Here is a 422,724-nt window from a genome sequence, read left to right as displayed (position 1 = left end):
TCTTAACCACCTCGCCAAAACCTACCAAAATATGGTGTTGGTTTATTAGCGCTGATTTAGTGGGGATCCCTCAGCGCTGATGCGGCTTTTTTTATTCCTGACGGAGCTGTAAGTCCAGCGGTGTTTTGCTGGGCTCTCCACCAATCTCACGCGCCAGCTTCGGCACCATGTAGCCTGACACCATCGCCAGCAACTGGCGCACCAGCGCACGGGCTTCATCGTCGGAAACAAAGAAATGGGCGGCACCCTGTACTTTATCCAGCACGTGCAGGTAGTAGGGCAGAATGCCGGCATCAAACAACGCATTGCTCAGGTTTGCCAGCGCTTGCGCATCATCGTTGATGCCACGCAGCAGCACACTCTGATTAAGCAACGTCACGCCTGCACGCTTCAACATCTGCATGCCATAGCGCAGTTCGTCGTCAATCTCCTGCGCATGGTTGATATGACTGACCATTAACACTTGCAGGCGCGTCTCAGCCAGAATCTGACATAATCCCTCGGTGATGCGAGCAGGGATCACCACCGGCAAGCGGCTGTGGATACGCAAACGTTTCAGATGCGGAATTTTTTCCAACGCGCCAACCAGCCACGCCAGCTCATGATCTTTCGCCATCAGCGGATCGCCACCGGAGAAGATAATCTCATCCAGTTCTGGGTGCTCAGCGATGTAATCAATCGCAGCCTGCCAGTTGCGCTTATTGCCTTGGTTATCCTGATAGGGGAAATGGCGGCGGAAACAGTAGCGGCAGTTGACGGCACAACCGCCTTTCACCAGCAGCAGCGCACGGTTTCTATACTTATGCAGTAAACCCGGCACCACGCTGCTCTGTTCATCCAGCGGGTCGGTGCTGTAACCTGGCGCATCAACAAATTCCTGACGGCTGGTCAAAACTTGCAGCAACAGAGGGTCTTGCGGATCACCGATAGCCATACGCTGAATGAAGGCGCGAGGCACGCGCAGGGCAAAAAGCTTGCGCGCATCGTGGCCTGCGGCCAGATCTGGATGTTGATCGAGAGCTAAAAGTTGCAGTAATTCAGCAGGATCGGTGACAACATCAGCAAGTTGCTGCAACCAATCTTCTCTGATGGGGGGATTTAGGGTTACAATGTGTGCCATTTTTTTGGCTATTACCAGTTCAATATTTACAGAGGGCCTTTATGGCGACTTATCTTAGCAACGATTTCCGTCCCGGTCTTAAAATCATGTTCGAAGGCGAGCCATATGCCATCGAAGCCAGTGAGTTCGTCAAGCCGGGTAAAGGCCAGGCATTTGCACGCGTGAAAATGCGTCGTCTGCTGACCGGTTCTCGCGTTGAGAAGACCTTCAAATCTACTGACTCTGCCGAAGGCGCAGACGTTCGTGATATGACGCTGCAGTACTCTTACAATGACGGCGACTTCTACTACTTCATGCACCCAGAGTCTTTCGAGCAGTATCAGATCGAAGCTAAAGTGCTGGATGACGTGACCAAATGGTTGCAGGACAACGCTGATTGTATCGTTACCCTGTGGAACGATAAAGCGATCGCGGTTCAGCCACCGAACTTCATCGAAGCTGAAGTGACTGAAACTGACCCTGGCCTGAAAGGTGACACCGCAGGTACCGGCGGCAAACCCGCTACTCTGTCGACTGGCGCAGTGATCAAAGTTCCACTGTTCGTGCAGATTGGCGAAGTCGTTAAAGTGGATACCCGTTCTGGCGAATACGTTTCTCGCGTAAAATAATCGTCAAATCAGGCGCATCATTGATGCGCCTTTTTTCATTCTATGAGTTCAGAAAAATGAAAAAGATAGCGAAGTTGGCTGTTTTTGCGTTGCTGGTCTCCTCCGCTTTGAGTGCCTGCAACACTTTCCACGGCTTTGGTGAAGATGTCTCCCATTTGGGTGGCGCGATCTCACACGCAGCTGACAAATAAATTGCGACGACATCACCTTTTCTCCGTGGCTTAGCCGCCGGAGTGTCTTATCAGGTCTATGCTTGAAGGGCTGTACTTTTTACTGCAACCAACAAGGATATGGCTATGTTAAAGAAAAGTATTGTCGCGATTTTCTCAGTCTTGGTGCTTTCCACTCTGCTTTCTGCCTGCAACACCACACGTGGTGTAGGGGAAGATGTCGAAGCAGGTGGCAAAGCCATTCAACGCAGCACGCAGTGATGAAGACCGGTGCGAAACCTGATTTCGTACCGGCTTTTTCTCTTACGCTTCCTTATCTGAAAAAGCACTGTTAACGCCCGTCACCCCGTTACGCCGTTGTTTGCCTTAATCAATACGGGTAGACTTCTCCCCCTTATCTGTATACGGAGTCATCAACATGAGCGAAACGGCAAGCTGGCAGCCGAGCGCACCCATTGCCAATTTGTTGAAACGCGCCGCCATTTTGGCGGAGATTCGTCGTTTCTTTGCCGATCGCGGCGTGCTGGAGGTTGATACCCCGGCGATGAGCCAGGCGACTATTACCGATATCCATCTGGTACCCTTCCAGACGCGTTTTGTTGGGCCTGGCGCAGCAGAAGGGCGCGATCTCTGGCTGATGACCAGTCCGGAATATCACATGAAGCGTCTGCTGGCGGCGGGCAGTGGCCCGATCTACCAGATGGGACGTTGCTTCCGTAATGAGGAGGCAGGACGCCATCACAATCCAGAATTCACCATGCTGGAGTGGTATCGCCCACACTACGACATGTATCGTCTGATGAATGAAGTGGACGATTTAATGCAGCAAGTGCTGGAGTGCGATAGCGCCGAGTCACTGTCATATCAGCAAGCGTTTATCCGTCACCTGGAGCTCGACCCGTTATCGGCAGATAAGGCGCAGCTGCGTGAAGCGGCAACCAAACTGGGCGAAGGTGAATTGGCTAACCGCGAAGATGACCGCGATACGCTGCTGCAGCTGCTGTTTATGCTGGGGGTTGAACCGAAGATTGGCAATGACAAGCCATGCTTCGTGTATCACTTCCCGGCAAGCCAGGCGGCGCTGGCTGAAATTAGCACCGAAGATCATCGCGTCGCAGAGCGCTTCGAGGTCTATTACAAAGGTGTGGAGTTGGCGAACGGATTCCGTGAGTTAACCGATAGCCGTGAACAGCGTCAGCGTTTTGAGCAAGATAACCGCCGCCGTGCCGCGCGGGGTTTGCCGCAGCATCCAATTGATACTTACCTACTGGATGCGCTGTCGCACGGCATGCCTGCGTGCTCAGGCGTGGCGCTGGGTGTCGATCGTTTGATTATGCTGGCGTTGAAAGCGAATGCGCTGAGCGACGTGATCGCCTTCCCGGTCGATCGCAGTTAAATCTGAAGGACGCATCAGCGCCCTTATTGTTGTGGCGTGGTGGTTGCCGGTGCTTCCGGGAATTCCTGAATGGTCACGGGCAACATCATCTTCTGTTCGTTGCGTAACACCTGCACCTGAATCACCGACCCGGGGCGAATCTCTGCCACCTGGTCCATGGTTTCCTGCGCCGACAAGGCCGGTTTGCCGTTCACCTGCAACAGCACATCATTAGCCTGAATGCCCGCACGATCGGCTGGCCCTCCTGGTGTCACTTCACTGACGATAATGCCTTGCGCGCGATCGAGGCTGCTGCCCTGGCCGTGCAGCGGGGGAAGTTCACGTCCGGTTATCCCGATATAGCCGCGAATCACGCGGCCGTCGCGAATCAGCTTATCCATAATTTTGGTTGCTAATGCGGTAGGAATAGCAAAACCAATGCCTTCCGGCGTTTCACCGTCATTACTTTTATCAAAGGTGAGCGTGTTGATGCCCATCAACTCACCCAACGAGTTGATCAACGCACCGCCGGAATTCCCCTGATTGATGGACGCATCGGTCTGCAGGAAGTTTTGACGGCCTGAAGAACTCAAACCCACGCGCCCGGTGGCACTGATGATGCCTTGGGTGACCGTCTGACCGAGGTTGTAAGGGTTGCCGATGGCCATTACGACATCACCAATGTGTGCGATACGTTTGGCATTGATGGGAATGGTCGGCAGATTTGTGGCGCTGATTTTTAGCACGGCGAGATCGGTCATGGCATCTGAGCCGACCAAAGTGGCTTCAAAGAAACGACCATCCTGCAGCGCGACGATAATCTGATCGGCGTTATTAATCACATGCTTATTGGTCAGGATGTAGCCTTTCACGTTCATGATCACGCCGGAACCCAGCGTGGTAATGCCACGATTGTTGTTGCCGTGAGCACTGCGGTTATACACGTTGACGACCGCAGGCACAGCACGACGCACCCCTTGATTGAAGCTCACGGGGGATTCATCATCGCTGTTATCATGATCAAAGGTGACGTTGCTGCCCATACGCAGCGCAGGAATCGCAACAAGCAGTAAGCCCGCTACGATCAGGCCCATCACCACAGAACGCAAAAGTTTAAGAATCATGGTGTTATTTCAGGAAAGGTTTGATCGCAGGGCAGAATAGCATGAGAAAGGCGGACAAACACCTGCTTGTCCGCCGTTTGCGAGGTTTAACGCATAAGTAAGTAAATGCTTTCGTCACCGCGCACCACATTCAGTGCCAGCACCGGCGGTTTACCTTCCAGCGCTTTGCGCATTTCGGCCAGCGACGTCACGCGATCGCGGTTTACCCCGACAATCACATCATCTTTTTGCAAGCCAGCCTGCTCAGCCGGAGTGCCTTTTTCGATGGCATCGACTTTCACGCCTTTATCGCCGCTTTTTGCCGTTCCATCACTCAAGGTAGCACCTTGTAATGCTGGCGACATGAGCTGGGCGCTGGCGGTGGTTTGCGCGCTCTGCTCCAGCGTCACGGTCACGGTAACTGGTTTGCCCTGGCGCAACAGACCAATCTTCACCTGCTGACCTGGCGGTGTGGTGCCCACTTTGACACGCAGTTCGGCAAAGCTGGTGATCGCTTTGTCGTTAATCGAGGTGATGATATCACCCGCCTTGATACCGGCTTTTTGCGCGGCGGAGTTGGGCAGCACTTCGGAAACAAAAGCACCACGCTGCGCATCGACATTAAAGGCTTTGGCGATATCCGCCGTCATTTCCGTGCCTTTGATACCGAGTTGCCCGCGTTTCACTTCACCTGACTGAATCAACTGCTGTGCAAGATTCATTGCCATATTGCTCGGAATGGCAAAACCGATACCAATGTTGCCGCCGCTGGAGGCCAGAATCGCGGTGTTAATACCAATCAACTCGCCATTCAGGTTCACCAGCGCACCTCCGGAGTTACCCCGATTGATGGCGGCATCGGTCTGGATGAAGTTTTCCAGCCCTTCGAGGTTCAAACCACTGCGGCCCAGCGCGGAAATAATGCCGGACGTGGCTGTCTGTCCCAGACCAAACGGGTTACCAATCGCCACGGCAAAATCACCGACTTTCAGGGAATCGGAATCGGCGATTTTTACCTGTGTCAGATTCTTAGCCCCTTCAATCTGAATCAGGGCGATATCGGTCTGCTCATCGTGACCAATCAGTTTGGCGTCATACTCGTTGCCATCGCTCAGTTGCACACTGATTTTATCCGCACCGTTGACTACGTGATTGTTGGTGAGGACATAACCTTTAGCGGCATCAATGATCACGCCTGAACCTAATCCTTCAAACGGCTGCGGTTGGGATTGTCCCGGCGCCTGACCAAAGAAGCGTTTCAGAGGTTCAGGAATATCCTGTGCTTGCTGGCCGCTGTCGGTGCCTTCTACATGCACACTGACCACCGCCGGCAGAACTTTTTCCAGCATCGGAGCCAGACTCGGCAGTGCTTGTCCCTGAACCTGTGCGGGCAGCGTGGCCATTGCGCCGGGCGTTGCGGCCAGACTCATACCAATGCTCAAGGCTAATGCGCTTAACAGTCGTGCTTGTTTTTTCATTGCAAACGCTCTCACTGCGAAAAGAGGATAAAAAGTGTGACCGTAGTTTGGGGCAAGTGTTCGGAAACAAAAAGGGCACAGCTAAGCTGTGCCCCAAAAGGATTATTTGCGTGGGGTGCGATCGCTACCGCGCAGTAGACCGGATGCGCCGTCTGAATAATCACGCGGGATTTGCACCGGTGCCTGATCGTTATCCGCTTCGGCTTCCGTCAGTTGGTAAGCAAACGGATTCTTTTCGCCCGGCAGATTTGGCAGCAGGTCGTTAGAGCCTTTTGCCATATGCTGGTACAGCTGGCGATAATCATGTGCCATGTTGTCCAGCAGCTCTGCGCTGCGAGCAAAGTGGTTGGTGAGCTCTTCGCGATAATCTGCCAGCTCCGCCTTCGATTTTTCCAGTTCATACTGCATGCTACGCTGCTCACGCAGCTTTTTGTTGCCAAAACGCATCACTACCGCGCCGACAATAATGCCAATCACTAAACCAATCAGCCCGTATTCCCAGGTCATAATGACTCCCGTGTAATTTCCGTTGCTTCGTAGGGCATTGCTTCTGTTTCAACTTCATTAGCAGCCACTATACCCAATAATCTATTGGAAGTGGAACTCTCGGGCTGCATCGCTTAGTGTAGTGCGGCCTAATTTTCGCCAACCGACCCGTGAATCGGACTTTTTCAGGGATTCTGAGAGAACCATGCAAACCTTATCTCCGCTTGCCCGTTATGAGCAGGCGCTGTCACAGGGCGAGTTTCGCCCGGACGACGTACAACGCGAAGCGATAACCCGCTTAGATGCTATTCAGCAAGGATTGATCGCGCGTAAACCCGCGCCAGAGCCGGCAGCGAAAGGGCTGTTTGGCCGTTTATCTAAGCTGATGACCAAAGAGAAAAGCAGTAACGAAACGCCGGTGCGTGGTCTTTACATGTGGGGCGGCGTTGGGCGGGGTAAAACCTGGGTGATGGATTTATTTTTTCAGTCTATTCCTGGCGAACGCAAGATGCGTCTGCATTTTCACCGTTTTATGCTGCGCGTCCATGAAGAGTTAACGCAGCTGCAAGGGCACAGCGATCCGCTGTTGATTGTGGCTGACCGTTTTAAAGCTGAAACCGATATTCTCTGTTTCGACGAATTTTTTGTGTCCGACATTACCGATGCGATGTTATTGGGAACGCTGATGGAGGCGCTGTTTGCGCGGGGTATCTCGCTGGTGGCTACCTCAAACATTCCACCGGATGACCTGTACCGCAATGGCTTGCAACGTCCTCGCTTCCTGCCCGCGATTGAGCAGATTAAGCGCCATTGTGACGTGATGAATGTCGATGCCGGCATCGATTATCGCCTGCGTACCCTGACCTCGGCACATCTGTGGAATTTCCCGCTCAACGAGGCCACGCACGCAGAAATGGAGCGTATGTTCCGCGCGCTGTCAGGAAAAGCGCGTGAGGATGCACCCGTTCTGGAGATTAACCATCGCCAGATGCCAACGCTGGGTGTTAATGAAGGCGTGCTGGCGATTGATTTCCTCGCATTATGCGGAGAGGGGCGAAGCCAGCACGACTATATTGAGCTATCGCGCCGCTTCCACAGCGTATTGCTGTATGATGTGCCGGTGATGATTTACAAGACGGAAGATCAGGCCCGGCGCTTCCTGGCGCTGGTCGATGAATTCTATGAACGCCACGTCAAATTGGTTGTGGCAGCGGAAACGTCACTGTTCGAAATTTATCAGGGCACACGCTTAAAGTTTGAGTATCAACGCTGCTTATCGCGTTTGCAGGAGATGCAGAGCGAAGAGTATTTGCGTCTGCCGCATCTGCCTTGATAGCGGGGCAGAAATCGCAGGATTTAGATGCAAAAAGGTTCGATCTTTGAGTTCGACTTCTCTATAATCTTGCGACCCCACGTTACAGCATCGATTTTCTTTCCCAGAATCCGATGTGATCCGGTAACTCACTTGAAGGGGTGGCTTGCTGGGCAAAATGGTCGTGTGAGCCTCATTCGTTTACTTAGCGTTTGGGATTTCACCAACGTGTAACTTTTTATTTGGGTAAGCTTTTCAATGAAAACTTTTACAGCTAAACCAGAAACCGTACAGCGTGACTGGTATGTTGTTGACGCAACGGGCAAAACCTTGGGTCGCCTGGCGACTGAACTGGCGCGCCGTCTGCGTGGTAAGCATAAAGCGGAATACACTCCGCACGTTGATACCGGTGATTACATCATCGTTCTGAACGCTGACAAAGTTGCTGTAACCGGCAACAAGCGTACTGACAAGATTTACTATCACCACACTGGCCACATCGGTGGTATCAAGCAAGCGACCTTTGCAGAGATGATCGAGCGCCGTCCTGAGCGTGTGATTGAAATCGCGGTTAAAGGCATGCTGCCGAAAGGCCCACTGGGTCGTGCTATGTACCGTAAACTGAAAGTTTACGCAGGTAACGAGCACAACCACGCGGCGCAGCAACCGCAAGTTCTTGACATTTAATCGGGATTATAGGCAATGGCTGAAACTCAAAACTACGGCACTGGTCGCCGCAAAAGCTCTGCTGCTCGCGTATTCATCAAGCCGGGTAGCGGTAACATCGTCATTAACCAGCGCTCACTGGAGCAATACTTCGGTCGTGAGACTGCACGCATGGTCGTGCGTCAGCCGCTGGAGCTGGTTGATATGGTTGGTAAATTTGACCTGTACATCACTGTTAAAGGTGGTGGTATTTCTGGTCAGGCTGGTGCGATCCGTCACGGTATCACACGCGCTCTGATGGAATACGACGAGTCTCTGCGTCCTGAACTGCGTAAAGCGGGCTTCGTTACCCGTGACGCACGTGAAGTTGAACGTAAGAAAGTCGGCCTGCGTAAAGCACGTCGTCGTCCGCAGTTCTCTAAGCGTTAATTGTTGCTGCTTCGGCAGACACGATTTGCTCAAAAAACCCGCTTCGGCGGGTTTTTTATTGCCTTCATTCACGCTTTCTCACGCTAAAAACGCGAGCTTTACCCGCATTTTGCCCGCAAATCATTATCCCTGCCCCACAAGCTGCTTAAAATCTGGTAAACTCACTGACACTTTGCGCCCGCAAGCTGGAGCGTTATGCGTGTTATTCCTGTCGGGATGGCAGAATAATGTGATGAACGCTGGCTGTGTGCGATCTGATGAATCGGTGAGTCGCCGTGTGGTTGGCTATTCGCAGTAACTTTTTGTGAACAAACTTGGAGGTTTTCATGGCTGTCGCTGCCAACAAACGTTCGGTAATGACGCTGTTTTCGGGTCCGACTGACATTTTTAGCCATCAAGTACGTATCGTACTGGCCGAAAAGGGCGTCAGCGTGGAGATCGAGCAGGTTGAAACGGATAACCTGCCACAGGATCTGATTGACCTCAACCCGTATCGCACCGTACCTACGCTGGTCGACCGTGAACTGACGCTGTATGAATCACGCATCATCATGGAATACCTTGATGAGCGTTTCCCGCATCCACCGCTGATGCCGGTCTATCCGGTTGCACGTGGCGAAAGCCGCCTGATGATGCATCGCATCGAGCAGGACTGGTATACCCTGATGCGTACCATCGAAACCGGTAACAATGCAGAAGCAGACGCTGCACGTAAGCAACTGCGTGAAGAGTTACTGGCGATTGCACCACTGTTCTCTCGTACGCCATTCTTCATGAGCGAAGAGTTCAGCCTGGTGGATTGCTACCTGGCACCGCTGCTGTGGCGTTTGCCGCAGATGGGCGTAGATCTGCTTGGCGCGGGTTCTAAGGAGCTGAAAGGCTACATGACGCGCGTATTTGAACGTGACTCTTTCCTCGCTTCATTAACGGAAGCGGAACGTGAAATGCGCCTGCAAGCCCGGGGCTAATGTATGGAAATGTCGCAACTAACGGCTCGTCGTCCCTATCTGCTGCGAGCGTTTTATGACTGGTTGCTCGACAACCAGCTGACGCCGCATCTGGTGGTCGACATCAATCTGCCTGGTGTGCAGGTGCCGCTGGAGTATGCGCGGGATGGTCAGATCGTTCTGAACATCGCGCCACGCGCGGTGGGTAATCTGGACCTCGCTAATGATGAAGTGCGTTTCAATGCGCGCTTCGGCGGCGTTCCACGCCAGGTTTCTGTCCCGATGGCAGCCGTTCTCGCCATTTATGCGCGTGAGAATGGTGCAGGCACCATGTTCGAACCTGAACCGGCTTACGAGCTGGCAACGGACGAGCAAGAGGGCGGCCAGGAAGAGACGATGATGTCTGTGATTGATGGCGATCGTCCAGACGATGCGGCTGATGATGATCACTCGCCGGATGATGAGCCGCCACCGCGTGGTGGACGTCCTTCATTACGCGTGGTGAAGTAAATCGCATGCATTAAAAAACGGGCAAGTTGGCCCGTTTTTTTATATCTGCACATTTGTGTGGGCGCGTTCTGGCACAACCGTTGCGCACATCGTGCGGCCTGAAGGCCGCACCCTACAAATCGCTACTGCGTGTCTTAGTAGACGTCGCGCAGATAACGCTTATCTTTCTTCAGCTGGTCGATGTAAGCCGCAGCACGTTCACTGGAGAGGCCACCAAACTGGCGTACCACTTCATACAGCGCAGCGTCGACATCTTTCGCCATGCGTGAGGCATCGCCACACACATAGAAGTAAGCCCCTTCTTGCAGCCAGGCATACAGCTCGGCGCCTTTTTCCAGCATGCGGTTCTGCACGTAAATCTTCTCTTCCTGATCGCGTGAGAACGCCAGGTCGAGGTGCGTCAACAGGCCACTCTGCTGCCAGCCACTCAATTCATCTTCGTAGATGTAATCGTGTTCCTGATGCTGGTCGCCAAAGAACAACCAGTTTTTACCGTCTGCACCGGTTGACTGACGCTCTTGCAGGAAGGCGCGGAACGGTGCGATACCGGTACCTGGGCCAACCATGATCAGTGGCGCATTGCCATTCGCCGGGACGCGGAACGCTTTGTTCGGCGAAATGAAGATCGCTGGCTTCTCGCCACGACGCACACGCTCAGCCAGGTAAGTGGAGCACACACCCTTACGCTCACGGCCGCCGCTGTGATAGCGCACAGAAGCAATGGTCAGATGCACCTGATTTGGATGTGTCTTCGAGCTGGAAGAGATAGAGTACGCGCGGTGTTGCAGCGGACGCAGCATCGCAACGAATTCCGGCACGGACAGATTACGCTTCAGCTCCAGCTGCAGCAGATCCAGGGTATCTTTGCCCCACAGCCAGTTCGCCAGGGTATCTTTATCGTCATGCTGCAATACGTGCAGCAGTTCCTGATTCGCGGTGTGCTGTCCAACCCACTCGATCAGCTTGCGTGACGGCTCAGAGATCTCGAACTGATAGGTCAGCAGATCGCCGAGGTTGCGGTCAAAGCCCGGTACCGGCGTTTCGTAATCGGCTTTCAGCTCACTCAGCAGCAGAGTCACCAGCTCAGCGTCGTTGACGGGGATCACGCCCAGCGCATCACCGGCTTCGTACTTCAGGCCACTGTCGGTCAGGTCGAATTCGAAGTGACGAATATCTTTTGCTGAAGACTCGCCAGACAGACGCTTATTGGTCGCCAGTGCGGCGGCATAAGGGTTCTGTTTGTTACTACCTGGAATCACAGGGGCTTCAGGCGCGCTTTCTAACACCGTGCCGCTGCTGCCTGCGCTGGCCGCAAATTGTGGCATCGCATCGCCAATCCATGCACTGGATGGCTCTTCGTAGTCGATATCGCAATCGATGCGGTCAAAGACGCGTTTCGCGCCCAACTGTTCCAGACGCATGTCGAAGAACTTACCTGCCTGGCAGAAGCCGTCATAGCCGGTATCGCCAATTGCCAGGATGGCAAAGTGCATCTGCTCCAAACGGGGTGCGGTGCTGGCAGAAAGCGCCTGCCAGAACAGCTGCGCATTGTCCGGCATTTCGCCTTCGCCGTAGGTTGAGGTCACGATCAGCACATGGCGCATGGTCGCAAACACATCCAAATCGACTTCGCCCAAGGCCTGAACCACAGGAACCAAACCTTTGGCACGGGCGGCTTTAGCAGCGGTCTGCGCCAGCGCTTCTGCGTTGCCGGTTTGCGAACCGAACAGAATGTGCAACTGCGTATTGGTGGCGCCACCGGCCGCAGGGGCAGTCTGCTTATCTTCTAATACCAACAGGCGTGAGTGGAGACCGGCGAGAAAACCCGCCAGCCAGTATTTCTGTTCGCCGTTAAAGGGCGCATCTTCAGGAATGTAAGGAATCTTCATGGATATCTGTACTCAAACCCGTCTCGTGATGTTCAGTCAATATACACACATTCATTGGTGCTGCTATCAGGAAAGTTTCCCGACAGCAGCGGCGATTTCAGGCAGCGCAGCGCGTGCAAACAGCTCTTCGAAATCAGGCAGATGGCCAAGCACCTCGCGGTTACGGGCATCCTGATAAATGATCCAGCCATAGGTTGCCAGGCTGTCCATCGAGCGAATGTTACGTTGCGTCAGAGCCGCTTTGTAATCCGACATACGTTTTGCCGCGATCAGGCTAGCCAGTTCATCATCGCTGTAGCTCTCAATCGCTGAACGCGCATGACGTTGCAGCTTGCTGATCAGGGCAAAATCTTCGGTCATCAGCAAATTGCGCACGGCTTTTTCCACCGCAGGATCTTCCACTGAGGTGCCTTTCGGCAGTTTGCCCAGCGCCAGTTGCTGTGCGAAGCTCAGCACGGTGTAGTTGTTCAGCAGGACGAACATCTCCAGCGTATCTGTGGCACCGTAAGCCGGTACTGCACCATCAGCGATGGTTTTGCCGGTACGCCAGGCCGCCTTAAATTTCGCAACCTGATGCGCAGCCAGTGACGTTGACAGCTCTTCGAGCAGATCCTTACGTGACTTCGCCTTCAGGATCTCGCCACCATCTTGATACAGAAGCAGTGAACGTGGCATCACGTAGACAAAGTGATGGCACTCGGTTTCCCAGTTATCCAACAGCCAGGCTGCACGAGGAGACTGAGTGGCTTCCAGATGCCAGTTCAGCATGGTCAGCACCGCTTGCTTGTGCACCTGCGCCATTTCATCTTCGTCGGCGATAGAACCGAACAGCACGGAATCTCCCGCTGCGTGGCCTGCCAGTGCACCATACGGGTCATACTGGTAAGCGAAACCGCCGCTCATGCCGTTACCGAAACCTTTACCGAAGGTGCCCAGGTTCAGAATCGCGCCGTTGGTCATGTATTCGCAGCAGAAATCACCCACGCCTTCAACAACCGCCGTTGCGCCAGAGTTACGCACGGCGAAACGGTCGCCCGCCTGGCCTTGTACGAACAGACGACCACCGGTTGCGCCGAACAGCGCGAAGTTACCGATCAGCACGTTGCCATCGCTGTCTTGTGCGCCGCCGCCTGGAGACATCACCACCAACTCGCCACCACACTGGCCTTTGCCTACGCCATCGTTACAGGTGCCGTAATGCTTCATCTGCATACCATCGTTGCAGAAGGCACCAAATGACTGGCCCGCAGAGCCACTGGTGTGGATGTTCACGGTGCGCGGTGCCAGGTAGTGACGACCACGATCGTCTTTGAACACTGCTGGCAGAGCAGCACGTTGTTCAGCTGATAATTCGTGGTTGAGCATACGCTCGATGTCGATGGCCAGCTGGCCGCCCACGCTCTTATTACGGTTGTTCAGGGTGATGCCGGCGCCGAGCGCGATATCGCGGCTCGCCTGGCCGATAAGCTGGGTTTTCAGCTCTTCGACCCAGCCATTGTCCAGTTCAAAATCTTTTTCCAGATAAACTGGCTTAGCGATTTTCTGCTCTGGTACCACGGTCAACATGGCACGCAGGTCCAGTTTGCCCACTTCCAGCGGGTGATCCATCAGGTGCAGCAGATCAGAGCGTCCACGCGCTTCACGCAGTGAACGCAAGCCGAGGCGTGCCAGGAACTCACGGACTTCTTGTGCGACGTTGACGAAGTATTGCGCCAGCTGACGCGGATCACCATCAAAGGCTTCGGCGTTGGTGGTTAAACCGGCCGGGCATTTAACGTTACAGTTTTTCGCCATCACGCATTTCAGCATCATCAGCGCGGTGGTACCAAACTCGAAGCTGTCGCCGCCGAGCAGGGCGGATTTGATCACATCGCTACCGGTCTGTTGTGCACCGGAGCAACGCAACTGCACTTTGTCACGCAGGCCATTCGCACACAGCGCCTGGTGCACTTCGGCGATACCGATTTCGGCAACGCGTCCGGTGTACTTCAGGCTGGTGACCGAAGCCGCACCGGTACCGCCGGTGTTACCAGCCACGTTAATCACGTCGGCGCCGGCTTTGGCCACGCCAACAGCGATGGTGCCGATGCCCTCAGAAGACACCAGTTTGACGATAACGCGTACACGTGCCGCTTTACAGTCGTGGATCAGCTGAGCCAAATCCTCGATCGAGTAGGTGTCGTGATGCGGCGGCGGGGAAACCAACTCAACACCTGGCGTACCGCCACGTGCTGCGGCGATTTCTACCGTCACTTTCGGTGCCGGCAGCTGACCGCCTTCACCGGGTTTCGCACCCTGACCAATTTTGATCTCCAGCTCTTCCAGCATCGGATCGGCCAGATAGGCAGCCCAGACGCCAAAACGACCTGACGCCAGCTGTTTAATACGTGAGGCGCGGATGGTGCCGTGACGTGAATAGTGCTCGCCACCTTCACCACAGTTACTCATGCCGCCCACCATGTTGGTGCCGTGTGCTACGGCTTCATGCGCAGGAGCGACCAGCGCACCGTGGCTCATCGCACCAGAGGCGAAAGTACGGGTAATTTCGTGTGCTGGCTGAATCTCTTCCAGCGGCAGCGAAGGCAGAGCGGTAAAGATCAGGGACAGATACTCTGCCGCTTTACCGTAAGCGGTAATTGTCAGTACACCGTTTGCCACGTTGCTGCTTTCGATATCGTCGTTGAAACGGGTTTTCAGCGCGCGCGACAGTGCTTCCAGACGCTCGTTTTCTGACTTCAGGCCAGCGATAGAATCAATCAAACGCAGTTCGAACTGGTTCAGGCTGCCGCTGACGGCTTCGCACTTCAGCCCGCGGGTCGCAAAACCGTTGTTGACCAGCGAATAGCGCCCCAGCTTGCGACCAAATTCGGCTTCACTGTCAACGTGAGTCAAATCACATGGCAGCGCGAGAATGTCACGCAGGGCCGCAGGACGACGCTTACGTTCTGCGTGCATCAGGCTGGAGAACTGACGGTAATCCGGCGTGATCGCCAGTGAATCAATCACCTCGTTCGGGATACGTTCGAAGCTGCTGTCTTTAAAGGCGTCCGCTTTGATGTTGAAGGCGTTGTCCAGCTTGGCCAGCGTCATCAGACGGATAAAGTTGTCTTCCTCGCGCGCTTTGTCCGCGAAGCGAATCGGCTGTTCAGTCATATCGATAAAGGTACGCACGGCAATGGTGCCGTAGGAGTGACCCGCACCCTCTGCGCGCTCTTTAAACAGACCCAGCAACGGCACTTCTGCCTCGCCCTGAATTTTCAGCGCGCTTTGATGCCAGTCAACCGCCATCTGGGCGATAGCCGGGAAGCCCGCGCCACCCACCGGCGTTTTGATATTCGGGAAGTACTTCTTCAGTACCGGATCTTCGGTATCGAGGAAGTTCGGCTCAAAGAACTCACCACAGCTATAGCTCTCCACGGTACAGAGACCCACTTTACCCATGGTTTTCATCAAGGCTTTTTCAGCCGCTTTGGCATAGCGCTTAAAGGCTTTATTGCCTTCTTCGCCCTCACCAAACTTCTCTTCTGCACGCATCTGCACGCCCAGCGGATAGACCGCTGATGCACCGAAGCCCAAGGTGGCAGCAATATGGTGTGAAGAGATGCTCTGTCCACTCTCGACCACCAGAGAAACGTCCAGGCGCAAACCTTCCTGCACCAGGCGCTGGTTGATGGCAGAAACCATCAGCAGCATCGGAATCGCCGCATGAGTCGAAGAGATATGGCGGTCAGTGATGACCGCGATGCCGCCTTGCTGGCGCGCGAAATCCACTACCTGCTGTGCCAGATTATCAATGGCGTTTTCCAGCGCTTTGGCGTTGGCTGCGCGACTAACGATATCTTTGCCGATCACTGGCTCATAGAGCATCTCAAAGCGCGCGTAAGGCGCGACGTTTTGCTCACGCAGGCGCAGCATGTCGAGGTGAGTCAGGATCGGCGTCTGCACGATAACCTGCTGGCCTTTACTGCGGCCCAAATGTGGTTTTGCTCCCAGCGCGACACGCAGCGTCATGCCGTCCGCTTCACGGATGGAGTCTAGCGGTGGGTTGGTAACCTGAGCAAAGCGTTGCGAGAAGTAGTGCGCCATGCCGCCTTCATGGTCGGACAGGCCATTAATGGCGTTGCCGTAACCCATTGCCGAGATCTTCTCAGCGCCGGTTTGCAGCATCGGGTCCATCATGAATTTGAAGCTTTCCTGGTTGTAGTAATAGGCCACAAAACGCTGATAGGTTTTGAGGTCACCACGATAACGCAGCGGCGAACCGAGCTTCTCTGCCTGAATTTCTGGCAGGTCGTGCAGGTCAACACGCGCGGCGCTCAGCAGTGAAGGGTAATCTTTCTCTGCCGCCAGTTTTTCCAGTGCTTCCACCGTGGTGTAAGAGCGTTTTTCTTTGTGATCGTAATAGAGCATGCCGCCCGCTTCGATACGACCGCGACGCAGGACGCTTTCTGGTGGGAAAGCAATCTGGCCTGCTTCGGACATCGCACCGATATATTCTGCCGTTTCTACCGAACGCAGCGGACGCAGACCCAGGCGGTCAAGACGCGCACCGATCACTTCACCGTTGCCGAAGATTAAGGCGGCTGGGCCATCGTTCTTCTCTTCATAAAGAGAGAAGTATTCCAACATGGCGCGTACTTCATTTGACAGTGAGGTGTCGTTTTCCCACGCAGGCGGCATCATGGAGACCACCGCGTTGATCAGGTCGAGGTTATCTTCCATCAAACGGCTGTGGATGCTCTGATCGAGGCGTGAGCTGTCAGACTGGCCTTTTGGACGCACGATTTTTTTGCCGCGCGCTAACATCAGCGCCGCTTCCGCGATGCGGTTTTTACGGTCGGTGTTCAGCTCACCGTTGTGCGCCATCAAACGGAATGGCTGCGCCATCGTGGTGTGCGGATCGGTATTGGTTGAGAAACGGGTATGGAAGAACAGCCCGCGCACCTGGTGATCCGCATCGGTCAAATCTTTGAAGTAAGGAATCACTTCGTTGGAGTTCAGGCGTGCTTTAAACACCTGGGTGCGCGAAGAGAGCGACAGCGGATAGAGTCCGCCGAATTCGCTTTCCGTAAAGGCACGCGCTTCAATATCCAGCAGCGCGCGATAGATATGGCGCTCAAATTCAATCTGTTCAGTCACTTCTTGTGGCGCGGCAAAGACCCACTGCACAATCGGTAACTGGAATTGCAGCGCAGCAGGGCGCGTCACGCTGCCGTCCAGCGGCATATCGCGTTTCACCAGCACGGCAAAGTTATGAGCGGCCAGAGTTTCTTCAACCAGACGCTCGGCGTTTGCACGCAGTTCGGCATCTTTAGGGACGAAGAAGTTACCCACACCAAAGCGACCGGCTTCCAGCGGCTGGCCCGTCACTTTACGGAAGAAATTCAGAGAAAGATCGACGTTGACACCCGCGCCATCGCCCACGCCTTCAGCAGACATACCGCCACGGTGTGGCACCGTGCACAGTGCGCTATGCGCCATCTGCAGGATCTCATGGGTCTGCTCGCCGTCCTTACGGGTAATAAACCCGACACCACAGCTATCACTGCCTGCTGAGGGATCATACAAACCATATGGATGAGGTTTTTGAGTGGACATTGAGGGTCTCCTTAAACTGCTTTTGACATTACCTGCATTATTTCGAGCACAGAGCACCGCTGCGTGCTGTATCAATTCGTTTTCGCCGCGCTTAAACGCGGACGTCGCAATACTGAGCAAAGGCTCTCAAGAGAAGAGTTTCACGTCCTTGATGAGCTGCTCTTACTTCCGGTCTCTTACAGGAGATAACTTGCATCCAGAGGGAGTTTCTTGCTGCATAGATATGCCGAGACACAGTCCCGACTGGAAAGCATCCAGCGGAATTCCAACTTATCGGGAAAGCGAACTCAGGTCAAATAGCCAGCTTTATTGCGGTTAATTGGCTTTTTTGTGATTTAACTTAATGATTATGAAGGATTTATTGCGTAAATATATGTCAATCTGAGGATTCTGATTCCCCTATGAAGTGTGAGCCGTCTCACTGTGATGAACGCCTCAGATATCCAAACAATGCTGAATAACCCGCACCTGTCAGCATAAAATTCTGTTGGTGCGGTTTCGGACACTTCATGTATCTGTTTTTCTTATGGCGTCATATTTGAATCAAAATCGGGCTGCCATTAGTAAAATTAATCATGCGTGACGTGATTAAAACAGCACTTAAGTTGAATGGATATGCAATAAAGAAACGCAACCACCAGGCGCAATGGCTGCTGACATGCTGAATAGCACGGGATGTAATGAAAGGGCCGCAAAAGTGCGGCCCTCCAGATTATTCAGTTGGCAGAATTAGTCAAGCGATTTGCGCATAAAGACCCGAACGTCGGCGAAATGGCATTGCGATGCACCAGAATGGGGCGAAGTCTGTGTAGTCAGGTAAGGGGAAGCGGCGCAGTGCGGCGATAATTACGCTATTATGGGCCAGATTTCGTTCAGGGAGTTCGACATGAAACAGATTCGTCTTTTAGCGCAGTACTACGTTGATTTGATGGTCAAGCTGGGGCTGGTGCGCTTCTCACTGCTGCTGGCTTCGGCGCTGGTGGTGCTGGCCATGGTGGTGCAGATGGCGGTCACCATGGTGCTGCGTGGCCATGTAGAAAGCATTGACGTGGTACGTTCGATATTCTTCGGTCTGTTAATTACCCCCTGGGCTGTTTATTTCCTCTCGGTGGTGGTCGATCAACTGGAAGAGTCACGCCAGCGCCTCACCAAGCTGGTGGACAAGCTGGAGGAGATGCGCACGCGCGACCTCGAACTCAATCAGCAGATGAAAGAAACCATTGCTCAGCTTAATCAGGAAATTAATGACCGTATCAAAGCCGAGCAGGCGCGCGAACAGGTGATGGATAAGCTGCGCGAAGAGATGGCACGTCGCGAACAGGCGCAGATTGAGCTGGAGCAGCAATCATCCTTCTTACGCTCTTTCCTCGATGCCTCACCGGATTTGGTGTTCTATCGCAACATCGACAAACAGTTCTCTGGCTGTAACCGCGCGATGGAGCTGCTGACGGGGATGAGCGAGAAGCAGTTAATTGGGCTGACACCGCGCGATATCTACGACGAAGATGCCGCCACCAAGGTACTGGAAACCGATGAGAAGGTGTTCCGCCATAACGTCTCTCTGACTTATGAACAGTGGCTGCAATATCCTGACGGGCGCAAAGCCTGCTTTGAAATTCGTAAAGTGCCCTATTATGACCGCGTGGGGAAACGCAGTGGCTTGATGGGCTTCGGACGCGATATTACCGAACGTAAGCGCTATCAGGACGCGCTGGAGAACGCCAGCCGTGAGAAAACCACATTTATATCCACCATCAGCCACGAGCTGCGTACGCCGCTGAATGGCATTGTGGGGCTGAGCCGCATTCTGCTGGATACCGATCTCAATCAGGAACAGCTTAAGTACCTGAAAACCATCCATGTCTCCGCCATCACCCTCGGCAACATCTTCAATGATGTGATTGAAGTGGACAAAATTGAGCGCCGCAAAGTGCAACTCGATAACCAGCCGCTCGATTTCACTGGCTTCCTGGCGGATCTTGAAAACCTCTCTGGCCTGCTGGCGCAACCGAAAGGGCTGAAGTTTGTCATGGCCCCGGAACTCCCACTGCCGCATAAAATTTCGGCGGATGGGACGCGCCTGCGTCAGATTTTGTGGAACCTGATTGGCAATGCGGTGAAATTCACCCAGCAGGGTGAAATTGTGGTGCGTGTGGCTTATCACCCGGACGAAACTCTGCACTTCGAAGTACAGGATTCTGGCATGGGGATCCCGCAGGACGAGCAGGATAAAATCTTCGCCATGTATTACCAGGTGAAAGATCAGCAGGGCGGTAAGCCCGCAACGGGAACCGGGATTGGCCTGGCCGTTTCACGTCGGCTGGCACAGGCCATGGGCGGCGATATCAACGTCCGCAGCGCGCCGGGGCAGGGTTCATGCTTCAGGGTCGATATCAAAGCACCGCGCGTGGCAGATGAAGTGGAAGATGAGAACGTAGACGACAGCATGCCGTTGCCGGCGCTGCACGTGCTGCTGGTGGAAGATATCGAATTGAACGTGATTGTCGCCCGTTCGGTATTGGAAAAACTGGGATGCAGCGTGGAAGTGGCGATGACTGGCAGTGAAGCATTGGCGATGTTCGATCCGCAGGAGTTTGATCTGGTGTTGCTCGATATTCAGTTGCCCGATATGACCGGACTGGATGTGTCGCGTGCCATACATCAGCAGCACGCCGGCATCTCGCTACCGCCGTTAGTGGCGCTCACTGCCAATGTCCTTAAAGATAAAAAAGAGTACCTCGATGCAGGTATGGATGATGTGTTGAGTAAGCCGCTGGCCGTGCCAGCCCTGACCGCGATAATCAAAAAGTTCTGGGATTACCAGGGAGAGGCGTCAGAGGCTGTTATGAGCTCATCAGCCGAGCATTCCCGCACGCTACTCGATGTCGAGATGTTGGAGCAATACATTGAACTGGTCGGCCCGGGTTTGATTAAGCAAAGCCTGACGATGTTTGAGCAAATGATGCCGGGCTATCTTGAAGTGCTGGATTCCAACATGATGGCGCGTGACCAGAAAGGGATTGCGGAAGAGGGGCATAAGATCAAAGGTGCGGCAGGTTCAGTCGGTCTTTTGCATTTGCAAAAGCTCGCGAAGCAGATTCAGTCCCCGGAATTGCCAGCCTGGTGGGATAACGTGCAGGAGTGGATCGACGAATTAAAACATGAGTGGCAACATGAAGTTAACGTGTTACGCGAATGGGTAGCAGAGCGGGAAAAATCGTAGTACGCCAGAAAAAAATGACCCCAGTCGAAACTGGGGTGCGCGAATACTGCGCCAACACCAGGGAAATGGGTACTGCTGCTATCGTTTGAGGTCGATTAAATCAGCAACAGTTTGGTATTGGATGACGCTTCAAAATCACCTTAACAAATTCGCCAACGCTTGTGACAAGATTCATTAAATTGTGTGATGTTGAGCAGCGTTTAAATACAGAAAACATTAATTTGCTGACACAGTCAAGTAAGGAATTAATTTCTTTGCCGTATTGCACTATTTTTGACCAAATGTTCTGCTTTTTGCCTGGATTTCCTTCAGCCAGAAGCAGGAAAAGCCTGTAGGCAGCGTTGAAAATCTTCTTCCGCTAAAAAATCGCAGTTAAATAAGCTTAACATGCTGATATTAGACAAGAAAAATGAGGTTTTTGGCGGGTTATCCAAAACGTTTTGGAAACCCTCTTTAGAAAGTTCCAGTTTAGGGTTTAACGTCGTAATGTAAACCAAAATGAAGGTGAGGTGCTTTACCTCAAAGCAGGAGGTTGACTGAGTTGGCGATGCTATTTTCGCCACGTTTTTCAGAATGGTCTTGCTTATCAATGAACATATTCAAATGCATTGAAAGTTTAATGTTAAGTATTGTGAAAGTTTAATTGTGATCTTAATCACATCAGTTTAAGTGTTTGATGGTAATGATTCTGATGGTTTTTTCACCATGGAACCGATTCCTTGTTGGCGGAAGTGCTTGATGTAATTGGCTCTAATAGAGGAACGATGGTTGCGCAGGTAATAACTTTCCTTCTAAGTGACTGGCAATGAGGGATAAAGGTTAGGCTTGAATCGCAGATATATGAAATCGTGACTTGAGTGATTGATTAACTCAGGGAACAGGTAAGAGAAAATTGCATGAGTAAGAGTAAAGGGAAACTGGGGCAACGCATTAAAGTGCTGGTAGTAAAAGTGCTACTGGCTTGGCTTGGGGTTTGGCTCGCAGGAATTGTGATCTTTGCCTTCCTGCCTGTACCGTTTTCAGCGGTGATGGTAGAGCGTCAGCTTGGGGCCTGGATGAGTGGCCGCTTTGATTATGTCGCCCATTCCGATTGGGTGGGGATGGATGATATCTCCCCGTGGATGGCACTGGCGGTGATTGCCTCTGAAGATCAGAAATTCCCGGAACATTGGGGGTTTGATGTCGACGCGATTCAACAAGTATTGGATAACGAAGGTGGCGAACGGATGCGCGGCGCCTCCACCTTGTCTCAGCAGACCGCTAAAAACCTGTTTTTATGGGATGGCCGCAGTTGGGTGCGTAAAGGCCTGGAAGCGGGGCTGACGGTGGGCATTGAAACCGTCTGGACTAAACGCCGTATTTTGACGGTGTACCTGAATATCGCAGAGTTTGGCAACGGTGTGTTTGGTGTGGAAGAGGCTTCGCAGCGCTACTTTCATAAACCCGCCAGTCGCCTGACGATCTCTGAAGCCGCGCTGCTGGCGGCGGTGTTACCTAATCCTATTCGCTTCCGCGCGGATGCGCCTTCAGGGTATGTCCGTATGCGTCAGCAGTGGATCATGCGACAGATGCGACAGCTTGGAGGCGAAGGCTTCCTTGAACGCTACAAGCTGCATTAATCGCTTCTAGTCCTCGTCAAAGCCCGCTTCAAACAGCTCAATGACGGCTGCCAGCGCCTGGACTTCTTCTGGTCCGCTGGCCTCAATCTCAATATGACCGCCTTTTGCCGAGTCCAGCATCAGCAATGCAATCACACTGCTGGCCTCGGCTTCCGTTCCCGCCTCGTTACGCAGCAGCACTTCAGCATCAAAACTCTGTACCAACTCAAACAGCTTCATGGCCGGGCGGGCGTGCATACCCAGCTTATTTCGAATCTCAACGGTTTGCTTCACGGTCATGATTTGCGTTTTTCCAGAGTGCGATGACGAGACTGCACATTTTTACCGCGTGAACGGAAGTAATCCGCCAGTTGCTCAGCGATATACACTGAACGGTGTTTACCACCCGTACAGCCAATCGCTACGGTCAGGTAGCTGCGGTTGTTGGTTTCCAGCATCGGCAGCCACAGTTCCAGATAGCTGCGCGTTTGGTAGATGAAGTTATGCACTTCGGTATGACGATCCAGGAAGGCGGCGACGGGGCGATCCAGACCCGTCATCGGACGCAGTTTAGGATCCCAGTGCGGGTTCGGTAAGAAACGCACATCGAACACGTAATCTGCATCAATCGGAATGCCGTGTTTAAATCCAAAGGATTCAAACACCATGGTCAATTCACGCTCGCGCTTGCCCAGCAGGCGCGTACGCAGCATCTCTGCCAGCTCGTGTACCGACATCTCGGAAGTGTCGATGATCAAATCAGCACGCGATCGCAATGGCTCCAGCAGATCGCTCTCTTCATCGATGGCACTTTCCAGCGACAGATTTTTGCTGGAGAGGGGATGCAGGCGGCGCGTATCGCTGTAACGGCGGATCAAAGTATTGCGATCGGCATCCAGGAACAGCAGTTGCGGAGAGAACGACTCAGGCAGATTGTTGAGAGCCGTTTCGAATACTTCGGGTGATTCAGGCATGTTGCGTACATCAATGCTGACTGCAGCCGAAATGTTGCGCTCCGTTAAGGTGTTCGCCAGCTCCGGCAGCAATACCACCGGCAGATTATCAACACAGTAGAACCCCATGTCCTCAAGGGCGCGTAGTGCAACCGACTTTCCTGAGCCTGACCGACCGCTAACGATCATCAGCACCATCACAATTCTCCCGTTTTAAACCGGCGATAACGCCGGTAAAAGTGTCTGTCGCTTAAGAGTGTTCTTCCTGAGCTTCTGTGATAATCGCATAGAGCTCTTCATCACTCTGTGCGGCGCGTAAACGGCGGCAGACGGTTTTGTCCGCCAGGCGTTTCGCGACCAGCGACAGCGTATGCAGATGGGTTTTACACTGGTCTGCAGGCACCAGCAGGGCAAACAGCAGGTCAACCGGCTGGTTATCGACGGCATCGAAGGCAATCGGCTGGTCGAGGCTGATAAACACGCCAACAGCACGCAGCGTATCCTCCTCCAGCTTGCCATGTGGAATAGCGATGCCGTTACCAATGCCGGTACTGCCCATGCGCTCACGGGTCAGAATGGCTTCGAAAAGCGTCTGGTGCGGCAGATTGAGCTGCTTCGCTGCCAGCTCGCTGATAATTTCCAGCGCGCGTTTTTTACTCTGGCAGTGTACGCCGCTACGGGTACAGTCCAGTGTGAGGACCGAGCTCAATTCCAGTGTCAGATCGTTGTTCATCATCGTTTCACTTGCGAGTTCACATAGCCATAAGGGTAACGCCATTTATACCGCAATGGCGAGTTCCCCGTTGGCGCTTGCGCAGATGACAAAACGGGGCGGTCATCCCGCCCCATTTGTGCTCTGAGTGCCAGACCGATCGGCACTCTGCAAGCATGAAGGTTAGTGTTTTTTCAGTTTGTCTTTATGTTTGGTCAGCTGACGGGAAAGCTTATCGATTAACCCGTCGATGGCCGCGTACATGTCTTCCGCTTCCGCTGTGGCGTGCAGCTCCCCGCCGTTGACGTGCAGTGTTGCATCCGCAATCTGCGTCACCTTCTCCACTTTTAGAACAATATAAACCTGATTGATACGATCAAAGTAGTGTTCTAGTTTGGCAAATTTGCTGTTTACAAATTCACGCAGTGGCTCGGTAATCTCAACATTCAGTCCGGTTAGGTTTAGCTGCATAGGTCTTCTTTCCTCATTCGGTCAAACCAGCTGTTTACGCTGGTTTGATGGCGGTATAGACAAAGACTCGCGATATTTAGCAACCGTACGTCGCGCCACCATGATGCCCTGATCGGATAACATGGAGGTGAGTTTGCTGTCGCTCAAGGGTTTTGCGGGATTTTCCGCGGCAATCAATTTTTTCACCAGCGCACGAATCGCCGTGGAAGAGGCTTCGCCACCGCCCTCGGTGTTGACGTGGCTGGAGAAAAAATATTTCAGTTCGAAAATGCCACGCGGGCTATGTAAGTACTTTTGCGTGGTCACGCGAGAAATCGTGGATTCATGCATATCGACGGCCTGCGCGATATCCGCCAACACCATCGGGCGCATGTACTCTTCACCCTGTTCAAAGAACGCCTGCTGTTGCTCAACGATACAGCGAGTCACTTTGAGCAAGGTATCGTTGCGGCTCTCGAGGCTTTTAATCAGCCACTTGGCTTCTTGTAAATTGCTGCGGATAAACTGGCTATCGCTGTCATTGCGCGTCGAACCGCCCATTGCGGCATAGTGCTGATTAATCTTCAGACGTGGCAGGCTGTCCGAGTTGAGATCGACCGTCCAGCGCGCACCGTTCTTGCGAACCAGTACGTCTGGAATGACATATTCGGGTTCACTGGTGTTTACCGACTGGCCGGGGCGGGGATCAAGCGACTGAATCAGCAGCATGGCGTCTTTCAACACATCTTCTTTCAGGCGTGTGACGCGCATCAGGCTGCGGAAATCGTGGTTGGCCAGCAGGTCCAGATGTTCACTGACGATCAGGCGCGCTTCAGCCAGCATCGGCGTATCTGAAGCATACTGCGAGAGTTGCACCAGCAGGCAATCACGCAAGTCACGTGCGCCGACACCCACGGGATCGAAACGCTGGACGCGCTTAAGCACGGCTTCGACTTCTTCCAGCGTCAGCTCTTCGTCGCCAATACTGTCGCAAATGTCCTGAACGCTGACTGTGAGATAACCGGTTTCGTCGATGGCATCAACAATCGAGGTGGCAATGGCGCGATCGGTATCCGTGAACGGCGTTAACTCCACCTGCCACATCAGGTAATCCTGCAGTGACTGGGTGGTTTCGCCCTGATAAACCGGCAGCTCATCATCCTGATAATCCGTACCGGTGCCAGAAGGCGTGCCTGCGGTATAGATCTCATCCCAGGTGGCGTCGAGCGGTAACTCTTCCGGCATCTCTTTCTGTTCGAGCGCTTCGCGTGTATCTAACGCATCACTTTCCTGATGTTCACGCGCATCGACTTCTTCATGCAGATCAGTTTGCTCAAGCAGCGGATTGCTTTCCAGCGCCAGTTGCAGTTCCTGCTGGAGTTCAAGCGTCGAGAGTTGCAGCAGACGAATGGCCTGCTGCAACTGTGGGGTCATTGCCAGCTGTTGGCTGAACCTGAGTTGCAAACCTTGCTTCATAATCCGGCCAGAATTTCCTAAGCAAATGTCGGGTATTCCGACACCTTATCAGAGTCTGAACTCTTCGCCCAAATAAACACGCTTAACCTGCTCATCTGCAAGAATTTCATCAGGGGTGCCATGTGCAATCAAATGCCCCTGGCTGACGATGTAAGCGCGTTCACACACGGCGAGGGTTTCACGCACGTTGTGGTCGGTAATCAGCACGCCAAGGCCGCTGTCACGCAGATGTTCGATGATTTTCTTAATATCAATAACGGAGATGGGGTCAACACCGGCAAAAGGTTCATCCAGCAGGATAAATTTCGGGTTGGCCGCCAACGCCCGTGCGATTTCCACACGACGTCGTTCACCCCCTGAGAGCGCCTGACCCAGGCTGTCGCGCAGGTGTTCGATATGGAACTCTTCCATCAGCTCGTTTGCACGATCCTGACGCTGTTCTTCCGTTAAATCATCGCGAATCTGCAGTACGGCCATTAAGTTGTCATACACGCTCAGGCGGCGGAAGATCGAAGCTTCCTGAGGCAGATAGCCGATACCGCGACGTGCGCGCGCATGCAGTGGCAGGATACTGATATCTTCATCATCAATGACAATACGGCCAGCATCGCGCGGAACAATGCCCACGACCATATAAAACGTGGTGGTTTTGCCGGCACCGTTCGGGCCGAGCAGGCCAACAATTTCACCTGATTTTACCTGCAGGCTGACGTCTTCCACCACGCGGCGGCCTTTATAGGCTTTCGCCAAATTTTCAGCGACTAATGTGGCCATAGCGATCAGTTACTCTTTTTTGGGCTCGCAGTTGAGCCGTTTTTGTCTTGCAGCTGCGACGGCACCAGCACGGTGGTCACGCGTTTGCTTTCACCTTGGCTATAAGCCTGCATTTTCTGTTCTTTGACCAGATAGGTGATGCGATCGCCTTTGATATTGCTGTCCAGCTGCTGAATGAAGGCGTTGCCCGTCAGCTCAACGAAATCGTTCGCCAGCTCATAGTGCAGCTTTGAAGCGTGCCCCTGAACCGGTTTGCCGTTGTCTTGCATTTGATAGAAGGTCGCGGGAGCCCCGTAAGCATCGACGATGGTTTTTTTGCTGTCGCCACCTGGACGCGTGACCACCACTTTGTCAGCGGTGATCTTGATTGAACCTTGGGTAACGATGACATTGCCGGTGAAGGTCGCCACGTTGCCTTGTAGATCCAGCGACTGGTTAACGGAATCGATATTGACGGGTTTGTCTGAATCACCTGTCAAGGCCAGCGCAGGCAGGCTGGTGGCCAGCAGTGCACTTACCAGCAACAACTTGAGGCTATTTTTTTTCATTTTGGATTTCATAGGAAGTTTTGACCTTTTCAAGCAGCTGGGCATTTTTTGTTCGTAAATTGCCGCGCATCTTCATGCCAGTGGAATTAAAACTGCGGCCAAATAGGGTGACCTGATCGTCAGATGTCACATCCTGGGTGACCAGATTAACCTGAGCGGTATCGGTGATGATGCGCTCAAGCTGTGAATCCTGGGTCAGCGTATTCACTTCAACGTGGCCGTAAAGGTAAAGCATACGATCTTTGGTCAGCTTTGCCTTATCCGCGCGTATGGTCCAGGTCGGCACTTTGTTTTCATCATAAGTGGTCGCCACTGGATTTTCGAACCAGCTAACTTCATCGGCCGCAAAGTAGGTGACTTTATCCGAGATCAGTTTATAGGCTAACGCCCCCGTGGGGTTATAAACCACAGAGTGAGATTTTTCGCTGGTGTAGGTTGGCTCTTGGGTATTCGTTGCCACCGGCGCTTTGCTGTCATCCTGGTTGGTGAGATTCCAGCCGATCAGCACCACGGCGATCAAGGCCAGAATCAGCGTTATCCAACGCCTGCTCTTACTCATACTGATTGCCCTTTGGCATCCTCAAATTTGTTCTGCGCCATCAAGATCAAATCGCACAATTCACGCACCGCACCCCGACCGCCAGCGATACGTGTCACGTAGTTTGCACGTGGCAGTAAAACCGGATGGGCATCGGCCACGGCCACACTTAAGCCGGCTTGTGCCATCACGGGCCAGTCGATTAAGTCGTCGCCAATATAGGCAACCTGATCGGCAGATAAAGACAGTTTATCCAGGAGTTCGCGCCACGCCAAAAGCTTATCAGATTGTCCCTGGTAAAGATGCGTAATGCCCAACGTCTGGCAGCGGTCCTCCAGCAGTTTCGCTTTACGGCCGGTTATAATAGCCACTTCGACGTCTGAGGTCAGCAGGCAGCGGATGCCGTAGCCATCGCGCACGTTAAACGCCTTCAACTCTTCACCGCTGTTGCCCATGTAAATGACACCATCTGACATCACGCCATCAACATCACAAATTAGCAGGCGAATCTTAGCCGCGCGCGCCATAACATCGGCACTGACCGGACCGTAGCAGGTATCAACCATTGTGGATTCAACACTCATTATTTGTTCCTGTTCAAACTACGCCAGCGCGCAGCATGTCATGCATATGTACCACACCAAGAAGACGATCGTCATCGGCGACCAGCACTGCAGTGATGTTTTTGTTTTGCATTAAGTTAAGCGCATCCACCGCCAGCATATTGGGGCGCACACGAATCCCACCGCGCGTCATCACATCCTGAATACTGGCGGACTGAAAATCGATGCCCATATCGAAGATGCGGCGTAAGTCACCATCGGTGAAGATGCCCTCAATTTTCATCAGGTCATCAACGATCACCGTCAGCCCAAGATTTTTACGCGTGATTTCCAGCAACGCATCACGCAGCGAGGCATCACGGCTCACGTGAGGGATCTCATCACCGCTGTGCATGATGTCGCTGACATGCAGCAGAAGCTTGCGGCCGAGGGCACCGCCGGGATGTGACAATGCAAAATCTTCCTGAGTAAAACCGCGCGCTTCCAGCAGTGCTACGGCGAGTGCATCCCCCATCACCAGCGTTGCGGTCGTGCTGGAAGTCGGCGCTAATCCCAGCGGACAGGCTTCCTGTGGCACTTTCACGCACAAATGCACATCTGCGGCACGCCCCATCGCGCTTTCTGGGCGGCTGGTGAGGCAGATGAGTGGCACTTTCTGGCGCTTCAGCACTGGAATCAGGGCGAGGATCTCATTCGACTCGCCGCTATTCGAGATAGCAATCACCACATCATTTGGTGTGACCATCCCGAGGTCACCATGGCTGGCCTCACCTGGGTGAACAAAGAACGACGAGGTGCCGGTACTGGCGAAGGTTGCCGCCATTTTCGCACCAATATGCCCGGATTTACCCATTCCCATCACCACCACTTTACCGCGGCAGGCAATAATCATCTCGCAGGCGCGGCTAAAGTCGGCGTTAATATACTGATCGAGTTGCTCAAGTCCTTCACGTTCGATGCGCAGAACCGCTTTGCCCGCCTGCTGGTAATCAAAATCCGGTTGCTGATGTGACATGGTCAGTCCGTCCTTAATAACTTGAGATAAGCGCAGGGCTGAGCCACAGCCACAGCACCCACGCGATAAATCCACCTAACAGAAGCGTGCCGGCCACACGACCAATACGGCGCTTGCGCAGCAGGCAGAGCAGGGCGAACAGCACGCTCACGCCCAGCATCACCCAGTAATCCCGCGCAAAAGCATGCGCATCAATGCTGCCGGGATGAATCAGTGCAGGCAGGCCCAGTACGATCGCCAGATTAAAAATGTTCGCGCCAATCAGGTTACCGATGGCGATATCGTCTTCACCTTTTAGTGCGCCTGCCACGACGGTGGCGAGCTCTGGCAAGCTGGTGCCCACCGCAATCAGCGTCAGACCCATCACCAGCTCACTGACACCAAAGTAGTCGGCAAACACGGTGGCATTGTCGATCACCATACGGGTCGACATCGGTAAAATTATCAGTGCCACCGCCAGCCACAGAAAGGCCACGGTATTGCCGACTTCATCGCGCGGGAGTTCAGCCAGTTGCTCACGCGTTAACGTATCGTTGTTATCACGCTCCGCGCGGCGGGCGATGCGAATCGCAATCACCAAATAGCCCAGCGCGATAAGCAGCAGTGCTGCCCCATCCAGTCGACTAAGATGATTATCAAACAGCATGATGCCGCTTAGCAGTGAGACCAGTAGCATCAAGGGGAGTTCGCGGCGAATCAGATTGGAATGCACCGTCAAAGGGTGCAAAAGTGCCGCACCGCCGAGTATTAACAGGATATTGGTGATGTTTGAGCCGAGGGCAGTGCCCACCGCTAAGTCCATCTGACCGTGTTGTGCTGCCGAGAAGGAGACGATCAATTCGGGTAACGATGTGCCAATGCTCACTACCGTCATGCCGATGATTAACGGTGGGATGCCGAAGGATCGACACAGGATCGCGGCACTGAATACCAGACGGTCAGCGCCGTAAGCCAGTAAAATCAATCCAATAAACAGCAGGGCAGTGGCTACGAACATGAAAAATCCTTGATGGATATGTGTGTCGGCAAACCTTGTCCGACAGGTAAAAACATTGCGCGCGCGGAAACAGGCGCTGATTTTGACTGTCTGAGAGGCAAAAGTAAATTTTAAGGCCGTTTTCGCCACACCTAACGGGTAAGTTTCTGTAAAACTATCGTGCATTGTGGCCTACCAGGCTACCATCCACGACTTTGATAACGCCCGATCCGCATAAAGAGGTAATGATGGTCCAGCAGCAAACGAATCTGGTTGAGGTTCGTGGCGTCAGCTTTACGCGCGGAGATCGTGTCATCTTCGACGACATCTCGCTCACGGTGCCCGCAGGTAAAGTGACTGCGATTATGGGGCCGTCCGGCATTGGTAAAACCACGCTGTTGCGCCTGATTGGCGGGCAGTTGCAGCCGGACAAAGGTGAGATCTGGTTCCGCGATCAGAACATCCCGACGCTTTCCCGCACGAAATTGTATGAAGTGCGTAAAAAGATGAGCATGTTGTTTCAGTCGGGGGCACTTTTCACCGATCTCAACGTCTTTGATAACGTCGCCTGGCCGCTGCGTGAGCACACGCAGTTACCCCCAGAATTACTGCACAGTACGGTAATGATGAAGCTTGAGGCGGTGGGCCTGCGTGGCGCAGCCAAATTAATGCCCGCTGAGCTGTCAGGCGGTATGGCACGCCGCGCGGCGTTAGCGCGATCTATCGCACTGGAACCGGATCTCATCATGTTCGATGAGCCCTTTGTTGGCCAGGATCCGATTACCATGGGCGTACTGGTTAAATTGATCGATGAGTTGAATCATGCGTTAGGCGTGACCTGCATCGTGGTTTCACACGACGTGCCAGAGGTCTTGAGCATTGCCGATCATGCCTATATTGTTGCCGGGCAAAAAATTATTGCCCAGGGCAGTGCGCCGGAACTTCGGGAAAATGCCGATCCGCGCGTGCGCCAGTTTATTGAGGGTCATGCGGATGGCCCAGTGCCATTCCGCTTCGCTGCCGGGGATTACCTCAGCGATCTGACCCGCGCAGGGAGAACCTAAACTGATGTTGCTAAAGGCACTGGCGTCACTCGGACGACAGGGAATTAACACTTGTGCGGCGTTTGGCCGTGCAGGCTTGATGCTGTTTCACGCGCTGGTGGGGAAACCGGCTTTTCGTCGGCACGCGCCATTACTGGTGAAACAGTTGTACAGCGTCGGCGTGCTCTCACTGCTGATCATTGTGGTTTCCGGCTTGTTTATTGGCATGGTGCTAGGTTTGCAAGGCTACCTGGTACTCACCACCTACAGCGCCGAGACCAGTCTTGGCATGCTGGTTTCGCTTTCGTTGTTACGTGAACTTGGCCCGGTGGTGACGGCCTTGCTGTTTGCCGGACGGGCGGGTTCAGCGTTAACCGCAGAAATTGGTCTGATGAAAGCCACTGAACAGCTCTCCAGTATGGAAATGATGGCGGTTGATCCGCTGCGCCGTGTGGTGTCACCGCGTTTCTGGGCCGGCTTTATCAGCATGCCGCTGCTCACGCTCATTTTCACGGCGGTGGGCATCGCTGGCGGGGCGCTGGTGGGCGTGAGCTGGAAGGGCATCGATCCGGGCTTCTTCTGGTCTGCGATGCAGAATGCGGTGGATTTCCGCAGCGATGTCATCAACTGCATAATCAAAAGCGCGGTCTTTGCCGTCACGGTAACCTGGATTGCGCTGTTCAATGGCTATGACGCCATCCCGACTTCCGAAGGGATCAGTCGGGCGACAACGCGCACCGTAGTGCATGCTTCATTAGCGGTACTCGGTTTGGATTTTGTGCTGACAGCACTGATGTTTGGGAATTGATGCAATGCAAAGCAAGAAAAACGAAATCTGGGTAGGCGTCTTTATGCTGGCGGCACTGATTGCGCTGCTGTTCCTGAGTCTGCGCGTGGCCGATCTTAAGTCACTCGGCACCGAACCGACCTGGAAGCTCTACGCGACCTTCGACAATATCGGCGGCCTGAAAGTCAGCTCGCCGGTGAAAATAGGCGGCGTGGTGATTGGCCGCGTCACGGATATTTCGCTGGATGATAAAACCTTATCGCCGCGTGTCACCATGGATATCAGCGATGCCTATGCCGATAAAATTCCTGATACCAGTTCGCTGGCGATCCGCACACAAGGCTTGCTCGGTGAGCAGTTCCTTGCGTTAAATTTAGGTTTTGACGATCCTGAACTCGGTTCATCCATGCTCAAAGATGGCGGTACCCTGCGCGATACCAAATCTGCACTGGTGCTGGAAGATTTGATCGGTCAGTTCCTCTATAAGAGCGGCGACAATAAAAACGATAACCAAAAGCAGGACACGGAGAGTGCTCCTGCTTCAGCAGCACCTGCTACCACGGAATAAGAGAGGGTAAACACGATGTTTAAACGATTTCTGATGATTGCCATGCTGGCCATTGTGCCCCTGGCGGCGAATGCGGCGGATCAGAGCGATCCTTACAAGCAAATGAACGACGCGGCGGCGAAAACCTTTACCCGCCTGAAAAACGAACAGCCTAAGATTAAGCAGGACCCGAACTATCTGCGCGAAGTGGTGCGTCAGGAGTTACTGCCGTATGTACAAATCAAATATGCCGGTGCTTTAGTGCTGGGTCGTTATTACCGCGAAGCGACCCCAGCACAACGTGAGGCCTACTTCACTGCTTTCGGTGACTATTTGGCACAGGCATACGGTCAGGCGCTGGCGCTCTATCATGGGCAGACCTACCAGATTCAGCAACCACAGCCAATTGGCGATGCCAACATCGTGGCGATTCGCGTTACCATCCTTGATCCTAACGGACGCCCACCTGTGCGCCTGGATTTCCAGTGGCGTAAAAATAGCCAAACCGGTAACTGGCAGGCTTATGACATGGTGGCCGAAGGCATCAGTATGATCACCACCAAGCAAAATGAGTGGAGTGATTTACTGCGCACCAAAGGCATCGACGGTTTGACCGCGCAGTTGAAAACCTATGCCGCTCAACCCATTACCCTGGATAAACAGCAATAATGAGTGAACCGTTACGCTGGCAGCGTTCTGCCAGCACGCTGGCCTTAAGCGGCAAGCTGGATCGTGACACGTTACTGGCACTATGGCAGGAGCGTGACACCGCGATGGTCGATATCGCCACCATTGATGTTGCCGGGTTGAAACGTGTCGATTCAGCCGGTTTAGCGCTGTTGGTTCATCTGCGTGAAATTGCGCGAGCGCAAGGCAGTGCACCGGTTTTCACCGGTATCAACGACAAACTCCAGTCATTAATCACGCTGTATAACTTGCAGCAGATTATTGTTTCTGCGGAAAAAATCGCCTGATTTTGTCTTAAAGCGTTAAAGCCCCTGGTATTTTCGGGGGCTTTTGCGTATTTAAGAGTCTGGCGCTTTCCTCTAAGATATCCGCCTTATTATTATTAAGTGAAGCAATGAGCGATGGAAAATAGTGAAGTTCAGGCCGTGCTGATGCAGGCATTAGCATTAGATGAAGTACACGTACTCAGCAACGATGGCAGCCATTTTCAGGTGATCGCGGTCGGTGAGATGTTCGGTGAATTGAGCCGTGTGAAGAAACAGCAGGCTGTGTATGCGCCGCTGATGGAATACATTGCGGATAACCGTATTCATGCGGTTTCCATTAAAACTTATACCCCAGCTGAGTGGGCGCGTGACCGTAAACTTAACGGTTTCTAAGCGTCGCACGGGCTGTTTTGTTGATAGATAATTGAGAGCCGTTAATGGACAAATTTCGTGTGCAAGGCCCCACCCGTTTAAGTGGTGAAGTGACCATTTCCGGGGCGAAGAATGCTGCGCTGCCGATTCTGTTTGCTGCGCTGCTGGCAGAAGAGCCGGTAGAGATTCAGAACGTGCCGAAGCTGCGTGATATCGATACCACCATGAAGCTGCTGAGCCTGCTGGGCGCACGCGTGGAACGTAATGGTTCGGTTCATGTTGATGCTCGCGAAGTTAATGTCTTCAGCGCGCCTTATGACCTGGTGAAAACCATGCGCGCCTCGATTTGGGCGCTGGGCCCACTGGTTGCGCGTTTTGGTCAGGGGCAGGTTTCACTGCCTGGCGGCTGTGCGATTGGCGCACGTCCGGTTGATCTGCATATTACTGGCCTTGAGCAGCTGGGTGCGGAAATTAAACTGGAAGAAGGTTACGTCAAAGCTTCCGTTAATGGCCGTCTGAAGGGCGCGCACATTGTGATGGATAAAGTCAGCGTAGGCGCGACTGTGACCATTATGAGTGCAGCCACGTTGGCGACGGGCATCACCATCATTGAGAATGCCGCGCGCGAGCCAGAGATTGTCGATACGGCAAACTTCCTCAACACGCTGGGCGCAAAAATCAGTGGTGCGGGCACCGATAAAATCACCATCGAGGGCGTTGAGCGCCTGGGTGGCGGTGTGTACCGCGTACTGCCAGACCGTATCGAAACCGGTACCTTCCTGGTGGCGGCAGCGATCTCACGTGGCAAGGTGATTTGCCATAAAGCGCAGCCCGATACCCTGGATGCAGTGCTGGCTAAACTGCGTGATGCCGGTGCGGAGATCGAAACCGGTGAAGACTGGATCAGCCTCGACATGCACGGCAAGCGCCCGAAAGCGGTTAACATCCGCACGGCGCCACATCCGGGCTTCCCAACTGACATGCAGGCACAGTTCACCTTGCTGAACATGGTGGCGGAAGGGACCGGTGTGATCACGGAAACCATCTTCGAAAACCGTTTCATGCACATCCCTGAGCTGATTCGTATGGGCGGACATGCGGAAATCGAAAGCAACACTGCGATTTGCCATGGGGTTGAAACCCTGTCGGGCGCACAGGTGATGGCGACCGATTTGCGTGCTTCAGCGAGCCTGGTACTGGCAGGTTGTATCGCCGAGGGTTCTACGCTGGTTGATCGTATTTATCACATCGACCGCGGTTATGAGCATATCGAAGATAAGCTGAAAGCCATGGGCGCAAATATCGAGCGCGTCAGCGGCGAATGATGTAAGCCAACGGCTTGAGTAGAAACCAGTCACGGTCACGTGGCTGGTTTTTTTGTTTTAGGGATCTCAAATATCGTGAGGATCCTTGATGGATCGTATGCGCTTCTTGCGATCCAACAGGCGTGAAGTGACGGGATCGTAGTAGCGACTGGGCCAGATCTCTGCAGGATGGACGCCGATCTCATTGGCGATCAGCCATTCTCCCTTGGGCCAGGGCCGGGATAACGCGTTCGACAGTGTCGAAGAGTTAAGCCCTGAATTACGCGACAGTTCGGCCATTGAAGTGCCTTTCTTACGCAGTGCCGCGATGATATCTGCCGGGTGCCAATCCTGTTTCCTTGCTTTCATAACCTTCTGCTCCTTGTCCATGTTATGACTTATCTCTGCCGCATTTGCGCTTCCATTACAGAGATATTTGGAAAAAACAGAGTGTTTATAGCAAATAATTTCCGTAAGTTTCCAGTAAATGTCATGCAGCAACATGAAACTGCGCATTGTTTCGCAAATGTACTGCAACAAATGTAAGGGGAGGGCAGGAAAAAACAGGGAAGGGGGAAGATTAACGGGGCTGTGACACCCCGCTGTGATCATCAGAAATCGCGCTGTACCGACATGTGAGCCAAGGCCTCGAGCGCGCTGCGCCAAGGTGTTTCTGGCAGCGCTTGCAGGGCAGCGATAGCTTTGTCCGCTTCCTCTTCTGCACGTCTGCGCGTCCATTCCAGCGAACCGGTCTGCTGCATGGCGGCCAAAACGGGCTCCAGCAAATGACGGCCATTGCCTTCTTCAATCGCCTTACGGATCATCTGTGCCTGCTCAGGCGTGCCGTTATGCATCGCATGTAACAGTGGCAGCGTGGGTTTGCCTTCGCTCAGGTCATCGCCCGTGTTTTTTCCCAGGGTTTCGCCGTCGGCACTGTAATCGAGTAAATCGTCAATTAACTGGAAAGCGGTGCCCAGATAGCGTCCATAATCCTGAAGCGCTTTTTCTTGCTGAGGCGTGGCTTCGGCCAGAATCGCTGAGGCTTGTGATGCCGCTTCAAACAGGCGCGCGGTTTTACTGTATATCACGCGCATGTAGCTCTCTTCGGTGATATCAGGATCGTTGCAGTTCATTAACTGCAGCACTTCGCCTTCCGCGATCACGTTAACCGCTTCAGACATCAGCGCGAGGATCTTTAACGATCCCATGCTGGTCATCATCTGGAAAGCGCGGGTGTAAATAAAATCGCCGACCAGCACGCTGGCGGCGTTACCGAACGCAGCGTTAGCGGTGGCTTTGCCACGGCGCATATCGGATTCATCCACCACATCGTCATGTAGCAACGTGGCGGTATGGATAAATTCGATCAGCGCCGCGTTGGTGATATGCAGCGATCCTTGATAATTCAGCGCGCGTGCAGACAGCACAGCGATCATCGGACGGATGCGTTTGCCACCCCCGCTGATGATGTAATAGCCCAACTGATTGATCAGTGAGACTTCCGAATTCAGCTGGTCGAGGATGGTCTGGTTGACGGCCGCCATGTCCTGGGCGGTTAATTCATTAATCTGTTCTAAGTTCATTCGTCTGTTCAGCTTTGACTCGTTTTTTGCATGGTAAGCGCTTTTACACAGCGTGAGTTCAGGTAATCTGTTACTGATTGTACTTGAAAAATCGGGCTTAGAAACATTTGCATTCGTTCTGCGCTTTTTTTCTGCAAGAGAGTGCAAAGTGCTCTTGTCTTCTCCTGGAGATTTGCGTAGAATTCGCGCCCTATTGTGAATATTTATCGCGCCGCCTGATGAATAGAAAGGCATGCGCAGAAGCGGAGTTTTATATGTACGCGGTTTTCCAAAGTGGTGGTAAACAACACCGAGTAAGCGAAGGTCAGACCGTTCGCTTGGAAAAGCTGGACATCGCAACCGGCGAAACTATTGAGTTCGACCAGGTTCTGATGATTGCAAATGGCGAAGACGTGAAAATCGGCGCGCCACTGGTATCAGGCGGTGTGATCAAGGCAGAAGTTGTTGCTCACGGTCGTGGCGAGAAAATTAAGATCGTTAAGTTTCGTCGTCGTAAACACTACCGTAAGCAAGCTGGTCACCGTCAGTGGTTCACTGATGTGAAAATCACTGTGATCGGCGCGTAAGAGGAGATCTGACAAATGGCACATAAAAAGGCTGGTGGCTCGACTCGTAACGGTCGCGACTCCAATGCAAAACGTCTGGGTGTTAAGCGTTTCGGTGGTGAATCTGTTCTGGCAGGTAGCATCATCGTTCGTCAGCGTGGCACTAAATTCCACGCAGGTACCAATGTAGGTTGTGGTCGTGACCACACCCTGTTTGCTACCGCAGACGGCAAAGTACAATTCGAAGTTAAAGGTCCAAACAACCGTAAGTACATCAGCATCGTTGCTGAATAAGGTTGTTGTGCCGCAGACGGTTAACGTCTGAACACACGAATGGAAGGCCCCGCAGCTTTGCGGGGCTTTTTACATTCTGCCGCAGGTTGCGGGATTCCCTCTGACCTTACCGCGCAGTTTGCTGTACAATTACTGTACACATGGTTTTGCCTATCTTGTATTATCCGCCGCCGGTCAGCGCAGAAGACCCTGGCGGACCCGTTTGTAGCGCCATAACTGCTGCGAACGACAGCGTGACGGAGAAAGAAAATGAAGTTTGTTGATGAAGCGACGATCCTTGCGGTGGCAGGTGACGGCGGTAATGGTTGCGTCAGCTTCCGCCGCGAAAAATACATTCCTCGTGGCGGCCCGGATGGCGGCGACGGCGGTGACGGCGGTGACGTTTATCTGCTCGCCGATGAAAACCTTAACACCCTGATCGATTATCGCTTCGAGAAATCTTTCCGAGCCGAACGTGGCCAGAATGGTCAGAGCCGTGACTGCACCGGTAAACGCGGAAAAGATATCATCGTTAAAGTCCCGGTCGGCACACGTGTCATTGACCAGGGCACCGGCGAAACGCTGGGTGATATGACGCGCCATGAGCAGAAGCTGATGGTTGCTAAAGGCGGCTGGCACGGCCTCGGTAACACCCGTTTCAAATCTTCGGTGAACCGTAGCCCGCGTCAAAAGACCATGGGTACCCCGGGTGAGAAACGTGACCTGCAGCTGGAGCTGATGCTGCTGGCCGACGTGGGTATGCTCGGTTTGCCAAATGCGGGTAAATCGACCTTTATTCGTTCTGTTTCGGCGGCCAAACCTAAAGTGGCGGATTATCCGTTCACTACGCTGGTCCCAAGCCTTGGCGTTGTGCGTATGGACAGCGAAAAGAGCTTTGTGGTGGCCGACATCCCTGGTCTGATTGAAGGCGCTGCGGATGGTGCAGGTCTCGGCATTCGCTTCCTGAAGCACCTTGAGCGCTGCCGCGTATTGCTGCACCTGATCGACCTCGCGCCAATCGATGAATCTGATCCGGTGGAAAACGCCCGCATCATTCTGGGTGAGCTGGAGAAATACAGCGCTAAGCTGTTCCAGAAGCCTCGCTGGCTGGTGTTTAACAAATGTGACCTACTGAGCCCTGAAGAAGCGGAAACCCGCGCTAAAGCGGTTGTGGAAGCATTAGGCTGGGAAGATAAATACTATCTGATTTCTGCGGCCAGCCATGATGGCGTGAAAGATCTTTGCTGGGATGTGATGACCTTCATCATTGAGAACCCGAAAGAAGCCGAAGAAGAAGCCAAAGAGCCGGAGAAAGTGGCCTTCATGTGGGATGACTATCACCGTGAAGCCATGGAAAACGCTCAGGAAGTGGAAGAAGACGAAGACTGGGATGACGACTGGGACGAAGAGGACGACGAAGGCGTCGAAATCATTTACCAGCGTTAATCGCACAGTAAAAAAGCGGCCAGATGGCCGCTTTTTTATGATGGGTGCTGTGTGTGTAATCATCTGCTACTGCGCTCGATCCATCCCCTCTCCCCGTGGGAGAGGGTTAGGGTGAGGGCATCCGACCACTCAGGACTACCCCAACACCGCCACCGTCAGGCGTGACGTACAGCACAGCTGATCGCGACCATTGCGGATCTCAATCTCCCAGCTCTGATTGCGTGCGCCCAAATGCAGGGGGCGGCAAATGCCCCGCACTTCACCGCTGCTCACCGCGCGATGATGACTGGCACTGACCTCGATCCCTACCACGCTTTTACCTTCTTCCACGCTCAGATAACCCGCAATCGATCCCATTGACTCTGCCAGCACCACCGACGCACCGCCGTGCAACAGACCAAATGGCTGCTGTGTGCGGGCATCCACCGGCATGGTGGCTTCAAGGTAATCGTCGCCGATCACCGTGAACACAATACCGACGTGTGCTACCAGCGAGTTATCGCCCAGCGTATTTAACGTGGACAGATCGATCGTTTTTTTCCAGATTGCCATGTCAGGATCCCAGCGTTGCGCCACCGTCGACCACAATATCCTGCAGCACCACGTGGCTGGCAAGATCCGAGGCCAGGAACAGGATGTTGTTCACGATCTCTTGTGGTTTGGCGATTTTACGCAGTGGGATCCCCAGCTTGTACTGATCCTGGAAGCCATTGATCATCTCTTGTTCGGCTTCCGGCGTATGCCACAAGCTGCGCTGCATATCGGTGTCAGTAGAGCCTGGCGAGACAATGTTGCAGCGGACGCCCAGCGGTGCCATTTCCAGGCCGACGGTGAGGCACAGGCTGCGCAGCGCCGCTTTAGAAGCGCCATACGCCGACATGCCTAAACGTGGCGCATGCGCCGCGTTAGAGGCAATGGTCACGATGGCGCCCGCGCGCTGCTGACGGAATACCGGCAACGTCTGCTGGAACATGTTGAAGGCACCACCGGCATTGACGGCCAGGCAGGCTTGCCAGTCTTCAAACGCCAACTCTTCGGTGCTACCGATGCGCAGAATCCCCGCACCGTTCACTAACACGTCAAGATGTGGCTGATCGGCCAGCAGGCGCTGGCACACGGCTTTGACTTCCGCTGCATTCGCGACATCCATCACCTGAGTGGTAAACGGATAATCCGCTTGATCGAAACGCAGATCGAAGCCGATCACCTGTGCACCAGCCTGATGGAATGCCAGTGCGGTGTGGTAGCCAATCCCTTTACCCGCGCCGGTTACCCAAACGATCTTTCCGCTGAAATCGAAGGAAGCACTCATTTGTTCGGCACCCGTGACAGCAGCGCCCACCAACCATCGATGCTCGGGTTTTTCGCCAGACTGACGAAATCGATATCGTTATGGACCTGGCGCCAGCGGGCGGCCAGCGCCATCACACGCACGGAATCAAGACCGTAATCGATTAGGTTTTCGTCATCTTCTGGCACATCGTCATCTTCCAGCAGTGGCAGGATCAGTGCGCGCAGGTCATCTTTGCTCAACGGAAGCGGCATCAGATCGGCGGTCATCACCACTTTACCGCTGCGTCCTGCGGTATAAGTCAGCGCCATCATATGCTCTTCACGGCTGAAGTCGGCCAGCGCATCCGCCACCATAAACGGCTGGATGTTACGCATGAAGGCATCCGTCGCCGTAGTCAGGCAGCCGATATGGGCATAGACGCCGGTAATGATCAGCTGATCGCGGCCCATCTCTTGCAGGATCGACTCCAGCGGTGAGCGCACAAAGGCGCTGTAGCGCCATTTTGTCAGGACCTGATCGTCCTGATCCGGTGCCAGTGCATCCACGATCTTCTGCTGCTCTGGGTGTTTATTCAGGCCAGGTCCCCACATGTCGTTGAGCAGCGCGCGATCGGCATCACTCTGTTCGTTCGGCTGTGCGGTGTAAAACACCGGAATGCCCTGCGCTTTGCAGTAGGCGCGCAGGCGAGCGATATTCTCGACCACTTGATCGATCAGCGGGCTGTTCTCACCCCAAAAGTTCAGGAAGTAAGCCTGCATATCATGGATGAGTAAAGCAGCACGCTGCGGCTCAACGGTCCATTTCACCTTGTTGGTTGGCAGTTCAGCTGCCGCTGGCAGCGCGTAAGAATTCAGTTTTGGAATAGCCATTACAATCTCCGGAACAGGTCAGGCTTGCGCTTGTTGGTCAGCAAGCTGTTGGCGTAAACGTTTTTTATCCACCTTGCCGACGGGGGTCAGCGGCAGGGCATCTACGCAGGTAATACGATCGGGTAACTTAAACTCGGCCACGCCAAGTTCACGCAAATGGCGGCGAAGTGCCACCGCTTTGATCGGCTGGCTGGCGACAATAAAGGCGCAGCTCTTTTCGCCCATCAGTTCATCATTCATCGACACCAGCGCAGCGTGGATCACATCAGGATGACGTTGCAGCAGGTTTTCGATCTCTTCTGCCGCGATCTTTTCGCCACCACGGTTGATCTGATCTTTCTCGCGGCCCTGAACGGTAATGTAGCCTTGGGCATTGATCTCGATGAGATCGCCGGAGCAGTAAAACCCGTTGGCATCGAAGCTGGAGGCGTTATGCTCCGGGCTATTGTAGTAGCCGCGGAAGGTATAAGGGCCTCGCGTCATCAGGCGTCCGATACTGCCGGTGGGCAGTGGATTACCCTGTTCATCGGCTACCCAGACTTCATCGTCTTCAGAAATAGGGCGGCCCTGCGTGGTCAGAATGGTTTGCTCGTCATCGCCAAAGCGGGTGTAATTCACCAGGCCCTCTGCCATGCCAAACACCTGCTGTAACCGGCAGCCAATTTCGGTCTGAATGCGACGCGCCAGAGTCTCACCTAATTTAGCACCCCCCACCTGAATACGTTGCAGTGATGCCAGCTGCTTGTTGCTGCCCCATTCCTGAATGGCTTGCAGCCACAGGCTGACGGCGGGTGGCACTAAACCGGTATCGGTCACCTTATGTTGCTCAATCAACGGGAAACAGAGTGTCGCGCTGGGATCGGCGGCGAGGATCACCTGACCACCTGCATAGAACACGCCGAGTGACCCAGGCGAACTCATCGCAAAGTTGTGTGGTGCAGGCAGGGCAATCAAATAGCGCGTATCAGCCGTGACTTCGCAGATATCGTCGCTGGCACGAATACTGTAGTAGTAGTCGTTATGCGTGCGCGGAATCAACTTCGGCGTGCCAGTGCTACCACCTGAGAGCTGGAAAAATGCCACTTCATCGGCTGCGGTTGGCGTGGCCAGATAATCGCCCGCTTCTTCGGCCATCAACGCTTCAAGGGTATTTTCTGGCTGATTATCGTTACGCAGGATCACCTGCTGAAGTGAAGGCTGCGCAGCACAGAGTGCGCCGATAAAATTATCGTCGGCAAACAGTGCATGGCTGCGATCGGCAATCAGCAGCTTGGGTTGAATCTGTGATGCGTAGGCGGTGAGTTCAGTACGCTGATGGCTATACAGCGCGAACACAGACGCCACACCGAGCTTAAACAAGGCGAAGACCGTGACATAGAACTCCGCAACGTTGCCCAGCTGGACTAATGCGGTGTCGCCCTGTTGCAAACCACGGCGCAGTAAGGCCGCCGCGAGGTTGTCGCTCAACGTATCCAGTTGGCGATAGCTGATCTGACGGTCACCGTCGATGACCGCAATCGCATCGTTGTCTTTGTGACGCGCCAAAATGTCGGTCATGGGGACATCGAGCCAATAGCCTTTTTCGCGGTAGCGTGTGGCTAAGTCATCTGGCCAACGGGTATAGGGAATGCTCATCATCTTTCCTTTATTGCAGTCCAAATGCGCGCAACATGGTGTCCAGCTTCACGCCGGTTTCGCGCCATTCTGATTCAGGTTGGGAGTCGGCCACGATGCCGGCTCCGGCAAACAGACGTACCCGCGCACCGTGCACCGTGCCGCAACGAATCGTCACCACCCACTCGCCATTACCTTCACTGTCACACCAGCCGACGATGCCGCCAAACAGTTGACGATCAAAAGGTTCCAACTGCTGAATCAGCTGTTGGGCACGCTGGTGTGGGAAGCCACTCAAGGCTGGCGTGGGGTGCAACAAGCAGGCAAGCGACAGCGCATTCTCACGCTCATCCTGCACTTCGCCGTCGATTTGCGTCGCGAGGTGCCATAAGGTCGCGGTGGTGATCAGTGAGGGCACGGTCGGCACCGATAATAGTCGGCTACGCGGCTGCAGTGTGTCACGCATCGCATCGGTGACCAGCTTGTGTTCGTGACGATCTTTGCCAGAGTCCATCAGCGTATTGCCCGCCGCACGATCTTGCTGGCTATCGTCATGATGACGGCGAGCAGAACCCGCCAGTGGACATGAGCTAAAATCACGCCCCTGTTTACGCAGCATTAGTTCTGGGCTGGCGCCCACCAGTGCTCCGCCTTGCGGCAGCGGCAGATGGAAGTGATAGCTGTTGGGGTTCTGGGCAATCACGCGCTGCATCAGTGCGGCAGTATCGACCGGTTGTTCGGTGACGATATCCATCAAACGCGACAGCACCACTTTATCGAGATCACCACGCTGGGTTGCTGATACGGCATCCGCCACCATTTGGGTGAAGACATCGTGGTCGGGCACCGCCATACGGCGACGCACCTGTGGCAGTTCACTCACGGCTGAGGGTAAGGCATTTTGCAGATCGGCGCGGTTAAACGTCTGGTAAGACTCAGGGATAAACAGCGCAGCGGGTTGGCTGACATCAAACGGGATCGCGCCGACCAAAATCGGATTGTCGATCCCCTGTTTTTTAGCCGCCGCGAAATGCTGCCGCAACTGTTGTTGAAAATCCCCCTGCAACAGCGCCGCATCAGCAACGGGCGCAGTGATGGTGGTATAACACCCCTGAGTTGCGAGGCTGCGCCAGGGCGAGGTAAAAAGGAACCCACGGCATAACGCGGAAAAATCCTTCAATAAGGCATTTTCAAACATGGATGATTCCACCATAATTTTCACCTATAAATGATAAGATTATTAAGAATGATTATCATTTTTATTATGGGCCTGTAACCTACGTCGATTGGACAAAAGAGTCAATCCATTCGCGGGATTTCCCGCATGTTTAGGCGTAATCGGAAGGTAACGCCAAGCCGTGCAATAAGCTAAAAGGTGGACCAAAACTTATGAATAAATGCGGTTTATGGGGCCTGTCTGCCCTGTTGTTTATTTTCCAGACTTTCACAGGGCTTGCTAACGCCGAACAGGGATGGCCGCGCACCATTCAGGGTGTCAATGGTTCAATTACCTTAAACAAAGAACCGCAGCGGATTGTGTCAACCAGCGTGACGCTCACCGGCTCGCTGCTGGCGATTGATGCACCGGTTATTGCCTCCGGCGCGACCGCTCCCAACAGCCGCCTTGCTGACGATCAGGGCTTTTTCCGCCAGTGGGGCGATGTGGCGAAACAGCGCCATCTTAAACGTCTCTATATTGGTGAACCCAGCGCCGAAGCCGTGGCGGCTGAAGCGCCGGATCTGATTCTGGTCAGCGCGACTGGCAACGACTCGGCGATCAAACTTGCCAGCCAGCTTTCCGCTATCGCGCCAACCTTGGTGGTCAATTACGACGACAAAAGCTGGCAGGATGTGGTGACGCTGCTTGGTCAGGCGACCGGCCATGAAGCTCAGGCCGCACAGCGTGTTAAAGCGTTTGACGACCGTGAAGCGGCCTTAAAGAAAGCCATCACGTTGCCGCCACAACCGGTCTCTGCGATGGTGTGGAACGGCGATGGTCGTGCCGTCAACGTATGGACCGCAGAATCGGCACAGGGCAAGCTGTTAGAACAGCTGGGTTTCACCCTCGCCGAACCGCCTGCCTCCATTCAACAAGGCCACAGTATGGGCCAGCGTAAAGACATCATTCAGCTGTCGGGCGAAAACGTGAGCAGTGGCCTGACGGGCAAGACGTTCCTGCTGTTCGCCGCTGACGAGAAAACCACGCAGTCAGTGCTGAGTAATCCGTTCCTGGCGCAAAATTCAGCGGTGACTCAGAAACAGGTCTTCCCGCTGGGTGTCGATTCGTTCCGTCTGGATTACTACAGCGCCAGCAATCTGCTGGCGCGTCTGGAAAAACTGTTCGTTAAATCATGATGAAGGTTGCGCCAGCTCCGGGGCTGGCGCGTGGTAACGACGCAACCGCCCCATCATAAACCACATCATGATGCCCAGCAGCGCTGCTGCAAAACCAAACACTGCGGCAGCCTGTGGCGGCAGCAACCATGATCCCATCGCACCAATCATTGCCGCGCCAATCGCATCACCGGTGACGTTTTGCGCCGTCCACAGTCCGTTAATACGCCCCAGTAAGTGGTCTGGCGTCAGCGCCTGGATCATCGCGTACTGCACCAAACTATTGATAGCGCTGAAATAGCCAAAGGCCACCAGACACAGCAGCGCCAGCAGTAAGTTGGGCATCAGGCTGAATAATCCCAGCGCGATAAACGCCGCTACAGCACTCCCCAGTACCAGCTGGCCCGGCCGGGCGGCATGCTTAAGTTTGCCACTGGTCAAAGCGCCAATTGCGGCTCCGAGGGGCACGGCAGCATAGAGCATACCAAATTGGTTAGCGCTTACTGACCAGTGTGGAGCCAATGCTGGATAGAGCACGCGTATTGCACTGGCGAGCGTGACCAGCGCACCAATCAATGCCACCATGCCGACTATCGGGCTGGCAAACAGGAACTGTATGCCTGCAGCAAGTGACTTCAACGGATGTTCACGCGGCTGCGGCGGCGGCGCTAATTGCGGCAGCTTTAACAGCGTCAACACGGTTAACAGCGTGCCGAACGCGGCCAAACCGTAGTTCCACACCACGCCACCGTGCGCGATCACCAGTCCAGCAATCGCAGGGGAGAGAATCGAACCAAAGCGGACCGTCAACATGGTGATCGCCCCAGCCTGCATAATGTTTTCGCGACCGACCAGCGCGGGTGTGGCTGCCAGTAAGGCGGTGACGCCAATCGCGCCGAAGAAGCCATCCCAGAATCCCAGCAGATAAACCGCCATCAGCGACGGCTGCGGTAGCGCCGCATTTATCGCCAGAGCGATGAAACCTAAACCACAGGTTGAACGGGCAATCAGTATTAGCTTTTTACGTTCGTAGCGATCGGCAAGCACGCCACCGGTTAACAGACCGATAAACATGCCCGAGGCGGCCAGCGTCACCGCTAATCCCACCAGCAACGGTGATTGCGTCATGTGCTGAATTTGCACCGGCACCGCGACGGCCAGCATCCCCAATGCAACAATCGAGATAAATCGAGCAATAAACACCGAGCGAAATGCCGCATGGGTTTTCAGCAAGGAGAGATCGATAAAGTGGGAGGATTTGTTCATATGTTCGCCTTTTTGCACCAATTTTCCTCATCGTCCGCGAGGCGAGTCATGGTAACATAGGCAAACGCGAGTAATAACGATAACCATTATCAAATTGCGTTGCGCATGCGACGACGTTGAACAGTGAAGGTTTAGAACGATGCGCCAGTTCCGTGCATTAGCAGGCTCAGGGATTCTGCTCATGCTCCTCATCGCGCTCAGCTTAATGCTGGGGGCCAAATCAATACCGCTTACCGATGTCTACCATTCGCTGACCTCCAGCTGTAACAGCGCAGAGTGTGTGATTGTGCGCGACGCGCGCTTGCCGCGAACGCTGGCTGGGCTACTCGCTGGGGTGGCGCTGGGGCTGGCGGGGGCCTTGATGCAAAGCCTGACGCGTAATCCATTGGCCGATCCCGGCATTCTAGGGGTGAATGCCGGTGCCGGCTTTGCCGTGGTGATTGGCATTGCGCTGTTTGGCGCCGATTCGCCGCTCGACTGGCTCGGATTTGCTTTTGCCGGCGCGTTACTGGCCTCGCTGCTGGTGGCGATGACCGGTGCGATTGGCGGTGGGCGCGTCAATCCGGTGCGCCTGACGTTAGCTGGCGTGGCGCTGGGCGCGGTGCTGGATGGCCTGACATCGGGCCTGTCACTACTCAATCCTGATATTTATGACCATCTGCGTTTCTGGCACAGCGGCTCACTGGATATCCGCAACTTTGAAGTGCTGCGCACTTTGTTCCCGGCGGTGCTCGTCGGTGGCGTGATGGCGATTTGTCTGTCGCAGGCGTTGAACAGCTTGAGCATGGGCGGTGATATGGCAACGGCACTCGGGACGCGCGTGGCGCGTACGCAGCTGTTGGGGTTGCTGGCTATCGCACTGTTGTGCGGAGCGGCAACGGCTGCAGTGGGCCCGATTGCCTTTATCGGTCTGATGACACCGCATTTTGCCCGCTGGCTGGTGGGTAACGATCACCGCTGGATGCTGCCGGCCACAGCGATCATCACCCCGGTTCTGCTGCTGGCGGCGGATATTCTGGGCCGCTTGCTGGTGGCAGGTGAACTGCGTGTCTCGATTGTCACCGCAATGCTGGGCGCTCCCGTCCTGATTGTGCTGGTGCGTCGTCAACTCGGGCGAGGTGGCTTATGACGCGCCGTGTTCTGCTGCATACCACGTGGTTGACCCTGACCTGCTTGCTGCTGGCTTATCTGGCAATGACGCGCGGCGCATTACCGATCGGCGCAGAACAGTTCTGGCAGGTGCTGCTGGGGGAAGGAGCCAGCAACGTGAAGCTGATCGTGCTGGAGTGGCGACTGCCGCGCGTGCTGATGGCGCTGCTGATTGGCGCGGCCCTCGGCGTGAGCGGTGCCATTTTCCAGTCTTTACTGCGCAATCCCCTCGGCAGCCCGGATATTCTTGGCTTTAACACCGGTGCCTACAGCGGCGTATTGGTGGCGTTGGTGCTATTCAATCAGGGCATCGCGGCCATGACTGGCGCGGCGCTGGTGGGCGGGATCGGCACTGCGGCGCTGGTGTACCTGCTTGCCTGGCGCAACGGTGTTGAAACCTTCCGCCTGATTATTGTTGGCATTAGCGTGCGCGCGTTACTGATGGCGCTCAATGCCTGGCTCATTATCAGTGCCTCACTGGAATCGGCGCTGAGTGCCGGTTTATGGAGCGCGGGTTCGCTGAACGGCATCACCTGGGCAAAAACACCGCCCGTGATTGTGGTGCTGTTGTTGTCACTGTTGTTGATGGCGTTGCTGACGCGCCGGATGCGCCTGCTGGAGATGGGCGATGACACGGCCAGCGCCCTCGGCGTGCCCGTCGAGCGCAGCCGCATGTGGCTGATGCTGATTGGCGTGGTGTTGACGGCAGCGTCAACGGCGTTGGTGGGACCGATCTCCTTTGTGGCGTTACTGGCTCCGCAGATTGCACGCCGGCTGGGCGGCGGCGAGAAAGGTGCTTTGCTGCTGGCATCACTGTGTGGGGCATTGCTACTGATTGCCGCAGATTTTGCCGCACAGCATCTGTTCCTGCCTTATCAATTACCGGTTGGCGTGATCACCGTCAGCCTGGGTGGACTCTATCTGATTGCGTTACTGGTGCGGGAGGCGCGACGCCAATGATCGATATTCCTTCACGTCTGTATGGCGAAGGCCTGACGCTCGGTTATGACAAAAAAGTGGTGGCGGAAAATTTGTCGGTGGCGATCCCGGAAGGGGAGCTGACGGTGATTATCGGCCCCAACGCCTGTGGTAAATCGACGTTATTACGTACGTTAAGCCGTCTCAATGCTCCGCTAAAAGGCGAAGTGTATTTAGACGGTGAGGCGATTGCGCGCTACCCCACCAAAGAGGTGGCAAGACGGTTAGGACTGCTGCCGCAGAGTTCCAACGCGCCTGCGGGCATCAGTGTGACGGAGTTGGTGGCGCGTGGACGCTATCCGCACCAACCGCTGTTTGGGCGCTGGCGGACTGAAGATGAAGAGGCGGTACAGCAGGCGATGCGCGCTACCGGCGTCGCCGATCTGGCGCAGCAGCCGGTGGATACTTTATCCGGTGGTCAACGTCAGCGCGTGTGGATTGCCATGGTGCTGGCCCAGCAAACGCCTCTGCTGCTGCTGGACGAGCCGACCACCTGGCTGGATATCACCCATCAGATTGAGCTGCTGGAGTTGATGCAGGAGTTGAATCAGCAGCATGGTCGTACGCTGGTGGTGGTGTTGCACGATCTGAACCACGCCTGTCGTTACGCCACGCATTTGATTGCCATGCGTCACGGCAAGATTATCGCCGAAGGTAAGCCCGCGGAGATTGTCACGCCCGCATTGATTGAGCAGGTGTATGGTTTGCGCTGCGTGATTGTGGACGATCCGGTGGCGCATACGCCAATGATTGTGCCGCTGGGGCGAGGCAGGTAATCAGGGCGGCATCAATGCCGCCCCTACGTGTAGGGTTCGCATTGATGCGCACCTGGTGCCAATTACCCCAAAATCCGCTGTAACAATGGCCCAATCTGCTCGAACATCTGCGGCGAAATAATCTCCACATGCGCACAATCCATTGGCCATACGTCTAGTTCACCCACATACGGTGCCCAGGCGCGACGTGCATCCTGGCCTGGCTGCTGCGTTTTTTCAGCCAGGAACAGCGTGGCACGACCATTGAAACGGGCGCTGCGCGCAGTCGCCAGCAGGCGAACTGAACTGGCGTAGTTGGCTTCGATGGTATCGAACATCGCACGCATCTCTTCCCCGGCCTGATGGCGCTGCGCCGCGATAAATTGCTCACGCTCGCGATTCACCTCGTCCAGCACGGCCGGATCCAGCACGTTCTCGCCGCGTTTCTCATCCCAGTTCTGCGTTTCCGGCGGCCAGGTGTCGAGCAGGCCGAGGAAGGCCACCTCTTCACCCGCTGCTTCAAGACGTGCAGCGATGCCTTGTGCCAGGGTTCCGCCCAGAGAATAGCCCAGGAAGTAGTAAGGCCCGTGCGGTTGCACCTCACGTAGCGTGCGCAGGTGGGCTTCACATACGTCGTCGAGATGCGCGCTCTGGTTCAACGGGCTTTCGGTATCCGGTGACTGAATCCCCACCAGCGACCAGCGCTGATCAAGATAGCGTTGCAGAATACTAAACTGCCAGGCAAAGCCAGATGCCGGATGGAAACAGAACAGCGTTGGCCCGTTGCTCTGACGCAGTGGCAGCACGGCTTCAAAGCCCGCCTGCTGATGCGAATGCGCATCGCTGAGCAAACGCGCCAGTTTCTCCACGGTTGAGGCCACCATAATCTGCCCCACCGACACCGGCTGTTGCAGTTCACGGCGCAGCTGTGCGGCTAAGCGCATGGCCAGCAATGAGTGTCCGCCCAGGGCAAAGAAATCATCCTGCGCACTGACGCTTTCGCGTGCCAGCAGCTGGCAGAAGGCTTGCGCCAACTGGGTTTCTAATCCGGCATGCGGTTCGCGTCCCATGCTCTCTGCCGCATTTTGCGGTAACGGCAGCGCTTTGCGATCCAGTTTTCCATTGCTGCTGAGCGGGAAGGCATCAAGCTGCACAATCGCCACCGGCACCATATGGGCGGGCAGACGTTGCGCCAACGCTTCGCGCAGTGCTTCACCATCAACAGGTTGCGCGGCAATCACGTAACCCACCAACTGACGCGCATCACCGCCTTGCGCCGCGCTGCCGCCCAACACCACGGCATGCGTCACCGCCTGCTCAATGCCGGGCTGAGCACTCAACACATGGTCGATTTCATTAAGTTCGATGCGCTGACCGCGAATCTTCAGCTGATCATCGCTGCGGCCGAGGTATTCCACTGCGCCGTTCTCCAGCCAACGAGCAACATCGCCAGTGAGGTACATACGCTCACCTGTGGCAAAAGGATCGGCGATAAAGCGGCTGGCTGTCAGGTCTGGACGGCCGAGATAGCCATGCGCTAACTGTACGCCAGTGAGGTAAAGATCACCGGCGACACCCGGTGGCACTGGCTGCATGCGTGCGTCGAGAATACGCAATCCGGTATTCCACACCGGGAAACCAATTGGCACGCTGGCACCTTCTACTGCCGCCAGCGCCTCACCAAAGGCCGGATACCAGCTGACATCCACCGCTGCTTCGGTTGGGCCATACAGGTTGTGCAGCGGTACATGCGTCAGCTTTTCCCACTCGCGTGACAGATCGGTCGGCAGGGCTTCACCACTGCAGAAAACATTACGCAAGCTGGTACAGCAGGCGATGGCGGCCGGTGTATCCAGGGCCGCGACAAAGGCCGCCAGCATCGAGGGTACGAAATGCGTGGTGGTGACTTTGTAGCGGGCAAACAGTTGCTGCAGCGCTTCAGGATCGCGGTGCGCCTCAGGCGGAGCCATCACCAACTGCGCGCCGACCAGCAGCGGCCAGAAGAACTCCCATACGGAGACGTCGAAGCTGCTCGGCGTTTTCTGTAGCACCACGTCGTCGGCTTGCAGCGGGTAGCGATCCTGCATCCATAGCAGGCGATTGACGATGGCCTCATGCCCCACCAGCACGCCTTTTGGACGGCCCGTTGAACCCGAGGTGTAGATGATGTAAGCCCCGCCCTGCGGTGTCGGCGCACTGGCAGGTTGCGGAGCATCCGTGTGGGCGTAGAGCGCATCAAAATGCAGCTGATTAACCGTGGCGATGGCCTGGAAACGTGCGCTGAGTTCAGCTGAGGTAATCAACGTTTTCGGTGCGGCGTCTTCCAGCATCAGCTGTAAACGCTCGTCAGGATAACCGGTATCAAGTGGCAGATAGGCTGCACCCAGCGAAACAATCGCCTGAAGCGCCAATGAAAGCTGCACCGAACGGGGCAGCGCCACCGCCACGATATCGCCGCGCTGCACACCGGCGGCACGCAGATCGTCCGCCAGCGCGAACAGTTGCTGCTGCATTTCGCGGTAGCTGAGTTGATGCACGACATCCGCCAGCGCCGGCGCATCCGGAGTACGCTCAACCTGTTGTGCCAGCAATGAAGCCAGGGTTTCTGCGGGGACAGGATGTGCCGTCTGATTAATGCCAGCAATTTGCGCATGTTCTTCGACGGTCAGCAGATCAAGTTCACCCAACGGGCGCAGCGGCTGCTCGGCAAGCTGCTTCAGCAGCAAGTCAAAGCGGCTGGTATGACGGTGCAGCGTGGATTCGCTGTAACGTTGCGCATTGGCCAGCAGTTCCAGCGTCAGTTCACCTTGTTCACTGATATAGATAGCGATCTCCAGATCGCGTACCGGGCCAGAGGCCAACTGATGCGTCATCCCCTCTACGCCGGCAAAATCGAGTTGGTAATCAAACATCTTGAGATTGATCACTGGGCCGTACAGCGGATCGCCATCGCCCAATCGGCCGAGGTCACGCTGTACCTGCTCGGCATCATAGCGCTGGTGGCGGCGCATTTTCTTCACTTCACCCGCCAGTTGCGCTGCCAGCGCGGCGATTGGTTGAGTCGGATCGTAATGCACCGCCATCGGCAGCACATTGATCACCGGGCCCGTAGCGCACAGTGCGGCAGAACCAATGCGTCGCATAAAGATGAAGCCGGCGGCGAAGTCGTTCTGACCACTGAGTCGCGCGAGCCACAGCGCAACCAGGGCAAAGGCTAAATCAGCGGCGCTGGATTGCGGATGCTGGTTGACCAAGGTCTGAAAAGTGGCGCGATCGAGCGTGACGCTATGACGCAGGATATCGGTGGTGGCGCTTTGCCCGGCCAGTGGCAACGGCGACAGGGACGCGGGTGAGGGCAGTGCGGCCCCTTTCTCCCGCCAGAAATCGCGGTCACGCGTGAAGGATGAGGATTCCTGATAGCGCTGATACTCTTCAACCACTTCGCTAAACGGAATAAACGGGGTAGGTTCGGCATCCTGTTGCTGAACGGCGGCGCTGTAGAGGTTGGCAATGCGGCGCGTGATGGCGGTAAAGCTGAAACCATCCACTACCAAATGATGGTAGCGCTGATACCAGAACCAGTGCTGATCGCCAATGCGATACAGGCAGTGATGCCACAGTTTAGCCCCGCTCAACACGCGCAAATCACCGTTCATATCTTCACGCATTAATGCGCGGGCTTTGGCGGCAGCATCGGCTTCATCGCGCAAATCCACAATCTGCGGTGCGCTGAACGTTTGCGGCTGTGCCCATTGCAATGCTTCACCTTCAACTTCGCCAAACGCCATGTTGAGCGTATCGGCTTCCTGCATGCCTGCCACGATGGCTTGTGCTAACAAGGCGCTGTTAATCGCACCCTGTAATTCAACAAAGTGCGCCACGGCATAGGCGTTGTGGTGTTGAGTCAGCTGATCGGCAATCCAGATGCCGGGCTGTGCCGCCACCAGCGGCAGAGTGTGTTGGTCAGTCATGGTTTTGTTCATCAGAGATTCAGACATCGTTGCTCCGGTTTGCGTCCTGCGTGAGGAAATTTAAGTCGGATTGCGCCACAGAGCTTGCAGACCGTCGAGCAGCCCACCGCGCCAACATAGCGCGTCGTGACCGCCCTCAACCGGTTGATAATTCACCTGGTAACCGGCAGCAGTAAGTTGTTGTTCTAATTGTTGATTGGCTTGCAGAATCAGGCCTTCTCGTTTGCCTGCTTCCAGCCAGAAACGTAGCGGGTATTGGGGCGCTAAGCCGCCATCTAATGCCTGTAACAGCCAGCCGTGCGGATTGCCACGTTCCGGCCACCAGAACGACCCGGAGAGGCTCAGCGCGTTGCCGAAAGTCTCCGGGAAATGCAGTGCGGCGAACACCGATGCCAGCCCACCGAAGCTTTGTCCGGCCACCAGCGTGCTGTCTGCCTGCTGGCGATACGGCGCCCATGCAGCGACCTGTGGCAGTAACTCCTGCTGCATGGCCTGCCAGAATTGCGGGTTGCAGGGCAATTCCCGGCTGCGGTGTTCGCGGTCAATGATGTCGATAAACAGATAGACCGCGGCGGGCAATTTGCCGCTGTCCGTGAGCTGTTGCAGCGGGCCAGCAATCGGCATTTGGTTGGCCCAGAATTGCCCATCCAGCAGGATCGCCAGCGGACGCTGTGCGGGTTCTGACGCGCCGGTGGTGTAAATCCAGACCTTACGGCTGTTGCCTAACAGTGCGCTATCCCACTGATATTGTTCTAGAGATATCTCAGGCGCGCTGCCATCGTCCACCGATTGCCAGATTTGCTGATTCGGCGCCTGCGGCAAGTGCAGTGGAGAAACGCCCATACCGCGTCCACCGGCCCAGCTACGCAGTTTATTCAGCGGATCGGCCTTCGCCGTGGGGAATTTTTCCCGCCACCAGTTACGCAGGTTGTACATGTCGGCTTCGCCGGAGAAATCCGTGGCATGCTCATCGGGCATCAGGCAGTAGCTGCCGCGCCAGTTGGCTGGAAGGGCAGTTTGCCAGTACCACACATCAGTCCCCGTGACGCGCACCAGTGATTGTGGCGGACGCTTTTGATGATGATCGGTCACGCCGGTGATGTTGATCCACACGCGCTGCGTCACCGATGCTTTTTCACTGCCTTGCGGGTCGCGCCAGAAGAAGGTCACCAGACAGGTGCCATCCGGTTGTGGCTCGATGCGTGGAATGCCTTGAGATTGTTGCTCCTGCCACCAGGCTTCGCTACCGGTTACATCATTTCGCCAGGTCATAGGGGCTGCCAATTACTGTAGGGAAAGATTTACATAAGATTAATGATTAATACTATTGATAACTATTTGCATTTGCAATAGGGTGTTTCCGCTCAAAAAGAGCACGCGCGTTCCGCCTGGCTCTTTCCTTCCTGGAAGGTTATGCAACGGATAGCACTGCCAGGTCTGGAACTGGGCGCGATTAGGACAGGGATATTCTCACCGGCTCGCCAGCCAAGAATCCAACGAGATTTTTGTTGGCCATCCAGGAATGAAAAAAAATGACGCGTTACTCAAAACTATCATTAGCTATTTTGATTGAACTGGGGCTCAGCGCCTCACTGCTCTCCGGCAGCGCCTGGGCAGCAGACACTTCCAGCAAGACGACCAGCAGCCAATCTACCGCCGACGCCGAATCCATGAACGGCGGCACCTTAATGGTGACGGCCCAGCAGCAAAACCTACAGGCACCCGGCGTGTCGACCATCACCGCTGATGAAATTAAAAAGCATCCGCCGGCGCGTGACGTCTCAGAAATCATTCGCACCATGCCAGGCGTGAACCTCACCGGTAACTCTACCAGCGGCCAGCGCGGTAACAATCGTCAGATTGATATTCGCGGCATGGGCCCGGAAAACACCCTGATTATGGTGGATGGCATGCCGATCACCAGCCGCAACTCAGTGCGTTTAGGCTGGCGTGGCGAGCGTGATACGCGCGGCGATACCAACTGGGTGCCACCAGAGATGATCGACCACATTGACGTGATCCGTGGTCCGGCTGCAGTACGCTACGGTAACGGCGCGGCGGGTGGCGTGGTGAATATCATCACTAAAAAATACACTGACCAGCAGTGGCACGGTTCCTGGAACACCTACCTCAATGCGCCTGAGCATAAATCGGAAGGGTCGACCAAGCGCACTAACTTCAGTCTTGAAGGGCCGCTGGGTGACGATGTTAACTTCCGTCTGTACGGTGGCTTGGCCAAAACGCAGGCCGATGCCTACGACATCAACGAAGGCCATGCTGCCGATCGTACCGGTACGTATGCGGGCAGCTATCCATCGGGCCGTGAAGGGTCGGTGAACAAAGATATCAACGCTTTGCTGAGCTGGAAGTTTGCCCCGATGCAAACCCTGGAGCTGCAAGCGGGTTACAGCCGTCAGGGCAACCTGTACGCGGGCGATACCCAAAACACCAACACCAGCGCGCTGGTCAAGAGTCTGTACGGCGACGAAACTAACCGCCTGTATCGTCAGAATATCTCGTTGAAATGGACGGGTGCGTGGGATAATGGTGTCAGCACCAATACCTATGCGCGTTACGAGAAAACCCGTAACACCCGCATTAACGAAGGTCTGGCGGGCGGCACCGAGGGCATCTTCTCTAACGATGGTTTCAATACCATTCAGTTAGACGACATCTTGCTGCACAGTGAAGTCAGCATTCCATTCGAGTGGTTGATTAATCAGACAGCCACACTGGGGACTGAATGGAACCAGCAGAGCATGAAGGATCCTTCTTCCACCACTCAGGCAGCGAACTACGGTTCCGTGCCGGGCGTGTCGAATACCGGTCGTAGCCCTTATTCGCAGGCGGAAATCTTCTCGCTGTTTGCAGAAGACAACATGGAGCTGACCGACAGCACCATGCTGACGCCAAGCCTGCGCTTCGATCATCACTCGATCGTCGGCAATAACTGGAGCCCGTCTCTGAACCTGTCGCAAGGTTTAGGTGATGACTTCACGCTGAAGATGGGTGCTGGCCTGGCGTACAAAGCGCCAAGCTTGTACCAGACCAACCCGAACTACCTGCTGTACAGCAACGGTCAGGGTTGTGCAGCCAGTACCGGTGCCTGTTATCTGCAGGGTAACCCAGACCTGAAAGCCGAAAACAGTTTCAACAAAGAGATTGGGCTGGAGTGGAAACACGAAGGTTATCAGGCCGGTCTGACCTGGTTCCGTAACGATTACCGCAACAAGATTGAAGCGGGTTACGCGCCAGTGGGTAAAGCCTCGAACGGCACCACAGATATCTATAAATGGGAAAACGTGCCGAAAGCGGTCGTCGAAGGACTGGAAGGTACAGTTAACGTGCCGTTCTCTGATAGCGTGATGTGGAATAACAACTTCACCTACATGCTGCAGAGTAAAAACAAGGAAACCGGCGATCGTCTGTCAGTAATCCCGGAATACACCCTGAACTCGACGCTAAGCTGGCAAGCCACGCAGGATCTGTCGCTGCAAACCACCCTGACCTGGTACGGTACGCAGACGCCGAAGAAGTATGACTACAAAGGCCAACCGGTGACGGGCAGTGCAACCGATAAAGTCGCGCCTTACTCGATTATCGGCTTGAGCGGCACTTACGATATCAATAAGTACGCCAGCGTGACCTTGGGTATCGACAACCTGTTTGATAAGCGTCACTTCCGTGAAGGTAATGCGCAAACCACCGGTAACGCTACCACGGGCGCTTACCTGTACGGTGCGGGTGCCAATACCTACAACGAATCAGGCCGTACCTATTACGTCGGCCTGAATACCCACTTCTAAAGTAGTTGATGCGGTAAATAGCAGCGGGCAATCAGCCCGCTGCTGTCTTGACGATTCACCAGCTCCAGCCTGCCACGGTGCATTTGCACGATGCGCAACACGATATTCAGGCCCAAGCCACTGCCGCCATAGCGCTGATCGCGGCGACGAAACGCCTGCGTCAACTCTTCCGCCGCATCGGCATCAATACCCGGCCCCTGATCCCAGACTTCGATAATCACCTGCTGCTTGTCCTGCTGCATTTTCACCTTAACCTCGCTGCCCTCGGGGCTGTAACGCGAAGCGTTTTCTAACAGGTTACGCAACATCAGGCGCAGCAACACGGCTTCTCCCTGCTGCGGGATATCTTTGCCTTGCGGCCAAAGCAGAGTTTGCTGGCGCTGCTCATACAGCTCAGCCATTTCGGGTTGCAGCGGCTGCATAATGTCTTTTTGCCACTGCAACTGCTGATAGTGGCCACCGGCCAGCGCCTGTCCGGCGCGTGACAGCATCAGCAACTGTTCAACGGTGTGCATCAGTTGGTCGATGCGCTCAATCAGCATGTCGCTTTGTGGCACCTTCTGCTGATGCAACAACTCCAGATGCAGGCGTAAACCCGCCAGGGGCGTGCGAAGCTCGTGTGCGGCATCGGCGGTGAACAGCCTTTCCTGTTGGAGTGTGTGATCAAGTCTTGAAAATAGCTGATTGATTGATGAGGTCACTGCAACGATCTCATCCATCTCGGAATAGATCGGCAGCGGCGTGAGATTATCGGCAGAACGATGGGCGAGACTGTCTTGCAGCAAACGCAGCGGGCGAATAATCCAGTTGATGGCCCAGAACGAGAGCAGCAGCGTCAGCGCAATCATCACCAGCGAGGGTAACAGCAGCGAGGCGATGGCTTCGCGGATCTCATTTTCTACGCGATCGTTACGCGCCTGCGCTGAGAGGGTTTCATTCACCAGGAAGCTGATTTGTTCACGGCTTTCATGCCATAACCAGATGGCGCTCATCACCTGGCAGGTGAGGAGAATCAGCGCCAGCATAATCAGTAACCGCTGACGCATGCTATTCATTCGCGCACTTCCAGACGGTAACCCACGCCGCGTACGGTTTTGATGCGATCTTTCCCGAGTTTGCGACGTAAATTGTGAATATGAACTTCCAGAGTGTTGGATCCGGGATCGTCATTCCAGCTGTAAAGATCCTGCTGCAGCGTTTCACGATGTACGTTTTGCCCCACGCGCATCAATAAACGGGTCAGCAGCGCGAACTCTTTTGGCGTGATCTCAAGTGGGCGCTCTTCCAGCAGCACCTGTTGTGAACTCAGGTTCAGGGTGAGATCCCCCTGTTGCAGCAGGTTGTCACTGTGGCCCTGGAAGCGACGAATCAGCGCACGTACGCGCGCCTGCAACTCCACCAGGGCAAAAGGCTTCACCAGGTAATCATCGGCACCGGCATCCAGGCCATCAACCCGGTCTTCCAGCGCGTCGCGGGCGGTGAGGATCAGTACTGGCACACTGATGCCTTCCCGCCGCCATTGCCGCAGCAGCGTGGCACCATCGCGATCCGGCAAGCCCAGATCCAACACGATCAGGCTGTACTGGCCACTGCGGAGAAACGCGTTGCTTTCTGCCGCCGTACTGGCGCAGTCAACGGCGTATCCTTGTGCGCTGAGGGCCTGAGCCAGGCCCGATTGCAACAGCGCGTCATCTTCAACAATCAGCAGTTTCATTAGTTGTTTTTGTTGATATCCGAGTAGAGGCGGCTTTCAAAGCGTACCAGAGGAATGCGCCGCGTTTTCTGATCTTCCGGCGGCACGGCATAGCCAGAAAGATACTGCACAAAGGCCACGCGTGCACCGCTGGAGGTGGTAATAAATCCAGCCAGATTATAGACGCCCTGTAGCGAACCGGTTTTGGCAGAGACTTTGCCATCCAGACCCGCTTCATGCAGGCCACCACGATACTGCAGCGTGCCGTCGTAGCCCGCTAATGGCAGCATCGAAATGTAGTTCAGCGTCGAATCGTTTTTCGCGATGTACTGCAACACCTGCATCATGGTGTCGGGCGCGATCAAATCGTGACGCGATAAACCCGAACCATCGACCTGAATACTGTTGCCCAGATCAACGCCGGCTTTTTCGCGCAGGATACGGCGTACCGCATCAGAACCGGCGCGGAAGGTGCCTGGGACGTTGAAATAGTGATGCCCAATAGTGCGGAACACGGTATCGGCAATCATGTTGTCTGATTTCTTCAGCATGGTGTGCAACAGATTGTGCAGCGGTGCAGATTGCGTTGACGCCAGCACGGTACCTGGTGCGGTGACTAAAGGCTGTCGAACTAAATGACCGCTGTAATCGATATCCGCGGCACGCAGCTCAGCTTTGAGGATTTCTCCTGCCCATGCGGCTCCATCCTGCACGGCGAAGGCCAACGGCAGTGGCTCGGCACGCTGACGCATACAACCTGTCAGGGTATAGCGATTAAGCTCGCCAGGCACGACATCCAGCTCACAGTACTGCCCATCACCGCTGTTACGGCCGATGGTGCGCACCTGGCTAAACATATGCGCTGGATAATACGAGGCGATACGCACAAAGGCGTTTTCGCCTGGCGTGTTGGCGCTGTAAAGCGAGACCGAGAAACAGTTTTTATCGACAATGGCAGCACCTGGCGGGGCACTGAAGCACTGCGTCAGGTCATTCCACGGCCAACCAGGTGCCATATCGTGGCTGGCAAACACCGACGTATCGATGACCAGATTGCCTTTAATATGGTTAATGCCCTGTTTTTTCAGCGCAGCGACCATGTTGCGCAGATCCTGTCGACTGAGCGTCGGATCGCCGCCAAAACGCGCGACTAAATCGCCATTAAGCGTGCCATCACTGACCGCGCCTTTGGTTTCCATGGTGGTCTGAAAACGGAAGTCCGGTCCCAGTTCCAACAATGCGGCCAGCGCGGTAATCACCTTCATGGTACTGGCCGGCAGTGCCATCTGTTTGCCGTGATAGTCGATTATCGGGGTTGATGCGCCCACTTTTTGTACCATCAGCGCCAGGTTTGCGCCGTCTGGCAAATACTGCATGTATTCTTCAACGGGGGCTGCTTGTGCCTGCAGCATAAACGCACAGGTTAATCCGGTAACAAGTCGTGAAAATCGCATAATCTCGCGGTAACTAGCGGGTGAAGGCGTCAATACTACGTCCCGAGGCGGTGCAAAGTAAACGATGACCCACAGGGAACTCTGGGGTAAAATACGTATCAAAATGCAAAACCGAACCTGACCCGGAAAGCTTTCCGGGTCAGGCTTCTTTTGCTTGTGAAAAGAGGTAACGCGCCGCAGAAGCTGTTTTCTGCTGTCACCGGTCAGGATGACGCCGTTAACCAGGACAGATGACGAGGAGCCAAAATGAATCAGATTCCGATGACGTTGAAAGGCGCTGAGAAGCTGCGCGAAGAGCTGAACGAACTGAAGTCCGTTAAGCGTCCGCGTATTATCGCCTCCATCGCCGAAGCCCGTGAGCACGGCGATTTGAAAGAGAATGCCGAATACCACGCGGCACGCGAAGAGCAGGGCTTTTGTGAAGGGCGCATTCAGGAGATTGAAGCCAAACTCTCGAATGCACAGGTCATTGATGTGACTGCCATGCCAAAAACCGGCCGTGTGATTTTCGGTGCGACGGTCACCGTGTTGAATGTCGATACCGACGAAGAGTTTACCTACCGCATCGTGGGTGATGACGAGGCTGACTTTAAGCAGAATCTCATCTCAGTGAACTCGCCAATGGCGCGGGGTTTGGTGGGAAAAGAAGCGGATGACGTCGCAATCGTGAAGACACCGGGTGGCGATGTGGAATATGAAGTCTTAAAGGTGGAATACCTTTAAGATATTGCTACGCTTTGAAATGTGTAGCCGCATATTGTAAAGAAAGGAAAAAGGCCGCATCGCGGCCTTTTATCCCATGCAGGAGCATGGCACTTTCTCTGCCCGTTATGGCAGCCTTACGGCTTCATTAACGTGGCAGAGTAATTTTGCGCTCTTTTGCAGGGCGATACAGCACCAGCGTATTGCCGATGACCTGTACGTTACACGCTTTAGTTTCACGTACGATTGCGTCAACGATCAGCTGCTTGGTCTCACGATCTTCCGAGGCAATTTTTACCTTGATCAATTCGTGATGCTCGAGCGCCAGTTCGATTTCGGCGAGCACGCCTTCGGTCAGGCCATTACCGCCCAGCATGACAACGGGCTTAAGGGGATGGGCCAGGCCTTTCAGGTGCTGTTTTTGTTTGGTACTCAGATTCATCGTATTTTTTACTTACTCAGGGATTGAAAACGGTTCATTCTACCGCCATCTCGTGTATATCGCCAAATCAACGCAACCCATTGCGGACTGATTTATCGCTACGATGAAGATTTAACTGGAAAAATTATGACGGGTAAAAAGCGTTCGGCCAGTTCCAGTCGCTGGCTACAGGAACACTTTAGCGATAAATATGTGCTGCAGGCACAGAAAAAGGGGTTGCGTTCGCGCGCCTGGTTTAAACTTGATGAAATTCAGCAGGGTGACAAGCTTTTCAAACCCGGTATGACAGTGGTAGATCTAGGTGCTGCACCCGGCGGTTGGTCGCAATATGCGGTACAACAGATTGGATCGAATGGTCGTATCATTGCCTGCGATTTGCTGCCGATGGACCCTATCGTCGGTGTCGATTTCTTGCAGGGCGACTTTCGTGAAGAAGCGGTGTTAAACGCTTTGCTGGAACGTGTCGGTGACCAAAAGGTTCAAGTTGTTATGTCTGACATGGCACCGAACATGAGTGGTACACCTGCGGTTGATATTCCACGATCAATGTATTTGGTAGAGTTGGCGCTGGAAATGTGTCGAGATATCCTGGCACCTGGCGGCAGTTTTGTAGTGAAAGTGTTTCAGGGAGATGGCTTCGAGGAATACCTGCGGGAAATTCGCTCCCTATTTACGAAAGTGAAAATTCGTAAGCCAGACGCTTCTCGTTTACGTTCACGTGAAGTGTATATTGTGGCGACAGGGCGCAAACTATAGCCCTCGGTACTGGAATCAAAGCAAGGCGAACTGCGTTTACTCTGATGTGTAATTCTGAGTTTCAGTGGAAAGCAGTAAAATCATCAGCGCCGCGATTCCAGGTCTGAAGGATATATAGTACCCTACGCTGTCTGTTAACACCGTTGTAATATGAGGTTAATCCCTTGAGTGACATGGCGAAAAACCTGATTCTCTGGTTAGTCATCGCGGTCGTGCTGATGTCTGTCTTCCAGAGCTTTGGGCCCAGCGAGTCGAATGGCCGTAGGGTTGATTATTCAACCTTCCTGTCAGAAGTGAACCAGGATCAGGTCCGCGAGGCACGTATTAACGGGCGTGAGATTAACGTTGTCAAAAAAGACAGTAATAAATATACGACTTACATTCCTGTCAACGATCCTAAGTTGCTTGATAACCTCTTGACCAAAAACGTCAAAGTGATTGGCGAACCACCAGAAGAGCCAAGCCTGCTGGCTTCCATCTTCATCTCCTGGTTCCCAATGCTGCTGTTGATTGGCGTTTGGATCTTCTTTATGCGGCAGATGCAGGGCGGCGGTGGCAAAGGCGCGATGTCCTTTGGCAAGAGTAAAGCCCGCATGCTGACCGAAGACCAGATCAAGACCACTTTTGCTGATGTCGCAGGTTGTGATGAAGCAAAAGAAGAAGTCGGTGAACTGGTTGAATACCTGCGTGAGCCAAGCCGCTTCCAGAAACTGGGTGGTAAGATTCCGAAAGGCGTCCTGATGGTGGGCCCACCGGGTACCGGTAAAACGTTGCTGGCGAAAGCGATCGCTGGCGAAGCGAAAGTGCCTTTCTTTACCATCTCCGGTTCTGACTTCGTAGAAATGTTTGTCGGTGTCGGTGCATCTCGTGTGCGTGATATGTTCGAACAAGCGAAGAAAGCTGCGCCGTGCATTATCTTCATCGATGAAATCGATGCGGTGGGCCGTCAGCGTGGTGCCGGTTTGGGTGGTGGTCACGATGAACGTGAGCAGACGCTGAACCAAATGCTGGTCGAAATGGATGGCTTCGAAGGTAATGAAGGCATCATCGTGATCGCGGCAACTAACCGTCCAGACGTACTTGACCCTGCGCTGCTGCGTCCAGGTCGTTTTGACCGTCAGGTTGTGGTCGGTCTGCCAGACGTTCGCGGTCGTGAACAGATCTTGAAAGTGCATATGCGTCGTGTGCCGCTGGCAACTGACATTGATGCAGCCATCATCGCACGTGGTACGCCGGGCTTCTCGGGTGCTGACCTCGCTAACCTCGTCAACGAAGCAGCGCTGTTTGCTGCACGTGGCAACAAGCGTGTGGTCTCGATGGTTGAGTTTGAAAAAGCGAAAGACAAAATCATGATGGGTGCGGAACGTCGCTCCATGGTGATGACGGAAGCGCAAAAAGAATCAACCGCTTATCATGAAGCTGGCCATGCGATTATTGGTCGCCTGGTACCGGAACACGATCCGGTGCACAAAGTGACCATTATTCCTCGCGGCCGTGCTTTGGGTGTGACCTTCTTCCTGCCTGAAGGTGACGCAATCAGCGCCAGCCGTCAGAAACTGGAAAGCCAGATCTCTACGCTGTACGGTGGTCGTCTTGCTGAAGAGATCATTTATGGTGCAGAGCACGTCTCTACAGGTGCGTCTAACGACATCAAAGTGGCGACCAACCTGGCACGCAACATGGTCACGCAGTGGGGCTTCAACGAGAAATTGGGTCCGTTGCTGTACGCTGAAGAAGAAGGCGAAGTGTTCCTGGGCCGTTCAGTGGCGAAGGCTAAACACATGTCTGATGAAACAGCGCGTATCATCGACCAGGAAGTTAAACACCTGATCGACAGCAACTACCAGCGTGCTCGCGTTCTGTTGGGTGAGAATATGGATATCCTTCATGCGATGAAAGATGCGCTGATGAAGTATGAAACCATTGACGCACCGCAGATCGATGACCTGATGGCGCGCCGTGAAGTTCGTCCACCTGCGGGTTGGGATGACTCCGGCAACAGCAGCTCTTCAGACAACAATGGCACGCCAAAGGCGCCACGTCCGGTTGATGAACCGCGTACGCCGAATCCAGGCAATACCATGTCAGAGCAGCTCGACAAATAAGAGGCGTTTAACCTCAGCAAAAACCCCGGCCGGTCCGGGGTTTTTTACATTTAGTGATTCCCAAGGAGATTTCCGCCATGAAGTTGTACGCCCGTGATTCCCATCTCGATCTGTCGTTTCCCCATGTGATGGGTATTTTGAATGTCACGCCGGACTCTTTCTCTGATGGTGGAACGCATAACACGCTGGTGGACGCGCTGACGCATACCAATGAGATGGTGAATGCCGGTGCCACCATTATCGATGTGGGCGGCGAATCAACGCGACCTGGTGCGGATGAGGTGAGTGTTGAGGAAGAACTGGCACGTGTGATTCCGGTGGTGGAGGCCATTGCCCAGCGCTTCGAGGTCTGGATCTCGGTTGATACCTCCAAACCAGAAGTCATCCGTGAATCTGCGCGAGTGGGTGCTCACATCATTAATGACATTCGTTCACTCTCTGAGCCGGGTGCATTGGCTGCTGCGGCAGAGACCGGGCTGCCGGTGTGCCTGATGCACATGCAGGGTGAGCCGCGGACTATGCAGCAGGCACCGGAATATAACGATATCGTGAGCGAAGTGGACGCTTACTTCACCACGCAGATTGCGCGCTGTGAAGCTGCAGGCATTAAAAAAGAAAATCTGTTACTCGACCCTGGCTTCGGTTTCGGTAAGAATCTCAACCACAATTATCAACTGCTGGCCGAACTCAGCCATTTCCACCACTTTGGTTTGCCGCTGTTGGTGGGGATGTCGCGTAAGTCGATGATTGGCCAGTTGTTAAATGTCGGTCCGGCGCAGCGCCTGACCGGTAGCCTGAGCTGTGCGGTGATTGCCGCGATGCAGGGGGCACAAATTATTCGCGTTCATGATGTGAAAGAGACTGTCGAAGCGATGCGCGTCGTCGAAGCGACACGGAGAGCAAAAGGATAAAGGCATGAGTAATCGTAAATATTTCGGTACAGATGGCATCCGTGGCAAAGTAGGCGAAGCGCCTATTACACCTGACTTTGTACTGAAGCTGGGCTTCGCGGCCGGAAAAGTGCTGGCACGTTCTGGCTCTAAGAAAGTATTGATAGGTAAAGACACGCGTATTTCCGGTTATATGCTGGAGTCCGCGTTGGAAGCAGGACTTGCCGCGGCAGGCCTGTCTGCGGCCTTTACCGGCCCAATGCCAACGCCTGCCATTGCTTATCTGACGCGAACTTTCCGTGCTGAGGCTGGCATTGTGATCTCGGCATCGCATAACCCGTTCGATGACAACGGCATTAAATTCTTCTCTGCTGAAGGCACCAAACTGCCGGATGAAGTCGAAGAAGCCATTGAGCTGGAACTTGAGAAGCCACTGACCTGCGTGGAATCAGCCGAACTGGGTCGTGCGAGCCGCATTGTCGATGCTGCCGGTCGCTACATTGAGTTCTGCAAAGGCACTTTCCCCAGTGAGCTGAGCCTCAACAGTTTGAAGATTGTGGTGGACTGCGCCAACGGGGCGACTTACCACATCGCCCCAAATGTGCTGCGTGAACTGGGTGCCAAAGTCATTGCCATCGGCGTGCAGCCTGATGGCATGAACATTAACAAAGAGTGCGGTGCCACCGATCTGCGCATGCTGCAACAGCGCGTACTGGATGAGAAAGCCGATCTCGGTCTGGCCTATGACGGTGACGGCGACCGCATCATGATGGTTGACCATTTAGGTGAGAAGGTCGATGGCGATCAGATCCTCTACATCATTGCACGCGAGGCACTGCGTCAGGGTCAGCTGCGCGGCGGTGTGGTGGGCACGTTGATGAGCAACATGGGTCTGGAACTGGCGTTGAAGCAGTTAGGCATTCCGTTTACCCGTGCCAAAGTCGGTGACCGCTATGTGCTGGAGAAAATGCAGGAGAAGGGCTGGCGCATGGGCGCTGAAAACTCCGGGCATGTGATTTTGCTCGACAAAATCAGCACTGGCGACGGGATCGTTGCCAGTTTGCAAGTACTCACTGCGATTGTACGCAATCACATGAGCCTGCACGACTTGTGCAGTGGGATGAAAATGTTGCCTCAGGTGCTGGTCAATGTGCGTTTTACGGGCAGCCATGATCCTCTGGAGAGTGACAGCGTGAAAGCCGTGACAGCGGAAGTAGAAAAGACGCTGGCGGGAAGAGGGCGCGTGCTGCTGCGTAAATCGGGCACAGAGCCACTGATTCGCGTGATGGTGGAAGGTGAAGACGAGAAGCTGGTGACTGAACTCGCGCACAAAATTGCCGATGCGGTGAAAGCCGTATAACGCCACGCCAGGCGGAGAGGCTGTGGCCTTTCCGCCTGTAAAATCACCATGATGGCGCTTTTTTCCGCAATCAATAAAGTTCGTGTAAATTGCACTTGCAGAGGTATGCACCATTGGTTAGTATTCACACCCGCTTCTGATGGGTGATGACGATACTCCCCGTCAATATTGGTGAAGCTTTAACTGTGCAGATAACGCGCAAGGAATCAGGTTGATGATGTACGAAGCTCTGTTAGTTGTTTTCCTTATTGTAGCGATTGGCCTCGTAGGTCTGATCATGCTGCAGCAAGGCAAAGGCGCTGATATGGGAGCCTCATTCGGTGCAGGCGCCTCTGGTACACTGTTCGGTTCAACCGGGTCTGGTAACTTTATGACTCGTATGACCGCTGTGCTGGCGACCTTGTTCTTCATTATCAGTCTGGTTCTGGGCAATCTGAACACCAACAAGTCTTCTAAAGGAAGCGAGTGGGAAAACCTCACTGCGCCGGCTCAGTCTCAACAACAGACTCAGCCAGCTAAACCGGCCACGCCGGGCAATGACATCCCACAGTAATATCGTCAACGCTTAAAGCGGCAATACAACGTCGCAGTCAGTGCAGTACCGAGGTGGTGAAATTGGTAGACACGCTACCTTGAGGTGGTAGTGCTCGAAAGGGCTTACGGGTTCAAGTCCCGTCCTCGGTACCAAATCTCAGTAAAACTTGCTTTTTTCGCAAGATCGGCGTAATATTCGCCACGTTTTCGGACGCGGGGTGGAGCAGCCTGGTAGCTCGTCGGGCTCATAACCCGAAGGTCGTCGGTTCAAATCCGGCCCCCGCAACCACTTTCCCTTAGAGTTCTTTTTCAAATATACTGTATGCATCGACGGACGCATCCTCAGTGAGTTTTTGAAAAAAATTCTTTTGGATTATGTGCCGAAGCCGCCATGCGGCGTACAGGGTCCAGTCACAAAAAGCCCCGAATTTTCGGGGTTTTTTGTTATCAGGAATCGCAACACTGGGCTATAGGCCCTTTTTTTATGTCTTGGGGGTGGGCTTGTCCACATTAGAGCAAAAATTGACTGATTTGATCACCGCTCCAGTAGAAGCGCTTGGCTACGAATTGGTCGGTATCGAATTCGTTCGCGGTCGCACATCGACTTTGCGCATCTATATTGATAGTGAAGACGGTATCAATGTTGATGATTGTGCCGATGTTAGCCACCAGGTCAGCGCTGTAATGGATGTGGAAGATCCGATTACTGTCGCTTACAACCTTGAAGTTTCCTCGCCAGGTCTCGAGCGTCCTCTTTTCACTGCTGAACACTATACTCGTTTCGTCGGTGATGAAGTGAGCGTGGTGCTGCGTATGGCCGTACAGAACCGCCGTAAATGGCAGGGCATCATCAAGTCTGTTGAGGGCGAGATGATCACGGTGACCGTTGAGGGTAACGATGAAGTGTTCGCGCTGAGCAACATTCAGAAAGCGAACCTGGTCCCCCACTTTTAAAAGTCCGGATTGAGGCTAACCAGGATGAACAAAGAGATCTTAGCTGTAGTAGAAGCCGTTTCTAACGAAAAAGCCCTGCCGCGTGAGAAAATCTTCGAAGCGCTGGAGAGCGCTTTGGCCACTGCGACCAAAAAGAAGTATGAGCAAGAGATCGAAGTGCGCGTCAGCATTGACCGCCGCAGCGGCGATTTCGATACTTTCCGTCGCTGGCAGATTGTTGAAGAAGTCACTCAGCCGACCCGTGAGATTACGCTGGATGCCGCTCGCTTCGAAGATGAAGCGTTCAATCTGGGCGAATACGTTGAAGATCAGATCGAATCTGTGACCTTCGACCGCATCACTACGCAAACCGCGAAGCAGGTTATCGTGCAGAAAGTGCGCGAAGCTGAGCGCGCGATGGTGGTTGATCAGTTCCGTCAGCACGAAGGTGAGATCATCACCGGCGTGGTGAAAAAAGTGAACCGCGATAGCATTTCACTGGACCTCGGCAGCAATGCTGAAGCTGTGATTGGTCGTGAAGACATGCTGCCACGTGAAAACTTCCGCCCAGGCGACCGTATTCGCGGTGTGTTGTATGCCGTGCGTCCAGAAGCACGTGGCGCGCAGCTGTTTGTGACCCGTTCTAAGCCGGAAATGCTGATCGAGCTGTTCCGCATTGAAGTACCAGAAATCGGCGAAGAAGTTATCGAGATCAAAGCGGCAGCGCGCGATCCGGGTTCACGTGCGAAAATCGCTGTGAAGACCAACGATAAACGTATCGATCCAGTGGGTGCTTGTGTCGGTATGCGCGGTGCGCGTGTGCAGGCTGTTTCAAGCGAACTGGGCGGTGAGCGTATCGACATTGTGCTGTGGGACGATAACCCAGCGCAGTTCGTGATTAACGCCATGGCGCCAGCCGATGTGGCGTCTATCGTGGTGGATGAAGACAATCACACCATGGATATCGCGGTTGAAGCCGGGAATCTGGCTCAAGCGATCGGCCGTAACGGCCAAAACGTGCGTCTGGCTTCCCAACTGAGTGGCTGGGAACTGAACGTGATGACCGTCGATGATCTGCAGGCTAAGCATCAGGCTGAAGCCCACGCAGCGATCGATATGTTCACCAAACATCTCGACATCGACGAAGAGTTCGCCACCGTTCTGGTGGAAGAGGGCTTCTCTTCGCTGGAAGAATTGGCTTATGTGCCAATCAACGAGCTGCTGGAAATCGACGGCCTCGACGAAGAGACCATTGAAGCCCTGCGTGAACGAGCAAAAAATGCGTTAACCACCCTGGCATTAGCGAAAGAAGAGAGCCTTGGTAATCAGGAGCCCGCTGAGGATCTTCTGAATCTTGAGGGCTTAGATCGCACGCTGGCGTATCGCCTGGCGTCTAAAGGCGTTTGCACGCTGGAAGATCTCGCTGAGCAAGGTGTTGACGATCTGACAGATATTGAAGGGCTGGATGATGAGAAAGCCGGTGCGCTGATCATGGCTGCACGTAATATCTGCTGGTTCGGCGATGACGCGTAATAACAGGAAGGAACAGCATGACAGATGTAACCGTAAAATCGCTGGCCGCCGAAATTCAGACTCCGGTCGATCGCCTGGTACAGCAATTTGCTGACGCAGGGATCCGCAAGTCTGAAAACGATGCGGTATCCCAGCAAGAGAAAGAAACCTTACTGTCCCATTTGAATCGTGAACACGGTCAGACCGGTTCAAGTAAACTGACTTTGCAGCGCAAAACGCGCAGCACCTTGAATATTCCCGTCACCGGGGGTAAAAGTAAGTCGGTGCAAATCGAAGTCCGCAAAAAGCGCACATACGTGAAAGGTGATGCAGAGTCTGAGCAAGCTCAGGCAGAAGCAGAAGCCGAGGCGCAGCGTGAAGCGGAAGAGCAGGCGCGTCGCGAGGCGGAAGAACAAGCCCGTCGCGAAGCTGAACAAAAAGCGCAACGTGAAGCCGAAGATAAAGCCAAGCGCGAAGCCGCTGAAAAGGCTAAGCGTGAAGCAGCGGAAAATGAGAAAGTGACTAATCAACCTACCGACGAAGTAACCAAGGCTGCGCAATCTGATAAAGCCCGTCGTGAAGCCGAAGCGGCTGAACTGAAACGTAAATCAGAAGAAGAAGCGCGTCGTAAGCTAGAACAAGATGCCCGTCGCGTGGCAGAAGAAGCTAAACGTCTGGCTGAAGAAAAAGCGGCTGAATGGGAAAAACCTGAAGAAGAGGATAAGGGTGATTACCACGTCACTACCTCAACTCATGCCCGTCAGGCTGAAGACGAGAACGATCGTCAGGTTGAAGCTGGCCGTACGCGTACGCGTACCGCTAAAGCTGCTCGCCCGGTGAAGAAAGGCAACAAACATTCTGAAGCGAAAACCGACCGCGAAGAAGCACGTGCTCAGGTACGTGGCGGTAAAGGCGGCAAGCACCGTAAACCAAGTTCACTGCAGCAGGGCTTTAACAAGCCAGCACAGGCGGTGAACCGCGATGTCATCATCGGTGAAACTATCTCCGTTGCTGAGCTGGCCAATAAAATGGCAATCAAAGGCTCTCTGGTTGTAAAAGCGATGATGAAGATGGGCGCCATGGCGACCATTAACCAGGTCATCGACCAGGAAACGGCTCAGATGGTCGCGGAAGAAATGGGTCACAAAGTGATCCTGCGCCGTGAGAATGAGCTGGAAGAAGCGGTAATGGACGACCGTGATACCGATGCCGCGCAAGAGAGCCGCGCGCCAGTCGTGACCATCATGGGTCACGTTGACCACGGTAAAACTTCACTGCTCGACTATATCCGTTCAACCAAAGTCGCCTCTGGCGAGGCTGGCGGTATTACTCAGCATATCGGTGCATACCACGTTGAAACTGACAACGGTATGATCACCTTCCTGGATACCCCAGGTCACGCCGCGTTTACCGCTATGCGTGCTCGTGGTGCTCAGGCAACGGATATCGTTATCCTGGTTGTTGCCGCGGATGACGGCGTGATGCCACAGACCATCGAAGCTATCCAGCACGCAAAAGCGGCGCAGGTGCCGGTTGTGGTTGCTGTGAACAAAATCGATAAGCCAGAAGCCGATCCGGATCGCGTTAAAAACGAACTGACTCAGTACGGCATCATTCCGGAAGAGTGGGGCGGCGAGAACATGTTCGTTAACGTCTCTGCGAAAGCCGGTACCGGTATTGATGACCTGCTGAATGCGATTCTGCTGCAGGCTGAAGTCCTGGAGCTGACAGCGATTCGTGCAGGTATGGCGAGCGGTGTGGTTATCGAATCGTTCCTCGACAAAGGTCGTGGTCCGGTTGCTACCGTACTGGTGCGTGAAGGTACGCTGAACAAAGGCGATATCGTACTCTGTGGCTTCGAATACGGCCGTGTCCGTGCGATGCGTGATGAACTGGGCCGCGAAGTACTGGAAGCCGGTCCATCGATTCCAGTGGAAATCCTTGGTCTGTCTGGTGTGCCAGCAGCAGGTGATGAAGCGACTGTCGTTCGTGATGAGAAGAAAGCACGTGAAGTTGCACTGTATCGTCAGGGCAAGTTCCGCGAAGTGAAGCTGGCGCGTCAGCAGAAGTCGAAGTTGGAGAACATGTTCGCCAACATGACCGAAGGCGAAGTGTCCGAGCTGAACATCGTACTGAAATCCGACGTACAGGGTTCTGTGGAAGCGATCTCCGATTCTCTGCTGAAACTCTCTACCGACGAAGTGAAAGTGCGCATCATCGGTTCAGGCGTGGGTGGTATCACCGAAACTGACGCAACCCTGGCTGCAGCATCCAACGCGATCATCCTCGGCTTCAACGTGCGTGCTGATGCTTCTGCTCGCCGCGTGATTGATGCTGAAAACGTTGACCTGCGTTACTACTCCGTCATCTATAATCTGATCGACGAAGTTAAAGCGGCAATGAGCGGTATGTTGGCGCCAGAGTTCAAACAGCAGATTATCGGTCTGGCTGCAGTACGTGACGTGTTCAAGTCACCGAAGTTCGGCGCTATCGCAGGCTGTATGGTCACCGAAGGCAACATCAAACGTCACAACCCGATTCGCGTGCTGCGCGACAACGTGGTGATTTACGAAGGCGAACTGGAATCTCTGCGTCGCTTTAAAGACGATGTCAACGAAGTGCGTAATGGCATGGAGTGTGGTATCGGCGTGAAGAACTACAACGACGTTCGTGTTGGCGATATGATCGAAGTCTTTGAAGTGATTGAAATTAAACGCACCATCGATTGATTATTATCTGATGTGTTGCAATTTGGGAGGCCTCTGGCCTCCCGAATTATTTGGGAGAAAGAAAAATGGCAAAAGAATTTGGCCGCCCACAGCGCGTATCTCAGGAACTGCAAAAAGAAATCGCTATCATCCTGCAGCGCGAAATCAAAGATCCGCGTCTTGGCATGATGGTGACCGTCTCTGGCGTGGAAGTCTCACGCGATCTGGCTTACGCCAAAGTGTTCGTGACCTTCCTGAATGATCAGGACGAAGATGCGGTAAAAAATGGCCTGAAAGCGCTGAAAGAAGCCTCAGGCTATATCCGTATTCTGGTGGGTAAAGCGATGCGTCTGCGTATCGTGCCGGAATTGACCTTCTTCTATGACAACTCACTGATCGAAGGTATGCGCATGTCTAACCTCGTCAGTAACGTTATCAAGAGTGATGTTGAGCGTCGAGGTGAAAGCCCGGCGGAAGATGACAAGGAGGACTAATGAGTCGTCCTCGTCGTCGCGGTCGCGACGTCCACGGTGTGTTTTTGCTGGATAAGCATCAGGGTGCATCCTCTAATGATGTCCTGCAGAAAGTGAAGCGCCTGTTTAATGCTAATCGAGCGGGCCACACCGGCGCGCTGGATCCCCTGGCCACTGGCATGTTGCCGGTTTGCCTCGGTGAAGCGACCAAGTTTTCGCAGTTTCTGCTCGATTCCGATAAACGTTATCGTGTGATTGCAAAGTTGGGTGAGCGCACGGATACCTCAGATGCCGATGGCAACATCGTCGAAACACGCCCGGTGACCTTTAACCAGGCGATGTTGGACGATGCGCTGGAGAGCTTTCGTGGTGACACCATGCAGGTGCCGACCATGTTCTCCGCACTGAAGTATCAGGGTCGTAAGCTGTACGAATATGCACGCGAAGGCATTACTGTTCCGCGTGAAGCACGCCCTATCCGTGTATTCGAACTGCAGTTTATTCGCTGGGAAGGCGATGAACTGGAGCTGGAGATTCATGTCTCCAAAGGGACTTACATCCGCACCATCATCGATGATTTGGGTGAAAAACTTGGCTGCGGTGCGCATGTGATTATGCTGCGTCGTCTGCAGGTAGCGCGTTATCCGATTGAAAGAATGATCACGCTTGAACAACTGCAAGAGATGGCCGCTGCAGTTAATGCCACTGAAACGCCGGATTACACCACTCTGGACGCCTTGCTGTTACCGATGGACAGCCCAGCAGAAGAGTTTCCTGTCGTGAATTTGCTCCCTTCTGTGGCGGCCTTTTTCAAACAAGGTATGCCGGTGCAGGTGGCGAATGCCCCTGAACAGGGTTTGGTGCGTGTCACTGAAGGTGACGGCCACAAATTCATTGGTATGGCTGAAATCGCGGATGATGGGCGTGTCGCGCCGCGTCGTCTGGTGGTTGAGTTTCCCGCCTAATCGAAACACAGGCTTTAGCCTTTACGACGCATTTGCGTTGCTATCTGGCGAAGAGTAGAATAGCGCGGCTTTAAAAGCGGGCTGCTGAATTAGAGATCGGCACCCATACATTCATTTTTTTATCTGGAGTTTATTATGTCTCTAAGCGTAGAAGCTAAAGCAGAGATCGTTGCTAAATTCGGTCGTGGTGCTAACGACAGCGGTTCAACTGAAGTTCAGGTTGCTCTGCTGACTGCTCAGATTAACCACCTGCAGGGTCACTTCTCTGAGCACAAGAAAGACCACCACAGCCGTCGCGGTCTGCTGCGCATGGTATCTCAGCGTCGTAAGCTGCTGGACTACCTGAAGCGTAAAGACGTTGCTCGCTACACCAGCCTGATCGAAACCCTGGGTCTGCGTCGCTAAGTCTGAAGAATCTGATCAACGATGTAGTGCATGCAGTATGCAGAAAACCGCATCTGACGATCAGATTTGTGCGAGTTTCGCGAAAAGGGGGCCTTTATGGCCCCTTTTTTCGAGCAATCCGCAGCAATCCGTACCAAACTCATGTATTGTTGCTGAGAGTGATCTTTGCTTGCAGCGTTTCGCGCGGCTAATGAGAGGCTTTACCGCCAGAGCGGTTGAAGATTGTCATTAGTCGCGAGGATGCAACTAAAGATCGGTAAATCCCGGCGAGCCAAAATGGGCTTGCCCCTCGAATTAAGGACTTAAATTTTGCTGAACCCGATCGTACGCAAATTCCAATATGGTCAGCATACCGTCACGCTGGAAACCGGCATGATGGCGCGCCAGGCCACTGCAGCAGTAATGGCGAGCATGGACGACACTGCGGTATTCGTTACCGTTGTTGGCCAGAAAAAAACCAAACCAGGTCAGGATTTCTTCCCGTTGACGGTTAACTATCAGGAGCGTACTTACGCTGCTGGTCGTATCCCGGGTAGCTTCTTCCGTCGTGAAGGCCGTCCAAGCGAAGGCGAAACCCTGATCTCCCGTCTGATTGACCGTCCAGTACGTCCTCTGTTCCCGGAAGGTTTCATCAACGAAGTGCAGGTTATCGCTACCGTTGTTTCTGTTAACCCTCAGGTCAACCCAGATATCGTTGCGATGATTGGTGCCTCTGCTGCACTGGCATTGTCTGGCCTGCCATTCAACGGCCCTATCGGTGCTGCACGTGTTGGTTACATCAATGACCAGTACGTTCTGAACCCAACCGCTGATGAAATCAAAACCTCTCGTCTGGACCTGGTGGTTGCAGGTACGCAGAATGCGGTTCTGATGGTTGAATCTGAAGCTGAAATTCTGACTGAAGATCAGATGCTGGGCGCTGTGGTGTTCGGCCACGATCAGCAGCAGGTTGTTATCGAAAACATTAACGCACTGGTTGCTGAAGCAGGCAAACCGCGTTGGGACTGGCAGCCAGAGCCAGCCAACGATGCGTTGATTGCACGTGTTGCGGCATTAGCTGAAACCGGTATCAGCGATGCTTACCGCATCACTGATAAACAAGAGCGTTACACTCAGGTTGGTGTGGTTAAAGACGCCACCATCGCTGCATTAAAAGCGGAAGATGAGTCACTGGATGCGGCTGAAATCGCTGACATCGTTCATGACCTTGAGAAAAGTGTTGTACGTAGCCGCATCATCCGTGGTGAGCCGCGTATCGATGGTCGTGAAAAAGACATGATTCGTGGTCTGGACGTGCGTACTGGCGTATTGCCACGTACTCACGGTTCTTCCCTGTTCACCCGTGGTGAAACGCAGGCGCTGGTTACCGCTACTCTGGGTACCGCACGTGATGCACAGAGCCTTGATGAGCTGATGGGCGAGCGTACTGACAGCTTCCTGTTCCACTACAACTTCCCTCCGTACTCTGTGGGCGAAACCGGTATGGTTGGCTCACCTAAGCGTCGTGAAATCGGTCACGGGCGTTTGGCTAAGCGCGGTGTGCTGGCAGTGATGCCTAAGCAGGAAGAGTTCCCATACACCGTTCGTGTAGTGTCTGAAATCACCGAATCCAACGGTTCTTCTTCAATGGCGTCTGTGTGCGGTGCTTCTCTGGCGCTGATGGATGCAGGTGTACCAATCAAAGCGGCCGTAGCCGGTATCGCGATGGGTCTGGTTAAAGAAGACGAAAACTTCGTGGTTCTGTCTGATATCCTGGGTGACGAAGATCACCTCGGCGATATGGACTTCAAAGTTGCGGGTAGCCGCGACGGTATCACTGCACTGCAGATGGATATCAAAATCGAAGGTATCACCCGCGAAATCATGCAGGTGGCACTGAACCAGGCTAAGGGCGCGCGTCTGCACATCCTGAGCGTGATGGAACAGGCTATCAGCACGCCGCGTCAGGAAATCTCTGAGTTCGCGCCGCGCATTTACACCATTAAGATCAGCGCAGACAAGATCAAAGATGTCATCGGTAAAGGCGGTTCTGTTATCCGTGCTCTGACCGAAGAAACCGGCACCACCATCGAAATCGAAGATGATGGCACCGTGAAGATCGCTGCAACCGACGGCAACAAAGCGAAAGAAGCGATTCGTCGTATCGAACAGATTACCGCTGAAATCGAAGTCGGCCGTATCTACGAAGGTAAAGTGACGCGTATCGTTGACTTCGGTGCCTTCGTGGCCATCGGCGGCGGTAAAGAAGGTCTGGTACATATTTCTCAGATCGCTGATAAGCGCGTTGAGAAAGTGACCGATTACCTGCAGATGGGTCAGGAAGTTCCAGTGAAAGTCATGGAAGTGGACCGTCAGGGCCGCGTACGCCTGAGCATCAAAGAAGCGACAGAGCAGAAACCAGCAGAAGAAACCACTGCTGCGACTGATGCACCTGACGCCGAGTAAGCGTTTACTGATTGGCCTCTCCCTGCATTGTGGGGAGAGGTGTTTGGATCATCGCGAGGGCGGGAATCCTTGTGCACAGCAGGCGGATGACAGGATGGTTATCCCAATGTTTGTATTCGGGAGTGGGAAATGAAGCCTTTTTTGCGCTGGTGTTTTGTTGCGACAGCTATCACGCTGGCAGGATGCAGCAACTCCAATTGGCGTAAGAACGAAGTTCTGGCAGTACCTTTGCAGCCCACACTGCAGCAAGAGGTGATCCTGGCGCGCATGGAACAAATTCTTGCCAGTCGTGCCCTCACCGATGATGAACGCGCACAGCTATTATATGAGCGCGGAGTGTTGTATGATAGTTTGGGTCTGAGGGCATTAGCGCGGAACGATTTTTCGCAAGCGCTGTCTATAAGACCAGATATGCCCGAGGTGTTTAACTACCTTGGTATATATCTAACGCAGGCAGGCAATTTTGATGCTGCCTATGAAGCGTTTGATTCTGTACTTGAGCTTGATCCAACTTACAACTATGCGCATTTAAACCGTGGTATCGCCCTCTATTACGGCGGTCGATACAAGTTAGCGCAAGATGATCTGCTGGCGTTTTATCAAGACGATCCTAACGATCCTTTCCGCAGCCTTTGGCTCTATCTCGTTGAAAGCGATATGGATGCAGACAAGGCAAAAGTCGCGCTACAACAGCGCCACGACAAAGCGGTTCGGGACCAATGGGGATGGAATATTGTCGAGTTCTACCTTGGCGACATCAGTGAAAAAACGCTGATGGAACGTCTCAAGGCGGACGCAACGGATAACACCTCGCTCGCTGAACATCTCAGTGAAACCAACTTCTATTTAGGTAAGTACTACCTAAGTCTGGGGGAGAAGGACGACGCGAAAGCGTTGTTCAAACTGGCGGTGGCTAACAATGTTAACAACTTTGTTGAGCACCGATACGCATTGTTGGAACTGGCGCAACTCGGCCAGACACAAGACGATTTATCAGAATCTGACCAGCAATAGCTGACGAACTTTTTTTGCCTGAATTCTTGTAAAGTCATCATCTTCAAGGTGAGGGCTTTTCTGTTCGTCAAAACTTCTAATTTGAGCCGGTTCACACTTTTTGATGAAAATGACTGAAAATTTTCACGACGAGTTATGTAGACTGGCCGCCGCAATCTAAGAGGCACGTGTACTACATGACTGATATTCAAACCACTTTTTCTGACCTTGGCCTGAACGCTGACATCCTCGAATCACTGAACGGCATGGGCTACGTTAAGCCATCCCCAATCCAGGCTGAGTGTATTCCTCACCTGCTGGCGGGCCGTGATGTGCTGGGTATGGCGCAGACCGGTAGTGGTAAAACGGCGGCATTCTCCCTGCCGCTGCTGAACAACATTGATCCATCTGTTAAAGCACCGCAAATTTTGGTGCTGGCTCCAACTCGCGAATTGGCTGTTCAGGTTGCTGAAGCCATGACCGAATTCTCTAAACACATGCGTGGCGTTAACGTCGTGGCCCTGTACGGCGGCCAACGTTATGACGTGCAGTTGCGTGCACTGCGTCAGGGTCCACAGGTTGTTGTGGGTACGCCTGGCCGTCTGCTGGATCACCTGAAACGCGGCACCTTAGACCTGTCTAACCTGCGTGGCCTGGTGCTGGACGAAGCGGATGAAATGCTGCGTATGGGCTTCATCGAAGACGTTGAAACCATCATGGCGCAGATTCCAGACGGTCATCAGACTGCGCTGTTCTCCGCTACCATGCCAGAAGCGATTCGTCGTATTACTAAGCGCTTCATGAAAGATCCACAGGAAGTACGCATTCAGTCAAGCCTGACCACGCGTCCTGATATCTCTCAGTCTTACTGGACCGCTTACGGTCGTAAAACTGACGCGCTGGTGCGTTTCCTGGAAGCGGAAGATTTCGATGCGGCTATCATCTTCGTGCGTACCAAAAACGCGACGCTGGAAGTGGCCGAAGCGCTGGAGCGCAGCGGTTATAACAGCGCCGCGCTGAACGGTGACATGAACCAGGCACTGCGTGAGCAGACGCTGGAGCGTTTGAAAGATGGTCGTCTCGACATCCTGATCGCCACCGATGTTGCAGCTCGTGGTCTGGACGTTGAGCGTATCAGCCTGGTGGTTAACTACGACATTCCGATGGACGCAGAGTCTTACGTTCACCGTATCGGTCGTACCGGCCGTGCGGGTCGTGCGGGTCGCGCACTGCTGTTCGTTGAGAACCGCGAGCGTCGTCTGCTGCGTAACATCGAGCGCACCATGAAGCTGACCATTCCAGAAGTTGAGCTGCCAAACGCAGAACTGCTGGGTGAGCGTCGTCTGGCTAAGTTCGCCGCAAAAGTACAGCAACAGCTGGAAAGCAGCGATCTGGACATGTACCGCGCACTGCTGAGCAAAATGCAGCCGGGCGAAGATTTGGACATCGAAACACTGGCCGCAGCACTGCTGAAAATGGCACAGGGCGAACGTCCACTGATTCTGCCACCAGAAGCTCCGCGTCCACCACGTCGTGAATTCCGCGAACGTGATGACCGTCGTGATTCACGCGACTCTCGTGGTCCACGTGACAGCCGTGATGGCGATCGTCCACGTCGCGAACGTCGTGACGTTGGCGAAATGCAGCTGTACCGCATTGAAGTGGGCCGTGATGATGGTGTTGAAGTTCGTCACATTGTTGGCGCGATTGCTAACGAAGGCGACATCAGCAGCCGTTACATCGGTAACATCAAGCTGTTTGGTACTCACTCAACCATCGAACTGCCGAAAGGCATGCCGGGCGAAGTTCTGCAGCACTTCACTCGCACGCGTATTCTGAACAAGCCGATGAATATGCAGCTGATGGGTGATGCGCCAGTACATGAGCGTAGCGATCGTCGTCCTGCTGGCCGTGATGGCGAGCGTCGTGGCAATGGCGCACCTCGTGGTGAAGGTGCACCGCGTCGCTTCTCTGATCGCCGTGAAGGTGGTCGTGAAGGCGGACGTTTCAGCCGTGATGGCGGTCGCGCTCCACGTCGTGAAGACGGCGCTGCTGCACCACGTCGTCGTGACGCATAAACGTTAATCGCTTAAAAAATAAAAGGGACGCTTCGGCGTCCCTTTTTTATGTCGTAAACTAAATTTTACACACCGCCAGCAATCAGCACTCGCTCACCACTCACATATGCTGACTCTTCAGAAGCCAAAAACAGCGCCACCTGGGCAACATCTTCCGGCAGGCCAAATCGTCCTAAGGGTGTGGCCGCAATCAGCTTGGCTTTGACGTCTGGATTCATCTTCTTCGCCGCCAGCAACCCTTCCGTCAAAATAATACCCGGCGCCAACGCGTTAACGCGGATATTACGCGGTCCCAGTTCGCGCGCCAGCCCCTGCGTTAAGGTATCAATGGCACCTTTGGTGGCGGCCCACAATACCGAACCTGGGGAGCTGCGTTGGCTGTTCAACGCACTGAGGTTGATGATGGTGCCGCCACGCGCAGGGAAGTGCCTGGCGGCTTGTTGGCTGACCAGCAGTGTGCCCAGCACATTCACATTGAGTTGTTGCTGCATCTCGCTGATGCTGAGATCGGTAAAGTCACCGTGATGAAAAATACCGGCGTTATTGACCACGATATCCGGTGCGCCAAACTGCTCGATGCTGCGCGCGAATAAACGCTGCACATCGGCCTCGCGGGAGATATCAGCCTGTACGGCGATGGCGTCACTGCCCAGTGCACAGATGTCTGTGACCACGTCAGCCGCACCCACCTCGTCCTGGCGATAATTCACCACTACCCGGGCGCCGGCCGCCGCGAAAGTCATAGCAATGGCGGCGCCAATGCCTTTCGACGCGCCCGTCACCAGCGCAATTTTGCCTTCAAGTGCTTTCATTGGGTCTCTCCACCTGAGAATTCGGGGAAGGGTAAGCATGCGCTGTCCATACAATCTGGCGGTAGCGCAATCCTGCAAGGTTTTTGCACGATCCTGCAAATGTGAGGGTTTTGGACTAGGCGGCGCATCGGCGACAAGCGAGAATAACCCTACAGTGATTTCTCATCGCGGAGCGCATAACGCATGATTCATCAGGAACAGTGGCAGCAACTGGTGGCGATGATTGCCCGCCACACCCCGGAAGATGGCCGCCACTTCAGCGCAATTGATTTTCTCTCCTTTGGACGAAGCTCCAAGCCGACCAGTCTGGCGCATGTGGCCACCTGGGCTAGTTTCGCTCTGGTGGCGCAGGGGCAAAAAGCCCTGCGCATGGGCGATGACGTGATGCATTACGGCGCGGGTGACTTGCTGTTGGTGACGTTGGATATGCCGGTGCAATCCTGCGTGGTGTTGGCCACGCCAGAGAAGCCCAATCTCGGCGTCGGCATCACCATCAACGAAACCCGCTTGATGCGTTACCTCGAACACTTTCCGCTACAGCAGGTGGAGGCGACGAGGCTGAATGAGCGCGGCATCACTGTTCACAAAGTCGCACCGCCATTGGTGGATGCGGTGATTCGTCTTGTCGAGTTGTTGGATCAACCGCAAGACATTCCCGCTCTAGCCCCCTTGATTGAGCAGGAGATTTTCTATCGCTTGCTGACGGGACCAGAAGGGCCACGCATTCTCAATATGGCGTTAACCGAACGTCCCGGCAACAAAGTGGCGCGGGCCGCACGCTGGTTGCGTGAACACTTTCATCAGCCATTAAAAATGGACCAGCTGGCCAGCAGCGTCGGCATGAGCATTTCATCGCTGCATCATCACTTTAAAGCGGTGACGGCGATGACACCGATGCAATACCAGAAGCAATTACGCCTCAACGAAGCGCGGCGTTTGATGCTGATTGAGAAGTTAGATGCGGGTACGGCGGGATATCGCGTGGGGTACCAGAGTGCGTCACAGTTCAGCCGTGAGTACAGTCGATTTTACGGGCAATCACCCGCGCGGGATATTCGTACGGTGGCGGTGGGGCCAGAAGGGTTGAACCCACCGCAGTAACCATTACAGCGAGCGAGCCGCTTCCATCGCCAAAGCAAAGGAGCGCAGACGCGCTTGCGGATCGAAAATCTGGCCGTTAACCATGATTTCATCCGCCTGGGTTTCACGTATTAACGCGGCCAGCCCCTGGCGTACTTTGTCACTGTCACCGACGATCGACATGCTCAGCGCCTGCTGTACACCATATTGTTCGGACGGTGACCACAGGTTATCCATATTCTCAACCGGCGCAGGCAGTGGACCCGGTTTGCCACGACGCAGGTTGATGAACTGCTGCTGCATTGAGGTGAACAGGAAGCGCGCATCGCGTTCGCTATCGGCTGCCACCACATTGACGCACACCATGGCGTAAGGTTTTGCCAGACGCGCAGAAGGCTTAAATTTCTCGCGATAGAGATGCAGCGCCTGGAACAACAGGTCAGGTGCAAAGTGGGAGGCGAAGGCAAACGGCAAGCCCAGTTGCGCGGCCAACTGTGCGCTGTAGAGACTGGAACCCAGCAGCCACACTGGAATTTTCAGACCCAAACCGGGTACCGGCTGCACCGGCGGATGTTCACCCTCTTCGGCGTCAAACCAGCGAATCAGTTCCGCCACGTCTTCTGGGAAGCTATCCGCCTGAGCACTGGAGAGATGACGGCGCAACGCCAGCATGGTGCGTTGGTCGGAACCCGGCGCACGGCCCAGCCCCAAGTCAATACGGCCAGGATACAGCGATTCCAGCGTACCAAACTGTTCGGCGATCACCAGCGGCGCATGGTTGGGCAACATGATGCCGCCAGAACCCAAACGCAAGGTTTCTGTATTGGCGGCCAGATAGCCAATCAACACGGAGGTCGCCGCACTGGCGATACCGGTCATGTTGTGGTGCTCAGCGAGCCAGTAACGGTGGAAACCTAACGCTTCAGATTGACGCGCCAGCGCCAGTGAATTGTGGAAGGCTTCTCGCGCGGCAGAACCTTGTGGAATCGGTGCCAGATCCAGTACGGACAGGCGAACAGTTTTTTTCTCAGACATGGGCACTCCAGCTTATGATGGCGCAGGTGTTGATAAACCTGCGCCAGTCAGTATTACGCATCATTACCCATATTTAAACTGCTAATAACAGCAGGAATATAGCCGGAATGTGCCTTTACCGGCCACCCTCCAGCGCCATACCGGCTAAACGACGCCAGTAACCATTGCTGTCACTGCCGCGCGCCATCATCAGCGGCGCTTCTCCCGCTTCGTTAGCGCGGAAACGATCGATCTCAGCCAGCGTGCTTTCATCCTGTGGTGACAGGCGCACAATGTCGATCCAGTTATGCATGCCGGCAAGGTCATTACCCAGGTTATAGCAGTAGCCGCTCATGGTCTGAATCCCATTCAGCACAAACACCTGTTGGCCCTCTTGCGACAGCACGCGGCGTCCGGTGGGATAGTTGATACAGCACGTCTGGCAATCATCCTTGGATCGGTTTTCCGAACGCGCAGTGAAGCAGCGTGCCGAGAGTGCCAAAGGCAGATGACCGTAGCCGAGCACTTCTACTTCGAATTTATCGCGCACGCCGGCGGCGTCACACTGCTGTAGCAGCTGAATCAGCCAGTCGCGTGACATCTCTACCGGCATACACCAACGCGTCATGCCCTCTTTGAGTAACAGCTGCAGCGTTTGTGCGTTGTAGACGTTAAGTGTGGGCCCGGCAACAAACGGCAGCTGACGTTCCGCCGCCATGTTCACCGTGCCGATGTCGTTGGCCTCCAGCAAAAACTCGCCATTTTCGACGTAGCGTCTTAGCTCTTTCACTTCAGAGGGCGACTGCAGCAGCGCCAGCGTGCTCAGCACCACTTGTTTGCCATGCTGAGCCAGCGTGCGGCCCATCTCCATCCACTGGTTAAACGAGGTGGCGCGGCGTTTACTGCATACCGCTTCACCGAGATAGATAATCTCGGCGCTGCTCTCTGCGGCTTTCTGATAAAAAGCGTCCAGTGATTCGGTTGGCCAGTACCACAGCACCGGCCCGATTGCGTATTTCATCGGTTCTCCTTACTGCCAGTCGCGGTGATAAGCACCCAGCGTGGTCTGGCTACCCTCAGAAAGCTCACCCAGTGCGCGCATCCACGGCTCTTGCACAGCAAACTGCTCGGGCGAGGCCATGCAGCGATCAATCGCCTGGCGCCACACCTTGGCGACCTGCGCCACATAGGCGGGGCTGCGTTGGCGTCCCTCAATTTTCACCGAGGCAATATTAGCGCGCAGCAGTTCAGGCAGCAGCGACAGTGTATTCAGGCTGGTGGGCTCTTCCAGCACGTGATAGCGCTGGTTATCCACTTCATAACGGCCTTTGCACAGTGTGGGATAACCGGCGCTCTCCTCGGTGCCGTAACGGTCGATCAGTACCTCATTGAGACGGGATTCCATCCCCTGCGGCGTTTGCTGCCAGCGCACAAATTTGGCGGGCGAGCAGGCCCCCGCACTGTTGGGTGATTCACCCGTCAGCCATGAAGAGAGATAGCAGCGGCCCTCAGCCATGATGCAGAGGCTGCCGAAGGCAAAGACCTCCAGCGGCACTGGCGTCTCGCGCGCCAGCTGTCTCACCTGATGCATCGAAAGCACGCGCGGCAGCACCACACGGCTCAAATCGAAATGGCGATGATAAAAGTGGATGGCCTGCAAATTCGTCGCTGAGGCTTGTACAGAGAGATGGCGCTCAACCTGCGGATACCGCCGCGCGGCATATTCCAGCGTGGCAATATCCGCGAGGATCAAGGCATCGGCCCCGTTTTGTGCCGCCACATCAATGGCGCTCTGCCAGCGATTGATGCCGTCTGGATGCGCAAAAGTGTTGATGGCCACATGCAGTTTGCGGCGATTCTGATGCAGAAAGCGCGCGGCTTCGGCCAGTTTCTTGTCGGTAAAATTGAGGCCAGCAAAGTGGCGGGCATTGGTGTCATCTTTCAGGCCGACATACACCGCATCGGCGCCATGCTCCACCGCCGATTTCAGCGCAGGTAAATTCCCCGCTGGACACAGCAGTTCCATACGTTTTCCTCCCCGAATTCAGAAGCGGTAAAGTGTAGAGAAGGTGCCAGACAGGAATGTTGATTTAAGGCAGTGAAAGCCATATTGATGAGGCGGAGTGGAGATTATTTAACCAGTTGTTCAGCGATTTCCTTGATCTCAGTGGAGTCGCAGCGGCAGGGATGTGGCAATATAGGTAAAATTTTCTGAAGGGATTGTTGATTATGCTCACGCGCTTACGCGGCCTGATTGTCGAAAAAGGCCCAGAATTCCTTGCCTTACCTGTTTCATTTACCCCATTCCCTGTAAAAAAAGTGGTTTTGCAACAACTCTTAAACTGGCAATTTCGTCATGCTTTGTCTGAAGGTGAGTTAGACTTTCTGGAAGGGCGCTTTCTGGGGATCGAGATTGCGGATGTCAATCTGCGCTGGATCACCACCTTGCAAGATGGCCGCCTGACCGTTTCGCGCGACGCCGAGGCAGATGTCTGGTTTCGTGGCGAAGCCAACGATCTGTTGCTGGTAGCAGCACGCAAAGCAGACCCTGATATGTTGTTTTTTCAACGCCGTTTGGTGATTGAAGGCGACACGGAGCTGGGGCTGGAGGTGAAGAATCTAATGGATGCTATTGAACTGGATGCCATGCCCACGCCTTTGCGCGCCGGGTTACAGCAGCTGGCTGCCTTCGTTGAGGCAGGAATGAAACAGGACGCGAAGGCCGCTGAGGCGCGCGCGGAGATCTCATGTTGATTCGTACTGAAATTGGTGTGGATGCGGCGGGCATCGACAACCTGTTAAAGCGCAGTTTTGCTACCGCAGCCGAAGCGGAACTGGTGCAACAACTTCGCGAAGACGGTTTACTCACGCTCGGTGTAGTGGCCACGGATGATGAGGGACAGGTGCTGGGCTACGCGGCCTTTAGCCCGGTCACGCTTCAGGGTGAAGATCGCAACTGGGTGGCACTGGCACCGCTCGCAGTGGATGAATCGGTGCGGAGACAAGGCATTGCCAAAAAGCTGGTGTACGAAGGATTGGATTCGCTAAATGAATTTAGCTACAGCGCGGTGGTGGTTCTGGGCGATCCAGAATTTTATAACCCGCTGGGTTTCGAACCGGCAGCGAGACACGGTTTGCATTGTCGCTGGTTAGGCAGCGAAGCCGCATTTCAGGTGTATAAACTCGCGGATGACGCATTCGTGGGCGCTGAAGGGCTGATCGCCTTCTCCGAGCCTTTTAATCGTTTCGATTGAACCACGCGTTCAGGCAGGCAGGCTGCTGCGCCACCAGCAGCAGCTTTTGCGTGCGGCTCAACTGCTTCACCTGATATTCCAGGCGGGAGGCGGCGGAGCGATCCCCGGCGGCACAGTGAAACACCAGCGTCAGCGGCCCCTTACCGCGCAGTGAGCGCGCACCGCGTCCTGACTGGTGTTGTAGCAGACGGCGATCAACATCGGTTGTGATGCCGGTATAAAGCATCCCGGCGGCGGTTTGCAGCATATAGAGCTGCCAGCTCTGTTGCATTTCACTATCCTGATTAATTGCTGGCAGGCAGTGTAGCGCGCTTATCTCAGCATCGCTATGCGCCGCATGGAGTTGTATTTTGTCAGACCATTCCCACCTGATTCGTTATTTAAAAAAACAGCATGCCCTGTCGTTGTGCGCCACTAGCGGAGACGATTTGTGGTGCGCCAACTGCTTTTACGTATTCGACGAAACGCGCATGGCCTTCTGGCTGATGACCGAACCGGACACGCGCCATGGCACGCTGATGCTGGCCAATCCACAGGTTGCGGGCACGGTTAACGGTCAGCCGAAAACCGTCTTGTTGATTAAAGGCGTGCAGTATCGTGGTCGCATTCAGCCGCTGAGTGAGGAAAACGAAGCGCAGGCGCGCCATGCTTATCAGAAGCGTTTTCCCATCGCGCGCAAAGTCACAGCACCGTTGTGGGAAATCATGCTGGATGAGGTCAAGATGACCGACAACGCGCTGGGCTTCGGTAAAAAGATTGTCTGGCAGCGCAGCGAGGCAAGCCCGCGCTAATTTCCGCGGCGGATCAAATTTACGTCAGTTACGCGTGGCAGATTTCGATAACCTGAATAACACTGTGGGTTATCCGCCGCACATCATCGTGCGGCTTCCGTTATTCAGTTGAATACGAGATCGGTTATGACCCAACTTGCCCCCTCAGCGCCTGCGATACGATTAGCCTGGTGGAAACCGCTGCTGTTTCTCGCGGTGGTGGTGATCGGCCTGTGGTATGTCAAATGGCAGCCCTATTACGGCAAAGCCTTTACCGCCGTCGAAACCCATTCAATCGGAAAATCTATTCTGGCCAATGCCGCCGATTCGCCGTGGCGTGCGGCGCTGGATTACGCCATGGTCTATTTTCTCGCGGTATGGAAAGCGGCGGTGCTCGGCGTGGTCCTCGGCTCGCTGGTGCAGGTGCTCATTCCCCGCCATTGGCTGTTGCGCCTGATGGGCCAGTCACGTTTTGGCTCGACATTAATCGGTACCGGTTTCGGTTTGCCGGGAATGATGTGTACCTGCTGTGCGGCACCGGTCGCGGCAGGGTTGCGTCAGTCTCAGGTGTCGAGCGGGGCGGCGATGGCGTTCTGGCTGGCCAATCCGCTGCTGAATCCCGCTACGCTGATATTTATGGGATTTGTGCTGGGCTGGCACTTTGCCGCGATTCGGCTGGTGGCCGGGTTGGCAATGGTGCTGGGCATTGCGTCACTGGTTCAGCGTAGCGTTCCAGAACAGACCATCGCCGTGCCGAAGGTGTTGGCGACCCGTGATGAATCACCGTTTCTCTCACGCTGGCTGGGGGTGATGTGGCGATTGTTCTGGAACACCATCCCGCTGTATATCATCGCCGTGCTGCTGCTGGGCGCGGCGCGCGTCTGGCTGTTCCCACATGCGGATGGCGCGGTGGGTAATACGCTGTTTTGGGTGATGCTGATGGCGATAGCAGGCTGTTTGTTTGTCATTCCCACGGCGGCAGAGATCCCGATCGTGCAAACTATGATGCTGGCGGGCATGGGTATCGCGCCGGCTCTGGCGCTGTTAATGACCTTGCCCGCCGTGAGTGTGCCGTCGCTACTGATGCTGCATCGTGCCTTCCCGGCGCGCGCCTTGTGGATCGCGCTGCTGGGCGTGGCGTTCAGCGGGTTCATCGTCGGTCTGCTCGCCTTGTGGCTGGCGTAAATACCAGATTTTTTGATTGCGGCTGCCGCGCCACAGCAGCCGCGCATCTCTCTCCGCTTCAATGAAACGCCCGTCGATCAACACGTCAATTTCAGCGACTACCTCGCGCTGGGCCTCACTGAGTTCCGCCATCTTATAGCCGGTCCACAGCCAGATATCTTTGTCCGGGCATTCGCGGCGCACCCGTTTTACCAGCCGACGGATGTGCGGCACATTGTGCGGATGCAGCGGATCGCCGCCGCTTAGCGACAATCCCTGGCGCGGAATTCGCGTGTCTTTGAGGTCGGCAATCAGCTGCTCTTCCATCTCCAGCGTGAACGGCACGCCAGAATCGAGCCGCCAGGTGCTCTGGTTGTAGCAGCCACGGCACTGATGCTCGCAGCCGGCAACAAACAGCGTACAGCGCGTGCCCGGTCCGTTAACGATATCGACAGCGTAATAGCGATGGATATGCATCATCCTATTTGTCCGCTTTCCAGATGTTTAACGCGGCGCTGCACCTCTTCCTGTTTGCCAGCGTTGAAGGGGCGCGCATCCGGGCTGCCAAGATAGCCGCAGACGCGGCGCGTAACGGAGACGCGTGCCGGATCGTGGTTGCCACAACACGGACAGGTAAAGCCTTTGCTGGTGCAGCTGAACTCGCCGCTAAAACCGCATTCGTAACACTCATCAATCGGCGTGTTAGTGCCGTAATAGGGCACGCGGTGATAGCTGTAATCCCACACGTCCTCCAGCGCCTTGAGGTTGTGCTGAATGTTGGGGTATTCGCCATAGCAGATGAAGCCGCCATTGGCGAGAGCGGGATAGGGCGCTTCAAAGTCGATCTTGTCGTAGGGATTCACTTTCTTCTCAACGTCGAGATGGAAGCTATTGGTGTAGTACCCTTTATCGGTGACCCCCGGTACCACGCCGAATTCGGCCGCATCAAGACGGCAGAAGCGGTCGCACAGGTTCTCGCTCGGTGTGCTGTACAAACTGAAACCGTAGCCGGTCTCGGTTTTCCACGCATCAACCGCATCGCGCAGGTGCTGGACAATGGCAACGCCCTTTTCACGCAAATACGGCGCGTCATAGGGATGCACTTCGTTGCCGCTCAACGCGTTGAGCGTTTCATGCAGACCAATATAACCCAGGGAGATGGAAGCACGGCCGTTACGGAAAATCGCACCCACTTCGTCATCGGCATTGAGCCGCACCCCGCAGGCACCTTCCATATAGAGAATGGGGGCGACGCGGGCTTTGGTTTTCTCCAGCCGCACGATGCGCGTCATCAATGCGCGCTTGGCCAGCGCCAGCCGCGCGTCGAGCAGCAACCAGAAATGGGCCTCGTCGCCTTTGGCTTCTAACGCGATGCGCGGCAGGTTGAGGCTGATCACGCCAATGTTGTTGCGGCCTTCATGGATCTGCTCGCCGTTTTCTTCATACACGCCGAGGAAGCTGCGGCAGCCCATCGGCGTTTTGAATGAGCCGGTAATCTCGACCACTTTGTCGTAGTTCAGGATGTCGGGATACATGCGCTTACTGGCGCACTCCAGCGCTAATTGCTTGATATCGTAATTGAAATCACCAGGACGGCGATTCACGCCTTCGCGGATAGCGAACACCAGTTTGGGGAACACTGCCGTTTTGTGATTTTTGCCGAGGCCGGCAATGCGATTGCGCAGAATCGATTGCTGTATCAGCCGAGCGGCCCAGTCAGTACCCAGACCAAATCCGAAGGTCACAAAGGGCGTCTGTCCGTTGGCGGTGTGCAGCGTGTTGACTTCGTACTCCAGCGACTGGAAGGCGTCGTAGCACTCTTTCTCGGTGCGCACCCGTGCGTAGGCTTCGGCATCAGGGATCTGCCACGCGTGAGCCACGGCGCGATGCTTCTCCAAACTGAGGTTCACAAAGGGCGATAACACTTCATCAATGCGATTAATGGTGGTGCCGCCGTAAATGTGGCTGGCGACCTGGGCGATGATCTGCGCCGTGACGGCAGTGGCGGTAGCGATTGATTTTGGTGGCTCAATCTCGGCATTGCCCATTTTAAAGCCGTTGTTCAGCATGCCCTGAAGATCGATCAACATGCAGTTAAACATCGGGAAAAACGGCGAGTAGTCGAGATCGTGATAGTGGATCTCGCCGCGCTCGTGCGCCAGTACCACGTCACGCGGTAGCAGTTGCTGTTGGGCATAGTGTTTGGCGACGATGCCTGCCAGCAGATCGCGCTGAGTGGGGATCACCTTGCTGTCTTTGTTGGCGTTTTCATTCAGCAGTGCGGCATTGGTTTGCTCTACCAGACCACGAATGGCGTGATGCAGTTTGCCACGCTGTTCACGGGCGAGATCGCGATCATGACGGTATTCGATATAGGCACGCGCCAGTTGCGGCCAGCGTCCCGCCATCAGCGTCTCTTCGACTGCGCATTGAATATCGCGGATATCCACCTCCGCGCGATCGGCCAGTTGCTGACTGACCTGCATCGCCACCTGACTGCACCAGGCCGCATCATCAATCTGCGCTGCCTGGGCTGCGGCCTGCACGGCCAGCTCAATCCGCTGTGCCTCAAAGGGCACTCTACAGCCGTCACGCTTAATCACCACCGTCGCCATCATCTCTCCATAAAACTATATGTGGGTATTTTTAAGGAGTGTAATCGCTACATGTGGTGTTATGGCGGAAATTAATCGCACCGTTTTTGACCTGCCGCAAAGAAGCCATAACGAAGATTGAAAGCCGCACAATGGTGAAGCGAACTAAACTTCAAAAGTTTTAACCCGCCCAAACTTCGACCGATGCAAACTTGATTTGCGAAGCGAAGCAGGTTTAATGAGTTCTTTGCTTTTTTTTGGCCCGTCATTTATTTACAAGGAAGCCTCACATGCCTTTGCAACGAACGCTGCTTGCCTGTTGTCTCTCCCTCTCTTTTTCTGCTTTTGCCGCTCCCGCAACCGATTTGCCATTAATGCCCTGGCCACAAAAAGTGGTCCAGCCCGCGGGTGGCGGCGCACTGACGCTGACGCCGCAGTTCACGCTGCATATCTCAGGCGATCATCTGGAGGGCGCGGAAGCCCGCTGGCGCGCGCGTATTTCACGCCAGACCGGCTGGCCACTGCTGCCCGCCAGTGCCCCGAGCAACCAAGCCACCATTCAGGTACAAATCGCCCAAGCGGTTGACCCGCTGCCGCAACCTGACAGCGATGAGAGCTATCATCTGGAGGTCAACAGCAGCGGTGTACTGCTGAAAGCCAACACCCGCTTTGGTGCGATGCGCGGCATGGAAACGCTGTTGCAGTTAATTGAGAATAATGAGACGGGAACGCAGATCCCTTACGTCACTATTGACGATAAACCGCGCTTCCCGTGGCGTGGGGTGCTGATCGATTCGGCGCGCCACTTCCTGCCGATCGAAACCGTTAAGCGACAAATTGATGGTATCGCCGCTGCGCGCATGAACGTATTCCACTGGCATCTGACGGATGACCAAGGCTGGCGTTTTGCTTCCAGCCACTATCCACAGCTGCAGGAGAAAGCCAGCGATGGCCTCTATTACACTCAGCAGCAGATGCGCGATGTGGTGCGTTATGCCACTCAGCGCGGCGTGCGTGTGGTGCCAGAAATTGACTTGCCAGGACACGCTTCCGCGATCGCCGTGGCGATGCCTGAACTGCTGAGCGCGCCGGGTCCATATCAGATGGAACGCGGTTGGGGGGTGTTTAAACCGTTACTCGATCCCAGCAACGAAGCGGTGTTTACCTTTATCGATACGTTGATGGGGGAGGTGACGGCCATCTTCCCCGATCCTTATGTTCACATTGGTGGTGATGAAGTCGATCCAACACAATGGAACGACTCACCTAAGATTCAGCAGTTTATGCGTGACCACGGCCTGAAAGATACGCACGCTTTGCAGGCATGGTTCAATCAGCGCGTTGAGAAGATCCTCGAAGCCCATCAGCGGCGCATGATTGGGTGGGATGAGGTCTATCATCCCGATCTGCCGAAAAGTATTTTGATCCAATCCTGGCAGGGGCAAGATGCGTTGGGAGAGGCAGCAAAACACGATTTCCGCGGCATTCTCTCAACCGGTTTCTACCTTGATCAGCCCCAAACTGCGGCCTATCACTATCGCAACGAACCCTGGCCGCAGGGCCTCAATGGCCAGGACCAGATTCTAGCCGATGAGCAGGCGCAGAGCTGGCAGTTCACCATGCCGCGCCTGAAAGGCAGCCCGGTAAAAGGCAGCTTCACCCTGGTGGAAGGCAAAAGCGGCTGGCGTGGATTTATTGATTTCAGCGGCAAAGCGCGGCGGATGGTCAGCGACATTCGCTGGCTGTCGCCCACTCAGCTAACGTTTAGCGTTGATACCTGGATGGGGCCTTTCCAGCCGATGGTCACGCTGACACAGGACAAACTGACTGGCTATATGCTAGTGGGCAATGTGCGTTATCCGGTTGAAGGCAATAAGCTGGCTCAGGTGCCCGCTGGGATTCAACCTTCCGTGCCTTCGCCGGAACAGATGCAAAATAACCTGATTGGCGGTGAAGCGGCACTGTGGGCGGAAAACGTCAACAGCCGGGTGATTGATACCCGCCTGTGGCCGCGCGCCTTTGTGGTGGCAGAGCGCCTGTGGTCTGCGAAGGATGTCACGGACAGCGACAATATGTATCAGCGCCTGAGCGCGGTAGATCGTTGGGGCACGGTGTCGGTGGGACTTCAGCAGCATCAGCAGGCGGAAGTGCAGATGATGCGTCTGGCGAATACCAGCGACATTACACCGCTGCGCGTGCTGGCGGAAGTGCTGGAACCGGCACAGTACTACACGCGTCAGCATCTGAAGTTCCAGGCCGGGCATTATGATTACTTTGAGCCGCTCAATCGTCTGGCGGATGTGCTGCCAGCCGAAAGCGAGCCGGTGCGCTTGCTGGATAAACAGGTGGATGCGCTAATTGCCAACCGAGAGGATCATGCCGCCGCTAACGCCATTCGTCAGCAGCTACAGCGTTGGCAAAACAACAGCGATGCGGTGATGCCGCTGATTTTAGCGAATTACCAGCTTAAGCCGTTGCAGCAGCAGGCACAGCAAGTGGCGCAACTGAGCCGGATGGGGCTGGATTTGGTCAATGCGATGCAGCGTAATCAGGCGTACGGTGCCAGTGAAGTGGCCGACATGCATACCAAACTGGATGCCGCTGCACAGGTGCAGGATGAGACGGTGTTGGCGCTGGTTCGTCCGCTGGAGAAGCTGTTGCGAGCGTCTAAATAACCGATCGCGCCGCTACGGTTATGTTGTAGCGGCGCAATTTATTGCGCGATGTTTTAAATCAACGGCGAACTGCAATCGCCTCGATTTCAATCTTCACATCTTTTGGCAGACGCGCCACTTCTACGCAAGAACGCGCTGGGAAGCTGGCGTTGTGCTCAGTGAAAAAGGCTTCATAAGTGGCATTTACGGTGGCGAAGTCATTCAGGTCTTTCACGAACACGGTGGTTTTGACAATGTCGCCCACTTTCAGGCCAGCGGCTTCAACAATCGCCTTCACATTCTCCAGCGACTGACGCGCCTGCGCAGAGACATCATCCGCCACGGCCCCGGTCGCCGGATCCACGGGGATCTGGCCTGAAGTGATGATCATGCTGCCAAGATCCACGCCCTGCACATAAGGGCCAATTGCTGCGGGTGCTTTTTCTGTGCTGATTTCGCGAGACATTGTTTCTCCTTGAAAGTGTGCGATTGACGTTTGCCAATCACGAAAATGATCGCCCCATTATATACCCTTCATACTTCGAGTTGCAGGTGCGTTGGCTACGTGCCTTCCTGAACCTCGAATTGTTTTGGGTTTAGAGGCGACATCAGTTATTACCAGTGGCCGAGAACCACGTGGCGCGCGAACTCTTTCTCGCAGTATTTGCACTTCAGGTGCACATCATCATCACGCTGCTTAACTGCAAAACTGCTGAATACCGGTTCACTGCGGCTGATGCAGTTGCTGTTCGGACAGGTGAGCACGCGCTCAATGCGATCCGGCAGCGTAGGAGCGATCTTCGCCACCACTTCGTAATCATCGATGCGATTCACCGTGGCGAGTGGCGCGTATACTGCCAGCTGGTTGATCTGATCGTCGGTCAGGAAGGTGTTCTCGATCTTGATCAGATCCTTGCGACCCATTTCGCCGGAAGGGAGATTCAGGCCGATGGTGATGCGTTGATCGGTTTCGGTCAGACGGAACAGTGAGAGCAATTTAAAACCGACCTGCGCGGGAATATGGTCAATCACCGTGCCGCGTTTGATGGCTTCAACCTGCAATTTATTATCGTGAGTCATCGGTTTCTCCTTACAGGGCCAGTTCGCTATTGAGTACCAGTGCTAACAAGGCCTGGCGGGCGAAGATGCCGTTGCCTGCCTGCTGGAAATACCAGGCGTGCGGCGTGCTGTCGACATCAGTGGTGATCTCATCGATACGCGGCAATGGGTGCAGCACCTTCATATTATCGCGGGCACCGACTAAATCCGCGGCGCGCAGAATGAACTGCGCCTTCACGTTGGCGTACTCGGAAGGATCGAGGCGCTCTTTCTGCACGCGCGTCATGTAGAGAATATCCAGTTCGGGCATCACTTCTTCGATGCTGTCATGACGCGACCACACAATGTTCTGCTCATCCAGCATGTCAGTAATGTAAGACGGCATCGCCAGTGCATCGGGAGCGATAAAGTAGAAACGGTTGCCAGTGAACTTGGCCAACGCCTGCGTCAGCGAGTGCACGGTGCGACCATATTTCAGGTCACCGACCATGGCCACATTCAGATTGTCGAGGCGGCTCTGGGTTTCGCGGATGGTGAACAGATCCAGCAATGTTTGTGTTGGATGCTGGTTCGCGCCGTCTCCGGCATTCAGAATCGGGATGCCGCTGGAGAACTCGGTGGCCAGACGCGCCGCACCTTCCTGTGGATGACGCATCACAATCGCATCCACGTAAGTGCTGATCACAGAAATGGTGTCTGCGAGGGTTTCGCCTTTCTTACCCAGCGAGGTGTTGCTGCCATCGGCGAAGCCCACCACTGATGCGCCTAAACGATGCATTGCAGTCTCGAATGAGAGACGCGTACGGGTGGAGGCTTCAAAGAAACAGCTGGCAATCACATTGTGCTTTAGCAGTTCCGGCTGGGGATGCGCCTTCAACTGAGCGGCGGTGTGTAACACCAGCTCCAGCTCATCGCGATTGAGGTCGTTAATAGAAATAATGTGCTTGCGATATAGCGGGTTGGCCATAGCGTTCTCCTCTGCGCTGCCGGATTGCGGACAAAAAAAAGCCCCTGCTTAAGGGGCTTTTTTACGATCAATGAATGACGGAAAGAAACAGGTGCATCGCCTGTGGTCAGGCGGGGTAGAGCGGCAAATTGTACGCTGCGCTGTTGCATGTTTCCTCCGGCAAATTGTGGCGCATTATACGCATTCACTGATTTGCATCAAGCAGAAATCGCGCACGGGGTAAACGTTTGCTTTTACGGCTTACCCAGCGTTGCCACCATCACCGCTTTGATGGTGTGCATGCGGTTTTCGGCCTGATCGAACACGATACTGTGCGTTGACTCAAACACCTCGTTGCTCACTTCCATGCCGTCATTCAGGCCATACTGCTCTGCCATCTGACGGCCCAAGGTAGTTTGGTCATCATGGAAAGCAGGCAGGCAGTGCAGGAATTTCACCTGTGGATTGCCGGTAAGCGCCAGCATCGCACTGTTCACCTGATACGGGCGCAGCAGCGCGATACGCTCTTCCCACACCGATTTGGCTTCGCCCATCGACACCCAAACATCAGTGTAGATGAAATCCGCACCTTGCACGCCTTCGGCAATGTCTTCGGTCAGGGTGATTTTGCCACCGGTTTGCTGCGCCGCCACGCGGCACTGTTCCACCAGTTGTTCTTCCGGCCAGCAGCCTTTTGGTGCCACCAGACGCAGATCCAGCCCAACCAGTGCAGCAGCTTCCAGCATGCTGTTGCCCATGTTATTGCGCGCGTCACCCACGTACACCAGCGTCATCTCGCTGAGCGGTTTACCCGGTAAGTGCTCTTGCATGGTGAGTAAATCGGCCAGCAACTGCGTAGGGTGGAACTCGGTGGTCAAACCGTTCCACACAGGGACACCGGCAAACTCAGCCAGGGTTTCGACCAGTTCCTGACCGAAGCCACGATACTGGATACCGTCATACATACGGCCCAATACGCGCGCGGTGTCCTTCATCGATTCTTTATGGCCAATCTGGCTGCCGCTTGGGCCGAGGTAAGTCACGTTAGCGCCCTGATCGTATGCGGCAACTTCGAAAGAGCATCGTGTACGGGTCGAGTCTTTTTCGAAGATGAGCGCGATATTCTTGCCTTTCAGGTACTGGGTTTCAGTGGCATTTTTCTTTGCGTGTTTTAATTCACCTGCGAGATTGAGCAGGTTGGCGATTTCAGCTGGGGTGAAATCCAGCAATCTCAGGAAATGTCTCGAATACAGCTGACTCATACAGCGCTCCAGATATGGATCAATAATGAATTAAAATTCAATCTAACCGTATGAATATGCATTTTCAACCCCGGCGTTAAGAAACTTTCTGTTTTGTGTAGTGGCGCGCGAGGCAGTGTGGGAAAATAATTGCATTCACGCCGAACATTTTGAGGACACGCCCATGGCATACGAAGCATTGCTGGAAGAACAGCGCGAAGAAACCCGCCTGATCATTGAAGAGTTGCTGGAGGACGGCAGCGATCCGGATGCGCTTTACACTATCGAGCATCACCTCTCCTGCAACAACTTCGACTCACTGGAAAAAGTGGCGGTGGAAGCTTTCAAACTGGGCTTTGAGGTCAGCGAACCGGAAGAGCTGGAGCTGGAAGAGGGCGGCACCGTGATGTGCGTGGACATCCTGAGCGAAGGGGCGCTGAAAGCCGAGCTGATTGATGCGCAGGTTGAGCAGTTGGTGAATCTGGCGGGTAAATTCAACGTCGATTACGACGGTTGGGGCACCTACTTTGAAGATCCAGACGCCGAAGATGAAGACGACGATGGCGATTTCATCGACGACGAAGAAGACGACGGTGTGCGTCACTAAGCCTTAATGGGCGGCACCTGCCGCCCTGATTGACTTCTCCCGCCAGCATAAAGAACGCCGATGAACTACGCTCCCCTGTTAGAACCCATTCATGATTTTCTGCATTGCCGCACGCCACAAGCGTGGATTGATGAGGCGCGCAAACCGGAAAACCTGACGCTGCTGCTCACCGATCACATGGTGTGTGAGCTTAAGGCGGCACAAACTGCGGTGTTTATTATTCGTAAGTATGTGGCCGATAAGCCGAGTGGCGATGCCATTCTGGCGTGGCTCAAACCTTATGAAGATTTCATTTATCGCGATGAGCCGGACAACAACTTTATCAATGCGCACAAGAATCTGACCAAAAGCATCATTGTGCGTAACGAACTGCCGTGGGCGGATGACTTAGTCGAGATGATGGTGCTGTTGATCAAAGAAGAGCTGCATCATTTTTATCAGGTCTGGGAAATTATGCAGTCACGTGGTTTGCCATACCGCAAAACCACCGCCAGTCGATACGCCAAAGGATTGATTCGTGAAATCAGCACTTATGAACCCGATGCGCTGGTGGACAAGTTGATTTGCGGCGCGTATATCGAAGCGCGTTCCTGTGAACGTTTTGCCAGCCTGGCGCCGTATCTTGATGATCAGCTGCAGAAATTCTACATCTCGCTGCTGCGTTCTGAAGCACGCCACTATCAGGATTACCTGAAGCTGGCGGAACAGATCTCAGCGAAAGATATTGCCCCGCGCGTGCAAGCTTTTGGTGAGGCTGAGGCGCGTTTGATCAGCGAGCCTGATGGCGAGTTACGTTTTCACAGTGGTGTGCCAGCGTTTTAAGGTGAGTGCGTGATGTTTCCCTCACCCTAACCCTCTCCCGCAAGCGGGCGAGGGGACCGATAGAGCAAGTTTTGATAATGAGTGCTTAGCCAACCACAGCACAATTAGTCACTCTCTCCCGCAAGCGGGCGAGGGGACCGATCCAGCAAGTTTTGATAATGAGTGCTTAGCCAACCACAGCACAATTGGGCACCCTCTCCCGCAAGCGGGAGAGGGCTGGGGTGAGGGCAAAAACCGCCTCTATCCCTGAATCACAGTACCTTCAGCATCCGCACTTCGCAGTCACCGTGGCCGGTGCACCCCATGGCGTTATCAATCAGCTCGAATCCCAGCGACTCGTACAGTTTAATCGCTCGCGTCAGGCTGCCGGTGGTTTCCAGATAGCAGCGGCGAAAGCCCTGTTGACGCGCATAGTCCATGGCTCGCAGAGCGAGCCCACGCGCCAGACCTAAACCGCGCACCTGTGGCAGGAAGTACATCTTCTGCAATTCGCAGATATCCGGCGCGCTACACGCCAGCGGTGCCACACCGCCGCCGCCAACCACCACCCCGTCATGCTCGACGATCCAGTACGCGCTATTGGCTTCACTGTAGAGTTCGAACAGCCGATCGAGGTTGGGATCCGAAACGGTGTAGCCTTTATCAGCCGTAAGGCCGAATTCCGCTGACACATCACGGATCACTTGTGCAATGAGAGGGTTATCGGCCGCAGTAATCGGGCGCACCTGCAAATTCAGTGGCGTAGCGGTGGTCATCATTCTCTTCCGGTGTAAAAAAGCCGGGCAGTGCCCGGCTATGATTTAGCAATTGGACTGATGCGCTTACAATGCCGCAATCACGCCCTGCTGTTCAATCAGTTTTGCTTTTGATTGTTCCAGCTCAACGATGCGATCGCGCTCTTTCGCCACCACTGCTTCCGGTGCACGAGCAACAAAGCCTTCATTCGCCAGCTTGACCTGGATCTTCTCAATCTCTACATCCAGCTTGGTCAGCTCTTTCGCCAGACGCTCCAGCTCCGCTTCTTTGTTCACCAGATCCGCCATGGGGATCAGCAACTCAGCGCCTTCTACAATCTTAGTGACTGAAAGTGGTCCTTTCTCACCCGCAGGCAAAATCTCCAGGCTGGCCAGACGCGCCAGACGAGACAGGAAGTTGCGGTTCTCTTCCACGCGACGCTGTGCCGCAGGAGAGCAATCACGCAGCAGCACATCCAGCGGTTTGCCCGGAGAAATGTTCATCTCAGCACGGATGTTACGCACCGCGACAATCGCCTGCTTCATCCACTCGATATCGGCTTTCGCCTCGGCATCTTCTTTCGCCGCGTCAAACTGCGGGAAGGCCTGCAGCATGATGGTATCGTGATCGATGTTCTTCAGACCCTTCACACGCTGCCAGATGGTTTCGGTGATGTAAGGAATGATCGGATGCGCCAGACGCAGTAAGGCTTCCAGCACGGTCACCAGCGTATTACGCGTACCGCGCAGTTCCGCTTCGCTACCGTTGTCCATCACTGGCTTGGTCAGCTCCAGATACCAGTCACAGAACTGGTTCCAGGTGAAGTCATACAGAATGTTGGCAGCGATATCAAAGCGATAGCTATCCAGCGCTTCACGATAGGCTTTCACGGTGCTGTTGAATTCGGTCAGAATCCAGCGGTCTGCCAGCGACAGCTTCATCTCGCCGCCATTTTGGCCGCAATCATGCTCTTCGGTGTTCATCAGCACGAAACGGCTGGCGTTCCACAGCTTGTTACAGAAGTTGCGATAGCCTTCGAGACGCTTCATATCCCAGTTAATATCGCGGCCGGTTGAGGCCAGCGCCGCCAGGGTAAAGCGCAACGCGTCGGTACCGGATGCCACAATACCGTCCGGGAACTGCTTCTCGGTACGTTTGCGGATCTTCTCAGCCAGCTGTGGCTGCATCATGTTACCGGTGCGTTTTTCCAGCAGATCTTCCAGCGAAATCCCGTCGATCATATCCAGTGGATCGATGACGTTACCTTTCGATTTGGACATCTTCTGGCCTTCTTCATCACGGATCAAACCGGTCATGTAGACGGTTTTGAACGGCACCTGCGGCTTACCGTTTTCATCTTTGATGAAGTGCATGGTCAGCATGATCATGCGCGCAATCCAGAAGAAGATAATATCGAAGCCGCTTACCAGCACGCTGGTTGGGTGGAAGGTACGCAGCGCTTCGGTATTTTCTGGCCAGCCCAGAGTGGAGAACGTCCACAGACCAGACGAGAACCAGGTATCCAGCACGTCGTCGTCCTGACGCAGAACCACCACGTCAGCCAGGTTATTTTCCTGACGTACTTCTTGCTCCGTGCGGCCAACATAGACGTTACCGTCATTGTCGTACCATGCAGGGATACGGTGGCCCCACCACAGCTGACGTGATATGCACCAATCCTGAATGTCACGCATCCACGAGAAGTACATGTTTTCGTACTGTTTTGGTACGAACTGGATATCGCCATTCTCTACCGCTTCAACCGCGACTTTCGCCAGCGGAGCGGTGCGAACATACCATTGGTCGGTAAGCATTGGCTCGATGACTACACCGCCACGGTCGCCGTAGGGCACGGTCAGATCGTGGGGTTTGATCTCTTCCAGCAGGCCGATTTCGTCAACCGCAGTCACAATCGCTTTACGCGCCGCGAAACGTTCCATTTTCTGGAACTGGGCTGGGATCTCATCCGCACACTCGTCGCTGACTTCGCCATTGGTGTCGAACACTTCCGCACGTTCACGGATATCGCCATCAAAGGTCAGGATGTTAATCATCGGCAGCTTGTGACGACGACCGACTTCATAGTCGTTGAAGTCATGCGCTGGGGTGATCTTCACGCAGCCGGTGCCTTTTTCCATGTCCGCGTGCTCATCGCCGACGATCGGGATGCGACGATTCACCAGCGGCAGGATCAGCTCTTTGCCGATCAGATCTTTGTAGCGCGGATCTTCCGGATTCACCGCCACGCCGGTATCGCCCAACAGGGTTTCCGGACGGGTGGTGGCAACCACCAGATAATCTTTACCTTCTGCGGTTTTAACGCCGTCAGCCAGCGGATAGCGGATATGCCACATAGAGCCTTTGCTCTCGCGGTTTTCCACTTCCAGATCGGAGATAGCCGTGCGCAGTTTAGGATCCCAGTTCACCAGGCGCTTGCCACGGTAAATCAGGTTTTCTTTGTACAGGCGGACGAAGACTTCACGCACCGCGTTAGACAGGCCTTCATCCATGGTGAAGCGCTCACGCTCCCAATCCACGGAGTTGCCGAGGCGACGCATCTGACGGGTAATGGTGCCGCCAGATTCCGCTTTCCACTGCCAGATTTTGTCGATGAAGGCGTCACGACCATAATCCTGGCGGGTTTTGCCCTCTTCAGCGGCAATCTTGCGTTCAACAACCATCTGCGTGGCGATACCGGCATGGTCAGTACCTGCCTGCCACAGGGTATTTTTCCCCTGCATACGCTGGTAACGGATCATGGTATCCATGATGGTCTGCTGGAAAGCGTGACCCATATGCAAGCTGCCGGTGACGTTCGGCGGCGGGATCATGATGCAAAAGCTTTCCTGGCTGGTATCGCCATTCGGTTTAAAGTAGCCCTGCTGTTCCCAGTGCTCGTAGAGCGGCTGCTCGATATCTTGCGGGTTATATGTCTTTTCCATTTCTACACTGTCGTTTGCGGCGGAGGTGGCGTCGCCGTATTCAATTGGAAACCAACGCTGCGATAGGCTTTATAGCGGTCGCGCGCCAGTTGTTTTAAGGATTCTTCGTAAGGAACAAAGTCTATCACTTCATGGAAACCCGTAGCAAAATCTGCGAACTGTGGCAGCAAACTGATCAACAGGTCGCGCGGTGAACTGCCACGGCGTTGCGGCCAGGCCAGTTCCACCGGCGCACCGTAACGCGGGCCTTCACCGGCCAGGTTATGGGGCACAAAAGCGTTGGCGGGGCGCTGCCATAGCGCCTCATCCAGGCGGTTGGCCTGCTCTTCGTTTTCACAGGCAATCAGAATGCGCTTGCCGTCACGCCAGCGTGTTTCTGCCAGATCGCACACCAGGGCTTCGATGGCGCTGAGGCCGTCGCTGGCGCTTTCTGACTCCATCACATAGAAAGTGGCGTTTTTCATGGCGGGGTTATTTCCATTGATGACTGTGGGGCATTGTGCTTCAGCAAGACCGCTGCGTCCAATAATAAGGTCGCCATTAAGGGCGACCCTATAAGTCCTGTAGGGTGCGCATTTATGCGCACCGTTTCAATGATCGCAGAAGACTTTAATCGTCGCCGTTCAGACCCGCGCGGTTCAACAGGAACTGCGACAGCAGAGGAACCGGGCGACCAGTGGCGCCTTTGGCCTTGCCAGAGCGCCATGCGGTGCCCGCGATATCCAGGTGTGCCCAGTTAAACTTACGGGCGAAGCGTGCCAGGAAACAGGCGGCAGTGATAGCACCACCGGGACGGCCACCAATGTTCGCCATATCGGCAAAATTGGATTCCAGCTGTTCCTGATACTCATCGGCCATTGGCAGACGCCACGCGCGGTCACCGGACTGCTCGGAAGCGCTGATCAGCTCGTGTGCCAGTGGGTTGTGGTTTGACATCAAACCACTGACATGGTGACCCAGTGCAATCACGCAAGCACCGGTCAGAGTGGCAATATCGATCACCACTTCTGGCTCGAAACGCTCAACGTAGGTCAGCGCGTCACACAGCACCAGACGGCCTTCGGCATCGGTGTTTAGCACTTCCACGGTCTGACCGGACATGGTGGTCAGCACATCGCCAGGACGCATCGATCGGCCATCCGGCATGTTCTCACAGCCGACCAGTACGCCGACCACGTTCAGCGGCAGATTGAGTTCCGCCACCATGCGCATCACGCCGTACACTGAGGCCGCACCGCACATGTCGTACTTCATCTCATCCATTGAGTCAGCCGGTTTGATCGAGATACCACCGGAATCGAAGGTCAGGCCTTTACCGACCAGCACAATCGGACGTGCTTCCGGATCGGTACTGCCTTTGTACTCAATCACTGACATCAGCGATTCATTATGTGAACCGGCACCGACCGCCAGGTAAGCGTTCATGCCCAGCTCTTTCATCTGCTGTTCGCCGATCACACGCGTGGTGACATTTTTGCTGTAAGCATCGGCCAACTGACGCGCCTGCGACGCCAGATACGCGGCGTTACAAATATTCGGCGGCATGTTGCTGAGGTCTTTGGCGGCTCTGACACCGGCAGCGACTGCTAAACCGTGCTGAATAGCACGTTCGCCACTGGTGAGTTCACGGCGCGTTGGTACGTTGAACACCAGCTTACGCAGCGGACGACGCGGTTCGACCTTATTGCTTTTTAGCTGATCGAAGTTGTAGAGCGCTTCTTTAGAGGTTTCCACCGCCTGGCGAACTTTCCAGTAGGTATTGCGCCCTTTAACGTGCAGTTCAGTCAGGAAGCATACGGCTTCCATTGAGCCGGTGTCGTTCAGCGTGTTGATGGTTTTCTGAATCACCTGTTTGTACTGGCGTTCATCCAGCTCACGCTCTTTACCACAGCCGATCAGCAAGATGCGCTCGGAAAGGATATTCGGCACATGGTGCAGCAACAGCGTCTGGCCAACCTTGCCTTCCAGTTCACCGCGGCGCAGCAGAGCGCTGATGTAGCCGTCGCTGATTTTATCCAGCTGCTCGGCAATGGGTGATAAACGGCGCGGTTCGAAAACGCCAACAACGATGCAGGCGCTACGCTGTTTTTCCGGGCTACCGCTTTTTACACTGAACTCCATGCACTCTCCTGAATCTTAAAGACAACGGCCTTAGCTGTCGTTAGAATGTCTCGCGTTCGTAACCCATTATTTAGTTGCGACGCCATGACAATTTAACGCTGGCGGTCATAATGAGTAGGGGTGGAAATGTGTTGTTTTTTCACCACTCTAACGCGTTCGTCATACTATTTTAGCTACGATGACGGCCATTGATGAAGAAAAATGGCTGATAAGCGTTGAAACTAGCGATTTTCCTGCAAAAAGACAAGTTATCACAGGCGTACTAAGCGTGATCATCATTAGATATCTGGTTCGGGAAACGCTCAAAAGCCAGCTGGCTATCCTGTTCATCCTGCTACTGATCTTCTTTTGCCAGAAGTTAGTCAGGATTTTGGGTGCTGCGGTGGATGGCGAGATCCCAACAAATCTGGTTCTGACATTGTTAGGACTGGGCGTGCCTGAAATGGCACAACTTATCCTGCCCCTAAGCTTGTTTCTGGCGATTTTAATGACCCTTGGGCGGCTGTACACCGAAAGTGAAATTACGGTGATGCATGCCTGCGGACTGGGTAAAAGCGTGCTGGTTAAGGCCGCGATGATTTTGATGTTGCTCACCTCGGCGGTAGCGGCAGTCAACGTCATTTGGTTAGGGCCATGGTCATCACGTTATCAGGACGAAGTGACACAAAATGCCAAAGCCAACCCAGGTGCAGCGGCGCTTGCGGCGGGTCAGTTCCAGACCTCCAGCGACGGCAATAGCGTGCTGTTCGTGGAAAACGTGAAAGGCAATCATTTTGGTAACGTGTTCCTGGCGCAACTGCGTCCGAAAGGAAATGCACGCCCTTCAGTGGTGCTAGCCGACAGTGGTCATATGGAGCAGCGTAAAGACGGCTCGCAGGTGGTGACCCTGGATAAAGGCACGCGTTTTGAAGGCACGGCCATGTTGCGCGATTTCCGTATTACGGATTTCACCAATTATCAGGCGCTGGTGGGCTACAAGGAAGCCACGCTCGATCCGAACGATGCCGATCAGGCGAGTATCAGCACGCTGTATAAGAACAAAACACCGCAGTTCCAGGCGGAGTTCCACTGGCGTTTAACCTTGGTGTTTGCCGTGTTGGTGATGGCGCTGATGGTGGTGCCTTTGAGTGTGGTCAACCCACGCCAGGGCCGTGTGCTGTCAATGCTGCCCGCCATGCTGCTGTACCTGATCTTCTTCTTGTTGCAGAGTTCGTTGCGGTCTAACGCGGCGAAAGGCAAGTTCGATCCCGCCATCTGGATGTGGGTGGTGAACTTCGCTTACCTGGCGCTGGCGGTGATCTTGAACCTGTGGGATACGGTACCGATGCGACGCATTCGTGGCCGCTTTAGCCGTGGAGGATCGGTGTGATGTTTAAGGTCCTTGATCGCTATATCGGTAAAACCATCTTCAATACCATCATCATGACGCTGTTCATGCTGGTGTCGTTGTCGGGCATCATCAAGTTCGTCGATCAGCTACGTAAAACCGGGCAGGGCGCCTATACCGCACTGGATGCCGGTTATTACACCTTGCTCAGCGTACCGAAAGATATTGAAATCTTCTTCCCGATGGCGGCGCTGCTTGGCGCGCTGCTGGGATTGGGGACACTGGCGCAGCGCAGTGAACTGGTCGTCATGCAGGCCTCGGGCTTTACCCGTCTGCAGGTGGCGCTGGCCGTGATGAAAACCGCCATCCCACTGGTGTTGTTGACCATGGCCATTGGTGAGTTTGTTGCGCCACAGGGCGAGCAGATGGCGCGTAACTACCGTGCACAGCAGTTGTATGGCGGTTCGTTGATGTCGACACAGAGTGGCTTGTGGGCAAAAGATGGCCATGACTTCATCTACATCGAACGCATCAAAAGCGATAGCGAAATCGATGGTGTCAGCATTTATACCTTCACCGATCAGCGTCGTTTACAGAGCGTACGTTATGCCGCAAGTGCCACCTGGAATGCTGATAAGAAATTGTGGGTGCTGTCGCAGGTGGATGAGTCCAACCTCAGCGATGCCAAACAAATCACCGGTTCACAGAGTCTGGGCGGAGAGTGGAAAACCAACCTGACTCCCGACAAACTCGGTGTGGTGGCGTTGGACCCGGATGCGCTGTCGATCAGCGGCCTGTATAACTACACCAAATATCTTAAGCAGAGCGGCCAGGTTTCCGGACGCTATCAGCTGAATATGTGGGGCAAAATCTTCCAGCCACTTTCCGTGGCGGTGATGATGCTGATGGCGCTGTCGTTTATCTTTGGTCCGCTGCGTAGCGTCTCGATGGGGGTACGTGTGGTCACGGGGATTAGCTTTGGCTTCCTGTTCTACGTACTGGACCAGATCTTCGGCCCGCTCAGCCTGGTTTACGGCATCCCGCCGATTCTGGGTGCCATCCTGCCAAGCGCCGCGTTCTTCGCGATTAGCTTGTATATGCTGCTAAAACGTCGGTAAAAAAGACAGTATACGGGCGCCTGAGGGCGCCCTTGCTTTAGTTACTCACCTACTCGATACTCACTAACGCAATGCCGGCCTGCTGCCAGTCTTCGGCGTCTTCCGGTAGCGTATCGATGACCAGCATATCCACCTGATCGCAGCGCGCGAATTGTGCTAATGAAGTGTTTCCCAGCTTGCTGCTATCGCATACCACAATGACCTGGCTGGCATGTTCAATAATGGTGCGTTTGCTTTCTGCCAGCATAATGTCAGCGACACAGGCTCCTTGCTTGAGCGAAATGCCGTTCACCGCCATAAAAGCCTTATCGACGTTAAGATGATCCATCATCTGACCACCCGCAGCGGGAATGACGCAGTGATATCCCTTCTTCACCATACCGCCGAGTAGCACCAACTGAACGCCGCTGGCTTCTTCCAGTACGCGGGCAATGGCAAAATCGTTGGTGATCACGGTGAGATTTTTGCGTTCTCGCAGATGGTGTGCGATGTGCAGCGTAGTCGTCCCGGTATCGAGTACGATGATATCGCCATCTTCAACCAGCTGTGCTGCGCGTTCACCGATGCGTCCTTTGGCATCAATATTCATGCTTTCACGCAGATCCGAGCCCATTTCAAAACTGGCCCGGGTGCGAAGAATTGCGCCGCCATGGGTGCGCGTAAGTTGGCCCGATTCCTCCATTAAACGGAGATCGGTACGAATAGTCGCGCCAGAAACATTAAAGCGCTCACTCATTTCGCCAACGGAGATTTTGCGTTTCTCTTTGAGAATGGCGAGGATTTTTTCTTGTCTTTCCTCTAGATACATATCGGCCTCGAACGTGGGAAACAGCAACACTCTAACGCAGCTTCCGGGCGGCGTGAACTCCGCCCGGAACATTCGTTTAACGGTTTAGCGGTTGCAGAAATTCCACTCGCTCACCGTCGGGGCCTGCGATCATAAAGTAACGACTCCCTGCTGGATGATCACAAGGACCTTCAACCAGCGGATAACCGAGAGATTTCACCCAAGTCTCTGCCGCAGTAAGATCCGCCACGTGCCATGCCAGATGGTCGAGGCCACTGTCTTGCTCTTCCCGCACAGCTGTTTGCCACGGTAGTTGATACAGTTCCAGTACGACACCTTGATGCTGTAAGAACTCGACGGCGATGGTTCCGCTCTCGTCCCTAACATCAAGTTGCCGCTGAGACTCAAAACCCAGCGACTGATAGAAGGTGCTGGCTGCGCTAAGATTACGCGTGCGTAATCCGATGTGTGCTAACGATTTGATCATCTTCACACCCCTTTACGCTGGCACCAAAATCCGAAGAAGGCGACGTAAGCAAAGCAAACCAGCGGAATGCTAAAGGCAAATTGCATATCGCCGCCGTTCATGTCCGACATAATGCCCATCACCAACGGAATGACCGCACCGCCAATAATCGACATCACCACAATCGAACCTGCCAATTGCGTTTCAGCGCCCATCCCCTTGATGGTCAAGCCAAAGTTGGTCGGCCAGCATAGTGCCATACAGAAGTTCACCGCCATAATGGCAACCACCGCTACCATGCTTTTCTCACTGACCGCAAACACCAGCAGTACCACGCAGATCGAGCAGAAAATACCGAGCAGTAACGCTGGGCTGTAGCGTTTCATTAGCGCGGTGGTCACCACTTTGCCGGCTGAGTAGCACAGCAATGTAGCGATTAACCACCAGGTCGCCGAATGTTCGCTGGTGCCGTGTTCAATCAGCTGCACGAAGCGAATAGTGAAGCTCCACAAACCGACCTGCGCACCGACATAGAGAAACTGCGATAGCACGCCCATACGGAAGCGAGGAATAGACCATAATTTCTTCAGCGATTGGCTCAGCGGCTGGCTCGGCGCATCCGTCTTCGCCGCGGGTTTACATGCCGGGAATTTCACCGCGACAAACACCAGCGCCAACACGACCAAAATCGAACCGATAATCAGGTACGGCGTGACCACTTGCGAAACCATTTGCTGGCGGATGCCATCTGCGACGTCAACAGGCAGCGCCGCCAGTTGATCGTGTGTGAGATCGTCTTTGTTAAAGATTAGCTGTTGCCCAATCACCACGCCCATAATCACGCCGACCGAGTTGAAAATCTGCGAGAAGTTAATGCGTTGCGTGGAAGTTTCTGCGGTGCCGAGTAAGCTCGAATAGGTGTTAGCCGAGGTTTCGAGGAATGATAAGCCGCTGGCAATCACTCCGAGGCAACCCAGAAACGCAGCGTAAGTCATGGCGTGTGCAGCTGGAATAAACAGGAAACAGCCCGCTGCGTACAAACATAATCCGATGATAATCGCCACTTTGTACGAGTAGCGCTTAATCACCGCCGCCGCAGGCAGCGCCACGAGAAAGTAGCCGAGGAAGAAGATCGACTGCACCAGCGCGGTTTGTGTGTCGCTAAGATCGAAGCCCTTTTTAAACTGGGCGATCAAGATGTCATTCAGGTTGCCTGCCATGCCCCACAAGGCAAACAGGCAGCATACCATCAACAACTGCAGCCATGGCGTGGCCGGTAAATAGGCGCTGCGATCCAGTGTTTCGCCGTGCGCGCCTGCGACTTCATCCTGCTTTTTAATCGAAATTTCGCTCATGATCCCTGCTCCTCAAAACAGGCGGTTGCCGCATCGAGGCGATCCCACAGCGGTTGTGCCTGTACATAAAGTTGGTCGAAGATGTCGAACTGACGTTGATAGGCTTCGTGTAGGCGCGCATCGGGCTGAATCTCACCCGCAATGTGCACCATGCGCTGCACGCCGTCGCCAAGGTCATTGAAGTGACCAATGCCGGTGGCGGCGAGGATGGCGCAGCCGAGCGTGCCGTTTTCCTGATTGACGGTTTGCAGAATGGGCCGGTTATACACAGAGGCTTTGATACTCAGCCACAGCTCACTGCGAGACCCACCGCCGGAGGCGATAATGCTATCGGGCATGGTGCAGCATTCGCTCAGTTGACGCAGATTGCGCCAGGAGGCAAATGCCACGCCCTCCAACACCGCGCGATACAAATGCCCAGCGTCGTGGCGGCGCTGTAAGCCAAACAGTTGGCCGCGCGAGTTACCCTTCTCAGCTAAGCGTTCACCGGTGAGATAAGGCAGGAACAGTAAGCCTTCCGCGCCGGGTTTCTTCTCTGCAGCGAGGCGCAGCATATCGGGATGGGAATGCTGACTGCCGCCAAAGGCTTCACGTGCCCAGCGCATTGCATCGCCACCCGCATCCAGCAGCGTAAATCCGCCCCATGCGTTGTTGCTCAAGTGCAGATTGTTGACTTGCGTATGTAGCAGCGGCGCGTCACTGACGACAGTGATTAAGGTAGATGTGCCGGTGCTGTCGGAGGCTTGTCCCGGTTGATAAACACCGGAACCCAGCAAGCTGGCGGCCATATCGGCAGTGCCCGCCACCACCGGGATGCCCGGCAGCAAGCCGATTTCCTGGGCAGCTGCGGGGCTGACCACCCCGATCACGTCGCTCGCGAGGTGGATTTTCGGCAGCAAGCTGGCAGAGAGCTGGAAACGATCCAGTGCAGCGGAGGACCACTCGCGCGTTGTGCTATCCATCAGGTAATAGCAGGACGCTTCACTGTAATCGGTGGCGCGCACGCCGGTTAAACGGAAATTGATAAAGTCTTTTGGCATCAGTACGCTGGCGACGCGTGTCCATACATCAGGATAGTTTTCGCGAATCCATTGCAACTTAAAGGCTGGCCATGCAGGCGTTGGCGGATTGTTCAGATGCTCAAGCCAGAACAGTGCATCTTCCTGCTCGCGGAAGGCGGCAACCTGCGCCCATGCACGTTTGTCGTTCCACAGCAGTGCGCGGTCTTCCACCAAGTGGCCTGCGCTGTCGAGCAGTACAGTGCCATGCATTTGGCCGCATACCGCAATCGCGGCGACCTGCGCCATCTCCGCGCCAAAGCGCGTATTCAGTTCCCGGATGCCGTCGCAAACAGACAGCCACCACAGCGAAGGGGCTTGTTCCACCCAGCCTGGCTGCGGGCTTGTCTGCGAATACTCACGTTGAGCGAAACCGACAATATCGCCGTCGGTAGTGACAAGGGCAGCTCGTGCGCTGCCAGTGCCTATGTCGAGGGTAAGAAGGTTTTTTTTCATTATTCACTCCATATCACGCCGGAGAGTTGCAGCGTTTAATTCAGTCTTGAGCCAGTTCTGGGAACAGCGAGGGATCTTGTTCCAGCTGTGCGAGTACTTTTTCAGTGGCGCTGGCACTCATACCAAAGCGGCGCACACCCAAGCGGTAGAGTGTGCGAATGGTATCGAGATCGCGGATACCGCCCGATCCTTTGATGCGTAAACGGCCTTGTAGCTGATCGGCAATGATGGCGACTTTTTCTTCAGTGGCGCCGCTGGCCGCCCAGCCGGTCGATGTTTTAATCCACTTCATACCGGCCTCAACCGCGATGTCGCACACACGGCGAATCTGCTGCTCGTTGAGGTAGTGGGTTTCGAGGATCACTTTGGCTTCGATCGGATCTGCGGCTTCAACCACGCGTTGCAGATCCTGTTTCACTTCATCAAAACGCCCTGACAGCACTTTGCCAATATTCACCACCATGTCGACTTCACGCGCACCATCGCAAATCAGTTGGCGTACTTCCTGCACTTTAGTCTCTGTGGCATGGCCGCCGCTGGGGAAGCCAACCGGGCCGCCAATCATGATCTCGCCACGCCCTTGCTCTGGCAGCAATGTGCTCAGAAAGCGCGTCCAGCAGGGCAAAACATGAATAGCGATAATGTTGTAGCGAATCGCCAACTCGGCGCACTGGCGAATATCGGCTTCGGTGTTGGTGGCTTGCACAGCACTTAAATCGATCATGCGTGCCATCTGTTGAGTAATACGGTTCATTTTCTTTTCCTTTCATTTTAAAAGACGATGTGACATTAAATGAAAGTTAATGTGAATATAAATGAAAATTGATGAAATTGTGATCTGGTAAGTGAAAATAGATGAAAGTCAGGGGAGAAGAGGGCAGGAGACGACCTTGCGGCCGCCTGTGGTGCTGGTCAACAGCAGATTAAAGAGTGGGAATAATTGCGGGTAACTGTGAAAGCAAATACAAGATCAGGCCAATCGTCCCGCCCACCAGCGTCCCGTTAATGCGGATAAACTGCAAATCGCGGCCGATGTTCAGCTCGATCTGTTGTGACATCTCCCGCGCATCCCAACTTTTCACCGTATCGCTGATGTGGCGAGTCAGGAACTCGGCAAACTCAGGTGCCACACTGCGTGCGGCGTCTTCCAGATGCTGATTCATTGAGATGCGTAGCGTTTCATCGGCGGCAAGAGTTTCACCGAACCACAGCGCCGCCAGTCTCACGCGCTCCTGAACGCGGGAATCATCGCTGGCGAGATCCGCTTTAAGCCAGTTGCGCAGGTCTTGCCACAGTTCGCCGATGTAGCGATTCAGTGACTCATCCTCTTTCAACCAGTTCTTGATCACCTCGGCACGCTCCGCCATTTCGGGATCGGTTTTTAGCTTCTCAATCAACCGTTGTACCGCACGGTTAAAACCGAGCCGCAATTCATGGCCCTGATCGAGTGCCACCTGGTCCAGAATCGAATCGACCGCATTCGCCACTAGATCTGCGCTGTGCTCGCCCAGCCATTCGGTTGGCAGCATTTTGGCTTTGATCGGATGCTCGCGCTTAAGCCAGCGCACAATCTGCGTGGCAATAAACTCTCGCGTACCAGGCTTATGCAGCAGGCGTAGCAGTTGCTGAACGGCGGCATCCAGTAGTTCCTGATGGCGATTGTTTTTGGTCAGGCTGTCGAGCAGTAGCGCGCTGGATTGAGTGAGATCGACCTTATCCAGCGCCCGGTGCACCGCACGTCGGATAAAGCGTTGAATACGTTCATCATCAGTCAGGTCGAGAAAACCGCGCATCACCTGTAACAGATGACGGCCGATGCGATCGGCATTGCCGGGGGTATTGAGCCATTGCGCCAGCAGCTGCGAGGGATCATGGCGACGAATCAGCGCCAGCAGTGAGTCGGTATCGAGAAATTTCTCCTGCACGAAGCGGCCAAGATTCTCGCCGATACGATCTTTATTGCGCGGGATAATCGCCGTATGGCGTGAGATAAATGGCACCGGCACGCGACGAAACAGCGCCACCACCGCAAACCAGTCCGCCAGCGCACCGACCATCGAGGCTTCCGCAATCGCCTTTAGCCCCAGCACCCAAAAATTGGGCGGTAGAAATAGCGTGACCACAAAAGTCGCGGCGGCAATCAGCAGCAACGACAGCGCTAAGCGCTTACTCCGTATGAGTTGTTGATGTTTATCCATATACCGATCTTAGCAGACCACAGAGTTCTGTTCGCCAAGGCACGCCCTGGCACCCAAGCGTAGCAGCGCGATTCATCGCGCGGGCCTGCCAACTTATTCCCACGGATAGAGGCGCCGCTACGGATGGCACATTAAATCAACAGGTTACCGACGACGCCCGCCCATCAGGCTGCCCAGCACCCCACGAATGATCTGATTGGTCACCTGACGCGCCGCGCTCTTGGCCACGCTCTGCACCACACCATCGCGCTTCCCGCCACGCGGTCCGGTGGTGCCAAACAGAATGTCCTTCAACCCACCCAGAATGCCATCATCAACGTCGACGTTATTGCCTTTTGCTTCGGGCGCACTGGCTTGCTGCGGCGCGGCCTGTACCCCTTTTTGCAGCATCTCAAACGCAGATTCGCGATCCACTTCGGTATCGTATTTACCGTACAAAGGAGAGTTATTGATCAGGCCGTTACGCTCATCCTGATTGATCGGCCCCATGCGTGAGCCGGGCGCGATCACCATTGCGCGCTGCACCATTGATGGGCTGCCTTTTTCATCGAGAAATGAAATCAGCGCTTCGCCAGTGCCGAGTGCCTGGATCGCCTCGACCGTGTCAAAGGCGGGATTGGCGCGCATGGTTTCGGCGGCGCTTTTCACCGCTTTCTGGTCCTTCGGCGTGAAGGCGCGCAGGGCATGCTGCACGCGGTTACCCAATTGACCGAGCACGTTGTCAGGAATATCTGCCGGGTTCTGCGTCACGAAGTAAACGCCAACGCCTTTGGAGCGAATCAGGCGAATCACCTGTTCGACTTTTTCCAGTAAAACCGGTGGAGCATCGGTAAACAGCAAGTGCGCTTCATCAAAGAAGAACACCATTTTTGGCTTATCCACATCACCCGCTTCCGGCAGTTGCTCGTACAGCTCAGCCAACAGCCACAGCAAGCTGGTGGCATAAAGTTTTGGCATCTGGTAGAGCTTCTCTGCGGACAGGATATTGATAAACCCTTTGCCCTCGCTGTCACAGCGCATCCAGTCACGGATATCCAGCATCGGTTCACCAAAGAAGTGTTCGGCACCTTGCTGCTCCAGCGCCAGCAGACCGCGCTGAATGGCGCCTACCGAGGCGCTGTTGATATTGCCGTACTGGGTCTGGAAGGATTTGGCGTTATCGCCGATGTACTGCGTCATGGCGCGCAGATCTTTGAAATCCAGCAGCAGTAAGCCCTGGTCGTCTGCAATGCGGAAGATGATTTGTAATACGCCGGATTGCACCTCATTGAGATTGAGCAAACGCCCCAACAGCAGCGGGCCGAGATCGGAAACGGTGGCGCGGACCGGATGACCTTTCTCGGCAAAAATATCCCACACCATCACCGGATTTTTCTGCGCTTGCCAGTCAGTCACACCGATCTTCTCCAGTCGCGCCAGCAGTTTTTCTGAACCTTCCCCGGCAGCGGCCACGCCCGTCAGATCGCCTTTCACGTCGGCCATAAATACCGGTACGCCAGTATTAGAGAAGGATTCGGCGATTTTTTGCAGCGTCACGGTTTTCCCGGTGCCGGTAGCGCCGGTGATCAGGCCGTGGCGGTTGGCCATATTGGAAAGCAGGGATAACTGGATGTCAGGCGTTTGAGCAATCAAGAGCGGGGTGGTCATGTTTTTTCACTCGCAGGCAACAGGTTATGCCTGAAAGAATAGCAAGTGAGGCTGGTGGCGGCGCAATTTATTGCGCCATGAAGGGTATCTTGTAGGGCGCAGCTTGAAGGCCGCACCCTACATCAGTGTGAGTGATTTGACGTTACTGCTTCTGCACCGCATCAAAATACAGCAGGCTCACACCAATACCCTGTTGGACATGGCTCACGTTATTACGCACCGCGACCTGCTGCGCCCCTTGCAGCAGCACCACAAACGGCGAGTTATGCTGAACCGTCTTTTGCAAATCGGTATACAACTCACGTCGCTTAGCGGCATCACTTTCGCCTGCGGCTGCCCGCGTCTTCGCGCTCAGTTCTGGTATCTCCCAACCGACACGCCACGCCAGGGTTTTCGAGCCGCCCGGCACGTTGTAGGCAAAGGCGCTGGCATTGGTGTTGGGGTCTACGTAATCCGCACCCCAGTAGATAAAGATCGACTGGAAATCACGGCCGCGCATTTTGCTCCACAGCTCGGATTCCGCCACCGGCTGCAATTCAATGTGCACATCCGCTTTGGCGAAGCTGGCCTGCAGCGCCTGCGCCACATCAATGTAAGGCGGCTGATTGATCACCGTCAGCGCAAATTTGCTGCCCGATTTAATGCCGCCTTTGGCCAATATCGCTTTGGCTTTTGCGACATCGTAATGGAATGGCTGATCGTCCAGGGCACCGTCGAAGCCCTGCGGCAGGAAGCTCTGGTGAATATTGTATTGCCCTTTCAGCAGATCCTTTGAGATGGATTGATAGTCTACCAACCAGCGTGCCGCTTCCCACAAGGCCGGATTACCCAGCGCGGGCTGTGCTTTGTTCTGCGTATTAAAGCCGAGGTAATACACCAGGCTTGAGGGGAAGGCATCGATGCGCAGGTTTTTATCGCTTTTCAGCGCATCAATCTGATCCGGCCCCAGCTGGTAAGCCACATCGACATCACCCTGCTGAATCAACAGACGACGCGCGCCGGCATCGGCCACACCTTTCAGCAAAACACGCTTCAGGTGCGGCTGTGGATTAGCCTGCTTATTGGCGCTCAGCACCAGCGCCTGCTGTGGCACATATTGCTGGATGGTGAAGGCGCCACTGCCTGCGGTGTTAGTGTGCAGCCAGCCGTTACCGAGATCGTTATTTGCGGCATGTTGCTGCACGGTTTTGCTGTCCACCACCGATGCCACCGGCGCGGTCAGCAGACGCAGTGCCAGATCCTGGCCAATCGCGGCTGGCCACTGGATCTCCAGTTGATGGTCATTCAACACCTTAAACTGGCTGGTGATATTGGCAGTGGTCCAGCCAAATTCAGCGAGGATAAAAGAGGGCGCTTTGTTCAACTGCACAGCGCGCGTCAGTGAGAAGATCACATCTCGTGATGTCACCGGATTGCCGCTGGAGAAGCGAGCACCCGGCTTGAGGTTAAACACCAAACTGTGCGGCGTGCTGCCGGTCTGCCATGAGGTTGCCAGCAGCGGAGCCAGTTTCTGCGGCGTGTTGCGGTCCGCTTCCACCAGCGTCTGGTAGATGTTGCGCTGCACGCTGTTGCTGACGGTTTCAAAGCTTTCCGCCGGATCGAAACTGATGATGCCATCCAACGGCACGGCGACCACTAGCGTGTCTTTCGGTGTGGCAGCCTGCAAGGCAAATGCACTACCCCATAAAGCGACCAACAAAATCAATGCGCGCATTTATTGTTTTCCTGAGTGATAGATTAATCGACTCTATCGCTGCTGCTGCTCAGGCAAAATGCCGGTTTGTTCTGAGCTGTGCCAGAAATTAACAATTGATAACATTTGGCGATTATCACGCTTATTTTGTGCGCTGCTTGTCATTTCCAGGAAATAGATCGTTCACAGGCTGGTCAATTAAGTAAATAAAATGTTATTAATGAGAATAATTCTCTTGTATGGAAGTATGATTTATTTTCATCGATTGACTTGCGCGATTATTTCTTTGCGCGATCAGTTTTGGTCAATTGCCCATCACGAATCGCTAAAAACACAGCATTTGTACGGTTAAAAGCGAAATTCCCGCCTCGAAAGCCCTTTACCAGCCCTTAACCTAAATTCAACATGATGATGGTTTCTCATCAAAACACATCTTTAATTTAATTTTTACATTCAGAAATATCTGTATCCCTAAGATTGCCAGGTTCTTTACCGATTTATAAAACCATTAACAAGAATAATTATCTTTCTTAGCAAGTGAGAGTCGTCGCGCCATGCTTCTTAATAAACCGACCACCAGACGTAAGTTTTTACTCGGGTCGCTGTTGGCTTTGCCATTAAGCGACCTGGTATTTAAGGGATTAACTGCGGCGCAAGCTGCGGAAATGGCAGCACCTGAACTCGCCGACTATAAACCGATCTTTTTCAGCGCGGAGGAGTGGCAGTTCATTCTGGCTGCGACCGACCGTCTGATTCCGGCCGGTGGTAATGGCAAAGCACCTGGTGCACTGGAAACCAACGTACCAATCTTTATCGATCAGCAGTTACATACGCCTGAGTTTGGCGGCGAAATCTACATGCAGGGTCCATTTGATGTGCATGCGCCTGCCACCATGGGTTATCAAATTCCGTTTACCCCGCAAGAGATGTATCACACCGGGATTAAACTGGTGAATCAGTGGACACAGAGCACCTATCAAAAGGCGTTCCACGAGCTGTCGCTGGAAGAGAAAGATGCGGTGCTGACCAAGGTCAACAAAAACGACGGTATCGACTTCGCTGCACTGGGCGAGCCGAATCTGAAAGCCTCGCAGTTCTTTGGCCAACTGCTTGCAGATACCAAACACGGCTACCTCGCCGATCCGATGTACGGCGGCAACAAAGGCATGAAAGCCTGGATTGCTATCGGCTTCCCTGGTGCGCGTGCCAGCTTCACCGAATGGGTGAAACAGCACAACGTGCCGTACCCGCTGGGACCGGTCAGCCTCTTGGGTGAGCGCGCCTAAGCCTCCCCCCGTATTTGGTATGTGAGACAGGATTAACATGGCACAGATTACAAAGAAAGAAGTCGACGTCGTCGTTTGCGGCCTCGGCTGGGCCGGTTCGTTGATGAGTATCGAACTGGCATTAGCAGGATTAGAAGTACGCGCGTTAGAGCGTGGCGGTGAGCGTGATTACCCGGATTTCGCCTACCCGAAACCGGCGGATGAATACGCCTACAACGTCCGTAACAAAGTGTTCGCGACCCCGAAAGAAGTGGCGGTCACCGTGCGTTACAACATGAGCCAGACGGCACTGCCAACCCGTAAATGGGGTGCATTTGCTCCGGGTACTGGAGTGGGTGGCGCAGGTATGCACTGGACGGCAGTACTGATTCGTCCAACGCCGACCGACATCAAGCTGAAGACCTATGTCGATCAGGCTTACAAGCCAGGCGTATTGCAGGAAGATATGCGCGTGATGGACTTCCCGTTCACCTGGGAAGAGATCGAGCCGTATTACTACAAATTTGAACTGATTTGCGGCCAGTCGGGTAACACCGGCAACTTGCGCGGTCAGATTCTGGAAGGCGGCGATCCGTTTGAAGGACCACGCTCTGAACCTTATCCGCTGCCAGCGCTGGAAGACACGCTGAACAACGTGATGTTCAAAGAGGCGGCCACTAAACTCGGTTACCATCCGTTCCCGAACCCGTCTGCGTGCGTTTCACGCGCGTGGAAAAACCCGTACGGCAACCAAATTGCGCCTTGTAACTACTGCGGTTACTGCTCGAAATACCCGTGCCTGAACTACTCGAAAGCTTCGCCACAAACCGCGGTGATGGATGCGCTGAAGCGTCTGCCGAACTTCTCATACGAAGTGCACGCTGAAGTGTACAAAGTGGTTCTGCATGATGATGGCAAAACCGCGAAGGGCGTTCTCTACTTCGATGTGGACGGCAATGAAGTGTTCCAGCCGGCCAAAATCGTGGTGCTCTCCAGCTTCCAGCTGTACAACGTGCGTCTGATGCTGCTGTCCGGCATTGGCAAGCCGTACAACCCAATCACCGAAGAGGGTGTGGTAGGTCGTAACTACGCGTTCCTGTCGAACGGCGGTGCAACTCTGTTCTTCAAAGACAAGAACTTCAACTCTTACGCTACTGCGGGCGCGACGGGCCAGATGTTCAACGACATCTCACCAGGTAACTTCGACGGTCCAGGCCTTGGTTTCCTCGGCGGCGCGAAGATCCACAGTTCGCAGGCCACCGGTACACCCATGGCAGCAGCACTGCCGAAAGGCACGCCAAGCTGGGGTATGGGTTACAAAGAGGGGCTGGAGCAGTGGTACAACCATTCCATGAAGATCAGCATCACGACCACTTGCCAGTCGTATCGCGATATCTATCTGGATCTGGATCCACACTACACCGACCATCGTGGCCAGCCGCTGCTGCGCATGACGTTCAACTGGAAAGAGAACGAACTCAAGCTGCAACAGCACCTGAAAGGCATCGTCGGTGATATCGCGAAAGAGTTGAATCCAGACAGCATGAGCATGAGCTTCCTGCCAATGGGCGCGGACTTTGACCTGACCAAATACGTTTCTACCCACAACGTGGGCGGTGCCGTCATGGGCGATAACCCTAAAACCTCGGCGCTGAACAAATACCTGCAGAGCTGGGATGTGCATAACGTGTTTGTACCGGGCGGTAATGCCTTCCCGCAAAACTTCCAGGCGAACCCGACCGATACCATCGGCGCGATTACCCTGATGGCGGCGCAGGCGATCAAAGAACACTATCTGAAAAACCCCGGTCCACTGGTACAGGCATAAGCACATGAAATTAAAATCATTGTTAATCGCTAACGCCGTGCTGCTGGGAAGCTTTGCGGTACAGGCACACGCGGAAGATGAAGCCGCACTGATCAAGCAGGGCGAATATCTGTCACGCCTTGGCGACTGCATGGCGTGCCATACCGTGGCGGGCAAGGCGGATTATGCCGGTGGTTTGGCGATTGAGTCGAATCTTGGCACCATCTTCTCCACCAACATTACGCCGGACAAAGAACACGGTATCGGCAATTACAGCGAGCAGCAGTTCTCCGATGCGGTGCGCAAAGGTGTACTGCCAGATGGTTCACGCCTCTATCCGGCGATGCCTTATCCGGATTACGCCAAAATCAGTGATGAAGACATGCACGCGCTGTATGTCTACTTCATGAAAGGCGTGAAGCCGAGCAGCGAGCAGCCAGAAGAGACCAAACTGAGCTTCCCGTTCAGCCAGCGCTGGGGCATGCGCTTCTGGAACTGGGCGTTTACCTCTGACAAACCGTTCCAGCCAATTGGCGGCGCGTCTGAAGAAGTGAATCGCGGTGCTTACATCGTGGAAAGTCTTGGCCACTGCGGCAGCTGTCATACGCCGCGCGGTCTGGGCATGAACGAGAAAGCACTGGATAGCGGTGACGATCAGTTCCTGGCCGGTGGCAGCCTGAATAACTGGGATGTGCCGTCATTGCGTGGTTTGCCGCGCTGGAGCGAGCAGGAGATCGTCGATTACCTGCAAACCGGCCGTAACGACAAAGCGGCAGTGGGCGGAGAGATGAAGTCAGTGATTGAGCACTCCAGCTCACACATGACCGATGCCGATCTGAAAGCGATTGCCGCTTACCTGAAGTTTATTGGCGGCAACCCGCCACTGCAGGCATACAACGTGCAGAAGCAGCAGGCAACGGAAGCGAAACTGACCGCAGCGAAAAATCTGTCGGAAGGTGAGCGTCTGTACATCGATAACTGCGGTGCGTGTCACTTCGTGACCGGCAAAGGTGCGCCAGGTATCTTCCCAGAGCTGGATCAGGCAACAATTGTAAATGCCAAAGATCCGACCGGTTTGATCCACACCATCCTTGCGGGTGCACAGCAGCCATCGACTGAGAAAGCACCGTCAACACTGGCGATGCCGGGCTTTGGTCAGCGTTTGACGGACGATGAAGTGGCGCAGTTGGCGACCTTTATCCGTCAGGGTTGGAGCAACAATGCACCAGCGGTGACCAAAGATCAGGTTGCAGACGTACGTAAGACTTTGAAATAAAAAATTGAAAACCAGGTGCGCCATTGATGGCGCCCTGGATTTTAGTGAAAACTCCGCACCACTTCTAACACGCCGTTAATCACAAACTGCACGCCCATACACACCAACAAGAAGCCCATCAGACGCGAAATCGCTTCAATTCCGCCTTTACCGACCAGCTTCATTATGGCGCCCGAACTGCGCAGCGAAATCCACAAAATCACCGCCACGGCCAGGAACGTCAGCACCGGCGCTACCGTCACCACCCAGTCAGGGAAATCGACGCCAGATTTCACCGTTGACGCGGAGCTGATGATCATCGCAATGGTGCCAGGACCCGCCGTGCTCGGCATCGCCAGCGGTACGAAAGCGATATTCACGCTTTCGCGCTTTATGTTGGCGTCGATTTCATCCTGTTTATGCTCGGCTTCCACCGAATGGCCCACGGGTTTGGCGGGGAACAGCATACGAAAACCGATAAAAGCGACGATAAGCCCGCCCGCCATACGCAGGCCAGGAATTGAGATGCCAAAGGTGTGCAGCACCGCATTACCGGCATACCACGCCACCATCATGATGAGGAACACGTAAATCGACGCCTGCAAAGACTGGCGATTACGTTCCTGGAAATTCATGTCTCCCGCAAGACCGAGAAACAGCGCCACCGTGGTCAACGGGTTAGCCAGTGGCAACAGCACCACCAATCCCAGACCGATGGCCTTAAACAGTTCAAACATCTTTTTTCCCAAGGATGTGGTTTAAAAGGTCGCCATAATTGGCGACCTTACAATCTGAAGGATGCGCATTTATGCGCACCTGAAATGATCAATGCTTCGGCGTTTCCAGCGCTTCCAGCAGCTCGGGGAAGAAATCCTCCAGCAGTTCTGGCGTCATCAGTTCTGGGTAGCTAATCAGATGCTCGCGAATGCGCTCATTCACCTCTGGCAGCAAACGCTGTGCCGCTTCACCAGCGGTGATTTTTTTCTGCTTCATCAGACGCAGAACGTCATCGGGCAAGCCATCTTCATCCTCGACTTCATCCACGGCTTCCAGATCGTCCAGCTCATCCAGCATATCCATCAGCGTTTCAATCTGTGGCGTGCGTGACTGATATTCAGCGGGCTTTTCATTTTCCAGATAGCGCAGCAGCGCACGCACGGGGGAACCATCGGGCGTCGTCGGCGGCTCGCTGGCAAACCAGCTTAAGAGGTCGTGTTGGCTGACCTGATGGACGTGATAACCGTTATCCACCAGTTCATCGGCAAGGATATCGGCAGTATCGTGCTCAATCAGGCAAATGTGAGTGCGATTCGGGGTGAACTGCTCCAGCCATTGATATATCTCTTCAATGACGCTGTCGTCGTAATTGAACGTCTGGCTGAGATAGCTCTCATCCTGCTGGTGAACGCAGATGCGAATCAGGTCGGGGTCGAAGTAAATCGCAATGTTGATGCCTTTCATGCGCGCTGTCCTGTGTGGTGCAAAATCTCACTATAGCGTCAGGCAGCGCAGATGAACATGATAACGCCAGCAGCAGTGGCTACTGGCGGGAAAAATTAACGCAAATCAGCACGATCTAACCCATAAGCGCTGTCGAGTGTGCCCGGAGCCATCTGCGATAAGATCATCAAACGGTTCCAGGTGTTGATGGCGGCAATCTTGAAAGTCAGCTCACTGATTTCACTCTCAGAGAAGTGCTCACGCAACTCACCGTACAGCGCTTCATCGACACCCTGCTCGCCGATGCGGGTCAGGGCTTCAGTCAGCGCAAAGGCCACTTTTTCGCGGGCGCTGAACAGCGGAGACTCACGCCAGATTGACACATGATGAAGACGCAGTTCGCGCTCGCCATCAATCTTCGCCTGTTTTACATGCATATCCAGGCAGAAGGCGCAGTGATTCAGCTGCGAGGCACGGATATCGATCAGATGTTTCAGTGATTTCTCCAGCGCGGTATTGGCAACGGTGTTGGAGAAATCGGACATAGACTTGGCCAGCGCTGGCGCAGTTTTAAAATGGTTAACACGTGAAGTCATGATGTTTTCCTCATTCAGAATAGACGGTCAATAGCTTGCAGAGCATGGGGTAAGGCGGTGTCGCGGCTGATGGGATCATGGGTGCCATCAACACGAATAAAATTCACATCGGTGATGCCGATGTATTCCAGCGCCACGCGAATGTAAGGCGTGAACTGGTCATCCTGTACAAAGGGGCCGTGGGCAAACACGCTGCCGCTGGCGACCACGCTGTAGACTTTTTTGCCGTTTACCAGGCCCACTTTGGTGCCTTCTGCAGTAAAGGCGAAGGTCCTTCCGGCACGGGTGATGTGGTCGAACCAGGCTTTTAACACTGACGGCAAGCCGAGGTTCCACATCGGCGATGAGATAACCAGGGTGTCGCAGGCAAACAGCTGATCCACCAGTTTTTCGGATGTGGCAATCGCAGCACGCTGTTCATCGTTACGCTCCTCAGGGCGGGTAAAGAAAGCGCCGATGGTGAAGGCGTCGAGGTGTGGCAGCGGATGCTGTGCCAAATCGACAATGGTCTCTTCCAGATCGCCATGCTGCGCGCGCAGTTTCTCAACCAACCGCGCCGAGGCGATGCGTGAGGCCGATCCGGCCAGATCCGGGCTGACCTGAATGTGCAGCAGTTTCATGAATTCCCCTTAATGAGATAGCGCGACGAATGCAGGCATCTTAAACTTCTATGTCTGAGGGAAAAGGGTCAATATCGGTAAAAACAGGTAGGACATAAGATGGGCTACAAAGAGATCTATACGCGCTATCGCGATCAGATTGTGGCAGGGCGCTTGAAGCCGGGCGATCGTGTGCCTGCGATCCGGGTGCTGGCCAGTGAGCTGCAAGTGGCGCGGAAAACCATCGAAACCGCCTATGAAATCCTGATCGGTGAAGGCTATTTCGTGAGCCAGGGCGCCAGAGGTACGCGTGTGAATCCCGCACTCAATCTCGGCGATGCGTCACCGGTCTCACCTGCGCCAGAGCCCGCCCGTCTTGAGCGCCCGGTAATTGAAAGCAAAGGCGAGCTGCGGCTGGGCATTCCAGCCTTAGATGAGTTTCCGCACAAAAAGTGGCTGCTGATTTCTGGCAAGGCGGCGCGCACATTGCGTCCGGACGAGATGATCATGCCCTCGATCATGGGCTATCAGCCGCTGCGTACAGCTATCGCCAGTTATCTGAATATCTCACGCGGGCTGAATTGCCAGCCGGAGCAGATCTTCATCACCACCGGCTACCGCGCGAATCTGCGACTGATTCTCGCGGTGTTAGCGCATCCTCATGACAAGGTGTTATTTGAAGATCCCGGCTACTTCTTTGGCCAGAAACTGTTGAAGCGCATCGCACCTAATCTGCACTACGTGCCAGTGGACCGTGAAGGCGTTGATGTTGATTATTTGCAACGTTATCACTCAGACGCACGCTTTGCGGTGGTGACGCCCACGCATCATAGCCCTTTGGCTGTCACGCTCTCTTTGCCGCGCAAGCATCAATTGCTGGAGTGGGCGCAGCAGAATCAGAGCTGGATCATCGAAGATGATTACGACGGGGAGTTTCACTACACGCGCAAAGTGATCCCCGCGCTAAAAAGCCTGGATGCTCACGATCGCGTGATTTATACCGGTACCTTCAGCAAAACCATGATGCCCGCCATGCGCGTCGGTTACCTGGTGATGCCGCAAGAGACCATTGAGCGCTTCCGTGAGCTGGGTGAGATCCTGGAAACCGGCATGCCGCTGTTGCCGCAAAAAATTCTGGCGCAGTTTCTCAGTGAAGGGCATTTCTATCGTCACATCAAGAAGATGCGCACACTGTACCAGCAGCGACGTCGCATGATGCTGGATGCACTCCAGCACTGTTTTCCCCAGCTGTTTGAGTTTGAACTGACCGATGGCGGTATGCACATTGTCGCCTTCCTGCAACGGGGCATTCAGGACGTGGCACTGGCAGAGATTTGGCAGCGGCACCAACTGCGCGTATTACCGCTTTCCGGCTGGTACACACAAACACAAAAGCGCTACGGGCTTGTGATTGGCTACACCAATATCCAATCCTATGAGCAAGCGGTGGGAGTATTGGAACGCGTGGCGGCGGAAACGCATGAATTGATGCGCTGAAGACAGAAAAAAGGCGCGAGGGACAGCTCGCGCCAGAATATTGCTATCCCAAACCATTCATGATGCAGGCAGGCGGCAACCGAGAGACACCCGATGAGCTCGGGGGAACGAGAGCAGCCAACGCACCTGCGCCTTGAATGATGGCGGATATTACATGCCGATGTATTTCTTGCCCTGTTTCAGGACCACATCACAGGCTTTGGTTTTTACCTTCTCACCCATTGGTGAGTTGCTCAGACTCTGCAGGTTGAGCTGCTGGCCGTTGCCGGTATTCAGCAAACCTTGCAGACCCTGCTGGTAATCGGTTTTCTGCTCTTGCGCGGTGGTACTGCTCAGACCGAGCTTGCTCAGTACCTGATCCTTCACCGATGCCACATTGTTATCCACCACGTTATGCTGCACGCAGTAAGACATCACGCCTGCGGCATTCGTCATGCTGTTAGCGCTAACCGCTTTATCACCGCCATTCAGCAACCCAGTCAGCGACGAAAGTGACAGACCGCCGTTCTGTGAGGTGCTGGTGGTAGAAGTGCTATTGTTTTGCTGAGACAGCTGCGACGCCGCGCTGCTCAGTTGGTCCTGCCAGCTCGCCGCCGATGCTCTTCCTGCAACCATTGCTGCCGCAATCCCCAATCCCCAAATCGTGCCTTTCGCTACTTTAATCATCTCAACCTCGTTGTCTTTATACATCTGACACTGTCAGTTTGGGTTATGAACCATGAATAGTAGGAAAGTTCCAAATCAAAGAGGGGAGTGTGGCACTTTGGGAGTGTTCTGGTTTTTCCAGCGTGGGCTCCAGTCTTGTAGGGGCGACCTTTAGGCCGCCCACTGGCTACACAGATACTTCTCTCGATGCACAAAACGGAAAATTACCCTGCTTTAGGACTCTAACTGCTGTATTCGCACACAGAGTGCTGATTTTTTCAACGCTTAGCGCACAACCCTGTCGATTCCGGTTGCGCACTTCGTTCGTAACGGTATAATCCCCAACGTTTTCCGCATCCTCTTCAGTGCCGAAGTGGCGAAATCGGTAGACGCAGTTGATTCAAAATCAACCGTAGAGATACGTGCCGGTTCGAGTCCGGCCTTCGGCACCATCGATTGATGCAAAAAATCAAGTCGCTTACGAGCGGCTTTTTTTTTTGCCTGAATATCCCTCCCTGACACATCCCACCCCCTTTATTTGCCTGATATTGATCGCCCTTAAGAACCTGTTAAGAACAATCCTTATAATCGCCCCTATATATTTAAATACTGGGTACATGATGAAAACGGTATTAATTTCTCTTTCAGTTTTACTGACCTCGCTGGTGGTGATGCCTGCACAAGCGGTCAATGCCGCAACCGGTTGTGAAGCCAAAAAGCAGGAGATTCAGCAAGAGCTGTCGCTGGCACGTGAGCAGGGCAATAAGGCGCGTATTGCGGGACTGGAGAAAGCACTGCGTGAAAACAGTGACCACTGCACAGACAGTAGTTTACTGAAAGCGCGCCAGGAGAAAGTGGCGGAAAAACAGCAGAAGGTGCGGGAGCGTGAACAGTCGCTACGTGAAGCACAAGCCGAAGGTCGCCACGATAAGATTGAGAAGCAGCAGCGCAAACTGGATGACGCTCGCGATGAGCTGAATAGCGCAAAAGCGGCGTTAGCGCAGTAGCAGATATTGTCTTCTGATATAGCCAATTAAGGTGTAACAACCTTAAGATCGTTCCTGAGACGTAGTCATTGCAAAATACTCAGGTCATTTTCAGCGGTTGCTACGTCCCTATCTTATGCAAATATTACGCGCCACGTTTTCCGTGCCAGAGGCCAGTACCTTACCATCAAGCATATATAAACCAATCATGCTGACATCACCTGGCTGAATATAGGGAAAAACGTAATCCTCAACATCGTCGTCGTGGCTTCTGTCACCCAAACCTCTGCTCAGATGTGTGACTTTAATTTTCAATAAGTTGTGATGAAATTGAGTCTCAAACCATAACGCGCGATGAATGTTCGTGACTGGCGCAATAAGTTCTCCATCAACAAAGCGAGACAAGGTTCCAAGATAACTCGTATGACCCTGGTTAAACCCATCACGATAGCTGCGGTAAACCCCTTTCGTCACAACCACTTCACGTTCACTTTTGATGTCATAAAATGCCATTGGAAAGCCGCATTGTATTTGTTGTGAAGACGTATACCACCACCCTCCAACAATGCTCGTTAACGCGAGAAAAAAACTGATGATGAATAGCCAAAGCAGCGTCAGTTTAATTGACACGAAAGTAGTAGGATTGGCACGCATTGTTAACTTCCTGGAGCGTTTGTTGACAGGCAATGACGCCTTGATGATGAAGTGAGCTGGCCGCACTCAAGGTGACATACAACTCTTTGGCAGCAGATTGATGAGGTTTAGCTTCCAGTACATAGCGCGTATAGGTACGTAAGGTGGCTTCAATCAAGGCATGTTGAGTTTGCATGCCTTTGGGCACCCATACTCTGCTTTCCACTGGTGTTAATTGCCCTTGCCACTCAATAAAATCCACTTTTTTAGGCGTGAGAAATAGCAGTTGTTTTGCTATTAAACCAATGATGGCTCCGGCAGCGATACCACTGGCAGTGATTAGCAAGGCCCGTTTCCAGTGGATCGCAAGGAATCCGGACGGCAGCAAGTCATTGGGTAATACACTGTCTTCAGCATGAGCAGCATCCAGAACGATTAAGCGATAACCGCTGCGAGTCACAGCCAGAAGATTGACCTGCTGATCGAGGTCCAGCGTCATCAGTGCACTGCGCAGTTTACTGATCATTACTCGAACGCTATTTTGAGTCGCGGCAAAACCAACGCTACGCCAGCCTATATCCATCAGTTTTTCTGGCGATAATACGTCACCGTTTGCCTCTGCCAGTGCATGCAAACAGAGTGCAGCGCTGGCAGGCAGCGTGACAGACTTTCCATCCTGATTACGCCTTAGTCGTCGCGTACGCGTATCCAGGGAGGCCGTTAAGCCAATAGGTATCATATTGTTCATAAAGCTTTTTTCTTTGAGGGTCGTGTTCAGGTGGGGCCTTAGTATTATGAATATCGTTGGCTCCTCCCCAGCAAGGCGGCTCAAGAGTGCCAGATTTTCCCTACTCAAAAGGTTTTATTTTTCCCAAAAAGCGCAACTTCACCCTTGAAACATTAAGCTTGTTTACGGAAAAGTCGGTCCTGTCATGGCAAGGTTATTTTTTTACGATAATTAACAATGTGTCAGCCGTTCAACTTGTTACGAGTTGTGCTAATAATGGTTAAAAGATTTCATCTGAAAGATTGCTTTGGCAGGGCGACTCTTGTACGGGCACCGTCATCAAAAATGGAGAAATGGGTAATACTGCATAAAAGGAAAATATCATGTCTGCCAGAATATATTCTTTGATCCCAAATATAGTTATTAATTAAATTGGTCAAGTTACCGTGCTCTTATTGCACTATGCAATAAGAACTTTTCATTCAATACTTTTCAATGATGATATTGAGTGAGAGGCAATATGGACGATTTGTATGAGGAGGTGGGTTTTGAAAACAAAGACGCTCTTTGGGTAAAGTATAAATGCTTAGTGAAACATGAAGTGTTAATGCTACAAAGACGTTTGCCAGTAAATGTCGAGTATGATGATTTATTTCAAGTGGGTGCCATCGGATTTATTTTAGCTGTTGATAGTTTTGATGCGAACAAAGGTGTGGAGTTGAGTGTCTGGATTAAACAACGGGTGCGTTGGTCGTTAATGGATGAGCTTCGTGAGCGAGATTGGGTGCCGCGACGCATAAGAGAACATGATCGACAGATGGCGGGTATTATTAACATACTCGAGCAAGGAAAAGGAAGGGTTGCAAGTAACAGAGATATCGCTGAATACATGGGGGTATCACTTGAGGCGTTACAAAAGATACGGTTAGATAATCATATTATAAAGATCCGCTCACTTAATGAATTGCAAGGGAATGATGAGGTCTGTTGGGAAAGACTCAAGGAAAAAAATGAATTTCAGGATCCTTTGAATAAACTAATTAAAGGTGATGTAGCGTTGTGCATGGCTAAGCAACTTGAATATATACCCGTTCGTGAGCGAAAGATAATTCATCTCTATTATTATTATGGTTTAAATATGCGTGAGATTGCCATTGTACTAAACGTAACTGAAACCCGTATAAGCCAACTTCACGCACTGGCAATAAAAAAGCTACGTAGTCAAATGGTTTTGATCCTCTGATCAAGTGGTCTTCCTCTCGTTTAAATCTTTAATATAATCAATAATAACATTTAATAATATTATTTTATAAATATATCAATGTGTTGTGTGTTTCTGTTTTTCTGGTGCCTTGTTCGTGTCTCTAGAGTGTCTATTATGTTCCCCACTAAGATAGCCAGTTTTTTATTGAGTTGATAGTTGCCAGTATCAATTGAAGTGTCACTGTTTTTTAATTCATCTGCTTTTAATTATTAAGGTGTTTTTCATGTCTGACTTTGATGAGTATCTGTCACAAATTCATGATTTAAATTTATCTTACCTTTTGCTTGCGCAGCAGTTAATAAGGAAAGATAAGTTCTCTGCAGCTTTTCGCTTGGGATTGTCAGAAGAGATGATCGATAATATAAAGCTATTAACACTGCCACAGTTGATGAAACTGTCTGCGACAAATCAATTTATTTGCCGTTTACGTATTAATGATCCAGTGTTGCTCGACCAGCTTACTAAAGAATCACGAATCGAGGCTTTGCAGAAAATCCATACGGGGATTCTTTTATCGACAGATCTGCTTAATTCAATAAAAAGAGATCCTCGAATGTTCGGCTAAGGTGAAAATATGTATGACAAGAAATTGTTGCGGGAGTTACAAGAAGTGCATCTAGCTATTGAGTTAATTTCTCTGGGGGCACGTATGCAGGTTCTGGAGTCCGAAACGTCATTGAGTCGACGAAGGCTATTACGGTTATACAAAGAGCTGCGTGGGTGCCCGCCCCCCAAGGGAATGCTGCCTTTTTCCGAAGACTGGTTTATATCATGGGAGCAAAACATTCATTCGTCAATTTTTTATAATACCTACATTTATTTAATCAATGCAGAAAAAGCTACTCCTATTAATACGCTACTGAAAACTTACCGACTCTATCTGGAACAGTGTTATTACCTAAGTAACGAAAAGCCGGTGTTGGGTCTGACACGGGCATGGACATTATTACGTTTTATTGACTGTGGCATAATTTCGCGAAAAACATGCCGTGTCTGCCAGGGGGGATTTGTGATGATTACGGAGAACATTGAAAAATCATTTACCTGCAGTTTTTGTCACCCACCCTCGCGCGCGCAAAAGCGCTTGCAAAACGAACATGTCCATTCGAGAAATGAAGTGGTTGAGCTAGATAACAACCAGGAAGATTGAGCGAAACGCCTGACTAGCGCACAGTTTTTTCACCCCGCTTGTCAGATAGCATGGCAGAATAGCCCTCTCATTTAGCAGGAGGGTAGCTCATGACCGATGACATCGACCAGCGCATCTATGAATTAGTGCGTCGCTACGACGGCGTTTATCTGTTCAAGCAGAAGACCTTAACTCCACAGGTTGATATCGACAGCGATCTCAACTTTGAGCGTGAAGAAGCGCAGGCGTTAATGGATGAATTCTTTGCTGAATTTGCTGTTGAACGTGGCGGTTTTGCGATTGAAACCTACTATCCCAATGAGCCTTCTCTGGTGCAGATCCTCAACCCGTTTAACAAGCGTGAAGTCCCGGTGGTGCCGGACTTCACGCTCGCTATGTTGATTGAGTCGGCCAAAGCGGGGCGTTGGCTGTACGAGTAAGCTAGCGCCGCGTCATCACTTCACATGGACACTAAAGCCACTCTCATTGGTCGCCAGTGTGGCTTTCAGCGTCAGCGCCGGGATCTCATAATCGCCGCCATTTTGCTGACGAAACGCAATCGGTGCCGTCTCGGCCAGTGTATCCAGCCGCGTCGCTAACGCATCGCACCAGCTTGCAAAGCGCTCTTGTGCGGATTTCTGTACGCGATAAAACACCAGCGGGGGCAGAACACTAAAGCCTGGATAGAACAGCATGCCGTGCTGGATCGGGAACAGCAGCTGATCAATCGAGCCGTTGATGCCCCGTGGACTATAGTGTGATTCCCAACCGCCAGTGGTGATAACCAACATTGCACGCTTGCCTATCATATTGCCCTCGCCGTAACGATCGCCCCAATGCTGTTCATTGTGCTCCCCCACGCCGTAGGCAAATCCGTTAGCGTATACGCGGTCAAACCAGCCTTTCATGATGGCGGGCATGGTGAACCACCACAGTGGGAACTGAAAAATCACCGTGTCGGCCCAGCGCAGTTTTTCCTGTTCTGCCGCGATATCGGCAGGCTGTTGCTGATGGTCAAACGCATAACGTGAATCCAGCGTCGCGTCATAATGCGTACCGACCAGGGGCGCTAACGTATCGGCTGCATCAAGCTGCGCTTTCCATTGCATGGCGTAGAGATCCGATACTTGCACCTGATGCCCTGCGTTTTGCAGGTGTTCGATGGCGAAATCTTTTAATGAACCGCTGAGTGAACGGGGTTCTGGATGGGCATACACAATCAGTACATTCATGGCTGAATCCTGTGAGATGAAAACCACTGCAGGTTAAGCCGATGCTGACTATAGTAGAAATCAATTGCGGATATCTCAGGTATAGCCACGGTGAATATCAACTCGCTGGATTTAAATCTGTTGCAGACACTTGATGTCTTGCTGGAAGAGCTTAATGTCACGCGTGCGGCACAACGTCTTAACCTGTCACAACCCTCGGTGAGTGCACAGCTTGCCAGGTTACGCGCGGTTCTTGACGATCCGCTGTTGCTGCCGGGACCACGCGGGATGTTACCAACATCACGAGCGGAAGCACTGCGCGATCCGTTACGGCTGGCGCTGGAAGCATTAACCCGCGCCGTGGCGCCGCCTGACGTTTTCAATCCTGCCCACGCCGACCAGACCTGGCGCATTGCCGCAACGGATTACATGTCCTCGGCACTTGTGCTGCCGGCGCTCAATTTAATTCGCGATGCTGCGCCGCGTAGCCGTATGGCGGTCTTCACCTTGAATCCACCGCAGGTGGCGCAGCAGTTGGAAAAAGGCGAGTTGGATCTGGTGTTTCATACCGGTGACAACGCGCCCCCGACCTTACATCAGCGCAAGTTGTTCAGTGAGCGCTACGTGCTGGCCGGGCGACGAGATCATCCACAACTGCAGCAGCCGCCCACGCTGGATCAATTTTGTCAGCTGGAGTTTGTGCTTATCTCACCTGATGGCGGCGGATTTAGCGCGGCAACCGATAGTGCGCTGGCCAAGCTGGGCCGTAAGCGGCGGGTCGCGCTGTCAGTGCCCCATTTTCTGTTTATGCTGGAGGTGCTGGCGAGCAGCGATTTAGTCGCCGTGGTGCCGGAACGACTGGTGCGCAACACGCCACATATTCGTATCTTCACGCCTCCGCTGGAGATACCGGGTTTTGATATTTTGATGCTGTGGCATCAACGCCTGCACCGCAATCCGGCGCAGCAGTGGCTGCGACAGCAGATTGTGGCGTCGTTATAAGCTCATGCTTAGCGCAAAAAATTCACTTCTCCCGCGCGCTAAAAATCATCACACTAGCCACCTTTACCATTATGGAGAGATGGCATGAAAACCCGATTGCTGCTGGCGTTAGCGCTGCTCACCAGTTTGAGCGCGCCACTGTTAGCAGGCGAAGACGGCGTCTCCTTTAGTCACAAAGACTGGGAGCTCGCTTGTGATAATACCTTAACCTGTCGCGCTGCCGGTTACAGCGCCGAAGAGGGCGCTGGCGGTTCGGTGTTGCTCACGCGTGATGGGGGGCCGAACGCCGTTACCCACGGTCGTGTGGTGTTGGCCGATACCGGTGATGACGACTCCAAGCAGGTAGATACGCTGGCGCTGTGGATTGATGACCATGCGCAGGGTGAGGTGGTGAAAGCCGAGAATGATGAGTGGACGCTCACCGATGCGCAAACCCTGGCGCTGATCAATGCCATTAAGGGCAACGGTAAAGTGGAGTTTCGCGGCGGCGAAGAGCCGTTTGAGCTTTCCAGTAACGGCGCGTTCGCCACGCTGTTGAAAATGGATGATGCTCAGGGGCGGCTCAGTACGCCACGGGCATTGGTGCGCAAGGGTAATAAGCCTGAGAACAGTGTACCAGCGGCGGTATCCATGCCAGTGATCCAACAGGTCAAAGTAGAAAAAGCCACACCTCGCCCCTTGACGGAGGATGAGCTGGCGCTACTGAAACCAAAGTTGATTGCTTCGCTAACTGACGATGACAGTTGTGACAACCTGGCACCGACCGACGATCAGCCCGAAGAGGGGGCCGAACCGCTAACGTTGACGCCGGTGGATGATGCACATGTGTTGATCGCCGCACTTTGCTGGCGCGGGGCGTATAACGAAGGTTATGGCTACTGGTTAATCGACAAATCCTTGCAGGGCAAACCACAGCTGATCACCGATTCCGGTTCAGATTACAGCGAAGGGGTGGTGTCCGAAGCGCAAAAAGGTCGTGGCATTGGCGACTGCTGGAGCACTGCTGCCTGGGTATGGGATGGCAAAGATTTTGTGCAGAGTAGCGATGCGACAACCGGCATGTGTCGCGCGATTCGTGCAGGCGGCGCATGGCAGTTGCCAACGCTGGTGACTGAGGTCAGACCGGCACCGTAATCCAGTGAGGGCGCATTTATGCGCGTCGGGTCGCTAATGCTTGCCAGTTGAGTTACCGGCACTAACGCCGTCTGGAGCCGCACCGGGGCTGGCGGTCCTCGCGCCGCTAGCGCGGTGCCTTCACTTCACTCGTCTGCCTCACGGACCGGTGCCGATGGAACATCCATGTTCCAGCGCCACCTTTCGCCCGCGTCCTGCGGGCTCTCCTGGCATACTCGCTCAGCTCAGCGCTGCGGATGCCTGCCCCGGTGCGGCCCCAGCCTGCTCTTCAGCACAGGTGTGTGTTGTCAGAAAGGGCACATTGTCTGAAGCCATGCTCCCTAAATGGCGACCGCTACAAAAGCCAGGTTACTTACCGCAGCACTGCTTGTATTTCTTCCCGCTTCCGCACGGGCAAGGGTCGTTACGACCGGTTTTCTCGCCGGCAAAATGGGGCAGTTGCGGCTCAGGATCGGGCTGTGCCAGGCGCTGCTCTTGCCAATACTCGTGCAGCTCCAAAGCGGCAGGGCGAATGGCCTCGATGCTGGCTTCAAACTCTTCCGGCGAGAAGGCTTCGCGCTTAGCCAACTGTGTTTCACTGCCGTGCAGGGTGATGGCGTCCATAGCGGGTTGTAGTGCTTCCGGCAATTCGGACCAGTCTTTATCCAACGCCACGCCACGCAGATATCCGTAGCACCAGTCTTCCACCACGGTGAACTCCTGGCCCTCCATCTCCTGGAAGCCAAATAGCGGATCAAACTGATCCGGGAATTCAGCCAGACGCTCAGCGATATCGTTGAAATGCTGGAAGATCAGCGCCATAAAGCGATCCATCTCGCGCTCATTGGCCCATTTTGGAATCTGCTTTTGCCCGCCCCACATTGCCACCAGCCACTCGCTGGGTTCGATATCATTGGGGCCAGAGAGCAGCGCGGTCAGCATGCCGTCCAGTTCAGACGTATCCACCACTGACTGTTCGTTGCCGTATTTCTCCAGCATATCTTCCAGCCAGTTCAGCTCTTTTTCGGTTAATGGACCCTGGTTCATATGACATCTCCTGTTCGGGGCTTGGGCAGACATAAAGTGGCCGCGATTATAGCCACAAGTGACCACGATTTATCGCTTTTTGCATAACGATTGCAGAAGCTTTTATAAAAATCATTCGCCATAACATATTGCCCAACAGTATTGGCTGGAATTGACGCCAGATGTCAGCGTAAAAGCAGAATTTTTCTGCATAAAGGACGCCAAACAATGGCTGAAACATTGCCTGTACTGGATCTCGCGCTGCTGGAATTACCGGATGCTGAGCGCTCACCGTACCTCGCTGAACTGCGAACCACCGCGCGCGATGTCGGTTTTTTCTACCTGACTAATCATGGCATCAATCCGCAACTGCTGCAGAACGTTCAGAGCATCACTCAGGCGTTTTTTGCGCTGCCAGATGAGGAGAAGCAGCGCGTTTCCATGATCCACTCGCCGCATTTTCGCGGCTACAACCGTGCAGGCGTGGAATACACCCGTGAACAGCGCGATCAGCGTGAACAGTTTGATATTGGGGCCGAGCGAGCTGCGTTGACGTTACAGACGGGTGATCCTGCCTGGCTCCGACTGCAAGGGCCGAATTTGTGGCCGGAAGCGCTGCCGCAGTTGCGCCCAGTGATTCATGCGTGGCAGCAGGCAATGACGGCCGTTGCTCTACGTCTGTTACGCGCCTTTGCAAAATCCCTGTCTCTGCCCGCCGATGCCTTTGATGCGTTATACGGTACGCATCCCAATGAGCATGTGAAGCTTATCCGCTATCCCGGTCAGGCGGCCAGCGCCAGCCAGCAGGGGGTGGGGGCGCATAAAGACTCCGGTTTTTTGACCTTTCTGTTGCAGGACGTTCAACCCGGCTTACAGGTGGAAGTGACCCCTAATCACTGGGTAGATGCGCTGCCTAAACCCGGTGCGTTTGTGGTGAACATCGGTGAACTGCTGGAAATCGCCACTAACGGTTATCTGCGCGCCACGGTGCATCGCGTGGTGTCACCCCCTGCGAATAAAGCGCGCGTCTCCATCGCCTTTTTCCTTGGGGCGCAATTAGATGCCGAAGTCCCTCTCTATCAATTACCCCCGCATCTGGCTGCAGAAGCAAGGGGGCCGACCAGCGACCCGACTAATCCGCTGCTGCGGGAAGTGGGCTGGAATTATCTCAAGGGACGCTTGCGTTCCCATCGTGATGTGGCGGCGCGGTATTACGCCGACGCTCTGACTCCCGTTAAATAATCATAAAAGTAAGGAAAGCCCATGACTAACAAGGTGATAGCAACGCTGGTAATGATCTCAGTCATGAGTTCATACGCTTCAGCTGCCGCTCTGCGCGTAGCGGCCGATCCGGTGCCACACAGTGAAATCCTCAATCACATCAAACAGAGTGACAAAAACCTCGATCTCAAAGTGATTGAGCTGAATGGCAACCTCAATGCGAATGAATTGCTGGCGCGCGGAGATATAGATGCCAACTACTTCCAACACGTGCCTTATTTGCGCGATCAGGAAAAAGCCTTGGGAGAGAAATTTGCGGTGGTGGCAACGGTGCATATTGAGCCACTGGGGATTTACTCGCACAAAGTAAAATCCCTGAAAGATCTGCCTGATGGGGCGCAGGTGGCGGTGCCGAATAACGTCACTAACCTTAGCCGAGCGCTTTATCTGTTACAGTCCAGTGGCTTAATTAAACTCAAGAGTAGCAGTACCACGACGTTGGTCACGACGGCGGATATCAGTGATAACCCGCGCCACCTGAAAATCATTGAAATCGAGGCACCGCAGCTACCGCGAGCGCTGGATGATGCACAGCTGGCGATCATTAACGGTAATTATGCGTTGCAGGCGGGGTTAGTCCCCTCAAAGGATGCGCTGGCGCTGGAACAGGCGAAGGACAACCCGTATGCGAATGTGCTGGTCACCACGCCAAAGCTGGCTCATGACCCGCGCATTCTCGAATTAGCGAAAGATCTGGAGTCAAAGCAAACGGCTGAATTTATCAACCAGCACTATCACGGTTCGGTTATTCCGGTTAATCAATAATCCCTTGCCGCCACCTGATTCTGGCAGGTGGCGGATAGCCTCTTCTGTGTTATATTTCGCCACAAACACCCATCGCACGTTTTGCTAAAAATAAAAAACATTATATAAATCAACTGCTATGAAAACTTTCGCCAGGAATAAGCGGTGATGCGCTGCATCATGCCGCGCTTGCTGCTGTTGTGCTGCAGTTTGCTGTTGAGCGCCTGTGGCACGCTGTCACAAACCTCCGCGCCGGTTGGCGATAGAGTCTATCTATCGCATGCCACCTTCAATGAAAACGTCGATGATATTGTGCAGCATTACATGCAGCAAAAGCAGGTGTCTGGCATCAGCATTGCGATCATCCATGAACGCCACGCGCCGAAATTTTATAGCTTTGGCGTCACCGATGCCGTGCACCGTTATCCCATTACGCCGGATACGCTGTTTGCACTCGGTTCACTCAGCAAAGGCATGACGGCTGAGGTGATCATTGAGCTGGTGGATCGCGGTGTACTGCACTGGAATGACACCCTCGCCACACTGTTACCGCCAAGTGTGCCGCTCAGTGCCGATGCCAAACGTATCACCCTGCTGCAACTGGTGACGCATACCTCCGGCTTGCCGCGGCAGGATATGGATCTGCCGATGTTCATGAAGTTTATGGCTTATCTACGCAGCGGTGAGAATTTTTACGGCAATCTCGATAGCGATGCGGTGCTGAGCTATCTGTCTGATTTTGATGCCCCCGCAAAACCTGCGGCGCAATACTCCAATCTGGGTTACGCGCTCCTCGGTTACATTCTCAAGTATCGATTGCACCAGGATATCGAGACGCTGGCGCAACGCAATCTGTTCCAGCCACTGGGCATGACCAGCAGCAGTTTCCACCCACAAACCTTATCTGGCTATCCATGGCGCGCCTTGGGGCATGCAGGCGATCAGCCTAAGTTCATCCCGCGTGGCGATCTGACGCCGGATTGGGCGTTCAGTAATAATATGGTGGCCGCCGCGAGTCTCTACAGCAACGCACGTGATCTGATCCGCTATCTGGATGCGCATCTGCACGATGATGCGAATGCGCCGATTAACGCGGCTTTTGCTCAGGTGAATCGCGGTTATGAGCAGCACGGTAATCAGACGCAGAATATTGCCTGGGTTACCGATACTTACGGCCAACAGAAAATTACCTATCAAGTGGGCTATATCGGCGGATACGCCAGCTTTATCGGCTTTGATAAGCAGAATGGTAATGCCATCGTCGTGCTGCAGAATGCATTTAACTGGAGCAACTATTTGGGTATCGCCTTACTAATGGACCTGGTGCAGAAAAAAAACGCTGAACCCTGAACACGGTTGCTTGCAATTTTGCTGCGCCAAAAAAAGCTAGCGCTGAGGTATGCTGTGCAGCAATATTTGACGCGCTAAGTGCGTGGAGGGAACCTTCTGCGTGCTGCACTTGTCACTAAATTGGACAGTTAATAATTAACCAGAGTGGAAATCACCAATGCGCAGGACACACGTCACCCTTCTTTCTGCAGGAATTTTTCTGGGCGCTTTGAGCCTGACCCCAGCCGCGCTGGCTGAAGGCGAGCAAACGGATAACGTACCACCGCCACCACAAGTTCAGCAGGTGGCACCTGATGCACAAACCCAGACCCCGGCCGCAGATGCACCAGCCAGCAATCAGCCGGCTGAGTCCTCTGGTGATGTTGCACCGATTCGCCCGTCACAAAATGGCATGCAAGATGCACCAGCAGGCCAAAATAACTACGACCTGCATACCATTGTGATCGACTACAAAGAGTACAAGGTCGGTGATGTGGTGCCGGATGAGTACCGTAAAAAGCAGTACACCATTGTAGAGTGGCAACCACGCCATCTGCCAGCACCTCAGCCAGGGACGCACTGGGCTTATATTAATGCCAATTACATCCTGATCACCGACGATAGCGGCAAGATCGTGATGGGTAAATCTGGCGATATCTTCTTTAAAGGCTAATCCCTTTTTGCGGCGGCCATGATGCCGCCGCGATTATCCAGATATATATTGTGCGATATGTGCAACGCCAGCCAACATCTGGCTGGTGCTGGTGTTGCCATAACCCAGCACCAATCCCTGCTGTTTTTCCTCTCCCCAATAAAATCCTGATAGTGCGCCAGGTGCGTAACCATGGGATATCAATCTATCCACCAGTTCGCGGTCCTGTTGATCTTCAGACAGACGCAACACCAGATGCATACCGCATTCACCACCCAATAGCGGAACCTGTGCCCCAAAGACCTGCTGTAGTGCGCTACGTAAGCTGGCCTGGCGCTGGCGATAAAGACGGCGCATTTTGCTGAGATGGCGATTGAAATCCCCATTACGGAGGAACAGGGCCAGCGCTTGCTGTTCGAGGCGGTTTCCCCCGCGCAGTAATTCATGCAAAGCCGGGCGTAACTGAGGCAGTAATTGAGGAGGAAGCACCATAAAACCGATACGCAGTGATGGAAACAGCGTCTTGCTGAACGATCCCACGTAAATCACCGGCGTGGGCTGCATCATGCCTTGCATCGCAGCAATCGGTTCGCCGCTGTAACGAAAATCGCTGTCGTAATCATCTTCGATAATCCATGACTGATGTTGTCGAGCGGCAGCCAGCAGTGCCAAACGACGAGGGGCGCTCATCACTACGCCAGTGGGATATTGATGGGTGGGCGTGGTGTAAATCAACGTCGGTGCGCGTTGTTGCCAGTCACTGGCTTGCGGTGCCAGTCCTTGCTCATCCACCGCGATGGGTTTGATGCGCATATCACCCAAGTGCATGGCGGCTTTAGCCCCACGGTAGCCCGGCTCTTCCACCCAACCGATATCTCCGCGCTGGCTGAGCAGCGCCACACACAATGTGAGCGCTTGCTGTGCGCCATCGGTAATGACGATCTGTTCGGGCGTACAGCGCACCCCACGCGCCAGTGCCAGGTGCTGTGCCAACGCTTCACGCAGCCTGTGTTCACCGAGCGGATCGCCATAGCCCAGCAATGGCTGGGGTTGATGCTGCATTACATGATTGAGTGCTCGCCGCCACTGTGCCAGCGGAAAGTGCGCCAGCGCTGGGATGCCAGGCCGCAGAGCCATCTCCTGGCTCAAAATACGATGAGTTGAACGCAACTGAGCGACTCTGGGGGATAGCGTGATATTGCTGGCATCAACTTCATTGTATGGAGAAGAGGGAAGTTGAGCGATAGCACTGATGCGGCTGCCCTGGCGATCGCTGAGCAAAAATCCTTCAGCCTGTAATTGCGCCCAAACCCCGGTCACGGTGTTACGTGATACCTTGAGATCACCCGATAATTGGCGGGTCGAAGGTAAACGCGTGCCAGCAGGGAGCGCGCCAGTCAGAATGGCCTGCTTGATGCGCTTAAACAGCTGCTGTTGGAGCGTTAGCTCGCTGTTCATTTCCAGCGGAGCCAATAAGAGTTGATGCAGTTCGCTCTCGTTCATGGTCATCACGTGGACCCATAAATTTCATCGAATGTGGTGCTTTTTAACATGCCAGCTAACTGGCACGCTGTGCAACAGGCTTTCACTGACAAGGGAATTGAGCAATGACGCAATACACCAATGCTTACGGGCAACCCGTTGGCGCGCCACTGACTGCATGGCAACCGCGCAGCTGGCCCTCTTACGAAATATTTACGGGCCATTATTGCCGCCTTGAGCCGTTAAGTGCTGAACGTCATGGGGGCGATCTCTACAACGCTTACGCGCAAGCTGCTGATGGGCGCGACTGGACCTATATGTTTGCAGAGCCTTTCCCGGATGAAGAGGCTTATCTCGCGTATGCGCGTAAAATTGAACAGGGCCGAGACCCAATGCATTTCGCGGTGATTGACTTGCGCAGTCAGCGAGCGGTGGGCACTCTGGCGCTGATGCGTATTGACCCGGCGCACGGGTCGGTTGAAGTGGGGCATGTGGCTTTTTCACCGCTGCTCAAGCAAACCTGTATGGCGACAGAGGCGCACTATCTGTTGATGCGTTATGTGTTCGATCAATTGGGTTATCGCCGCTACGAATGGAAATGTGACAGCTGCAATCAGCCATCACGCAAGGCAGCATCCCGCCTGGGCTTCCAGTTTGAAGGTATTTTCCGTCAGGCAATTGTGTATAAAGGCCGCAGCCGTGATACCTGCTGGTTCTCGATCATTGATGGTGAATGGCCGGAATTGAAACAGGCATTTGAGCGCTGGCTGGCGGTGGAGAATTTCAGTGAGGGTGGAGCGCAGCGCAACAGGCTCGAAACACTGCGTATGAGATGATGATCGTGCCGGGCATCAGGCCCGGCTAACCGACAAAAATGTATTTGGCGGCGGCGAGTACAGTTGCGGTGGTCATCCCGAGTAGCAGCCGGCGGAACCAAATATTGTCTCGCTTTAACTCAGCAAAGCCTATCTGCATTCGCTGATCTAAATCGCTGATCCTGGCGTCCATTTTTATAAATTTAAGGTCGATTTGCTCGAATTTTTCGTCGATCTTAGCGAACTTCTCATCGATTCTGTCAAATCTCTCGTCAATCTTCGCGAATTTCTCGTCGATTTTTGCGAATTTCTCATCAATCTTCGCGAATTTTTCGTCAATCTTAACGAATCTCTCATCAATCTTCGCGAATCTCTCGTCAATTTTATCGAATCTCTCGTCAATCTTAACGAATCTCTCGTCAATCTTAGCGAACTTCTCGTCGATCTTAACAAATCTCTCATTGATCTTGATGAATTCCGCATCAATTTTGTCAAATTTGTCGTAGATTTTGACGAATTCGGCATCGATTTTATCGAATCTTTCCCTGAAACTTAAAATGACTTTATCATTAGCATCAAAGCGTTGTTCTATGCCCTGAAACTGTAAACGCACCTCCTTTTCAAATTGCGCAATGCGAATATCTAGCTTATCGATACGATGATTGGTGTCACTCTGGGCGCGCACCAAACTCCCCATCGCCTGAGACAGGTCAGACTTAGTTAAGGCATTTTCTTGCTGCATCTCCGCAAATATTTCAACCAAGGCTTCTGCTTGCCTGTCTTCAATACCGGCCTGTTGCAGAGATTTGTAGGCTTTGTGCGTATTCATCATCGCGAGTGTCATCCGTGTACTCCTGTCATCTTCCTCAATAAAAGGAAGACTATCCGACAGGTGATAGTTTACCTATGTAATCGTTGTTATTTTGCGCGATGCCTCGAAAAAAATCAATTAGTACAAAGGGTAACGATTTTTCGTATAAGAAAAAGCCTGCTTAAATAAGCAGGCTTGAGGGGTTAATTGGCGGCGTATTTTTTACTCACCGAGAGGTCGGAAGTGGGGGTGTCTTCCTCGTCATCACTGATATCAGGTTTAGGTAAACTGGCCTTAACCCCCCAGAAGTAACACACCAGAGCAGCTACGATCGTCAGGATCATATCCAAAGGTGAGCTGATTATGCCGCTGCCGCCATAGCTGCCCAGCATCGAAATGACCAGGATCGCAATGTAGTAGGCCAACAGCCACCAGGCGCATCGGAGATCTTGCTGGAATTCACTGTTCTTCTTGCCAAAAATCGCATAGCCAATCCATGCCACCATTAAAATTGGCACCAGGATTTCGTTTACTGACCAGCCACTCCAGTAAATCAGCAGAGTACTGGCGACAAACGCCAGCGGGCTCAAAACAGCGGCAACTGGCAAGTGGAAGGGACGCTTAAGTCCTGGAAGGTGATTTCTAAAAGCACCAAGCGTAATTGGGCCAGGCATATAGGTGAAGACGGTGGCTGAGGTCACTGCGCCAATTAAGCCTCCCCAGACCTGAAATTCTGAAGGGAGTGTCCAGACGATAGCCAACAGCAGTGATAACCATAACGCACCACGCGGCACGCCAGACTTAGCATCCACTTTGCCAAACACCTTAAACAGATGGCCATTACGTGCCCACGCAAAGAGCACGCGCGCAGCGCCCGCCAGATAAATATTGCCGGTGCCAGCAGGCGAGATGACCGCATCGATCAGTATTAAGTTGATAAGCCAGGTTAACCCCAGACTGCGTGCTAAATCAGCATAAGGAGACTGGAATACCTGCTTCAAGCCGGCCCATCCATGTTGATTAAGCACGTCTGTCGGCACTGCACCCATAAAGGCATACTGCAACGCCAGATAAATCACAAAGCTCACCGCAATCGCAATGCCAATCGCCAGGGGGACATTGCGTTGAGGATTTTTCGCCTCACTGGCGAAATCAACGGCCTGGCGAAAGCCGAGATAGGCAAAAACAATTCCCGCCCCGGTTAATGAAGAGAAAACACCATGAGCGCCACCCGGAGGTGCGGGAGGCACGGAAAGGTTAGGGGCGTGGAAATAGAGCAGCAGGGTGATAATGGTTAACAGAGGGACGATAAATTTAAACGTGGTGATAATGGTATTCACGCGGCCAAAGAAGCTGACACTCCAGTAATTGAGTAAAAAGAAGGCCACTAACAAACCAATTTGCACGGCAAAACCGAGCCCGGTTGGGCTGCCATCACTGTGGCCTAACGCTGGCCACCAATAAAGCGCGTACTGACGCACGGCTTCAACTTCGACCCCCGCCGTGCTGGTATACGCCAGTAATGAACTGACGCCAATCACAAAGCCCACGATATTACCGTGCGAGTAATTGGGATAACGGACAAAGCCCCCAGCACGGGGAATGGCGGAGGAGAGTTCAGCATAGACCAGCCCGATTAACAGCACTATCACAGCACCTAATACCCAGGCCCAGCCAGTATTACTACCGGCGTAGCTTGAGCTGTTTAATGCTGCATACAGCCACCCGGAGCCAATCATCGATCCTATGCCTAACAAGGATAAATCGACTAACCCTAATTTTTGTTTTAATCCGCTCGATGCCATAAATTACCTCTGCGATCTGGTCATTTAATTGATTTATATATTCGCTCAAGGGTTTATAAGCATGTTGCGTGCCAGAATAAGTTTTAAGACGTCATAGTTCATTGGGTAAATTAATTGTTTGCACAATTGAGTATCTATGCGGGGTTGAAGGGGTTGTTATTGCATGTGTTTCATCGATGCAGGGAAAAATAAATCAGGACGAAATCAAGGATTGTGCATGCTGCACTTAAAAGATCCAAAATATATAATATGTGACCGTTGGAAATATTATGTCACTCCAATGGTAAGAGTGACATAATATTTTATGTTGCTACTGCGTTGGGACGATTTTTATATCTACCATGCCAATACCCAATTTGCGTGGGTCCTGCCCGGTGATATTACCCTCATTGGAGAGTTGTGGCTCAGGTGGCGTAATAACCAAATTACGGCTTCCGTTAGGATTGTTGAAATGCAGCGTGGTGGTGGAGAAATCATCACCCAGATTAAGCTGCTGCTCCTCATCACCGACGCGCACCGGGATGGGACGATGCGCGTTCGGACCGAAAGCACGTGCGGTGATCACCACATCAAATCGTGCCGGTAGGGGATCGACATATTCGATGTTGACCTCCGGTGCCAGATTGGCGTTTGACCAGCGCCCCCAGCTCTCAGGGCGTGATATCCCTTTAAAATTCTTCACGCCGTTGGGTGCGCCCGGTACGGTCAGTAAGAAACTGTCTGCCTGGTAGCGAATAGCATTGTCCTCAATGCGTATCTGCTGCTCATTAAGTTGATAGGTCGCAGCACTGACTTCGGCTTTGGGGAAACTGGCTTTGCCTTTCCACAGCGGTTTATCTATGCGCGTGACGGTGGGCTGCGCACCCATTTGGCCCATCGCAAGGCAGAGGTCGGTAGACAGCGCTAAATCAGGTTGCCACAAACGGCCCATTTTAAAGCAGCGATCGACCCAGACGAATTTATCGGAAGATGTGAAATCAGCCAGCTGGAAACGCAGCGGTGCCGAGTATTCCCCCTCGGGCAGCGGCTCAACACGATCGCTGCCCACGCGAAACAGAATCGGCAATTTGAAGGTTGAACCGGAGAAACTGAAGGTATTTTTTTGCTGATCGATGGTAAAGGCATCCAGTTTTTTCGGGAAATTCCACAACTGAATGATGTCAGCTTTCCACGCAGTGACCTTCTGTGTCATGTCCTGGAACTGGGTCGACAGAGAGGTTGAAGATAACCCACTGCGGCCCAGACCAATGGCATTGTCACCGCCCAAGATATCCAGCACCGTGGCGCCATTATCCAGGGTGCTACGTTTGCCCGTTAACACTTCTGCCTGAGGTTGATCGCCACGGATAACCATAAACAGGTCGCGGCGTGGCTGTTTAATCAGGTATTGATGCGCGGTGTTGTTCATCGCCAGATGATCGGAGCTCACGACGATGATGGTATTTTTAAACCAGGGTGAGGCTTTGATGCGCTCGATCAAACGTGCAACATGCTCTTGCGAACAGGCAACAGCACTGAAAGATTGGTTTGGTTTGCCGTCGTAGCTGTAGCTTTTCCGCTGACAGCTACGTGAGATAAAACCATCGGGATGATGGGTGTCCACTGTAAGCGTAAACAGAGCAAAGCGTTTCTGCTGACGCGACAGCTCCTGATACTTCTCGAACACTTCGTCCATCACCGTGTCATCGTAGTAGCCCCAGTTGTTACGATAACTGGGATCGGTCACGCGGTTTTGCAGCTCCTGCGAACCATACATATTCGCGGGGGAGAACCCGTGTGATTTCAGGAAGGTATCTTTTCCGGCGAAGCGCAGGTCGGCCCCCTGAATAAACCAGTTTTCATAACCGGAGTTCTTCAGGATGTCACCCAGACAGATGTTCTGTGGATAGAAGCTGGAGAGCGAAGCCGACGCATTACCATCAAAAGGCGCAAACAACGGAATGCCACATTGTGAAGCGACCATACCGGCAATGGTGTAATCCGTACCAGGCAGCTGCTCGGTCTCGCTAAAGTCGATGCTCTGATCTTTCTCACGACTGAGCTCAGGTGCCAGGCCGGGAAAGGCTTGCTGATCAAAGTAGGTGCGCTCAAGACTCTCGCCGTAGATATACACCAGGTTGAGCTTGGGTTCGGCGATGACCTTTTTGGGCGTTTTATAATAATCATCGAAATCAGTGTCTGCCTGCTGCGTATGCGAGGCAATAAGATCCTTCACCTGGCGAAAAGCAGGTGTGGTTTGCACTGAACCGGCGGCACAGGCAATCGCCAGTAGACTCCAACCTAGATTATGCGGCCGTTTTCGGCGGCGCAGCAGCCAGGAAAGCAGGCAAAATAACAGGAACAGGCCAATGATTAATCCAATGGCGGGCACCACATATTTGCTGATACCTGCTCCGGTCAAACTGTTGGTTAAGGTGTAAAGCACTGCATCGGTAATGCCGTCGCCGGTAAAATAGTTGCTGGCATACAGCGTGGCGTTGAGCACGATAAACAGTGTTAACAACAGCAAGATCAGGATAAACCAGAATTTATTTCGCCCGGCTTTGTAGGAGTAAACGGCGATTGCAGCCAAAAAGAGAACAACCGAAACTATCTCGGACAAGATCAGATCCTCACATTGAAGAGTGACGCAATCCTTGCGCCCACGGCCCTCTTTGGGGGTTATGCGTCAATTTATCCAGGCTGTCACAGGGCTGCAACATAACCAAACAGATTTGTGCGGCGCATTCCGATTCGTTTAATGCGGGTTTAAGCTGACTATGGTTTTACCTGGCAGCAACGTCACCGTGGCTGCCAGCGAGGGAAGGGAGAGGAGATTAGAGTTTGCCAGTAAGGTACTGCGCTTCACCGTCAGCAAAGCTCCAGTCGCCTTTACTGTTAGTGATAAAACTAATCATCAGATCGGTGCCCTTTACGCCACAATTTTCTAAAAGCTCGCGTGCTAACTCTGCCATGAATAACGATTTCTGTTCTTCACTTCTCGGGCTGGTATAAACCCGTACCATCACCAGGTTATCGGTGCGTTCAAATCCCAGTCCAGTGTCCTGAAAAACCATTTGGTAGCTTTTGTTTTCATGAACAATCTGATAGCGATCGCGTGCGGGCACTTTAAACGCAGTCAGCACGGCGCGATGCGCAGCGTCCAGTAAGGTACGGACCTCTGATTCTGAACGGCCCTGAATGATGTCAAATGTCAATAACGGCATAAATAAACCCTCGTTTTTGCTCACAAGATAAGAGTAGGATGTGGCTCTATGCTGCCGCTTGCTGCAGGAAAGAAAAAGCGTGCTGGTTGAAATGATTATTTATTATTTTGAACAATACCGATGAAAGAAATCAAAACTGATGCCCTCTGGGTGCATTTACATTGGCTTACTGTTTTAGCCGAGTTGGGCAGTTTTACTCGTGCAGCTGAACGATTAGACGTCAGCAAAGCAGCCATGAGTCAAAAGATTAAAGAGCTGGAAGAGATGGCGGGCGTTTCGCTGGTGCAGCGCACCACCCGTAGCGTGCGGTTGACCTCAGCCGGTGAAAAGCTGGTGGATGAATTGCGTGACCCTTTTGCGCGCATTGCACAAAGCTTTTTCAGCGTGCGTGATGAAGCCGGGCCGGTAAGGGGTCTGGTGCGGGTGAGTGCGCCCGTGGCGTTTGCCCGTCAGCAGCTGGTGCCGATTATCGGCGATTTCCTCAGAGAATATCCTCAGGTACGTCTGCAACTGGACGTGACCGACCGTTTGGTCTCGCTCGGCAGTGAAGGGTTTGATCTGGCGATTCGCCACAGCCAGACATTGCCGGAAACCCATGTGGCATTGCCGCTATGTGAGACGAAAGCGTTGCTGGTGGCCTCGCCCGCTTATCTGGCACAAAATGGCGTACCACAGACACCCGAGGGACTTCTGCAACATAACTGTTTGTACTATCCGCGCGGGCTGGAGTCACCGCAATGGCGTTTCCGTCCTCTTAACGGGGGAAGCGAGACCGTACAGGTGAAGATTCAGGGGAATTTCGCCACCAATAATAGCGAGTCAATTCGCGATGCCGCGCTGCAAGGGCTTGGGATCGCCATGCTGCCGGATTTCAGCGCGACCGCCGCGTTATCCGCAGGGACGCTTTCACAGGTTCTGCCGCAGTGGCAAACGGTGGATGCTTTCGCCGACCGCTTATGGGTGGTGCGCCCGTATGCCGCACAGGTGCCACGGGCGGTCACCACCTTTGTCCACTGGCTACGCGCGCGCTTTGTTGATGGCTGAAGCCAGTGCAACAGTGGCCTGCGGTTGCATCATCTCACCTAACAGGCTACTGCGGTTGTAGTTACCTAAGCGCAGGTTAAAGTCGAGATGTAGTTGCTCATTGCCGCTCAATTTGATCACCGGCGGCGGTGTCATTGGGCGTTGGTTGAATAACACCGCATGGGCAAAGGCTTCACTTTTCCAGCCGCTCAAGCGTTGATAGTAGTAAGCGTTGGCTTCACATTTTCGCAGATAGAGGTTAACGCGACGATATTCGCGCATGGCCGCTTGTTGCGCCAGTGAACCCAACTGATGTTGGGGTTGCTCAATTTTTTGTGTTAGCAACGCATAGTCATCGCGCTTTGCGAGCTCGATGAAGTAGTTTTGCTCGCCAAGGTTTTTAATCGGCGCGTACTGCTTCTGCCATTCGCGAATAAACGGATTGTTAGGTGCGGCCGCGAGGAACCAGTTTTCAATCACCGGTGCCAGATAATTGACGGTAGAAATTTCGCGATAGTAACCAATGACATCCATACGGCGATCCTGATGGGCACGATGCACCCAAGATAGATCTTCAAATAACAGTGTGCTGCAATCAATGGCAATGCCGCCGTAGCGTAATAACAGTTCCAGACGAATGACTTCGCTTTTCTGCTGTTTGCTTAATTGCGTTGAAGTGAAAATAAAATCAGGCAACACTTCTTTTACTGTTAAACGATTTAATAAATAAATATCGTGATCGGGATTATCTTTTCGTAATTTTTGAATATTTAACATCATTGATTTCGGTAAATACTCATCATCCCAATACATCCAGACTTTTTTCGGGATCTCCGGCAAGGCTTTCTCGCCAGAAAACAACACGATATTGTCCTCTTCGCTAGGATCGTACTCCGGCGCGCAGAGCGCAGTATGCTGTTTTTTCTGTAGTAAGGTCTGGCTGGTAAAGGCAATTCTTTTCCAGTTCTGCCAGAGCGCAAGCGCTGGCTGGAGGCGTTTTGTTTTCATGATGCACCTAATTATTGTGATTATGGTGGCAAGGATTCCCTGATGCTGGCGGCTTAAGCGCTCTTATGTTTCCTCACGGCTGTGTGTAAAAAGTACTCACCTCAGCTTAATAAAACATTCTGGCCTTAGAGGCTATTACTTTTTTTTGCTTTCAGATAAACCGGAAAATGAAGGATCCGTTAAGCATAAAATTTTCGATAAATAAGTGCGTTGATTGCTGAATCTTTAATTAATTATCATTAGGACTATTCCTAATAAAATAACGTGCGCATGGCGATAGCTGCGGCCTGGATTAAAAGTGTCCGCTGATCCGACCGGTTAAGGCGGCTACATTTTCTGCTGGCCTGGCAGGGATTTGCCCTTGCTTGATGCCGATTAGCTACGCTTACACCACTGGGTTAACACAAAGGAGGCATTATGCAGTCATACACCCGTGGGTTACTGGCGGTGGATAAACAGGGGAATCGTGTCCTGTTTCTCGATCCCGATACCTATGCTGTGCAGCAGGAGTTGAATGCGTTTCCGCCGCGTCCGCATGAGCTATTGATGCTACCCGAACAGGAGAAGGCCTATGTGCCGATCTATGGCGATGGCATTCACGGTGACAACCCGCATCCGGGCCATAAAGTGGCTGTGATCAATTTACGCCAGCGCCAGATCAGCGGTTTTATCGATTTATCGCCGCTGCAATCCCCCCACAGTGGCCAATTAGGGCGTGATGGTAAAGTCTATCTCTGTTGTGAAAACAGTGCGGCCGTGGCCGTTATCGATCCTTTAACCGACAAAGTCGAGAAAGTGATCACCCTGCCTTCACACAATGCCCATCGGCTGACGTTGTCTCCCAGCGGGCGCAAGTTGTTTACTGAGAACGAGGAAGACGCGAGCATCACGGTGGTGGATCTGTGTGAGGCAGAAGGGCGCATCATCGATAATATTCTGATGCCTGGCCCCATCGCGGGTATTGCGGCTTCACCAAAGCATCCCTATTTAGTGGCGAGCGCCGCAGATGCGCCGTTGTTATATGTGGTCGATCGCCAAAGTCACCGTATTCGTCAGCGCATCAGATTGTCAGGCCATCAGCGACCCTGTCAGGTGGTGCGTTTTAGTGCCAACGGCGAGCGCTTGGTGGCGATTGGCGATCAGGAGCCGTTGGTGACGTTGTTTGACGATCTGCTCAATCCGCTGGGTGACATTCCGGTTGGCAATAAACCCATGGATGGCTGTTTCAGCGCAGACAACCGCACGCTGTTGATCGCCAATGAAGGTGATGGTTCGTTGAGCGTGATTGATTTGCAGCAGATGAAGGTGGTTGCTACACCGACGGCGGGGAAGGGGTGTGAAATATTGAGTTATTTCCAGCTTAAATGAATGGGCGGTGGTAAATCGCGCTGCTCCAGTGGCGGCTGCTGGCATGTTTCTCAGCTTGCCAGCCGCGCTTACGTAACTCACGTGCAATCAATTTGTTCATGATGCCATGGCCGACTAACAAAACGGTGCCCTGTTTGGACAGCGTGACCAACTTGTCTGCGGCCTGACGCGCGCGTTCTCGCGCGTGTTTAACCGATTCCACATGCCCGGCATAACCACACAGCCATAACAGGCGCAACAGTGCCAGCCAGACCGTCAGCGGCAGATGCAGGCGCTCAAACGGCAGCAGGGGCATCGCCACTTCGCTGAAAATGTCATCCACGGCATGCGGCTGCAAACCGAGACGTGCCAGGGATGAGCGTGCGCGTGGCAGCGGACTGGAGGCAATCACGCTGGCCAGATGCGCAATCGCCCTGCTGCGCGCCGGTGGCGAGTCGCAAATGTCAGCGAGGTCGTATCCTTCGCACCAGTCAGCCAACGCTCGCGCGGAGAAGCGTCCGCTCACCGGATGGTCAGGTTTGCCGTGTCGCATAAGGATGATAGTCATAAGCGTCCTGATTGATTTTTATCCAGTGTAATGCAGGCGTCGGCTAAACCGCGTAGGCAAGCCCGTTTTAAGATTAATTCGCAATTGTCATCAAAGCTTAACTGTATTGTGCGAAAAAAACCGCGATGAAAGATCAGCTGCCACTCTGCCAATGATAAGCATTCATCGTTAATAACGTGCAGTTTGACGAATGATGACTCAGGCGTGTGAGATGTAATGTCATGAATTGACGCCATTTTTGCCTTTTAATTCCGAGTTATAGTAAAGATAAATTAATTGTTTTTACTTTTATCACTTGATTTATCTACGCGCGTAGATAGACTGTGCACACAGTGATAGCTCACGGTGCCAAAGACGAAGTTGGCCTTGAGATGACCCAGTTACATTTGCCTTACTAATGCGATCGATGAAAATAACATCGGCGAGAACAGGCGAATAAGCGAATTCCAACACCAGGGGAATTCTTTGACTTTCATCCAGGTTTGCCTACTGAACGTCGTCACCGGGGTGTTCCGCTTGTTGCAAGGGAATCGACCCACGGAAGGGCGTTTGCTGTTTTCACCTATTTCAGGGAAAGGGTTATGACGGTACATCAATCCGTTTCGCAACAAACTTCACTGACCTCCACTTCAGCTGCCGATGCGCGGTTGGAAACCCCCTCTGGCCGCAAAGATTTCTGGCGCGCTACTTTCTCATGTTGGCTGGGCACTGCCATGGAATACGCGGATTTCGCGCTCTATGGTCTGGCTGCCGGCATCATTTTTGGCGATGTATTCTTCCCCAATGCCACCCCGACAATGGCGTTGTTGTCCAGCTTTGCCACCTGGTCGGTCGGCTTTATTGCCCGTCCCATCGGCGCGCTGCTGTTTGGTTGGATAGGCGATCGCAAAGGCCGAAAAACCGTCATGATCGCCACCATCATCCTGATGGGTGCTTCCACCACTTTAATTGGCTTAATTCCTTCCTACGCGACCATTGGCGTATGGGCGCCTGCTTGTCTGGTGTTGCTGCGCTTTACGCAAGGCCTGGGCGCAGGGGCAGAGCTTTCAGGCGGCACCGTGATGCTAGGTGAATATGCACCGGTTGAGCGTCGTGGTCTGGTCTCCTCTGTTATTGCACTCGGCTCCAACAGCGGCACGCTGATCGCCTCACTGGTGTGGCTGGCGGTGATTCAGATGGATAAAGAAAGCCTGCTTGCCTGGGGCTGGCGCATCCCATTCCTCAGCAGTGTGCTGATCGCGGTGGTCGCACTGTGGCTTCGTCGTCACCTGCGTGAAACCCCGGTCTTTGAACGCCAGCAGGCGGCATTGCAGGCCGAGCGTAATGCCACCTTGCAACAGGCTGCTTCCGAGATTGATACCCGCAGCTTCTGGCAACGCAGCCGTGCTTTCTGGACCATGGTGGGTTTGCGCATCGGAGAAAACGGTCCTTCATATCTGGCGCAGGGCTTTATTGTGGGCTACGTCGCCAAAGTGCTGATGCTCGATAAATCGGTGCCGACCACCGCGGTGTTTATCGCCTCGGTGCTGGGTTTCCTGATCATTCCTTTTGCCGGTTGGTTATCAGACCGCTTTGGTCGCCGCATTACCTATCGTAGCTTCTGCCTGTTGCTGATGATCTACGCCTGGCCCGCCTTTAGTCTGATGGATAGCCATGATCCGGCCATCGTGATTCCGGTGATTGTGGTCGGTATGGCACTGGCTTCGCTGGGCATTTTTGGCGTGCAGGCTGCGTGGGGCGTTGAGATGTTTGGTGTCAAACACCGTTACACCAAGATGGCGGTAGCGAAAGAGCTAGGGTCTATCCTTTCAGGTGGAACGGCACCTTTAGTGGCTGCAGCGCTGTTGTCTTACACCGGTCACTGGTGGGCGATTGCCGTGTACTTCTCGGCGATGGCGAGCATCGGATTCCTCACGACTTTTGTGGCACCCGAAACGCGCGGGCGCGATTTAAATCTCCCGGAAGATGCCATTTAGCGCTCAGAGGTTGTGAGTTAACCATCGCCATTGGCCGGATTCTCCGGCCAATGGCATTGATACAGAGGCAAGATCCTTGGCGAAATCCCCAAGCGGAAATGTGACACGCAGTGATGTGGCAAAAGTCGCTGGAACCTCAGTGGCGGTGGTGAGCTACGTCATTAATAACGGTCCACGTCCGGTGGCGGAAGCGACGCGCCAGCGTGTACTGGATGCGATCAAACAAACCGGTTATCGGCCCAATGCCGTGGCGCGTGCGCTGGCATCTGGCAGCACCAAGACTTTTGGGTTGGTGGTGCCGAATATCAGCAACCCCTTTGTCGCTTCGATGGCGCATATGCTGTTGCAGGAGTCGCTTAACCACGGCCACGTGATGTTGCTGGGTGATGCCGGGGACGATCGTAAACGCGAACTGGAACTGATCCAGGGATTATTAAATCGTCAGGTTGATGGGCTGTTTTATAACAGCGTTGATCGGCATCCCTACATTGATGTGATTCAGGCCAGTGGAACGCCGTTGGTTATGCTGGACCGCGTCGAGCCGCGCCCGGGCGTCAGCATGTTGCGCGTTAATGAAAAAGAAGCTTCACGTCAGGTCACGGCGCATTTACTGAGCCACGGTTATCAGCAGGTTGGCATCATCAGCGGTCCGCTGGAGATGCTTAATGCTCAGGACCGTATTCAGGGCTGGCGGGAGGCGATGACAGAACAGGGCTTACCGATTGATGAAACCCTGATTTTCCCAGCCAACTTTACGCGGCAGGGCGGTTACGATGCTGCCAAGCGTATGCTGGCGAGCGGACGTGTTCCGCGCGCCCTGTTTACCAGTAATGAAGGTCAGGCAATTGGCTGCATCCGTGCGCTCTCTGAGCACGGTTTGCGCGTGCCGCAAGATGTCGCGCTGGTGTGCTTCAACGGGACCGATCAATCTGCGTTTCATGTCCCCACGCTGACCACCGTACGTCAACCGCTGCGTGAAATGGCTCGCAGCGCTATTGCCATGCTGAAAAATTGGGATGGCGACGCACAACTGGCAGAGTTTCCTCACTATCTCGAACTCGGTGAGTCCTGCGGCTGCCAGCTTATCCAACAAAAATAAACTTATAACATTATGAAAAGACTGATTATTGATTGTGATCCGGGGAATGGAATTGCAGGTGCGAACACTGATGACGGCCTTGCGCTGGCATTAGCGCTGGCTTCACCTTCGCTATCAGTAGAGCTGATTACGACGGTCACCGGTAATACACCGAGCGCCGTGGGCGCGCAGGTGGCTAAAGACCTGTTGCAACGCCTTGGCCTCAATATTCCGGTGGTGCAGGGGGCATTGCAGGCGCTGCGTGAAGACCCGGCGCCGTGGCGCGCCCGCCTTGATGGCGTGCAGGACGAGAAACTCGGCGAACTATGGCGTGGCGTGCGTCAGCCACAGGTGCTGGCGGCTGATGGCAATGATGCTGCTGGCGTGATGGGGCAGTTGATTTGCGATAACCCCGGTGAGTTTACGCTGGTAGCCATCGGCCCCTTGACCAATGTGGCGCTGGCGCTGCAGCGATATCCACAGATGGCGGAATCGGTGGCAGAGATTGTCATCATGGGCGGCGTCTTTGCGTTGGATGATTACATCAAAGACACCAATTTTGGCCTTGATCCGGAAGCGGCCCACCAGGTGTTACACAGCGGTGCCACTATCACCCTGGTGCCGATGGATGCGACCACGCAAACGCTGATGACGCATCAGGATCTTAACCGCCTCACCGCCAATGACCATCCTCTACCGCAGTTTGTGCGCGAGACGCTGCGCCCGTGGATTGACTACTCCATTCGTACACGTCATTTGCCTGGCTGTTGGATCCATGATGCGCTGGTGGTTGCCTGGTTGCTGAATCAACGAGTGGCGGATGGGGTCGATTATCATGTCGATATTGAACTGCGTGCCGGTGCCACGCGGGGCAAAAGCTGGCGCTATCGTTTACCCTTGCGATTGGATATCGGCGTGCCTGAGCAAACCGGCGCGTTGGTGCATGTGATGCACAGCGTGAATAATCCGTTACTGCTGGAGATGATCGAGCAGGCATTTAATCGGTTGAAACGCTGAACGATGTGCAATAAAAGGCACCGCGACCTTGCGGTGCACTATCCTCACCCTCCGACACGCTTCCTTACACCGCGAATCACTCCCTGACAATTCCCCGCCGCAGCCGGTCTTTCTGACATGCTATATACAAATGGTTAACACAATAATAACCAGTGAAACCATTTGCTGGATAACGTTCCAATAAATTCCGGTCAATGAACCGGAAGCAATCAGACAGGATACCCCTATGTTCAACTGGACTGCGACCCAGCGAAACGTGGCTTTTGCCAGTTTCGCCAGCTGGACGCTGGATGCGTTCGATTTCTTTATCCTGGTGTTTGTACTCAGCGATCTTGCCCAGTATTTCAACACCAGCGTCTCCGATGTTTCCATTGCCATTATGCTCACGCTTGCGGTACGACCGATTGGCGCATTGATTTTTGGTCGTCTTGCTGAGAAATATGGCCGACGCCCGATTCTGATGCTTAATATCGTGATGTTTTCACTGTTCGAACTGCTGTCGGCATGGTCACCCAATTTCTCTGCCTTCCTGGCGTTCCGCGTGATTTACGGCGTGGCAATGGGCGGAATCTGGGGTGTGGCCTCGTCTCTGGCGATGGAAACCATTCCCGACCGCTCACGTGGTTTGATGTCCGGTATTTTCCAGGCAGGCTATCCCTGCGGTTATCTGCTGGCATCGATTATTTTTGGGCTGTTTTTCGAAGCGGTGGGCTGGCGAGGTATGTTCCTGATTGGCGCGTTGCCGATTCTGCTGCTGCCATTTATCTATTTCAAAGTGCCGGAATCGCCGGTGTGGCTGGCAGCGCGTGAGAGAAAAGAGAGCACGGCGCTGCTACCGATCATTCGTCAGCACTGGAAGATCTGTATCTATATGGTACTGCTGATGGCCTGCTTTAACTTCTTTAGCCACGGTACACAGGATCTCTATCCCACCTTCCTGAAGGTGCAGCATCAGTTTGATCCCCATACCGTCAGTATTATCGCTATCAGCTACAACATTGCGGCGATGCTCGGCGGGATAACCTTTGGCGCATTGTCAGAACGTATTGGCCGCAAGAAAGCTATTATTCTGGCGTCTTTCCTCGCGCTGCCGGTGCTGCCATTGTGGGCGTTTTCAAGCGGCTCGTGGATGATTGGCATCGGTGCATTCCTGATGCAATTCATGGTTCAAGGCGCGTGGGGGGTGGTGCCTACCTATCTTACCGAGCTGGTGCCGGCAAACGCCCGTGCGGTGCTGCCAGGCTTTGTTTATCAACTGGGTAATCTGATTGCCTCCGTCAATGCGACCTTGCAGTCACGGATTGCAGAGGCCCACGGCGGCAACTATGGCCTCGGGATGGCCATTGTTGCAGGGACGGTGGCGGTACTGATTTGCGTGTTTGTCGCCTTTGGACGGGAGACACGCGGCATCGAAATCTCTGGTGCTGTGGCGCGCGAGCAACGTTAGAGCGCTTCGCAGACGTCAATCCATTTCGCCGCAGTGAGGTCAGCCATTCGCTGCGGTGAAATGCGCACGGCGCTGTGGATTGAGCCAGCAGCGGGCAACACTTCATCAAAGCTGCGCAGCGTCACATCACAATAGACGGTCAGGGGATTCTCTAATCCGAACGGGCAAACGCCACCCACCGGATGACCGGTCCAGTTCACCACTTCATCAACGCTGAGCATGCGTGCCTTGGCACCGAGCGCGGCTTTCAGCTTGCGGTTGTCAAGGCGGGCATCACCGCGCGTAACAATCAGCACAATGGCATCTTTCACTTTCAACGACAGGGTTTTGGCGATTTGCCCAGGCATCACGCCATGAACGCGTGCGGCCAGTTCTACCGTGGCGGTGCTCTCCGGCATCTCGATGATATCGATATCAGGTGCATGTTCGGCAAAGAAGTGCCGTACCGACTCCAGGCTCATTTTTTTCTCCGGCTAAAACAGAGACTAAAAGCTGCCATAAGGGGGGAAAAGTGTAAACGAGATAAAAAGAGAATCTGTAACAGAATGCGCGGAGGTTAAACCACTTTTAACGTGCAGTTACCACAACGTTCAACATCAGGAATGCGATAGCGCTGGCAGCAACTGCGACGTTCCATTTCACCGTTGCGCGGGATCATGGTGCGGTACAGCGGGTTGTCACTGCCATCTAAGAGTGTCTGGGTAAAGAACAGCGCCTGTTGCAACTGCGCTATGACGTGCTCAGGCAGTTGGTTTTTCAGCTCACCCAGGAACCAGTAAAATGAGAAACCCATGTTGTTCCAGATGAGTTTCGCATTGATATCCCCGTGCTGCGTCATGCCGTTGACGGCGGGTATCAGACATTGCTGGATCAGGCGATCGATACGCTGCTGTGCGCTGAGGTAGCGAGCCTCACTGTCTTCCTGCACATCAATCCAGAAGGCGCAGGGATGACCATTCTCGTGGAACTCGACATGAATCAGATGTGGTGCGCAGCTCAGTGCCCGTGGTTCCTGCAATAGCATCAGCATCAGCGGTGAGAGCAGCAATCCAAAATACCACTGCGCCCACAGTGATTGCAGCGGCTTGGCTTCCTGCTGCACATCAGGGTGATTGCGATACAGGTAATCGCTGTAGCGCTGGGTCAGGCGGCGATAATGCACGGGTGTCGACCACTCAGCGAGCGTCAAAGTTCCGGCCGGGGCGGGTTGTCCAAGTTTCACGTTATCCAGCATGTAGCTGCGTTGATCGCGCACCAGATCTTCCAGCGCGCTCGCTAAAGTGCGGTCGCTCTGCATAAAGATCAGGGGATGCTCGCTGTAGCGATGATCCTGACGCGTGATAATCGGCATGCCGGTCCTGAGTGATAACGGGAATCGAGAAACAAATGATAATCGTTACCAGATTAATGGACAAGATGTCATCAGCACAACCATCGTAACGCTGGAATTTATCCCGCCTGGTTTGGTACACATAAAAAAACAGCGCGATACATCGCGCCGCTATGTGATGTATCTGATTTTATTGTAACTCGCTGCTCACCGAACTCAGTTTCGGCAAATCTTCCCACGCCAGAATAGTGTTTCGGCCCTGATTTTTCGCCACGTACAGTGCACGATCTGCATTGGACACCGCCTGATCAAAATCTTCAGCGAAAATCGGGGCGATGCCCGCACTGATGGTGACATGAGTAGAGACCTTTTCGTTAAAGCGGTGGGGGATCTCTAAATCCACCACGTACTGACGTATCCGCTCTGCCAGTTTCATCGCAATCGAGGCGTTGACGTTGGTCATCAACACCAGAAACTCTTCCCCACCGTAACGTGTCACCACATCACGGGAGCGCACCGCATCACGAATGGCAACGGAGACGCGCGCCAGGGCCTGGTCGCCCATCGCATGGCCATAGTTGTCGTTATAGGCTTTGAAGTGATCGATATCCAGCAACAACACATAATGACTACCCGCATGGTTTTCCATGATGGTATCCAGTCGATTTTTTAGCCCGCGGCGGTTGTAGAGGCCCGTCAGCGGATCAAGCATACTCAAATCGCTGAAACTCTCTTTTTCCTCATACAGTTGGCTCACCAGGCGTCGCGTAAACATATCAAAGCGGCGGCGCATTAAATGGTGCAATGAGAAACCGATTAATGGCAGGGCAATCGTGAATATGATCATCACTAAATGCTGGCCATCATCCAATAACAGCACCGTTAATACTGGCGGCGTGATGTGTAAACAGAATGCAATCAAATAATCACTCAGCGCAATGGCACTGACAAAGAACACGCTTAACAAACTGATTATTAAAAAGCTGCCATCAAAATAAAAAACCTGATGGTATCTATGGTTAATATGCCAGGCCCACAGTGCACCTAATATCAGGGCGACAGGATTTAATAGCGGTAATTTTTGTTTTGGCATCACTAAACAGATCGTCAGTAATGTCAGGCTAAAAGCGGCAACCAACCCCACTGGCAGCGAACTTACCGGGCTATCTGTGCCTAAAAACGGTAACAGGCAAAAAAGCGAAACGGCGACATTCAAAAACAAAAAAAGCATCAGCGAAAGCCGATATTTGCTGTGTTTCAACTCATCATAAGATTGTAATTTCATTATTATTACTCGTGACAGCCCTGAAATATCAAAGCGCTACCCGAGGGAATTAACCCCGTAAAGTGGATAGTGAGCACGTTATTGTTGTGTTATTAAAAATGTTATCGGCGGCAATTTAGCATTTTTCAGTAAATCTGTCATCCAACGTAGCTTTGCTTAAAAAAATCGCTGCAAGATGAGAAATGTTGTCATATGATAATACGAATATTTATCATTTGAGGGTTGCGCGATGATCATGGCGATGATGGCCGCCTGCGGCTTATGGGGTGTGAGCTGGATGATGGGTAAGCGCCTGGACAGTGGCTGGGGAGTGTTACTGCCGTGTGCGGCACTGCCGATTTTTGCGTTGTGGGAACCGAGCTTTAGTCAGTGGCGCGTGGTGATGATTGTTGCGCTGCTGCTCACGGTGGTGATGCTGTTCCACCATCGTTTACGTCACTATTTACTGCTGCCTTCTTGCCTGGCACTGGCGGGCGGCGCAGCTGCCATCACGGTGAACTTCCATATCATCTAATGCCGTTCGCTGAACGGCAGAAACGACAACATCACGCAAAGGCGTGATATTTTCATTTTAAAAAAATAGGGGATTTTACTGCCAGAGAAGTAAGACAACGTGGTGCGAAGGGAGGGACTTGAACCCTCACGTCCGTAAGAACACTAACACCTGAAGCTAGCGCGTCTACCAATTCCGCCACCATCGCATTGTGTTGTCTTTTCTTGTTTATACCATCGCATTGGTGCGAAGGGAGGGACTTGAACCCTCACGTCCGTAAGGACACTAACACCTGAAGCTAGCGCGTCTACCAATTCCGCCACCATCGCGTACCTGCAACACCCTAAAGTATTGCTAACCACGGAGGCGCATTCTAGAGATTTTACTCATTGCGTCAATACATATTTCGCGACGATGAAACGATTGCTGCAAAAAACAACGTTTTTACCGTCGCGCTGATGCAATCACGCCATTAACGCGTTTTAGCACCACGACCGTATACCGCGCGGTACACCTTAAAGCGCCCGGTTTGGGCCAGCACTTCATGGTTGCCGAAGGTTTCATCCAGAATTTGCGGATAAGGCAGGAAGGCGTTGGCGACGATACGCAGTTCGCCGCCGCTGTTCAGATGCTTGAGTGCACCGCGAATCAGCGTGTTAGCCGCGTCCAGACTGGTTTGCAGGCCATCGTGGAACGGCGGATTAGAGATGATCATATCGAAACGACCGGTGACATCTGAGAAGACGTTACTGGCGAAGACTTCCCCCTCTAACTCGTTAGCGGCCAAGGTGAGTTTACTGGCTTCAATCGCGGCTGCATGAACATCACATAACCACAGGCGTACGCGCGGTGAGATCTGTGCCAGTACTGTCGCCAGCACGCCGCTTCCGCAACCGATATCCAGCACTTTACCGCGTGCATGCGGTTCCAGCGTCGAGAGCAGCAGATCGCTGCCGATATCCAGGCCATCGCGGCTGAACACGCCAGGGAGCGTATGGATAGTGAGATGCTCAATCATATAAGTGTTGCCATAGCTGCTGGCATCGAAGCTTGGCTGCTTATCCAGACGACCGTGATACAGTCCGCAGCGGCGAGCGCTATCGACTTTCTCCAGCGTCGCCCACGCTTCCAGCATGCCTTCTGCGCTGCGCACACCCGCGCGGTTTTCGCCAATGACAAAAATATCGCAGCCAACAGGCAGTAATGACAGTAGGTTCTGCAACTGGAACTGCGCTTCGGGCTTGTTTTTCGTCCAGTAATAGACCAGCGTATCGCAGCCAGCGACATCATCAGCCGTCGCTACCATGCTGTAAACCGCACGTTCACCAAGGCGACGGCTCAGGTTCTGCCAGTGATGGTACTGCTGGGTATGCACACGTGTAGAGGCCGTTTCCAGCTGGGCAGGCAGGTCATCCTGCAGGTCGCCAGCAAAAAGCACATGGCGGGTGGTAAATTCATCACTGTGGCGCAGAATGACTTCGCTGGCCGGGGTAAAAGCAGACATGGAACACTCCTGTTAAATCAGAGCAGCGATTATATACACGTCATACTTCAAGTTACAGGTGCGTTGGCTACGTGCATTCACCTCAGTCACTTACTTCAGTAAGCTCCTGAGGATTCATGTACTTGCCGCCTTCCTGAACCAAGAGTAGGCCCCATGAGGGGACTCCAATTATTTTGTGTAGAGTGCTTTGTTGGCGCATGTTCGATGGGTTTGCTAGCATAACGTCGCATTCTGGCAGCATAACGGGTAACAGCATGAGTACAAGACGCGACTGGCTCTTACAGCAAATGGGGATTACGCAGTACCAATTGCGGCGTCCACGCGTGCTACAGGGCGAAATTGCTGTCACGCTGACGCCGGGTACGCGTTTGGTGATGGTGACTGAACAGGCTCCTGAGTTGCAAGAACCGCTGATTCGCGACGTGCTGCGCGTGCTAAACATCCAGCCTGCTCAGGTCATGACGCTGACGCCAGAACAGCTGCCCATGCTGCCCGAGCAGGTCGATTGTGCCGGCTGGCTAATGGGCGTGGAGAGCGAACATCCCTTTAACGGCATCACCTTTACCACTGCCGTTTTCAACGAATTGATCAGCAGCGGTGCGGCAAAACGCGCCCTGTGGCAACAGATGTGTAACCATGACAACCATCTCTTTAGTCACCCCTGAAGACCAGCCGCAACTGCTGGCCATTGAACGCCGTAGCCACGCTTTTCCGTGGAGCGAGCAAACTTTCGCCAGCAATCAGGGCGAACGTTTTGTTAATTTTCGCCTGGAAGCCGAGGGTAAACTGGCAGGATTCGCCATCACCCAAGTGGTGCTGGATGAAGCCTCGTTGTTCAATATCGCCGTCGATCCCGATTTTCAGCGCCGCGGGTTTGCACGCCAACTGTTACAGCATTTGATTGCTGAGCTGGAAGCGCGCGAAGTGATGACGCTGTGGCTGGAAGTGCGGGCCTCGAATCATCCGGCGATTGCACTGTACGAACAGCTCGATTTTCATCAGGTCAGTATCAGGCCCAACTATTATCCCACCGCCAATGGGCGTGAAGATGCCATCATCATGGCGCTAACGCTGTAAAAAGGGACATTATGCTAAACGACTGGGACTGCATTCTGTTCGATGCAGACGACACACTTTTTCATTTTGACGCCTATGCCGGTTTGCAACGCATGTTCGCCCGTTATGACGTGCAGTTCAGCGACCAGGATTACGCGGATTACCAGGCGATCAATAAACCGCTGTGGGTGGATTACCAAAACGGCACCATTTCAGCCTTACAGCTACAGACTCGCCGCTTCACGCTATGGGGTGAGAAACTCAGCGTGGCACCAGAAGTGCTGAACAGTGATTTTCTCGGTGCCATGGCGGAGATCTGCTTGCCGCTTGAAGGGGCTGCCGAGTTACTGAACACGCTGAAAGGCAAGGTGAAAATCGCCATCATCACCAACGGCTTTACCGCGTTGCAGCAGGCACGCCTGGAACGCACCGGTTTCCGTGACTTCTTTGATGAATTGATCATTTCGGAGCAGGTCGGTGTACCGAAGCCCGATGTGGCGATTTTCGATCATACATTGCAGTTACTCGGCAACCCAGAACGTAGCCGCGTGCTGATGGTGGGCGATACGCCAGAATCCGACATTCTGGGTGGCATGAACGCGGGAGTGAAAACCTGCTGGATCGATCACGGCACACGTCCGCTGCCGGAACACATCACGCCAACCTGGCAGGTCAAAAACCTGGCCGAACTGCAGGCGTTGCTGACCAACAGCTAAAAGTATCTATTCACTGTTGATATGCATTTATCGTAAAAAGCCCGCCGTGCGGGCTTTTTTTTTGAAAGTATCTATGCATAAATCTATTCATGAATCTATTCATGAGATGATGGTTATGGTGGATTTGCAGAACTTCTTGCTGGCGGGACCGCTAAGTGCAGCTGAGCTGCTACAACGATCGGGCGTGAGCCAGGCGACATTATCGCGTCAGCTGCGGCAACAGCCGCACATCATTAAATGGGGCCGGGCACGCGCCACTCGTTATGCTTTGCTCCGTCCGATTCGGGGTGAAAATAAATTTCCGCTCTACTGCATTTCCGCTCAAGGGCAGGCCATCTCTGCCGGTTATCTGTTGCCGACATGGCCACAAGGCAGTTGCCTGTATCTTGATCAGCATGAACGCGGCCATTTCTATGATGGTTTACCCTGGTTCTTACAGGACTTGCGACCGCAGGGATTTATTGGTCGTCAATGGGGCAGAGAACATGCAGCACAGCTGGGATTAAATGATGATATTCGGCTATGGAGTGATGAGCAGTGCTTAATGGCGCTGGCAAACGGTGGAATCGATATGCCGGGTGCGTTTCTCATCGGTGAGCGCCCTTATCAGCGCTGGTTGCTGCAGGCGTCTCCGCACCCCATTCGCGAAGTGGAGAAAGTCAATCGCTATCCGCAGCTGGCGCAGCATGCGTTGAGCGGTGACGAGCCAGGATCGTCAGCGGGGGGGGAACAGCCTAAATTTCTCTGCTTTGCTGAAACGTCAAACGGTGCCCGCCACTGCCTGGTGAAATTCACTGCCTCACGGCAAAGCGATAATGCTCAACGATGGCGTGATTTACTGCGCGCTGAGCATCTGGCATTACAGCATTTAAATGCCGGTGGCCTGGCCGCGGCAGATAGCCAGTTAATTGAAAGTGAAGACCAGCTTTTTCTCGAAGTGCAGCGTTTTGACCGTACAGGTGAGCGTGGTCGGCACGAGATGGCTTCACTGGAAGCGGTGAGTGCGGAATTTATCGGTCACCCACAGCACTGGCCTGATGCGCTGCGAGAGTTACATCTGCAACATCGTATTGACGATGAGTCGCAACATCGTGGCACCTTGCAATGGGCATTTGGTCGCCTTATCGCCAATAGCGATATGCATGCAGGAAATGTGTCGTTCTTCACCGGACATGGGCCTTTTAGCCTGACTCCAGCTTACGACATGTTGCCGATGGCTCTTGCGCCCAATTCGCAGGGACACATGCGTGAGGAAGTCAAACTGACGCTGGATTTCTCGTTGTCCGCTGAGGTATGGCGCGCTGCCAGCGCAATGGCAAAAACCTACTGGCAGGCAATTGAAAGTGATGAACAGTTCAGCCTCGATTTTCGGCAAATTGCCGCACACGCCTTGCAGCAGTTAACTGCGTTAGATGCAACGCTGAACAAAATGGCTTAACTCTTTTTTTCATTCTCAGCGGACGCGACCGCCTCTTCTTCCTCTTTGTCCTCTTTCACTGCGCGGCTGGCGGTGAGCAAGAACGGAGACTGCTGCCAACGGGTGCGGCGGTCGCGCAGCAAGGTACGGGTCAGGATGATGCCAATCGCCAGCGCCAGCAGCATCATCAGGCGCAGGATATTGGTGGTGTTATCCACCTGGCGCGATTCGGTGACCAGTACGTGGGTATCGAGGGTGACGCGCAGGAAACCTTGTGGTCCCTCTTTGCCTTCCAGCGGCTGCACAATTTGATGATTGAAGTAGCTACCGGCACGTTTGCCGTCCAACGCCAGACGGTCGCGCACGTTAATGCTTTCGCCGCTGTGGGCCACCAGACTGCCATCATCGGCATACACTGAGGCATCCAAAATGCGGCTGTTATCCGTCATCTGATCCAGGATAGCTTCGATCTGCGTGCGGTTATCGTCGCTGTTGTCCATCAGCGGTTTTAGGCTAAACGCCACCTGACGCGTCAAGGTGTGCGCCAGTTCTTCCACCTGTTCAGAGCGCGCCATTTGATGACCGAGACTGAACCAGGATGCCCCTTGCATCAGCACCACTAACAGGGCCAGCGAGATAAGAACAATCACCGTGCGATGCAGGCGAAATTTCAGTGCGGTTTTAACCATCAGGAACCCGTGTGACGTAACAGCAGAAAGGCTGGCAATTATGTTGCCAGAACCCGCGCAGACAAGGTAGCCTCTTGCGTGGTTTTGTTGTCCCTACAGGAGCTGTAATGCCAAATCGTCTTACCTGGTGCGATCTGCCCGCCGATGTTTCACTTTGGCCGGGTCTACCCCTTTCCCTCAGCGGTGATGAAGTGATGCCGCTGGATTACCGTGCCGGTCGTACTGGCTGGTTGCTGTATGGGCGTGGGCTCGATAAACAAAAACTGACCGATTATCAGCATCTGCTGGGTGCGGCGATGGTGATCGTCAGCGCGTGGAATGTCGATGAATATCAGGTGATTCGTCTGGCCGGTTCACTGACGCCGCGTGCCGCTAAACTGGCGCATGATGCCGGTTTTGATGTGGCACCGCTCGGCAAAATACCGCATCTAAAAACCCCTGGGTTGCTGGTGATGGACATGGATTCGACCGCCATTGAGATCGAATGCATTGATGAGATCGCTAAACTGGCGGGCTGCGGCGATCAGGTATCTGAAGTGACCGAACGCGCGATGCGTGGTGAACTGGACTTCAAAGCCAGCCTGCGTGAACGCGTGGCGAAACTGGCGGGTGCTGATGCCAACATCCTCAAACAGGTGCGTGACACGCTGCCGCTGATGCCGGGCCTGACCACGCTGGTGCAGAAACTGCAGGCGCTGGGCTGGCAGGTGGCGATTGCTTCTGGCGGCTTTACCTACTACGCCGATTATCTGCGCCAGACGCTGCATCTGACGGCAGCGGTGGCCAATGAGCTGGAAATGCGCGATGGCAAGCTGACCGGCGAAGTGCTGGGGCAGATTGTTGATGCCCAATATAAAGCCGATACCCTGAAAAATCTCGCCGAACGTTATGAGATCGCCCCGGAGCAAACCGTGGCGATTGGCGACGGCGCGAACGATCTGCCGATGATTAAAGCGGCGGGTCTGGGTATTGCCTACCATGCTAAACCGAAAGTGAATGAGCAGGCGTCGATCATCATCCGCCATGCCGATTTGATGGGTGTATTCTGCATCCTGACTGGTAGCCTGATTCACGAAGAGCGTTAACAGAGGATTTGATTTGGCCAAAGCGGCAAAACGCGCCTTCGTTTGTAACGAGTGTGGCGCAGATTACCCACGCTGGCAGGGGCAATGCAGCGCCTGCCAGGCGTGGAACACCATCACCGAGGTGCGCATTGCCGCCTCACCCGCCGCTGCGCGCAACGACCGTCTGACGGGCTATGCCGGGAATGCCGGTACAAGTCGGGTGCAGAAGCTGTCAGAAATCAGCCTTGAAGCCCTGCCGCGTTTCTCCACCAGTTTTAAAGAGTTCGATCGCGTACTCGGTGGCGGCGTGGTGCCGGGCAGTGCCATTTTGATTGGTGGCAACCCCGGTGCCGGTAAATCCACTTTGCTGCTGCAGGTGATGTGTAAGCTGGCAGAAGGGATGAAAACCCTGTACGTCACTGGTGAAGAATCATTGCAACAGGTGGCAATGCGTGCCCATCGTCTGGGATTACCCACCGAAAACCTGAATATGTTGTCGGAAACCAGCATCGAGCAGATCTGTCTGATCGCCGAGCAAGAGCAGCCGAAGCTGATGGTGATCGACTCAATCCAGGTGATGCATATGGCGGATATCCAGTCTTCGCCGGGCAGCGTCGCGCAGGTGCGTGAAACCGCCGCTTACCTGACGCGCTTCGCCAAAACGCGCGGCGTGGCCATTGTGATGGTGGGGCACGTCACCAAGGATGGCTCGCTGGCCGGTCCGAAAGTGCTGGAGCACTGTATCGACTGTTCGGTGCTGCTGGATGGTGATGCCGATTCTCGCTTCCGAACCCTGCGCAGCCATAAAAACCGCTTTGGTGCGGTGAACGAGTTAGGCGTGTTCGCCATGACCGAGCAGGGCATGCGTGAAATCAGTAACCCGTCAGCTATTTTCCTGTCACGCGGTGACGAAGTGACGTCCGGCAGCTCGGTGATGGTGGTGTGGGAAGGATCTCGCCCGCTGCTGGTGGAGATTCAGGCGCTGGTGGATCATTCGATGATGGGCAACCCGCGCCGTGTTGCGGTGGGTCTGGAACAGAACCGTCTGGCGATCTTGCTGGCGGTGTTGCACCGTCATGGCGGCTTGCAGATGGCGGACCAGGATGTGTTCGTCAACGTGGTGGGTGGCGTAAAAGTCACGGAAACCAGTGCTGACCTGGCGTTGCTGCTGGCAATGGTGTCGAGCCTGCGCGATCGCCCGCTGCCACAGGATCTCGTGATCTTCGGCGAGGTGGGGTTAGCCGGTGAGATCCGCCCGGTGCCCAGCGGTCAGGAGCGTATTTCTGAAGCGGCCAAGCACGGCTTCAAACGCGCGATTGTGCCGGCGGGAAATGCGCCGAAGAAGACCATTGATGGCATGAAGGTGTACAGCGCCAAGAAGCTGGCGGATGCGCTGGCAATTTTGGACGAGCTGTAAAATGGTCTGATGCCCTCACCCTAACCCTCTCCCACAGGGAGAGGAAACCGAAATGAGAGGCTGTGAGCTCGCATCCAGAGTTACGATTTTGCAAGATGCATCGATTTCCCCCTCGCCCGCTTGCGGGAGAGGGCCGGGGTGAGGGCCAGCGCGCACCACACCCCATTTTTCCCACGCAGGAGGCACCAAATGTCATCATTCGACTACCTGAAAACAGCCATACGCCAGCAGGGCCATACGCTGCAGCAGGTTGCAGATGCCAGCGGGATGACCAAAGGCTACTTAAGCCAGTTGCTGAATGCCAAAATTAAAAGCCCGAGCGCGCAGAAGCTGGAAGCGCTGCACCGTTTTCTCGGACTGGAATTCCCACGCCGGGACAAAACCGTTGGCGTGGTGTTCGGTAAGTTTTATCCACTGCATACCGGCCACATCTATCTGATTCAGCGCGCCTGTAGCCAGGTCGATGAGCTACACATCATCATGGGCCATGACGATCCGCGCGATCGCGAACTGTTTGAAAACAGCGCCATGTCGCAGCAGCCGACCATCAGCGACCGTCTGCGCTGGCTGCTACAGACCTTCAAATACCAGAAAAATATCCGTATTCACTCCTTTGATGAAGAGGGGATCGAACCCTATCCGCATGGCTGGGATGTGTGGAGTGAAGGGGTGAAAAAATTCCTGTCCGAACAGGGGATTGAACCCGATTGCATCTATACCAGTGAAGAACCGGACGCGGCGATGTATCAACAGCACCTCGGCATTCCTACCGTGGTGGTGGATCCTAATCGATCCTTTATGAACATCAGTGGCGGGCAGATTCGTCAGGATCCGTTCCGTTACTGGGAGTACATCCCCACCGAAGTGAAGCCGTTCTTTGTGCGCACCGTAGCGATCCTCGGTGGTGAATCCAGCGGCAAATCAACGCTGGTAAACAAGCTGGCGAATATCTTTAATACCACCAGCGCCTGGGAATATGGCCGGGATTATGTTTTCTCCCACTTGGGTGGGGATGAGATGGCGCTGCAATACTCCGATTACGACAAAATCGCGCTGGGGCAGGCGCAGTACATCGATTTCGCGGTGAAATACGCCAGCAAAGTGGCGTTCATCGATACCGACTTCATCACCACCCAGGCGTTTTGCCTGAAGTATGAAGGGCGTGAGCATCCGTTCGTGCAGGCGCTGATTGATGAGTACCGTTTCGATCTGGTTATTTTGCTGGAGAACAACGTGCCATGGGTGGCGGATGGCTTGCGAAGTCTCGGCAGCTCAATGGATCGCCGCGAGTTTCAGTCGATGCTGGTCACCATGCTGCGTGAAAACAACATTGAGTTCGTCCATGTGAAAGAGGATGACTACGATGCACGCTTCCTGCGCTGCGTCGAGTTGGTGAAACAGATGCTGGGGGGATAATCTTCACAGCCATAAAAAAGGCGCCAATCGGCGCCTTTTTCACATCATAACCATTACTTCGCCATACGCTTGTACTTGATACGCTTTGGCTCCAGCGCGTCAGCGCCGAGGGTGCGTTTCTTGTACTCTTCGTACTCGGTAAAGTTACCTTCGAAGAACTCCACTTTGCCTTCATCCTGATAATCGATGATGTGCGTGGCGATACGGTCGAGGAACCAACGGTCATGCGAGATCACCATGGCACAGCCTGGGAATTCCAGCAGGGCGTTTTCCAGCGCGCGCAGGGTTTCGATGTCCAGGTCGTTGGTCGGTTCATCGAGCAGCAACAGGTTGCCGCCGACCTGCAGTAGTTTCGCGAGGTGCAGACGACCACGCTCACCACCAGACAGTTCGCCAACACGTTTGCCCTGATCGGTGCCTTTGAAGTTGAAGCGACCGACATAGGCGCGGCTTGGCATCTCAACGTTGCCGACACGCATAATGTCCTGGCCGCCCGAAACTTCCTCGAACACGGTTTTCGAGTTGTCCATGGCGTCACGGAACTGATCAACTGACGCCAGCTTGACGGTTTCGCCCAGCTCGATGGTACCGGAATCTGGCTGTTCCTGACCGGACATCATGCGGAACAGCGTGGATTTACCCGCACCGTTTGGACCGATGATGCCAACAATTGCACCCTTCGGCACAGAGAAGCTCAGGTCATCAATCAGGACACGATCGCCATACGATTTGTTCAGGTTGGTCACTTCCAGCACTTTATCGCCGAGGCGCGCACCAGGTGGAATGAACAGTTCGTTGGTTTCGTTACGTTTCTGGTATTCGGTGTTGTTCAGCTCTTCGAAGCGCGCCAGACGGGCTTTGCCCTTAGACTGACGGCCTTTCGCGCCCTGACGTACCCACTCCAGCTCTTTCTCAATCGACTTACGACGAGCCGCTTCAGAAGAGGCTTCCTGCGCCAGACGCTGATCTTTCTGCTCCAGCCAGGAGGAGTAGTTACCTTCCCACGGAATACCTTCACCGCGGTCCAGCTCCAGAATCCAACCTGCAACGTTATCCAGGAAGTAACGGTCGTGCGTAATCGCTACCACGGTGCCTTCGAAGTCGTGAAGGAAACGTTCCAGCCAGGCCACGGATTCTGCATCCAGGTGGTTGGTCGGTTCGTCCAGCAGCAGCATGTCTGGTTTTTCCAGCAGCAGACGGCACAGCGCGACGCGACGGCGTTCACCACCGGACAGGTTGCCAATTTTGGCATCCCAGTCTGGCAGGCGCATCGCATCAGCAGCACGGTTCAGTTGGGTGTCGAGGTTGTGGCCATCGTGTGCCTGGATCACTTCTTCCAGACGACCCTGTTCTGCCGCCAGCTTATCGAAATCCGCGTCCGGATCAGCGTACAGCGCGTACACTTCATCGAGACGTTTCAGCGCGCCAACCACTTCAGAAACCGCTTCTTCCACAGATTCACGCACGGTGTGCTCTGGGTTGAGTTTGGGTTCCTGTGGCAGATAGCCCACTTTGATGCCCGGTTGTGGGCGTGCTTCCCCTTCGATATCGGTATCGATACCGGCCATGATGCGCAGCAGGGTGGATTTACCCGCGCCATTCAGGCCGAGTACACCGATTTTGGCGCCAGGGAAGAAGCTAAGAGAGATGTTCTTCAGGATGTGACGCTTCGGCGGAACCACTTTGCCGACGCGATGCATGCTATAGACGAATTGAGCCACGTTGTAATGAGCCTCTGGTCTGTGAATGGTGGAACTTCAGATGGTGAAGTTTAGCCGTTTTCACCCGGCAATCACAGCCGCACGGCGTTGAATCTTCTGGAGTGGGGCAACAGAGCCGATAACTGATTGATTCTCACTCAACAGTCGCTATGCTGCTTTTTTGCCTGAAAACGGAGGGAGTTCGATGAAAGTGCTGATTGCTGCAGATGAACATGCCTGGGGTGGATTGATACCTGCGATCCGCCAGACGTTACCTGATATGGAATTTATCGCCTCGGCGGGCCATGCGGCGGAGAGCCTGGCCGGTTTCGATGCGCTGATCCCCGGCATGTGCCGTGTGGATGCACAGCTGATTGCCACCGCCGATCGGCTAAAGCTGATTCAGCAGGCGGGGGTCGGGCTGGAGGGTGTTGATCTTGCGGCGGCAAAGCAAGCCGGCATTATGGTAGCGAATGTCCCTTCCGATAATTCAGGCAATGCCGATTCAGTGGCGGAGTTGGGTATCTGGATGATGATTGGGCTGGCGCGTCGTCAGCATGAGATTGCCGATTGCCTGGCACAGCAGAGGCTCGGACAGCCAATTGGCCTGGGACTGATGGGCAAAACCGTCGGGCTGGTAGGCTTGGGCGGCATCGGTAAAGCGCTGGCGAAGCGCCTTGCCCCGTTTGGCATGCGTATGATTGGCGTAAAACGCGAGGCGGATGAAGCCTTTGCGCGTCAGCATCAGCTCGACTGGCTCGGCACTATGTCGCAGCTACCGGAACTGCTGCAGCAGGCGGACTTTGTAGTGCTCAGCCTGCCGGACGACGCCGATACCCATAACATCATCAACGCCGATGCGCTGGCGCAGATGAAACAGGACAGTTTCCTGATTAATCTTGGACGCGGTGGCTTGATAGAGAAACAGGCGTTTCTGACGGCGCTGGAGAGCAAAAAATTAGCCGGGGCCGGGCTGGATGTGTTCTGGCAGGAGCCGCCCGATCCGCAGGATCCGGTGTTCCGCTATAACGTGATCGCCACCCCGCACATTGGTGGCGTGACGGATATTTCACTGGCAGGCAACATCAAAGGGATCTGCGATAACCTGCGCCGTCTGCGCGATGGCGACGCGGTGATCGATCGTAAAGCCTGATCTCAAGGCAGGCGCAGTGGGATATTCTGTTGCGCCAGCCAGTTTTTCAGCGCCGCTTCTGGCGCACTGTCACTCACCAGCAGATCAAAACGACGCAGCTCACCGATGCGGGCGGGCAGCACTTTGCCAAATTTGCTGCTATCGGCCACCAATACACGGGTGCGCGCCCGTAACATGGCGTGATGCTTCATGGCTAATTCATTGATGTTATAGCAGGTTGCGCCCTGTTCCTGATCGATGCCCGCTGCCGAGATAAAGGCCAGCGTGGGGCAGAGATCGTCGAGAATCGAGTGGGCACCGATCGGCGTGAACAGCGCGTTATCTGCATGAAACTCCCCGCCGCTCAGGATCACATTACAGGCCGGTTTCTCTTTCAGCGCGAGAAAGGTATTCATGGCGCAGCAAATCGCGGTGAAGGGCAAGGTGTCCGGGATGGCATCCACGATGTAGGGCAAAGTGGTGCCGCAGTCAAAAAACACCGTATCGTTTTCGCTGATCAAACTTGCCGCCGCCTGCGCCAGACGTTGTTTACGTGCGGCGTTTTGGCTGTGTTGGTCAGAGATAAAATAGTGTCCGGCGTGGCTTTTCGGATCGCTGACAATATACCCGCCCAACAGCACAACCGCCGAAGCCGGTTCCGTCAGATCGCGGCGAATCGTCATCTCTGATACACCCAACAATTGAGCCGCATCTTTCAGGTGTAGCTTATCGGTACGTTTCAGCGCCTGCGCCAGCTTGTGAATTCGTTCGTCTCGCCGGGTTTCCATGATGATCTCTATTTGTTGAGTAGGCTGAGGTCGAGGATGCCGAAGGTGAAATCACGATAAATGATAAAAATTTTAATGATTTGCGACACTTCCAGCACACCGATTTTCAATATTACCTGTAATGGGATCGGCCCGCAAACCTCTCTCTCCAGTCCGTGATGGCCGTTTCGCTTAACACCATCTCGGCATTATCATGATGTTAAATTGTTAGAATAATAACACTCCCGCTCACTAATCTGTGGCGTTATATCGGTTTTGTCGATGATGTTGAGGTGTGAATTTTGTCACATTACAACCTTAATTTAACTGTTATTGTTAATTTAATAACATTATAAGGTTAAAAATTCACCGGGGAGTTAACAATGGATATCGCGGTTATTGGGTCAAATATGGTGGACCTTATTACCTACACCAATCAGCTACCGAAAGCAGGGGAGACGCTGGAAGCCCCCGATTTCGCTATCGGCTGTGGAGGGAAGGGGGCAAATCAGGCGGTGGCAGCAGCGAAAATGGGCGGTCGCGTGATGATGGTGAGTAAAGTGGGCGACGATCTGTTTGCGCCTAACACCGTGGCGAATCTTAAACAGCAGGGGGTGGATACCCAATATGTGACCACCGCAGCGGGTACGTCCAGCGGCGTGGCGCCCATCTTCGTTGACGATCAATCACAGAATCGCATTTTGATTATCAAGGGTGCCAACCAGCAGCTCAAACCAGCAGACATTAATGAGGCCGCGGAGGCCTTGAAAGCCTGCAAGCTGATCATCCTGCAGTTAGAAATCCCGCTGGAAACCGTCTACTACGCCATCGATTTTGCGCGTCAGCACGATATCAAAGTGATTCTTAACCCGGCACCGGCAGTGGCGAATCTCGATATCGACTATGCCTGCAAGTGCGACTTCTTTATGCCCAATGAAACCGAGCTGGAGATCCTCACGGGCATGCCGGTAGGCACGGATGACGAGGTGAAACGGGCAGGGCAGACGCTGCTCAAGCGCGGTCTGAAGAACCTGATTATCACCCTCGGAGGGCGCGGTTCGTTATGGATGGCGGGTGACACTCTGCACCACGTGGCCCCCACGCCAGTGAAGGCAGAGGATACCAGCGGTGCGGGTGATGCCTTTATCGGCTGCTTTGCGCATGCGCTGGTGAAAAGCGGTGATATTGCGGCAGCGATGGCGCAAGCCTCGGCCTACGCCGCTTGCAGCGTGACTGGGCGCGGTACGCAGCGCTCCTATCCTGACGCGGAAACCTTCCAGCGTTTTCTCAACGTACACTGAGGTCGAGCTATGCAACCGAACATTGTTCAGCAACCTGACGGCTATCTGAATAAGACGCCGCTGTTTCAGTTCATTTTGCTCTCGTGCCTGTTCCCGTTGTGGGGCTGTGCCGCGAGCCTGAACGACATCCTGATCACCCAGTTCAAAAGCGTGTTTGCGTTGAGCGACTTTGCCAGCGCACTGGTGCAGAGTGCGTTTTACGGCGGCTATTTCCTGATTGCGATCCCGGCTTCTTTGGTGATCCGCAAAGCCAGTTACAAGCTGGCGATCCTGATGGGCCTGGTGCTCTACATTGTGGGTTGCATGCTGTTTTATCCCGCCTCGCACATGGCCACTTACACCATGTTCCTTGCGGCGATTTTCGCTATCGCCATTGGCTTAAGCTTCCTGGAAACCGCAGCCAATACCTACAGCTCTATGATTGGGCATCGCGACCACGCCACGCTGCGTCTCAATATCAGCCAGACGTTCTATCCGATTGGCGCACTGATGGGCATCGTGTTGGGCAAATATCTGGTGTTCCAGGACGGCGAAAGTCTGCATGCACAAATGGCGGGGATGAACGCGGAGCAGGCGCATGCTTTCCGTCTCAGCATGCTGGAACATACGCTGGAGCCCTACAAATATCTGGTGATGGTATTAGTGGTGGTAATGTTGCTGTTCCTGTTCACACGTTATCCTCGCTGCAAACCTCAGTCGAGCGAAAAGTCGCTGCCTTCACTGGGCGAGACCTTCCGCTATCTGGCGGGTAATCGTCACTTCAAGCGCGGTATCGTCGCGCAGTTCCTGTATGTCGGGATGCAGGTGGCCGTCTGGTCCTTTACCATTCGTCTGGCGTTGACGCTGGGGGCGACCAACGAACGTCACGCCTCTAACTTTATGATTTACAGCTTTATCTGTTTCTTCATCGGTAAGTTTGTCGCTAACTTCCTGATGACGCGCTTCCGCGCGGAAAAAGTGCTGATTGCCTACTCAATTCTTGGCGTCATTACCCTCGCGTGGGTGATGTTTGTCCCCAACTTTACTGCGGTGTACGCGGCGGTATTTGTGAGCGTGCTGTTCGGACCATGCTGGGCCACCATCTATGCCGGCACGCTGGCTACGGTGGATAACAAGTACACGGAAGTCGCGGGTGCTTTCATCGTGATGTCAATTGTGGGTGCTGCCTTTATTCCGGCCATTCAGGGCTTCGTCTCCGATCATCTGGGTTCGATGCAGTTGGCGTTCGGCGTTTCGTTGCTGTGCTTCGCGTGGGTCGGCTTCTACTTCTGGGGCGAGCTGCGCCATAAAAACCAGGCGATTCAAGCGGGCCGTTTAGTGGAGGAGATGCCATGAAAACGCGTTTACCGCTGCGCCGGGAGCAGTTCCATGAAACGCCCAGTACGCTGCTGCACAATGCCTCTTTCCACGTCGAGTTATTCCGCTATCCGGCGGGTGTTGAAGCGGTACGCATCAGCAATCTGCGCGGTACGGTGATCGTGCTGCCGTTTTACGGCCAGATGGTGTGGGATGCCACGTTCGATGGCCACTTGCTGACCATGGGGCACAGTTTCAAACAGCCGATGCTCGGCAGTTCGATTATCGATACCTATGGCTGTTTTGCCTTTCATTCGGGTTTGCTGGCCAACGGTTGTCCGGCCCCGGAGGATGACCATCCGCTGCACGGTGAAATGGCCTGCGCGCGCATGGACAGCGCATGGATCGTGCTGGAGCAGGATCGTGTGTCGTTGGAAGGCGAAACCGAGTATGTGAAAGGTTTTGGCCATCACTACTTAGCCTCTCCAGCGGTGCGGTTGCATGCCGACACGCCGCGCCTGCAGATTGAAATGAACGTCACCAATCTGGCGGGGGCACCGATGCCGCTACAGTATATGTGTCATCTGAACAGCGCCTGGCTGGCAAATGGCCGCTTTAAGCAGTCGATCCCGCAGGATGCCTTTCAGCTACGGGCGTCGATCCCAGCGCATGTGAAGCCGACACCGCAGTGGAGCGCCTATACCGATCAACTGGCATGCGATCCGCAAGCCTTCCAGCAGTTGGATCAGCCGGAGATGTGCGATCCGGAGATTGTGTTCTTTGCCGATAATTTGCCGCAGTACGGCAACGAAGTGCAGTTTGAGTTGCATGCGCCAGAGGGCTTCGCACTGATGACCCGCTTTGATAGCCGCCAGTTCCCGCATGCCACGCGCTGGATGCTGCACAATCACGATCAGCAGGTCGCGGCTTATGTTTTGCCCTCCACCTGCCGACCAGAAGGATTTAAGGCAGCGCAGCGTGCCGGCACGCTGATTGAATTGGCGCCAGGTGAGAAGCGCCACTTTAGCGTGGAGACGGGGATTCTGTAATTCTTATTCCAGGTGCGCAGAAATGCGCACCCTACGAACACCGAGCACGATTCAATATATTAAATCGCCACCAACCCGCGCACGCCCTCGGCTTCCATATTGGCGCCTGCGCCGCGCTGCACAATCTCACCGCGCGACATCACCAGATAGCTGTCGGCCAGCTCGGCGGCGAAATCGTAAAACTGCTCCACCAGCAGGATCGCCATGTCACCGCGCTGTGCTAACTGGCGGATCACCGCGCCGATCTCTTTGATCACCGACGGTTGGATCCCTTCGGTGGGTTCATCGAGGATCAATAACTGCGGTTTACAAGCCAGCGCACGCCCGATCGCCAACTGTTGTTGTTGCCCGCCAGAAAGATCGCCGCCGCGACGTGCTTTCATCTCTCGTAGCACCGGGAACAACTGGTAGATCTCTTCCGGTACGGTTTTGGCTTGCGATCCGGAAAAACGAGCCAGCCCCATCAACAAGTTCTCTTCCACCGTCAGACGCGGGAAAATTTCACGCCCCTGTGGCACATAAGCGATGCCAGACTGCACGCGCTGATGCGGTTTACGGCTATTGATCACTTTATCCTGCCAGCGAATTTCACCGGACTTCGCGGGGATCAACCCCATCAGGCACTTCAGCAGTGTGGTTTTCCCCACGCCGTTGCGACCCAGCAGGCAGGTAATCTCGCCCGATTTAGCCTCAAAAGAGAGACCGCGCAGAATGTGGCTGCCGCCGTAATATTGGTTCAGTTCGGAGACTTGTAGCATCTTAACGCCCCAGATAAACGTCGATAACGCGATCGTCCGCCTGCACTTCGCGTAACGATCCCTCCGCCAGCACCTGGCCTTGATGCAACACCGTGACATGATCGGCGATGGTTTCCACAAAGCCCATATCGTGTTCGACCACCATCAGCGAGTGCTTGCCTGCCAGGCTGCGAAACAGTTCAGCGGTGTACTCGGTTTCTGCATCGGTCATGCCCGCTGCGGGTTCGTCGAGCAGCAGCAGATGGGGGTCTTGCACCAGCAGCATGCCGATTTCAAGGAACTGCTTCTGGCCGTGCGACAGTAAACCCGCTTTGCGCTGGCGTTCGCCACCGAGACGCAGCAGTTTCAGCACTTCATCAATGCGGTCTTGCTGCTCGCCATTGAGCTTTGCCCGCAAGCTGGCCCACACTGATTTATCATTTTTCAGCGCGATCTCCAGATTCTCAAACACCGTTAACGCTTCAAACACCGTGGGTTTCTGGAACTTACGGCCAATGCCAGCGCGCGCGATCTCCACCGGTGACATTTTAGTAAGATCGGTGTCCTGGTCGTAGATCACTTGCCCGTTATCAGGACGGGTTTTGCCGGTGATCACATCCATCAAGGTGGTTTTGCCCGCGCCGTTGGGGCCGATCACACAGCGCAGTTCGCCAACGCCGATCTTCAGTGACAGATCGGTCAGGGCGCGGAAGCCATCAAATGAGACGTTGATCTTCTCCAGCTGCAGCACCGGATCGCTCTGATCGCGGTGGCGGTCTGCTGGATGGGGTTGGGTAAACAGTTGCTCAGTCATCACGCCTCCGGCGCAGCAGGCCAATCACACCACGCGGCAGGAACAGCGTGACGAGGATAAACATCAGGCCGAGGAAGAACAGCCAGTATTCCGGGAAGGCCACGGTGAACCAACTTTTGGCTCCGTTGACAATCGCCGCACCTAACAGCGGGCCAATCAAGGTACCGCGACCGCCCAGCGCCACCCAAATAGCCGCCTCAATCGAGTTGGTGGGGGACATTTCGCTGGGATTAATGATGCCCACCTGAGGCACATACAGGGCGCCAGCCAGCCCACACAGTACGGCAGAGAGCGTCCAGACAAACAGCTTAAAACCCTTGGGATCATAACCGACGAACATCAGGCGGTTTTCTGCATCACGCACTGCGGTCAATACCCGACCAAACTTGCTGCGGGCCAGCGCGAAGCCAATTCCCAGGCTGATCAGCAGCAACAGCACGGTGGCGACAAAAAGGCCGATGCGGGTGCCGGTGGCGGTGACATTAAAACCGAGCAGGGTGGTGAAGCCGGTGAAGCCGTTGTTGCCACCAAAACCGGTTTCATTGCGGAAGAACAGCAGCATGCCTGCGTAGGTTAGCGCTTGAGTCATGATCGAGAAGTAAACGCCTTTGATCTTTGAGCGGAAAGCGAAGAAGCCAAACACCAGCGCCAGCACGCCGGGCACCAGCATGATCAGACACAGCGCCCAGGCAAAGTGCTGGGTACCGGCCCAAAACCACGGTAGCTCGTTCCACGACAGGAATGACATAAACGCCGGTAAGCCCTCGCCAGAGGCCTGACGCATCAGGTACATGCCCATGGCATAGCCGCCCAGGGCGAAGAACAGCCCGTGCCCAAGCGACAGTAATCCGGCATAGCCCCACACCAAATCCAGCGCCACAGCGACGGTGGCATAGCAGAGAATTTTCCCCACCAGCGTTAGCGTGTAGGTGGAGATCGCCAGCGGGTGCGTGGCGGGCAACAAGGCGCAGAACGGCATGATCAACAGCAGCGCGGTGACCACGATGCCGAGGCCGATGCTGAGGCGCGGTGCTTTGCGCGCCAGCGTTAAGGTGATGGGTTGGCTCATTAGTCGATGACCCTCCCTTTAAAGGCAAACAGGCCCTGTGGACGTTTCTGAATAAACAGCACGATCAACACGAGGATGAGGATTTTACCCAGCACCGCGCCAATTTGCGGTTCCAGTACTTTGTTGAGAATGCCGAGGCCAAAGGCTGCCACCACGGTACCCGCCAGTTGCCCGACACCACCCAGCACCACCACGAGGAACGAGTCGATGATGTAGCCTTGGCCGAGTTCGGGGCCGACGTTACCCAACTGCGATAACGCCACGCCGCCGAGTCCTGCAATGCCAGAACCGAGGCCGAATGCCAGCATATCGATGCGCCCGGTGGGTACGCCGCAGCAATCGGCCATGGCGCGGTTTTGCGTCACGGCACGCACGCTCAGGCCCAGCCGCGTTTTATTCAGCAGCAGCCAGGTGAGGCCTAACACGGCAAACACAAACAGGATCACCGCGATACGGTTGTACGGCAGCACCAGGTTGGGCAGGACCTGCAAGCCGCCAGAGAGCCAGCCTGGGTTAGCCACTTCGAGGTTTTGCGCGCCGAACAGCATGCGCACCAGTTGGATTAACATCAGGCTGATGCCCCAGGTGGCGAGCAGCGTTTCCAGTGGGCGGCCGTACAGGTGACGGATAATGGTGCGCTCCAGCAGCATGCCGATACTCGCTGTCACCAGGAACGCTACCGGCAGGGCCAGCAGCGGATACCACGCCAGCCACTGTGGAGCGAACTGCTGGAACAGGTTCTGCACAAACCAGGTGGCGTAGGCACCCAGCATCAGCATCTCGCCGTGCGCCATGTTGATGACGCCGAGCAGGCCGTAGGTGATCGCCAGACCGAGAGCGGCCAGCAGCAGGATCGAGCCGAGAGAGAGACCGGTAAAGGCCTGGCCCAGCAGATAGCCCCACATCAGCCGATGTTTGATCTGTTGCAGGCTGGCGGTTGCGGCGGCACGCACCTGGGCATCCGGTTCATTGCTGGCTTGCGTTAAACGATTGAGGCTGGCCTGCATATTGGGATCGCTGGATTCCCCAAGTAGCGTCACCGCTTTGAGGCGCACGGCGGCATCCGGGCTGGCCAGTTGCAGGTTGGCCGCGGCCATGGCTAATACGGCATGGACCTGTGCGTCTTTTTCTACGGCGAGGCGTTGTTCAATCAGTGGAAGCTGATCGGCAGCCCCGTCGTTTTGTAACTGTTGTGCGGCGCGCAGGCGCAGGGCCGGGTCATCACTCACCAGCTGGTGGGCGGCGAGGGCGCTGGCGATCAGCACGCGCAGACGGTTATTCATAAACAGCTTTTTGGTGTCACCATTGGGGTGTTGCGCGCTGTCTAATGGGGTGAAGGTGTCAGCCTGTTGGCTGAACGGCTGTTTGTCCTGGTCAATGACCACGCTTTCGTTGCGCAGTGCCTGCAGCAGCGGCACGCGGCTTGCCTGCGGTGCAGCGGCCCACTTTTGCAGTAGCATGGCTTGTTCGGTGCGGCTGGCGGCAGCGAAGTCAGCGCCATCGCCCGCCTGAGCCAGCCAAGGCAGGAGCAGCAGCAGACAGCAAAGATAACGGCGGATTGTCATGGTGATGATCCTGTTTGTTGTTTGGCTTGGGTGCGCGTAACGCCCTCACCCTAACCCTCTCCCGCAAGCGGGAGAGGGGACCGATCCAGCAAAGATTCAACGCTCTCACTCAAATGCGGCACCGTCTCCCTCCCCAACACCGCATCTGACATCTCCCTCTCCCTGTGGGAGAGGGCTGGGGTGAGGGCATCAGTACGCACCTGAGCTCTCCCTCTCCCTGTGGGAGAGGGTTGGGGTGAGGGCATCAGCACGCACCTGAGCTCTCCCTCTCCCTGTGGGAGAGGGCTGGGGTGAGGGCATCAGTACGCACCTGAGCTCTCCTTCTCCCTGTGGGAGAGGGTTGGGGTGAGGGCATCAGCACGCACCTGAGCTCTCCCTCTCCCTGTGGGAGAGGGTTGGGGTGAGGGCATCAGTACGCACCTGAGCTCTCCCTCTCCCTGTGGGAGAGGGTTGGGGTGAGGGCATCAGCACGCACTTTGCTCATTACTGCGTCGATTTCACCGGATAGTCAGGCTTCTTATCGTTACCCGCGATGTACGGGCTCCACGGCTGTGCACGTACCGTCTTATCGGTCTGCCACACCACGTTGAACTGGCCGTTCTCTTCCACTTCGCCAATCATTACCGGCTTATGCAGGTGGTGGTTGGTTTTATCCATGGTCAGGGTGAAACCGTCTGGTGCTTTAAAGGTCTGTCCTGCCATCGCTGCGCGCACTTTGTCGACATCGGTCGTACCCGCTTTTTCCACCGCCTGTGCCCACATGTGAATGCCGACATAGGTCGCTTCCATTGGGTCGTTGGTCACGACCGTGTTGGCATTCGGCAGGTTGTGTGCTTTCGCGTAGGCGCGGTAATCCGCAACAAACTTGGCATTGGTTGGGTTATCAACGGATTCAAAGTAGTTCCACGCCGCCAACTGACCGACCAGCGGTTTGGTGTCGATACCGCGCAGCTCCTCTTCACCGACAGAGAATGCGATGACTGGGATGTCCGTCGCCTTGATGCCCTGGTTCGCCAGCTCTTTGTAGAACGGCACGTTAGAGTCACCGTTGATGGTGGAGATCACCGCGGTTTTGCCACCAGCGGAGAATTTCTTGATGTTGGACACGATGGTCTGGTAGTCGCTGTAACCAAACGGCGTATAGACCTCTTCGATGTCTTTATCCTGAATACCTTTGCTGTGCAGGAAGGCACGCAGGATTTTGTTGGTGGTGCGTGGGTAGACGTAATCGGTACCGAGCAGGAAGAAGCGTTTCGCGCTGCCACCGTCTTCGCTCATCAGGTATTCCACCGCTGGAATCGCCTGCTGGTTCGGTGCCGCGCCGGTGTAGAACACGTTCGGTGACATCTCTTCACCTTCATACTGCACCGGATAGAACAGCAAGCCGTTCAGCTCTTCAAACACCGGCAGCACTGACTTGCGTGATACCGAGGTCCAGCAGCCAAACACCGCCGCGACTTTATCTTGCGTAAGCAGTTGGCGCGCTTTCTCCGCAAACAGCGGCCAGTTTGAGGCGGGATCGACCACCACCGGCTCCAGCTTTTTACCCAGCACACCGCCTTTGGCGTTAATCTCATCGATGGTCATTAACGCCACGTCTTTCAGCGGTGTCTCCGAGATCGCCATGGTCCCGGAGAGCGAAGACATGATGCCGACTTTGATGGTGTCAGCGGCTTGGGCACCAAAGGTAAAGCCCAAACTGGCCACGGTGGCGGAGAGCGCAAAAGCTTTAAGCAACGAACGTCTTTTCATCGTTAACCCTCTAAATGTGTTAGTGTTTTTATTCAATGGGTTGAAGCCGGGCCTGCTGTAACATATGCAATGTGATCTTTCTGACCTCTGCCTTACTGACGGCGATGTGGTCGGTTAAAATGCGCTGTGCCTCCTCGGTTTGTTGCTGGAAAATCGCCCGTAAAATCTGGGCATGTTCACGGTATGTCGCGTCTACCCGGTCATCTCGCGTGAAGTCGAGGCGGCGGATAATGCGAATTTTTTCGGTCAACTCGGCGTGGATGCGCGCCATTTCCTGATTACCGGCTGCTGCCACCAGCGCCATATGAAAGGCTTCGTCATGCGCCGATACGGCCTTGCCATCCTCCAGCCGTGGTGCATCAATCCAGAAGCTTTTCAAAGTGGTGAGGACTTCAGCACAAGCCAGCGGCGGCAGCGCACACAAACGGCGCACTGCTTCGCGCTCCAGCACGGTACGGAAGTCGTACAGTTCTTCGAAATATTCGAAGTCGAACGGCTTCACCTGCCAGCCGCTGCGGAACCACACTTCGACATAGCCCTCGCGCTCCAGCCAGAACAGCGCCTGACGCACTGGCGTACGGCTGACCTCCAGCCGTTCGGCGATTTCGTTTTCACTGAAGCGGTCTCCGGGCATTAAACGGAACTCAAATATGTCCTGTTTCAGTGCCTGGTAGACCTTCTCCGCCAGCGCTTCTGGACGGCCTTTGCTGCGTGGGCTTGGGTTCATGCGAGCTCCTTATTCCAGCCACAGCAGGGTGTCGCCCGGGCTCACCGGACGTCCTGCCTGGCAGGCAATGCGTTTCACCGTGCCGGCTTGCGGCGCGACAATCGCCAGTTCCATTTTCATCGCTTCGACAATAATGATGGTCTGACCGGCTTCCACCGCGTCACCCGGCTGCACCAGCACTTTCCAGATGTTGCCGTTCATGTCGGCGCACACCGCCAGCGCATCGTCATCGGCTTCGGGTGCAATCAGCGTCTCTTCACTAGTGAGTGGCGCGTTCTGCTCTTCCTGCGCCCACAGTGTCACTTCCTGGTCAAAGGCCGCTGACTGGCGCTGACGGAAGGCAGCAATCGAATCCGCGTTATCGTTCAGGAACTGCTGATGGGCGGCGAAATCAAACAGAGTCTCTTCGATGCGTACCGTGGCGCGGCCTTCACGGAAGTCATCGCGCAGTTGGGTTAACTCATCTTCAGTGACCGGATAGAAGCGCACCTGATCGAAGAAGTGCAGCAGCCATGGCTCATCCGCCGCGAACTGGTCGTTCTTGAGGAATTTGTTCCAGATCGGCAGCGTGCGGCCCACCAACTGGTAACCGCCGGGGGAGTCCATGCCGTAGATGCACATGTACATGCCGCCAATGCCCACCGTGCCCTCGGCAGTGAAGGTACGCGCCGGGCTGTATTTAGAGCTGAGCAGGCGATGGCGCGGATCGATTGGAACTGCACATGGTGCACCCAGGTACACGTCACCCAGACCCAGAATTAGATAGCTGGCGTCAAAGATCGTGTCACGTACCGCTTCGCGACTCTCCAGGCCGTTAATACGCTGGATAAAATCAACGTTGTTTGGCAGCCATGGCGCAGTGGCACGCACGGTTTCTTTGTAGCGTTCCACAGCACCGAGTGTGGCGCTGTCTTCAAAGGCCATTGGCATCCAGACAATGCGTGACGGCACTTTAAGCTGGCTGACGTCGCCCAGTCCGGCTTCCAGCTCCAGCAGCAGGTTCATCAGCTGTTTCTGGCTGAGGATCAGGCTGTCATAGCGCACCTGCAGTGAACGCACGCCGGGTGAAAGCTCCTCGACACCGGGAACGGCGCGCTCGCGCAGAGCGTTCATCAGCAGATGCACGCGCAGGCGCAGCGCCAGATCCAGTACGTTGTCGCCGTATTCAATCAGCACATATTTGTCACCCGCCTGGCGATAAACCGCCGTTGGCGTGGTTTCTGTCGCTGGGAGTGCTGCCAGCAAGGTCGCGGAGCCGAATTCAGTGACCGCTAAGGAAGGCACGTCAAAGGTGGTCGCGTGATGGCTGCGCAGCGTCTCAACGCTCTGCGCTTGCGCTTTTTCCAGCGCGACCGCTTCATCCGCACTGATTGGATGGAAGCGAATGGTGTCGCCCGGTTTGACCTGGCCGACTTTCCACAATTCCGCTTTTGCGATAGTGACGGGACAGACGAACCCGCCGAGGCTTGGGCCATCGTGGGTCAGAATCACCGGGAAATCACCGGTGAAGTTCACTGCGCCAATCGCGTATTCGCAGTCGTGGACGTTAGAAGGGTGCAGGCCAGCTTCACCGCCGTTGGCGCGGGTCCAGGTCGGTTTGGGCCCCACCAGACGCACGCCTAAACGGTTGGAGTTGTAATGCACCTGCCAGTCGCTGGCAAAGAACTCGTCGATGGCGGCTTGGGTGAAGAAATCCGGCGCGCCGTGCGGCCCGTAGAGTACGCCGATGCGCCACTCGGTGCCGTAATGCGGCACCAGGGCCTGATCGAGCGCTTGCGGTTCGCTGACCGGTGCAGGCGTGGTGCACGCCGCCAGCAACGGCTGGGAAATGGGCAGCATATCGGCCACGCGCAAGGTGCGCCCGGCGTGGCCGCCAAACTGCCCGAGTGAGAAGGTGGAACGGCTGCCGAGGTACTCTGGCACGTCAAAGCCGTTACGCACCGCAAGATAGGTGCGGCAGCCGCTCTGCGCGCGACCCAAGGTCAGCACCTGGCCGGCTTTGACCTGAATCGGCTGCCAGTAGGCCAGGCTCTCGCCATCCAGTTCCGCCGGGCAATCTGCACCGGTCAGGGCAATCACCGCATCGCTGTGGAAGCGCAGCGTCGGCCCTTGCAGGGTAAATTCCAACCCCGCGGCGCTATCGTGGTTGCCGACGATGCGGTTAGCCAGGCGGAAAGCAAAGTCATCCATCGGGCCAGAAGGCGGTACGCCGATATCCCAATAGCCGAGACGGCCAGGAAAATCCTGGATGCTGCTGAAGGTGCCCGGCTGCAGCACTTCAATCACGCTGGCAGACGGCGTGAAGCTATCGAGGAAGCGCGTCCACACCTTGCCGCTCTGGAAGGCTTCTGTGGCGATGATTTGGCGCAGGTAATCAAGGTTGGTCGCAATGCCGTGCAACTGCGTGGCATCCAGCGCCTGTTGCATCTTCGCCAGCGCCGCTTCTCGGGTATCCGCCTGCACGATAAGTTTGGCTACCATAGGATCGTAAAACGCGGATACCTCAGTGCCGGTATCGATCCAGCCATCCACGCGCACATCGTCCGGGAAGGAGACGCCGGTCAGCACGCCAGGGCTTGGCTGGAAGTTCTTCAGCGGATCTTCGGCGTAGATACGCACTTCAATTGAGGCGCCCTGTGGCGCCTGTTGCAGGCGTGCCCAGTCGATGGCATCGCCCGCTGCGACCATCAGCATGCATTCGATCAGATCGAGTCCGGTGACACATTCGGTGACCGGATGCTCCACCTGCAAACGGGTATTCACTTCAAGGAAGTAGAAGGCGTCTTTTTCGGCATCATAGATATATTCCACCGTACCCGCGCTGCGGTAGCTCACCAGCTCGCCGAGGCGCACCGCTGAGGCCAGCAACGCTTCACGTGTGGCCTGCGGAAGATTCGGTGCTGGAGTCTCTTCCACCACTTTCTGATTACGGCGTTGCAGCGAGCAGTCGCGCTCGCCCAGTGCGATCACCTTACCGCTGCCATCACCAAAGATCTGGACCTCGACGTGGCGTGCGCGGTCGATAAAGCGCTCAAGGAACACGCCGGCATCACTAAAGAACTGTTCGCCGAGGCGACGCACGCTTTCCCACGCATTGCGCAGTGCTTCGGCGTCATCACAGCGGGTTAAACCAATGCCGCCGCCGCCCGCTGTGCTTTTCAACATCACCGGATAACCAATGTTTTCCGCTGCGCTGAGTGCTTCCTCCAGCGAGTTCAATAACGGGGTGCCCGGTGTCATCGGCACGCCGGCATTGGCTGCCAGTTCACGTGCGCGGTGTTTCAGACCAAACTCACCAATCTGATGCGCCGTAGGGCCGACAAAGGCGATGCCAGCCTCTTCACAAGCGGCGGCAAACGGCAGGCTTTCAGAGAGGAAGCCGTAACCTGGCCAGATGGCTTCTGCGCCGGTCTCTTTGGCCGCCGCCAGAATTTTATCGATGCGCAAATAGCTGTCGCTGGCCTTATCACCGCCCAGCGCAATCGCCACATCGGCTTCTTTGACGTGGCGCGCATTGCGATCGGCATCTGAATAAACCGCAACGCTTTTCACGCCGAGGCGCTTGAGGGTACGAATGGCACGGCAGGCGATCTCGCCACGGTTGGCAATCAGTACGGTACTGAACATGATTATTTACTCCCCTGGGTGGCCAGCCAGTTACGCCAGCCGCCGAATTCAGTAATTTCCAGCGCCTGTGTCAGCACCGCCGGTTCGCAGATAAAGCCTTTCACCGTGCGGCCATCAGCCAGCGTCAGTGAGCCGATGCCGAGTGGGGCCGGGATCTCTGCCACGAACTCGCCGAAGCGCGCTAGTGGGATATCCCACAGTTCAACGGTGATCGCTGCACCGCTGTCGCCGCGCAGCAGGCCAGGTTTCTTGATCGGGCCATCGAGCAGGGCAAACAGGCGATAGTTGCTGGCGGTTTGCGTCTCTTCCACTAATACCGCATGGCGGGTGGTGAGCTGGAAGTTGAGCGGCATGCCAGTAAGATGCGCACCGACCACCGCCACGCGCACGTGATCGGCTGAGACCGGTAAGGACGTGTGCTGAGCCGGTTGTGGTTTGCCGGTGGCACCCAGCGTCAGCGCCATTTGCTGCTGCCATTGCATGCCAAAGCCCGCCAGTGCGCGATCCTGCCAGGCGGGAGCAATCAAGGTGATGCCAGCAGGTAAGCCATCGGCACGGAACGGGCCGGGCAAGGCCAGGGCGCTGAGATCGGCGAGGTTGGTGAAGTTGGTGTAGGTGCCGAACTGCGAGTTGTAGTGCACCGGCTCCTGTTTCATCTCTTCCAGCGTATGGATGGTGGGGGAAGTTGGCACCACCAGCGCATCAAACTGCGCCAGCGTTTGCTGGATTTGGCGCGTCAGTTCGGCGCGCAGATATTCGGCCTGATAGGCTTCGACAGCGGTGTATTTCAGGCCGCTGCTGACAATGCCATACACCACCGGGTCCATCTCTTCCGGGCGGTTGATCATCTCACCCACTGCGACGGTGCGCTCGGCGACCCACGGGCCGTAGTAGAGCTGCTCTGCGAGCTGGTGGAATGGCGTGAAATCAATGGCGTGCAAAGTGGCGCCCGTGGCTTGCAACTGCGCGAGGGCGCTATCCCAGGCGGCTTCGGCCTGTTTATCGCCAAAGAATTCTGGCGAAGCGGGAATAGCAAAATCTGGCTGCGCTTTGAAGCTGGCGGGCGCGGTATGCGGATTGCTGCGCGAATAAGCATCCCCGGCATCGTAGCCACCTGCGGCGGTGGCGACAGCGAAGGCATCTTCTACCGTTAATGCAAACACGGAAATGGTGTCGTTCAGGCGGCAGGCGGGCACCACGCCGCTGGCAGAGAACCAGCCTTTAGTGGGCTTGAGCCCGACAATGTTATTAAAACCAGCCGGTACGCGGCCCGATCCGGCGGTGTCTGTGCCGAGTGAAAAGCCGACCAGGCCGCGTGCCAGCACCGACGCCGAACCCGAACTTGATCCGCCACTGACATATTCTGGATTAAATGTGTTGCTCACTGCGCCATACGGGGAACGAGTGCCCACTAAACCTGTCGCATATTGGTCGAGGTTAGTTTTACCGACTACCACCGCACCTGCGGCTTTTAGCTGTGCGACAACAAAGGCATCGGCTTCGGCGGTGTAAGTAAAGGCAGGGCAGGCCGCGCTGGTGGGCCAGCCAGCGACATCAATATTGTCTTTCACAGCAAAGGGCACGCCAAACAAAGGCAGCGCCGCAGGATTACGCAGGTAGCTGGCCAGTAGCGGCTCGATTTGTGCCTGCAATTGCGCCGGAGTAGCAAGATAAAGCCACGCGTTATCCTGCTGGTCGAGAGCGTCGAGGTGCGCGGCCAGCAAAGAGGTAATGCACTGCGGGTCCTGCTGGTAGCGGTGTTGCCAATCCTGAAGCGTGTAACCGAAGGTTGATGCCATGAGTGAATTCCAACTGGTATACAAGATGGAATTCAATAGAGCAAAGCGCGTGCCATTTTTATAAAGCTATGATTTTAAACAATTAATTTACGTGTAATAAGTTTTTGTGATGAAAGATTGCACAATCAAAGCGCAGAAGTTGTGCGATCGCGGTGCGCCTGCGTAAATTTTGTGAAGAACATGGCAAGAGTGGATGGGCTTGGTTAGCATGAATGAGTCTGACATAAGCTGGACCGCAGCAGAGAGGAGAGCAGAGTGGAGAAGTGGCGTAACTGGATGATAGGGATCTGCCTGGTCGGCACGGCCAGCAGCGTATGGGCCGACTCGCTGGATCAGCAACGGCAGCGCTATGCGCAGATCAAACAGGCTTGGGATAACAATCAAATGGACCAGGTCTCGCAGCTGATGCCCACGCTGCAGGACTATCCGCTCTATCCATATTTACAGTACCGTCTGCTGGCGCAGGATCTCGATCAGGAAACGCCGCTGGCAGTGAAGAATTTTATTCAGCAATATCCAACGTTGCCGCCCGCGCGTTCGCTCTCTACTCGCTTTGTGAATGTGCTGGCGCATCGTCAGGACTGGCAAGGCGTGCTGAGCTTCAGCCCGGATGAACCGAAACCGGTGCAGGCGCGCTGCAACTGGTATTACGCCAAGTGGGCGACTGGCCAGCAGCAGGCGGCATTTGATGGCGCCAAAGCCATCTGGCTGCGCGGTTCAGCGCTGCCGAACGACTGTGACCAGCTGTTCTCCGTATGGCAAGCTTCTGGACAACTGTCGCCGATCACCATCCTCGAACGCATCCGTCTGGCAATGAAAGCGGGTAACGACAGTCTGGTTAACTACCTCGCTAAAATGTTGCCTGCGGATTACCAGACCACCGCCAGCGCCTTGATTGCACTGCAGCAGAACCCGCAGACCGTCACCACCTTTGCCAGCAGTCTCGGTCCAACTGATTTCACGCGCATGGCCACCAGTTATGCCTTCGCCCGCGTCGCGCGTGAAGATATGGATAATGCGCGCATGATGATCCCGCAGTTGGTACAGGCGCAGAAAATGAGCCCAGCGGAAGAGCAGGATCTGAAAGAAACGGTGGTGTGGCGCATGATGGGCGCGGATCTCACCTCGGAACAGGCGCGCTGGCGCGATGCGGTGGTGATGAACAGCGAATCCACCGCACTCATCGAGCGCCGGGTGCGTCTGGCGCTGAGCCAGAGCGATCGTCGCGGGCTCAATACCTGGATCGCCCGTTTGCCGGTGGAAGCCAAAGAGAAAGACGAGTGGCAATACTGGCAGGCCGATTTACTGATTTCCCAAGGGCGCAAAGAAGAAGCCGATGAGATTCTGCGTAAACTGATGCAGGCGCGCGGTTTCTACCCGATGGTGGCGGCGCAGCGTCTGGGCGTGGAATACCCGTTACAGGTTGACCAGGCACCGGCTGCTGACAGTTCAGTGGTGCAGGGGCCAGAACTGGCGCGGGTGCGAGAGCTGATGTACTGGGGGCTGGATAATCTGGCGCGCAGCGAGTGGGCCAATCTCATCTCCAGTAAAACGCATGTGCAGCAGCAGATGCTGGCGCGTTATGCCAATGAGCAGGACTGGTGGGATCTCAGCGTGCAGGCCACGATTACCGCGAAAATGTGGGACAGCCTGAAAGAGCGTTTCCCACTGGCGTGGCGCAATCTGTATCAGCAATACACCAGCGACAAAGGCATTCCGCAGAGCTACGCCATGGCGATCTCCCGCCAGGAGAGCGCCTGGAATCCGAAAGCGCGCTCGCCGGTCGGGGCCAGCGGTCTGATGCAGGTGATGCCGGGCACGGCGACGCACACGGTGAAGATGTATAACATTCCTGGCTACGTGAACAGCAGTCAGTTGCTGGATCCGCAGACCAATATCCAGATTGGTACGCAGTATCTGGAGTATGTCTATCAGCAGTTCGACCAGAACCGCATCTTCTCTTCGGCCGCGTACAATGCCGGACCGGGACGCGTGCGCAGTTGGTTGAACAACAGCGGCGGCAAACTGGATGCGGTGGCCTTTATCGAAACCATTCCGTTCTCGGAAACGCGTGGCTATGTGAAAAACGTGCTGGCATATGATGCCTACTACCGTTACTTCATGGGCAAGCCGGATAAGATTCTCGCCGATGGTGAGTGGAATCGCCGTTACTAGCTGTGCTATGCTTCCGTACTCGTCAATGAGTACGGAAGCCCTTCATGAGCCAACCCCTTTCATCCCAGCCGGATTCGGCTCAGCCTGTTGAAGATAACTGGCTGCGTTTTATTGATTTGATGCAGAACGCCTTTGCTGACGGCGTCTCCTTGCCTTTACTGCACTTGATGATGACACCTGACGAACGCGAAGCCTTCGGCACCCGCCTGCGTATTATCGAAGAGTTGATGAACGGTGAGATGAGTCAGCGTGAGTTGAAGCATGAGCTTGGCGTGGGGATCGCCACCATCACGCGTGGCTCCAACAGCCTGAAAGAAGCGCCTCCCGAGCTAAAACGCTGGCTGGAAGCGCGTTTGGGCCGTCGATAACTTACTGCTGATAAAGTGGATGAGTGAACGGACAGAGTGCCAGAATCAACGCCTGATGGTAGACGCTGGAACGACTTAACAGACCGTGCGTAAAGGCACCAATCGCGCCGCCTTTCTGCTTAATATTGTCCACCCCGGTCAGGCGCGCCATTTCATCCCCCAATTCGTGCCCATCGGCTAAACCGGCTAACACAATCGGCGGCAAAGTGAAGCTGGCAGAGCGTGATTCCCCGCGCTGCTGGGCGTTTTCGATCACCATCCAGGCAAAGGCGCAATCGCCTTCGATACCGGCTTCAATCGCCACCCAATAATCAGACTGTGGGCGCAGCTGACGCGCGTTCGCCACGCGGGTACGTGCGCCAGTTCGCGTTTCGACATCACTCAGCGGCTGAGCGGCTACGCCACTCTCGACCTCGACCCCTTCAATGTGGCAGGATCCTTCGCCAAAGACGTCGTTGAACGCCTGAGCAATCGCGCGGATTTTTGCCGGGTTGATGGTGGCTGCGACAACGTGGTACATAATTGTTTGAACCCTCAAGGCAAATTTGTCGCAGTATAACGGAAATTAAGCATGCTACAGGTCTATCTTGTTCGTCACGGCGAAACGGTATGGAATGCGGCCCGACGCATTCAAGGGCAGTCCGACAGTCCGCTGACGGAAAAAGGTGAGCAACAGGCCCAACAAGTGGGCGAACGTGTGAAATCGCTGGGCATTACTCACGTGATTGCCAGCGATTTAGGGCGTACGCGCCGCACGGCAGAGATTATCGCCGATGCGTGTGGTGTCACTGTGTCAGTTGATGCTCGCTTGCGTGAACTGAATATGGGTTGCCTTGAACAGCGCCCACTCGACGGTCTGACGCCGGAAGAGGAAAGCTGGCGTAAAACGCTGGTCGATGGCACGGAAGGCGGTCGTATTCCTGGTGGCGAATCGATGCTGGAGATGGCTACGCGCATGCATGAAGCGCTGAATGCCTTGCTGGAACTCCCCGCAGGTAGCCGCCCGTTAATTGTCAGTCACGGTATGGCATTGGGTGTGTTGGTCAGTACGCTGCTGGGATTACCGGCGCATGCTGAACGTCGTTTGCGCCTGCGCAACTGCTCTATTTCACGCGTGGATCATCAACAAAGCGCGTGGCTGGCAGCAGGTTGGGTAGTAGAAACGGCGGGCGACGTGTCGCATCTGGATGCGCCTGCGCTGGATGAGTTGCAGCGTTAATTGTCATTCGATTCCGGTGCGCATAAATGCGCACCCTACAAAATCGTAGGGTCGCAATGAATGCGTACTCTGCGAAAATCGCACCGAACATTGTAGGGTCGCAATGAATGCATAGTCTGCGAAAATCGCACTGAACATTGTAGGGTCGCCATTTATGGCGACCGTATCTTATCGATTCAAAAAAAATGCCGTCATCATGACGGCATTTTCATATCAGCGACTCTCTTGTGGGCGAATCGGAATCAGATATTCGCAACGGATCTCCGTTGGCGGCTCGCTGCGTTTCTTGCCACCGTGCGTGAAGAAGCGTTCGATATCCTGGCCCTGACGGCGCACCAGTCCGAGTGTTGGCATACAGGTACCGTACAGCAGCAGGATGAACTCCTGCAGTGCGCTACGTGGGCCGTTATAGGTAAACTGCACGTAATCACCCGCTTCCAGAATCACGCTCTGATTCGACTGCATACTCAATGCCTGTTGATCGGCAGGTACCGCCGTTGTGTAGAGAATTTCCTGCTCATCATCTTTTTCATGGCTGGCGCGTACCTGATGCAGGCCGTACAGCACCGGCGGTACAGTGTCGGTTTCCAGCAGGAACTGCTTCCAAAAGTGAATGCGCATCTCGTCACGGTAGCTGGAAATTTGTTCCAGCGTGCAGGTGTAACTTTGCGTCTGCCCGACCAACACGGTTTCCGGCAGCGTGACAAAACTCGCTTCAGGCATGTGGTGATCGTCAAGACGAATCGGCGGGCGAATGCCGAAGGAGTTCCACTCCGATGAGCGACGATACCAGGCAGGCGTTTGGTTGAACTGTTTTTTAAACGCACGGGTAAAGGTCTGCTGCGAATCGAAGCGGTACTGCAAAGCAATGTCGAGGATCGGGCGACTGGTCAGGCGCAGGGCCACAGCGGCTTTCGACAGACGACGCGCGCGGATGTAAGAACCGATGGCGTGGCTTGTCACTTCCTTAAACATACGCTGTAGGTGCCACTTGGAGTAGCCCGCTTTCAACGCAACATTATCGAGTGAAAGGGGTTGATCCAGATGGCTCTCCAGCCAGACAAGCAAATCGCGAATGATACCGGCTTGGTCCATAAAACATCCTCATAACTCTCTGGTGGCGCAACTATGAAGTCGTCGAATAATAGCACGAAATGCACAAAGGCGTGGGGGCGGTTTGTCAATCGGCTGTGCTAAATCAATGCGGGTTACAACCCGTTTAGGTTTGGTTCCGGGTTCGATTGACAGTACATTACAGTCTCATCTATTCGATTGCCAATGGTAACTCAATGACAATAACTCGCTTTCTTATAATCACGCTTGCAACTTGTGTGTTCAGCGCGGGCGTCCAGGCCGAAGAGATCGGCTCAGTTGACACGGTATTCAAGATGTTTGGCCCCGATCATAAGATCGTGGTGGAAGCCTTCGATGACCCCGATGTAAAAAATGTAACCTGTTATATCAGCCGGGCAAAAACCGGTGGGATCAAGGGCGGATTGGGTCTGGCGGAAGACACTTCCGACGCGGCCATCTCATGTCAGCAGGTTGGGCCCGTAGAGCTTAGCGATAAAATCGCACAAGGCAAGGCGCAGGGTGAAGTGGTGTTCCAAAAACGCACTTCTTTGGTGTTTAAGAAGCTGCAGGTGGTGCGCTTCTTTGACCAGAAACGCCATGCGCTGATCTATCTCAGCTATTCCGATAAGGTGGTTGAGGGCTCGCCGAAGAATGCGTTGAGCGCCGTGCCGATTATGCCGTGGAAATAAGGCATAAAAAAACGCCCTGTTGGGCGTTTTTCTTTTACCGCAGCAAACTTAATCCTGCAATTCGCCGCAGAAGCGGTAACCTTCGCCGTGAATAGTGGCGATGATTTCTGGCGTATCCGGCGTAGATTCAAAATGCTTACGGATGCGGCGGATGGTGACATCCACCGTGCGGTCATGCGGCTTCAGCTCGCGGCCGGTCATCTTCTTCAGCAGGTCACCACGGGTTTGAATTTTGCCCGGGTTTTCGCAGAAGTGCAGCATGGCGCGGAATTCACTGCGTGGCAGTTTGTATTGTTCGCCATTCGGGCTGACCAGTGAGCGGCTATTGATGTCCAGCTCCCAACCGTTAAAGCGATAACTTTCCACCGTGCGGCGTTCTTCACTCGGCATCGCCAGATTCATGGTACGCGACAGCAAGTTGCGCGCACGAATCGTCAGTTCACGCGGGTTGAACGGCTTAGTGATGTAATCATCGGCGCCAATTTCCAGGCCGAGGATTTTATCCACTTCGTTATCACGGCCTGTCAGGAACATCAGCGCAACGTTTGCTTGTTCACGCAGCTCGCGCGCCAGCAGCAAACCGTTTTTACCTGGCAGGTTGATGTCCATGATCACCAGATTGACGTCATTTTCCGTCAGAACCTGGTGCATCTCGGCACCGTCGGTGGCTTCATAGACCACGTAACCTTCCGCCTCAAAAATACTTTTGAGGGTGTTACGCGTGACCAGTTCGTCTTCAACGATAAGAATGTGCGGGGTCTGCATGTTTCGCTACCTAAAATTTGCCAACAAATCGAAAACAGGGCGTACCGGGTTGCGCACACTGTTCACCTGAACAGAATATCTTTCGCAACCGGTGTACGAAATAATCTTCGGAATACACCATCCATCAACGTCAACTTCAGTGTTAGCTCAGCCAGTCAGGATGAATATTTGCGTGCCCCGTGGGTATCGGACTGGCGCTTATCCTAACCGTATTAACAGCAACCTAACAGCACCAACAACAACCGATAAGCATAAAAACAACGCTTCGTTGACTTATATCAAATGCAAGTGTAGCACGTTAACACTTTTATGAAAAACTTCTCCAGGAATGCAAGCTTAGCTCACAAAAAGCAGCATTTTTGCTACATTTTGGCTGCATAACATTAAAACTAAAACCTGCAGGAAATAATATTTCAATAATATGAAAAACAATGATTTTATATTAATTAAACGTAGAAATTTCGCTTATATGCCACGTATTCCTCTCCCCATGGCTTTTATCCTCTTTTAACATCCTTAACATCTTATTTTCTCTCACCCGTGTGGTTGGTATTTTTGCCACTGCATGCCAACATAGGGCGAGTCGTTAACAGTTCGATGGAAAAATCATGCATTTCCCCCTGATCCTTGTCTCACCCGCCCGTCCAGAGAATATCGGCGCGGCAGCCCGCGCCATGAAAACCATGGGCTTTAGCGAATTGCGCATTGTGGCCAGCGATGCCTGGCAAGATCCCGCCGCACGCCGTGTGGCGCACGGTGCCGGTGAGATCCTTGATAACGTCAAAACCTACGGCACCTTGAGTGAAGCGCTGGCAGATGTGGATTTCTCTGTCGCCACCACCGCACGCAGCCGCGCGAAGTTCCGCTACTACGCCACGCCCACTCAGGTAGAAACCATCTTGCAGGAGAAGCGCCAGTGGCTGAGCCGTATCGCACTGGTGTTTGGTCGTGAAGACAGCGGGTTAACCAATGAAGAGCTGGAGCAGGTCGATCTGCTGACCGGTATTCCGATGGCCAATGATTATCCCTCGCTCAATCTCGGCCAGGCGGTGATGGTGTACTGCTATCAGTTATCCGCGCTCAATCAGATTGCGGTTGAACGCAATGAAGCGGCAAATGAACATCAGTTGCAGGCTTTACGTGAACGCTTCCATCAACTGCTGGTGAAGCTGGAGGTGAGTGACGATGCGAAAATGGCGGACTGGATCGACCAACGTATCGGCCTGCTGGAACAGCGTGATAGCGCCATGCTGCATCGACTGCTGCATGATGTAGAAAAAAAACTTATAGATAAATAATCGGTGAATGTACGTGTTCTTAGTGACAGATCGGGAAACCAGGCGATCTGTTGAACGATCCCGATATGATTTGCGTGCAGAAACCGAACTCTGCGCAGCAGTCGTAAAATCGTGGCTAAGACAAATTCGTTGACTTAACGTGCGCTTTGCTTTACTTCTGGAAGGCAGACGGACAAGACAAAGACAGACAGAAAAAATCTCAATGCGTAATCACAGCCTGAACACCACAATTATTATTACCACCACCATTACCACAGGTAACGGTGCGGGCTGACGCATACAGGAAAAACAAAGAAAAAAGCCCGCACCTAAACAGTGCGGGCTTTTTTTTCGGCAAAAATTCAGGAGAGCTTCAATCATGCGAGTGCTGAAATTCGGCGGAACCTCAGTAGCCAATGCGGAACGTTTTCTTCGCGTGGCAGATATTCTGGAAAGCAACGCGCAACAGGGACAGGTTGCCACCGTGCTCTCTGCGCCAGCGAAAATCACCAATCATCTGGTGGCGATGATTGAGAAAACCATCAGTGGCCAGGACGCGCTGCCGAATATCAGCGATGCCGAACGTATTTTTGCCGAACTGCTACAAGGCCTGACAGAAGCCCAACCGGGTTTTGACTTCGATGGACTGAAAACCCGTATCGAGCTGGAATTCGCGCAGCTGAAACAGGTGCTGCACGGTATCAGCCTGCTCGGTCAATGCCCGGATGCCGTGAATGCTGCCATCATTTGCCGCGGTGAAAAGCTGTCTATTGCCATCATGGAAGCGCTGCTGCAAGCACGCGGCCATAAAGTGACGGTGATTGATCCGGTTGAGAAACTGCTGGCGGTGGGTCACTACCTCGAATCCACTGTTGATATCGCCGAGTCCACCCGCCGTATCGCCGCGAGCCAAATCCCTGCCGATCACATGATTCTGATGGCCGGTTTCACTGCCGGTAACGAGAAGGGCGAACTGGTGGTGCTGGGCCGTAATGGCTCCGACTACTCGGCGGCGGTGCTGGCAGCGTGCTTACGCGCCGACTGCTGCGAAATCTGGACTGACGTAGACGGCGTTTACACCTGCGACCCGCGTCAGGTGCCGGATGCTCGCCTGCTGAAGTCGATGTCCTATCAGGAAGCGATGGAGCTTTCCTACTTCGGCGCGAAAGTGTTGCATCCACGTACCATCGCCCCGATTGCTCAGTTCCAGATCCCTTGCCTGATTAAAAATACCGCCAATCCGCAAGCGCCCGGCACCCTAATCGGTGGCGAAGGCGAACTGGATGAGAATCCGGTGAAAGGCATCACCAACCTTAACAATATGGCGATGTTTAACGTCTCCGGCCCGGGCATGAAAGGCATGGTCGGCATGGCGGCGCGCGTGTTTGCCGCGATGTCACGCACCGGTATCTCTGTGGTACTGATCACCCAATCCTCTTCTGAATACAGCATCAGCTTCTGTGTGCCGCAGAGCGAGCAGGCGCGTGCGCGCCGCGTGCTGGAAGAAGAGTTCTACCTCGAACTGAAAGATGGCCTGCTGGATCCGCTCGATGTGCTGGAGCAACTGGCGGTGATCTCGGTGGTCGGTGATGGTATGCGCACCCTTCGCGGTATCTCCGCCAAATTCTTCTCGGCGCTGGCACGTGCCAACATCAATATCGTGGCGATTGCACAGGGCTCTTCCGAGCGCTCTATCTCGGTGGTGGTGAGTAACGATGAAGTCACCACTGGCGTGCGTGTGGTGCATCAGATGCTGTTTGCCACCGATCAGGTGATCGAAGTGTTCGTGGTGGGCGTGGGCGGTGTCGGTGCGGCGTTGCTGGAGCAGCTGCATCGTCAGCAGGCGTGGCTGAAAGAGAAGCACATTGATTTGCGCGTGTGCGGTATCGCCAATTCACGTGCACTGCTGACTAACGTTCACGGCATCGATCTCAGCAACTGGAAATCTGCACTGAGCGAAGCCAAAGAGCCGTTTAATCTCGGTCGCCTGATTCGTCTGGTGAAGGAGTATCACCTGCTTAACCCGGTGATTGTGGACTGTACTTCAAGCCAGGCCGTGGCCGATCAGTATGCTGACTTCCTGGCTGAAGGCTTCCACGTGGTGACGCCAAACAAAAAGGCCAACACTTCATCCTGGAATTATTATCAGCAGATGCGTGCGGCAGCCGCCAAGTCTCGCCGTAAGTTCCTGTATGACACCAACGTCGGTGCCGGTTTGCCGGTGATCGAAAACCTGCAAAATCTGATGAGCGCCGGTGACGAACTGATCAAATTCTCCGGTATCCTCTCCGGTTCGCTCTCCTTTATCTTCGGTAAACTCGACGAAGGCGTATCGTTATCAGAAGCTACCAAGATGGCGCGCGAAATGGGCTTTACTGAGCCGGACCCGCGTGACGACCTCTCTGGCACCGATGTGGCGCGTAAACTGTTGATTCTGGCCCGTGAAGCTGGTCATCAGTTAGAGCTGAGCGATATTGAGATCGAACCGCTGCTGCCCGCCGAACTGACCGACATTGCCGACGTTGAGCAATTTATGGCTCGCCTGCCGGAACTGGATGATGCTTTTGCCGCCCGCGTTGCCAAAGCGCGTGATGAAGGTAAAGTGTTACGCTTCGTCGGCGCGATTGAAGAAGGCGGCGTCTGCAAAGTGAAAATCGATGCGGTGGACGGTAACGATCCACTGTACAAAGTGAAGAACGGCGAGAACGCGCTGGCGTTTTACAGCCGCTATTATCAGCCAATCCCGCTGGTTCTGCGTGGATATGGCGCGGGGAATGATGTCACAGCGGCCGGCGTATTTGCCGACTTGCTGCGTACACTGTCGTGGAAGTTGGGAGTTTGATGATGGTAAAAATTTATGCACCGGCCTCGATAGGTAACGTCAGCGTCGGCTTTGATGTGCTGGGCGCGGCGGTTTCGCCGGTGGATGGCACCCTGTTGGGTGACTGTGTATCCGTGGAAGCGGCAGAAAGCTTTAGCCTGGTCAACACCGGGCGCTTTGTCAGCAAGCTGCCGACCAATCCGCAAGAGAACATCGTGTATCAGTGCTGGGAGCGCTTCTGCCAGGCGATTGGTAAAGAAGTGCCGGTAGCGATGACGCTGGAAAAGAACATGCCGATTGGTTCAGGTCTGGGTTCCAGCGCCTGTTCCGTGGTGGCCGGTTTGATGGCGATGAACGAATTCTGCGGCAAGCCGCTGAATGATACCGAACTGCTGGCGCTGATGGGCGAGCTGGAAGGGCGCATTTCGGGCAGCGTGCATTACGACAACGTCGCGCCTTGCTTCCTCGGCGGCGTACAGTTGATGATTGAAGAGAACGGCATCATCAGTCAGGACGTGCCGTGCTTTGACGACTGGCTGTGGGTGATGGCGTATCCAGGCATCAAGGTCTCGACCGCGGAAGCGCGTGCGATTCTGCCTGCGCAATATCGCAAAGACGATGCCATCAAGCATGGTCGCCTGTTAGCCGGCTTTATTCACGCCTGCCATACCCGCCAGCCGCTGCTGGCGGCTAAACTGATGCAGGATGTGATTGCCGAACCTTACCGCACCAAACTGCTGCCGGGCTTCGCCGAGGCGCGTCAAGCCGCAGCCGATATTGGCGCGCTGGCATGTGGTATTTCGGGCTCAGGCCCGACACTTTTCGCTGTTTGCAACGAGATGGCAACGGCACAGCGGATGGCAGACTGGCTGAGCCAGCACTATCTGCAAAATGATGAAGGCTTCGTCCATATCTGCCGTCTTGATACGGCTGGCGCACGTAACTTGGGATAACGCATGAAACTCTACAACCTTAAGGATCACAACGAGCAGGTGAGCTTTGCTCAGGCCGTTAAGCAGGGCCTCGGCTCGCAGCAAGGCCTGTTCTTCCCGCTCGAACTGCCGGAATTCGAACTGACCGACATCGATGCGATGCTGGAGATGGATTTCGTCAGCCGCAGCAGCAAAATTCTCTCTGCTTACATTGGCGATGAGGTTGCCGCGCACCAACTGGCTGAGCGCGTGAAGAATGCCTTTGCCTTCCCGGCACCGGTAGCGAAAGTCAGTGACGATGTGGCTTGCCTTGAACTGTTCCATGGCCCAACGCTGGCGTTCAAAGATTTCGGCGGCCGTTTCATGGCGCAGATGCTCTCTTATGTATCTGGTGCTGATGAGCAGATCACGATTCTGACCGCGACCTCTGGTGATACCGGCGCAGCCGTGGCCCATGCGTTCTACGGCATGGAAAACGTGCGCGTGGTGATCCTGTATCCACAGGGCAAAATCAGCCCGCTGCAGGAGAAACTGTTCTGTACGCTGGGTGGCAACATCGAAACCATCGCGGTGGAAGGCGATTTCGATGCCTGTCAGGCGCTGGTGAAGCAGGCGTTTGATGATGAAGAGCTGAAGAAGGCGATTGGCCTGAACTCGGCGAACTCTATCAACATCAGCCGTCTGTTAGCGCAGATCTGCTACTACTTCGAAGCGGTGGCGCAGTTGCCGCAAGAGCAACGTAATCAGCTGGTGGTTTCGGTGCCAAGCGGTAACTTTGGTGACCTGACGGCTGGCTTGCTGGCGAAATCACTCGGTTTGCCGATCAAGCGCTTTATCGCGGCCACCAACGCCAACGATACCGTGCCGCGCTTCCTCGGTAACGGTGAATGGCAGCCGAATGCGACCGTGGCAACCTTGTCGAATGCCATGGATGTCAGCCAGCCAAACAACTGGCCGCGCGTGGAGGAGTTGTTCCGCCGCAAAACCTGGCGTCTGACCGATCTGGTGTCTGGCGCGGTATCTGATGAGACCACCAAATCCACCATGCGCGAGCTGGCGGAGATTGGCTATATCTCTGAACCTCACGCGGCGATTGCTTACCGCATGCTGCGCGACAACCTGCAGGAAGGCGAATTCGGTCTGTTCCTCGGCACCGCGCATCCGGCCAAATTCAAAGAGAGCGTGGATGAGATTCTGGGCCAGGAACTGCCACTGCCGCCAGAACTGGCAGAGCGCGCTGAGCTGCCATTGTTGTCACACAACTTGAAAGCGGATTTCGCAGAGCTGCGTAAGTTCTTGCTAAAAGCTTAATTCACCTCTGTTCGTTGCAAATAAAGCCTGCCGGATATTACGGCAGGCTTTTTTTTGTCTTTTTTCCACGTGACGACAGCGGGAGATAGCGTAGTTACATGTTTATTTACATTATCAGACTGGAAATTGGCTTAGCATGATCACATTAATTAAATTTAACTATCGTTATGAATTCATGTTACTAAACGTCCTAACGCATGAAAAAACGCACTTTAGTCACTAAAGAAATCACTAACCAAGCAGGAGATAAGTGAAATTTTGCTTATTAAAGCTTAACGCCATGGCCATTAACCAGGTGTTTTAAAGCCATTTTCTGCAATGGAATACAGATAAATCTTAATATTTTTACTGAAGTAAGATTGCTTTCTGGTGGTGATTATATATCAGATAATATTGCAACGATCTCATTTTAAAGGATATTTTCCATTAATGTTGAGAGTGTTACTAAATGTAAAATTGATTTCCTGTGATTTTGCCGCTTCGTTTCTTATGGATCTCTTATTATCGTTGGCGCTACGACAAATTAATTAATAGAACCTGTCACTTATTTTTTTTCACATTTTGTAACAGGTCGTCCTCCTCCGACCACAGACAGCACTCTTCAATCTGGTTAAAGTTCAGCCCTCAACAATTTCGGCTATCACCGCCAGGTAATAGCATTACCTGCTCACTCTCACGGTAGAGCCGGATACTTTTTCTTTCTTCGATGACATGGCGACTTTATTCCGTCAGGGACGCGCTCGGTCAAAAGACAAAAACAGGTATTCACATGGCTAATAGCTTTCAGGACGAAGTACCCGCAGCACGCGTCAATATCAAACTCGATCTGCACACCGGTGGTGCGCAGAAAAAAGTGGAATTGCCATTAAAGCTGATGGTGGTGGGGGATTACAGCAACGGTCAGGACGATCGCGCCGTTTCAGAACGTGAAAAAATCTCGATTAACAAAAACAACTTCAACCAGGTACTGGCGGAGTACAACCCAAAGGTGAATCTCACCGTTGCCGATACGCTGGCGGCAGATGGCAGTGAAGCCGCAGTGAAGCTGAATTTTAAAGAGATGGCTGATTTTGAACCCGAGCAGGTCGCCCGCCAAATTCCTCAACTGCGTGCACTGCTCTCAATGCGCAATCTGCTACGCGATTTGAAGTCCAACCTGTTGGATAACGCCACGTTCCGCCGCGAGCTGGAAAATATTCTCAAAGACGAAGCACTCAGTGATGAGCTGCGCGCAGAGCTGGCCGCATTGGCACCGCAAGCGTAAACGTCCGTTATCAGCAAGGAGCTAACTATGTCACAACGAGAAACTCAGGCAACCGCCAGCCCAGGCCATGCAACGCTGGAGGGTGGCGTCTATCAGTCGCTTTTCGAGAAGATCAACCTCAACCCGGTCAGCCAATTAAACGGCATTGATGCATTCCAGGATAACGATGCACTGGCCGATACCTCTGCCGACGAGCGCGTGACTGCCGCCGTCAGCGTCTTCCTCAATCTGCTCAAGCAGTCCTCGCAGAAAGTCGAACGTCTGGACAAGACGCTGCTCGATAATCACATCAGCGAACTGGATAACCAAATAAGCCGCCAGTTGGATGCGGTGATGCATCATCCAGAATTTCAGAAAGTGGAGTCTGCGTGGCGTGGTTTGAAATTCCTGGTGGACCGGACTGACTTCCGTCAGAACGTGAAGATTGAAGTGCTGGATGTCTCGAAAGACGACTTGCGTCTGGACTTTGAAGACGCGCCAGAAATCGTACAAAGCGGTTTCTATCACCACACCTACACTCAAGAGTACGACACACCGGGCGGCGAGCCGATTGGTTCAACTATCGCCAACTATGAGTTTGATCGTAGCCCGCAGGATATTGCGCTGTTGCGGAATATTTCCAAAGTGGCGGCGTCGGCGCATATGCCGTTTGTGGCTTCCGTGGGACCGGCCTTCTTCGGCAAAGAGACCATGGAAGAGGTCGCTGGCATCAAAGATATCGCCAACTACTTTGACCGTGCGGAATACATCAAGTGGAAGTCCTTCCGCGACAGTGATGATGCGCGCTACATCGGTCTGACGCTGCCGCGCGTATTAGGGCGCCTGCCTTATGGCCCGGATACCGTGCCCGTGCGCAGTTTCAACTACGTGGAAGAGGTCAAAGGCCCTGATCACGACAGCTACCTGTGGAGCAACGCCTCTTTTGCGTTCGCCGCTAACATGGTGAAAAGCTTTGTGAACAACGGCTGGTGCGTACAGATTCGCGGCCCACAGGCGGGTGGTGCGGTAACGGATTTGCCGATTCATCTTTACGATCTCGGCACCGGTAATCAGGTAAAAATTCCTTCTGAAGTGATGATTCCGGAAACGCGCGAATTTGAGTTCGCTAACCTCGGCTTTATCCCGCTGTCGTATTACAAAAACCGCGATTACGCCTGCTTCTTCTCAGCGAACTCGGCGCAGAAACCGGCGCTGTATGACACCGACGAAGCCACGGCTAACAGCCGCATCAATGCGCGTCTGCCTTACATTTTCCTGCTGTCGCGCATCGCGCACTACCTCAAGCTGCTGCAACGGGAAAACATCGGCACCACCAAAGATCGTCGCATGCTGGAGCTGGAGCTGAATAACTGGATCAACACGCTGGTCACGGAGATGACCGATCCCTCGGACGATCTGCAGGCCTCGCATCCGCTGCGTGAAGCCCGTGTGACAGTGGAAGATATCGAAGATAACCCCGGTTTCTTCCGCGTCAAACTCTATGCAGTACCGCATTTCCAGGTTGAAGGATTGGATGTCAACCTGTCGCTGGTTTCTCAAATGCCGAAGGCGAAAGCGTAAGTCAGGGAGCAACAATGAAGGTTTCACGCCCGCTGTGGATTGAAGGCGCATTCCTTGCGCCGCATCAGTTCCAGCAACAGGCGCGCTGGGAAGCGCTCACCAACCAGTGCATTGCACAGTTGAGTCTGACACACCCGTGGGGCGTGCTGAACGCGCGCTTCGATGGGGAGGCGCTGCGCGTCAATCGCCTGAATGCACAACATCTGGCGGTGCGTTTGCAGGATGGCACCCTGATTGACAGCGACCGTGCCGACGCGCTGCCTGCGGCGGTGGATCTGCAGCGGGCGATTCCCGCGGACTGTCATCAGGTGACGGTGCTGCTGGCGCTGCCACTGGAACACGCCAACGGCGGCAACTGCCAGACCGGTACGCAAGCTTCCGAGCGCCCACTGCGTTATCAGCAGGAGTGGGTGTCAGTGCAGGATGTGTTCGGCACCGAGCAAGAGTCGATCGCCGTTGAGCGTTACGCACTCTCGCTGCGTTTTGACATCGACAATAATGACGAATACTTCACCTGTCCGCTGGTGCGCTTGCAGCGCGATGGCCAGAACGGATGGCAGATCGACAACGCGTTTATCCCGCCACTGCTGGCGTTTGGTAGCAGTGAGCTATTGCAGGATCAACTGAGCCTGCGTGTCGCGCAGTTACGTGCCAAACGTATGCGTTTGATGGGCATGCGCCGCGAGAATAATCAGCGCATGGCTGATTTTGCCGTCGCGGATGTTTCGCTGTTCTGGCTGTTGAATGCGCTTAACACTTACGAGCCGGTGTTGGTGGATTTTGAAACCTCACCGATGATTCATCCTGAACTGGTTTATCGCGAACTGGTGAAGCTGGCGGGCAGCATGTTGACCTTCTCGCTGGAGCACGACATGGATGCCATCCCGCGTTATGACCACGCCAGGCCAGCTGACGTCTTTCCCCCGCTCTTTACCCTGATCAGCACGCTGCTGGAGGCGAGCCTGCCATCCCGCGTGGTGGCCGTGGAGCTGGAGTTGGTGCGTGAGAACCAGTGGCGCGCCCAGTTGACCGATAGCCGCCTGCGTGAAGAGGCTGATTTCTATCTGTCCGTGCGTTCCGACTTGCCTGCGCATCAGCTGCAGAGTCAGTTCCCGCCGCTGTGCAAAATCGGTACGCCAGATGAAGTGAACAACATCATCAATGGCGCACTGAACGGCGTGCCGCTCATTCCGCTGAGCCACGTGCCAGCAGCGATCCCACTGCGGCTGGAGAACCAATACTTTGCGCTGGATCTGGCGCATCCCTCGGCGGTCGCGATGCTCACGGCAGGCAGCTGTGCCATTTACGTTCCAGGTGTGTTGCCGGGCATTAAATTAGAACTCTATGCGGTGCTGCGCTCATGAAACAACAACTCTCCATTGATGAACTGCTGCGCGACACTTGGCTGCTGGTGGTTGCCCTGCGCAACGGCGATGTGGCGGAAGAGGGCGAAGCGCTCTATCAGCGCGGCGTTGAACTGGTTGAACAGACACGCCAGCGTTTGGCCGGGCAGGGGATTGCCAGCGAAGACAGCGACCACATTGCTTATGCGCAGTGTGTGCTGCTGGATGAGACAGTGCTCAATCGCCCGCTAGATGACAACGGCTATGCCTTTTGGATGCGTACACCACTGCAGGCGCGTTTCTTTAATACGCTGCAAGGTGGCGAGTTGCTCTATCAGCGTATGCAGCAGGTGCTGGCGCAGATCGCGCCAAACCCACTGGTACTGAGCTGCTTCCATCGTGTGTTGATGCTCGGCTTCCAGGGTCGCTATCGGAATCAGCCGCAGCAGGAGCGCCAGGCGCTGATCGCCGAACTGGCTGCGCGGGTGCCGCCGTTTGATGTTGCAGAAGATACGCCAATTCTCGCCCATATCGGCCGCCGTTCAACCGGACTGTGGCGTGGCCGTTCGCTGTGGTTCTGGGCAGCCAGCGCGGTGGTCATCGTTGCCGTGGTGTGGTTTGGCCTGCATTACCAGCTTCAACAGTCACTGAGTGACTGGTTACAGGAATCACAGGGCTAAGGAGCAGCCGTTGAGTATCCTCTTGAAACGCACGCTATGGCTGATGAGCTGCCTCGCTGCGTTGATCATCTGCGTGGTTTTCCTGCCTGTGAGCCGCAGTGCGGCCTGGGCAGGTGCGGTGGCTGCCGTGCTGGTCGCGGCCGTTGCCTGGTGGCGCACAGGCCGTGCCGCACAGGCCTTACGCCATGCGCCTTTAGGTGAACAACTGGTCGCCGCCCTGCCGGACGTGGACTATCGTCTGCCGGTGGTGCTGACCGTGGGCGAACGTGCAGAGGCGCTGTTTGCTGGCGAAGCGGTGCGTGAAACCGCGCAGGGATGCTACATCCTCATTCCTCAGCCGGATCAACTGGCACATTACAGCGAGATGCTGCTGGCGATACGTCCCGGCTGGAGCACACAACTGAGTGCGCTGCTGGTGCTGCAACCCGAGCAGCACCATGACCAGCCGGTACTGGCGGCACAGCTGCGCGAATTTCGTTTTCAGGTACAGCGCTGTGCACAACACAGCGGCCATGCGCTATCCGCAATGTTGGCTTGTCTGCTACAGGGCGCGCCATCGCCGTGGTTTAGCGTGGAGACCGCACAGGCCGGCGTGCGCGTGTGGGATGAACAGCAACAGGGCACACCTCTGAGCCGCTGGGTAGCGAATGCGGATGACAGTAAAAAAGCCTCGCGACTGGCGCAGGGCGTGATGCTAAGCAGCCAGATCGCCTGGCTGCGTGAGCAGGTTCTGCCGCAGTTCAGTGGCACTGAGCAAGCCAGTGCGCCACTGCATCTGCACGCGATGGCGATGAGCTGGCAGCCCGAGGTGGCATCGGTTCCGCGTAACCTGTGGCAGCAGTGGTTGCAGCAACGCACCACGCTGCGGGCGCTGGCAACCGATACGGTTTCCAGCCATGGGCGCTTCCCCGACTTTCTCTTGGCTCAGTTGCCGGTGCGTCGTGGCTACTCTCCCCCCCAACGTGCCGCCGTGTATGCCCTGGCGCTGGTGACGCTGTTTAGCGTGATCGCGCTGGCGTGCTCATCGTGGAACAACCACCGTCTGCTGCGCGCTATCGCCAGTGATGTCGCACGCTATCGGGCGATTGCGATGACCAACACGGCGGTAAAAGTCCCGGCATTAAACCAGTTACAGAGCGATGCGCGACTGCTGGAGAAGTATCAGCGCAACGGCGCGCCCGTGCATTTAGCGCTGGGGCTCTATCCGGGAGAGCAGCTCTATCCGCCGGTTATGGCAGAGATTCGCGGCTACGTTCCTCCGGCGAAACCGCCTGAAAAAGGGGTGCCACGTCTGGTACGTCTGGACAGCATGTCGCTGTTCGAGGTGGGGAAATCCGCATTGAAAACGGGATCGACCAAAGTGCTGGTGGATGCCCTGATAGATATCAAAGCCAAGCCCGGTTGGATGGTGTTAGTCACCGGGCATACCGACAGTACCGGCGATACGCGCGCTAACCAGCAACTTTCGCTGGCTCGTGCGGCCGCCGTGCGCGACTGGATGATCGCTACCAGCGATATCCCTGAAACCTGTTTTGCGATTCAGGGATATGGTGCAACGCGGCCGGTCGCCACCAATACAACCTCTGCGGGGCGGGCTGCTAACCGCAGGGTTGAGATCAGTCTGGTACCGAACGCAGCGGCCTGCCAGCCAGCTGCACGGCAATCAGACTTATCACTCTCGTCGCCATCAGGTGACAAAAACCCATAAACAACAGGAGTTAATCATGGCTATTCCAGCATACCTTTGGCTGAAGGACGACGGCGGTGCTGATATCAAAGGTTCCGTTACTGTACAGAACCGTGAAGGCAGCATCGAAGTCGTGGCACTGGACCATGCGCTGTACATCCCAACGGACAACAACACTGGCAAGCTGACCGGAACCCGCGTGCACGCGCCGTTAGTGTTTACTAAAGAAGTCGATTCTTCAACCCCGTATCTCTATAAGGCGGTGACCTCAGGCCAGACCCTGAAATCAGCTGAATTCAAATGGTACAAAATCGACGATGCCGGTCAGGAAAAAGAGTATTTCAACACCAAGCTGGAAAACGTGAAGGTGGTGAAAGTGGCTCCGCTGATGCATGACATCAAAGATCCCGCCAAAGAGAAGCACAACCACCTGGAAGTGGTTGAGCTGCGCTATGAAAAAGTTATCTGGACCTACAAAGACGGCAACATCATTCACTCCGATTCCTGGAATGAGCGCGCACAGGCGTAATGCCGCTGCGTGAGTAATCTCAGTGCGCCCCGCGTGGGGCGCCTGTTCTGCTGTTACGTACCTCATTGACATCGATGCGTCAGTGACTGGATTCATCGCGCAACTTGCTGTTCTACCCCAACGAACGATCCTCGGTCGTGCGGTAGCCATGGCGCAACACGATGAATGCCCCGATTTTTTGCCATAGGACGGGACTATTATGGATATCTCTTCACCTGCTTTACTTCGCCGACTAAACCCCTTTTGCGCCCGGGCGCTGGACGCCGCCGCCGCGCTCTGCCAAACCCGCGCACACCGGGAAATTACCGTGGAGCACTGGCTGTTGAAACTGCTGGAAAGCGGTGAAGGCGATATCGTCACCGTAGCCCGCCGCTATGAGTGGGATCTGGATGGGCTGTGGCAGTCGCTGCTCAGCCATCTTGAGACCTTGCCGCACAGCGTCACCCAGCGCCCTCAGCTCTCTTCCGCACTCAGTGGCCTGCTGCAATCCGCCTGGCTGGTGGCCTCGCTGGAAGAGAATGCGACATCGATTCGCTCTGCACATCTGTTGCAGGCGTTGATCACCCAACCGGCCTGGCTGCACGCGCAACAGGCCTGGCCGCTACTGAGTTTGAGCGCTACCCAACTGCAACGACTGCGTCCGCTGCTGGATGCTCAGTCAGAAGAGCGCCCCGAACAGCAGGCGCTGGCGGAGAGTGCAACGGTGCTGGCGGATGACAACGCGCCACCCGCATTGAACGGCAAACAGACCTTGTCTGACGCGCTGCAGCAGGTACTGAACAAGTTTACCCACGACCTCACCGCGCAGGCGCGTGCAGGTAACATCGATCCGGTTCTGGGCCGCGATAATGAAATCCGCCAGATGATCGATATCCTCTCTCGCCGCCGCAAAAACAATCCGATTATGGTCGGCGAGCCGGGTGTGGGTAAAACCGCGTTGGTAGAAGGACTGGCGCTGCGCATTGCCGAGGGCAACGTGCCGGAAAGCCTGAAACCGGTCTCACTGCGCACCCTCGATCTGGGTCTTTTGCAGGCAGGTGCGGGAGTGAAAGGGGAGTTTGAGCGGCGCCTGAAAAGCGTGATCGATGCCGTCCAGCAATCCCCTGAACCGGTGCTGCTGTTTATTGATGAAGCCCACACCCTTATCGGTGCGGGCAACCAGGCGGGCGGCGCGGATGCCGCTAACCTGCTGAAACCCGCGTTGGCGCGTGGCGAACTGCGCACCATCGCCGCTACCACCTGGTCAGAGTACAAACAGTATTTCGAACGCGATGCCGCTTTGGAGCGTCGCTTTCAAATGGTCAAAGTGGATGAGCCGGATGACGCCAACGCCACTCTGATGCTGCGCGGCCTGAAATCTCGCTATGCACAACATCATGGCGTACACATTCAGGATGCGGCGATTCAGGCAGCAGTGACGCTGTCGCGTCGTTACCTCACCGCCCGCCAACTGCCGGATAAGGCGGTGGATCTGCTGGATACCGCCAGTGCGCGTGTGCGCATGAGCCTCGACACGCAGCCAGAAGCGCTGATGCAGTTGCAGGCGCAGCTCGCGGCACTGGCGATGGAACAACAGGCGATTGAGGACGATCTGGCACTCCATCCACAAGCTGATGCCACGCGTCTGACCACAATGGCGGAGCAACGCAGTGCGCTGCAAACCCAATGCTCCGCGCTTGAACTGCGCTTCCAGCAGGAAAAAACGCTGGCAGAGCAGATCCTTACAGCTCGCCAGCAGCCGGAGCAGGGCGCAACCTTAAGCGATTTGCAGCAGCAACTCACTACGCTGCAGGGCAACGCGCCACTGCTGTCGCTGGATGTGGATGCGCGCAGCGTGGCAGAAGTGATTGCCGACTGGACCGGCGTGCCGCTGGGCAGTTTGCTAAAAGATGAACAGACCAACCTGCTCGAACTGGAACAGCAGTTGGGCAAACGGGTGATTGGCCAGGATGCCGGATTGCACGCGATGGCTCAGCGTCTGCGTGCCGCGAAAACCGGCCTGACGGCAGAAAACGGCCCGCTGGGGGTATTCCTGCTGGTGGGACCGAGCGGCGTGGGTAAAACCGAATCGGCGCTGGCGCTGGCCGACACGCTGTTTGGCGGTGAACGTGCGCTGATCACCATCAACCTCTCTGAGTATCAGGAAGCACACACCGTATCGCAGCTGAAAGGGTCACCACCAGGTTACGTAGGATACGGCCAGGGCGGCATTCTCACCGAAGCGGTGCGCAAGCGCCCTTACAGCGTGGTGCTGCTGGATGAAGTGGAAAAAGCGCACCGCGATGTCCTCAACCTGTTCTATCAGGTGTTCGATCGTGGCGTGATGCGCGATGGCGAAGGGCGTGAAATCGACTTCCGCAACACCGTGATTTTAATGACCTCCAACCTCGGCAGCGATGAACTGATGGCACTGCTGGAGCAGCAGCCGGAAGCTCCGGCCAGCAGCGTTAATGAATTGCTGCATCCGATCCTGCGCGATCACTTCCAGCCTGCGCTGCTGGCCCGATTCCAGACGGTGATCTATCGCCCACTCAATGCAGCGGCGCTGCGCGAAATCGTCAGCATCAAACTGGGGCAGGTCGCCAAACGACTGCAACGTCACTATGGCCTGCAGTGCCACATCGAAGAGAGCCTGTATGACACGCTGGTCAGCGCTTGTCTGCTACCGGACAGTGGCGCGCGCAACATCGACAGCTTGCTGAACCAACAGATTTTGCCAGTGCTGTCGCAAACGCTGCTGCTGCAACTGGCACAGCAGGAGAAACCGACGCACCTGACGCTGGGCTTCGATGATGAAACCGGCATCACCCTGAGCCTGACGGCACAGCATGGGGAGAACGCATAATGGCGCTGGCAGATATCGCGACAAAAATCGGCCAGACCTTAAGTGGCTCGATGAACCGTTATGACCTTACGGTGGAGGGCGGTGCAGCGGCGCTGGATGTGGAATCCTTTACAGGGGATGAAGCGCTGAGTGGTCTTTATGCTTATCAGATCATTTTTAGCAGCCTCGACAGCGGCATCACGCCGCAACAGATGCTGCTAAAAAACGCCAGCTTCAGCTTCAATGCGCCGGGTATGCAGCTCGCGGGTTTTTCTCTGCCAGGCATGGAATCACCGCGTACCGTGCATGGCGTGATCACTCAATTCCAGCGCCTCTCTTCTTCGCTGGATGAAACCCGCTATCAGGTCACGCTGGAGCCTCGACTGGCGCTGCTGGGCAATGCCAGCCGTCCGGCGATTTTCCAGAACCAGTCGGTGCCGGAGATTGTTGAGCAAATCCTGCGTGACAATCACCAGTTTGAAGGCTGGCAATTTGAGTTCCGCCTGCGTGGCACTTATCCGCGTCGCGAACAGGTGATGCAGTGGCAAGAATCGGATCTGGCGTTTATCGAGCGTCTGCTGTCTGAAGTGGGCATCTGGTATCGCTTTGCAGCCGATAGCCGCATGCAGCAAGAGATCGTGATTTTCGCTGACGATCAGCAGTTCTATCAGTTTGATGTGTCACTGCCGCTGCGCGCTCTCTCGGGCATGAACGACGGCGCCACCGAATCGGTGTGGAAGCTTAGCAGCAGCCACCAGGTGGTGAGCCAGGCGGTCAAAGTCAAAGATTACAACTATCGTGATGCACAAAACGGCCTGCTCACCGAGGGTGATGCCGGTGCCGACAGCACCGCTTATGGCGAAGTCTATCGCTATAGTGATAACTACCTGACGCAAGGCGCGCAGCAGGACGCCGAAACCGAGACCGGGGCCTTCTTTGCCCGCTTGCGCCACGAACGTTTGCTCAACGCCCAGCATCAACTGAGCGGTGCCAGCAACGCGGCTTCACTGCAACCAGGGCAGATGCTGGAAATCATCGGTGATGTGCCACCGCTGTTTACCGCGGGCGTAGTGATCACCGCCATCAGCGCTCAGGGCGGCCGTGACGCGTCATTTACGCTCAGCTGGCAAGGTATTCCTTACAGCGAAACTGTGGGCTACCGCCCGCCACTGCTCAAACGCCCTACCATCGCTGGGACCTTGCAGGCACGCGTTACCAGCGTGACGGAAAATGACACCTACGCGCATCTGGATGAGAGCGGTCGCTACAAGGTGAAGTTTGACTTCGACCTGACACAGTGGAAAACCGGTTACGAAAGCCTGTGGGTGCGTCTGGCCAAACCATACAGCGGCGATACTTACGGTTGGCATATGCCGCTGATCGCGGGCACCGAAGTGGCGATCGCCTTCGAAGCGGGCAATCCCGATCGTCCTTATATCGCTTATGCGCTGCACGACTCGCGCAATGAAGATCATGTCAGCGCTGCCAACCATAAGCGCAACGTGATTCGCACCCCGGCCAACAACAAGCTGCGCATGGAAGATGAGCGCGGCAAAGAGCACATCAAACTCTCTACCGAATACGGCGGTAAAAGCCAGCTAAACCTTGGCCATTTAGTCGATGGTGAACGCACCCAGCGTGGCGAAGGCTTTGAACTGCGCAGTGACAGCTGGGGCGCGATTCGTGCAGGGAAAGGGCTGTTTATTAGTGCGGATGGTCAACCCAAAGGGCAAGGAAACGCACTGGATATGCAGGCGGCTATTGCACAATTGAATAACGCTTTAGCCTTGGCAAAGGCGTTAGCACAGAGCGTCGGTACATCGGGCGCAGATACGCCCGACATTGCGGCTCAACAAGCCTTACAGGCTGAACTGAACCAGTTAAGTGGTTCAGCATTGCTCGCCAGCGCGCCAGCAGGTGTGGCGGTAACCACGCCGCAGCATATGCAAATGACTGCAGGTAAAAATCTCACAACCACCGCCGGAGCCAATGCTGACTTCAGCATTATGAAGCGCTTTACCGTTGCAGCAGGCGAGGCAATTAGCCTGTTTGCACAGAAAATGGGCATAAAAATATTTGCAGCGCGTGGCCCGGTGGCGATTCAGGCACAAACCGACACGATGCAGTTGCAGTCTGATCAGGCGCTAAGCGTCAACAGCGTGAATGGAGAAATCACGCTCAACGCGGCCCAAGGCATTACGCTGGTCAGTAACGGCGGTGCTTATATCAAAATCAAAGATGGATCAATTGAGTTGGGTGCGCCTGGCGCCGTCAATATCAAGAATGACAACCTCAGTTGGGGTGGTTCGGCATCACTCGAACAAGCGCTACAACCCATGACTGTTGCTGACCCTGAGTTCCAGAATCCGATGAGTGAGCGATTCCAGGTAATTGATAAAACCTCGAAACAGCCAAAAACTAATGTTCCTTATCGTATTGAAAGCGAAGATGGAACGGTGGTTCGCGGTGTGACAGATGCTGAAGGCTATACGCAATCACACTTTGGTCTGGAACAACAAAAAATTAACCTCTTTTTTGAATAACAGGGCAGGGACTGCAGATGACAGATAAAGCTACGCCAGCAGCGGAAGGACAGCTGAATAAAAGTGAAAACAGTGTCGTTCAAGTAGAACATGAATCGTCGTTGATTTATTTCAGACCTGACACAGAAGAGTTGGTTTTGTTGGCAGAGTCCGCTAGTCATGAGTTTGATGAGCACTGGACTGATTTACTATTATGCGTAGACAATCACCACAAAGCGAATGAAAACTACTCCTCACTCATTGAAAAGTATGGTTTGTTATACGCTCAGCCAGACAAAAAAAATCAATTGTCTGAGGCTGAAAAGGCGGTGCAAAAAGCACAGGATGAATTAGCGGCCACTCAAAAAGAATTAAGCAAACGTATAGGTGATTTTGATTCTAAAGGTGCGGGCTATAAAGATGTGGTTGAGCTAATCCCCATCAAAGGGACTTCAAACCGGGGTGGCCGAGCATTGGCAGGCAGTCGATATGTTTATGTGCAGAAAACCTATTATGACGATCTGGGTGCAGGGAAACGACATAACGTAAAAATTAGTGGCAAAGACAGAACATCAGCAGGTGAAAGCATTTATCAGAACGGGCGAGTTGACTTAAAAAAACTACGTAAGCAACTAACCGATTTGAAAATACCTAAGCCAAAAAAACAAGATGTTAAGTTGCCAAAACCAGCTGATTTTATCGATATAGACAAAACGCTTGTCGAGTGGGCCGGAAGTTGGAACGATTGTCTTGGTAGTGACGAAAATGGCAAACCACATAGCATTGATATTTCGGCAGGCGCACAATTTTTACGCTTCACTTCAAATGTTGGAATGTCAGGCAAATGGGACCCCAATAATGGCAAGGTAAGTTATAAAGGGGAAGCCAGCGCCGTTGTCAACGTCGCTTCCGGAACGGTTAACGCTAAGTGCTTTTATCCCGACCGAGTAGGTTGGCCACTGAAATATGAACCAGAATCCAGTTCACCCATCGATATGGGCATGCTCAGGTTGATTCTGAATACAGACTTGGTTGGCTTTGTAGGCGCTTCGGTACAAGCTGAAGCACAGTTGCAAGTCACGACCTTTATGAGTCAAGACGGTATTAAGCAGGTTCTTACAGGTAAGAAAAGTGACAAGCTGCCGCGTTTTACTGAAAGAAGAACGACTGGTGCAAAATTCCAAAAGCAAATGAATGATAATGATGAAGGCGTCAGTATTAACGCTGAAGCTTTTGGTGGTGCTCGTGCCGAGGCATTTTTGAAAGGCAGCATGCAATGGTTAGAGCCATTGTCCTCCCTCGATCAGCGCCATGCCAGCGCTGATGATAAAAAAGCCGCTGCTGAGTATGTGGATTTTTGCACCATTGGCAGCAGTATCGCTGGTTTGGCGGGTTTAGGGGCAGGAGCTACTTTCCAGTGTGACTTCATCAACGGCAAATTCGGCTTCAAAATTGCTGCTAGTCTCTGTTTTGGACTGGGTGCAAAAGGGGCATTTATTTGTGAAGTAGGGTACGAGCATTTTAAGAATTTTGCTTCATGGTTAATATATCAACTCTTCGCCTTGAACTACCACTATTTGGAAGTTATTGCAGAAGATGCATTTAAAACCTTTACACGCTTATGTGTTTTACAAGTGTCTAAGCTTAAGGATAGCGTTTATGAGGAGGTAAATAAATTTGTAGAAGATGTTGAAGATGTTAATGATAAGTTTAATAGTTATGTTTCGTCGGTGATATCTGATGCTGAGAATGGACTTTCTTCCTCAAGAAAGAGAAATCAGTTGGCTGACAATATAAATTCCAACCCATTGAATTTGCTTGATTACACGCCAGAAGCAAAGGGGATACTTCTTTACCTATTAACTAGACACGGGGTTTATGACCATTTTGACCATAAAGCCTATGGGCCAATGTTTGAAATCTATGCATCACGAAAGAAAGCTATAATAAACATTCTTCACAGCATACAAACTAAAAGTGAATGGAACCAAATTATGCAACATCGAACTTATGACGGTTCTACTATAATAGGAATAACCATTAATGAGGTCGAACAAGAAATTCGAGCGTTTCTTGACGAATCATGGAACAGGTCCAATGAATTCGATGAGTTAGAATTAAGCCTCACAAATGAACTTGATCAAATCTACGCGAGAATCAAAACAAATATTTCGTGGGGTTATGCTCTGGTAATGAATAATACTCAAGAGTATTTTCTTAATACTAACTCCAATCCATATTATCCTAATGGTAATTCTTCTAATCCACTGAGTGACAAAAGGACATATAATGTTTAGGGGTGAAATGAAAATCAATTTGCAACTGTTCGTTATATCTTCATTCTTATTGGTTTCGTGTGATAATAATTCAATGCGTGATGAAGGAGCGAAGAGCAAAAACGATTCATTATCAAAATTTACGAAAAACATTAAAGAGAATGTTGTATATGTCCAAGGGGGTAAGTTTCAAATGGGGGACTTTGGTATTGAGCATTTGGATGAACACTTACCTATTGATAGCAATAGTGACAGTAAACCATTACACGAAGTTGAGTTAAGTAGCTATTCAATTGCGAAATTTAAAACAACAAATGAACAGTTTCAATATTTTCTTCGCTATGAAAATTTAACTTTAAGAAAAGCAGGCGATATAATTAATCAAAAAGGTTGGGATGGGCTAAACAAAATAAATAATATGCCAGCACATGCTGACTGGACAGAAGCCGAACAATATTGTAGCTGGTTAGCCAAGGTAACTAATTTACCGTTTTCTTTGGCTACTGAGGCTCAATGGGAGTATGCGGCTCGTAGCAGAGGAAAATTTCTAGTAGTAGGAACAAATGATGGGACATGGAAAGTTGATAAAGATGGAAGGGGCATAAACTTTTCGACATTAATTGATAGGAAGTTATGGGCCGAAAAAAACGATATTTCATTGAAAACATTAACTGCTTTACCAGTAGGGATTTATCCACCGAACCAACTCGGTATTTATGATATGTCGGGTAATGGTTATGAGTGGGTAAAGGATTGGTATGATCCCAACTACTATAAGTACTCATCAATGAAAGATCCTCAGGGTCCTGAAGAGAATAAATATAAAAATTTCGAAGGGAAAGCAATGAAAGTTGCAAGAGGTATATCATATTCGGATCCAGGAAAAGGAACGACCATAACCAGAAAAAGTCGAACTATTGATAATAATGGCCATTTACCAATTTCCTATACTATTCGATGTGTAGTTAATAGCCCGCATCCAGTGCAATGAATTTTCATTTACAGGGGTTCCTGTCTTCCATGGGTTAAAATGACTATGCGTTTATGTGTCATATTTATCTGCTTATTTCCTTTGAGTGGATGTGATAATTTATCTTCAGATTCAACGTTGCAAGATGAGGTTGCTACGTCGACTTTTATTACTAAAGTAAAGTCGAGTTTGGTATACGTCAGAGGTGGGACGTTCATGATGGGAGACTTTGGCGTTGAACATAACAAAGAACACTATCCCCTGGATTTGAATCAAGACAGCAAGCCACTTCATGAAGTTGAATTAAGCAGTTACTCAATTAGCAAATACTAAGTTACGAATTCTGAATATCAATTTTATTTAAAAAAATCAGGAGGGAAAATGCGAAGTTCCCCAGAGATGCAAGAGGAATGGGATTCTTTAAATAAAATTGGTGACATGCCAGCCCACGGTGATTGGTATGAGGCTAATAATTACTGTAGTTGGCTTGCAAAAGAGTCGAAATTGCCTTTCTCGCTTGCTACTGAGGCTCAATGGGAGTATGCGGCACGTAGTCGGGGAAAATACCTGGTGGTTCCGACAAATGATGGGACCTGGAAAGTCGATGGTCTTAATGGGGGTAACGTCCCTACTGACAGAGACCGTTCAAACTGGGCTGAGAAAAATGGGATAGCAGTTGAGGAGCTTAGCGCAATAGCTGTAGGACGATATCCAGCTAACCCATTGGGTTTATATGACATGGGTAGTAATGGATTTGAATGGGTAAGTGACTGGTATGACCCTGACTATTATAAACATTCTGCCAAGAAAGATCCTAAAGGGCCGGACACACCCACTTGGATAAATCCCTATGGAAAACATTCTAAGGTAATGAGAGGAGATGAAGTATCAGGGCCAGGGCGAGGGCAGTCGGTGGTGAGAAATAATAAATCACCAGATAACAATGGTCGTCTGCCAATAGCAAATACATTTCGGTGTGTTGTTAACTCCATAACTCCCGTGCAGTGATGTATTAAATAAGGAGTGCTTATTCCTTGGGGTAATAAATGATGATGAGATTGTCTATCCACTTAATCCTTTTATTGTCATTGATTGGATGTGATGATTTTTCATCAGATTCAATGGAAAATAAAGAGCTTGCGATTTCAACATTCATTTCTGAAGTGAACTCTAATCTTGTATACGTCGAAGGAGGGACGTTCCAGATGGGTGATTTTGGTGTTGAGCATTATAAAGAGCATCTTCCTTTAGATGCCAATAGTGACAGCAAGCCATTACATAATGTAGAGTTGGATGGATTTTCCATTTCTAAATATAAAACAACTAATGAAGAGTTCCAGTATTTTCTCAAAACGAATGGATCGCCAATGAGGAAAACTAAAAACACTATAATTCAAAGAGACTGGGATGGTCTTAATAAAATAAAAAATATGCCTGCTCATGCTGATTGGTATGAGGCAGAAAAATATTGCACTTGGCTATCAAATATCACACATTTACCATATTCATTAGCGACAGAAGCTCAATGGGAGTACGCGGCAAGAAGTCAAGGTCAATACAGAGTAGTAGGAACTGATGATGGAACCTGGAAAGTTGAAAATGATGGTCGAGGCATTAATATTGGCACTACGAAGGACAGAAAAGAATGGGCTAAAATGAATAACCTCTCTTTTGGATCGCTGACTACCATGCCGGTAAATAAATACCCCCCAAATCCATTAGGCCTTTTTGATATGTCAGGTAATGGATCAGAGTGGGTTAAAGATTGGTATGACCCAAAATATTACAGCCACTCCCCAGTGAAAGATCCTCAGGGCCCTGAAAATCCTACTTATAAAAATTACAATGGTAAATACGCCAAAGTAGTTAGGAATATTGATCTTTCTAATCCAGGTAAAGGGATAACAGTTAGTAGATCGAACGAGTCACCAGATAATGATGGTGATTTGCCAATGTCATTTACATTTCGTTGTGTTGTAAATAGTCCATCTCCGGTGCAGTGATTTTTTAAAATTATGATAGCAGCCTTCTTTTCGGGTAAAGATAATGATAGTTCGCTTATGTTCCTCGTTAATCTGCTTATTGACTTTAGGTGGATGTGATAAAATTCCCTCAGATCCAATCGTGCAAGATAAGACTGTTACGTCAATTTTCATTACCAAAGTGAAGTCGGACTTGTTATTTGTAAAAGGTGGAACGTTCATGATGGGAGACTTCGGCGTTGAACATTATGAAGAACATTTACCTTTAGACTCTAAGAAAGATAGTAAGCCATTGCATGAAGTAGAGCTTAGTTCATATTCAATAAGTAAATATCAAGTTACTAATATACAGTACCAATACTATTTGAAACAGGCTGGTAAAAAAAATCGGCAAAATTCTTTGATGCAAAGTGAATGGGACTCGTTGAATAAAATACCAAATATGCCAGCTCATGCTGACTGGTACGAAGCAAATGGATATTGTGAATGGCTGGCCGGGATATCGAAATTGCCGATTTCATTAGCCACTGAAGCTCAGTGGGAATATGCGGCTCGTAGTAAGGGGAAATATCTGGTTGTACCAACTGATGATGGGAAATGGCATGTTAATGGAGAAAAAAATAATGTTGCAACATTTAAAGATAGAAATGTTTGGGCTAAAAAAAACAACATAGCTATTGGCTCCCTGAGTGCTTTACCAGTAGGGAGTTACCCAGCAAATCCAGTTGGGTTATATGATATGGGTACGAATGGATTTGAGTGGGTTAAAGATTGGTATGATCCAAATTATTATCAACACTCATCAAAAATTGATCCTCAAGGCCCTGTAAATCCAACGTGGAAAAATTACGATGGTAAGCATACCAAAGTGATGCGTGGAGATGAAATATCAGGCCCAGGTCGAGGAATTGTTGTAGTAAGAACTAACATGAGCCCTGATAATGATGGAGATTTACCCCTCGCTATGACTTTCCGTTGCGTTGTTAACAGCTCATCTCCCATTAATTAAATTCCCTTCTCAAATAAGGACATTAACGATGGCGAACAGACCTACATTAAATGGCAAACCGGTAGCGTTAAAAGGCGACAAGACCAGCACCGGAGGTGTAATTCTTGAGGGGCTGGACAATCATACTGTGCATGGCACGCCAGTCGCGCGTGAGGGAGATAAAGTCTGGTGCCCCGCTTGTAAGCAGACCGGTACTATTACAACAGGTGCTGGAATGGCGGGCACTAAAGTTAACGGCATTCCTTTTGCTGTTCATGGCAGTGCTGTTACCTGCGGCTGCTCCAATCATACTGTGATTTCACCTGGGCAGGCATCAAAAACAACATTGTCATCTTCAGCTGTGACAGAAGCTGAACCTGAACAGCATGCACAAGCAACTAAAAAGCCGAACTCTGGAGTTGACGCCATTACCTTGGTTATTGGCGTATTTTTTGATGGGACAGGGAACAATGCTGTTAATACTCGATCCCGATTGGATAATTGTACTGCAAATGAGCAGGGCCTTAACGATGAAGAAGCTATTTCTGTAATGAAACAGTGCCGGGCAAATGATTTTGGTAAGATTGGTGATATTGGCAGAACGAGCTATGATGGCTATTACACTAACATTCATTATTTACATGAGATGTATTTAGGCAACGAAGTTGTAGATAACAGTGTTCAGCTCGCAGTATATGTACCAGGTATAGGGACACGCAATGATTCCAAAGACAGCAAAATCAGTATGGCGCTTGGACTGTTGGATGAAGGGGTAGTGGGGAATACTGATTTTGCGATTGATGAGATTAATAAAGGATTGAAATCATTACTTAATGAAATCCATGTTAAGAACATATCCAATATCAAATTTGATATTTTTGGCTTCAGTCGTGGTGCAGCCGCAGCTCGTCATTTTGCAAATAGAGTAAATAAAAATGATAGAGCTATTATTCAAGCAGTTACTCGCTCTCTGGATGATGTAAGTTGTGGTGTTAATCTTTTATCGTCAAATTTGAAAAATAGATTTTTAGGCCTATTTGATACAGTTGCAGCTATTGGTAGTATTACTGATGGCTTTAATGTTCACGATAGTAATATCGGCGATGCTGATCTTTATTTGCCTGTTGGTGTGGCTGATTATGTTTTCCAATTGGTAGCAATGCATGAATGCCGTTATAATTTTTCATTGAATAGTGTGAAGCCCGGCTATCCAGAGTTATCAATTCCGGGAGTGCATTCCGATATCGGTGGGGGATATAATCCTATCGAGGAAGAATTTTATTTTATTAGTCGGCCTCGCTTTATTGTTGAAAATAGAGGGGTTCCGGATGATGAAACACAGGCATATAAAGATGCAATTGATCAACAGTTAAAATTAAAAATGTATGATAACATTCGTCCGTTAATGACAAATGCAAATGTTTCCGTCCAAACCTGGTCAGATGATTTTGTTTCAAAAAATGATTTTGGTATTAAGAAAAGGGTTGGTGCCGCTGTTACGTTAAAGAGACAGGTGAGCAATGCCCTTTCAACGATTCCATTAAATATTATGCTTGATGCTGCAAAAGATGCTGGTGTTTATTTCGTTCAAGAAGCAGAAAGTTTGTATCCAGTTCCTGATGAATTACTCTCAGTATTTAAAAAAATGTTAATTCAATCGAGAGCGATTCGTTTCGGTGGTTCTGTAGGTGAACTTTCATGTGAAGATATGGATCTTTTAGGAAAGTATATTCACTGCTCTGCTAACTGGAATAGTGTAATGCTCGATAGTAAGAGGAAAATAACAGGTGCAGTAAAAGCTTCTGAATTAATTAGTTTTGTGAATCGGCCCGGCGAGCAATGGAAAAGATCCTGTTTTGATCTTAATGGTAGGAGAGTGTAATTGATGAGCATGCCCCTTAAGATGAATATTTTTCTTTGTACAATATTCTTTAGTTATGTCTGTCCTGCTGCCCCAAAAAACCCGCCATTACCTTACGGTGAATGGACGTATGTTTTTGTGTATCCAAGCTATCTTCCTGCCCAAGTGACTTATGTACGATTTCTTGATACTGATGGTTATCTGAATCAAAATTTCGCGCCTGATCTCACGACTGCGGACAGTAAGAGTGTCAACTCTTGGAGAAAGAATATACTGAGGAGTACTGCTATAGCTAACAAAGGTATAATGCCACCACAATGGATACAAATATGTTGGGATTCTTTGGTGGATAAGAAAGTTTACCAGACAACCTTGGAATTTCCAGCTAAGGTCTGGAAGTTGATGCGTCAACCTATAGCTACGCCCTTAGGTGATTATTATCGCAATAATATGGTTATTGGCGTTGCTCCCGAAGGTAAGGTTCGAGCTTGGTTCAATACGCCAAGCATTCTTGGTGGTGAAAATATTCAGATAGCCGAAGGAAAAACTGTAAGCGGCAATGATTTAACCCTCTGTAAAGATATTGGGGCCTATAAAGGAGGCTATAAATTGTCTGCTGCGGCTAAAAAGTTTGTGGAAGGGAAAAGCTATCCTTACGGGAAATGGTGATTTTCACTACTCGTTACATGATGCTAAAAATTAGATTCTATAACTCTTGTTAATATTGGTTAATTGGCTTTGTCAACAGGCCTTGCGATAATTGGAAAAGAGCGATTTATGATATTAACGGGAATCTTCAATGACTAAATTTCTGCTAAAAGTTCCGATTTATTATTTATTTATGTTGTGGGTTTCATTCTCTTACGCTAAGGAAAAAAATCCACCACTACCGTACAAAAACTGGAGCTATGTTTTCATTTATCCTAAAGCATTATTTGCAGAAGTAACATTTGTACGGTTTCTTGATACAGATGGCTACCTAAACACTAATCCATTACCTGATTTAACTACTGAAGACAGAGAAAGCGTCAATTCATGGAGGCGTGATATTCGTCGACGCTCTGCCATTTCTAATAAGGGAAAGATGCCGCCGCAATGGATGCAGTTTTGCTGGGACTCGTTGGTGGATAAAAAAGTATATCAGACAACAATCGAATTTCCGCCAAAGGTTTGGTCTATGATGCGTACGCCAATGCCCGCCTCGATAGGGCCATATTTCCATGATAATATGGTCATCGGTTTAGCCCCTGGCGGAAAAGTACGAGCCTGGTTTAACATGCCCGGTGAGAATAATATTCTTATTGGTGATATTAAAACGGTAAGTGACCATGAGTTGACGACTTGCAAGAATAAAACGGCATTTAAAAATGGGTATTCATCTTCTCAAGAATTACTTTCTGCTATCAGAGGAAAAACCTACCCTTATGGAAAGTGGTGATTTTCCTACTCGCTACCCGGTGCTAAAAATTAGATACTATTATGCCTGTGAATCTCAATGAGTTGCCTGAACCCAAGCCGATACCCCTAAGGCCAAAGCAAAAAAAGGGAGTTGTACTCCCGTTACTGATTACACTATTGATAGGATGGGTGCAAAGATATCACCCTAGTTTATTATCATCGCTTTCGCCTCAGTTAAAAATATTTATAATTTTTGCTCCATTGGTAATTGGCGTCATTATTTTTATCCTGCGATTACGTCGCTATGAGAATCAAAGGGAATATGCTGAGCAGTGGAATGGAGTTCGTAATGCCACTGAGGCCGCTTTAATTAATCATGGTCAACAACCGGTTTTATTACTCGACACTTCATACCATACGCCGCTGGCGAACCATAACATAGTGAAATTGCTGTCAACTCAACTGCCTGAATTAAAGCCAGCCTTTATAGAGGCTTTAGGTAAACCATTAAGTGTTCGTTTATTCGCACCCTCAGTGACAACGGATGACTCGCATTACTACGGTGAGCAGTTAACACTGCACCTAAAACAGGTCTTAGCCTCCCTTGATGCTCAACGTTTCACTGAGCCTTGTTACGTGCGTGTCAGGCATAACGAAACGGTGGGCGATATGGCAATGCGTGCATTTGTGGGCCGAACACTGAACCAACTCCAGTTGCCTTTTAGTGAGGTTGTGATTGACCACCAGGGCGACGGTTTGATGTGGATCGACGACTGGCTGGACGGCGGTATTAGCGCTTCGCTGGTGTTATCGATTGAAATTGAGCTGCAGCTCTCGCCCGTGGCCGAAAGCAGCGAGGTGGTGAGTGCAGCATTAATCGCATTACCTCACATTAAACAGCCTCAGCACCTGAAACCTGTCGCTGCCATTCATCGACCTAATCGTTGGCAACAGTCAGAGGATGCTTTGCCTGAATCGCTATTGTGGGGTCATATCAGCCAACAGCAGCCCTTCTTTGTCTGGTTAAGCCAGCTATCTCAAGAAGCGGAAGTCGATGCGGTGGTGAGGCTGAATCAGGCAGGATATTTAATTAATGAAAAAAATACTCACCATCTCGATCGTTCATTAGGTAAGCCACTAGCTGCAGCAGGCAACATGTTGCTGATCTGTGCTAGTGAGCAATTTAATGCAACTCATCAACCCCAATTGGTCATGCTCCAGGATAAAACGGCTCATAGCGGTGTAATACGCGAATATCAGCAGGGATAAAAAATGAAGATAAGACGCCTAAGCACATGGATTTTAATTTTGTGTTTGTTAGTTGTTGGTGGCTGCGCCATTTGGATGGCTAATCCGCTCGTGTCGTTGACCGACGATAACCAAAGAATTAAAGCTAGCCTCGGGCTGTTGGTAATATGTTTGCTGATCATTATTGCAGATGGTTTAAATCTCTTCGGTTTGTCTCGCCTGGCTTCCCTCGATTTTTTTAACCGCTTTACACCTGATCGTGCTCCAGAAGATGTGCGACCAACAGGAACGCTGAGTGAACTGCAACAACACCTTCGATACCGCTATGGCCGTAACTGGGGACGTCGTGTGCAACTGCTGATGGTGTTGGGCGAAAGCCAGCATGTAGAACAGCTGTTGCCGGGGCTGGTCCAGCAGCAGTGGCTGGAGGGCGAGGGCAATGTGCTGATTTGGGGCGGTAGCGCCACAGCAGCACCAGATAGTGACAAGATTGCCGCGCTGCGCAAGCTGCGTCGTCAGCCGCTGGATGCGTTGATCTGGGTGAGTGACGATCAGCTGGCACGCCAGTCGGCACAGGTTGATGCGGTATGCCGACAGTTACACCAGCACTATCGCGCCCTGGGTTGGCAATTACCGCTCTATCTGTGGGAGGTGCAGCAGAGCCATTGGCAGCAGGATGCACGCATGACCCAGCCGGTAGGGTGTTTACTGGCTCACAATGCATCGCCGGAATCACTGGGTGAGGGGCTGCAGGCTTTGACGCCGCAACTTAGCCGCCAAGGCATGCAGCAGATCATGCAGAATAACAGCCACGATTTTCTGCTGCGTCTGGCGCAGCAATTAGCGAGCAGCGGTGCACAGCGTTTGAAACAAAGCTTGCAGCCGTTGCTGGCAGGGCCACACAGCTTGCCACTGGCAGGCGTGATGTTCAGTCTGCCACAAACCACTCCTCACACACTGGCGGCTCATAGTTGGTTAGCCGATGGCAGCTGGCAGAGCCTGCTGGCGGATGTGCCTCATCGCAGTGCTCGTCGATTAGGTGTCGCGTGGGAAAAAACCGCACAGTGGGGTGTGATCAGTTTAGCGGCGCTATGGGGCGCAGGCACACTGGGCGCTTATCTCACCAATCGCCATCAAATAAACAGCAGTCAGTTGCTGGCTCAGGCTGCGGTGAAGCCTCATTCTTCGTTGGACCAACATATTTTGCATCAGCTGGCACTACAGCAGCAGATTGCCCGTTTGCAATATCAAGCCGCGCAGGGCGCACCCTGGTATCAACGCTTTGGCCTTGATAGCAGTCGCCAACAACTGGCCGCGCTCTGGCCATGGTATGCGCGCAGTAATAATGAGTTGATGCGCGATGCCACCGCATCTCATCTTGAGCAGCAACTTGCCGCGATGCCAAAAGTGGCTAGCCGCAATGATTACAACCATCTCAAAGCGTTACTGATGATGGCGCATCCAGAAAAGAGTGATGCGGCATTTCTCAGCAAGACCTTATTGAGCAGTTGGCCTGAACGTGCAGAAGTTGATGCAGGATTGTGGCGCAGCAGCGCACCGGCGTTATATGGCTTCTATGCACAAAATCTGCCGCAACATCCGGCGTGGCGTATCACGCCAGATGCCAGTCAAATTAGCGCCGCGCGTCGCACCTTATTACGCACCACCGCAGCACGTAGCCTGGAAGACAAGCTATATCAGCAGATGATGCACCAGCTCGTTCCTGCCTTTAGCGACATGACCCTGAACCAGATGGTAGGTGATACTGATGCCGCTTCACTGTTCACCACCGATGACGTCGTACCGGGGGTGTTTACGCGCCAGGCCTGGGATCAACAAGTGAAGGCTGCTATTGCCAAACGGGTGGATCAGCGTCGGGAAGCCTTCGATTGGGTGCTGAGTGATAACAGCGCAACAGCAGCGGATGATTTGTCGCCTCAGGCGCTACAAGCGAGACTCACTCAGCGCTACTTCACCGATTACGCGGATGCATGGCAGCATTTCCTCAACAGCCTACGTTGGAACAGTGCGGAGAACCTCGCGGATGCCATTGATCAGATGACATTGATGACCGATGCGCGCCAGTCCCCACTGGTGGCATTGATGAGCACCGTGCAGTACCAGGCAAGAGCGGGTGAAGCGCTGGCTCCTGACAATAAGACACTGTTTAGCGCCGATGACGCCGCAGGCAAAGCGCCCACCACGTTGCCAGAACCGTTGGCAGCCACGTTTGGACCGCTGTTTGCGCTCAGCAAGGGCGATGCGGGCGGGCAGGGCAACAATAACCTCAGCCTGCAAACCTTTATGACGCGAGTGAATCGTGTGCGTCTGAAACTGCAGCAGATCACCAACGCAGCCGATCCGCAGGCCATGGCGCAGTCACTTGCTCAAAGCGTGTTTCAGGGGAAATCGGGGGATTTGGCGGACACCCGTGATTACGGCAGTCTGATGTCAGCCAGCCTTGGTCAGGAGTGGAATGGCTTTGGTGACAATGTCTTTGTGCGTCCGCTGGAGCAGGCCTGGCAGCAGGTGCTGTCACCGACTTCGGAAAGTCTGAATAGCCAGTGGCAGCAATCGATTGTCAGTGAGTGGGAGAAGTCTTTTGCCGGGCGCTATCCGTTTAATGCCACCCAAAGTGATGCCTCTCTGCCGCTGTTGGCGAAATACCTGCGCAGTGACACCGGGCGTATCGATGCCTTTATCAAATCGCGGTTGAGCGGTGTGTTGCACAAAGAAGGTAACCAGTGGATGCCGGATGCCATCAACAGCCAGGGCATGCAAATCAACCCGGACTTCCTGAAAGCAGTCAACCAACTCAGTGCGCTTTCCGACATTCTGTTTGCCAGCGGTGACGCAGGAATGCGATTTGAGCTGATGGCACGCCCTTCACGCAATGTGGTGCAGACCGACATCACCATCGATGGACAAGACATCAAGTATTTTAACCAGATGGAGAGCTGGAGCGCGGTGAGCTGGCCGGGCAATGTCTATAAGCCTGGCGTATTGCTGAACTGGTCGAGTGTCAACGCCGGAAGTCGCCAGTATGCCGATTATCAGGGAAGCTGGGGGCTGATTCGCTTGCTGGATCGCGCCACGGTGAAGCAACTTGATAGCAGCCGCTATCAGTTGACCTTCGCCGCACAGGATGGCCTGCCGCTGAACTACATTCTTCGCACTGAAGCCGGCTCCGGCCCGTTAGCGCTGCTGGCGCTGAAAGGATTCCGATTACCTCAGCAGATATTTTTGTAATCCATGAACAAATCCACACGAAAACGTGTTCGCCATAAGTGGCTAAAGCGAAAGCAGCGTGAGCAGCGTATAGACCTGCGCATTATGCGCGGGATCTTTTTTGGCGCACTGACAGGTATCCTGTTTTTCGGCTTTTTTGGCGTGAGGGGGCTTTGGCACTCATGGCACCAAATGATGTACTGGCAGAAAACCGAAGGTGTGATTGTCGATTACATTGAAAGGACGCGTTGGAAGACAAAAAGCGACGGTGACTACTCTTGCGAAAATGGCGTCTGTTACTTTGGCTCCGAGCGCGTCACTCGCATCCCAATTGTGGAATATCACTCGGCAGATGGTCAGCTCCGGCGCGTCAAAACGAGTGCTAACAGTTGGCTCGTCAGCGTTCAACGCGGTAATCATGTCACCCTCTACTATGATCCACAACACCCTGAAAATGCGCGGATGCTGTCGTTTTCCGGCGAGTTAGTGATGCTGGCAGGCTTGCTGTTGCTGATTGTGTTTCTGGTCAGAGTGATGCTGGCTACGCGTCACTCTATCAGCGCGCCCAATCCTGACAGTAAGGCGTCTTTATAATCGCATTCATTCTTTGCACGAATGCTACGGTCCTCGAACCGCTATTCACCTCTTCAGATTAAACACCATCATGATGTTACAAAAACTGATTCAACGCTGCTTCGGGCAGCGCGATGCCGATCAACAGGCGCAACAGCAGCTTGCAGCGTGGCAGCCGTGGCTGCAACCCATTAGCGCATCCTCTCCCGTTGGTGAAGACCCTTCCTATGAGGATGATTTCCAGCTGATGCGCGAAGAGGTTAATAAACTCTCTGGCGTGGATACCGCACTGATCGCGCAACTGGCGGAAAAACAGCTGACGCAGCAGTGCAAGGATGTCCGTGTCGCCACCTATTACTGCTGGGCGAGATTACATCAGGAGGGCGATGCCGGGCTGGCGGCAGGTATCACGCTGCTGTCCGGGCTGGTGGCAAACTTTGGTGAGCAGCTGTTGCCCACCAGAGGCAAAAGCCGTAAGGCCGCGCTGGAGTGGTTGGCGGGGAGCAAAGTCCAGGACAGCCTTTCGCTGTTTCCAGAGGCCAATCGCGAAGCAATCGAACAAGCCATCGCCGCACTCGGTCTGCTCAACAGCCAGTTTGCCACGTGGGAGGCAACCCATCAGCCCGATCTGGATGGGCTGGTCAAAATGCTGGAAACCCGTCTGCAACTGGCGGGCGGTGCCAGCCAACAAAGCCCACAGGGTACACCCAGCGCAGAGTCATCGACGGCGGCAGTACAGAGTGCGCCGGTTGCCGTGACCCGGATTCAGTCGGGCCGTGATCTGCTCGATCAGGCGCGAGAACTGACCCGCTACCTGCGCGACCAACCTCAGGGCTGGCTAGCCAGTTCGCGCATGATGCGCAGCGTGCGCTGGGATACGGTGCATCAGCTTCCGGCACAGGATAGCAGCGGCAATACACGCCTGATCCCGCCGCGTACCGAACTCCGCGCCCAGCTTAAACGCTTGCATCTGCAACAGAGTTGGATGGAGTTGCTGGAGCAGGTGGAACGCATGTTTATCGAAGGCGTGAATCACTTTTGGCTGGATCTGCACTGGTATGCCAATCAGGCGCTGAGTAAATCAGGCCATCCCTATTCGCAGTGGGCGGAAATCGCCAAACGCGACCTCGGCATGTTCCTCGAACGGTTACCCGAGCTGGAAAACCAGCGCTTCAACGATGGCACCGCCTTCGCGGATGACACCACGCGCCAGTGGATTGCCCAGCACGTGCAGGGTAATCAGCCGCGCTGGCAGCCGGAAACGCGTGTGGTCAGCAGCGGCGCAGGTTATGACATCACCGCGCTGGAAGAGGAGGCTCTGACCCGCGCTGATAGCGATGGCCTGGATGCGGCGCTGCGTTGGATCAGTGACGCGCCGGAGGTCAGCACCCGTCGGGAGCGCTGGTTGCAGCGCTTGCTGATGGCGCGCGTGGCGGAGTCATGCGGCAAAAATGATATGGCACAGCATCTGCTGAGCGAACTGGACCGGGGCGATCAGTCGCTGCGTCTGGATCAGTGGGAACCCACGCTGCTGTTTGAGGTGAAAGCACGTCTGCTAAAGCTGCTGCGCCTGAAACTGCAACGCAGCGAAGGAGATAAAGCCGCGCTATCAAGACAAATCGACGCACTGCTGGCGGGCCTGGTCGCCATCGACCCGGTGCAAGCGGCGGTGCTGTTTAACACCTGATACGACAAGAACCAATGAACCAATGAGGTTTACATGGATGACTTAACGCTGCGCTATTACGAAGCGGAAATGCGTTATCTGAAAGAGGCCGCACACGAGTTTGCCCAAGCGCATCCCGATCGTGCTGCGATGCTCAATCTGGACAAAGTGGGTGACCGCGACCCTTACGTGGAACGTCTGTTTGAAGGTTTTGCCTTTTTAATGGGCCGGCTGAGAGAGAAGCTGGATGATGACCTGCCAGAACTCACCGAAGGGTTGGTCAGCCTGTTGTGGCCGCACTATCTGCGTACCATTCCGTCGCTATCAATTGTCGAACTGGCGCCGCAGCACCGGGCGATGAAAGTCAGTGAAACCCTCGACAGCGGCTTTGAAGTGATGTCGCAACCGGTGGGCAGCAAAGGGACGCGTTGTCGTTATCGCACCACGCAGCCCATGACCCTCAATCCGCTGACGCTGAGTGATGCCTCACTCCAAACCGAGGCAGATGGACGTTCGATGATCCGTCTGCGCTTTGATTGCAGTGCTTTAGCCGACTGGCGAGAAGTGGATTTGAGCGCTTTGCCACTCTATCTCAATGCCGATACGCCAGTCGCTTCTGCATTGCACCTGGCGTTAACCCGACAAACCCACGCGATTTATCTGCGCTATCCCGGACAGCCAGTGCCGGATCGCCGTCGACTGGACGGATATTTTTCGCCAAAGGGTTTTGCCTCAGAAGACTGTCTGTGGCCGAAAAGCGACACCGCATTTAGCGGCTACCAGCTGCTGTTGGAGTACTTCACCTTCCGCGAAAAGTTTATGTTTGTGGCGCTTAATGGCCTCGAACAGGTGCTGCTACCCGCCTCATTACCCTGGTTTGAAATCGATATTGTGTTGAGTGAGCACTGGCAATATGACCTGCCGTTTAACCGTGACAGCTTCCGCCTGCACTGTGTACCTGTGGTCAATCTGTTCACGATGGATGCCGATCCGCTCACCATCACCGGGCTGGAAAACGAGTACTTGCTGCGGCCACTGCGTGTGCAGGATGGGCACACCGAAATTTATTCGGTGGATTCCGTGCGATCCTCCAAACGTGCCAACGAGCAGGAGTATGTGCCTTTCACCAGCTTCCGCCATCGTGGCGGGATGCTACGGCACAATGCACCCGAGCGTTATTTCCACACACGCGTCCGACGCGGGCCATCCGGTCTGCACGATACCTGGATCATTCTCGGAGGCGACGCGTTTGAGGATGACAAGCAGCAGGCGGGCGAAACCCTGTCGCTGCGTATCACCGGCACCAACGGCCAGTTACCGCGCAAAGCGCTGCGCAGCACCTTACTCGACACCGCGTTGCAAACCACCCAGGTGCCGCTGCGGGTGCAAAATCTCTGCGCGCCGACGCTGCCTTGTTACCCACCGGCAGAAGATCGTTTTCACTGGCGCATCCTGAGCCATCTGGGCTCGAACTTTCTCAGCATGATGGATAACGCCGAGGTGCTGCGCGGCACACTGGCGCTGTATGACTGGACCGACAGCGAGATGAACCGCCGTCGTCTGGAAGCCATTGTGGAGGTGAAACATCATCTGATTCAGCGCTTTGAGCAGGGTTTCTTACTGCGCGGCGTGGATATTGAAGTGACCCTCAACAGTGATGGCTTCAGCGGCGAGGGTGATATCTGCTTGTTTGGCGAGATGCTGAATCAGTTCTTTGCACGTTACGCGGATATCCATCTTTTCAATCAGTTGACCTTGATATTGCAACCGGGAGGACGATGCCTGCGATGGAAAGAGAATCACAGCCAGCGCATTCCGGGGTGATTGCGCGGATCGCGCCAGTGATCCACAAAACCAATTTCTATCGCTTCTGTCAGCTGGTGGAAAATGCCAATGCGGGTGCTGCGCCACTGGGATCGACATCATCGCCTGCTGACGATCCGCTGCGTTTTCGGCCGCATCCAGGCATGGGTTTTCCCAGCAGTGAGATGAAGCGCGTCGAGTGGGGAGAAACCCCCGATCAGTTGCCTTCGGTGCGCACCACCTTCCTGGGCTTATACGGCGTGGACTCGCCACTGCCCACACGCTATCTCGATGACATTGCCCAGCGCCGCGAAGGGCATCAGGCCATTGAAGGCTTTCTGGATATTTTTAACCACCGCATGCTGACGCAGTTTTATCGCATTTGGCGTAAATACTCTTATCCCGCCAGCTACGAAGCGGGTGGCAGCGATGCCACCTCACAGTGTTTGCTCGGATTGATCGGCCTCGGCATTCCGGGATCGGCCCGCAAGATCGCCACGCCCATGTCGCGCTTTCTTGCGCTCCTCAGCACCATGCGATTGCCAACACGTACTGCAGAAGGTGTGCAGTCGCTGGTGACGCTGCTGGCCCCACATACGCGCGCGAGGGTGATCGCTCACTGGCCACAATCGGTGCCGCTGGCGCAACCCGCCAGCTTTAATCCGCAGCAGCGCACCTTACTGTCACAGCGCCAGGTGCTGGGCAAAGTTGGCGTCGATGCCAACAGCCAGCTGTTGCTCAAGCTCTATACCGCTGATGCCGAAGAGGCACGCGGCTGGCAACCTGGCGGTCAACTACACAGCGACCTGCTGGTGCTACTGCGGGTTTACCTGGGCTGGCGTTGCAGCGCCAAACTCCAGCTGACATTACCGCACAGCGTGCTGCCCGATGCCCGGCTGCAGCGTCACCATGTGCAGTTGGGGCGCAGCGCGATTCTGGGCTTTAGCGCCAAACGCAAGCCGGCATCGCTGCCAGACAACATCACGATAAACCTGGATGTCTACCAGGGACTGACTCCTAATCCTGTTCAACGAGAGGCCATTGATGGCGGTTATCAATTTTAAATTCGCGGCAGTCACGATACTGGGCGCGGCACTGCTTAGTGGTTGTGGTTTAACGCAGAGCGTTTCCGAAGGCACGGCTTCAATGACGCGGTCCATCTTCTATAAGAAGATCACCACGCTGCATCTCGATTTCACCACGCGCACCGGCGTTAACAGCGATGAAGGTGATGTGCCGCTCGCCACGCTGTTGCGGGTCTATCAGCTGAAGGATCGTCAGGCGTTCGATAAAGCCGATTATCAGACGTTGTTAACCCAGGCGGATAGCGCGTTGAAAGGCGACCTGCTGGCACAACGTGATGTCACCGTGATGCCGGGTGGCAGCGTGTCACTGGATGTACCGATGGATAAAGAGGCCAAATACGTGGCGGTGGTCGGTTTGTTCCGCTCGCCTGATTTGCAAAAGAACAGCTGGCGTTTAGTGCTGGATCGTGACGATCTCGACGCCGATGATGCGCGGGTGATCGTGCTAGGCAATGGCGATTTAGCGCTGAAGCACAAGGAATAGCGATGAATCCTTCGCTGTATGAAATGCTCTCCTTCAACTTTGAGGGGGAGCTGGATCTGAACCAGGTGGATGAGCGGGAGCAGGTGATCCTGTCGGTGCTGGATAATATGCAGCGCATTCTCAACAGTCGCGCCGGATCGCTGGCGCATCTGCCCGATTATGGTTTGCCGGATATGAGTGTGATTTTGCAGGGATTGCCCGCCACCGCGCATCGGCTGATGGCGATCCTGCGCTACACGCTGCTGAAATATGAGCCACGACTTAAGGAGGTCCAGCTGACCTTAATGGAACAGCGCACGCCGGGCCATCTGCGCTATACGTTAGAAGCGGAGTTAAAGCAGGTGGGATTGGTGCGTTTTGGCACCGAGTTTATGCCCGAAGGTCGCGTGCTGGTGCGCCATCTGCGGCAGAAAGGTCATCTGCGCTAAGGCAAGCGCCACAGGGGCGACTTGGTTTCCAGGTGCGCATCAATGCGCACCCTACAGTGCTATGATTCGTGGCGCTTAAACACCAACTCGTTACCCTTGCTCTCATCCGCCGCAAAGAAATAACCATCCACATCAAACTCTTTCAGCTGCTCGGGCTTGCTCAGGCGGTTCTGAATCACGTAGCGGCTCATCAGGCCACGCGCTTTCTTGGCGTAGAAACTGATCACCTTAAACTTGCCGTTCTTCTCATCGAGGAACACCGGCTTGATCAACTCACCGTTAAGCTGCTTCGGCTTCACCGCTTTGAAGTACTCATCGGACGCCAGGTTGATCAGCACCTCATCGCCTTGCTCCGCCATCGCGTCATTCAGCTTTTCTGTTAACAGATCGCCCCAGAAACCGTAGAGATCTTTCGCTGCCGGGTTGGCCAGTTTAATGCCCATTTCCAGACGGTAAGGCTGCATCAAATCCAGCGGACGCAGCACGCCGTATAAACCAGACAGCATGCGCAGGTGCTGCTGAGCGAAATCGAAATCGGCTTCACTGAACGTCTCTGCCTGCAAACCGGTGTAGACGTCACCTTTAAACGCCAGAATCGCCTGACGTGCATTGTCGAGCGTGAAGGGCGGCTGCCACTGGTTGAAGCGATCGGCATTCAGATGCGCCAGTTTATCGCTGATGCCCATCAGTGAACTGATCTGCGCGGGTGAGAGATCGCGCGCAACATCGATCAGCTGTTGTGATTTTTCTAACAGGGTTGACTGCGTAAAGCGCTGTGTCGCCAGCGGGCTTTCAAAATCCAGTGTCTTCGCTGGCGAGATAACCATCAGCATCGTGTTTGTCCTTGTTGACCCGCCTGTTTACAGGGGATTGGTGGGAATTAAGTTGCGACGAGTGTAGCAAAAAAGCTGCACGGATCGGCAAATCACTCCCATTTGTCGGCGCTATCGTAATGAGGCACTTCGTGATGTTGCGCACTGATTTGTGCGTGATATTATCCCAACAGCCTTTTACACCCTGACAGTCAACCTAAGAGAAAGAGAACCATGACGGACAAACTTACTTCCTTGCGTCAGCTGACTACTGTGGTCGCCGACACCGGTGATATCGCGGCGATGAAGCTCTATCAGCCGCAAGATGCGACCACCAACCCTTCTTTGATCCTCAACGCCGCTCAAATCCCTGAATACCGCAAACTGATTGACGAAGCCATTAGCTGGGCACGTCAGCAGAGCAGCAACAAAGAAGAGCAGCTGGCACTGGTTTCTGACAAGCTGGCCGTTAACATTGGTCTGGAAATTCTGAAACTGATCCCAGGCCGTATTTCTACTGAAGTTGACGCACGTCTCTCTTACGACACCGAAGCGAGCATCGCTAAGGCACGTAGCCTGATCAAACTGTACAACGATGCGGGCATCAGCAACGACCGTATCCTGATCAAACTGGCTTCAACCTGGCAGGGCATCCGTGCTGCTGAGCAGCTGGAAAAAGAAGGCATCAACTGTAACCTGACCCTGCTGTTCTCCTTCGCGCAGGCGCGTGCATGTGCAGAAGCGGGCGTGTTCCTGATCTCACCATTCGTGGGCCGTATCCTTGACTGGTACAAGCAGAACACCGACAAGAAAGAGTACGCTGCGCACGAAGATCCAGGCGTGGTCTCTGTTTCTGAAATTTACAGCTACTACAAGCAGCACGGTTATGAAACCGTGGTAATGGGTGCCAGCTTCCGTAACGTCGGCGAGATCATTGAGCTGGCCGGTTGTGACCGTCTGACCATCTCACCAAACCTGCTGAAAGAGTTGGCAGAGAGCGAAGGTGCGGTCGAGCGCAAACTGAGCTACACCGGCGAAGTCAAAGCGCGTCCAGCGAAAATGACCGAAGCGGAGTTCTTCTGGCAGCACAACCAGGATCCAATGGCCGTGACCAAACTGGCTGAAGGTATCCGCAACTTTGCCATCGACCAGGGCAAACTTGAGAAGATGATCGCCGAACTGCTGTAAGGTGATTGGCCGTGGCGGCACCAGTCGCCACGGTTTTGCGCTTTTCCCTCGCCTCCGCTTTGTATTATCCTCTTTGCATCCCCCTTTATTTGCCGCCTTGCGGTCAACCACAGCGATAACTCAATGGATACTTTACGTATTGGATTAATCTCCGTTTCCGACCGTGCTGCTAACGGCATTTATCAGGATCAGGGCATCCCGGCACTGGAAAGCTGGCTTGCTGCCGCGTTGACCACACCGTTTGAAATCGAAACTCGCCTGGTGCCAGATGAGCAGCCGATGATTGAGCAGGCGATCTGTGAACTGGTCGATGAGCTATTTTGCAATCTGGTGCTGACCACCGGCGGAACCGGACCGGCGCGCCGTGATGTGACCCCTGATGCCACTCTGGCGGTCGCCGACCGTGAAATGCCGGGCTTCGGCGAGCAGATGCGCCAAATCAGCCTGCAGTTTGTGCCGACTGCTATTCTTTCACGCCAGGTGGGGGTGATCCGCAAACAGTCGTTGATCCTTAACCTGCCGGGCCAACCAAAATCCATTAAAGAGACGCTGGAAGGATTAAAAACGGAAGAGGGTGCGGTGAAAGTACCGGGTATTTTCGCGGCTGTACCTTATTGTTTACAGTTGCTGGAAGGGCCTTATGTGGAAACCGATCCGCTAGTGGTAGCAGCATTTCGCCCTAAAAGCGCACGTCGTGAGACAAACGTCTGAAGATCACGCTTTTCAGGTATAAAATCTAGCGGAACTGGTGTGGCAAAATATTGACGGTATAGTAACTCCAGCTTTACAACTATACCCTAAGTACTTCGAATTGCAGGAAGGCGGCAACTGAACGAATCCCCGGGAGCATACACCAGTATGTGACTGGGGTGAATGAAGGCAGCCAACGCACCTGCGGTTTGAAGTACGAAGGGTATAAAGTAACTTTGCCTCTGGATACCGTACTATTATGGACGCACACACCACACGTCGACTAAACGGACAGGATTACAAAACCCTGTCGCTGGCTGCCCTTGGCGGGGCGCTGGAATTCTACGATTTCATCATTTTCGTTTTCTTTGCTGCTGTGATTGGCGAGCTGTTCTTTCCGGCGGACATCCCGGAATGGCTGCGTCAGGTGCAGACGTTTGCCATCTTCGCCGCCGGTTATCTGGCGCGTCCGCTGGGTGGCATTATCATGGCCCACTTTGGTGACAAAGTCGGGCGTAAGAAGATGTTCAGCCTGAGTATTCTGCTGATGGCGCTGCCAACCCTGGCGATGGGCGCATTGCCAACTTATGACAGCATCGGTATTGCGGCTCCTTTGCTGATGCTGCTGATGCGCGTGCTGCAAGGCGCAGCCATCGGTGGCGAAGTGCCTGGCGCATGGGTGTTTGTGGCAGAGCATGTGCCAGAAAAGCGCATCGGCTTTGCCTGCGGCACGCTGACGGCGGGGTTAACGGCAGGTATTTTGCTTGGCTCGCTGGTGGCGACGGTATTGAATACCACGCTCGCGCCCGCAGCGATTCGCGATCACGGCTGGCGCATCCCGTTCTTCCTCGGTGGTCTGTTCGGTCTACTGGCGATGTATCTGCGTCGCTGGCTGCATGAAACGCCGGTTTTCCAGCAAATGCAGCAGCGCAAGGCGTTGTCTGAAAAGCTGCCGCTGCACACTATCCTCGCCAGCCACAAGCGCAGCATTGTCATTTCCATGCTGCTGACCTGGCTGCTTTCAGCCTGCATTGTGGTGGTGATTCTGATGGCGCCAACGCTGATGCAGAAGCAGCATGGCATTCCGGCGGCGCTGAGCTTACAGGCCAACAGCTTCGCCACCATTATGCTGCTGTTAGGCTGTGTGATGGCCGGTTGGCTGGTGGACCGCTTCGGCGCGGCGCGAACGTTGATTGCCGGTTCGCTGCTGTTGGCGTTCTTCAGCTGGAACTTCTTCCATCAACTCGGCGGTTCACCCGAGATGTTGTTCACCTGGTATGGCCTGGCGGGATTAAGCGTTGGCGTGGTGGGTGTGGTGCCGTTTGTGATGGTGAAAGCCTTCCCGGCGGCGGTGCGTTTCACCGGCATCTCCTTCTCCTACAATGTGGCCTACGCGATTTTCGGCGGACTCACGCCCATCAGTGTGACGCTAATGATGCAGCTGACGCCGATGGCGCCCGCCTGGTACGTGCTGGCACTGGCGCTTATTGGCTTGCTGGTCGGCATCTGGTTATGGCGTGACAGCCGTCAGGCAAATGCTCGGCTGGATGTTTCACTGCACTCATCGTAGTTTTCGTTGCGCGGCGCCAGCAGGGGCCGCGCAAACCCACAAAATTCCCCCCTTCGCCGCTAATTTGTCAGAGATTGAAAATTTTTTTAGTTTTAACCCTTGATGCGCTCTGAAGCGGCCCCATTTAGTTGTCATCGAGTGATGTCAGGCAGCAAAAAAATGCCAGACAGAGCAGTTGAAAAAAGCCAGTTTGGCCGCATCTCTGCTAACAACGCAAATTGACAAGAATTTAAGTGGGAGACGTTTAGATGGGTAAGATTATTGGTATTGACTTGGGTACAACCAACTCATGTGTTGCGGTTATGGATGGTGGTAAAGCACGTGTGCTTGAAAACGCCGAAGGCGATCGCACCACACCGTCAATCATTGCATATACACAGGATGGCGAAACTCTGGTTGGTCAGCCGGCTAAACGTCAGGCGGTGACTAACCCGCAGAACACCCTGTTCGCCATCAAACGCCTGATTGGCCGTCGTTTCCAGGACGAAGAAGTGCAGCGTGATATCAAAATCATGCCGTACAAAATCATCGGTTCTGATAACGGTGACGCATGGCTGGACGTGAAAGGCCAGAAAATGGCACCGCCGCAGATCTCTGCAGAAGTGCTGAAAAAAATGAAGAAAACCGCGGAAGATTTCCTCGGTGAAGCGGTAACCGAAGCGGTTATCACTGTTCCAGCTTACTTCAACGATGCACAGCGTCAGGCAACCAAAGATGCCGGCCGTATCGCGGGTCTGGACGTAAAACGTATTATCAACGAACCAACCGCAGCGGCACTGGCTTATGGTCTGGATAAAGGCCAGGGCAACCGCACTATCGCGGTATACGACCTGGGCGGCGGTACTTTCGATATCTCTATCATCGAAATCGATGAAGTGGATGGTGAAAAGACCTTCGAAGTACTGGCAACCAATGGTGATACTCACCTCGGTGGTGAAGACTTCGACAGCCGTCTGATCAACTACCTGGTGGCAGAATTCAAGAAAGACCAGGGTATCGATCTGCACAACGATCCACTGGCGATGCAGCGTCTGAAAGAAGCCGCTGAGAAAGCGAAAATTGAACTGTCTTCTGCACAGCAGACCGACGTCAACCTGCCGTACATCACTGCAGACGCGACCGGACCTAAGCACCTGAACATCAAAGTGACTCGTGCGAAACTGGAATCACTGGTTGAAGATCTGGTGACCCGTTCTATTGAGCCACTGAAAGTTGCGCTGCAGGATGCAGGTCTGTCTGTTTCTGACATTAACGACGTGATCCTCGTCGGTGGTCAGACACGTATGCCAATGGTTCAGGCCAAAGTGACCGAGTTCTTTGGTAAAGAGCCACGTAAAGACGTGAACCCAGATGAAGCGGTGGCTGTTGGTGCTGCGGTTCAGGGTGGCGTGTTGGCGGGTGAAGTGAAAGATGTTCTGTTGCTGGACGTTACCCCACTGTCACTGGGTATCGAAACCATGGGCGGCGTGATGACGGCGCTGATCAGCAAGAACACCACTATCCCAACCAAGCACAGCCAGGTGTTCTCAACTGCTGAAGATAACCAGTCTGCCGTGACCATTCACGTGCTGCAGGGTGAGCGTAAGCGTTCGGGTGATAACAAATCACTGGGCCAGTTCAACCTCGACGGTATTCAGGCTGCACCGCGCGGTATGCCGCAGATCGAAGTCACCTTCGATATCGATGCCGATGGTATCCTGCACGTGTCTGCGAAAGACAAAAACAGCGGTAAAGAGCAGAAGATCACCATCAAAGCTTCTTCAGGTCTGAACGAAGAAGAGATCGAAAAAATGGTGCGTGACGCGGAAGCTAACGCCGAGTCTGACCGTAAGTTCGAAGAGCTGGTACAGACCCGTAACCAGGGTGACCAGATTGCTCACAGCACCCGTAAGCAGTTGGATGAAGCCGGTGACAAACTGTCTGCTGAAGACAAAGCACCGATCGAGTCTGCACTGACCGAGCTGAACACCGCGCTGAAAGGCGAAGACAAAGCAGACATCGAAGCCAAAATGCAGGCACTGATGGAAGTTTCAAGCAAACTGATGGAACTGGCACAGCAGCAAGGCCAGGCGGGCGCAGCAGATGCGGGCGACGCTTCAGCGAAGAAAGATGACGATGTTGTCGATGCTGAATTCGAAGAAGTTAAAGACAAAAAATAATTGCCCCTGACCGGGCACAACGGCTGGCCTGACAGTCGTTGAAACCAGCACGGGCGTAGGAGATCTCTCCACGCCCGTGCGATCATGTTAAGGGCAGAACAAATATGGCTAAGAGTGATTTATACGAGATCTTAGGCGTCTCTAAATCCGCAGATGAGCGTGAAATCAAAAAGGCCTATAAGCGCCTGGCGATGAAATACCATCCGGATCGCAATCCGGACAATAAAGAAGCCGAAGCGAAGTTTAAAGAGATCAAAGAAGCCTACGAGATCCTGACCGATGCGCAAAAGCGTGCGGCCTATGACCAGTATGGTCATGCAGCCTTTGAACAAGGTGGCATGGGCGGCGGTGGATTTGGTGGCGGTGGTTTCGGCGGCGGCGGTGCTGATTTTAGCGATATCTTTGGCGACGTATTTGGCGATATTTTTGGTGGTGGACGCCGTCAGCGTGCTGCCCGTGGCGCCGATTTACGCTACAACATAGAGCTGTCGCTGGAAGAAGCGGTACGCGGCGTGACCAAAGAGATCCGCATTCCAACTCTGGAAGAGTGCGACGTTTGCCACGGCAGCGGTGCCAAAGCGGGTACACAGCCACAGACCTGTTCGACCTGTCATGGTGCGGGCCAGGTGCAGATGCGCCAGGGCTTCTTCACCGTACAGCAGGCGTGTCCGACCTGTCACGGTCGTGGCTCTGTAATCAAAGATCCTTGCAACGCTTGTCACGGCCATGGCCGCGTGGAGCGCCAGAAAACCTTGTCGGTGAAAATTCCGGCGGGCGTTGACACCGGTGACCGTATTCGTCTGAGCGGTGAAGGTGAAGCCGGAGAGCACGGTGCGCCAGCAGGCGATCTCTACGTTCAGGTGTCGGTGAAGAAACACCCGATCTTCGAGCGTGAAGATAATAACCTGTACTGCGAAGTGCCAATCAACTTTGCCATGGCCGCGCTGGGTGGTGAGATTGAAGTGCCGACCCTGGATGGCCGTGTGAAGCTGAAAGTGCCGTCGGAAACTCAAACTGGCAAGCTGTTCCGTATGCGCGGTAAAGGCGTGAAATCGGTGCGTGGCGGTGCGGTGGGTGACTTGCTGTGTCGTGTAGTGGTGGAAACTCCGGTTAGCCTCAACGACAAACAGAAAGCGCTGTTGCGTGAACTGGAAGAGAGTTTCGGTGGCCCAACGGGTGAGAAAAACAGCCCACGCTCCAAGAGCTTCTTCGACGGTGTGAAAAAGTTCTTTGACGATCTGACCCGTTAATCGGTTTAGTGGTTCACAATCAAGCGGAGAGGAGACTCTCCGCTTTTTTTATGCCTGCTAGTTAATAGATCGATTTTTCCGATCCATAAACGAGACATAAGCTGCTTTTAACGAGGTATGTCCGCCGCTACACTAGCCGTCAAAATTGTCCTGCTCAGGAGGAGTTGTGAACAAACCCCGTAGTATTCGAAGCTTGTTGAAAAGCTTTATCGCCAGCGATGCCAGTAACGGCATTGTACTCATTCTGGCTGCTGTAGCGGCCATGATTCTTGCGAATAATCCGTCCACCGCGCAAGGCTATCAATCGCTGTTGGCGGAGCCGGTGCAAATTCGCTTCGGTGCGTTGGATATCAGTAAAAACCTGTTGCTGTGGATTAATGATGCCATGATGGCGCTGTTTTTCCTGGTGATTGGTTTGGAAGTCAAACGTGAGCTGATAACCGGTGAACTGGCAAGCCGTGATCGCGCTATCTTCCCGGTGATTGCGGCTCTTGGCGGTATGGTCGCGCCTGCATTGATTTTCCTCTACTTCAACCACGGTGACGAGATCGCGCGTAATGGCTGGGCGATTCCGACCGCAACCGACATCGCCTTTGCGCTCGGTGTGTTGGCGTTGTTGGGCAGCCGTGTACCCACTGCACTGAAAGTCTTCCTGATGGCCCTGGCGATTATTGACGATCTCGGCGCTATTGTGATTATCGCGCTGTTCTATACCAGCGATCTTTCTGTGCTGTCGCTCAGCGTGGCGGCAGGCGCCATCGTGCTGTTAGCGATCCTGAATCGCTGCGGCGTGCGTAACATCGCAGTCTATATGCTGGTGGGTATCGTGCTGTGGACGGCGGTGCTGAAATCGGGTGTCCATGCCACGCTGGCGGGCGTAATTGTCGGCTTCTTTGTGCCACTGGAAGAGAAAGAAGGGCATTCGCCTGCAGAGCATCTGGCACACGGATTAATGCCGTGGGTGAACTGGCTGATTCTGCCACTGTTCGCCTTCGCTAACGCCGGCATCTCGTTGAGCGGCATTACCTTTGGGGATGTGCTGTCACCGGAGCCGCTGGGTATTATTCTTGGTCTGCTGATTGGTAAGCCATTGGGGATTACGCTGTTCTGCTGGCTGGCGGTGAAGTGGCGGCTGGCCGTGTTGCCGAACGGCACCAGAATCCGCGATATCATGGCGATTGGTGTGCTCTGTGGCATTGGTTTCACCATGTCGATATTTATTAGCTCGCTGGCCTTTGATGCCGCTCATGAGCAACTGGTGACCTTCTCTAAACTCGGTATCCTCAGCGGTTCGCTGTTGTCGGCAGTGATTGGCTATACCCTGCTGCGCATCAAGCTGCGCTAACCAAGGAAGGAGGTGAAAGCCTCCTTTTTTACGATGAATCAGCTCAACTTTAATCATCTCTATTATTTCTGGCAGGTGTGTAAAACCGGCTCGGTGGTGCGTGCAGCTGATGTCCTGTGCCTGACACCACAAACGGTCACTGGGCAGATCAAAGCGCTAGAGGTGCAGCTTGGCGGCGTACTTTTCCGGCGACAAGGGCGTGGATTAGTGCCCAACGAGCTGGGTCAGCTCGTGTTTCGCTATGCCGATCGCATGTTCATGCTTAGCCAGGAGATGCTGGATATCGTTAACTATCGCAAAGAGTCTCACGTGCTGTTTGATGTGGGCGTGGCGGATGCGTTGTCCAAGCAGTTAGTGAGTAAAGTACTGGAAGCGGCTGTGGTGTCGGATGAGAGCCTTCATCTGCGCTGTTTTGAGTCAACGCACGAGATGCTGCTGGAGCAGTTGAGCCAGCACAAGCTGGATATGATCCTCTCTGATTGCCCCATCGACTCGACACAACAGGAAGGGCTGTTTTCGGTAAAACTGGGGGAGTGCCCGATTAGTTTCTGGTGTAATGCGCCTTTGCCGGATAGTTCATTTCCCGCTTGTTTAGAGCAGCGCCGTTTGCTGCTTCCGGGGCGTCGATCGATGTTGGGGCGCAAGTTACTAAACTGGATTCACCATCAGGGATTGCAGGTTGAGATTCTGGGTGAGTTTGATGATGCGGCATTAATGAAGGCCTTTGGCGCGCAAAACAACGCGATTTTTGTGGCGCCGACGCTATATGGCTCAGAGATCTATCACGATAATTCGATTCGTGAGATCGGGCGGTTAGAGGCGGTCATGGAGGAGTATCACGTGATCTTTGCCGAGCGCATGATTCAACATCCGGCGGTGCAGCGCATCTGCAATCGGGATTTCAGCGACTTGTTTAATGCTGAATAGCAGGCATAAAAAAACCGGCTAAGCGCCGGTTCTTTCGACAAAGCGATAACCTAACAGGCGATTAAGCCAGTTTGGTGATCTGTGCAGCCAGGTTTGCTTTATGGCGTGCAGCTTTGTTTTTGTGGATCAGACCTTTAGCAGCCTGACGGTCCACGATTGGTTGCATTTCGTTGAATGCGTTCTGCGCAGCAGCTTTGTCGCCTGTTGCGATAGCCGCGTATACTTTCTTGATGAAAGTACGCATCATTGAACGGTTGCTTGCGTTATGCTTGCGACGTTTCTCAGATGTTACGGCGCGTTTCTTAGCTGATTTGATATTAGCCAAGGTCCAACTCCCAAATGTGATCTATATGGACAAATCAAAGGCCGAGGACTATGCCTTTTGCGCCTTCTTTTGTCAATGGATTTGTGCAAATAAGCGTCGTTTTAGCAACGGCGCTTGATTACGTAATTGATGGCGCAGGATTCTACCAGCAACCCGGCGATGAATACAGTATTTCGCACTAAAAATCTTCATTACCTGCCTGAGCAATGGGTTGCGTGCGCTTTAAGCCGCACCATACACAGGAAAGGCACGTATACGGGTTAACCTGAAGGCCATTCAAGGGTATAATCCGCCGATTTCCACCGGTTTGAGTCAGCCATGAAGTTTATCCGCGGTATTTATAATCTGAAAGAGCAGCATCGCGGCTGCGTCCTGACCATTGGCAATTTCGACGGCGTCCATCGCGGCCACCAGGCTTTGATGGCGGAATTGATTGCCGAGGGACGTAAACGCAACCTGCCGGTGGTGGTGATGCTGTTTGAGCCGCAACCGCTTGAATTGTTTGCTGGTGATAAAGCGCCAGCGCGCCTGACGCGTTTGCGTGAAAAACTGAAGTATCTCGAACAGGCTGGCGTTGATGCCGTGCTCTGCGTCCGTTTTGATCGCCGCTTTGCCGCGCACTCCGCACAAAGTTTTATCGCCGAGTTGCTGGTGGATAAACTCGATGTGAAGTTCCTCGCAGTGGGGGATGATTTCCGCTTTGGCGCTGGTCGCCAGGGGGATTTCCTGTTATTACAGAAAGCCGGTGTCGAGTATGGCTTCGAAGTCATCAGCACCCAGTCTTATTGTGATGGCGGCAAACGTATCAGCAGCACTGCGGTACGACAGGCGCTGGCGCAGGATGATTTTGCGCAGGCACAGGCGCTGTTGGGCCATCCGTTCAGCATTTCAGGCCGCGTAGTGCACGGTGATGCACTGGGCCGCACGATTGGTTTTCCCACCGCGAACATTCCTTTACGCCGCACGGTAACGCCGGTGAAGGGGGTTTTTGCGGTTGAAGTTTTAGGCCTGGGTGACAAACCCATTCCCGGCGTGGCTAACATTGGCACACGTCCAACGGTAAAAGGTCTGCGTCAGCAGCTTGAAGTTCACCTGCTCGACACACATATGAATCTCTATGGGCATCACATTGATGTGGTGTTGAAACAGAAGATTCGCGACGAACAGCGTTTCGCTTCGCTGGACGCGCTGAAAGAACAAATTGCGAAAGATGTGGTGACGGCCCGCCAATTCTTTGGGCTTAACGCACCGGCTTAATGACCGAAATACGGAACCGAGAATCTGATGAGTGACTATAAATCTACCCTGAATTTGCCGGAAACGGGGTTCCCGATGCGTGGCGATCTGGCCAAACGCGAACCGGGAATGCTGCAACGTTGGTATGATGACAACCTGTACGGCATCATCCGCGAAGCCAAAAAAGGGAAAAAAACCTTTATTTTGCATGATGGCCCTCCTTATGCGAACGGCAGCATTCATATTGGTCACTCCGTTAACAAGATTCTGAAAGACATTATCGTTAAGTCGAAAGGCATGGCGGGATATGACTCGCCGTATGTGCCAGGTTGGGACTGCCACGGTCTGCCGATTGAGCACAAAGTTGAGCAGATGATTGGTAAGCCGGGCGAGAAAGTCAGCGCCGCGGAGTTCCGTGAAGCCTGCCGCAATTATGCCGCAGAGCAGGTTGAAGGTCAGAAGAAAGACTTCATCCGTCTGGGCGTGCTGGGTGACTGGGATCGCCCGTACCTGACCATGAACTTCAAAACTGAAGCCAACATCATTCGTGCGCTGGGTAAAATCATCGGCAACGGCCATCTGCACAAAGGTGCTAAGCCGGTGCACTGGTGCATGGATTGCCGTTCAGCGCTGGCTGAAGCTGAAGTCGAGTACTACGACAAAACCTCTCCCTCTATCGATGTGATGTTCAACGCCGTCGATGCGGACGCGGTGCGTGCGAAATTTGGTGTTGCGGCCTCAGAAGGTCCGGTTTCACTGGTGATCTGGACCACCACGCCGTGGACCATGCCAGCTAACCGCGGTATCTCTCTGCATCCAGAGTTCGAATACCAGCTGCTGCAGATCGAAGGTCGTAGCCTGATCCTCGCCAAAGAGATGGTTGAGAGCGTGATGAAGCGCGCGGGCATCGCTGAGTGGAAGGTACTGGGCGAATGCAACGGTGCCGCGCTTGAGCTGCAGCTGTTCCAGCATCCATTCCTTGAGCAGATCCAATCCAAAGTCGTCTTAGGCGAGCACGTGACGCTGGAAGCGGGTACCGGTGCGGTACATACCGCGCCTGGCCACGGCCCAGATGACTATGTGATCGGTCAGAAATACGGTCTGGAAACCGCTAACCCAGTGGGTCCAGATGGCGCGTATCTGCCAGGCACCTATCCAACGCTGGATGGCGTGAATGTATTTAAAGCCAACGACATGATCGTTGAGCTGTTAAAAGAAAAAGGTGCACTGCTGCACGTTGAGAAACTGCTGCACAGCTATCCGCACTGCTGGCGCCACAAAACGCCGATCATCTTCCGTGCGACCCCACAGTGGTTCATCAGCATGGATCAGAAAGGTCTGCGTGCGCAGTCGCTGAAAGAGATCAAAGGCGTGCAGTGGATCCCTGACTGGGGCCAGGCGCGTATCGAAGCGATGGTGGCGAATCGTCCTGACTGGTGTATCTCACGTCAGCGTACGTGGGGCGTGCCAATGGCGCTGTTCGTGCACAAAGAGACCGAGCAGCTGCATCCGGATACGCTTGAGCTGATGGAGAAAGTGGCCAAGTGCGTTGAGCAGGATGGTATTCAGGCCTGGTGGGATCTCGATCCGCGCGATCTGATGGGCGATGACGCAGACAACTACGTCAAAGTGCCGGATACGCTGGATGTGTGGTTCGACTCCGGATCAACCAGCTATTCCGTGGTGGATGCGCGCCCTGAATTCGGCGGCCATACGCCGGATATGTATCTGGAAGGTTCCGATCAGCATCGCGGCTGGTTCATGTCTTCTCTGATGATCTCTACAGCGATGAAAGGCAAAGCGCCTTATCGTCAGGTACTGACGCACGGCTTCACCGTGGATGGTCAGGGCCGCAAGATGTCGAAATCCATCGGTAACACCGTTGCGCCACAAGACGTGATGGACAAACTCGGCGCGGACATTCTGCGTCTGTGGGTGGCCTCAACCGATTACTCCGGTGAAATGGCGGTTTCCGATGAAATCCTGAAGCGTGCGGCGGACAGCTATCGTCGTATCCGTAACACCGCGCGCTTCCTGTTGGCTAACCTCGCAGGCTTTAACCCGGCCACTGATTGCGTGAAGCCAGAAGAGATGGTGGTGGTGGATCGTTGGGCCGTCGGCCGTGCGCTGGCAGCACAGCAGGATATCGTCCAGTCTTATGACAACTACGATTTCCACGAAGTGGTGCAGCGTCTGATGCATTTCTGCTCCATCGAAATGGGCTCGTTCTATCTTGATGTGATCAAAGATCGCCAGTACACCGCCAAAGGTGATAGCCTGGCGCGTCGCAGCTGCCAGACCGCGCTGTGGCACATCGTTGAAGCACTGGTGCGCTGGATGGCACCGATCATGTCCTTCACCGCCGATGAGATCTGGGGCTACCTGCCGGGCGAGCGTGCGAAATACGTGTTCACCGAAGAGTGGTACCAAGGTCTGTTTGGTCTGGCCGATAACGAAGCTCTGAACGATGCTTACTGGGATGACCTGCTGAAAGTGCGCGGTGAAGTCAACAAAGTGATCGAGCAGGCGCGTAGCGATAAGCGCATCGGCGGCGCACTGGAAGCCACCGTCACGCTGTACGCAGACGCTGAGCTGGCGGCCAAATTGCAGGCGCTGGGCGATGAACTGCGCTTTGTGTTGCTGACCTCAGGCGCGATCGTGGCTGATTACGCCACCGCAAGTGATGAAGCACAGCAGAGCGAAGTACTGAAAGGTCTGAAAATTGCGCTGCATAAAGCAGAAGGCGAGAAATGTCCGCGCTGCTGGCATTACACTACCGACGTTGGCCAGAATCCGGAGCATGCTGCGGTCTGTGGTCGTTGTTACACCAACGTAGCCGGCAACGGTGAAGTGCGGAAATTTGCCTGATGAGTAAACTCTGCTCGACCGGATTGCGTTGGTTGTGGCTGGTGCTGGTGGTCATCGTGATCGATTTCGCCAGCAAGCAGTGGATCATGAACAACATGATGCTGCACGAGACCAAGCCGCTGATACCGTTTTTGAATCTGTTCTACGCGCATAACTATGGTGCGGCGTTCAGTTTCCTGGCGGACAAAGGCGGCTGGCAGCGCTGGTTCTTTGCCGGCATCGCGATTGCGATTGTCGTGTCGCTGGTGGTGATGATGTATCGCAACCGCGCCAGCAACAAATTAACCAATATTGCTTATGCGCTGATTATCGGCGGAGCGTTGGGAAACCTGTTTGATCGTGCTTATCACGGCTTCGTGGTCGATTTCATCGACTTCTATGTCGGCGACTGGCACTTCGCCACCTTTAATATCGCCGACTGCGGAATCTGCATCGGTGCTGCCTTGGTGGTGTTGGAAGGTTTCCTCACGCCGAAAGATAAACAGGTCAAAGAGAAAGGGTAACAACAGATGATGGACTCCGTTCAGCGCGATAGCGCGTTGCTGGTGCATTTCACATTGAAGCTGGAAGATGGCTCGACCGCCGAATCCACACGCGCCAATGGCAAACCCGCGCTGTTCCGTCTGGGTGATGGCAGCCTGTCAGGTGCGCTTGAAAAGGAACTGCTCGGGCGTAAAGTCGGTGATAAGCACACCTTTACGCTGGCACCAGATGATGCCTTTGGTGGCACCAGCCCGGATCTGATCCAGTACTTTTCGCGTCGTGATTTCAAGGATGCAGGTGAGCCGGAAGTCGGGGCCATCATGCTGTTCAGCGGTCGGGGTGGCAGTGAAATGCCCGGCGTAATCCGTGAAGTTTCCGGTGACTCGATCACCGTCGATTTTAACCATCCGCTGGCCGGTCAGCGCATTCAGTTTGAAATTGAAGTGCTGGAGATTGATCCGGTACTGGAGGGTAGTGATGCAAATCCTGTTAGCTAACCCTCGCGGTTTCTGTGCTGGCGTGGATCGCGCCATCAGTATCGTGGAGCGCGCGCTGGAGATGTACGGCGCGCCCATCTACGTGCGTCATGAAGTGGTGCATAACCGTTATGTGGTGAGCAGCTTGCGTGATCGCGGTGCGATCTTTATCGAAGAGATCAGCGAAGTGCCCGATAACGCCATCCTGATCTTCTCGGCGCACGGGGTTTCTCAGGCCGTTCGTGCTGAAGCCAAAGCACGTAACCTCACCATGCTGTTTGATGCGACTTGTCCGCTGGTGACCAAAGTGCATATGGAAGTCGCACGTGCCAGCCGTAAAGGTGTTGAAGCTATTCTGATTGGTCATGCCGGTCATCCAGAAGTGGAGGGCACCATGGGGCAGTACAACAACCCTAAGGGTGGCATGTATCTGGTCGAGTCGCCGGAAGATGTGTTCAAGCTGAGCGTCAAAGACGAAGGCAATCTGTGCTTTATGACGCAGACCACGCTGTCGGTTGACGATACTTCGGACGTGATCGATGCACTGCGCCAGCGCTTCCCGGCGATTATCGGGCCGCGCAAAGATGACATCTGTTACGCCACGACCAACCGTCAGGAAGCGGTGCGCGTATTGGCGCGTGATGCTGAAGTGGTGTTGGTGGTCGGTTCGAAAAACTCCTCTAACTCTAATCGCCTGGCCGAGTTGGCACAGCGTGCAGGAAAACTGGCGAAGCTGATTGATTCAGCGGATGACATCCAGGAAGAGTGGGTGAAAGACAAACAGATCATTGGTGTGACGGCCGGTGCCTCAGCACCTGATATTCTGGTGCAGCAGGTGATCCAACGCCTGCGTGAACTGGGCGGTGAAGCGGCCATTGAGCTGATTGGCCGTGAAGAGAATATCGTGTTTGAAGTACCGAAAGAGCTGCGCGTCGAAGTGCGCAACGTGCAGTAAGCGTTGACGTGCGCTGCTTCAGAATCAGGCCGACATTGTTCGGCCTTTTCTTTGTCTGTCGCCATGCCAAAGACCACTTCCAGCAGGTGGGATTGCATTTACTGATAATGTTTGGCGGCTGGCGTAAAATTCTTATTATCCCTTTTTTATTGTGGCGTGACTGTTATCTGACCGTTAACCTGTTTACGCTTTGCATGCATAGATTTGTATCAGGAATGAATAAATATGAGTGATATCCGCATTGCTATCGTTGGTGCGCCGGGCCGCATGGGACGCAATTTAATTCAGGCCGCGCAGCAGGCGGAAGGCGTAACCTTAGGCGCCGCTTTTGCCCGCAGCAGTTCTTCACTGCTGGGCACTGATGCCGGAGAGTTGGCGGGCATCGGTAAAATCGGTGTGACCCTGACCGACGATTTGCTGAAAGTGGTTGATGATTTCGATGTGCTGATCGACTTCACCCGCCCGGAAGGCTCGCTGGAGTATCTGGCGTTCTGCCGTGAGCATAAAAAGGCGATGGTGATTGGCACCACCGGTTTTGATGAAGCTGGAAAAGAGGCGATTCGCGCTGCGGCGGAAGAGATTGGCATCGTGTTTGCCGCCAACTTCAGCGTGGGCGTCAACCTGGTGCTGAACCTGTTACAGCAGGCGGCGAAGGTGATGGGCGACTATGCCGATATTGAAATCGTTGAAGCGCACCATCGTCATAAAGTTGATGCACCATCAGGTACAGCGTTAGCGATGGGTGAAGCGATTGCCGATGCGATGAACTGGAAACTGGACGAGCACGCGGTCTACGCGCGTGAAGGCCATACCGGTGAGCGTAAAGCGCAAACCATTGGTTTTGCCACGGTGCGTGCTGGCGATATCGTGGGTGAGCATACTGCTATGTTTGCCGATATTGGTGAGCGCGTAGAGATTACCCACAAGGCCTCCAGCCGTATGACCTTCGCAAATGGCGCGGTTAAAGCGGCAAGTTGGCTAAAGACTAAGAAATCTGGCCTTTATGATATGCGTGATGTGCTGGATTTATCGATGTTGTGAGTGTTGTGAACCATCGTGATGTGGTTATTTCAATCGGTAAGATGTTGATTGAATAGGGCAATGTTTTCATTGCCCTTTATTTTGTCTTTAAAATGATAATTTAGGTTTATTAATTGGCTGAGTTCTTTGTTTTAATGAGTTTGTGATCGATTTTGATTCAAAATGACGTCAATTTTGACCATTTGGTCAAAAATTTATGCGGTGTAGCACGATTTTCCGATTATTGCCGCTCAGCAACCGTTTATTTTTCCCACTTTCCTCACTCTTTTATCGCCTTTCTCAGTTTTTAACATTCAAGTGCTCTAAAAATACAAAAAAATAACCACTCAGGGTAGACAAGCTGCAGGTCGATCATTAGAATGCGCGCAATTTGCCAAAATTCGAGCAGTCAGGCGGATTTTGCATTGATTCGGGCATGTATTTTGAATTAATATGCAAATATTATGACTGTTTATTCCCTGGAGGATGTTTTGATTAAGTCAGCGCTCTTGGTTCTGGAAGACGGAACCCAATTCCACGGTCGGGCCATCGGGGCAACAGGATCGGCAGTGGGGGAAGTCGTTTTCAATACGTCAATGACTGGTTATCAAGAAATCCTCACTGATCCTTCCTATTCCCGCCAAATCGTTACCCTCACTTATCCCCATATCGGCAATGTTGGCGTTAACGCCGCCGATGAAGAATCCAGCCAAATCCATGCACAAGGCCTTGTCATTCGCGACCTGCCGCTGATCACCAGCAACTTCCGAAGTGAAGAGAGCCTGTCAGCCTACTTGCAGCGCAATAACATTGTGGGCATCGCCGATATTGATACGCGCAAACTGACCCGTTTGCTGCGTGAGAAGGGCGCGCAGAGTGGCTGCATCATTGCAGGGGATAACCCAGACGCCGCACTGGCGCTGCAGAAGGCGCAGGCATTCCCGGGTTTGAAAGGCATGGATCTGGCGAAAGAAGTGACCACCGCGGAAACCTACGCGTGGCAACAAGGTAGCTGGACGCTGGAAGGTGATCTGCCAGAACAGAAAACTGCCGCAGAGTTGCCATTCCATGTTGTTGCTTATGACTTCGGTGCGAAGCGCAACATCCTGCGCATGCTGGTGGATCGCGGCAGCCGCCTGACGGTTGTCCCAGCGAAAACCAGCGCTGAAGAGGTGCTGGCACTCAATCCCGATGGCATCTTCTTATCAAACGGACCGGGTGACCCGGAACCGTGCGATTACGCCATCAACGCTATTCAGGCGTTCCTGAAAACCGATATTCCGGTGTTCGGTATCTGCCTTGGCCATCAGCTGTTGGCGCTGGCCAGCGGTGCTAAGACCATTAAGATGAAACTTGGCCATCACGGCGGCAACCATCCGGTGAAAGACCTGGATAACAACACGGTGATGATTACCGCGCAGAACCATGGTTTTGCCGTCGATGACAGCCAGTTACCGGCGAATCTGCGTGTTACGCATGTGTCGCTGTTCGACCAGACTGTGCAAGGTATTCATCGCACCGATAAACCGGCCTTCAGCTTCCAGGGTCACCCCGAAGCGAGCCCAGGCCCGCACGATGCGGCGCCGCTGTTCGATCACTTTATCGAACTGATCGAAGCTTACCGTTCTAACGCGAAGTAATCAGGAGCCCACGATGCCAAAACGTACAGACATAAAATCCATCCTGATCCTTGGCGCTGGCCCGATCGTTATCGGCCAGGCATGTGAATTTGACTACTCCGGTGCGCAAGCCTGTAAAGCGCTGCGTGAAGAGGGTTACCGCGTCATTCTGGTGAACTCCAACCCGGCGACCATCATGACCGACCCGGAAATGGCCGATGCGACCTACATCGAGCCAATTCACTGGGAAGTGGTGCGTAAAATCATCGAAAAAGAGCGCCCGGATGCAGTGCTGCCAACCATGGGCGGTCAGACCGCGCTGAACTGCGCGCTGGAGCTGGAGCGTCAGGGTGTACTGGAAGAGTTCGGCGTCACCATGATTGGTGCCACCGCAGACGCCATTGATAAAGCCGAAGACCGTCGCCGTTTCGACGTGGCGATGAAGAGCATCGGTTTGGACACCGCGCGTTCAGGTATCGCACATACCATGGAAGAAGCGCTGGCTGTGGCTGAAGATGTTGGCTTCCCTTGCATCATCCGTCCTTCCTTTACTATGGGCGGCACCGGCGGCGGTATCGCTTATAACCGTGAAGAGTTTGAAGAGATTTGTGAGCGCGGCCTTGACCTGTCGCCGACCAATGAGCTGCTGATTGATGAGTCGCTGATTGGCTGGAAAGAGTACGAGATGGAAGTGGTGCGTGATAAAAACGACAACTGCATCATCGTCTGCTCCATCGAAAACTTCGATGCGATGGGTATCCACACCGGTGACTCCATCACCGTGGCGCCAGCGCAAACCCTGACGGACAAAGAGTACCAGATCATGCGTAACGCCTCGCTGGCGGTACTGCGTGAAATCGGTGTGGAAACCGGTGGTTCAAACGTGCAGTTCTCGGTGAACCCGAAAGATGGTCGCCTGATTGTTATCGAGATGAACCCGCGTGTTTCACGCTCATCAGCGCTGGCGTCTAAAGCCACCGGCTTCCCGATTGCGAAAGTGGCGGCGAAACTGGCGGTAGGCTTCACGCTCGACGAGTTGATGAACGATATCACGGGTGGTCGTACCCCAGCGTCGTTCGAGCCTTCAATCGATTATGTTGTTACCAAGATTCCTCGCTTCAACTTCGAGAAATTTGCTGGCGCGAATGACCGTCTGACCACGCAGATGAAGTCGGTGGGTGAAGTGATGGCGATTGGCCGTACCTTCCAGGAGTCAATGCAGAAAGCACTGCGTGGTCTGGAAGTCTGTGCGAGCGGTTTCGACCCTAAAGTGGATCTGGATGACGCAGAAGCCTTGACCCGTATCCGCCGCGAGCTGAAAGATGCCGGTTCTGACCGCATCTGGTACATTGCGGATGCGTTCCGTGCGGGTATGTCTGTCGATGGCGTGTTCAACCTGACCAACATTGACCGCTGGTTCCTGGTACAAATCGAAGAGCTGGTGCGTCTGGAAGAGCAGGTTGCACGTGAAGGAGTGAACTCACTGAATGCTGATTTCCTGCGTGCCCTGAAGCGCAAAGGCTTTGCTGACGTGCGTCTGGCAAACCTGGCGGGCGTCGCTGAGAGTGAAATCCGCAAACTGCGTCAGCAGTTCAACCTGCATCCGGTTTACAAACGCGTGGATACCTGTGCGGCGGAATTCTCAACCGATACCGCGTACATGTACTCAACTTATGAAGAAGAGTGTGAAGCCAATCCAAACCAGGATCGTGACAAAATCATGATTCTGGGTGGCGGTCCAAACCGTATCGGCCAGGGTATCGAGTTCGACTACTGCTGCGTACACGCGGCGTTGGCGCTGCGCGAAGACGGTTACGAAACCATTATGGTGAACTGTAACCCGGAAACCGTATCGACTGACTATGACACCTCAGACCGTCTGTACTTCGAGCCGGTTACCCTGGAAGACGTACTGGAAATCGTGCGCATTGAGAAGCCAAAAGGCGTGATCGTGCAGTACGGTGGTCAGACGCCACTGAAGCTGGCGCGTGCGCTGGAAGCAGCCGGCGTGCCGGTGATTGGTACCAGCCCGGATGCGATTGACCGTGCCGAAGACCGTGAGCGTTTCCAGCAGGCGGTTGATCGCCTGAGCCTGAAGCAACCGGCTAACGCCACTGTTGCTACCCTGGAACAAGCGGTTGAGAAAGCGGCCGGTATCGGCTATCCACTGGTGGTGCGCCCTTCCTATGTATTGGGCGGCCGCGCGATGGAAATCGTTTACGATGAAATCGACCTTAAGCGTTACTTCCAGACCGCCGTCTCTGTGTCTAACGATGCGCCGGTGCTGCTCGACCGCTTCCTGGATGATGCGGTGGAAGTCGACGTTGACGCGATTTGCGACGGTGAGCGCGTGCTGATTGGCGGCATCATGGAGCACATCGAACAAGCGGGTGTTCACTCTGGTGACTCTGCCTGTTCACTGCCGGCTTACACCTTGAGCACCGACATCCAGAACGTGATGCGTCAGCAGGTGGAAAAACTGGCCTTTGAGCTGAACGTGCGCGGTCTGATGAACGTGCAGTTCGCGGTGAAAGACAACGAAGTTTACCTGATTGAGGTGAACCCACGTGCCGCGCGTACCGTGCCGTTTGTGTCAAAAGCCACGGGTGTACCGCTGGCGAAAGTGGCCGCACGCGTGATGGCAGGCAAAACGCTGGCCGAGCAGGGCGTAACGGAAGAGGTGATTCCACCTTACTACTCTGTTAAAGAAGTGGTACTGCCGTTCAACAAGTTCCAGGGTGTTGACCCTATCCTTGGCCCAGAGATGCGCTCTACCGGTGAGGTGATGGGCGTTGGTCGTACCTTCGCTGAAGCCTTCGCCAAAGCGATGCTGGGTGCACAGAGCAATATGAAGAAAACCGGTCGTGCCCTGCTGTCAGTGCGCGAAGGTGATAAGAAGCGTATTGTTGACCTGGCCGCTAAGTTGCAAAAGTTTGGCTTCGAGTTAGATGCCACGCACGGTACCGCAGTGGTGCTGGGCGAAGCGGGTATCAACCCGCGTCTGGTGAACAAGGTGCATGAAGGCCGTCCACATATCCAGGACCGCCTGAAGAACGGTGAATACACCTACATCGTGAACACTACCGCAGGACGTCAGGCGATTGAAGATTCAAAACTGATTCGCCGCAGTGCGCTGCAATATAAGGTGCACTATGACACCACGTTGAACGGTGGATTCGCCACAGCCATGGCGCTGAACGCGGACCCAACCGAGAAAGTGATTTCTGTGCAGGAAATGCATGCGCAAATCAAAGGGTAATCCCTAAATTGACCTGAATAAAACGGCCCTAAAAGGGCCGTTTTTTTTCGCCTATTTTCCCCTTGTTGAATATCGTTATGTGTTAAAAATCTATTGATTTGACATAGTTTTTATCAGTTGATGCGATACCGGTTACACCTCGGATTATTCGCACAAATTTATAAATAAGATCCCAGTCAGCGCACCGTACTATTCCGCACGCTCATTAATAGAGCGCTCACCTTAACTGGGATATAAAAAATGAAAATGCGTGCTTTCACCCTCAGTGCAGTGGCTGCATTGTTAGTTGCTGCTCCTCTCGCCAGCCAGGCGGAAATTACCCTGCTGAAGCAGGATCCGCAGGCGGGCGATCCTCTCAGCCGTCTTGATTTCAAAGTGGGCGGCAGCATTCGTCCACAGTTTCAGCATCAGGCGGGTGTGAACGACAAGTCCTACAAGCGTAATGGCTTTGATGGCGGTTCACGTTTCCGTTTCTCTGCTGATTACTACCTGTTTGATGACATTAGCTGGGTCAGCTACTACGAGCTGGGTGTGAACTTCCCGGCATGGTGGGGTTGGGATAACCACTATGCGGATGGCGCTCACAACACCACGCGTCGTCAGCTGTATACCGGTCTGAAGAGCAAAACCTGGGGTCAACTGACCTTTGGTCAGCAGAACAGCGTTTATTATGATGTGGTGGGAGCGAAGACCGATATCTGGGACTACGATATGCTGGCCCAGGCACCAGGCAACGGTATCAACGGCGACTACGACGGTTCTTACCGTTCACGTAAGATGCTGAAGTACAAAAACACCTTCGGCGATGTAGATGTTTATGCGTCATATCTGTTTGAAGATAACAACTACCTGCCAGGTAACGGCCTGCGTTACAAGCGTAAAGGCGGCGGCTCACTGGGTGTGAACTATCACATCACCAAAGATCTGGCGTGGGGCACCGCGTGGAACTACACGCGTGCTGATATCCACAACCCAGGCACTGGCGAAAGCAAAGATTACGACCAGAATATCTATGGCACCGCGCTGAGCTGGACGCCAGATAACTGGACGCTGTCTGCTGGCGGCGGTTGGTATCAGAACTTCTCACCAACCAAACGTAACACCGTGAATAACTACTTCGCGGATGATGCGTGGGGCGTGGAATACTTCGCGGGTTACAAGTTCCCAATCGGCCAGTATGCGGTTAAATCTATCCAGCCATACTTCATGGGCGACCGTCTGGAGTTCGTCAACGGACGTAACTACAAGCGTATCGATAACGGCGTAGGTATCAGCACCAAGCTGGACTACGGCTTCCAGATTGATTACGAATATGTGATTACCTCCAGCACCGATAAATCACTGGGTAACATGAACCTGGTGCGTGTACGCTACGACTTCTAATCGTGGTTTTAACGGCTCCTGCGGGAGCCGTTTTTCTTTGTCGCACAGAGTGCGATTTTCTTTACACTCCATCCCATCAATCCCTGTTTTCACCCTGAATTGTGCCGCTTCGCCGAACTATTCTGGCGCCTCTTCCCAGATATGCTGTGAAACACGGTGTAAAACTCTGTCCAATAACAAAAATGCGGTGGCATAGGAGCTTTACGCAAATAGCGGGGTCGGCCTATCGACGAAACTTTCGCCTTTACGTATGATGGCGCCAATTTTTTTCCTGTAGGCCTTTTAACATGATTAGTCTCATCGCGGCACTGGCAGCCGATCGCATTATTGGTATGGAAAACGCCATGCCATGGAACCTGCCAGCAGATTTGGCGTGGTTCAAACGTCATACGCTGAATAAGCCGGTGATTATGGGTCGCCTGACCTTTGAATCCATTGGACGCCCATTGCCGGGCCGCCTGAATATTGTGGTCAGCAGCCAGCCGGGGACGCATGAAGGCGTCACTTGGGTGACTTCACTGGATGAGGCGGTTAAAGCTGCCGGTGACGTCGAGGAGATGATGGTGATCGGTGGCGGCCGCATTTATGAACAGATGCTGGCACGTGCGGATCGTCTGTATCTGACCCATATTGATGCGGAAGTGGAAGGCGATACCCAGTTCCCGGATTACGAGCCGGATGAGTGGCAGTCAACCTTTAGTGAATTCCACGATGCAGATGCGCAGAATTCACATAGCTACTGCTTTGAGATTCTGGACCGCCGCCGCTAATTTTGCCTGGTGCGCATCAATGCGCACCCTACGAAGGCCGTGCTGTGTCTGCCTTGATGCGCGCCCGACGAAAATCGTGCAGTGTCATCGTAGGGTTGTCATTTATGGCGACCGAAAAAAAGCCCCGCTCAACTGGCGGGGCTTTTTTTATTTACTGCGCGTCACTGAGTGGCGGATGGGCGCTGACCGCGCTTTCGGCCATCGCCTGTACGCGATTGGACTGTTGCACGTGATACTGCATGGTTTCCCAATGCAACAAGGTCAGCGTGCCGCCCCAGCAGCAACCGGTATCGAGACCAATGACATGGCTTGGCGTGCCTTTACCTTCCAGTGAAGCCCAGTGACCAAAAATTTGCGTATATTCACTGCCAATCTTGCCGGGAACATTGAACCAGGGTTTGAGTGGCGGTGGGGCAGAGTTCGGCGCTTCTTTACAGATCATATCCAGCTGACCGTTGGGGAAACAGAAGCGCATGCGTGTCAGCGCATTGGTGCTGAATCGCAGGCGTGCCAGACCCGTCAGTTCCGGTGTCCAGTTGTTTGGCATGTCGCCATACATCGCATCAAGGAACAGGGGGTAGGTATCGCTGGAAAGCACCGCTTCCACTTCAGCCGCGCACAGTTTTGCGGTGTCGAGATCCCATTGCGGTGTGATACCCGCGTGCGCCATCAATAGCTTCTTATCTTCGTCAACCTGCAGCAGTGGTTGGCGACGCAACCAGTTAATCAGTTCATCCGCATCGGCTGCCTCTAACAACGGCGTCAGGCGATCTTTCGGCTTGTTACGGCTGATGCCAGCATAAACAGCCAGAAGATGCAGATCGTGATTGCCCAGCACCAGGCGCACACAATCCCCCAGCGATTTCACGTAGCGTAGAACGTCCAGCGAACCAGGCCCGCGCGCGACTAAGTCGCCCGTTAGCCACAGCTCATCTTGCTGTGGATCGAAATCAACGCGCGACAACAGCGCACGTAATTCGTCATAACAGCCGTGAATATCGCCAATCAGGTATGTGCTCATTACGTCAGTCCGATCAAAACGCGCCGCCCGGACTGGCCGGGCGGAGGAGGATTAATGAATGTGGGTTTGTATTGCGAGTCGGAACACGGGAATCTCGACGTGGAACGCTTCGCCCTCTTCGTCGATCATCACATAGTGACCTTGCATGGTGCCCATCGGCGTTTCAAGCACCGCGCCGCTGGTGTATTGGAACTCGCCGCCAGCGGCAATGTGCGGTTGCTCGCCTACCACGCCTTCACCTTGTACTTCCGTCTCGCGACCGTTGCCATTAGTGATCAGCCAGTAGCGGCTCTGCAACTGCACGCTGTTACGCCCCAGGTTGCGAATGGTGATGGTGTAGGCAAACACGTAGCGATCCTCGTCGGGCAAGGATTGCGATTCCACATACTGGCTTAATACATGGACACAGACGCGGGCCAATTCACTCATACACTCAGCTCTCCGGCGTTTCAGCCTGATGGTTACCCAGCCAGTTGGCCAGTTGGCAATACTGCGCCACGGTGACATTTTCTGCACGCAGCGAAGCATCAATATCGAGTTGATCCAGCGCACCGGCCGCAAACATGTGGGCGAGGCTGTTACGCAGAGTTTTACGACGTTTACCGAACGCTTCCGTGGTAATACGGCTCAGCAGACGAATATCGCTGACCGGATGCGGTGGCTGTGCATAAGGCATCAAACGTACCACGGCGGAATCCACTTTAGGTGGTGGGGTAAAGGATTCAGGTGGCACTTCCAGCACCGGAATAACCTGGCAGTAATATTGCGCCATCACGCTCAGACGACCATAGGCTTTGCTGCCTGGTCCGGCAACCAAACGGTTAACCACTTCTTTCTGCAGCATGAAGTGCATATCTTTAATCGAACCAGTATAGCTGAAAAGGTGGAACATCAGCGGCGTGGAGATATTGTAAGGCAGGTTGCCGAACACACGCAGCGGCTGACCTTTCTCCTGCGCCAGAGCGGAGAAATCAAAGGTCATCGCATCTTGCTGATAGATGGTCAGCTTAGGGCCGAGGAACGGATGGGTCTGCAAACGCGCGGCCAGGTCGCGGTCCAGCTCAACAACGGTCAATGCATCGAGACGTTCGCCGACGGGCTCGGTTAAGGCGCCAAGGCCGGGACCAATCTCCACGATAGCTTCTCCCTTCTGCGGGTGAATAGCGGAGACAATGCTGTCGATAATGTACTGATCGTTCAGGAAGTTCTGCCCGAAACGTTTACGGGCGTAGTGCCCCTGGTGGACGCGATTATTCATTACTGCTCTTGATCATAGTGATGGCGAGATTAAGCGCCGTGATAAAGCTGCCCGGTTCTGCCTTGCCCTGGCCGGCTAATTCAAGCGCGGTGCCGTGGTCGACAGAGGTCCGGATAAAGGGCAGGCCAAGGGTGATATTCACCGCACGACCAAACCCCTGAAATTTTAGCACCGGTAAGCCCTGATCGTGATACATCGCCAGGACGGCATCGGCATGTTGCAAATATTTCGGCTGGAACAAGGTATCCGCTGGCAAGGGGCCGGTGAGCTGAATGCCTTGCTGACGCAGTTCGTCGAGCGCCGGAATAATGGTATCAATTTCTTCGCGACCCATGTGACCGCTTTCGCCAGCATGAGGGTTTAAGCCGCAAACGAAGATGTGTGGCTGCGCTAAGCCAAATTTCTGCTGTAAGTCCTGATGCAGAATGGTGATCACTTCATGCAAGCTGTCGCGGGTAATGGCATCGGAGACATCTTTTAATGGCAGATGGGTGGTCGCCAAAGCAACGCGTAACTCTTCCGTTGCCAGCATCATCACCACGCGGTCTCCGCCTGCTCGGTCGGCAAAGAATTCGGTATGGCCGGTAAACGGAATGCCGGCATCATTGATCACGCCTTTGTGAACCGGGCCGGTGATCAGCGCAGCGAACTCGCCATTCAGGCAGCCATCGCAGGCGCGTGCCAGCGTCTCCAGCACATAGTGACCGTTTGCGACGGTGAGCTCACCGGGCGTCACGGGTTGTGCGGTATCGATCTGCAATACTGTTAGCGTTCCCGCTTGCTGCGGTTGCGCGGCCACACCAGGTTGGTAATCACGCAGCATCAACGGCAAGCCGAGTTGGCTGGCGCGTTGGCGGAGCAGATTACCGTCGGCACACACCACCAGCTCAACCGGCCAGTCAAGCTGGGCCAGTTGAACGGTAAGATCAGGACCAATCCCGGCGGGTTCGCCGGGCGTGATCACCACACGATAGTTACTGGCCATTGCCGTCCAGGATTTTCACGTAAGCACTGGCGCGCTGTTCCTGCATCCAGGTCTGCGCTTCTTCAGCAAATTTACGGTTGAACAACAGGCGATAAGCACGCTCTTTCTGTGCTGCATCGGTTTTGTCCACCTGGCGGGTATCCAGCAGCTGAATCAAGTGCCAGCCGAAGGATGAGTGTACTGGCTCGCTGATCTGGCCTTTCTGCAACTTCAGCAGTGCATCACGGAATGCCGGATCGTAGATTTCTGGGGTTGCCCAGCCGAGATCGCCGCCCTGGTTAGCCGAACCGGGATCGTCAGAGAACTGTTTTGCTGCGGCAGCAAAGGTGGTTTTACCACTTTTGATATCAGCAGCGATCTGCTCGATCTTCGCCTGCGCCTGCGCGTCAGTGAGAATCGGTGACGGCTTCAGCAGAATGTGACGTGCATGTACTTCGGTCACCGAGATATTTTTACTCTCACCGCGCAGATCGTTCACTTTCAGGATGTGGAAGCCCACGCCGGAACGGATCGGGCCAACGATGTCGCCTTTCTTCGCTGTGCTCAGTGCCTGAGAGAACAGGGTTGGCAGTTCTTCAATTTTTGCCCAGCCCATGTTGCCGCCTTTCAGTGCTTGTGGATCGGCAGAGTAGGTGACCGCCAGTTTACCGAAATCGGCACCGCCTTTCAGCTGACCTACCAATTGACGCGCCAGCGCTTCCTGATCGTCAACCTGCTGTTGAGTTGGATTTTCTGACAGCGGCAGCAGGATCTGGCTGACATTCAGCTCAGTACCTTGGGCGTTTTGTGAACCGACCTGAGCGGCCAGCGCATCAACTTCCTGTGGCAGAATGGTCACACGACGACGCACTTCATTGTTACGCACTTCAGAAATCAGCATCTCCTGACGAATTTGCGCACGGTAGGCGTTGTAATTCATACCGTCATAGGCCAGGCGGCTGCGCAGCTGATCCATGGTCATCTTATTCTGTGCGGCAATGTTCTGGATCGCCTGATCCAGCTGCTGATCGCTGACCTGCAGGCCGGCTTTTTCACCCATCTGAAGAATGATGGCATCCATGACCTGACGCTCAAGGATCTGATGACGCAAGGTTTTGTCATCAGGTAACTGCTGATGTGCCTGCTGCGCCTGTGATTTCACGGTGCGCATCATGTTATCAACGTCACTTTCCAGCACCACACCGTTGTTCACGACTGCGGCAACTTTATCAACCTCTTGTGGGGCTGCGAACGCAGTGTTAGCGGTAATCGCTACACCAAGAATCAGCATTCTCCAGTTCTTCATACTTTATCCATTGTTGTTTCCGCACTGCGGGATAGCCTGTCAAACATCACAACATCAGAAAGCGCGCTGGTAAGGGATGATGCCCTGACGCAGCATTTCATTGGTGCCTAAGCCATAGTTAGAACTCAGACCACGTAGCTCAATGTTGAATGAGATTTGGTTGTCGTACTTACTGTCGTTGTTTTCCCAACCGTTGATCTTGCGCTCGTAACCCAGACGAATGGCATAGCAGCACGAGCTGTACTGCAGGCCGATAAGCTGCTCAGCTGGACGACTGTTGCGGGTATCGTAGTAATAGCCCCCCACCAGTGACCAGGCATCGGCAATCGGCCAGCTCCCGGTCGCACCTACTTGTGAAATCCCGTTTTTATAAATCGGGTTAGTCAGCAAGCTGGAGTTGTTCAGGGCCTGAGCAACATACTCCGGGCTGCTGTAACGGTAGCTTAACTGCACCATACGATCGGCATCCTGGCGGTATTCCAGAATGGCGTTGCCTTGAGCGATGTTATCGAGGCGGGTGTCATATTGCAGTCCGCCGCGCGCGCCCCAGCGATCGCTGATTTTCCAGTAGGTATCGCCAGCCCACACCAGGCTGCCGGTATCATCTTCGTCACTTGTCTGGTTTACGCCGGTACGAGAAGGAGTAAACGAGTAGATTTGACCTACAGAAACGTTAAAACGTTCAACCAGATCGTTATCATAAATTCGTGTGGTCAAACCGGTTGAGACTTCGTTAGCCGAAGCGATGCGGTCCAGACCACTGTAAGTACGATCGCGGAACAGACCGGTGTAGTCGGTTTGCAGCAGGGTGGAGTCGTACGGATAGATATTGCTCTGGTTGCGATACGGAATGTAGAGATACTGAACACGCGGCTCCAGGGTTTGCGTGTAGCCCGGCTCCCAATCCATATTGCGATCGAATACCAGACGCCCATCCACTTTGAATTGTGGCATGGTGCGGTTGACCGAATCATCTAAGTGATTCCCAGTGCTGTCGATACCCGAGATTTGGTTGTTGTTATAGCGGTCAATATTGTCTTGCTGGTAATGGGTGGCAAGGAATTTGGCTTCGGTATCCAGGCTTGCCCAGCCATTCGACAGCGGCAGGTTTAAGGTTGGCTCAATGTGAAGACGGGTCGCTTCAGGCATTTTGCTGTTCACGTTGGTGAACTTCACTGCTTGTGCATAAATACGGCCATCAAACGGACCAATATCGTTTTGATAAGCGTTGAGATCCAGCTGCGGCATCGCACGATACACGTTGGTGGAATCCGTGGTGCCAAAGACCTGGAAGTCTTTGGTCGACAACGTCGCATCCCAGTTGGTATCGGCATAGCCAAAGCTAAATTTCTGCGTCGCGTAACCATCGGTAGAATTGTAATACTTCGAGTCGAGATCGTTGAAGTAGTAAGGATCGCTCACCTTGGTGTAGTTAGCATTGAAACGCCAGTGCTGTTCATAGACGCCTGCATGCTGCCAGTAGAACAACCAGCGATCGGAGTTGTCATTCTCGGCGATACCACGCACCGCTTTGTCGTTGTCGTACTGCTTATCTGAAGGCAGATAGTCCAGTTCCATCAAACCGGCACCAAACACGGTCAGATAGCGGAATTCGTTCTGCAATTGCAGACCACGTTTACTCATGTAATGCGGCGTAATAGTGGCATCTGCCTGTGGCGCGATGTTCCAGTAGTACGGCAACATGAACTCGAAGCCATTGTTACTGCCGTACTTCGCGTTGGGGATCAGGAAACCAGAACGACGGCGATCGCCAATCGGTAACTGCAGATACGGGCTATAGAATACCGGGACATTGCCGAGTTTGAAGCGCGCGTTCCAGATCTCCGCCACTTCTTCCTGACGGTCCTGAATCACTTCGGAGCCAACCACACTCCAGCTGTTGGAACCCGGCAAGCACGATGTAAAGCTACCGTTTTCCAGAATGGTATAGCGGTTATCACCGCGCAGTTTCATCTGATCGGCGACGCCACGCCCCTGACGGCCGACCATCTGATAGTCGCCGTTCCAGACGTTGGTGTCTTTAGTATTAAGATTGGACCATGCTTTCGGACCTTTCAGGATGACCTGATTGTCGTCATAGTGCACATTACCCAGCGCATCGACTGTACGTACTGGCGTGGTTTGCCCATCCTGTTGGCGCTGATGCAGTTGCATCTCATCGGCGCGTAAGCGGCTATTGCCCTGCTGCACGTCAACATTGCCAGTAAAAACCGCGTCATTCGGGTAGTTACCCTTGGCCGAGTCAGAGTGAATGGTGACAGGCAACGAATTGGTATCGCCACTGACCAGTGGACGGTTGTAGCTCGGCACGCCCAGCATACACTGCGACATAAGGTCGTCGGCGAACGTCTGCTGACTATAGAGCGCTGCACCAATCATGGTTGCCAGCAGGGTAGGTATCTGTTTTTTCATACGCGGTTCGGGATTTCCATGAGAACGGGCATCATGCCGACAATCGGCTCAGAGACTAACTTACTGCCCGGCGTTGTGCCAGTGTTAATCCTTGTCTGATCGCGTTGCTGTTAGGCACTGAAGTAAATGAAAGGTATGATAATGCAATTTTCAGCCGCAAGCATGGCGAATTGAGGAGTTTATGCGCTACTGGGGAAAAGTTATTGGTCTGGCTCTCGGCTTACTTTCCGGGGCAGGCTTTTGGGGCATTGTACTGGGTCTGCTCATTGGCCATATGTTTGACAAAGTGCGCAGCGTAAAAGGACAGGGTTATTTCGCCAACAATCAGGCGCGACAAACTCTGTTTTTCAGTACCACTTTTCAAGTGATGGGCCATTTGACCAAGTCAAAAGGGCGCGTCACCGAAGCTGATATTCAGATTGCTTCTTTATTTATGGATCGTATGCAGCTGCATGGCGATGCGCGCGTGGCTGCCCAAAGGGCCTTCCGCGAAGGTAAGCAGAGCGACTATCCGCTGCGTAATAAATTGCGTGAGCTGCGTAGCGCCTGTTTTGGCCGTTTCGATCTGATTCGGATGTTTCTGGAAATTCAGATTCAGGCAGCGTTCGCCGATGGATCACTGCATCCCAACGAGCGTCAGGTGCTGTATGTGATCGCTGAAGAGCTGGGTATTTCGCGCACTCAGTTCGATCAGTTCTTGCGCATGATGGAAGGCGGGCAACAGTTCGGCGGCGGTGGTTCGTCTTACGGCGGTGCCTATCAGCAGGCGAAACGTGGGCCAACGTTAGAGGATGCGTGTAGCGTGCTCGGCGTGAAGAGCAGTGACGACAGCACCACCATCAAACGGGCTTACCGCAAACTGATGAGCGAGCACCATCCGGATAAGCTGGTGGCGAAAGGATTGCCACCGGAAATGATGGAGATGGCGAAGCAGAAAGCGCAGGAGATTCAGGCGGCTTATGATCTGATTCGTAAGGAAAAGGGGTTTAAGTAGGGCTTTTTCCCCCTCACCCAGGCCCTCTCCCGCAAGCGGGCGAGGGGACTGAACGAGCAAATTTCTATTAAAGTTTCAGACTGACAAATCACACTGTACGTCACTTTCTCCCGCTTGCGGGAGAAAGCTGGGATGAGGGCAGCCGTTAAAAATCCGCTGGCTGTTTAAACGTCATACTATTGCCGAAGGCTGGATGGGTGATCGTCAGGGACTCCGCATGCAACTGCAAGCGCTCGGCCATCGCTAATGCCTCTTCGTGGGCATAAAAACGATCGCCCAGAATCGGATGACCCAGTGCCAGCAAATGCACGCGCAATTGATGCGAGCGCCCGGTAATTGGCTTAAGCCGCACGCGAGCACTGTTTCCTGCTTCATACTCCAGCACCTGATACTCGGTCTGCGCGGCTTTACCGTTCTCAAAGCACACCATCTGCTTCGGCCGATTTGGCCAGTCACAAATCAAGGGCAGATCGATCAAGCCCTCTTCTGCAGCAGGATGGCCCCAGATGCGGGCGACATAGTACTTAGCAGGCTCCCGCTCACGAAACTGACGCTTTAGCTCTCGCTCCGCGGCTTTATTCAGCGCCACTACGATCACACCGCTGGTCGCCATATCCAGTCGATGTACCGATTCCGCCTGAGGAAAATCACGCTGGATGCGCGTCATCACGCTGTCCTTATGCTCCTCAAGCCGGCCCGGCACGGACAACAAGCCACTTGGCTTGTTCACCACCATAATATGCTCGTCCTGATACAGAATATGTAACCAGGGTTCCAGCGGCGGATTGTAGGCTTCCATCAACATGTCGTAGTGACCCTAAGCGATTATTGGTGCGTCACAACGATCAGACGCAGCGCATCCAGACGCCAGCCCGCATCGCCCAGGCTATCCAGCACCTGCTCGCGATTGCTTTCCAGCGCTTCAACCTCATCATCACGGATGTTCGGGTTAACCGCTTTCAACGCTTCCAGGCGTGACAACTCGGCGCTCAGCTTCTCATCCGCTTCCACTTTCGCGGCAGCGATCAATGCCTGTGCTTCGGGCACAATCATCTTCTCGGCCTGCGTCAGAATCTCGTGCACTTCCTGCTGAACTGCATTAACCAGCTTGCTGCCGGTGTGGCGATTAACGGCATTCAGCTGACGGTTGAAGCTTTCAAACTCCACTTTACCTGCCAGGTTGTTACCGGCACGGTCCATCAGCAAACGTACCGGTGTCGGCGGCAGGAAGCGCGTGAGCTGCAGGCTCTTCGGTGCCTGGGCTTCCACGACGTAAATCATCTCAACCAGCAGCGTGCCCACTGGCAGCGCCTTGTTTTTCAATAGCGACAGCGCGCAGCTGCCGGTATCGCCCGACAGAATCAGGTCGAGACCGTTGCGGATCAGCGGGTGTTCCCAGGTGATAAACTGGGTATCTTCACGTGACAGCGCCTGGTTACGGTTGAACGTCACCGTGCAGCCGTCTTCTGGTAAGCCTGGGAAATCCGGCACCAGCATGTGATCGGAGGGGGTCAGCACGATTAAGCTGTCGCTGCGGTCTTCCTGATTGATACCGACGATATCAAACAGATTCAGCGCGAAGTTGACCAAATCGGTGTCGTTATCCTGCTCGCCAATCGCATTCGCCAGCACTTGCGCCGCTTCACCACCGTTTGAGTTCAACTCCAGCAAGCGGTCACGGCCTTGTTCCAGCTGGGCTTTCAGCGCGTCGTGCTGTTTGCGGCTTTCTGTGATGAACTCATCCAGACCTTGCGGGTTCTCTGGTGCCGCGAGGAATTCAATCAGTTTGCTGTATTCGCTGTCGTAAATGGTGCGGCCGGTTGGGCAGGTGTGCTCAAACGCATCCAGCCCTTCGTTGTACCAACGCAGCAGCACCGCCTGGGCGGTTTTTTCCAGCCACGGCACCAGAATCTGGATATCGCGCATCTGACCGATACGATCGAGACGACCAATACGCTGTTCCAGCAAATCCGGGTTGAATGGCAGGTCAAACATCACCAGGCGACTGGCGAACTGGAAGTTACGACCTTCCGATCCGATTTCTGAGCACAGCAGCACCTGTGCACCTTCTTCTTCAGAAGCGAAGAAAGCCGCAGCGCGGTCGCGTTCCAGAATCGATAACCCTTCGTGGAACACCGCGGCACGGATGCCTTCGCGCTCACGCAACACTTGCTCAAGCTGCAGTGCAGTGGCGGCCTGGGCGCAGATCACCAGCACTTTCTCTTTACGGTTGCTGGTCAGATAGCCCATCAACCATTCAACGCGAGGATCGAAGTTCCACCAGGTGCCACTATCACCTTCAAATTCCTGGTAAATCTTCTCTGGATACAGCATGTCGCGCGCACGCTCTTCAGCACTTTTACGCGTTCCCATGATGCCAGAGACCTTGATCGCGGTTTGATACTGCGCGGGCAGCGGCAAACGGATCTGATGCAGTTCGCGTTTTGGGAAGCCCTTCACGCCATTACGCGTGTTACGGAACAGGACGCGGCTGGTGCCGTGACGATCCATCAGCATGGAAACCAGCTCTTTGCGCGCGTCCTCTTTGCCGTCGCGATCGCTATTGGCGACCTGCAGCAGCGGCTCAATATCTTGCTCGCCGATCAGGTCGTTGATCAGGTTCATCTCTTCTTTGCTGATCGCATGGTCGGCCAGCAGCGAGCTGACGGCATCTGCCACCGGGCGATAGTTCTGCTGCTCAGCCACAAACTGGCTGAAGTCGTGGAAGCGATTAGGATCCAGCAGGCGCAAACGTGCGAAGTGACTCTCCAGGCCCAGCTGTTCTGGTGTGGCGGTCAGCAACAGCACGCCTGGGGTTTTCTCCGCTAACTGCTCAATTACCTGGTATTCGCGGCTGGGTGCATCTTCGCTCCAGGCGAGGTGGTGGGCTTCATCAACCACCAGCAGATCCCATTCGGCATCGGCCAGTAATTCGAGACGCTGTTTATTACGACGCACGAAGTCCAGTGAGCAGATAATCAGCTGCTCGGTTTCGAAGGCGTTGTCACTGTCGTGTTGCGCTTCGGTGTAACGGTCATCATCAAACAGCGCAAAACGCAGGTTGAAGCGGCGTAACATCTCAACCAGCCACTGATGCTGTAAGGTTTCCGGCACCACGATTAGCACACGTTCAGCGCGGCCAGCCAGCAACTGCTGCTGAATGATCATCCCGGCTTCGATGGTTTTACCCAAGCCCACTTCATCGGCCAGTAAAACGCGAGGGGCATGACGGCGACCCACATCATGGGCGATGTGCAGCTGATGGGGGATCAGATTGGTGCGCATCCCGCGTAAGCCGCTGATCGGCAAGCGATACTGCTCACTCTGGTATTTACGCGCGCGGAAACGCAGCGCAAAACGGTCCATGCGGTCGAGCTGACCGGCAAACAGACGGTCCTGAGGTTTGCTGAATATCAGTTTGCTATCCAGCATCACTTCACGCATCACCACGCCGCTTTCTGCGGTATCGAGACGTGTGCCGATGTAAGTCATTAATTCGTTATCGTTACGGACTTCATCGACGCTCATCTGCCAACCTTCGTGGTTGGTGATGGTGTCACCCGGATTAAAAATCACACGCGTGACGGGCGCATCATTGCGGGCATACAGGCGGTTTTCGCCGGTTGCCGGAAACATCATGGTGATCATGCGCGTATCAATCGCCACAACCGTTCCCAGTCCCAGTTCACTTTCTGTATCACTAATCCAGCGTTGACCCAGTGTAAAAACCATATATTTTTAGCTCGACTCTCTGACATGCCATAAAGAAGTTCACCTGTACTCAGGCAATACATCGCCGCCAAACGAGAGTTTGGTCAGATTGTATCTGCGGTGAGAATCAGGAAGGGCGCTATGGTACTGGATGGCAAGGCATTCGTCACCTGTCAAAAAAGCCCCAACTGCCCAGTAATGAGTGTAGCAAAGTCATCGCCAACAAAGGGTAAAATGCCCTCCGCCACCGGTTGTAACTGCTTGGTGACGTAGTGATCGTAGTCTAAGGGCGTGCTGCGTGCTTCCAGCGGTTCCGGGCCAGCTGTCGCCATCACATAGCGAATGGAGCCGCCATTTTGATACTGCAGCGGACGATGTAGTTTCCGATTTTGCTCATCGGCAATACGTGCTGCGCGCACATGGGGTGGCACATTTTTTTCATAATCTTTTAACGCCCGGCGCAGCCGCTTTTTGTAGACCAACTGATCATCCAGTTCGCCCGCCAGCAACTGGGCTACCGTTTCACGGATATACTCTTGCCAGGGCTCGCCACGGAAAATGCGACCATACAAATTTTGCTGGAACTGCTGTGCGAGCGGCGTCCAGTCGGTGCGCACGGATTCCAACCCTTTGAACACCAATCGTTCCGTGCCGTCGGTACGAATCATCCCGGCGTAACGCTTTTTGCTACCTTGCTCGGCCCCGCGAATGGTCGGCATCAGGAAGCGGCTGAAATGGGTTTCGTATTCCAGCTCCAGTGCACTCTCCAGCCCGTAGGTTTGCTGCAGATGCTGCTGCCACCAGCTGTTGACCTGTTCTGCCAGGCGACGGCCAATTGCCGCAGCATCCGCTTCGCTGTGCGCGTTCTTTAGCCAGACAAAGGTCGAATCAGTGTCGCCGTAAATCACATCAAAACCTTCGGCTTCAATCAGTTGACGCGTTTGCTGCATGATGGCGTGCCCGCGCAGGGTGATCGATGACGCCAGGCGAGGATCAAAGAAGCGGCAGGCGCTGGTGCCGAGCACGCCATAAAAGGCGTTCATGATGATCTTTAATGCCTGCGACAAAGGTTGGTTACCCTCGCGCTTCGCGGCTTCACGCCCTTGCCAAATCTGCTGCACAATCGCCGGTAAGCAGTGTGTATGGCGCGAGAAGCGTGCATGGCGGAAGCCGGGCACCGAATCGGCATCATCCGGATGTGCCAGCCCTTCAACCAGACCCACAGGATCGATCAGGAACGTGCGAATAATCGAGGGATAGAGGCTTTTGTAATCCAGCACCAGTACCGAATCATACAGGCCGGGGCGAGAATCCATTACGTAGCCGCCTGGGCTGGCTTCGGGGGCCACTTCACCGAGATTAGGTGCGACAAACCCGGCGCGATGCATGCGCGGAATATAGAGGTGACCGAACGCGGCCACCGAGCCCCCGTGGCGATCCACCGCCAAGCCATTAACGGTGGCGCGTTCCAACAGGAACGGCATGATGGCAGTGTGCTGAAAGATGCGCGTCACCAGCTCGCAGTCTTTCAGGTTGTACTTCGCCAACGCCGGTTTGTCATGGGCAAAACGCCAGTTGATCTCTTCCATGCGCTGCCAGGGGTTATCGATGGCTTTGCCTTCACCGAGCAATTGACGTGACACCGCTTCGAGGCTGAATGAGGGGAAATCCCAAAACGCTGATTTAAGCGCTTCAATGCCATCGATCACCAGCCGCCCTTGGGCCTGGGCGAAAAACACACCCGGTTTGAAACCGTGCTCGCGCCACTCCAGCGCTTGATTTTGTCGGCCTAAACGCAGCGGAATGCCATAACGGTCGGCATGTTTTTGCAGTACGCGTAGGTCAAACTGCACCACACTCCAGCCAATAATTACGTCCGGGTCGTGACGCGCAAACCAGGCATTGAGCTGCTCCAGCAACTGGGGGCGACTGTCCACATAGATCAGGTCGAAATCCAGCGCGCTGGAATCGCCGTTTGGCGGGCCGAGCATGTAAACCTGGCGCTGACCACAGCCTTCAAGTCCGATACAGTAGAGTTCACCGTGCTCGGTGGTTTCAATGTCCAGCGACACCCATTTCAGCTGTGGACGATAATCAGGATGCGGTTTCAGGCGCGCATTGACCACGCTGTCGCCGCGAACGTCACCGCTGAACCACACGGGCGCAGTAATAAAACGCTCCATTAAATAGCGTTCAGGCGGCCGAATATCCGCTTCATAGACGGAGATGCCATTTTCGCGCAGGCGCTTTTCCAGATTTTGCAGCTGGCGGTTGCTGCGGCAATAGAGACCAAATACCGGACGGCGACGAAAATCTTTTAGGGTCAGTGCTTGCAGACGCGTGTGACGCTCATCCGCGATCAGCGCTTCGGTTTGGCTGCGAAACTCTTCCGGAATAAACGCCACGGACTCCTGCGCGGGCAGCACCAGGCGTTGCGGCCCTAGGTCGGTGGCCAGCCACAGCACCACTTCGCTGCCCGTTGGCGTGTCTCGCCAGTGTCGGGTGAGTAGAAAACCTGCGCGCGGATCGGTCACATGAACTCCAGAGAATGAATTACATTGAGTATATCATGGATGTTTATACAGTGTGTTGTTGGCTGAATTGTCAATATTGACGTACAAATCTTGGCTTGACGCTGTGGCGCTGGCTCCGGACAATCCAGCCTCTATATTCCGCAGAGGATAGTTATGGAAGCCTGGATTCAACACCTGTTTACGCAATCGCTGGAGTTCGCCCTCTTTGCCGTGGCACTGGTCACTTTTCTGGAGTCGCTGGCGTTCGTGGGATTGCTGTTACCAGGCACCGTATTGATGGCCAGCCTTGGGGCGCTGGTCGGCAGCGGACAGATTGGCCTTTATCCCGCCTGGGCGGCTGGTTTTGCCGGTTGTCTTATCGGCGATTGGGTATCCTACGGTATCGGCTGGAAGTTTCAGGGGCCGCTGCATCGTTGGAAATATCTGAAAAAGTATAAAGGTTTGCTGGATAAAACCGAGCATGCTCTGCACGAACACAGCATGTTCACCATCCTGGTGGGGCGCTTTGTCGGTCCGACCCGACCACTGATTCCCCTGGCGGCGGGCATGCTGGAGCTGCCGGTACGCAAGTTCCTGCCGCCTAACCTGATCGGCTGTATTCTCTGGCCGCCCGCCTATCTGATGCCGGGTATTTTGGCCGGCGTGGCGATTGATGTGCCGCAGGCTGCGCAAGGCGGTAACTTTAAGTGGCTGCTGTTGCTGGTTGCGGTATTAGTGTGGCTGGGTTGCTGGCTGCTGTGGCGTTGGTATCGCAGTGGCAAAACGATCGATTGGGCGACCAAATATCTGCCGCTCGCCCGTTTGCGTTGGCTGGCCCCGCTGGCGGCAGCCATCGGCGTGGCGGCATTTATTGCCATTCAATACCACCCGATGATGCCGATCTTCCGTCAGTTACTGTGGAAGGTGTTCTTCGCTTAAGGCTTTCTCACGCCAAGGATGGCGGCCGCTTCACTTTCACCGTTGATCAAACTTTCTGTGCTGCCATCCCAGTAAATTCGGCCATCCACTACCACCAGGCTGCGTGGAGCAATCTGTTGCGCATCTTCCAGACTGTGCGACACCATCAGCAACGTAATGTTGCGGCTCTCACACACCGAGCGCACCAGTTGCAGCATCTCACCGCGCAGTGCCGGATCGAGCGCGGAAAAAGGCTCATCCAGCAGTAAGATTGGCTGATTGCGCAGCAGGCAGCGCCCCAGCGCGACGCGTTGACGCTGACCGCCCGACAGCTGATCGGGTAAACGCGTCAGCAGGCTTTGCAAACCGGTTTGTTCGGCAATGGCGGCGATCTGTTGCTGCTGTTGCGGCGTGAGTTTCAGGCCGGGGTGTAAACCCAATCCCAGATTCTGCTGCACCGTGAGGTGCGGGAACAGGTTGTTCTCCTGGAACAGCATCGATACCGGTCGCGCCGAGGGGACGCTGCGCGTGTGATCTACGCCATTCATGATCAAGGTTCCCTGGCTGACGGGCAGGAAGCCGCCCAGCAGACTCAGTAAGGTGCTTTTACCCGCGCCGCTCGGGCCGAGGATTGCCAGGCGCTCACCTGCCTGCGCCTCGAAACGAAAGCGCATCGGCAAGTGTTGATACAGGTAGGTGAGGTTATTCAGTGTCAGCATGGCGACCCGGCAATTTTTCCATCAGAGTAAAGAGTAACAGGCACAGCAATAACAGCAGCAGTGCCGTGACGGCACCATCCTCACCGCGATAGGCCCCAATCTGCTGGAACAGATAGAACGGCAGGGTGCGGAAATCGGCGCTGCCAAACAGCGCGACCACACCGAAATCGCCGATGGAGAGCACGCAGGCAAATGCCAGCGCCTGGGCCAATGGGCGCTTCAGCGCGCGCAGTTCAATCATTTTCAGGCGATTAAATCCGGCAATGCCCAGCGACGCACAGAGCTGGCTGTAACGCATATTGATATCGCGCATCGGGTTTTCCAGCACTTTCATGGCATAGGGGATGGCGATCAACGCATTGGTGAATATCACCAGCCCGTCGGCCCGCTGTGGCAAACCAACCGTGGCGTTGAACAGCAGGAAGAATCCACTGGCCAGCACGATGCCGGGCATCGCCAGAATCAGCATACCGCTCAGTTCCATCGCCTGAGCCGCCACCTTCCGTTGGCGCTGGCGTAATTCACGGCTGCTCCACAGCAGCATCATGGTCAGTATCACGCACAACAGCCCGGCACCGAGCGCGATGCGCAGTGACGTCAAGGTCGCCTGCCACAGCGCAGGTTGTTGTAATGCACCCGCCACGCCACCGCGTAAGCCATCAACGACCACTGCAGCCAGGGGCGGCAGTAACAGCAACAGCGCAAGGGCAATCAGCAAGGTATCGCTGATGCGTGCCTGCCAGGAATCCTGCGGGTCGCGCCAACCGCGAATGTTCTGGCTGCCCATAGGGATGGCTTTGCTGAAGCGCTGGCTTAGCAGCACCAACAGTAAGCAGCAGCCGAGCTGGAGCAGTGCCAGCAGCGCCGCACGGCTGGGATCGTAATCGAAACTCAGCGCCTGATAGATCGCCAACTCCAGCGTGGTGGCTTGCGGGCCGCCACCCAACGCCAGCACCGTCGCGAAACTGGCAAAGCACAGCATAAAGATCAGCGCGGCGGTGGGCAGAATTTGGCGGCGCAACCACGGCCACTCCAGCAGGCGAAACTGGTTCCAGCCACGCAGACCAAGTTGTGCGGCCAGCTGGCGCTGTTCACCGGGAATATTCTCCAGCGCCTGCAGTAGCATGCGCGTGGCCAAAGGCAGATTGAAGAACACATGCGCCAGCAGAATGCCCTGCAAACCATAAGGTGAGAAGCGGTAATCAAAGCCCAACAGAGCACAGAGTTGGGCCAGCCAGCCGCTGCGACCGTAGACGCTGAGCAACCCGAACACCGCGACCAGCACCGGCAGCACCAGTGTCATGGCGCACAGGCGCAGCAGCAGCGTCCGTCCGGGGAAGCGGCGGCGATAGAGCGCCCGCGCAAGCAAAATGGCGGGCAGCACGGAGAACAGAGCCGACAGCAGTGCCTGTTCAAAGGAGAACGCCAGCACATGATGCAGATAACGGTCAGTCAGCAGGGCGCGCCAGTCTGTCACTGGCGCGGCCGTCACCAGCGCGCCAAAGGCCAGCAGCGCCACCGCACAGAGTAACAGTGCGATGGCTGTGCCAGGGATCAGCCAACCGGGCATTATTGGCTAACGGCGCGTTGCCATGCGCTGATCCAATCGGCGCGATGATCGGCAACTTGCGCCGGTGTGAATTGCAGCGCCGTCGCCGGTTTGGACAATGACTGATAACCCGCTGGCAAATCGCTTTTAATCACTGGATACATCCAGTTGCCGGTAGGAATGGTCTGCTGGAAAGCCGGAGAGACCATAAACTGCATAAATTGCTGTGCCAGTTTCGGTTGCTTGCTGCTGGCGAGTTGGGCTGCGACTTCCACCTGCAAATAATGCCCTTCGCTGAAGGAGGCGGCCGCGTAGTTCTCTTTTTTCTCTTCGATGATGTGGTAAGCCGGAGAGGTGGTGTAACTCAGCACCAGATCGCTTTCTCCTTTCAGGAACAAGCCGTAGGCTTCACTCCAGCCTTTGGTGACCGTAACGGTCTTTTTCGCCAGCTTCTGCCAGGCTTCAGGTGCTTGATCGCCGTACACTTTCTGCATCCACAGCAGTAAACCGAGGCCTGGCGTGCTGGTGCGCGGATCTTCATAAATAACGCGCCACTTCTCAGGGCTTTCCACCAGCTCTTTCAGGCTTTTCGGCGGGTTCTTCAGCTTGTTCTTATCGTAAACGAACGCGAAGTAGCCGTAGTCAAACGGAATGAAGGTGTCGTTGTGCCAGGCATCCGGTAACTGGAGTTTGCTGGTGTCCACGGCACTCTTGGCGAACAGGCCAGTTTTCTCTGCGGCCTGCACCAGATTATTGTCGAGACCCAGCACCACATCAGCTTTGCTGTTTTTGCCTTCCATGCGCACGCGGTTGAGCAGTGACACACCATCTTCCAGGGCGACATATTTCAGCTCGCAGCCACATTCAGCTTCAAAGGCTTTTTTAACCGCCGGGCCAGGGCCCCAGTCCGCAGAGAAGGAATCATAGGTATACACGGTGAGTACCGGTTTGGCGGCGAAAGCCGGGGCAGCAACCAGCAGGACCAGAGGCAGGACTTTGTTTAACACTTTGCGCTCCTTGAGGAGAATAATAAGTTCGAGTCGCAAAGGATCTGAGTTAATGGACATCTCAAATCCCTACGCCGGTATTAACCGGATCAGGTTCGACGGGTTTATCTCAGCCCGAAAAGGGCACCCCGTTGAGAACGGCCTAGTTTAGACACTTCTGTGACAGCGTGAAAGCCTCACAACTCCGGCGGCGCAAACCAGGCCGATTTAAAGTCAAACCAGCCGAGCGTGTTCAGGCGCACCCCACGCATACTGCGTTGACCTTCGAGCAGTAACCAGTGGTGAAACAGCGGATGGATGAAGTCATTGTTAACCAGATGTTTGCTCCATTCGGCCAGCGGCAACGTTTTCTGTCGCCACTGTTCAGCATCGGCTTGCCAGTCAATGGGCACACAGTGATGCATCAGCGGCAGCTCGTACAGTTGGGCAAACAGGGCGTAGTCCAGTGGTAACGTAAAATTGACGCTGCCCAGCCAGATGTCGCTTTCACCCGCACCCTCGAACCACGCTTCATAGCTGAGTTCTTGGGTAATCAGCTCAACACCTTGTTCCGCCAGTAGCGGACGTAGCGCATTCGCGATGCCCTCATGTTCGACATGATGGCTGTACCAGCTCAGTGTCAGTTGCGTTAACCCTTCAGGTTTTGTGGCAGGCGTCAGGTCGCGACGATGGTGCCAGCGCGGCAGTAAACCGTACGCTGGAAACCAATAGCGCTGATAGCCCACTCCCGCATGGTTCAGCAGGGCGATGGGATTGAACAGATAGCTGACCCAGCGGCGAAAATGGGCATCGCGCCCACGTTCGGACCGCTGATCGTACAGCAGAAAGTAGCAGCCTTCTTCAAGCCGGCTCTCTTCGGACTTCTCATCCGCGGTTTCACCCTGCAGTTTCACCCCGGCGTACACCAGTTCATCACTGATCTCAGGCAATACCCAAATAGACACATCATCGATTAAGGCGCGATAGCCAAAATAGTCATCCCAGGCGGCGATTTTCAGCTGTGTCTGCTGATTACGCACCACGCTGTAGGGTCCGGTGCCGATGGGTTGGCGTGAAAAATGGCGCAGCGTGGGCCATTCGCGCGGCAGGATCATGGCACTGACGCTGGCCAGCAGCCAGGGCAACCAATCGTCGGGTTGGCTCAGGTGGATATCCAGCGTCCAGGGCGCGGGGGAGTGCAATTTCTCTATGTGGGAAAACAGCGGCTGAGTGCGCACGCGGTCCAGCGAGGCAATGATGTCTTCCATCTCCAGTTCACGACCATGATGAAAGCGAATCGCCGGGCGCAAAAAGAACCGCCAGTGCAGCGGTGAGGTCTGCTGCCAGTGATGGGCGATATCCGGTTCGACTTCCCCCTTTTCCTCATTTACTCGCGTCAGGCCATTGAAAATTTGTCGCGCCAGATGGGTTTCAGAGCGACGCAGCGGCGAGCCGGGCAGCAGATTGGGCAATGGGCGGTAGTAGAGCACGCGCAGGATGTGTTTCCCCTGACGGAAACTGCGCCCAAGGTGGGCGGCAATCATCTGGCGCACCTGGTCCTTGTCACCCACCAGTTGCACCAACTGCTCGATGCGGTCCTGCTCCAGCAGATCCTCGGCGCGCTGCTGCTGGAGTGCCAAACCGGTGTAATTGAAACTTAAAGTGGAGCGTTTACCGCGTCCCGCCTCCGCCTGCCAGATCAGCCAACCAGCTGCCTGCATGGCATTGAGCAGGTTACGCATATGGCGTCGTGAACAGTGTAAAAGATCGGCCAGCTCGCTTAGTGTGGTTTCCTGATCCTGGCCCTGGCAGCTTTGCCACAGGCGGATGAACTGCTGTTGCAGTCGCGCAGAGGACATAAAAGGGGAACTCCTTCTCATAATCGCTCAGTTTTTCCTGCCCCATATTAGAGGCATACTGCCCAACAATGGAAGAGCGGGAGGCATTCAGCAATGAATGGCGCTCTGCCAGCGGTTCTGCCGACGTAGAACCTCTTTCTGAGTAGGGTGCATTTTCACCGCCAGCAGCGTTTTCTCTGCTGGCTTTTTTCGTTTTGCTGTGGAATCTTCTACCCTCTTTTCTGTTGTCCGATTCTCCTCAAAGGGATTTCTGCATGAAATCGCTGTTAACGCGCCAGCGCCGTCTCAATCCGGTTTATCTCTCTTTTATGGCTGTGTCCTTTATGACGGGTGTGGCAGGGGCCTTACAGGCACCCACGCTCAGTCTGTTTCTGACGCGTGAAGTGCAGGTGCGACCGTTTTGGGTGGGATTGTTTTTTACCATCAACGCCATAGCCGGGATTGTGATTAGCCTGTTGATGGCGAAACGCTCGGACAGCCGGGGTGACCGCCGAAATCTGATCCTGTTTTGCTGTCTGATGGCGGTGCTCAATTCTTTATTGTTTGCCTTCAATCGTCACTATCTGACGTTGATCAGCGTGGGGGTATTGCTGTCAGGGCTGGCCAGTGTGGCGATTCCGCAGATCTTTGCCTTGGCACGTGAGTATGCCGATCAGTCGGCACGTGAAGTGGTGATGTTCAGTTCGGTGATGCGTGCGCAGCTCTCGCTGGCGTGGGTGATTGGTCCGCCGCTGTCGTTTGCGCTGGCGCTTAACTACGGCTTCGTGACGCTGTTTTGCGTGGCAGCCGCGATTTTCCTGCTGAGTTTGCTGCTGATCTGGCGCACGCTGCCATCGGTGCCGCGTGTGGCAGCCACACCTGAGCAAGTGCTGACCCAGCTCAGCCCGTGGAAAGACAGCCAGGTACGCATGCTATTCATCGCATCGGTGGTAATGTGGGCGTGTAACACCATGTATATCATCGATATGCCGCTGTATATCAGCGCCACGCTGGGCCTGCCGGAAAAGCTGGCGGGTCTGTTGATGGGAACCGCGGCTGGGCTAGAGATCCCTATCATGCTATTGGCCGGTCACTACGCAAAACGGTTTGGCAAACGCAAGCTGGTGCTGTTGGCGCTGGTGGCGGCCATTCTGTTTTATCTCGGTTTGGTGCTGTTCCATTCGCGCACGGCGTTGATGGTGCTGCAACTGTTTAATGCCGCGTTTATCGGCATTGTGGCGGGGATTGGCATGCTGTGGTTCCAGGATTTGATGCCGGGACGCGCCGGTGCGGCTACCACAATGTTCACCACGTCCATTTCGACCGGTCTCATCATTGCGGGATTGATCCAGGGCACGCTCAGTGAGCGCTTCGGACATGAATCGGTGTACTGGCTGGCGTTGGTAATGGCGATAGTCGCGTTGGGACTGGCGTCGCGCGTGCGGGATGCACAATAAATAAAGGTCGCCATGAATGGCGACCTCAGGGCACATTATACGTAGGGTGCGCATTGATGCGCACCTGTTTATATCAACGTAAAAACGCGGGCTGGCTGGTCTCGTAGTTGGCGATGGACGCTTCGTGTTGCAGCGTCAGGCCAATGCTGTCGAGGCCGTTGATCATGCAGTGGCGACGGAAGCTGTCGATTTCAAAGCTATAGGTCTTATCACCCGCCGTCACCGTCTGCGCTTCCAGGTCCACCGTGAAAGTCACACCCGGCTGCGCGGCAACCAGTTTGAACATCTCATCAACTTCTTCATCGCTTAATTTCACTGGCAGCAACTGGTTGTTGAAGCTGTTGCCGTAGAAAATATCCGCGAAGCTTGGCGCGATCACCACATGGAAACCGAAATCGGTCAGTGCCCAAGGAGCGTGCTCACGGGATGAGCCACAGCCGAAGTTTTCACGCGCCAACAGAATGCTGGTGCCTTTAAACTCCGGTTTGTTCAACACGAAGCTGGCGGTGGGCACGGTGCCTGCGTCATCTTCGAAGCGCCAGTCGTGGAACAGATGCGCGCCGAATCCGGTGCGGGTCACTTTCTGCAAGAACTGCTTCGGGATGATGGCATCGGTGTCGACGTTGGCGGCATCCAGTGGGGCCACAATCCCGGTGTGCTGAGTAAATTTATTCGCCATGGCTTAAGCTCCCTGAGTCAATTCACGAATGTCGGCAAAACGACCGGTTACCGCCGCAGCTGCAGCCATCGCCGGGCTCACCAAGTGAGTACGGCCGCCGCGGCCCTGACGACCTTCAAAGTTACGGTTGCTGGTGGATGCGCAACGCTCGCCAGGGTTCAGGCGGTCGTTGTTCATCGCCAGACACATGGAGCAACCCGGCAGACGCCATTCAAAACCCGCCTCCAGGAAGATTTTATCCAGACCTTCCGCTTCGGCTTGCGCCTTGACTGGACCGGAACCCGGTACCACCATCGCGACAACACCTGGTGCCACTTTACGGCCTTTGGCGATAGCGGCAGCAGCACGCAGATCTTCAATACGTGAGTTGGTGCAGGAACCGATAAACACTTTGTCGATGGCTACGTCGGTCAGTTTGATGCCTGGCTGCAAATCCATATAAGCCAGCGCTTTTTCGGCAGAGGCGCGCTCAACCGGATCGGCGAAGGACTGTGGATTCGGGATAGCCTGATCCACCGCCATCACCTGGCCTGGGTTGGTGCCCCAGGTCACCTGTGGTGCGATATCGGCCGCATTCAGGGTGACAATGGTATCGAATTTGGCATCGCTGTCGGACTTCAGGGTACGCCAGTAAGCCACGGCTTGTTCCCACTGCTCGCCTTTCGGCGCGAACTGCTTGTCTTTCAGATACGCGAAGGTGGTGTCGTCTGGCGCGACCAGGCCGGCTTTCGCGCCCATTTCAATCGCCATATTACACAGCGTCATACGGCCTTCCATGCTCAGCGCTTCAATCGCCGGGCCACAGAATTCCACCACATGACCGGTACCGCCGGCGCTGCCGGTTTTACCGATAATCGCCAACACAATGTCTTTTGCGGTGATGCCCGTGGCAGCTTCGCCCTGAACTTCAATCTTCATGGTTTTGGCACGACCCTGCTTCAGGGTCTGAGTGGCGAAGACGTGCTCCACTTCAGAGGTCCCGATGCCGAAGGCCAGTGAACCGAATGCGCCATGCGTGGCGGTATGGGAGTCACCGCAGACAATGGTCATGCCTGGCAGTGTCATGCCTTGTTCAGGCCCAATCACGTGCACGATGCCCTGGAACGGGTGATTCAGGTCATACAGCTGGATGCCGAACTCAGCACAGTTCTTGATCAGCTCTTGCATCTGAATACGCGCCATCTCACCCGACGCATTGATGTCTTTGGTCTGGGTTGAAACGTTGTGATCCATGGTGGCGAACGTCTTTGACGGCTGGCGCACTTTGCGGCCGTGTGCGCGCAGGCCATCAAAGGCCTGCGGTGACGTCACTTCATGGATCAGATGGCGATCGATGTACAGTAACGGGGTTTCGTTAGGTGCTTCGTGGACGACATGTGCATCAAATAACTTCTGGTATAAGCTTTTCATTTTATTATTTTTCCTCAGCGATGAAACCGGCAATGATGCTGCCCATCTCATCTGTGCTCACGGCTGGGCCGTTGCCGGCCAAATCGCGGGTGCGGTGGCCCGCTTCCAGCGCACGGCTCACCGCACGCTCGATGCTGTTCGCTGCATCATCCGCGTTCAGGCTATAACGCAACAGCATAGAGAGTGAGAGAATCTGGGCAATCGGGTTAGCGATATTCTGGCCGGCGATATCTGGCGCAGAGCCGCCTGCTGGCTCGTACAAACCAAAACTCTCTTCGTTCATGCTGGCAGAAGGCAGCATGCCCATTGAGCCGGTAATCATCGCGCACTCATCTGACAGAATGTCACCGAACAGGTTAGAACAGAGCAGCACGTCAAACTGTGATGGATCTTTAATCAGCTGCATGGTGGCATTGTCGATGTACATATGGCTCAACTGCACATCCGGGTAATCTTTTGCCACTTCGTTGACGATTTCACGCCACATCACGGAGGTCTGCAACACGTTGGCTTTATCAACGGAAGTCACTTTGTTACGGCGCTTACGTGCAGCTTCAAAGGCGTTGCGGGCGATACGTTCAATCTCAAAGCGGTGATACACCTCAGTATCGAAAGCACGCTCGTGTGGGCCGCTGCCTTCACGACCTTTTGGCTGACCGAAGTAGATACCGCCAGTTAATTCGCGCACGCACAGAATGTCGAAACCGCGTGCTGCGATGTCGCTGCGCAGTGGGCAAAACGCTTCCAGACCTCTGTACAGGGCAGCAGGGCGCAGGTTGCTGAACAGCTTGAAGTGCTTACGCAACGGCAGCAGTGCACCGCGCTCAGGCTGACCGGCTGGTGGCAGGTGTTCCCATTTTGGTCCACCCACTGAACCGAACAGAATCGCGTCGGCCTGCTCAGCGCCCGCAACGGTGGCCGGTGGCAGAGGTTCACCGTGACGATCGATGGCGATACCGCCCACGTCATATTCGCTGGTGGTGATGCGCATGTCGAAACGCGCGCGAATCGCATCGAGCACTTTCATGGCCTGCGCCATTACTTCCGGGCCGATTCCGTCGCCGGGCATTACCGCAATATGGTAAGACTGAGTCATAGTTACACCGTTTCCTTCTGATCTTTAAATTTACGCTGCAATTCTTTTTCTACCTGCTTGGCACGCCAGATGTTGTTCAGGGCATTCACCATCGCTTTAGCAGAAGATTCGACGATATCGGTCGCCAGACCTACGCCATGGAATTTACGACCGTTGTAATTAACGACGATATCGACCTGGCCCAGGGCATTTTCGCCGTGACCTTTCGCCGTTAACTTGTAATTCACCAGTTCAGCTTCAAAGCCGGTAATACGGTTGATGGCTTGATAAACCGCATCAACTGGACCGTTACCGGTCGCCGCATCCGCTTTGGTCTCTTCACCACAGCCCAGTTGGACAGAGGCGGTAGCCGTGACGCTCGAACCGGTCTGCACGTTGAACTCTTTCAACTGGAAATATTCAGGCTCTTCGTTCTGCTTATTAATGAAGGCCAAGGCTTCCAGGTCGTAATCGAATACCTGACCTTTTTTGTCCGCCAGCTTCAGGAAGGCATCGTACAAAGCATCCACGTTGTAGTCGGAATCCTTGTAGCCCATCTCTTCCATGCGATGTTTTACCGCCGCGCGGCCTGAACGAGAGGTCAGGTTCAGCTGGATTTTGTGCAGGCCAATAGACTCTGGCGTCAGAATTTCGTAGTTCTCGCGGTTCTTCAACACGCCATCCTGGTGGATGCCAGAAGAGTGGGCGAAAGCACCGGTGCCGACGATGGCTTTGTTGGCCGGAATCGGCATGTTGCAGATCTGGCTGATCAACTGGCTGGTGCGGTAGATTTCCTGATGATGGATATTGGTATGCAGGTTCATGATCTGCTGGCGGGTTTTAATCGTCATGATCACTTCTTCCAACGCACAGTTGCCGGCGCGCTCACCTAAACCGTTGATCGTGCCTTCAACCTGGCGAGCACCGGCCAATACTGCGGCAACCGCATTGCCGGTGGCCATACCTAAGTCATCGTGGGTGTGAACCGACAAAATCGCTTTATCGATATTCGGTACACGTTCGCGCAGTTGGCTGAAGATGTTGGCGTATTCATGCGGCAAGGTGTAGCCAACGGTATCCGGAATGTTGATGGTGGTGGCGCCTGCGTTGATAGCGGCTTCGACCACGCGGCACAAATCGTCGATCGGCGTGCGTCCACCATCTTCACAAGAGAACTCTACGTCGTCGGTATAGTTACGGGCACGTTTAATAGAGGCTACCGCGCGCTCAATCACCTCGGGCAGGGTGCTGCGCAATTTGGTGGCGATATGCATCGGCGAAGTGGCGAGGAAGGTGTGGATACGAAATGCCTCTGCAACGCGCAGTGCTTCGTAAGCGGCATCGATATCTTTATCGACGCAACGCGCCAAAGCGGCAACACGGCTGTTTTTCACCGAGCGGGCGATGGTCTGTACCGATTCGAAATCGCCAGGTGAGGAAATAGGGAAACCGACTTCCATTACATCCACGCCCATACGTTCCAGTGCCAAGGCGATCTGCAGTTTTTCTTTAACACTCAGGCTGGCCTGTAATGCTTGTTCGCCGTCACGCAGAGTGGTATCGAAAATAATAACTTGCTGGCTCATGGTCATCTTCCTTTTGCTTTAACTTCGCCGTTGCGAGCATAAAAAAACCCGCGCATCGGCGCGGGTTTCTTAAACTTCTTCAGGTTCGAATCAGTGATTGATTCCGCCCACAAGTCTACCGCGCAAACTGAATGCGTTTAGTAGTAGACCGAGTAGACGGAAAGAACGGGACATGATTCAAACCTCGTAAATTTTGTGTTGCCCATATTGATACTGGGATTGCGGCGGGAAGTCAACCCTAAGTGAAAGGGTATTTCTTAAGGTGGCTAAGGGCGATCTGCTGTGAATATCTGGCTGTGCAGAGCATTGGCGTTAATTAGCTGCTGCCTGAAGGGGTTAATCATCCTAAAAAATCTTTTAAAAAAGCCAATTAATTTTAAGGTGTTGAATTTTAATTGTTTTTCTTGGTGGTGGATGTGGTGTTATACAGAGCGTTCAGCGCATTGCATAGCACAATGTCATGCGAATACAGTATTTCAAAGTTAATCACGCCAGAAAGTAATTCTCTAAGGAAATTGTGGACTGAGCGGTCAGGCAATATGAAAATCATATTTCTTAGAACACGCTGCAAATAATCGCCAAACCAGCATATTCCTCTGTGGTTGTGCAGTCCGATTAGTTTAATCCTCGCGAGCAATTATCACGCGTCAGTGCCTTTTCTGCCGGATTAAGCTCGCCGTGGCGTCCTGACGTTTGCAGGGCGGGTTTTCTACGGTTATGGTAATCGACCTACTCTTAAAAGAATTCAGGCTGCGTCCCGCCATTATTCGTGGATGCCGCTGGATGTTAAATGGCCTTGCGGCAAGGCATGAATCACGAGGTTTGGTGGGCCCAAATACGTGATGAATAACGCAGCTGCAAGGCCATTTAGCTTCAGCCCTACGGGTCGCATCCCAAAAAGCCGTTCTCATCGTTGTCGGGTTTGGCCATAGGCCCACTATGGCCTTCACCCTCCGCCTTGATAACGGCTTTTTGGGATGTGACGGCACCGCGAATAATGGCGGTACGCAGCCTTAAAGTAGATTCCCTGTACCTGGAAGACAGAAATGAATTCTGTGTTCTGAGCATAAACATAAGATTTTGATCTTAATTGGCGAATAGAGAGCGGTATGCCAGTCGCGCAGGGATAATTCGCGTTGCTGGGTGCTGATCCTCAAGCCTGGAGGCAGAAAATGGAGATGTTGTCAGGAGCCGAAATGGTCGTCCGTTCGTTAATCGATCAGGGCGTTAAGCAAGTATTCGGCTATCCGGGCGGAGCGGTGCTCGATATTTATGATGCGCTGCAAACGGTCGGTGGTATTGACCACGTACTGGTTCGCCATGAGCAAGGCGCAGTGCATATGGCTGATGGTCTGGCGCGCGCAACCGGCGAAGTCGGTGTGGTGCTGGTCACCTCAGGCCCGGGCGCAACCAATGCGATTACCGGTATTGCTACCGCGTACATGGATTCTATTCCGATGGTGATTCTGTCGGGACAGGTACCCTCTTCATTGATTGGTTACGATGCGTTCCAGGAGTGCGACATGGTCGGGATTTCCCGTCCAGTGGTGAAGCACAGCTTCCTGGTGAAAAACGCGGAAGAGATCCCAACCGTGCTGAAAAAAGCCTTTTGGCTGGCAGCAAGCGGTCGTCCAGGCCCGGTGGTGATCGATCTGCCAAAAGATATCCTGAATCCTGCGAACAAATTACCGTATGTCTGGCCGGAAACGGTGAGCATGCGTTCATATAACCCGACCATTCAGGGCCACAAAGGGCAAATTAAGCGTGCTCTGCAAACGTTGTTGGCCGCACACAAACCGGTGATTTACGCCGGTGGTGGCGCAATTATGTCGGGTTGTGAAGCGGAACTGCTGCAACTGGCAGAACAGCTTAACATCCCAGTGACTACGTCGCTGATGGGGCTGGGCGTGTTCCCTGGCACACACCGTCAGTGTGTGGGCATGCTCGGCATGCACGGGACTTATGAAGCCAACATGACGATGCACAATGCCGACCTGATTTTCGGCATTGGTGTGCGTTTTGATGACCGTACCACCAACAATCTGGCGAAATACTGCCCGAACGCCACCATCATGCATATCGACGTTGACCCAACGTCGATTTCGAAAACGGTGAGTGCGGATATTCCGATTGTTGGCGATGCCAAACAAACGCTGTCTCAGATGTTGGAAATGCTGGCGCAAAGCGATGCCAAACAAGAGCTGGATAGCCTGCGTGACTGGTGGCAGACCATTGATGGCTGGCGTAGCCGCAAGTGTCTGGAGTTTGACCGCACCAGTGACAAGATCAAACCGCAGGCAGTTATTGAGACCATCTGGCGTTTGACCAAAGGCGATGCTTACGTCACCTCTGACGTGGGTCAGCATCAGATGTTTGCTGCGCTTTACTATCAGTTCGACAAACCGCGTCGTTGGATCAACTCCGGCGGTCTCGGCACCATGGGCTTCGGCTTGCCAGCGGCGCTGGGCGTGAAAATGGCGCTGCCTGATGAAACCGTTATCTGTGTTACCGGTGATGGCAGCATCCAGATGAATATTCAGGAGCTGTCGACCGCGCTGCAGTACGATCTGCCGGTGCTGGTGCTGAACCTGAATAACGGCTTCCTCGGCATGGTGAAGCAGTGGCAGGACATGATCTATTCTGGTCGCCACTCGCAATCTTACATGCAATCTCTGCCTGACTTCGTGCGTTTAGCGGAAGCCTATGGGCATGTGGGGATTTCGATTGCCCATCCTGCCGAGCTGGAAGAGAAGCTGCAGCTGGCATTGGATACCCTGGCGAAAGGGCGTCTGGTGTTTGTGGATGTGAATATTGATGGCAGCGAGCACGTGTATCCGATGCAGATTCGTGGTGGCTCGATGGACGAGATGTGGTTGAGCAAAACGGAGAGGACATAATTATGCGTCGTATTTTATCAGTTCTGCTGGAAAACGAATCCGGCGCATTGTCTCGCGTGGTGGGCCTGTTCTCTCAGCGCGGCTACAACATCGAAAGCCTGACGGTTGCACCAACGGACGATCCGACACTTTCACGCATGACCATTCAGACCGTCGGCGACGAGAAAGTGCTGGAGCAAATCGAGAAGCAACTGCACAAGCTGGTGGACGTGTTACGTGTCAGCGAACTGGGGCAGGGTGCCTACGTTGAACGTGAAATCATGTTGGTGAAAATCCAGGCGAGCGGTTATGGCCGTGAAGAAGTGAAGCGTAGCGCGGAGATTTTCCGTGGTCAGATTATTGACGTCACACCAACGCTGTACACGGTTCAGCTGGCGGGGACCAGTGATAAACTCGACGCCTTCCTCAACACGGTGCGCGACGTCGCTGAGATCGTTGAAGTGGCGCGCTCTGGTATTGTTGGCGTCTCGCGTGGCGACCGCGTGATGCGTTAATTCCGCCATGTGACCATTGTGTATCAAAGCTAACCCGGCGTAATGCCGGGTTTTTTTATTTTATGCGCTTGTGAGAGCTGCCAGATAAAAGCGGTTGCTCAGCGTAGTTTTCTGCGGTTAGATGTTACAAATGTTTTACCCCTAGCTACACTGCGGACATTTCCGCCAGCCATGGCTAATCAGAATTAAGGTGTCATCGTGAAACTGGATGAAATTGCGCGCCTGGCGGGCGTGTCGCGCACCACGGCCAGCTATGTCATTAACGGCAAAGCGCGGCAGTATCGTGTCAGCGACAAAACCGTTGAAAAAGTGATGGCGGTGGTGCGTGAATACAATTATCACCCCAATGCCGTTGCGGCGGGCCTGCGCGCGGGTCGAACGCGTTCGATTGGCTTAGTTATACCTGATTTGGAAAACACCAGTTACACGCGTATCGCGAACTACCTAGAGCGCCAGGCGCGTCAGCGCGGCTATCAATTGCTGATTGCCTGCTCAGAAGATCAGCCTGATAACGAAATGCGTTGTATTGAGCATCTGCTGCAACGTCAGGTGGATGCGATTATCGTTTCAACCTCACTGCCACCTGAGCACCCGTTCTATCAGCGCTGGATCAACGATCCGCTGCCGATTATCGCGCTTGACCGTGCGCTGGATCGTGAACACTTCACCAGCGTGGTAGGGGCCGATCAGGACGATGCACATGCCCTGGCCGCTGAATTGCGTCAGCTTCCGGTGAAGAATGTGCTGTTCCTCGGGGCGCTTCCGGAGCTATCGGTAAGTTTTCTGCGTGAGATGGGCTTCCGTGATGCGTGGAAAGATGACGAACGTCCTATCGATTACCTCTACTGTAATAGCTTTGACCGTGCCGCTGCTGCCACGCTTTTCGAGAAATACCTCGAAGATCATCCGATGCCGGAAGCCCTGTTTACCACCTCTTTTGGTCTGTTGCAGGGCGTGATGGACGTCACACTGAAACGTGAAGGACGCTTGCCGACTGAGTTGGCGATCGCCACCTTTGGCGACCACGAATTACTGGACTTCCTTGAGTGTCCGGTGCTGGCCGTAGGGCAACGCCACCGCGATGTGGCCGAGCGCGTGCTGGAATTAGTATTAGCCTCGTTGGATGAACCGCGTAAACCCAAGCCGGGATTAACCCGCATTCGTCGAAATTTATTCCGCCGAGGACAATTAAGCCGTCGCACAAAATGAAATCGTGGGCAGAACCCTGCCCGCGTTTATTCATCCCGCAAATATTTTATTGCCAGCGGATTGCGGTAAAAAAGCGTAAATTATCGCCATCTCTGCTAACGAATTAACAGCGCTACATTTTCTTACTTGTTTACATCTTCAACAGTGACGCGTAGCAGAGCTGGCGCGATGCTGCTGGGCTTCCTTTCAGAAATCCCCTAAAATGCAGCCGCTGTCGCATATCATGGGATAATTATCTTTTGCGGTAAAAGCGCTTTATTTTTCACCATTTCTCAAATCGTGAAAATTTTTATTCCAATATTCATTAGGTTAATTTTTTATTTTGCCATTCTTCAGCCGTCATTTCCCTCCACTGAATAATTCTACTTCTTGTAAAGAGTGATATTCACTTGTCGTTGCGGCTTGACAAGGATTTCATAGGCTCCGTAAACTCGTTTCGTGGTAAAAAGTGGGATAAAGTGGTGAAAACGGGTGACTGAGGGGTAAGGCTGGCATGTTCCGTGGGGCAACGTTAGTCAATCTCGACAGCAAAGGCCGACTGGCGGTACCAACGCGCTATCGTGATTTGCTCGTCGCAGAGTCTCAGGGTCAAATGGTGTGCACCATTGACCTCCATCAGCCCTGCCTGTTGCTTTATACCCTGCCCGAATGGGAAATCATTGAGAAAAAACTGGCGCGCTTATCCAGCATGAATCCGAATGAGCGTCGCGTGCAGCGACTGCTGTTAGGGCATGCCAGTGAATGTCAGATGGATAATGCAGGTCGTTTGTTGCTGGCGAATACGCTACGCCAACATGCGAGCCTCACCAAAGAAGTGATGCTGGTTGGACAGTTCAATAAGTTTGAGCTGTGGGATGAACAGACCTGGTATCAACAAGTTAAGGACGATATTGACGCAGAACAGTCAGCTCAGGAGCCTTTATCTGAGCGGTTGCAGGACTTGTCGCTATAGCTATGCAGGATAATTTTAAACACACCACAGTGCTGCTGGATGAGGCGGTTAACGGCCTCAATATCAGGGAAGACGGCATTTACATTGACGGCACTTTTGGTCGCGGCGGTCACTCACGTCTGATCCTTTCGCAGCTTGGCGCGAATGGACAGTTACTGGCGATTGATCGCGATCCGCAAGCCATCGCTGCTGCCGCTGAAATCCAGGACCCGCGCTTTTCGATTGTGCACGGGCCGTTTTCCGCCCTGGCTGACTATGTTGAAGAGCGTGGCCTGACGGGCAAGATCGATGGCGTATTGCTGGATCTGGGTGTTTCGTCACCCCAGTTAGATGATGCAGAGCGCGGTTTCTCATTCATGCGTGATGGCCCACTGGACATGCGCATGGACCCAACGCGGGGACAATCTGCCGCAGAGTGGCTGATGAGCGCGGAAGAGGCCGATATCGCTTTTGTGATTAAGACCTACGGTGAAGAGAAGTTTGGCAAACGCATCGCACGCGCCATTGTGGAACGCAACCGCGAACAGCCAATGACGCGTACCAAAGAGTTAGCCACGGTGATTGCCGCTGCGATGCCAGTCAAAGACAAATTTAAGCACCCGGCAACGCGCACCTTCCAGGCGATCCGTATCTGGATCAACAGCGAACTGGAAGAGATTGATAACGCGTTGAAAGGCGCGATGTCGGTACTGGCACCGGGTGGTCGGTTGTCCATTATCAGCTTTCACTCACTGGAAGATCGCTTAGTGAAACGCTTTATGCGCGATCAGAGCCGAGGCCCACAAGTGCCAGCGGGCATTCCAATGACTGAAAGCCAGCTGAAAGCGCTGGGTGGACGCGAATTGAAAACGCTGGGCAAGCTGATTCCTGGCGAAGCTGAAGTGAATGAAAACCCTCGCGCACGCAGTTCAGTCCTGCGTATTGCTGAAAGGACCGCGACATGATTGGAAACGAGCGACATAGCCTGCCCGGCGTCATTGGGGGTGACTTGCTGCGATTCGGCAAGATCCCGGTGTTGCTGCTGGTTGCGGTGCTGGTGTCCTCGATTCTGGTGGTGACCACCACGCATAAAACCCGTCTGTTGACGGCACAGCGTGAGCAGTTGGTGTTAGAACGTGATGCCCTCGATATCGAGTGGCGTAACCTGATTCTGGAAGAGAATGCGCTTGGCGATCACAGCCGGGTAGAGCGGATAGCAACCGATAAGCTGCAGATGCAGCATGTTGATCCTTCACAGGAAAATATTGTGGTGCAGAAATAAGGAATCGCAGATTTCAATGAGCGGCGCAGGCAAAACGCTGAAGTTAAAAAAACAGGAAGATAAGGCCAGCTTTATAAGCTGGCGTTTTGCGTTGCTGTGCGGCTGTATTTTACTGGCTCTGGGCGGCTTGCTGTCACGCGTTGCGTGGTTGCAGGTGATCAATCCTGACAAGCTGGTGAAAGAAGGAGATTTGCGTTCCCTGCGTGTGCAATCCGTTCCTACTGCTCGTGGGATGATAAGCGATCGTGCAGGTCGTCCTTTAGCCGTGAGTGTGCCGGTGAATGCGATCTGGGCCGATCCCAAAGAGCTGGCAGAACATGGCGGGGTCTCTCTGGATAGCCGCTGGAAAGCGCTTTCCGATGCGCTGTCGATCCCACTGGATCAACTGGCTGCACGCATCAACGCAAACCCGAAAGGGCGCTTTATCTATCTGGCACGTCAGGTCAACCCGGCGATTGGCGAGTATGTCAAAAAACTTCGTTTGCCAGGCATTTACCTGCGTGAAGAGTCACGCCGCTATTACCCAGCAGGCCAGGTCACCGCGCATCTGATTGGCTTCACCAACATTGATGGTCAGGGCATCGAAGGAATCGAAAAAAGTTTCGATAAATGGCTGACCGGTGCACCGGGCGAACGTACCGTGCGTAAAGATCGCAATGGCCGCGTGATTGAAGATATCTCTTCCGTAGACAGCCGCGCTGCTCACAACCTGACACTGAGCATTGATGAGCGTTTGCAGGCGCTGGTTTACCGTGAACTGAATAATGCTGTGGCATTTAACAAAGCGGAGTCGGGTACCGCGGTTCTGGTGGATGTGAACACCGGTGAAGTGCTGGCGATGGCCAACAGCCCAGCCTACAACCCCAATAATCTCAGCAACACCCCGAAAGATGTGATGCGTAATCGCGCGATTACCGACATCTTCGAGCCCGGCTCCACAGTGAAGCCGATGGTGGTGATGACCGCACTGCAACGCGGTGTAGTGAAAGAGAACAGCGTCCTGAATACCGTGCCGTACCGCGTGAATGGTCATGAGATCAAAGACGTGGCGCGCTACAACGAATTGACCCTTACCGGGGTTTTACAGAAGTCGAGTAACGTCGGGGTTTCACGTTTGGCGTTAGCGATGCCCTCCTCAGCACTCGTAGAAACTTACGCGCGCTTTGGACTGGGTAAACCGACCAATTTGGGGCTGGTCGGGGAAAGTAGTGGCTTATACCCTCAAAAACAACGGTGGTCTGACATAGAGAGGGCCACCTTCTCTTTCGGCTACGGGCTAATGGTAACGCCGTTACAGTTAGCGCGAGTCTACGCAACCATTGGCAGCTATGGCATCAATCGCCCGCTGTCGATCACCAAAGTTGACCCGCCAGTGGCGGGTGAACGCGTTTTCCAGGAAGACCTGGTGAAAACGGTGATGCACATGATGGAAAGCGTTGCATTGCCTGGCGGTGGTGGTGTGAAAGCTGCGATCAAAGGCTATCGCATCGCTATCAAGACCGGTACCGCCAAAAAGGTCGGGCCGGATGGACGCTACGTAAATAAATACATTGCTTACACTGCAGGCGTTGCGCCTGCCAGTCGCCCTCGTTTTGCACTGGTGGTGGTGATCAACGATCCCCAGGCCGGTAAATATTATGGTGGTGCGGTTTCTGCACCGGTGTTTGGCGCCATCATGGGCGGAGTGCTGCGTACCATGAACATCGAGCCTGATGCGTTGCCAACAATTGATAAGAACGAGTTGGTGAAGAACAGAAGTGAGGAATCAAGTGACCGATCGTAACCTGCGCGAATTACTGGCCCCGTGGGTGCCGGGCGCGCCGGCGCGTCCACTCCGTGACATGACACTGGATAGCCGCGCAGCGGCTGCTGGCGATCTGTTTATCGCCGTGGCGGGCCATCATGCTGATGGACGTCGTTTTATTCCGCAGGCTATTGCACAGGGCGTAGCGGCAGTGATTGCCGAAGCCGAGGGCGAAGCCAGCGATGGAGATATCCGCGAGATGCACGGCGTCCCGGTTATCTATCTGGCGCAGTTGCAGCAGCGTCTCTCTGCACTGGCCGGGCGCTTTTATCAGCAGCCTGCTGAAAAACTCAAATTGATCGGCGTTACAGGCACCAATGGAAAAACCACCACGACACAGCTCATTGCTCAGTGGGCCAACCTGCTAGGCGAAACCGGCGCAGTGATGGGCACGGTGGGGAATGGCCTGTATGGTCAGCTGGTGCCTACTGAAAACACCACCGGCTCTGCGGTTGATGTGCAGCATGTGTTGAATGATCTGGTCGAGCAGGGCGCAACCCTGGCGGCGATGGAAGTCTCTTCACACGGTCTGGTGCAACACCGCGTGGCTGCGCTACCGTTTGCCGCCGCTGTGTTCACCAACCTCAGCCGCGATCATCTTGACTATCACGGCGATATGCAGAGCTACGAAGCGGCGAAATGGCTGCTGTTCTCTGAGCATCAGGTGAATGCTGCGATCATCAATGCCGATGACGAAGTGGGCCGCCGCTGGCTGGAAAAATTACCGGATGCGGTTGCCGTTACCATGGGCGACAATTTGCAGCCGGGTTGCCATGGCCGCTGGCTTAAAGCCACTGCAGTGAACTATCACGATGGCGGTGCGCATATTCAGTTCAGCTCAAGCTGGGGTAACGGTGAATTTGACAGCCGCCTGATGGGCGCATTCAACGTCAGCAATCTGTTGCTGGCCTTAGCGACCTTGCTGACGCTCGATTATCCGCTGGAGGCGCTGGTCTCAAGCGCCTCGCAGTTGCAGCCGGTATGTGGTCGCATGGAAGTATTCACCGCGCCAGAAAAACCCACGGTAGTGGTGGATTATGCTCACACTCCCGATGCGCTGGAAAAAGCGCTGGAAGCCGCTCGTTTGCACTGCAAAGGCAAGCTGTGGTGCGTGTTTGGCTGTGGCGGCGATCGTGACAAAGGCAAACGTCCACTGATGGGCGCGATTGCCGAGCAGTTCTCTGACATTGTGGTGATCACTGACGACAATCCGCGCAGCGAAGAGCCTGGCGCGATTGTTAACGATATTCTGACTGGCCTGCTCGATCCCGGCCGCGCTCGCATCGTTGCAGGACGTGCGCAAGCGGTCACTAACGCGGTGATGCAAGCCAGCGCTGATGACATCGTGCTGGTGGCCGGTAAAGGCCACGAAGACTATCAAATCATTGGCAACCGCCGCCTTGATTACTCCGACCGTGAAACTGTCGCCCGCTTGCTGGGGGTGATGGCATGATTCCGATTTCCCTGAAAACACTGGCAGAGATCAGCGGTGGTGAATTGCTGGGGGCAGACCTGACCATTGCGGATGTGACGAGCGACACGCGTAAGGTTACCGATGGCAGTCTGTTTGTGGCGCTGGTGGGTGAACGTTTTGATGCGCATGATTTTGCGAACGATGCCATCGCTAACGGTGCCAAGGCGCTGCTGGTAAGTAAGCACTTGCCGGTGGATGTGCCACAGGTGGTGGTCGCGGATACGCGTATTGCTTTTGGTCAGCTAGGTGCCTGGGTGCGCCAGCAGTCAAAAGCCCGTGTGGTGGCGTTGACCGGATCATCTGGCAAAACCTCCGTCAAAGAGATGACGGCGGCAATTCTGCGCCAGTGTGGTGAGACCCTGTACACTGCGGGCAACCTGAACAATGATTTTGGCGTGCCGATGACACTGCTGCGCCTGACGCAGGATCACGATTACGCAGTGATTGAGCTGGGTGCCAATCATCAAGGCGAAATTGCTTACACCACCGATCTGGTGCGCCCTGAAACCGCGCTGGTGAATAACCTGGCCGCGGCGCACCTGGAAGGATTTGGTTCACTGGCTGGCGTGGCGAAAGCCAAAGGCGAAATTTTTGGCGGATTGCCAGTACATGGCACCGCGATTGTGAATGCCGAGAGCAATGACCTCGCCAACTGGCAGTCACAGTTTGTCGATAAAACGCTGTGGCGCTTCTCCCCGCAGCCGATGGCAGAGGCGGAATTCCGCGCCAGCGACATTGTGCTGCGTGCGGATGCCACGCTGTTTACCCTGCATACTCCGCGCGGTGACATTGCTGTGGCGTTGCCTTTACCCGGACGTCACAACATTGCCAACGCACTCGCGGCGGCAGCGTTGGCGCTGTCGGTTGATGCTCCGCTGAGCGCGATTCAATCTGGCCTGAAAACCCTGCAGCCCGTGCCGGGCCGCCTGTTCCCGATTCGTCTTGCTGACAATCAGTTACTGCTCGATGACAGCTACAACGCCAACGTCGGTTCCATGACGGCGGCTGCGCAAGTGTTAGGCGATATGCCGGGCTACCGCGTGATGGTGGTCGGGGATATGGCCGAGTTGGGCGATGAAGCCGAACAATGTCACCAGCAGGTAGGGGAAGCCGCGAAGGCAGCGGGTATTGATTGTGTGTTGAGTACCGGCACGCTGAGCCGATTGATCGGTGAAAGCAGCGGTAAAGGCGAACATTTCGCCACTAAAGCCGATCTGACGGAACGTTTACGCACATTGCTGTCCCAACATCGGGACATCACTATTTTGGTTAAAGGCTCACGTAGCGCCGCCATGGAGCAGGTCGTCGAGAGCTTACAGGAGAAAGGAACATGCTAGTCTGGCTGGCCGAACATCTGGTCGCACTTTATTCCGGCTTTAACGTCTTCTCGTATCTGACGTTTCGCGCCATTGTCAGCCTGCTGACCGCTCTGTTCCTTTCGCTGTGGATGGGGCCGCGTTTGATTGCCTGGCTGCAGAAATTGCAGATTGGCCAGGTGGTACGTAACGACGGTCCAGAGTCGCACTTCAGTAAACGTGGTACGCCGACCATGGGCGGCATCATGATCCTCACCTCGATTACCGTTTCGGTGCTGATGTGGGCTTATCCTTCCAACCCGTATGTGTGGTGTGTATTGGCGGTACTGGTGGGCTTTGGCGTAATTGGTTTTGTCGATGATTATCGCAAAGTGGTACGCAAAGACACCAAAGGTCTGATTGCCCGCTGGAAATACTTCTGGATGTCGGTGATCTCGTTGGGCGTGGCTTTTGCCCTGTATGCCGCAGGACACGGCACGCCAGCCACGCAGTTAGTGGTGCCGTTCTTTAAAGACATCATGCCGCAGTTGGGCCTGTTTTATGTGTTGCTGGCCTACTTTGTGATTGTCGGTACCGGTAATGCCGTAAACCTCACTGATGGTCTGGATGGTCTGGCGATTATGCCAACCGTGTTTGTCGCCGCAGGCTTTGCGCTGGTGGCATGGGCGACCGGTAACGTGAAGTTTGCTGAATATCTGCATATTCCTTATCTGCGTCACGCGGGTGAGTTGGTGATTGTGTGTACTGCCATCGTCGGTGCCGGACTGGGCTTCCTGTGGTTCAACACCTACCCGGCGCAAGTCTTTATGGGGGATGTCGGCTCACTGGCGCTGGGTGGCGCGCTGGGCACCATCGCGGTGCTGCTGCGTCAGGAGTTCTTGTTGGTGATCATGGGCGGCGTGTTTGTGGTTGAAACCCTGTCGGTGATCTTGCAGGTGGGGTCGTTCAAGCTGCGCGGTCAGCGTATTTTCCGCATGGCACCGATTCACCACCACTATGAACTGAAAGGCTGGCCGGAGCCGCGCGTGATTGTGCGCTTCTGGATTATTTCACTGATGCTGGTGCTGATTGGCCTGGCAACGCTGAAGGTACGTTAATCATGGCTGACTATCGGGGCAGAAAAGTCGTCATCATCGGATTAGGCATTACCGGCCTGTCCTGTGTTGATTTCTTCCTCGCGCAGGGCGTTACGCCTCGCGTGATGGATACCCGTGTGTCTCCGCCGGGCCTCGATAAACTGCCTGAGTCGGTAGAACGCTATGTTGGCGGTATCAACAGTGACTGGTTGCTGGCGTCCGATTTGATCATCGCCAGCCCGGGCATCGCGTTAGCGCATCCAGCGTTGAGTGAAGCTTCGGATGCCGGGATCGAGATCGTTGGCGATATCGAACTGTTCTGCCGTGAGGCGCAGGCACCGATTGTCGCCATCACCGGTTCGAACGGTAAGAGCACCGTCACCACCCTGGTGGGCGAGATGGCGCGTGCGGCAGGCTGGCAGGTGGGCGTGGGCGGCAATATCGGTTTGCCGGCACTCACCCTGTTGAAATCTCCGGCGCAGCTGTATGTACTGGAGCTTTCCAGCTTCCAGCTTGAAACCACTTACAGTTTAAAGGCCGCAGCGGCGACCATTCTCAACGTGACTGAAGATCATATGGATCGCTATCCGTTGGGTATGCAGCAGTATCGCGCGGCGAAACTGCGCATTTATGAAAATGCCCGCATCTGCGTGGTGAATGCCGACGATGGCATGACCATGCCCGTTCGTGGCGTTGACGCGCGCTGTGTCAGTTTCGGCATTAACCTTGGCGACTACCATCTGACGCAACAGCAAGGCAGCACCTGGCTGCGTGCCCAGGGCGAACGCGTGTTGAACATCGATGAGATGACGTTGGTGGGGCAACATAACTACACCAACGCCCTCGCTGCACTGGCGCTGGCTGATGCCGTCAATATTCCACGAGCATCAAGCCTGAAAGCGTTAACCACCTTCACCGGCCTGGCGCACCGTTTCCAACTGGTGCATGAAGCCAACGGCGTGCGCTGGATTAATGACTCCAAAGCCACCAACGTCGGCAGCACCGAAGCGGCACTCAATGGCTTGCAGGTGAAAGGCACCTTGTGGCTGCTGATGGGAGGTGACGGCAAATCGGCTGATTTCAGTACCCTGACGCCTTATCTGCAGGGGGACAACGTACAGCTGTTTTGCTTCGGTCGCGACGGTGATGCACTCGCCGCACTGCGCCCGGAGATTGCCACGCGCACCGAGACCATGCAGCAAGCGATGGCGTTGATTGCACCTCAGGTCAAAGCCGGCGATATGGTGCTGCTTTCCCCTGCGTGTGCCAGCCTTGACCAGTTCCGTAATTTTGAACAGCGTGGCGATCAGTTCGCGCAACTGGCGAAGGAGTTGAGCTGATGCGCATTCCGGGTGCCAGTATTGCCAGCTTCTTCTCCGTTCGCTTACGCGATTGGGTGATGGGCGGTCGTGAAAATGATGACGCGCCGGTGGTGTTGTACGATCGCACGCTGCTGTGGCTGACCTTTGGCCTGGCGATCATTGGTTTTGTGATGGTGACATCGGCGTCAATGCCGGTTGGGCAGCGTTTGAATGAAGACCCGTTCTACTTTGCCAAGCGTGACGCGTTTTACATCGCACTCGCCTTGGGGATGGCGCTGGTGACACTGCGCGTGCCAATGGATTTTTGGCAGCGCTACAGCAACGTGATGTTGATGGCATCAGTGGTGATGCTGCTGATTGTGCTGGTGGTTGGCAGCTCTGTTAACGGTGCATCACGTTGGATCGCGATCGGTCCCTTACGTATTCAGCCCGCGGAGTTATCGAAACTCTCGCTGTTCTGCTATCTCGCCAGTTATCTGGTGCGCAAGGTGGAAGAGGTGCGTAATAACTTCTGGGGCTTCTGCAAGCCGATGGGCGTGATGGTGGTGTTGGCCGTCTTGCTGTTGGCACAGCCTGACCTCGGGACGGTGGTGGTGTTATTCGTCACCACGCTGGCGATGCTGTTCCTCGCGGGGGCGAAGATGTGGCAGTTTCTGGCGATTATCGGCTCCGGTATTTTTGCTGTTGTCCTGCTGATTATCGCCGAACCATACCGTATGCGCCGTGTGACCTCCTTCTGGAATCCATGGGAAGATCCCTTCGGCAGCGGTTACCAGCTGACGCAGTCCCTGATGGCATTTGGCCGTGGCGAATTCTGGGGGCAAGGCTTAGGCAACTCGGTGCAGAAACTGGAATATCTGCCGGAGGCACATACCGACTTTATCTTCTCCATCATTGGCGAAGAGTTGGGTTATGTCGGTGTGGTTTTAGCGCTGTTGATGGTATTCTTCGTCGCTTTTCGCGCGATGTCGATTGGTCGCCGTGCTCTGGAGATCGATCAGCGCTTTTCGGGCTTTCTCGCTTGTTCAATTGGCGTGTGGTTTAGCTTCCAGGCGCTGGTTAACGTCGGTGCAGCTGCAGGTATGCTGCCGACCAAAGGTCTGACATTGCCGCTGATCAGTTACGGTGGTTCGAGTCTGATCATCATGTCGACTGCCATCGTGTTTTTATTGCGCATTGATTATGAAACGCGTCTGGCAAAAGCGCAGGCGTTTACCCGAGGTGCTCGATGAGTAGCAAGCGGCTGATGGTGATGGCCGGCGGAACCGGTGGACATGTGTTCCCGGGTCTGGCAGTGGCCCATCACCTGATCGAACAGGGCTGGCAAGTACGCTGGCTGGGAACCGCTGATCGCATGGAAGCGGATTTGGTACCGAAGCATGGCATCGAGATTGAGTTTATCCGCATCAGCGGTTTACGCGGAAAAGGCGTGAAAGCTTTGTTACTGGCACCGGTCAGAATTTTCAATGCATGGCGTCAGGCGCGCCGCATCATGAAAAACTGGCAGCCGGATGTGGTACTCGGTATGGGCGGATATGTTTCCGGACCGGGTGGTCTCGCGGCGTGGAGCTGCGGTATTCCTGTGGTACTGCACGAGCAGAATGGTATTGCTGGGCTGACCAACAAATGGCTGGCGAAAATCGCTACCAAAGTGATGCAAGCCTTTCCGGGTGCATTTCCCACCGCGGATGTCGTTGGCAACCCGGTGCGCACCGATGTGCTGGCACTGCCTTTGCCCGCAGAACGTCTGAGTGGCCGCATGGGGCCGATTCGCGTGCTGGTGGTCGGTGGCAGCCAGGGGGCGCGAATTCTTAATCAGACGATGCCGCAGGTTGCCGCGCAGCTGGGTGAGGCTATCACTCTCTGGCATCAAACCGGTAAGGGCGGGCTGGAAACGGTGCAACAGGCTTATCGCGATGCAGGACAGCCACAGCATAAAGTCACCGAGTTTATCGATGACATGGCCGAAGCCTACGCATGGGCCGATGTGGTGGTGTGCCGTTCGGGCGCATTGACGGTGAGCGAAGTGGCTGCCGCAGGTTTACCGGCCATTTTTGTGCCTTTCCAGCACAAAGATCGTCAGCAGTACTGGAACGCGCTGCCGCTTGAAAAAGCGGGCGCGGCCAAAATTTTCGAGCAGCCGCAATTTACTGCTGCTGCGGTCGCGGACACGTTACGCGATTGGGATCGCACCACGCTATTGGCTATGGCAGAAAAAGCCCGCCAGGTCGCGATTCCTGATGCAACCGATCGGGTTGCGCAAGAAGTCGCACGCGTCGCGAAATAAGTTAACAGGTTGGTTTGACTGACCCGTACCTGAATGCAGGTACAAACGGGATAAACAGGTAATTGAGACAGATGAATACACAACAATTGGCAAAACTGCGTTCTATTGTGCCCGAGATGCGTCGCGTCCGGCACATTCACTTTGTCGGCATCGGTGGTGCTGGCATGGGCGGTATTGCCGAAGTGTTGGCGAACGAAGGCTATCACATTAGTGGGTCCGACCTGGCACCTAATCCTGTGACCCAGCATCTGGCCGCGCTAGGGGCGACAATCTATTTCAACCATCGTCCGGAAAACGTGACCGATGCGAGCGTTGTGGTGGTGTCAACCGCAGTGGCGCAGGACAACCCAGAATTGGTTGCGGCACGTGAACAGCGTATCCCGGTGATTCGCCGTGCCGAAATGCTGGCTGAATTGATGCGTTTCCGTCACGGCATCGCGATTGCCGGCACGCACGGTAAAACCACCACCACGGCGATGGTGACCAGTATTTATGCCGAAGGCGGATTAGATCCTACCTTCGTTAACGGCGGGTTAGTCAAAGCGGCGGGCACACATGCGCGCCTGGGAACCAGCCGTTACCTGATTGCGGAAGCCGATGAGAGCGACGCGTCCTTCCTGCATCTGCAGCCGATGGTGGCGATCGTCACTAATATCGAAGCAGATCATATGGACACCTATCAGGGCGATTTCGAAAACCTGAAGCAGACGTTCATTAACTTCCTGCATAACCTGCCGTTCTACGGTCGTGCGGTGATGTGTGTCGATGATGTGGTGATTCGCGATCTGATCCCACGCGTGGGGCGTCAGGTCACCACTTACGGCTTTAGTGATGATGCTGACGTCCGCATTGAAAACTACGAGCAGCGTGGCGCGCAAGGGCACTTCACGCTGATTCGCCAGGATAAGCCCGTGCTGAAAGTGACCCTGAATGCACCAGGACGTCACAATGCATTAAATGCGGCGGCTGCGGTAGCAGTTGCCAGCGAAGAGGGCATTGAAGACAACGCCATCCTCGCGGCGCTGGAGAGCTTCCAGGGCACAGGACGCCGCTTCGACGTGTTAGGCGAGTTTGACACCGCTGCCGTCAACGGCAATCCTGGCAGTGCGATGCTGGTTGATGACTACGGTCATCACCCAACTGAAGTGGACGTCACCATCAAAGCAGCCCGTGCGGGCTGGCCAGATAAAAAACTGGTGATGGTATTCCAGCCGCACCGCTACACGCGTACGCGCGATCTGTTTGATGACTTCGCGAATGTGCTGTCACAGGTGGATGTCCTGCTTATGCTGGACGTTTATCCGGCCGGTGAAGCGCCAATTCCGGGCGCAGACAGTCGCTCACTGTGCCGCGCCATCCGTAACCGTGGCAAGGTTGATCCGATTCTGGTGTCAGAACATGACGCATTACCGGATGCGCTGGCACCGCTGCTCTCTGGCGACGATCTGGTGATCGTGCAGGGCGCAGGCAATATCGGCAAAATTGCCCGTAAACTGGCTGAAATCGAATTGCAGCCTGCTGCAAAAGCGGAGGCACGTCATGGCTGAGAAAGTCGCCGTCCTGATGGGCGGAACCTCGGCAGAGCGCGATGTGTCGCTCAATTCGGGCAGCGCGGTATTAGCGGGTCTGCGCGAAATGGGCATTGATGCGCACGGTGTTGATACCCGTGATGTCTCGGTACTCGACCTGAAAGCGCAGGGTTTTGCCAAAGTGTTCATTGCATTACATGGCCGTGGCGGTGAAGACGGCACGCTGCAAGCGGTGCTGGAGTTCCTGCAAATGCCTTACACCGGCAGCGGCGTAATGGCTTCGGCCATCACCATGGATAAACTGCGCAGCAAACTGCTGTGGCAGGGCAGAGGATTGCCATCGGGTAGATTTGTCTGGCTGACGCGTCAGCAGCACGATGCCGGTTTGGATGCGGCAACGCAGGCGTCGATCGCCGCTCTTGGTTTACCGCTGTTCGTGAAGCCAAGCTGTGAAGGTTCAAGCGTAGGCATTAGCCGCGTTAACAGCGTTGAGGCCTTGCCTGCAGCGCTGGAAGAGGCTTTCCGTCACGATAATGACGTGCTGATCGAAGCGTTTCTCAGCGGTGCAGAATACACCGTGGGTATCCTGGGGGATGAAATTCTGCCATCCATCAGAATAAAAACCGCCAGCGAGTTCTATGACTATGAAGCTAAATACATTTCTGACGATACTGAATACTTCTGTCCGAGCGGTTTAAGCGCAGAGAAAGAAGCAGAATTGCAGACATTGGTGTTGGCGGCATGGCGTGCACTGGGATGCAGCGGTTGGGGCCGTGTGGATGTGATGGCTGACGGTGAGGGTAATTTCCAGTTGCTGGAAGTGAATACCTCCCCTGGCATGACCAGCCATAGCCTGGTACCGATGGCGGCCCGACAGGCGGGATACAGTTTCCCGCAGTTAGTCGCCCGTATTCTGGAGCTGGCTGACTGATATGTCTCAGGCGGCCCTACGCGTTAGAAATCGCGAACCCCAGGAGCGAAGCAGCACCGGGCGTAGCAACGGTGCACGGCTGTTTGGCATCGTGTTCCTGCTGATGGTGTTGGGCATCATGGCGGCTGGCGGCTTGGTGGTGCTGAAGTGGATGAATGATGCTTCGCGCCTGCCGTTATCGAAACTGGTGGTGACAGGTGAAACGCACTACACCACGCACGATGATATTCGCCAGGCCATTTTGTCGCTTGGCGCGCCGGGGACGTTCATGTCGCAAAACGTGGACATCATCCAGCAGCAGATTGAGCGTTTACCGTGGATTAAGCAGGTCAGTGTGCGTAAGCAGTGGCCTGATGAGCTGAAGATTAACCTGGTAGAGTATGTTCCGGTGGCTCGCTGGAATGACTCCCACATGGTTGACGCCGATGGCGTCTCCTTCAGCGTCCCGGCCAGCCACATCGGTAAAGAAACGTTGCCGATGTTGTATGGCCCGGAAGGCAGTGAAACAGAGGTGCTGGCCGGTTATCACACCATGCGTGATGTGCTCCAGGCCAGCAAGTTTACCCTGAAGGTCGCGTCGATGACGGCGCGGCGCTCGTGGCAGTTAGTGACCAGCGACGATGTGCGCATCGAGCTGGGTCGCAGCGACACCATGAAGCGTCTTAACCGTTTTATTGAGCTCTATCCGGAGCTGCAACAGCAGGGCCAGAGTCAAAACAAGCGCATTGCGTATGTCGATTTGCGCTATGACTCGGGTGCCGCAGTAGGCTGGGCAGCGGCTCCGTTGGAGCAACAGGACAGTAATCAGCAACAAAACCAGGCACAGGCTAAACCACAATGATCAAGGCAACGGACAGAAAACTGGTAGTAGGACTTGAAATCGGCACCGCCAAGGTTGCCGCCCTGGTTGGGGAAATTCTGCCTGATGGTATGGTCAACATTATTGGGGTGGGCAGTTGCCCGTCTCGTGGTATGGATAAAGGTGGCGTAAACGACCTTGAGTCAGTGGTGAAATGCGTTCAGCGTGCCATCGACCAGGCCGAACTGATGGCTGATTGTCAGATTTCGTCGGTTTACCTTGCTTTATCGGGCAAACATATCAGTTGTCAGAACGAAATCGGGATGGTTCCGATTTCGGAAGAGGAAGTCACTCAGGATGATGTAGAGAACGTGGTACATACGGCGAAATCCGTACGCGTGCGCGATGAACATCGTATCCTGCATGTGATTCCTCAGGAATATGCCATTGATTATCAGGAAGGCATCAAGAACCCGGTGGGGCTTTCCGGCGTGCGTATGCAGGCAAAGGTGCACTTGATCACCTGCCACAACGACATGGCAAAAAATATTGTTAAAGCCGTTGAACGATGCGGCCTGAAAGTTGACCAACTGATTTTTGCCGGACTGGCATCCAGTTTTTCAGTTCTGACAGAAGATGAACGTGAGCTGGGAGTCTGTGTTGTTGACATCGGTGGCGGTACAATGGATATCGCAGTCTATACTGGCGGCGCACTGCGTCACACCAAAGTGATCCCTTATGCAGGGAATGTGGTGACCAGCGATATCGCGTATGCCTTCGGTACGCCACCAACCGATGCAGAAGCCATTAAAGTCCGTCACGGTTGTGCATTGGGCTCGATTGTAGGTAAAGACGAAAACGTCGAAGTGCCAAGTGTGGGTGGACGTCCACCGCGCAGCCTTCAACGTCAAACGCTGGCGGAAGTGATTGAGCCGCGTTACACCGAACTGCTGAATCTGGTGAATGACGAGATTCTGCAACTGCAGGAGCAACTGCGCCAGCAGGGCGTGAAACATCATCTGGCGGCCGGTATCGTGCTGACCGGTGGTGCGGCGCAGATTGAAGGCCTGGCCGCTTGCGCACAGCGTGTGTTCCACACACAGGTGCGTATTGGCCAGCCACTTAACATCACTGGCCTGACGGATTACGCGCAGGAGCCGTATTACTCAACTGCAGTCGGTCTGCTGCATTACGGCAAAGAGTCACATATGAACGGTGATGCAGAAACGGAAAAACGTGCTTCAGTGGGCAATTGGTTTAAACGTATCAATAGTTGGCTGAAGAAAGAGTTTTAATTTTTAAAAAGGAGACCATGCAGGCAATGTTTATGGTCTCCAGGCGACAGGCACATAACGGAGAGAAATCATGTTTGAACCTATGGAATTAACCAATGACGCGGTGATTAAAGTCATCGGCGTCGGCGGTGGCGGTGGCAACGCCGTAGAGCACATGGTACGCGAGCGTATCGAAGGTGTAGAATTCTTCGCTGTAAACACCGACGCACAAGCGTTGCGTAAAACAGCGGTTGGCCAGACGATTCAGATCGGGACCGGTATCACTAAAGGTCTCGGTGCGGGTGCCAATCCGGAAGTCGGTCGTACCTCAGCGGAAGAAGATCGCGAAGCACTACGTTCTGCGCTGGAAGGTGCAGACATGGTGTTTATTGCTGCTGGCATGGGCGGCGGTACCGGTACCGGTGCAGCGCCAGTGGTGGCTGAAGTAGCAAAAGATTTGGGTATCCTGACCGTTGCGGTGGTGACTAAGCCATTCAACTTTGAAGGCAAAAAGCGTATGGCTTTTGCTGAGCAGGGTATCGCAGAGCTGTCTAAGCATGTTGATTCACTAATCACCATTCCTAACGATAAGCTGCTGAAAGTGCTGGGTCGCGGTATCTCTCTGTTGGATGCGTTTGGCGCAGCTAACGACGTGCTGAAAGGCGCGGTGCAGGGCATCGCAGAGCTGATTACTCGCCCGGGCTTGATGAACGTTGACTTCGCTGACGTGCGTACCGTGATGTCAGAAATGGGTTACGCGATGATGGGTTCAGGCGTGGCATGCGGTGAAGACCGCGCTGAAGAAGCGGCCGAAATGGCGATTTCCAGCCCACTGCTGGAAGACATCGACCTGTCAGGTGCGCGCGGCGTGCTGGTCAACATCACGGCGGGCTTCGACCTGCGTCTGGATGAGTTCGAAACTGTGGGTAACACTATCCGTGCCTTCGCCTCTGACAATGCAACCGTGGTGATCGGTACTTCTCTGGATCCAGAGATGAACGACGAACTGCGCGTGACCGTTGTTGCCACCGGTATTGGTATGGACAAGCGTCCAGAAATCACTCTGGTGACCAACAAGCCGGCCACTCAGCCAGTGATGGACCATCGTTACCAGCAGCACGGTATGGCGCCGCTGCCTCAGGAACAAAAACCTGCGGCAAAAGTGGTCAATGACCAGCCTGCATCATCTAACAAAGAGCCAGATTACCTCGATATTCCAGCCTTCCTGCGTAAGCAGGCTGACTAAGAATATCCTGATAATTGGGATTCTCCGCTCTTTGTGCTAAAGTGTTCGCCCGCCGGTAATTTATACTGGCGGTCGGATGGGTAATATTGCGAGATAAAGCGATGATCAAACAAAGGACATTAAAACGTATTGTTCAGGCGACAGGTGTCGGTTTACATACCGGCAAGAAAGTCACGCTGACCTTACGCCCTGCGTCGGCTAATACCGGGGTCATCTATCGTCGCACTGACTTGAATCCACCGGTTGATTTCCCGGCTGATGCAAAATACGTGCGCGACACCATGCTGAGTACTTGCCTGGTGAATGATGAAGGCGTGCGTATTTCGACGGTTGAACACCTGAATGCAGCATTGGCTGGCCTGGGCATTGATAACATTATCGTTGAAGTCGATGCGCCAGAAATTCCAATCATGGATGGCAGTGCCGCGCCTTTTGTCTATTTGCTGATGGATGCAGGCATCGAAGAGCTGAACAGCGCGAAGAAATTCGTCCGCGTTAAGCAAACGGTGCGTGTGGAAGATGGCGATAAGTGGGCTGAGATCAAACCGTACAACGGTTTCTCGCTCGATTTTACTATCGACTTCAAACACCCAGCGATTGACTCAAGCTCGCAGCGTTACCAGCTGAACTTCTCGGCTGAGGCGTTTGTTCGCCAAATCAGCCGCGCGCGCACTTTTGGTTTTATGCGTGAAATCGAATATCTGCAGTCTAAAGGCCTGTGCCTGGGCGGTAGCTTAGACTGTGCGATCGGACTCGATGATTTCCGCGTACTTAACGAAGACGGTCTGCGCTTTGAAGATGAATTCGTTCGTCACAAAATGCTGGATGCTATCGGTGATTTGTTCATGTGTGGTCATAACGTGATTGGCGCATTCTCTGCGTTCAAATCGGGCCATGCGCTGAACAATAAATTACTGCAAGCGGTTCTGGCTAAGCAGGAAGCCTGGGAATGGGCAACCTTCGAAGACGAGGCTGAACTGCCGCTGGCATTCAAAGCACCAAATTTAGTGCTGGCGTAAGCCAGACGTAAAAACGGCAGGTCTCGCTGACACCCTCTCCGGTCAGCCGAGCCTGCCGTTTTTATTGCCTGATAATCAATCCTGCAAGACCGCTCGCAATTCTTCACTCAGACTGGCGAAAGCCTGTACAAAAAACGTGAATTCCCCCGTAAGCCCTTTAAACACTGGTGTCGTCGCCCCACATAAGTGCTATTATCTGGCGCTCGTATGAGTAGGGGCGTGGATGACCACGGCAGCTCCATCACTTATTTAATTAAACTCTGGACAGGTTGTGATCGGGATTTTCTCACGCTGGCGACAATTAGGCAGACGCTATTTCTGGCCTCATCTCTTGTTAGGGATGGTGGCGGCCAGTTTGGGCTTGCCTGCCTGTGCGCAAAGTGCGGAACCCACGGCGACTGACTCGCCCATCAGCAGCCTGTTTGTCGGTAACGCTGTTCATTTCGATCATCTGATTCGCCTGCAGGAAAGTGCACGTCGACCGAACTTTAACGTCGATTACTGGCATCAGCATGCGATTCGCACCGTTATCCGCCATCTTTCGTTCAGCATGACCCCGCCCGCTGAAGCGGAGGCCGAACAAGCTGCGCCGCTGGCGGCACAAAAGCTGGCGTTAATTGATTCGTTGCAGGCGCTGCTGACATCGCCTGCACAACCCGCTCTGGCGCTTGACGCGCAGAAAACCCCGGGTCATCACGACCTCTCCATCCCGACTTCTGCTGACTGGCAGGCTGCTATCCATGGCATCCGCGCAGGGCCACTCAACGCTTAACTGCTAACTTTTTTCCACATCCTGTTTTAGATTTTCCAGACCGTAAATTACGGCTGAATTGAGAAAAATTTATCATGTTAATCAAATTATTAACCAAGGTTTTTGGCAGCAGTAACGATCGTACTCTGCGCCGTATGCGCAAAATTGTTGATGTCATCAACAAGATGGAACCGGATTTCGTTAAGTTGTCTGATGATGAGCTGAAAGCCAAAACCGATCTGTTCCGCGAGCGTCTGAAAAAAGGTGAGAGCCTTGAAAGCCTGATCCCAGAAGCTTTTGCCACCGTGCGTGAGGCCAGTAAGCGTGTGTTTGGTATGCGTCACTTCGATGTGCAGCTGATCGGCGGTATGGTGCTGAATGAGCGTTGCATCGCGGAGATGCGTACCGGTGAAGGTAAAACCCTGACCGCAACCCTGCCGGCCTATCTGAATGCGCTGAGCGGCAAAGGCGTCCACGTTGTTACCGTCAACGACTATCTGGCCCAGCGTGATGCGGAAAACAACCGCGCACTGTTCGAGTTCCTCGGCCTGTCTATCGGTATCAACCTGCCGAATATGCCTGCTGTGGCGAAGCGCGCCGCATACGCCGCTGATATCACTTACGGTACCAATAACGAATACGGTTTTGACTACCTGCGTGACAACATGGCGTTCAGCCCGGAAGAGCGCGTCCAGCGTAAACTGCACTATGCGCTGGTGGATGAAGTTGACTCCATTCTCATCGATGAAGCGCGTACACCGTTAATCATTTCCGGACCGGCGGAAGACAGCTCTGAGCTTTACACCAAAGTAAACAAAATCATCCCGCACCTGGTGCGCCAGGAGAAAGAAGACTCTGACACCTTCCAGGGTGAAGGTGATTTCTGGGTGGATGAAAAAGCACGTCAGGCTCACATGAGCGAGCGCGGCCTGGTCAAGGTCGAAGAGCTGCTGGTCAGCCAGGGCATCATGGAAGAGGGTGAGTCACTTTACTCCCCAACTAATATCATGTTGATGCACCACGTTACCGCTGCGCTTCGTGCCCACGCGCTGTTTACCCGCGACGTTGACTACATCGTTAAAGACGGTGAGGTCATCATCGTTGATGAACACACCGGACGTACCATGCAGGGTCGCCGCTGGTCAGACGGCTTGCATCAGGCGGTTGAAGCCAAAGAGAGCGTCGAGATCCAGAACGAAAACCAGACGCTGGCATCCATTACTTTCCAGAACTATTTCCGTATCTACGAAAAACTGGCCGGTATGACGGGTACTGCAGATACCGAAGCGTTTGAATTCAGCTCTATCTACAAGCTCGATACCATCGTGGTGCCAACCAACCGTCCGATGGTGCGTAAAGACATGGCCGATCTGGTCTACATGACCGAGAAAGAGAAGATTGATGCCATCATTGAAGACATCCGTAACTGCACAGCAAAAGGTCAGCCAGTGCTGGTCGGTACCATTTCAATTGAAAAATCAGAAGTGGTCTCCCAGGAATTGACGCGTGCGGGCATTAAGCACAGCGTACTGAACGCTAAATTCCACGCCAGCGAAGCGGATATTGTTGCTCAGGCGGGACAGCCTGCAGCCGTGACTATCGCGACTAACATGGCCGGTCGTGGTACCGACATCGTTCTCGGTGGTAGCTGGCAGGCAGAAGTTGCTGCGCTGGAAGAGCCGACAGAAGAGCAAATTCAGGCGATTAAAGAGGCGTGGAAACTACGTCACGATGCGGTACTGGCATCGGGCGGTTTACACATTATCGGTACTGAACGTCACGAATCTCGCCGTATCGATAACCAGCTGCGCGGCCGTGCCGGTCGTCAGGGTGATGCCGGTTCATCTCGCTTCTACCTGTCGATGGAAGATGCGCTGATGCGTATTTTTGCCTCGGATCGTGTCTCTAACATGATGCGTAAACTGGGTATGAAGCCGGGCGAAGCGATCGAGCACCCATGGGTGACCAAAGCGATTGCTAACGCGCAGCGTAAAGTGGAAAGCCGCAACTTCGATATTCGTAAGCAGCTGCTGGAATACGATGACGTGGCTAACGATCAGCGTCGCGCCATTTACAGCCAGCGTAATGAACTGCTGGATGTGTCCGATGTGTCCGAAACCATCAACAGCATCCGTGAAGATGTGTTCAAAGCGACCATCGATACCTACATTCCGCCACAGTCTCTGGAAGAGATGTGGGATGTTCCGGCGCTGGAAGAGCGTCTGCGTAACGATTTCGACCTCGATCTGCCGATTGCCGAGTGGCTGGACAAAGAGCCAGATCTGCACGAAGAAACGCTGCGTGAACGTATCATGACTCATGCACACGAAAGCTATGCCGCCAAGGAAGAAGTGGTGGGCGCTGAGATGATGCGTAACTTCGAGAAAGGCGTGATGCTTCAGACGCTGGACTCACTGTGGAAAGAGCACTTAGCGGCGATGGATTATCTGCGCCAGGGTATCCATCTGCGTGGTTATGCGCAGAAAGATCCGAAGCAGGAATATAAGCGTGAATCCTTCTCTATGTTCGCTGCGATGCTGGAATCACTAAAATATGAAGTGATCAGCACCCTGAGCAAGGTACAGGTGCGCATGCCAGAAGAAGTTGAAGCGATGGAGCAGCAGCGTCGTGAAGAAGCGGAACGTCTGGCACAGCAGCAACAGTTGAGTCATGTTGATGATGAAACGGCGGCTGCCGCTGCACTGGCTGCACAAGGCGGAGAGCGCAAAGTCGGGCGTAACGATCTGTGCCCATGCGGTTCCGGTAAGAAGTACAAACAGTGTCACGGCCGTCTGGCCTGATAAACAAGGAGCCTGCGGGCTCCTTTTTTATTTGAGTGTCGGCATCGGGTTAACATTACTGGGCGACTGCTTTAAAATCAGCGCTCACTTACTCAAAGCGGAATCCAGCTTATGAAACACCTGCAGGTCGCGGTGGGCATCATTCGCAATGCCAGTCACCAGATCTTTCTTGCTCAGCGCGCGGCAAGCTCTTACATGGCCAACAAATGGGAGTTTCCTGGCGGCAAAATCGAACAGGATGAAACCGCGGAACAAGCCCTGAAGCGTGAATTGATGGAAGAAACAGGCATCGATGTGACGGCAGCCAAAGCCATCGGTTTAGCCGATCACAGTTATGATGACCTGCGCGTCACACTGCATTTCTTTCTGGTGGAAGGATGGAACGGTGAGCCCTATGGTCGAGAAGGGCAGCCACAACGCTGGGTTGAGCAGCGGGATCTGGTCGCGGATGAATTTCCTCCCGCAAACCACCAACTGATTGCTCAGTTAGTCGCTGGCGAGATTTAAGCCAAGGGGCGGTGCCCCTTGCGCATCAGTGCTGCTCTTCACTCCAGTCATCGCTGTCGGTCAGATCGCTGTCACTGGGGATGCGTTTCTCCTCCGCTGCCCATTCGCCCAAATCAATCAGCTGACAACGTTTGCTGCAAAACGGGCGCCACGGACTCAACTCATCCCACATCACGTCTTTACCGCAGTTCGGGCAGGGTACGGTAATCATCTCTTCTTGCATAACATCCTCTAGCAACAGGCTAATTCAAAATTCAGTCGAGCGGGGACTTCCCCTCGTTCGCTATCAAGTGGCAGGAAGCGAATAGCGTAACGGCTCTTATGGCCTGAGACTTGCGGGTAAAGCGCATCTTCCAGGGTGAGTTGCAGGCGCAGTAAGTCAGAGCCTTCAGCATTATCCTGATAAAAACCGTTGAGGCTGGTTTGATGACGAAAGGCACCAGACTGGCGAATCAGATCGAGGATTAGGGTCAGGCTATTGCGCAGCGGCATCAGGGACTCCAGCCAGCCGTTCACCTGAATATCCCGCAGTGACTGTTCCTGATGGAGCCAGATATGCAGGCTGGGCAAATCAAAACTGCAGCAACCGCCGGGTATGCTCAAGCGTTGGCGCACCAGCGCGATGAGGCGATCTTCACGTAACTGTTGTCCCATGCGTGGGGCAGCCATTAATTCAGTGGATTGGCGTTTTAAACGATCGCGCAAACTGACAATGGTTTGTTCGTCGACACCGGGCACATCCAGCCAGGCACGCAGCTTTTGCTGCTGGCGCTCCAGTTCTTTGAGTAACTCGGTGCGCATATCACCGCGTTCGAAGATATCCAGCAAATCACCCATAATACGAAACACTGCCAGGGCAGATACCGAGCCGCTAACAGGGACCGTTTCATGTAACTGGTTCAGCAGAAACTCGACACGCAACCAGGTGCGCATCTTCTCATTCAGTGGGTGTTCAAATAGAACAACTGTGCTCATGATGTTAATCCTGTCGGGTTGCTGCCAGGCGTAAATAGCACTGGTGAAGTTCAGCAACGCGCGGTAACGCCTGCTCGGGTGTACCGCTATTATCAATGATGTCATCCGCACAGGCTAAGCGCTGTTCGCGACTGGCCTGCGCGGCAAGAATATGTTTCGCCTGGCTGAGCGTAATGCCATCGCGTGACTGCGTTCGCTGAAGTTGCGTTGCCTCATCCACGTCGACGACCAGAATGCGATCGGCCTGATGTTGTAAGCCGTTCTCCACCAGCAGTGGCACTACCCACAATACATAGGGTGAAGTCGCGAGTAATTTTAACTGATGTGTTCGCGCATTGATGAGTGGATGAAGTAACTGATTAAGCCAGTTTTTCTCCTTTGGCTGCTGGAAAATAATTTCCCGCAACCGAGCGCGATACAGCGCCCCTTCTGCCGTCAGGATCGACTCACCATGGCGTTTAACTATCGCCGATAAGGCCGGGGTGCCGGGCTCAACCACTTCTCTGGCAATCACATCGGCGTCAATGATATCAACGCTCAGCGCCGCGAAAGCGTTGGCAATGGTGCTTTTACCGCTGCCAATACCTCCGGTGAGCGCAACGGTAAAAGGCATCGCGTTCTCTCGGAATGTGTCTCATCGGCGACCATAGGTCGCAGCAAGATGAGAGCATGATCACAATCAATTTTCTCAGCTAAATTTAAGGGATTGTAGCCTAAATAAAGTGAAATTCGCAGTCTTGTCACGTCAGTAATGGCGCGTATGATAACGAGACTGGAGCCGTGAGCGCTACCCGAACTGCGGTTCGTCGTCACTAACCAGGACATCCTGCTATGCGTATTGAAGAAGATTTAAAGCTGGGCTTTAAAGATGTTTTAATCCGGCCTAAGCGCTCCACCTTAAAAAGCCGTTCTGAGGTTGAACTTGAACGCACCTACACCTTCAAACACTCTGGCCTGAACTGGACGGGCGTGCCGATAATTGCCGCCAATATGGATACGGTCGGTACCTTTACCATGGCCGAAGCCTTGGCGAGTTTCAACGTGTTGACGGCAGTGCATAAACACTACAGCGTTGAAGCCTGGCAGGCATTCATTCAGCGTGTCTCACCAACGGTACTGCGCCATGTGATGGTCTCTTCCGGCACTTCAGAATCTGACTTTACCAAGCTGGGCGCGATCCTGGCACTGACGCCGCAGCTGAATTTTATCTGCATCGATGTCGCTAACGGTTATTCAGAGCACTTTGTTGAATTCCTGCAGCGTGTTCGGGAAAGTTTTCCCGGTAAGACCATCTGTGCGGGGAACGTGGTAACCGGTGAGATGGTAGAAGAGTTGATCCTTTCCGGTGCGGATATCGTCAAAGTCGGCATTGGTCCCGGTTCAGTGTGCACCACCCGCGTCAAAACCGGCGTCGGCTACCCACAATTATCCGCAGTAATTGAGTGCGCGGATGCCGCACATGGACTCGGTGGACAAATTGTCAGTGATGGCGGCTGTTCTGTTCCTGGTGATATTGCGAAAGCCTTTGGCGGCGGAGCCGATTTCGTCATGCTCGGTGGGATGTTGGCGGCGCACGATGAGTGCGAAGGTTCCATCGTTGAAGAGAATGGCGAGCAATTTATGCTGTTCTATGGCATGAGCTCGGAGTCGGCGATGAAACGCCACGTTGGCGGTGTTGCCCAATATCGCGCAGCAGAAGGTAAAACCGTGCGGCTGCCGCTGCGTGGCCCGGTTGAAGAGACGGTGAAAGATATCCTCGGCGGATTACGCTCTGCCTGCACCTACGTTGGGGCTGAACGGTTGAAAGAGCTGACAAAACGCACCACCTTCATCCGTGTAGCAGAACAGGAAAACCGGGTGTTCACACGTTAATGTCAGAAACAGGTGCGCGCGGTGCGCACCTGCTAACGGATAGCCTCTCCCAGGCCAAATACCGGCAAGTACATTGCAATCACCAACGTTCCAACGATGCCGCCTATCACCACCATCATCAGTGGCTCCAGCGATGCCGCAAGGGTATCCGCACGAGACAGAGTTTGAGCTTCATGCCATTCAGCCAGACGCGCCAGCATCACATCCAGCGCTCCCGCTTCCTCTCCGACGCGAATAAGTTGAGCACACAGCGGCGTGAAGAGTGCATGTTGTTGCAGTGCTTGATGCAGCGGTGTGCCAGCGGCGATATGCTGTTGCAGTGCGACAATGTCCTCACGCCACAGACATGAAGACAAGGTGACTTCTACCGCCTGCAGGCTATGCAGCAGGGTTAAACCGGCCTGCTGTGTCAGGTGCATAATGGCGTAGATCTGACTCAGTTGCCCTCCGCGCCACAGTGGAGACAACAGCGGCAGGCGCAAGAGCCCGCGTTGTACACGCCGTTGCCATGGCATTGAGCGACGATAAAGCCACTTGCCAATCAATATCAGCGCGGCGATGAGCAGCGAAAGGGGAACGGCAGCCTGCTGTAACCCCTCTGACAGTGCGATGACTGCCGCAGTGAAAGCGGGAAGTGGTGCATTAAAGCTGGCATACACGGAGACGAATTCTGGCAGGACAAACAGCAACATACCTGCACTGACCGCCATCGCAACCAGCAGAATAAACAGCGGATAGCGCAGCGCTTTGACTACTTTCTGGCGCAGATGCTGTTGCTTACTTTGCTGAAGCGCCAACTGTCGGCAGCACTCATCGAGTTGGCCTGTCAGTTCCCCCACCTCCATTAATGCTGGAAAGAGCGGCGGAAATATCTGCGGCCAGGCACGCAGTGCCTGCGAGAAAGTGTCTCCCGCCATAACCCGTCGGTGTAATTCACTCAGTAACACGCGCCATCCCGCATGCGGATGGCCCTCAGCCAGCAAGGTCAGGCTTTCCGCCAGCGGCAGGCCTGCCTTCAGCAAAGTGGCCAACTGACGAACCAGGTCAATTTTCAGCTGCCATTTCCAGTCCCGTGCCCGCCAGCATCGGCCGCGATGCCAGCTGACAGGCAGCATTCCGCGGTCCGAGAGCTGATTAAGCAACGAATCTTGGTTTGCCACTAGCGAGGTGCCGTCCAGTAACAACCCCATAGTGTCGAGAGCCTGCCAGCGGTAAGAATAGAGATTAGCCATCGCCCAATCCCACGACGCGCTGCATCTCCTCGAAAGACGTTTCTCCCCGACTTACCGCATCCAGCCCGGCGGTGAGCAAGGTTTTCATCCCCAGTTCATTGGCTAGCGCGATAACGTGCTCCAGCGGCATATCGGCCGATATCGCGTTTTGCAGCTTATTACTCATCGGTAGAATTTCGAACAGCGCAACACGACCGTAATAGCCGGAAAAACAGTGGTCACATCCCGGTGCGCGCCAGGTTTGCAGTGTGCCTGGCCACATTTCATGGGGTAAGTGGGCAATGGCCTGTGCCGGCTGGCGACAATGCGTACACAGGCGCCTGACCAAACGCTGTGCTACCACCAACTGCAACGCTGGACCGAGTAGATAACCGGGAATATCCATCTGCCGCAAGCGCGTGAGAGTTTCAGCGGTAGAGTTTGTGTGTAGGGTCGAGAGTACCAAATGCCCGGTTTGTGCCGCTTTCACGGCAATGCTGGCGGTTTCGGCATCGCGGATCTCTCCTACCATGATGACATCAGGATCCTGCCGCAAAAGTGCGCGCAGCACGCGGTTAAAATCGAGGCCGCTGCGTGGATGGATCTGGGTCTGATTGATGCCATCGAGCGGGATCTCAACCGGATCCTCAACACTGCATACATTCTTATCCGGCACGTTCAGCGCGCTCAATCCACTGTAAAGCGTGAAGGTTTTTCCGCTGCCTGTCGGTCCGGTGACCAGAATCAGCCCCTGTGGTTTTGCCAGGGCATTTTTCAACAGGCGTAATTGTGCGAGCGGCATACCCAGCTTATCCAGCGTGATGGCGCTGTTTTCACTTTGCAGCAGCCTGACCACCGCTTTTTCGCCGTGGCTGGTGGGGAGCGTGGAGAGGCGAAAGGCCATCATCTGCTCATCGATCTGTAACGTAAATTGACCATCCTGTGGCAGACGGCGTTCGGCAATATCCAGCCCCCCCAGGATTTTGAGCCGAGCCAGCACCGCAGCAGGTTGTGCATCAGGCAGTTGTGACAATTTATGCAGCACGCCATCAATGCGCAGTCGGATGCGTAAGCCATGGCGTTGTGGTTCAAAATGCACATCCGAAGCGCGCCGATGACTCGCCTGACGCAGAATGTTTTCCACGGCGTTTATCGCAGACTCTGACGTTGCAGGTTCACGCGAAGCAGCAGCGGCATTGGGGTTATGCAGTAGCTGCTCCAATCGCGCGGCGGGCCAACACTCGACTTCAACTTTGCACTGGCTGGCGAATTGCAACGCCTCAAGCAGGAGCGGGTCGGGGGTCTCTGCAACGGCGACGCGCAGCAATGTCGCATCATGTTGCAGCATTACGGCTTGATAGCGCGCGCACAAGTTCTGCAATGCCGGGTTAGATTGTTCCATCGTTAGCTGTCCTTATCGGCAAAACGAAACTGTTCCATGCAGCTATCGCGTAGGCTGGCGTTGGTGCTGACGCAACTGCGTTGCCAGTCAATTGCGCCTTCCGTGGCATTCCAGGTCGGCGTCATCTCCACCTGCAAACCGCTGAGACTCTCCTGACCGACTAAGGAAATCACCCCATTAGCCACGCTCAATGTCGCGACATAACGCGAGCCTTTGGCCGCAGGAATACCCCCTGCCCCCGCCTGGCACTGTGCTGGATCGCCACGCTCAATGGCGCAAAGCTCCACCGCAGTTTTATAGGGCACCATGGTTTGCAACATGTCGGTGAGTGCCGCGCGTTGCAGGTAGTTTTGATAGCTGGGCAGGCCGATTGCGCTAAGAATGGCCACAATGCCAATCACAATCATTAATTCGATTAGGGTAAAACCCCGTTGTCTTTCCATCGTCAGGCTCCTTGTTGTGGAGCGGCTAAGGTAGGAAACGGCGGTGAGCAGCGAAACCAAGACTGTGACGAAGTGGAAAACGTTACGCGTTAAATCGAGGTTGTTGCACAAGGTTTCGCGGTAAATGGGGGAGAGTGCACAAACCGCCGCACTGAAGTACGGCGGCGGCCACGAGGTTATCCGTGTTCGCGGAAGCGCATGGAGAGGTCGAGGGCGCGAACATGTTTGGTCAGCGCGCCCACCGAGACGAAATCAACGCCCGTTTTGGCAATCTGCGGCAGGGTGGTTTCGGTGACATTGCCAGAAACCTCAAGCAAAGCCCGTTTCGCAGTAAGTGCCACGGCTTCATGCATCATCTCAAAGCTGAAATTATCGAGCATGATAATATCGGCTCCGGCATCAAGCGCATCCTGTAATTCCTGCAGGCTCTCTACTTCCACCTCCACCGGCACATCTGGCTCCAGCCACAGCGCTTTCTCAACCGCTTTGCGCACAGAACCGCTGGCAATAATGTGGTTTTCTTTGATCAGGAATGCATCAGAAAGGCCGAGGCGGTGATTGTTGCCACCACCGCAGAGCACGGCATATTTCAACGCAGTGCGCAGGCCCGGCAAGGTTTTGCGTGTATCCAGCAACTGGGTTTCGCTACCGTCCAGTAGCGCGACATAACGACTGACCTCTGTCGCCACGCCGGACAGGGTTTGCACAAAATTCAGTGCGGTACGCTCTGCGGTTAACAGCAGACGCGCCGGGCCGTGTAATTCAAACAGGAGTTGGTCAGCGACCACATTTTGACCGTCCTCGACATGCCAGATGAGCGTGACTTTATTACCCAACTGGATAAAGACTTCCTCGACCCAACGTTTACCACAGAAAACACCGGCTTCGCGCGTAATGATCTGCGCTTCAGCCTGCTTATCTTCAGGCAAGAGCAAGGCGGTGATGTCACGATCGGCATCGACTTCGCCACCCAAATCTTCCTGAAGCGCGCGGGTTACGGCTTCCGGGATATCTTGTTCTATGCGTTTAATCAGTTCCTGACGACGATGATCGGGATCGTAACGACGCGATGCCATGGTGATGCCACTCCACTAGTCGGAATTTTGTGCGCCCACCTTAGCCTGATTTATTGACTATTGCCAGACACTGCTGAATGAAATGTTTAGTATCCTTAACACGGGCATCCCTGCGCATTAAGTCGCAAGCGCGCAGGGGGATTCATGGTATTCTCGGCAAAGTTTGGCTAAGGATTGAAGGCATGAAACTGGAAGATGGCTGGATCACCAGCGCGCGCAAAGTGCCCTCACCGCACTTCAATCAGCGTCCGGAATGCGAAATTCCGTCGCTGTTAATCATCCATAATATCAGTTTGCCGCCTGGCCAATTTGGCGGTCCGTGGATTGATCAATTGTTTACCGGGACCTTACCCCCGGATGCTCACCCCTATTTTGCCGATATCGCCCATTTACGCGTGGCGGCACACTGCCTGATTCGCCGTGATGGTGAGCTGGTGCAGTACGTTTCGTTTGACCAGCGGGCCTGGCATGCTGGCGTTTCGCAGTTTGAAGGTCGAGAAAACTGTAATGATTTTTCGATGGGTATAGAGCTTGAAGGGACTGATACGCTGCCCTATACCGATGCACAATATGATACTTTGCAGCAGGTTAGTGCCTTGCTGCTTCAGCATTATCCGCTGACGCTGGATCGTATTACCGGTCACAGTGATATCGCACCGCAGCGTAAAACCGATCCCGGTCCCGCTTTTGACTGGATGCGCTATAAAGATGCTATCAGGCAGGAGAATCCTTGAAACCGCAGGAGCAGGTATGACGTTGTTTAGCTTGTTATTAGTTTTAGGTTGGGAGCGCCTTTTTAAATTGGGTGAGCACTGGCAACTGGATCATCGGTTGGAACCGCTGTTCCGTGGACGCCAGCGCTTTTCGCTGCTGCGCACGCTATTAATGACCCTGGTCGCCATGCTGATTGTCTGGCTATTGGTCTGGAGCCTCAAAGGCATTCTGTTTGGCGTGGCGCAACTGGCTTTCTGGATTGTGGTGGGGCTGCTGTGCATCGGCGCGGGCTCGGTGCGTTTGCATTATCACAGCTACCTGAAAGCGGCGAGCCATGACGATGAAGCGGCGCATCAGGTCATGGCTGCCGAACTGACGCTGATTCATGGCGTGCCCGTTGAGTGCAGTGAGCGTGAATTCTTGCGTGAACTGCAGAATGCGCTGATCTGGATTAACTTCCGTTTCTACCTTGCTCCGCTGTTTTGGTTTGTGGTCGGTGGGCCATACGGTCCGGTCCTGCTGGTGGGATACGCTTTTCTGCGCGCCTGGCAGACCTGGCTGGCGAAACATCACTCGCCACTTGAGCGCGCGCAGTCAGGCGTCGATCGCGTCCTGCATGTGCTGGACTGGATCCCGGTACGCCTGGCAGGCGTGGCTTATGCGTTACTCGGTCATGGTGAGCGGGCATTGCCAGCGTGGTTCGCTTCGTTGAGCGATCGCCATCGCTCGCAATATCAAGTGCTGACCAGCCTGGCGCAGTTCTCACTGGCACGCGATCCGCACATGGACAAAGTTGAAACGCCACGTGTCGCCGTGGCGTTGGCTAAGCGTATTTCTCTGGTACTGGTTGTGGTCGTGGCACTGTTGACTATTTACGGCACGCTGGTGTGATCGGCTGGCGGCACGCCAAAATCCGGTGTGCCGTCTTCGCGCCATCCCAGGTACTTCAAACGCGTATGGCGGTTCGGATCCCATAACGGATCGCCCTCGATTTCGGTGTAGTTCCGTGCGTGATACACCAACACATCTCTTCCTTGCTCATCAACGGTAAAGCTATTATGCCCCGGTCCATATTGCTGATTTTCCCAGCTGGTGGTGAAGACTGGACGCGCTGATTTCTGCCATGCGCTGTTGTCGAGCGGATCGGCCAGCGCATCAATACTCAACATGCCAAGGCAGTAATTTTCATCGGTCGCGCTGGCAGAATAGGTCACAAACAAGCGATCGCCATGGCGGATAGCTGCCGGGCCTTCATTGACGCTAAATCCTGCGCACTCCCACTCATACTCTGGCCGGCTTAGCATCACGGGGGCGCTTTTTAAGGTCCAGGGGTTGAGTAATTCCGCCAGATAGAGGTTGGAATTACCGGGGATCGCGGGATCTTTTTGTGCCCACAGATACCAGTTTTTGCCTTGATGCACGAAATGTGTGGCATCAAGAGAGAAGGAGTCGAGGGGAGTAAACACGCGACGCGCGGGCTGCCAGCGACCCGAAAGCGGATCGCTGTCATCACACACCAGCGCGTACATACGATGTTGAAACAACCCGTCTTTAATGTCGCGTGTGGGAGCTGCGGCAAAATAGATCACCCACTGCCCATTAATATGATGGAGCTCAGGCGCCCAGATCAGTGCACTGAAAGGCCCGGTATCGGGTTTGTGCCATACCGTGACCGCTTCTGCCTCAATCAGGTCAGCTAACGTCTCTGCATAGCGAATTTCCAGGCGGTCATACTGCGGCACCGAGGCGACAAAATAGTAGCCTTGACCATGACGCAGAATAAAGGGATCGGCGCGTTGGGTAATAAAGGGATTTGGCCAGTTCATTTGATCTCTCCTGGAAGTGAGGTGGCAGACGGTGTGGCATGAGACGGTTCACGCTGGCTTGCACGCCGAAGTGCAAGGTCATCCTGAATCGTGCGCATCAGTTGACGATCAACTTTCAGCAAGCGCACGACTCCTGCAGTGATGAGATAGCCGACACCGGGAATCACAGTGAACAGCAGCACAATGCCGTTAATGGCGGTCGGTGATTGCTGCTTCGCCCCAGCGTCATAGCCATAAATGGAGAGCAAGAAACCGACCATCGCACCTGCCACCGCCAGCCCCACTTTCAGGAAAAAGAGGTTGCCAGAGAAACTCATGCCCGTGATGCGTTTACCGGTTTTCCATTCGCCATAATCATCAACGTCCGCCATCAATGACCAGTGCAGAGGCGACGGGATCTGATGCAGGATATTCAGCAGGAAATAGGCGATGACCACCGCAACGGTTGCCTGTGGATCAATCCAATAAAAGGCACAGGAAAACAGCGCCAGCACGATATTGATCCAAAAAAACACTTTCAGTTTGCACCAGCGATCGGTAAGGACTTTAGCCAGCGTGCTGCCTAACATCATGCCCACCACGCCCAGGCTGATAAACAGCGTAGCGAAATGCGTGGATTGTCCCATCACCCAAATGACGTAGTACATGGTGGCCGCCATGCGGATAAAACCGGGGCAAACGTTACAGAAGGTCAGCAGCAAAATGCGTACCCATTGGTCGTTCTTCCACACGTCGCGCAGATCTTTTTTCAGGTCATCATTATTCGGTACTGCCGGGCGAATACGCTCGCGCACGGTGGCAAAACAGAACAGGAACATGGCCAGGCCAATCAGCGCCAGTACACTCATCGCCATTTGATAGCCGCGCGCTTTGTTGTCCCCTCCAAACCACTCTGCCATGGGCAAAATGGAGAGTGACAGGATCAGTGTGGCCACACCAACCATGACAAACCGGTACGACTGACAAGAGACACGTTCACGCGGATCGTTAGTGATTACCCCGCCCAGAGAGCAGTAAGGGATGTTTATTGCCGTGTAGGTGAGTGACATCAGAAAGTAGGTGACAAAAGCCCAGATGACTTTGTTGTCGTAGCTCCAGTCCGGTGTGGTGAACATCAGGACGCTGAACAGGACATAGGGTACTGAGACCCATAACAGCCACGGGCGAAAACGGCCCCAGCGGCTTTGTGTGCGGTCCGCTATCGCACCCATGATGGGGTCGGTCACCGCATCCAGCACGCGCACAGAAAGCAGAAGGGTGCCGACCAGCGCCGGGGCGAGGCCAAACACGTCGGTGTAGAAATAGTTAAGGAACAGCATGATGGCACCGCCGATCATGTTGCATCCGGCATCGCCCATGCCATATCCCAGTTTCTCTCTGAATGAGAGGGCGGCTCCTTTCATTGTTCGTCTCCATCTGCAAGGTGAGACGAAATTATTAGCGTTAAATCAGTAACATGGTGGGGAGGATTTGGTTACGTAGATGGACAAAACAGGTGGGCGGAGAAAAGTGTGAGGCAGATCAGCAGAACTGCCCGGCGACGAGGCACCGGGCAGAGACAAACATTAGGCTTTTTGCACTTTATTCTTGATAGCGTAACCCACAGCCAGGATCACCAGCCAGACCGGAATCAGCCAGACAGAGATCGCCATACCCGGAGTCATGACCATGATGACCAGTACTGCCGCCAAAAACAGCAAGCAGATCCAGTTCCCCAGCGGATAGAGCACCGCTTTAAAGCGCGTGGTCACACCTTGTTGGTCTTTCTTCTTACGGAATTTCATATGAGCGAGGCTGATCATTGCCCAGTTGATCACCAGCGCTGACACTACCAGCGACATCAGCAGGCCAAAGGCTTCACCTGGCATCAGGTAGTTGATCAGTACACACAAAGCGGTTGCCACAGCGGAGACCATAATAGTGGCAACCGGTACGCCGCGACGGTCAACGTTTAACAGCGCTTTCGGTGCGTTACCCTGCTGTGCTAAGCCGAACAACATACGGCTGTTGCAATATACGCAGCTGTTATAGACCGACAGCGCAGCCGTCAGAATTACCACGTTCAGCGCGTTCGCGACCAGCGCATCACCCAGTTCATGGAAAATCAGTACGAACGGGCTGGTGTCTGCCGTTACACGCGTCCATGGCAGCAGTGAAAGCAATACAGCCAGTGAACCGATGTAGAAGATCAGAATACGCCACAGCACTTGGTTGGTGGCTTTAGGAATGCTCTCCTGAGGATTATCCGCTTCTGCCGCCGTGATACCGACCAGTTCAAGACCGCCGAAGGAGAACATGATGATGGCCATCATCATTACCAGTCCAGACCAGCCATTTGGCATAAAGCCGCCCTGTTCCCACAGGTTGCGAACGGTGGCTTGTGGACCGGCGTGACCGCCAAACAGTAACCAGGCGCCGAACAGGATCATGCCGACTACTGCCACTACTTTAATAATGGCGAACCAGAACTCCATCTCACCAAACACTTTAACGTTGGTCAGGTTAATGGCGTTGATCACCACGAAGAAGATGGCGGCACTGGCCCAGGTGGGAAATTCGGGATACCAGAACTGAATGTATTTACCGACGGCGCTTAATTCGGCCATGGCAACCAGCACATACAGCACCCAGTAGTTCCAGCCTGAGGCGAAACCGGCGAAGTTGCCCCAGTACTTATAAGCGAAGTGGCTGAAGCTACCGGCAACCGGCTCTTCTACGACCATTTCGCCCAGCTGACGCATAATCAGAAAGGCAATAAAACCGGCAATGGCATAACCCAGAATCACGGCCGGGCCGGCCGATTTAATCACTGATGCGCTGCCCAGAAACAGACCGGTACCCACGGCACCGCCCAGCGCAATAAGCTGAATATGGCGATTTTTCAGGCCGCGATGCAGCGACTCGCCATGCTGTTGTTCCATACAAACCTCGTGATGTTGTTATTGTGCACCTGCAGTGCGCGCACTGTAAGGCTGTTTTTACCTAATGTATTCTTTTCTTTACGGTATCTGGCGTGCTGTGTGCATGTCCCGGCTACCATGGCGTCCAGAATAGTGATAAGCGCGCCGCTTTGCACCTGCTTTTGCTTTTTGTGCTGAGAGATGGCTGAAAAAGCAGCAGTATCCTCTGTGGAGCACCCAAGATATTTCTGACATGAATAAACAATAAACACGAATAGCTTTGCCTTATGGTTTAGCGACGCTGAATCGGCTAACCCTGTGTAAGGTTTAGTAAAAGTGAAATCTGTTAACAATTCACTTTGCCGGCAAATTTATGCCTTCAGCACGGTGAGTTAGCGTGCTGCAACAGCGATATACCCTTGAAGTGTGATGGGGGCCATATAGACACAAGGTGAATACTTTGTTACTTTACGGGCACTATTTTTCAATTGGTATTACCAATTTACTCCGGACGTTTGGCTGATAAGAAGGGAAGATGGCTTACAGTAAAATTCGCCAACCCAAGCTCTCCGATGCGATTGAGCAACAGCTGGAGTCCCTCATTATGGAGGGGACACTTCAGCCGGGTGAAAAGCTGCTCCCCGAACGCGAACTGGCGAAACAGTTCGATGTCTCACGTCCATCCCTGCGCGAAGCGATCCAGAGCCTTGAAGCCAAAGGCCTGCTGCTGCGTCGTCAGGGCGGTGGTACCTTCGTGCAAACGAATCTCTGGCAGAGCATGAGTGACCCGCTGGTCAGTCTGCTTGCTGAGCATCCAGAATCTCAGTTTGACCTGTTGGAAACCCGTCACGCACTGGAAGGCGTGGCTGCGTATTACGCCGCGCTGCGTGGCACAGATGAAGATTTGCAGCGCATCCGTGACTGCCATGTTCATATCCAGCAGGCACAGGACAGTGGCGATTTGGATGCCGAGGCCGATGCAGTGATGAAGTATCAGATCGCTGTCACAGAAGCCGCTCATAATGTGGTGCTGTTACATTTGCTGCGCTCTATGGGCCCTATGCTGGAACAAAACGTTCGCCAGAATTTTGAATTGCTCTACGCTCGCCGGGAAATGCTGGCGAAAGTGAGTGGTCACCGCGCCAGTATTTTTGAGGCGATTGTGGCTCGTGAGCCAGAACAAGCACGCGAGGCATCTCATCGTCACCTGGCGTTCATTGAGGAAATCTTGCTGGACAGAAGTCGGGAGCAGAGTCGTCGTGAACGCTCCCTGCGTCGTTTACAGCAACGTAAGGAATAACGCACGGCAACGAACGTGCGGAAAACAAACGACGGACCTGTCTTCTTGTGCTGTGAATAAGAAGCAAAGCACAAGCAGACAGGCTCCTGATAATTCAACGTATTAGACACAGATAAGGAACACACCCCATGTCAGAACGTTTACAGAATGACGTGGATCCGATCGAAACTCGTGACTGGCTACAGGCGATCGAATCGGTCATCCGTGAAGAAGGTGTTGAGCGCGCGCAGTATCTGCTTGATCAGGTACTGAACACAGCACGCAAAGGTGGTGTTAAAGTCGCTGGCGGCGCTTCTGCTATCAGCAACTACATCAACTCTATTGCTGTTGAAGATGAACCGGACTATCCGGGCAACACCTCTCTTGAACGTCGTATCCGTTCCGCAATTCGCTGGAACGCCATCATGTCGGTGCTGCGTGCGTCGAAGAAAGATCTGGAGCTGGGCGGTCACCTCTCATCTTTCCAGTCTTCTGCCACCATTTATGAAGTGTGCTTTAACCACTTCTTCCGTGCGCGCAGTGATAAAGACGGCGGCGATCTGGTTTACTTCCAGGGTCACATTTCTCCGGGCATCTACTCACGTGCTTTCCTTGAAGGCCGTCTGACTGAAGAGCAGATGAACAACTTCCGTCAGGAAGTTCACGGTAAAGGTCTGTCTTCTTACCCGCACCCGAAACTGATGCCAGATTTCTGGCAGTTCCCGACCGTATCAATGGGTCTGGGTCCGTTGAATGCGATCTATCAGGCGAAGTTCCTGAAGTATCTGGAGCACCGTGGCCTGAAAGACACCTCAAACCAGACCGTTTATGCCTTCCTGGGTGACGGTGAAATGGATGAGCCAGAATCTAAAGGTGCGATCACTATCGCCACCCGTGAGAAGCTGGACAACCTGGTGTTCATCATCAACTGTAACCTGCAGCGTCTGGATGGTCCGGTCACCGGTAACGGTAAGATCATCAACGAGCTGGAAGGCATCTTCGCGGGTGCAGGCTGGAACGTGATCAAAGTGATCTGGGGCGCGCGTTGGGATGAACTGCTGAAGCAGGACACCAGCGGCAAGCTGATCCAGCTGATGAACGAAACTGTTGATGGCGACTACCAGACCTTCAAATCCCGTGATGGCGCATACGTGCGTGAACACTTCTTCGGTAAATATCCGGAAACGGCTGCGCTGGTAAAAGACTGGTCAGACGAAGAGATCTTCGCCCTGAACCGTGGCGGTCACGATCCGAAGAAAATCTACGCGGCACTGAAAAAAGCGCAGGATACCAAAGGTCAGCCGACCCTGATCCTGGCACATACCATCAAAGGTTATGGTATGGGTGACACCGCGGAAGGTAAAAACATCGCGCACCAGGTGAAGAAGATGAACATGGATGGCGTTCGCTACATCCGCGATCGCTTCAATGTGCCAGTGGCTGACGATAAGATCGAATCCCTGCCGTACGTCACCTTCGAGAAAGGTTCCGACGAGTACAACTATCTGCACGGTCAGCGCGAGAAGCTGGGTGGTTATCTGCCAACGCGTCAGGCGGAATTCAGCGAGAAGCTGGAAATGCCAACGCTGGAAGAGTTCAAGCCGCTGCTGGAAGAGCAGAACAAAGAGATCTCGACCACCATCGCCTTCGTGCGTGCGTTGAACGTAATGCTGAAGAACAAGTCGATCAAAGATCGTCTGGTGCCAATCCTTGCGGATGAAGCGCGTACCTTCGGTATGGAAGGTCTGTTCCGTCAGATTGGTATCTACAGCCCGAACGGCCAGCAGTACACCCCGCAGGACCGTGAGCAGGTTGCTTACTATAAAGAAGACGAGAAAGGCCAGATTCTGCAGGAAGGGATCAACGAGCTGGGCGCAGGTTCATCCTGGCTGGCGGCGGCGACCTCTTACAGTACCAACAACCTGCCGATGATTCCGTTCTACATCTATTACTCGATGTTCGGCTTCCAGCGTATCGGCGATCTGATGTGGCTGGCGGGCGACCAACAGGCACGCGGCTTCCTGGTCGGCGGTACCTCTGGACGTACGACGCTGAACGGCGAAGGTCTGCAGCACGAAGATGGTCACAGCCACATTCAGTCGCTGACTATCCCGAACTGTATCTCTTACGATCCGTCTTACGCGTACGAAGTGGCTGTCATCATGCAGGATGGCCTGGTGCGTATGTATGGCGAAGCGCAGGAAAACATCTACTACTACATCACCACGCTGAACGAAAACTACCACATGCCTGCGATGCCGCAGGGTGCGGAAGAGGGTATCCGTAAGGGTATCTACAAGCTGGAAACGGTAGCAGGTAGCAAAGGTAAAGTGCAGCTGCTGGGTTCAGGTTCTATCCTGCGTCACGTGCGTGAAGCGGCACAGATTCTGGCTAACGACTACGGCATTGGTTCTGATGTGTATAGTGTCACCTCGTTCACCGAACTGGCACGTGATGGCCAGGATTGTGAGCGCTGGAACATGCTGCATCCGACTGAAGCACCACGCGTTCCTTACATCGCTCAGGTGATGAACGAAGCGCCAGCAGTGGCCTCAACCGACTACATGAAGCTGTTCGCAGAACAGGTTCGCAGCTACGTCCCAGCCAGCGACTATCGCGTTCTGGGTACGGATGGCTTCGGTCGTTCTGACAGCCGTGAAAACCTGCGTCACCACTTCGAAGTGGATGCATCATACGTGGTGGTTGCTGCACTGGGTGAACTGGCTAAACGCGGCGAAATCGATAAGAAAGTGGTGGCGGATGCGATCACTAAGTTCAATATCGATGCCGATAAAGTTAACCCGCGTCTGGCTTAAGAGGTAAGAGAGTAATGGCTATCGAAATTAACGTACCGGATATCGGGTCAGACGAAGTTGAAGTCACCGAAATCCTGGTGAAGGTAGGCGACAAAGTTGAAGCTGAACAGTCGCTCATCACCGTGGAAGGCGATAAAGCCTCAATGGAAGTCCCTTCGCCGCAAGCCGGCGTAGTGAAAGAGATCAAGATCGCCACCGGTGACAAAGTGAATACCGGTTCACTGATCATGATCTTCGACGCAGAAGGCGCGGCGGCTGCACCGACAGCAGAAGAGAAAAAAGCCGAAGCGGCGCCAGCCCCGGCGGCTGCTGCGGTCAGCAAAGAAGTTAACGTGCCTGACATCGGCGGTGATGAAGTTGAAGTCACTGAGATCCTGGTGAAAGTTGGCGACAAAGTTGAAGCGGAACAATCACTGATCACCGTTGAAGGTGACAAGGCTTCAATGGAAGTCCCTGCACCGTTCGCGGGCGTGGTGAAAGAGATCAAAATCGCCACTGGCGATAAAGTGAATACCGGTTCGCTGATCATGATCTTCGAAGCGGAAGGTGCAGCGCCGGCTGCCGCACCAGCAGCGAAGCAGGAAGCGGCTCCAGCTGCAGCCCCTGCAGCTGCGGGTGGCGCGAAAGACGTCAACGTGCCTGATATCGGCGGCGATGAAGTTGAAGTCACTGAAGTGCTGGTAAAAGTAGGCGACAAAGTCACCGCTGAACAGTCACTGATTGTGGTTGAAGGCGACAAAGCATCGATGGAAGTGCCTGCGCCATTCGCCGGTACCGTGAAAGAACTGAAAGTGTCCACGGGCGACAAAGTCAGCACCGGTTCACTGATCATGGTGTTTGAAGTAGAAGGCGCTGCGCCTGCTGCTGCGGCACCTGCGGCGAAACAGGAAGCGGCTCCAGCACCGGCAGCGGCGAAACCTGCTGCGGCTCCAGCGGCTAAAGCTGACGCGAAAGGCGAGTTTGCTGAGAACGATGCTTACGTGCACGCCACGCCAGTGATTCGTCGTCTGGCACGCGAGTTCGGTGTTAACCTGGCGAAAGTCAAAGGCACTGGCCGTAAAGGTCGCATCCTGAAAGAAGACGTGCAGTCTTACGTGAAAGATGCGGTGAAACGTGCTGAAGCAGCCCCGGCTGCAGCGGCAAGTGGCGGAAGCCTGCCAGGCTTGCTGCCTTGGCCGAAAGTCGATTTCAGCAAGTTCGGTGAAGTTGAAGAAGTGGAACTGGGCCGTATCCAGAAAATCTCAGGTGCTAACCTGAGCCGTAACTGGGTGGTTATCCCACACGTTACGCACTTCGATAAGACCGATATCACCGATCTGGAAGCATTCCGTAAGCAGCAGAACGCTGAAGCGGAAAAACGTAAGCTGGATGTGAAGTTCACCCCGGTGGTGTTCATCATGAAAGCTGTTGCGGCCGCGCTGGAGCAGATGCCACGTTTCAACAGTTCCCTGTCTGAAGATGCGCAGCGTCTGACGCTGAAGAAATACATCAACATCGGTGTGGCGGTGGATACGCCAAACGGTCTGGTGGTTCCAGTGTTCAAAGATGTGAATAAGAAAGGCATCACTGAACTGTCGCGTGAACTGATGGCGATTTCTAAGAAAGCGCGTGATGGCAAGCTGACCGCCAGCGATATGCAGGGCGGTTGCTTCACCATCTCCAGCCTGGGTGGCTTGGGTACCACGCACTTTGCGCCAATTGTTAACGCGCCGGAAGTGGCTATCCTCGGTGTTTCCAAGTCAGCGATGGAGCCGGTGTGGAATGGTAAAGAGTTTGAGCCGCGTCTGATGATGCCAATCTCACTCTCCTTCGACCACCGCGTGATCGACGGTGCAGATGGTGCGCGCTTTATCACCATCATCAATAACACACTGTCCGACATTCGCCGTCTGGTGATGTGAAGTTAACCAAGGCCGGCAAATGCCGGCCTTGTTGTAAGCATTCAGAGTTGCCGCGGTTGGCAGTTTATTAACAATTCTGTAAACTCTTGCGGTGAAATGTCCCGGTGGATAAAGGGCATGCGGAGCCTGGGACGGGCTCGCTTTTGACCGCCGGCAATCTAATAAGAGGTCATGATGAGTACAGAGATTAAAACTCAAGTCGTGGTACTTGGGGCAGGTCCTGCAGGTTACTCTGCAGCCTTCCGTTGCGCTGATTTAGGTCTGGAAACCGTAATCGTTGAGCGTTACAGCACCCTCGGTGGTGTTTGTCTGAACGTGGGCTGTATCCCGTCAAAAGCGCTGCTGCACGTTGCGAAAGTGATTGAAGAAGCGAAAGCGCTGGAAGAGCACGGTATCGTGTTTGGCCAGCCGCAAACTGACATTAACAAAATTCGTTCCTGGAAAGAGAAGGTTATCACTCAACTGACTGGCGGTCTGGCCGGTATGGCCAAAGGCCGTAAAGTGAAAGTGGTTACCGGTCTGGGTAAATTCACCGGTGCGAATACGCTGGTGGTGGAAGGTGAAGGTGGCTCAACCACCATCAACTTCGACAACGCTATCATCGCGGCGGGCTCTCGCCCAATCGAACTGCCATTCATCCCACATAACGATCCACGCGTGTGGGATTCAACTGACGCGCTGGAGCTGAAAGAAGTACCTAAGCGTCTGCTGGTGATGGGGGGGGGGATTATCGGCCTGGAGATGGGCACCGTTTACCATGCGCTGGGTTCAGAGATCGACGTGGTTGAGATGTTCGACCAGGTTATCCCTGCTGCTGATAAAGACGTAGTGAAGGTGTTCACTAAGCGTATCAGCAAGAAATTCAACCTGATGCTGGAAACCAAAGTCACCGCTGTTGAAGCGAAAGATGATGGTATCTACGTATCAATGGAAGGTAAAAAAGCCCCTGCAGAAGCGCAGCGTTACGACGCCGTGCTGGTGGCCATTGGTCGTGTACCAAACGGTAAAGGCCTGGATGCGGGTAAAGCGGGCGTTGAAGTGGACGATCGCGGTTTCATCCGTGTCGACAAGCAGCTGCGCACTAACGTGCCCCACATCTTTGCAATCGGCGATATCGTCGGTCAGCCAATGCTGGCGCACAAAGGTGTGCACGAAGGCCACGTGGCGGCAGAAGTTATCTCTGGTCTGAAGCACTACTTCGACCCGAAAGTGATTCCTTCTATCGCGTACACCGAGCCAGAAGTTGCATGGGTAGGTTTGACCGAGAAAGAAGCCAAAGAGAAAGGCATCAGCTACGAAGTGTCCACCTTCCCGTGGGCAGCCTCTGGCCGTGCGATTGCTTCTGACTGTGCAGATGGCATGACCAAACTGATCTTCGACAAAGAGACTCACCGTGTGATCGGTGGTGCAATTGTCGGCACCAACGGCGGCGAGCTGTTGGGTGAGATCGGTTTGGCGATTGAAATGGGCTGTGATGCAGAAGACATTGCACTGACCATTCATGCCCACCCAACGCTGCATGAGTCTGTTGGCCTGGCGGCTGAAGTGTTTGAAGGTAGCATTACTGACCTGCCAAACCCTAAAGCGAAAAAGAAATAAGTTTTCGCGGTAAATAGAAAAACGGCTCCTTTGAGGAGCCGTTTTTTATTATTAAAAAATTTATTTTTAATTTAGATTTCATAGTCACTTACCTCTTGCATTAGCACGAGCGAGCGACTAACCTGACATTTCTGATGTGTAGGGTAGTCGGCTCGCTCGCAGGGTTAATTAACATTGACTCTGCGAGCAAACTCTCCACAACCTACCTCAATTCACTAAGCTTAAGGCAGATTGCCTCAAGCGCCCGCAGGCAGTCTACGCGATTTTATTTGTATTTCACGCATCCATTTTGTTTATTTTTAATTTATTGCTTCATTGTTAGTGGTTTCTGTTATTTGTTTTTTTAAATATTTATCTTAATATGCTTTCGTTATTTTTTATCCAGTCGATAAAATGCCTGAGTGGCGCTGAAATATATTTCCTGCTGGGGTAGTAAAGCCAGAATCCCTCTTCAACTTGCGTATATTCAGCGAGAATTTCAATTAACTCTCTACTCGCCAGCGCATTATTGACGGCATCCTGATGCAGAAAGGCAATGCCCAATCCAGCCCGTGCTGCCTGTAGAATGCGATCATTATTGTCCAGTACCAGCGAGCCTTTTACCGCGACTTCCTGTTTACGGCCGTCCTGCCAAAATTCCCAACGATAACGCCGCCCGCTGGGAAAGCGTCGCTCAATGCAGGGGAAGTGTAATAACTCGGCAGGGGATTGGGGGATGCCATGCTGAGCAAGGAAATCCGGGCTGGCGACGGCCAGCGCGCGCATGGGGTGGCCAAAGGGTACGGCGATCATGTCCTGCGCCAGCACGTCACCATAGCGTACACCGGCATCAAAGCCCGCTTCCACGATATCTACCAACGCATCATTGCTGTCGATCTCCAGCGTAATCTCGGGATAGCGTTGCACAAACGGCAGTATCAAAGACGGGAAGAACAGCGCTTCTGCTGATCGCGGCATACTGATACGCAGTATCCCGCCCGGTTCTTCACGCCAGTCATTCAACTCATCCACCGCCTGCGACAAATCGGCTAACGCGGGCTGAATGCGCAGCAAAAAGCGCTCGCCTGCTGTGGTCAGCGCGACTTTGCGCGTGGTGCGCGTGAGTAAGCGGACGCCCAGGCGCGCTTCAAAATGCCGCATGGCATGGCTCAAGCTGGAGGGCGTGACGTTGCGTTCCTCGGCGGCTTTGCGAAAACTGAGATGTTGCGCAATTGCGGCAAACATCTCCAGTTCCTGCAGGGTGGCTCGGTATTTATTCATTGCTGAGTTTTACTCACTAAATCAACGAAAATAGCGCAATTGTTGTGGTGATTGCTGAGGTTTATAACATTAACACCGAAAGCAAAGAGGATGGAACAATGCAACAGCGTCAATTGGGCAATCAGGGATTAACGGTTTCAGCACTGGGTTTGGGCTGCATGGGCATGAGTTTCGCCTATGGGCAAAATGATGAAAAACAGGCGCTGGATACACTGGCAAGGGCGTTTGAGCTGGGGGTGAATTTCCTCGATACCGCAGAAGTTTACGGTCCTTTCACTAATGAGACACTGCTGGCGAAAGCGATTAAGGGACGTCACGATATTAAAGTGGCGACCAAATTTGGTTTTCGCATTACTGAGCAGGGAGAGGGCTGGGAGCGCATTACCGGAGCAAACAGCGAACCGGCGCATATTCGCCGTGCAGTGGAAGGATCGTTACAGCGACTCGGAGTTGAAACCATTGAACTGCTGTACCAGCACCGTATTGATCCCGCCGTGCCGATTGAAGAGGTTGTCGGTGTGATGGCCGATCTGGTGCGGGAAGGCAAAGTGAAATATCTCGGATTGTCCGAAGTCTCCTCTGCCACGTTGCGTCGGGCACAGTCAGTGCATCCTATTTCGGCTTTGCAGAGTGAATATTCGCTGTGGACACGCGATCCTGAACAAGAGATTTTAGCCACCTGCCGTGAACTCAATATTGGATTTGTACCTTACAGTCCACTGGGTCGTGGCTTCCTCACCGGAAAATTCCCGGCCGCAGCCACGCTGGCAGAGGATGATTTTCGTCGCGGATTACCGCGTTTCCAGCAGGATGCACAGGCACATAACCAAAAGTTGGTGAACCAGTTATCAGAGATGGCTGCAGGTTATGACGCCACGGCGGCACAGTTGGCGCTGGCATGGGTACTGGCGAAAGGTGATGATATTGTGCCGATTCCAGGTGCCAGCAAAATTGCTAATCTGGAACAAAACTGTGCTGCGGCGTCATTGGTGTTGCAAGCAGCGGATATCACGGCGCTGGATGCGCTGTTTGATGCGAAAAATATTCAAGGCGAGCGCTACACCGCCAACGAATTCAGCATGGTCGATCGCTAATCCTTCTCTCCGCACTGATCAAATGCAGGCACCTGTTGCCTGCTTTTTTTATGTGATCCCGCTCAACAGGCAGATAAATCTGCTAATTAACGCGCGGATGTTGCTTTTTTGTAAACAGATTAACAATCAGCCGAAATGCTGCTATGCTGGCCGACGCGGAACCGGGCACCTCACCCTACTGTTTGACAGCTCAAGGGGTGCACCGGAAAGCTATACAATGAGAGCGAGGAGAACGTCGTGCTAGAAGAATACCGTAAGCACGTTGCCGAGCGTGCAGCCCAGGGAATCGTACCTAAGCCGTTAGATGCATCCCAAATGGCCGCGCTGGTTGAACTGCTGAAAAACCCGCCAGCGGGTGAAGAAGAATTCCTGACCGACTTATTGGTCAATCGTGTCCCGCCAGGTGTTGATGAAGCGGCGTATGTTAAAGCCGGTTTCCTGGCAGCTGTCACTAAGGGCGAAGCCCTCTCTCCTCTGGTAACTCGCGAAAAAGCAGTTGAACTGCTGGGTACCATGCAAGGCGGTTATAACATTCATGCGTTAATTGAAGCACTGGATGATGAAGCGCTGGCCCCAATTGCCGCAGAAGCCCTGTCCCATACGCTGCTGATGTTCGATAACTTCTACGACGTCGAAGAGAAAGCCAAAGCAGGTAACCCACACGCGAAAAAAATCATCCAGTCATGGGCTGATGCAGAGTGGTTCCTCAAGCGTCCTAAGTTGGCAGAAAAAATTACCACCACCGTGTTTAAAGTGACCGGCGAAACCAACACCGATGACCTCTCTCCGGCACCGGATGCATGGTCTCGCCCGGATATTCCACTGCACGCGCTGGCGATGTTGAAAAACGCCCGTGAAGGTATCGAACCCGACGATGCTGGTAACATTGGCCCGATCAAACAGATCGAAGCATTGCAGAAAAAAGGCTTCCCGCTGACGTACGTCGGTGACGTGGTCGGCACCGGTTCTTCCCGTAAATCCGCCACCAACTCGGTGTTGTGGTTCATGGGCGATGACATTCCGTACGTGCCAAACAAAAAAGGCGGCGGCCTGTGTCTCGGCGGTAAAATTGCACCTATCTTCTTTAACACCATGGAAGATGCTGGCGCGCTGCCGATCGAAGTCGACGTTGATCGTCTGGAAATGGGCGATGTGATTGACGTTTACCCGTACAAAGGTGAAGTGCGCAATCATGAAACCAACGAACTGCTGGCGAGCTTCGAGCTGAAGACCGAAGTCCTGCTGGATGAAGTGCGTGCCGGTGGCCGTATTCCACTGATCATCGGTCGTGGCCTGACCACCAAAGCGCGAGAGTCGCTGGGTCTGCCGCACAGCGATGTGTTTGTAAAAGCCAAAGATGTGGCTGCCAGCACCCGTGGTTACTCGCTAGCGCAGAAAATGGTTGGTCGTGCGTGCGGCGTAGAAGGGATTCGTCCTGGCGCATACTGCGAGCCGAAAATGACCTCGGTGGGTTCTCAGGATACCACCGGTCCAATGACCCGTGATGAACTGAAAGACCTGGCGTGCCTGGGCTTCTCTTCTGATCTGGTGATGCAGTCATTCTGTCATACCGCCGCTTATCCGAAGCCGGTTGACGTGACCACTCACCACACGCTGCCTGACTTCATCATGAACCGTGGTGGTGTCTCACTGCGTCCGGGCGATGGCGTTATCCACAGCTGGCTGAACCGTATGCTGCTGCCAGATACCGTTGGTACCGGTGGTGACTCACATACCCGTTTCCCAATCGGTATCTCCTTCCCGGCGGGTTCAGGTCTGGTGGCGTTTGCTGCTGCTACCGGCGTGATGCCACTGGATATGCCTGAGTCCGTACTGGTGCGCTTTAAGGGTGAAATGCAACCGGGTATCACTCTGCGTGATCTGGTGCATGCAATCCCACTGTATGCGATTAAAGCGGGCTTGCTGACCGTTGAGAAGAAAGGGAAGAAAAACATCTTCTCTGGCCGCGTGCTGGAAATTGAAGGTCTGCCAAAACTCAAAGTTGAGCAGGCATTCGAACTAACCGATGCGTCTGCTGAGCGTTCTGCTGCAGGTTGTACCATCAAGCTGGATCAGGAGCCGATTATTGAGTATCTGAACTCAAACATCGTGCTGCTGAAGTGGATGATCTCTGAAGGATATGGCGATCGTCGTACGCTGGAGCGCCGCGTTGAAGGCATGCAGAAATGGCTGGCGGACCCGCAATTGCTGGAAGGCGATGCGGATGCGGAATACGCTGCGGTGATCGAGATCGATCTGGCAGAAATCAAAGAGCCAATTCTGTGTGCGCCGAACGACCCAGATGATGCGCGCTGGTTGTCTGATGTGCAGGGTGAGAAGATCGATGAAGTGTTTATCGGTTCTTGCATGACCAACATCGGTCACTTCCGTGCAGCAGGTAAACTGCTGGATGCGCACAAAGGTCAGTTGCCAACTCGCCTGTGGGTTGCGCCGCCAACTAAGATGGATGCCGCACAGCTGACTGAAGAGGGCTACTACAGCGTCTTTGGTAAAAGTGGTGCGCGTATCGAAATCCCCGGTTGTTCACTGTGCATGGGTAACCAGGCGCGCGTGAAAGACGGTGCAACGGTGGTTTCCACCTCAACCCGTAACTTCCCGAACCGTTTGGGTACCGGCGCGAACGTCTTCCTGGCGTCAGCAGAACTGGCGGCAGTGGCTTCACTGCTCGGCAAACTGCCAACCCCAGACGAGTACCAGCAGTTCATGGTGCAGGTTGATAAGACGGCGGCTGATACCTACCGCTACCTCAACTTTGACCAACTCGGTCAGTACACTGAGAAAGCGGATGGTGTGATCTTCCAGACCGCAGTTTAATCGGCGGTAGGAATGAGAAAAAGGGGCGATGTGAATCGTCCCTTTTTTTATGCGCTTTTTTCCTGAGTCGTCTCCTGGCATAATGCGACCGCGATCCCACTAAATTGCGTGCTTAGCGCACAAAATGCACGATATCGGTGCTATCAGTCAGCATGAGGCCAACATGGAGTATGAATTTCTGCGTGATTTGACGGGTCAGGTCAAAGTCCGTATGTCGATGGACCACGAAGCGGTGGGGCACTGGTTCAACGAAGAAGTGAAAGATAATTTGGCCCTGTTGGATGAGGTCGAGGTCGCGGCTCGCGAGGTGAAGGGCACCATCAACCAGTGGCAGCGTGTCGGACACGAGTACACGATCTGGCTGGATGAGGAAGAGGTGATGATCCGCGCCAACCAGCTGGCGCTGGAAGATGACGGTATCGAAGAAGGGATGACCTATTACGACGAAGAGAGCCTGTCATTTTGCGGAGTGGAAGATTTCCTCGCGGTGATCGCGGCATATCGGCAATTTATGGCGGGCAAATAAATGGTTAGGTCGCCATAAATGGCAACCCTACGTCGATTTTGTAGGGGCGTCATTTATGGCGACCTGGTTGATGGGTTTACACCGTGGCAATCGGCGTGGCGGGCGATCCTACCGCGCCAGGTAAACGCAGCGGCGGTGCAGTGAGCAGAAACGCATGGCGCTGATGCTGTGCCAGCCAGTCTGCCAGCGGGCTTAGCAACATCAGCTCGCCGAGATATACGCCCAAACGGAACAGGCATAAATCATGCAATGGATGAGACGGATAAAAATCATCGTTCATCGGGCGCGCCGGTAAAATTTCTACCGCCGGGTTATCGGCAATCAATGCCACCACACCACTCTCCACCACCCAATTGCGCAGTTGTTCATCGCTGCCATCAAGTCCGGCAAAATGGCTGTTGAGGAAGGTCATATCTGGCTCACCCTGCATGGCCAAAATCGCTTCATCCATGCCGGTGCGGAAACAGACCATATCGCCAGGACGGACGTCAATCGCATCCGCTTGCAGAATCTGTTGCAGATGCTGATAACCAAAGGCAAACCGTTCAGTACCGAAATGGCGCTTGATATCAATCATCACCGCGCGGCCCTGCATGCCGTGCTGCGCCACATTCTCAATGCCGAGTTTCCTGGCCCCTAAATGACTGCCGTGATCGCAGCCGCAGCCGCCGCGATAATCGGTTTCACCGACGATATCCACATTTGCCTTATAGCCGTTGTAGAACACCATCTCCGGTTCGCCGTTGCCGTTAACGTCAAACCACTGTCCCATGTGCGCCAGACTGTCCCACTGGGTCGAGTATTGCAGCGCCAGGGTCACGGTATCATCGCAGATCACATCAGTGAGCAACGGATTATCACGCGATAGCGGATAGGTCATGTTGGCGTGCTCGCCGCGTCGCGTGGCATTGAGTTGCGGTGGTGGGCGACGTGGATTCATCGCCGTCCCACCCGGTAAATCAAGCGGTAAACTCAGGCAGAAAGTCTGTCCGATTTTGACTTCCTTCACCCCTTCCAGCACCTTCTGCGCAGTCAGCAGATTCAGCCGACCCAGCTGATCGTCCGGGCCAAAATCGCCCCAGGTCGAGTGTGCCGGGCGTTGCTTCCAGCGAGGATTCATACTTCTCTCCTTAAATTTCCATCCAGTGCGGCAGCGGTGTCCATGCCCATCGGCTGCACACGCGGTAACCAGAAGGCATAAATCAATGCACCGACCACACCAATCACACCGGCAATCTCCAGCGGGATGACAAAGGAGTGGGTGTACTGCATGATCACGCCGATCATCACTGGCGAAATAATGCCAGCCAGATTGGCGGCCATGTTCTGAATACCGCCAATGGTTGCCACGTTAGCGCGGTTCGGCGCGACATCAGAAGGCAGCGCCCACAAGGCTGCGGAGGCAAAGGTGGCGGCGAAGTTCGCAAAACAGAGTGCCGCCAGCGCTAATCCCACCGTCGGTGAAAACGCCGCCAGGCCGATGGTGGCACTGCCCAGCATGCCGCCCACCAGCGGGATCTTGCGGGCCACGCTGAGGGAATAACCGCGACGCACCAGGGAATCAGATAGCAACCCGCCGCACCAGCCGCCGACAATCGCCGCCAGTCCTGGCAGCATGCCCAGTAAGCCAAACTTCATCAGTGACAGATGGAAGGTTTCCACTAAATAGGTGGGGAACCAGGTGAAGAAGAAGTAAGAAACAAAGTTGATGCAGAAGAAGCCTGCCATCATCGCCTGCACGGCGCGCTGGCCCAGCAGCTGCCGCACGCTCATCGGTTCTCCGGTTTGGGGATCCTGATTCGCCTCAATAAATTCGACTTCTTCACGTGAAACGGTTTTATGATCGCGCGGATCGCGATACCACAGATACCAGGCCAGCGCCCAAACCACCGCCACCACGCCCGAAATGACAAACGTCATGCGCCAGCCGACCAGGGCAATCATGAAGGAGATAATTGGAATCGCCAGCGTGCCGCCGATTTTACTGCCGTTGTTAAAGGTGGCAGCGGCGAAACTGCGCTCCTGGCGCGGGAACCAGCGCGTCACCGTTGAGGAGCTGGCGGGGTAGCTGGGGGCTTCCACTGCGCCCAGCACAAACCGGAAACCCACCAGCGCCGCAATCGAACTGGCAAGGCCACAGGCTGCCGTGGCCAAGCCCCAGCCAAGGCTGCTGACTGCAAAAGTGATGCGGGGACCCAGCTTATCGACTAACCAGCCGCCGGGCAGTTGGAACAGCACATAGCTCCAGAAAAACGCCGAGAGTAACAAGCCGCTGTCAGTGGGCGAGAAGTGCAACTCCTGACTCATAAACGGCATGGCGACACTCATGGCGGCGCGATCGATATAGTTAATGGCGATGCCGACGGACAGCACCGTGAGAATGACGAAACGAAATTTCCCTTTCGCTTTACTTGCCTGAATTGCAGCAGGTGATCCATTGGAATTCAGCGACATGTCGCCTCCAATTGTTTTTTATTTTCTGTAGGGGAAACGCCGCATCAGGACGATGCGGCAGGTTTGGCACTTACGCGCCGCTCACAACGGAATGTGAATGATGCACCTGCTCCTCATCCACGATAGGTTCAACTTTGCCCATCAGGAACAGGTAGTTAAGAATACCAATCACCACCAGCACGGCAGAGAACACCAGTGCCCAGGTAAAGTGGCCGGTTGCGCCAACGATAGCGCCGGTAATAATTGGGCCGACTGCGCCGCCCATGTTTGAGACGGTATTCTGCAGGCCCGCGACAATCGACACGCTGTTTTGTGGTGCCACATCACCTGGAAGAGCCCAGACCTGAGAGGCCGCTACCGTGGTGCCGGATTTGGCGATACACAGCAGCAGCACGGTCATAAACACGGAATCCGTGAACGGCGCAAAACCGATACACAGTGCCATCAGCAGACCGATGGTCAGGAACAGCTTACGGGTGGCGGTCAGTGACAGGACTTTATTGTGCACCATGCGATCGGATGCCCAACCTGCCAGCACTTCAATCACCATGCCGCAAATCAGTGGCAGTGCAGCGACCATCCCCATTTTGAGGAAATCCATGCCTTTATCTTTCACCAGGTAAGTTGGCAGCCAGGTGATAAAGAAGTAAGAGGTGTAGTTAATGGTGAAGAAGCCAATGCACATCGCCCAGATATTGCGGTAGCGCAGCAGCTTATACCACTTCATCGGTTTCACGCTTTTATCGCCGTGTTTCTGCGCCTGGCCATCACGAATGAATCGCACTTCATCCTGGCTGATCGATTTATGATCTTCCGGGTTCTCGGAATAGATGAAGTACCAGGCGATCACCCAGAACACACCGAGTGAACCAATCACCAGGAAGGTGATGCGCCAGTCGAACATGGCGATCATAAACACGATCAACGGCATGGCAACGGCACCACCAAACTTCGATGCGCTGTCGAACAGGCCTGAAACCGTGGCACGTTCGCGGTCCGGGAACCAGCGCGCGGTGATACCGGCGTTGCTCGGGTAAGCCGCGGCTTCACCGACGCCCAACGCTAAACGCAGCGCCAGCAGGGATTTAAAGCCGGTCGCCAAGCCCATCGCCATGGTGGCAATCGACCACCACGCAACAGCAATACCCAAACCTTTTTTCTGCCCAAAGCGATCGGCGAACCAGCCTGCCGGGATCTGCAAGAGTGCATAGGACCAGAAAAATGCCGCCATAATAAAACCCATCATCTCTGGGTTAATATCGAGTTCTTTAATCAGGTGCGGTGCGGCCGCAGAGAGTACAGTTCGGTCAATATAATTAATGGCGATTGCCAGCCACATCAGGCCTGCAATCCACCAGCGAATGCGAGTAGAGCGAGAGGTGTTATTCATATTATTTTCACCTTCCCGGCGTCCTTCGTGCTGTAGCAGCGTTGGCTGCATTCATCCACCCCAGTCACTTACTGGAGATGATTTAATTCGCCGTCCTGCTACAGCACCAATGACTTGGGATATAAAATGGATTAAATAGGATTTTGAAAAAGTTAATCCAGCCCGTTCATGATATTTATTGGGCGTTCGCCCTGTTTAATGCACTGCACTATTTGCATCACGCAGCGTTCACCAATAGCGCTGATGGCACCGTCGGTATATCCCGCGATATGCGAGGTAGGGATAAAGTTGCTCAGCGTAAACAGCGGGTGTTCCGCCAGCGGCTCCTGTTCGAATACATCGGCAGCCGCGCCGGCAATCACGTTATCCAGCAACGCCTGATAGAGATCCTGCTCATTAACGATGCCACCGCGTGACGCGTTGATCAGGAAAGCGCTTTTCTTCATGCGCTTGATGCGCGCAGCATCAAACAGGTTTTGGGTTTTATCGGTGAGCGGCTTATGCAGCGTGATAAAATCACTGCTTTCAGTCAGTTGGTCGAGACTGACAAATTCGATACCGTGTTCTGCGGCGAATTTCTCATCCGGATAAAAATCAAAAGCGATAACGCGCATGTTGAAACCTTTGGCGCGCAACGCCACCTGCTTGCCAATATTGCCAAGGCCGATAATGCCTAACGTCTTGCCATACACGTCGGTGGCAAAGATGCGTGGCCAGTTGCCCGCGCGGGTTTCAATGGCCGCCTGAGTAATCTGGCGCGCGCTGTTGAGGATCAGCGCAAAGGCAAAGTCAGCCACCGCATGTTTATTGGCATCCGGCACGTTGGTGACATAAATGCCGCGCGCGCGGGTGGCATCCAGATTGATGTTGTCAACGCCAACGCCGTGCTTACACACGATCTTCAGTTGTGGCGCTTTCTCCAGCAGTGCTTCGTTGACGTCAGTGAACGCAACGATCATCGCCACGGTATCGGGCAGATGCGGTTCCAGCGCGCTGAGCGGTGCATCAGCGGGCAGGGTAATCAGCTCAAAACCGTGCTGCTGCAGGGTGTCGATGGGTGCAGCGTCGTATTTGGCGAATGAAGGTGAGGTACAGATGACTTTCATGATTCTTCCCGGTGTTAATACCCGTCATACTTCAAGCTGCAGGTGCGTTGGCTGCGTGAGCTAACCCCAGTCACTTACTTCAGTAAGCTCCTGGGGATTAACTCACTTGCCTCGTGATTCGGCTAAAGCCTCACCCTACGGGCCAGCGCTAGCGCTGTTCAAATAAGCCTGCGGCATATTTGTCCTGCAGCTCGAATTATTTAGGGTATTTAGGTGGTAAAAAGGCAAAAAGACTGCCCAAAATCATTACTGCAAATACTGATTCACGATCTGGCGGATCTTCTGCTCTTCTTCGGCAGAGAAGCTCACCGCATAGCGGCTGTTACCCACATCAGAGCCCAGCAGCGAAACCGCACGCTTCACGGTGGCCGGTGGAAAACCAACGCTGTAGAGATCGGTACGCAGACCGGTGATGTTCTCTTGCGCCTGGCGTGAACCTTCAATATCGCCCGCGTGGAAACGTGCCCAGATGGCGTTGATCTCTTTCGGTGCCACGTTGGCCAGGCCAGAAATACAGGCGGTGCAGCCTTCGACAAAGCCGCGATGGATCAACGAGTCTGGACCCGTCAGCACGTTAAAGTTCTCCATGCCTTCCGCTGCTTGCAGGAAACCGCTCAGGCTTTCGTAGCTGCCTGCGCTGTCTTTAATACCGATGATGTTCGGGTGCGCGGCCAGCGTACGCACGGTTTCCGGCTGCAGGGTGTTGCCGGTACGCGCAGGGATGTTGTACAGATAAAGCGGCACATCAATCGCATCCGCTACTGCACGGTAGTGAGCGATCAACTCTTCCTGCTTCAGTGGCACGAAATAGGGTGTGATCACTGAAACGGCATCGACGCCCAGTTTGGCAATTTGCTTGCCCAGACGGATGGTCTCACGGGTGGAGATCTCACCAATGTGCGCCACAACCGGTGCCGCGCCGTTCACTTCATCGACGCAGGTTTCCGTCACCGCCAGTTTCTCCTGCTCGTTCAGCACGAAGAATTCACCGTTGGTGCCGCCGCAAAAAATACCGTTGCCTGCGCTCAGTTGGCGTTGTACCTGCACGCGTTGCGCGGCTGGGTTGAATGCACCTTCGCTATCAAAGGTGGTGACAATGGCGGTTAATACGCCCTGAATTTTCTTGCTCATGATTCCCTCATTAATCCTTAGTGATTCAAAGCCGGAAACAGCGTCAGGTAGACGTTTCTCACGTCATCGGCGCTGACTTTCATCGGCACATTCTTCATCAGACGCTGCACGTCGAGCGCGGCTTCAACCAGATACGGCAGGTGATCTGGACCAATGCCCAGTTCTTCCAGACTGGCCGGTAATTTGAGACGCTTCACCAGCGCGGCGAAATACTCCACCAGCGCGTGAGATTTGGCTTCTTCATCCAGTGTGGCATCGGCATCTGGCAGTAAATCGTAGGCTTGCGCGAATTTGCTCACCGCAGCAGGGCGGACGAAGCGCATGCAAGGGGCCAGCAGGATGGCATTCGCCACGCCATGTGGCAGGTGATATTTGCCGCCCAGCGGATAAGACATCGCATGAACCAGATGCGTCCCGGCATGAGCAATGGACGCGCCGCCATAATAGGAGGCCCACAGCATATTTAGGCGCGCCTCAAGGTTGCCCGGCTCGGCAATGGTGGTCTCAAGACTGGCGAACAGCTTTTTCATGCCGATCAGCGCATAGTTGTCACTCACCGGGTTGGATACGGTGGCGGTAAAGCACTCGATCAGGTGGCACAACGCATCGATACCGGTTGAAGAGGCGATGTGTGGCGGCATGCTGGTGGTCAGTTCGGGGACCAGTGCGACATAATCCGGCAGCATCACCGGGGTGATAATGCCTACTTTTGTCTCTTTCTCAGGGATCGCCAGGATCGCATTAGGTGTGGCTTCCGACCCCGTACCCGCGGTGGTCGGGATCAACAGGGATGTGGTACGAGTTTGTGGTTTTTCACCGGCCAGCAGCGCATCCAGCGTGGGGGCGCCGTCAACGCACAGGATCGACAACAGTTTTGCGACATCCAGCACGCTGCCGCCGCCAACACCGATCACCAGGTCCACATCTGTAGAGGGCAACGCAGCAACAATGGCAGCAACATCATGCTGGCTCGGTTCTGGTGGGACGCTGTTTACAATGCTTAAACTGCTGATCTGCTGCTTCAGCTGCGCGATCAGCGTCTGAACCGCTGGAATGCCTTCAATATTCTTATCGGTTACCAGAAGCGCTTTTTCTTTACCTTGCAGCAAATAGCTAAGGTCATTAAGCGCCTGAAAGCCACTGATCACGGTGCTGTTGATATTCATTTCATACCCTTATTACGGTTTTTTCGTACTGAATGATTAACTTTGCTCAATCAGTGCAGGTTCTGTCACTACAGTGCCTAAATTTATAGGGCAAATTGATTTCAAATAATTTGATCTTGCTCACATATAATCAATCATGATTGAATATAATCAATCTCAACACGGCGAGCTGCCGGCAGAGGAAAGAGAATGACTTCACAGCCATGGAAAACGCCAGTCTTAGTGATCGCCGATGATTTTACCGGGGCTAATGATGCCGGTAGCGGATTGGCGCGAGCAGGCGCAAAAGTGCATGTGCTGTTTGATAGCAGCACGCCACATGATGCCAACAATGCGGATGTACTGGTGATCAGCACCGATAGCCGAGCGGTGAGCGCTGCAGATGCTGCGCATCGTACAACGCTCGCCGTACAGCAGCATCAGGCGATTGCCCAGGATGGTTGGCTGTTTAAAAAGATCGACTCCACACTGCGCGGCAATCCAGGCGCTGAAATTGAAGCGGCATTAACAGCCAGCGGAAAAACTCTGGCGCTGGTGGTGCCTGCGGTACCTAAGTTGGGACGCACCACCCGTGAGGGAGAGGTGTGGATCAATCAGCAGCGCCTGACCGATACCGAATTTGCCAGCGACCCTAAAACGCCCGTCACCAGCAGCCATGTGCTGACCCGGCTACAAATGCAGAGTGAAATGGCGGGCGAAACGCTCGATCTGGCCACCGTACGCAGTGGTCAACTGGCACAGATTCTCGCCACTAAACAGGGACTGGTGGTGGTGGATGCCGAACAGGATGCGGACATCGCGTTACTGATGGCGGCAGCAGCGACCTTGCCCATCAGACCGCTACTGGCGGGCGCATCGGGACTGGGCGACGCGCTGGGAGAGTATCTGGCTGCACGTCCGGCAAGGCCGGTGTTAGCGGTGGTGGGGTCGATGAGTGCGATTGCCCAGCAGCAGATTGCCCGTCTCGCTACTCAGCGCGCGATCCGCATTATCGACATCGATATCCGCCAGCTGTTTGCGCAGCCTGCATGGCCGCAAGCTAACGAGTGGCAACAGGCCATGCAACAAGCAATAAGTGCCGGTGCGCACTGTGTAGTACGCACCACACAGCATGCCGATCAGCGTCACGATATTGAACAGCTCTGCCAGCAGCATCAGGTTTCACGCCAGGAATTAGGTGAACGCATTTGCCAGTTCCTGGCGCAGTTGACCAGCAAGGTATGCCGACATGGGTTGCCTGCCGGTTTGTATCTTTCTGGCGGCGACGTTGCCATTGCCGTAGCACAGGCGCTGGGCGCCAGCGGTTTCCAGATTCAGGGCCTGGTGGCCGGCTGCGTGCCGCACGGGGTTCTGCTAAATAGCGAATTACACCTGCCGGTGATGACCAAAGCGGGTGGCTTTGGCGACGAAAACACCCTGGTAGAAGCCATCCGTTTCATTGAGGAGAAGTCGAGTGAATAAAATTATTGCGGTGACCATGGGCGATCCGGCGGGCATCAGCCCGGAGATCATCATTAAAGCGTTAGCAGAAGGTGAGCTGGCGGGCATTCCCGCGGTGGTCATCGGCTGCGCCAGCACGCTGCGTCGGGTGATGGGATTGAACATTACGCCGCAGGCTGAACTGCGCGTGCTGGATCAGGTGAAAGATGCGCATTTTGCACCCGGCATTATTAACGTGATTGACGAACCTCTGGCAAATCCTGAAGCCCTTAAGCCAGGTGTCGTGCAGAAAGAAGCGGGCGATTTGGCCTGGCGCTGTGTGAAGCGTGCCACCGAACTGGCGCTGGCGGGTGACGTCCATGCGATTGCCACAGCACCGCTGAATAAAGAAGCGCTGCACTCAGCAGGGCATATTTATCCGGGGCACACTGAGCTGTTGGCGCAACTCACTAACACTAAAAATTATGCCATGGTGCTTTATACCGATCACCTCAAGGTGATTCACGTGACCACCCACATTGCGCTGCGTAAGTTCCTCGACACCCTGAACGGCGAACGTATTCAGACGGTAATTGGTATGGCGGATAGTTTCCTGCGCCGCGTCGGCTTTGACAATCCTCGTATTGCCGTGGCCGGTGTGAACCCGCATGCGGGTGAGAACGGTCTGTTTGGTGATGAAGAGATCACCACTGTGGCGCCAGCGATCAAAGTGATGAAAGAGAAGGGGATTGATGTCTATGGCCCTTGTCCGCCGGATACCGTGTTCCTGCAGTGTCAGCAGGGGCAGTACGATATGGTGGTGGCGATGTATCACGATCAAGGTCATATCCCACTGAAACTATTAGGCTTTTATGACGGCGTGAACATCACTGCGGGACTGCCGTTTATCCGTACTTCGGCGGACCATGGCACGGCGTTTGATATCGCCTGGACAGGTAAAGCGAACTCTGCGAGCATGGCGATCTCCATTAAACTCGCGATGCAGCTAGCATAGGGAAATATGAAGGGACAAAGCCGTCTCGACCAGATTATGGACTATTTGAAAAGTCATAATCTGGTCACTGTAGAACAGCTGGTGAGTGCGATTTCTGCCTCGCCTGCAACGATCCGCCGCGATCTGATCAAGCTCGACAAGGAAGGCGTCATTAGCCGTAGTCATGGCGGTGTGACGCTTAATCGCTTCATTCCTGCTCAGCCCACCACGCTGGAGAAGATGCAGCGTAATCTGGCCGAGAAGCAAGCCATCGCGCAGTTTGCCGCCAGCTATGTGAAGACGGGCGATTCTGTGGTGCTGGATGCGGGCACCACCATGCTGGAGCTGGCGCGTCAATTGACCCATCTGCAGTTGCGCGTCATCACCGCAGACCTGCATATCGCGTTATTCCTGTCTGAATTCAAGCAGATTGAAACCACCATTATTGGTGGCCGTATTGATGATTCCAGCCAGTCTTGCATTGGGGAGCACGGTCGCCGTCTGCTACGCAGCATTAATCCGGATATTGCTTTTGTCAGCTGTAACTCGTGGAGTATCGAACGCGGTATTACCACGCCAACGGAAGATAAAGCCGGGCTGAAGATGGATCTGCTGGCCAATGCACGTCGCCGGATTTTGCTGGCGGATAGCAGTAAGTATGGCTCCTGGTCGCTGTATTGCGCCGCGCCGATTGATAGCCTGACCGATGTGGTGACCGATGCCCGCCTGGATGAAGTGGTGTGCCGCGACCTGCGCGAGCGCGGGATAGGGCTGCAACTGACTGCCTGACTATTTCCCTCACCCTAACCCTCTCCCGCAAGCGGGCGAGGGGACCGCCCGCAGAACATGCCAAATTTCACACGTTTTACTCCCTCTCCCATTGGGAGAGAGGCGGGGTGAGGGTATTAGCACGCACCGAATTACAACAGCTTCAACCCCGTCGCCGGAATATTGCGGCCGTAATAAATCTCACGCATCTCTTTCCACAGCAGATTGGTAATCCGCTTGTGTTCCTGTGGACTCAGCTCTTCAGGCTTGGTGTTGAACAGATAATATTTCAGGTCAAATTCCTTCAGCAACATCTTGGTGTGGAAGATATTTTCCTGATAAACGTTCACATCCACCATGTCGTACATTGCCTTCATATCTTCGGACATAAAGTTCTGAATCGAATTGATCTCATGGTCGATGAAGTGCTTAACGCCGTTCACATCGCGGGTAAAACCGCGTACGCGATAATCAATGGTGACGATGTCAGATTCTAGCTGGTGAATCAGGTAATTCAACGCTTTGAGCGGTGAAATCACGCCACAAGTGGAGACTTCGATATCGGCGCGGAAAGTACATAAACCCCCTTCAGGATGACTTTCCGGATAGGTGTGTACGCAGATATGGCTTTTATCTAAGTGTGCAACCACCGAATTAGGCAACGGACCTGGGATTTCAGATTGATCAATATCCTGCGGATTGATCGGCTCCTCACTCACCAAAATCGTGACGCTGGCTCCCTGAGGTTCATAATCCTGACGCGCAATATTTAACACGTTGGCGCCAATAATCGAACAGGTCTCCGTCAGGATTTCCGTGAGGCGGTTGGCATTGTATTGCTCATCAATATACGCGATGTAACCATCACGCTCGGCTTCGCTGTTGGCGTAGCAAATATCGTAAATACAAAAACTCAGGCTTTTCGTCAGATTATTGAAGCCGTGTAGTTTTAGCTTTTGCAATTTCGTCACTCCTCACACGACAAAGCATTCAGCAGATACTGCGGCAGGGCAAAACTGCCAACGTGAATCGCAGGATTGTAGTAACGACAACCGAGGCCCGCGTCTTCAAAGCGGGATTGCAGCGTGGCCGCATCCCACTGGCGCATGGTCTCGTTATCCGTTGCCCAGGCAAAGGTCATGATGCCGCCGTAATAAGTGGGAATGGCCGCTTGGTAAAAACTGACGTCTGAGAAGTAGTGGCTGAGTTTACGATGGCTGTTAATGGCTTCTTCTTGTTGCAGGAAGCAGACCCCATTTTGCGCGACGAAGATGCCGCCTGGATTCAAGGCATTTTTACAGCCCGCATAGAACTCGGAGGTGAACAGACTCTCACCTGGCCCGATAGGATCGGTGCAGTCAGAGATAATGACGTCGAACTTCTCTTCGGTCTGATTAACGAAATTGACGCCATCATCAATCACCAGGTTCAATCGCGTATCGTCAAAAGCCCCTGCGCTGTGATTCGGCAGGTACTCTTTGCAGAAACTCACAACGCCCACATCGATTTCCACCATGGTGATCTGTTCAACCGATGAGTGGCGTGAGACTTCACGCAGCATGGCACCGTCGCCACCGCCAATAATCAGCACGCGTTTTGCCTTGCCGTGCGCCAGAATCGGCACGTGGGTCATCATTTCGTGGTAGATGAACTCGTCGCGTTCGGTGGTTTGCACCACGCCATCCAGCGCCATCACTCGCCCAAAGGCGGCATTTTCAAAGATCACCAGATCCTGATGCGCGGTCTTATCGCGATAAAGCAGTTTATCTACCGTGAAATACTGTCCAAATCCGGCATGAAGCGTCTCATACCACATTTCATTTTGGGCCATGATGGGGCTCTCCTCTAATGTCATCGCCATGAAAATGGAACAAAAAAGGATAGCGAATTATGACCGTGGTTGCACGGTCAAATCTTCAGCAGGAGAGCGGTGTAGCGGGCTATTTGACGTAAGCGAGCAGACTCAGCGAATCACGCGCCAGCGACTTACATTTCTTGTCGTTGGTGATGGCGATACCGCTCAAATCTTTATAGCTCTCTTCGCCGAGGGATTTCATATTGTAGTTACTGTAGTTGCTCAGATCCCAACGGTTCTGCTGGGCGAAAAACACCAGTGCTTTACGAATCTGCGCATCCGGTAAATCCTGATAACCGCAATCATTCTTCAGGTAGACAAACACCGCGGTGAGGTCAGCCAGATCTTCTGCTTCGGATTCGCTCAGCGCAAAACTGGTGGAGGAGAAGCCAAGGAGTCCCGCCAGCAGCAGGATCTTGATGCTTTTCGTCATAATCATTCTCAACAAGGGACAATTTATTGACGTTAGCACAGTTATTGCAGGGATTCCGCTAAATTTGCCGAAATGGGCCATTCCCACGGTTTTTATCAGTGCATTCTGTTTCAGGGCTTGACCCTCCCACAGGGGAAAGGTTTACGCTGTGCCCTTATTCACGACAAGGATAAGAATATGCAACGTCGTCATTTTCTAAAGTTGACCGCTGCTCTTAGCGCTGCGGGTGCCCTGCCGCTGTGGAGTCGCTCGCTAATGGCGGCTACGCGCCCGCTCTTACCGATTCCCTCTATTTTACAGCCTGATGCCCACGGGCAGTACACGCTCACGGCGATGAGCGGCACCAGCCAATGGAACGGCAAAGCGGTCCCCACCTGGGGCTACAACGGCAATCTGCTTGGGCCAGCACTGCGCTTGCAGCGTGAGAAAGCGGTGACCGTCAATATTCATAACCGCCTGGCTGAAGGCACCACGGTGCACTGGCATGGGCTGGAAATACCCGGCGACGTGGATGGTGGCCCGCAGGCGGTGATCGCGCCAGGTGCGTCACGACAAGTGACTTTCACCCCAGACCAGCCCGCCGCAACGTGCTGGTTCCACCCACATCAGCACGGTAAAACCGGCTATCAGGTGGCGCAAGGATTAGCGGGGTTGGTGCTGCTGGAGGATGAAGACTCTGGCAAATTGCGCCTGCCGATGCAGTGGGGCGAAGACGATGTCCCGTTGATTTTCCAGGATAAACAGCTGACCAAAGATGGCGCTCGCATCGATTATCAACTCGATATCATGCGTGCGGCGGTGGGCTGGTTTGGCGACATGATGCTGACCAACGGTGTGCAGTATCCGCAGCAGGCAGTGCCGCGCGGCTGGTTACGTCTTCGGTTGCTCAATGGATGTAATGCGCGATCGCTGGATATCGCCACCAGCGATCGCCGTGCAATGTATGTGATTGCCAGCGATGGTGGGCTACTGGCCGAGCCGGTGAAGGTTGACCACCTGCCGCTGCTGCCGGGTGAGCGCTTTGAAGTGATGATTGATACTTCCGATGGCAAAACCTTCGATATGGTGACGCTGCCGGTGACGCAGATGGGCATGACGCTGGCCCCGTTTGACCAGCCGTTACCGCTGGTGCAGATTTTACCGTTACGTGTGATGGCGAGCGGTTCCCTGCCGGATAAGCTGGTGGATCTGCCGCCATTACCTTCAGCCGAAGGGGTGCAAAACCGCTGGCTACAGCTGATGATGGACCCGCAGCTGGATCAACAAGGGATGCAGGCGTTGATGGATCGCTACGGCCATAAAGCCATGGGCGACATGAAGATGGATCATGGTACGAAAATGGACCATGGCACCATGGACATGGGTGACGGCGCGATGAAGATGGACCATGGCAGCATGGACATGAGTGGCGGCGCGATGAAGATGGACCACGGCAGCGCGAGCAAAACCGCCGAATACGATTTCCACAACGGCAATAAAATCAACGGTCAGGCATTCAACATGGCTAAGCCGATGTTTAATGCCGAACTGGGCAAACTGGAGAAGTGGACGATTTCCGGTGAAGGCGATGCGATGTTACATCCTTTCCATATTCATGGAGCGCAGTTCCGCATTCTGTCGGAAAACGGCAAACCGCCAGCAGCACATCGTGCCGGTTGGAAAGATATGGTCAGCGTCAACGGCTGGCGCAGCGAAGTGCTGGTGCAGTTTAATTATGTTGCCAATGCCGATAATGCCTATATGGCGCACTGCCATCTGCTGGAGCATGAAGATACCGGCATGATGCTCGGGTTTACGGTCAGTTAAGTAACACCGTTTCATCATTGCGCACGTCTCGGTCGTCATAAATGGCGACCCTGCGTAAAACGGTGTGATTTACCGTAGGGTGCGCATTGATGCGCACTGGAAAACATTACGCTGATTGAGCCGCCTCCAGCGCCAGCCGGATATCTTCGATAAGATCCTCGGCGTGCTCGATACCAATCGACAATCGTACCGTGGCATCCGTAATGCCAATGCGCTGCCGCACCTCCTGCGGCACGCCCGAGTGGGTGGTGCTGCCCGGATGGCTGGCGAGCGATTCAGTGCCGCCCAGACTCACCGCCAACTTAAACAGCCCCAACGCATTGAGAAAACGGAAGGCCGCCGGTTGTCCGCCGTTGATATCAAAGGAAAAGGTTGAACCCGCACCGCTGCACTGACGTTGATAAGTCTCGCCAGCTGGGCTGCTTTCGTCGAGATAAGGCAGCCAGTGCAGTTTCGCCACCTGTTCATGATCGCGCAAATAGGCTGCGACTTTTTCCGCATTGCTGGCGGCTTTTTCCATCCTCAACGACAGTGTTTCCAGCGAACGACCAATCATCCAGCTGGAATGGGGATCAAGCTGTGTGCCAATGGCACTGCGCAGCGATCGCACTTTACCTACCAAGGCTTTGTTGCCGAGCACTGCCCCCGCAATCAAATCTGAATGCCCGCCGACATACTTGGTCAGCGAGTAAAGCGATAAGTCTGCGCCGTGCTGCAGCGGGTGCTGGAACAGGGGACCAAGCAAAGTATTGTCACAGGCCAGAACAGGCCGCGATCCTTGCTGCTGCGTGATGACATCTGCCACCTGTTTCATCAGTTCAATGTCGACCAGACTGTTGGTGGGATTGGCGGGTGTTTCAATCAGAATCAGCGCCACCCGACCGCGCTGCCATGCCAGCTTTGCGGCCTCATACACTTTGTCTTCATCGGTGCCATCGCTGAAACCCACGGCTTTGATCTCAAGGTCATGCAGGGTTTTGCTTAATAGCGTTTCGGTGCCGCCGTACAGCGGCTGTGAATGCAAAATCACCTCTCCGGGGCGCGCGAAGGCCAGCAGCGTGGTGGCGATCGCTGACATGCCGGACGAGAACAGCGCGGCGCTCTCGGCACCTTCATAGATCGCCAGTCGATCTTCGACGATTTCACTGTTGGGATGGTTAAAGCGCGAATAGACCAGCCCGCCGCTTTTGCCTTCCGGCGGCTGTTTACGCCCGGCCACGTAATCAAAGAAATCCTGCCCCTCTTCGGCGCTGTTAAACACAAAGGTGGAGGTGAGAAACACCGGCGGTTTCACCGCGCCTTCGGACAGCCGCGGATCATAGCCGTAATTCAGCATTTGCGTTTCCGGATGCAGGTCGTGGGTGCCAATCTGCGTTTTTTTACTGGATGAAGCGGCCATAGGATCTCCAGAGGTCACCGGTGAGAGGGCGGGAAGTTTCCTGTAGTTAAGGTCAGAGCAATAAATTTTGCCACGGTATCGTTTGCGTTCTGTGCGCCGCGTTAGAGGTTGGTTCGACTATGATAGACTTCGTGGCTTTCTGAAAAACCTTAACCAGGCGAATGCAATGAAACACACCGTCGACGTGATGATCTCTGAGCAGGAGATCGCAACCCGTATTGCCGAACTGGGCAAGCAGATAAGCGAACACTACCGCAGCAGCGGCAGCGAAATGGTGTTGGTGGGGCTGCTACGCGGTTCCTTTATGTTTATGGCCGATCTGTGTCGCGCGATTGATGTGCCGCACGAAGTCGATTTTATGACCGCGTCCAGCTACGGCAGCGGTATGTCATCCACCCGCGATGTGAAGATCCTTAAAGATCTCGACGAAGATATTCGTGGCAAAGATGTGTTGATCGTGGAAGACATCATCGACTCCGGCAACACGCTGAGCAAAGTGCGTGAAATCTTGCGTCTGCGTGAGCCAAAATCACTGGCGATCTGCACCTTGTTGGATAAACCCGAGCGCCGCGAAGTCGAAGTGACCGTTGAATACGTTGGCTTCACCATTCCAGATGAGTTCGTTGTAGGCTTTGGTATCGACTACGCGCAACGCTATCGTCATTTGCCGTACATCGGCAAAGTTATCCCAACCGGTGAATAACCGCACAATCTTCCAAGGCTAATCCCTTTAGCCTGCGATAAGATACGCAGCCCGCAAGTCACTGACTTACGGGCTATGCTCGCGTTCCCCTGCGGCAAGCAGAGTGGTAAAGTGTGGCGGGCGCTTCATCTTTGATTTTTCACCTATTATCTCTGAATAACCCCGCACGCTCGCTGTGAGCGCACTATCATTTCATAGGGCTTTGATGTCACTACAACAGGGTATGGATTCGCAATGACTTATGCACTGGAACTTTCCGGGCTGACCAAAACCTATCCCGGCGGCGTACAGGCGCTGAAGAAGCTGGATCTCAATGTAGAAGCCGGCGATTTTTACGCACTGCTCGGGCCGAATGGCGCGGGTAAATCCACCACCATCGGCATTATCAGTTCACTGGTGAATAAATCCGGTGGCAGCGTGCGCGTATTTGGTTATGACCTGGAAAAAGATGTGGTCAACGCCAAGCGCCAGCTCGGTTTGGTGCCACAGGAATTCAACTTTAACCCGTTTGAAACCGTGATGCAGATTGTGGTGAATCAGGCTGGTTACTACGGCGTTGAGCGCAGTGAGGCCAACAAGCGCGCTGAGAAATACCTCAACCAGCTCGACCTGTGGGGTAAACGCAACGAGCGTGCACGTATGCTTTCGGGCGGCATGAAGCGTCGTCTGATGATTGCGCGTGCACTGATGCATGAGCCAAAGCTGCTGATCCTCGACGAACCCACCGCTGGCGTGGATATTGAACTGCGCCGCTCGATGTGGACTTTCCTGAAAGATCTCAATATCAAAGGCACCACCATTATTCTCACCACTCACTATCTGGAAGAGGCCGAAATGCTGTGCCGTAACATCGGCATTATTCAGAGCGGTGAGCTGGTGGAAAATACCTCGATGAAAGGTCTGCTGTCGAAGCTGCAATCTGAAACCTTCATTCTGGATCTCGCGCCGCGTAGTCCGCTGCCGCAGCTGGAAGGTTTCCAGTATCGTCTGGTGGATACCTCTACGCTGGAAGTGGAAGTGATGCGTGAGCAGGGTCTGAATAGCGTGTTCAGCCAACTGAGCGCGCAGGGCGTGCAGGTGTTGAGTATGCGTAATAAAGCGAACCGCCTTGAAGAGCTGTTCGTCAGCCTGACCCAGGGAAAAGGAGCAAAAGCATGACACATCTTTACTGGGTGGCACTGAAGAGTATCTGGGCCAAGGAGATCAACCGCTTTGCACGCATCTGGATTCAGACGCTGGTGCCGCCGGTGATCACCATGACGCTCTATTTTATTATTTTCGGCAACCTGATTGGTTCACGTATTGGTGACATGCATGGCTTTAGCTATATGCAGTTTATCGTACCGGGCCTGATCATGATGGCAGTGATCACCAATGCCTATGCCAACGTAGCCTCATCGTTCTTTAGCGCTAAATTCCAGCGCAATATCGAAGAGCTGCTGGTGGCACCGGTGCCGACCCATATCATCATTGCCGGTTATGTGGGTGGTGGCGTGGCGCGTGGCGTGTGTGTCGGAATTTTGGTGACCGCCATTTCACTGTTCTTTGTGCCATTCCACGTGCACTCCTGGTCTATGGTGGCCCTGACGCTGCTGCTGACCGCGATTCTGTTCTCGCTGGCGGGTCTGCTTAATGCAGTGTTTGCGCGTACCTTTGACGATATCAGTTTGATTCCGACCTTCGTATTAACACCGTTGACCTATCTGGGTGGCGTGTTCTATTCGCTGACGTTGCTGCCACCTTTCTGGCAGGCGGTGTCGAAGCTGAACCCAGTGGTGTATATGATCAGCGGTTTCCGCTACGGTTTTCTCGGCATTAATGATGTGCCGCTGGTGTTCACCTTGTCGGTGCTGATTGCGTTTATCGTGGTGTTTTACGTATTGGTGTATGCGCTGATTCAGCGTGGACGCGGCTTACGTACCTAGTCACATCCGCGATTAAAAATGCAGCTACGGCTGCATTTTTTGTTTTTGGATTAGCGATATATTAATTTCTTCAAAACTCTATTTTAAGATAAATTCCTTATTAATTAGCGCCAGTTAATTAATCGCTAAATATTAAAGCCATTGTTTACCATTTTTGATATTTTGCGCCTTTTTCTGATAAATGTCATGACTATGCTCTGTAACTGCTTAATCTATAAGGCGTAAGGAATTTGTTATGGCTTTGGCAGAATTTTGAACTTGTCATTACTTCCCCGTAATTAGAATATTGCCTTGCTTATTGTTTTCAGGCTGCACAACCACACAGCAACGCATAACAAATGCGCCACTCTGTTTGTTTAAAGAGATGGCTCTTATTATCTTTGTCAGGCAGGGGAAAATATGAATCGGATAACGTGGGTGGATAATCTGCGAGGTATAGGTGTACTTGTTGTTATTCTGCTGCACTGCGTTATTGCGGTAAATGGCAATGTTGGACACTTCGCACCGCTGATCTCAGTACTGGATCCATTGTTAATACCAGTATTTCTTGGCTTAGTATTTTTTGTGTCGGGATTATTTGTTGATGCTGGATTACGTAAAGGACTCGGACCATTTATTAATAACAAAGTCCAGACAATCTTATATCCCTTTGCCGTCTGGGTAGTGGTGTATGGCGGCTTAAAAATCTTATTTAGCTCGATGGCGAATAACCCGCAATCTCCCTTGCATGTTATTGCTATGCATCTGAGCGGCGGCGGTGATATCACCTGGTTCTTACATTCACTGTTCTTTTTCTTCCTCGCCATCATTGTGGTACGGCAAATGCCGTTTTGGCTGGTGATTCCCGCGTGTTTACTGCTGAGTTATTTCTTACCTGAATTCAGTGCGGATGGCATGTTTGCCAGCTTCGATAATGCGCACATCAATAAATCCGTTAACTTGTTTATTTTCTTCTACGTGGGCGATCAGCTGGTTCGTAAGCAGTATGATGTGCCTAAACTGGCTGAAAATACGCTGCTGGTGCTGCTCTCTTTTGCCAGCGTGGTGCTGTTCGTGTGCCTTAACCTGTTGAGTGAGCGCCCACCATCACACGTTCTGCTTGCCGCATTGGCGCTGTTATCGATTCCGGTGTTTGTCTGGATATCGCTGAAACTCAATTCACGACTGGTGCATTACGTGGGCGTCAATTCCATCGTATTTTATCTGTCGCATTACTTGGTGATTCAGTTCTTTAGCAAAATCGTCAAGCTGCATACCCAGTCGCTTTGGATTTATGATCTGCTGTTTGTGCTGGCGTTTGCTGCGGCGATGATCTTCCCCTGGACGCTGTGCTTATTACGCCAGCGCGGCTGGTTCAACTTCTTGTTTACTCTGAAGTCTCAACCACGGGTAAAGATCGTAAAACCGGTGTGAGAAAAGGGCGGAACCTCTGAACAGAGGTTCCGTTGTTATCAGGCGACCTGCACCGGCAACGCTTTGGCGATGCGTTTCATCTCGTTATCACCTTCAAAATAGGCGACTTTCGGTTGCCAGCTGCGGGCGACTTCATCCTCCACCTGCACATACGAGCAGATGATCATGATATCGTCTTCGCAAGCACAACGCGCAGCGGCACCGTTCACGGAGATGATTTTAGAGCCACGCTCAGCGGCAATCGCGTAGGTCGAGAAACGTTGACCATTGGTGACGTTATAGATGTCGATGGCTTCATATTGCAGAATGCCAGAGGCATCAAGAAAATCCTGGTCAATGGCGCAGGAGCCTTCATAGTGCAAATCTGCCTGAGTGACTTTAACGCGGTGCAGCTTGCCCTGAAGTACGGTACGAATCATAGCGACAGAATCCTGGTTAGCTTCTAATTAATAACGGAAATTACTCCGTCAGATCCACTTGCTGATTATCAATCAGGCGCGCATTGCCCAGCCATGCGGCCATCAGAATCACGGCGCGCTGACTGTCTACGGTCAGCGGCTGCAGATTGTCGGCATCACAAATCGCCAACCCGTCAGGACGGAATCCTTTCTCCCGCAAGGCGGCTTCGGCGTTTTCAATCATCTCATCCACATGGCGCTCACCGTTGCTCAGGCGCGCTGCCATGCTGTTCATCACCTGGCTCAGACCAGCGGCGATAGCGCGTTCTTCAGCGGTGAGATAGCCGTTACGCGAGCTTAACGCGAGGCCATCTTTCGCGCGCACGGTAGGCACACCAACAATCTCGATGTCGAAGCCCATATCGGCCACCATCTTGCGGATGATCGCCAGCTGCTGGAAATCCTTCTCGCCGAAGCAGGCAATGTCGGGCTGCACCAGGTTGAACAGTTTGCTCACGATGGTGGAGACGCCGCGGAAATGCCCCGGACGGCTGGCCCCTTCCAGTAGCGAGGATAAGCCCGGCACTTCCACAAAGGTTTGGCTATCCAGCCCTTTGGGATAGACATCCGCCGGTGCCGGTGCGAAAACCAGATCCACGCTATGGCGATTAAGCTTCTCGCAGTCATCCTGCAAGGTGCGCGGATAGCGCGCCAGGTCATCGGCGCGTTCAAACTGCATTGGGTTGACGAAAATCGACACCACCACGATATCGGCTCGTTCACGCGCTTCGTCCACCAGGGTGAGGTGGCCGTCATGCAGGTTGCCCATGGTGGGCACCAGCGCGATACGTTTGCCTTCCTGCCGCCAGCGACGAATTTCACGGCGCAGCATCGGCAGCGATTCAATAATCAACACTGCAAATCTCCTGATTTACTGGAAACTGTGTTCGGCGGCAGGATAAACGCCAGCCTCAACGTCGGCAATATACTGGCGGATGGCCGCGCGAATGTCGCCGGTTTCCGCGAGGAAGTTTTTGGCGAATTTAGGGATATGGCCGCCAGTAATGCCAAAGGCGTCGTGCATCACCAGAATCTGGCCATCGGTGACGTTACCGGCCCCAATGCCGATCACCGGAATGCTTAACGCCTGGGTGACGCGCGCCGCCAGCGCGACGGGTACGCACTCCAGCACCATCAGCTGTGCGCCCGCCGCTTCCAGTGCCAGCGCGTCGGCCAGCACACGCTCGGCGCCCGCTTCGTCACGGCCCTGCACCTTGTAGCCACCGAAGATATTAACGGATTGCGGCGTCAGGCCAAGGTGACCGCACACCGGCACGGCACGCTCCGTCAGCATACGCACGGTGTCCGCCAGCCACTCTCCGCCTTCCAGCTTCACCATATTGGAACCGGCACGCATCAGCTGTGCGGCGTTATCAAAGGTTTGCTGTGGCGTGGCGTAACTCATAAAGGGTAAGTCGGCCATCACCAGCGCCTGAGGCGCACCGCGGCGCACGGCGGCAGTGTGATAGGCGATATCGGCCACGGTCACGGGCAGGGTGGATTCATGACCTTGCACGGTCATGCCGAGGGAGTCGCCAATCAGCATCACCTGAATGCCTTCATCGGCAAACAGGCGGGCAAAGCTGAAATCGTAAGCCGTCAGGGTGGCAAATTTGCGGCCACTGGCTTTCAACTGGCGTAAATGGGAGATGGTGGTTGGTTTCATCGCGCTCTCCAGCGTTTTCAGATGCGCGCAGTTTACTGGATTGGCTGGAAAGGCGATACGAACACAGTGCGATTATTGCAGGCTAGACATTCCATGGACGAATGGCGCTGCGATCGAGCGTGGCCAGGATCCCGGCCAGCGGCTGACCATTCGGCAGACGCAGCGCAGGGGCGATCTCTAACAGCGGCACCAGCATAAATGCGCGGTTGTGCATATCGTAGTGCGGCACGGTGAGACGCGGGGTGTGGATCGTCTGCTGACCATACAGCATGATATCAAGATCGAGCGTGCGCGGACCCCAACGCTCGGCTTTGCGAACTCGGCCGTGCTCCAGCTCAATGCGTTGCGTGTGATCCAGCAACGCTTCCGCTTCCAGCAACGTATCCAGCGCGACGACAGCATTCAGGTAGTCGGGCTGGTCCGGCGGGCCGTAAGGGGGGGTACGATACAGCGAAGAGGTCGCCACGCGCGAGGTGTGCGGAAGGGCATCGAGCGCGGCGAGCGCTGCATCAACCTGATGCAGCGGATCGGCCAGATTACTGCCGAGTGCGAGATAAACGCGGATCATGATGGGCTGTTAGTATCACGACGCGGTCCGGTTGGACGGCGGCGAGGGCGGCGCGGTTTACGGCGTGGAGCCGGATCGTCGCCCAGCGTGGTCATCATGGTTTTCTGCTGCACAGGTGCCGCCGCCTGGAACTCGCCCCACCAGTGAGTAAGACTCTGCAGTTCGCGGTTATTTTCCACGTCAGCACGCAGTGCCAGCAAATCATAGGCGGCACGGAATTTTGGATGCTCCATCAGCTTCCATGCACGTTTGCCGTGACGGCGCGACATGCGCAGTTGTAGCTGCCAGATATCGCGGATCAACGTAGTAATGCGCTTCGGAATCGCCAGCGAGCGGCAGGCTTCATCCAGCGTTTCATTCATCGAGAGGGCGAACGCATCGTAATAGGTTAGCCCGCTCTCCTGTGCAATACGCTCTGCCGACTCTAACTGCGGGTACCAGAACATGGCGGCAAACAGGAAGGCAGGATTAACGCGCATATCATTCTGAATGCGGTTGTCCGTGTTCTTCAGCACCTGAATCAGCATGCGTTCCATCAAGCTGTCGCTCTCGGCCGTGAAGCCGCGCGTCAGCATCGGGAACAGCGGCTGGAACAGCTGATATTCACGCATCATCTGATAGGTGCGTAAGCCGTAACCGGCTTGCAGCAGTTTGAGGGACTCCTCAAACATACGCGCAGGCGGAATATCGTTTAACAGCGTAGCCAGGCGTGGAATCGGCTCGGCGGTTTCAGCGGCAATGCGCATCTCCAGCTTGGCGGCGAAACGCACCACGCGCAGCATGCGCACCGGGTCTTCACGGTAACGGGTTTCTGGATCGCCAATCAGGCGAATCACGCCATCCTCAAGATCCTGTAAACCACCCACGTAATCACGGACGGTGAAATCCGCCACGCTGTAGTAGAGGCTATTGATGGTGAGGTCGCGGCGCTGGGCATCATCTTCAATGCTGCCGAAAATGTTATCACGCAGCAGCATGCCATTCTGACCGCGCTGTGAGCTGTTGCGATCCTCTTCACTCTCTTCCTGATGGTGACCACGGAAGGTCGCCACTTCGATCACTTCCGGACCAAACATCACGTGGGCCAGGCGGAAACGACGACCGACCAGGCGGCAGTTGCGGAACAATTTGCGCATCTGCTCTGGTGTGGCGTTGGTGGTGATATCAAAGTCTTTCGGCTTTTTACCCAGCAGTAAATCACGCACGCCACCGCCAACCAGGTATGCTTCGAAACCGGCTTTATTCAGGCGATACAGCACTTTAAGGGCGTTTTCGCTGATATCTTTGCGTGAGATGTTGTGGCTTTCACGGGGAATGACGGTCATCAGACTCTCGGTTTCCACCTCTTCAGGCACCTCCTCATCACGCTTGAGGACTCTCCGGCAAAAATTAGCGACTCGGGTAAAAATGGGACACCTCGACAGTGAGAAAATGGGTGTTAATAAATCAGCGGCTAATCATAGCCTGTTGCGAACCATTTAGGAATGGCGATGTCGCTTCATCAGGCATTAGCGCGTTCTGCTGTGGGATCAGTTGGATACTCCACTGCGCAACAGCGTGCGTCAGTAACTGAGGTAACGATAAATCTTGCCAGCTCTGCAAAACAGGCTGACCGAGCAAGCGCAGCGCCTGCACCAACACAGGACGGGGATCCCCCGTGGGTAAGGCAGGTGCATGATTCTGCTTCGACAGCTTGTTGCCGTCTGTATTGACGGCCAAAGGCAGATGCAGGTATTGCGGCACTGGCCAATCAAACTGTTGATAAAGCGCAATTTGACGCACCGTAGGCTCAATTAAATCCGCGCCACGCACAATTTCCGTCACGCCCTGAAAATGGTCATCCACCACCACCGCCAGGTTATAGGCAAACAGCCCATCCCGCCGATGGATAATAAAATCTTCCTGCGCCAACTGTGTGTCAGCAGCTAAGTGGCCGCGCAGGCGATCGTGAAAGCTGAACACAGGCGCATGCTGGCGTAACCTTAATGCCGCGTTCTCTGCGGGTAAATGCAAGTTGCGGCAATGGCCATCGTAAAAGCCACCAATCTGCTGAATACGGCTGCGCGTGCAGGTGCAAAAATAGCTCTGACGATGTTGCTGCAGCCAGCTCAATGCGGCGCGGTAGGCATCATGGCGTTGCGATTGCCAGAGCACTTCGCCATCCCACTGCAGGCCGTAATGTTCAAGTTGCTGGAGGATACGCGTTGCGGCACCCGCAACTTCACGCGGCGGATCGATATCTTCGATACGCACCAGCCATTGACCTTGCTGCGCGCGCGCGCTCAGGTAACTGCCAAGCGCAGCTATCAGCGAACCAAAGTGCAAATCACCAGAAGGAGAGGGAGCGAAACGCCCAATACAGGAAGAAGTTGAAGCGGTCATTTTGAAGTGTACCGCACGTCGGGAAAACAGTGGTTTTCCCGGCTGTGCGGCGACAGTCTGCTCACGGCCATTAGCCTGCCATCTGCTTCTCGCGGATTTCAGCCAGCGTTTTGCAGTCAATGCAAAGATCGGCGGTCGGACGCGCTTCAAGGCGACGAATACCAATTTCTACACCACAGGAATCACAGTAGCCGAAATCTTCGTCATCCACTTTCTTCAGCGTTTTCTCGATCTTTTTGATCAATTTACGCTCACGATCGCGGTTACGTAATTCCAGGCTGAACTCTTCTTCCTGCGCGGCACGGTCTACCGGATCCGGGAAGTTAGCCGCTTCGTCCTGCATGTGCGACACAGTGCGGTCGACTTCATCACGCAGTTGGTTGCGCCAGGCTTCCAGAATTTTGCGGAAATGGCTCAGTTGGGCGTCGTTCATGTACTCTTCGCCCGGTTTCACCTGATACGGCTCCACACCAGCAATGGCGAGGATACTCAGGGACGATGTTTTACGGTTTTGCCCTTCTTGCATGTTGCTTCTCCTGGATAACACGCACTACCCGTTATGTTTCAAGTCGCATGTTTTGCTGTGTTCAATCACTTACTGCCTGCAACTCAAACTTTTTAGGGTTTATTGATTCCCATTAGGGAAAAAAACAGGCCGCTATAAATAACAGAAGCAGTCAAGGTTGGCAATTATTCCTGTTCACACCTTGACAAGCCTCTGAATAACCGCGTAATCAGCGCACCGACCAGCACATTCCTATCACAGCAAATTGTTATAAATATTACAACTCTGTTCAAACTGCTACTTTCAGTGTGCGAGTGAGTAACATTTGAGCGGGTGATAGCTGAGCCTGATACGCTAACACTTCGACACCGCAGCGCTGCGCCTGTTCCAGTAGTTCTGCGTAGTGTGCGTCAATATGGCGCGCCGGGGAGACGTCCTCAATCCCCGAGTGCAGAACCGCAAACAATAAAACGGCCCGATGACCTTCTGCCACGATGGTGCTGAGTTCGCGCAGATGCTTCTGTCCTCGAGTCGTCACCGCATCCGGAAAATAGCCTTTACCCTGCTGTAAAAGGGTGACGGACTTGACTTCAATATAGCAGTTTGATCTCCCTTCCGCTTGCAGCAGGAAGTCAATTCGGCTTTTTTCCGTGCCGTATTTCACTTCGGGTTGGCAGTGGCTGTAAGCGGATAATTCTGGAATCGCGTCAAGGGTTAACGCCTCACGCACCAGTTGATTCGCGCGCAGAGTGTTAACACAGATCCAGTGACCTTGCTGAGTCTCGGTCAATTCCCAGCTGTGCGGGTACTTGCGCGTGGTGCTGTTTGAGGTGGAGTACCACACCGTATCCCCCGGGGTGGCGCAACCGGTCATCGCACCCGTGTTGGCACAGTGGATCGTCAAGGTTTCACCCTCAGGTGTTACCACGTCCGCCAGAAAGCGTTTATAACGGGCGATCAAACGGGCGGGTTTTAAGGGGGGATCAAACTGCATTCATGCTCCTGAAGTGGGTAATAGCGGCCAGCGGGCCAGACGACGATAGCGGGTGCGACCCTGACTAAAGGTTGATGAAAACAGCGCGAAGTGACTGACATCCAGACGCCAGTGGAAACCACGCGCAGGCAGGGCCACTTTTTGCGTGGCGTGCCGCAGCAGCGTGATATGCGGATGAAAAGGCTGCGGGCTCTGGGCACATCCATGACGCGCGGCTTGGGCGCGCAACAAACTCGCTAGCTGTAATAAACCGCGTGGCGCACGCTGGCAACCGAGCCAGACTACGCCGGGGCGCGGCCAGTGACCTGCATCATCGATATCGAGATGAAAACCGGGCTGGGCGATACGCGCGGCAAGCTGCTGTAACTGCTGTGAGGTTTCACGGCTCACCTCTCCCAGAAACGCCAGCGTCAGGTGCAGATTCGCAGCAACCACCGGTTTTCCTGCCTCTTCAGCGAAGTTATCTGCCCGCCACTGTACTAGCTGTTGCTGGAGCGGATCGGGCAGTTCGAGGGCAAAAAACAGACGTTGCGTGGCCATGATGGAGTTGCCGTTGAGTGCTACAATGCGCGCCATCTTAGCACAGGCGCAGTGGGAGTTGAGTGTGAGTGAATTACCGGTCAGCGAGGTGCTACCTGCATTGCTGGAGGCGCTAGCGCAGTCGCCGCAGGTCTTGTTAGCGGCACCCACCGGAGCGGGGAAATCCACCTGGCTACCCTTACAACTGCTGCAAAAAGCACGGTTGCTGGGGCGCATTATCATGCTGGAGCCTCGTCGTCTGGCGGCTCGCAACGTGGCACAACGATTAGCGGAAGGGCTGGGTGAACAGCCTGGGGAAACCGTGGGTTACCGCATGCGCGGTGAGAATTGCTGTGGTCCCAATACGCGTCTTGAAGTGGTGACGGAAGGTATTCTGACGCGCATGTTGCAACGCGATCCGATGCTGGAAGGCGTATCGCTGGTGATCCTCGATGAATTCCATGAACGCAGTTTGCAGGCAGATTTAGCGTTGGCCTTGCTGCTGGACGTGCAGCAAGGGTTGCGGGATGACCTGAAAATTTTGCTGATGTCCGCGACCCTGGATAACGATCGCCTGCGTCAGCTGCTGCCTGATGCTCCCTTTATCGCTTCTGAAGGGCGCAGTTTTCCTGTCATACGGCGCTATGCCTCGCTCAATACGCAGCAACGTTTTGAAGAAGCGGTAGCGCGTGAAGTGGCGCAACTGCTGCGGGAAGAATCCGGTTCACTGCTGCTTTTTCTGCCCGGTGTGGCCGAGATTGAGCGTGTGAAGCGTGAACTGGCGTCACGCGTTGGTGAAGATGTTGATCTCTCTCCTTTATATGGCGCGTTATCCCTGGAGGCACAGCGGCGCGCCATCCTGCCTGCACCGAATGGTCGACGTAAAGTGGTGCTTGCCACCAATATCGCCGAAACCAGTTTGACCATTGAAGGCATCCGGTTAGTGGTGGATAGCGCACTTGAACGCTCGGCCCAGTTCGACGTGCGCAGCGGCGTCACGCGGCTGCAAACGCAGCGCATTAGCCAGGCCTCCATGACGCAGCGCGCCGGACGTGCCGGTCGTCTTGAACCGGGTATTTGCCTGCATTTATTGCCGCAAGAGCAAGCGATGCGTGCCGCCGCACAAAGTGAGCCGGAAATACTCAACAGCGATCTCGCCTCGTTGCACATCGATTTACTGCAGTGGGGCTGCCAGGATGCGTCGCAGCTGAGATGGCTGGATGCGCCGCCCGCGCGCAGCCTACGCGCGGCCAGTGCGTTGCTTACCCGCTTAGGCGCGCTGGATGGCGATAAGCTAAATGCGCGTGGGCGTAAAATGGCAGGGCTGGGGAGCGATCCGCGCTTGACCGCGATATTAAGTGCCGCGCAAGACAGTGATGCGATTGCGAGTGCAGCCTTGCTGGTGGCAATTCTGGAAGATCCCCCACGCAGTGGCAGCGCCGATCTGCGAGATGCGCTCAATCGACCACAGCCGCACTGGCAGCGCCGCGCGCGCCAGTGGCAGCAACGGCTGAATGCCAGCAGTGGCAAGGTCAATCCCGATCTGTTTCCGGCGTTACTGGTGGCGGGTTTTGCCGACCGCCTGGCGCTGCGTCGCGGCGACAGTGCCCGCTATCAACTGGCAAACGGCCTTGGCGCGATGCTGGATGAACAGGATGGCCTGAGTCGAAACGAATGGCTGATTGCCCCTACGTTGTTGCAAGGTGCCAGCGCCGCCGATGCGCGCATCCTGATGGCGTTGCCGGTGGATATGGCACAGCTGCGCCAGCAATGTCCGGCCCTGGTGACACAACGTATTGATGTGGAATGGGACGAAGAGAAGGGCACACTGCGTGCCTGGAAGCGTGAACTCGTGGGTTCGCTGGTCCTAAAAGCGCAACCGCAGGCGCGTCCGGAAGCGGATATTTTACATCCGGCGATGCTGCGTTGGATCCGTGAAAAAGGGCTCTCAGTACTCGGCTGGACACCGGAAGCGGAACAGCTGCGTCTGCGTTTACACTGTGCGGCTGAATGGCTGCCCGAAGAGGCGTGGCCGCAGCTGGACGACGACACGCTGCTCGATTCACTTGAGCGTTGGTTGCTGCCGGAGATGGGCGCGGTGCGCGATCTCAAAAGCCTGCAAAGCGTCAGTCTTGTCAGTGCATTATTACATTTGCTGACATGGTCACAACGTCAGCGGCTGGATACTGTGCTGCCAACTCATTACACTGTGCCGACCGGAAGTCGCCTGCCCATCCGTTACGCGCTGGATAAACCCCCTGCGCTGGCAGTGCGCATTCAGGAGATGTTTGGTGAGGCACACAATCCTGCGGTGGCCGAAGGGCGTATTCCGCTGGTACTGGAGCTGCTTTCACCGGCACAGCGTCCGTTGCAGATCACCCGTGATCTCGCGGCGTTCTGGCGAGGTGCCTGGCCTGAGGTGCAGAAAGAGATGAAAGGGCGCTATCCCAAACATCTCTGGCCCGACGATCCGGCCAACGCCTTGCCGACAAGGCGAACCAAGAAATTTTCATCGTGACACTCTGTGGATCGAATTCAGAGGGTTCTGCCATGCGCAGCACGATAAAGCAGTTGTAGACTAAATAATTCGATTTGCAGGAAGGCGGTAAACGAGAGAATCCCGATGAGCTTACTTATGTAAGTGATTCGGGTGAGCGAGAGCAGCCAACGCACCTGCAAATTGAAGTATGAAGTATATAGAGTAACGGCCGCAGCCGTAGCTATGCCTGGAGAATAAAAGCATGTCTGGGAACGATCGCGAACCTATTGGGCGCAAAGGAAAAGCGCCAAAGCCGCCGCGCAGCACTGCGCGTCGGGGTCGCCGCAGGGAACTTGATGATGATATCGATCAGGACGATTTTGACGAAGATGATGAGGAGAGTGCGCCGGTGCCAGCAAAAGGTAAAGGTAAAGGAAAACGTCCGCCACGCGGCAAACGTCGTTGGTTAGGCTGGCTGATCAAGCTCTTCCTGGTCTTTGTTGTGGTGATGGCCGCCTGGGGCGTCTATCTCGACTCAGAAATCCGCAGCCGCATCGACGGTAAAGTGTGGCAACTGCCAGCCGCCGTTTACGGCCGTATGGTAAGCCTTGAACCGGGAATGTCGTACGACAAAAAAGAGATGATTGCGCTGCTGGAAGGCACGCAGTATCGCGAAGTCTCGCGCATTACCCGTCCGGGTGAGTTCAGTGTCAAAGGCAATACCATTGACCTGCTGCGTCGTCCGTTTGATTTCCCGGACAGCAAAGAGGGGCAGATCAATGCGCGTCTGACGTTTAGCAATAACGAACTGAGCGAGATTAAAAACCTCGATACCGGACGTGATTTTGGCTTCTTCCGCCTCGATCCGCGTTTGATCACCATGTTGCAGTCACCGAACGGTGAGCAGCGTCTGTTTGTGCCGCGCGCGGGCTTCCCTGATTTGCTGGTCAGCACGTTGATTGCCACCGAAGACCGCCACTTCTACGAGCATGATGGCATCAGCCCTTACTCGATTGGCCGTGCGTTCCTCGCCAACATCACCGCAGGTAAAGCGGTGCAGGGCGGCAGTACCTTGACGCAACAGCTGGTGAAAAACCTGTTCCTGACCAACGAGCGTTCACTGTGGCGTAAAGCGCGTGAAGCCTACATGGCCGTGATCATGGACGCGCGTTACAGCAAAGATCGCATCCTTGAGCTTTACCTCAACGAGGTTTACCTCGGCCAGGCGGGTAACGATCAGATCCGTGGCTTCCCGCTGGCGAGCCTGTACTACTTCGGGCGTCCGGTGGATGAACTGAGCCTCGATCAGCAGGCGATGCTGGTCGGCATGGTGAAAGGGGCTTCGCTGTATAACCCGTGGCGCAACCCGAAACTGGCGCTGGAGCGTCGTAATCTGGTACTGCGCCTGCTGCAACAGCAGAACGTTATCGACCAGGAGCTGTACGACATGCTCTCGGCACGTCCGCTGGGTGTGCAGCCGAAAGGGGGAGTGATCACCCCTCAGCCTGCGTTTATGCAGATGGTGCGCAACGAACTGCAGGCCAAGCTGGGCGATAAAGTGAAAGATATGTCCGGCGTGAAGATCTTCACCACGCTGGATCCAATCTCACAGGATGCGGCTGAAAAGGCGGTGGAAGAAGGTATTCCTGCGCTGAAAAAACAGCGCGGACTGAAGGATCTGGAAACGGCGATGGTGGTGGTGGACCGCTTCAGCGGCGAAGTACGCGCCATGGTCGGTGGTGCCGATCCGCAGTTTGCGGGTTACAACCGTGCACTGCAGGCGCGTCGCTCGATTGGTTCACTGGCTAAGCCAGCAACCTATCTCACTGCGTTGAGTCAGCCGAACAGCTATCGTCTCAACACCTGGCTGGCAGATGAACCGATTGCGCTGAAGCAGCCAAACGGTTCTGTCTGGAAGCCGATGAATGACGATAAGCGTTTCAGCGGAAAAGTGATGCTGGTGGATGCGCTCACTAACTCAATGAACGTCCCGACCGTAAACCTGGGGATGACGCTGGGGCTGGCTTCGGTTGTCGATACCTGGACCAAGCTGGGCGTGGGCAAAGATCAGCTCAACCCGGTGCCAGCCATGTTGCTGGGTGCGCTGAACCTGACGCCGATTGAAGCGGCTCAGGCGTTCCAGTCTATTGCCAGCGGCGGTAACCGTGCCGATCTGTCAGCGGTGCGTTCGGTGATCGCAGAAGATGGCACTGTGTTGTATCAGAGCTTCCCGCAGGCCCAGCGTGTGGAGCCGGCGCAGGCCGCTTATCTGACCTTGTACGGTATGCAGCAGGTCGTAGATCACGGTACGGCGCGGGCGATTGGTGCGCGTTACCCGAATGCCCATCTGGCTGGGAAAACCGGTACCACCAATGATCTGATCGACAGCTGGTTTGCCGGTATCGATGGCAAAGAAGTGGCGATCACGTGGGTGGGCCGCGACAACAACCAAAGCTCGAAGCTGTATGGTGCGAGCGGTGCGATGCAGATTTATCGTCGTTACCTCGATAACCAGGCACCGATGCCACTGCAACTGACCCCGCCAGAAGATATCACGCAGATGAACGTCGATTCTGCCGGTAACTTTGTTTGCGGTTCGGGCAGCAGCACCTGGCGTTCAATGCCAGTGTGGACACTGGATGCCAATGCGCTTTGCCAACAGCAGCAACAGCAAATTCAGCAGCAGCAGGTCCAGCAGCAACAACAGCAGCAACAGCAACAGCCGCAGGATGAACAGAAAGACGCTGACGGCGTAGCGGGTTGGATCAAGGATATGTTTGGCAGCAAGTAGTTATCGGCATTAAACAAAGGGCGCTTCGGCGCCCTTTTTCATGTCTGCGATTTATTAATCGCGATCATAGACTTGCACGAACTGGTCGCAAACGCACCGCCATCAGGCATTACTTCTTGCGGATCTTGCCGGACTTCGCCTAAAATTCGTGCGTCTAATAATCATTATCGTTTTCATTCGCCTGCATTGTTCCCTTTTTTTTGAGAGATCCTTTTATGAATGCGCGAAATTCCAATCCTTGTTCTCCACGTGCTGCGACTTCCCGTCGTCCGCTCGCTTTATTGATTTCTTTAACACTGGGCACGCTGAGCGCACAGGCGCTGGCAGAAGATACCGTGGTGGTGACGGCCAATGGCGGTAACACCGTAGCGCAGGAGAGCGCGTGGGGCCCGGCACCGACCATTGCCGCCAAGCACAGTGCGACCGGCACCAAAACCGATACCCCGATTGAGAAGAACCCGCAGTCTGTGTCGGTGGTAACGCAGGAAGAGATGGCAATGCATGCCGTCACCAGCGTTAAAGGCGCGTTTAACTACACGCCTGGCGTGTTGACCGGCAACCGAGGCAGCTCTGATGTGATCGATGCGCTGTCAATTCGTGGCTTCAGCGAAACCAACACCAACCAATATCTTGATGGCCTGAAATTGCAGGGTGATAACTACTCTGAGTTCGCTATCGATCCTTACTTCCTGGAGCGCGCCGAACTGCTGCGCGGTCCGGTTTCTGTTCTGTATGGCAAAAGTAACCCTGGCGGCGTGGTCTCACTGGTAAGCAAGCGACCCACGCAGGAAACGCTGCGCGAAGTGCAGTTCCAGATGGGCACCGACAACCTGTTCTCAACCGGTTTCGATTTTGGTGGTTCGCTGGATGATGACGGCGTTTACAGCTATCGCCTGACCGGCTTGGCCCGCAGCGCCGATGCGCAGCAGGAGATGAACAAAGAGAAGCGTTACACCATCGCGCCTTCGTTCAGCTGGCGCCCAGATGCCAATACCCGTTTTGATCTGCTGACCTACTTCCAGAACGAGCCTGAAACCGGTTATTACGGCTGGCTGCCACGTCAGGGCACAGTTGTAGGGATCACGCGTCCGGATGGCAGCAGCTACAAACTGCCGACCAATTTTGATGAAGGCGAAGACAGCAACAAGATCTCGCGTAACACCAAGATGGTGGGCTACAACTTCGAACACAGCTTTAACGACACCTGGACAGTGCGCCAGAACTTGCGCTACGCGGATTTAAGAACCAATTATCGCAGTATCTACGGTAATGGCTTCGACGCGGTGACGAATGAAATTACCCGTGGTTCAGCGGCTTCTGATGAGAAGTTGAATCAATTTGCGGTTGATACTCAGGCACAGGCTAAATTTGGCACCGGTGCAGTAGACCATACTTTGCTGATGGGTGTGGATTATCAGCGCACCCGTAATGATATTGATGCGGCATTTGGCTCAGCCTCCCCAATCAGTGCGATTAATCCTCAGTACGGTAACGATGCCATCATTGGCACGCCATTCCCTTACCAGTATCTGAATCGTCAAGAGCAAACCGGTCTCTACACCCAAGATCAGATGGAGTGGAACCGCTGGGTGCTGACCTTAGGTGGCCGTTACGATTATGCGATGACTTCAGCACTGAATCGCAATGGCAACACCGAAGAGAAGAACCATGACCAGGCCTTCACCTGGCGTGGCGGTCTGAACTACGTCTTTGATAACGGTGTTGCGCCGTACTTCAGCTACAGCGAATCGTTTATCCCAACGGCGGGTACCACAGCCAGCGGTGAAACCTTCGATCCTTCCCGTGCGAAGCAGTATGAAGCTGGGGTGAAATACGTTCCGAAAGATCGTCCAATTGTGATTACGGGGGCGATCTATCAGCTGACCAAAACCAAGAACCTGACGCCAGACCCGAACAATATTAACTTCAGCGTACAGAGCGGTGAAATTCGTTCGCGCGGTGTTGAGCTGGAAGCGAAAGCGGCCTTGAACGCCAACATCAACATGACGGCGTCTTACACTTACACCGACGCGGAATACACCGAAGACACGCTGCTGAAGGGCAGAACGCCGGTTCAGGTGCCGAAGCATATGGCATCGCTATGGGGTGATTACACCTTCCATGAGACGGCGTTGTCTGGTGTGACCTTGGGTGCAGGTGTGCGTTATGTCGGTGAAAGCCAGGGCTTGTACGCAAGCGGAGATAACGCCAATCAGAACTTTGCGGTGGCGAGTTACACCACAGTGGACGCTGCGCTGAAATATGACCTCGGTCGTTTCGGTCTGCCGGGTTCAACCGTGGGTGTGAACATCAACAACCTGTTCGACCGTGAATACGTTGCCAGCTGCTACCGTGATTACGCTTGCTACTGGGGCGCTGAGCGTCAGATCGTCGGTACGGCGACCTTCCGTTTCTAACCACAAGAGTTTAGGGGGGCCTTCAGGCCGCCCTCAGACTGGCAAAGGGGCGGCCCAAGGGTCGCCCCTACAGAATTCGATGTGCAATGAATTAATCAACCAGGGATTACCATGCAGCATCCGCACCACGCAGAAACCACCTTCACGCTGGATAACGTCAGCTTTCGCGTGCCTGGGCGCACGCTGTTGCATCCCCTCTCGCTGACCTTCGCACCGGGCAAAGTCACGGCGCTGATTGGTCATAACGGTTCGGGTAAATCCACGCTGTTGAAAATGCTTGGGCGTCATCATGCGGCGAGTGAAGGCCGGGTGCTGTTGAATAACGAGGCGGTCTATCACTGGGGCAGCAAAGATTTTGCGCGTCAGGTGGCGTATTTACCGCAACAGTTACCTGCCGCAGAAGGCATGACGGTGCGCGAACTGGTGGCGATTGGTCGTTATCCCTGGCATGGCGCGCTGGGGCGTTATGGTCAGGAAGATCGTGACCGCGTGGAAGAGGCGATTACGCTGGTGGGGCTGAAACCTTTCGCGGGACGTCTGGTGGACAGCCTGTCAGGCGGCGAGCGTCAGCGTGCCTGGTTAGCGATGCTGGTGGCGCAAAACAGCCGTTGTCTGCTGCTGGATGAACCCACCTCTGCGCTGGATATCGCCCATCAGGTTGATGTGCTGGCATTGATTCAGCGCCTGAGCCGTGAGCGCGGGTTAACGGTGATCGCGGTACTGCACGATATCAACATGGCAGCGCGTTACTGCGATCGTCTGGTGGCATTGCGCAGCGGTGAGATGATTGCCGAAGGCGGGCCTGAGGTGATTATGCAGGCCGATGTGCTGGGCAATATTTACGGTATTCCGATGGGCATTCTGCCTCATCCACAGGGCGGTGCACCCGTCAGTTTTGTTTACTGAGGCCTCGCCATGTTTGACATTTCCCGTCGTCGCTTACTGACGGCGCTGGCACTTTCGCCCCTGATGAACGTTGCGCCATTACGCGCGTCTCAGCCCGATCTGCAAAGGATTCTGGCGCTGGAGTGGTTACCCGTTGAGTTAATGATGGCGCTCGGCGTGGCACCGCTGGGGGTAGCCGATCTGCGTAACTACAGGATTTGGGTGGGCGAGCCGCAGCTGCCCGCCAACACCATCGATCTTGGCTTGCGTACCGAACCCAATCTGGAGTTGATGACGCAGCTGCAACCTTCACTGATTTTGCATTCCAACGGCTACGGTCCGGCGCTGGATAAGCTGCAACGCATTGCGCCGACCATGGGTTTTGATCTCAACAGCGGTGACGGCAAACCGTTAACCACGGCGCGCAATTCGTTGCATGCACTGGGCGCACGGCTGGGGCGAGAAGAGCAAGCGGTGTTGCATTTGCAGTACCTCGATGAGCAGCTCGCGGCGGCGCGTGAGCGTCTTAAACCCTGGGCGAGTCGCCCGATATTATTGATGTCACTGATGGACAGCCGTCACGCCATTACCTTTGGTGCCAATAGCTTGTTCCTGGAAGTGATGGAGAGCCTTGGCCTGACCAACGCCTGGCACGGTGAAACCAACTTCTGGGGCAGCGCGGTAGTCGGGCTTGAACGTTTGGCTAACGTGGGCGACGTGCAGGTCATTTGCTTCGATCACGACAACGATCGTGATATGCAGCGCGTGATGAAAACGGCGCTGTGGCAGGCGCTGCCGTTTATCCGCACTGGCCGTTTCCAGCGCGTGCCTGCAGTGTGGTATTACGGCGCGACCTACTCGGCGCTGAAGTTTATTCGCGTGCTGGAACACGCGCTGGAGTCGCAATGATGCGCCATCGTCTCTTTCCTGTCGTGCTACTGAGTAGCCTATTTTTACTGGCACTGGCGTTAACCTATATCAACCTGAGTGAAGCACTGCCAACGGCGCAGTGGTCGCAGGCGATCATTGCGCCAGACATCAACAATATCCAGCAAGTGGTGTTTCACCACAGTTTGCTATCGCGTCTGGCGCTGGCGCTGCTGGTCGGGGCGGGCCTCGGCTTAGCGGGCTTGCTGTTCCAGCAGGTCCTGCGTAATCCGCTGGCGGAACCCACCACGCTTGGCGTGTCGTCGGGCGCCCAGTTGGGCATTACCGTCGCCACGCTTTGGCATCTGCCGGGTGGGGAACTGACGCAACAGTTTGCGGCGATGGGCGGTGCGGTGCTGGTCGGTGTGCTGGTGTTTGGTGTCGCGTGGGGAAAACGTTTGTCACCCGTGACGCTGATCCTTGCCGGGCTGGTGCTCAGCCTCTATGCCGGCTCGGTGAATCAAATCTTTGCCATCTTCAATCATGATCAGCTGCTGAACATGTTCTTGTGGAGCACGGGCGCGTTGAATCAGATGGATGGGCACAGCGTGGCCATGTTGTGGCCGCGCCTGCTGCTGGCCTTTGTGGTGGCGCTGGCGCTGCTACGTCCGTTGACTCTGATGGGGCTGGACGATGGCGTGGCGAAAAATCTTGGTCTGGCACTGTCAGCGGCGCGTATCGGTGCGCTGGCTCTGGCGATCCTGCTCAGTGCACAACTGGTGAATGTGGCGGGCATCATTGGCTTTATCGGTCTGTTTGCGCCGCTGCTGGCGAAAATGCTGGGAGGCCGTCGCTTGTTAAGCCGCATGCTGCTCGCACCACTGATTGGTGCGCTGCTGCTGTGGCTGGCCGATCAGTGCGTACTGTGGCTCACCAGCCACTGGCGTGAGGTTTCAACTGGCACTGCGACGGCGCTGATTGGCGTGCCGATTCTGCTGTGGTTGTTGCCGCGCTTGCGCACCGGTTCAGTCCCCCCGGCGATGAACATGGGGGATAAGGTCCCGGCAGAGCGGCAAAACGTCGTGCGCTGGTGTCTGTTTGGCGTGGCGATGCTGGCGCTGTTGGGCGCTGTCGCTCTGACATTTGGCCGCGATGCGCATAGCTGGACGTGGGTCAGCGGCGAGATGTTGCATCAACTGTTGCCGTGGCGTGCACCGCGCGTGCTGGCCGCGCTGGTGGTCGGGATGATGCTGGGCGTGGCGGGCGCATTGATCCAACGTCTCACCGGTAACCCAATGGCGAGCCCGGAAGTGTTAGGGATTAGCTCAGGGGCAGCATGCGGTGCCGTGGTGATGATGTTCTTTGTTCCCGGTGATGCGGTGGCGTGGTTGCTGCCTGCAGGTGCGTTGGGAGCCGCCCTGACGCTGCTGATCATCATGCTGGTGGCCAGCCGTGGTGGCTTCTCACCCGAACGTATGCTGCTGGCGGGCATGGCGCTGAACAGCGCCTTTGTCACCCTTTTGATGGTGCTGATGGCCAGCGGCGATCCACGTATGAGTGGCTTGCTAACCTGGATTTCCGGCTCGACCTACAACATCAGTCTGCAGCAGGCGGTACAAAGCGCGGTGGTGGGGATGATTTTGATTGCTCTGGCACCTCTGGCCAGCCGCTGGCTAACGCTGCTGCCGCTGGGGAGTGCCACGGCACGGTCGGCAGGTATGGCGTTAACGGGATCGCGATTGAGTCTGCTGTTGCTGGCGGCGGCACTGACCGCAACGGCCACGCTGACCATTGGACCACTCAGTTTTGTCGGCCTGATGGCACCGCATATTGTGCGTATGCTGGGGTTCCGTCGTGCGCTACCGCAAGTGCTGATGGCAGGATTGTTGGGGGGAGGTTTAATGGTGTTTGCCGACTGGTGCGGCAGAATGCTGGCGTTCCCGGATCAAATCCCGGCAGGGCTGATGGCCACCTTCTTCGGTGCACCCTATTTTATTTGGTTGTTACGCCGCGCATAAATGCGCACCCTACGAAAACCGCGCTCGATCGTCGTAGGGTTGCCATTTATGGCGACCAGAAAGCGCTCAGCTGAGATGCATTACGCGATTAATGGCGACAGAAGCTTACAGCTTAGCGAAGCTACGACGTGCGGCATCAATGGTGCGCTGAATGTCTTCCTGGCTGTGCGCCAGCGACATAAAGCCCGCTTCAAAGGCGGATGGCGCAAGGTATACCCCTTCTGCCAACATCAGATGGAAGAAGCGCTTAAAGCGCTCGACATCGCATTTTGTCACATCGGCATAGCAGGTCACGCTGTCCGCTTCAGTGAAGAAAATACCGAACATGCCGCCAACGTGGTTGATCACCAGCGGGATATTTTCTGCTTTAGCCGCCGCCAGCAAACCTTCAGACAGCTGAGTGGTCAGGTCGGTCAAGGTGCTGTGCGTACCCGGTTGGGCAATTTGCGTCAGGCAAGCGAAACCGGCAGCCATGGCAATCGGGTTACCTGAGAGCGTTCCCGCCTGGTAAACCGGGCCGGTCGGTGCCAGCGCTTCCATCACATCACGGCGTCCACCAAAGGCGCCCACTGGCATGCCACCCCCAATGATTTTGCCCAGGCAGGTCAGGTCTGGCGTCACGTCGTAATAGGCCTGAGCGCCGCCCAGCGCCACGCGGAAGCCGGTCATCACTTCATCGATAATCAGCAGGGCACCAAACTCATCACAGAGCGCACGTAGGCCTGGCAGGAAGTCTGGCTGCGGTGGAATGCAGTTCATGTTGCCGGCAACTGGCTCAACGATGATACAGGCGATATCCTCTGGATACTGTTCAAACGCCGCGCGCACGGTGGCGAGGTCGTTGTAAGTACAGGTCAGGGTGTGTTTGGCAAAATCAGCGGGCACGCCCGGCGAGTTGGGCTGGCCCAGGGTCAGCGCGCCGGAACCGGCTTTCACCAGCAGGCAATCCGCGTGGCCGTGGTAGCAGCCTTCAAATTTGATGATTTTATCGCGATGGGTAAAGCCGCGCGCCAGACGAATGGCGCTCATGGTGGCTTCAGTGCCGGAGTTGACCATGCGCACCATATCCATGCTTGGCACCAGCTCACACACCAGCTCCGCCATTTTGACTTCCATCTCGGTCGGCGCACCGAAGCTCAGGCCGCGTGATGCCGCTTCAATTACCGCATTGCGGATGGTGGCATTGTTGTGCCCGAGCACCATCGGTCCCCATGAACCGACATAGTCGATATAGGCTTTGCCATCGGCGTCAAACAGATACGCACCGTCGGCGCGTTCGATGAACAGCGGCACGCCGCCCACACCGGTAAAGGCACGTACCGGGGAGTTCACCCCGCCAGGGATCAGGCGTTGCGCTTCGGCATACAGGTTTTCTGACTTACTCATTGATCGGCTCCTGCTGTTCTGGAAAAAAATTCTGGCGCCATTCTAAGGAAGAACGGCCTGCGGCGAAAGGCGCTCCGGTGCTAAAGCCCTGAGTCACGCTATACTTTAACGCAGCGCAGGCGGCACACAGTGTCAAGCACGGCACTTGATTGCACTGGGCGGCTGGCAGATAATAGTGGCATTGAGGTTGTTTTCTGACCTGGACGTTTACCCGGAGTATAAGATGAGTGACGACGTAGCAGCACTGCCTTTGCAATTCACGGAAGCAGCAGCGAAAAAAGTAAAAAACCTGATTGCGGATGAAGAGAATCCAGAGCTGAAACTGCGCGTGTACATCACTGGCGGCGGTTGCAGTGGTTTCCAGTATGGTTTTACTTTTGACGATCAAATGAATGACGGCGACATGACCATTGAGAAACAGGGTGTGGCGCTGGTGGTGGACCCAATGAGCCTGCAATATCTGGTAGGCGGCTCTGTGGATTACACCGAAGGTCTGGAGGGCTCGCGTTTTATCGTGACCAATCCCAATGCAAAAACCACCTGTGGTTGTGGCTCTTCCTTCAGCATCTGATACCGCTTCTGACCGCCGTTCTGGCGGTCAGAGACTACCATTCAACGGTCACTAATCGTGACGCCACCTGCCGTTTAGCACTCTTTTTCAATATGCTTTCTGTGACGCGCGGCTGTGCGCTGAAATGACGCCCACAATCGATCGATGGCAACGTTTGCTCATTCTGACGCGAAATATCGCAACGAGAGAACAAGGTCAGCGTGACGGCAATAGAACCGGTTGACGTCGCCGCACCAACAGGTACAGCCATCACGAGTCCTATGGCCAGCAGCAGGGCTCTGGTCATGTCTAATTCCTGGTGAAGTCAAAGTTGCGCTTAGCGCAAAAAGGGCACAGAGCATACGTGGCTGCCGTGCCTTGTATTTTGATTTTCGACAATTTTTGCCGAATCTTTAGTCTTAATTGGTGTTATTTTTCACCGGATGTAAATTTTGGCACAGCTGTTTTGCTGCCAGCAAGATACGTGGACCCGGTCGACTGAGCCAGTCATTGTTAATCGCCAGTACCGGAACCGTCAGTTGAGGCTGCCAGAACTTCACGATATTCGCGGCCTGAGTCTTGTCACCGCCAATCACTATCGCCTGCGGATGACGAGCCAGTACCTGCTCACGACTCACCTGCGGCCAACTCACGCTGCTATCGGCGAAGATATTCTTGCCGCCGCACAGCGTGATCACGTCGTTTTGCAGGGTATTCCGCGCAGCGGTAAACAGCGGCTGCTGACCAAACTGCATAAACAGTGGCGTGGGCGTCTGTCGCTGATACTGTTTGCGCAGGGCGTTCTCCTGCTCGCGCAGTGCTTGCGCGGCGGAGACGGCCTGATTGGGCTGCGGGCTCCATTGCTGCAATGCGGCCAGCGCATCGATCATTTGATCAATGGTTTGTGGATCAATCCACTCGACTTTAATACCCAAACGTTGCAGTTGTTCAATTTGCCGTTGCGGGTTGCCGCCACGCCATGCCAACACCACATCCGGCTTCAGTTGCAGGATGCGTTCTACCTTGATCCCTTGCCAGTTCGCCACCTGCTCAAGCGAAGTGGCTTGGGCGGGGTAATCCGAATAAGCACTGACCGCAATGGGCGTAATACCTGCAGCAAAAGCGAGTTCAGTAAGATGCGGGGCGAGGGTAATAACGCGAGGAACCGCGGCAAGCAGGCTATTGCCAATCAGCAATAGCCCGAGCAGCCAATACTTAGCCACGCGCCAGCTGTGCCAGCAGGTTTTCTACCATCAGGGAAGATTGCTTCGCCGCCACGACCAGGAACTCATCGAAGCTCAGGTGGGACTCTTTATCTGCCACGTCTGAAATTGCGCGCACCACTACAAATGGCACCTTGAACTGGTGGCAAACATGGGCAATTGCCGTGGCTTCCATCTCTACTGCAATCGCCTGCGGGAAAGTATGACGAATGCGCGCCAACGGCTCAGCACCGTTGATAAAGGCATCACCGCTGACCACCAAACCGCGCACGGCGTTGAGGTCCAGCTGTTTAATGACCTGTTCAGCAGCAGCAATTAACTTCTCGTCAGCGGCGAATGCCGCAGGGCAACCCGCCATCTGGCCCGGTTCGTATCCGAATGCGGTGACATCGGCATCGTGATAACGCACTTCATCTGATACCACGATATCGCCCACTTTCAGGGTTGGCGCTAAACCGCCCGCTGAACCGGTGTTGATGATGAAATCCGGTTTGCACAGCTGCAGCAGCAGAGTCGTGCCGAGTGCGGCTGCGGTTTTACCAATGCCTGACTTCAGCAGAGCCACCTCAACACCGTTCAGCGTACCAGTGTAAATTTCGCAGCCGGCGAGCGTCAGTGTCTGACGGTTTTCGATTTTGTCACGCAGCAGGGTAACTTCCTGCTCCATCGCGCCAATAATGCCTGCTTTCATAAAGAATCTCGCTGTAATGATGGATGTAAACCTCAAAAGTGAGGCATAGTCTACCATGGCTGACTGAGGATGAATTCACCAAAAAATAAGGGGTCATGATGGCAACGATCAATTTCAGGAAGAAGATCAGTTTTACCCGCCCTTATACCAGTCGCAAAGATCCGGAAGGCGAATACTTTATTACGCGTCACTTTGAAAGCGACCGCGGGCGCATTATTAACTCTGCGGCTATTCGCCGCCTGCAACAAAAAACCCAGGTATTTCCCCTGGAGCGCAATGCCGCCGTGCGTTCGCGTTTGACTCACTCGCTGGAAGTACAGCAAACCGGGCGCTACATCACTAAAGAGATTCTGCAAGCCCTGAAGACCCATGGCGGTGGGTTGGCAAAGTATGGTCTGGATGAGTTTGAAGGGGCGTTTGAAAGCCTGATAGAGATGGCTTGCCTGCTTCATGACGTTGGCAACCCGCCATTTGGTCACTTCGGCGAAGCGGCGATTAATGACTGGTTCGATGATAACCTGCCAGCTGAACTGGTGGATCCGCTGGTGGCGGGCGTTGCCGATGATAGTCAGCGGGCTGATTTTGACCAGCTGAATGCAATGATTCGTCAGGATTTGTGCCACTTCGAAGGTAATGCACAAGCGATTCGTCTGGTGCATACGCTGCTACAACTCAATCTGAGCTATGCCCAAGTCGCCTGCATCCTGAAATATACCGCCCCTGCATGGTGGCAGGGCGATAAACCGGCTGAATTTAGCGTATTAATGAAGAAGCCCGGTTTCTATTTATCTGAACGCGAATATGTTGCCGACCTGCGTGCGGCGACCAATATGGCTGAACATCATCGTTTCCCGCTGACGTGGATAATGGAAGCCGCTGATGATATCTCCTATTGCATTGCCGATCTGGATGATGCCGTTGAGAAAGATATTTTTAATGTTGAAACCCTGTATAAATATTTGCTTAACGCCTGGGGCCCGGTAAATAGTGGCGATGCCTTTAGTCGCACGGTCGGTGAAGCCTGGAAAGAAGCGAATCAGAAAAAACGCCGCAGTATCAGCGACCAGTTTTTTATGTCGTTACGCGTTAATGTACAAAATGTGTTGGTGAGTCATGCGGTTCGCCGCTTTGTGGATAATTTGCCTGCTATTTACGAGGGCAGTTTTAACCACGCTTTGCTGGAAGATGATGGCGATGAAGGCCGATTGTTGAAGCTATTTAAAACTGTGGCACGTCAGCAAGTCTTTAATCATCCTGAAGTTGAGCAGCTGGAATTACAGGGTTATCGCGTGATTAAAGGGCTGCTGGAAATATATCAGTCATTGATGTTGCTGGATTACGAGCAGTTTACCACGTTGATGAACGATGATTTTTTACCGAAACATCCTATTGAGACGCGACTGTTTCATAAACTTTCTGGAAAACATCGCAAAGCGTATCAACAGCAGATGCGCGCGCTTATCGTCGAGCATAAATATCAACGCTTGTTATGGGAGCGCTATTATCGTTCGCGTCTGATTCAGGACTATATCAGCGGTATGACAGATAATTATGCGTGGGATGAATATCGTCGCTTGATGGCGGTAGAATAATCCGAGTTTTGTAAAGATGAAGAATAAATTTTTACCTTTGCCCAAAACTTCATTAGGAACTTCGCGCTAAAAACTTAATCTCACCATCACGACCACAGCAATGGTCTGGCCGTAAATCTTAGAGAGACACAGACAAATGAAAAAAAGCACCTTAATGTTAAGTGCGCTGGCGCTTAGTCTGGGCATGGCATTGAGCCCTGTGAGTGTTTTCGCGGCGGAATCTGCTTCCTCCTCGAGCCAACAGTTGCCAAGCCTGGCACCGATGCTGGAAAAAGTGATGCCTTCCGTGGTGAGTATCAGCGTTGAAGGCAGTACCACCGTGAAAACCCCGCGGATGCCGCAACAATTCCAGCAATTCTTTGGTGATAATTCGCCATTCTGCCAGGACGGTTCGCCATTCCAAAGCTCGCCGATGTGCCAGGGCGGCGGTGATGGTAGCCAGGGTGGTGGTGACGGCGGAGCCAACACGCAGCAGCAGAAATTCCGTGCCCTGGGTTCGGGCGTAGTCATCAACGCGGATAAAGGCTATGTGGTGACTAACAACCACGTAGTCGACAACGCCACCAAAATTCAGGTGCAGTTGAGTGATGGCCGTCGTTATGACGCCAAAGTGATTGGTAAAGATCCGCAATCGGATATCGCACTGATCCAGCTGCAGGATGCCAAGAACCTGACCGCCATTAAGATCGCCGATTCTGACGATCTGCGCGTAGGCGATTACACCGTGGCGATCGGTAACCCGTACGGACTCGGTGAGACGGTCACCTCCGGCATTGTGTCGGCATTGGGCCGTAGCGGCTTGAACGTCGAAAATTATGAAAACTTTATCCAAACCGATGCGGCGATCAACCGCGGTAATTCCGGTGGCGCGCTGGTAAATCTGAACGGTGAATTGATCGGGATTAACACCGCGATCCTCGCACCGGATGGCGGTAACATCGGTATCGGCTTCGCGATCCCAAGTGCGATGGTGAAAAACCTCACCGCACAAATGATCGAGTACGGCCAGGTGAAACGCGGTGAACTGGGTATCATGGGCACCGAGCTGAACTCCGAACTGGCGAAAGCGATGAAAGTCGATGCGCAGCGCGGTGCTTTCGTCAGCCAGGTGTTGCCAAACTCTGCGGCAGCAAAAGCGGGTGTGAAAGCCGGTGATGTTGTGGTGTCGATGAATGGTAAACCGCTGACCAGCTTTGCGGCACTGCGTGCCGAAGTCGGTTCACTGCCAGTGGGAACCAAACTGCAACTGGGCCTGCTGCGTGATGGCAAACCCGTGAATATCACGGTAGAACTCCAGCAGAGCTCGCAGGAAAAAGTGCAGTCGGCCACCATTTACACCGGTATTGAAGGTGCCGACCTGAGCAATGTCGATAGCAATGGTCAGAAGGGCGTGCGAGTCGATAACGTGAAGGCGGGCAGTGCGGCGGCGCGAATTGGTCTGAAGAAAGGTGACGTGATCATGGGCGTCAACCAGCAGGCCATCGCGAACCTCGGTGAACTGCGCAAAATCCTCGATACCAAGCCATCCGTGCTGGCATTGAACGTGCAGCGCGGCGACAGCAGCCTTTATCTGCTGATGCAGTAAGGTTTTACGTTGTTGATCACAGGCGAGCTTGGGCTCGCCTTTTTTCGTTTTGACCCCGCCACGCCGTTAGCATTAGTACCACGATGCTTTGTATCAAATTGTGCAGATGTCCGTGTCGCAATGTGACGCTCGCCTCAATTCCCGCATTATCCATCCGGCTATGTGCAGTTGCACAATGTCAGGCGTGATGGGGATGCGTATTCTGTCTGTTCCTCTTTATCTTTGGAGCTATTGATGGCCACCTATCATCTCGATGCGCGACTGGCTCAGGATATTGTTGCCCGCACCATGCAAATTATTGACAGCAATGTCAACGTGATGGACGCGCGCGGCCGCATTATTGGCAGCGGCGATCGCGAGCGTATTGGCGAATTGCACGAAGGTGCGCTGCTGGTGCTATCACAGGGAAGGGTGGTGGACATCGATGAAGCCGTGGCTAAACATCTGCACGGCGTGCGGCCGGGCATTAATCTGCCTCTGCGGATCGATGGCGGCATCGTCGGGGTAATTGGTTTGACCGGGCAACCCGCGGCGCTGCGTCACTACGGTGAACTGGTGTGTATGACGGCAGAAATGATGCTGGAACAAGCGCGATTGCTGCATATGCTGGCGCAAGATAGCCGCCTGCGTGAGGAGTTAGTGCTCAACCTGATTCGCAGCGAGACGCTCTCGCCCGCATTGAGTGAGTGGGCGCAGCGTTTGGGGATCGATCTCAATCAACCGCGTGTGGTGGCGGTGGTGGAAGTGGACAGCGGCCAGCTCGGCGTTGATAGTGCGATGTCCGAATTGCAGCAGTTGCAAACGCTGCTCACCACGCCCGATCGTGACAATCTCATTGCCATTGTCTCACTCACCGAAATGGTGGTGCTAAAACCGGCGCTAAATGCGCATGGGCGTTACGATCAGGACGATCATCGGCGGCGTGTCGATCAACTGCTGCAAAGGATGAAAGAGAGCGGCCAGGTGCGGATGCGCATTGCGCTGGGCAATTTTTTCACCGGCCCTGGCAGCATTGCGCGTTCTTACCGCACCGCGCGCACCACTATGATGGTGGGCAAGCAGCGTATGCCGGAACAGCGCAGCTTCTTCTATCAGGATCTGGTATTACCCGTGTTGTTGGATAGTTTACGTGGCGGATGGCAAGCTAACGAACTGGCGCGGCCGCTGGCGAAGCTCAAAACCAATGACAACAATGGATTACTGCGCCGCACCTTGGTGGCCTGGTTCAACCATAATGTGCAACCCAGTGCCACTGCGCGGGCGCTGTTTATTCACCGCAACACGCTGGAATATCGTCTCAACCGCATTTCCGAGCTGACCGGGTTGAATCTGGGTAATTTTGACGATCGTTTATTGCTGTACGTTGCATTGCAGCTGGATGAGCAAAGTTAGTGATGGCAGTGGTAGGGAGAGGGTAATGCATGCATTGATGTCGCGGACGCTTTGGTTGCTGCTGGGTTTGACGATCGCGGTGTCTTGCCGGGCACAGACGCCGGTGCTGGCATTCTTATCAGGCGAGCAGCTGCAGCAGACGCGAGAAGCGCTGCACAGCAAAAACGCGGCACCTCAGACTGCAGCCGGGTGGCAGCAGTTGCAGCACGCGGCCGACCGCGCCCTGCACCAGACGAACCCCTCCGTTACGCAAAAAGGGATGTTGCCGCCCAGCGGATCGCGGCATGATTATCTCAGCCTGAGTGCTTACTGGTGGCCGGATCCGGCGAAGGAGGCGGGCTTACCCTGGATTCGCCATGACGGAGAGGTGAATCCTGCCAGTAAAAACGATCAAAGCGATGGCGTTCGTCTGGCGCGCTTTACTGCCGATCTGCAGGCCCTCACCCTGGCCTGGTATTTTTCCGGTGAAACGCGTTATGCGGCAAAAGCCCAATCCATGGCGCGGACATGGTTTATCGATCCTGCGACCCGCATGAACCCCAACCTCAATTATGCGCAGGGTGTGCCGGGCAAAGCGCAAGGCAGGCACACCGGCGTGCTGGATGGGCGCTATTTCGCCACGCGCGTGGTAGATGCGCTATTGCTGCTGCAAGATTCCCCCGGCTGGCGAGCGCAGGATCAGGCCGCACTGCACGCCTGGTTTCGTGATTATCTGCACTGGCTGCAGCACAGCAAACTGGCACAGGGCGAACGCGATGCGCCCAACAATCACGGAAGTTGGTACGCTGCGCAGGTTGCCGGTATTGCTTGGTATCTGCAGCAGCCTGAGGTGATTAAGCAGATGGTGGCACTGACACGGCAAAAGATTGATGGTCAGATCCACGTGGACGGCACCCAGCCATTTGAACTGGCGCGCACGCGCTCTTTCCATTACAGCTATTTTAATTTGCAGGCGTTGACCAGTGTGGCACAGCTGGCGCAGCGAAGTGGGGCGGGAGATTTGTGGCATTACCAGCAGCAGGGCGGTTCACTGATCGATGCACTGGATTACATGGCACCCTACAGCGATGACCGTAAACCCTGGCCGTGGAAAAATCGTGAGCGGGTGAGCGTCAGGCTGATTCCGCTGTTGTCGCTGGCGGATAACAGCCTGAAGAGCCATCGTTACCAACGCTGGATCGACCACGCAAGCTGGTCGCTTGCCGAAACATCCACTTCAAAGGGTGCGGTGATGCAGGCGCAGCGTGACACCTGGCTATTGTCGTTGCCGCGGTAGCCTTAAGAGGTGGGCGTGCGTGGGCTGTGAAGCATTAAAACGGTGGACGCTTGCTGGGCGGCATCGGCATCACCCATCATGATCGCCTCATAGATTTTGCGGTGCTCATCGAGAAAGATCTCTTGTGCGCTGGTCGGCCAGGTGAAGAAACACTTGAAGGTGGTCGCCAGCAAATTGCCGAACGGCGTAAAGAAGCAATTATCCGTGGCGTGGAAAATAAGACGATGAAAGGCACTGTCTGCTTCCAGCCAGCGCACCAGGTCAAAAGGTTGGGCGGCGCAAATCGCGCTCATTTCGCGGAACAAATGCGATAACTCAACACGTTGATCATGGGTGGCGTGTAGGGCAGCCAGCCGCGTTGCCTGTGGTTCGATAACCTGGCGAAATGCTAAAAACTGCTGATACATCTCTTCCGTCGATTCAATCCCTTCCATCCACTCCAGCAACTGCACATCGAGTAAATTCCAATGGGCGCGCTCTCGCACGCGCGTGCCGAGTTTGGGGCGAGATTCCAGTAAACCTTTGGACGAGAGCAGTTTAAGTGCTTCTCGCAGCGCAGTGCGGCTGACGCCAAACCGCCCGCATAATTCGACTTCGCTGGGAAGGACATCACCGACTTTCAGTGTTCCAGACAAGATTTTACGCGCGAGGTCACTGGCAATATGGATATCAAGGCCGCGTTGGCCGGAGGTGATAGCTGCAAATTGCATGGTCATTGTCATACCGGAAGTCAGACATAGACCAATAGTAACCAGGCATCAGGGATTCAGAAAGCGCGGGGAGACTAAGAAGAGACTGATTTCAGCCAACAAAAAGGCCAGCATAGGCTGGCCTTGAAAATCGTGGCAGGAATTAACGACCGTTACGGGTTAATTCATCAAGATCTGACTCGATTTCAGCGATTTTATTCGACACCACGTTTTCCAGGTGGCGCAGATCTGCGAGGATTTTGCGTTTCAGATCCACTTCAACCTGGTCACGCTGGCAAATCTGATCCAACTCGTCGATCACATAACGCAGGTTCGGACTGATTTCCTGAACTTCTTTATAGCCCTGGCTGGTGTGGTCAGCGACAACGGTTTTACGTTGACGTGGGTATTTGAATTTCACGCTTTTGGCGAAGAATTCACCTTTGTCTTTGCGGAAGTAGATTTTCAGAATGTCGTTGCTGGCTTCCTGACGCAGGCTGTAACGGTCGATGTCGTCAGGGTTGCTGATACCTAAGCTTTTCAGGTTGTCGTACATAGCGTTTATATTCCATCTAAGAGTGGGTGAGCGCGCAGGACTATCATCATCATTCGGGATGCAGCAAAAAACGCGGCAACCGGAACGCTTACGGCATACTTAATCAACTGTAGACACAAAAACCGGGATGAACAGTGCGCGACCGGAGTTAACTGGCGCGGATTATGAACTGTTTGAAAAATAAACGCACCTGTTAATTCGCGGCGCGAAACAGGTAATTGTCATCTGAGTGTAAACAAAAAATTACGGGCCCGAATACGGACCCGTTGGCAGGAGGCAATACCTGTGTGAAAGCTTAGTCGATGGTACGCAGCAACTCGTTGATGCCGGTTTTTGCCAGGGTTTTCGCGTCCACTTTCTTCACGATCACGGCGCAGTACAGGCTGTAGCTGCCGTCTTTTGATGGCAGATTACCTGAAACCACCACAGAACCTGCTGGTACGCGACCGTAATGCACTTCGCCGGTTTCGCGATCGTAGATTTTGGTGCTCTGACCGATGTAGACGCCCATTGAGATCACTGAACCTTCTTCGACGATCACGCCTTCAACGATTTCAGAGCGTGCACCGATGAAGCAGTTATCTTCGATGATGGTTGGGTTAGCCTGCAGTGGCTCCAGCACGCCGCCGATGCCCACGCCGCCAGACAGGTGTACGTTTTTACCGATCTGGGCACAGGAACCCACGGTTGCCCATGTATCCACCATGGTGCCTTCATCAACGTAAGCGCCGATGTTGACGTAAGAAGGCATCAGTACGGTATTACGTGCAATGAATGCGCCCTGACGCACGGCTGCTGGAGGAACGACACGGAAGCCGGCATTTTTGAAGCGAGCTTCATCCCAGTTGGCAAACTTCATTGGCACTTTGTCGTAGAAACGGGTTTCAGCGCCATCAATGACCTGGTTGTCATTGATGCGGAAAGACAGCAGCACTGCTTTCTTCAGCCACTGATGCGTTACCCACTCGCCGTTGATCTTTTCAGACACGCGCAGCTCACCGCTATCCAGCAGGCCAATCACCTGTTCGATGGCTTCACGGGTCGCGCTGTCTACGCTGGCAGGCGTGATGTCGGCGCGGCGCTCAAAGGCAGATTCGATAACGCTCTGTAACTGTTGCATATTTAATTCCTGAGTCTGTCATAGCGGAATGTCCGTAAATTCGGACATGAGTAATTTATTGCCTACCCTAAATCATTCAGGCTGTAGGAAGGCGGCCACGCAGCGAGTGCCTGGGAGCATACATCAGTATGTGACCAGGCCGAGCGAGGAGAGCCAACGCGCCTACAGTTTGAATGATGAAGGGTAGGTCACAGTTTATCGTTTGGATTAAGGGCCTCTGTCAACCTCTCTTTCAGCACATTGCGCATTTCTACATCAAGTGCGCGTCGCTCGCTGTCCGCCAGGATGAAAAGATCCTCAACCCGTTCGCCAATCGTACTGATGCGCGCACCGTGCAGTGACACGCCCAGATCGGCAAACACTTCCCCCACACGCGCCAGCAAACCTGGCTGATCCAGCGCCACCAATTCCAGATAACTCCGCCGGTCGGTGTGCGTCGGCAGGAAATTCACTTCGGTATCCACACTGAAGTGCTTGAGGCGTGCCGACTGGCGACGTGTGCGCGGTGGTACCCATTCGGTTTGAGTGATCGCCTGCTCCAGCGCCTGCATGATCATCGGATGACGGTCGGCGGCCAGCGGGCTGCCGTCGGGCTCTAATACAATAAAGGTGTCCATGGCCATGCCATCACGGCTGGTGAAGATTTGTGCGTCATGCACGCTTAAGTTGCGGCGATCGAGTTCGCCTGCCACCGCGGCAAACAGATGAGGGCGATCTGGGCTCCAGATAAAGATTTCCGTGCCCCCGCGTGTGGCCTGCGGGCTGACTAGCACCATCGGTTTACTGAGATCATGATCGATTAAATGGCGCGCATGCCATGCCAGCTGATTCGGCGTATGACGCAGGAAATAGTCCGCACGGCAGCGACTCCAGATATGATGCAGCCGTTCTTCGTCGAGGTTTTCCATGCGCAGTAACGCCAGTGCCTGCAAGCGGTGATGGCGAACACGCTCGCGCAAATCGGGGCTGTTTTCCATACCGCGACGCAGCTGCTTTTCAGTGGCAAAGAACAACTCACGCAGCAGACTCTGTTTCCAGCTGTTCCACAAACTCTCGTTGGTGGCGCAGATGTCAGCAACGGTCAGGCACACCAGATAACGCAGGCGGTTTTCATTTTGCATTACTTCTGCGAATTGCTGAATGACTGTGGGGTCCTGAATGTCGCGGCGCTGAGCCGTCACCGACATCAGCAGATGATGGCGCACCAGCCAGGCCACCAACTGCATCTCACGTGAGTTAAGGCCATGCAGCTCGGCAAACTCGAGCGCATCTTGCGCGCCGAGAATGGAGTGATCGCCACCGCGTCCTTTAGCGATATCGTGCAGTAGAGCTGCCATTAGCAGCAGCTCAGGCTGCGGCAAGCGCGGCCAGAGTTCCACACACAGCGGATGCATCGGGCGCGTGGCTTCATTGGCAAAGCTCTCAAGCTTTTGCAGCACGCGGATGGTGTGTTCATCAACGGTATAGGCGTGGAACAGGTCAAATTGCATCTGGCCAACAATATTGCCCCACAGCGGCGTATAGGCCCACAGAACGCTATGGCGATGCATCGGCACCAGCGCACGCTTCACCGCGCCGGGGTGGCGTAGGATCGCCATAAAGGTTTCGCGTGCTTCCGCAATCTGACACAGCGGCTGTTTCAGGTGGCGTCGCGCGTAGCGCAGCTGGCGCAGCGTGGTGGAATAGATGCCGGTGATGTTTTCGTTGCGCACCATCACGTAAAACATTCGCAGAATCGCCTGCGGCTCGCGCTCAAACAGAGTGGCATCGCGCAGGTCGATCAAATTCCCGCGCAGTTGAAAATCATCATCAATACTGCGCGGTTTTTCAGTGGTGGAGAGGGCGAGAATCGCTTCGTCAAATAACTGCAGAAGCATCTGATTGAGTTCGCCAATGCGGCGCGTCACACGGTAGAAATCCTTCATCATGCGCTCAACCGGCTCATTGCCTTCGCCCAGATAGTTGAGCCGCTGGGCAACGGTGAGCTGGCGATCAAACAGCAGGCGATTGTCGTAGCGCGTCAGGGTCAGATGTAGGGCGAAGCGAATACGCCAGAGGAATGTCTGACACTCATTGATTTCATTGCGTTCGGCTTCGGTGATAAAGCCAAATCCGACCATCTCATCCATAGTGGTGGCGCCGAAATGGCGCCGCGCCACCCACTGCAAGGTATGAATGTCGCGCAGGCCGCCGGGGCTGCTTTTGATGTCTGGTTCAAGGTTATAACTGGTGCCGTGATAGCGATGATGGCGCTCTTGCTGCTCTTCGATTTTGGCCGCGAAGAAGCGCGCAGATGGCCAGAAGCCATCACTGAAAATGTTCTTTTGCAGTTCAAGGAACAGAGCCACATCGCCGGTAAGCATGCGCGATTCAATCAGATTGGTCGCTACCGTCAGGTCTGATAAGCCTTCCAGCAAACACTCTTCCAGCGTGCGCACGCTGTGACCGACTTCGAGTTTCAAATCCCACATCAGCGTTAACAGCTCGCTGGTACGCTGCGCGGTGGCGTCATCTAATGGCTGACGACTGAGGATCAACACATCAATGTCGGAAAGCGGATGCAGTTCGCCGCGACCATAGCCACCCACCGCGACCAGGGCAATCTCTTTTAATTTATCGAATCCATAGAAGCGCCACAGTCGGCGCAGCAAGCGATCGATAAACAGCGTACGCACATCAATCAGCGATTCCACATCCGTTCCCGCATCAAAGGCCACGCCCAGATGCTGCTGGAATTGCTCAAGATAGAGTTTTAGTTTGTCACGGGTCAGGGCTTCATCTGGCCAGCTGGCGGGGGAATCGGTCAGGCCTTTGTGTACTGCTTCGGTCACGCTACCACTCATCGACATGCCTCAATCTGCGCCATAAAAAAGCCGACTCTAAACCTGATGCCCATCACTTGCGCGAGGGATAACAGGCTATTGGCCGGCTTGGTACTGTGTTGGAGAATATTACGCGTTGTTTTCAAGCACCGCAGGAAGGGTGTCATCGCTACGCAGCGTCAGAATCTCACAGCCGTTTTCTGTCACCACAATAGTATGCTCATACTGCGCGGACAAGCTGCGATCTTTGGTTTTTACGGTCCAGCCGTCCTTCATGGTACGGATGCGGTAATCACCCGCATTGACCATTGGCTCAACGGTAAAGGTCATGCCAGCCTGCAATACCACGCCGCCGTCATCCGCATCATAGTGCAGTACCTGTGGCTCTTCATGGAAGCCTTTACCGATGCCGTGTCCGCAATATTCACGCACCACGGAGAAATCCTGTGCTTCAACGTACTGTTGAATCGCGCGGCCCAACTCGCGTAAGCGGATGCCTGGCTTCACCAGACGCAAGGCGATATACAGGCTTTCCTGGGTCACACGACACAGGCGCTCACCCTGGATGGTGGGTTTGCCCACAATAAACATCTTCGAGGTGTCGCCGTGATACTCGTCTTTAATCACCGTGACATCGACGTTGACCACATCGCCATCTTTCAATACGCGATCGTCACTGGGGATACCGTGGCATACCACTTCGTTAACCGAAATACATACCGATTTCGGGAAGCCGTGATAGCCCAGACAAGCCGAGAGGGCCTGCTGCTTATTGGTGATGTGATCGTGGCAGATGCGGTCGAGTTCACCGGTGGTCACGCCAGGCACAACGTGCGGTGCGATCATTTCCAGCACCTCGGCAGCCAGACGGCCTGCCACACGCATTTTTTCGATTTCTTCAGGGGTTTTGATTGAAATGGCCATTAAATAATCCGCAATCGCCGAAATTTTCGACAATAATGAGTTCTGTGGCAGTCATGTTAGCAGCCAGCAATTAGGCTGCCAAATCGTGATCGTTCACGCCTGTCGCCGCGAACTTCTGTTGGCGTATTCCTGCGCATTATGGTATAAAGCGCGCCGACGATTCTCTGTCACCTTCGTGGTTGGCGAGAAACGCATAAAACTCACTTTGTGTACTAAAACACACATGTATCGACACATACGCCGGGGTGCCTTGAAAGAGGTCGGTTGTATGGGATACATGGAGGCCCAACCCCAATCATACTTTAGAGGTAATCATGGCAACTGTTTCAATGCGCGACATGCTCAAGGCTGGTGTTCACTTTGGTCACCAGACCCGTTACTGGAACCCGAAAATGAAGCCATTCATCTTCGGCGCTCGTAACAAAGTTCACATCATCAACCTTGAGAAAACTGTACCAATGTTCAACGAAGCTCTGGCTGAGTTGCAGAAGATCTCTTCACGTAAAGGCAAAATCCTTTTCGTTGGTACTAAGCGCGCTGCTGCCGAAGCGGTAAAAGAGTCAGCTCTGAGCTGCGACCAGTTCTTCGTTAACCACCGCTGGTTGGGTGGCATGCTGACTAACTGGAAAACTGTTCGCCAGTCAATCAAACGTCTGAAAGACCTGGAAACTCAGTCTCAGGACGGTACTTTCGACAAACTGACCAAGAAAGAAGCACTGATGCGTGCTCGTGAACTGGCCAAGCTGGAAAACAGCCTGGGCGGTATCAAAGATATGGGCGGTCTGCCGGATGCACTGTTCGTCGTTGACGCTGATCACGAACACATTGCTATCAAAGAAGCAAACAACCTGGGTATCCCAGTATTTGCTATCGTTGATACCAACTCTGATCCAGACGGCGTTGATTTCGTTATCCCAGGTAACGACGATGCAATCCGTGCTGTAAGCCTGTACCTGACTGCTGTTGCGACTACCGTGCGCGAAGGCCGTTCACAGGATCTGGCTGAGCAGGCAGAAGAAGCTGCTGAAGCTTAATAAGGTTCGCTCTTTCTGAGAGCCCTTAGACATCAGATGTTTTATCCAAAATAGTTCGCGTTGCAGGAAGGCGGCAACCGAGAGAAGCCCACTGAACTTACTTGAGTAGGTGATGTGGGTGAACGAGAGCAGCCAACGCATCTGCCATGCGAAATATGCTGGATATATCTGTTAAGGGGGCCGCACAGGCCCCTTTTATTTATCTAAGTTTGTCACGCTTCCTTTGGGTAAGCGGGGCAGAGTAAATTTTCCGCAACAAGTTTCTGACAGTGTGAACGCACACAGAGACGAATCGAGGATTCTGGAATGGCTGAAATTACCGCTGCATTGGTAAAAGAACTGCGTGAGCGTACTGGCGCAGGCATGATGGATTGCAAAAAAGCGCTGACCGAAGCGAACGGCGACATCGAGCTGGCGATTGAGAACATGCGTAAATCTGGCGCGATTAAAGCCGCTAAGAAAGCAGGCAACGTTGCTGCTGATGGCGTGATCAAAACCAAAATCGCTGACGGTTACGCGATGATTCTGGAAGTTAACTGCCAGACTGACTTCGTTGCTAAAGATGCTGGTTTCCAGGCTTTCGCTGACAAAGTACTGGATGCAGCCACTGCAGGTAAAGTGACTGATGTTGAAGCTCTGAAAGCGCAGTTCGAAGAAGAACGCGTAGCGCTGGTTACTAAAATCGGTGAGAACATCAACATCCGTCGTGTTGCTATCCTGGAAGGTGCTCAGCTGAACAGCTACCAGCACGGTGCACGTATCGGCGTTGTGGTTTCAACCACCGGTGCTGATGAAGAGCTGAGCAAGCAAGTTGCTATGCACGTTGCTGCAAGCAAGCCAGAGTTCGTTAAGCCAGAAGACGTGTCTGCTGACGTGGTAGAGAAAGAGTACCAGGTACAGCTGGACATCGCCATGCAGTCTGGCAAGCCAAAAGAAATCGCAGAGAAAATGGTTGATGGCCGTATGAAGAAATTCACCGGCGAAGTGTCTCTGACCGGTCAGGCTTTCGTTATCGATCCAAGCAAAACCGTTGGCCAGGCTCTGAAAGAGAAAGGCGCAGACGTCATCAACTTCATCCGCTTCGAAGTGGGTGAAGGCATTGAGAAAGTTGAAGCTGACTTCGCAGCAGAAGTTGCTGCAATGTCCAAACAGTCTTAATGTTCCGAAAGAACCGCCGGAAGGCGGTTCTTTTTTGTCTGCGTTTTGCGTGGACCACTTTTCAGTCTCATCCCAATAGCTTTTCTCGCTTGCTAAGCGGATGATCGATCAGATTTAACTTCTCATTCATCATATCTTCCAGGAAGAATTGACCATGGCGACCAACGCAAAACCTGTATATCAACGTATCCTGCTAAAACTGAGTGGCGAAGCACTGCAAGGTGCCGAAGGTTTTGGTATTGACGCGAGCGTGCTTGACCGTATGGCGCAAGAGGTGAAAGAGCTGGTTGAGCTGGGCATCCAGGTGGGTGTGGTTATTGGTGGCGGTAACCTGTTCCGTGGCGCTGGCCTGGCACAGGCAGGTATGAACCGTGTGGTCGGTGACCATATGGGTATGCTGGCAACCGTGATGAACGGCCTGGCAATGCGTGATGCATTGCACCGTGCGTATGTGAACGCACGACTGATGTCCGCGATTCCGCTGAATGGCGTGTGTGATAACTACAGCTGGGCAGAAGCCATCAGCCTGTTGCGTAACAACCGCGTGGTGATCTTCGCCGCGGGTACGGGCAACCCGTTCTTTACCACCGACTCTGCTGCTTGCCTGCGCGGCATTGAAATCGAAGCGGATGTGGTGTTAAAAGCCACTAAAGTCGATGGTGTTTACTCGGATGATCCGGTGAAAAACCCGGATGCTACGCTGTATGAGCAGCTGTCTTATGGCGAAGTACTGGATAAAGAGCTGAAAGTGATGGATCTGGCCGCCTTTACACTGGCGCGCGACCATCAGCTGCCGATCCGTGTCTTCAATATGAACAAGCCTGGCGCGCTGCGTCGCGTGGTGATGGGTGAAAAAGAAGGCACCCTGATTACGCATTAATACCCGACGCAGGATAAAATAAGGTATATTCTGTGGGCGCGATGCTGGGTCACCGCGCCATTACTTCACATAATTTCAGTATCAACAATGCGTTTGCAGCTCGAATTATGGTGGGTAACAGGATGATCGATGTTTATCGATACCACTTCTGGAACGCCGGAAGTGGCCAGGTCAAACCGAATCCAAGGGTTTTAACGTGATTAACGACATTAAAAAAGATGCTGACACGCGCATGGAAAAATGTGTGGATGCATTCAAAAACCAAATCAGCAAAGTACGCACCGGTCGTGCTTCGCCTTCGCTGCTCGACGGCATTATGGTGCCTTACTACGGTACTCCTACGCCACTGCGTCAGCTGGCGAGCGTCACGGTAGAAGATTCTCGTACGCTGAAAATCAACGTGTTTGATCGTTCATTGGGCGCAGCCGTTGAGAAAGCCATTATGGCATCTGACTTGGGGCTTAACCCGAGCTCAGCAGGCAGCGATATTCGTGTGCCACTGCCAGCGCTGACTGAAGAGCGTCGTAAAGATCTGATCAAGATCGTGCGCGGTGAAGCGGAGCAGGGCCGTGTTTCTGTCCGTAACGTGCGCCGTGATGCCAACGATAAGATCAAAGCACTGCTGAAAGACAAAGAGATCAGCGAAGACGACGAACGTCGCTCGCAGGATGAGATCCAGAAAATGACCGATGCATACATCAAACATGTTGATGCTGCACTGGCTGACAAAGAAAAGGAACTGATGGATTTCTAATTCCATCAAGTTATCTATACCCGAAATGGTTTGAGTCGCAGCCAATCTGGATGTGATTTTTACTATGACGCGTATAAAACGCCGTTCAGAGACGTTGTGCGACTCTGGCGGCGTTTTACATTGTGCCCGGCGCAGTTGCGGGCACGGTTCACAACCTCACAGGGATAGCATGATGAAGCGATTAACTTTGCTGGGTTCCACGGGTTCGATTGGCACCAGCACGCTGGCAGTGGTGGCGGCAAATCCAGACCTGTACCAGGTCACCGCGCTGGTTGCCGGCCAGAATGTGGCGCTGATGGCAGAACAGTGTCAGCAATTTAAGCCGCGTTATGCCGCGATGTCGGATGAGACCTCGGCACAGGCCCTGCGTGAGCGACTGAGAGCACTGAACCTTCAAACTGAAGTGCTCTCCGGCGTTCAGGCAGCCTGCGAACTGGCTGCGTTGGATGAGGTCGATCAGGTGATGGCGGCGATTGTTGGCGCCTCGGGTCTCCAGCCGACACTGGCCGCGATTCGTGCCAGCAAAACGGTGCTGCTTGCCAATAAAGAATCCCTTGTCACATGCGGCCGTCTGTTTATGGAGGCGGTGCGCCATCATCAGGCTCAATTGCTGCCGGTCGACAGCGAGCACAACGCCATTTTTCAGAGTTTACCCGCTTCCATACAGCATCAGTTGGGGTACGCTGATCTGCGGGGAAATGGCATTGATTCCATTCTCCTTACGGGATCGGGTGGTCCTTTTCGTGACACTCCATTAGCCGATTTGGCGGCCATGACGCCAGACCAGGCATGTGCACATCCGAACTGGTCAATGGGGCGTAAAATCTCTGTTGATTCGGCCACCATGATGAATAAAGGTCTTGAATACATTGAAGCCCGCTGGCTGTTTAATGCCACTGACGCACAAATGGAAGTTATCCTGCATCCGCAATCGGTGATTCACTCCATGGTGCGTTACTGCGATGGCAGTGTGCTGGCGCAGTTAGGTTCGCCAGATATGCGAACGCCGATAGCGCACAGCATGGCATGGCCAGCGCGTATCTCAGCCGGTGTCACGCCGCTTGATTTCACCCGAATGAAGGCGTTGACGTTTGATGAACCGGATTATGCGCGCTACCCCTGTCTGAAGCTGGCCATTGATGCGTGCTCGACAGGGCAGGCGGCGACGACGACGCTGAACGCGGCGAATGAAGTGGCCGTGGCGGCATTTTTACAGCATCAGATTCGTTTTACCGACATTGCAGCCATGAATAGCGAAGTGCTGGCCTCTATGCAGTGCCAGGAACCGAGCAATATTGATGATGTGATGGAAATCGATCGGTTAGCCCGAATCTGTGCCAATGAATTGCTACCACGCTTTCGTTTAGCATGTTGATACTTACCGCTATTTGTTCGCTCAAGGTGAAAATGGTATAGTCGCTCGCTCGCGTTTCACGGCCCGACATTGTTTCGATGTCATCCGGCAGAATGGCTGGAGTTTGCCGCAGGCGCAATGTATTCAGAAACCACAGCATTTCTGATGAAAGGAATTATTACGCGTTATGTCGTCCAACAATCACAACACAATCGATGACGAGTCGTACTGTACGCCACGTCACGTGGCCATCATTATGGATGGTAATGGTCGCTGGGCAAAAAATCAGGGCAAACTGCGTATTTCAGGCCACAAAGCCGGGGTAAAATCAGTACGCCGGGCTGTCAGCTTTGCGGTTAGCCACAAGCTGGAAGCGCTCACGCTTTATGCGTTTAGCAGTGAAAACTGGAGCCGACCAGTACAGGAAGTGACGGCATTAATGGAGTTGTTTGTGTGGGCGCTCGACAGCGAAGTCAAAAGCCTGCACAAACACAACGTGCGTCTGCGCGTCATTGGCGATATCAGTCGTTTTAACAATCGTATTCAGGAACGCATTCGCCGCGCCGAAGAACTGACTCAGCAAAATAATGGACTGACCCTCAACATTGCTGCCAACTATGGTGGACGTTGGGATATTATCCAGGGTGCCAGAAAACTGGCTGAACAGGTTCAGGAAGGTTTGTTACGTCCTGACCAAATAACCGAAGAAAGCTTAGCTCCTTATCTGTGTATGCAGGAGTTGGCGCCGGTGGATTTAGTGATAAGGACCGGGGGAGAGCATCGGATTAGCAACTTCCTGCTGTGGCAGATCGCCTATGCTGAGTTTTGGTTTACCGATGTTCTTTGGCCTGATTTTGATGAACACGTTTTTGAAGGTGCACTGAATGCATTCTCTACGCGGGAGCGACGCTATGGCGGCGCTGCACCAGGTGGCGCCTGAGCAATCTGGGGGTAACCTTTGCTGAAGTCTCGTCTGATTACCGCGTTTATTTTAATTCCGCTGGTAATCGCTGCACTGTTTTGGTTACCGCTGTCTGGTTTTGCGATTATAACGATCATCATCTGCATGCTGGCCGCCTGGGAATGGGGGCAGTTTGCCGGTATGGCATCGCGTCAGCAACGTATCTGGCTGGCGGTGCTTTGCGGCCTGTTATTGGCGGCGATGCTGTTTACCCTGCAACCCTACCAACGTAATCTGCATCAATACCAGATGGAAGGCTCGCTATGGGCTTCTCTGGGCTGGTGGATTGTTGCCTTGGTTCTGGTGCTTTTCTATCCTGCTTCCGCTGCATTGTGGCGCCATTCGCGCCCGCTGCGCCTCATCTTTGGTCTCCTCACGGTTATCCCCTTCTTCTGGGGCATGATGGCGTTGCGTCAATATCACTATGATACTGACCACTTCGCGGGTGCATGGTGGCTGCTGTTCGTGATGTTCATTGTATGGGGGGCTGATTCCGGCGCCTACATGTTTGGGCGTCTGTTCGGCAAACACAAACTGGCACCGAAAGTCTCACCGGGAAAAACCTGGGAAGGCTTCTTTGGTGGCCTGCTCTCTTCCGCTATTATCGCCTGGCTGTTTGCGATGCTAGCGCCGCTGACGGTGGCGCCTGGCACGCTGGTCATCTGCGCCGTGATTGCCACGCTAGCTTCGGTATTGGGTGACCTGACCGAAAGCATGTTTAAACGTGAAGCGGGTATCAAAGACAGCGGTAACTTGATTCCGGGGCACGGTGGTATCCTCGATCGTATCGATAGCCTGACAGCTGCGGTGCCGGTGTTTGCCTGCTTGCTGCTGCTGGTGTTCCGCACCCTCTGAGGATTTGCAACCATGTTGAGCATACTCTGGAGTTTTGTCGCCTTTATCGTGGCGCTTGGCGTGCTGATAACCGTTCACGAATTTGGTCATTTTTGGGTGGCCCGCCGTTGCGGCGTGAAAGTCGAACGCTTCTCTATTGGCTTCGGTAAGGCGCTATGGCGCCGCAGCGATCGCCAGGGCACGGAATACGTCATTGCGCTTATCCCTCTTGGCGGCTATGTCAAAATGCTCGACGAACGTGTCGAGAGCGTTCCCGCCGAGTTGCGTCATCAAGCTTTCAATAACAAGACCGTGCTGCAACGCGCATCCATTATTGCCGCCGGACCCATCGCCAACTTCATCTTTGCCGTTTTCGCCTACTGGGTGGTGTTCATCCACGGTGTACCTGGTGTACGTCCGGTGGTTGGCGAAATTCTGAACGGTTCGGTGGCTGCAGAAGCGCAAATTACCTCCGGGATGGAACTTAAAGCAGTAGATGGTATCGAAACGCCTGATTGGGATGCTGTGCGTATGGCGCTGATCGGTAAAATCGGCGACAACAATGCCACGCTTACCGTCTCGCAATTTGGTGAAGATGCCACGCAGCAAAAGCAGTTGGATTTGCGCGACTGGCAATTTGAGCCCGATAAGCAGGACCCGGTCGTGGCGTTAGGTATTCGTCCGCGTGGGCCGCAGATTGAAACGACCTTAGCGGAAGTTCAGGCAAACTCACCGGCAAGCGTTGCCGGTTTGCAAGCAGGCGACAGGATCGTTAAAGTCGATGGTCAGCCGTTAACGCAATGGCAGGCTTTCGCGGCACAGGTACGCGACAATCCACGCAAAAACATGGCGCTGGAAGTCGAACGAAACGGCGAATCGGTGGCGTTGACGTTAACGCCGGAAGCGAAACCGGGTAATGATGCGGAAGGATTTGCGGGGGTCATTCCACGCGTGATTCCGCTGCCAGACGAGTACAAAACGGTAAGGCAGTATGGACCTTTTGCCGCCATCGGTGAAGCCAGTGTCAAAACCTGGCAGCTGATGAAGTTAACGGTCTCAATGCTGGGCAAGTTGATAACCGGGGATGTGAAGCTGAATAACCTGAGCGGGCCAATTTCGATTGCGCAAGGTGCTGGGTTATCCGCTGAGTACGGGGTGATTTACTATCTGATGTTCCTGGCGCTGATCAGCGTCAACCTGGGCATCATCAACCTGTTCCCTCTGCCGGTATTAGATGGTGGACATCTGCTCTTTCTGGCGATCGAAAAGATCAAAGGTGGACCGGTGTCCGAGCGAGTTCAGGACTTCAGTTATCGCATTGGCTCAATACTGCTGGTGTTATTAATGGGGCTTGCACTTTTCAATGATTTCTCACGCCTGTAATAGCTGGAACGCAGACAGGCGCGGGATGTGTTAGGAAAACGCATAACAACGATGGCGATGAAAAAGTTGCTCATAGCGTCGCTGCTGTTTAGCAGCGCCACCGTGTACGGTGCAGACGATTTCGTAGTGAAGGACATTCATTTCGAAGGTCTCCAGCGAGTCGCCGTCGGCGCGGCTCTGCTCAGCATGCCGGTACGTGTCGGTGATACGGTTTCTGATGACGATGTCAGAAACACCATTCGTTCACTGTTCGCCACCGGCAACTTTGAAGATGTCCAGGTTCTGCGTGACGGAAATACCCTGATTGTTCAGGTGAAAGAGCGTCCGACCATTGCCAGCATCACTTTCTCCGGTAACAAAGCGGTGAAAGAAGATCAGCTGAAGCAGAACCTTGAAGCCTCCGGTGTGCGTGTCGGTGAAGCACTTGACCGCACGACGCTCTCTTCTATTGAGAAGGGGCTGGAAGACTTCTACTACAGCGTCGGTAAATACACCGCCAGTGTCAAAGCCATTGCGACGCCGCTGCCACGTAACCGCGTGGATTTGAAGTTTGTGTTCCAGGAAGGCGTATCTGCACAGATCCAGCAGATCAACATTGTCGGTAACAAAGCATTTAGCTCCGACGAATTGATCTCGCGCTTCTCACTGCGTGATGAAGTGCCATGGTGGAACGTGGTGGGTGATCGCAAATACCAGAAACAGAAGTTGGCTGGGGATCTTGAGACCTTACGCAGCTTCTATCTGGATCGCGGTTATGCGCGCTTCAATATCGATTCCACTCAGGTGAGTCTGACGCCAGATAAAAAAGGCATCTATATCACCGTGAACGTGACTGAAGGCGATCAGTACAAAATTGCTGGCGTGATTGTTAACGGCAGCATGGCGGGTCATTCGGCTGAAATCGAAAAAATGACGCGTATTCCATCGGGCGAGCTGTATAACGGCACCAAAGTGACCCAGATGGAAGATGACATCAAAAAACTGTTGGGTCGCTACGGTTACGCTTATCCGCGTGTGGTGACACAGCCAGAAATTAACGATGCGGATAAAACCGTTAAGCTGCACATTAACGTTGATGCCGGTAATCGTTACTACGTGCGTAAAGTGCGCTTTGAGGGTAATGACACCTCCAAAGATGCCGTTCTGCGTCGTGAAATGCGTCAGATGGAAGGTGCCTGGTTAGGCAGCGACTTGGTTGACCAAGGTAAAGAGCGTCTGAACCGTACCGGTTACTTTGAAACGGTCGATGTAGACACCCAGCGTGTACCAGGTTCTCCGGACCAGGTTGACGTGGTTTACAAGGTCAAAGAGCGTAACACCGGTACGTTCAACTTTGGTGTCGGTTACGGTACTGAAAGTGGCGTCAGCTTCCAGGTGGGTGTGACCCAAGAAAACTGGCTGGGTACCGGCAATACCGTTGGCATCAGCGGGACGAAAAACGATTACCAAACCTATGCGGAATTCTCACTGACCGATCCATACTTTACGGTGGACGGTGTCAGCCTGGGTGGCCGCCTCTTCTATAACGACTTTAAAGCTGATGACGCGGACCTGTCAGACTACACCAACAGAAGCTATGGTGTTGACGGTACGTTGGGCTTCCCGGTTAACGAAAACAACACCTTGCGTGTTGGCTTAGGTTACGTACATAACGATCTGTCGAATATGCAGCCGCAGGTTGCGATGTGGCGTTATCTTGACTCGGTAGGTCGCCATCAGGGACTGAATGATGACGGTGATTTCTCAGCAGATGACTTCACCTTCAACTACGGTTGGACATACAACACGTTGGACCGCGGCTTCTTCCCAACCAAGGGTAACCGCACCAACCTGAACGGCAAAGTGACGATTCCGGGTTCCGACAACGCCTTCTATAAAGCGACGTTGGATTCTCAGCAGTACGTGCCGTTGAACCGTGACGGTACCTGGGTAGTGCTGGGTCGTGGCCGTGTCGGATATGGTGACGGACTCGGTGGAAAAGAGATGCCGTTCTATGAGAACTTCTACGGCGGTGGTTCAAGTACGGTTCGTGGCTTCCAGTCCAACACCATTGGTCCTAAAGCTGCGTATCTGAACGATCACTCATCCACCTGTAATCTGACGGATCCTAACGGTATCTGTAAGTCAGATGATGCGGTGGGCGGTAACGCCATGGCGATTGCCAGCCTCGAGCTGATCACGCCTACGCCGTTCCTGAGCGAGAAATATGCTAACTCAGTACGTACCTCGGTGTTTATGGATGCCGGTACGGTCTGGGATACGAAATGGCAGAACACCGCAGAGACACGTGCGGCTGGCATTCCGGACTACAGCGATCCGAATAATATTCGCGTCTCTGCAGGTGTTGCCCTGCAATGGATGTCGCCGTTAGGTCCGCTGGTATTCTCATATGCCCAGCCGATGAAGAAAGTCGAGGGAGACAAGTCAGAGCAGTTCCAGTTTAACATTGGTAAAACCTGGTAAAGCTCTGAGCAAGGAAGTGAAAATACCGTCTTGCACCCGTGTCGCGCTAACGCGTGACACGCTGCAAACACACACGTTGAGGTAAGGAGTTTATAGTGAAAAAGTTGTTCTGTGCTGCTGCTCTGGGTGTTGCATTAGCTGCTTCTGCGGGTGCCCAAGCGGCCGATAAAATCGCCGTTGTGAACCTGAGCCAGGTTTTCCAGCAGTCTCCGCAGCGTGCCGCTGTTGCTAAGCAGCTTGAGGGTGAGTTCTCAGGCCGTGCTTCTGACCTCCAGGCGCAGCAGCAGAAAATCCAGGGCGAAATCCAGGATCTGCAGCGTAATGCGTCAACCATGAAGGCAAGCGACCGCACCAAGAAAGAGAAGCAGATTGCTTCTGAGCGTGCTGCCTTTGAACAGAAAGCGCAGGCTTTCGACAAAGACAACCAGTCTCGTCAGATGCAGGAGCGTAACAAGCTGCTGGCTAAAATCCAGACCGCTGTTCAGTCTGTAGCGAAAAGCGAAGGTTACGACCTGGTGCTGGACTCTCAGGCTGTGCTGTACTCTTCTGCTGATGCTAAAGACATCACTGCTGACGTTGTAAAACAGGTTAAATAATTGATGTCTTCAATTCGACTGGCTGATTTAGCCCAGCAGTTGGATGCAGAATTGCACGGAGATGGCGATATTGCCATCTCCGGCATTGCTTCTATGCAATCCGCCACCACTGGTCAAATCACTTTTCTTGCAAACAGCCGCTACCGCGAGCAGCTCGCTCTTGTCCAGGCTTCAGCCGTGGTGCTGACGGAAGCGGATCTGGAGTGGTGTAAAACGGCCGCCCTGGTGGTGAAAAATCCTTACCTGACCTATGCCCGTATGGCACAACTGCTGGACACAACGCCACAGCCCGCGCAAAATATCGCGCCCAGTGCGGTAATCGATCCCACTGCGAAGCTGGGTAAGAACGTGTCGGTGGGTGCAAATGCGGTGATCGAGTCCGGCGTAGAGCTGGGTGACGACGTCGTGATTGGCGCAGGATGTTTTGTTGGTAAGCAGACGCGTATCGGCCGTGGCTCCCGTTTGTGGGCTAACGTCACGATTTACCATGAGATCCAGATCGGTCAGGATTGTCTGATTCAGTCCGGTACCGTGATCGGTGCTGATGGTTTCGGGTATGCTAACGACCGTGGCAATTGGGTGAAAATTCCGCAGTTGGGTACCGTTGTGATAGGTGATCGGGTAGAAATTGGTGCCTGTACTACCATTGATCGCGGCGCTCTGGATAACACTCTGATCGGCAATGGTGTTATCATAGATAACCAGTGTCAGATTGCGCACAACGTTGTGATTGGTGATAACACTGCCGTTGCTGGTGGTGTGATCATGGCGGGTAGTCTGAAGATTGGTCGTTATTGTATGATTGGCGGCGCCAGCGTCATTAACGGCCATATGGAAATCTGTGACAAAGTGACCGTTACCGGTATGGGCATGGTGATGCGCCCAATCACAGAACCAGGGGTTTACTCTTCGGGTATTCCACTGCAACCCAACAAAACCTGGCGTAAAACGGCAGCGCTGGTGATGAACATCGATGAAATGAGCAAGCGCTTAAAAGCCATCGAACGTAAGGTCGGCAAAGACGACTAAACGCATCTCCGCGACCCGCTTTCATAATAAAGCAGCGTACTTTGTCTCTTCATCGGCTTAACCCGAATGAAGCAACAAGTCTCTCAAGAAAGCGTTACGCCACCGAACTGATTTGCGGCCTGCGGAGGATCATTTTGATCTGTGCAGGCCGTGTTATTATTGCCATCAGATTTTTTAGGACAGGAAGAGTATTTTGACAACTGAAACGCATACTCTGAAAATCGAAGAGATTTTAGAACTGCTGCCGCACCGCTATCCGTTCTTGCTGGTTGACCGCGTGCTGGAATTTGAAGAGCATAAGTACCTGCGTGCGGTGAAGAACGTTTCTGTTAATGAACCGTTTTTCCAGGGACATTTCCCTGGTAAGCCGATTTTCCCAGGCGTTCTGATTCTGGAAGCTATGGCGCAGGCAACAGGTATTCTGGCGTTTAAAAGCGTTGGGAAACTCGAACCCGGTGAACTTTATTACTTCGCTGGTATCGACGAAGCCCGCTTCAAGCGTCCGGTAGTACCGGGCGATCAGATGATCATGGAAGTGACCTTCGAGAAAACTCGTCGTGGTCTGACACGCTTCAAAGGCGTGGCAACAGTAGACGGCAAGATTGTCTGTGAAGCGACCATGATGTGTGCCCGTAGCCGGGAGGCATAATTAGTGATTGATTCAACCGCCAGTATTCATCCCAGTTCTGTTATTGAAGAGGGTGCCGTAATTGGCGCTAATGTTCACATCGGCCCGTTTTGCTTTATCGGTGCTAACGTGGAGATTGGTGAAGGTACGGTGCTCAAATCGCACGTGGTGGTGAATGGCCATACGCGTATCGGTAAAGACAATCAGATCTATCAGTTTGCTTCAATTGGCGAAGTGAATCAGGACCTGAAATATGCCGGTGAGCCAACGCGTGTTGAAATCGGCGATCGCAACCGCATCCGCGAAAGCGTCACCATTCACCGTGGCACCACGCAAGGTGGCAACCTGACTAAAATTGGCAGCGACAACCTGCTGATGGTCAATGCGCACATTGCCCATGACTGCGTGATTGGTAACCGTTGCATCTTCGCCAACAACGCAACCCTGGGCGGCCACGTGACGGTTGATGATTTTGCGATTATCGGCGGCATGACGGCCGTGCATCAGTGGTGCACCATTGGTGCGCACGTGATGGTGGGCGGTTGTTCAGGCGTGGCGCAGGATGTCCCACCGTATGTTATCGCGCAGGGCAACCACGCGACGCCGTTCGGCATTAACATCGAAGGGCTTAAGCGTCGTGGCTTTAGCAAAGAAGCCCTGCACGCGATTCGTAATGCGTACAAATTACTGTACCGCAGCGGCAAAACGCTGGATGAAGTGAAACCAGAGATCGAAGAACTGGCGAAACAACACAGCGAAGTGCAGCCTTTCTACGACTTCTTTGCCCGTTCAACGCGTGGATTGATTCGTTAATCCATGTCAGTGCGTCCCTTAACGATTGCCCTGGTCGCCGGAGAAACCTCCGGCGATATTCTTGGTGCAGGTCTTATTCGTGCGTTGAAAGCGCGCCATCCTGATGCTCGCTTTGTCGGCGTTGCGGGTCCATTGATGCAAGCCGAAGGCTGTGAAGCCTGGTATGAGATGGAAGAGCTGGCGGTGATGGGCATTGTCGAAGTGCTCGGCCGTTTGCGCCGCTTGCTGAAAATTCGCAAAGATTTAACGCAGCGCTTCACCGAACTCAAACCTGATGTGTTCGTCGGCATTGATGCGCCGGATTTCAACATTACGTTGGAAGGTAGCCTCAAGCGCGCGGGTATTCGCACCATTCATTACGTTAGTCCGTCAGTTTGGGCATGGCGGCAAAAACGCGTATTCAAGATTGGCCGTAACACCAATCTGGTGCTGGCGTTTCTGCCGTTTGAAAAAGCGTTTTACGATCGCTTTAACGTACCGTGCCGGTTTATTGGCCACACCATGGCGGATGCGATGCCGCTGCATCCCGATAAGTCTGCAGCACGCCGTGAGTTAGGTATTGCTGATGATGCTATCTGCCTTGGTTTGCTGCCTGGTAGCCGCGGTGCGGAAGTGGAAATGCTCAGCGCTGATTTCCTGCGTGCGGCGCAGTTGTTGCGCCAACGATATCCGACGTTGGAAATTGTCGTGCCGCTGGTGAACGCCAAGCGTCGTGAGCAGTTTGAGCATATTAAAGCCGAGGTTGCGCCAGAGCTACCGATGCATTTGCTGGATGGCAAAGGTCGCCAGGCGATGATCGCCAGCGATGCTGCAATTCTCGCATCGGGGACGGCCGCCCTGGAGTGCATGCTGGCGAAGTGTCCGATGGTGGTGGGCTATCGCATGAAGCCGTTCACCTTCTGGTTGGCAAAGCGGTTGGTAAAAACACCCTACGTATCATTGCCCAATCTGCTGGCGGGGCGCGAACTGGTCAAAGAGTTGCTGCAGGATGAGTGTCAGCCGGAAGCGCTGGCCGCAGCACTGGAACCTCTGCTTCATGCAGGGCCAGAGCGTGATGCACTGATGCACACCTTCAATGAATTACACCAACAGATTCGCTGGAACGCCGATGAGCAGGCCGCGGATGCCGTGCTGGAGATCGCCAATGGCTGAGTTTATCTATCCCAACGCGCAACGTATTGCGGGCGTTGATGAAGTCGGACGCGGTCCACTGGTTGGCGCGGTGGTCACGGCTGCAGTGATCCTCGATCCCGCTAACCCTATCGTGGGTTTGGCCGATTCGAAAAAGCTTTCTGAGAAACGTCGTCTGGCTCTGTATGACGAGATCAAAGAAAAGGCGTTGGCCTGGAGCCTTGGCCGTGCCGAGCCTGAAGAGATTGATCAGCTCAATATTTTGCACGCAACGATGCTGGCGATGCAGCGTGCCGTTGCGGGCTTGTCTGTCACGCCAGATTTTGTGTTGATCGATGGTAACCGTTGCCCCGCGCTGCCGATGCCCTCTCAGGCAGTGGTGAAGGGCGATAGCCTGGTGCAGGAGATCAGCGCTGCATCGATTATCGCCAAAGTGACGCGTGACCGTGAAATGGCCGAGTTGGATCTGCTGTTCCCGGAATATGGGTTTGCCCAACATAAAGGCTATCCGACCGCGTTGCACATGGAAAAACTGGCGCAGTTTGGTGCCACGCCTCATCACCGTCGCAGCTTTGCGCCGGTGCGTAATGCTTTGATTGATGCTGATGTGCTGGCCGCGCGTCAGCCAACTACGCTTTAATAGCCTGACGCTGTTTTAACCGGAAACTGATATGGCTGAACCTCGTTTTATACATCTGCGCGTCCATAGCGACTACTCCATGGTGGATGGCCTGGCGAAAACCAAGCCGCTGGTCAAAAAGGCGGCTGCGCTCGGCATGCCGGCGATTGCCATCACCGATTACATCAACCTTTGTGGTTTGGTGCGATTCTACGGTAGCGCGCACGATGCAGGGGTAAAACCGATCGTCGGTGCGGATTTCCACGTTGCCAGTGAATTGATGGGTGATGAGCTGACCCAACTGACGGTACTCGCCGCCAATAACACCGGTTACCAAAATCTGACGCTGCTGATTTCACGAGCCTATCAACGCGGCTACGGCATCGCAGGACCGATTATCGATCGTGACTGGCTGGTTGAATTAGGCGAAGGGCTCATCTTGCTCTCCGGTGGACGCCGTGGTGATGTTGGTCGGAGTCTGCTACGTGGTAACAGCGCGCTGGTGGCGCAATGTCTCAGTTTTTATCAGGAACATTTCCCAAACCGCTACTACCTTGAATTGACGCGCACCGGGCGCGCCGATGAAGAGACCTATCTGCATGCCGCCGTTGAGTTGGCGATTGCCGAAGGTGTGCCGGTGGTGGCGACCAATGAAGTCTGCTTCCTCAACGAGGAAGATTTTGACGCGCATGAAATTCGCGTCGCCATCCACGATGGCTATACGCTGGACGATCCCAAGCGTCCGCGTAATTACAGTCCTCAGCAATATATGCGCAGCGAAGAGGAGATGTGCGAGCTGTTCTCGGACATCCCTGAAGCACTGGAAAACAGCGTAGAGATTGCTAAGCGTTGTAACGTCACGGTACGCCTTGGTGAGTACTTCTTGCCACAGTTCCCCACCGGTGAAATGAGTACCGAAGACTTCCTGGTGATGAAATCGCGCGAGGGGCTGGAAGAGCGTCTGGAATTCCTGTTCCCGGATGACAAGCTGCGTGCCGAGAAGCGACCAGAATACGATGAACGTCTGGAGATTGAACTTAACGTTATCAACCAGATGGGATTCCCTGGCTACTTCCTGATCGTGATGGAGTTTATCCAGTGGTCGAAGGATAACGGCATTCCGGTTGGGCCGGGCCGTGGTTCAGGTGCAGGTTCATTGGTGGCCTATGCGCTGAAAATCACTGACCTCGATCCGCTGGAGTTTGACCTGCTGTTCGAACGTTTCCTCAATCCAGAGCGTGTATCGATGCCTGACTTCGACGTCGATTTCTGCATGGAGAAGCGCGACCAGGTCATCGATCACGTTGCTGAGATGTATGGCCGTGAAGCAGTATCACAGATCATCACCTTCGGAACCATGGCGGCGAAAGCGGTTATTCGCGACGTGGGGCGCGTGCTCGGTCATCCTTATGGTTTTGTCGATCGTATCTCCAAGCTGATCCCGCCCGATCCCGGCATGACGCTGGAAAAGGCCTTTGAAGCGGAACCGCAACTGCCGGAAATCTACGAGGCGGATGAAGAGGTTAAAGCGCTGATTGATATGGCGCGTAAGCTGGAAGGTGTGACGCGTAACGCCGGTAAACACGCCGGTGGTGTGGTGATCGCGCCAACCAAAATCACCGATTTCGCACCGCTTTATTGCGATGAAAATGGCCAGTTCCCGGTTACCCAGTTTGATAAGAATGATGTGGAATATGCTGGGCTGGTGAAGTTTGACTTCCTTGGCCTGCGCACGCTCACCATCATTGACTGGGCGCTGAAGATGATTAACCCGCGCCGCGCCAAAGAGGGGCTGGAGCCGATCGATATCGCCGCCATCCCGCTGGACGACAAGAAAAGCTTCGATATGCTGCAGCGTTCGGAAACCACGGCGGTATTCCAGCTTGAATCGCGCGGCATGAAAGACTTGATCAAACGTCTTAAGCCGGACTGCTTTGAAGATATGATCGCACTGGTGGCGCTGTTCCGTCCGGGGCCGCTGCAATCAGGCATGGTAGATAACTTCATTGACCGTAAGCACGGTCGTGAAGAGATATCCTATCCGGATATTCAGTGGCAGCACGAAACCCTGAAGCCGGTGCTGGAACCGACCTACGGCATCATTCTGTATCAGGAACAGGTGATGCAGATCGCTCAGGTGCTGTCGGGTTATACCTTGGGCGGTGCGGATATGCTGCGCCGTGCTATGGGTAAAAAGAAACCCGAAGAGATGGCCAAGCAGCGTTCAGTGTTCCAGGACGGTGCCGAGAGCATGGGGGTTAATGGCGAACTCTCGATGAAGATCTTCGATCTGGTAGAGAAATTCGCCGGTTATGGCTTTAACAAGTCGCACTCGGCAGCCTATGCTTTGGTGTCATATCAAACGCTATGGCTAAAAGCTCACTATCCCGCCGAGTTTATGGCGGCGGTGATGACCGCGGATATGGATAACACCGAGAAGGTGGTAGGTCTGGTGGATGAATGTTGGCGCATGGGGTTGAAAGTGTTGCCGCCAGACATTAACTCCGGCTTGTATCCGTTCCACGTCAATGATGAAGGTGAGATCGTTTACGGCATCGGCGCGATTAAAGGCGTAGGTGAAGGCCCGATCGAAGCGATCATTGAAGCGCGTAACGAAGGCGGTTACTTCAAAGAGCTGTTTGATCTCTGTGCGCGTACCGATACCAAGAAGATCAACCGACGTGTATTGGAAAAGCTGATCATGTCGGGTGCATTCGATCGCCTGGGCCCGCATCGTGCCGCCCTGATGAGTGCGCTCAGTGATGCGCTTAAAGCTGCGGACCAGCACGCGAAAGCGGAAGCCACAGGTCAGGCGGATATGTTTGGCGTACTGGCAGAAGAACCAGAGCAGGTTGAGAAGTCCTATACCAACATTACGCCCTGGCCTGAACAAATTCAGTTGGATGGCGAACGTGAGACGCTCGGGCTGTACCTCACGGGCCATCCCATCAATCAGTATTTGAAAGAGATCGATCGCTACGTTGGCGGCATGCGCCTGAAGGACATGCATCCAACGGATCGTGGTAAAGTAACCATCGCGGCGGGACTGGTGATTGCCGCCCGCGTGATGGTCACCAAGCGCGGCAACCGAATTGGTATTTGTACTCTCGACGATCGTTCTGGTCGTCTGGAAGTGATGTTATTTACCGATGCGTTAGATAAATACCAGCAGTTGCTGGAGAAAGACCGTATCCTGATCGTCAGTGGACAGGTCAGCTTTGATGACTTTAGCGGTGGCCTTAAAATGACCGCTCGAGAAGTGATGGACATCGACGAAGCGCGGGAAAAATACGCGCGCGGACTTGCTATCTCGCTGACGGACAGGCAAATTGATGACCAGCTTTTAAACCGTCTCCGCCAGTCTCTGGAGCCTCATCGCTCCGGGACCATTCCGGTGCATCTCTATTATCAGAGAGCAGATGCGCGGGCGAAGCTGCGCTTTGGTGCAGCGTGGCGAATTTCGCCCAGCGATCGTTTACTCAACGATTTGCGGTCGTTAGTAGGATCGGAGCAGGTGGAACTGGAGTTTGACTAAAACAGGAACATTATGAGTCTTAATTACCTGGATTTTGAACAGCCAATCGCAGAACTGGAAGCGAAAATCGACTCGCTGAAGTCAATTGGCCGTTCAGATGAGAAACACGATATTAATCTGGATGAAGAAGTGCAGCGTCTGCGTGAAAAAAGCGTTGAGCTGACCCGTAAAATCTTCTCCGATTTAGGTGCCTGGCAGGTTGCGCAGCTCGCGCGTCACCCGCTGCGCCCTTACACGCTGGACTATGTCCGCAACGCGTTTGATGATTTCGATGAGTTGGCAGGCGACCGCGCTTATGCCGATGACAAAGCGATTGTCGGCGGTATTGCCCGTCTTGATGGTCGTCCGGTGATGGTGATTGGCCATCAGAAAGGTCGTGAAACCAAAGAGAAGATCCGTCGTAACTTTGGTATGCCCGCTCCAGAAGGCTATCGTAAAGCGTTGCGACTGATGGAGATGGCCGAGCGCTTCAAGATGCCACTGATTACCTTCATCGACACGCCGGGTGCATATCCGGGCGTGGGCGCAGAAGAGCGCGGTCAGTCTGAAGCTATCGCGCGTAATCTGCGTGAGATGTCTGGCCTGAAAATCCCGGTCATCTGTACCGTGATTGGTGAAGGCGGTTCCGGTGGTGCGCTGGCGATTGGCGTGGGCGATAAAGTGAACATGCTGCAGTACAGTACCTACTCGGTGATCTCACCGGAAGGTTGTGCGTCGATTCTGTGGAAAAGCGCCGATAAAGCGCCACTGGCTGCGGAAGCGATGGGCATCACTGCCGATCGTCTGAAAGAGTTGAAGCTGATTGACTCAATCATTCCAGAGCCACTGGGCGGCGCGCATCGTCATCCAGTCGACATGGCTGGTGTGTTGAAGAAACAGCTGTTAGCCGATCTGGCCGATCTTGACGTGTTGAGCACTGAAGAGTTGCTTAACCGTCGTTATCAGCGTCTGATGAGCTACGGCTACGCATAAGCGAGCTGTGCAGAGTGAAGAGAAGCGGACTGAGGTCCGCTTTTTTTATGTCTTTAGTTAGGGAGGGCTTCGCTGTGGGCTCATTGCGTGGTCCAGTAAAGGCCAGTCCGAAGTGCAAGGCGTCCATTTACTCCTTGAACTGTCCTTAATAATGAGGGGCTCAAACAGACGACTGTGGATTGGGCAGCAATAAAAATCTAACCGGCCAGAGAAGGCCAGCCCGAATAGCAAAGCGTCCGGGCCATGGATGGCCCGGCAGATCTGCATGGATGCGTGTTTCCTTTGCGATCGGGCTGGCCTTTTCTGGCCTTTGCACCCAACTTTCAGCAATACCCCCTAAACAACGTGCTCTCGCATCCAGCCTTACATTTACTGTCAACGACTCCGCATTCCAGAACATTCACCTCTTACTTTTCGCTATCCTTATTCAGTGCCATAACACCACAGGAGGTGAGCATTGAATATTATTGCGATCATGGGACCGCACGGCGCGTTCTACAAAGATGAACCGATTCGCGAACTGGACGCAGCGCTCAAATTACAAGGCTTCCAGACCGTTTATCCCAACAATGCCAGCGACCTGCTCAAGCTGATTGAACACAACCCGCGCATCTGTGGCGTGATTTTTGACTGGGACGATTACAGTCTAGCGCTGTGTAGCGATATCAATCAGCTCAACGAATATTTGCCGCTCTACGCCTTCATCAACACCCATTCGCAAATGGATGTCAGCATCAATGAAATGCGCATGGCGTTGCAGTTCTTCGAGTACGCGCTTAATGCGGCTGACGATATCGCCTTGCATATCCGCCAATACACCGATGAATACATCGACAAAATCATGCCGCCGCTGACCAAGGCACTGTTCACCTATGTGAAAGAGGGTAAGTACACCTTCTGCACGCCCGGCCACATGGGCGGTACTGCGTTCCAGAAAAGCCCGGTGGGCAGCCTGTTTTATGATTTCTTTGGTGCCAACACGCTCAAGGCGGATGTGTCGATCTCGGTTACGGAACTCGGCTCGCTGCTCGACCACACCGGTCCGCATCTTGAGGCTGAAGAGTATGTGGCGCGAACTTTCGGCGCAGAACAAAGCTACATGGTGACCAACGGTACATCGACGTCGAACAAAATTGTGGGGATGTATGCCGCGCCAGCGGGTAGCACAGTACTCATTGACCGCAACTGCCATAAATCACTCACGCATTTGCTGATGATGAGCGACATCATTCCGATTTGGCTCAAACCGACCCGCAATGCGCTCGGTATTCTCGGCGGCATTCCCCAGCGTGAGTTCACCCGTGACAGCATTCAGCAAAAGGTAAACCACACGCCACGCGCCAGCTGGCCGGTGCATGCGGTGATCACCAACTCTACTTATGATGGACTGCTGTACAACACGCAGTACATCAAACAAACGCTGGATGTCCCATCGATCCACTTCGACTCTGCGTGGGTGCCCTATACCAATTTCCATCCGATTTACGCCGGTAAAAGTGGCATGAGCGGGGATCGCATTCCCGGTAAGGTGATTTATGAGACCCAATCAACACACAAACTGCTGGCCGCCTTTTCACAGGCTTCGCTGATTCACATCAAAGGCGATTACGATCACGACACCTTTAACGAAGCCTACATGATGCACACCACGACATCGCCGAGTTACGCGATAGTCTCATCCATCGAAACCGCAGCGGCGATGCTGCGTGGCAATCCGGGCAAACGGCTGATTAATCGCTCGGTAGAGCGAGCACTGCATTTCCGGCGTGAAATACAGCGTCTACGCGAAGAGTGTGACGGCTGGTTCTTTGATATCTGGCAACCGGAACAGATTGATGAAGCCGAGTGTTGGCCGATCCAGCCGGGCGAAGAGGACTGGCACGGCTTTACGCATGCCGATCGCGATCACATGTATCTCGATCCGATCAAAGTCACCATTCTGACGCCGGGCATGAGTGAACTGGGCCGCATGGCGGAAGAGGGCATTCCGGCCTCGCTGGTGGCGAAATTCCTCGATCAACGTGGGGTGGTGGTAGAGAAAACGGGACCCTACAATTTATTGTTCCTGTTCAGTATTGGCATCGATAAAACCAAGGCCATGAGCGTGTTGCGCGGTTTGACAGAGTTTAAGCGCGCCTACGATCTCAACCTGCGGGTAAAAAACATGTTGCCGGATCTGTACGCGGAAGATCCCGACTTCTACCGTAATATGCGCATTCAGACCCTGGCGCAGGGCATTCACCAACTGATCCTGCAACACGATCTGCCGCGCCTGATGCTTAAAGCGTTCGATGTGTTGCCAGAATCGAAGATGACACCTCACCAGGCGTTTCAGCGTCAGGTGCAAGGATTAGTTGAAACGGTGGATATCCGCGAGCTGGTGGGACGTATTTCCGCCAATATGATTCTGCCTTATCCTCCGGGTGTGCCGCTGGTGATGCCAGGGGAAATGGTCACCGAGGAGAGCCGGGCCGTGCTCGATTTCCTGTTGATGCTCTGCACTATCGGGCGGCACTATCCTGGATTTGAAACCGATATTCATGGGGCAACGCTCACCGAAGATGGCCGTTACCTGGTTCGCGTGCTACGGGAGGAGAACCTTGACTAAGTTCGGATAATTGCCTCTTTTCAGCGCCGCGCAGAGCACGTAGGGTATGCGGCTAACGTGAAAACCGGAGCCGCTATGCTGCAGATAAAACAGATCCACCACATTGCCATTATTGCCACCGATTATCAGCGCAGTAAGGCGTTTTACTGTGACGTGTTAGGCTTTGAATTGTTGGGCGAATACTACCGAGCCGAGCGCGACTCGTGGAAAGGGGACCTGGGGCTGAATGGCGTATACACCATTGAACTGTTCTCGTTCCCCACTCCTCCCGCGCGTGTCAGTGGCCCGGAAGCCTGTGGCCTGCGCCATCTGGCTTTTTGTGTTGAGGACGTGGAGCAGTCGATTGCTGCCCTCGCGGAGAAAGGCGTGGTGTGCGAACCGATCCGTATTGATGCCTTAACCGGTAAAGCCTGCACGTTCTTCCCCGATCCAGACGGTTTGCCGCTAGAGCTGTATCAGGCGTAAACTAGCGTCCGCTGTGGGTTGCAATCAGGCGGCCCGCTTTGATGGAACGCACTATGTCTTTTTCCCATCTTGCTTCGTTGCTGACACCCGACGCCCGCTGTGTGCTGGCGTTCAGTGGCGGGCTTGACTCCACGGTCTTGCTGCATCAGTTGGTCAGTTGGCAACGCCAGCTGCCGCAGCTGCACGTGCGTGCGCTACATGTTCATCATGGATTGAGTCCGAATGCCAATAGTTGGGCAGCGCACTGCCAGCAGATCTGCCAGCAGTGGCACATTCCCTGCGAAGTGCTGCATGTACAGGTTGACGGCTCCGCTAAGGGGATTGAGGCTGCAGCGCGCGAGGCGCGCTATCAAATCCTGTTTCAACAGCTGCAACCCGGTGAGTGCTTACTGACTGCTCAGCACCTCGACGATCAATGCGAAACGCTGCTGCTGGCACTCAAACGTGGCAGTGGTCCGGCTGGATTAGCCGCGATGCCGGTGCAGCGCCAAATCGATGGGCATCTCCATCTACGCCCGCTACTGGATGTAAGCCGCCAGCAGCTCGAAACCTATGCGGCAGAACACCAGTTACGCTGGATTGAAGACGAAAGTAACGCAGACAGCCGTTATGACCGCAACTTTTTGCGTCAGCAGATTCTGCCGTTGTTGCAGGCGCGCTGGCCGCATTTCAGTGCAGCCAGCGCGCGCAGTGCCGCCCTTTGTGGCGAGCAAGAGCAGTTGCTGGATGAATTGCTGGCTGAGCAGGTAACGCAACTTACCGACGCCCAAGGCGCACTGCATTTTCCTCCGCTGCTAACAATGAGTGAAGCGCGGCGGCATGCGCTGCTGCGGCGCTGGATTGCATCGCAGGGCGGCACAATGCCTTCACGTTCAGCGTTAAAACGTATTACCGACGAGGCGATGCTCAGCCGTGAAGATGCAAATCCTTGCCTGCGTTTTGGCCTGTTTGAACTTCATCGCTATCGTGAACAACTCTATTGGCTCATCTTACAGCCATCGCTAAGTCAGCACTCGCTAACCTGGAATGACCGCAGCTACTCGCTGCCATTACCCGGTGGTATAGGAGAATTGCAGGCCGATACGGCAATGGCCCTTTTACGCCAACCTTCCGCAGACGAATCGATCAACATTCGTTTTCAGGCGCGCGGTTATTATCATCTGCAAGGGCGTGCCGGCGGGCGTGAAATGAAAAAGCTGTGGCAGGAATTGGGTGTGCCGCCGTGGCAGCGTGAACGTATCCCTTTGATTTATTATAACCAGACGCTGATTTGTGCACCGGGGATCTTTGTTACCCGTGAAGGTGCTGCCAGCAATGAGCAAGGCTGGCAGGCGATCTGGTTAAAACAACAATAAGATGGAGAGCAATGATGAAATACTGGATGGCAACCGCGTTGCTGGCTGCTGCGTTGCCGGCTTTTGCCGACGGCGATGTGAATGCGGGGGCGCAGAAAGCGGCCACTTGTCTGGCGTGCCATGGCGCGGAAGGTAAAAGTGCGGTGCCACTCTATCCTAATCTCGCAGGACAACATGCACCCTATCTGCTGCATTCATTGCAAGCTTATAAAAAAGGCGAACGTAGTGGCGGACAAGCCGAAGTGATGAAAGCTTTTGTTGCGGGATTGAGCGATCAGGATATGGAAGATTTGGCGGCTTACTACGGTTCGTTAAAGCCTTAAATGAGGAGGGCGGAAAAATGCTTCCGCCCAGATGCAGGGGACTATTCGTCTTCGCTGACGATGACGGTGCCCAGTTCGGGATGGCTAAAGCTGGCGATGTGATCCAGCCGAAGTTCGCGGATTTCACCGGAAAGATCGACTGTCAGGTACTCCACGTTTTTACGTGAGACCATGTCCACGGCTTTCGCCTTGAGCTGATCGCCGCTTTTTAACTCTAAAGACAGCGTCCAGTGTTTGGTGCAGGCGAGTTCGAGGCTATCGTAGTCATCGCAGTTGATGGGTTTGTAGGCTTCATTCGTCAACATAGTCGCTCACCAATAAGTTTGCAGCAGCGTAAGCTGCTTGTTCCCTGACAGAAGAGTTTAGCGCAGAATTAGCGGCAATATCGTTGAGTGCGTTTAGCGCGCAACCTATCGCGTCTGGCACATACCCCAGGTCGCCACTACCAATTTCGGCATACTTCTGGCGAACTAACTCACAATACTTTTGCACATACACCTCCTCAGCAGAGCTTAAATACTCTGGTTGATACGCGACTATATCACAGGATTTTCATGGAAATCAGCCTGGGAGGCGCGGGATGTTTGCAAAGAAAAGTGTAAAAGTGACAGATAGCGCTGGTCTTAAGCATTTAGACGGCGCACAAAAGGTTAAGTTGATGAACAGGTTATTACACGACACAACGTCGTACTTAACGGCAGGTGACAGATGATCGTGCTGTCTCGAACGGTTTCACTTGCGGATAATGAAGTCGAGCTCAGTGCCATCCGCGCACAGGGCGCGGGCGGCCAGCATGTGAATAAAACATCCACCGCCATTCATCTACGTTTCGACATTCACGCATCGTCGTTGCCGCCGTTTTACAAGGAGCGACTCCTTGCGGCAAGCCACCATTTGATTACCGCAGAGGGCGTGGTGATTATCAAAGCTCAGGAATATCGCAGCCAGGAAATGAACCGCGAGGCGGCCCTGCAGCGGTTAATCAATCTGATTCGAGAACTCACTACGGTTGAAAAGGTTCGGCGGGCAACGCGTCCAACACGCGCATCAAAAGAGCGCAGGCTGGAGAGTAAAACACGACGCAGTAACGTGAAGGCGATGCGCGGGAAGGTGCAATAAAAAACGCCTCCCAAAGGAGGCGTTCAGTATTACTTATTCAGGGCTGTAGCCAGGAAGTTGACGATGTCGTGTTGCTTAATCATCTGTTTCTCGCTGGCTGAACGCGATTTGTACTCGATCTCTTGATTATCAAGGTTACGATCGCCAATCACGATAGTGTGCGGCACGCCAATCAGTTCCATATCAGCGAACATCACGCCCGGACGCTCTTTGCGATCGTCCAGAATCACATCGATGCCTTTAGCACGCAGTTCGTTGTACAGCTCTTCCGCCAGCTCTTTCACGCGGAAAGATTTGTGCATGTTCATTGGCAGAATCGCCACTTCGAACGGTGCCAGTGCAGCTGGCCAAATGATACCGCGCTCGTCATGGTTCTGCTCAATGGCTGCCGCGACGACACGGGTGATGCCGATACCATAGCAACCCATGGTCATAATCTGGTTACGGCCATCTTCACCTTGTACCGCCGCTTTCATCGCATCTGAGTACTTGGTACCCAACTGGAAGATGTGACCGACTTCGATACCGCGTTTGATCTGCAGCGTGCCTTTGCCATCTGGGCTTGGATCGCCTTCCACCACGTTACGAATATCTTCCACGCGTGCTTCTGGTAAATCACGTACCCAGTTGATGCCGGCAAAGTGCTGGCCATCAATATTAGCGCCCGCTGAGAAGTCGCTCATTTTGGCCACGGTACGGTCAGCAATCACTGGCATGTTCAAACCAACAGGGCCGAGAGAACCGAAACCAGCACCGATTGCAGCACGAATGGCTTCTTCGCTGCCCATTTCAAGTGGAGAGGCAACGATATCCAGATGTTCGGCTTTGATCTCATTAAGTTCATGATCGCCGCGCACCAAAAGCGCAACCAGCGAATGGCCACTCTCTTCTGTTGCTTTGACAATCAGCGTCTTCACGGTTTTTTCAACCGGGATCTGATGCTGCTCAACCAGCTCTGCAATGGTCTTGGCATTGGGCGTTGCGAACTGCGTCAGTTCCTGCGTTGCTGCTGGACGATCGCCTGCTGGCGCAACCGCTTCTGCTTTTTCAATATTGGCAGCGTAATCGGACTCGCTCGAGAAGATCACATCATCTTCACCGCTCTGTGCCAGAACCTGGAACTCGTGAGAGCCGCTACCGCCAATGGAGCCGGTGTCAGCCTGAACCGCACGGAAATCCAGACCCATACGGCTGAAGCTCTGGCTGTATGCGCGGTACATCGCATTATAGGTTTCCTGCAGCGATTCCTGCGAGGTATGGAACGAATACGCATCTTTCATGATGAACTCGCGTGAACGCATCACACCAAAGCGCGGGCGAACTTCATCACGGAATTTGGTCTGGATCTGATACAGGTTCAGCGGCAGCTGTTTGTAGGAGCTGAGCTCGTTGCGGATCAGATCGGTCACCACTTCTTCATGGGTTGGACCCAATACGAATGGACGGTCGTGGCGATCTTTAACGCGCAGCAGTTCCGGGCCGTACTGCTCCCAACGACCGCTCTCTTCCCACAAATCGGCAGGCTGAACCACCGGCATGGAGATCTCAATCGCGCCCGCGTTGTTCATCTCTTCGCGTACGATGTTTTCAACTTTTCGCAGGACGCGGACACCGGTCGGCAACCAGGTGTAAAGGCCAGAAGCCAGTTTACGGATCATCCCGGCGCGCAGCATCAGCTGGTGGCTGATCACTTCCGCATCGGAAGGCGTCTCTTTCTGAGTAGAGAGCAGATATTGAGTAGTACGCATTGATTACGATTCCAGTTGTACGGAAGGACACTGACAAAAATTTTTCTGGCGGCTAGTGTACCAGCGAGACCAATCACTCAAAAGCTTGTTTTAGCGCGGATCGAGGGCGATCACTTCGGTGCCGGCCTCATCGATACGCCAACGCACATTGAAGTCGAGTAGCCAGGCGGCATACTCACGATCTTCCGCTTCACCTTTTCGATAGGCAGGGCGGGGATCTTGCGCCAATACTTCAGCAATAAATCGCGCCAGTTGGGGGTGCTTTTTCTGCTGCTGGATTTGGCTTTGCGCTAACGCGGAGAAGCGAACCGGCATGCTCGCATCCGGGGCGCTTTGGGCAAATCCTGCGCGTGCATCGGGAAGGGCTTCAGCAAATGGCAGGTAGGGTTTGATATCCACCACCGGTGTACCATCGACCAAGTCCAGACTGCCAAGCTGCAAAATCACTTGCTGCTTTTCACACCGGATGCCTTTTAACTCGACCAGCGACATGCCGATGGGATTGGGGCGAAACGTTGAGCGCGTGGCAAATACCCCCATGCGCGCGTTGCCGCCTAAGCGAGGAGGTCGCACGGTTGGACGCCAGCCACCTTCCATGGTTTGGTGGAAGACAAACAGCACCCAGAGGTGACTAAAGTCTTCAAGCCCGCGCACCGCCTCTGGCTGATTATAGGGCGGCAGTAAGTGCAATTCGCCGCCACCATCCTGCACTAAGCCGGGCTGGCGCGGCACGGCAAATTTCTCTTTCCACGGCGAACGAATGACGCCGATTTGCGCAAAGGCAAAATCACTCATTGATTGGAAACTTTCAGTGCAGAGCCCTGGCAAATCGCCTGGCGATAGCAGCCTGGCGTGCTGGTGACGATTTCGCACTTGTGCAGCAATACCGCATTAGCTTTCATGTTCGCCGCTTTGATCTGCAGACGCTTGCGCGCGGTGTTGATGTTGGGAGGCGAATCCTGGCTGCTGCTCTGGCAATCATCAGCGGATACTTCACCCAGATCGCGGAACGGGTTGCTGACCAGATCGGTAGCGTCGGTATAAATTTTCACCGGCGCAGGGCGTGGAGTGGGTTTGCGTTCAGGTTCGCTGGATGACGCCTGTGGACGAACAGGGGCGCTGCTTATCGGGTGATATTCACGTACACACCCTGTTAGCATTAATGCCAACAAGCAGAGCGGTAAAAAACGCATATCAACATCCTCATAAATAAAAAGTGGCGTTATTGAATCAAGGACCGGATTAAATAACAAGTCAGCAAAAAGAAAGGGCGGCCGAAGCCGCCCTGCATGGCATGAAAGGCGAAAATTACCAGCCTTTCACTGCACCGCCGTTGAAGATTTTGTTAGCGGCTTCTGAAACTTCATCAGACTGATATGCCTGCACAAATTTCTTCACGTTCTCCGCATCTTTATTATCTTCACGGCTGACGATCAGGTTGACGTAAGGAGAATCTTTATCTTCCACGAAGATGCCATCTTTCGCTGGCGTCAGGCCAATCTGGCTAGCGTAGGTGGTATTGATCACGGCCAGGGCGATTTGTTGGTCGTCCAGTGAACGTGGCAGCTGCGGCGCTTCCAGCTCAACAATCTTCAGGTTTTTCGGGTTCTCAACGATATCCAGTGAGGTTGGCAGCAGGCCAACGCCATCTTTCAGTTTGATCAGGCCCACTTTCTGCAGCAGCAGCAGAGAACGACCAAGGTTGGTTGGATCGTTCGGGATAGCAATCTGCGCACCGTTCTGCAGTTCATCCAGAGATTTGATTTTTTTCGAGTAGCCAGCAATCGGGTAAACAAAGGTGTTGCCGACTGGAACCAGCTTATAACCACGATCTTTGATCTGCTGGTCCAGGTACGGTTTGTGCTGGAAGGCATTAACATCAATATCGCCTTTGCTCAGTGCTTCGTTTGGCAGCACATAGTCGTTGAACGTCACCAGTTCGACATCCAGGCCATATTTCTCTTTGGCAACTTTAACCGCGGTTTCTGCAACCTGCTGCTCAGCACCGACAATCACACCCACTTTGATGTGGTTTGGATCTTTAGCTTTCTGATCGCATCCTGCCAGCGCAATTGCGCCAATCAGAGCACCCACAGCGGCAATCTTTTTAAATGTGAAAGACATATCCTTTCCTTAATAGAGGACTATTGATGTTGTTTGCTTATTTATGGGACACAGCACGTACAATGCGGTCGCCACAGAACTGAATTAAGTACACCAGAACAACCAGTAAAATCAGTACGGTATTCATCACGGTGGCGTTATAGCCAATGTAACCGTACTGATAACCAATCTGACCCAGACCGCCAGCACCCACGGCACCGCCCATGGCGGAATAACCGACCAGCGTAATCAGGGTAATTGTAGCGGCATTCACCAGACCCGGCAGGGCTTCCGGCAGCAGCACCTTACGCACGATTTGCAGCGGGGTGGCACCCATGGCGCGTGAGGCTTCAATCAAACCGGTTGGCAGCTCCAGCAAGGCGTTCTCAACCATGCGCGCAATAAAGGGAGCCGCGCCGACTGTCAGTGGCACAATGGCGGCCTGCAGACCAATCGAGGTGCCTACGATGGCGCGCGTGAAAGGAATCATCCATACCAGCAGAATAATGAAGGGAATCGAGCGGAAGATATTTACCAGCGCAGACAACACGCGATAAAGCACGCCATTCGCCAGAATCTGTCCTGGACGCGTGACGTACAGCAACACGCCCACTGGCAGGCCAAGGACAAAACCAAAGAAGCCGGAGACAAAGGTCATCATCAGCGTTTCCCAGACGCCACGCGTCAGTAACCACATCATCGCTTCAGACATAACCCAGTACCTCTACTTTCACATGATTTTCTTGCAGCCAGGCAATGGCTGCCTGTGTATCTGTTTCACTGCCATCCATTTCGGCCAGCATGATGCCGAACTTCACGCCACCGGCGTAATCCATTTGAGCACTGATGATGTTGTTATTCACATTGAAACGGCGAGCGGCTTCTGAAAGCAGCGGCGCATCCACCGATTTGCCGGTGAATTCCAGACGCAGCAGAGGCACACTTTCGGCGGTGGCTTGTGGTGTCATACGCTGCTGGTAATCGTCCGGGATATCCAGGTGCAGCGTAGATTGAATGAATTGCTGAGCCAGCGGGGTTTTAGGGTGCGAGAACACTTCGCTGACGCTGTCTTTCTCAATCAACTCACCATTGCTGATCACCGCAACCTGATCGCAGATGCGTTTTACCACGTCCATTTCATGTGTGATCAACAGAATGGTAATACCCAGACGGCGGTTGATGTCTTTCAGCAGTTCGAGAATTGAACGCGTGGTGGCCGGGTCCAGTGCGCTGGTGGCTTCGTCACACAGCAGAACTTTAGGGTTACTTGCCAGCGCACGCGCAATGGCGACACGCTGCTTTTGGCCACCGGAGAGATTGGCTGGCCAGCTGTCGTGCTTGTCCGCCAGTCCAACTAACTCTAACAGCTCACTCACTCGCTTTTTAATCTGGTCACGTGACAGGTTGCCCAACTCAAGCGGCAGTGCGACGTTACCGGATACGGTGCGTGAGTTCATGAGATTAAAATGCTGGAAGATCATGCCAATTTGGCGGCGAGCCAGTGTGAGTTGCCCGGAGGAGAGGGCGGTTAACTCCTGGCCATCAACCAATACGCGGCCAGATGTTGGACGTTCTAATAAGTTAACGCAGCGAATGAGCGTACTTTTACCGGCACCGGAAGAACCGATGACGCCATAAATCTGCCCAGCAGGCACGTGCAGGCTGACGTTTGACAGCGCCTGAATAGTGCGTGAACCTTGCTGGAACACCTTGGTAATATTTTCGAGTTTAATCATTAGTTTAATAGTTATCGTGTTGCGTTGTCCGTGGTGTATCGGGTTTCATACTGTTGCACAGCGTGAAATTTGGATGGATGTTAAGGCATCCAGACGGCTAAATCAATCGAAGTCATTCAATCTGCCATTCTCTCGCTATACGCAATCATGCGATACTGAGCGGCACTATTTGCAGCAGGAGTTTCTACGTGACGAACAAAGTCCCGGCTATTTTCCTTGATCGTGATGGCACCCTGAATGTCGATCACGGCTATGTCCATGAAATCGATAATTTTGAATTTATTGATGGCACCATTGAAGCGTTACAGGCGCTTAAAAAGATGGGTTATGCATTGGTGCTGGTGACCAACCAGTCGGGTATTGCGCGCGGCATGTTTACTGAAGACCAGTTTATGCAGCTCACCGAATGGATGGATTGGTCGCTGGCGGATCGCGATGTCGATCTCGACGGTATCTATTTCTGTCCGCATCTACCCGATGCAACAGTAGAAGAGTATCGCCAGGCGTGCGATTGCCGTAAGCCGCAACCCGGTATGCTGCTGTCTGCACAGAAGCATCTGAACATCGATATGGCTGCTTCTTATATGGTAGGCGACAAAATAGAAGATATGCAGGCTGCGCAGGCGGCGGGTGTCGGCACAAAAGTGCTGGTGCGCAGCGGAAAACCGGTAACTGCAGAAGGTGAAGCAGCGGCTGATTGGGTGCTTAATAGCCTGGCTGAGTTGCCTGGACGGCTTAAAAAGGCCTAAAAACGGGCCTTTTGCACAAATCTTAATCGAACGATAAAAAAGTTGAAATTTACGCTTGCGCTTCCTCAGAGTCTGCCTATAATGCGCCACCACTGAGACGGCAAAGCGGCAACGCAGACGGCTCAGCAGGGCGTGAAGTGATTCACCCCGCCGGAGAAAAAACACTGAAAAAAGTGTTTGACTCTGAAGGAGGAAAGCGTAATATACGCCACCTCGCAACAGCAGCTTAAGGCGCTGATTGCACCGCTCTTTAACAATTTATCAGACAATCTGTGTGGGCACTCGCAGGATTGATATCAACGTCTCCGGACGTAAAA

The 422,724-nt window shown here is 54.0% G+C and carries 367 protein-coding genes, 5 tRNA genes, 1 pseudogene, 1 riboswitch and 1 other annotated feature; of the genes and pseudogenes, 216 read left to right on the top strand and 157 right to left on the bottom strand.

The window, feature by feature from the left end:
* Nucleotides 1–91 precede the first annotated feature (91 nt).
* On the bottom strand, nt 92–1,120 hold the full coding sequence (epmB, locus tag QMZ30_RS07155; RefSeq protein WP_283226843.1) for an EF-P beta-lysylation protein EpmB: 1,029 nt from the start codon (nt 1,118–1,120) through the stop codon (nt 92–94).
* A 41-nt stretch (nt 1,121–1,161) separates the two neighbouring features.
* Between epmB and efp the strand changes: the two genes are divergently transcribed.
* The 4 genes from efp (at nt 1,162) to epmA (ending at nt 3,294) form a co-directional block, all read left to right on the top strand.
* Nucleotides 1,162–1,728, top strand: a complete 567-nt coding sequence (efp, locus tag QMZ30_RS07150; RefSeq protein ID WP_039327432.1) for an elongation factor P — start codon at nt 1,162–1,164, stop codon at nt 1,726–1,728.
* Between the two features lie 56 nt (nt 1,729–1,784).
* Complete coding sequence (locus tag QMZ30_RS07145; protein WP_039327661.1) at nt 1,785–1,919, top strand: entericidin A/B family lipoprotein; 135 nt, start codon at nt 1,785–1,787, stop codon at nt 1,917–1,919.
* A gap of 105 nt (nt 1,920–2,024) precedes the next feature.
* On the top strand, nt 2,025–2,159 hold the full coding sequence (locus QMZ30_RS07140; RefSeq protein ID WP_058972404.1) for an entericidin A/B family lipoprotein: 135 nt from the start codon (nt 2,025–2,027) through the stop codon (nt 2,157–2,159).
* Nucleotides 2,160–2,316: 157 nt separating this feature from the next.
* Complete coding sequence (gene epmA, locus QMZ30_RS07135) at nt 2,317–3,294, top strand: elongation factor P--(R)-beta-lysine ligase (RefSeq protein ID WP_283226842.1); 978 nt, start codon at nt 2,317–2,319, stop codon at nt 3,292–3,294.
* Nucleotides 3,295–3,317: 23 nt separating this feature from the next.
* Here epmA and degS read toward each other — a convergent pair whose 3' ends face one another.
* From degS to zapG, 3 genes are all read right to left on the bottom strand, one after another.
* Nucleotides 3,318–4,397, bottom strand: coding sequence for an outer membrane-stress sensor serine endopeptidase DegS (degS, locus tag QMZ30_RS07130; RefSeq protein WP_039327438.1), 1,080 nt, complete (start codon nt 4,395–4,397; stop codon nt 3,318–3,320).
* 86 nt (nt 4,398–4,483) lie between these two features.
* Entirely contained in the window at nt 4,484–5,854 is a 1,371-nt protein-coding gene (gene degQ / locus QMZ30_RS07125; protein WP_039327440.1) for a serine endoprotease DegQ, read from the bottom strand.
* A gap of 102 nt (nt 5,855–5,956) precedes the next feature.
* Nucleotides 5,957–6,361, bottom strand: coding sequence for a Z-ring associated protein ZapG (gene zapG, locus QMZ30_RS07120; protein ID WP_039327442.1), 405 nt, complete (start codon nt 6,359–6,361; stop codon nt 5,957–5,959).
* Between the two features lie 184 nt (nt 6,362–6,545).
* On the opposite strand from zapG, the gene zapE reads away from it, so the two are divergent.
* The 5 genes from zapE (at nt 6,546) to sspB (ending at nt 10,204) form a co-directional block, all read left to right on the top strand.
* Nucleotides 6,546–7,673: a cell division protein ZapE gene (gene zapE / locus QMZ30_RS07115; protein WP_058972406.1), complete on the top strand. Its 1,128-nt coding sequence runs from the start codon at nt 6,546–6,548 to the stop codon at nt 7,671–7,673.
* 237 nt (nt 7,674–7,910) lie between these two features.
* Nucleotides 7,911–8,339, top strand: a complete 429-nt coding sequence (rplM, locus tag QMZ30_RS07110) for a 50S ribosomal protein L13 (protein WP_039327446.1) — start codon at nt 7,911–7,913, stop codon at nt 8,337–8,339.
* 15 nt (nt 8,340–8,354) lie between these two features.
* Nucleotides 8,355–8,747 carry a 30S ribosomal protein S9 gene (rpsI, locus tag QMZ30_RS07105; RefSeq protein ID WP_034826648.1) on the top strand — a complete coding sequence of 131 codons (393 nt, stop codon included), beginning with the start codon at nt 8,355–8,357 and terminating at the stop codon, nt 8,745–8,747.
* Nucleotides 8,748–9,073: 326 nt separating this feature from the next.
* Complete coding sequence (gene sspA / locus QMZ30_RS07100; protein ID WP_039327450.1) at nt 9,074–9,715, top strand: stringent starvation protein SspA; 642 nt, start codon at nt 9,074–9,076, stop codon at nt 9,713–9,715.
* A 3-nt stretch (nt 9,716–9,718) separates the two neighbouring features.
* Entirely contained in the window at nt 9,719–10,204 is a 486-nt protein-coding gene (gene sspB, locus QMZ30_RS07095; RefSeq protein WP_039327451.1) for a ClpXP protease specificity-enhancing factor, read from the top strand.
* Nucleotides 10,205–10,338: 134 nt separating this feature from the next.
* On the opposite strand, the gene QMZ30_RS07090 is transcribed toward sspB, so the two are convergent.
* Nucleotides 10,339–12,093, bottom strand: coding sequence for a sulfite reductase subunit alpha (locus QMZ30_RS07090; RefSeq protein ID WP_283226841.1), 1,755 nt, complete (start codon nt 12,091–12,093; stop codon nt 10,339–10,341).
* Nucleotides 12,094–12,159: 66 nt separating this feature from the next.
* On the bottom strand, nt 12,160–17,691 hold the full coding sequence (locus QMZ30_RS07085) for a glutamate synthase-related protein (protein WP_283226840.1): 5,532 nt from the start codon (nt 17,689–17,691) through the stop codon (nt 12,160–12,162).
* 886 nt (nt 17,692–18,577) lie between these two features.
* Here QMZ30_RS07085 and arcB point away from each other — a divergent pair.
* Nucleotides 18,578–20,914, top strand: coding sequence for an aerobic respiration two-component sensor histidine kinase ArcB (gene arcB, locus QMZ30_RS07080; protein ID WP_283226839.1), 2,337 nt, complete (start codon nt 18,578–18,580; stop codon nt 20,912–20,914).
* 896 nt (nt 20,915–21,810) lie between these two features.
* Nucleotides 21,811–22,533, top strand: coding sequence for a monofunctional biosynthetic peptidoglycan transglycosylase (mtgA, locus tag QMZ30_RS07075; RefSeq protein ID WP_283226838.1), 723 nt, complete (start codon nt 21,811–21,813; stop codon nt 22,531–22,533).
* 6 nt (nt 22,534–22,539) lie between these two features.
* Here mtgA and npr read toward each other — a convergent pair whose 3' ends face one another.
* The 11 genes from npr to QMZ30_RS07020 all read right to left on the bottom strand — a co-directional run bounded on the left by npr (nt 22,540) and on the right by QMZ30_RS07020 (nt 30,538).
* A complete protein-coding gene (gene npr, locus QMZ30_RS07070; RefSeq protein WP_039327462.1) occupies nt 22,540–22,812 on the bottom strand; it encodes a PTS phosphocarrier protein NPr in 273 nt (90 codons plus the stop codon).
* Complete coding sequence (rapZ, locus tag QMZ30_RS07065; RefSeq protein ID WP_039327464.1) at nt 22,809–23,663, bottom strand: RNase adapter RapZ; 855 nt, start codon at nt 23,661–23,663, stop codon at nt 22,809–22,811. Before rapZ ends, npr begins: the two co-directional genes overlap by 4 nt.
* Nucleotides 23,664–23,715: 52 nt before the next feature.
* Nucleotides 23,716–24,198: a PTS IIA-like nitrogen regulatory protein PtsN gene (ptsN, locus tag QMZ30_RS07060; protein ID WP_197063293.1), complete on the bottom strand. Its 483-nt coding sequence runs from the start codon at nt 24,196–24,198 to the stop codon at nt 23,716–23,718.
* A gap of 162 nt (nt 24,199–24,360) precedes the next feature.
* Nucleotides 24,361–24,648: a ribosome hibernation promoting factor gene (hpf, locus tag QMZ30_RS07055; protein WP_039327466.1), complete on the bottom strand. Its 288-nt coding sequence runs from the start codon at nt 24,646–24,648 to the stop codon at nt 24,361–24,363.
* A 21-nt stretch (nt 24,649–24,669) separates the two neighbouring features.
* Nucleotides 24,670–26,103 (bottom strand): RNA polymerase factor sigma-54, encoded by a 1,434-nt coding sequence (rpoN, locus tag QMZ30_RS07050; protein ID WP_283226837.1) that lies wholly within the window; start codon nt 26,101–26,103, stop codon nt 24,670–24,672.
* A 48-nt stretch (nt 26,104–26,151) separates the two neighbouring features.
* A complete protein-coding gene (gene lptB / locus QMZ30_RS07045; protein WP_283226836.1) occupies nt 26,152–26,877 on the bottom strand; it encodes an LPS export ABC transporter ATP-binding protein in 726 nt (241 codons plus the stop codon).
* A 5-nt stretch (nt 26,878–26,882) separates the two neighbouring features.
* Nucleotides 26,883–27,437, bottom strand: a complete 555-nt coding sequence (gene lptA / locus QMZ30_RS07040; RefSeq protein ID WP_283226835.1) for a lipopolysaccharide ABC transporter substrate-binding protein LptA — start codon at nt 27,435–27,437, stop codon at nt 26,883–26,885.
* The gene (gene lptC, locus QMZ30_RS07035) at nt 27,412–27,984 is read right to left on the bottom strand and encodes an LPS export ABC transporter periplasmic protein LptC (RefSeq protein WP_039327475.1); all 573 of its coding nucleotides are present in this window, start codon (nt 27,982–27,984) and stop codon (nt 27,412–27,414) included. The genes lptA and lptC overlap by 26 nt, the downstream gene beginning before the upstream one ends.
* Entirely contained in the window at nt 27,981–28,547 is a 567-nt protein-coding gene (gene kdsC, locus QMZ30_RS07030; RefSeq protein WP_039327477.1) for a 3-deoxy-manno-octulosonate-8-phosphatase KdsC, read from the bottom strand. The genes lptC and kdsC overlap by 4 nt, the downstream gene beginning before the upstream one ends.
* A 13-nt stretch (nt 28,548–28,560) precedes the next feature.
* Nucleotides 28,561–29,541, bottom strand: a complete 981-nt coding sequence (gene kdsD / locus QMZ30_RS07025) for an arabinose-5-phosphate isomerase KdsD (protein WP_039327479.1) — start codon at nt 29,539–29,541, stop codon at nt 28,561–28,563.
* A gap of 13 nt (nt 29,542–29,554) precedes the next feature.
* Nucleotides 29,555–30,538, bottom strand: a complete 984-nt coding sequence (locus tag QMZ30_RS07020; RefSeq protein ID WP_039327481.1) for a calcium/sodium antiporter — start codon at nt 30,536–30,538, stop codon at nt 29,555–29,557.
* Between the two features lie 227 nt (nt 30,539–30,765).
* On the opposite strand from QMZ30_RS07020, the gene mlaF reads away from it, so the two are divergent.
* The 7 genes from mlaF (at nt 30,766) to murA (ending at nt 35,544) form a co-directional block, all read left to right on the top strand.
* Nucleotides 30,766–31,581 (top strand): phospholipid ABC transporter ATP-binding protein MlaF, encoded by an 816-nt coding sequence (gene mlaF / locus QMZ30_RS07015; RefSeq protein WP_058973829.1) that lies wholly within the window; start codon nt 30,766–30,768, stop codon nt 31,579–31,581.
* A gap of 4 nt (nt 31,582–31,585) precedes the next feature.
* The gene (gene mlaE / locus QMZ30_RS07010) at nt 31,586–32,368 is read left to right on the top strand and encodes a lipid asymmetry maintenance ABC transporter permease subunit MlaE (RefSeq protein ID WP_283226834.1); all 783 of its coding nucleotides are present in this window, start codon (nt 31,586–31,588) and stop codon (nt 32,366–32,368) included.
* A gap of 4 nt (nt 32,369–32,372) precedes the next feature.
* The gene (mlaD, locus tag QMZ30_RS07005) at nt 32,373–32,915 is read left to right on the top strand and encodes an outer membrane lipid asymmetry maintenance protein MlaD (RefSeq protein WP_039327488.1); all 543 of its coding nucleotides are present in this window, start codon (nt 32,373–32,375) and stop codon (nt 32,913–32,915) included.
* A gap of 15 nt (nt 32,916–32,930) precedes the next feature.
* Nucleotides 32,931–33,563, top strand: a complete 633-nt coding sequence (gene mlaC / locus QMZ30_RS07000; protein WP_039327491.1) for a phospholipid-binding protein MlaC — start codon at nt 32,931–32,933, stop codon at nt 33,561–33,563.
* Nucleotides 33,563–33,868 carry a lipid asymmetry maintenance protein MlaB gene (gene mlaB, locus QMZ30_RS06995; protein ID WP_283226833.1) on the top strand — a complete coding sequence of 102 codons (306 nt, stop codon included), beginning with the start codon at nt 33,563–33,565 and terminating at the stop codon, nt 33,866–33,868. Before mlaC ends, mlaB begins: the two co-directional genes overlap by 1 nt.
* 114 nt (nt 33,869–33,982) lie before the next feature.
* Entirely contained in the window at nt 33,983–34,240 is a 258-nt protein-coding gene (gene ibaG, locus QMZ30_RS06990; RefSeq protein WP_017349599.1) for a BolA family iron metabolism protein IbaG, read from the top strand.
* 44 nt (nt 34,241–34,284) lie between these two features.
* Entirely contained in the window at nt 34,285–35,544 is a 1,260-nt protein-coding gene (gene murA, locus QMZ30_RS06985; RefSeq protein ID WP_283226832.1) for a UDP-N-acetylglucosamine 1-carboxyvinyltransferase, read from the top strand.
* A gap of 66 nt (nt 35,545–35,610) precedes the next feature.
* Here murA and QMZ30_RS06980 read toward each other — a convergent pair whose 3' ends face one another.
* Complete coding sequence (locus QMZ30_RS06980; RefSeq protein WP_283226860.1) at nt 35,611–35,892, bottom strand: helix-turn-helix domain-containing protein; 282 nt, start codon at nt 35,890–35,892, stop codon at nt 35,611–35,613.
* Nucleotides 35,893–36,134: 242 nt separating this feature from the next.
* Entirely contained in the window at nt 36,135–37,106 is a 972-nt protein-coding gene (ispB, locus tag QMZ30_RS06975; RefSeq protein ID WP_283226831.1) for an octaprenyl diphosphate synthase, read from the bottom strand.
* 254 nt (nt 37,107–37,360) lie between these two features.
* Here ispB and rplU point away from each other — a divergent pair, with 254 nt between their 5' ends.
* From rplU to cgtA, 3 genes are all read left to right on the top strand, one after another.
* Nucleotides 37,361–37,672 (top strand): 50S ribosomal protein L21, encoded by a 312-nt coding sequence (gene rplU / locus QMZ30_RS06970; RefSeq protein WP_007886644.1) that lies wholly within the window; start codon nt 37,361–37,363, stop codon nt 37,670–37,672.
* A 15-nt stretch (nt 37,673–37,687) separates the two neighbouring features.
* Nucleotides 37,688–37,945, top strand: a complete 258-nt coding sequence (rpmA, locus tag QMZ30_RS06965) for a 50S ribosomal protein L27 (RefSeq protein WP_003851093.1) — start codon at nt 37,688–37,690, stop codon at nt 37,943–37,945.
* Between the two features lie 249 nt (nt 37,946–38,194).
* Nucleotides 38,195–39,370, top strand: coding sequence for an Obg family GTPase CgtA (cgtA, locus tag QMZ30_RS06960; RefSeq protein WP_039327519.1), 1,176 nt, complete (start codon nt 38,195–38,197; stop codon nt 39,368–39,370).
* Between the two features lie 135 nt (nt 39,371–39,505).
* Here the strand turns inward: cgtA and QMZ30_RS06955 are convergent, their stop codons facing one another.
* Genes QMZ30_RS06955 through QMZ30_RS06935 form a run of 5 tightly spaced genes read right to left on the bottom strand, consistent with a single transcriptional unit; the run spans nt 39,506 to nt 44,360 of the window.
* Nucleotides 39,506–39,922: a hotdog fold thioesterase gene (locus tag QMZ30_RS06955; RefSeq protein ID WP_039327521.1), complete on the bottom strand. Its 417-nt coding sequence runs from the start codon at nt 39,920–39,922 to the stop codon at nt 39,506–39,508.
* A 1-nt stretch (nt 39,923) separates the two neighbouring features.
* Nucleotides 39,924–40,682 carry a 2,3-dihydro-2,3-dihydroxybenzoate dehydrogenase gene (gene dhbA / locus QMZ30_RS06950; protein ID WP_283226830.1) on the bottom strand — a complete coding sequence of 253 codons (759 nt, stop codon included), beginning with the start codon at nt 40,680–40,682 and terminating at the stop codon, nt 39,924–39,926.
* A complete protein-coding gene (locus QMZ30_RS06945; RefSeq protein ID WP_039327525.1) occupies nt 40,679–41,533 on the bottom strand; it encodes an isochorismatase family protein in 855 nt (284 codons plus the stop codon). The genes dhbA and QMZ30_RS06945 overlap by 4 nt, the downstream gene beginning before the upstream one ends.
* Nucleotides 41,534–41,551: 18 nt before the next feature.
* A complete protein-coding gene (locus tag QMZ30_RS06940) occupies nt 41,552–43,168 on the bottom strand; it encodes a (2,3-dihydroxybenzoyl)adenylate synthase (protein WP_283226829.1) in 1,617 nt (538 codons plus the stop codon).
* Nucleotides 43,169–43,178: 10 nt separating this feature from the next.
* Nucleotides 43,179–44,360 carry an isochorismate synthase gene (locus tag QMZ30_RS06935; RefSeq protein WP_283226828.1) on the bottom strand — a complete coding sequence of 394 codons (1,182 nt, stop codon included), beginning with the start codon at nt 44,358–44,360 and terminating at the stop codon, nt 43,179–43,181.
* 176 nt (nt 44,361–44,536) lie between these two features.
* On the opposite strand from QMZ30_RS06935, the gene fepB reads away from it, so the two are divergent.
* Complete coding sequence (gene fepB, locus QMZ30_RS06930; RefSeq protein WP_283226827.1) at nt 44,537–45,502, top strand: Fe2+-enterobactin ABC transporter substrate-binding protein; 966 nt, start codon at nt 44,537–44,539, stop codon at nt 45,500–45,502.
* On the opposite strand, the gene entS is transcribed toward fepB, so the two are convergent.
* On the bottom strand, nt 45,497–46,747 hold the full coding sequence (gene entS, locus QMZ30_RS06925; protein ID WP_283226826.1) for an enterobactin transporter EntS: 1,251 nt from the start codon (nt 46,745–46,747) through the stop codon (nt 45,497–45,499). The two genes, fepB and entS, sit on opposite strands and share 6 nt — an antisense overlap.
* A gap of 139 nt (nt 46,748–46,886) precedes the next feature.
* Between entS and fepD the strand changes: the two genes are divergently transcribed.
* Genes fepD through QMZ30_RS06910 form a run of 3 tightly spaced genes read left to right on the top strand, consistent with a single transcriptional unit; the run spans nt 46,887 to nt 49,650 of the window.
* Complete coding sequence (fepD, locus tag QMZ30_RS06920) at nt 46,887–47,876, top strand: Fe(3+)-siderophore ABC transporter permease (protein ID WP_283226825.1); 990 nt, start codon at nt 46,887–46,889, stop codon at nt 47,874–47,876.
* Nucleotides 47,873–48,856 carry an iron-enterobactin ABC transporter permease gene (gene fepG, locus QMZ30_RS06915; RefSeq protein ID WP_283226824.1) on the top strand — a complete coding sequence of 328 codons (984 nt, stop codon included), beginning with the start codon at nt 47,873–47,875 and terminating at the stop codon, nt 48,854–48,856. The genes fepD and fepG overlap by 4 nt, the downstream gene beginning before the upstream one ends.
* A complete protein-coding gene (locus tag QMZ30_RS06910; protein WP_283226823.1) occupies nt 48,853–49,650 on the top strand; it encodes an ATP-binding cassette domain-containing protein in 798 nt (265 codons plus the stop codon). The genes fepG and QMZ30_RS06910 overlap by 4 nt, the downstream gene beginning before the upstream one ends.
* Before the next feature lie 62 nt (nt 49,651–49,712).
* Here QMZ30_RS06910 and QMZ30_RS06905 read toward each other — a convergent pair whose 3' ends face one another.
* The gene (locus QMZ30_RS06905) at nt 49,713–53,627 is read right to left on the bottom strand and encodes an enterobactin synthase subunit F (protein WP_283226822.1); all 3,915 of its coding nucleotides are present in this window, start codon (nt 53,625–53,627) and stop codon (nt 49,713–49,715) included.
* 33 nt (nt 53,628–53,660) lie between these two features.
* Nucleotides 53,661–54,872 (bottom strand): enterochelin esterase, encoded by a 1,212-nt coding sequence (gene fes / locus QMZ30_RS06900; RefSeq protein WP_283226821.1) that lies wholly within the window; start codon nt 54,870–54,872, stop codon nt 53,661–53,663.
* Between the two features lie 260 nt (nt 54,873–55,132).
* On the opposite strand from fes, the gene QMZ30_RS06895 reads away from it, so the two are divergent.
* Nucleotides 55,133–57,406, top strand: a complete 2,274-nt coding sequence (locus QMZ30_RS06895) for a TonB-dependent siderophore receptor (protein WP_283226820.1) — start codon at nt 55,133–55,135, stop codon at nt 57,404–57,406.
* On the opposite strand, the gene pmrB is transcribed toward QMZ30_RS06895, so the two are convergent.
* From pmrB to dacB, 3 genes are read right to left on the bottom strand one after another with little or no spacing between them, the layout of a single operon-like run.
* Nucleotides 57,403–58,461 carry a two-component system sensor histidine kinase PmrB gene (gene pmrB, locus QMZ30_RS06890; protein ID WP_283226819.1) on the bottom strand — a complete coding sequence of 353 codons (1,059 nt, stop codon included), beginning with the start codon at nt 58,459–58,461 and terminating at the stop codon, nt 57,403–57,405. The genes QMZ30_RS06895 and pmrB overlap by 4 nt on opposite strands.
* The gene (pmrA, locus tag QMZ30_RS06885; protein WP_283226818.1) at nt 58,458–59,120 is read right to left on the bottom strand and encodes a two-component system response regulator PmrA; all 663 of its coding nucleotides are present in this window, start codon (nt 59,118–59,120) and stop codon (nt 58,458–58,460) included. Before pmrA ends, pmrB begins: the two co-directional genes overlap by 4 nt.
* Nucleotides 59,120–60,553: a serine-type D-Ala-D-Ala carboxypeptidase gene (gene dacB, locus QMZ30_RS06880; protein WP_039327547.1), complete on the bottom strand. Its 1,434-nt coding sequence runs from the start codon at nt 60,551–60,553 to the stop codon at nt 59,120–59,122. The genes pmrA and dacB overlap by 1 nt, the downstream gene beginning before the upstream one ends.
* Before the next feature lie 246 nt (nt 60,554–60,799).
* Here dacB and greA point away from each other — a divergent pair, with 246 nt between their 5' ends.
* Nucleotides 60,800–61,276: a transcription elongation factor GreA gene (greA, locus tag QMZ30_RS06875; protein WP_039327550.1), complete on the top strand. Its 477-nt coding sequence runs from the start codon at nt 60,800–60,802 to the stop codon at nt 61,274–61,276.
* Nucleotides 61,277–61,403: 127 nt separating this feature from the next.
* Here greA and yhbY read toward each other — a convergent pair whose 3' ends face one another.
* Nucleotides 61,404–61,697 carry a ribosome assembly RNA-binding protein YhbY gene (yhbY, locus tag QMZ30_RS06870; RefSeq protein ID WP_034826542.1) on the bottom strand — a complete coding sequence of 98 codons (294 nt, stop codon included), beginning with the start codon at nt 61,695–61,697 and terminating at the stop codon, nt 61,404–61,406.
* A gap of 126 nt (nt 61,698–61,823) precedes the next feature.
* Here yhbY and rlmE point away from each other — a divergent pair, with 126 nt between their 5' ends.
* The 17 genes from rlmE (at nt 61,824) to QMZ30_RS06790 (ending at nt 79,854) form a co-directional block, all read left to right on the top strand.
* Nucleotides 61,824–62,453 (top strand): 23S rRNA (uridine(2552)-2'-O)-methyltransferase RlmE, encoded by a 630-nt coding sequence (gene rlmE / locus QMZ30_RS06865; RefSeq protein WP_034826540.1) that lies wholly within the window; start codon nt 61,824–61,826, stop codon nt 62,451–62,453.
* Nucleotides 62,454–62,626: 173 nt separating this feature from the next.
* Nucleotides 62,627–64,558 carry an ATP-dependent zinc metalloprotease FtsH gene (gene ftsH / locus QMZ30_RS06860; protein ID WP_039327554.1) on the top strand — a complete coding sequence of 644 codons (1,932 nt, stop codon included), beginning with the start codon at nt 62,627–62,629 and terminating at the stop codon, nt 64,556–64,558.
* Nucleotides 64,559–64,635: 77 nt separating this feature from the next.
* Nucleotides 64,636–65,469: a dihydropteroate synthase gene (gene folP, locus QMZ30_RS06855; RefSeq protein WP_058972700.1), complete on the top strand. Its 834-nt coding sequence runs from the start codon at nt 64,636–64,638 to the stop codon at nt 65,467–65,469.
* Between the two features lie 4 nt (nt 65,470–65,473).
* Nucleotides 65,474–66,808: a phosphoglucosamine mutase gene (gene glmM, locus QMZ30_RS06850; protein ID WP_039327558.1), complete on the top strand. Its 1,335-nt coding sequence runs from the start codon at nt 65,474–65,476 to the stop codon at nt 66,806–66,808.
* Between the two features lie 217 nt (nt 66,809–67,025).
* Nucleotides 67,026–67,361, top strand: a complete 336-nt coding sequence (gene secG, locus QMZ30_RS06845; RefSeq protein ID WP_039327559.1) for a preprotein translocase subunit SecG — start codon at nt 67,026–67,028, stop codon at nt 67,359–67,361.
* 47 nt (nt 67,362–67,408) lie between these two features.
* Nucleotides 67,409–67,495: transfer RNA gene (locus QMZ30_RS06840), tRNA-Leu, on the top strand.
* Nucleotides 67,496–67,554: 59 nt separating this feature from the next.
* Nucleotides 67,555–67,631 (top strand) — tRNA-Met (locus QMZ30_RS06835).
* Between the two features lie 212 nt (nt 67,632–67,843).
* A complete protein-coding gene (gene rimP, locus QMZ30_RS06830; protein ID WP_039327562.1) occupies nt 67,844–68,296 on the top strand; it encodes a ribosome maturation factor RimP in 453 nt (150 codons plus the stop codon).
* A 24-nt stretch (nt 68,297–68,320) separates the two neighbouring features.
* The gene (gene nusA / locus QMZ30_RS06825) at nt 68,321–69,808 is read left to right on the top strand and encodes a transcription termination factor NusA (RefSeq protein WP_283226817.1); all 1,488 of its coding nucleotides are present in this window, start codon (nt 68,321–68,323) and stop codon (nt 69,806–69,808) included.
* Between the two features lie 17 nt (nt 69,809–69,825).
* Complete coding sequence (gene infB / locus QMZ30_RS06820; RefSeq protein WP_282996890.1) at nt 69,826–72,516, top strand: translation initiation factor IF-2; 2,691 nt, start codon at nt 69,826–69,828, stop codon at nt 72,514–72,516.
* 65 nt (nt 72,517–72,581) lie between these two features.
* Nucleotides 72,582–72,989 (top strand): 30S ribosome-binding factor RbfA, encoded by a 408-nt coding sequence (rbfA, locus tag QMZ30_RS06815; RefSeq protein WP_034826517.1) that lies wholly within the window; start codon nt 72,582–72,584, stop codon nt 72,987–72,989.
* Entirely contained in the window at nt 72,989–73,933 is a 945-nt protein-coding gene (gene truB / locus QMZ30_RS06810) for a tRNA pseudouridine(55) synthase TruB (protein WP_282996889.1), read from the top strand. The genes rbfA and truB overlap by 1 nt, the downstream gene beginning before the upstream one ends.
* 135 nt (nt 73,934–74,068) lie before the next feature.
* The gene (gene rpsO, locus QMZ30_RS06805; protein ID WP_034826514.1) at nt 74,069–74,338 is read left to right on the top strand and encodes a 30S ribosomal protein S15; all 270 of its coding nucleotides are present in this window, start codon (nt 74,069–74,071) and stop codon (nt 74,336–74,338) included.
* A gap of 309 nt (nt 74,339–74,647) precedes the next feature.
* Nucleotides 74,648–76,783 carry a polyribonucleotide nucleotidyltransferase gene (gene pnp, locus QMZ30_RS06800; RefSeq protein ID WP_039327569.1) on the top strand — a complete coding sequence of 712 codons (2,136 nt, stop codon included), beginning with the start codon at nt 74,648–74,650 and terminating at the stop codon, nt 76,781–76,783.
* Between the two features lie 129 nt (nt 76,784–76,912).
* Nucleotides 76,913–77,797: a lipoprotein NlpI gene (gene nlpI, locus QMZ30_RS06795; RefSeq protein WP_039327571.1), complete on the top strand. Its 885-nt coding sequence runs from the start codon at nt 76,913–76,915 to the stop codon at nt 77,795–77,797.
* Nucleotides 77,798–77,900: 103 nt separating this feature from the next.
* Nucleotides 77,901–77,957: a protein YrbN gene (yrbN, locus tag QMZ30_RS25865; protein WP_100229640.1), complete on the top strand. Its 57-nt coding sequence runs from the start codon at nt 77,901–77,903 to the stop codon at nt 77,955–77,957.
* Nucleotides 77,958–77,973: 16 nt separating this feature from the next.
* Nucleotides 77,974–79,854, top strand: a complete 1,881-nt coding sequence (locus tag QMZ30_RS06790) for a DEAD/DEAH family ATP-dependent RNA helicase (RefSeq protein WP_283226816.1) — start codon at nt 77,974–77,976, stop codon at nt 79,852–79,854.
* Nucleotides 79,855–79,919: 65 nt separating this feature from the next.
* Here QMZ30_RS06790 and QMZ30_RS06785 read toward each other — a convergent pair whose 3' ends face one another.
* Entirely contained in the window at nt 79,920–80,666 is a 747-nt protein-coding gene (locus tag QMZ30_RS06785) for an SDR family NAD(P)-dependent oxidoreductase (RefSeq protein ID WP_283226815.1), read from the bottom strand.
* Between the two features lie 183 nt (nt 80,667–80,849).
* Between QMZ30_RS06785 and QMZ30_RS06780 the strand changes: the two genes are divergently transcribed.
* Complete coding sequence (locus QMZ30_RS06780) at nt 80,850–81,767, top strand: AraC family transcriptional regulator (RefSeq protein ID WP_283226814.1); 918 nt, start codon at nt 80,850–80,852, stop codon at nt 81,765–81,767.
* Nucleotides 81,768–81,770: 3 nt separating this feature from the next.
* On the opposite strand, the gene QMZ30_RS06775 is transcribed toward QMZ30_RS06780, so the two are convergent.
* The 3 genes from QMZ30_RS06775 to ubiU form a co-directional block, all read right to left on the bottom strand.
* Nucleotides 81,771–82,781, bottom strand: coding sequence for a luciferase-like monooxygenase (locus QMZ30_RS06775; RefSeq protein ID WP_283226813.1), 1,011 nt, complete (start codon nt 82,779–82,781; stop codon nt 81,771–81,773).
* 115 nt (nt 82,782–82,896) lie between these two features.
* Nucleotides 82,897–83,781: a U32 family peptidase gene (locus QMZ30_RS06770; RefSeq protein ID WP_283226812.1), complete on the bottom strand. Its 885-nt coding sequence runs from the start codon at nt 83,779–83,781 to the stop codon at nt 82,897–82,899.
* 9 nt (nt 83,782–83,790) lie between these two features.
* Nucleotides 83,791–84,786, bottom strand: coding sequence for a ubiquinone anaerobic biosynthesis protein UbiU (gene ubiU / locus QMZ30_RS06765; protein ID WP_283226811.1), 996 nt, complete (start codon nt 84,784–84,786; stop codon nt 83,791–83,793).
* 203 nt (nt 84,787–84,989) lie between these two features.
* Between ubiU and ubiT the strand changes: the two genes are divergently transcribed.
* Both ubiT and QMZ30_RS06755 read left to right on the top strand, forming a co-directional pair.
* Nucleotides 84,990–85,514 (top strand): ubiquinone anaerobic biosynthesis accessory factor UbiT, encoded by a 525-nt coding sequence (ubiT, locus tag QMZ30_RS06760; protein WP_283226810.1) that lies wholly within the window; start codon nt 84,990–84,992, stop codon nt 85,512–85,514.
* Entirely contained in the window at nt 85,508–86,014 is a 507-nt protein-coding gene (locus QMZ30_RS06755) for a GNAT family N-acetyltransferase (RefSeq protein WP_283226809.1), read from the top strand. Before ubiT ends, QMZ30_RS06755 begins: the two co-directional genes overlap by 7 nt.
* Here QMZ30_RS06755 and QMZ30_RS06750 read toward each other — a convergent pair.
* The gene (locus QMZ30_RS06750) at nt 85,998–86,285 is read right to left on the bottom strand and encodes a GIY-YIG nuclease family protein (RefSeq protein ID WP_283226808.1); all 288 of its coding nucleotides are present in this window, start codon (nt 86,283–86,285) and stop codon (nt 85,998–86,000) included. The two genes, QMZ30_RS06755 and QMZ30_RS06750, sit on opposite strands and share 17 nt — an antisense overlap.
* Nucleotides 86,286–86,364: 79 nt before the next feature.
* Here QMZ30_RS06750 and QMZ30_RS06745 point away from each other — a divergent pair, with 79 nt between their 5' ends.
* Nucleotides 86,365–86,805 (top strand): YhbP family protein, encoded by a 441-nt coding sequence (locus QMZ30_RS06745; RefSeq protein ID WP_283226807.1) that lies wholly within the window; start codon nt 86,365–86,367, stop codon nt 86,803–86,805.
* 126 nt (nt 86,806–86,931) lie between these two features.
* Nucleotides 86,932–87,969: a permease gene (locus QMZ30_RS06740; protein WP_283226806.1), complete on the top strand. Its 1,038-nt coding sequence runs from the start codon at nt 86,932–86,934 to the stop codon at nt 87,967–87,969.
* Here QMZ30_RS06740 and nrdG read toward each other — a convergent pair.
* On the bottom strand, nt 87,862–88,428 hold the full coding sequence (gene nrdG / locus QMZ30_RS06735; RefSeq protein ID WP_283226805.1) for an anaerobic ribonucleoside-triphosphate reductase-activating protein: 567 nt from the start codon (nt 88,426–88,428) through the stop codon (nt 87,862–87,864). The two genes, QMZ30_RS06740 and nrdG, sit on opposite strands and share 108 nt — an antisense overlap.
* Complete coding sequence (gene nrdD, locus QMZ30_RS06730; protein WP_283226859.1) at nt 88,425–90,563, bottom strand: anaerobic ribonucleoside-triphosphate reductase; 2,139 nt, start codon at nt 90,561–90,563, stop codon at nt 88,425–88,427. Before nrdD ends, nrdG begins: the two co-directional genes overlap by 4 nt.
* A gap of 269 nt (nt 90,564–90,832) precedes the next feature.
* Here nrdD and QMZ30_RS06725 point away from each other — a divergent pair, with 269 nt between their 5' ends.
* Complete coding sequence (locus QMZ30_RS06725; protein ID WP_283226804.1) at nt 90,833–93,217, top strand: beta-N-acetylhexosaminidase; 2,385 nt, start codon at nt 90,833–90,835, stop codon at nt 93,215–93,217.
* A 58-nt stretch (nt 93,218–93,275) separates the two neighbouring features.
* Here the strand turns inward: QMZ30_RS06725 and ridA are convergent, their stop codons facing one another.
* From ridA to argF, 4 genes are all read right to left on the bottom strand, one after another.
* Nucleotides 93,276–93,662: a 2-iminobutanoate/2-iminopropanoate deaminase gene (gene ridA, locus QMZ30_RS06720; protein WP_034826478.1), complete on the bottom strand. Its 387-nt coding sequence runs from the start codon at nt 93,660–93,662 to the stop codon at nt 93,276–93,278.
* A 149-nt stretch (nt 93,663–93,811) separates the two neighbouring features.
* Nucleotides 93,812–94,276, bottom strand: coding sequence for an aspartate carbamoyltransferase regulatory subunit (gene pyrI / locus QMZ30_RS06715; RefSeq protein ID WP_039327601.1), 465 nt, complete (start codon nt 94,274–94,276; stop codon nt 93,812–93,814).
* A gap of 10 nt (nt 94,277–94,286) precedes the next feature.
* Entirely contained in the window at nt 94,287–95,222 is a 936-nt protein-coding gene (gene pyrB / locus QMZ30_RS06710; protein ID WP_058971050.1) for an aspartate carbamoyltransferase, read from the bottom strand.
* Nucleotides 95,223–95,455: 233 nt separating this feature from the next.
* Nucleotides 95,456–96,463: an ornithine carbamoyltransferase gene (gene argF / locus QMZ30_RS06705; protein ID WP_039327605.1), complete on the bottom strand. Its 1,008-nt coding sequence runs from the start codon at nt 96,461–96,463 to the stop codon at nt 95,456–95,458.
* Nucleotides 96,464–96,626: 163 nt separating this feature from the next.
* Here argF and rraB point away from each other — a divergent pair, with 163 nt between their 5' ends.
* Together rraB and miaE are read left to right on the top strand one after the other, a co-directional pair.
* Nucleotides 96,627–97,049: a ribonuclease E inhibitor RraB gene (rraB, locus tag QMZ30_RS06700; protein ID WP_039327607.1), complete on the top strand. Its 423-nt coding sequence runs from the start codon at nt 96,627–96,629 to the stop codon at nt 97,047–97,049.
* Nucleotides 97,050–97,109: 60 nt separating this feature from the next.
* Nucleotides 97,110–97,871, top strand: coding sequence for a tRNA isopentenyl-2-thiomethyl-A-37 hydroxylase MiaE (gene miaE / locus QMZ30_RS06695; protein WP_283226803.1), 762 nt, complete (start codon nt 97,110–97,112; stop codon nt 97,869–97,871).
* Between the two features lie 251 nt (nt 97,872–98,122).
* On the opposite strand, the gene QMZ30_RS06690 is transcribed toward miaE, so the two are convergent.
* From QMZ30_RS06690 to pepA, 4 genes are all read right to left on the bottom strand, one after another.
* Complete coding sequence (locus tag QMZ30_RS06690; RefSeq protein WP_418903610.1) at nt 98,123–98,629, bottom strand: GNAT family N-acetyltransferase; 507 nt, start codon at nt 98,627–98,629, stop codon at nt 98,123–98,125.
* Nucleotides 98,630–98,692: 63 nt separating this feature from the next.
* The gene (locus QMZ30_RS06685; RefSeq protein ID WP_283226802.1) at nt 98,693–101,548 is read right to left on the bottom strand and encodes a valine--tRNA ligase; all 2,856 of its coding nucleotides are present in this window, start codon (nt 101,546–101,548) and stop codon (nt 98,693–98,695) included.
* A 2-nt stretch (nt 101,549–101,550) separates the two neighbouring features.
* Nucleotides 101,551–102,012 (bottom strand): DNA polymerase III subunit chi, encoded by a 462-nt coding sequence (locus QMZ30_RS06680; RefSeq protein ID WP_058971041.1) that lies wholly within the window; start codon nt 102,010–102,012, stop codon nt 101,551–101,553.
* 145 nt (nt 102,013–102,157) lie between these two features.
* The gene (gene pepA, locus QMZ30_RS06675; protein WP_039327616.1) at nt 102,158–103,669 is read right to left on the bottom strand and encodes a leucyl aminopeptidase; all 1,512 of its coding nucleotides are present in this window, start codon (nt 103,667–103,669) and stop codon (nt 102,158–102,160) included.
* A gap of 268 nt (nt 103,670–103,937) precedes the next feature.
* Between pepA and lptF the strand changes: the two genes are divergently transcribed.
* Nucleotides 103,938–105,038 carry an LPS export ABC transporter permease LptF gene (lptF, locus tag QMZ30_RS06670; RefSeq protein WP_039327618.1) on the top strand — a complete coding sequence of 367 codons (1,101 nt, stop codon included), beginning with the start codon at nt 103,938–103,940 and terminating at the stop codon, nt 105,036–105,038.
* Nucleotides 105,038–106,114 (top strand): LPS export ABC transporter permease LptG, encoded by a 1,077-nt coding sequence (gene lptG, locus QMZ30_RS06665; protein WP_039327620.1) that lies wholly within the window; start codon nt 105,038–105,040, stop codon nt 106,112–106,114. The genes lptF and lptG overlap by 1 nt, the downstream gene beginning before the upstream one ends.
* Nucleotides 106,115–106,163: 49 nt before the next feature.
* Here lptG and QMZ30_RS06660 read toward each other — a convergent pair whose 3' ends face one another.
* The 8 genes from QMZ30_RS06660 to QMZ30_RS06625 all read right to left on the bottom strand — a co-directional run bounded on the left by QMZ30_RS06660 (nt 106,164) and on the right by QMZ30_RS06625 (nt 115,795).
* Nucleotides 106,164–106,922: a DeoR/GlpR family DNA-binding transcription regulator gene (locus tag QMZ30_RS06660; protein WP_283226858.1), complete on the bottom strand. Its 759-nt coding sequence runs from the start codon at nt 106,920–106,922 to the stop codon at nt 106,164–106,166.
* Between the two features lie 76 nt (nt 106,923–106,998).
* Nucleotides 106,999–107,388: a VOC family protein gene (locus QMZ30_RS06655; RefSeq protein ID WP_283226801.1), complete on the bottom strand. Its 390-nt coding sequence runs from the start codon at nt 107,386–107,388 to the stop codon at nt 106,999–107,001.
* A 2-nt stretch (nt 107,389–107,390) separates the two neighbouring features.
* Complete coding sequence (gene fucP, locus QMZ30_RS06650; RefSeq protein ID WP_283226800.1) at nt 107,391–108,722, bottom strand: L-fucose:H+ symporter permease; 1,332 nt, start codon at nt 108,720–108,722, stop codon at nt 107,391–107,393.
* A complete protein-coding gene (locus QMZ30_RS06645; protein ID WP_283226799.1) occupies nt 108,719–110,236 on the bottom strand; it encodes a xylulokinase in 1,518 nt (505 codons plus the stop codon). The genes fucP (QMZ30_RS06650) and QMZ30_RS06645 overlap by 4 nt, the downstream gene beginning before the upstream one ends.
* 40 nt (nt 110,237–110,276) lie before the next feature.
* A complete protein-coding gene (gene deoC, locus QMZ30_RS06640; RefSeq protein WP_283226798.1) occupies nt 110,277–110,990 on the bottom strand; it encodes a deoxyribose-phosphate aldolase in 714 nt (237 codons plus the stop codon).
* A gap of 169 nt (nt 110,991–111,159) precedes the next feature.
* Nucleotides 111,160–112,434, bottom strand: a complete 1,275-nt coding sequence (locus QMZ30_RS06635; RefSeq protein WP_283226797.1) for a DUF445 domain-containing protein — start codon at nt 112,432–112,434, stop codon at nt 111,160–111,162.
* Between the two features lie 144 nt (nt 112,435–112,578).
* Complete coding sequence (locus tag QMZ30_RS06630) at nt 112,579–114,081, bottom strand: helicase HerA-like C-terminal domain-containing protein (protein WP_283226796.1); 1,503 nt, start codon at nt 114,079–114,081, stop codon at nt 112,579–112,581.
* Between the two features lie 142 nt (nt 114,082–114,223).
* The gene (locus QMZ30_RS06625) at nt 114,224–115,795 is read right to left on the bottom strand and encodes an ABC transporter substrate-binding protein (RefSeq protein WP_283226795.1); all 1,572 of its coding nucleotides are present in this window, start codon (nt 115,793–115,795) and stop codon (nt 114,224–114,226) included.
* Between the two features lie 533 nt (nt 115,796–116,328).
* Here QMZ30_RS06625 and QMZ30_RS06620 point away from each other — a divergent pair.
* From QMZ30_RS06620 to QMZ30_RS06610, 3 genes are read left to right on the top strand one after another with little or no spacing between them, the layout of a single operon-like run.
* Nucleotides 116,329–117,060 carry a gluconate 2-dehydrogenase subunit 3 family protein gene (locus tag QMZ30_RS06620; protein ID WP_283226794.1) on the top strand — a complete coding sequence of 244 codons (732 nt, stop codon included), beginning with the start codon at nt 116,329–116,331 and terminating at the stop codon, nt 117,058–117,060.
* Nucleotides 117,061–117,097: 37 nt separating this feature from the next.
* Complete coding sequence (locus QMZ30_RS06615; protein WP_039327630.1) at nt 117,098–118,867, top strand: GMC family oxidoreductase; 1,770 nt, start codon at nt 117,098–117,100, stop codon at nt 118,865–118,867.
* 4 nt (nt 118,868–118,871) lie between these two features.
* Nucleotides 118,872–120,122 carry a c-type cytochrome gene (locus tag QMZ30_RS06610; RefSeq protein WP_283226793.1) on the top strand — a complete coding sequence of 417 codons (1,251 nt, stop codon included), beginning with the start codon at nt 118,872–118,874 and terminating at the stop codon, nt 120,120–120,122.
* Between the two features lie 41 nt (nt 120,123–120,163).
* On the opposite strand, the gene QMZ30_RS06605 is transcribed toward QMZ30_RS06610, so the two are convergent.
* From QMZ30_RS06605 to QMZ30_RS06590, 4 genes are all read right to left on the bottom strand, one after another.
* Nucleotides 120,164–120,838: a MarC family NAAT transporter gene (locus QMZ30_RS06605; RefSeq protein WP_039327634.1), complete on the bottom strand. Its 675-nt coding sequence runs from the start codon at nt 120,836–120,838 to the stop codon at nt 120,164–120,166.
* Between the two features lie 88 nt (nt 120,839–120,926).
* Nucleotides 120,927–121,562, bottom strand: a complete 636-nt coding sequence (locus QMZ30_RS06600; protein WP_283226792.1) for a Mic1 family protein — start codon at nt 121,560–121,562, stop codon at nt 120,927–120,929.
* Between the two features lie 95 nt (nt 121,563–121,657).
* Nucleotides 121,658–122,137, bottom strand: coding sequence for a carboxymuconolactone decarboxylase family protein (locus QMZ30_RS06595; protein ID WP_283226791.1), 480 nt, complete (start codon nt 122,135–122,137; stop codon nt 121,658–121,660).
* Nucleotides 122,138–122,151: 14 nt separating this feature from the next.
* Nucleotides 122,152–122,757 (bottom strand): FMN-dependent NADH-azoreductase, encoded by a 606-nt coding sequence (locus tag QMZ30_RS06590; RefSeq protein ID WP_283226790.1) that lies wholly within the window; start codon nt 122,755–122,757, stop codon nt 122,152–122,154.
* Between the two features lie 99 nt (nt 122,758–122,856).
* Between QMZ30_RS06590 and pdxR (QMZ30_RS06585) the strand changes: the two genes are divergently transcribed.
* Nucleotides 122,857–124,233: a MocR-like pyridoxine biosynthesis transcription factor PdxR gene (gene pdxR / locus QMZ30_RS06585; RefSeq protein ID WP_283226789.1), complete on the top strand. Its 1,377-nt coding sequence runs from the start codon at nt 122,857–122,859 to the stop codon at nt 124,231–124,233.
* Nucleotides 124,234–124,383: 150 nt separating this feature from the next.
* On the opposite strand, the gene QMZ30_RS06580 is transcribed toward pdxR (QMZ30_RS06585), so the two are convergent.
* Nucleotides 124,384–124,899 carry a YjjA family protein gene (locus tag QMZ30_RS06580; RefSeq protein ID WP_283226788.1) on the bottom strand — a complete coding sequence of 172 codons (516 nt, stop codon included), beginning with the start codon at nt 124,897–124,899 and terminating at the stop codon, nt 124,384–124,386.
* 346 nt (nt 124,900–125,245) lie between these two features.
* Here QMZ30_RS06580 and QMZ30_RS06575 point away from each other — a divergent pair.
* Together QMZ30_RS06575 and QMZ30_RS06570 are read left to right on the top strand one after the other, a co-directional pair.
* Nucleotides 125,246–125,330: transfer RNA gene (locus QMZ30_RS06575), tRNA-Leu, on the top strand.
* Nucleotides 125,331–125,498: 168 nt separating this feature from the next.
* Nucleotides 125,499–125,885, top strand: a complete 387-nt coding sequence (locus tag QMZ30_RS06570) for a DUF1090 domain-containing protein (RefSeq protein ID WP_283226787.1) — start codon at nt 125,499–125,501, stop codon at nt 125,883–125,885.
* Nucleotides 125,886–125,993: 108 nt separating this feature from the next.
* Here QMZ30_RS06570 and QMZ30_RS06565 read toward each other — a convergent pair whose 3' ends face one another.
* Together QMZ30_RS06565 and QMZ30_RS06560 are read right to left on the bottom strand one after the other, a co-directional pair.
* The gene (locus tag QMZ30_RS06565) at nt 125,994–126,518 is read right to left on the bottom strand and encodes a hypothetical protein (protein WP_283226786.1); all 525 of its coding nucleotides are present in this window, start codon (nt 126,516–126,518) and stop codon (nt 125,994–125,996) included.
* Nucleotides 126,484–127,329, bottom strand: coding sequence for a winged helix-turn-helix domain-containing protein (locus QMZ30_RS06560; RefSeq protein ID WP_283226785.1), 846 nt, complete (start codon nt 127,327–127,329; stop codon nt 126,484–126,486). The genes QMZ30_RS06565 and QMZ30_RS06560 overlap by 35 nt, the downstream gene beginning before the upstream one ends.
* 415 nt (nt 127,330–127,744) lie before the next feature.
* Here QMZ30_RS06560 and fliA point away from each other — a divergent pair, with 415 nt between their 5' ends.
* The 4 genes from fliA (at nt 127,745) to QMZ30_RS06540 (ending at nt 130,057) form a co-directional block, all read left to right on the top strand.
* Nucleotides 127,745–128,467 carry an RNA polymerase sigma factor FliA gene (gene fliA / locus QMZ30_RS06555; protein WP_283226784.1) on the top strand — a complete coding sequence of 241 codons (723 nt, stop codon included), beginning with the start codon at nt 127,745–127,747 and terminating at the stop codon, nt 128,465–128,467.
* A gap of 244 nt (nt 128,468–128,711) precedes the next feature.
* Complete coding sequence (flhD, locus tag QMZ30_RS06550) at nt 128,712–129,053, top strand: flagellar transcriptional regulator FlhD (protein WP_283226783.1); 342 nt, start codon at nt 128,712–128,714, stop codon at nt 129,051–129,053.
* Nucleotides 129,054–129,062: 9 nt separating this feature from the next.
* Nucleotides 129,063–129,638 carry a flagellar transcriptional regulator FlhC gene (gene flhC, locus QMZ30_RS06545; protein ID WP_283226782.1) on the top strand — a complete coding sequence of 192 codons (576 nt, stop codon included), beginning with the start codon at nt 129,063–129,065 and terminating at the stop codon, nt 129,636–129,638.
* 89 nt (nt 129,639–129,727) lie between these two features.
* Complete coding sequence (locus QMZ30_RS06540; RefSeq protein WP_283226781.1) at nt 129,728–130,057, top strand: DUF1493 family protein; 330 nt, start codon at nt 129,728–129,730, stop codon at nt 130,055–130,057.
* A 15-nt stretch (nt 130,058–130,072) separates the two neighbouring features.
* Here QMZ30_RS06540 and QMZ30_RS06535 read toward each other — a convergent pair whose 3' ends face one another.
* The gene (locus QMZ30_RS06535; protein WP_283226780.1) at nt 130,073–130,849 is read right to left on the bottom strand and encodes an NAD(P)H-dependent oxidoreductase; all 777 of its coding nucleotides are present in this window, start codon (nt 130,847–130,849) and stop codon (nt 130,073–130,075) included.
* A 90-nt stretch (nt 130,850–130,939) separates the two neighbouring features.
* Between QMZ30_RS06535 and QMZ30_RS06530 the strand changes: the two genes are divergently transcribed.
* Both QMZ30_RS06530 and QMZ30_RS06525 read left to right on the top strand, forming a co-directional pair.
* Nucleotides 130,940–131,830 carry a LysR family transcriptional regulator gene (locus QMZ30_RS06530; protein ID WP_283226779.1) on the top strand — a complete coding sequence of 297 codons (891 nt, stop codon included), beginning with the start codon at nt 130,940–130,942 and terminating at the stop codon, nt 131,828–131,830.
* An 84-nt stretch (nt 131,831–131,914) separates the two neighbouring features.
* Nucleotides 131,915–132,964 carry a DUF1176 domain-containing protein gene (locus QMZ30_RS06525; RefSeq protein ID WP_283226778.1) on the top strand — a complete coding sequence of 350 codons (1,050 nt, stop codon included), beginning with the start codon at nt 131,915–131,917 and terminating at the stop codon, nt 132,962–132,964.
* 348 nt (nt 132,965–133,312) lie between these two features.
* Here the strand turns inward: QMZ30_RS06525 and QMZ30_RS06520 are convergent, their stop codons facing one another.
* A complete protein-coding gene (locus QMZ30_RS06520) occupies nt 133,313–133,990 on the bottom strand; it encodes a YecA/YgfB family protein (RefSeq protein WP_039329571.1) in 678 nt (225 codons plus the stop codon).
* A gap of 207 nt (nt 133,991–134,197) precedes the next feature.
* Between QMZ30_RS06520 and QMZ30_RS06515 the strand changes: the two genes are divergently transcribed.
* The 4 genes from QMZ30_RS06515 to QMZ30_RS06500 all read left to right on the top strand — a co-directional run bounded on the left by QMZ30_RS06515 (nt 134,198) and on the right by QMZ30_RS06500 (nt 137,996).
* Complete coding sequence (locus QMZ30_RS06515; protein WP_283226777.1) at nt 134,198–135,211, top strand: isopenicillin N synthase family dioxygenase; 1,014 nt, start codon at nt 134,198–134,200, stop codon at nt 135,209–135,211.
* A gap of 21 nt (nt 135,212–135,232) precedes the next feature.
* A complete protein-coding gene (locus QMZ30_RS06510; protein ID WP_283226776.1) occupies nt 135,233–136,015 on the top strand; it encodes a MetQ/NlpA family ABC transporter substrate-binding protein in 783 nt (260 codons plus the stop codon).
* A gap of 147 nt (nt 136,016–136,162) precedes the next feature.
* Nucleotides 136,163–137,344, top strand: coding sequence for a serine hydrolase domain-containing protein (locus QMZ30_RS06505; protein ID WP_283226857.1), 1,182 nt, complete (start codon nt 136,163–136,165; stop codon nt 137,342–137,344).
* Nucleotides 137,345–137,501: 157 nt separating this feature from the next.
* The gene (locus QMZ30_RS06500; RefSeq protein ID WP_283226775.1) at nt 137,502–137,996 is read left to right on the top strand and encodes an RcnB family protein; all 495 of its coding nucleotides are present in this window, start codon (nt 137,502–137,504) and stop codon (nt 137,994–137,996) included.
* A 33-nt stretch (nt 137,997–138,029) separates the two neighbouring features.
* Here QMZ30_RS06500 and pdxR (QMZ30_RS06495) read toward each other — a convergent pair whose 3' ends face one another.
* The gene (gene pdxR, locus QMZ30_RS06495) at nt 138,030–139,478 is read right to left on the bottom strand and encodes a MocR-like pyridoxine biosynthesis transcription factor PdxR (RefSeq protein ID WP_283226774.1); all 1,449 of its coding nucleotides are present in this window, start codon (nt 139,476–139,478) and stop codon (nt 138,030–138,032) included.
* Between the two features lie 104 nt (nt 139,479–139,582).
* On the opposite strand from pdxR (QMZ30_RS06495), the gene QMZ30_RS06490 reads away from it, so the two are divergent.
* Nucleotides 139,583–140,293, top strand: coding sequence for a GNAT family N-acetyltransferase (locus tag QMZ30_RS06490; protein ID WP_283226773.1), 711 nt, complete (start codon nt 139,583–139,585; stop codon nt 140,291–140,293).
* A gap of 25 nt (nt 140,294–140,318) precedes the next feature.
* On the opposite strand, the gene QMZ30_RS06485 is transcribed toward QMZ30_RS06490, so the two are convergent.
* The 4 genes from QMZ30_RS06485 to QMZ30_RS06470 form a co-directional block, all read right to left on the bottom strand.
* Nucleotides 140,319–141,116 carry a coiled-coil domain-containing protein gene (locus QMZ30_RS06485; RefSeq protein ID WP_283226772.1) on the bottom strand — a complete coding sequence of 266 codons (798 nt, stop codon included), beginning with the start codon at nt 141,114–141,116 and terminating at the stop codon, nt 140,319–140,321.
* Nucleotides 141,117–141,286: 170 nt separating this feature from the next.
* Nucleotides 141,287–142,888, bottom strand: a complete 1,602-nt coding sequence (locus tag QMZ30_RS06480; protein ID WP_283226771.1) for an APC family permease — start codon at nt 142,886–142,888, stop codon at nt 141,287–141,289.
* Between the two features lie 310 nt (nt 142,889–143,198).
* Nucleotides 143,199–145,490 carry a phosphatidylglycerol--membrane-oligosaccharide glycerophosphotransferase gene (gene opgB / locus QMZ30_RS06475; RefSeq protein WP_283226770.1) on the bottom strand — a complete coding sequence of 764 codons (2,292 nt, stop codon included), beginning with the start codon at nt 145,488–145,490 and terminating at the stop codon, nt 143,199–143,201.
* A gap of 214 nt (nt 145,491–145,704) precedes the next feature.
* Nucleotides 145,705–146,094: a tautomerase family protein gene (locus tag QMZ30_RS06470; RefSeq protein WP_283226769.1), complete on the bottom strand. Its 390-nt coding sequence runs from the start codon at nt 146,092–146,094 to the stop codon at nt 145,705–145,707.
* A gap of 120 nt (nt 146,095–146,214) precedes the next feature.
* Here QMZ30_RS06470 and QMZ30_RS06465 point away from each other — a divergent pair, with 120 nt between their 5' ends.
* Nucleotides 146,215–147,138, top strand: coding sequence for a LysR family transcriptional regulator (locus tag QMZ30_RS06465; protein WP_283226768.1), 924 nt, complete (start codon nt 146,215–146,217; stop codon nt 147,136–147,138).
* On the opposite strand, the gene QMZ30_RS06460 is transcribed toward QMZ30_RS06465, so the two are convergent.
* Complete coding sequence (locus QMZ30_RS06460; protein WP_283226767.1) at nt 147,112–148,125, bottom strand: glycosyltransferase family 32 protein; 1,014 nt, start codon at nt 148,123–148,125, stop codon at nt 147,112–147,114. The two genes, QMZ30_RS06465 and QMZ30_RS06460, sit on opposite strands and share 27 nt — an antisense overlap.
* A 417-nt stretch (nt 148,126–148,542) precedes the next feature.
* Between QMZ30_RS06460 and QMZ30_RS06455 the strand changes: the two genes are divergently transcribed.
* A complete protein-coding gene (locus QMZ30_RS06455) occupies nt 148,543–149,493 on the top strand; it encodes a YncE family protein (RefSeq protein ID WP_283226766.1) in 951 nt (316 codons plus the stop codon).
* Here the strand turns inward: QMZ30_RS06455 and QMZ30_RS06450 are convergent.
* Complete coding sequence (locus QMZ30_RS06450) at nt 149,486–150,040, bottom strand: histidine phosphatase family protein (protein WP_283226765.1); 555 nt, start codon at nt 150,038–150,040, stop codon at nt 149,486–149,488. The genes QMZ30_RS06455 and QMZ30_RS06450 overlap by 8 nt on opposite strands.
* 581 nt (nt 150,041–150,621) lie before the next feature.
* On the opposite strand from QMZ30_RS06450, the gene QMZ30_RS06445 reads away from it, so the two are divergent.
* From QMZ30_RS06445 to QMZ30_RS06430, 4 genes are all read left to right on the top strand, one after another.
* A complete protein-coding gene (locus QMZ30_RS06445) occupies nt 150,622–152,016 on the top strand; it encodes an MFS transporter (RefSeq protein WP_283226764.1) in 1,395 nt (464 codons plus the stop codon).
* A gap of 76 nt (nt 152,017–152,092) precedes the next feature.
* On the top strand, nt 152,093–153,115 hold the full coding sequence (locus tag QMZ30_RS06440) for a LacI family DNA-binding transcriptional regulator (RefSeq protein WP_283226763.1): 1,023 nt from the start codon (nt 152,093–152,095) through the stop codon (nt 153,113–153,115).
* A 12-nt stretch (nt 153,116–153,127) separates the two neighbouring features.
* Entirely contained in the window at nt 153,128–154,111 is a 984-nt protein-coding gene (locus tag QMZ30_RS06435) for a nucleoside hydrolase (RefSeq protein WP_283226762.1), read from the top strand.
* A 226-nt stretch (nt 154,112–154,337) separates the two neighbouring features.
* Nucleotides 154,338–155,558, top strand: a complete 1,221-nt coding sequence (locus QMZ30_RS06430) for an MFS transporter (protein WP_039329544.1) — start codon at nt 154,338–154,340, stop codon at nt 155,556–155,558.
* On the opposite strand, the gene QMZ30_RS06425 is transcribed toward QMZ30_RS06430, so the two are convergent.
* The 3 genes from QMZ30_RS06425 to QMZ30_RS06415 form a co-directional block, all read right to left on the bottom strand.
* Nucleotides 155,555–156,019 (bottom strand): YbaK/EbsC family protein, encoded by a 465-nt coding sequence (locus QMZ30_RS06425; RefSeq protein WP_283226761.1) that lies wholly within the window; start codon nt 156,017–156,019, stop codon nt 155,555–155,557. The two genes, QMZ30_RS06430 and QMZ30_RS06425, sit on opposite strands and share 4 nt — an antisense overlap.
* A 95-nt stretch (nt 156,020–156,114) precedes the next feature.
* Entirely contained in the window at nt 156,115–156,909 is a 795-nt protein-coding gene (fhuF, locus tag QMZ30_RS06420; protein WP_283226760.1) for a siderophore-iron reductase FhuF, read from the bottom strand.
* 169 nt (nt 156,910–157,078) lie between these two features.
* Nucleotides 157,079–158,173: a GGDEF domain-containing protein gene (locus tag QMZ30_RS06415; RefSeq protein ID WP_283226759.1), complete on the bottom strand. Its 1,095-nt coding sequence runs from the start codon at nt 158,171–158,173 to the stop codon at nt 157,079–157,081.
* A gap of 229 nt (nt 158,174–158,402) precedes the next feature.
* On the opposite strand from QMZ30_RS06415, the gene QMZ30_RS06410 reads away from it, so the two are divergent.
* Nucleotides 158,403–158,687 (top strand): DUF1435 domain-containing protein, encoded by a 285-nt coding sequence (locus QMZ30_RS06410; RefSeq protein WP_039329534.1) that lies wholly within the window; start codon nt 158,403–158,405, stop codon nt 158,685–158,687.
* Nucleotides 158,688–158,787: 100 nt separating this feature from the next.
* On the opposite strand, the gene QMZ30_RS06405 is transcribed toward QMZ30_RS06410, so the two are convergent.
* The 3 genes from QMZ30_RS06405 to rsmC all read right to left on the bottom strand — a co-directional run bounded on the left by QMZ30_RS06405 (nt 158,788) and on the right by rsmC (nt 160,170).
* Nucleotides 158,788–158,874: transfer RNA gene (locus QMZ30_RS06405), tRNA-Leu, on the bottom strand.
* 34 nt (nt 158,875–158,908) lie between these two features.
* Nucleotides 158,909–158,995, bottom strand: a tRNA-Leu gene (locus QMZ30_RS06400).
* Between the two features lie 143 nt (nt 158,996–159,138).
* Nucleotides 159,139–160,170 carry a 16S rRNA (guanine(1207)-N(2))-methyltransferase RsmC gene (rsmC, locus tag QMZ30_RS06395; RefSeq protein ID WP_039329532.1) on the bottom strand — a complete coding sequence of 344 codons (1,032 nt, stop codon included), beginning with the start codon at nt 160,168–160,170 and terminating at the stop codon, nt 159,139–159,141.
* Between the two features lie 254 nt (nt 160,171–160,424).
* Between rsmC and QMZ30_RS06390 the strand changes: the two genes are divergently transcribed.
* From QMZ30_RS06390 to yjjJ, 4 genes are all read left to right on the top strand, one after another.
* Nucleotides 160,425–160,835 (top strand): DNA polymerase III subunit psi, encoded by a 411-nt coding sequence (locus QMZ30_RS06390; RefSeq protein WP_039329530.1) that lies wholly within the window; start codon nt 160,425–160,427, stop codon nt 160,833–160,835.
* Nucleotides 160,807–161,247, top strand: coding sequence for a ribosomal protein S18-alanine N-acetyltransferase (gene rimI / locus QMZ30_RS06385; RefSeq protein WP_283226758.1), 441 nt, complete (start codon nt 160,807–160,809; stop codon nt 161,245–161,247). Before QMZ30_RS06390 ends, rimI begins: the two co-directional genes overlap by 29 nt.
* An 11-nt stretch (nt 161,248–161,258) precedes the next feature.
* On the top strand, nt 161,259–161,942 hold the full coding sequence (yjjG, locus tag QMZ30_RS06380) for a pyrimidine 5'-nucleotidase (protein ID WP_283226757.1): 684 nt from the start codon (nt 161,259–161,261) through the stop codon (nt 161,940–161,942).
* 115 nt (nt 161,943–162,057) lie between these two features.
* Entirely contained in the window at nt 162,058–163,380 is a 1,323-nt protein-coding gene (gene yjjJ / locus QMZ30_RS06375; RefSeq protein WP_283226856.1) for a type II toxin-antitoxin system HipA family toxin YjjJ, read from the top strand.
* On the opposite strand, the gene QMZ30_RS06370 is transcribed toward yjjJ, so the two are convergent.
* Entirely contained in the window at nt 163,377–164,048 is a 672-nt protein-coding gene (locus QMZ30_RS06370; protein WP_283226756.1) for a YtjB family periplasmic protein, read from the bottom strand. The genes yjjJ and QMZ30_RS06370 overlap by 4 nt on opposite strands.
* Before the next feature lie 107 nt (nt 164,049–164,155).
* Here QMZ30_RS06370 and serB point away from each other — a divergent pair, with 107 nt between their 5' ends.
* The 3 genes from serB to nadR all read left to right on the top strand — a co-directional run bounded on the left by serB (nt 164,156) and on the right by nadR (nt 167,945).
* Nucleotides 164,156–165,133, top strand: coding sequence for a phosphoserine phosphatase (serB, locus tag QMZ30_RS06365; RefSeq protein ID WP_283226755.1), 978 nt, complete (start codon nt 164,156–164,158; stop codon nt 165,131–165,133).
* Nucleotides 165,134–165,146: 13 nt separating this feature from the next.
* Entirely contained in the window at nt 165,147–166,529 is a 1,383-nt protein-coding gene (gene radA, locus QMZ30_RS06360; RefSeq protein WP_058973972.1) for a DNA repair protein RadA, read from the top strand.
* A gap of 120 nt (nt 166,530–166,649) precedes the next feature.
* Nucleotides 166,650–167,945 (top strand): multifunctional transcriptional regulator/nicotinamide-nucleotide adenylyltransferase/ribosylnicotinamide kinase NadR, encoded by a 1,296-nt coding sequence (nadR, locus tag QMZ30_RS06355; RefSeq protein WP_283226754.1) that lies wholly within the window; start codon nt 166,650–166,652, stop codon nt 167,943–167,945.
* A gap of 53 nt (nt 167,946–167,998) precedes the next feature.
* Here nadR and ettA read toward each other — a convergent pair whose 3' ends face one another.
* Nucleotides 167,999–169,666 (bottom strand): energy-dependent translational throttle protein EttA, encoded by a 1,668-nt coding sequence (ettA, locus tag QMZ30_RS06350; RefSeq protein ID WP_071885751.1) that lies wholly within the window; start codon nt 169,664–169,666, stop codon nt 167,999–168,001.
* A gap of 184 nt (nt 169,667–169,850) precedes the next feature.
* Here ettA and QMZ30_RS06345 point away from each other — a divergent pair, with 184 nt between their 5' ends.
* Nucleotides 169,851–170,798 carry a 2-hydroxyacid dehydrogenase gene (locus QMZ30_RS06345; RefSeq protein WP_283226753.1) on the top strand — a complete coding sequence of 316 codons (948 nt, stop codon included), beginning with the start codon at nt 169,851–169,853 and terminating at the stop codon, nt 170,796–170,798.
* A gap of 2 nt (nt 170,799–170,800) precedes the next feature.
* On the opposite strand, the gene deoR is transcribed toward QMZ30_RS06345, so the two are convergent.
* Nucleotides 170,801–171,565 carry a DNA-binding transcriptional repressor DeoR gene (gene deoR, locus QMZ30_RS06340; RefSeq protein ID WP_058973544.1) on the bottom strand — a complete coding sequence of 255 codons (765 nt, stop codon included), beginning with the start codon at nt 171,563–171,565 and terminating at the stop codon, nt 170,801–170,803.
* Nucleotides 171,566–171,927: 362 nt separating this feature from the next.
* On the opposite strand from deoR, the gene rbsK reads away from it, so the two are divergent.
* The 3 genes from rbsK to QMZ30_RS06325 are packed head-to-tail and all read left to right on the top strand — an operon-like array spanning nt 171,928 to nt 175,190.
* Nucleotides 171,928–172,845, top strand: coding sequence for a ribokinase (gene rbsK / locus QMZ30_RS06335; protein WP_283226752.1), 918 nt, complete (start codon nt 171,928–171,930; stop codon nt 172,843–172,845).
* Nucleotides 172,846–172,854: 9 nt separating this feature from the next.
* On the top strand, nt 172,855–174,180 hold the full coding sequence (gene fucP / locus QMZ30_RS06330) for an L-fucose:H+ symporter permease (protein WP_283226751.1): 1,326 nt from the start codon (nt 172,855–172,857) through the stop codon (nt 174,178–174,180).
* Nucleotides 174,177–175,190 carry an aldose 1-epimerase family protein gene (locus tag QMZ30_RS06325; RefSeq protein ID WP_283226750.1) on the top strand — a complete coding sequence of 338 codons (1,014 nt, stop codon included), beginning with the start codon at nt 174,177–174,179 and terminating at the stop codon, nt 175,188–175,190. Before fucP (QMZ30_RS06330) ends, QMZ30_RS06325 begins: the two co-directional genes overlap by 4 nt.
* A gap of 59 nt (nt 175,191–175,249) precedes the next feature.
* Here QMZ30_RS06325 and urtE read toward each other — a convergent pair whose 3' ends face one another.
* The 8 genes from urtE to atzF form a co-directional block, all read right to left on the bottom strand.
* Nucleotides 175,250–175,948 carry an urea ABC transporter ATP-binding subunit UrtE gene (gene urtE / locus QMZ30_RS06320; RefSeq protein ID WP_039329503.1) on the bottom strand — a complete coding sequence of 233 codons (699 nt, stop codon included), beginning with the start codon at nt 175,946–175,948 and terminating at the stop codon, nt 175,250–175,252.
* Nucleotide 175,949: 1 nt separating this feature from the next.
* Entirely contained in the window at nt 175,950–176,741 is a 792-nt protein-coding gene (urtD, locus tag QMZ30_RS06315; protein ID WP_039329501.1) for an urea ABC transporter ATP-binding protein UrtD, read from the bottom strand.
* The gene (gene urtC, locus QMZ30_RS06310; RefSeq protein ID WP_283226749.1) at nt 176,734–177,810 is read right to left on the bottom strand and encodes an urea ABC transporter permease subunit UrtC; all 1,077 of its coding nucleotides are present in this window, start codon (nt 177,808–177,810) and stop codon (nt 176,734–176,736) included. Before urtC ends, urtD begins: the two co-directional genes overlap by 8 nt.
* Nucleotides 177,810–179,375 carry an urea ABC transporter permease subunit UrtB gene (urtB, locus tag QMZ30_RS06305; RefSeq protein WP_283226748.1) on the bottom strand — a complete coding sequence of 522 codons (1,566 nt, stop codon included), beginning with the start codon at nt 179,373–179,375 and terminating at the stop codon, nt 177,810–177,812. Before urtB ends, urtC begins: the two co-directional genes overlap by 1 nt.
* 483 nt (nt 179,376–179,858) lie before the next feature.
* Nucleotides 179,859–181,127: an urea ABC transporter substrate-binding protein gene (gene urtA / locus QMZ30_RS06300; RefSeq protein WP_039329495.1), complete on the bottom strand. Its 1,269-nt coding sequence runs from the start codon at nt 181,125–181,127 to the stop codon at nt 179,859–179,861.
* 28 nt (nt 181,128–181,155) lie between these two features.
* Complete coding sequence (locus QMZ30_RS06295) at nt 181,156–181,854, bottom strand: GntR family transcriptional regulator (protein ID WP_039329493.1); 699 nt, start codon at nt 181,852–181,854, stop codon at nt 181,156–181,158.
* Between the two features lie 9 nt (nt 181,855–181,863).
* Nucleotides 181,864–185,481: an urea carboxylase gene (gene uca / locus QMZ30_RS06290; RefSeq protein ID WP_283226747.1), complete on the bottom strand. Its 3,618-nt coding sequence runs from the start codon at nt 185,479–185,481 to the stop codon at nt 181,864–181,866.
* Nucleotides 185,482–185,483: 2 nt separating this feature from the next.
* Nucleotides 185,484–187,280 (bottom strand): allophanate hydrolase, encoded by a 1,797-nt coding sequence (atzF, locus tag QMZ30_RS06285; RefSeq protein WP_283226746.1) that lies wholly within the window; start codon nt 187,278–187,280, stop codon nt 185,484–185,486.
* Between the two features lie 255 nt (nt 187,281–187,535).
* Here atzF and sltY point away from each other — a divergent pair, with 255 nt between their 5' ends.
* Together sltY and trpR are read left to right on the top strand one after the other, a co-directional pair.
* On the top strand, nt 187,536–189,455 hold the full coding sequence (sltY, locus tag QMZ30_RS06280; protein WP_283226745.1) for a murein transglycosylase: 1,920 nt from the start codon (nt 187,536–187,538) through the stop codon (nt 189,453–189,455).
* A 44-nt stretch (nt 189,456–189,499) separates the two neighbouring features.
* Entirely contained in the window at nt 189,500–189,823 is a 324-nt protein-coding gene (gene trpR / locus QMZ30_RS06275; protein WP_283226744.1) for a trp operon repressor, read from the top strand.
* Nucleotide 189,824: 1 nt separating this feature from the next.
* Here trpR and yjjX read toward each other — a convergent pair whose 3' ends face one another.
* The gene (yjjX, locus tag QMZ30_RS06270; RefSeq protein WP_283226743.1) at nt 189,825–190,343 is read right to left on the bottom strand and encodes an inosine/xanthosine triphosphatase; all 519 of its coding nucleotides are present in this window, start codon (nt 190,341–190,343) and stop codon (nt 189,825–189,827) included.
* 51 nt (nt 190,344–190,394) lie between these two features.
* Between yjjX and gpmB the strand changes: the two genes are divergently transcribed.
* Entirely contained in the window at nt 190,395–191,042 is a 648-nt protein-coding gene (gene gpmB, locus QMZ30_RS06265; RefSeq protein WP_039329482.1) for a 2,3-diphosphoglycerate-dependent phosphoglycerate mutase GpmB, read from the top strand.
* Nucleotides 191,043–191,255: 213 nt separating this feature from the next.
* Here the strand turns inward: gpmB and robA are convergent, their stop codons facing one another.
* A complete protein-coding gene (gene robA / locus QMZ30_RS06260) occupies nt 191,256–192,137 on the bottom strand; it encodes an MDR efflux pump AcrAB transcriptional activator RobA (RefSeq protein WP_283226742.1) in 882 nt (293 codons plus the stop codon).
* A 194-nt stretch (nt 192,138–192,331) separates the two neighbouring features.
* Between robA and creA the strand changes: the two genes are divergently transcribed.
* Nucleotides 192,332–192,805, top strand: a complete 474-nt coding sequence (gene creA / locus QMZ30_RS06255) for a protein CreA (RefSeq protein ID WP_039329478.1) — start codon at nt 192,332–192,334, stop codon at nt 192,803–192,805.
* A 48-nt stretch (nt 192,806–192,853) separates the two neighbouring features.
* On the opposite strand, the gene arcA is transcribed toward creA, so the two are convergent.
* On the bottom strand, nt 192,854–193,570 hold the full coding sequence (arcA, locus tag QMZ30_RS06250) for a two-component system response regulator ArcA (RefSeq protein WP_039329476.1): 717 nt from the start codon (nt 193,568–193,570) through the stop codon (nt 192,854–192,856).
* Nucleotides 193,571–194,178: 608 nt separating this feature from the next.
* Here arcA and QMZ30_RS06245 point away from each other — a divergent pair.
* From QMZ30_RS06245 to tssE, 29 genes and pseudogenes are all read left to right on the top strand, one after another.
* The gene (locus tag QMZ30_RS06245) at nt 194,179–194,868 is read left to right on the top strand and encodes a tRNA/rRNA methyltransferase (RefSeq protein ID WP_282997121.1); all 690 of its coding nucleotides are present in this window, start codon (nt 194,179–194,181) and stop codon (nt 194,866–194,868) included.
* Between the two features lie 202 nt (nt 194,869–195,070).
* Nucleotides 195,071–195,142, top strand: a complete 72-nt coding sequence (gene thrL, locus QMZ30_RS06240; RefSeq protein WP_128601299.1) for a thr operon leader peptide — start codon at nt 195,071–195,073, stop codon at nt 195,140–195,142.
* Nucleotides 195,078–195,200, top strand: a sequence feature (Thr leader region). Its footprint overlaps the gene before it by 65 nt.
* A 26-nt stretch (nt 195,201–195,226) precedes the next feature.
* Nucleotides 195,227–197,689 (top strand): bifunctional aspartate kinase/homoserine dehydrogenase I, encoded by a 2,463-nt coding sequence (gene thrA / locus QMZ30_RS06235; RefSeq protein WP_283226741.1) that lies wholly within the window; start codon nt 195,227–195,229, stop codon nt 197,687–197,689.
* 2 nt (nt 197,690–197,691) lie between these two features.
* Entirely contained in the window at nt 197,692–198,621 is a 930-nt protein-coding gene (thrB, locus tag QMZ30_RS06230; protein ID WP_283226855.1) for a homoserine kinase, read from the top strand.
* 3 nt (nt 198,622–198,624) lie between these two features.
* Entirely contained in the window at nt 198,625–199,911 is a 1,287-nt protein-coding gene (gene thrC, locus QMZ30_RS06225) for a threonine synthase (RefSeq protein WP_283226740.1), read from the top strand.
* 769 nt (nt 199,912–200,680) lie between these two features.
* Nucleotides 200,681–201,175: a type VI secretion system contractile sheath small subunit gene (gene tssB / locus QMZ30_RS06220; protein ID WP_283226739.1), complete on the top strand. Its 495-nt coding sequence runs from the start codon at nt 200,681–200,683 to the stop codon at nt 201,173–201,175.
* Between the two features lie 27 nt (nt 201,176–201,202).
* Nucleotides 201,203–202,735 (top strand): type VI secretion system contractile sheath large subunit, encoded by a 1,533-nt coding sequence (gene tssC, locus QMZ30_RS06215; RefSeq protein ID WP_039329468.1) that lies wholly within the window; start codon nt 201,203–201,205, stop codon nt 202,733–202,735.
* A gap of 14 nt (nt 202,736–202,749) precedes the next feature.
* The gene (gene tssK / locus QMZ30_RS06210; RefSeq protein WP_283226738.1) at nt 202,750–204,099 is read left to right on the top strand and encodes a type VI secretion system baseplate subunit TssK; all 1,350 of its coding nucleotides are present in this window, start codon (nt 202,750–202,752) and stop codon (nt 204,097–204,099) included.
* Nucleotides 204,096–204,758 carry a type VI secretion system protein TssL, short form gene (tssL, locus tag QMZ30_RS06205; RefSeq protein WP_283226737.1) on the top strand — a complete coding sequence of 221 codons (663 nt, stop codon included), beginning with the start codon at nt 204,096–204,098 and terminating at the stop codon, nt 204,756–204,758. Before tssK ends, tssL begins: the two co-directional genes overlap by 4 nt.
* Before the next feature lie 10 nt (nt 204,759–204,768).
* Nucleotides 204,769–206,466 (top strand): OmpA family protein, encoded by a 1,698-nt coding sequence (locus QMZ30_RS06200; protein WP_283226736.1) that lies wholly within the window; start codon nt 204,769–204,771, stop codon nt 206,464–206,466.
* Between the two features lie 16 nt (nt 206,467–206,482).
* Complete coding sequence (locus QMZ30_RS06195) at nt 206,483–206,974, top strand: Hcp family type VI secretion system effector (protein WP_039329461.1); 492 nt, start codon at nt 206,483–206,485, stop codon at nt 206,972–206,974.
* 199 nt (nt 206,975–207,173) lie between these two features.
* Nucleotides 207,174–209,819 carry a type VI secretion system ATPase TssH gene (gene tssH, locus QMZ30_RS06190; protein ID WP_283226735.1) on the top strand — a complete coding sequence of 882 codons (2,646 nt, stop codon included), beginning with the start codon at nt 207,174–207,176 and terminating at the stop codon, nt 209,817–209,819.
* A complete protein-coding gene (locus QMZ30_RS06185) occupies nt 209,819–212,341 on the top strand; it encodes a type VI secretion system Vgr family protein (protein WP_283226734.1) in 2,523 nt (840 codons plus the stop codon). The genes tssH and QMZ30_RS06185 overlap by 1 nt, the downstream gene beginning before the upstream one ends.
* A gap of 17 nt (nt 212,342–212,358) precedes the next feature.
* A complete protein-coding gene (locus QMZ30_RS06180) occupies nt 212,359–214,617 on the top strand; it encodes an ATPase (protein ID WP_283226733.1) in 2,259 nt (752 codons plus the stop codon).
* Between the two features lie 7 nt (nt 214,618–214,624).
* Nucleotides 214,625–215,587 (top strand): formylglycine-generating enzyme family protein, encoded by a 963-nt coding sequence (locus tag QMZ30_RS06175; RefSeq protein ID WP_283226732.1) that lies wholly within the window; start codon nt 214,625–214,627, stop codon nt 215,585–215,587.
* A 324-nt stretch (nt 215,588–215,911) separates the two neighbouring features.
* A pseudogene (locus QMZ30_RS06170) lies at nt 215,912–216,574 on the top strand (formylglycine-generating enzyme family protein); the annotation flags it as partial.
* Between the two features lie 38 nt (nt 216,575–216,612).
* Nucleotides 216,613–217,569 (top strand): formylglycine-generating enzyme family protein, encoded by a 957-nt coding sequence (locus tag QMZ30_RS06165; protein WP_283226730.1) that lies wholly within the window; start codon nt 216,613–216,615, stop codon nt 217,567–217,569.
* 43 nt (nt 217,570–217,612) lie between these two features.
* Nucleotides 217,613–218,557: a formylglycine-generating enzyme family protein gene (locus QMZ30_RS06160; protein WP_283226729.1), complete on the top strand. Its 945-nt coding sequence runs from the start codon at nt 217,613–217,615 to the stop codon at nt 218,555–218,557.
* A gap of 28 nt (nt 218,558–218,585) precedes the next feature.
* Entirely contained in the window at nt 218,586–220,418 is a 1,833-nt protein-coding gene (locus QMZ30_RS06155) for a type VI secretion system family protein (RefSeq protein WP_283226728.1), read from the top strand.
* 3 nt (nt 220,419–220,421) lie between these two features.
* A complete protein-coding gene (locus QMZ30_RS06150) occupies nt 220,422–221,066 on the top strand; it encodes a DUF2931 family protein (RefSeq protein WP_283226727.1) in 645 nt (214 codons plus the stop codon).
* 130 nt (nt 221,067–221,196) lie between these two features.
* Nucleotides 221,197–221,835, top strand: a complete 639-nt coding sequence (locus tag QMZ30_RS06145; RefSeq protein WP_283226726.1) for a DUF2931 family protein — start codon at nt 221,197–221,199, stop codon at nt 221,833–221,835.
* Between the two features lie 41 nt (nt 221,836–221,876).
* The gene (locus tag QMZ30_RS06140; RefSeq protein ID WP_283226725.1) at nt 221,877–223,064 is read left to right on the top strand and encodes a KPHS_23130 family T6SS system protein; all 1,188 of its coding nucleotides are present in this window, start codon (nt 221,877–221,879) and stop codon (nt 223,062–223,064) included.
* A gap of 150 nt (nt 223,065–223,214) precedes the next feature.
* Entirely contained in the window at nt 223,215–226,292 is a 3,078-nt protein-coding gene (locus tag QMZ30_RS06135) for an ImcF-related family protein (protein ID WP_283226724.1), read from the top strand.
* A 171-nt stretch (nt 226,293–226,463) separates the two neighbouring features.
* Nucleotides 226,464–226,865: a DUF3592 domain-containing protein gene (locus tag QMZ30_RS06130; RefSeq protein WP_502921466.1), complete on the top strand. Its 402-nt coding sequence runs from the start codon at nt 226,464–226,466 to the stop codon at nt 226,863–226,865.
* Between the two features lie 73 nt (nt 226,866–226,938).
* Nucleotides 226,939–228,531 (top strand): type VI secretion system protein TssA, encoded by a 1,593-nt coding sequence (gene tssA, locus QMZ30_RS06125; RefSeq protein ID WP_283226853.1) that lies wholly within the window; start codon nt 226,939–226,941, stop codon nt 228,529–228,531.
* Nucleotides 228,532–228,564: 33 nt separating this feature from the next.
* Entirely contained in the window at nt 228,565–230,334 is a 1,770-nt protein-coding gene (gene tssF, locus QMZ30_RS06120; protein WP_283226723.1) for a type VI secretion system baseplate subunit TssF, read from the top strand.
* Nucleotides 230,298–231,377, top strand: a complete 1,080-nt coding sequence (gene tssG, locus QMZ30_RS06115) for a type VI secretion system baseplate subunit TssG (protein ID WP_283226722.1) — start codon at nt 230,298–230,300, stop codon at nt 231,375–231,377. Before tssF ends, tssG begins: the two co-directional genes overlap by 37 nt.
* Entirely contained in the window at nt 231,358–231,882 is a 525-nt protein-coding gene (gene tssJ, locus QMZ30_RS06110) for a type VI secretion system lipoprotein TssJ (protein WP_283226721.1), read from the top strand. The genes tssG and tssJ overlap by 20 nt, the downstream gene beginning before the upstream one ends.
* A 2-nt stretch (nt 231,883–231,884) precedes the next feature.
* Complete coding sequence (gene tssE, locus QMZ30_RS06105) at nt 231,885–232,310, top strand: type VI secretion system baseplate subunit TssE (RefSeq protein WP_182059038.1); 426 nt, start codon at nt 231,885–231,887, stop codon at nt 232,308–232,310.
* Between the two features lie 59 nt (nt 232,311–232,369).
* Here tssE and yaaA read toward each other — a convergent pair whose 3' ends face one another.
* A complete protein-coding gene (gene yaaA / locus QMZ30_RS06100; protein ID WP_283226720.1) occupies nt 232,370–233,143 on the bottom strand; it encodes a peroxide stress protein YaaA in 774 nt (257 codons plus the stop codon).
* Between the two features lie 213 nt (nt 233,144–233,356).
* On the opposite strand from yaaA, the gene tal reads away from it, so the two are divergent.
* From tal to nhaR, 7 genes are all read left to right on the top strand, one after another.
* On the top strand, nt 233,357–234,310 hold the full coding sequence (gene tal, locus QMZ30_RS06095) for a transaldolase (protein WP_282996052.1): 954 nt from the start codon (nt 233,357–233,359) through the stop codon (nt 234,308–234,310).
* Between the two features lie 123 nt (nt 234,311–234,433).
* A complete protein-coding gene (gene mog, locus QMZ30_RS06090) occupies nt 234,434–235,021 on the top strand; it encodes a molybdopterin adenylyltransferase (protein WP_283226719.1) in 588 nt (195 codons plus the stop codon).
* A 238-nt stretch (nt 235,022–235,259) separates the two neighbouring features.
* The gene (locus QMZ30_RS06085) at nt 235,260–236,570 is read left to right on the top strand and encodes an MFS transporter (RefSeq protein ID WP_283226718.1); all 1,311 of its coding nucleotides are present in this window, start codon (nt 235,260–235,262) and stop codon (nt 236,568–236,570) included.
* Nucleotides 236,571–236,818: 248 nt separating this feature from the next.
* Nucleotides 236,819–238,729: a molecular chaperone DnaK gene (gene dnaK, locus QMZ30_RS06080; RefSeq protein ID WP_039329423.1), complete on the top strand. Its 1,911-nt coding sequence runs from the start codon at nt 236,819–236,821 to the stop codon at nt 238,727–238,729.
* 104 nt (nt 238,730–238,833) lie between these two features.
* Nucleotides 238,834–239,979, top strand: a complete 1,146-nt coding sequence (gene dnaJ / locus QMZ30_RS06075) for a molecular chaperone DnaJ (protein ID WP_283226717.1) — start codon at nt 238,834–238,836, stop codon at nt 239,977–239,979.
* A 166-nt stretch (nt 239,980–240,145) separates the two neighbouring features.
* Nucleotides 240,146–241,324 carry a Na+/H+ antiporter NhaA gene (gene nhaA, locus QMZ30_RS06070; protein ID WP_283226716.1) on the top strand — a complete coding sequence of 393 codons (1,179 nt, stop codon included), beginning with the start codon at nt 240,146–240,148 and terminating at the stop codon, nt 241,322–241,324.
* 33 nt (nt 241,325–241,357) lie between these two features.
* Nucleotides 241,358–242,251 carry a transcriptional activator NhaR gene (gene nhaR / locus QMZ30_RS06065; RefSeq protein ID WP_283226851.1) on the top strand — a complete coding sequence of 298 codons (894 nt, stop codon included), beginning with the start codon at nt 241,358–241,360 and terminating at the stop codon, nt 242,249–242,251.
* A 61-nt stretch (nt 242,252–242,312) separates the two neighbouring features.
* Here nhaR and rpsT read toward each other — a convergent pair whose 3' ends face one another.
* Entirely contained in the window at nt 242,313–242,576 is a 264-nt protein-coding gene (rpsT, locus tag QMZ30_RS06060) for a 30S ribosomal protein S20 (protein ID WP_034826107.1), read from the bottom strand.
* Nucleotides 242,577–242,894: 318 nt separating this feature from the next.
* On the opposite strand from rpsT, the gene ribF reads away from it, so the two are divergent.
* The 10 genes from ribF to folA all read left to right on the top strand — a co-directional run bounded on the left by ribF (nt 242,895) and on the right by folA (nt 256,645).
* Nucleotides 242,895–243,833, top strand: coding sequence for a bifunctional riboflavin kinase/FAD synthetase (gene ribF, locus QMZ30_RS06055; protein ID WP_283226715.1), 939 nt, complete (start codon nt 242,895–242,897; stop codon nt 243,831–243,833).
* Between the two features lie 27 nt (nt 243,834–243,860).
* Nucleotides 243,861–246,680, top strand: a complete 2,820-nt coding sequence (ileS, locus tag QMZ30_RS06050; protein WP_282996841.1) for an isoleucine--tRNA ligase — start codon at nt 243,861–243,863, stop codon at nt 246,678–246,680.
* On the top strand, nt 246,680–247,183 hold the full coding sequence (lspA, locus tag QMZ30_RS06045; protein WP_039329411.1) for a signal peptidase II: 504 nt from the start codon (nt 246,680–246,682) through the stop codon (nt 247,181–247,183). Before ileS ends, lspA begins: the two co-directional genes overlap by 1 nt.
* A 6-nt stretch (nt 247,184–247,189) precedes the next feature.
* Nucleotides 247,190–247,660 (top strand): FKBP-type peptidyl-prolyl cis-trans isomerase, encoded by a 471-nt coding sequence (gene fkpB, locus QMZ30_RS06040; RefSeq protein WP_039329409.1) that lies wholly within the window; start codon nt 247,190–247,192, stop codon nt 247,658–247,660.
* Nucleotides 247,641–248,594, top strand: coding sequence for a 4-hydroxy-3-methylbut-2-enyl diphosphate reductase (gene ispH / locus QMZ30_RS06035; protein ID WP_282996840.1), 954 nt, complete (start codon nt 247,641–247,643; stop codon nt 248,592–248,594). The genes fkpB and ispH overlap by 20 nt, the downstream gene beginning before the upstream one ends.
* Before the next feature lie 225 nt (nt 248,595–248,819).
* Nucleotides 248,820–249,635, top strand: a complete 816-nt coding sequence (gene dapB / locus QMZ30_RS06030) for a 4-hydroxy-tetrahydrodipicolinate reductase (protein ID WP_282996839.1) — start codon at nt 248,820–248,822, stop codon at nt 249,633–249,635.
* Nucleotides 249,636–250,105: 470 nt separating this feature from the next.
* Entirely contained in the window at nt 250,106–251,254 is a 1,149-nt protein-coding gene (carA, locus tag QMZ30_RS06025; protein ID WP_283226714.1) for a glutamine-hydrolyzing carbamoyl-phosphate synthase small subunit, read from the top strand.
* Nucleotides 251,255–251,267: 13 nt separating this feature from the next.
* Nucleotides 251,268–254,492, top strand: coding sequence for a carbamoyl-phosphate synthase large subunit (gene carB / locus QMZ30_RS06020; RefSeq protein ID WP_283226713.1), 3,225 nt, complete (start codon nt 251,268–251,270; stop codon nt 254,490–254,492).
* Nucleotides 254,493–254,732: 240 nt separating this feature from the next.
* Nucleotides 254,733–255,875 (top strand): porin, encoded by a 1,143-nt coding sequence (locus QMZ30_RS06015; protein WP_283226712.1) that lies wholly within the window; start codon nt 254,733–254,735, stop codon nt 255,873–255,875.
* A gap of 287 nt (nt 255,876–256,162) precedes the next feature.
* Complete coding sequence (gene folA, locus QMZ30_RS06010; RefSeq protein WP_283226711.1) at nt 256,163–256,645, top strand: type 3 dihydrofolate reductase; 483 nt, start codon at nt 256,163–256,165, stop codon at nt 256,643–256,645.
* Nucleotides 256,646–256,796: 151 nt separating this feature from the next.
* Here the strand turns inward: folA and apaH are convergent, their stop codons facing one another.
* Genes apaH through lptD form a run of 6 tightly spaced genes read right to left on the bottom strand, consistent with a single transcriptional unit; the run spans nt 256,797 to nt 263,627 of the window.
* A complete protein-coding gene (gene apaH, locus QMZ30_RS06005) occupies nt 256,797–257,666 on the bottom strand; it encodes a bis(5'-nucleosyl)-tetraphosphatase (symmetrical) ApaH (RefSeq protein WP_283226710.1) in 870 nt (289 codons plus the stop codon).
* Nucleotides 257,667–257,717: 51 nt separating this feature from the next.
* Entirely contained in the window at nt 257,718–258,095 is a 378-nt protein-coding gene (gene apaG / locus QMZ30_RS06000) for a Co2+/Mg2+ efflux facilitator ApaG/CorD (RefSeq protein ID WP_283226709.1), read from the bottom strand.
* A gap of 4 nt (nt 258,096–258,099) precedes the next feature.
* Nucleotides 258,100–258,924, bottom strand: coding sequence for a 16S rRNA (adenine(1518)-N(6)/adenine(1519)-N(6))-dimethyltransferase RsmA (gene rsmA, locus QMZ30_RS05995; RefSeq protein ID WP_058971227.1), 825 nt, complete (start codon nt 258,922–258,924; stop codon nt 258,100–258,102).
* The gene (gene pdxA, locus QMZ30_RS05990) at nt 258,917–259,909 is read right to left on the bottom strand and encodes a 4-hydroxythreonine-4-phosphate dehydrogenase PdxA (protein ID WP_283226708.1); all 993 of its coding nucleotides are present in this window, start codon (nt 259,907–259,909) and stop codon (nt 258,917–258,919) included. Before pdxA ends, rsmA begins: the two co-directional genes overlap by 8 nt.
* Complete coding sequence (surA, locus tag QMZ30_RS05985; protein ID WP_283226707.1) at nt 259,899–261,194, bottom strand: peptidylprolyl isomerase SurA; 1,296 nt, start codon at nt 261,192–261,194, stop codon at nt 259,899–259,901. Before surA ends, pdxA begins: the two co-directional genes overlap by 11 nt.
* A gap of 54 nt (nt 261,195–261,248) precedes the next feature.
* The gene (lptD, locus tag QMZ30_RS05980) at nt 261,249–263,627 is read right to left on the bottom strand and encodes an LPS assembly protein LptD (protein ID WP_283226706.1); all 2,379 of its coding nucleotides are present in this window, start codon (nt 263,625–263,627) and stop codon (nt 261,249–261,251) included.
* A gap of 181 nt (nt 263,628–263,808) precedes the next feature.
* On the opposite strand from lptD, the gene djlA reads away from it, so the two are divergent.
* Nucleotides 263,809–264,621, top strand: a complete 813-nt coding sequence (djlA, locus tag QMZ30_RS05975; protein WP_039329384.1) for a co-chaperone DjlA — start codon at nt 263,809–263,811, stop codon at nt 264,619–264,621.
* A gap of 145 nt (nt 264,622–264,766) precedes the next feature.
* Here the strand turns inward: djlA and rluA are convergent, their stop codons facing one another.
* The 3 genes from rluA to polB all read right to left on the bottom strand — a co-directional run bounded on the left by rluA (nt 264,767) and on the right by polB (nt 270,866).
* Complete coding sequence (rluA, locus tag QMZ30_RS05970; protein WP_283226705.1) at nt 264,767–265,426, bottom strand: bifunctional tRNA pseudouridine(32) synthase/23S rRNA pseudouridine(746) synthase RluA; 660 nt, start codon at nt 265,424–265,426, stop codon at nt 264,767–264,769.
* A gap of 20 nt (nt 265,427–265,446) precedes the next feature.
* Nucleotides 265,447–268,353, bottom strand: a complete 2,907-nt coding sequence (gene rapA / locus QMZ30_RS05965; protein WP_283226704.1) for an RNA polymerase-associated protein RapA — start codon at nt 268,351–268,353, stop codon at nt 265,447–265,449.
* A gap of 152 nt (nt 268,354–268,505) precedes the next feature.
* On the bottom strand, nt 268,506–270,866 hold the full coding sequence (polB, locus tag QMZ30_RS05960; RefSeq protein WP_283226703.1) for a DNA polymerase II: 2,361 nt from the start codon (nt 270,864–270,866) through the stop codon (nt 268,506–268,508).
* Between the two features lie 153 nt (nt 270,867–271,019).
* Here polB and QMZ30_RS05955 point away from each other — a divergent pair, with 153 nt between their 5' ends.
* On the top strand, nt 271,020–271,784 hold the full coding sequence (locus QMZ30_RS05955) for a DedA family protein (RefSeq protein ID WP_283226702.1): 765 nt from the start codon (nt 271,020–271,022) through the stop codon (nt 271,782–271,784).
* Here QMZ30_RS05955 and thiQ read toward each other — a convergent pair.
* The 4 genes from thiQ to sgrR form a co-directional block, all read right to left on the bottom strand.
* On the bottom strand, nt 271,781–272,482 hold the full coding sequence (gene thiQ, locus QMZ30_RS05950; protein WP_283226701.1) for a thiamine ABC transporter ATP-binding protein ThiQ: 702 nt from the start codon (nt 272,480–272,482) through the stop codon (nt 271,781–271,783). The genes QMZ30_RS05955 and thiQ overlap by 4 nt on opposite strands.
* Entirely contained in the window at nt 272,466–274,052 is a 1,587-nt protein-coding gene (gene thiP / locus QMZ30_RS05945; protein ID WP_283226700.1) for a thiamine/thiamine pyrophosphate ABC transporter permease ThiP, read from the bottom strand. The genes thiQ and thiP overlap by 17 nt, the downstream gene beginning before the upstream one ends.
* Nucleotides 274,052–275,038: a thiamine ABC transporter substrate binding subunit gene (gene thiB, locus QMZ30_RS05940; RefSeq protein WP_283226699.1), complete on the bottom strand. Its 987-nt coding sequence runs from the start codon at nt 275,036–275,038 to the stop codon at nt 274,052–274,054. The genes thiP and thiB overlap by 1 nt, the downstream gene beginning before the upstream one ends.
* Nucleotides 275,039–275,086: 48 nt before the next feature.
* A riboswitch (TPP riboswitch) is annotated at nt 275,087–275,179 on the bottom strand.
* Nucleotides 275,180–275,214: 35 nt separating this feature from the next.
* Entirely contained in the window at nt 275,215–276,876 is a 1,662-nt protein-coding gene (gene sgrR / locus QMZ30_RS05935; protein ID WP_283226698.1) for an HTH-type transcriptional regulator SgrR, read from the bottom strand.
* Nucleotides 276,877–277,130: 254 nt separating this feature from the next.
* On the opposite strand from sgrR, the gene QMZ30_RS05930 reads away from it, so the two are divergent.
* Nucleotides 277,131–278,312, top strand: coding sequence for an MFS transporter (locus QMZ30_RS05930; RefSeq protein WP_283226697.1), 1,182 nt, complete (start codon nt 277,131–277,133; stop codon nt 278,310–278,312).
* Nucleotides 278,313–278,385: 73 nt separating this feature from the next.
* On the opposite strand, the gene leuD is transcribed toward QMZ30_RS05930, so the two are convergent.
* The 5 genes from leuD to leuL form a co-directional block, all read right to left on the bottom strand.
* Nucleotides 278,386–278,991: a 3-isopropylmalate dehydratase small subunit gene (leuD, locus tag QMZ30_RS05925; protein WP_039329368.1), complete on the bottom strand. Its 606-nt coding sequence runs from the start codon at nt 278,989–278,991 to the stop codon at nt 278,386–278,388.
* 3 nt (nt 278,992–278,994) lie between these two features.
* A complete protein-coding gene (leuC, locus tag QMZ30_RS05920; RefSeq protein ID WP_283226696.1) occupies nt 278,995–280,401 on the bottom strand; it encodes a 3-isopropylmalate dehydratase large subunit in 1,407 nt (468 codons plus the stop codon).
* A 4-nt stretch (nt 280,402–280,405) separates the two neighbouring features.
* Nucleotides 280,406–281,497: a 3-isopropylmalate dehydrogenase gene (gene leuB / locus QMZ30_RS05915; protein ID WP_283226695.1), complete on the bottom strand. Its 1,092-nt coding sequence runs from the start codon at nt 281,495–281,497 to the stop codon at nt 280,406–280,408.
* Nucleotides 281,498–281,499: 2 nt separating this feature from the next.
* On the bottom strand, nt 281,500–283,062 hold the full coding sequence (leuA, locus tag QMZ30_RS05910; RefSeq protein WP_058971194.1) for a 2-isopropylmalate synthase: 1,563 nt from the start codon (nt 283,060–283,062) through the stop codon (nt 281,500–281,502).
* Between the two features lie 90 nt (nt 283,063–283,152).
* Nucleotides 283,153–283,236, bottom strand: coding sequence for a leu operon leader peptide (gene leuL, locus QMZ30_RS25860; protein WP_153011429.1), 84 nt, complete (start codon nt 283,234–283,236; stop codon nt 283,153–283,155).
* Nucleotides 283,237–284,234: 998 nt separating this feature from the next.
* On the opposite strand from leuL, the gene ilvI reads away from it, so the two are divergent.
* The 22 genes from ilvI to mutT all read left to right on the top strand — a co-directional run bounded on the left by ilvI (nt 284,235) and on the right by mutT (nt 310,011).
* A complete protein-coding gene (gene ilvI, locus QMZ30_RS05905; RefSeq protein WP_039329361.1) occupies nt 284,235–285,959 on the top strand; it encodes an acetolactate synthase 3 large subunit in 1,725 nt (574 codons plus the stop codon).
* A gap of 2 nt (nt 285,960–285,961) precedes the next feature.
* On the top strand, nt 285,962–286,453 hold the full coding sequence (gene ilvN / locus QMZ30_RS05900) for an acetolactate synthase small subunit (protein WP_008108620.1): 492 nt from the start codon (nt 285,962–285,964) through the stop codon (nt 286,451–286,453).
* Between the two features lie 198 nt (nt 286,454–286,651).
* Entirely contained in the window at nt 286,652–287,662 is a 1,011-nt protein-coding gene (cra, locus tag QMZ30_RS05895) for a catabolite repressor/activator (RefSeq protein ID WP_039329358.1), read from the top strand.
* Between the two features lie 493 nt (nt 287,663–288,155).
* Nucleotides 288,156–288,614, top strand: coding sequence for a division/cell wall cluster transcriptional repressor MraZ (mraZ, locus tag QMZ30_RS05890; protein WP_039329356.1), 459 nt, complete (start codon nt 288,156–288,158; stop codon nt 288,612–288,614).
* A gap of 2 nt (nt 288,615–288,616) precedes the next feature.
* Nucleotides 288,617–289,558, top strand: a complete 942-nt coding sequence (gene rsmH / locus QMZ30_RS05885) for a 16S rRNA (cytosine(1402)-N(4))-methyltransferase RsmH (protein WP_283226694.1) — start codon at nt 288,617–288,619, stop codon at nt 289,556–289,558.
* The gene (gene ftsL, locus QMZ30_RS05880) at nt 289,555–289,875 is read left to right on the top strand and encodes a cell division protein FtsL (RefSeq protein ID WP_039329354.1); all 321 of its coding nucleotides are present in this window, start codon (nt 289,555–289,557) and stop codon (nt 289,873–289,875) included. Before rsmH ends, ftsL begins: the two co-directional genes overlap by 4 nt.
* Nucleotides 289,876–289,891: 16 nt before the next feature.
* Nucleotides 289,892–291,658, top strand: coding sequence for a peptidoglycan DD-transpeptidase PBP3 (gene ftsI, locus QMZ30_RS05875; protein ID WP_039329353.1), 1,767 nt, complete (start codon nt 289,892–289,894; stop codon nt 291,656–291,658).
* Nucleotides 291,645–293,132: a UDP-N-acetylmuramoyl-L-alanyl-D-glutamate--2,6-diaminopimelate ligase gene (murE, locus tag QMZ30_RS05870; RefSeq protein WP_283226693.1), complete on the top strand. Its 1,488-nt coding sequence runs from the start codon at nt 291,645–291,647 to the stop codon at nt 293,130–293,132. The genes ftsI and murE overlap by 14 nt, the downstream gene beginning before the upstream one ends.
* Nucleotides 293,129–294,490 carry a UDP-N-acetylmuramoyl-tripeptide--D-alanyl-D-alanine ligase gene (murF, locus tag QMZ30_RS05865; RefSeq protein ID WP_283226692.1) on the top strand — a complete coding sequence of 454 codons (1,362 nt, stop codon included), beginning with the start codon at nt 293,129–293,131 and terminating at the stop codon, nt 294,488–294,490. Before murE ends, murF begins: the two co-directional genes overlap by 4 nt.
* Nucleotides 294,484–295,566, top strand: a complete 1,083-nt coding sequence (gene mraY / locus QMZ30_RS05860) for a phospho-N-acetylmuramoyl-pentapeptide-transferase (RefSeq protein WP_039329348.1) — start codon at nt 294,484–294,486, stop codon at nt 295,564–295,566. The genes murF and mraY overlap by 7 nt, the downstream gene beginning before the upstream one ends.
* A 2-nt stretch (nt 295,567–295,568) precedes the next feature.
* Complete coding sequence (gene murD / locus QMZ30_RS05855; protein WP_283226691.1) at nt 295,569–296,885, top strand: UDP-N-acetylmuramoyl-L-alanine--D-glutamate ligase; 1,317 nt, start codon at nt 295,569–295,571, stop codon at nt 296,883–296,885.
* Nucleotides 296,885–298,099: a cell division protein FtsW gene (gene ftsW, locus QMZ30_RS05850; RefSeq protein WP_283226690.1), complete on the top strand. Its 1,215-nt coding sequence runs from the start codon at nt 296,885–296,887 to the stop codon at nt 298,097–298,099. Before murD ends, ftsW begins: the two co-directional genes overlap by 1 nt.
* Nucleotides 298,096–299,154 carry an undecaprenyldiphospho-muramoylpentapeptide beta-N-acetylglucosaminyltransferase gene (murG, locus tag QMZ30_RS05845; RefSeq protein ID WP_058971180.1) on the top strand — a complete coding sequence of 353 codons (1,059 nt, stop codon included), beginning with the start codon at nt 298,096–298,098 and terminating at the stop codon, nt 299,152–299,154. The genes ftsW and murG overlap by 4 nt, the downstream gene beginning before the upstream one ends.
* 71 nt (nt 299,155–299,225) lie before the next feature.
* Nucleotides 299,226–300,701, top strand: a complete 1,476-nt coding sequence (gene murC, locus QMZ30_RS05840; protein ID WP_039329341.1) for a UDP-N-acetylmuramate--L-alanine ligase — start codon at nt 299,226–299,228, stop codon at nt 300,699–300,701.
* On the top strand, nt 300,694–301,614 hold the full coding sequence (locus QMZ30_RS05835) for a D-alanine--D-alanine ligase (RefSeq protein WP_283226689.1): 921 nt from the start codon (nt 300,694–300,696) through the stop codon (nt 301,612–301,614). Before murC ends, QMZ30_RS05835 begins: the two co-directional genes overlap by 8 nt.
* Before the next feature lies 1 nt (nt 301,615).
* Nucleotides 301,616–302,455 (top strand): cell division protein FtsQ, encoded by an 840-nt coding sequence (gene ftsQ / locus QMZ30_RS05830; protein WP_039329338.1) that lies wholly within the window; start codon nt 301,616–301,618, stop codon nt 302,453–302,455.
* Entirely contained in the window at nt 302,452–303,708 is a 1,257-nt protein-coding gene (ftsA, locus tag QMZ30_RS05825) for a cell division protein FtsA (RefSeq protein WP_013507861.1), read from the top strand. The genes ftsQ and ftsA overlap by 4 nt, the downstream gene beginning before the upstream one ends.
* A 70-nt stretch (nt 303,709–303,778) precedes the next feature.
* The gene (gene ftsZ, locus QMZ30_RS05820; RefSeq protein ID WP_039329333.1) at nt 303,779–304,933 is read left to right on the top strand and encodes a cell division protein FtsZ; all 1,155 of its coding nucleotides are present in this window, start codon (nt 303,779–303,781) and stop codon (nt 304,931–304,933) included.
* Between the two features lie 101 nt (nt 304,934–305,034).
* Nucleotides 305,035–305,952, top strand: coding sequence for a UDP-3-O-acyl-N-acetylglucosamine deacetylase (gene lpxC, locus QMZ30_RS05815; RefSeq protein ID WP_039329331.1), 918 nt, complete (start codon nt 305,035–305,037; stop codon nt 305,950–305,952).
* A gap of 271 nt (nt 305,953–306,223) precedes the next feature.
* Entirely contained in the window at nt 306,224–306,724 is a 501-nt protein-coding gene (secM, locus tag QMZ30_RS05810; protein ID WP_283226688.1) for a secA translation cis-regulator SecM, read from the top strand.
* A gap of 74 nt (nt 306,725–306,798) precedes the next feature.
* Nucleotides 306,799–309,504, top strand: coding sequence for a preprotein translocase subunit SecA (gene secA / locus QMZ30_RS05805; RefSeq protein WP_283226687.1), 2,706 nt, complete (start codon nt 306,799–306,801; stop codon nt 309,502–309,504).
* Between the two features lie 111 nt (nt 309,505–309,615).
* A complete protein-coding gene (gene mutT, locus QMZ30_RS05800; protein WP_039329325.1) occupies nt 309,616–310,011 on the top strand; it encodes an 8-oxo-dGTP diphosphatase MutT in 396 nt (131 codons plus the stop codon).
* Between the two features lie 25 nt (nt 310,012–310,036).
* Here the strand turns inward: mutT and yacG are convergent, their stop codons facing one another.
* The 3 genes from yacG to coaE are packed head-to-tail and all read right to left on the bottom strand — an operon-like array spanning nt 310,037 to nt 311,599.
* Nucleotides 310,037–310,234, bottom strand: coding sequence for a DNA gyrase inhibitor YacG (gene yacG / locus QMZ30_RS05795; protein ID WP_034829659.1), 198 nt, complete (start codon nt 310,232–310,234; stop codon nt 310,037–310,039).
* An 8-nt stretch (nt 310,235–310,242) separates the two neighbouring features.
* Complete coding sequence (gene zapD / locus QMZ30_RS05790) at nt 310,243–310,986, bottom strand: cell division protein ZapD (RefSeq protein ID WP_283226686.1); 744 nt, start codon at nt 310,984–310,986, stop codon at nt 310,243–310,245.
* 4 nt (nt 310,987–310,990) lie between these two features.
* The gene (gene coaE, locus QMZ30_RS05785) at nt 310,991–311,599 is read right to left on the bottom strand and encodes a dephospho-CoA kinase (protein WP_283226685.1); all 609 of its coding nucleotides are present in this window, start codon (nt 311,597–311,599) and stop codon (nt 310,991–310,993) included.
* A 218-nt stretch (nt 311,600–311,817) separates the two neighbouring features.
* Between coaE and QMZ30_RS05780 the strand changes: the two genes are divergently transcribed.
* Nucleotides 311,818–312,858, top strand: a complete 1,041-nt coding sequence (locus tag QMZ30_RS05780; protein ID WP_283226684.1) for a GMP reductase — start codon at nt 311,818–311,820, stop codon at nt 312,856–312,858.
* Nucleotides 312,859–312,890: 32 nt separating this feature from the next.
* Here QMZ30_RS05780 and hofC read toward each other — a convergent pair whose 3' ends face one another.
* The 4 genes from hofC to nadC form a co-directional block, all read right to left on the bottom strand.
* Nucleotides 312,891–314,090 (bottom strand): protein transport protein HofC, encoded by a 1,200-nt coding sequence (gene hofC, locus QMZ30_RS05775; protein ID WP_283226683.1) that lies wholly within the window; start codon nt 314,088–314,090, stop codon nt 312,891–312,893.
* Entirely contained in the window at nt 314,083–315,471 is a 1,389-nt protein-coding gene (gspE, locus tag QMZ30_RS05770; protein WP_283226682.1) for a type II secretion system protein GspE, read from the bottom strand. Before gspE ends, hofC begins: the two co-directional genes overlap by 8 nt.
* Before the next feature lie 2 nt (nt 315,472–315,473).
* Nucleotides 315,474–315,914 carry a prepilin peptidase-dependent pilin gene (gene ppdD / locus QMZ30_RS05765; protein WP_283226681.1) on the bottom strand — a complete coding sequence of 147 codons (441 nt, stop codon included), beginning with the start codon at nt 315,912–315,914 and terminating at the stop codon, nt 315,474–315,476.
* 176 nt (nt 315,915–316,090) lie between these two features.
* Nucleotides 316,091–316,990 (bottom strand): carboxylating nicotinate-nucleotide diphosphorylase, encoded by a 900-nt coding sequence (nadC, locus tag QMZ30_RS05760; RefSeq protein ID WP_283226680.1) that lies wholly within the window; start codon nt 316,988–316,990, stop codon nt 316,091–316,093.
* 182 nt (nt 316,991–317,172) lie between these two features.
* On the opposite strand from nadC, the gene ampD reads away from it, so the two are divergent.
* The gene (gene ampD / locus QMZ30_RS05755) at nt 317,173–317,724 is read left to right on the top strand and encodes a 1,6-anhydro-N-acetylmuramyl-L-alanine amidase AmpD (protein ID WP_283226679.1); all 552 of its coding nucleotides are present in this window, start codon (nt 317,173–317,175) and stop codon (nt 317,722–317,724) included.
* Between the two features lie 16 nt (nt 317,725–317,740).
* The gene (gene ampE / locus QMZ30_RS05750; RefSeq protein WP_283226678.1) at nt 317,741–318,595 is read left to right on the top strand and encodes a beta-lactamase regulator AmpE; all 855 of its coding nucleotides are present in this window, start codon (nt 317,741–317,743) and stop codon (nt 318,593–318,595) included.
* Here the strand turns inward: ampE and QMZ30_RS05745 are convergent.
* The 3 genes from QMZ30_RS05745 to aroP form a co-directional block, all read right to left on the bottom strand.
* The gene (locus QMZ30_RS05745; RefSeq protein ID WP_283226677.1) at nt 318,577–319,530 is read right to left on the bottom strand and encodes a glycoside hydrolase family 43 protein; all 954 of its coding nucleotides are present in this window, start codon (nt 319,528–319,530) and stop codon (nt 318,577–318,579) included. The two genes, ampE and QMZ30_RS05745, sit on opposite strands and share 19 nt — an antisense overlap.
* Entirely contained in the window at nt 319,527–320,933 is a 1,407-nt protein-coding gene (locus tag QMZ30_RS05740) for a glycoside-pentoside-hexuronide (GPH):cation symporter (RefSeq protein ID WP_283226676.1), read from the bottom strand. The genes QMZ30_RS05745 and QMZ30_RS05740 overlap by 4 nt, the downstream gene beginning before the upstream one ends.
* Nucleotides 320,934–321,095: 162 nt before the next feature.
* Nucleotides 321,096–322,451, bottom strand: a complete 1,356-nt coding sequence (aroP, locus tag QMZ30_RS05735; RefSeq protein ID WP_039331328.1) for an aromatic amino acid transporter AroP — start codon at nt 322,449–322,451, stop codon at nt 321,096–321,098.
* A 514-nt stretch (nt 322,452–322,965) separates the two neighbouring features.
* Between aroP and pdhR the strand changes: the two genes are divergently transcribed.
* From pdhR to lpdA, 4 genes are all read left to right on the top strand, one after another.
* Entirely contained in the window at nt 322,966–323,730 is a 765-nt protein-coding gene (gene pdhR / locus QMZ30_RS05730) for a pyruvate dehydrogenase complex transcriptional repressor PdhR (protein ID WP_034829622.1), read from the top strand.
* Between the two features lie 128 nt (nt 323,731–323,858).
* A complete protein-coding gene (aceE, locus tag QMZ30_RS05725) occupies nt 323,859–326,525 on the top strand; it encodes a pyruvate dehydrogenase (acetyl-transferring), homodimeric type (RefSeq protein WP_039331323.1) in 2,667 nt (888 codons plus the stop codon).
* Nucleotides 326,526–326,539: 14 nt separating this feature from the next.
* Nucleotides 326,540–328,426, top strand: a complete 1,887-nt coding sequence (aceF, locus tag QMZ30_RS05720) for a pyruvate dehydrogenase complex dihydrolipoyllysine-residue acetyltransferase (protein WP_283226675.1) — start codon at nt 326,540–326,542, stop codon at nt 328,424–328,426.
* 174 nt (nt 328,427–328,600) lie between these two features.
* A complete protein-coding gene (gene lpdA / locus QMZ30_RS05715; protein ID WP_283226850.1) occupies nt 328,601–330,025 on the top strand; it encodes a dihydrolipoyl dehydrogenase in 1,425 nt (474 codons plus the stop codon).
* A 351-nt stretch (nt 330,026–330,376) separates the two neighbouring features.
* Here lpdA and QMZ30_RS05710 read toward each other — a convergent pair whose 3' ends face one another.
* Nucleotides 330,377–331,285 carry a LysR family transcriptional regulator gene (locus QMZ30_RS05710; RefSeq protein ID WP_283226674.1) on the bottom strand — a complete coding sequence of 303 codons (909 nt, stop codon included), beginning with the start codon at nt 331,283–331,285 and terminating at the stop codon, nt 330,377–330,379.
* Nucleotides 331,286–331,383: 98 nt separating this feature from the next.
* Between QMZ30_RS05710 and QMZ30_RS05705 the strand changes: the two genes are divergently transcribed.
* From QMZ30_RS05705 to yacL, 3 genes are all read left to right on the top strand, one after another.
* Nucleotides 331,384–332,379: an aldo/keto reductase gene (locus QMZ30_RS05705; RefSeq protein ID WP_283226673.1), complete on the top strand. Its 996-nt coding sequence runs from the start codon at nt 331,384–331,386 to the stop codon at nt 332,377–332,379.
* Between the two features lie 237 nt (nt 332,380–332,616).
* Nucleotides 332,617–335,214: a bifunctional aconitate hydratase 2/2-methylisocitrate dehydratase gene (acnB, locus tag QMZ30_RS05700; RefSeq protein ID WP_283226672.1), complete on the top strand. Its 2,598-nt coding sequence runs from the start codon at nt 332,617–332,619 to the stop codon at nt 335,212–335,214.
* Between the two features lie 163 nt (nt 335,215–335,377).
* Complete coding sequence (gene yacL, locus QMZ30_RS05695; protein ID WP_039331304.1) at nt 335,378–335,740, top strand: protein YacL; 363 nt, start codon at nt 335,378–335,380, stop codon at nt 335,738–335,740.
* Between the two features lie 76 nt (nt 335,741–335,816).
* On the opposite strand, the gene QMZ30_RS05690 is transcribed toward yacL, so the two are convergent.
* From QMZ30_RS05690 to QMZ30_RS05665, 6 genes are all read right to left on the bottom strand, one after another.
* Nucleotides 335,817–336,860 carry a cyclase family protein gene (locus QMZ30_RS05690; protein WP_283226671.1) on the bottom strand — a complete coding sequence of 348 codons (1,044 nt, stop codon included), beginning with the start codon at nt 336,858–336,860 and terminating at the stop codon, nt 335,817–335,819.
* Entirely contained in the window at nt 336,857–338,194 is a 1,338-nt protein-coding gene (locus tag QMZ30_RS05685; protein WP_283226670.1) for an MFS transporter, read from the bottom strand. The genes QMZ30_RS05690 and QMZ30_RS05685 overlap by 4 nt, the downstream gene beginning before the upstream one ends.
* A 70-nt stretch (nt 338,195–338,264) precedes the next feature.
* A complete protein-coding gene (locus QMZ30_RS05680) occupies nt 338,265–339,584 on the bottom strand; it encodes an MFS transporter (RefSeq protein ID WP_039331345.1) in 1,320 nt (439 codons plus the stop codon).
* Nucleotides 339,585–339,736: 152 nt separating this feature from the next.
* Nucleotides 339,737–340,690, bottom strand: a complete 954-nt coding sequence (locus QMZ30_RS05675) for a phosphoglycerate dehydrogenase (RefSeq protein ID WP_283226669.1) — start codon at nt 340,688–340,690, stop codon at nt 339,737–339,739.
* 246 nt (nt 340,691–340,936) lie between these two features.
* On the bottom strand, nt 340,937–341,821 hold the full coding sequence (locus tag QMZ30_RS05670; protein WP_283226668.1) for a dihydrodipicolinate synthase family protein: 885 nt from the start codon (nt 341,819–341,821) through the stop codon (nt 340,937–340,939).
* A 17-nt stretch (nt 341,822–341,838) separates the two neighbouring features.
* The gene (locus QMZ30_RS05665; RefSeq protein ID WP_283226667.1) at nt 341,839–342,987 is read right to left on the bottom strand and encodes an iron-containing alcohol dehydrogenase; all 1,149 of its coding nucleotides are present in this window, start codon (nt 342,985–342,987) and stop codon (nt 341,839–341,841) included.
* Nucleotides 342,988–343,176: 189 nt separating this feature from the next.
* Between QMZ30_RS05665 and dtnK the strand changes: the two genes are divergently transcribed.
* Genes dtnK through QMZ30_RS05650 form a run of 3 tightly spaced genes read left to right on the top strand, consistent with a single transcriptional unit; the run spans nt 343,177 to nt 346,189 of the window.
* A complete protein-coding gene (gene dtnK, locus QMZ30_RS05660) occupies nt 343,177–344,448 on the top strand; it encodes a D-threonate kinase (RefSeq protein WP_283226666.1) in 1,272 nt (423 codons plus the stop codon).
* Nucleotides 344,441–345,421, top strand: a complete 981-nt coding sequence (locus QMZ30_RS05655) for a D-threonate 4-phosphate dehydrogenase (RefSeq protein WP_039331292.1) — start codon at nt 344,441–344,443, stop codon at nt 345,419–345,421. Before dtnK ends, QMZ30_RS05655 begins: the two co-directional genes overlap by 8 nt.
* Nucleotides 345,422–345,427: 6 nt before the next feature.
* Nucleotides 345,428–346,189, top strand: coding sequence for a DeoR/GlpR family DNA-binding transcription regulator (locus QMZ30_RS05650; protein WP_039331290.1), 762 nt, complete (start codon nt 345,428–345,430; stop codon nt 346,187–346,189).
* Nucleotides 346,190–346,320: 131 nt separating this feature from the next.
* On the opposite strand, the gene speD is transcribed toward QMZ30_RS05650, so the two are convergent.
* The 3 genes from speD to QMZ30_RS05635 all read right to left on the bottom strand — a co-directional run bounded on the left by speD (nt 346,321) and on the right by QMZ30_RS05635 (nt 348,456).
* The gene (gene speD / locus QMZ30_RS05645) at nt 346,321–347,130 is read right to left on the bottom strand and encodes an adenosylmethionine decarboxylase (protein WP_039331288.1); all 810 of its coding nucleotides are present in this window, start codon (nt 347,128–347,130) and stop codon (nt 346,321–346,323) included.
* Between the two features lie 5 nt (nt 347,131–347,135).
* Nucleotides 347,136–347,999: a polyamine aminopropyltransferase gene (gene speE / locus QMZ30_RS05640; protein WP_283226665.1), complete on the bottom strand. Its 864-nt coding sequence runs from the start codon at nt 347,997–347,999 to the stop codon at nt 347,136–347,138.
* Nucleotides 348,000–348,108: 109 nt separating this feature from the next.
* Nucleotides 348,109–348,456 carry a YacC family pilotin-like protein gene (locus tag QMZ30_RS05635; RefSeq protein WP_007888732.1) on the bottom strand — a complete coding sequence of 116 codons (348 nt, stop codon included), beginning with the start codon at nt 348,454–348,456 and terminating at the stop codon, nt 348,109–348,111.
* Nucleotides 348,457–348,633: 177 nt separating this feature from the next.
* On the opposite strand from QMZ30_RS05635, the gene cueO reads away from it, so the two are divergent.
* Complete coding sequence (gene cueO / locus QMZ30_RS05630) at nt 348,634–350,262, top strand: multicopper oxidase CueO (protein ID WP_283226664.1); 1,629 nt, start codon at nt 348,634–348,636, stop codon at nt 350,260–350,262.
* A gap of 106 nt (nt 350,263–350,368) precedes the next feature.
* On the opposite strand, the gene QMZ30_RS05625 is transcribed toward cueO, so the two are convergent.
* Nucleotides 350,369–351,661 (bottom strand): cystathionine gamma-synthase family protein, encoded by a 1,293-nt coding sequence (locus QMZ30_RS05625; protein ID WP_283226663.1) that lies wholly within the window; start codon nt 351,659–351,661, stop codon nt 350,369–350,371.
* A gap of 166 nt (nt 351,662–351,827) precedes the next feature.
* Here QMZ30_RS05625 and hpt point away from each other — a divergent pair, with 166 nt between their 5' ends.
* From hpt to QMZ30_RS05605, 4 genes are all read left to right on the top strand, one after another.
* Nucleotides 351,828–352,364: a hypoxanthine phosphoribosyltransferase gene (gene hpt, locus QMZ30_RS05620; protein ID WP_039331277.1), complete on the top strand. Its 537-nt coding sequence runs from the start codon at nt 351,828–351,830 to the stop codon at nt 352,362–352,364.
* A 234-nt stretch (nt 352,365–352,598) separates the two neighbouring features.
* Nucleotides 352,599–353,522, top strand: a complete 924-nt coding sequence (locus tag QMZ30_RS05615; RefSeq protein WP_039331274.1) for an ABC transporter ATP-binding protein — start codon at nt 352,599–352,601, stop codon at nt 353,520–353,522.
* Entirely contained in the window at nt 353,519–354,289 is a 771-nt protein-coding gene (locus QMZ30_RS05610; protein ID WP_034829563.1) for an ABC transporter permease, read from the top strand. Before QMZ30_RS05615 ends, QMZ30_RS05610 begins: the two co-directional genes overlap by 4 nt.
* Nucleotides 354,290–354,688: 399 nt before the next feature.
* On the top strand, nt 354,689–355,702 hold the full coding sequence (locus QMZ30_RS05605) for an acyltransferase family protein (RefSeq protein ID WP_283226662.1): 1,014 nt from the start codon (nt 354,689–354,691) through the stop codon (nt 355,700–355,702).
* Between the two features lie 38 nt (nt 355,703–355,740).
* Here QMZ30_RS05605 and panD read toward each other — a convergent pair whose 3' ends face one another.
* The 9 genes from panD to thpR form a co-directional block, all read right to left on the bottom strand.
* A complete protein-coding gene (gene panD / locus QMZ30_RS05600; protein ID WP_283226661.1) occupies nt 355,741–356,121 on the bottom strand; it encodes an aspartate 1-decarboxylase in 381 nt (126 codons plus the stop codon).
* Nucleotides 356,122–356,161: 40 nt separating this feature from the next.
* Nucleotides 356,162–357,016, bottom strand: coding sequence for a pantoate--beta-alanine ligase (gene panC, locus QMZ30_RS05595; protein ID WP_283226660.1), 855 nt, complete (start codon nt 357,014–357,016; stop codon nt 356,162–356,164).
* Between the two features lie 15 nt (nt 357,017–357,031).
* Nucleotides 357,032–357,826 carry a 3-methyl-2-oxobutanoate hydroxymethyltransferase gene (panB, locus tag QMZ30_RS05590; RefSeq protein WP_283226659.1) on the bottom strand — a complete coding sequence of 265 codons (795 nt, stop codon included), beginning with the start codon at nt 357,824–357,826 and terminating at the stop codon, nt 357,032–357,034.
* A gap of 82 nt (nt 357,827–357,908) precedes the next feature.
* Nucleotides 357,909–358,394, bottom strand: coding sequence for a 2-amino-4-hydroxy-6-hydroxymethyldihydropteridine diphosphokinase (folK, locus tag QMZ30_RS05585; RefSeq protein ID WP_283226658.1), 486 nt, complete (start codon nt 358,392–358,394; stop codon nt 357,909–357,911).
* Nucleotides 358,391–359,803 carry a polynucleotide adenylyltransferase PcnB gene (gene pcnB / locus QMZ30_RS05580; RefSeq protein ID WP_283226849.1) on the bottom strand — a complete coding sequence of 471 codons (1,413 nt, stop codon included), beginning with the start codon at nt 359,801–359,803 and terminating at the stop codon, nt 358,391–358,393. The genes folK and pcnB overlap by 4 nt, the downstream gene beginning before the upstream one ends.
* Nucleotides 359,804–359,840: 37 nt before the next feature.
* Nucleotides 359,841–360,776 (bottom strand): tRNA glutamyl-Q(34) synthetase GluQRS, encoded by a 936-nt coding sequence (gluQRS, locus tag QMZ30_RS05575; protein ID WP_283226657.1) that lies wholly within the window; start codon nt 360,774–360,776, stop codon nt 359,841–359,843.
* 70 nt (nt 360,777–360,846) lie between these two features.
* The gene (gene dksA, locus QMZ30_RS05570) at nt 360,847–361,302 is read right to left on the bottom strand and encodes an RNA polymerase-binding protein DksA (protein WP_039331260.1); all 456 of its coding nucleotides are present in this window, start codon (nt 361,300–361,302) and stop codon (nt 360,847–360,849) included.
* Nucleotides 361,303–361,570: 268 nt separating this feature from the next.
* Nucleotides 361,571–362,275 carry a DNA/RNA nuclease SfsA gene (gene sfsA / locus QMZ30_RS05565; RefSeq protein ID WP_283226656.1) on the bottom strand — a complete coding sequence of 235 codons (705 nt, stop codon included), beginning with the start codon at nt 362,273–362,275 and terminating at the stop codon, nt 361,571–361,573.
* Nucleotides 362,276–362,815 carry an RNA 2',3'-cyclic phosphodiesterase gene (gene thpR / locus QMZ30_RS05560; RefSeq protein ID WP_283226848.1) on the bottom strand — a complete coding sequence of 180 codons (540 nt, stop codon included), beginning with the start codon at nt 362,813–362,815 and terminating at the stop codon, nt 362,276–362,278.
* A 25-nt stretch (nt 362,816–362,840) separates the two neighbouring features.
* Between thpR and hrpB the strand changes: the two genes are divergently transcribed.
* The 6 genes from hrpB to fhuB all read left to right on the top strand — a co-directional run bounded on the left by hrpB (nt 362,841) and on the right by fhuB (nt 374,251).
* Nucleotides 362,841–365,312, top strand: coding sequence for an ATP-dependent helicase HrpB (gene hrpB / locus QMZ30_RS05555; RefSeq protein WP_283226655.1), 2,472 nt, complete (start codon nt 362,841–362,843; stop codon nt 365,310–365,312).
* A gap of 223 nt (nt 365,313–365,535) precedes the next feature.
* Entirely contained in the window at nt 365,536–368,064 is a 2,529-nt protein-coding gene (gene mrcB, locus QMZ30_RS05550; protein WP_283226654.1) for a bifunctional glycosyl transferase/transpeptidase, read from the top strand.
* Between the two features lie 215 nt (nt 368,065–368,279).
* On the top strand, nt 368,280–370,481 hold the full coding sequence (gene fhuA / locus QMZ30_RS05545) for a ferrichrome porin FhuA (protein WP_283226653.1): 2,202 nt from the start codon (nt 368,280–368,282) through the stop codon (nt 370,479–370,481).
* Nucleotides 370,482–370,592: 111 nt separating this feature from the next.
* On the top strand, nt 370,593–371,387 hold the full coding sequence (fhuC, locus tag QMZ30_RS05540; RefSeq protein WP_283226652.1) for a Fe3+-hydroxamate ABC transporter ATP-binding protein FhuC: 795 nt from the start codon (nt 370,593–370,595) through the stop codon (nt 371,385–371,387).
* Between the two features lie 9 nt (nt 371,388–371,396).
* The gene (gene fhuD, locus QMZ30_RS05535) at nt 371,397–372,275 is read left to right on the top strand and encodes a Fe(3+)-hydroxamate ABC transporter substrate-binding protein FhuD (RefSeq protein WP_283226651.1); all 879 of its coding nucleotides are present in this window, start codon (nt 371,397–371,399) and stop codon (nt 372,273–372,275) included.
* The gene (gene fhuB, locus QMZ30_RS05530) at nt 372,275–374,251 is read left to right on the top strand and encodes a Fe(3+)-hydroxamate ABC transporter permease FhuB (RefSeq protein ID WP_283226847.1); all 1,977 of its coding nucleotides are present in this window, start codon (nt 372,275–372,277) and stop codon (nt 374,249–374,251) included. The genes fhuD and fhuB overlap by 1 nt, the downstream gene beginning before the upstream one ends.
* A gap of 105 nt (nt 374,252–374,356) precedes the next feature.
* Here fhuB and hemL read toward each other — a convergent pair whose 3' ends face one another.
* On the bottom strand, nt 374,357–375,637 hold the full coding sequence (hemL, locus tag QMZ30_RS05525; RefSeq protein ID WP_039331246.1) for a glutamate-1-semialdehyde 2,1-aminomutase: 1,281 nt from the start codon (nt 375,635–375,637) through the stop codon (nt 374,357–374,359).
* A gap of 223 nt (nt 375,638–375,860) precedes the next feature.
* On the opposite strand from hemL, the gene erpA reads away from it, so the two are divergent.
* Nucleotides 375,861–376,208 (top strand): iron-sulfur cluster insertion protein ErpA, encoded by a 348-nt coding sequence (gene erpA, locus QMZ30_RS05520; RefSeq protein WP_034829523.1) that lies wholly within the window; start codon nt 375,861–375,863, stop codon nt 376,206–376,208.
* A gap of 34 nt (nt 376,209–376,242) precedes the next feature.
* On the opposite strand, the gene QMZ30_RS05515 is transcribed toward erpA, so the two are convergent.
* From QMZ30_RS05515 to mtnN, 3 genes are all read right to left on the bottom strand, one after another.
* Nucleotides 376,243–376,494 carry a hypothetical protein gene (locus QMZ30_RS05515; protein ID WP_039331244.1) on the bottom strand — a complete coding sequence of 84 codons (252 nt, stop codon included), beginning with the start codon at nt 376,492–376,494 and terminating at the stop codon, nt 376,243–376,245.
* 112 nt (nt 376,495–376,606) lie between these two features.
* Entirely contained in the window at nt 376,607–377,410 is an 804-nt protein-coding gene (btuF, locus tag QMZ30_RS05510) for a vitamin B12 ABC transporter substrate-binding protein BtuF (RefSeq protein WP_283226650.1), read from the bottom strand.
* Nucleotides 377,403–378,101, bottom strand: a complete 699-nt coding sequence (gene mtnN, locus QMZ30_RS05505) for a 5'-methylthioadenosine/S-adenosylhomocysteine nucleosidase (RefSeq protein WP_283226649.1) — start codon at nt 378,099–378,101, stop codon at nt 377,403–377,405. Before mtnN ends, btuF begins: the two co-directional genes overlap by 8 nt.
* A gap of 98 nt (nt 378,102–378,199) precedes the next feature.
* Here mtnN and dgt point away from each other — a divergent pair, with 98 nt between their 5' ends.
* From dgt to QMZ30_RS05485, 4 genes are all read left to right on the top strand, one after another.
* Nucleotides 378,200–379,693 carry a dGTPase gene (gene dgt / locus QMZ30_RS05500; RefSeq protein ID WP_283226648.1) on the top strand — a complete coding sequence of 498 codons (1,494 nt, stop codon included), beginning with the start codon at nt 378,200–378,202 and terminating at the stop codon, nt 379,691–379,693.
* Nucleotides 379,694–379,829: 136 nt separating this feature from the next.
* On the top strand, nt 379,830–381,278 hold the full coding sequence (degP, locus tag QMZ30_RS05495; RefSeq protein WP_039331236.1) for a serine endoprotease DegP: 1,449 nt from the start codon (nt 379,830–379,832) through the stop codon (nt 381,276–381,278).
* A gap of 234 nt (nt 381,279–381,512) precedes the next feature.
* The gene (locus QMZ30_RS05490) at nt 381,513–382,670 is read left to right on the top strand and encodes a CdaR family transcriptional regulator (RefSeq protein WP_283226647.1); all 1,158 of its coding nucleotides are present in this window, start codon (nt 381,513–381,515) and stop codon (nt 382,668–382,670) included.
* A 25-nt stretch (nt 382,671–382,695) separates the two neighbouring features.
* Nucleotides 382,696–383,946 (top strand): alginate lyase family protein, encoded by a 1,251-nt coding sequence (locus QMZ30_RS05485; protein ID WP_283226646.1) that lies wholly within the window; start codon nt 382,696–382,698, stop codon nt 383,944–383,946.
* A gap of 2 nt (nt 383,947–383,948) precedes the next feature.
* On the opposite strand, the gene QMZ30_RS05480 is transcribed toward QMZ30_RS05485, so the two are convergent.
* From QMZ30_RS05480 to map, 5 genes are all read right to left on the bottom strand, one after another.
* Entirely contained in the window at nt 383,949–384,662 is a 714-nt protein-coding gene (locus tag QMZ30_RS05480) for a FadR/GntR family transcriptional regulator (protein WP_058972681.1), read from the bottom strand.
* A gap of 136 nt (nt 384,663–384,798) precedes the next feature.
* The gene (locus QMZ30_RS05475; protein WP_039331232.1) at nt 384,799–385,191 is read right to left on the bottom strand and encodes a DUF3461 family protein; all 393 of its coding nucleotides are present in this window, start codon (nt 385,189–385,191) and stop codon (nt 384,799–384,801) included.
* A gap of 295 nt (nt 385,192–385,486) precedes the next feature.
* Complete coding sequence (gene dapD / locus QMZ30_RS05470) at nt 385,487–386,311, bottom strand: 2,3,4,5-tetrahydropyridine-2,6-dicarboxylate N-succinyltransferase (protein ID WP_058972680.1); 825 nt, start codon at nt 386,309–386,311, stop codon at nt 385,487–385,489.
* Nucleotides 386,312–386,499: 188 nt separating this feature from the next.
* Nucleotides 386,500–389,154, bottom strand: a complete 2,655-nt coding sequence (glnD, locus tag QMZ30_RS05465) for a bifunctional uridylyltransferase/uridylyl-removing protein GlnD (RefSeq protein ID WP_283226645.1) — start codon at nt 389,152–389,154, stop codon at nt 386,500–386,502.
* Nucleotides 389,155–389,262: 108 nt separating this feature from the next.
* Nucleotides 389,263–390,057 carry a type I methionyl aminopeptidase gene (map, locus tag QMZ30_RS05460; protein WP_283226644.1) on the bottom strand — a complete coding sequence of 265 codons (795 nt, stop codon included), beginning with the start codon at nt 390,055–390,057 and terminating at the stop codon, nt 389,263–389,265.
* 314 nt (nt 390,058–390,371) lie between these two features.
* Between map and rpsB the strand changes: the two genes are divergently transcribed.
* From rpsB to QMZ30_RS05355, 21 genes are all read left to right on the top strand, one after another.
* Nucleotides 390,372–391,091, top strand: a complete 720-nt coding sequence (gene rpsB, locus QMZ30_RS05455) for a 30S ribosomal protein S2 (protein WP_034829491.1) — start codon at nt 390,372–390,374, stop codon at nt 391,089–391,091.
* 306 nt (nt 391,092–391,397) lie between these two features.
* Nucleotides 391,398–392,249 (top strand): translation elongation factor Ts, encoded by an 852-nt coding sequence (gene tsf / locus QMZ30_RS05450; RefSeq protein ID WP_039331222.1) that lies wholly within the window; start codon nt 391,398–391,400, stop codon nt 392,247–392,249.
* Nucleotides 392,250–392,403: 154 nt separating this feature from the next.
* Complete coding sequence (gene pyrH, locus QMZ30_RS05445) at nt 392,404–393,129, top strand: UMP kinase (protein ID WP_039331221.1); 726 nt, start codon at nt 392,404–392,406, stop codon at nt 393,127–393,129.
* Nucleotides 393,130–393,325: 196 nt separating this feature from the next.
* A complete protein-coding gene (frr, locus tag QMZ30_RS05440; RefSeq protein ID WP_039331333.1) occupies nt 393,326–393,883 on the top strand; it encodes a ribosome recycling factor in 558 nt (185 codons plus the stop codon).
* Between the two features lie 172 nt (nt 393,884–394,055).
* Entirely contained in the window at nt 394,056–395,258 is a 1,203-nt protein-coding gene (gene ispC / locus QMZ30_RS05435) for a 1-deoxy-D-xylulose-5-phosphate reductoisomerase (protein ID WP_283226846.1), read from the top strand.
* Nucleotides 395,259–395,424: 166 nt separating this feature from the next.
* Nucleotides 395,425–396,177 carry a (2E,6E)-farnesyl-diphosphate-specific ditrans,polycis-undecaprenyl-diphosphate synthase gene (ispU, locus tag QMZ30_RS05430; RefSeq protein WP_039331217.1) on the top strand — a complete coding sequence of 251 codons (753 nt, stop codon included), beginning with the start codon at nt 395,425–395,427 and terminating at the stop codon, nt 396,175–396,177.
* Between the two features lie 18 nt (nt 396,178–396,195).
* Nucleotides 396,196–397,053, top strand: a complete 858-nt coding sequence (cdsA, locus tag QMZ30_RS05425) for a phosphatidate cytidylyltransferase (protein ID WP_283226643.1) — start codon at nt 396,196–396,198, stop codon at nt 397,051–397,053.
* Nucleotides 397,054–397,065: 12 nt separating this feature from the next.
* Complete coding sequence (rseP, locus tag QMZ30_RS05420) at nt 397,066–398,415, top strand: sigma E protease regulator RseP (RefSeq protein ID WP_283226642.1); 1,350 nt, start codon at nt 397,066–397,068, stop codon at nt 398,413–398,415.
* Between the two features lie 51 nt (nt 398,416–398,466).
* Nucleotides 398,467–400,878: an outer membrane protein assembly factor BamA gene (gene bamA / locus QMZ30_RS05415; protein ID WP_283226845.1), complete on the top strand. Its 2,412-nt coding sequence runs from the start codon at nt 398,467–398,469 to the stop codon at nt 400,876–400,878.
* Between the two features lie 95 nt (nt 400,879–400,973).
* Nucleotides 400,974–401,474: an OmpH family outer membrane protein gene (locus tag QMZ30_RS05410; protein ID WP_039331207.1), complete on the top strand. Its 501-nt coding sequence runs from the start codon at nt 400,974–400,976 to the stop codon at nt 401,472–401,474.
* 3 nt (nt 401,475–401,477) lie between these two features.
* Entirely contained in the window at nt 401,478–402,503 is a 1,026-nt protein-coding gene (gene lpxD / locus QMZ30_RS05405) for a UDP-3-O-(3-hydroxymyristoyl)glucosamine N-acyltransferase (RefSeq protein WP_039331205.1), read from the top strand.
* A 193-nt stretch (nt 402,504–402,696) separates the two neighbouring features.
* Nucleotides 402,697–403,152 carry a 3-hydroxyacyl-ACP dehydratase FabZ gene (gene fabZ / locus QMZ30_RS05400; RefSeq protein ID WP_013507953.1) on the top strand — a complete coding sequence of 152 codons (456 nt, stop codon included), beginning with the start codon at nt 402,697–402,699 and terminating at the stop codon, nt 403,150–403,152.
* A gap of 3 nt (nt 403,153–403,155) precedes the next feature.
* Entirely contained in the window at nt 403,156–403,944 is a 789-nt protein-coding gene (gene lpxA, locus QMZ30_RS05395; RefSeq protein WP_058972675.1) for an acyl-ACP--UDP-N-acetylglucosamine O-acyltransferase, read from the top strand.
* A 3-nt stretch (nt 403,945–403,947) separates the two neighbouring features.
* Entirely contained in the window at nt 403,948–405,096 is a 1,149-nt protein-coding gene (gene lpxB, locus QMZ30_RS05390) for a lipid-A-disaccharide synthase (RefSeq protein WP_283226641.1), read from the top strand.
* Nucleotides 405,089–405,715: a ribonuclease HII gene (gene rnhB / locus QMZ30_RS05385; protein WP_283226640.1), complete on the top strand. Its 627-nt coding sequence runs from the start codon at nt 405,089–405,091 to the stop codon at nt 405,713–405,715. Before lpxB ends, rnhB begins: the two co-directional genes overlap by 8 nt.
* Before the next feature lie 31 nt (nt 405,716–405,746).
* Nucleotides 405,747–409,229, top strand: coding sequence for a DNA polymerase III subunit alpha (gene dnaE, locus QMZ30_RS05380; protein WP_283226639.1), 3,483 nt, complete (start codon nt 405,747–405,749; stop codon nt 409,227–409,229).
* Between the two features lie 12 nt (nt 409,230–409,241).
* Nucleotides 409,242–410,201, top strand: coding sequence for an acetyl-CoA carboxylase carboxyl transferase subunit alpha (accA, locus tag QMZ30_RS05375; protein WP_283226638.1), 960 nt, complete (start codon nt 409,242–409,244; stop codon nt 410,199–410,201).
* A 457-nt stretch (nt 410,202–410,658) separates the two neighbouring features.
* On the top strand, nt 410,659–412,809 hold the full coding sequence (locus QMZ30_RS05370; RefSeq protein WP_283226637.1) for a lysine decarboxylase LdcC: 2,151 nt from the start codon (nt 410,659–410,661) through the stop codon (nt 412,807–412,809).
* Nucleotides 412,810–412,884: 75 nt separating this feature from the next.
* Nucleotides 412,885–413,274 (top strand): VOC family protein, encoded by a 390-nt coding sequence (locus tag QMZ30_RS05365; RefSeq protein WP_283226636.1) that lies wholly within the window; start codon nt 412,885–412,887, stop codon nt 413,272–413,274.
* 53 nt (nt 413,275–413,327) lie between these two features.
* Nucleotides 413,328–414,629 (top strand): tRNA lysidine(34) synthetase TilS, encoded by a 1,302-nt coding sequence (gene tilS, locus QMZ30_RS05360; protein WP_283226635.1) that lies wholly within the window; start codon nt 413,328–413,330, stop codon nt 414,627–414,629.
* A gap of 14 nt (nt 414,630–414,643) precedes the next feature.
* Nucleotides 414,644–414,952, top strand: a complete 309-nt coding sequence (locus tag QMZ30_RS05355; protein WP_283226844.1) for a c-type cytochrome — start codon at nt 414,644–414,646, stop codon at nt 414,950–414,952.
* Nucleotides 414,953–414,993: 41 nt separating this feature from the next.
* Here QMZ30_RS05355 and rof read toward each other — a convergent pair whose 3' ends face one another.
* Together rof and QMZ30_RS05345 are read right to left on the bottom strand one after the other, a co-directional pair.
* Nucleotides 414,994–415,257 carry a Rho-binding antiterminator gene (gene rof, locus QMZ30_RS05350; protein WP_039331186.1) on the bottom strand — a complete coding sequence of 88 codons (264 nt, stop codon included), beginning with the start codon at nt 415,255–415,257 and terminating at the stop codon, nt 414,994–414,996.
* On the bottom strand, nt 415,244–415,444 hold the full coding sequence (locus QMZ30_RS05345; protein ID WP_013507964.1) for a YaeP family protein: 201 nt from the start codon (nt 415,442–415,444) through the stop codon (nt 415,244–415,246). The genes rof and QMZ30_RS05345 overlap by 14 nt, the downstream gene beginning before the upstream one ends.
* A 216-nt stretch (nt 415,445–415,660) precedes the next feature.
* Between QMZ30_RS05345 and arfB the strand changes: the two genes are divergently transcribed.
* Nucleotides 415,661–416,071 (top strand): alternative ribosome rescue aminoacyl-tRNA hydrolase ArfB, encoded by a 411-nt coding sequence (gene arfB / locus QMZ30_RS05340; protein ID WP_283226634.1) that lies wholly within the window; start codon nt 415,661–415,663, stop codon nt 416,069–416,071.
* Nucleotides 416,072–416,100: 29 nt separating this feature from the next.
* Here the strand turns inward: arfB and proS are convergent, their stop codons facing one another.
* The 6 genes from proS to metN form a co-directional block, all read right to left on the bottom strand.
* Nucleotides 416,101–417,819 (bottom strand): proline--tRNA ligase, encoded by a 1,719-nt coding sequence (gene proS / locus QMZ30_RS05335; RefSeq protein ID WP_283226633.1) that lies wholly within the window; start codon nt 417,817–417,819, stop codon nt 416,101–416,103.
* Between the two features lie 90 nt (nt 417,820–417,909).
* Complete coding sequence (tsaA, locus tag QMZ30_RS05330; RefSeq protein WP_283226632.1) at nt 417,910–418,614, bottom strand: tRNA (N6-threonylcarbamoyladenosine(37)-N6)-methyltransferase TrmO; 705 nt, start codon at nt 418,612–418,614, stop codon at nt 417,910–417,912.
* A complete protein-coding gene (gene rcsF, locus QMZ30_RS05325; protein WP_039331175.1) occupies nt 418,611–419,012 on the bottom strand; it encodes an envelope stress sensor lipoprotein RcsF in 402 nt (133 codons plus the stop codon). Before rcsF ends, tsaA begins: the two co-directional genes overlap by 4 nt.
* Nucleotides 419,013–419,127: 115 nt before the next feature.
* Complete coding sequence (locus tag QMZ30_RS05320) at nt 419,128–419,943, bottom strand: MetQ/NlpA family lipoprotein (protein WP_039331173.1); 816 nt, start codon at nt 419,941–419,943, stop codon at nt 419,128–419,130.
* Nucleotides 419,944–419,980: 37 nt separating this feature from the next.
* Entirely contained in the window at nt 419,981–420,634 is a 654-nt protein-coding gene (locus QMZ30_RS05315; RefSeq protein WP_058972665.1) for a methionine ABC transporter permease MetI, read from the bottom strand.
* Nucleotides 420,627–421,658 carry a methionine ABC transporter ATP-binding protein MetN gene (metN, locus tag QMZ30_RS05310; RefSeq protein WP_283226631.1) on the bottom strand — a complete coding sequence of 344 codons (1,032 nt, stop codon included), beginning with the start codon at nt 421,656–421,658 and terminating at the stop codon, nt 420,627–420,629. Before metN ends, QMZ30_RS05315 begins: the two co-directional genes overlap by 8 nt.
* Before the next feature lie 188 nt (nt 421,659–421,846).
* On the opposite strand from metN, the gene gmhB reads away from it, so the two are divergent.
* Entirely contained in the window at nt 421,847–422,407 is a 561-nt protein-coding gene (gene gmhB, locus QMZ30_RS05305; protein WP_058972663.1) for a D-glycero-beta-D-manno-heptose 1,7-bisphosphate 7-phosphatase, read from the top strand.
* Nucleotides 422,408–422,724 lie beyond the last annotated feature (317 nt).

This window comes from Pantoea sp. EA-12, from assembly GCF_030053355.1.
Lineage (GTDB): Bacteria > Pseudomonadota > Gammaproteobacteria > Enterobacterales > Enterobacteriaceae > Pantoea > Pantoea vagans_C.
The sequence above is the reverse complement of the archived record's forward strand: the minus strand, read 5'-3'. Positions and strand labels throughout refer to the sequence as shown.

Excerpts from the sequence above, each read along its gene's own strand:
- epmB (WP_283226843.1), bottom strand. The coding sequence starts at position 1,120 with ATGGCACACATTGTAACCCTAAATCCCCCCATCAGAGAAGATTGGTTG.
- efp (WP_039327432.1), top strand. The coding sequence starts at position 1,162 with ATGGCGACTTATCTTAGCAACGATTTCCGTCCCGGTCTTAAAATCATG.
- QMZ30_RS07145 (WP_039327661.1), top strand. The coding sequence starts at position 1,785 with ATGAAAAAGATAGCGAAGTTGGCTGTTTTTGCGTTGCTGGTCTCCTCC.
- QMZ30_RS07140 (WP_058972404.1), top strand. The coding sequence starts at position 2,025 with ATGTTAAAGAAAAGTATTGTCGCGATTTTCTCAGTCTTGGTGCTTTCC.
- epmA (WP_283226842.1), top strand. The coding sequence starts at position 2,317 with ATGAGCGAAACGGCAAGCTGGCAGCCGAGCGCACCCATTGCCAATTTG.
- degS (WP_039327438.1), bottom strand. The coding sequence starts at position 4,397 with ATGATTCTTAAACTTTTGCGTTCTGTGGTGATGGGCCTGATCGTAGCG.
- degQ (WP_039327440.1), bottom strand. The coding sequence starts at position 5,854 with ATGAAAAAACAAGCACGACTGTTAAGCGCATTAGCCTTGAGCATTGGT.
- zapG (WP_039327442.1), bottom strand. The coding sequence starts at position 6,361 with ATGACCTGGGAATACGGGCTGATTGGTTTAGTGATTGGCATTATTGTC.
- zapE (WP_058972406.1), top strand. The coding sequence starts at position 6,546 with ATGCAAACCTTATCTCCGCTTGCCCGTTATGAGCAGGCGCTGTCACAG.
- rplM (WP_039327446.1), top strand. The coding sequence starts at position 7,911 with ATGAAAACTTTTACAGCTAAACCAGAAACCGTACAGCGTGACTGGTAT.
- rpsI (WP_034826648.1), top strand. The coding sequence starts at position 8,355 with ATGGCTGAAACTCAAAACTACGGCACTGGTCGCCGCAAAAGCTCTGCT.
- sspA (WP_039327450.1), top strand. The coding sequence starts at position 9,074 with ATGGCTGTCGCTGCCAACAAACGTTCGGTAATGACGCTGTTTTCGGGT.
- sspB (WP_039327451.1), top strand. The coding sequence starts at position 9,719 with ATGGAAATGTCGCAACTAACGGCTCGTCGTCCCTATCTGCTGCGAGCG.
- QMZ30_RS07090 (WP_283226841.1), bottom strand. The coding sequence starts at position 12,093 with ATGAAGATTCCTTACATTCCTGAAGATGCGCCCTTTAACGGCGAACAG.
- QMZ30_RS07085 (WP_283226840.1), bottom strand. The coding sequence starts at position 17,691 with ATGTCCACTCAAAAACCTCATCCATATGGTTTGTATGATCCCTCAGCA.
- arcB (WP_283226839.1), top strand. The coding sequence starts at position 18,578 with ATGAAACAGATTCGTCTTTTAGCGCAGTACTACGTTGATTTGATGGTC.
- mtgA (WP_283226838.1), top strand. The coding sequence starts at position 21,811 with ATGAGTAAGAGTAAAGGGAAACTGGGGCAACGCATTAAAGTGCTGGTA.
- npr (WP_039327462.1), bottom strand. The coding sequence starts at position 22,812 with ATGACCGTGAAGCAAACCGTTGAGATTCGAAATAAGCTGGGTATGCAC.
- rapZ (WP_039327464.1), bottom strand. The coding sequence starts at position 23,663 with ATGGTGCTGATGATCGTTAGCGGTCGGTCAGGCTCAGGAAAGTCGGTT.
- ptsN (WP_197063293.1), bottom strand. The coding sequence starts at position 24,198 with ATGAACAACGATCTGACACTGGAATTGAGCTCGGTCCTCACACTGGAC.
- hpf (WP_039327466.1), bottom strand. The coding sequence starts at position 24,648 with ATGCAGCTAAACCTAACCGGACTGAATGTTGAGATTACCGAGCCACTG.
- rpoN (WP_283226837.1), bottom strand. The coding sequence starts at position 26,103 with ATGAAGCAAGGTTTGCAACTCAGGTTCAGCCAACAGCTGGCAATGACC.
- lptB (WP_283226836.1), bottom strand. The coding sequence starts at position 26,877 with ATGGCCACATTAGTCGCTGAAAATTTGGCGAAAGCCTATAAAGGCCGC.
- lptA (WP_283226835.1), bottom strand. The coding sequence starts at position 27,437 with ATGAAATCCAAAATGAAAAAAAATAGCCTCAAGTTGTTGCTGGTAAGT.
- lptC (WP_039327475.1), bottom strand. The coding sequence starts at position 27,984 with ATGAGTAAGAGCAGGCGTTGGATAACGCTGATTCTGGCCTTGATCGCC.
- kdsC (WP_039327477.1), bottom strand. The coding sequence starts at position 28,547 with ATGAGTGTTGAATCCACAATGGTTGATACCTGCTACGGTCCGGTCAGT.
- kdsD (WP_039327479.1), bottom strand. The coding sequence starts at position 29,541 with ATGTCACATCAGCAACCGGATTTTGATTACCAGCAGGCGGGCAAAGCG.
- QMZ30_RS07020 (WP_039327481.1), bottom strand. The coding sequence starts at position 30,538 with ATGTTCGTAGCCACTGCCCTGCTGTTTATTGGATTGATTTTACTGGCT.
- mlaF (WP_058973829.1), top strand. The coding sequence starts at position 30,766 with ATGGTCCAGCAGCAAACGAATCTGGTTGAGGTTCGTGGCGTCAGCTTT.
- mlaE (WP_283226834.1), top strand. The coding sequence starts at position 31,586 with ATGTTGCTAAAGGCACTGGCGTCACTCGGACGACAGGGAATTAACACT.
- mlaD (WP_039327488.1), top strand. The coding sequence starts at position 32,373 with ATGCAAAGCAAGAAAAACGAAATCTGGGTAGGCGTCTTTATGCTGGCG.
- mlaC (WP_039327491.1), top strand. The coding sequence starts at position 32,931 with ATGTTTAAACGATTTCTGATGATTGCCATGCTGGCCATTGTGCCCCTG.
- mlaB (WP_283226833.1), top strand. The coding sequence starts at position 33,563 with ATGAGTGAACCGTTACGCTGGCAGCGTTCTGCCAGCACGCTGGCCTTA.
- ibaG (WP_017349599.1), top strand. The coding sequence starts at position 33,983 with ATGGAAAATAGTGAAGTTCAGGCCGTGCTGATGCAGGCATTAGCATTA.
- murA (WP_283226832.1), top strand. The coding sequence starts at position 34,285 with ATGGACAAATTTCGTGTGCAAGGCCCCACCCGTTTAAGTGGTGAAGTG.
- QMZ30_RS06980 (WP_283226860.1), bottom strand. The coding sequence starts at position 35,892 with ATGAAAGCAAGGAAACAGGATTGGCACCCGGCAGATATCATCGCGGCA.
- ispB (WP_283226831.1), bottom strand. The coding sequence starts at position 37,106 with ATGAACTTAGAACAGATTAATGAATTAACCGCCCAGGACATGGCGGCC.
- rplU (WP_007886644.1), top strand. The coding sequence starts at position 37,361 with ATGTACGCGGTTTTCCAAAGTGGTGGTAAACAACACCGAGTAAGCGAA.
- rpmA (WP_003851093.1), top strand. The coding sequence starts at position 37,688 with ATGGCACATAAAAAGGCTGGTGGCTCGACTCGTAACGGTCGCGACTCC.
- cgtA (WP_039327519.1), top strand. The coding sequence starts at position 38,195 with ATGAAGTTTGTTGATGAAGCGACGATCCTTGCGGTGGCAGGTGACGGC.
- QMZ30_RS06955 (WP_039327521.1), bottom strand. The coding sequence starts at position 39,922 with ATGGCAATCTGGAAAAAAACGATCGATCTGTCCACGTTAAATACGCTG.
- dhbA (WP_283226830.1), bottom strand. The coding sequence starts at position 40,682 with ATGAGTGCTTCCTTCGATTTCAGCGGAAAGATCGTTTGGGTAACCGGC.
- QMZ30_RS06945 (WP_039327525.1), bottom strand. The coding sequence starts at position 41,533 with ATGGCTATTCCAAAACTGAATTCTTACGCGCTGCCAGCGGCAGCTGAA.
- QMZ30_RS06940 (WP_283226829.1), bottom strand. The coding sequence starts at position 43,168 with ATGAGCATTCCCTATACCCGTTGGCCAGATGACTTAGCCACACGCTAC.
- QMZ30_RS06935 (WP_283226828.1), bottom strand. The coding sequence starts at position 44,360 with ATGGTGGAATCATCCATGTTTGAAAATGCCTTATTGAAGGATTTTTCC.
- fepB (WP_283226827.1), top strand. The coding sequence starts at position 44,537 with ATGAATAAATGCGGTTTATGGGGCCTGTCTGCCCTGTTGTTTATTTTC.
- entS (WP_283226826.1), bottom strand. The coding sequence starts at position 46,747 with ATGAACAAATCCTCCCACTTTATCGATCTCTCCTTGCTGAAAACCCAT.
- fepD (WP_283226825.1), top strand. The coding sequence starts at position 46,887 with ATGCGCCAGTTCCGTGCATTAGCAGGCTCAGGGATTCTGCTCATGCTC.
- fepG (WP_283226824.1), top strand. The coding sequence starts at position 47,873 with ATGACGCGCCGTGTTCTGCTGCATACCACGTGGTTGACCCTGACCTGC.
- QMZ30_RS06910 (WP_283226823.1), top strand. The coding sequence starts at position 48,853 with ATGATCGATATTCCTTCACGTCTGTATGGCGAAGGCCTGACGCTCGGT.
- QMZ30_RS06905 (WP_283226822.1), bottom strand. The coding sequence starts at position 53,627 with ATGTCTGAATCTCTGATGAACAAAACCATGACTGACCAACACACTCTG.
- fes (WP_283226821.1), bottom strand. The coding sequence starts at position 54,872 with ATGACCTGGCGAAATGATGTAACCGGTAGCGAAGCCTGGTGGCAGGAG.
- QMZ30_RS06895 (WP_283226820.1), top strand. The coding sequence starts at position 55,133 with ATGACGCGTTACTCAAAACTATCATTAGCTATTTTGATTGAACTGGGG.
- pmrB (WP_283226819.1), bottom strand. The coding sequence starts at position 58,461 with ATGAATAGCATGCGTCAGCGGTTACTGATTATGCTGGCGCTGATTCTC.
- pmrA (WP_283226818.1), bottom strand. The coding sequence starts at position 59,120 with ATGAAACTGCTGATTGTTGAAGATGACGCGCTGTTGCAATCGGGCCTG.
- dacB (WP_039327547.1), bottom strand. The coding sequence starts at position 60,553 with ATGCGATTTTCACGACTTGTTACCGGATTAACCTGTGCGTTTATGCTG.
- greA (WP_039327550.1), top strand. The coding sequence starts at position 60,800 with ATGAATCAGATTCCGATGACGTTGAAAGGCGCTGAGAAGCTGCGCGAA.
- yhbY (WP_034826542.1), bottom strand. The coding sequence starts at position 61,697 with ATGAATCTGAGTACCAAACAAAAACAGCACCTGAAAGGCCTGGCCCAT.
- rlmE (WP_034826540.1), top strand. The coding sequence starts at position 61,824 with ATGACGGGTAAAAAGCGTTCGGCCAGTTCCAGTCGCTGGCTACAGGAA.
- ftsH (WP_039327554.1), top strand. The coding sequence starts at position 62,627 with ATGGCGAAAAACCTGATTCTCTGGTTAGTCATCGCGGTCGTGCTGATG.
- folP (WP_058972700.1), top strand. The coding sequence starts at position 64,636 with ATGAAGTTGTACGCCCGTGATTCCCATCTCGATCTGTCGTTTCCCCAT.
- glmM (WP_039327558.1), top strand. The coding sequence starts at position 65,474 with ATGAGTAATCGTAAATATTTCGGTACAGATGGCATCCGTGGCAAAGTA.
- secG (WP_039327559.1), top strand. The coding sequence starts at position 67,026 with ATGTACGAAGCTCTGTTAGTTGTTTTCCTTATTGTAGCGATTGGCCTC.
- nusA (WP_283226817.1), top strand. The coding sequence starts at position 68,321 with ATGAACAAAGAGATCTTAGCTGTAGTAGAAGCCGTTTCTAACGAAAAA.
- infB (WP_282996890.1), top strand. The coding sequence starts at position 69,826 with ATGACAGATGTAACCGTAAAATCGCTGGCCGCCGAAATTCAGACTCCG.
- rbfA (WP_034826517.1), top strand. The coding sequence starts at position 72,582 with ATGGCAAAAGAATTTGGCCGCCCACAGCGCGTATCTCAGGAACTGCAA.
- truB (WP_282996889.1), top strand. The coding sequence starts at position 72,989 with ATGAGTCGTCCTCGTCGTCGCGGTCGCGACGTCCACGGTGTGTTTTTG.
- rpsO (WP_034826514.1), top strand. The coding sequence starts at position 74,069 with ATGTCTCTAAGCGTAGAAGCTAAAGCAGAGATCGTTGCTAAATTCGGT.
- nlpI (WP_039327571.1), top strand. The coding sequence starts at position 76,913 with ATGAAGCCTTTTTTGCGCTGGTGTTTTGTTGCGACAGCTATCACGCTG.
- QMZ30_RS06790 (WP_283226816.1), top strand. The coding sequence starts at position 77,974 with ATGACTGATATTCAAACCACTTTTTCTGACCTTGGCCTGAACGCTGAC.
- QMZ30_RS06785 (WP_283226815.1), bottom strand. The coding sequence starts at position 80,666 with ATGAAAGCACTTGAAGGCAAAATTGCGCTGGTGACGGGCGCGTCGAAA.
- QMZ30_RS06780 (WP_283226814.1), top strand. The coding sequence starts at position 80,850 with ATGATTCATCAGGAACAGTGGCAGCAACTGGTGGCGATGATTGCCCGC.
- QMZ30_RS06775 (WP_283226813.1), bottom strand. The coding sequence starts at position 82,781 with ATGTCTGAGAAAAAAACTGTTCGCCTGTCCGTACTGGATCTGGCACCG.
- QMZ30_RS06770 (WP_283226812.1), bottom strand. The coding sequence starts at position 83,781 with ATGAAATACGCAATCGGGCCGGTGCTGTGGTACTGGCCAACCGAATCA.
- ubiU (WP_283226811.1), bottom strand. The coding sequence starts at position 84,786 with ATGGAACTGCTGTGTCCAGCGGGGAATTTACCTGCGCTGAAATCGGCG.
- ubiT (WP_283226810.1), top strand. The coding sequence starts at position 84,990 with ATGCTCACGCGCTTACGCGGCCTGATTGTCGAAAAAGGCCCAGAATTC.
- QMZ30_RS06755 (WP_283226809.1), top strand. The coding sequence starts at position 85,508 with ATGTTGATTCGTACTGAAATTGGTGTGGATGCGGCGGGCATCGACAAC.
- QMZ30_RS06750 (WP_283226808.1), bottom strand. The coding sequence starts at position 86,285 with ATGCAACAGAGCTGGCAGCTCTATATGCTGCAAACCGCCGCCGGGATG.
- QMZ30_RS06740 (WP_283226806.1), top strand. The coding sequence starts at position 86,932 with ATGACCCAACTTGCCCCCTCAGCGCCTGCGATACGATTAGCCTGGTGG.
- nrdG (WP_283226805.1), bottom strand. The coding sequence starts at position 88,428 with ATGATGCATATCCATCGCTATTACGCTGTCGATATCGTTAACGGACCG.
- nrdD (WP_283226859.1), bottom strand. The coding sequence starts at position 90,563 with ATGGCGACGGTGGTGATTAAGCGTGACGGCTGTAGAGTGCCCTTTGAG.
- QMZ30_RS06725 (WP_283226804.1), top strand. The coding sequence starts at position 90,833 with ATGCCTTTGCAACGAACGCTGCTTGCCTGTTGTCTCTCCCTCTCTTTT.
- ridA (WP_034826478.1), bottom strand. The coding sequence starts at position 93,662 with ATGTCTCGCGAAATCAGCACAGAAAAAGCACCCGCAGCAATTGGCCCT.
- pyrI (WP_039327601.1), bottom strand. The coding sequence starts at position 94,276 with ATGACTCACGATAATAAATTGCAGGTTGAAGCCATCAAACGCGGCACG.
- pyrB (WP_058971050.1), bottom strand. The coding sequence starts at position 95,222 with ATGGCCAACCCGCTATATCGCAAGCACATTATTTCTATTAACGACCTC.
- argF (WP_039327605.1), bottom strand. The coding sequence starts at position 96,463 with ATGAGTCAGCTGTATTCGAGACATTTCCTGAGATTGCTGGATTTCACC.
- rraB (WP_039327607.1), top strand. The coding sequence starts at position 96,627 with ATGGCATACGAAGCATTGCTGGAAGAACAGCGCGAAGAAACCCGCCTG.
- miaE (WP_283226803.1), top strand. The coding sequence starts at position 97,110 with ATGAACTACGCTCCCCTGTTAGAACCCATTCATGATTTTCTGCATTGC.
- QMZ30_RS06690 (WP_418903610.1), bottom strand. The coding sequence starts at position 98,629 with ATGATGACCACCGCTACGCCACTGAATTTGCAGGTGCGCCCGATTACT.
- QMZ30_RS06685 (WP_283226802.1), bottom strand. The coding sequence starts at position 101,548 with ATGGAAAAGACATATAACCCGCAAGATATCGAGCAGCCGCTCTACGAG.
- QMZ30_RS06680 (WP_058971041.1), bottom strand. The coding sequence starts at position 102,012 with ATGAAAAACGCCACTTTCTATGTGATGGAGTCAGAAAGCGCCAGCGAC.
- pepA (WP_039327616.1), bottom strand. The coding sequence starts at position 103,669 with ATGGAGTTCAGTGTAAAAAGCGGTAGCCCGGAAAAACAGCGTAGCGCC.
- lptG (WP_039327620.1), top strand. The coding sequence starts at position 105,038 with ATGTTTAAGGTCCTTGATCGCTATATCGGTAAAACCATCTTCAATACC.
- QMZ30_RS06660 (WP_283226858.1), bottom strand. The coding sequence starts at position 106,922 with ATGTATCTAGAGGAAAGACAAGAAAAAATCCTCGCCATTCTCAAAGAG.
- QMZ30_RS06655 (WP_283226801.1), bottom strand. The coding sequence starts at position 107,388 with ATGATCAAATCGTTAGCACACATCGGATTACGCACGCGTAATCTTAGC.
- fucP (WP_283226800.1), bottom strand. The coding sequence starts at position 108,722 with ATGAGCGAAATTTCGATTAAAAAGCAGGATGAAGTCGCAGGCGCGCAC.
- QMZ30_RS06645 (WP_283226799.1), bottom strand. The coding sequence starts at position 110,236 with ATGAAAAAAAACCTTCTTACCCTCGACATAGGCACTGGCAGCGCACGA.
- deoC (WP_283226798.1), bottom strand. The coding sequence starts at position 110,990 with ATGAACCGTATTACTCAACAGATGGCACGCATGATCGATTTAAGTGCT.
- QMZ30_RS06635 (WP_283226797.1), bottom strand. The coding sequence starts at position 112,434 with ATGGATAAACATCAACAACTCATACGGAGTAAGCGCTTAGCGCTGTCG.
- QMZ30_RS06630 (WP_283226796.1), bottom strand. The coding sequence starts at position 114,081 with ATGACCACCCCGCTCTTGATTGCTCAAACGCCTGACATCCAGTTATCC.
- QMZ30_RS06625 (WP_283226795.1), bottom strand. The coding sequence starts at position 115,795 with ATGCGCGCATTGATTTTGTTGGTCGCTTTATGGGGTAGTGCATTTGCC.
- QMZ30_RS06620 (WP_283226794.1), top strand. The coding sequence starts at position 116,329 with ATGCTTCTTAATAAACCGACCACCAGACGTAAGTTTTTACTCGGGTCG.
- QMZ30_RS06615 (WP_039327630.1), top strand. The coding sequence starts at position 117,098 with ATGGCACAGATTACAAAGAAAGAAGTCGACGTCGTCGTTTGCGGCCTC.
- QMZ30_RS06610 (WP_283226793.1), top strand. The coding sequence starts at position 118,872 with ATGAAATTAAAATCATTGTTAATCGCTAACGCCGTGCTGCTGGGAAGC.
- QMZ30_RS06605 (WP_039327634.1), bottom strand. The coding sequence starts at position 120,838 with ATGTTTGAACTGTTTAAGGCCATCGGTCTGGGATTGGTGGTGCTGTTG.
- QMZ30_RS06600 (WP_283226792.1), bottom strand. The coding sequence starts at position 121,562 with ATGAAAGGCATCAACATTGCGATTTACTTCGACCCCGACCTGATTCGC.
- QMZ30_RS06595 (WP_283226791.1), bottom strand. The coding sequence starts at position 122,137 with ATGACTTCACGTGTTAACCATTTTAAAACTGCGCCAGCGCTGGCCAAG.
- QMZ30_RS06590 (WP_283226790.1), bottom strand. The coding sequence starts at position 122,757 with ATGAAACTGCTGCACATTCAGGTCAGCCCGGATCTGGCCGGATCGGCC.
- pdxR (WP_283226789.1), top strand. The coding sequence starts at position 122,857 with ATGGGCTACAAAGAGATCTATACGCGCTATCGCGATCAGATTGTGGCA.
- QMZ30_RS06580 (WP_283226788.1), bottom strand. The coding sequence starts at position 124,899 with ATGATTAAAGTAGCGAAAGGCACGATTTGGGGATTGGGGATTGCGGCA.
- QMZ30_RS06570 (WP_283226787.1), top strand. The coding sequence starts at position 125,499 with ATGAAAACGGTATTAATTTCTCTTTCAGTTTTACTGACCTCGCTGGTG.
- QMZ30_RS06565 (WP_283226786.1), bottom strand. The coding sequence starts at position 126,518 with ATGCGTGCCAATCCTACTACTTTCGTGTCAATTAAACTGACGCTGCTT.
- fliA (WP_283226784.1), top strand. The coding sequence starts at position 127,745 with ATGGACGATTTGTATGAGGAGGTGGGTTTTGAAAACAAAGACGCTCTT.
- flhD (WP_283226783.1), top strand. The coding sequence starts at position 128,712 with ATGTCTGACTTTGATGAGTATCTGTCACAAATTCATGATTTAAATTTA.
- flhC (WP_283226782.1), top strand. The coding sequence starts at position 129,063 with ATGTATGACAAGAAATTGTTGCGGGAGTTACAAGAAGTGCATCTAGCT.
- QMZ30_RS06540 (WP_283226781.1), top strand. The coding sequence starts at position 129,728 with ATGACCGATGACATCGACCAGCGCATCTATGAATTAGTGCGTCGCTAC.
- QMZ30_RS06535 (WP_283226780.1), bottom strand. The coding sequence starts at position 130,849 with ATGAATGTACTGATTGTGTATGCCCATCCAGAACCCCGTTCACTCAGC.
- QMZ30_RS06525 (WP_283226778.1), top strand. The coding sequence starts at position 131,915 with ATGAAAACCCGATTGCTGCTGGCGTTAGCGCTGCTCACCAGTTTGAGC.
- QMZ30_RS06520 (WP_039329571.1), bottom strand. The coding sequence starts at position 133,990 with ATGAACCAGGGTCCATTAACCGAAAAAGAGCTGAACTGGCTGGAAGAT.
- QMZ30_RS06515 (WP_283226777.1), top strand. The coding sequence starts at position 134,198 with ATGGCTGAAACATTGCCTGTACTGGATCTCGCGCTGCTGGAATTACCG.
- QMZ30_RS06510 (WP_283226776.1), top strand. The coding sequence starts at position 135,233 with ATGACTAACAAGGTGATAGCAACGCTGGTAATGATCTCAGTCATGAGT.
- QMZ30_RS06505 (WP_283226857.1), top strand. The coding sequence starts at position 136,163 with ATGCGCTGCATCATGCCGCGCTTGCTGCTGTTGTGCTGCAGTTTGCTG.
- QMZ30_RS06500 (WP_283226775.1), top strand. The coding sequence starts at position 137,502 with ATGCGCAGGACACACGTCACCCTTCTTTCTGCAGGAATTTTTCTGGGC.
- pdxR (WP_283226774.1), bottom strand. The coding sequence starts at position 139,478 with ATGAACGAGAGCGAACTGCATCAACTCTTATTGGCTCCGCTGGAAATG.
- QMZ30_RS06490 (WP_283226773.1), top strand. The coding sequence starts at position 139,583 with ATGACGCAATACACCAATGCTTACGGGCAACCCGTTGGCGCGCCACTG.
- QMZ30_RS06485 (WP_283226772.1), bottom strand. The coding sequence starts at position 141,116 with ATGACACTCGCGATGATGAATACGCACAAAGCCTACAAATCTCTGCAA.
- QMZ30_RS06480 (WP_283226771.1), bottom strand. The coding sequence starts at position 142,888 with ATGGCATCGAGCGGATTAAAACAAAAATTAGGGTTAGTCGATTTATCC.
- QMZ30_RS06470 (WP_283226769.1), bottom strand. The coding sequence starts at position 146,094 with ATGCCGTTATTGACATTTGACATCATTCAGGGCCGTTCAGAATCAGAG.
- QMZ30_RS06465 (WP_283226768.1), top strand. The coding sequence starts at position 146,215 with ATGAAAGAAATCAAAACTGATGCCCTCTGGGTGCATTTACATTGGCTT.
- QMZ30_RS06460 (WP_283226767.1), bottom strand. The coding sequence starts at position 148,125 with ATGAAAACAAAACGCCTCCAGCCAGCGCTTGCGCTCTGGCAGAACTGG.
- QMZ30_RS06455 (WP_283226766.1), top strand. The coding sequence starts at position 148,543 with ATGCAGTCATACACCCGTGGGTTACTGGCGGTGGATAAACAGGGGAAT.
- QMZ30_RS06450 (WP_283226765.1), bottom strand. The coding sequence starts at position 150,040 with ATGACTATCATCCTTATGCGACACGGCAAACCTGACCATCCGGTGAGC.
- QMZ30_RS06445 (WP_283226764.1), top strand. The coding sequence starts at position 150,622 with ATGACGGTACATCAATCCGTTTCGCAACAAACTTCACTGACCTCCACT.
- QMZ30_RS06435 (WP_283226762.1), top strand. The coding sequence starts at position 153,128 with ATGAAAAGACTGATTATTGATTGTGATCCGGGGAATGGAATTGCAGGT.
- QMZ30_RS06430 (WP_039329544.1), top strand. The coding sequence starts at position 154,338 with ATGTTCAACTGGACTGCGACCCAGCGAAACGTGGCTTTTGCCAGTTTC.
- QMZ30_RS06425 (WP_283226761.1), bottom strand. The coding sequence starts at position 156,019 with ATGAGCCTGGAGTCGGTACGGCACTTCTTTGCCGAACATGCACCTGAT.
- fhuF (WP_283226760.1), bottom strand. The coding sequence starts at position 156,909 with ATGCCGATTATCACGCGTCAGGATCATCGCTACAGCGAGCATCCCCTG.
- QMZ30_RS06415 (WP_283226759.1), bottom strand. The coding sequence starts at position 158,173 with ATGAAATTACAATCTTATGATGAGTTGAAACACAGCAAATATCGGCTT.
- QMZ30_RS06410 (WP_039329534.1), top strand. The coding sequence starts at position 158,403 with ATGATCATGGCGATGATGGCCGCCTGCGGCTTATGGGGTGTGAGCTGG.
- rsmC (WP_039329532.1), bottom strand. The coding sequence starts at position 160,170 with ATGTCTGCTTTTACCCCGGCCAGCGAAGTCATTCTGCGCCACAGTGAT.
- QMZ30_RS06390 (WP_039329530.1), top strand. The coding sequence starts at position 160,425 with ATGAGTACAAGACGCGACTGGCTCTTACAGCAAATGGGGATTACGCAG.
- rimI (WP_283226758.1), top strand. The coding sequence starts at position 160,807 with ATGACAACCATCTCTTTAGTCACCCCTGAAGACCAGCCGCAACTGCTG.
- yjjG (WP_283226757.1), top strand. The coding sequence starts at position 161,259 with ATGCTAAACGACTGGGACTGCATTCTGTTCGATGCAGACGACACACTT.
- yjjJ (WP_283226856.1), top strand. The coding sequence starts at position 162,058 with ATGGTGGATTTGCAGAACTTCTTGCTGGCGGGACCGCTAAGTGCAGCT.
- QMZ30_RS06370 (WP_283226756.1), bottom strand. The coding sequence starts at position 164,048 with ATGGTTAAAACCGCACTGAAATTTCGCCTGCATCGCACGGTGATTGTT.
- serB (WP_283226755.1), top strand. The coding sequence starts at position 164,156 with ATGCCAAATCGTCTTACCTGGTGCGATCTGCCCGCCGATGTTTCACTT.
- QMZ30_RS06345 (WP_283226753.1), top strand. The coding sequence starts at position 169,851 with ATGAAAGTGCTGATTGCTGCAGATGAACATGCCTGGGGTGGATTGATA.
- deoR (WP_058973544.1), bottom strand. The coding sequence starts at position 171,565 with ATGGAAACCCGGCGAGACGAACGAATTCACAAGCTGGCGCAGGCGCTG.
- rbsK (WP_283226752.1), top strand. The coding sequence starts at position 171,928 with ATGGATATCGCGGTTATTGGGTCAAATATGGTGGACCTTATTACCTAC.
- fucP (WP_283226751.1), top strand. The coding sequence starts at position 172,855 with ATGCAACCGAACATTGTTCAGCAACCTGACGGCTATCTGAATAAGACG.
- QMZ30_RS06325 (WP_283226750.1), top strand. The coding sequence starts at position 174,177 with ATGAAAACGCGTTTACCGCTGCGCCGGGAGCAGTTCCATGAAACGCCC.
- urtE (WP_039329503.1), bottom strand. The coding sequence starts at position 175,948 with ATGCTACAAGTCTCCGAACTGAACCAATATTACGGCGGCAGCCACATT.
- urtD (WP_039329501.1), bottom strand. The coding sequence starts at position 176,741 with ATGACTGAGCAACTGTTTACCCAACCCCATCCAGCAGACCGCCACCGC.
- urtC (WP_283226749.1), bottom strand. The coding sequence starts at position 177,810 with ATGAGCCAACCCATCACCTTAACGCTGGCGCGCAAAGCACCGCGCCTC.
- urtB (WP_283226748.1), bottom strand. The coding sequence starts at position 179,375 with ATGACAATCCGCCGTTATCTTTGCTGTCTGCTGCTGCTCCTGCCTTGG.
- urtA (WP_039329495.1), bottom strand. The coding sequence starts at position 181,127 with ATGAAAAGACGTTCGTTGCTTAAAGCTTTTGCGCTCTCCGCCACCGTG.
- QMZ30_RS06295 (WP_039329493.1), bottom strand. The coding sequence starts at position 181,854 with ATGAACCCAAGCCCACGCAGCAAAGGCCGTCCAGAAGCGCTGGCGGAG.
- uca (WP_283226747.1), bottom strand. The coding sequence starts at position 185,481 with ATGTTCAGTACCGTACTGATTGCCAACCGTGGCGAGATCGCCTGCCGT.
- atzF (WP_283226746.1), bottom strand. The coding sequence starts at position 187,280 with ATGGCATCAACCTTCGGTTACACGCTTCAGGATTGGCAACACCGCTAC.
- trpR (WP_283226744.1), top strand. The coding sequence starts at position 189,500 with ATGAGCCAACCCCTTTCATCCCAGCCGGATTCGGCTCAGCCTGTTGAA.
- yjjX (WP_283226743.1), bottom strand. The coding sequence starts at position 190,343 with ATGTACCACGTTGTCGCAGCCACCATCAACCCGGCAAAAATCCGCGCG.
- gpmB (WP_039329482.1), top strand. The coding sequence starts at position 190,395 with ATGCTACAGGTCTATCTTGTTCGTCACGGCGAAACGGTATGGAATGCG.
- robA (WP_283226742.1), bottom strand. The coding sequence starts at position 192,137 with ATGGACCAAGCCGGTATCATTCGCGATTTGCTTGTCTGGCTGGAGAGC.
- creA (WP_039329478.1), top strand. The coding sequence starts at position 192,332 with ATGACAATAACTCGCTTTCTTATAATCACGCTTGCAACTTGTGTGTTC.
- arcA (WP_039329476.1), bottom strand. The coding sequence starts at position 193,570 with ATGCAGACCCCGCACATTCTTATCGTTGAAGACGAACTGGTCACGCGT.
- QMZ30_RS06245 (WP_282997121.1), top strand. The coding sequence starts at position 194,179 with ATGCATTTCCCCCTGATCCTTGTCTCACCCGCCCGTCCAGAGAATATC.
- thrA (WP_283226741.1), top strand. The coding sequence starts at position 195,227 with ATGCGAGTGCTGAAATTCGGCGGAACCTCAGTAGCCAATGCGGAACGT.
- thrB (WP_283226855.1), top strand. The coding sequence starts at position 197,692 with ATGGTAAAAATTTATGCACCGGCCTCGATAGGTAACGTCAGCGTCGGC.
- thrC (WP_283226740.1), top strand. The coding sequence starts at position 198,625 with ATGAAACTCTACAACCTTAAGGATCACAACGAGCAGGTGAGCTTTGCT.
- tssB (WP_283226739.1), top strand. The coding sequence starts at position 200,681 with ATGGCTAATAGCTTTCAGGACGAAGTACCCGCAGCACGCGTCAATATC.
- tssC (WP_039329468.1), top strand. The coding sequence starts at position 201,203 with ATGTCACAACGAGAAACTCAGGCAACCGCCAGCCCAGGCCATGCAACG.
- tssK (WP_283226738.1), top strand. The coding sequence starts at position 202,750 with ATGAAGGTTTCACGCCCGCTGTGGATTGAAGGCGCATTCCTTGCGCCG.
- tssL (WP_283226737.1), top strand. The coding sequence starts at position 204,096 with ATGAAACAACAACTCTCCATTGATGAACTGCTGCGCGACACTTGGCTG.
- QMZ30_RS06195 (WP_039329461.1), top strand. The coding sequence starts at position 206,483 with ATGGCTATTCCAGCATACCTTTGGCTGAAGGACGACGGCGGTGCTGAT.
- tssH (WP_283226735.1), top strand. The coding sequence starts at position 207,174 with ATGGATATCTCTTCACCTGCTTTACTTCGCCGACTAAACCCCTTTTGC.
- QMZ30_RS06185 (WP_283226734.1), top strand. The coding sequence starts at position 209,819 with ATGGCGCTGGCAGATATCGCGACAAAAATCGGCCAGACCTTAAGTGGC.
- QMZ30_RS06180 (WP_283226733.1), top strand. The coding sequence starts at position 212,359 with ATGACAGATAAAGCTACGCCAGCAGCGGAAGGACAGCTGAATAAAAGT.
- QMZ30_RS06175 (WP_283226732.1), top strand. The coding sequence starts at position 214,625 with ATGAAAATCAATTTGCAACTGTTCGTTATATCTTCATTCTTATTGGTT.
- QMZ30_RS06165 (WP_283226730.1), top strand. The coding sequence starts at position 216,613 with ATGATGATGAGATTGTCTATCCACTTAATCCTTTTATTGTCATTGATT.
- QMZ30_RS06160 (WP_283226729.1), top strand. The coding sequence starts at position 217,613 with ATGATAGTTCGCTTATGTTCCTCGTTAATCTGCTTATTGACTTTAGGT.
- QMZ30_RS06155 (WP_283226728.1), top strand. The coding sequence starts at position 218,586 with ATGGCGAACAGACCTACATTAAATGGCAAACCGGTAGCGTTAAAAGGC.
- QMZ30_RS06150 (WP_283226727.1), top strand. The coding sequence starts at position 220,422 with ATGAGCATGCCCCTTAAGATGAATATTTTTCTTTGTACAATATTCTTT.
- QMZ30_RS06145 (WP_283226726.1), top strand. The coding sequence starts at position 221,197 with ATGACTAAATTTCTGCTAAAAGTTCCGATTTATTATTTATTTATGTTG.
- QMZ30_RS06140 (WP_283226725.1), top strand. The coding sequence starts at position 221,877 with ATGCCTGTGAATCTCAATGAGTTGCCTGAACCCAAGCCGATACCCCTA.
- QMZ30_RS06130 (WP_502921466.1), top strand. The coding sequence starts at position 226,464 with ATGATGTACTGGCAGAAAACCGAAGGTGTGATTGTCGATTACATTGAA.
- tssA (WP_283226853.1), top strand. The coding sequence starts at position 226,939 with ATGTTACAAAAACTGATTCAACGCTGCTTCGGGCAGCGCGATGCCGAT.
- tssF (WP_283226723.1), top strand. The coding sequence starts at position 228,565 with ATGGATGACTTAACGCTGCGCTATTACGAAGCGGAAATGCGTTATCTG.
- tssG (WP_283226722.1), top strand. The coding sequence starts at position 230,298 with ATGGAAAGAGAATCACAGCCAGCGCATTCCGGGGTGATTGCGCGGATC.
- tssJ (WP_283226721.1), top strand. The coding sequence starts at position 231,358 with ATGGCGGTTATCAATTTTAAATTCGCGGCAGTCACGATACTGGGCGCG.
- tssE (WP_182059038.1), top strand. The coding sequence starts at position 231,885 with ATGAATCCTTCGCTGTATGAAATGCTCTCCTTCAACTTTGAGGGGGAG.
- yaaA (WP_283226720.1), bottom strand. The coding sequence starts at position 233,143 with ATGCTGATGGTTATCTCGCCAGCGAAGACACTGGATTTTGAAAGCCCG.
- tal (WP_282996052.1), top strand. The coding sequence starts at position 233,357 with ATGACGGACAAACTTACTTCCTTGCGTCAGCTGACTACTGTGGTCGCC.
- mog (WP_283226719.1), top strand. The coding sequence starts at position 234,434 with ATGGATACTTTACGTATTGGATTAATCTCCGTTTCCGACCGTGCTGCT.
- QMZ30_RS06085 (WP_283226718.1), top strand. The coding sequence starts at position 235,260 with ATGGACGCACACACCACACGTCGACTAAACGGACAGGATTACAAAACC.
- dnaK (WP_039329423.1), top strand. The coding sequence starts at position 236,819 with ATGGGTAAGATTATTGGTATTGACTTGGGTACAACCAACTCATGTGTT.
- dnaJ (WP_283226717.1), top strand. The coding sequence starts at position 238,834 with ATGGCTAAGAGTGATTTATACGAGATCTTAGGCGTCTCTAAATCCGCA.
- nhaR (WP_283226851.1), top strand. The coding sequence starts at position 241,358 with ATGAATCAGCTCAACTTTAATCATCTCTATTATTTCTGGCAGGTGTGT.
- ribF (WP_283226715.1), top strand. The coding sequence starts at position 242,895 with ATGAAGTTTATCCGCGGTATTTATAATCTGAAAGAGCAGCATCGCGGC.
- ileS (WP_282996841.1), top strand. The coding sequence starts at position 243,861 with ATGAGTGACTATAAATCTACCCTGAATTTGCCGGAAACGGGGTTCCCG.
- lspA (WP_039329411.1), top strand. The coding sequence starts at position 246,680 with ATGAGTAAACTCTGCTCGACCGGATTGCGTTGGTTGTGGCTGGTGCTG.
- fkpB (WP_039329409.1), top strand. The coding sequence starts at position 247,190 with ATGATGGACTCCGTTCAGCGCGATAGCGCGTTGCTGGTGCATTTCACA.
- ispH (WP_282996840.1), top strand. The coding sequence starts at position 247,641 with ATGCAAATCCTGTTAGCTAACCCTCGCGGTTTCTGTGCTGGCGTGGAT.
- dapB (WP_282996839.1), top strand. The coding sequence starts at position 248,820 with ATGAGTGATATCCGCATTGCTATCGTTGGTGCGCCGGGCCGCATGGGA.
- carB (WP_283226713.1), top strand. The coding sequence starts at position 251,268 with ATGCCAAAACGTACAGACATAAAATCCATCCTGATCCTTGGCGCTGGC.
- QMZ30_RS06015 (WP_283226712.1), top strand. The coding sequence starts at position 254,733 with ATGAAAATGCGTGCTTTCACCCTCAGTGCAGTGGCTGCATTGTTAGTT.
- folA (WP_283226711.1), top strand. The coding sequence starts at position 256,163 with ATGATTAGTCTCATCGCGGCACTGGCAGCCGATCGCATTATTGGTATG.
- apaH (WP_283226710.1), bottom strand. The coding sequence starts at position 257,666 with ATGAGCACATACCTGATTGGCGATATTCACGGCTGTTATGACGAATTA.
- apaG (WP_283226709.1), bottom strand. The coding sequence starts at position 258,095 with ATGAGTGAATTGGCCCGCGTCTGTGTCCATGTATTAAGCCAGTATGTG.
- rsmA (WP_058971227.1), bottom strand. The coding sequence starts at position 258,924 with ATGAATAATCGCGTCCACCAGGGGCACTACGCCCGTAAACGTTTCGGG.
- pdxA (WP_283226708.1), bottom strand. The coding sequence starts at position 259,909 with ATGGCCAGTAACTATCGTGTGGTGATCACGCCCGGCGAACCCGCCGGG.
- surA (WP_283226707.1), bottom strand. The coding sequence starts at position 261,194 with ATGAAGAACTGGAGAATGCTGATTCTTGGTGTAGCGATTACCGCTAAC.
- lptD (WP_283226706.1), bottom strand. The coding sequence starts at position 263,627 with ATGAAAAAACAGATACCTACCCTGCTGGCAACCATGATTGGTGCAGCG.
- djlA (WP_039329384.1), top strand. The coding sequence starts at position 263,809 with ATGCGCTACTGGGGAAAAGTTATTGGTCTGGCTCTCGGCTTACTTTCC.
- rluA (WP_283226705.1), bottom strand. The coding sequence starts at position 265,426 with ATGTTGATGGAAGCCTACAATCCGCCGCTGGAACCCTGGTTACATATT.
- rapA (WP_283226704.1), bottom strand. The coding sequence starts at position 268,353 with ATGGTTTTTACACTGGGTCAACGCTGGATTAGTGATACAGAAAGTGAA.
- QMZ30_RS05955 (WP_283226702.1), top strand. The coding sequence starts at position 271,020 with ATGGAAGCCTGGATTCAACACCTGTTTACGCAATCGCTGGAGTTCGCC.
- thiQ (WP_283226701.1), bottom strand. The coding sequence starts at position 272,482 with ATGCTGACACTGAATAACCTCACCTACCTGTATCAACACTTGCCGATG.
- thiP (WP_283226700.1), bottom strand. The coding sequence starts at position 274,052 with ATGCCCGGTTGGCTGATCCCTGGCACAGCCATCGCACTGTTACTCTGT.
- sgrR (WP_283226698.1), bottom strand. The coding sequence starts at position 276,876 with ATGTCCTCTGCGCGACTGCAACAGCAGTTCATCCGCCTGTGGCAAAGC.
- QMZ30_RS05930 (WP_283226697.1), top strand. The coding sequence starts at position 277,131 with ATGAAATCGCTGTTAACGCGCCAGCGCCGTCTCAATCCGGTTTATCTC.
- leuD (WP_039329368.1), bottom strand. The coding sequence starts at position 278,991 with ATGGCGAATAAATTTACTCAGCACACCGGGATTGTGGCCCCACTGGAT.
- leuC (WP_283226696.1), bottom strand. The coding sequence starts at position 280,401 with ATGAAAAGCTTATACCAGAAGTTATTTGATGCACATGTCGTCCACGAA.
- leuB (WP_283226695.1), bottom strand. The coding sequence starts at position 281,497 with ATGACTCAGTCTTACCATATTGCGGTAATGCCCGGCGACGGAATCGGC.
- leuA (WP_058971194.1), bottom strand. The coding sequence starts at position 283,062 with ATGAGCCAGCAAGTTATTATTTTCGATACCACTCTGCGTGACGGCGAA.
- leuL (WP_153011429.1), bottom strand. The coding sequence starts at position 283,236 with ATGTCCCGTTCTTTCCGTCTACTCGGTCTACTACTAAACGCATTCAGT.
- ilvI (WP_039329361.1), top strand. The coding sequence starts at position 284,235 with ATGGAGATGTTGTCAGGAGCCGAAATGGTCGTCCGTTCGTTAATCGAT.
- ilvN (WP_008108620.1), top strand. The coding sequence starts at position 285,962 with ATGCGTCGTATTTTATCAGTTCTGCTGGAAAACGAATCCGGCGCATTG.
- mraZ (WP_039329356.1), top strand. The coding sequence starts at position 288,156 with ATGTTCCGTGGGGCAACGTTAGTCAATCTCGACAGCAAAGGCCGACTG.
- rsmH (WP_283226694.1), top strand. The coding sequence starts at position 288,617 with ATGCAGGATAATTTTAAACACACCACAGTGCTGCTGGATGAGGCGGTT.
- ftsL (WP_039329354.1), top strand. The coding sequence starts at position 289,555 with ATGATTGGAAACGAGCGACATAGCCTGCCCGGCGTCATTGGGGGTGAC.
- ftsI (WP_039329353.1), top strand. The coding sequence starts at position 289,892 with ATGAGCGGCGCAGGCAAAACGCTGAAGTTAAAAAAACAGGAAGATAAG.
- murF (WP_283226692.1), top strand. The coding sequence starts at position 293,129 with ATGATTCCGATTTCCCTGAAAACACTGGCAGAGATCAGCGGTGGTGAA.
- mraY (WP_039329348.1), top strand. The coding sequence starts at position 294,484 with ATGCTAGTCTGGCTGGCCGAACATCTGGTCGCACTTTATTCCGGCTTT.
- murD (WP_283226691.1), top strand. The coding sequence starts at position 295,569 with ATGGCTGACTATCGGGGCAGAAAAGTCGTCATCATCGGATTAGGCATT.
- ftsW (WP_283226690.1), top strand. The coding sequence starts at position 296,885 with ATGCGCATTCCGGGTGCCAGTATTGCCAGCTTCTTCTCCGTTCGCTTA.
- murG (WP_058971180.1), top strand. The coding sequence starts at position 298,096 with ATGAGTAGCAAGCGGCTGATGGTGATGGCCGGCGGAACCGGTGGACAT.
- murC (WP_039329341.1), top strand. The coding sequence starts at position 299,226 with ATGAATACACAACAATTGGCAAAACTGCGTTCTATTGTGCCCGAGATG.
- QMZ30_RS05835 (WP_283226689.1), top strand. The coding sequence starts at position 300,694 with ATGGCTGAGAAAGTCGCCGTCCTGATGGGCGGAACCTCGGCAGAGCGC.
- ftsQ (WP_039329338.1), top strand. The coding sequence starts at position 301,616 with ATGTCTCAGGCGGCCCTACGCGTTAGAAATCGCGAACCCCAGGAGCGA.
- ftsA (WP_013507861.1), top strand. The coding sequence starts at position 302,452 with ATGATCAAGGCAACGGACAGAAAACTGGTAGTAGGACTTGAAATCGGC.
- ftsZ (WP_039329333.1), top strand. The coding sequence starts at position 303,779 with ATGTTTGAACCTATGGAATTAACCAATGACGCGGTGATTAAAGTCATC.
- lpxC (WP_039329331.1), top strand. The coding sequence starts at position 305,035 with ATGATCAAACAAAGGACATTAAAACGTATTGTTCAGGCGACAGGTGTC.
- secA (WP_283226687.1), top strand. The coding sequence starts at position 306,799 with ATGTTAATCAAATTATTAACCAAGGTTTTTGGCAGCAGTAACGATCGT.
- mutT (WP_039329325.1), top strand. The coding sequence starts at position 309,616 with ATGAAACACCTGCAGGTCGCGGTGGGCATCATTCGCAATGCCAGTCAC.
- yacG (WP_034829659.1), bottom strand. The coding sequence starts at position 310,234 with ATGCAAGAAGAGATGATTACCGTACCCTGCCCGAACTGCGGTAAAGAC.
- zapD (WP_283226686.1), bottom strand. The coding sequence starts at position 310,986 with ATGAGCACAGTTGTTCTATTTGAACACCCACTGAATGAGAAGATGCGC.
- coaE (WP_283226685.1), bottom strand. The coding sequence starts at position 311,599 with ATGCCTTTTACCGTTGCGCTCACCGGAGGTATTGGCAGCGGTAAAAGC.
- QMZ30_RS05780 (WP_283226684.1), top strand. The coding sequence starts at position 311,818 with ATGCGTATTGAAGAAGATTTAAAGCTGGGCTTTAAAGATGTTTTAATC.
- hofC (WP_283226683.1), bottom strand. The coding sequence starts at position 314,090 with ATGGCTAATCTCTATTCTTACCGCTGGCAGGCTCTCGACACTATGGGG.
- gspE (WP_283226682.1), bottom strand. The coding sequence starts at position 315,471 with ATGGAACAATCTAACCCGGCATTGCAGAACTTGTGCGCGCGCTATCAA.
- ppdD (WP_283226681.1), bottom strand. The coding sequence starts at position 315,914 with ATGGAAAGACAACGGGGTTTTACCCTAATCGAATTAATGATTGTGATT.
- nadC (WP_283226680.1), bottom strand. The coding sequence starts at position 316,990 with ATGGCATCGCGTCGTTACGATCCCGATCATCGTCGTCAGGAACTGATT.
- ampD (WP_283226679.1), top strand. The coding sequence starts at position 317,173 with ATGAAACTGGAAGATGGCTGGATCACCAGCGCGCGCAAAGTGCCCTCA.
- ampE (WP_283226678.1), top strand. The coding sequence starts at position 317,741 with ATGACGTTGTTTAGCTTGTTATTAGTTTTAGGTTGGGAGCGCCTTTTT.
- QMZ30_RS05745 (WP_283226677.1), bottom strand. The coding sequence starts at position 319,530 with ATGAACTGGCCAAATCCCTTTATTACCCAACGCGCCGATCCCTTTATT.
- QMZ30_RS05740 (WP_283226676.1), bottom strand. The coding sequence starts at position 320,933 with ATGAAAGGAGCCGCCCTCTCATTCAGAGAGAAACTGGGATATGGCATG.
- aroP (WP_039331328.1), bottom strand. The coding sequence starts at position 322,451 with ATGGAACAACAGCATGGCGAGTCGCTGCATCGCGGCCTGAAAAATCGC.
- pdhR (WP_034829622.1), top strand. The coding sequence starts at position 322,966 with ATGGCTTACAGTAAAATTCGCCAACCCAAGCTCTCCGATGCGATTGAG.
- aceE (WP_039331323.1), top strand. The coding sequence starts at position 323,859 with ATGTCAGAACGTTTACAGAATGACGTGGATCCGATCGAAACTCGTGAC.
- aceF (WP_283226675.1), top strand. The coding sequence starts at position 326,540 with ATGGCTATCGAAATTAACGTACCGGATATCGGGTCAGACGAAGTTGAA.
- lpdA (WP_283226850.1), top strand. The coding sequence starts at position 328,601 with ATGAGTACAGAGATTAAAACTCAAGTCGTGGTACTTGGGGCAGGTCCT.
- QMZ30_RS05710 (WP_283226674.1), bottom strand. The coding sequence starts at position 331,285 with ATGAATAAATACCGAGCCACCCTGCAGGAACTGGAGATGTTTGCCGCA.
- QMZ30_RS05705 (WP_283226673.1), top strand. The coding sequence starts at position 331,384 with ATGCAACAGCGTCAATTGGGCAATCAGGGATTAACGGTTTCAGCACTG.
- yacL (WP_039331304.1), top strand. The coding sequence starts at position 335,378 with ATGGAGTATGAATTTCTGCGTGATTTGACGGGTCAGGTCAAAGTCCGT.
- QMZ30_RS05690 (WP_283226671.1), bottom strand. The coding sequence starts at position 336,860 with ATGAATCCTCGCTGGAAGCAACGCCCGGCACACTCGACCTGGGGCGAT.
- QMZ30_RS05685 (WP_283226670.1), bottom strand. The coding sequence starts at position 338,194 with ATGTCGCTGAATTCCAATGGATCACCTGCTGCAATTCAGGCAAGTAAA.
- QMZ30_RS05680 (WP_039331345.1), bottom strand. The coding sequence starts at position 339,584 with ATGAATAACACCTCTCGCTCTACTCGCATTCGCTGGTGGATTGCAGGC.
- QMZ30_RS05675 (WP_283226669.1), bottom strand. The coding sequence starts at position 340,690 with ATGAAAGTCATCTGTACCTCACCTTCATTCGCCAAATACGACGCTGCA.
- QMZ30_RS05670 (WP_283226668.1), bottom strand. The coding sequence starts at position 341,821 with ATGAGCAAGAAAATTCAGGGCGTATTAACCGCCATTGTCACCACCTTT.
- QMZ30_RS05665 (WP_283226667.1), bottom strand. The coding sequence starts at position 342,987 with ATGAATATCAACAGCACCGTGATCAGTGGCTTTCAGGCGCTTAATGAC.
- dtnK (WP_283226666.1), top strand. The coding sequence starts at position 343,177 with ATGACTTCACAGCCATGGAAAACGCCAGTCTTAGTGATCGCCGATGAT.
- QMZ30_RS05650 (WP_039331290.1), top strand. The coding sequence starts at position 345,428 with ATGAAGGGACAAAGCCGTCTCGACCAGATTATGGACTATTTGAAAAGT.
- speE (WP_283226665.1), bottom strand. The coding sequence starts at position 347,999 with ATGGCCCAAAATGAAATGTGGTATGAGACGCTTCATGCCGGATTTGGA.
- QMZ30_RS05635 (WP_007888732.1), bottom strand. The coding sequence starts at position 348,456 with ATGACGAAAAGCATCAAGATCCTGCTGCTGGCGGGACTCCTTGGCTTC.
- cueO (WP_283226664.1), top strand. The coding sequence starts at position 348,634 with ATGCAACGTCGTCATTTTCTAAAGTTGACCGCTGCTCTTAGCGCTGCG.
- QMZ30_RS05625 (WP_283226663.1), bottom strand. The coding sequence starts at position 351,661 with ATGGCCGCTTCATCCAGTAAAAAAACGCAGATTGGCACCCACGACCTG.
- hpt (WP_039331277.1), top strand. The coding sequence starts at position 351,828 with ATGAAACACACCGTCGACGTGATGATCTCTGAGCAGGAGATCGCAACC.
- QMZ30_RS05615 (WP_039331274.1), top strand. The coding sequence starts at position 352,599 with ATGACTTATGCACTGGAACTTTCCGGGCTGACCAAAACCTATCCCGGC.
- QMZ30_RS05610 (WP_034829563.1), top strand. The coding sequence starts at position 353,519 with ATGACACATCTTTACTGGGTGGCACTGAAGAGTATCTGGGCCAAGGAG.
- QMZ30_RS05605 (WP_283226662.1), top strand. The coding sequence starts at position 354,689 with ATGAATCGGATAACGTGGGTGGATAATCTGCGAGGTATAGGTGTACTT.
- panD (WP_283226661.1), bottom strand. The coding sequence starts at position 356,121 with ATGATTCGTACCGTACTTCAGGGCAAGCTGCACCGCGTTAAAGTCACT.
- panB (WP_283226659.1), bottom strand. The coding sequence starts at position 357,826 with ATGAAACCAACCACCATCTCCCATTTACGCCAGTTGAAAGCCAGTGGC.
- folK (WP_283226658.1), bottom strand. The coding sequence starts at position 358,394 with ATGATCCGCGTTTATCTCGCACTCGGCAGTAATCTGGCCGATCCGCTG.
- gluQRS (WP_283226657.1), bottom strand. The coding sequence starts at position 360,776 with ATGACCGCTTCAACTTCTTCCTGTATTGGGCGTTTCGCTCCCTCTCCT.
- dksA (WP_039331260.1), bottom strand. The coding sequence starts at position 361,302 with ATGCAAGAAGGGCAAAACCGTAAAACATCGTCCCTGAGTATCCTCGCC.
- sfsA (WP_283226656.1), bottom strand. The coding sequence starts at position 362,275 with ATGCAGTTTGATCCCCCCTTAAAACCCGCCCGTTTGATCGCCCGTTAT.
- thpR (WP_283226848.1), bottom strand. The coding sequence starts at position 362,815 with ATGGCCACGCAACGTCTGTTTTTTGCCCTCGAACTGCCCGATCCGCTC.
- hrpB (WP_283226655.1), top strand. The coding sequence starts at position 362,841 with ATGCGCGCCATCTTAGCACAGGCGCAGTGGGAGTTGAGTGTGAGTGAA.
- mrcB (WP_283226654.1), top strand. The coding sequence starts at position 365,536 with ATGTCTGGGAACGATCGCGAACCTATTGGGCGCAAAGGAAAAGCGCCA.
- fhuA (WP_283226653.1), top strand. The coding sequence starts at position 368,280 with ATGAATGCGCGAAATTCCAATCCTTGTTCTCCACGTGCTGCGACTTCC.
- fhuC (WP_283226652.1), top strand. The coding sequence starts at position 370,593 with ATGCAGCATCCGCACCACGCAGAAACCACCTTCACGCTGGATAACGTC.
- fhuD (WP_283226651.1), top strand. The coding sequence starts at position 371,397 with ATGTTTGACATTTCCCGTCGTCGCTTACTGACGGCGCTGGCACTTTCG.
- fhuB (WP_283226847.1), top strand. The coding sequence starts at position 372,275 with ATGCGCCATCGTCTCTTTCCTGTCGTGCTACTGAGTAGCCTATTTTTA.
- hemL (WP_039331246.1), bottom strand. The coding sequence starts at position 375,637 with ATGAGTAAGTCAGAAAACCTGTATGCCGAAGCGCAACGCCTGATCCCT.
- erpA (WP_034829523.1), top strand. The coding sequence starts at position 375,861 with ATGAGTGACGACGTAGCAGCACTGCCTTTGCAATTCACGGAAGCAGCA.
- QMZ30_RS05515 (WP_039331244.1), bottom strand. The coding sequence starts at position 376,494 with ATGACCAGAGCCCTGCTGCTGGCCATAGGACTCGTGATGGCTGTACCT.
- mtnN (WP_283226649.1), bottom strand. The coding sequence starts at position 378,101 with ATGAAAGCAGGCATTATTGGCGCGATGGAGCAGGAAGTTACCCTGCTG.
- dgt (WP_283226648.1), top strand. The coding sequence starts at position 378,200 with ATGGCAACGATCAATTTCAGGAAGAAGATCAGTTTTACCCGCCCTTAT.
- degP (WP_039331236.1), top strand. The coding sequence starts at position 379,830 with ATGAAAAAAAGCACCTTAATGTTAAGTGCGCTGGCGCTTAGTCTGGGC.
- QMZ30_RS05490 (WP_283226647.1), top strand. The coding sequence starts at position 381,513 with ATGGCCACCTATCATCTCGATGCGCGACTGGCTCAGGATATTGTTGCC.
- QMZ30_RS05485 (WP_283226646.1), top strand. The coding sequence starts at position 382,696 with ATGCATGCATTGATGTCGCGGACGCTTTGGTTGCTGCTGGGTTTGACG.
- QMZ30_RS05480 (WP_058972681.1), bottom strand. The coding sequence starts at position 384,662 with ATGACCATGCAATTTGCAGCTATCACCTCCGGCCAACGCGGCCTTGAT.
- QMZ30_RS05475 (WP_039331232.1), bottom strand. The coding sequence starts at position 385,191 with ATGTACGACAACCTGAAAAGCTTAGGTATCAGCAACCCTGACGACATC.
- dapD (WP_058972680.1), bottom strand. The coding sequence starts at position 386,311 with ATGCAACAGTTACAGAGCGTTATCGAATCTGCCTTTGAGCGCCGCGCC.
- glnD (WP_283226645.1), bottom strand. The coding sequence starts at position 389,154 with ATGAGTGGTAGCGTGACCGAAGCAGTACACAAAGGCCTGACCGATTCC.
- map (WP_283226644.1), bottom strand. The coding sequence starts at position 390,057 with ATGGCCATTTCAATCAAAACCCCTGAAGAAATCGAAAAAATGCGTGTG.
- rpsB (WP_034829491.1), top strand. The coding sequence starts at position 390,372 with ATGGCAACTGTTTCAATGCGCGACATGCTCAAGGCTGGTGTTCACTTT.
- tsf (WP_039331222.1), top strand. The coding sequence starts at position 391,398 with ATGGCTGAAATTACCGCTGCATTGGTAAAAGAACTGCGTGAGCGTACT.
- pyrH (WP_039331221.1), top strand. The coding sequence starts at position 392,404 with ATGGCGACCAACGCAAAACCTGTATATCAACGTATCCTGCTAAAACTG.
- ispC (WP_283226846.1), top strand. The coding sequence starts at position 394,056 with ATGAAGCGATTAACTTTGCTGGGTTCCACGGGTTCGATTGGCACCAGC.
- ispU (WP_039331217.1), top strand. The coding sequence starts at position 395,425 with ATGTCGTCCAACAATCACAACACAATCGATGACGAGTCGTACTGTACG.
- rseP (WP_283226642.1), top strand. The coding sequence starts at position 397,066 with ATGTTGAGCATACTCTGGAGTTTTGTCGCCTTTATCGTGGCGCTTGGC.
- bamA (WP_283226845.1), top strand. The coding sequence starts at position 398,467 with ATGGCGATGAAAAAGTTGCTCATAGCGTCGCTGCTGTTTAGCAGCGCC.
- lpxD (WP_039331205.1), top strand. The coding sequence starts at position 401,478 with ATGTCTTCAATTCGACTGGCTGATTTAGCCCAGCAGTTGGATGCAGAA.
- lpxB (WP_283226641.1), top strand. The coding sequence starts at position 403,948 with ATGTCAGTGCGTCCCTTAACGATTGCCCTGGTCGCCGGAGAAACCTCC.
- rnhB (WP_283226640.1), top strand. The coding sequence starts at position 405,089 with ATGGCTGAGTTTATCTATCCCAACGCGCAACGTATTGCGGGCGTTGAT.
- dnaE (WP_283226639.1), top strand. The coding sequence starts at position 405,747 with ATGGCTGAACCTCGTTTTATACATCTGCGCGTCCATAGCGACTACTCC.
- accA (WP_283226638.1), top strand. The coding sequence starts at position 409,242 with ATGAGTCTTAATTACCTGGATTTTGAACAGCCAATCGCAGAACTGGAA.
- QMZ30_RS05365 (WP_283226636.1), top strand. The coding sequence starts at position 412,885 with ATGCTGCAGATAAAACAGATCCACCACATTGCCATTATTGCCACCGAT.
- tilS (WP_283226635.1), top strand. The coding sequence starts at position 413,328 with ATGTCTTTTTCCCATCTTGCTTCGTTGCTGACACCCGACGCCCGCTGT.
- QMZ30_RS05355 (WP_283226844.1), top strand. The coding sequence starts at position 414,644 with ATGAAATACTGGATGGCAACCGCGTTGCTGGCTGCTGCGTTGCCGGCT.
- rof (WP_039331186.1), bottom strand. The coding sequence starts at position 415,257 with ATGTTGACGAATGAAGCCTACAAACCCATCAACTGCGATGACTACGAT.
- arfB (WP_283226634.1), top strand. The coding sequence starts at position 415,661 with ATGATCGTGCTGTCTCGAACGGTTTCACTTGCGGATAATGAAGTCGAG.
- proS (WP_283226633.1), bottom strand. The coding sequence starts at position 417,819 with ATGCGTACTACTCAATATCTGCTCTCTACTCAGAAAGAGACGCCTTCC.
- tsaA (WP_283226632.1), bottom strand. The coding sequence starts at position 418,614 with ATGAGTGATTTTGCCTTTGCGCAAATCGGCGTCATTCGTTCGCCGTGG.
- rcsF (WP_039331175.1), bottom strand. The coding sequence starts at position 419,012 with ATGCGTTTTTTACCGCTCTGCTTGTTGGCATTAATGCTAACAGGGTGT.
- QMZ30_RS05320 (WP_039331173.1), bottom strand. The coding sequence starts at position 419,943 with ATGTCTTTCACATTTAAAAAGATTGCCGCTGTGGGTGCTCTGATTGGC.
- QMZ30_RS05315 (WP_058972665.1), bottom strand. The coding sequence starts at position 420,634 with ATGTCTGAAGCGATGATGTGGTTACTGACGCGTGGCGTCTGGGAAACG.
- metN (WP_283226631.1), bottom strand. The coding sequence starts at position 421,658 with ATGATTAAACTCGAAAATATTACCAAGGTGTTCCAGCAAGGTTCACGC.